A 447679-nucleotide genomic window follows, 5' to 3' on the forward strand; every position below is an offset into this window, starting at 1 on the left:
GGGCATCCCGATGGGTGTCGGACTGATCGTCGCCGCGTTCATCCTGACCGGCCTGTACGTGCGTCGCGCCAACGGCGAATTCGACAGCCTGAACCAGGAAATCCTCAAGGAGGCGCAGCAATGATCGCCCGTCTCCTCGCCGCGCTCGGTCTCGCCGCCTTCGCTCCGCTCCTCTGGGCCGACGCGCTGACCGGCGACGTGCAGCGCCAGCCGCTGAACGTCTCGGCCATCGTCATGTTCGTCGCCTTCGTCGGCGCGACCCTTTGCATCACCTACTGGGCTTCCAAGCGCAATCGCTCGGCGGCCGACTACTACGCTGCCGGCGGCCGCATCACCGGCTTCCAGAACGGCCTGGCGATCGCCGGCGACTACATGTCCGCGGCTTCCTTCCTGGGCATTTCCGCGCTGGTCTTCACCTCCGGCTACGACGGTCTGATCTATTCGATCGGCTTCCTGGTCGGCTGGCCGATCATCCTCTTCCTGATCGCCGAACGCCTGCGCAACCTGGGCAAGTACACCTTCGCCGACGTCGCTTCCTACCGCCTCAAGCAGAAGCAGATCCGCACCCTCTCGGCCTGCGGCTCGCTGGTGGTGGTGGCCTTCTACCTGATCGCGCAGATGGTCGGCGCCGGCAAGCTGATCGAGCTGCTGTTCGGCCTCAACTACCATGTCGCGGTGGTTCTGGTGGGTATCCTGATGGTGCTCTACGTGCTGTTCGGCGGCATGCTGGCGACCACCTGGGTGCAGATCATCAAGGCCGTGCTGCTGCTCTCCGGCGCCTCGTTCATGGCGATCATGGTGCTCAAGCACGTCAACTTCGACATCAGCACGCTGTTCTCCGAAGCGATCAAGGTGCATCCGAAGGGCGAGGCGATCATGAGCCCGGGCGGCCTGGTCAAGGACCCGATCTCGGCGTTCTCCCTGGGCTTCGCGCTGATGTTCGGCACCGCCGGCCTGCCGCACATCCTGATGCGCTTCTTCACCGTCAGCGACGCCAAGGAAGCGCGCAAGAGCGTGTTCTACGCCACCGGCTTCATCGGCTACTTCTACATCCTGACCTTCATCATCGGCTTCGGCGCGATCCTGCTGGTCAGCACCAACCCGGACTTCAAGGACGCCACCGGCGCCCTGATCGGCGGCAACAACATGGCGGCGGTTCACCTGGCCGACGCGGTGGGCGGCAGCCTGTTCCTCGGCTTCATCTCGGCGGTGGCCTTCGCCACCATCCTCGCGGTGGTCGCCGGGCTGACCCTGGCCGGCGCCTCGGCCGTCTCCCACGACCTCTACGCCAGCGTGTTCAAGGCCGGCAAGGCCAACGAGAAGGACGAACTGCGGGTCTCGAAGATGACCACCGTGGCCCTGGGCGTGGTCGCCATCGTGCTCGGCATCCTGTTCGAGAAGCAGAACATCGCCTTCATGGTCGGCCTGGCCTTCTCCATTGCCGCCAGCTGCAATTTCCCGGTGCTGCTGCTCTCCATGTACTGGAAGAAGCTGACCACCCGCGGCGCCATGATCGGCGGCTGGATGGGGCTGGTCACCGCGGTTGGTCTGATGATCCTCGGCCCGACCATCTGGGTGCAGATCCTCGGCCACGAGAAAGCCATCTACCCGTACGAGTACCCGGCGCTGTTCTCGATGATCGTCGCCTTCGTCGGTATCTGGTTCTTCTCCATCACCGACAAGTCGGCGGCGGCCGACGAGGAGCGCGCGCGCTTCTTCCCGCAGTTCATCCGTTCCCAGACCGGCCTGGGCGCCTCTGGCGCGGTGGCCCACTAAGCGCTACGTGAAGGCGTAGCCCGAGGCGGCGGCCGGATTTCCGGTCCGCCGCCTTTCGTTTAAGCGTCCCGGCCATAGCGAGATGAGCCATGCCTGACAGTTTCAACTTCGCCTCGCCCCCCTTCGACCAGTTGCGCGCCCATGAGCGCGAAGCCCTCAAGCAGGCCCTCAGCGTGGGCTACTACGCGCCGGGAGAGGTCCTGCTCGAAGCGGGCTCGTCGGTCCCCGGGCTGTTCGTGCTGCTCAAGGGCGTGGTCGAGGAGCGCGGTGACGACGGACGGGTATTCGCCCAGTACGCCGCGGAAGACCTGTTCGACGTCCGTGGGCTGTTCTCCGGCAGCAGCAAGCATCGCTACCTGGCGATCGAGGAAAGCATCGTCTACGAGTTGCCGGCCAGCTGTTTCCACCAGTTGTGCGGGGAGAACCCGGCTTTCGCCCGCTTCTTCCAGGCCGACCTGGCGGCCAAGCGCCAGCTGGCCCGGCGCGACGGACAGAACCTCGCCGAGTTCATCCTCACCCGGATCGCCCGCGAGCACCTGCTGCCGGCCCTGGAGGTGGAGGCCTCGCTGTCCCTTGGCGATGCCGCGCGCCTGCAGTTGAGCCATGGCGCCGATGCCCTGCTGGTGCGGCTGGAGAGGGACGGAACCGAGCTCGGCATCGTCACCCGCACCGACCTGATGAGCGCGCATTTCCGCGATGGTCGCAGCGAGCAGGAATCCATCGGGCCGCTGGCCCATGGCCCGCTGGCCAGCGTTGAGCTGGGTGACTTCCTGTTCGACGCGATGATCCTGATGACCCGCCAGCGCATCGAACGGGTCGCGGTCACCGAGGACGGCCAGGTGATCGGGCTGCTGCACCTGACCCAGGTGCTCAGCCTGTTCTCCACCCATTCCCACGTGCTCGCGCTGCGCATTGCCCGCGCCGACGACCTCGACGACCTGCGCCGCTGTGCGGAAACCCTGGATACCCTGATCGCCACCCTGGCCGGCAACGGCATTCGCCTGCGCTTCATCATGCAACTGGTCAGCGCGCTCAACGAGCAGTTGCTCGAGCGGCTTTTCGAGCTGCTTCTGCCACCGACCCTGCGCGGCCGCTGCTGCCTGCTGGTGATGGGCAGCGAAGGGCGCGGCGAGCAGTTGCTGAAGACCGACCAGGACAATGCCCTGATCCTGGCCGACGACCTGCCGCAGGAACAGGCCCTGGCGATGATGCAGCGCTTCAGCGCGGCCTTGCTGGAGTTCGGTTATCCGCCCTGTCCCGGCGGAGTGATGGCCAGCCGGCCGGACTGGTGCAAGTCGCTCTCCGCCTGGCGTTCGGAACTGCGCACGACGTTGCTGGAGGGCAAGCCGGAGCAACTGTTGCGTCTGTCGATCCTGGCCGACGCCTGGCCGGTGGCCGGCAACCCGCAGCTTTTCGAACCCCTGCGCCGCGAACTGCGCGCTTTCGTCGACGGCGGCGAGCGCTGGTTGGCGGACGTCGCCGCGGCGGCCCTGCAATTCGACACGCCGCTGACATTCCTCGGCCAGTTGAAGGTCCAGGATGCCCGCCTCGATCTCAAGCGTGGCGGGATCTTTCCCATCGTCCATGGCATCCGGACCCTGGCCCTGCGTGAAGGCCTGGAGGTGCGCGGCAGCCTGGCGCGGATCGCCGCGCTGAAGGCGCGCAAGGTGCTTGAGTCGCGCCTGGCGGATGACCTGGCCGAGTCCTTCGAACTGTTCCTGCAACTGCGCCTGACCCGCCAGTTGGCCGGCCAGCGCGACGGCCGCCAGCAGGGCCTGGATGTCAGCGGCATGAGCCGCCACGAGCGCGACATGCTGCGCTACGGCCTGCACGTGGTGAAGAAGTTCAAGCAGAGCCTGGCCCGCCAATTTCACCTGGAGACCCGATGAACAGCATGGTCAAGTTGCCCGACAGCCGCTGGCCGGGGTGGCGCCGCCGCCTGTACTGGTGGATGCACGAAGCGATCGAGGCGGAGGAAGTGATTTCCCTCGACCTCGAGACCACCAGCCTCGACCCGCGCCGCGCCGACATCCTCAGCATCGGCGCGGTGCTGGTGCGACGCGGCAAGCTGGTTCTGGGCGAGCGCCTGGAACTCTACGTCGAACCGCCGCCGAGCCTGGACGCCGAGTCGATCCGCATCCACAAGCTGCGCCGCGCCGACCTGGAGGGCCAGTTGCAATTGGACGAGGCCCTGCGCCGGCTGCTGGCATTCATCGGCGACCGGCCGTTGCTCGGCTACTACCTGTCGTTCGATATCGCGGTGCTCAACCGGCATTTGCGCCAGCGCTTCGACCTGCAGTTGCGCAACCCGACCATCGAGGTTTCCTCGCTTTACCACCGCAAGGTCAGCCGGCACTTCCCGGACGCCCACCTCGACCTGCGCTTCGATACCCTGGCGCGGGCCCTGGACGTCCCGGTCAGTGGCCGCCACACCGCCCTCGGCGACGCACAGGCGGTGGCGCTGATGTTCATGCGCCTGCTCAAGGGACCGGCGCCGAAGGTCATCCACTGAGAGGCCGGGGGGCTCGGATTTATTGAATCTTCGCGGTTCGGCCGGGGTCGAGAACTACAAGGGGACGGAATCTTCCGCCCCTTGCCCCATGAGCCGAACAGGAGCGACGCCCATGAGTCTCGGTACGATTCTTCTGATCATCCTGATCCTGCTGCTGATCGGCGGCCTGCCGGTCTTCCCCCACTCGCGCAACTGGGGCTACGGTCCCTCGGGGATCATCGGTGCATTGTTGGTGGTGCTGTTGGTCCTGTTGTTGCTGGGCATGATCTAGGACCCGAAGAGGGCCAGATCGGGAATGCCGTCGCGGTTATCCGCCCTGCGTGGAAAGTTCCAGCCTTCGCCTGGTGAAGGGCGGTTTCATCGCGGGGTCCGCCGGGCATTTTTTTCCGTCGACCGGCTTCACTTGCCTGGCGTCTCGCGCCAGACTGGCGCGCATGCCGATCCAGACGCTTGCCGCCCTTGCCGATATCGACGCCGCCGAGTGGGACGCCTTGCTGCCTCCCGCCCAGCCGTTCCTGCGCCATGCTTTCCTCTCCGCGCTGGAAGACAGCCGCAGCGTCACGCCTGCCACCGGCTGGCGCCCGGCCCATCGCGTGCTGCGCGATACGCAGGGTCGCCTGCGGGCGGCGTTGCCGGCCTACGTGAAGGCGCATTCCTATGGTGAGTACGTGTTCGACTGGAGCTGGGCGGACGCCTGCCAGCGCGCCGGCATCCGCTATTACCCGAAGCTGCTGGTCGGCGTGCCGTTCACCCCGGTTGCCGGCGCGCGTCTGCTGGGCGGTGAAGAAGGCTTGCAGGCGTTGCTCGCGAGCCTCGGCGAGGAAGCCGAGGCCAGCGGATTGTCGGGCATCCATGTGAATTTCACCGATGCCCGCGCCGACGCGCTGCTGGCCGGGCGCGATGGCTGGCTGGAGCGCCTGGGCTGCCAGTACCACTGGCATAACCGTGGCTATCGGGACTTCCAGGACTTCCTCGACGCCCTCAGCTCGCGCAAGCGCAAGCAACTGCGCAAGGAGCGCGAGCAGGTCGGCGGCCAGGGCATCGAGTTCGAGTGGCGGGAGGGCGGCCAGTTGTCCGAGCTGGAATGGGACTTCGTCTATCTCTGTTACGCCAATACCTACCTGGTGCGCGACCGCGACCCCTACCTGAGCCGCGAATTCTTCGGCCTGCTCGCCGAGCGCATGCCGGAGGCGATCCGCGTGGTCTTCGCCCACCAGCATGGCAAGCCGGTGGCGATGGCCTTCAGCCTGGTCGCCGGGGACACCCTGTACGGGCGCTACTGGGGCTGTCTGGCCGAGTTCGACCGGCTGCACTTCGAGACCTGTTTCTACCAGGGCCTGGAGTTCGCCATCGGCGCCGGCCTGGCGCGCTTCGACGCCGGCGCCCAAGGCGAACACAAGCTGATCCGCGGTTTCGAGCCGGTACTGACGCGTTCCTGGCATTACCTGGCGCATCCCGGCCTGCGCGATGCCGTGGCGCAATTCCTCGCCCAGGAGCGGGCGGGGGTGCGTGCCTATGCCGAAGAGGCCCACGGCCTGTTGCCCTATCGCCAGGCCTGAGGGAACGGCCGGGACGATAGGGCGTCGCGACGCTCAGCCGTTGCTGGTGCTACCGCCCCATTCGAGGAAGCGGATCTTGTGCAGCTCGCCGCTGTGGTCCTCGTAGACCACGGTCACCGGCACCACGCCGGTCCTGCTCGAATTGTCGGTACGGTGCAGGACGTTCTTCACGTCCAGCTGCATGCCGTAGTGGTACTCCTCGACCGGCAGGCCGCGGCCCGGGTCCTTGTCCACGTCCTGGGCGAAGGCCATGGGGGCGAGGCTGGTGATGACGGCGGACACGACAGAGGCAAGTTTCATTCTGTGATTCTCCGTAGCGATGGGGCGAAACCCCCGGTACCGAGCACTGGCATCCTTGGTCGTCCGTGGCCGACGCCAGGTGGACGGGGACGATGCTGCAGGCGTCGGGATCGAGCCGGGGCACGGGTTCGATAAGAACACCGTTTCGCTGGCGGAAAAAATCGAAGCGCGTGCTAGTCGAGATCGATGGCGGTGATGATTGTCGCGCGAACGCCCGTCGCAGAGCCTCTGGCGAGATCGGGCAGGCCGGGCGGCGCTGGGGCCGCCGCCCGGTTTCCAGGCTTCAGTCGACGCCGACGAAACCACCGGTCTGGTGCTGCCACAGGCGTGCATAGAGACCACCGTGGGCGAGCAGTTCGGCGTGCGTGCCGCTTTCGGCGATATGCCCCTTGTCCAGCACCACCAGGCGGTCCATGCGGGCGATGGTCGACAGGCGGTGGGCGATGGCGATCACCGTCTTGCCTTCCATCAGGGTCTCCAGGCTTTCCTGGATCGCCGATTCCACTTCCGAGTCCAGCGCCGAGGTCGCCTCGTCGAGGATCAGGATCGGCGCGTCCTTGAGCAGTACCCGGGCGATGGCGATGCGCTGGCGCTGGCCGCCGGAGAGCTTCACGCCGCGTTCGCCGACGTGGGCGTCGAAGCCGCGGCGGCCCTCGGCGTCGCTGAGCAGCGGGATGAACTCGTCGGCGCGGGCCTTGCGCACCGCTTCCATGAGTTCCGCGTCGCTGGCGCCGGGGCGGCCGTAGAGCAGGTTGTCGCGGATCGAGCGGTGCAGCAGCGAGGTGTCCTGGGTGACCATGCCGATTTGCGCGCGCAGGCTTTCCTGGGTCACCCCGGCGATGTCCTGGCCATCGACCAGGATGCGCCCGCTCTCCAGGTCGTACAGGCGCAGCAGCAGGTTGACCAGGGTCGACTTGCCGGCGCCGGAGGGGCCGACCAGGCCGATCTTCTCGCCGGGGCGGACCTGAAGGTCGAGACCCTGGATCACGCCGCTGCCCTTGCCGTAGTGGAAGGCGATGTGCTCGAACGCCACTTCGCCGCGCTCGACCCGCAGCGGTCGGGCGTCCTCGCGGTCGACCACCTTGCGCGGCAGGGCGATGGTCTGCATGCCGTCCTGGACCTGGCCGATGTTCTCGAAGATGCCGCCGACCACCCACATGATCCAGCCGGACATATTGTTGATGCGGATCACCAGCCCGGTGGCCAGGGCGATGGCGCCCACCGAGATCAGCCCCTGGCTCCACAGCCACAGGGCCAGGCCGGTGGTGCCGGTGATCAGCACGCCGTTCATCAGCGTGATGGTGACGTCCATGGAGGTCACCACGCGCCCGGCGCGCTGCGACTTGAGGGTCTGGTCGTCGATCGCCTCGCGGGCGTAGTTCTCTTCCTGGCGGGTGTGGGCGAACAGCTTCAGGGTGGTGATGTTGGTATAGCCGTCGACGATCCGCCCCATCAGCTTCGAGCGCGAGTCCGAGGCCTCCACCGAGCGGCGCTTGACCTGCGGCACGAAGTAGGCGAGGGCGCCGACGTAGGCGATCACCCACAGTACCAGCGGGATCATCAGCCGCCAGTCGGCCTCGGCGAACAGCACCAGGGCGCTGACAGTATAGATCAGCACGTGCCAGAGCGCATCCACCACCTGCACCGCCGAGTCGCGCAGCGAGTTGCCGGTCTGCATGATGCGCTGGGCGATGCGTCCGGCGAAATCGTTCTGGAAGAAGCCGAGGCTCTGCTTGAGCACGTAGCGGTGGTTCTGCCAGCGGATCAGGTTGGTCATGCTCGGGTTGATGCTCTGGTGCACCAGCATGTCGTGCAGGGCGTTGAACAGCGGACGCAGGACCAGCGCCACCACCGCCATCCAGATCAGCTCGTTGGCGTGTACGCGGAAGAACTCCGCGCTGGGCGTGCTCTGGGCGAGATCGACGATGCGGCCGAGGTAGCTGAACAGCGCCACCTCGATCAGCGCGACGATCAGGCCGACCACCAGCAGGGCCAGGAACACCGGCCAGACCTGGCGCAGGAAGTGGACATAGAAACGCAGCACCTCGCTGGGCGGCATACGCTCGGAAGCGCTGCGGAACGGGTCGATCAGACGTTCGAAACGACGATAAAGCATGATGGCTCTCTTCTGGAGCGGGCCCGTCCTGGGCCCGCCGGATCAAGCCCCTGCGGCGTAACTCAGAGGCGTTTGGCGGACAGGATCACCACGTCGTCGCTCGGCACGTCGGCGAAACCGTTGCGGCGGGTGGTGGGCACCTTGGCGATCTGGTCGACCACGCCCATGCCGCGCACCACCTTGCCGAACACGGCATAGCCGAAGTCGCGTGCGCCATGGTTGAGGAAGTCGTTGTCGGTCAGGTTGATGAAGAACTGGCTGGTGGCCGAGTCGACCACGCCGGTGCGGGCCATGGCCAGGGTGCCGCGTTCGTTGAGCAGGCCGTTGTCGGCCTCGTTCTTGATCGGTGCGCGGGTCTTCTTCTCCTGCATGCCGGCGCTGAAGCCGCCGGTCTGCACCATGAAGCCGGGGATGACGCGGTGGAACAGGGTGCCGTCGTAGTAGCCGCTGTCGACGTACTCGAGGAAGTTCTTCACGCTGATCGGCGCCTTGGCCGGATCGAGTTCCACCTCGATCTCGCCGAGGCTGGTGGCGATCAGGACGTGCGGCTTGGCGGCAGGCGTGGCGGCCAGCAGGGAACCGGCGAAGAACAGGGTGCAGGCGGCGATCAGGAGACGTTTGAGCATGGTTGTTCCTTGGTTTTGTCGATATCGGCGAGGAAGCCGAGCAGGGTGGTGTTGAAAATCTCGGGTTGGTCCATCGGCGTGGCGTGGCGGGAGTCTTCCACGACCACCAGGCGGGCGTCGGCGATCCGCTCGCAATAGGCCCGCTTCAGCGATACCGGCGTGTAGTCGCGATCCGCACTGATCACCAGGGTCGGACAGGCGATCTCGGCCAATCGTTCCTGCACGCCCCAGCCGATGATGGCGTCGAGGCTGGCCAGGTAGGCGCGTTTGTCGTTCTCCGCCCAGCGCTCCTCGACCTTCTCTCGCAACGCGGCCTGATCCGCCTTGGGAAACAGCAGCCGGCCCAGGGCGCGGCCGATTGTCCGCAGGCTGAGCAGGCGCGAGAGGAGCCGCCGCTTTGCCACTTCCAGATGTTCGCGGGGTGTGCGCGGAATGACTTCCGGGGTGCTGTTGACGATGGTCAGGCTGCGCAGCAGGTCGGGGCGCTCGCAGGCCAGCTGGAAGCCGATCATCCCGCCCATGCTGATGCCGACCAGGTGCACCGGGCCGCAGCCGAGCCGGTCGAGCAGCGCCGCGCAGTCCTCGGCGAAGCCGGCCATGCTGTAGCCGTCGCGCGGCTTGCCGGAGCGGCCGTGGCCGCGCAAGTCCGGGACCAGCAGGCGGTAGCGGCCCAGCAGGGCCGGCAACTGGTATTCCCAGTCGCGGGCGCTCGAACCGAGACCGTGCAGCAGCAGGACCGGCGCGCGCTCGGCGGGGCCGGGGTGGTCATCGTAGACGAGGGTGCAGCCGCGCTGCCGGAAGTCAGGCATGCGCACTCACTCGGCAGCGGGCTCGGGCGCCGCGAAGGGCGCGTTGAGCGGTACGTTGGCGAACGACTTGAGCATTTCCATGAGGATCTGGCTGGCCGGACCGAGCGGCTTTTCCTTGTTGGTGTAGAGGTAGAAGCGGCTCTGCCGCACGCCGCCCTGGCTCAGCGGCAGCGGCTTGAGCTGGCCGCTCTGCAGTTCGCGCTCGATGATGTGCCGCGGCAGCCAGGCGAAGCCCAGGCCGTTGCCGACGAAGGTCGCCGCGGTGGCCAGGCTGCCCACCGTCCAGCGCTGCTCGGCGCCGAGCCAGCCATGGTCGCGCGGCTGCAGCCGGCCGCTGTCGCGGATCACCACCTGCATCTGGGTTTCCAGGTCCTGGTGGGTCAGTTCGCGTTGCAGACGGTGCAGCGGGTGGTCGGGATGGGCCACCGCGACGAACTCGACCACGCTGAGGTCGGCGCCGAGGTGGCCGGGGATGATCAGACCGCTGATCGCCAGGTCGGCGGCGCCCTGGATCAGCGCCTCCTCGACGCCGGAGAGCACTTCCTCGCGCAGCAGCACGCGGCAGCCGCGGCTCTGCGGCATGAAGGCGGATAGCGAGCGGACGATCCGCGCAGCGGGGTAGGCGGCGTCCACTACCAGGCGCACCTCCGGTTCCCAGCCTTGCTCCATGTGGTGGGCCAGCTCCTCCAGTTGTCCGGCCTGCTTGACCAGCTGCCGCGAACGGCGCAGCAGCACTTCGCCGGCTTCGGTAAGGACCGCCTTGCGTCCGTCGATGCGCAGCAGCGGCACACCGAGCTGTTCCTGCATGCGGGCCACGGTATAGCTGATCGACGACTGCGAGCGGTGCAGGGCCTCCGCGGCCTGGGCGAAGCCGCCATGATCGACCACTGCCTGCAGGGTCCGCCATTGGTCCAGGGTGACGCGTGGCGCTTTCATTTCCGCCTCCTCGAATGCAGGGATGCCTGGCCGGCCTTTTCGCGTCCGGCAGGCGATGACGAGTGCGCCGGAGGGGCGACTTCGCTTATCGTGTCGTCGGCATCCTGTACGGGATAGCTGTCCAGTCTCTTGACGTACGGAATGCCGTGGTTTTCAGGGTATTGCCAATTTTCCATCTGTCGCTACCGGAGTCCGGCCATGAAAAGGCTTTGCTGTTTCGCGCTCTCGCTGTTGCCCCTGTCCGCTTTCGCCTATCCGATCGAGGTCGAGCAGCAGCTCAACGGCAGCGAGGTTTCCTACAGTACCCAGGACATCGGCCGCGACATGGGCGCCATCCTCCTGACCAATCTGGGTAGCCAGGCGGCGGAGTGCACCGCGGTGTTCCGCAACGGCCCGGAGACCCCGAAGGTACGCAAGGGCGTGATCCAGCCGGGGCAGAACAGCAATTTCACCGCGCAGTTCGGCCGCGACATCATCAAGTTGCGGATCAAGCTGACCTGCAAGATCGCGAAATAGCCCGTTCCCTTGCCAGAAAGACTAGGTGTTGCCGGTTTATAAATCAACCTGATCGATATTTAATAGCGGTTTTTTCAACTTTTTAATCGATTAATCCTTCTCTACTCTCACCTCCATCGTTGCATCGCAGTGGTGGAGGTCGAGTCATGTCCCGTGTCCTGGTTATCGAGAGCAGTGCCCGCCAACGGGGCTCGGTATCCCGTCTGCTGACGGCGGAATTCGTCTCCCACTGGAAAGCCGCGCATCCCGCCGATCGTTTCCAGCTCCGCGACCTGGCGCGCGAGCCGCTGCCGCATCTCGACGAACTGTTGCTGGGGGCCTGGACCACTCCCTGCGACGGCCATAGCGCCGCGGAAAGGCGCGCCCTCGAGCGTTCCAACCGTCTGACCGAGGAGTTGCGGATGGCTGACGTGCTGGTGCTGGCGGCGCCGATGTACAACTTCGCCATTCCCAGCAGCCTGAAGAGCTGGTTCGACCATGTGCTGCGCGCCGGCCTGACCTTCCGCTACGCCGAGCAGGGGCCGGAGGGCATGCTGCAGGGCAAGCGCGCCTTCGTCCTGACCGCGCGCGGCGGGATCTATGCCGGCGGCGGTCTCGATCACCAGGAACCCTACCTGCGCCAGGTGCTGGGCTTCATCGGCATCCACGACGTCACCTTCATCCACGCGGAGGGCATGAACATGGGCCCTGAATTCCGTGACAAAGGCCTGGCGCGGGCGCGTGAACGGATGCTGCAGGCGCTGGAAACCGACACTTCCCTTTGCGTCCCTCTGCCAACGCTCCGGTGATTGGACGCAGCACCCGGTCGAACCCCTTCCCCCCGCGTGTTCGACCGGGTTTTTTTATTCCGACCTGGCTTGCGCGCGCAGGCGGACCGGGCTGGATCAGGCGTGCCCGGGACCGGACCGGCGCGGGCTGGCGGGAGCCTTCCCGCCCGGGGCGCCGAAGCGCGCCGAGAGCACGATGGCGAGGATGATCAGCGCGCCACCGAGGAACATCCGCGGCCCCGGCGTCTCATGGAACAGCAGCCAGGCGAAGGCGATCCCGTAGACCGGCTCCAGGGCGAACACCAGGGCGGCGCTGCGCGCCTTGACCACCGCCAGGCTGGCGACGAACAGGCTATGCGCCAGGCCGGTGCAGAACACCCCCAGCAAGGCGAGCCAGAGCCAGTCCAGGGCCGGCAACGCCGGCAGTTCGAAGGCTGCGAACGGCAGCAGGCACAGGGCGACCACCAGGTTCTGCCAGAGCGCCGCCTGCACCGGCCCGATCTGTCCGCTATTGCTGCGGTTGGCCAGTGACAGCAGGGCGAACAGCAGGCCGGACAGGATCGCCCAGAGCAGCCCGAGGGTGGCGCCGCTGGCGAGGTCGAAACGCGGCGTCACCAGCACCAGGCCGAGGCTGACCAGGGCCACCAGCAGGACTTCGGCGAAGTGGATGCGTTCGCGGAACACAAGGCCTTCGAGGATCACGGTGAAGGCCGGGAAACTGGCGAAGCCGAGCGTGGCGATGGCCACGCCGCCGGTCTTCACGGCGATGAAGAAGCTTACCCAGTGTCCTGCCAGGAGCAGGCCGCAGCCGGCCAGGCGCAGCCATTGCGCCGGCCCCAGGGCTCGCCACAACTGGTGGCTGAGGCGGGCGAAGAGACCCAGGGCGACCACGGCGAACAGCGCGCGTCCGAACACGATCACCCCGGGGGAGGCGCTGGCCAGCTTGCCGAACACCCCGGTCAGGCCGAAGAGGAGGGCGCCACCGTGCAGGGCGGCGAGGGCGGAACGTCGATTCATGAAGATCCTTCAGGCCAGGCGCGCGCCATTGGGCAGGGGTTTGTCGAAGCCGGCCAGGACCACCTTGTCCTCGCTATCGTAGACCCCGGTGACCAGGATCTCCGAGCGTACCCCGGCGATCTGCTTCGGAGCGAAATTGCAGACGCAGAGGACCTGGCGGCCGACCAGTTCCTCCGCCTGGTAGTGCGCGGTCAGCTGCGCGCTGGAGGTGCGCAGGCCGTGCGGGCCGAGGTCGACCTCGAGGATATAGGCGGGCTTGCGTGCCCGGGGATTGGGAGTGGCGCTGAGGATAGTGCCGACGCGCAGTTCGACGCGCTCGAAATCCTGCCATTCGATGGTGTCCATGCTGACTCCTGGTCTGTCGATGGGCAGAGAGTAGGGAGTCGCGACGGGTTTGTCTGTCGTGCGGCTAGCCGGTTTTGTCGCGCGACTCGCGGCGCAGCTGGCGCGGAGTGACGCCGAACTCGCGGACCAGCGCCGCGGTGAAGGCGCTCTGCGAGGCGTAGCCGACCCGCGCGGCGATCTCGCCCACCGCCAGGCCGCTTTGCAGCAGCAGTTCATGGGCCTGGTGCAGGCGCCGGCTGCGCGCGTAGTCCATGGGCGTCTGCCCGGTTTCGGCGAGAAACAGGCTGTGGAAGCGCGCTACCGAGAGGCCGGCCAGCCGCGCCAGGTCGGCGACCTGCAGCGGGTAGGCGGCGTGGCGGTCGAGATAGGCGTCCAGGCTGGCCAGCGGCAGGCGTGGCCGCTGGCGCGGTGGTTGGCGCTCGCTGGCCAGGCTGGCGAGGAGCAGGCCGGCGCCCTGGTGGGCGATCACCGGATCGTTGATCGGCCCGCTGGCCAGCCAGCTCACCAGTTGGCCCTGGGCCGGCGTCAGCGGCAGCGCCTGCGGTCGTTCGAACAACCGCTGGCCGGCCTCTGCGTGCTCGCCGAGGCCGTGCAACAGGCTGCCGTCGCAGGGCAGGTCGAGGACCAGGCAATGGCTGCCGTCGGGGCTGGAACAGGCGTGCCGGGCCGCCGCCGGGACCACCGCGAAGGTCTGCCGCAGAACGCGGCTGCCGCGGCCGTCGACCTCGAACTCGAGGCAGCCGCTGAGACCCATGACCAACTGGGCATGGTCATGGCTATGGACGATCTGGTCGTGGTTGTAGTGGCGCAGGGAAAGGATCGAACCCATGGCGAAGCTCCCGGAGGCAGGCGATCAGTCTAACCGCTGGCGCCGCGCACAGACAGCCGTGGCCTGTCACGCAACGGTCGCGGGGTTGTCACAGTCGCTTCACCGGCTGCGGCCAAGATCGGAAAAACACCGTCGGAGATCCGCCGATGAGCACCGCGCAACGTTTCACCTCGAACCGCAAGCAGCGGGTCCGGACCTTGTGGATATCCGACGTGCACCTGGGAACGCGGGACTGCCAGGCCGAGCACCTGGCGGGGTTCCTCAAGCGCTACCACGCCGACCGCATCTACCTGGTGGGCGACATCATCGACGGCTGGAAGCTGCGTGGCGGCATCTACTGGCCGCAGGCCCATACCAACGTGATCCGCCGCCTGCTCACCCTGAGCAAGCGCGGCACCGAGGTGATCTACGTCACCGGCAACCACGACGAATTCCTGCGCCGCTACTCGAGCCTGGTGCTCGGCAACATCCGCCTGGTCGACGAGGCCGTGCACAGCACCGCCGACGGCCGCAAGCTGCTGGTGATCCATGGCGACCAGTTCGACGTGATCACCCGCTATCACCGCTGGCTGGCGTTCCTCGGCGACTCCGCCTACGAGTTCACCCTGTTGCTCAACCGCTGGCTGAACCACTGGCGGCGGCGCTGGGGCTACGGCTACTGGTCGCTGTCGGCCTACCTCAAGCACAAGGTCAAGACCGCGGTGAACTTCATCGGCGACTTCGAGGAGGCCATCGCCCACGAATGCCAGAAACGCGGGCTCGACGGAGTGGTCTGCGGGCATATCCACCATGCCGAGATCCGCCGCATCGATGGTATCGACTACCTCAACTGCGGCGATTGGGTGGAGTCCTGCACGGCACTGATCGAGCACTGGGACGGCAGCATCCAGCTCTACCGCCTGGCCGAGGAGCAGGCGCGGTTGGCGGAGCGCGCCGCGGCCGTCGAGCCGGCGGCATGAGGTTGCTGATCGTCAGCGACGCCTGGTTGCCGCAAGTCAACGGAGTCGTCACCAGCCTGCTGGCGCTGCAACGTGAGCTGGAGGGGCTGGGCCACCAGGTGCGCGTGCTCTCGCCCGACGACTTCCGTTGCCTGCCCTGTCCCGGCTATCCGGAAATCCCCCTGGCCTGGAACCTCTGGCGGCTCGCTGCCCTGATCGAGGCCTTCGCCCCGGACGCCGTGCACCTGGCCACCGAGGGCCCGCTCGGCTGGGCTGCCCGGCGCTGGCTGGGCAGGCGCGGCATGGGCTTCACCACGGCGATCCACACGCGCTTTCCCGAATACGTGCGCGACCGCATTCCCTGGCTGCCACTGTCCTGGGGCTACGCTTTCCTGCGCACCTTCCACCGGCCCAGCGAGGCGGTACTGGTGAGCACCCCGCGCCTGCGCGAGGAATTCGCCAGTTGGCGCTTCCAGCGCCTGCGGCTGTGGCGCAAGGGGGTCGACACCGGGCTGTTCCGGCCCGCCGAGTCGCCGGCTGAGGATCGGCGGGAGCCGGTGTTCCTGTATGCCGGGCGGCTGGCGCCGGAAAAGAACCTGGAGGCGTTCCTCGACCTCGAACTGCCGGGCGAGCAGTGGCTGGTGGGTGACGGCCCGCAACGGGCGGCGCTGGAGCGGCGCTATCCGCGGGCGCGCTTCCTCGGCTATCGGCATGGCGAGGCGCTGGCCGATGCCTACCGGACGGCCTCGGTGTTGGTGTTCCCGTCGCGCACCGATACCTACGGCCTGGTGATGCTCGAAGCCCTGGCCTGTGGCGTGCCGGTGGCGGCCTTCGCCGTACCGGGCCCGCTCGACGTGCTGCGCCAGGGCGTGACCGGCGTCATGCACGAGGACCTCGGCGAAGCCTGCCGCCAGGCCCTGGCGCTGGACCGCGAGGCTTGCGCGCGCTGGGCGCGGGAGCAATCCTGGCGGGCCTCGGCGGAGGAGTTCCTGGCATTGCAGGCGTGCTGCCCGCGGGCGGCCTCGGAGTGGACGCAGGAGTTGCCGGCGGCGCTCGACCGGCTCAGAGGATGACCTTGTCGCGCAGGCGCTCGGCGGCCTGCTGCAGGGCCTGGATGACCCGTTCCTTGTCGTAGTTCTGGATGTTGTTGGTATCCAGGTACATGGAGAAGCCTGGCAGTTCGTGCTCGACGTAGCTGGGCGCGGCGCCGAGGTCGCGGCGCGAGTCCACCACCTGGTAGATCTGCACCGGCCGGCTGAAGCCCTTGACCGTGATCTGGCCCTTGTCGCGGCACATGATCACGTCCTTGACCAGCGAGTAGGTCTCGTGGGAAATGAGGATCTCGCCGGCTTCCGAGGCGCTTTCCAGGCGGCTGGCGAGGTTCACCTCGCGACCGATGATGGTGTAGTCCATGCGCGTGTCGGCGCCGAAGTTGCCCACCGTGCAATAGCCGGTGTTGATGCCCATGCGGATTTCCAGCGGCTTGGTGATGCCCTGGGCCCGCCACTGCTGGCGCAGCACCTTCATGTGCTTGCGCATGGCGATGCCCATCGATACCGCCGCCACGGCGTCCTTCTTCGCGCCCTGGGTACTGGGGTCGCCGAAGAACACCATGACGCAGTCGCCGACGAACTTATCAATGGTGCCGCCGTACTTGAGGGCGATCTTCGACATCTCGTTGAGGTAGTTGTTGAGCAGGTCGGTCAGCGCCTCGGCCTCCAGCTCCTCGGAGAGTTCGGTGAAGCCGCGGATATCGGAGAAGAACACGGTGAGCTTCTTGCGCTGGGTTTCCAGGCGCACGCTCTTCTTGCCGCTGAAGATCATCTCCCAGACCTGCGGCGACAGGTACTTGGCCAGGTTGCGCGCGAGCCGCGCGGCCTTTTCCTGCTCGCGGGCGATCTCCTGGCGCACCTGGGCCAGGCGCAGGCCCTGCTGGTGGCCGAAGAAGGCGGTGATGCAGATGTACAGGCCGCAGAACAGGATGCTCACCGCCGCCACTTCCACCGGCGTGGTGCCGAGCAGCGGCGGCGCGGCGAGGACGGTGACCAGCAGGGCGCTGCTGGCCGATACCAGCAGGGCCATGCCGAGCAGGCGCAGGCCGCCGATGACCAGCGCGGTGAAGCTGAGCACCAGCAGGAACATCAGGCTGGGGACCACCGAGAAGCCGAGCAGGGCCATGCCCAGGCCGCAGTGCGCGGCGTCGACCGCGAGCAGGACGCGGGTCACCTTGCGCGGATCGTGCTGGCGGAAGCGCTGGCCGAGATGGTAGGCCAGGTGCGGGTAGAGCAGGGCGTACGGCACCATCCAGAGGATGCCGTAGCTGAAATACTGGGTATAGGTTCCCGCCGCGATGCTGGCGCCACACGCGATATAAGCCAGCACGCGCGAATAGTATTCGCGCATGGATGCGACGGACCGGCTCGTCGGCGAGCGGTCGGGGAGGGTGGGCTTCATGCGCTGGAGAGGATCCCTGTGTATTTTCGTCCCGGCTCTGCCTCGTGAGCGCTCCGCCGGGGAATGGCGGCTGGCCAGGTTGCTGGCGGAATCTTAACCAAGCGTTTGCGTGGCGGCCAGTGACAGCTGATCGATTGTTCAGGGAATGCACGTGCGCCCGGGACCGACGGTCGTGCCGGGAGGGCGACCGGCCAGGGGGGCCGGCCGCGCGGGGCGTCAGAAACGGATGCGACCGGTGAAGGCGTCCTTGAGCATCACCCAGTCGCCCATGAACGACCACAACGGATACTTGAAGGTGGCCGGGCGGTTCTTCTCGAAGACGAAGTGGCCGACCCAGGCGAAGCCGTAGCCGACCAGCGGCAGCGCCAGCAGCCACAGCCACTGCTGGCTGGCCAGCGCGTGGAAGAGCACCGCCAGCACCAGCAGGCTGCCGACGTAGTGCAGGCGACGGCAGACGGCATTGCTGTGCTCCTGCAGGTAATAGGGGTAGAACTCGGCGAAACTCTGGAAACGCTGGACGTCGGGGCTGCTCATGGGATGCCTCCTCTCGTTGTGTCGGTCCAGTGTAGGCGGGCAGGCCGATACCACGGATGACATACAGGGCCAGTTTAGTATCCTTGGGCCGCCAGGCCAGCCGATGGCCAGCATTGTGCCCCCCAGAACAAGAAGAGACCGATGCCGGAACGTACTACCTTGTCCAGTTGGGTCCAGGGCATCGTCCTCGCCCTGGAGCTGGAAGGCCTCGACGGGCGCCAGCTGTTCGCCGAGCTGGGCCTCGACTACCAGGCCCTGCAGGATCCCGACGCGCGCTTTCCCCAGGACGCGATGAGCCGCCTGTGGCAGCGGGCAGTGGCGCTCAGCGGCAATCCGGCGATCGGCCTGAACATCGCCCGGGTCCGCCGGCCGGCCTTCCACGTGGTGGGCTATGCGCTGATGTCGAGTCGCAACCTGGCCGAAGGCTTCGCTCGCCTGGAACGTTACCAGCGGATCATCGCGGAAGCGTCCGACCTGACTTTCCGCCGCACGCCACAGGGCTATCGGCTGGGCGTCACGGTGCATGGCGATCGACTGCCGGCGCCGCCGCAGAGCGCCGAATGCTCGCTGGCCTACCTGGTGGACATGGTCCGCTGGATCACCGGTCGCGCGCTGGACCCGCTGCTGGTGGAGCTGCCCGGCGCGCCGCGCGAGCCGCTGGCGCCCTACAGCGAGCTGTTCCGCGCGCCGCTGCGTTTCCATGCCGAGGAGTACGCGCTGGTGTTCTCCCGCGCCGACCTGGAGGCCCCGCTCCCCTCTGCCAACGAGGCGCTGGCCCAATTGCACGACCGTTTCGCCGGCGACTACCTGGCGCGCTTCGGCAGCAGTCGCATCACCCACCTGGCCCGGCAGACCCTGTGCCGGCTGCTGCCGCAGGGCGAGCCCAGGCGCGAGCGGGTGGCGCAGGCGTTGCACCTGTCGCAGCGCACCTTGCAACGACGCCTCCAGGAAGAAGGCACCAGCTACCAGCAACTGCTCGACGACACGCGCCGGGAGATGGCCGGACAGTATCTCCAGCAGCCTGGCCTGACCTTGCTGGAAGTCGCCTACCTGCTGGGTTTCGCCGATCCGAGCAATTTCTTCCGGGCGTTCCGCCGCTGGTTCGGTTGCACGCCCAGCGAATACCGCGCGCGCTGGCAGGACGGGCCGGGGTAGCCGGCCAGTCCACGCGGTTCAGGGCTGCGCGGAGGGTTGTGCAGCGGCCTGGCGCAGGGTCCAGTCGAGGACCTGGGCCGATAGCGTATCGGCGGCCTTGCCGAAGGCGCTGACCACTTCCGGAACCTTCCTGCCATCCACCGGCTGGCGTACCTCGAAGCGCCGGCTGGCGATCACCCGCTTGTCGTCGCTGCGCACCAGTCGCGCGTCGTAGCGGATCAGCGCGGTGGCCTGGCCGTTCGGGTATTCGGTCTGGAATGCGCGCAGGTCGCCGCCCAGTTCGAAATCGGCCTGCAGGTTGCTGTCGTCGCTGCTCAGGCCACGGACCCGGCCGTCGGCCTGGAACGCCTGCATCAGGCGATCGCGCAGCAGCGCCGGCGCCGGGTCGCTCCAGCGCGCGCCCTGGTACACGCTGATCTCGTCGCCCTGTGGGCGCACCGCGATGCGCGGGCTCTCCAGCACCAGGCTGGTGCGCGGCCGGGCGATCCGCAGCGACCAGTCGACCGGCCGCGCGACGGCACTGGCCGGCGGGTTGTGCACCGGCAACAGGTAAACCTGCAGGACCTGCGCCTCCGGCAGGATCGAACAGGCGCCGAGAGTGGCGAACACGACCAGGCCGGCGGCCAGGGACAGGCGACGCAGCGGGCGAAGGGCGACCATCATGGGGTGAACTCCTTGGTTTTTTCCCGGCCCAGCAGGTAGTTCGCCGGGTTTTCTTCCAGGCGCCGGCTGATCCCGCGCAGCGCCGCCAGGGTGTCGCGCAGTTCGCTGACCGCCGGACCGAGCTCGGCGATGCCCTGGATACCGCCGTCCAGCGAATGGCGGTTTTCGCTGATCAACTGGTCGAGGGTAGCACTGGTGCGTTCCAGCGAGGCCATGGTCTTGCTGGCATTCTCCAGCATCCCTTTGCCCTGCTCGTTGAGCAGACCATTGGCGTTGCGCATCAGTTCGCTGGCCTGGGCCAGGGCGGCGTTGGCCTGCTTGCTGGCCTGGGCCAGTTGCTGCATCACCGCGCTGACGTTCTCGCGCTCGGCGGAAAGCGCGCCGGTGGCCTGGTCGAGATGATCCAGGGTGCGGCTGATGCGGGCGCTGTTCTCTTCGGAAAGCAGGTTGCTGAAACGCGCGATGAGCTGGTTGATATTGCCCATCAGGTCCTCGCCGTTGCTCAGCAACTGGGTCAGTGGCGAGGGCGTGGCGACGATAACCGGGATCTTCCCGTCCTTGCCTTCCAGCATCGGGCTGGAGGGCGTGCCGCTGCTGAGCTGGATGATCGAGGTGCCGGTGATCCCGGTGAGCGCCAGCTTGGCCGTGGTGTCCTGCTTGATCGGCGCGCTGGCCACCACCCGGATGCGCGCCCAGACCTTGCGCGGGTCCTGCGGGTCGAGGCGGAGGAAGGCGACGTCGCCGACCTTGATCCCGCTGTACTGCACCGAACTGCCCTGGGACAGGCCGCTGACCGCCTCGTTGAAGACGATGTCGTAGTAGTTGAACTTGCCCTCGGAGCCTGACTTGGCCAGCCACAGGCCGAAGAGCAGGGCGGCGCCGATCACGATCACGCTGAACAGGCCGATCAACACATGGTGGGCTCGGGTTTCCATCTCAGTGGTTCTCCAGCACGGCGGCGACTTGGTGGGCGGCGCGCCCGCGCGGCCCGTGGAAATACTCGCGGACCCAGGCGTCGTCGGTGGCGGCGACCCGCTCCAGGGTATCGACCACCAGGACCTTCTTCTGCGACAGCACGGCGACCCGGTCGCAGATGGTGTACAGGGTGTCGAGGTCGTGGGTGACCAGGAACACGGTCAGTCCCAGGGCGTCGCGCAGGGTGCGGATCAGGTTGTCGAAGGCGGCCGCGCCGATCGGATCGAGGCCGGCGGTGGGCTCGTCGAGGAACAGTATGTCCGGGTCCAGCGCCAGGGCACGGGCCAGGGCGGCGCGCTTGATCATGCCGCCGGAAAGCGAGGCCGGATACTTGTCGCCGGCATTGGCCGGCAGCCCGGCGAGGGCCAGCTTGACCTGGGCCAGGTGCTCGGCGTCGGCGCGCGGCAGGCCGGCGTTCTCGATCAGCGGCAGGGCGACGTTCTCGACCACGGTCAGCGAGGAGAACAGCGCGCCCTGCTGGAACAGCACGCCGAAGCGCCGCTCGACCAGCGAACGGCGCTCTTCCGGCAGTTGCAGCAGGTCCTCGCCGAACACCCGCACGCTGCCCGAGGTCGGCCGGCGCAGGCCGACGATGCTGCGCAGCAGCACCGACTTGCCGGTGCCGGAGCCGCCGACCACGCCGAGGATCTCGCCGCGGCGGACGTCGAGGTCGAGGTGCTCGTGCACGGTCTGGGCGCCGAAACGGTTGCACAGGTCGCGCACCTGGATGATCGCCTGCGGGTTGTCCTGGCTCACCAGCCCATCTCCATGAAGAACAGCGCGGCGAGGGCGTCGAGCAGGATCACCACGAAGATCGAGTGGACCACGCTGGTGGTCGTGTGCTCGCCCACCGACTGCGCGCTGCCGCTGACCTTGAAGCCTTCCAGGCAGCCGATCACGGCGATCAGGAAGGCGAACAGCGGGGCCTTGCTGATGCCGACCAGGAAATGCTGGACGCCGATGCCGTCCTCCATGATCGACAGGAACATCGCCGGCGGGATGTCCAGGGACCAGGCGCAGACCGTCATGCCGCCGACGATGCCGCAGAGCATGCCGACGAAGGTCAGCATCGGCAGCGACACCAGCAGCGCCAGCACCCGCGGCAGCACCAGCAGTTCGATGGGGTTGAGGCCGAGGGCGCGGATCGCGTCGATCTCCTCGTTGGCCTTCATCGAACCGATCTGCGCGGTGAAGGCGCTGGCGGTGCGGCCGGCCATGAGGATCGCGGTGAGCAGCACGGCGAATTCGCGGAGGAAGGAGAACACCACCAGGTTGACCGTGTAGATGGTCGCACCGAAGTTGGCCAGCACCGTGGCGCCGAGGAAGGCGATCACCGCGCCGACCAGGAAGGTCAGCAGGGCGATGATCGGCACCGCGTCCAGGCCGCTCTTCTCGATGTTCGCCACCAGCGGCGTGACCCGCCAGCTGGCCGGGCGGACCAGGCTGCGGAGCAGGGTTTCCAGGGTCAGGCCGATGAAGCCGAGGAGCGCCTTGAGGTGCAGCCAGAAGGTCTCCATGGCACAGCCGATGCGCGCCAGCAGTTCGATGGCGGTGGTCGGCGGCTTGGGTTTTTCCGGTTCGCAGAAATCGTGCAGGGCGTGGCCGACGGTCTTCAGCAGGGCCTGGCGCTCGCGCGGCAGGCCAGGCTCCAGCTCGGCGAGGTCGGCCAGGCGTTCGGCGCCGAGCAGCTCGGCGAGCAGCGCGGCGCCGGCGGTATCCAGGGCGCCGAGCTGGCTGAGGTCGAAGCTGGCGTCGCCCGCCACCTGGCTGCGCAGGCGCGTCACCTCGCGCTCCAGGGCCGTGTAGTGGGCGAGCGTCCAATCACCTATGGCTCTGACGCGGGCGGGCTGGGTGGAACTATCCAGGCTCACGTGGCCGGGTTGCGGCTGAGTCGTCATGGTGCAGAAGCTTACACCGGCTTTTCAGTCCCTGAGTAGAGACATTGCGGCCAGGGTCCGCCGCTCAGTGGCGCCAGAACGCAGGGGTCAGCAGAACCAGCACGGTGATGATTTCCAGGCGGCCGAGCAGCATGCCGGCGGCCAGCAGCCACTTGGCGGCGTCCGGCAGGCTGGCGAAGTTGCCCGAGGGGCCGATGATCGGCCCCATCCCCGGCCCTACGCCGGCCACGGTGCTGGCGGCGCCGGTGAGCGCGGTCATCCAGTCCAGGCCGATCAGCGACAGGCCGAGGGCGAGCAGGCAGACGACGATGGCGAAGAAGAACGAGAAGGTCAGGATCGAGCGGACGATCTCCTCGTCCAGGCGGTGGCCGTTGTAGTTCTGCTTGAGCACCGCGCGCGGGTGGATCAGCTGGTAGAGGTTGGCCTTGAGCAGGGTGTAGGCGACCTGGAAGCGGAAGATCTTGATGCCGCCGGCGGTGGAGCCGGAACAGCCGCCGATGAAGCCGAGGTAGAAGAACAGCATGATCGAGAAGTGGCCCCACATGCTGTAGTCGCCGAGGGCGAAGCCGGTGGTGGTGACCACCGAGGTGACGTTCACCGCGACGATGCGGAAGGCGTCCATCCAGGGCAGCCTGGAGGTCAGCGCGTACCAGGTGCCCATCAGCAGCCACGTCACCAGCAGCAGGCCGAGCAGGCCGCGCACCTGCTGATCCTTGATCAGCGCCCGGCGGTGGCCGCGCAGGGTGGCGACGTAGAGCGCGAACGGCAGGCTGCCGAGGATCATCACCGCTACCGCGGTCCAGTGCACCGCCGGCTGCTTCCACTTGGCCAGGGACTGGTCGGAGGTGGAGAAACCGCCGGTGGAAATCGCCGACATGGCGTGGTTGACCGCGTCGAACGGGCTCATGCCGGCGCCCCAGAAGGCCAGGCTGCCGAGGAGGGTGATGCCGACATAGGTGGCGACGATGTACTTGGCGACCATGTGCGAGCGCGGCATGACCTTTTCCGAGCGGTCCGAGGACTCGGTCTGGAACAGGCGCATGCCGCCGATCCGCAGCATCGGCAGGATCGCCACCGCCATGGCGATGAAGCCGATGCCGCCGAGCCAGTGCAGCAGCGAGCGCCAGATGAGGATGCCCGGCGACATGTCGTCCAGCCCGCTGAGTACGGTGGAGCCGGTGGCGGTGATGCCCGACATGCTCTCGAAGAACGCGTCGGTGTAGCTGATGTGCTGCTGCAGGACGAACGGCAGGGCGGCGAAGATGCACACCAGCACCCAGCTCGACACCGTCAGCATGTACATGTCCCGTGGACGCAGGTGGACGTGCTCGGGGCGACCGGGAAGGACCAGGCCGAGGCCGCTGACGAAGGTGGCGACGCTGGACCAGATGAAGGCCTGGATGCCTTCGGTACGGTCGAAGGCGAGCATGGTGAGGATCGGGACCAGCATGCTGGCGGCCAGAGTGATCAGGAAGATGCCGATGATGAAACCGAGGGTGCGTAGGGTCGGCAAGGCCATGGATCGTGGGGCTCTGGGCGGTGGCGGACCGGTCATTCTACCAGCCGTCCGCGCAGAGTAAATCCGCCGCTGCGCCCCTCTTCACAGCCGCCGCGAAATCGCTAGAATCTCGCTTCGCCCGCCGGCGCTCGCCGGTTTCTCTGGTGTTCTGCCAACCATGTCCACTGACAATCCGTGTCTTACCTGCGGCGCCTGCTGTGCGCATTTCCGTGTGTCCTTCTACTGGGGGGAATGCCGTTCCGCGGGCGGCGTCGTGCCCGATGAGCTGACCGTCCAGGTCAACCCGCAGATGGTCGCCATGAGCGGCACCGAGAGCAGGCCGGTGCGCTGCGTCGGACTGCTCGGCGAGGTCGGTTGTGGCGTGCGCTGCACCGTCTACGAGCAGCGCTCCAGCACCTGCCGCGAGTTCGAGGCGGCCTGGGCCAACGGCCAGCCGAACCCCGCTTGCGACGCCGCGCGCGCCGCCTACGGCCTGCCGCCGCTGACGCCACCGCTGCAACCGCACCTGGCGCCGGGGCGGGTCGCCTGATACTGGGCGGGGGCCCGGCGATTGCGTCTACAATGGCGATTTCGTCTTCGACAGGAGTTCGTCCATGGAGGCCCTCGACGCCTTGCTCAACCGCGTTTCCCACGCCCGCCTGAGCGACCCCGCGCCCTCGCCGGAGCAGCTCGACCGGCTGCTGCGGGTTGCCCTGCGCGCGCCTGACCATGGCCAGTTGCGGCCCTGGCGCTTCATCGTGGTGCAGGGCGAAGGCCGCAAGGCTCTCGGCGACCTGTATGCCCGCGCCCTGGCGACCCGCCAGCCGGACGCCACCGAAGAGGCGCTGGCCAAGGCCCGCAACATGCCGCTGCGGGCACCGCTGCTGGTGGTGGCGGTCGCCTGCCTGCAGGACCATCCGAAGGTGCCGCACGGCGAGCAACTGCTGGCCGCCGGCTGCGCCGCCCATGGCCTGGTGCTGGGTGCCTATGCCCAGGGACTAGGGGCGATGTGGCGGACCGGCGAGATGGCCACCGATCCGGTGGTGCATGCCGGCCTGGGACTCAACGAACAGGAACGGATCATCGGTTTCGTCTACCTGGGCACGCCGTTGGGCGAGTTGCGCACCCCGCCGCAGCTCGATCCGGCAGCCTTCGTCAGCAACTGGCCGGGCTGAGTGGCAACAGCAGGCGCACGCACCAGCGCGCGCCCCGGACGTGCCAGAGCAGGCGGCCGCCCTGCCAGCCGGCCAGGCGTCGGGCCGCCTCGATGGCCGCGGGCAGCCAGCGCTGGCCTTCTTCCGCCTGGCCGAGGATGTCCAGGCGCAGGCGGCCACGGCGGGCGTCCAGTAGCGGGCTCAGCGTGATGCGCTGCCACGGGCGCGCCTGCGCGGCGCCGCCGAGCAGGCTGTAGAGCGCTTCGTGCAAGGCCGGGCGCCAGCTTTCCAGTGGCCAGGTGCCGCGCTCCGGCAGGCTCAGTTCCAGACGCGTCCAGCGTTGCCGCAGTTGCTGGGCGACCTGCCCCAGCTCGACCGCCAGAACCAGCGATTGCGGCTCGTCGCCGGGAGGTTCCGGCGGCGGCGCGATGGCCTGGGCGAGAGGGAGTTCATCGAGGAACAACGAAGCGGGAAGAGTCATGCCGGATGCTCCTGGGGAATTGCCGCGCGTCCGGGCGCGGCGTCATTCGGTCGCCTTGCGCCGTAGCGGCAGGCTGAGGGTGGCGATGAAGCCGCCGTCGGGATGGTTGCCCAGGCGCAGGTGCCCGCCGTGGCGCTCGATGGCGCGGCGGGCGATGGCCAGGCCGAGGCCGTGACCCGGGCTGCTCTGGTTGGGGGCGCGGAAGAAGGGTTCGCCCAATTGGTCCTGCAGCTCGGCGGCAATCCCCGGTCCATGGTCGCGGACGCTCAGGCGCAGGTAGTCGCCGGCGCTGCTGGCACGCACTTCCAGCGGTTGGCCGACGGGGTTGAAGCGCACGGCGTTGCGCAGCAGGTTGTCCACCGCGCGTTCGAACATGTCAGGCCAGCCGTCGATGTTCAGGTCGTCGGCCACTTCCAGGCGGATGTCCTGTTCCGGGGCCAGCAGCAGGGCGTCCTCGCGCAGGCGCTGAAGCAAGGGCAGCAGGTCGATCCGCTGGCTGGCGCCGGGCTCGGCGTCGAGCCGGGCGAGGGCGAGGATCTCGCCGATCAGCGCTTCCAGGCGGTCGCATTCCTGTTCCAGGCGCGGCCACATCTGCGCCCGCGCTTCCGGTTCGGCGCGTTCGGCCAGGGCCAGGGCGATGCGCAGGCGCGCCAGCGGCGAGCGCAGTTCGTGGGACACGTCGCGGAGCAACTGACGCTGGCTGCCGATCAGGCTTTGCAGGCGTTCGCCCATGCGGTTGAAATCGCGCGCCAGGGTGCCCAGTTCATCGCCGCGCCGCGCCAGGCGGGCCAGGCTGTCCTTCTGGTAGGCGGTCTGGCCGAGGTCGTGCACGGCACGCCGCAGGCGGTTCAGCGGACGGGTGATGGACAGCGTCAGCAGCAGGCTGAACAGGGTCAGCACCACCAGCGCGATGCCCAGCGCGCTGAGCGGCCAGAGCAGGCTGCCGCGGTGCCAGGCCTCCAGCTCCGGATGCGGGATGCGATAGATGAACAGGTAGGTATGGTTGCTCTGCGGGCTGACGTATTCCTGGCTCAACTGGCGCCAGGGGAAGCGTGGCAGGTTGCGGTCGCTGGTGCGCGGCGGGCGATGGTGCGGGCGCGGCAGGTAGGTGCCGTCGACCAGGCGCTGGCCGCTTTCATCGAGCACCTGGATGGAAATCCCGTAGTCACGGCGGCGTTGCTCCAGCAAGCCCTGGGCCGCGTAGCTGCCCTGTTCTTCGTAGAGGGCGGTCCACTGCTCGGCGAGATCCTTCAGGCCAGGATGGCGGGCGATGATCCAGGTGTCCTGGTTCAGCGCACGACCCAGCAGGATGGACAGCCCGGCGACCAGCAGCAGGGCCAGCCAGAAGGCGGCGAGGATTCGCCAGAAGAGTGAACGCATGGTTTTCCTGTTGAATCGCATGTCGGGCCGGCCGCGTGGGTAAACCCCTAGGATATGCGATTCCGGCTGGACGGAAGACCGCTACCGGAGGACCCGGTAGCGGTGGCTCGGACGTCAGTTGGACTTCTTGTCGGCCTTCCATTGCTGGAATTCGGCCCACTCTGCCTTGCGCTGCTCGCGCTTCTTCTGCAGTTCGTCGAACTTCTTCTGCTGCTCGGGGGTGAGCAGGGCGCGGATGTCCTTCTGGGTCTTCTCGTGGCTGGCCTTGAGTTCGTCCTTGAGGGCCTTCTGCTCGGCCGCCGGCAGCTTGGCCAGGTAGCGCTGGGTGATCTCGTGGCGGGCCTTCATCTGCTCGCCCATCAGCTTGCCCATCTGCTGGCGCTGCTCGCGGGTCAGGTTCAGTTCCTTCATCGGTCCGCCATGCCGGGGACCGTGCTGGCCCATCATGTGGCCGCCTTCCATCGGCGGGGGCGGCAGGTCGTTGGCGGCGGGCGCGGCCATGGCGAACGTCGGCAGGGCGGCGGCGATGAACAGGGCGGTTAGCGTCTTGCGCATGGTGTTTCTCCTTTCTGGGTCCGGCCATTTACCGGATGAGCCCAGTCTAGGGAGGTCAAGGTCAAGCGCGGTCAACCCTGGGTAAAGCTTGGGTAAAGAGCGGCTGCCGTCAGGCTGACGAAACCCGCTCAGTGGCTGTAGTAGTAGCCGCGGCCGCGCAGGGCGAGGATGCGCGGGCTGCCGTCGGGGTGGCTGCCGAGCTTCTTGCGCAGGTTGCTGACGTGCATGTCCAGGCTGCGGTCGTAGAGGGTCAGCTTGCGGCCCAGCGCCAGTTGCGCCAGGGCCTGCTTGTCCAGCGGCTCGCCGGGCTGGCGCAGGAGCGCTTCGAGGATGCGGCTCTCGGAGAGCGTCAGGCTGATTTCCTGGCCGTCGATCTGCGCCACGCCGCGGGTCAGGTTCAGCGACAGGTCGCCCAGCTGCATCTGCGCGCTCGGCTGCACCGGATGGCTGCGCCGCAGCACGGCACGCAGGCGCGCGGTCAGCTCGCGCGGGTCGCAGGGCTTGGCCAGGTAGTCGTCGGCGCCCAGCTCCAGGCCGAGAATGCGGTCCAGCGGTTCGCCGCGGGCGGACAGCATCAGCACCGGCAGGTCGGGATGATCGCCGCGCAGTTGCTTGAGCAGTTCCAGGCCGCTACCGTCGGGCAGCATGACGTCGAGCACCACGGCGTCCGGGGTCTGTTCGGCGAGGGCGCGGCGGGCCTGCGCGCCGTCGTGGCTGGCGCGCACGCAGAACCCTTCCTGGACCAGCCAGGTACCGAGCAGCTCGCAGAGCTCCCGGTCATCGTCGATCAACAGCAGTTCGCTCATCGGGTGTCGCTCAATTGATCCATTCGCGTCGCTGTCGCCGGCGGCCTCGGCTCAGGGCGCCGAGAACGAACGCGAGCAGGGCGGTGGCGGCGCCGGCGACATACCAGGTCTGTTCTTCGCTGAGCAGCGGCGGTTGTTGCTGCGCCCGGGCCATCCGCAGCTGCTCGCGCAGCTGGCGGTTCTCCTGGCGCATACGACTGACCAGTTCGTCGCGCTGGCGTTCCGTTTCCGCCAGGCGTCGTTCCAGTTCGACCGGGCTTGTGGCGACGGACGGCGTGGCCTGCGGCGCGACCGGCGCGGTGGGCGGAGCGACGGGGTCTTCGGCCTGGGCCAGGGAGGCCGCCAGGCCCAGGCTCAGCAGCAGGCATTGGGCAGTCGAGGGACGCATCGTGACTCCTTGTACCGATGAAGCGACGGATCGCACTGTCTGCCCGGGTCACCACAAACCGTCAGGCCGGTCGGCCGCGTTGCGGCTGGCGCCGGGCCTCGCGGCGGCGGCGCTCGGCCGGTTGCCTCAGGGCAGGACTTTCTTGAACGGCTTGACCACCACCTCGGCGTACACCCCGGCGGCCCGGTAGGGGTCGGCCTCGGCCCAACTCTGCGCGGCGGCCAGCGAGTCGAACTCGGCGACGATCAGGCTGCCGGTGAAGCCGGCGGCGCCCGGGTCGTTGCTGTCGATCGCCGGATGCGGGCCGGCGAGCACCAGGCGGCCTTCTTCCTTCAGCTGTTCGAGGCGCGCCAGGTGGGCCGGACGGCTGGCCAGGCGGCGTTCCTGGGAGGCGGGGATATCACGGGCGATGATCGCGTAGAGCATGTCAGTCCTTGGGCTTTTCGCCGGTATCGGCGTCGTGCAGGTGGCGAGCCAGGAAGATGCCCTGGCCGATCAGGAACAGCAAGGTCATGCCGAGGCTGCCGAATACCTTGAAGTCCACCCAGAAGTTCGGATAGGTGAAGACCACGTATAGGTTGGCGAAGCCGCACACCAGGAAGAACACCACCCAGGCGATGTTCAGGCGTACCCAGAGGCCCTGCGGCAACTGGATGGCGTGGCCCATGATGCGCTGGATCATCGGCTTGTCGCCGATGAAGTGACTGCCGGCGAAGGCCAGGGCGAACAGCCAGTTGACCAGGGGCGCCTTCCACTTGAGGAAGGTGTCCTCATGGAAGGCCAGGGTCAGGCCGCCGAGCACCAGGCAGGCGCCGAGGGTGAACCACTGGCTCTTTTCCAGGTGGCGATGCTTGAGCCAGAGAGCGCCGTAGACGATCACCGAGGCGAGGATCAGGGTCGCGGTCGCGCCGTAGATGCCACTCAGATTGAACCCGGCGAACTCGACGTTCTGAGGGTCTATCTTGTAGACGATGAAGAACAGGACCAGGGGGATGAAATCGATGAATTGCTTCATGGTGGCAGTCAGGACACGGTTGAAGCGGCATAATAGCAACCTCTGGATGTTCTGAAACAGTCATCCTGTCTTTCCGAATGCGTCAGGCCCGCCGCGCCCGCGCGTTCGCCAGGTGGAGCGGGCTCCACGAACCCATGAACGGTACGTCTCGATACCGCGAGGCAGCGAACCGGCGCTGCTTCATCGTTATTCATTGGAATCAGGATTCAGCCATGCGTGTCGATCTGCATTGCCACAGTACCGCCTCCGACGGCGTTCTCGCGCCCGCCGCCCTGGTGCAGCGAGCCCATGAGAAGGGCGTCGGGCTGCTGGCGCTGACCGACCACGACACCCTGGAGGGCCTGCCGGAAGCCCATGCGGCGGCGACCCGGCTCGGTATCGAGCTGGTCAACGGCGTCGAACTGTCCTGTACCTGGGGCGGTGCCACCATCCACGTGCTCGGTTATGGCTTCGCTCTGGAGGCCGAGCCCCTGCGCCGGGCCACCGAGGCCCTGCACCAGGGGCGCTGGGCGCGCGCCGAGGAAATCGACCGGCGCCTGGCGGCCAAGGGCATGCCCGGCGCCCTGCACGGCGCGCGGGCGATCCAGCGGGCCCTGGGCGACAGCGGCAACGCGCCGGCGCGACCGCATTTCGCCGAGTTCCTGGTCCAGGGCGGCTGGGTCAAGGATCGGGCCGAGGCGTTCCGCAAGTGGCTGGGTGCCGGCAAGCTGGGCGACGTCAAGCAGCACTGGCCGACCCTGGAGGAGGTGGTCGGTTGCCTGCGCGAGGCGCGCGCCTGGATCAGCCTGGCGCATCCGTACCATTATGATTTCACCCGCACCAAGCGTCGCCGCCTGGTCGCCGACTTCCTCCAGGCCGGCGGGCACGCCATCGAGGTGGTCAACGGCGTGCAGCCGGCCGAGCAGGTCGGTACCCTGTCGATCCTGGCACGCGAGTTCGGCCTGATGGTCACCGCCGGTAGCGACTTCCACGCGCCGGGCGATTGGTCCGAGCTGGGCATGTACCGTGCGGTCCCCGAGGACCTGCCGGTCATGTGGCCGCGTTTCGCCAGGCATTTTCGCGATACCGAACGTCATTCCGAAGCCAAGGGGGCCGAATGAGCCAGTTCTTCCAGATCCATCCGGAAAATCCTCAGCCACGGCTGGTCAAGCAGGCCGTGGAGATCGTCCGCCAGGGCGGGGTCATCGTTTACCCCACCGATTCGTCCTACGCCCTGGGCTGCCGCATCGGCGAGAAGACCGCGGTGGATCGCATCCGCCGCATTCGTCAACTGGACGACAAGCACAACTTCACCCTGGTCTGCCGCGACCTTTCCGAGCTGGGCGTCTATGCCAAGGTCGACACCGGCCTGTTCCGCCTGCTCAAGGCGCACACCCCCGGTCCCTACACCTTCATCCTCAGCGCCACCCGCGAAGTGCCGCGCATGCTCCTGCACCCCAAGCGCCGCACCATCGGCCTGCGCGTGCCGAACTGCCCGATCGCCCGGGCGCTGCTGGAGGAGCTGGGCGAGCCGCTGATGAGCGTGAGCCTGATCATGCCCGGCAGCAGCGAGCCGCTGAACGATCCCTATGAAATGCGCCAGGTCCTGGAACACCAGGTCGACCTGATCGTGGACGGTGGCTACGGCGGCGGCGAGGCCTCCACCGTGATCAGCCTGACCGACACGGATCCGGAAGTGATCCGCGTGGGTTGTGGCGATCCGGCGCCGTTCATGCAGCCGGCCTGAGCGCCGTCCGAATTCCGTACACCATGAGCCGACCCATGCAGGACGATCTCCCGGCCAACGCCGACTCCCCCGTAACCGGGCCTGCCGCCGAGCGGGTGCCGGTGCAACTGGCGCTGGTCTACGGCGAGGCGGTCACCGAACTGCCGCAGGACCTCTATATCCCGCCGGACGCGCTGGAGGTCTTCCTCGAGGCCTTCGAAGGCCCGCTCGACCTGCTGCTGTACCTGATCCGCAAGCAGAACATCGACATCCTCGACATACCGGTGGCGGAAATCACCCGCCAGTACATGGGCTACGTCGAGCTGATGAAGGCGGTGCGCCTGGAACTGGCCGCCGAGTACCTGGTGATGGCGGCGATGCTCGCGGAGATCAAGTCGCGCATGCTGCTGCCACGCTCGGCGGAGGCCGAGGAGGAAGAGGAGGACCCGCGCGCCGAGCTGATCCGCCGCCTGCAGGAGTACGAGCGGTTCAAGAAGGCCGCGGAAGACCTCGACGAGCTGCCCCGGGTCGGCCGCGACGTGCTGGTGCCGCTGGTGGCGGCGCCCGAGGCGCGGGCGCGCAAGCTGCTGCCGGAGCTGGCGCTGCAGGAGCTGATGCTGGTGATGGGCGAGATGCTGCGTCGCGCCGACCTGTTCGAGAGCCACCAGGTGACCCGCGAGGTGCTGTCCACCCGCGAGCGCATGAGCGAAGTGCTGGAGCGCCTGAAAGGCGGCGCCTTCGTGCCGTTCATCCAGCTGTTCACCCTGGAGGAGGGCAAGCTCGGCGTGGTGGTGACCTTCATGGCGATCCTCGAACTGGTCAAGGAACAACTGGTGGAACTGGTACAGAACGAGGCCTTCGGAGCCATCCACGTGCGCCTGCGGGTGGCCGCCGGGGCGGAAGAGGGCGAGGCGCTGGAGGAGGCCCTGGAGGACGATTTCGAGTGACCGCGTTCGCTGCCGTCGCCGGGCGCCCGACGGGCTTTTCCGTCGCGCCGGCTTCGTCCCGGCGCGCGTCCTGTTAAGCTGTGCGCGCCTGGCTCCACTATCTTTCTTTCCACTTCTCCTGGCTCCGGTATCCGTTGCGACGATGAACCTGTCCGATCCCCACGAACTCGCCACCCTGCTCGAAGGCATCCTCCTCGCCGCCGGCAAGCCGCTGTCGCTGGAGCGCCTGGCCGAGCTGTTCGACGAGGCCGAGCGGCCGGAGCCGGGGCAGTTCCGCGACGCCCTGGCGATCCTCGCGTTGTCCTGCACGGGACGGGCGTTCGAGCTGAAGGAAGTGGCGTCCGGCTACCGCCTGCAGATCCGCGAGCGCTTCTCGCCCTGGGTCGGCCGGCTCTGGGAGGAGCGTCCGCAACGCTATTCGCGGGCCTTGCTGGAAACCCTGGTGCTGATCGCCTACCGCCAGCCGATCACCCGCGGCGAGATCGAGGAGATCCGTGGCGTCGCGGTGAACACCCAGATCGTCAAGACCCTGATGGAACGCGAGTGGATCCGCATCGTCGGCTATCGCGAGGTGCCGGGGCGTCCGGCGATGCTGGCGACCACCAAGGCGTTCCTCGACTATTTCAACCTGAAGAGCCTCGACGAACTGCCGCCGCTGTCGGCGTTGCGCGAGATGGAGCCCGAACCGGAACCGCCGGTCGAAGTGGCGCCCGCGGCGCAGCCGCCGCGCGACGATCTCGACGAGGATGCGATTCCTGCCTCGATCCAGGCCCTGGCCGATCGCGCCATCGCCGAGGCCGGGGAAAGCCTCGAGGAGATCGAGGGGGAGGCCGGCGAGCCGGAGAAGCCGCGCGAGGAAACCAGCTTCCGCAGCCTGCTGCTGGAACTGGACGAGATGGAGCAGGGCCTGAAGACCGACTTCGACGACCTGCTCGACCCTCCGGAGCCCTCGGAGCAGGGCGACGAGTCCGCCGAGCCAGCGGCTGGGCCGATTCCCGTGGTCGCGGAGCAAGCCGTCGAGCCTGCCGTCGCGGAGGCTGTCGCGGGCGCCGATCCCGATGACGAAGAGCGCGCCCTGGCGGAGGCCATGCGCGAGGAGCGCGAGGCACTGGACGCCGACGATGACTGGCCGCGCCGCTGACCGTCGTTCCACCCTGTAGAATTCATCCGGCCGTGCCGTCGAGGCCGGTCCGCTCCGTTTCATCGACCCTGGAACCCGCCCATGAAAGACACCCTGAACGAACTGATCACCCTCATCAGCACCGGCTGCATGGGCGCCGAGGAAATCCAGCGGATCGCCGACGAGGCGGCCCAGGCCTACGCCGATCCGGCAGGGTTCCTCGCCGCCAACCCGGACATCAACTACGACGACAGCTTCCCGATCCCGCTCGGCGAATGGGTGGTGGTCGGCAGCCTGCCGGACATCGTGTTGTTCCAGGCCGACACCTATGCCGAGCTGTTCGCCCGGATCGTCGCCTCCTTCGGCAAGGACGTGGCGTTCAACATCAAGCCGAAGCAGTTGCTCAAGACCGAGCCGCTGGTCGCCCTCAACCGTATCCAGGTGCAACTGAGCAGCATGTACCCGGAAAAGGGCGGCTACGTGCTGGTGGATTTCAGCGAGCCGCTGGACGACGAGCTGCAGGCGGTGCTGGTCTATACCCAGGACCTGCCGCGGGTCATGGCGCTCTGCGTCGAGGCCGGCATCTATGCCGCGCCGGCCTACGAAAGCCTGCGCGACGCCGGGGCCGAGTGAGGATTCGGGCCGCTCGATCGGCCCGATAGGCATTTCCGCCTGGACGCCGGCCCGCCGCCTGGCGTGAAGTGGTGGGCGAGGAGCGCATCCGGTCCGCGCCGAAAAAGGGGGAACGCTTGAAGAGTCCTTGCATCAATATCTGTGAGTTCGACGCCGACGTGTGCCGTGGCTGCGGTCGCACGCGCCAGGAAATCCGCGTCTGGAAGCGCGCGGACAAGGTCGAGCAGCGGCTGATCCTCGCCGAAGCCGACCTGCGCCTGCTGGCGTTGCAGGCGCGCGGTCGGCGCAAGTTCCGCTGAGGCGCGTCAGTCGCGGGCGGCGGCCAGCGCCAGGGCGCTGTCCAGCATGCGGTTGGAGAAGCCCCACTCGTTGTCGTACCAGGCCATCGCCTTGACCAGCCGACCGCTGACCTTGGTGTGGTTGGCGTCGAAGATCGACGAGCGCGGGTCGTGGTTGAAATCCACCGACACCAGCGGCAGGGTGTTGTAGCCGAGCACCGGAGAGCCCTCGCTGGCCTCGCGCAACAGGCGGTTGACCTCGTCTACGCTGGTATCCCGGGCCACCTGTACGGTGAGATCGACCAGCGACACGTTGATCACCGGCACCCGCACCGCCAGCCCGGTGAGCTTGCCGGCGAGTTCCGGCAGGACCAGGCCGACCGCCTCGGCGGCGCCGGTCTTGGTGGGGATCATCGACTGGGTCGCCGAACGGGCGCGATACAGGTCCGGGTGGTACACGTCGGAGAGGTTCTGGTCGTTGGTATAGGCGTGGATGGTGGTCATCAGGCCGTGCTCGATGCCCAGCTCGCGATGCAGTACCTGGGCCACCGGTGCCAGGCAGTTGGTGGTGCAGGAGGCGTTGGAGACGATCCGATGGGAGGCGCGCAGCACTTGGTGGTTGACGCCGTAGACCACGGTGGCGTCGACGCCCTTGCCCGGCGCCGAGATCAGCACCTTGCCGGCGCCGGCTTGCAGGTGGGCGGCGGCTTTGTCGCGGCTGGTGAAGAGCCCCGTGCACTCGAGCACGATGTCCACGCCGAGGCTCTTCCAGGGCAGTTCCGCCGGGTTGCGGATGGCGCTGACGGCGATGCGGTCGCCCATCACCCGCAGGCTTTCGGCATCGTGCTCGACCTCGCCGGGAAAGCGTCCATGGACGCTGTCGTGCTGGAACAGGTGGGCGTTGACCGCGGCGTCGCCGAGGTCATTGATCGCCACCACCTGCAACTGCTCGCGGTAGTGGCCGGTATACAGGGCGCGAAGAACGTTTCGGCCGATGCGGCCGAAGCCGTTGATGGCCAGGCGGATAGTCATAATGAGGTCGTCTCTTTTCTATTGTTGTGGTAAAAACCATTACATTTCGTCCATAAAGAAAAGTAAACATCCTTCAACCGATGATTATGTTGTAAAAACAACAATTGATAGTCTGTAGGAGAATCTGCCATGCACCCTCGTGTGCTCGAAGTCACCCGCCGCATCCAGGCCCGTAGCGCGGTCACTCGCCAGCGCTATCTCGAGATGGTCCGGGCGGCGGCCAGCAAGGGGCCGCACCGCGGCACCCTGCCGTGCGGCAACCTCGCCCACGGGGTCGCGGCCTGCGGCGAAAGCGACAAGCAGACCCTGCGGCTGATGAACCAGGCCAACGTGGCCATCGTTTCCGCCTACAACGACATGCTCTCGGCGCACCAGCCGTTCGAGCGCTTTCCGGGGCTGATCAAGGAGGCGCTGCACGAGATCGGCTCGGTCGGCCAGTTCGCCGGTGGCGTGCCGGCCATGTGCGACGGGGTGACCCAGGGCGAGCCGGGCATGGAACTGTCGCTGGCCAGCCGCGACGTGATCGCCATGTCCACCGCCATCGCGCTGTCGCACAACATGTTCGATGCGGCGCTGTGCTTGGGCGTCTGTGACAAGATCGTGCCGGGCCTGCTGATCGGCTCGCTGCGCTTCGGCCACCTGCCCACCGTGTTCGTCCCGGCCGGGCCGATGCCGACCGGCATCTCCAACAAGGAAAAGGCCGCGGTGCGCCAGCTGTTCGCCGAGGGCAAGGCCACTCGCGAAGAGCTGCTGGCCTCGGAAATGGCCTCCTACCATGCTCCCGGCACCTGCACCTTCTATGGCACCGCCAATACCAACCAGTTGCTGGTGGAAGTGATGGGCCTGCACCTGCCCGGTGCCTCCTTCGTCAACCCGAACACCCCGCTGCGCGACGAACTCACCCGCGAAGCGGCGCGCCAGGCCAGCCGGCTGACCCCGGAGAACGGTAACTACGTGCCGATGGCGGAAATCGTCGACGAGAAGGCCATCGTCAACTCGGTGGTGGCGCTGCTCGCCACCGGCGGCTCGACCAACCACACCCTGCACCTGCTGGCGATCGCCCAGGCGGCCGGCATCCAGCTGACCTGGCAGGACATGTCCGAGCTGTCCCATGTGGTGCCGACCCTGGCGCGCATCTATCCGAACGGCCAGGCCGACATCAACCACTTCCAGGCGGCCGGCGGCATGTCCTTCCTGATCCGCCAGCTGCTCGACGGCGGTCTGCTCCACGAAGACGTGCAGACGGTCGCCGGCCCCGGCCTGCGCCGCTATACCCGCGAGCCGTTCCTCGAGGACGGCCGGCTGGTCTGGCGCGAAGGCCCGGAGCAGAGCCTCGACGAGGCGATCCTGCGTCCACTGGACAAACCGTTCTCGGCCGAGGGCGGCCTGCGCCTGATGGAAGGCAATCTCGGTCGCGGCGTGATGAAGGTCTCGGCGGTGGCGCCGGAACACCAGGTGGTCGAGGCGCCGGTGCGGATCTTCCACGACCAGGCCAGCCTGGCCGCGGCCTTCAAGGCCGGCGAGCTGGAGCGCGACCTGGTCGCCGTGGTGCGTTTCCAGGGCCCGCGGGCGAACGGTATGCCGGAGCTGCACAAGCTCACGCCGTTCCTCGGAGTCCTGCAGGATCGTGGCTTCAAGGTGGCGCTGGTCACCGACGGACGCATGTCCGGGGCTTCGGGCAAGGTGCCGGCGGCCATCCATGTGAGTCCGGAAGCCATCGCCGGCGGTCCCCTGGCGCGCCTGCGCGACGGCGACCGGGTGCGGGTCGACGGAGTGAGCGGCGAATTGCGGGTGCTGATCGATGAGGCCGAGTGGCAGGCGCGTAGCCTGGAGCCGGCGCCGCAGGACGGCAATCTCGGCTGCGGCCGCGAGCTGTTCGCCTTCATGCGCAACGCCATGAGCAGCGCGGAAGAGGGTGCCTGTAGCTTCACCGAGAGCCTCAACGGCTGGCGCTAGTTCTGATAGGTCGACCTTCGCCGGCGCTTGGCTGGCGCAGGTCTCTCCGGCAAGATCTGCCGACCGTCCCGCCTGGCGCGGGGCATTGCGGTTCGAACGACGATGAATAACGACAAGAACGGAAGTTCCGGCGGCCTCGCCCTGATTGGCGATATCGGCGGCACCAATGCGCGCTTCGCGCTCTGGCGCGGGCAGCGCCTGGAATCCATCGCGGTGCTCGCCTGCGCCGATTACCCGCGGCCGGAACTGGCCGTGCGCGACTACCTGGCGCGGGTCGGCGAGTCGCTGGCGAACATCGACTCGGTCTGCCTGGCCTGCGCCGGTCCGGTCGGCGCGGGCGATTTCCGCTTCACCAACAACCACTGGTCGATCAACCGCGCCGCGTTTCGCGAGGAACTGGGGCTGGATCACCTGCTGCTGGTCAACGACTTCAGCACCATGGCCTGGGCCGCCTCGCGGCTGGGCGCGGACGAACTGGTGCAGGTCCGCCCCGGCAGCGCCCAGGCGGACCGCGCGCGGCTGATCATCGGCCCCGGTACCGGTCTGGGCGTCGGCAGCCTGCTGCCGCTGGGGGAGGGGCGCTGGGAGGTGCTGCCCTGCGAGGGCGGGCATGTCGACCTGCCGGTCACCTCGGCGCGCGATTTCGCCGTCTGGGAAAGTCTGCGCGAGCGCTACGGACATGTCTCCGCCGAGCGCGTGCTGTCCGGCAACGGCCTGCTCGCTCTCTATGAGATCAGCTGCGCCCTCGACGGGATTCCTGTTCGCGCGACCAGTGCGGCGGAGGTCGGCGCACTGGCGCTGGCCGGCGACGCCCAGGCCGACGCGGTGCTGGAACACTTCTTCCTGTGGCTGGCGCGAGTCGCCGGCAATGCCGCGCTCACCGTCGGCGCCCTCGGCGGCGTCTACATCACCGGCGGTATCGTGCCGCGCTTCCGCGAACGCTTCCTCGCCAGTGGGTTCGCCGGGGCCTTCGCCAGCCGCGGCAAGACCAGCGGCGCCTACCTGCAGGACGTGCCGGTGTGGATCATGACCGCCGAGCATCCGGGCCTGCTCGGCGCCGGCGTTGCCTTGCAGCAGGCCCTGGACGCCGAGAGCCGAACCGGTGTGAGAGCAACCGCATAAGGAGGAGCCTCGTGAGCGCGAACGGACGATCGATCCTGCTGGTGGACGATGACCAGGAGATCCGCGAACTGCTGGAAACCTACCTCAGCCGCGCCGGCTTCCAGGTCCGCAGCGTTTCGCGCGGTGCCGACTTCCGCCAGGCGCTGTGCGAGGAGGAGGCGATCCTGGCGATCCTCGACGTGATGTTGCCGGACGAGGACGGTTTCAGCCTGTGCCGCTGGATCCGCTCGCACCAGCGCCTGGCCTGCATGCCGATCATCATGCTCACCGCCAGTTCCGACGAGGCCGACCGGGTGATCGGCCTGGAACTGGGCGCCGACGATTACCTCGGCAAGCCCTTCAGTCCGCGCGAGTTGCTCGCGCGGATCAAGGCCCTGCTGCGTCGCGCGCAGTTCACCCAGGTGCGCGGCGGCGACGTGCTGGCCTTCGAGGACTGGCGACTGGATACCGTCAGCCATCGACTGTTCCATGAAGACGGCGAGGAGTTCTTCCTCAGCGGCGCCGACTTCGCGCTGCTCAAGCTGTTCCTCGATCATCCGCAGCAGATTCTCGACCGCGATACCATCGCCAGTGCCACCCGTGGCCGCGAGGTGCTGCCGCTGGAGCGTATCGTCGACATGGCGGTCAGCCGCCTGCGCCAGCGCCTGCGCGACACCGGCAAGGCGCCGCGGCTGATCCAGACCGTGCGCGGCAGCGGCTACCTGCTGGCGGCACAGGTGCGGCCGCACCTGCAGCCATGAGCGAACGGCGGCGCTGGTCGCCGGTGCCGAGCTCGCTGCTCGGCCGCATGCTGCTCCTGACCCTGCTCGCGTTGCTGGTCGCGCAAGGGCTTTCCAGCCTGTTCTGGCTGTCGCACCTGCGTTCCAGCCAGCGCGAGGGCCTGCTTACCAGTTCGCGCAGCCTGGCCTATTCGATGGCGGCCAGCGTCAGCTACTTCCGCTCCCTGCCGCTCGGCTACCGGCCGCTGGTCCTCGACCAGTTGCGCAGCATGGGCGGCACGCGCTTCTTCGTCTCGTTGAACGAGCGGCCGTTGGAGATGCGCGCCTTGCCGGACACGCCGAACAAGCAGGCGGTGCTGGAGATCGTCCAGGACGTGCTGCACCAGCGCCTGGGCAAGGAGGTCGAGCTGCAGGTCGAATTCATCAGTCCCGACGAACTGCGCCTGTTCAACGGTGCGCTGAAGCTCGACGAACTGCCGCGCTCCTGGGCGCACTACGCTTTGACCCTGGAGCCGGTGAACCCGCCGGTGCTGGTCACCCAGATCCGCATCGGCGACAGCGAGTGGCTGTACATCGCCAGCCTGATGCCGGCGCCGTACGTCAGCCTGGAACCCGAGGGACTGCAACCGCAGCAAGTGCTCTCGATCGTCTTCACCAGCCTGTTGCTGCTGCTTTTCACCGGTTTGCTGATGCATTGGCAGAGCCGTCCGCTCAAGCGCCTGGCGCGTGCCGCCCGCGATCTGGCCCTGGGCGGTCCGTCGGTGCCGCTGGAGGAGCGCGGCGCCAGCGAACTGGTGGAGGTGGCACGCGCCTTCAACACCATGCACGAGCGCATCGACCGCTACCTGAACGAGCGCGGGCAGTTGTTCAGCGCCATTTCCCACGACCTGCGCACGCCGATCACCCGCCTGCGCCTGCGGGTGGAACTCCTGGAAGACGAGCGCTTGCAGGAGAAGTTCGGTCGCGACCTTGACGAACTGGAACTGCTGGTGAAGGGTGCGCTGCAGTGCGTGAAGGACACCGATATCCACGAGAACGTCGAGCCGGTCGACCTCAACCTGTTGCTCCAGCACATTGCCGAGCCCTACCTGGCCGACGGCCGGGTGGAGGTGGTCGGCCGCGCCGCGGAGCCATATCCGGGCAAGCCCCTGGCGCTCAAGCGGTGTATCGGCAACCTGCTGGACAATGCGCTGAAATACGGCGAACGCGCCCGCCTGTGCCTGGAGGATGGGCCGGAAGCGGTGGTGCTGCACGTCGACGACGACGGCCCCGGCGTGCCCGAGCAGCGCCTGGAGCAGATCTTCGAGCCGCGCTTCCGCCTGTCCCCGCGCGGCCAGGGCTACGGGCTGGGGCTGGGCATCGCGCGCAACATCGCGCACACCCATGGCGGCGAAGTCAGTTTGCAGAACCGTCGCGAGGGCGGCCTGCGGGTAAGCCTGCGCTTGCCGCGCCTGGGGCTGGAGTGATGGGCAGGCCTGCCGGGCGCTTGAACGAGGCAGGTAGGCATGAGGTTTTCCCGGGGCGGGTTTTGCCGCGTTCCGCAGCAGCGGCAGACAGAGGCGGAGCGGGCGTTATGGCTGTGTTTGCGCGGGCAACGATTGCTCGGGCTGAAGTTGCGTCGACAGAAGATTCTCGGGCCGTACATCGTCGATTTCCGCTGTCATGAGCGGATGCTGGTGATCGCGCTGGATGGCGGGCAGCATGAGGATTCGCCGGCCGATAGGTTGCGGGATGCCTGGCTGGAGAGGCGGGCGGCACGAAGGAACCGACTGCTGTAGGAGGTTTCTATCGCGAAGCGGCCTTGCCGCGTTCAAGCCTGGATCTTCCTGCTCTGCCTCAATCCCAATGTAACCATCCCGTGACAAACCCGGATCGCTTCGTTACCCGCGACGCGGAACGCTTGAATAGACTCGGAACATTGCAAGCGCAGACTTGCTCCGAATAACAAGAAGAAGGTTTTCCCCATGAATGCGATCCGTCGCCTCTCTGCCGTCATCTGTCTTTCCTCGCTCTGTCTCTCCCCGCTGCTGGCCCAGGCCGGCGAAGTCGAAGTGCTGCACTGGTGGACCTCCGCCGGTGAGAAGCGCGCCGCCGAAACCCTGAAGAAGCTGGTCGAGGCCAAAGGCCATACCTGGAAGGATTTCGCCGTGGCCGGCGGTGGCGGCGAGGCGGCGATGACCGTGCTGAAGACCCGCGCGGTGTCCGGCAATCCGCCGGCCGCGGCGCAGATCAAGGGGCCGGATATCCAGGAGTGGGGCGAACTGGGCCTGCTCGCCGACCTCAACGCGGTGGCCGCCGAAGGCAAGTGGGACAGCCTGCTGCCGAAGCAGGTGGCGCAGATCATGAAGTACGACGGCGACTATGTGGCAGTGCCGATCAACGTACATCGGGTGAACTGGCTCTACATCAACCCGGAAGTGTTCAAGAAGGCCGGCGCCACCCCGCCGACCACCCTCGACGAACTGTTCGCCGCCGCCGACAAGCTCAAGGCCGCCGGCTTCACGCCGCTGGCCCATGGCAGCCAGCCGTGGCAGGACGGCACCGTGTTCGAGAACCTGGTGCTGAGCAAGATGGGCCCGGAGGGCTACCGCAAGGCCTTCGTCGAACAGGACAAGGCGACCCTCACCGGGGCGCAGATGGTCGAGGTGTTCGCCGCGCTGAAGAAGCTCCGCGGCTACGTCGACGCCGACGCCGCCGGCCGCGAATGGAGCGCGGCCACGGCGATGGTGATCAACGGCAAGGCCGGGATGCAGATCATGGGCGACTGGGCGAAGAGCGAGTTCACTGCCGCCGGCAAGGTGCCGGGCAAGGACTACCAGTGCCTGCCGTTCCCCGGCACGCAGAAGGCCTTCGACTACAACATCGACTCGCTGGTGATGTTCAAGCTGAACAACGCGGAAAACCGCAAGGCCCAGGAAGACCTGGCGCGCAGCGTGCTCGACCCGTCCTTCCAGAAGGACTTCAACCTCAACAAGGGGTCCATCCCGGTCCGCCTGGACGCCGACATGACGCCGTTCGACAGTTGCTCCCAGCAGTCGATGAAGGACTTCAAGCAGGCCTCCGAGGACGGCAACCTGGTGCCGAGCATGGCCCACAGCATGGCCGCCTCCAGCTATGTGCAAGGGGCGATCTTCGACGTGGTGACCAACTTCTTCAACGACCCCGCCGCGGATCCGCAGAAGGCCGCCCAGCAGCTGGCGGCCGCCATCGAGGCGGCGGCGCAGTAGGTCCCTGGCGCGGAGCCCGGCCAGGGCTCCGCTCGATCCTCCCGACTGGCTCCGTGCCGCCGTGCGGCACGGGTGGGTTCCTTCGCGCGCGAGAAAACGCATGGCGACCAATTCCCCTGTCCATCCCACGGCTCCGGTAGCGCCTCGTCGCGTCTCGCCGCTCGATCGCCTGCAAGGCTGGCTGCCGAAGCTGGTGCTGGCGCCAAGCGTGGTCGTGGTGCTGTTCTGCATGTATGGCTACATCGGCTGGACGCTGCTGCTGTCCTTCACCAACTCGCGCTTCATGCCCAGCTACAAGTGGGCCGGGCTGAGCCAGTACCAGCGCCTGTGGGACAACGACCGTTGGTGGGTGGCGAGCAAGAACCTGCTGCTCTTCGGCGGCTCGTTCATCGCCATCTGCCTGGTGCTCGGAGTGTTCCTGGCGGTGCTGCTGGACCAGCGCATCCGCCGCGAAGGCTTCATCCGCACCCTCTACTTGTATCCCATGGCGCTGTCGATGATCGTCACCGGCACCGCCTGGAAATGGCTGCTCAACCCCGGCCTGGGCCTGGACAAGCTGCTCCGCGACTGGGGCTGGGAAGGTTTCCGCTTCGACTGGCTGGTGGACCCGGAGCGGGTCGTCTACTGCCTGGTGATCGCCGCCGTGTGGCAGGCGTCCGGCTTCGTCATGGCGCTGTTCCTCGCCGGCCTGCGCGGGGTCGACCCGGCCATCGTGCGCGCCGCCCAGGTCGACGGCGCGAGCCTGCCGACCATCTACCTGCGCATCGTCCTGCCGAGCCTGCGCCCGGTGTTCTTCAGCGCACTGATGATCCTCGCCCATATAGCGATCAAGAGCTTCGACCTGGTGGCGGCGATGACCGCTGGCGGGCCGGGCTATTCCTCCGACCTGCCGGCGATGTTCATGTATGCGCATACCTTTACCCGTGGCCAGATGGGGCTCGGCGCGGCGAGCGCGATGCTGATGCTCGGCGCGGTGCTGGCGATCGTGGTGCCGTACCTGTATTCCGAACTGCGAGGCAAGCGCCATGCGTGACGCGTCCCCGAACCCGACCTTCAGCGTCAGCCGCCTGGCCGTGCACCTGACCCTCTGGGGCGCCTGCGCGCTTTACCTGGTGCCGCTGCTGGTGATGCTGCTGACCAGCTTCAAGACGCCCGACGACATCCGCACCGGCAACCTGCTGTCGCTGCCCGACACCTTCACCGTCATCGGCTGGCTCAAGGCCTGGGACAGCGTCGGCGCGTTCTTCTGGAACTCGGTGCTGATCACCGTACCCGGCGTGCTGATCTCCACCTTCATCGGCGCGTTGAACGGCTACGTGCTGTCGATGTGGCGCTTCCGCGGCTCCCAGCTGTTCTTCGGCGCGCTGCTGTTCGGCTGCTTCCTGCCGTTCCAGGTGATCCTCCTGCCGATGTCCTTCACCCTCGGCAAGCTCGGCCTGGCCAATACCACCAGTGGCCTGGTGCTGGTCCATGTGATCTACGGACTGGCCTTCACCACGCTGTTCTTCCGCAACTATTTCGTGGCGATCCCGGATGCCCTGGTCAAGGCCGCGCGCCTGGATGGCGCCGGTTTCTTCACCATCTTCCTGCGCATCCTGCTGCCGATGTCCACGCCCATCGTGATGGTCTGCCTGATCTGGCAGTTCACCCAGATCTGGAACGACTTCCTGTTCGGCGTGGTGTTCGCCAGCGGCGACTCGCAACCGATCACCGTGGCCCTGAACAACCTGGTGAACATCACCACCGGGGTCAAGGAATACAACGTCGACATGGCCGCGGCGATGATCGCCGCGCTGCCCACGCTGGTGGTCTACGTACTGGCCGGCAAGTACTTCGTGCGCGGCCTCACCGCCGGCGCGGTGAAAGGCTGAGACGGGTCGCTGACCCCGGAGACGAACGAAACATGGCAACCCTCGAACTGCGCAACCTGCACAAGAGCTACGGCAGCGGCCTGGCCGACACCCTCAGGGACATCCGACTGAAGATCGACTCCGGCGAATTCCTGATCCTCGTCGGGCCCTCGGGCTGCGGCAAGTCGACCCTGATGAACTGCATCGCCGGGCTGGAGAGCATCACCGGCGGTGCGATCCTGGTGGACGGCCAGGACATCAGCGGCATGAGCCCCAAGGACCGCGACATCGCCATGGTCTTCCAGTCCTATGCCCTGTACCCGACCATGAGCGTGCGCGAGAACATCGCCTTCGGCCTGAAGATCCGCAAGATGCCCCAGGCCGCCATCGACGAGGAGGTGGCGCGGGTGGCCAGGTTGTTGCAGATCGAGCACCTGCTCGAACGCAAGCCCTCGCAGCTCTCCGGTGGCCAGCAGCAGCGGGTGGCCATGGGCCGGGCGCTGGCACGGCGGCCCAAGGTCTACCTGTTCGACGAGCCGCTGTCGAACCTCGATGCCAAGCTGCGGGTGGAAATGCGCACCGAGCTGAAGCTGATGCACCAGCGGCTGAAGACCACGACCGTGTATGTCACCCACGACCAGATCGAGGCCATGACCCTCGGCGACAAGGTGGCGGTGATGAAGGACGGCGTCATCCAGCAGTTCGGCACGCCGCAGCAGATCTACAACGACCCGGCCAACCTGTTCGTCGCCAGCTTCATCGGTTCGCCGCCGATGAATTTCATTCCGTTGCGCGTGCAGCGCCGGGACGGACGCTGGATCGGCCTGCTCGACAGTGGCCAGGATCGGATCGAACTGCCGCTGGAGCTGGCGGTCGACCTGGAGGAAGGGCGCGAGCTGATCCTCGGCGTACGCCCGGAGCAGGTCGCCCTGGGCGATGGCAGCGCCGCCCATGACCTGCGTACCGAAGTCGAGGTACTCGAACCGACCGGGCCGGACACCCTGGTCTTCGTCACCGTCAACCAGGTCAAGGTCTGTTGCCGCCTGGCTCCGGACGTCGCGCCGCAGCCGGGCAGCGGCATGAGCCTGCGTTTCGATCCGGCGCGGGTCCTGCTGTTCGATGCGCGGAGCGGCGAGCGCGTAGCCCTGCGCATGGCGGGCGCGGCGGCGGAGAAGGTCACCGCGCTGAACGGCAATCGCCAGAAGAACTCCTGAATCCTTTCGTACTGCCTAGACCACAACCACGAGGACGCTGGAAATGTACAAGAACAAGAAAACCAGGCCGGCCGCCAGGACAGTGGGCTGCCTGTTCGCTCTGGGAGCCCTGGGCTTGGGAAACGCGGCGCACGCCGCCGAGGCCTTCGACCCGAATTCGAAATGGATGCTCGGCGACTGGGGCGGCAAGCGCACCGAGCTGCTGGAGAAGGGCTACGACTTCAAGCTGGAGTACGTCGGCGAGGCGGCGGCCAACCTCGATGGCGGCTATGACGACGACAAGACCGGGCGCTACACCGACCAGTTCGCCCTGGGCGTGCACATGGACCTGGAGAAGATCTTCGGCTGGAAGGCCACCGAGTTCCAGTTCATGGTCACCGAGCGCAACGGCAAGAACCTCTCCAACGACCGCATCGGCGACCCGCGCGCCGGACACATCAGCTCGGTGCAGGAGGTCTGGGGCCGCGGGCAGACCTGGCGGCTGACCCAGCTGTGGCTCAAGCAGCAGTACTTCGACGGAGCGCTGGATGTGAAATTCGGCCGTTTCGGCGAGGGCGAGGACTTCAACAGCTTCCCCTGCGACTTCCAGAACCTGGCCTTCTGCGGCTCGCAGGTGGGCAACTGGGCGGGGAGCATCTGGTACAACTGGCCGGTCAGCCAGTGGGCGCTGCGGGTGAAGTACAACTTCGCGCCGGACTGGTACGTGCAGGTCGGCGCCTACGAGCAGAACCCGTCGAACCTGGAGACCGGCAATGGCTTCAAGATGAGCGGCAGCGGGACCAAGGGCGCGCTGCTGCCGGTGGAGCTGATCTGGCAGCCGAAGGTCGGCGCCGAGCAACTGCCGGGCGAGTACCGGCTGGGCTACTACTACAGCACGGCGAAGGCCGACGACGTGTACGACGACGTCGACGGCCAGCCGCAGGGGCTGACCGGCAACGACTTCAAGTCGCGCGGCAGCAAGCATGGCTGGTGGGTGGTGGCGCAGCAGCAGGTCACGTCGCACAACGGCGATACGTCGCGTGGGTTGAACCTGTTCGCCAACCTGACCGTCCACGACAAGGCGACCAACGTGGTGGACAACTACCAGCAGCTCGGGGTGGTCTACAAGGGCCCGTTCGATGCGCGGCCGAAGGACGACATCGGCCTGGGCATCGCGCGCATCCACGTTAACGACGATGTGAAGAAGCGCCAGCGCCTGGTGAATCAGGTGAACGGCATCGACGACTATGACAACCCGCTGTACCAGCCGCTGCAGGACACCGAGTACAACGCCGAGCTGTACTACGGGGTGCACGTGACCGACTGGCTGACGGTGCGGCCGAACCTGCAGTACATCAAGCGCCCGGGCGGGGTCGACGAGGTCGACAACGCGCTGGTGGCGGGGATCAAGATCCAGACGGTGTTCTGAGGGTCCCGCTGCGCGCTTCGATAGCGTGCCTGGGCCCGCCCGCTCGCCGGGGCGGGCCGTTTTCCCGGCGACGGCCACCGCTCCGCGTCTGTTACAAACCGACTACGCTTTTCCTGCGCCGATCATTTGGGGCTTGCGGGCGAAATGTAGTAAAACTACACGGATGCACGCCCGGGCTTTCCGGGAAGGGGAGAGGGTAGGACAATCGGACATGCTTGAGCATCCGCTGCAGCGTTTCTTTCATTCCATGCGGGCCAAGCGACCGTTCGACTGGGTACGCTTCCAACGTCGCGATCTGCTGTTGATCGACCATCCGCTGTGCCAGGCCGTATTCAGTCGGCAAGGGGCGCAGCTCCTGCATTTCCAGCCGCAGGGCGAACGCCCGTTGCTGTGGTGCGCCGGCGAATGGCCGGCGCTCAGCAGCGCGCCGGTACGCGGTGGCATCCCGGTCTGCTGGCCGTGGTTCGGCAGTCATCCCAACGGCAGCGAATGGCCACAGCAGGGCTGGGCGCGGCAACGCGAATGGCGCCTGCTCGACGCCTACGCCGACGAAAGCAAGGTGGTGGTGAGCTGGCAACTGGACCTGGAGGACTGGCACGTGCGCCTCGATGCGCGCCTTGGCCAGCGCCTGGAGCTGGAGCTGTGCAGCTACCATGAGGAAGACGACGATTGCCTGTTCAGCTTCGCCCTGCAGCCCTACTGGCGGGTCGGCGCGCTGAGCCGGGTGGTGGTGCACGGCATGGAGCTGGAGTCGGCTCGCGGCCAGCGCGGCGCTTCGCGGATTCCGGGAACCTGGATACCGCGCGGCGCGGTCAAGCAGGTGCTCTATCATCCCGGATCGCTGGTGCTGGAGGACGGTGGCTGGAACCGCCGCCTGCGGATCGACAAGAACGTCAGCGCCGGCAGCGTGATCTGGCACCCCGGCAGCCGCCCGGTGGAGCAGGTCGAGCCGGGCGAAGCGGAACGCTTCCTCTGTATCGGCGCCGCCGGCTACCGTCCCGGCGGGCTGATCCTGGCGCCCGGCGAACGCATGCGCCTGAGTCTCGCCGCCGGCCTGCAATAGGCTGGCGGTCAGTTGTCCTCGTCGAGGGGATAGCGGGTCGGTACCAGGCTTTCCTTGATCCGCCGCAGGTGCGGCTGGAAGTCCACGCCGCGGCGCAGGGTCACGCCGGTGGCCAGTACGTCGAGCACGGTGAGCTGGATGATCCGCGAGGTCATCGGCATGTAGATGTCGGTGTCTTCCGGCAACGGGATGTCCAGGCACAGCGTGCTGGCCCTGGCCAGCGGCGAGCCGGCGGCGGTCAGGCCGAGCACCGAGGCGCCGTTCTCCCGCGCCAGGTGCGCCACTTCCACCAGTTCGCGGGTACGCCCGGTATAGGAAATCACCACGAACAGGTCGCCGGTATGCGCCACCGAGGCGATCATCCGTTGCATCAGTACATCGGCCTGGGCGCTCACCGCCAGGTTGAAGCGGAAGAACTTGTGCTGCGCGTCGAGCGCTACCGAGGCCGAGGCGCCGAGGCCGAAGAAGTGGATCTGCCGGGCCTGGATCAACAGGTCCACGGCGCGGTCGATGGCGCGTGGGTCGAGCAGCTTGTGGGCACTGTCGAGGGAGGCGATGGTGTTGCTGAAGATCTTCCGCGTATAGGCTTCCGGCCCGTCGTCCTCGGCCACCGCCTGGGTCACGAAGGCGGCGCCGCTGGCCAGGCTCTGGGCCAGCTGGATCTTCAGTTCCGGATAGCCGCTCATGCCGAAGGAGCGGCAGAAGCGGTTCACCGTCGGTTCGCTGACCGCCGCCGCCTGGGCCAGGGCGGCGATGCTGAAGCGGGTGGCCTGCTGCGGATTCTGCAGGATGACCTCGGCGACTTTGCGCTCCGCCTTGTTCAGTTCGTCCAGGCGGCTCTGGATCTGCTCCAGCAGGTTTTTCATCCGGGTTCCTCGTGTTCTGTCGGCCCGGCGGGGAAGGGCCGGCGGCGGCGCCTATCCTAACGTCAGGCCGGCATGCGACCAACAGCGTGGCGGGCTGGGAAAAATATGTTGTTTAATTACTACATATTTGTCTTAATTGCGCAGTGGATGGCTCAATATCACTCAATATTTGGTTGGTAACAACAAATGCCTGATGTCCGCGTTCTGCCTTGCACGTTAGCGCTGTTCGGTGCGCTGGGCGATCTCGCCCTGCGCAAGCTGTTCCCGGCGCTCTACCAACTCGATCGCGAGAACCTGCTGCACCGCGATACCCGCGTCCTGGCCCTGGCCCGCGACGAAGGCTCTGCCGCCGAACACCTGGCGACGCTGGAGCAGCGCCTGCGTCTGGCGGTGCCGGCGAAGGAGTGGGACGACGCGGTCTGGCAGCGGTTCCGCGAGCGGCTCGACTACCTGAGCATGGATTTCCTCGACCCGCAGGCCTATCTCGGCCTGCGCGAGGCGGTGGACGACGAACTGCCGCTGGTCGCCTACTTCGCCACGCCGGCCTCGGTGTTCGGCGGCATCTGCGAGAACCTCGCCGCCGCCGGTCTCGCCGAACGTACCCGGGTGGTGCTGGAGAAGCCCATCGGGCATGACCTGGAGTCGTCCCGCGAGGTCAACGAGGCGGTCGCCCGATTCTTCCCGGAAAGCCGCATTTACCGGATCGACCATTACCTGGGCAAGGAGACGGTGCAGAACCTGATCGCCCTGCGCTTCGCCAACAGCCTGTTCGAGACCCAGTGGAACCAGAACCACATCTCCCACGTGGAGATCACCGTGGCCGAGAAGGTCGGCATCGAAGGCCGCTGGGGCTACTTCGACCAGGCCGGGCAACTGCGCGACATGGTGCAGAACCACCTGTTGCAACTGCTCTGCCTGATCGCCATGGATCCGCCCAGCGACCTTTCGGCGGACAGCATCCGCGACGAGAAGGTCAAGGTGCTCCGCGCCCTCGAGCCGATCCCCGCCGAACAACTGGCTTCGCGCGTGGTGCGTGGGCAGTACACCGCCGGTTTCAGCGACGGCAAGGCAGTGCCGGGCTACCTGGAGGAGGAACATGCGAATCGCGACAGCGACGCGGAAACCTTCGTCGCCCTGCGCGTGGACATCCGCAACTGGCGCTGGTCCGGCGTGCCGTTCTACCTGCGTACCGGCAAGCGCATGCCGCAGAAGCTGTCGCAGATCGTCATCCATTTCAAGGAGCCGCCGCACTACATCTTCGCCCCCGAGCAGCGCTCGCTGATCAGCAACCGGCTGATCATCCGCCTGCAGCCGGACGAAGGTATCTCCCTGCAAGTGATGACCAAGGACCAGGGCCTGGGCAAGGGCATGCAATTGCGCACCGGCCCGCTGCAACTGAGTTTTTCCGAGACCTACCATGCGGCGCGGGTTCCGGATGCCTACGAGCGTCTGCTGCTGGAGGTCACCCAGGGCAACCAGTACCTGTTCGTGCGCAAGGACGAGGTGGAGTTCGCCTGGAAGTGGTGCGACCAGTTGATCGCCGGCTGGGAACGCCTGAGCGAAGCGCCCAAGCCGTATCCGGCGGGGAGTTGGGGGCCGGTGGCCTCGGTGGCCCTGGTGGCCCGCGATGGGAGGAGTTGGTATGGCGATTTCTGAGTTGAAGTTGCCGGCGGGCGTCGGCCTGCAGGCCTGGAGCAGCGCCAGCGAACAGGCCCGTGGCCTGGCCGCGAGCGTCGCCGATCACCTGCGTTCGGCGCTGGCCGAGCAGGGCCAGGCGCTGCTGGTGGTGTCCGGCGGGCGCAGCCCGGTGGCGTTCCTCGAAGCCTTGAGCGAGGAGCCGCTGGACTGGTCGCGGATCACCGTCAGCCTGGCCGACGAGCGCTGGGTGCCGGAGTCGCACGCCGACAGCAACGCCGGCCTGGTTCGCCGCCACCTGCTCCGTGGCGAGGCGGCGAAGGCGCGCTTCATCGGCCTCTACCAGCCGGCGGCGAGCCTGGAGGAAGCGGCCGAGCTGGCCGACCACCACCTGCACGAGCTGCCATTGCCGATCGACGTGCTGGTCCTCGGCATGGGCGACGACGGCCATACCGCCTCGCTGTTCCCGAACAGCCCTGGCCTGGACCTGGCGATGGATCCCCGGGGTACGCGCCGTTGCCTGCCGATGTGGGCGCCGAGCGTACCGCACCAGCGCCTGACCCTGCCACGCGCCGTGCTGGCGGCGGCGAAGGTGCAGCTGCTGGCGATCCAGGGCCAGTCCAAGCTGGCCACCCTGAACGCCGCGCTGGCGGTCGAGGACGAACGGCGGATGCCGGTTCGCGCCTTCCTCCGCGCGGCCCTGACGATCCATTGGTATCCCTGAGTGGCGGAGCTGTAGCCATGCACGACCTTGAACAGAAGACCGCCCGCATCGACACGCTGTGCCGGGAGGCGCGCATCCTCCCGGTGATCACCATCGACCGCGAGGCGGACATCCTGCCGATGGCCGACGCCCTCGCCGCCGGTGGCCTGACCGCCCTGGAGATCACCCTGCGCACGGCGCATGGGTTGACCGCCATCCGTCGCCTCAGCGAGGAGCGCCCGCACCTGCGCATCGGCGCCGGCACCGTGCTCGACCCGCAGACCTTCGCCGCCGCGGAAAAGGCCGGGGCGAGCTTCGTGGTCACCCCGGGCTGCACCGACGAGTTGCTGCGCTTCGCCCTGGACAGCGAAGTCCCGCTGTTGCCCGGCGTGGCCAGCGCTTCCGAGATCATGCTCGCCTATCGCCACGGCTATCGTCGCTTCAAGCTGTTCCCCGCCGAGGTCAGCGGCGGCCCGGCGGCGCTGAAGGCGTTCTCGGGACCATTCCCCGATATCCGCTTCTGCCCCACCGGGGGAGTCAGCCTGGACAATCTCGCCGATTACCTGGCGGTACCCAACGTGATGTGCGTCGGCGGTACCTGGATGCTGCCCAGGGCCGTGGTCGACCGCGGCGACTGGACCCAGGTCGAGCGCCTCAGTCGCGAAGCCCTGGCGCGCTTCGCCGAGCACCGCAGACACTGAGACTGCCCGCCTGGGCATGCCCGGCTTCGGCCGGGTTTTTTTATACCGTCCGGGATCGCCCCGGGCATAGGGTGGGTAACGCCGCGGGCGTTATTCGCCGATGCGCCGGCGTTCCCGCAGATAGTCGCCGAGCCGGCTCTGCAGGTAGGGCACGGCCATGGCATGCGCGAGGTAGGCGTCCACCTCCATCAATCGCCAGTATTGTCCTTCGTCGCCGAAACGGATGGCCTCGAACTCGCGGTCCTCCAGGCGCGCCACCAGGAAATAGGCGAAGGGCGCGCTGCCGCTGGTGCTCGGATACTGTCGCAACCATTCGATGCGTGGTTCTTCCAGGCGGATCGAGAACTCTTCCTCCAGTTCGCGCAGGGCGCATTCGGCGGGAGTTTCCAGGCCTTCGCGGCCGCCGCCGGGAAAGTCCCAGTAGCCGGGGAAGGGGATGCCGGGTTTTTCGTCGCGTTTGTAGACGACCAGGCGGTCGCCGTAGAACAGCGCCAGCTTGGCGCCGCTGAAGGGGGGGACATCGTGCACCGGGGCCTCCGGGTGGCGGGGTGGGTGAACCCGGCCTAGTCTAGCGGGATTGCCCGGGTTTCCGCCCGGGGACGGTGCTTTGTCCTGACGAAGCGCGTATGATGCGCGCCCTTCGATTCGTTGCCAGCCACACCGGGAGGTGCCCAGATGAACGATACCCCAGAGAATCCCCACGTACCGGTCGGGGAAAAATTGCAGAAAGTCCTCGCTCGTCTCGGCGTCGGTTCCCGGCGCGACGTAGAGGTGTGGATCGCCGAAGGCCGGGTGAATGTCAATGGCAGCGTGGCCAGCCTCGGCCAGCGGGTCGACAGCCACGATGCGATCACCGTCGATGGCCACCTGATCCGCCGCGAAGAGGCCGCCGAGAACGTCCGTCGCGTGCTGATCTACAACAAGCCGGAAGGCGAGGTCTGCACCCGCGACGACCCGGAAGGCCGCCCGACCATCTTCGACCGCCTGCCGCGCCTGCGCACCGGGCGCTGGATCAACGTCGGCCGCCTGGACATCAACACCACCGGCCTGCTGCTGTTCACCACCGATGGCGAACTGGCCAACCGCCTGATGCATCCTTCCTACGAGATGGACCGCGAGTACGCGGTACGGGTGCGCGGCGAGGTCAGCGAAGAGATGATCGAGCGCCTGCTCGATGGCGTGATGCTCGAGGACGGCCCGGCCAAGTTCAGCGATATCCAGCAGGCGCCGGGCGGCGAAGGCTTCAACCACTGGTACCACTGCGTGGTGATGGAAGGCCGCAACCGCGAGGTGCGCCGCCTGTGGGAATCCCAGGGGCTGGTGGTCAGCCGCCTGAAGCGGGTGCGTTTCGGTCCGGTGTTCCTGACCTCCGAGCTGACCATGGGCCGCTATCGCGAAATGGACCAGCGCGAGATCGATATCCTCAGCGAGGAAGTCGGCCTCAAGCCGGTGGCGCTGCCGGGCATGACCACCAAGGCGCGCGAGAAGGCCGAGCGCCAGCAGCGCAAGCAGGCGCGCCCGCTGGCTCGCAGCGAACGTCCGGAAGCCGGGCGCAAGCGCGCGCCGCGGCGCGAGGATGGCGACAACGCCGGCCGCCGCACGCCGGCCTCGCGTTCCTCGCGCGGTCCGCAGCCGGGCGCCGAGCGCAAGGGGCGCGAGCAGGGAACGCCAGTCGCCGAGCGGCCCCGCGAGAGCAACCGCAAGCCGCGCCCGAGCAAGCCGCGCGACGAACGTCCGGCCGGCGCGCCGGGCGACAAGCCGGCGGCGCGCAAGCCGCAGGTCAAGCGGCGGCCGAAGCCGGCCGGCGATGGCATGCGTCCGGGCTTCCGCCGCTGAGCGGAAGGCTCCGTGGAAAGGCCCCTTCGGGGGCCTTTTTCATGCCTGGGAATCGGTGTCTAATGGTCGCCCGCAGAACAGGGAGGTGGTGACATGCACAGGATCGCGGTGATCGTGCTTGGCACGCTGTGGAGCGTCGTCGGGCTGGCCGGGGAGGGGGCGACGCCGGTGCCAGGCCTATGGCGCTCCTGACGAGCCGGCGCAGCCATAGGAAGTCCGGCCTCCGAACGCGTCGCGCTTCCGCCGGCCGGCGGGCGTCAGGCGCAGCGCAGGCGATTGCGGCCGTCGCGCTTGGCCTCGTAGAGCGCCTCGTCAACCCGCCGCAGCAGGTCGTCGCTGCCTTCGCCGGGCCGCAGGTCGGCACAACCGAGGCTGATCGATAGCTTCAGCGTTTCGCCGGCATGCCGGTAGTCCAGTTCCTCCACCGCCTGGCGCAGACGTTCGCCGACCATGCAGGCAGCCTGCAGCGGCGTGCTGGACAGCAGGACGAGGAATTCCTCGCCGCCGAAGCGGAACACCATGTCGACATTGCGCAGGTGATCCTTGATGGTTTCCGCCACCGCCTTGAGGGCCTCGTCGCCGACGGCGTGGCCGTAGTGGTCGTTGACCCGCTTGAAGTGGTCGATATCCAGCATCAGCACCGAGAGCGGTTGCAGGTTGCGCCGGGCCAGTTCCAGTTCGCGGCCGAGCGCCTGGTCCATGGCGATGCGGTTGCCGGTGCCGGTCAGGGCGTCGCGCAGGGCGGTCTGGATCGCCGCGCGGTAGAGCAGGGCGTTGCGCAGCGGGAACAGCAGGGTGCCGAGCAGGCTTTCCAGTTGCCGCTGTTCCTCTTCGCCGAGGCGCTGGCGGCGGCGGAAGATCAGTTCGCCGAGGTAGTCGCTGTCATGGCTCAGGCGGTAGCTCACCGAGTGCTTGGCGCTGCTGCCGAATTCCAGGCGCAGGTCGGAGCCCGGATGGCGGTAGCCGAGGGCGTCCAGCGGAATCAACTGGCGGACCTCCTCGAAGAACAGGCCGAGGATGCGTTCTGCCTCGAGGCTGCTCTGCAACTGCTGGGTCAGTTGCTGGCGCAACTCCATCAGGTTGCCGGCGCGGGGAACTCCGCCGGCGCCAGGCTGCGCGCCGCGCTTCTGCTTGGCGGCATCGAAATCGATGGTATTGGATTGTTTGGGAGGAGCCATGCGCGGGACCTCTGGCGCGAAAGACGGCGACAGTAGGGCTGAGGCGAGTTTCGTGCCAGCCAACCGAAGAACGGGTAATTCAGTGGCACTGACCGGATTCCTTAGGAATGGTTTCCCTATTCTGTAGGAAAAAATGAAGTATTTCGACGAAATAATGGCGCTTTGATGTCTCTGTGTCTTGGTGCTCGTCGGAAAGCTGGCGCTCCGCTGGCGGAGCGCCGCTATCGGCTCAGCTGAAGGCGTTGATGAACCAGGTGATCGCCGGAATCGCGACCAGGTCGATCAGTACCGCTCCGCACAGCGGCACGATGATGAAGGCCTTGCGCGAGAACACCCGGTAGTGTTCGCAGACCGCACCCATGTTGGCCACCGCGTTCGGCGTCGCGCCCAGGCCATGGCCGAGGAAGCCGGCGCAGAGCACTGCTGCGTCGTAGTTGCGGCCGAGCAGGCGGAACAGCACGAAGATGGTCAGGAGCAGCAGCGCCACGACCTGGATGAACAGCACGCCGAGCAGTGGCAGGCCGAGGTTCTCCAGTTCCCAGAACTTCAGGCTCATCATCGCCATGGTCAGGAAGATGCCCAGGCAGACGTCGCCCAGGGTGCCGATGGCGTGGTCGGGTATGCGCAGCCAGCCGAGCCGGTCGTCGAGGTTGCGCAGGACGATGGCGATGAACATCGCTCCGACGTAGCTGGGCAGCACCAGGCCCAGGCGTTCCTGTAGCGCGTCGCCCAGCCAGAAACCGAGCACCATCACCAGCAGCACGCAGGTCAGCAGGCGCAGCAGCAGGTTGCCGTCCAGCGCGGTCACCGCGTGCTGGCGCTGTTCCTGCTGGCCGAGGGCTTCCAGCTCGCTGTCGCTTTCCGCCCGCACCAGCAGGCGATTGCGCTCGATCAGCCAGCGTGCCACCGGACTGCCGAGCAGGCCGCCGGCGACCATGCCGAAGGTGGCCGAGGCCAGCGCCACGGTGGTCGCGCCCTGGGCGCCGAGGCCTTCCGCCACCGGTCCGAAGGCCGCCGCCGCGCCGAAGCCGCCCTCCAGCGACACCGCGCCGGCCATGATTCCCAGCAGCGGATCCAGGCCGAAAAGTCCGGCGCTGCCGACGCCGATCAGGTTCTGCAGGATCGCCAGCGCCCAGCATGCCGCCAGGTAGACCAGCAGGGTCTTGCCGCCCTTGCGCAGCAGACCGAGGCTGCCACCGAGACCGACGGTGGTGAAGAAGGCCACCATCAGGGGTGTCTGCAGGCTGGTGTCGAGGCCGATGTCGAGCCAGCCGCGGTCCCTGAGCAGCCAGACCAGGAAGGCGAAGCCGAAGCCGGCGATCACCGGCGAGGGCACGCAGAGACGGGTCAGCCAGCGGCTGCGTTTCTTCAGCTGGCTGCCGATGGCGAGCAAGAGCAGGGCGAGGGCGGTGGTGGACAGGGCGTCCAGGTGCATTGTCGGCATGGCGTGGCTCTATTGTTGTTGTGTGGGCGAAGGGGCGTTTCAGTTGACCAGGGCGTCGACCAGGCGCGCGGCGATCCGGGCGGTGCGCTGGTCGTTGTCGAATTGCGGATTTAGTTCGGCGATGTCGGCCAGGCGCAGCTTGCCGCTGGCCTTGGCGCGGCGTACCAGGTGCTCGACCAGCGACATCTCCACGCCGTGCGCCGAGGGTGCGCTGACGCCGGGCGCCTGGGCGGCCGGCAGGACGTCGAGGCAGACGGTCAGGTAGAGGTGCTCGATGGACTGCAGGAAGCTGTCGAGGAAGGCCTCGCTGCGCTCCAGGTTCCACGGCTGCACCTGGCGGTCGAGCAGGTAGCGCACGCCCAGGCGCTGGGCCTGGTCGAACAGCGCGGCGGTGTTGCTCAGGCGGCTGACGCCCAGGCAGCAATAGGCGAATGGCCAGCCGCTGGCCTCGCAGTGCTCGGCGATCTGGCGGAACGGCGTGCCGGAGCTGGCCTGTTCGGCATGGCGCAGGTCGAAGTGCGCGTCGAAATTGAGGATGCCGATGCGTGGCGTCCCCCCGTCCCGCCCCAGGTGGTGGGCCAGGCCGGAGAAACTGGCGTAGGCGATCTCGTGGCCGCCGCCCAGGCCGACCACCTGGTGACCGCGCCCGAGCAACTCGGCGACGCGCCGGGCATAACGCTCCTGGGCGCCTTCCAGGTCTTCGGCAGCCTCGATGTCGCCGGCGTCGTAGAGCGCCTGTTCACCGTGCCAGGCCAGGTTGGCCAGGGCCCGGCGCAGAGCCGGTGGGCCCTGGCGCGCGCCCTGGCGTCCCTGGTTGCGGCGCACGCCCTCGTCGCTGGCGAAACCCAGCAGTACGCTGGCTGCCCCGGCGCTCTCGTGATAGGGGCGTATCCACTGGTGCCAGCGCAGGGCGCCGGCGCCTTCCTGGCTGTCGATCCGGCCTTGCCAGAGGCTCATGTCAGGGGCGGGGTGCATCGGTACTCCTGTCTATCGGTCAGTCCAGCCGCGCGGAAAGTCGCGCGGCGGCGTCGAGGGTCCATTGGCGCAGGCGCTCGCTGCGCGCCTGGGCGCGCAGGGCCGGGGCCATCAGGCTGAGGGCGCCATGCAGGCGCCGGCGGCTGTCCAGAAGTGGCACGCTGATACCCCAGACGCCTTCGTCGATCTCGCCCTGGCTAACGGCATAGCCCTGGTCGCGGATCCGTCGGAGCTCCGCTTCCAATGCGGCGATACGCTCCCCGGACATTTCCTGGGCGAGATACAGCTCTTCGCGCCGGGCATCTTCCAGGTGCGCCAGCAGGGCCTTGGCCGAGGCGCCGTGGAGCAACGGCTGGGCGAGCCCCTTCTGGTAGCAGCAGCGCAGTGGCTGCGGGCTGTCGAACAGTTCCAGGCAGATCGCCTGCTGGTTGCTGGCGACCATCAGCGCGACGCTCTCCTGGCTCAGGTCGGCCAGGCGCTTGAGCTCCGGACGGGCGAGACCGATCAGCGAGGCGTCGCGATCGAACTTCTTCGCCAGTTGCAGGCAGGCCGGGCCGGGCAGGTAGCGGCCCTGGCCGGCCTGTTCCTCGGCCAGGCCCCAGCGCAGCAGGGTCTTCAGGTGCCGGTAGGTGCTGCTCAGCGGCTGCTCCAGGGTCAGCGACAGCTCCTTGGCCGACAGGGCGTCGGGCGCCTGGCCGAGGGCGATGAGGATCTGCAGCAGGCGATCGGTGGGGGAATGCTTGGTCATGGGAACTCCTTGACCCACAGGGTGAAGGGGCTTTCCCGGAAAATGAAACCACTTTCCCACTCAGTGGGAAAAATATGCCAAAAGAATCCCGACTCCCGGATGGGCGGCGTGGCTGTTCAGGCGCAAGGGGAGAGGCGGTCCCACCGGGCGGCGGGACCGGAAGGGCGTCACTGGGCGTCGAAGGCCTGGCCGTTGACGCCGGTGCTGTCGGGGCCCATCAGGTACAGATAGACCGGCATGATCTCCTCGCCGGTGGGGTTGTTCAGCGGGTTTTCCCCGGGGTAGGCGAGGGCGCGCATGCTGGTCCGGGTGGCGCCCGGATTGACGCTGTTGGCGCGGATCGCGCTGGTGCCGTCGAGTTCGTCGGCGAGGGTCTGCATCAGCCCTTCGGTGGCGAACTTGGAGACCGAGTAGGCGCCCCAGTAGGCGCGGCCCTTACGGCCCACGCTGCTGGAGGTGAAGATGATCGAGGCGTCGCTGGAGAGCTTCATCAGCGGCAGCATGGCGGTGGTCAGCATGAACATCGCATTGACGTTCACTTGCATCACGCGCATGAAGTTTTCCCCGGAAATCTGCTGCATCGGCGAGCGTGGGCCGAGAATCGAGGCGTTGTGCAGCAGGCCGTCGATGCGGCCGAATTCTTTCTCCAGGGTCGCCGCCAGCTCCTCGAACTGGTGCGGCTGGGCGGTTTCCAGGTTGAACGGGATCACCGCGGGCTGCGGATGGCCGGCGGCCTCGATGGCGTCGTAGACCTCGTTCAGGTACTCCTCGGTCTTGCCCAGCAGCAGCACGGTGGCGCCATGGGCGGCGAAGGTCTTGGCGGCGGCGGCGCCGATGCCGCGGCCGGCGCCGGTGACCAGGATCACGCGGTCTTTCAGCAGGTCGGGGCGGGCGGAGTACTGGAACATGTCGAATCCTTTGGTTGCATGATCCGCCCGGCGGCGGACCGTTGTATTTCAGTGGTACTGCGGCTCAGCAATCGCAGAGCGCGCGGTCGAGAACCTCGATCAGCTCGCGCGGGTGGTCGACTATCACGTCGGCGCCCCAGTGCGCGGGGTTGTCTTCGGGGTGGATGTAGCCGTAGCGCACCGCCGCGGTCTTGGTCCCGGCATCGCGGCCGGACTCGATGTCGCGCAGGTCGTCGCCGATGAACAGCACGCCCGACGGGTCGATGCCGAGCTGGCTGCAGGCCAGCAGCAGCGGCTCGGGGTCGGGCTTGCTGCGGCTCACGTGGTCCGGGCAGACCAGCACCTTCGAGCGCTCGGCATAGCCCAGGCGCCGCATGATCGGCTCGGCGAAGCGCACCGGCTTGTTGGTCACCACGCCCCAGATCAGTCCAGCCTTCTCGATCGCCGCGAGCAACTCGGGAATGCCGTCGTAGGGCCGGCTGAGAACCGCGCAATGCTCCTGGTAGCGCTCGAGGAACTCCTGGCGCAGCGGTTCCAGCTCCGGGCTGTCCAGCGACAGGCCGAAGGCCGCGGCAACCATCGCGCGCGCGCCGCCGGAGACCACGTCGCGCACCCGTTGCTCGTCCACCGGCGGCAGGCCGTGGGCGGCACGCATGGCCTGGGTGATGGCGATGAAGTCCGGCGCCGTGTCGAGCAGGGTGCCATCCATGTCGAACAGTACCGCTTTGAGCCGCATGCGCTTCACGCCTCCCGCTGGGTCTGGACCATGTAGTTGACGTCGACGTCGTTGGCCAGCTTGTAGTGCTTGGTCAGCGGGTTGTAGGTCAGGCCGATGATGTCCTTGACCTCCAGGCCGGCATCGCGCGACCAGGCGCCCAGTTCCGACGGGCGGATGAACTTGCGGAAGTCGTGGGTGCCGCGCGGCAGCAACTGGAGGATGTATTCCGCGCCGATCACCGCGAACAGGTAGGCCTTGGGATTGCGGTTGATGGTCGAGAGGAATACCTGTCCGCCCGGCTTGACCAGGCGGTGGCAGGCGCGGATCACCGAGGCCGGGTCCGGCACGTGTTCGAGCATCTCCAGGCAGGTGACCACGTCGAACTGCCCGGGCATTTCCTCGGCCATCTGCTCGGCGGTGATCTGCCGGTAGTCGACGGCGACGCCGGACTCCAGCTGGTGCAGGCGTGCCACCGCGAGCGGCGCTTCGCCCATGTCGATGCCGGTGACGCTGGCGCCGCGCTGGGCCATGGCTTCGCTGAGGATGCCGCCGCCGCAGCCGACATCGAGCACCGTCTTGCCGGCCAGCCCGGCGCGTTCGTCGATCCAGTTGACGCGCAGCGGGTTGATGTCGTGGAGGGGCTTGAACTCGCTCTCGCGGTCCCACCAGCGGTGGGCCAGTGCCTCGAATTTGGCGATCTCGGCGTGGTCGACGTTGCTCATAATCGTTCCCGTTGAAAGATGAAACCTGGGAGGGGCCGCCATGGCGGAATCCCTCATGTTGCCAGCTTTGGCGGAGGGATGGGGCCGGGAGCGGGCCACCTCTGTATGTCAGTTTGTCGCAGCGGGGCTTCCCGCCACCGCTCAGGACCTGTCGCTGGCGGCGATCCTCGCCCCCCATTCGCGGGCCCGGGCGACCAGGCGCTGCTCGTCGTGGCGGGTCAGGCGGCCATCGTCGAGCAGTTGCCGGCCGCCGACCCAGACGTGGCGGACGCAGTCGCGGCCGCTGGCGTAGATGAGTTGCGAAACCGGGTCGTAGACCGGCTGCTGGGCCAGGCCGGAGAGGTCGAAGGCGACCAGGTCGGCGGCCTTGCCGGTTTCCAGGGAGCCGACCAGGCGCTCCAGGCCCAGGGCGCGAGCGCCGTTCAGGGTCGCCATGCGCAGCGCGCGGTGGGCGTCGAGGGCGGTGGCCTGGCCGTACACCGCCTTGGCCAGCAGCGCCGCGGTGCGCGTCTCGCCGAGCAGGTCGAGGTCGTTGTTGCTGGCCGCGCCGTCGGTACCGATGGCCACGTTGACGCCGGCCTGCCAAAGCTTCTCCACCGGGCAGAAGCCGCTGGCCAGCTTGAGGTTGGATTCCGGACAGTGGATCACCGAGCTGTTGGTTTCCACCAGCATCGCCAGGTCGTCGTCGTTCACCTGGGTCATGTGCACCGCCTGGAAGCGCGGGCCGAGCAGGCCGAGGCGCTGCAGGCGGGCCAGCGGGCGCTCGCCGTTGCGTTCCAGGGCCTGCTCGACCTCGAAGGCGGTCTCGTGGACGTGCATCTGGATGCTGGCGTCGAGTTCCTCGGTGAGCACCAGGATCTGCTCCAGCTTGTCGTCGCTCACCGTATAGGGCGCGTGCGGGCCGAAGGCGATGCGGATGCGCGGATGATGCTTGAGGTCGTCGAACAGCGCCATGCCCTGGCGGATCGCCTCGGCGCTGTCGCGGGCGCCGGGAATCGGGAAGTCCAGCACCGGTATCGCCACCTGGGCGCGTACCCCGCTGTCGTGTACCACGCCGCAGATGGCCTGTGGATAAAAGTACATGTCGGAAAAGCAGGTGATGCCGCTTTTCACCTGTTCGGCGATGGCCAGTTCGGTGCCGTCGCGGATGAAGTCCTCGCTGACCCATTGGCCTTCGGCCGGCCAGATGTGCTCCTGCAGCCAGGTCATCAGTGGCAGGTCGTCGGCGAGTCCGCGAAACAGGCTCATCGCCGCGTGGCCGTGGGCGTTGACCAGCCCGGGGGCGAGCAGCATGCCGGGCAACTCGCGGATTTCCGTGGCGCCCTGGCGCATGGCCTGCTCGCGTGGCGCGACCAGGGCGATCCGGCCGTCGCGGATGCCCAGAGCGTGGTCGCGCAGCACCACTCCGGCGGGCTCCACGGGGACGATCCAGGTCGGCAGCAGGAGAAGGTCGAAGGGGTTACGGACGTTGGACATGGCGGCGCATCCTGGGCGCAGAGCGGGAAGCCGGAAGTATACCCGAGCGCCCGCGGCTGGGGCTCGTTATAATCCGCAGCTTTTCCCTGATTCAGCGAGAGGTGTGTGCATGCGAGAGCGACTGCTGGCGGCCGAGCGGGTCAAGGCGATCGAGTGGCGGGACGGTACGCTGCGGTTGCTGGATCAGCGCCTGCTGCCCCAGGAGGAGGTCTGGCTCGACCACGGGTCGGCGGCCGAGGTGGCCAAGGCCATTCGCGACATGGTCGTGCGCGGTGCGCCGGCCATCGGCATCAGCGCGGCCTACGGCATCGTCCTCGGCGCCCGCGCGCGCCTGGCCCGGGGCGGCGATTGGCGCACGGCGCTGGAGGAAGACTTCCGCCTGCTGGCCGACTCGCGGCCCACCGCGGTCAACCTGTTCTGGGCGCTGAACCGCATGCGCGAGCGCCTGGAGCGTATGAAGGAGGGGGATCGGCCGCTGGCGGTGCTGGAGGCCGAGGCGATCTCCATCCATGACAGCGACCGCGAGGCCAACCTGACCATGGCCCAGCTGGGCATGGAGCTGATCCGCAAGCAGCAGAGCAGCCCGCAGAACATCCTCACCCACTGCAATACCGGCGCCCTGGCCACCGGCGGCTTCGGCACCGCGCTGGGGGTGATCCGCGCCGCCCACCTGGAAGGCCTGGTCAACCGCATCCATGCCGACGAAACCCGGCCCTGGCTGCAGGGCTCGCGGCTGACCGCCTGGGAGCTGGCCAACGAAGGCATTCCGGTAAGCCTGAACGTGGACTCGGCCGCCGCGCACCTGATGAAGACCGAGAACATCACCTGGGTCATCGTCGGCGCCGATCGCATCACCGCCAATGGCGACGTGGCCAACAAGATCGGCACCTACCAGCTGGCGGTCAACGCGATGCACCACGGCGTGCGTTTCATGGTGGTGGCGCCGAGCTCGACCATCGACATGAACCTGGAAAGCGGCGAGGACATTCCGATCGAGGAGCGCGACGGTCGCGAACTGCTGGAGATCGGCGGGCGGCGGGTGGCGGCCGAGGTCGATGCCTACAATCCGGTATTCGATGTGACTCCCGCCGATCTTATCGATGCCATCGTGACCGAGCGCGGGGTGGTCGAGCGTCCCGACGCCGAGCGCATGGCCGCCCTGATGAGCCGCAAGCGCCTGCATTGAGCCAGGCGACTGGAGGTCGTTCCCAGCAGGGCCTTCGCCTTGGGCTGGGGCGTGGGCTGTGGTAAGCTCCGACGGTTATTCGAGCGCCCCGCGGAGGGGTCTCGAGAGTGCGCGAATCCTTGACTCAAGTCGTTGATTTGTAGTGAGTTGGCGCTGCTCGGGCATGCGCCGACCTACTTCGTTTGCCTCAGGAACGAGGCGGCGAAGTTCCACCAGAAAAAGGAACCAGGCTTCTCATGGGCGAACTGGCCAAAGAAATTCTCCCGGTCAATATCGAAGACGAGCTGAAACAGTCCTATCTCGACTACGCGATGAGCGTGATCGTCGGGCGGGCCCTGCCGGATGCACGTGACGGCCTGAAGCCGGTGCACCGCCGTGTGCTTTATGCCATGAGCGAGCTGGGCAACGACTGGAACAAGCCCTACAAGAAATCCGCCCGTGTGGTCGGCGACGTGATCGGTAAGTACCACCCGCACGGCGACATCGCGGTCTACGACACCATCGTGCGCATGGCGCAGCCGTTCTCGCTGCGCTACATGCTGGTCGACGGCCAGGGCAACTTCGGTTCGGTGGACGGCGACAACGCCGCGGCCATGCGATACACCGAAGTGCGCATGGCCAAGCTGGCCCACGAACTGCTGGCCGACCTGGAAAAGGAAACCGTCGATTGGGTGCCCAACTACGACGGCACCGAGCAGATCCCGGCGGTCATGCCGACCAAGATCCCCAACCTGCTGGTCAACGGTTCCAGCGGTATCGCCGTGGGCATGGCGACCAACATCCCGCCGCACAACCTCGGCGAAGTGATCGACGGCTGCCTGGCGCTGATGGACAACCCCGACCTGACCGTCGACGAGCTGATGCAGTACATCCCCGGTCCGGACTTCCCTACCGCCGGCATCATCAACGGCCGCGCCGGGATCATCGAGGCCTACCGCACCGGTCGCGGGCGCATCTACATCCGTGCCCGCGCCGTCGTCGAGGAGATGGAGAAGGGCGGCGGTCGCGAGCAGATCATCATCACCGAGCTGCCGTACCAGTTGAACAAGGCGCGGTTGATCGAAAAGATCGCCGAGCTGGTGAAAGAGAAGAAGATCGAGGGTATTTCCGAGCTGCGCGACGAGTCCGACAAGGACGGCATGCGCGTGGTCATCGAGCTGCGTCGCGGCGAGGTGGGCGAGGTGGTCCTCAACAACCTTTACGCCCAGACCCAGTTGCAGAGCGTGTTCGGCATCAACGTGGTGGCCCTGGTCGATGGCCAGCCGCGCACGCTGAACCTCAAGGACATGCTCGAAGTGTTCGTCCGCCACCGCCGCGAAGTGGTGACCCGGCGGACCGTCTACGAGCTGCGCAAGGCCCGCGAGCGCGGGCACATCCTGGAAGGCCAGGCGGTCGCCCTGTCGAACATCGACCCGGTGATCGAACTGATCAAGAGCTCGCCGACCCCGGCCGAGGCCAAGGAGCGGCTGATCGCCACTGCCTGGGAGTCCAGCGCGGTGGAAGCGATGGTCGAGCGTGCCGGCGCCGACGCCTGCCGTCCGGAGGACCTGGATCCGCAGTACGGCCTGCGCGACGGCAAGTACTACCTGTCGCCCGAGCAGGCCCAGGCGATCCTCGAGCTGCGCCTGCACCGCCTGACCGGCCTGGAGCACGAGAAGCTGCTCTCCGAATACCAGGAAATCCTCAACCTGATCGGCGAGCTGATCCGCATCCTTACCAACCCGGCGCGCCTGATGGAAGTGATCCGCGAGGAGCTGGAAGCGGTCAAGGCCGAGTTCGGCGACGCCCGTCGCACCGAGATCGTCGCGTCGCAGGTGGACCTGACCATCGCCGACCTGATCACCGAGGAAGACCGCGTGGTGACCATCTCCCACGGCGGCTACGCCAAGTCCCAGCCGTTGGCCGCCTACCAGGCGCAGCGCCGCGGCGGCAAGGGCAAGTCCGCCACCGGGATGAAGGACGAGGACTATATCGAACACCTGCTGGTGGCCAACAGCCATGCGACCCTCCTGCTGTTCTCCAGCAAGGGCAAGGTCTACTGGCTGCGTACCTTCGAGATTCCGGAAGCCTCGCGTACCGCGCGTGGCCGGCCGCTGGTGAACCTGCTGCCGCTGGACGAGGGCGAGCGGATCACCGCGATGTTGCAGATCGACCTGGAGGCGCTGCAGCAGAACGGCGGCGCCGATGACGACCTCGACGAAGCCGAAGGCGCGGTGCTCGAGGGCGAGGTGGTCGAGGCCGCCGAGATCGAGGAAGTCGAAGGCGAGACCGCCGAACTGGTGGCCGAGCCGACCGGCGCCTATATCTTCATGGCCACCGCCTTCGGTACCGTGAAGAAGACCCCGCTGGTGCAGTTCAGCCGGCCGCGCAGCAGCGGCCTGATCGCGCTGAAGCTGGAGGAGGGCGACACCCTGATCGCCGCCGCGATCACCGATGGCGCCAAGGAAGTCATGCTGTTCTCCAGCGCCGGCAAGGTGATCCGCTTCGCCGAGAGCGTGGTCCGCATCATGGGCCGCAATGCCCGCGGCGTGCGTGGCATGCGCCTGGGCAAGGGGCAGCAGCTGATCTCCATGCTGATTCCGGAGTCCGGGGCGCAGATCCTCACCGCCTCCGAGCGCGGCTTCGGCAAACGCACCCCGCTGAGCAAGTTCCCGCGCCGCGGCCGTGGCGGCCAGGGGGTGATCGCCATGGTCACCAACGAGCGCAACGGCGCGCTGATCGCCGCGGTGCAGGTCCAGGAAGGCGAGGAGATCATGCTGATTTCCGACCAGGGCACCCTGGTGCGGACGCGGGTCGACGAAGTCTCCCTGTCCAGCCGCAACACCCAGGGCGTGACCCTGATCAAGCTCGCCAGCGACGAGGTACTGGTCGGTCTGGAGCGAGTCCAGGAGCCGTCGGGTGGCGATGACGAGGAGTTGCCGGAGGGCGAGGAAGGCGCCGAAGCGCTGGGCGAGTCGGCTGAGTCCGAACCCGCCGCGGAAGCGGAAGGCAACGAAGAGTAAGGTTCGGGGCGGGCGCTGGCGCCCGCCCGGCCGATGACGTCGGCGGATAACTCACGGCTATCCGCCCTACCTATAGCGAGAGTGGATGTGAGCAAGCGAGCCTTCAATTTCTGCGCCGGTCCCGCGGCGCTTCCCGACGCAGTTCTGCAACGTGCCCAGGCCGAGCTTCTCGACTGGCGGGGCAAGGGCCTTTCGGTCATGGAGATGAGCCATCGCAGCGACGACTACGTGGCCATCGCCAGCAAGGCCGAGCATGACCTGCGCGACCTGCTCGACATTCCCTCCGACTACAAGGTGCTGTTCCTGCAGGGCGGCGCCAGCCAGCAGTTCGCCGAGATTCCGCTGAACCTGCTGCCGGAAGATGGTGTCGCCGACTACATCGATACCGGCATCTGGTCGAAGAAGGCCATCGAGGAAGCCCGTCGCTATGGCCGGGTGAACGTCGCCGCCAGCGCCAAGGAGTACGACTACTTCGCCATTCCGGGTCAGAACGAGTGGAATCTGACCAAGGATGCGGCCTATGTGCACTACGCTTCCAACGAGACCATCGGCGGTCTCGAATTCGACTGGATTCCCGAGACTGGCGGTGTGCCTCTGGTCACCGACATGTCCTCGGACATCCTTTCGCGTCCGCTCGACGTGTCTCGCTTCGGCCTGATCTACGCCGGCGCGCAGAAGAACATCGGCCCGTCCGGGCTGGTGGTGGTGATCGTCCGCGAGGACCTGCTCGGCCGCGCCCGCAGCGCCTGCCCGACCATGCTCAACTACAAGATCGCCGCGGACAACGGTTCCATGTACAACACCCCGGCGACCTATTCCTGGTACCTGTCCGGCCTAGTCTTCGAATGGCTGAAGGAGCAGGGCGGCGTCACCGCCATGGAGCGGCGCAACCGGGCGAAGAAGGACCTGCTGTACAAGACCATCGACGCCAGCGACTTCTACACCAACCCGATCCAGCCGAGCGCCCGGTCGTGGATGAACGTGCCGTTCCGCCTGGCCGACGAGCGCCTCGACAAGCCATTCCTGGAGGGCGCAGAGGCGCGCGGCCTGCTCAACCTCAAGGGGCATCGCTCGGTCGGCGGCATGCGCGCTTCCATCTACAACGCCCTTGGCCTGGACGCCGTCGAGGCGCTGGTGGCGTACATGGCCGAGTTCGAGAAGGAGCGCGGCTGATGGCGGACCAGGACCAGCTCAAGGCCTTGCGCCTGCGCATCGACAGCCTCGACGAGAAGCTCCTCGAGCTGATCAGCGAGCGCGCCCGCTGCGCCCAGGACGTGGCGCGGGTGAAGACCCAGACCCTGGGCGAAGGCGAGGCGCCGGTGTTCTACCGGCCCGAGCGCGAGGCCTGGGTGCTCAAGCACATCATGCAGTTGAACAAGGGGCCGCTGGACAACGAGGAGGTCGCGCGGCTGTTCCGCGAGATCATGTCGTCCTGCCTGGCCCTGGAGCAGCCCCTGAAGGTGGCGTTCCTCGGTCCGGAAGGCACCTTCACCCAGGCCGCGGCGCTGAAGCATTTCGGCAATGCGGTGATCAGCACGCCGATGGCGGCGATCGACGAGGTGTTCCGCGAGGTCGCCGCCGGCGCGGTGAACTTCGGCGTGGTTCCGGTGGAGAACTCCACCGAGGGCGCGGTCAACCACACCCTCGACAGCTTCCTCGAGCACGACATGGTGATCTGCGGCGAGGTCGAGCTGCGCATCCACCATCACCTGCTGGTCGGCGAAACCACCAAGACCGACAACATCACCCGCATCTATTCCCATGCCCAGTCCCTCGCGCAATGCCGCAAATGGCTGGACTCGCACTATCCGAACGTCGAGCGGGTGGCTGTGCCGAGCAATGCCGACGCGGCCAAGCGGGTGAAAAGCGAGTGGAATTCGGCGGCCATCGCCGGCGACATGGCGGCCAGCCTGTACGACCTGAGCAAGCTGCACGAGAAGATCGAGGATCGTCCGGACAACTCCACGCGTTTCCTGATCATCGGCAACCAGGAAGTGCCGCCGACCGGCGACGACAAGACCTCGATCATCGTCTCCATGCGCAACAAGCCGGGCGCGTTGCACGAACTGCTGGTGCCGTTCCACAACAATGGCATCGACCTGACGCGCATCGAGACCCGTCCGTCGCGCAGCGGCAAATGGACCTACGTGTTCTTCATCGATTTCGTCGGTCACCATAAAGAACCGCTGATCAAGGACGTTCTGGAGAAGATCGGCCAGGAAGCCGTCGCCCTGAAAGTCCTGGGCTCCTACCCGAAAGCGGTGCTCTGAGCGCCGCCATCCCGAAGCGACGGGCCGTCGATGGACGGTCCGTCCCGCGCCGAGGCTGAATACCCATGTCCGATTTCCTTGCCCTGGCCCAGCCGGGGGTGCAAAAACTGTCGCCCTACGTCCCTGGCAAGCCGGTCGACGAACTGGCCCGCGAGCTCGGCATCGACCCGGCGGCGATCGTGAAACTGGCGAGCAACGAGAACCCGCTCGGCGCCAGTCCGAAAGCGCTGGAGGCGATCCGCGCCGAACTGGCGGAGCTGACGCGCTATCCGGATGGCAACGGCTTCGAGCTCAAGCGCAAGCTGGCCGCGCGCTGCGGCATGCAGCCCGGGCAGGTGACCCTGGGCAACGGTTCCAACGACATTCTCGATCTGGTCGCCCGCGCCTACCTGGCTCCTGGTCTGAATGCAGTGTTCAGCGAGCACGCCTTCGCCGTCTACCCGATCGCCACCCAGGCCGTGGGCGCCGAGGGGCGGGCAGTCAAGGCGCGCGACTGGGGGCATGACCTGGAGGCGATGCTCGCCGCCATCGATGGGCAGACCCGCGTGGTGTTCGTGGCCAACCCGAACAACCCGACCGGGACCTGGTTCGGCGCGGACGCCCTGGAGCGTTTCCTTGCCCGGGTGCCGGCGGACGTGCTGGTGGTGCTGGACGAGGCCTATATCGAATACGCCGGGGGCGACGAACTGCCCGATGGTCTGGATTACCTGGCAGGCCATCCCAACCTGCTGGTCTCGAGGACCTTCTCCAAGGCCTTTGGCCTGGCTTCGCTGCGAGTCGGCTACGCGCTTTCCAGCGAGGCGGTGGCCGAGGTGCTCAACCGTGTACGCCAGCCGTTCAACGTCAACAGCCTGGCCCTGGCGGCTGCCTGCGCGGCGCTGGACGACCATGACTACCTGGCGCGGAGTCGCCATCTCAATGACGCCGGCATGGCACAGCTGGAAGATGGTTTCCATGCGCTGGGCCTGTCCTGGATTCCCTCGAAGGGCAACTTCATCGCCGTGGATCTGGCTCGCGATGCCGGCCCGGTCTACCAGGCGCTGCTGCGCGAGGGCGTGATCGTGCGTCCGGTGGCTGGTTACGGGATGCCGACCTTCCTGCGCGTGTCCATCGGGTTGCCGGAAGAGAACGATCGTTTCCTCCAGGCGCTGGGCAAGGTGCTGGCGCATGACTGAGGTCACGCCGCTGCAACAGTCGAGCCCTAAGCTGGGCCGCCTGGTGGTGGTGGGGCTGGGCCTGATCGGCGGCTCCTTCGCCAAGGGGTTGCGGGCCAAGGGGCTGTTCCATGAAGTGGTCGGTGTCGACCGCGATGCCGAGTCCTGCCGCCTGGCGGTGGAACTCGGTGTGGTCGATCGCTGCGAGGAGGATCTCGCCAGGGCCTGTGTCGGTGCCGATGTGATCCAGTTGGCGGTGCCGATCCTTGCGATGGAACGACTGCTGGGCGAGCTGGCCGGGCTCGACCTGGGCAAGGCGATACTGACCGATGTCGGCAGCGCCAAGGGCAATATCGTGCGCGCCGCGCGTGCCGCCTTCGGCGGGATGCCGCCGTACCTGGTACCGGGGCATCCGATCGCCGGTTCCGAGCAGAGCGGAGTGACCGCGGCGAAGGCGACGCTGTTCCGCCGGCACAAGGTGATCCTCACGCCCACCGCGGAAACCGACCCGGCCGCGCTGGTCCTGGTCGACAGCCTGTGGCGCGCGCTGGGCGCGGACGTCGAGCACATGGAGGTCGAGCATCACGACGAGGTGCTGGCAGCCACCAGCCACCTGCCTCACCTGCTGGCCTTCACGCTGGTCGATTCGCTGGCCAAGCGCAGCGAGAATCTGGAGATATTCCGCTATGCCGCCGGCGGTTTCCGCGATTTCACGAGGATCGCCGGCAGCGACCCGGTGATGTGGCACGACATCTTTCTCGCCAATCGCGAGGCCGTGCTGCGTACACTGGATGTTTTTCGTGACGACCTCGACGCGTTGCGCGAGGCCGTCGACACTGGGGACGGGCACCAGTTGTTGGGCGTTTTCACGCGCGCCCGGGTAGCCCGTGAGCATTTCAGCAAAATCCTGGCCCGTCGGGCCTATGTGGACGCCATGCACAACAACGACCTGATTTATCTGGCCCAGCCGGGCGGCAGCCTGTCCGGAACCATCCGGGTACCGGGCGACAAGTCGATTTCCCATCGCTCGATCATGCTCGGCTCCCTGGCCGAAGGCACCACCGAAGTGGAGGGCTTCCTCGAGGGCGAGGACGCACTGGCAACCATCCAGGCGTTCCGCGACATGGGAGTGGTGATCGAGGGGCCGCAGAACGGCCGCGTCACCGTCCATGGCGTTGGCCTGCACGGCCTCAAGGCGCCGCCAGGGCCGATCTACCTGGGTAACTCCGGTACTTCCATGCGTCTACTCAGCGGTCTGCTGGCGGCCCAGCCATTCGACAGCACCCTGACCGGCGACGCTTCCCTTTCCAAGCGGCCGATGAATCGCGTAGCCAAGCCGCTGCGCGAGATGGGCGCGGTAATCGAGACGGGGCCGGAAGGCCGTCCGCCGATGACCATTCGCGGCGGCCAGCGCCTGACCGGCATGCACTACGACATGCCGATGGCCAGCGCCCAGGTGAAGTCCTGCCTGTTGCTCGCCGGGCTCTACGCCGCGGGTGAGACCTCGGTCACCGAGCCGGCGCCGACCCGCGACCACACCGAGCGCATGCTGCGTGGCTTCGGCTATCCGGTGGAGGTCGAGGGCAGCACCGCCAGAGTCGAGTCCGGGCACAAGCTGAGCGCCACCCATATCGAAGTGCCGGCCGACATCTCCTCGGCAGCCTTCTTCCTGGTCGCCGCCAGCATCGCCGAGGGTTCGGAACTGGTGCTGCAGCACGTTGGCATCAACCCGACCCGCGTCGGCGTGATCGAGATCCTGCGCCTGATGGGCGGCGACCTGAGCCTGGAAAACCAGCGCGAGGTGGGTGGCGAACCGGTCGCCGACATCCGTGTACGCTCCGCGCGGCTGAAGGGTATCGATATTCCCGAGGACCTGGTGCCGCTGGCCATCGATGAGTTCCCGGTGCTGTTCGTTGCCGCCGCCTGCGCCGAAGGGCGTACCGTGCTGCGTGGCGCGGAGGAGCTGCGGGTCAAGGAGTCTGATCGCATCCAGGTGATGGCCGACGGTCTGAAGACCCTGGGCGTGAAGGCCGAACCGACCCCGGATGGTATCGTCATCGAGGGCGGCCCGATCGGTGGCGGCGAAGTCTGGGCGCACGGCGACCATCGTATCGCCATGTCCTTCAGCGTCGCCTCGCTGCGTGCGAGCGCGCCGATCCGCATCCACGATTGCGCCAACGTCGCCACCTCGTTCCCCAACTTCCTTGCCCTGTGTGCCCAGACCGGTATCCAGGTGGCCGTGGAGAACAACTGATGAACGCCGCTGTACCGATGCTCGCCATCGATGGCCCCAGTGGCGCCGGCAAGGGCACGGTCGCCGGGCTGCTTGCCCGGCGCCTGGGCTGGAACCTGCTGGACTCCGGGGCGCTGTACCGGCTGCTGGCCTTCGCCGCGGTCAACCATGGCGTCGACCTGACCAACGAGGAAGCGCTCAAGCTCCTTGCCGCGCACCTCGACGTGCAGTTCGTCGCCGCCGACGATAGCCATGGACAGCGCATCATCCTCGAAGGCGAGGAAGTGACCGACGTGATCCGCACAGAGCAGGTCGGCGCCGGCGCTTCCCAGGTCGCGGCGCTGCCGGCCGTGCGCGATGCGCTGCTGCAGCGCCAGCGGGCGTTTCGCGAGGCGCCGGGACTGGTGGCCGACGGACGCGACATGGGCACCGTGGTGTTTCCCGACGCGCCGCTGAAGATCTTCCTCACCGCCTCGGCCGAGGAACGCGCCCGGAGGCGCTACCTGCAACTGAAGGCGAAGGGCGCGGATGTCGACCAGTCTGCCTTGCTGGAGGAAATCCGCGAGCGCGACGAGCGCGACAGCCAGCGCGCGGTCGCGCCGCTGAAACCGGCCGACGACGCGATCCTGCTCGACTCCACCGAGATGAGCATCGAAGCGGTGGTCGAGACGATCATCCATCATTGCGAGCAGCAAGGTTGGGACGTCTGAGGAAAGGCCGCGCTGGCCCTGTCGGGGCGGGAATTGACGGTGCAGGGCCTGGTTGCTAATATTCCAGACCTTATGTTGTGGCGTTTTGCATGCGCGGAGAGAATCACCTTTCGACATGCCCGGCGCCATCGCAGAATAACCCAACTGGGCATTCCCACCCGGGAGTGCAATCAGAAGCTAGCAGGAAACCAGCAAATTGTCCTGCGGGCTTCATTTAATGACTTGACCGCATTGGCTGGTGATGCGGAATCGGGCCCTTCCGGGCCTTTGACTACAGGTATGAACATGAGCGAAAGCTTCGCAGAACTCTTTGAAGAAAGTCTGAAATCCCTCGACATGCAGCCGGGCGCGATCATCACCGGCATCGTGGTCGACATCGATGGTGACTGGGTCACCGTCCATGCCGGTCTGAAATCCGAGGGCGTCATCCCGGTCGAGCAGTTCTACAACGAACAGGGCGAGCTGACCATCAAGGTGGGTGACGAAGTCCACGTCGCACTGGACGCGGTAGAAGACGGCTTTGGCGAAACCAAGCTGTCCCGCGAGAAAGCCAAGCGCGCCGAGAGCTGGATTGTTCTGGAAGCGGCTTTCGCTGCCGACGAAGTGGTCAAGGGCGTCATCAACGGCAAGGTCAAGGGCGGTTTCACCGTCGACGTCAACGGCATCCGCGCGTTCCTGCCGGGTTCGCTGGTCGACGTTCGTCCGGTTCGCGATACCACCCACCTGGAAGGCAAAGAGCTCGAGTTCAAGGTCATCAAGCTCGACCAGAAGCGCAACAACGTTGTCGTTTCCCGCCGCAGCGTCCTGGAAGCCGAGAACAGCGCCGAGCGTGAAGCTCTGCTGGAATCGCTGCAGGAAGGCCAGCAGGTCAAGGGTATCGTCAAGAACCTCACCGACTACGGCGCATTCGTGGATCTGGGCGGCGTAGACGGCCTGCTGCACATCACCGACATGGCCTGGAAGCGCATCAAGCATCCGTCCGAGATCGTCAACGTTGGCGACGAGATCGACGTCAAGGTCCTGAAGTTCGACCGCGAGCGCAACCGTGTATCCCTGGGCCTGAAGCAACTGGGCGAAGACCCGTGGGTTGCCATCAAGGCGCGTTATCCGGAAGGCACCCGTGTCATGGCCCGCGTCACCAACCTCACCGACTACGGCTGCTTCGCCGAGCTGGAAGAGGGCGTGGAAGGCCTGGTACACGTCTCCGAAATGGACTGGACCAACAAGAACATCCATCCGTCGAAAGTCGTTCAGGTTGGCGACGAAGTGGAAGTTCAGGTTCTGGACATCGACGAGGAGCGTCGTCGTATCTCCCTGGGTATCAAGCAGTGCAAATCCAACCCGTGGGAAGACTTCTCCAGCCAGTTCAACAAGGGTGACCGCATCTCCGGTACCATCAAGTCGATCACCGACTTCGGTATCTTCATCGGTCTGGACGGCGGCATCGACGGCCTGGTCCACCTGTCCGACATTTCCTGGAACGAAGTCGGCGAAGAAGCCGTACGTCGCTTCAAGAAGGGCGACGAGCTGGAAACCGTCATCCTGTCGGTCGATCCGGAGCGCGAGCGCATCTCCCTGGGCATCAAGCAGCTGGAAGACGATCCGTTCTCCAACTACGCGTCCCTGCACGAGAAAGGCAGCATCGTCCGCGGTACCGTGAAGGAAGTCGACGCCAAGGGCGCTGTCATCAGCCTGGGCGACGACATCGAAGGTATCCTGAAGGCTTCCGAAATCAGCCGTGACCGCGTCGAAGACGCGCGCAACGTCCTGAAGGAAGGCGAGGAAGTCGAAGCCAAGATCATCAGCATCGACCGCAAGAGCCGCGTCATCAGCCTCTCCGTCAAGTCCAAGGACGTCGACGACGAGAAGGACGCAATGAAAGAACTGCGCAAGCAGGAAGTGGAAAGCGCTGGTCCGACCACCATCGGTGATCTGATCCGTGCTCAGATGGAGAATCAGGGCTAAGTCTCTGATCCATCATGAAAAAGGGCGGCCTAGGCCGCCCTTTTTCGTTTTCGCCTTCTTGGACCTGTTCAAAGACTGATCAGCATGCTAAAAGAGACCTGAGCTGATCTAGCCGCTTGAAAAAGAAGGGAAAACCATGACCAAGTCGGAGTTGATCGAACGGATCGTTACCCATCAGGGGCAGCTGTCCGCGAAGGATGTCGAGTTGGCAATCAAGACCATGCTGGAGCAGATGTCCCAGGCCCTGGCGACCGGGGACCGGATCGAGATCCGCGGCTTCGGCAGCTTTTCCTTGCACTACCGCGCACCGCGCGTCGGTCGCAATCCCAAGACCGGGGAGTCGGTACGCCTCGACGGCAAGTTCGTGCCGCACTTCAAGCCGGGCAAGGAGTTGCGGGATCGGGTCAACGAGCCGGAGTGATCTTCAACCATATCACATTGGAGTCTTAATGCTTTGGATCAAGCGTGTATTACTAGGGTGCGGGCTTTTATTCGTCGCTCTTTTTGTTATTTTGCTGACGGTCGAGAATCAGCAGACTACACATTTCAAACTGCTTGGTTTTTACAGTCCTGAATTCTCGATTGTACTTTATATGACCTTGGCCTTTGTTTTAGGTGGGTTTTTTGGTCTCTTGATCGGCATGCCTCTTGTTGCGCGGATGAGAGTTCGCCTTTGGGCAATAAGAAAAGAGCTAGCCAAGGTTCAAAGGGAGAGTGACCTTCTCCAGGCTAAGCTCATAGCTTATAGTGGAGGTACGGTCAACCCGCCTTTATCGGGCGAAAGTGTATAAACAGCTTCATATTCTCCGCCGGAACTAAACTTTACAATGGAGGTCTAAGGCCAAGCGATTTTTTTTGAAAACCGTTTGGACACCACATGGTACAGTTTGTGAATGTAAATAGAGGTTTAACTTTACCTGGCGAGGCTTGGTTCATTAATCTGGATGACATATAAGAATTTTTTCGGTTTCTTTCTAAGAGTTACCCAGAATATTGATATGGAATAAAAAATGTCCGATAAGCAGAGTAGTGAAGCGGTTAATTATGAAGTGGATTTTATGGAGTTGATACGTGAGCTCTGGAAAAGCCGGTGGCTTGTTGTTCTAAGTGGGTTCTTTTTAGGGCTTTTAGCGGCGCTCTATGCCTATTTAAGTAAGCCTGTCTATGAGGCTCGAGTTATTGTACTGCCTCCTTCGTTAAGCAGCGTTGCAGGCTTCAACCAGGGGCGAACTAGTGATTCTGGATTGCAGCCTTTCAAGGTTCAAGACGTTTATTCGGTTTTTATTCGGAATCTTCAGTCTGATGAATCGCTTCGCCGATTTTTTGAGAATATTTATTTGCCGTCTCTAACTGATGCAGAACGGTCAGAGTCGCGCGAGAAACTTTTTCGCTCCTTCAGTAAGCAGATAAGCATTAGTCTGCCGGATAGAGCGCAGCCTGATCGATATTTAATAGTAGCTAGGCAAGGTAATCCAGAGTTAGCTGCTGAGTGGGTAAAAAAATATCTTGCCGACGCAGCTGATCGGTCTCTGCAGGAGATGATGGCTAATGCATACCGTGAGATTGAGGTTAAAGCTAGGGATGTTGAACGACGTATTTATGTTTTGCGTGAAACTGCAAAACTGCGTCGAGAGGACCGCATTACTCAACTTCGTGAAGCTTTAAAGGTGGCCGACTCGTTGGGTTTGGAAAGACCTCCAATAATTAATGACCAGATGTCTGAGCAGCTCTCGGCAATAATGAGCGGTAATCTTATGTATATGCGAGGAAGTAAAGCATTGAAAGAGGAAATCCTGGTTCTGGAAGCGCGAACTTCGGATGATCCTTTTATTCCAGCTTTAAGGACTTTGCAGGAGTTGGAGTCGCTATACAGGGGGCTGAGTATCAAGTCTGAGCAGGTCGCAGTTTTTCGTCAGGATGGTGTAGTGGAAGTACCTGATTTCCCCGTGAAGCCAAAAAAGCTATTGATCTTATTTGGCGGGGTGATGCTGGGAGGGATGCTTGGTATGCTTTTTGTTGTAATTCGATTGTTTTATAGGCGAAATGCTAAGCTTTCCTAATATCGTTGTCGGTAAGCTAACTGAGTTTTTGTTTTTTTGTTCGGGGGGAGGAGCTTGAAATGTATGGCGATAATGTCTCGAGGGTAATATGGTTGTTGAGCACCAATGAAAGGTGTGTGCGGTTACGAATGTTGTGAAGTTGAAGGTTAAGATGCGAAGGGGGCATGTCTTAGCATCGGAAGGCCATTTGAGATTTTCTTGTGCTATCATAGTAAGGTAATAATTTCGGTTCATTCGCTTGTGCAGAAGCGTTCGTTATCGATTGTTTAGGAAGGAAATATGAAAAAAGTTTTGGTTACTGGGGCGGATGGGTTTATTGGTTCACATCTCACGGAGCTGTTGGTTGGTGAAGGCTATGAAGTAAAAGCTTTGTCTCAATATAATTCTTTTAACTATTGGGGTTGGCTTGAAGATGTTGCTTGTCTTAAGGAAATTGAAGTTTTAAATGGAGATGTGCGCGATCCTCATTATTGCAAAAAAATTACAAAAGATGTTGATGTGGTTTTTCATCTTGCTGCTCTTATTGCTATTCCATATTCTTATGTGGCTCCGGATAGTTATTTGGAGACCAACGTTAAAGGGGTTATAAATATTTGCCAGGCTGCCTTGGAGAATGGTGTTCAGCGGGTTGTTCACACTTCAACTAGCGAAGTTTATGGTACTGCTCAATATGTGCCAATTGATGAGAAGCACCCGCTTCAGCCGCAATCTCCCTACAGTGCGTCAAAGATTGCGGCAGATGCTATGGCAATGAGTTTTTTTAATGCCTTTGATCTTCCAGTCACTATTGCTCGTCCATTTAATACTTATGGACCTAGGCAGTCAGCTAGAGCTGTTATTCCCACTATAATTGCTCAGATCGCAAAAGGTATGAAGCAGATAAAGCTAGGAGATGTGTTTCCAACCCGTGATTTTAACTATGTGATCGATACTTGCAGAGGGTTTCTCGAATTGGCGCGTTGCGAGAAAGCCATCGGTGAGACTGTAAATATTGGGTCTAATTACGAAATTTCTGTTGGCGATACATTGAAACTCATTCGGGAGTTGATGGGGAGCGATGTGGAGTTTGTTACTGACGACCAGCGCTTGAGGCCAGAGAAATCAGAAGTCTTTCGTCTTTGGTGCGATAACTCCAAAATTCATGAGTTGACAGGTTTCGAGCCTACCTACTCGATTCGAGAGGGTCTGCAAGAAACAATTAACTGGTTTGTTCGCCCAGAAAATTTGGCGAAGTATAAGGCCGACCTCTACAACGTCTGAGGCTCTCATGTTTGATGCGTTAATTGATTTTGTTCGTGAGCAATACCGCACTCATGATTTCATTCCTTTGCATGCTCCGGTTTTTTCTGGAAATGAAAAGAAATACGTTGTCGAAACTGTAGATTCGACTTTTGTGTCGAGCGTAGGCGCTTTCGTTGAAAAGTTCGAAAATAATATAGCAACCTATACTGGGTCGCCGAGAGCAGTAGCTACGGTTAACGGTACGGCAGCTTTACATGTTTCTTTATTGCTTGCGGGGGTTAAAGCCGGTGATTTGGTTATCACTCAGCCCCTTACATTTGTCGCTACATGCAATGCGATTGCATATTGCGGCGCAGAGCCTGTGTTCATTGATGTAGACCGACATACCCTGGGTCTTTCTCCGCTAGCGCTCGCAGCTTGGCTGGACGAGCATGCCCGTTTGGATAATGATGGAGTATGTAGGACCAAGGTTGGAGATCGTATATTACGTGCTTGTTTGCCAATGCATACTTTCGGCCACCCGGTTGAGTTGGACGCCTTGCTTGAGGTTTGTGGGCGTTGGGGGTTGATTGTGATTGAAGATGCTGCCGAATCACTCGGAAGTCTCTACAAAGGTCGTCATACTGGTACTTTCGGTTCACTCGGCACATTAAGCTTTAATGGCAATAAAATCATCACCACTGGTGGTGGGGGCATGGTCCTGGCGGGGGAAGAGTTAGGAGCTAGAGCCAAACATATCACTACAACTGCCAAAAAACCTCATGCATTTGAATATGTACATGATGAAATTGGCTACAATTATCGCCTTCCTAACCTGAATGCTGCTCTAGGATGTGCGCAGTTAGAAAATTTAGAGTCGTTTGTAGCATCCAAACGTTTGCTGGCATCCCGTTATAAAGAATTCTTCGCTATGCACTCCGTTGAATTTGTCATAGAACCTTTGGGATGTCGCTCCAATTACTGGTTAAATGCGATTCTTTGCGAGAATCAGAGGCAGAGGGATTCTCTCTTGGAGATAACTAATAAGGTTGGAGTTATGACTCGACCTATTTGGAAACTCATGACGCATCTTCCCGTATATGAGAAGTACCGACGGGGTGAGTTGACGAATGCTTTATGGCTAGAAGAGCGGGTGGTAAACCTTCCGAGTAGCGTATTGCCGGAGCCGTTTCCTTGATTCGTAAAGTGGCGGTTTTTACAGGAAGCCGGGCTGAGTATGGTCTGCTGTATTGGTTGATGAAGGACATCGCATCCCACAATGAGTTGCAGTTACAGACTGTCGTTAGTGGAATGCATCTCTCTCCCGAGTTTGGTGAGACTTGGAGAGCAGTTGAAAGTGATGGTTTTTCTATTGATGCTAAAGTAGAAATGTTACTTTCTTCTGATACTGACGTTGGCGTGGCTAAGTCTATGGGTGTGGGAATCCTAGGTTTTGCTGATGCGCTTGATCGCCTCCGTCCGGATATTCTCATTATTTTAGGCGATCGTTTCGAAGCGCTTGCCATTGCCCAGGTGGCCCTAGTAATGAAGATTCCCATCGCTCATTTGCATGGTGGGGAAATCACAGAGGGTGCTTATGATGATGCTATCCGTCATGCCATCACGAAGTTTTCTTATCTACATTTTACGTCTACTGAGCAATATCGCAAGCGAGTGATCCAGTTAGGAGAATCGCCTGAGAGAGTTTTCAATGTCGGAGCAATAGGGCTGGATCATCTTCTCCGAACATCAAAAATAAGCCGCGAAGCCTTATCCGAAAGTCTCGATTTTGATTTGTCCTCTCCGTATCTACTGGTCACTTATCATCCAGTAACGCTTGCTGAGGAAGAGCCGCAAAGCACCTTTCGAGCTTTAATGCAAGCCTTGGATTGTTTTCCAAGTTATAATGTTATTATCACTTATCCAAATGCTGATAATGGCGGGAGGACGATTATTCCATTAGTGGAAACCTATGCGCGCCAATCGGCGGGACGCGTCAAAGCCATTCCATCGTTAGGTTTCAAGCGATACCTGAGTGCTGTAGCCATGGCTAGTGCGGTGGTTGGCAACTCTTCTAGCGGTATTATTGAGGTGCCGACGTTTGGTATACCGACTGTTGATATCGGAGCACGTCAGAAAGGCCGATTGGCAGCTGAATCGGTGATTCACTGTGCAGCTGATGCGTTATCGATAGAGGATGCTCTGCGGCGTGCTTTGACGCCTGAGTTTGCAGAGAGCTGTAAAAAAGTTATCAATCCTTATGGAGCAGGTAATACTTCTCAGCGAATTGTCCATATCCTCGCCTGCTCTGAGGTGAACTATAATAAGCCCTTCTATAACTTGAGCTAAATTATGAAAGCGCCAGATGAAAGAGCGGTTTTCGTTATTGCGGAAGCTGGGGTCAATCACAATGGTGATCGGGATCTTGCTTTCAAACTAATTGATGTAGCGGCGCAAGCAGGGGTCGATGCAGTAAAATTCCAGACTTTTAATGCCAAGCGGCTGGCATCTCGCTCTGCACCAAAGGCAAATTACCAAAAGCATACTACTGATGTAACTGAAAGTCAGTTAGCAATGTTGAAGAAGCTTGAGCTACCAAAAGAGTGGCATTTCGAGCTGCAGGCGCATGCCCACCATAACGGTATTGAATTTATTTCTACCGCGTTTGACTCGGACAGTCTAGCCTTTTTAGCCGAAATGCAGTTGCCTTTTTTCAAGGTGCCGTCGGGAGAACTTACTAATGGACCACTCCTATGGGCATTCGCGAAAACAGGTAAACCTCTGATTCTATCTACTGGTATGGCCACATTGAGTGAAGTTGAGCAGGGCCTAGCCATCGTGGCCCATGCTTTGTCATGCGATAATGAGCCTAAAGATATGGACGAGGTGTGGAGACTTTGGAGTAATCCTTCTGTTCGAATGCAATTACAAGGACATGTGTCTTTACTGCATTGCACCTCCCAATATCCAACCCCTCCTGACGAGGTGAACCTTTTGGCAATGGACACGCTGAGAAGCTTTGGTCTTGCCGTCGGATATTCAGACCACACTGAGGGGGGGCTGGTGCCGATTGCAGCGGTTGCCAGGGGGGCGTGCATCATCGAAAAGCACTTTACTCTAGATCGTTCAATGCCGGGGCCTGACCATAAAGCTTCGCTGGAACCCGGCGAGTTGGCCCAAATGGTTGCTCAGATTCGCATGCTTGAGGTTGCGTTGGGAAGTCCCTACAAAGCACCGCAACCTAGCGAGTGGGATACACGTCAAGCTGCACGGCAGCAGGTGGTTGCGGCGCGTGACATCGAAGCGGGTATGATTATTACTCGGGATGACCTGACAACCGCGCGTAGCGGGCATGGTTTGCCACCGACCTCTCTTTGGGAACTGGTTGGCAGCACCAGCAAGCGTGCCTTTCTGGCAGGGGAAACACTGGAAAAATGAGGCCTTCAATGCCCGTAAGTATGCCGCTTGTCCTGATGGGGGCAGGAGGGCATGCGAAGGTATTGTATTCGTTGATTAATGCGTGTGGACTATCCTTACTGGGCGTTTGCGATCCAGGCCTCGCTGGAGCGGGGACAAGCCATTGGCGAGGTGTGCCAGTACTTGGAGGTAACGAGGTGCTCGAAACGCTCGATCCTGACTCCGTAAGACTAGCTAATGGGATCGGACAGGTGGTTGGCAAAAACGTACGCCAGCGTATTTATGAGCAAGCCCGCGAGAAGGGGTTCATATTTCCACCTCTGGTGCATCCTTCCGTTTGGCTTGATGAATCAGTGACGCTGTTCGATGGTTCACAACTGATGGCGGGAGCCATAGTTCAACCAGATGTCAAAATTGGCTGTAATTCTCTGATTAACACTAACGCGAGCTTGGATCATGACTGTCAGATTGGTGATCACGTCCATGTCGCACCTGGATCAGTGCTATGTGGAGGGGTAGTTGTCGCTACTGGGGCTTTCATCGGGAGTGGAGCTACGGTGATTCAGGGAATTACTATCGGTGAGCGTTCAATTGTTGGGGCCGGTACGGTAGTTGTCAGAGATGTGCCGGAAAGGAGCATCTTGACCGGACCTTCAGTGCGGCCGAGGCCGTTGGCAGGCGATTGATTTTTAGAGAAGGAATGCAATGAAGCAGTGGGAAAAAGCGCTCATTACTCTGGATAGCACGATAGAGGACGCGATCACTACTTTGGATCGAGTTGCGATGCGAATTGTCATGATCGTGAACGACCAGCGACAGTTGCTTGGAACCCTTACGGATGGAGATGTAAGAAGAGCTCTGCTTAAGCAACTACCGCTGAATACGCCAGTAGGGAATGTAATGTGCAAAACCCCTAGAACGGCCGAGCGGGATTGGGGGCGAGAGCGTATCCTGTCCGTGATGGAGAAGTACTCTCTTCTCCAGTTACCGATTATCGACGAGAAGCGTAAGGTAATTGGTTTACAAACTTTGCATGACTTGCTGAACAAGCCTCGTTTGGATAACCCGGTTTTTCTAATGGCGGGAGGCTTTGGTACACGTCTCCGTCCACTAACTCATAATTGCCCGAAGCCTCTTTTGAAGGTGGGTGAAAAACCAATTCTCGAAATAATATTAGAGCGTTTCATTGGAGCTGGCTTCCATCGTTTCTTCATTTCTACCCATTATATGCCAGAAATGATTCGTGAGCATTTCGGCGATGGAAGTCGGTGGGGTGTCAGTATCCGCTATGTACATGAAGAAACTCCACTTGGGACAGGTGGGGCATTGGGTTTACTACCCCATCATGAGATAGACTCTCCGTTATTTCTCATGAATGGTGACTTGTTAACAACCTTGAATTTCTTGAATCTTCTCGAGTTCCATACTGCGCACGGTGGTGTGGCAACTATGTGTGTGCGTGAGTACGAGTATCATGTGCCTTATGGCGTAGTGCAAAGTGATGGGCACCGCATAAGCTCAATGGTTGAGAAACCTGTGCAAAAGTTTTTTATCAATGCTGGAATTTATCTACTTTCACCAGGTCTCGTAAAAAGTGTTAAGGCTGGCACCCGGATTGATATGCCTACTTTATTAGAACAGGAAATTGAGCGACAGCAGGCAGTAAACATGTTTCCGGTCCATGAGTATTGGTTAGATATCGGGCGCATGGAAGACTTTGTGCGGGCACAACAAGAGTTCGCATCTTTATGACAAGCAACGAGTGTTTTCTGATAGTTGGCAGCGGAAGCATAGCACGCCGACATATGAGAAATATACAGTCTACTTATCCGCAGGCCAAGATAGTATGTGTCTCTGCCTCAGGTAGAGAGTTGAACTCAAATGAATTGCCTTCAGGTGTATCAGCTCTCGGTTCTTTGCATGACGCTTTGCAGGTAATCCCCACTTTTGCCATTATTGCTTCTCCAGCTCCTTTACATGTAGAGCAGGCGAGTCTTTTGGCTTCGAGTGGTGTCTCGATTTTAGTTGAAAAACCATTAAGTGATTCATTGGTACGCTTTGCCTCTCAGGGTGGAGCTTCGCTGAACGGAAAACGTATTCTTGTTGCATATAATCTTCGTTTTATGCCTTCAATAAGAGTATTCAAGCAGTATATTGATAGTGGGAAGCTAGGGCGAATTCATTCTGTAAGTTGTGAAGTTGGTCAATATCTTCCCGACTGGAGACCAGATAGTGACTATCGAAAAAATGTTTCTGCACAACGCACCTTAGGCGGTGGTGCTCTACTTGAGTTAAGTCACGAACTAGACTACCTTCAGTGGCTCTTTGGACCCGTTGCCAATGTCTATTGCATAGCACGAATATCTGGTGCATTAGAGTTGGACGCGGAAGATACTGTTGATGCCTTGCTCGTATCCCAAAAGGGCTATGTCATCAATCTACATATGGATTTTCTGCAGCGAACTGCGACACGTAAATGCAAAGTGGTTGGTGAGCATGCTTCTCTGGAATGGAATATTTTAGATAACAGTGTTGTTTTGTACAGTTCATTGGGTAAAAAACAAGTACTTTACAGTGACCAGGAATATGATCGGAATAGAATGTATATAGATGAACTACTTCATTTTGTCGACGTTGCGAAAGGAAAATCTTCGGCACTGGTAACGATAGAACAAGGACTTGAGACATTAAAGTTGGTTGAGGCGCTGAAGCGGTCTTCAGCAAGCGGAAAGGTCATTTCTCTTAGGGATTTCTCATGACGACAGCTTATTCTTTCATCTTTGCGCGTGGGAATTCCAAAGGACTTCCAGGAAAAAATATAAAGATTCTGGGAACAAAACCTCTGCTCGCACACTCTATCGATGTCGCTAGGTCTGTTCGAGAAATAAGTAAAATATTTGTCTCAACTGATTGTAAGGCTATTGCCGACGTAGCTCAGCAATATGGGGCGGAAGTCATCTGGCGTCCTGAAGAGTTAGCAACTGATAACTCTCCGGAATGGCTTGCATGGCAACACGCTATAAAAACCTTGCGCGACAGGGGAGATCAATTTGATTTATTTGTTAGCCTGCCCGCGACCAGCCCATTACGTAGTACTGAAGATGTCCAAAACTGTATTTACGGCATAGACGAAAATGTTGACATAGTCGTCACTGCTACACCAGCGGCTCGAAGTCCTTATTTCAATATGCTTGTGCGCGATGAGCGAGGCATAAGTACGACTGTTTGTTCTGGGGATACCATTTATCGTCGGCAGGATGCTCCAATGGTATATGACATGACTACAGTAGCATACGTTACTCGGCCGGAATACATATTAGGAAATGAGAGGCTTTTCGCGGGAGTTGTTAGGTCAATTGTTGTTCCTCGAGAGCGTGCCATAGATATTGATGACATTTATGATTTTAAAATGGCCGAGATGTTGATTATGGAAAAAGAGTCTAATATATGTTGAACGGTAAGAGAGTGTTGATTTCTGGCGCCGGAGGGCTGCTCGGTACTCGTTTGGTAGAACGATTACTATCGGAGAACTCCATAGTTATTGCTGCTGATTTAGATGTTGAATTACTTCGTGAGCGTCTGAAGGCCATCGGTATTTCAGAACATTCCAGTTTATCTCTGGAAAAGTTGGATTTAAATGATTCTGAAGAGGTTATGTTTTTTTTTAACGCTCTACCTTGTTTGGATGGAGCAGTAAATTGTGCTTATCCCAGGAACAAACAATATGGGCGAAAGTTTTTTGACGTTGAGCTAAAGGATTTTAATGAAAATCTTTCCCTCCACCTGGGGGCTTCATTCTTATTTATACAACAATGCGCTAAATTTTTTGAGAAACACAAGACGCCATTCTCTCTTGTAAATATATCCTCAGTTTATGGAGTAGCGGCTCCGAAATTCGAGATATATGAAGATACTTCAATGACCATGCCGGTAGAATACGCAGCTATAAAATCGGCGCTTATTCATCTTAGCAGATATGCAGTATCTTTTGTCGGTGATAGTAACTTTCGGTCTAATTGCGTTAGCCCTGGCGGGATATTAGACAGCCAGCCTAGCTCCTTCTTATTAAGTTATCGTGATGAGTGCTTGGGTAAGGGGATGTTGAATGTAGAAGATGTGCTTGGAAGTATAGTCTTTTTGCTTTCTGACCAGTCAAAATATATGAACGGACAGAATTTGATTATAGACGATGGGTTCACTTTATGAAGTGTAGCTTTATCATTAAGCTAATAGCTAGGGGTCGACGTCCTATTGTGCAAGACATGGCGTACAATAAATGACTCTATTCTTTTCCTCTGCTTTTATGGTTTTTTCTTTTCTGCTCTTCAGAAATAAGAAAATTATATGCCCGTCTAATGTGGTTTTTGGGAATTACTTCCTATATTTGGTTTTTCCAGCTACGCTTTTTTATATACTCGAGTGGCTGTCTTGGGATTATGTCTTGCCATGGGGGAAGCTCAATGATTGGGCATCTGTCTCGCAGGAAGCCATCCTAGCTTATCTATACGTATTTACACTCTTTTTCCTATTTACACGATTTTTTGAAACGCTTTTTGATCGAGTTGAAAGATCGGAAATTATATATGAGTATCGCGCCAGACCTTTAGCGATATTCCTTTGTGCATTATCTCTTCTTATTGGGTGTATTTATTTTCTTCAGGTGACGGGAGGGTTGGATTCATGGGTAGAAAATTATAGTGAAACCTATCTTTCTAAGAAGAAAGGATACGGTTTGCTTAATTTCTTTTTAATAATGTGGTCAAATTTTCTAGCGTTTTGGTTGGGTTTCTATTTTAAAACTTCTCATCGAAAGAGTTGGTTCTTGGTTGTTTTCGTACTTTTAGTTTTGGGTTTTTGTGCTTATGTCCAAGGTATAAAAAGTCGAATATTTCTATTTGGTATATTTTTTAGTTTACCTTGGCTAGCAAGCGCTCGTTTGAGTCTGAAACAAGGTATAGTATTGTTTCTAGGGTTTATGTTTCTTTTTTCTGGTGCGATGTATGTTCGCTCCAATGGCTTCTATAACTCACCAGAGATGCTGTTAGAGTATTTTTTAACTTATTTTAATACCATATTTTTACATGACATGATTCTGCATGACATGCAACCAGACTATTTAGCGACTATGTCCTTTCCGCTTAACAAATGGTTAACTTTTATTGGGATACCTTCTCCTGACTATTTGCATGATATAAGCCGTTGGCTTACTTCTATTTATTTTCCTTCTCAATGGTTTAAGGAATCTGCTACTCAACAGTGGCCAATAGAGACTGAACTCTATTTAAACTATGGGGCATATATATTCTGGAGTATACCTATTTTTATATACTCGCTCTATATGTGTGCTCTTTATTCTCTAAGATTCAGAGGGGGCCCTGTTCTGCTCTTTATCTTTATGGCCGAGCTTTTTTTATTCTTGAGCATGTTTAGAGGAAGCATGTTGCAATGGATCTATATTTTCCACGTGCTTTTCTATCTTATGCTTTTGGTAGGGCAGCGATTGTTATTCATTCGTATTAAAAGCCGAGGCATGCTTGAATGAGCGGCTGTAGGAAAAATAATTGGTTAAATAGACCAGGGGCTCGTTTTTTGGGGAAGTTGCTGTGAGCCGAATTTTGAATATCGGTTTGCGTGGTCTAACTCTATTAAATAAATTTCTTTTAGTCTTTTTCCTGGCGCATTTCATGAATGCCGAGGATGTTGGCATTTATGGTCTTGTGGCTGCGACTATTGGTTATGGAGTGTATGTAGTCGGATTTGAATTCTATAATTACTCTAATCGTGAGTTAGTCATCGCTCCACAGAGTGAATGGTTACCCTTGATACGAGATCAATTTCTCCTATATCTCCTAATATATGTAGTGACTTTGCCTTTTATTGTTACAGTCTTTTGGGGTGGATGGCTTCCTTGGCCGTATTTTTCAATTTTTGTGACTCTTTTGTTACTTGAACATATTGCCCAAGAGTTCAATAGAATATTGGTTGCTGCTTCGAAGCAATTATTGGCAAGCGTGGTTCTTTTTGTTCGTAGCGGAATCTGGTGCTTAGTAGTTATTCTATGTATGTGGTTCGATCCAGTTTTTCGAACGCTACAGTTCACTTTCTATAGCTGGATTATATCTTGCTTGTTCGCATGTATTATAGCGATTTATCAAATTCTTCGCTTAGGTAAATTGCGTGGCAGCCGCCCAGTAAATTGGACTTGGATACGAAACGGGATTAAAGTGGCTTTACCATTTTTGCTCGCTAGCTTAGCCATACGGGGGATCTATACATTCGATAAATATTTTGTGGATAGTGTTTCAAATCTACAAGTGTTAGGTGCATATACGATCTTTGTAGGTATGGCTACCGCTGTCCTATCCTTTTTGGATGCAGGAGTTTTTGTTTTCTATATTCCTCGGCTAATAAGGTCCGCTAAGAATGAATCGACTCATGACTTTCAGAAAGTGATGCGTGAGTTAACTATTAATACTGTGATTGTAATATTTTTCCTTTCTGTTCTCTGTTGTTTCGCTGGAATCCTTATTAGTAATTGGCTTTCTTCACCTGTTTATAAAGAAAACTTAGATATGTTGTACTGGCTACTTTTCGCCAGTGCTCTTTATGGGCTCAGCACGATACCTCATCTAGGTTTGTATGCTTATGGTCGAGATAGACCAATATTACATTCCCAATTATGTGGATTTTGTGTCTTCATACTCTCTGCCTACTTATTTTCTTCCTCTTGGGGAGTAAGCTCTATTGCAGTCTCAATGGCTATTTCATTCTTTTTTATCTTTGCTTGGAAAATATCTGCATATTTTTCTTTTGTTAAGGATGCAAATAATTAATTTAATTTTGAGGTTATTGTGAATAATAATCTGCGAAGAATTTTGATTGAATACATCTTGGCGACGAGAAATGAAATTAATATAGATGTACATCTTTATAAGTTAAGTGGTTTACAACCGCGCGAACTTGGCTATCTTCCCCGCCCAAGCAAAGGTCTAGGATTTGGTAAAGTAGGAGTATTCTTTTTCTACTTGTTGCGTTACTTTTGGCGCTATGGAGCGGCTTATTTTTTCTTTTATCTTGAATGGCTGCGCCTGCGTGGTAAAGTTAGAAAAAATGGAGCCTTCCCATCTTTGAATTTTGATGTTTTCGGATTAGCGTTTTCTTATAGGGTAGCAGATCTAGCATCTTCAAGCATAAAGGGGAAGAGTTTCTGTTGGCTGACCGTTCCTTGGATTAGTTTTGAGTTGGGAGAGGATAGAGCGATAAGCCTTTTTGAGTTTCTTGATAAGGATGACTTGCGTCGAGCTTTCATATTGTCTTGTATGGCGGTGCGTAAGTTAACTATTTTACGAAAGACAAGAAATTGGGAGCTTCAGGGATATACTGCATTCCGTTGGTTTTGTGTACGTTTTGCTTTAGATAAATTGCCGGCAAGCTATTTTCTAATTGGAGAGCACTTCGATCGCTGGGCTGTTCTTGTTGATGCTGTGGTTTCAGCGAAGAGGCGAAATAAATCGGTAACTAATTCGGATAATGGCATTATTATGCTACAACATGGTTCATTGGCTTCTCTGGGCGAATGTAACTCTGTTGAGGAAACGGACTTTCCAATAAGTTTGCCTGTTCGCCTACGGAATGTTGTAAAGCTATACGTATTTGATGATGCTTCAAGATTTATCTTTCGTAGATATATCTTTTCAAAGCTTTGTGCGCTCAGGGATGAAAGCGTAGTTATATATAAACCTCGGCTAAACTTGACGCACTTCAAGCATACCAGACCTGTGAATATTTTATTTGTAGGGCATCCTTTGTGTGAAAGTGCACATGTTGATATTTTTCGGGGGCTCACAGATGAGTTTGTTGTCGGCTTCTATTACAAGCCTCATCCGGTTAATCCATGTTCTTCGAAGGTTTTCAAGGAAGAATGGGTTGTCATCCGCGATAAGGCGCTTTTCCCGAAGGTAGATATGTTGATTTCCTATCCGTCCACTCTGGTGGAGGAGTACGAGTCGATGGGGATTCCTGGTATCATTCATCCTCTAAACATTCAACCCTCTTCGGTGGGGGAAGTATGTGATTCGGCCTCGCGGCTATTGGAGGCGCTAGGCTGCGAAAGGAAGGTTGACCGACAGGGCCAGGAGTTTTTGAGGAAAAAATGAGCAACCACAGCTACAAGATTTGCACGCGCTGCATCATGGATACGTCCGACCCCCATATTCATTTTGATCAGCAAGGTGTCTGTGAGTACTGTCAAAATTTTGACGAGGCAATCAAGCCAAATTGGCACACTGATAAGCATGGCGAAGCTGAGCTCAAGCGTTTGGCCGAGGTGATCAAACGAGATGGGAAAGGGCGTGACTTTGACTGCATTATTGGTTTGAGTGGCGGTCTTGATAGCTCCTACGTCAGTTATGTGGCGAAGGAAAAAATGGGGTTACGCCCTTTATTGTTTCATGTCGATGCTGGATGGAATACGGATCAAGCTGTCGGCAATATTGAGAAACTTGTAGATGGGCTGGGGCTAGATTTATATACAGAGGTGATTAATTGGGAGGAAATGAAGGACCTCCAAGTCGCTTTCTTGAAATCTCAGATTTCAGATCAAGACCTGCCTCAAGATGCTGCGTTCTTTTCAGCACTCTATAAGTTTGCTCGTGCTCATAAAATCAAATATGTTTTGACTGGCGGAAATTTTTCTACTGAATGCTGTCGTGAGCCGGAGGAGTGGGGGGGGTATCCAGGGATCGATAAGCGTTTATTTAAGGACATACATAAACGGTTTGGGACTCGTACGCTGAAGACCTTCCCTATAGTAGATATACTTGCGTACAAAATCTATTATCGATATGTTCTGGGGATGCAGGTGATAAGGCCTTTAAACCTGCTCCCTTACGTTAAGAAAGATGCAGAGGAAACCCTTCAGCGCTTATACGGTTGGCAGTCATTTCAACATAAGCATCATGAGTCACGTTTTACTCGTTTCTATGAAGACTACTGGTTGCCCCGAAAGTTTGGTTATGAAAAAAGAAGGGCGCACTTCTCTAGTTTGATCATGACTGGCCAAATGACGCGCGAAGAGGCACTTGAACGTATTTCGAAACCAGAAATGGATGAGAACTTTCTACACTCTGAGTTTGAATACGTGGCAAATAAGCTAGATCTTTCCATCGAGGATCTTCAGTTTATTTTTGATGGAGAGAACAAGACATTTCATGATTATAAGAATAAGCATTTCATGATAGGGCTGGGTGCTCGAATTATGAATACTCTGGGTTTGGAACGTAGGTTATTCAGATGATCACTATTATTGACTATGGGATCGGTAATATACAGGCATTTGTCAATGTCTACAAACGTCTGCATATACCTGTGCAGGTGGCTCGTGTAAATTCTGATCTGAAGAACGTAGAAAAACTAGTCCTTCCCGGGGTGGGTTCATTCGATCATGCCATGCTGCGATTTACTGAGTCTGGAATGCGTGAAGCTGTTGAGTTTTTGGTGAAAGATAAAGGTATACCCGTTCTTGGTATTTGTGTGGGTATGCAGATGCTGGCTGACAGAAGTGATGAGGGTAAGTTACCAGGCTTGGGTTGGATTCCTGGCCACGTTCGTTCTTTTCGCTCCGTAACTGGGCTGCAAAATATTGCAATGCCACATATGGGGTGGAATGACGTAGTATCGGTTGGTAACAATCCTCTGTTTAATGGCTTGGAACAGGGGGCGCGCTTCTATTTTTTGCATTCTTTTTACTTTGAAAGCTTGTATCTCGAACATGCCGCTGCGGGAACTTTCTACGGGCATGACTTCAATAGTGCAGTCTCAAGGGACAATATTTTCGGTGTCCAGTTTCATCCCGAGAAAAGCCACCACTTTGGGGTCAAGCTCCTAAAGAATTTCGCGGAACTCTGAAATGCTAAAGCCTAGAATAATTCCTTGCCTGCTCATGCAAGATGGCGGACTTGTCAAAACCGTACGTTTTAAGGATCCACGGTATATCGGTGATCCGATTAATGCGGTCAAGATTTTCAATGAGAAAGAAGCGGATGAGCTGATTATCCTTGACATCGATGCTACCTCGCAGGGTAGAGAACCTGATTATAAGAAGATTGCTAACCTTGCTGCCGAGTGCCGTATGCCGTTGTGCTATGGTGGAGGTATTCGTAAACCAGAGCAAGCGCGTTTAATTATTTCCCTAGGTGTCGAAAAAGTAGCAATCAGTGCTGCTGCAATTGAGGACGTAAACTTAATATCTGAAGTTGCTGAAGAAATAGGTCGGCAAAGTGTAGTCGTTGTTCTAGACCATAAGCAGCGACTATTGAGCAAACAGCATGATGTTTGGACACACAACGGGACACATAATACCAAACGCAATGTCATTGACGTGGCGAAGCAGATGGAGGATGCAGGTGCCGGTGAGATCGTGCTCAACTCAATTGACAACGATGGACGGATGTGTGGTTACGAGATAGCGCTTGCCGTCCGTTTACGGGAAGCAGTGAATGTACCTGTTACAATACTTGGTGGCGCCGGTTCGCTGAAGGATATGGGGAGCTTGATTGCAGCCTGTGGAGTGGTTGGTGCTGCGGCTGGCAGTCTTTTTGTGTTTAAAGGCAGCTATCGAGCCGTCCTGATTAACTATCCCAGTTTCCAGCAAAAAAACGATGTAATATTTTCGGTACTGAATTCCCGATAAAAAGGGCGGCCTGCATTCAACTCAGGGCTCATTATGTTTAGCGGAAAAAGACTTCTTATTTCAGGTGGTACGGGTTCTTTCGGTAATGCTGTGCTTAAACGTTTTCTCGACACAGATATTGCGGAGATCCGTATATTTAGCCGTGACGAAAAAAAACAGGATGATATGCGGAAGCATTATGCCAATAGTAAATTGAAGTTCTATGTTGGCGATGTGCGGGACTATCAAAGCGTGCTCACCGCTACGCGCGGGGTTGATTATATATTCCACGCTGCCGCGCTAAAACAAGTTCCTTCGTGTGAGTTTCACCCGATGGAGGCTGTCAAGACTAATGTTATCGGGACAGAAAATTTACTTGAAGCAGCGATCCAGAATGACGTGCGCCGTATTGTTTGTTTAAGCACGGATAAGGCTGTTTATCCCATCAATGCCATGGGAATCTCCAAAGCTATGATGGAAAAGGTGATGGTTGCTAAATCACGTAACCTCGAAACCACCTCAACTGTCATTTGCGGCACTCGTTACGGCAACGTGATGGCTTCGAGAGGATCGGTGATTCCCCTGTTCATTGAGCAGATGCGCTCTGGCAAGCCGCTGACCATCACGGATCCCAGCATGACCCGCTTCATGATGACGCTTTCTGATGCGGTGGATCTGGTGTTATATGCGTTTGAGCATGGCAATAATGGGGATCTGTTCGTACAGAAAGCTCCAGCTGCTACGATCGAGGTATTGGCTAAGGCGCTGACCAGCTTGCTCGGTAAACAAGACTATCCGATCAACGTAATTGGCACCCGGCATGGCGAGAAGCTCTATGAGGCTCTCTTGAGCCGTGAGGAACTGGCTTGCGCCGAAGACATGGGTGACTATTATCGCGTGCCGCCGGATCTGCGCGATTTGAATTACAGCAAGTTTGTAGAGCAAGGTGAAGAAAAGATTTCCCATACGGAAGACTATAATTCACATAATACCGAACGTCTGGATGTCAAGGGTATGCAGGAACTGTTATTGAAGCTTGACTTTGTTCGTGCGATACAACGGGGTGAGCAGGCAAACCCCGAGGAGTAGATCATGAGGGTCTTGATAACCGGCGCAAATGGTTTCGTAGGAAAGAATCTCACCGCGCATCTGGCCGAGCGGGGGGATGTCGAGGTTGTAACCTTTACGCGTGAAAGTAATCTCCAAAGCTTGCCAGAAATGCTTGGCTCGATTGACTTTGTTTTTCATTTGGCTGGTGCCAATCGACCCGAGAATCCAGAGGACTTCAAATCTATAAATTCTGATCTGACCAAGACGCTGTGTGATGCCATTCGGGCAACTGGTCGTTCCATTCCTCTAATTTATACCTCTTCAACACAAGCGGAGTTGCAGAATAGCTATGGCTTGAGTAAGCGCGATGCAGAGGAATACATTCGAAGACTGAACTCCGAAACGGGCTCGCCTGTATATATATTCCGTTTACCTAACGTGTTTGGGAAGTGGTCGCGCCCTAATTACAACTCTGCGGTGGCGACTTTTTGCTATAATATTTCCAGGGATCTTCCTATTCAGGTAAATGATTCTTCGGCTCAAGTAACACTTGTATATATTGATGATGTAATCCAGAAATTTCTGGCTGTCTTGGACGCTCCAACCGCTACTCATGATGTCAGTGTCGAGCCACAATACAAGATTACCGTGGGTGATCTTGCCAAGCAGATACATGCCTTCCGTGATAGCCGAAAATCGCTCGTTACGGAACAGGTGGGAGTAGGTCTGGTACGGGCCTTGTATTCCACCTATTTGAGTTTCCTCCCTGTAAATCGCTTCAGTTACGACCTGCCAATGTATGGCGATGCAAGAGGAACCTTTGTTGAAATGTTGAAAACGCCCGATGCTGGGCAGTTCTCATTCTTTACTGCGCATCCTGGCGTCACTCGTGGTGGACACTATCATCATTCCAAAACGGAGAAGTTCCTGGTGATCAAGGGGACTGCCCGCTTCAAGTTCAGGAATATTTCTACTGGAGCATTTCACGAATTATGCACCCGTGGTGAGAAGGCTGAAGTCGTCGAGACAGTTCCAGGCTGGACGCATGATATAACGAATATTGGTTCCGAAGAGATGATCGTCATGCTCTGGGCGAACGAAATATTTGATCGTGAGCGTCCGGATACCTATGCTTGCCCGGTTGGCGAAGTAAGTGATTTGTAACGAGGCTCTGATGAAGAAGTTAAAGGTTGTCACGGTAGTAGGTACGCGCCCCGAGATCATTCGCCTCTCTCGTGTAATGGCGAAGCTCGACGAGTATTGTGACCATGTTCTCGTCCATACTGGGCAGAATTATGACTATGAGCTCAACGAGATATTCTTTCAAGACCTAGGAATCCGAAGGCCGGATCACTTCCTGAACGCTGCTGGTGTATCCGGAGCGGAAACCATTGGAAATGTAATTATTGCCGTCGATCGAGTACTTTCGGTAGAGCAGCCAGACGCCTTGCTGGTATTGGGAGATACGAATAGCTGTATGGCGGTGCTATCCGCCAAGCGTCGAAAGATCCCAACTTTCCATATGGAAGCGGGCAATCGGTGCTTTGATATGCGCGTTCCCGAAGAGATAAATCGACGAATTGTCGATCACACCGCAGATATCAATCTCACTTATAGCACCATCGCTCGGGACTACTTGTTGCGGGAAGGTTTGCCCCCCGATATGGTTATCAAAACCGGTAGTCCGATGTTTGAGGTTTTGAACTACTATAGGGATGGTATTGAGAGCTCTGATGTGCTGGCGCGGCTGGGCCTGGAGGAAAATAAATTCTTTGTGGTGAGTGCGCATCGAGAAGAAAATATCGACTCTGAAAGCAACTTCCTTTCGTTGGTCGAGACCCTGAATGAAATTTCGGAAAAGTATGACTTTCCCGTAATTGTTTCCACGCATCCGAGAACGATGAAGCGTGTAGAGGCAATGGGCGTCAGGTTTCATGCCAATGTGCGCTTGCTCAAGCCGTTGGGTTTCAAGGACTACAATAAGTTGCAATTGTCGGCCAAGGCGGTTCTTTCCGACAGCGGTACGATCAACGAAGAATCCTCGATCCTGAATTTCCCCGCCTTGAATATACGTCAGGCTCATGAGCGGCCGGAGGGCATGGAGGAAGCAGCGGTGATGATGGTCGGACTCGGTCGCGAGCGCGTACTGCAGGGGCTGGAGATTCTCGAGAGCCAGTCTCGTGGAGCTAGCCGGCTGCTTCATCTTGTGCATGATTATAGTTGTGATAACGTTTCTGAGAAGGTAGTGCGGATTCTCGTAAGCTATCGGGACTACGTTATGCGCACCGTTTGGAAGAAGTACTAGATTCTCGTTATGGATAAGACGAAGCTCAAGGTTTTAGTTGTTACGCAGTATTTTTGGCCAGAAAATATGCGTATTAACGACTTGGTCGCTGACTTTGTTGGGAGAGGGCACGAAGTTACGATTTTGACGGGGTGCCCAAACTATCCCGAGGGCCGGGTCTTTTCCGATTTCAAAGAGAATCCGGCTAGCTATTCCCGCTATCTTGGTGCTTCGGTGATCAGGGTTCCCATGCTTCCACGCGGGCTGCGTAGCATACAGCTTGCCTTGAACTACTTGTCTTTCTTCATGAGTGCCTCTTTTTTTGGGGCGTTCAGACTAAGAAGAAAGAAATTTGATGTGGTCTTTGTTTACGCTGTTTCACCAATAATGGCAGCCATACCTGCGATTGTCATTGGGCGTCTAAAAAGAGCACCCGTATTTGTCTGGGTACTGGACCTTTGGCCAGAGACATTAAGGGCAGTGGGGGTCCTCAAGAGCGATCGAGCTCTTTCTATAGTAGGCAGGGTGGTATCTTGGATCTACAATAGAACGGACTATATATTGGTGCAGTCAAAAGCCTTCATGGATAATGTGGCGAAGTATTGTACCAAGACCATACCCGAAGACAGGGTTATCTATTTCCCGAGTTGGGCCGAGGATGATTTCTCCAATAATGAATCGGCGAGTTCCACCCTCTTGGAAAGAGATGATTCCGTTTTTACCCTTCTGTTTGCGGGAAATGTTGGAGAGGCGCAGGATTTTCCCTCCATTCTGGATGCCGCGGAGCGTCTCCGCCAGGATGTTCCCATGCGTTGGGTGATCGTTGGTGATGGCCGCGCAAGTGCATGGCTTAAGGCCGAGGTTGCAGCCAGGGGGTTGGATAATGTGCTGCTGCTGGGCCGGCATCCTCTTGAGGAGATGCCGCCGCTCTTTGCCTTGGCGGACGCTCTATTTGTGTCGCTGAAGACTAATGAAGTATTCGAAAAGACCATTCCAGGGAAGGTTCAAGCCTACTTGGCTTCCGGCAAACCGGTGATCGCAATGATAGATGGAGAGGCATCCAGGGTGATCTCCGAGGCTGGTGCTGGCTACGCATGCGCTTCCGGCGACGTGGAGGCTCTGGTGGACATCATTCGTCGAGCCGCGGCTCTGACGGGGGAGCAGCGAGAAGGACTCGGTAGAGCCGGGCGAGAATACTATGAATGCAATTTTTCGAAGCGAACACTTTTGAGTCGCCTGGAGGGACTCTTCATTGACGCACGCTTGAGAAGGGATGAAAAATGAACAAGGTTTTATTGACCGGTGCTTCAGGATTCGTGGGTAAAGCATTGGCAGGTGAACTTCTTCGGCAGGGATATGCATTGAACATGGCTTTCCGACGGATTCCTTCAAAGGTGCTAGAAGGCGCTGTCGCTATTCCGGTAGGGAATATCGAGGGTGACACCCTTTGGAGTGATGCTCTTGCAGGCGTCGATACCGTCATTCATAGCGCTGCTCGTGTTCATGTGATGAATGACCATGCTCTCGATCCTTTAGCTGAGTTCAGAAAGGTGAATGTCGAGGGAACACTGAATCTCGCGCGGCAGGCAGCGGCCGCGGGAGTCAAACGTTTCGTCTTTGTCAGCTCCATCAAGGTGAATGGCGAGTCTACGACGGCGGACAGTCCATTCAAGCCCGACGATGTTCCAGCTCCTTCCGATCCCTATGGAATCTCCAAGCTCGAAGCTGAAATCGGTCTGCGGCAGGTGTGTGAAGAGGCAGGGATGGAATATGCCATTGTTCGTCCTGTTCTGGTCTACGGCCCTGGAGTGAAAGCCAATTTCCTCAATATGATGAAGTGGTTGGACAAAGGTATTCCTTTGCCCCTTGGAGCCATAAAAAATCGGCGCAGTCTGGTGTCGCTGACAAACTTGATGGATATGCTGATTACCGTAGCGAGTCATCCTGCTGCTGCTAATCAGGTATTTCTTGTAAGTGATGGGGAGGACCTGTCTACCACTGGTCTTTTGCGAAGAATGGCGGCAGCAATGGGAAAAAGAGCGAATCTGCTGCCAGTCCCTGAATCGTTGCTGAAGACTGCAGCCCTCTTGTTAGGGAAGAAGTCTGTAGGTCAGAGGCTCTGCGGGTCTTTGCAGGTCGACATCTCTAAGAATAAGCAGTTGTTGGATTGGAATCCGCCGCTTTCTGTGGACCAAGGTCTGCAACGGGTCGCTGAATATTACTTGGAATATCGCTGAAATGTCGATCTGGTGGATTTTATTTCCTGTGGTTTTGGTATCGGCAGGACTTACAGGAGTATTGAGGTTTTACGCCATCTCAAAAAAAGTCATGGATATTCCTAACGCCCGCAGTTCTCACACCGTGCCTACTCCGAGAGGCGGTGGGGTGGCTATCGTTCTGACTTTTCTCCTAGTGGTTTTTTTTCTTCCCCTATTTTCCATTCTGGAGTGGCGCCAGGCGTTACTTTTTCTGCTGGGAGGAGGCGGCGTCGCTCTGCTTGGTTTCCTTGACGACCATGGTCACGTGGCTGCACGTTGGCGCCTGCTTGGGCACTTCATGGCTGCACTGGTTTCACTCTTCCTTCTGACTGGTGTGCCGCCGTTCAAGCTACTGGGTTATCAATGGGATTTGGGCTGGGTTGGGGTCGTGCTTTTTGCTTTCTATCTCGTCTGGTTGCTCAATCTTTATAATTTCATGGATGGTATAGACGGCCTCGCAAGTCTGGAAGCTATCTTTGTCTGCGTGGGAGGAGCGCTGGTGTATTGGATGAATGACAAGGCAGCGTTTTCTTTACCCCCCCTGTTGCTGGCTTTTGCTGTTCTCGGTTTCTTGTTTTGGAACTTTCCTCCCGCGAAGATCTTCATGGGTGATGCTGGTAGTGGGTTCCTGGGATTGACTCTGGGAGTGCTATCGATTCAGGCCATGTGGGTTGAGCCAGAGTTCTTCTGGGCATGGCTGATTCTGCTGGGGGTCTTCATCGTGGATGCGACCTATACGCTGGCACGACGCTTGTTGCGCGGCGACAAGGTGTATGAGGCCCATCGGAGCCATGCCTATCAGTATGCCTCCAGGCATTTCGGCAAGCATGCTCCTGTTACACTCGGCGTAACCGTACTGAATTTGGTTTGGCTTCTACCCCTGGCGCTATGGGTGGCAAGTGGCCATCTCGAGCCTGTTCTGGGCATCGCCATAGCTTATACACCCCTCGTTTTCCTGGCTGTGAAGTTCAAGGCTGGTAAGCTAGAGTCGGTTGGATAGAACTCTTCAGCTATAGCTATTGAGGGAGTATGGAATGCTAGATCGCTTTAGAGTAAAACTGTTGTCGATGCCTCGTCGGTGGAAGCGTTTGCTTCAAGTGGCAACAGATATCCTGTTGGTGTGGTTATCGCTGTGGTTGGCATTTGTCGTGCGTCTTGGCACGGACGACATGATTGATATTTTCGGCGAGCATGCCTGGCTCTTCATTGCCGCTCCGCTCATCGCCATCCCACTGTTCATTCGCTTCGGCATGTATCGCGCGGTAATGCGCTATCTCGGTAACGATGCATTGATCGCCATCGCCAAGGCGGTGACCATCTCGGCTCTGGTGCTGTCGCTGGTAGTGTACTGGTATCGTGGCGCGCCGGCGCCGGTGCCACGTTCCCTGGTGTTCAACTACTGGTGGTTGAGCATGCTGCTGATCGGCGGCTTGCGTCTGGCCATGCGCCAGTATTTCATGGGCGACTGGTACTCTGCTGTGCAGTCGGTACCATTTCTCAATCGCCAGGACGGTCTGCCCAGGGTGGCCATCTATGGTGCGGGGGCGGCCGGCAACCAGTTGGTTGCGGCACTGCGTCTCGGTCGGGCGATGCGTCCGGTGGCGTTCATCGATGACGACAAGCAGATCGCCAACCGGGTCATTGCCGGCCTGCGGGTCTATACCGCCAAGCATATCCGCCAGATGATCGACGAGACGGGCGCGCAGGAGGTTCTCCTGGCCATTCCGTCCGCCACCCGGGCCCGGCGCCGAGAGATTCTCGAGTCCCTGGAGCCGTTCCCGCTCCACGTGCGCAGCATGCCCGGCTTCATGGACCTGGCCAGCGGCCGGGTCAAGGTGGACGACCTGCAGGAGGTGGACATCGCCGATCTGCTCGGGCGCGACAGCGTGGCGCCGCGCAAGGAGCTGCTCGAGCGTTGCATCCGTGGCCAGGTGGTGATGGTGACCGGGGCGGGCGGTTCGATCGGTTCCGAACTCTGCCGGCAGATCCTGAGTTGCTCGCCCAGCGTGCTGATCCTGTTCGAGCACAGCGAATACAATCTTTACAGCATCCATCAGGAACTGGAGCGTCGGGTCAAGCGCGAGTCGCTTTCGGTGAACCTGTTGCCGATCCTCGGCTCGGTGCGCAATCCAGAGCGCCTGGTCGACGTGATGCGCACCTGGAAGGTCAACACCGTCTATCACGCCGCAGCCTACAAGCATGTACCCATCGTCGAGCACAACATTGCCGAGGGGGTCCTCAACAATGTGATGGGCACCCTGCATGCGGTGCAGGCGGCGGTGCAGGTCGGCGTGCAGCACTTCGTGCTGATCTCCACCGACAAGGCGGTGCGACCGACCAATGTGATGGGTAGCACCAAACGCCTGGCGGAGATGGTGCTGCAGGCGCTCAGCAACGAGTCGGCACCGGTCCTTTTCGGCGACCAGAAGGGTGTGCACCAGGTCAACAAGACCCGTTTCACCATGGTCCGCTTCGGCAACGTCCTCGGCTCGTCGGGCTCGGTCATCCCGCTGTTCCGCGAGCAGATCAAGCGTGGCGGACCGGTGACGGTCACCCACCCGAGCATCACCCGTTACTTCATGACCATTCCCGAGGCGGCCCAGCTGGTCATCCAGGCCGGCTCGATGGGGCAGGGCGGGGATGTGTTCGTGCTGGACATGGGGCCACCGGTGAAGATTCTGGAGCTTGCCGAGAAAATGGTTCACCTGTCCGGGCTGAGCGTGCGTTCCGAGCGCTCGCCGCATGGCGACATCGCCATCGAGTTCAGTGGCTTGCGTCCGGGCGAGAAGCTCTACGAAGAACTGTTGATCGGCGATAACGTCAACCCTACCGACCACCCGATGATCATGCGCGCCAACGAGGAGCATCTGTCCTGGGAAGCGTTCAAGGGGGTGCTGGAGCAATTGCTGACGGCCGTTGGGACGGACGATTATTCGAGAGTCCGCCAACTGCTGCGGGAAACCGTCAGCGGTTATACGCCCGACGGCGAAATCGTCGACTGGATCTATCGCCAGAGACGGCGCGAACCCTGATCGACGAGTCGTGGAAAAGGCCGCCTAGCGGCCTTTTTTTGTTTTCGCCGTGCGACGTTTCCGGAGCACTCCACGGAATCGGCTGCTTTGCTGGGGAGGCCGCTGCAAGGTCCTTTCTGAGAGATATGGTGGCGTCGTGGACGGGCTAGAAGCTCTCCGCATGGTCATTCATCTCTGAAGGAGTGCAAGCATGCACCTAATCAAATCCGCCTTGTTCCTCATCCTGTTCGCCTGCCTGCCGTTTTCGGCTTCCGCCGCGCCGGCCGCCGCCAAGCCTCCGGTGGTCGCGACAATGCCGACGGAGGCGTCGACAGCGGAGGTGGTCAATATCAATACGGCCGACGAGGCGACGCTGGTGCGTGGGTTGAAGGGCGTCGGCGAGGTCAAGGCCAAGGCGATCGTCGAATACCGAACGGCTCATGGTCCGTTCGTTTCGCTGGATCAGTTGCTGGAAGTGAAGGGCGTGGGACCGGCGTTGCTGGAGAAGAACCGGGAGCGGATCGCCATAGAGTGAAGCGTCCGAGGAGGAAAGAAATACGTTCCCTGTAACGAAAAAGCCCTCGGCATGTGCCGAGGGCTTCTGAATTTGGCTCCGCGACCTGGACTCGAACCAGGGACCCAATGATTAACAGTCATTTGCTCTACCGACTGAGCTATCGCGGAACAGCGAGGCGTATGTTACTGATTAAAAAGGGGAAGTCAAGCCTCTGCCGATGACTTCCCCATTTTTCCTACAGGACCTGGACGATGGCCTTGGTGATGGTCTCGAGGTTCGATTTGTTCAGCGCGGCGACGCAGATGCGGCCGGTGCTGACGGCGTAGATGCCGAACTCGGTCTTCAAGCGCTCGACCTGTTCGGCGGTCAGGCCGGAATAGGAGAACATGCCGCGCTGCCGACCGACGAAGCCGAAGTCGCGCTTGGCGCCCTGGGCTGCCAGTTGCTCGACCATCGCCAGGCGCATGTCGCGGATGCGGTCGCGCATCTCGCCCAGTTCCTCTTCCCACAGGGCGCGCAGTTCCGGACTGTTGAGCACGGCGGAGACCACGCTGGCGCCGTGGGTCGGCGGGTTCGAATAGTTGGTACGGATCACCCGCTTCACCTGGGACAGCACGCGGGCCGCTTCGTCGCGGCTTTCGGTGACGATCGACAGGGCGCCGACACGTTCGCCGTACAGCGAGAAGGACTTGGAGAACGAACTGGAAACGAAGAAGCTCAGGCCGGACTGGGCGAACAGGCGCACAGCGGCGGCGTCTTCCTCGATGCCGTTGCCGAAGCCCTGATAGGCGATGTCGAGGAACGGCACATGGCCCTTGGCCTTGAGCACGTCCAGCACCTGCTTCCAGTCGTCCAGTTCGAGATCTACGCCGGTCGGGTTGTGGCAGCAGGCGTGCAGGACCACGATCGAGCGGGCCGGCAGGGCGTTCAGGTCTTCCAGCAGGCCGGCGCGATTCACGCCGTTGCTGGCGGCGTCGTAGTAACGGTAGTTCTCCACGGGGAAGCCGGCGGCCTCGAACAGCGCACGGTGGTTTTCCCAGCTCGGGTCGCTGATGGCCACGGTGGCTTCGGGCAGCAGGCGCTTGAGGAAATCGGCGCCGAGCTTGAGAGCGCCGGTACCGCCGACGGCCTGGGTGGTGACCACGCGACCTTCGGCGAGCAGCTCGGAGTCGTTGCCGAACAGCAGTTTCTGCACGCCCTGGTCATAGGCGGCGATGCCCTCGATCGGCAGGTAGCCGCGCGGCGCGTGGGCCTCGATACGCGCCTTCTCTGCAGCCTGCACGGCGCGCAACAGCGGAATGCGCCCCTCCTCGTTGTAGTACACGCCCACGCCCAGGTTGATCTTGCCCGGGCGGGTATCGGCGTTGAACGCTTCGTTCAGGCCAAGGATGGGGTCACGGGGTGCCATTTCGACGGCAGAAAACAGACTCATTTTGCGGCTGCTCGGAGTGTGAAGAGAGGAGGGCAACGCAACCCGTTGTGCGGGGGCGCAAAGGGTTGCGCAAACGGGGGGTTATTATAGACACCCCTTGATGCATGCTGCGACATTTAGGTGCATGCTTTCAGCTATTTCTGACGCCCGATTTTCTGCGGCGTCACAGGTCCTGCGAGGTTTCCAATGGATACGTTCCAACTCGACTCGCGCTTCAAGCCCGCCGGCGACCAGCCGGAGGCCATCCGGCAGATGGTCGAGGGGTTGGAGGCGGGGCTTTCGCACCAGACCCTGCTCGGAGTGACGGGGTCGGGCAAGACCTTCAGCATCGCCAACGTGATCGCCCAGGTGCAGCGCCCGACCCTGGTCCTGGCGCCGAACAAGACTCTGGCGGCCCAGCTCTACGGGGAGTTCAAGACGTTCTTTCCGCATAATTCGGTGGAGTACTTCGTTTCCTACTACGACTACTACCAGCCGGAGGCCTACGTACCATCCTCCGATACCTATATCGAGAAGGACTCGTCGATCAACGACCACATCGAGCAGATGCGCCTGTCGGCGACCAAGGCGCTGCTCGAGCGGCCGGATGCGATCATCGTCGCCACCGTGTCGTCCATCTACGGCCTCGGCGACCCCGCCTCGTACCTGAAGATGGTCCTGCACCTGGACCGCGGCGACCGCATCGACCAGCGTGAGCTGCTACGGCGCCTGACCAGCCTGCAGTACACCCGCAACGACATGGACTTCGCCCGCGCGACCTTCCGTGTGCGTGGCGACGTGATCGACATCTTCCCGGCCGAATCCGATCTCGAGGCGATCCGTGTCGAGCTGTTCGACGACGAGGTGGAAAGTCTCTCGGCCTTCGACCCGCTCACCGGCGAGGTGATCCGCAAGCTGCCGCGCTTCACCTTCTACCCCAAGAGCCACTACGTGACTCCGCGCGAGACGCTGCTGGAGGCGGTCGACCAGATCAAGGCCGAACTCAAGGAACGCCTGGACTACCTGCGCAACAACAACAAGCTGGTGGAAGCGCAGCGCCTGGAGCAGCGCACGCGTTTCGACCTGGAGATGATCCTCGAACTGGGCTACTGCAACGGCATCGAGAACTACTCGCGCTACCTTTCCGGGCGCGCCCCCGGCGAGCCGCCGCCAACGCTCTATGACTACCTGCCGGCCAACTCGCTGCTGGTCATCGACGAATCGCACGTCAGCGTTCCGCAGGTCGGCGCGATGTTCAAGGGCGACCGCTCGCGCAAGGAAACCCTGGTGGAATACGGTTTCCGTCTGCCTTCGGCTTTGGACAACCGGCCGCTGCGCTTCGAAGAGTGGGAGGCGGTGAGTCCGCAGACCATCTTCGTTTCCGCGACCCCCGGGCCCTACGAGGCGGAGCACGCCGGGCGGGTCATCGAACAGGTGGTACGACCCACCGGCCTGGTCGATCCGGAGATCGAGGTGCGCCCGGCGATGACCCAGGTCGACGACCTGCTGTCGCAGATCCGCCAGCGCGTGGCCAAGGACGAGCGGGTGCTGGTGACCACCCTGACCAAGCGCATGGCCGAAGACCTCACCGATTATCTCGGCGATCACGACGTGCGGGTCCGCTACCTGCACTCGGACATCGATACCGTCGAGCGGGTGGAGATCATCCGCGACCTGCGCTCCGGCGCTTTCGACGTGCTGGTGGGAATCAACCTCCTGCGCGAGGGCCTGGACATGCCGGAGGTATCGCTGGTGGCGATCCTCGACGCGGACAAGGAAGGTTTCCTGCGCTCGGAGCGCTCGCTGATCCAGACCATCGGTCGTGCCGCGCGCAACCTGCACGGCAAGGCGATTCTTTACGCCGACAACGTCACCGGCTCGATGCAGCGCGCGATCGACGAGACCGAGCGGCGGCGGGCCAAGCAGATCGCCTTCAACGAAGCCCACGGCATCGTGCCCAAGGGCGTGCGCAAGGACATCAAGGACATCCTCGAGGGCGCGGTGGTGCCCGGCGCGCGCGGCAAGCGCAAGGGCGTGGCCAAGGTCGCGGAGGAGAGCGGGCGCTACGACAACGAACTGCGTTCGCCGAGCGAGATCAGCAAGCGCATCCGCCAGCTGGAGGAAAAGATGTACCAGTTGGCTCGCGACCTGGAGTTCGAAGCCGCGGCGCAACTGCGCGACGAGATCCAGACGCTGCGCGAGCGCCTGGTCAACGTCTGATCCTCAGTGCGCCCCGGCGTCGGCGCGGGCGCCGCTGCCGGACGGCAGCGAGCGGGTGAGCAGCACCGCGAGCATGCTCACGGCGAGAACGATGCCGATGACATGGAAAGCATCGTTGTAGGCCATGATCATCGCCTGCTGGTGGGTGATCTCGCTGAGTTTGCCCAGCGCCGCCTGCTGGCTGCCCAGTTGCGCGGCCAGTTGCGCGAGGCGTTCGTCGACCTGCGGGTTGGTCGGCACCAGGGCTTCGCGCAGATAGTCGAAGTACACCTTGGCGCGACTGTCGAGCAGGGTCGCGAGCAGGGCGATGCCGATGGCTCCGCCGAGGTTGCGCAGGATGTTGAACAGGCTCGAGGCCGAGCCGGCGTCCTGTGGCTGCAGGAAGGCGGTGGCGATCAGCGAAATGGTCACCATGATCATCGGCTGGCCGAGGGCGCGCAGTAGCTGGATCTGGTTGAACTGCGGTCCGGCGAAGTCCGGGTTGAGCACCCCGGAGAAGAAGCTGGCAAGGCCGAACAGGCCGAAGCCGGCGGCGCAGAGCAGGCGTGGCGAGACCAGCTTCATCAGCTTCGGAACCAGCGGGATCAGGAACAGCTGGGGAATGCCCATCCACATGATCACCTCGCCGATCTGCATGGCGTTGTAGCCCTGGATTTGCGCCAGGTACAGCGGCAGTACGTAGATCGAGCCGTACAGGCCCATGCCCAGGCCGATGCTGGAAATACTCGCGAGGCCGAAGTTGCGGTTGCGCAGGATGCCCAGGTCGATCAGCGGGTTCGGCCGCGACAGCTGCAGGATGACGAACAGGACCAGGCTGAACAGGGCGACGCTGCCGAGGCTGACGATCAGTTGCGACTCCAGCCAATCCTTGCGGTGACCTTCCTCGAGGAATACCTGCAGGCAGCCCAGGCCGATGCCGAGGGTGACGATGCCGGCGTAGTCGGTACTCTTCAGCAGCTCCCAGTGCGGCGCCTTTTTCTCCAGGCCGTAGAGCAGCCCGGCGATCATCAGCAGGCCCGGCGGCACATTGATATAGAAGATGTATTCCCAGCCGAAGTTTTCCGTCAGCCACCCTCCCAGGGTCGGTCCGATGGAGGGCGCGAAGGTGGCGGTGATGGCGAACAGCGCCATGCCCTTGGGGCGGTGGTGTTCCGGCAACTTGACCAGGGCCAGGGTGAACGCCAGCGGAATCAGCGCGCCGCCGGTGAAACCCTGCATGGCGCGGAACACGATCATGCTTTCCAGGTTCCAGGCGAACGAGCAGAGCAGCGAGGACACCAGGAAGCCCACCGAGATCATTACCGCCAGGCGCCGTGCCGAGAGCAGTTGCACCAGCCAGGCGGTCATCGGGATCATGATGATCTCCGCCACCAGGTAGGAGGTTGAAATCCACGAGCCTTCCTCGAGGGTCGCCGCCAGCGCGCCCTGGATGTCCTTCAGCGAGGAGTTGGTGATCTGGATGTCGAGCACCGCCATGAATGCGCCGAGCATGGCGCTGAGCACCGCGATCCAGTCGCGCCGGGTCGGTTCGCCAAGCGGCCGGGCCAGCGCCTCAGCGGTCACGGAGCTCGACCTCGGCTTCGACGGACATACCGGGGCGGATGCGGCCATGCAGCGGGTTGTCGGCGTCGAACACGATCTTCACCGGGATGCGCTGCACCACCTTGGTGAAGTTTCCGGTGGCGTTGTCCGGTGGCAGCAGGCTGAACTGCGCGCCGGAAGCGGCGAACAGGCTGTCGATGCGGCCGTCGATAGGCGTGTCGGGGAAGGCGTCGAAGGTCAGGCGCGCCTTCTGTCCGTCGCGCATGCGGCCGACCTGGGTTTCCTTGAAGTTGGCCTGGACCCAGATGTCCTCGTCCGGCACCAGCGACAGCAAATGGGTACCCACCTGCACGTACTGGCCGTTGCGCGCGCTGCGCTGGCCGACCAGGCCGCTGATCGGCGAATGGATCAGGGTGCGTGACAGGTTGATCTCGGCTTGCGCCAGTTCGGTGCGGGCGCTGGCGATCTGCGCTTCCAGGCGCTTGATCTCGGCGCCCAGGGTGTCGCGCTGGACGCGTTGGGCCTCGAGGTCGGCGCGGGCCTTGGCCAGTTGCGAGCGGGCAACATGGTTGTCGGCGGTGAGGGTAGTGACCCGTTCCTCGGAAACGTAGCCGGGCTTGCGCAGGGCTTCGGCACGGTTCAGGTCGATCTGTGCGCGACCGAGGGTTGCCTGGCTGGCGTTGACGTCGGCGGCGCTGGCGGCGATCAGGCTGCTCTGCTGCACCAGCTTGCTGCGCGCCTGGGCCAGTTCCGCCTCGCGGGTCGCCAGCGCGGCCTGGGCGCGCTCGACGGCGAGCTTGAAGTCGGCGTCTTCCAGGCGTACCAGTAGCTGGCCCTTGTCCACGTGCTGGTTGTCGCGCACCAGGACTTCCTCGACCCGCGCGCCCAACTGGCTGGCCACCCGCGTGATCTCGCCCTGGACGTAGGCGTTGTCGGTGCTTTCCACGTGGCGGCCGACGAACCACCAGTGCAGGAAGAAGGCCAGGGCGATCAGGCCGACGGCCACCAGGAAGACGGTCAGGCGACGTTTGAGTTGGGCGGGCATGGGTGGAGTGTTCCGTCGGCAAAATTCGGCCAATCTAGCAGTGTTCCGCCGGACGTTATAGGCGCTACACTTCGGACTCTTTGTTGCTTATAGGGAACAATAATGGGGCTTGATGATGCGCTGATCTTCACCCGCGTGGTGGAGTACCACAGCTTCACCCAGGCCGCGCAGAGCCTGGGCATGCAGAAGTCCACGGTGAGCCGGCGCATCGCCCTGCTGGAGGAGCGCCTGGGCGTGCGGCTGCTCAATCGCACCACCCGCAAGTTGCGCCTGACCGAAGTAGGGCAGGCCTACTACGAGCGCTGCCGGCAGATCATGCACGATTTCGCCGAGGCCGAGCAGGCAGTGATGCAATTGCAGCAGGCGCCCTCCGGATTGCTGCGGATCACTTCGCCGATCGAATTCGGGCAGATGTTCCTCGCCGGGCTGCTGGGAGATTTCATGCGCCAGTACCCGCTGATCACCGCCGAAGTCGAGCTGGCCTCGCGCAGCGTCGATCCGCTGCAGGAAGGCGTCGACATCGTGATCATGGTCGGCCAGCCCGAGGACTCGACTCTGGTCGCCCGTCGCCTGCTGGCTACCGGGCGCTGGCTCTGCGCCAGCCCCGGCTACCTGGCCGAGCACGGTACGCCCGGCTCGGTGGCCGAACTCGCCGGACATCGCGCGGTGCTGTTGTCCACCGACTCGCAGCGCTACTGGCCGCTGTCCGGCGACAGCCTGCCCTGCCAGCGGGTACTGTCCTGCAACAACATCACCTTCGCCCGCGAGGCGGTGGTCGCCGGCGCGGGCATTGCCGCGCTGCCGGCACTCATCTGCGAGGAGAGCGTGCGCAACGGGCGCCTGGTGCGCCTGCTGCCGGACGTGCCACTGCCGGTGGGTGAGCTGTACGCGGTCTATCCGTCGCGGCGCTTCCAGGCAATGAAGGTCAAGGCCTTCCTCGATTTCCTGATCAGCTGCCTGCCGGCCGACAGCGGCCGTTTACTGGAGCCCGAGGCGGCCCGCCTGATAACATCGCGCCCCTGAGTTTTCGTTTTCACTTCCGCTTGGCAAGAGAATCTCCATGACCACTGTTCGTACTCGCATCGCCCCGTCGCCGACGGGCGACCCGCACGTCGGTACCGCATACATCGCGCTGTTCAACCTGTGCTTCGCCCGTCAGCACGGCGGCCAGTTCATCCTGCGCATCGAGGATACCGACCAGCTGCGTTCGACGCGGGAATCCGAGCAGCAGATCTTCGACGCCCTGCGCTGGCTCGGCATCGAGTGGGACGAGGGCCCGGACGTCGGCGGGCCGCACGGCCCTTACCGGCAGAGCGAGCGCGGGCACATCTACAAGAAGTACTCGGACGAGCTGGTCGAGCAGGGCCACGCCTTCACCTGCTTCTGCACCCCCGAGCGCCTCGATGCGGTTCGCGCCGAGCAGATGGCGCGCAAGGAGACCCCGCGCTACGACGGCCACTGCATGCACCTGCCGAAGGACGAGGTGCAGCGCCGCGTCGCCGCCGGCGAGTCCCATGTCACTCGCATGAAAGTGCCGACCGAGGGTGTCTGCGTGGTGCCGGACATGCTTCGCGGCAACGTCGAGATCCCCTGGGACCGCATGGACATGCAGGTGCTGATGAAGGCCGACGGCCTGCCGACCTACTTCCTCGCCAACGTGGTCGACGACCACCTGATGGGCATCACCCATGTCCTGCGCGGCGAAGAGTGGCTGCCGTCGGCGCCCAAGCTGATCAAGCTCTATGAGTATTTCGGCTGGGAACAGCCGCAGCTGTGCTACATGCCGCTGCTGCGCAACCCGGACAAGAGCAAGCTGTCCAAGCGCAAGAACCCGACCTCTATCACCTTCTACGAGCGCATGGGCTACCTGCCGCAGGCGCTGCTCAACTACCTCGGGCGGATGGGCTGGTCGATGCCGGACGAGCGCGAGAAATTCACCCTCGCCGAGATGATCGAGCATTTCGACCTGTCGCGCGTCTCCCTGGGCGGACCGATCTTCGACCTGGAGAAGCTCTCCTGGCTGAACGGGCAGTGGATCCGCGAGCAGTCCGTGGAAGAGTTCGCCCGTGAGGTGCAGAAGTGGGCGTTGAATCCCGAGTACCTGATGAAGATCGCTCCGCACGTGCAGGGACGGGTGGAGAACTTCAGCCAGATCGCGCCGCTGGCCGGCTTCTTCTTCAGCGGCGGGGTGCCGCTGGACGCTTCGCTGTTCGAGCACAAGAAGCTCGATCCGACCCAGGTCCGCCAGGTCCTGCAACTGGTGCTGTGGAAGCTCGAGTCCCTGCGCCAGTGGGAGAAGGAGCGCATCACCGGCTGCATCCAGGCGGTCGCCGAGCACTTGCAGCTCAAGCTGCGCGACGTGATGCCGCTGATGTTCCCGGCCATCACCGGCCACGCCAGCTCGGTCTCGGTGCTGGACGCCATGGAGATCCTCGGCGCCGACCTGTCGCGCTATCGCCTGCGCCAGGCCCTGGAGCTTCTGGGCGGGGCGTCGAAGAAGGAAACCAAGGAGTGGGAGAAGATCCGCGACGCCATTCCCGGCTGACCGGCTTGCCGATTCCTATCACGAGGCCCGCCCGGTTGCGGGCCTCGTTTTTTCGGGAGGGGAGGTAAGTGATTGTTCTTCCGATAAAAATTTTTAGGTTTCGATGAAAAATAATGTTGACAGCCTCGAGCCTCACCCTTAGTATGCGCCCCGTCTTCACGACGAACTCAACGAAGTGAAGCGATCCAGCGGTACTTTGGGGCTATAGCTCAGCTGGGAGAGCGCTTGCATGGCATGCAAGAGGTCGACGGTTCGATCCCGTCTAGCTCCACCAAATTGCCGGGAATACGCGGTCGGTTTTGCGGATTCCTACGAAGGTTACGTCCCCTTCGTCTAGTGGCCTAGGACACCGCCCTTTCACGGCGGTAACAGGGGTTCGAGTCCCCTAGGGGACGCCACTTCATGTTCATCCGTCCCAGCAATGGATGAGCGTGTCGACGATCGGAAGGTCGTCGAAGCGATCCGAGGATCGCCCGCCTGATGGCGAATTCGGGGCTATAGCTCAGCTGGGAGAGCGCTTGCATGGCATGCAAGAGGTCGACGGTTCGATCCCGTCTAGCTCCACCACATTCCAAGGCCAGCATCGCTGGCCTTACTTTTCGAAGGTTTCATTGTCCCCTTCGTCTAGTGGCCTAGGACACCGCCCTTTCACGGCGGTAACAGGGGTTCGAGTCCCCTAGGGGACGCCACTTTTTCCCGCTCTGCGGGGCTCTATAGGGCCATTCCGAATTGGAATGGCCCTTTTGTTTTTTCCCTTTCCGAATTTCTGACAGGCGGTGCGGCCATGCGTTTGCCGATTTTTATTATGAGTATAATATTTCATTCATAATATGTTCGGAGGCCGTCATGAGCGACAAGAAAACCCAGACCCGTGCCCGCATCCTCGGTGCCGCCACCCAGGCCTTGCTCGAGCGGGGCGCCGTCGAGCCTAGCGTCGGGGAAGTGATGGGCGCGGCGGGGCTCACCGTCGGCGGCTTCTATGCCCACTTCCAGAGCAAGGATGCGCTGATGCTCGAGGCGTTCGAGCAATTGCTCGGCAAGCGTCGCGAACTGCTCGGCGAGCTCGACCCCGGATTGTCGGGGAAGGAGCGCCGGGCCTTGGCGGCCGCCTTCTACCTGTCGCGCAAGCATCGGGACGCACAGGTCGACGCCGGTTGTCCGCTGCCGGCGACCCTGGCCGAGGTGGCGCGCCTGCCGGAAGGGTTTCGCGAGGTCTTGAGCAGGCATGTCGAGATCATGGTTGCCAGCCTGGCGGAAAGTCCCGAGGAAGCCGACGTCGCCCTGGCCGACCTGGTGTTGATGATCGGCGGTTTGGCACTGGCCCGGGCGTTGGGGCCGGGCGAGCTGTCCGACCGGGTTCTGCGTGCCGCCAAGCAGGCGGTGAACTGAGGAGGTGCGAGATGAGCAGCCTGGCCTGGATTCGCGGCTTCAACGGGACGATCGGACGCATCGCGCCGCGTTGGACGGCCGAGCGTATGCGGCGGGCATTCATGATGCCCGGCGAGTGGCCGCCGAAGGATTGGGAGCTACCGCTGCTGGCCAGTTCGGAGCGCGTCACCCTGCGCTTCGGGCTGTCGGCGTTGCGCTGGGGGGAGGGGCCGGCGGTGTTGCTGCTGCATGGCTGGGGCGGCCGGCCGACGCAGTTCGCCCATCTGATCGAGCAACTGGTTGGCGCGGGTTATTGCGTGTTCGCCCTCGATGCGCCGGCCCATGGTCGTTCGCCGGGCCGCGAGGCGCATGTGGTGCTGTTCGCCCATGCCTTGCTGGAGGCCGCTGGCGAGTTGCCGCCGCTGCGTGCGGTGGTCGGTCACTCCCTGGGTGGCGCGGCGGCGTTGCTGGCGGCCCAGATGGGGCTGCGCAGTGAGGTGCTGGTGACGGTCTCGGCGCCGTCGCGGATTCTCGAACAGTTGCGCCTGTTCGCTCGTTTCGTCGGTTTGCCGGCCCTGGCCCGCTCGCATTTCATCCGCCTGGTCGAGCGCCAGGCAGGCATTCCCGCGGCGAGCCTGGACGTGGCGCGCTACCGTCTGGAAATGCCCGGACTGGTGGTGCATGCCGACGACGACACGCGCGTCGCGGTGGAAAATGCCGAGCGCATCCATGCCGCCTGGCCGGGCAGTCGCTTGCTGCGCTTGCCGGGCGGCGGGCACCATCGGCTGCTCGGCGAGCGCAGGTTGAGCGAGTCGCTGCTGGCGCTGCTCGAGGAGCGCCCGGCGATGCGCGCTTGCCTGCGTGTGGAAAAGGCGGCGAGCGCTTCCTGAGGCGCGTGGCAGAGGGCTTGTCGTTGTCCTGACCTCGGTTCTTCGGTAAAAAGCGCTGTGGCCCGCGCGGAGCGTTCCGGCGCGGCGAACCGTTTCGAATCGAGGAATGCCCATGACATTGCCGCTGGATCGGGTCCTGCTACAGGCCAGCCCGGTATTGCCGGTGCTGGTGATCGAGGACGTGGCGCTGGCGCCCGACCTGGCGCGCGCGTTGTATGCGGGTGGCGTCACGGTGCTGGAAGTGACGCTGCGCACGCCGCAGGCGCTGGACGCGATCGCCGCCATCCATCGCGAGGTGCCCGAAGTCCTGCTGGGGGCGGGTACCCTGATCCACACCGAGCAGTTCCTCGAGGCGCGCGACGCGGGCGCACAGTTCGCCGTCAGTCCCGGATGCACGCCGCGCCTTGCCGCCGCCGCCGAGGATGCCGGCCTGCCATACCTGCCCGGGGTGATGACACCTTCGGAAGTGTTGCTGGCGCTGGAGTACGGTTATCGCTCGCTGAAGCTGTTTCCGGCCGATGGCACTGCCAGTGTGAAAATGCTGAAAAGCCTGAAGGGGCCGTTCACCGGTATTCGCTTCTGCCCGACCGGCGGGGTGAACCTGGACAACCTGCTGAATTTCCTGCGCCTGCCCAACGTCGCCTGCGTCGGCGGCACCTGGCTGGCGCCCCCCAGTCTGATCCGGGCGCGCGCCTGGGACCAGATCACCCAACTGGCCAGGGAAGCGCGCGACCTGGCCGGCAGCCTGGAGCCGCATTGATGAACTGGGATTATGCCGAGCCGTTCGTGATCGACCTCCGCGTCCTCGCCGAGGACATCGACGGACTCGGCCATGCGAACAACGCCGTCTACGTCAGTTGGCTGGAGCGCTGCGCCTGGCGCCATTCCCAGCGCCTGGGCCTGGATCTGGCCGAATACCGCCGGCTGAACCGGGCGATGGCGGTGGTCCGGCACGAGATCGATTACCTGGCGGCGGCCTACGAGGGCGACGAGTTGCAACTGGCGACCTGGATCGTCGAGTCCGACCAGCGCCTGCGGATGAACCGGCGCTTCCAGTTGGTACGCCCGGCGGATGGCGCCACGCTGCTGCGGGCGCAGACCACCTTCGTCTGCATCGAACTGTCCAGCGGCAAGCCGAAGCGGATGCCGGCGGAATTCATCGACGGCTACGGCCAGGCTCTGCTCGCCGGCGCCTGACCCGCTGCACGTCGGTCGGCAGGCATTCGCACTTTGTTCCGGGCGGCGGATTCTCTAGAATCCGCCGCCTGTCATTTTCGAGGTAGTGGTTCGTGCAAATCGCCCTGGCGCCGATGGAAGGTCTGGTGGATGAAATCCTCCGCGACGTGCTGACCCGCGTCGGCGGCATCGATTGGTGCGTCACCGAATTCATCCGCATCACCGATCGCCTGCTGCCGGCCACGGCTTTCCACAAGCTGGCGCCGGAGTTGCGCGACGGCAGCCGGACTCGCGCCGGGACGCCGATGCGTGTCCAGTTGCTCGGCTCAGATCCGGCGTGCCTGGCGGATAACGCCGCGTTCGCCTGTGAGCTGGGCGCCCCGGTGATCGACCTGAACTTCGGTTGTCCGGCCAAGACCGTGAACCGCTCGCGCGGTGGCGCGGTATTGCTCAAGGAGCCGGAGCTGATGCACGACATCGTCGCCGCCGTGCGTCGCGCGGTGCCGGGCGAGACTCCGGTGACCTCGAAGATGCGCCTGGGCTACGACAGTCCCGACGGCGCCCTGGATTGCGCGCGGGCCTTGGCCGACGGCGGCTCGGTCCATGTCGTGGTGCATGCCAGGACCAAGGTCGACGGCTACAAGCCGCCGGCGCACTGGGAATGGGTGGCGCGGGTGGCCGAGGCGGTGCGCGTGCCGGTCTTCGCCAATGGCGAAGTCTGGACCCTCGACGACTACTTGCGTTGTCGCGAGATCAGCGGGGTCGAGGACATCATGCTCGGTCGCGGACTGGTCTCGCGTCCTGGCCTGGCTCGGCAGATCGCCGCCTGGCGCGACGGCGGCGAGATCCGCGAGATGCCCTGGAGCGAGTTGCTGCCGCTGCTCCGCGATTTCTGGTTGCAGGCCCGGCGCAAGCTGGCGCCGCGCTATGCGCCGGGGCGCCTCAAGCAGTGGCTGGGCATGCTCACCCGTACCTATCCCGAGGCCGTCGAGCTGTTCGCGCAGATCCGCCGGGAAAGCGATTGCGAGACCATCGATCGGCTGCTGCAGGTGTCGTTCAGCCAGGCGGCCTAGGGTTCGTTCGGGACCTAGCGCCCGCCGCTGACGTCGATGAAGGTCCCGGTGCTGTAGCTGGCTTCGTCCGAGGCCAGCCAGAGGATCGCCCGCGCGACTTCCTCGGATTCGCCGCCGCGCCCCAGCGGAATGCCGCTCTTCAGGCGTTCCACTCGTCCCGGCTCGCCGCCGCTGGCGTGGATCTCGGTATCGATCAGTCCGGGCCGCACCGCGTTGACCCGGATACCCTCCGCCGCGACCTCCCTGGCCAGACCGATGGTCATGCTGTCGATGGCGCCCTTGGCGGCGGCATAGTCGATGTATTCGTTGGGCGATCCCAGTCGCGAGGCCATGGAGGATACGTTGACGATGCTGCCGCCGCGCCCGCCATGGCGGGTCGACAGGCGCTTCACCGCCTCGCGGGCGCAGAGGAAGCTGCCGGTCACGTTGGTCGCGAAGACCCGTCGCAGGCGTGCCGCGTCCATGTGCTCCAGGCGCATCTGCGGCTCCAGCATGCCGGCGTTGTTCACCAATACGTCGAGGCGGCCGAAACGCTGGTCGATAGCCTCGAACAGTCGCAGCACCTGGTGCTCCTCGGCGACGTCGGCCGCCACCGCCAGGGCTTCGCCGCCCTGGTGCTCGATGCGCTGGCGCAGCGCTTCGGCGGCCTCGCGGTTGCGCAGGTAGTTGAGAACGACCGCATAGCCGCGTTCGGCGGCGAGCAGGGCGGTAGCGGCACCGATACCGCGGCTGGCACCGGTGATCAGCATGACGTTGCGCATGGCGACGCTCTCCAGGTCAGTAGCGCGTGAAGGTCAGGTAGTCGGCGTCCCAGCCCAGGCCCTGCCAGAACAGATTGGACAGCGGCGCGTCGAGGGCCGATTGCGCGCGGATCAGGCCGGCGCCGCGCGAGCGCAGGGCCTGCTCGGCGCTGGCCACCAGTCCGCGGGCCAGGCCCTGCCGGCGCGCGTGCGGCAACACGTAGAGTTCGGCGATCTCGCCGACCCGGGCCTGGCCGTCCTCGATCTGCCAGAGGTGGGCGAGGACGAAACCGCGGGGATGCTGCTGGGCTTCCGCCAGCCAGAGCAAGCGGTTGCGCGAGGCGGCCAGGAGCAGCGCGTGGATCGCCTGCTGGTCACCGGCATCCAGGGTTTCCCCGGCTTCGCGGACATTGGCTTGCCAGAGCGCGGCCACCGCCGGGACGTCCTCTGCGCTGGCCAGGCGAACCTGGTGTTGCTCTGGCGTCGCATCGAGTTCCTGGCCGATCCGCAGCAGGTTGCCGTCGGGATCGACCAGGGCGAATTCGCGCATGCCCCAGGGTTGGTCTTCCAGGGCCGTGAGGCGTGGAATTCCCTGGCTGCCCAGGCCGAGGGCCTCGGCCTGGCGATGCAGTGCCTGGGCATCCTCCAGGCGCAGGTAGGCAGCGCTGCAATTGGTCGTGGGTTCGAGCGCTTCGACCAGCGACAGGTGCAGCTCCAGTGCGCCGCGTTGGAGGATGGCGTAGGCCGGATAGCGAGCGCCAAGGTGGAAGCCGAGGGACTGGTAGAAGGCGCTGGCGCTGTCGAGGTCGCGGCAGGGGAAAGTCGGGATCGCGCGTTCCATGGCGTCTGTTCTCGAAAGGATGAGGGTCGATCTGAGCACGACGAACGGTCGTTCTCAAGACTCTTGAAATATTTCCCGCTACCCCTATCTAGTTCGTGCGGGATGCCGAAGACGGGTTCCGCACCAGAGTACTTGCTGATAATTCAGGAGATTCGCAATGAGCAACGCTTTTTCCCTCGCCCCGCTGTTCCGCCATTCCGTAGGCTTCGATCGCTTCAACGATCTGTTCGAGTCGGCCCTGCGCAATGAGGCCGGCAGTTCCTACCCGCCCTATAACGTCGAGAAGCACGGTGACGACCAGTACCGTATCGTCATCGCCGCCGCCGGCTTCCAGGAAGAAGACCTGGACCTGCAGGTCGAGCGCGGCGTGCTGACCGTCAGTGGCGGCAAGCGCGAGAAGTCCACGGACAACGTGACCTACCTGCACCAGGGCATCGCCCAGCGCGCCTTCAAGCTGTCGTTCCGCCTCGCCGACCATATCGAGGTCAAGGCGGCTTCGCTGGCCAACGGCCTGCTGAACATCGACCTGGTGCGGCTGGTTCCGGAAGAAGCCAAGCCGAAGCGTATCGCCATCAATGGCCAGCGCCCGGCACTGGACAACCAGTAACCGTCAGCGGTGATCGAAAAAAAGGCGCCTTCGGGCGCCTTTTTCATGCCGCCCCTTCCTGTGCGCTCGGAGTTTCCCTCAGCGTTCGGACATGACCACCATGACCTCGGCCTCTGCGTCTTCGCCTTCGGCCAGGTAGATATGGCCGATGCTGCTATCGAAATAGGCGGTTTCCCGTGGCCCGACGCTGACCGACTCGCCATTCTCGAACTGGATGCGTACCCGGCCTGACAGCACCAGGGCGAATTCCTGGCCAGGGTGACGGATGTAGTCGTCGAACTCGCGCCGTTCGCGGGCGATGATCCGCGCATAGAGCGGGGTCATGCTGCGTCGCGGGAAATCGCCGGCCAGCGGATGGTATTCGTAGCTGCCGGTGTTGTAGCCGGTCGCGTCGTCGACACCGCCGTGCACCACGGTCACCTGCCCGGGGGCGTCCGCCGGCGGCGGCGCGGCGCGGAAGATCTGGGCGATGTCGACTTCCAGCGCGCGGGCCGCGGCTGCCAGTTTCTCGTAGCTCACCGAGACCTGGGCCAGTTCCATCTTCGACAGGGTAGAGAGGGCCACGCCGGAACGCTCTGACAGTTGCTTGAGGGTCAGCTCGTGGCGCTTGCGGATCGCCCGCAGGCGGGCGCCGATCTCCTTGCGTTGCAACTGTTGTTGCTGGCCGGTACTGGATGGGTTCCCTGCGTCGCTCATGGAATGCCTCGTGGTCGGGGCGACCAGTTTACGCGACGGCTGGTTGACGGAGAAATTCTCATATCTTAGATTTCTCTTATGTGAGAATTTTCGAGGGATGCCCGTGAACGAAGTGCAGCGTTACGACTATGTGATCGTCGGGGCGGGGATCGCCGGCGCTTCGCTCGGCTATTACCTGGCGGACGCGGGCCGGGTGCTGCTGCTGGAGCGCGAAAGCCAGCCCGGCTACCACTCGACCGGGCGTTCCGCGGCGATGTTCATGGAGGCCTACGGCACTCCCCAGATCCAGGCTTTGACCCGTGCCAGCCGGGCTTTCTATGAACGGCCGCCGGCCGGGTTCAGCGAGCATCCGCTGCTGGCCGAGCGTGGTTGCCTCTATGTGGCGACTCACGAACAGGCGGCGGAACTGGAGGCGCGCGCCGGAATCCCCGGCGTGCAGCGGATCGACGCCGCGGAGACCCTGCGCCGCGCGCCGTGTCTCGATCCGCGGCGGATCGCCGGCGCCCTCTATGAGCCTGACGCCCGCGACGTCGATGTGCACGCGTTGCACCAGGGCTACCTGCGCGGCATGCGCCAGCGCGGCGGGGAGCTGCTGTGTTCGGCCGAGCTGCTGGCAGCCGAGGCTTGCGCCGAGGGCTGGCGCCTGCGCCTGGGCGACGGCCGGGAGCTGCAGGGTGCCTGCCTGGTGAACGCCGCCGGGGCCTGGGCCGACCAGGTTGCCGAGCTCTGCGACATACCGCCGGTGGGACTGCAGCCGCGCCGGCGGACCGCCTTCACCTTCGAGCCTCCGGAAGGTGCCGACATCGCCGCCTGGCCAGCCGTGATCGGCATCGACGAAAGCTTCTATTTCAAGCCGGACGCCGGGCAGTTGCTGGGTTCGCCGGCCAACGCCGATCCGGTGCCGGCGCAGGATGTCCAGCCGGAGGAGCTGGATATCGCCCTGGGCGTGCATCACATCGAGCAAGTCAGCCGCCTGCGCATCCGCCGCCCCGGGCACGCCTGGGCCGGATTGCGCTCTTTCGTCGCCGATGGCGACCTGGTGATCGGTCGCGACCCGTCGCAGCCCGCCTTTTTCTGGCTGGCCGCCCAGGGCGGCTATGGCATTCAGTCGGCCGACGGTGTGGCGCGCCTGGCCCGGGCGTTGCTGCTCGAGGAGACGCTGCCGGCCGGGTTGCGCGCCGAAGGCGTGGAGCCCGAGCGGCTCGGTCCGGCGCGTCTACGCTGAGGCTTTTGCGAGTCCATCCACAGGAGATATCCCATGAACAACGAGATCCAGCGTTACCCCAGCAGCTTGCCGTTCCCGTTTTCCCGCGCGGTGCGCGCCGGCGGTTTCCTCTTCCTCTCCGGGCAGGTACCGATGAGCGCGGGTGGCGAGGTGGTGCGCGGCGATATCCAGGCGCAGACCGAAGCGGTGATGGCGCGCATCGGCGAGACCCTGGAAAGCTGCGGGGCGCGCTTCGACCAGGTGGTGAAGGTCACCGTGTGGCTGTCGGACATGGCTCACTTCGCCGGCTTCAACGAGGTCTACCAGCGCTACGTGCAGGGGGCGCTGCCGGTGCGTTCGACGGTGACCGCCGGGCTCGCCCTGGGCGTGGACGTGGAGGTGGAGGTACAGGCCTGGGTTGGCGAGGGCTGAGTGCGCGCGATGCCATGAGGCACTGAAGATCTGCGCCGGACAATAACAACGAGAGGGCGACGGGATGAAAGATGTACTGAGGATCGCAGGGGCGTTCGTCGGCGTGATCGTGGGCGCCGGATTCGCGTCCGGCCAGGAACTGTTGATGTTCTTCGTCAACTTCGGTACCTGGGGCCTGGCCGGCGCGATGCTGGCGGCGGCGCTGTTCACCGTGCTGGGAATGCTCCTGGCCAACATGGGCGCGCGCCTGCGGGCGAGTTCGCACAAGGATGTGGTGGAAGCCATCTGCGGGCGCCGGCTGGGGAGGGCGGTGGACCTGATGGTGACGTTCTTCATGTTTGCCGTGACCGTGGTGATGCTGGCCGGCGGCGCCGCCCTGCTGGAGCAGCAGTTCGGCATCCCGGCGCTGTACGGCGGGATGCTGGTGAGCGGGCTGGTGGCGCTGGTGGTGTGCCTGGACGTGCAACGGGTGATTACCCTGATCGGCGCGGTGACGCCGTTGCTGCTGCTGATGGCCGTGCTGGTCTCGCTGTATGGCCTGTCTTCCCGCGAGCTGAGCTTCGCCGAACTCGACCGCGTTGCCGCGCAGCAGCGCGCTGGCGCCAGCCAGTGGTGGCTGGGGGCTATCCTTTACGTTTCCTACAATATCGTCGCAGGGGTACCGATTCTCGCCATCATGGGCGGCGCCGCCCGTGGCGAGCGGGTCGCGACCTGGGGCGGGGTTCTTGGCGGTGCCATGCTCGGCCTGTTGATGCTGGTGATGGGTCTTGGCCTGCTGGCGCGCCTGGACAGCCTGGCGACGGAGCCGATGCCGATGCTTGCGCTGGCCGGCGAGGCTTCGCCACTACTGGGCCTGCTGATGGCGTTGATCATCCTCGGGATGTTGCTGAACACCGCCGTCGGCACCCTCTATTCGTTCACCGCGCGGCTGTTGCCGGCGGGCACCCGGCGTTTCCGCTATGGCTCCGTCGCCGCCGCGCTGCTGGCCTTCGTCTGCAGCCTGCTGGGTTTCGTCAGCCTGGTGGGCAAGGTCTATCCGTTCTTCGGCTATCTCGGCTTCCTGCTGATCGCCGCGGTGCTGCTCGGCGGACTGCGCCTGGGCCGGCTGGCCGCGCCGCCGCGGCCGGCCTGAAGAGGGCGGGCTCAGGGGCGTAGCGGCGGGGCGGCCAGCGCCTGTTCGTCGAGCAGGCGCATGAAGGCCCGCGCGGCATTCGACAGGGTCCGCTCGGTGTGCAGGATGTAGCCGAGCTGGCGGCTGAGCTGGATATCCTGCAACGGCAGGCGCACCACCTGGTCGTCGAGCATGGTCCGCGGCAGCACGCTCCAGGCCAGGCCGATGGAGACCATCATCTTGATGGTCTCCAGGTAGTTGGTGCTCATGGCGATGTTCGGCGTCAGCCCCTCGGCCTCGAACATGCGCCGCACGATATGGTGGGTGAAGGTGTTGCCGCCGGGGAACACCGCCGGGTGCTTGGCGACGTCGGCGAGGAACACCGTGCCCTGGCGGGCCAGCGGATGCTCCGGGGCGGCGACGAAGTCCAGCGGGTCGTCCCACACCGGTACCGCGTGCACCGGTTGGGCGGTTTCCGGTGCCAGGGTGATCACCGCCAGTTCCGCACGGCCGTGCAGGATTTCCTCGTAGGCCACTTCCGAATCGAGAAACTGGATGTCCAGCGCCACCTGCGGATGCGCCCGGGTGAAGGCGCGCAGCAGCGGCGGCAGGCGGTGCAGGCCGATGTGATGGCTGGTGGCCAGGACCAGGCGGCCGCTGACCTCGCCGGTGAGGTTGTTCAACGCGCGGCGGGTGTCGTCGAGCACGTTGAGCAACTGGTAGGCGCGCGGCAGCAGGGCGCGGCCAGCCTCGGTGAGATTGACCTCGCGGCCGACCCGGTCGAACAGGCGGGCGTTGAGCTGCTGTTCCAGGGCGGCGATGCGCTTGCTCACCGCCGGTTGGGTCAGGTGCAGGCGCTCGCCGGCTTCGGAGAAGCTGCCGGTTTCGGCAATGGCTATGAAGGTGTCGAGGCTGTTCAGGTCCATCGCGGGGCTCCGCTGGTTTCGGCTGTCCGCAGCTTAGCCGCAAAGCATTCCTCTTAGGAATGCTTTGGATGAAAAATATGAATTTGAGTTATTCCTTGCCAGGCCATAGGATCATCCTCACAAGCCCTGTGGGCATAGAATTGAGCTGATGAGGACATCCCGATGGCCGGCAAGACCCTCTACGACAAACTCTGGGACATGCACCTGGTCAAGCAGCGCGACGACGGCTCGGCGCTGATCTACATCGACCGCCATATCCTGCACGAAGTGACCTCGCCGCAGGCCTTCGAGGGTCTCCGCCTGGCCGGGCGCAAGCCGTGGCGGATCGACGCCAACATCGCCACCCCGGACCACAACGTGCCGACCACCCGCACCGAGCGCAAGGGCGGCCTCGCCGCCATCGCCGACGAAGTCTCGCGCCTGCAGGTACAGACCCTCGACGAGAACTGCGACGACTTCGGCATCACCGAATTCAAGATGAACGACGTGCGCCAGGGCATCGTCCACGTGGTCGGCCCGGAGCAGGGCGCGACCCTGCCGGGGATGACCGTGGTCTGCGGCGACTCGCACACCTCCACCCATGGCGCCTTCGGCGCGCTGGCCCATGGCATCGGCACCTCCGAGGTCGAGCACGTGCTGGCGACCCAGTGCCTGGTGGCGAAGAAGATGAAGAACATGCTGGTCAAGGTCGAAGGCAAGCTGCCGGCCGGGGTCACGGCGAAGGATATCGTCCTCGCGGTGATCGGCAGGATCGGCACTGCCGGCGGCAACGGCCACGCCATCGAGTTCGCCGGCAGCGCCATCCGCGACCTGTCCATCGAAGGGCGGATGACCATCTGCAACATGTCGATCGAGGCGGGCGCCCGCGTCGGCCTGGTCGCTGTCGACCAGAAGACCATCGACTACGTGAAGGGCCGCCCGTTCGCGCCGAGCGCCGAGCAGTGGGAACAGGCCGTGGCCTGCTGGCAGGGTCTGGTGTCGGACGCCGACGCCCGTTTCGATACCGTGGTCGAGCTGGACGCCGCGCAGATCAAGCCGCAGGTCAGCTGGGGCACCTCGCCGGAGATGGTCCTGGCGGTCGACCAGAACGTGCCCGACCCGGCCCGCGAGAGCGACCCGATCAAGCGTGGCTCGATCGAGCGCGCCCTGAAGTACATGGGGTTGCAGCCGAACCAGGCGATCACCGACATCCAGCTCGACCGGGTGTTCATCGGTTCCTGCACCAACTCGCGGATCGAGGACCTGCGCGCCGCCGCCGAAGTGGCCAGGGGCCGCAAGGTCGCCGCGACCATCAAGCAGGCGCTGGTGGTGCCGGGCTCCGGCCTGGTCAAGGAGCAGGCCGAGAAAGAAGGCCTGGACCGGATCTTCATCGAGGCCGGCTTCGAATGGCGCGAGCCGGGCTGCTCCATGTGCCTGGCGATGAACCCGGACCGGCTGGAGAGCGGCGAACACTGCGCGTCGACCTCCAACCGCAACTTCGAGGGCCGCCAGGGCGCCGGTGGCCGCACTCACCTGGTCAGCCCGGCGATGGCCGCCGCCGCGGCCGTCAACGGCCGCTTCATCGATGTCCGCGAATTGCTCGCCTGAGGAGAACCGAGATGAAACCCTATACCCAGACGACCGGTCTCGTCGCTCCGCTGGATCGCGCCAACGTCGATACCGACCAGATCATTCCCAAGCAATTCCTCAAGTCGATCAAGCGCACCGGCTTCGGCCCCAATCTGTTCGACGAATGGCGCTACCTGGATGTCGGCCAGCCCGGCCAGGACAACTCGAAACGCCCGCTGAACCCGGACTTCGTCCTCAACCAGCCGCGCTACCAGGGCGCCAGCGTGCTGCTGGCGCGGGAGAACTTCGGTTGCGGCTCGTCCCGCGAGCACGCGCCCTGGGCGCTGGACGAGTATGGTTTCCGCACGGTGATCGCACCGAGCTATGCCGACATCTTCTTCAACAACAGTTTCAAGAACGGCCTGCTGCCGATCATCCTGGCCGAGGCCGAAGTGGACGAACTGTTCCGCCAGGTCGAGGCGAACGAAGGCTACCAGTTGTCCATCGACCTGGCGGCGCAGACCGTTACCCGTCCTGACGGCAAGGTGCTGGGTTTCGAGGTCGATCCGTTCCGCAAGCATTGCCTGCTCAACGGTCTCGACGACATCGGCCTGACCTTGCAGGACGCGGACGCGATCCGCGCCTTCGAGGGCGGCTACCGCCAGCAGCAGCCCTGGCTGTTCCGCTGAGCGACGCGCGAGTCCCCTTGCCGGGCGCTGCCCCTCGCGGGTAGCGCCCGGTTTTTCTCCCGGAGCAGAACCATGAGCGACCATGATGATGTTGTGCAGCGCCAATTCGGTGCCCAGGCCTCGGCCTACCTGAGCAGCGCCGTGCATGCCGGGGGCGAGGAATTCGCCGTGCTGCGCGACGCCCTGGCCGGGCGGCCGGAGGCGCGGGTCCTGGACCTGGGTTGCGGCGCCGGCCACGTGAGCTTCCAGGTCGCCGCCCTGGCCGGGGAGGTGGTGGCCTACGACCTCTCCGCCGAGATGCTCGCCGTGGTCGCGCAGAGCGCCGCGCAAAGGGGCATGGCGAATATCCGTACCGAGCGGGGCAGGGCGGAAAGCCTGCCGTTCGCCGACGGCGACTTCGATTTCGTCTTCAGCCGCTATTCCACTCATCACTGGCGCGACGTCGGCCTGGCCCTGCGCGAGGTGCGGCGGGTGCTCAAGCCCGGCGGGGTGGCGATCTTCGTCGACGTGGCGGCGCCCGGCCAGGCCTTGCCGGATACTTTCCTGCAGACAGTCGAGATGCTCCGCGACACCAGTCACGTGCGCAACTATTCGCCGGCCGAGTGGGCGCGACTGAGCGGCGAGGCGGGCCTGGTGGTCACTGGCAGCCGGCGCCAGCGCCTGCGCCTGGAGTTCCGCTCGTGGGTCGAGCGGATGCGCACGCCGGAGGTATTCCGCGAGGCCATCCGCAGCCTGCAACTGGCGGTCGGCGAGGAAGTCAGGGAGTATTTCGAGATTGCCGACGACGGCTCGTTCAGCACCGACGTGCTGGTGCTGTGGCTGCGTCGGGAGTGACGGTTCGATCACGGCGGCGCATGTCCGCCCTTCAATGCATGAAGGACAAGAGGGTGTTATGAGCAAGCAGATCCTGGTTCTCCCCGGCGACGGTATCGGCCCGGAAATCATGGCGGAAGCGATCAAGGTGCTGGAGGTGGCCAACGACAGGTTCCAGCTCGGCTTCGAACTGACCGAGGACGTGATCGGCGGCGCGGCCATCGACAAGCACGGCGTACCGCTGGCCGACGCGACCCTGGAGCGCGCGCGCCAGGCCGACGCGGTGCTGCTGGGGGCCGTGGGCGGGCCGAAGTGGGACCGGATCGAGCGCGACATCCGTCCCGAGCGCGGCCTGCTGAAGATCCGCTCGCAACTGGGCCTGTTCGCCAACCTGCGTCCGGCCATCCTCTATCCACAACTGGCCGACGCCTCCAGCCTGAAGCCGGACGTGGTCGCCGGGCTGGACATCCTCATCGTTCGCGAGCTGACCGGCGGCATCTACTTCGGTCAGCCCCGCGAGCAGCGCGTGCTGGACAACGGTGAACGGCAGGCCTACGACACCCTGCCCTACAGCGAGAGCGAGATCCGCCGCATCGCCCGGGTCGGTTTCGACATGGCCCGCGTGCGCGGCAGGAAGCTCTGCTCGGTGGACAAGGCCAACGTGCTCGCCTCCAGCCAGCTGTGGCGGGAAGTGGTGGAGGAGGTGGCGAAGGATTATCCGGACGTCGAGCTTTCCCACATGTACGTGGACAATGCCGCCATGCAACTGGTACGCGCGCCCAAGCAGTTCGACGTGATGGTCACCGACAACATGTTCGGCGACATCCTGTCGGATGAGGCTTCCATGCTGACCGGCTCCATCGGCATGCTGCCGTCTGCCTCGCTCGACGCGAACAACAAGGGCATGTACGAGCCCTGCCATGGTTCGGCCCCGGACATCGCCGGCCAGGGCATCGCCAACCCGTTGGCGACCATCCTCTCGGTCTCGATGATGCTGCGCTACAGCTTCGGCCAGGCTGCCGCCGCCGACGCCATCGAGCAGGCGGTGAGCAAGGTCCTCGACCAGGGGTTGCGCACCGGCGACATCTGGTCCGAAGGCTGCCGCAAGGTCGGCACCCGGGAAATGGGCGATGCCGTAGTCGCGGCACTCAAGAATCTGTAATCTGACGGGCTTGGTCGGCGCCACGATGGCTGCCGGCCAGCTCACTTCTCTCATATAGGTGTAGTTGCGATGAAGCGTGTAGGTCTGATCGGTTGGCGCGGGATGGTGGGTTCCGTGCTCATGCAGCGGATGCTGGAAGAGCGGGACTTCGACCTGATCGAGCCGGTGTTCTTCACCACGTCGAACGTCGGCGGCCAGGGCCCGGAAGTGGGCAAGGACATCGCTCCGCTGAAGGACGCCTACAGCATCGACGAACTGAAGACCCTCGACGTGATCCTGACCTGCCAGGGCGGCGACTACACCAGCGAAGTCTTCCCCAGGCTGCGCGAGGCCGGTTGGCAGGGCTACTGGATCGATGCCGCTTCCAGCCTGCGCATGGAGGACGACGCGGTGATCGTCCTCGACCCGGTCAACCGCAAGGTCATCGACCAGGCCCTGGACGCCGGCACCCGCAACTACATCGGCGGCAACTGCACGGTCAGCCTGATGCTCATGGCCCTGGGCGGCCTGTTCGAGGCGGGCCTGGTCGAGTGGATGAGCGCGATGACCTACCAGGCCGCGTCCGGCGCCGGCGCACAGAACATGCGCGAGTTGCTCAAGCAGATGGGCGCCGCCCACGCCTCGGTGGCCGATGAGCTGGCCAACCCGGCCAGCGCGATCCTCGACATCGACCGCAAGGTGGCGGAGACCCTGCGCAGCGAAGCCTTCCCCACCGAGCATTTCGGCGCGCCGCTGGGCGGCAGCCTGATCCCCTGGATCGACAAGGAACTGCCCAACGGGCAGAGCCGCGAGGAGTGGAAGGCCCAGGCGGAGACCAACAAGATCCTCGCCCGCTTCAAGAACCCGATCCCGGTCGACGGCATCTGCGTGCGCGTCGGCGCCATGCGCTGCCACAGCCAGGCGCTGACCATCAAGCTGAACAAGGACGTGCCGCTGACCGATATCGAAGGCCTGATCAGCCAGCACAACCCCTGGGTCAAGCTGGTGCCGAACCACCGCGAGGTGAGCATGCGCGAACTGACCCCGGCGGCCGTCACCGGGACCCTCGGCGTTCCGGTCGGGCGCCTGCGCAAGCTCAACATGGGCTCCCAGTACCTGGGCGCCTTCACCGTCGGCGACCAACTGCTGTGGGGCGCCGCCGAGCCGCTGCGGCGCATGCTGCGCATCCTGCTGGAGCGCTGACCGATCCGGCGTCGCCCGCAACGGGCGGCGCCTCGATTGCCTGGGCGAGGGTGGGCAAGTAAAGTGCCACGCCTATTTCGCAGACCGCCGAGGCTTTTCCCATGTCCCAGCCCCTCAATGTCGCAGTCGTAGGCGCCACCGGTTCGGTCGGCGAGGCTCTGGTCGGGCTCCTCGACGAGCGTGATTTCCCCCTGCATCGTCTCCATCTGCTGGCCAGCGCCGAGTCGGCCGGGCAGCGCATGAGCTTCGCCGAAAGCAGCCTGCGGGTCGGCGACATCGCCGCCTTCGACTTCTCCAGCGTCGGCCTGGCCTTCTTCGCCGCGGGCGCCGAGGTGTCCCGCGCGCACGCCGAGCGCGCCCACGCGGCGGGCTGTTCGGTGATCGACCTGAGCGGCGCCCTGGAGTCCGCGTGCGCGCCGCTGGTCATGGCTTCGGTCAACGAGCAGCGGCTGGCCGGGCTGCAGGCCCCGTTCATGCTGTCGAGTCCCTGCGCGCCGGCCGCCGAGTTGTGCGAAGTGCTCAACCCGCTGCTTGGCGCCCTGGACTGCCGGCAGTTGAACCTGACGGCCTGCCTCTCGGTGTCCAGCCGGGGGCGCGAAGGGGTCCGGGAACTGGCCCGGCAGACCGCCGAGCTGCTCAATGCGCGGCCACTGGAGCCGCGCCTGTTCGACCGCCAGGTGGCGTTCAACCTGCTGGCCCAGGTCGGCGCGGTGGATGCCCAGGGGCATAGCGAGATCGAGCGGCGCATCTTCGCCGAGGTGCGGGCCCTGCTCGGCGAGCGCGTCGGGCCGCTGAACGTCACATGCATCCAGGCGCCGGTGTTCTTCGGCGACAGCCTCAGCGTCACCCTGCAATGCGCGGAGCCGGTGGACCTGGCGACGCTGACCGCGATCCTCGAGGCGACGAAAGGCATCGAGTGGGTGGGCGACGGCGATTATCCGACGGTGGTCGGCGACGCCCTCGGCCAGGACGAGATCTATGTCGGCCGGGTGAGGGCGGGGCAGGGTGATCCCTGTCAGGTCAATTTGTGGATTGTGTCTGATAATGTGCGAAAAGGTGCGGCGCTGAGCGCCGTGCTCCTGGGTGAGTTGTTGATAAAACACTATCTGTAAAAGATACTTACCCACAGATTTGTAGAATCATTCGAGCTTGTTAATACTGGTTCGATCCGCTGCTGCCGGGGAGCGTCCGTCCGCACATGGCTGGACGAGCGGACAGCAAGCACCGACGCACTCCCTCTCGTGAATCGAGAAAAGATATTAAAACCAAGGGATTACACTATGGTTCGGCTTCGTACACTGGTTCGGGCAATCGCGGCGGCCTCGGTCCTGACTTCCGGCATGGCGCACGGGTTGGGACTCGGCGAAATAACCCTGAAGTCGGCGTTGAACCAGCCGCTGGATGCCGAGATCGAGCTGCTCGAAGTCCGCGACCTGAGTTCGGGCGAGGTGATACCGAGCCTGGCGTCGCCGGAGGAATTCAGCAAGGCGGGCGTCGATCGCCTGTACTACCTTACCGACCTGAAGTTCACCCCGGTGGTGAAGCCCAACGGCAAGAGCGTCATCCGCGTGACCTCGTCGAAGCCGGTGCAGGAACCCTACCTGAACTTCCTCGTCCAGGTGCTCTGGCCGAACGGCCGCCTGCTGCGCGAATACACCGTCCTGCTGGATCCGCCGCTGTACTCGCCGCAGGCCGCGGCGAGCGCCCCGCAGGCACCGGTCAGCGCGCCGCGGGCGAGCAACGCTCCACGTGCCCCGCAGGCACAGGCGCCGGCCCCGGTGCGGACCACCGCGCCGGCCGGCAGCGAGACCTATCGCACCGTGTCCAACGACACGCTGTGGGAGATCGCCCAGCGCAACCGTACCGACCGGGTTTCCGTGCCGCAGGCGATGCTCGCCTTCCAGGAACTGAATCCGGGCGCCTTCGTCGATGGCAACATCAACCGGCTGAAGAGCGGCCAGGTCCTGCGCATCCCCACCGAACAACAGATGCTGGAGCGCTCCCCGCGCGAGGCGCTGTCCCAGGTGCAGGCGCAGAACCAGAGCTGGCGCGGCAGCCGCAATCCGGCAGCGGCCAGCGCCGGCGCCCGGCAATTGGACGCGACCCAGCGTAGCGCCGCCGGTTCGGCGCCGGCCAAGGTCGACGCCCCGGACAACCTGCGCCTGGTTTCCGGCGAAGGCAAGGCCAGCAAGGGGGCCGACAAGGGCGGCAAGGGTGACAGCAAGGCGATCGCCGACACCCTGGCGGTGACCAAGGAAAGCCTGGACAGCACCCGTCGCGAGAACGAAGAACTGCAGAGCCGCATGCAGGACCTGCAGAGCCAGCTGGACAAGCTGCAGAAGCTGATCCAGCTGAAAGACGCGCAGTTGGCCAAGCTGCAGGGGCAATTGGCTGCCGAAGGCCAGGGCGTAGCCCAGCCGGGCGCGGCCCAGGTGGATGCCGGCGCCGCTGCGCAAGCTCCCGCCGCCGCAGCGCCGTCCCCGGCTCCCGCCGGCGAGGCGCCAGCCGCTCCGGCGCAGCCTCCGGTAGCGCCGCCGCCCGCGCCAGCGGCCGAGACCCCGCCGGCGCCAGCCGCACCGGCCCCGGTACAGACGGAAGAACCGGCGGAAGCGAGTTTCCTCGACGAGTTGCTGGCCAATCCGCTGTGGCTGGCGGTGATCGGCGGTAGCGCGCTGCTGGCCTTGCTGGTCCTGCTGATGATTCTGTCCCGGCGCAATGCGCAGAAGGAGAAGGACGAGGCTGCGGCCCTGGCGGCGGAAGCCGGCGAGGAACAGGAGGATGCGCTGGACCTGGGAAAGGACGGCTTCGACGACCTGACCCTCGACGAGCCTGAGCCGCAGGTCGCGGCCGTTGCGGCGTCGGCCGAGAAGACCACCGCGCAGACTTCCGATGCGCTGGGCGAGGCCGATATCTACATCGCCTACGGACGCTTCAACCAGGCCGCCGAACTGCTGCAGAACGCCATTTATGACGAGCCGCAGCGCAGCGACCTGCGCCTCAAGCTGATGGAAGTCTATGCCGAGATGGGCGATCGCGAAGGCTTCGCCCGCCAGGAAAACGAACTGCGCGAGATCGGTGGCGCCCAGCCGCAGGTCGAGCAGCTCAAGTCGCGCTACCCGGCGATGGTGGCGGTGGCCGCGGTTGCCGGCCTGGCCGGCGCCAAGCTGGCGCAGGACGAACTGGACAGCTTCAGCCTCGACGACCTGTCGCTGGACCACACCGGTCATGCGGCCGGGCCGGACGCGGCCGGGCAGGACCTCGACGACGCCTTCGACCTGAGCCTGGATGACCTCGATGGCGATCTCGGCGGTGACGAGGTGCAGGCCGACCTCAAGTCCGATAGCGGTGCGCTGGACGACCTGACCCTGGACAGCGATCTCGACCTGGCCGCCTCGGCGCCGGCGGAGAAGCCGGCCGATGACCTCGATTTCGGCCTGGACTTCGCCGACCTGGCGGAGACCCCGGTCGACGCCAAGGGCGACGGCCTGGGTGATTTCTCCCTGGACCTCGATGCGCCGGAAGACAAGCTGTCGGATGACGATTTCCTGCTCTCGCTGAATGACGACGCGGCCGCCGCGGCGCCCGCCGACAACGGGTTCGGCCTCGACACCGAGGCTGCCGACGAGCCGTCGTTGTCCCTGCCGGACGACTTCGACCTGTCGCTGGCCGACGAACCGGCGGAGCCGGCCGTCCCGGCGAAGAGCGAAGACAGTTTTGCCGCCCAGTTGGACGAGGTGAGTGCGCAGTTGGACGAATTGGCCAGCAATCTTGACGAGCCGAAGAATGCGGCGCCGAGCTTCTCGGCCGAGGATGCGGCGATCGCCTCGACCCTGGATGGGGAATCCGACGACGACTTCGATTTCCTTTCCGGCGCCGATGAAGCGGCGACCAAGCTGGATCTGGCGCGTGCCTATATCGACATGGGCGACAGCGAGGGCGCGCGCGATATCCTCGACGAAGTCCTGGCCGAAGGCAACGACAGCCAGCAGGCGGAAGCCCGCGAGTTGCTGGAGCGCCTGGCCTGATCCGGAAATGAAGCGACCCTCATGAACGATGTTGTTTCGCCAGCGGCAGCCGAATCGGCTGCCGCTGGCGTTTCCAGAATCGCCCTCGGCGTCGAGTACAAGGGCTCCCGCTATCGTGGCTGGCAGCGCCAGGAGGCCGGCGTGCCTTCCGTGCAGGAAGCGCTGGAGCGCGCCTTGTCGAAGGTCGCCGCCGAGTCGGTCGGGGTGATCTGCGCCGGCCGTACCGACGCCGCGGTGCATGCCAGCGGCCAGGTGGTGCACTTCGACACCGCGGTGGAGCGGCCGTTGAAAGCCTGGGTCATGGGCACCAATGCCAACCTGCCCGGCGACATCAGCGTAACCTGGGCGCGGGTGATGCCGGCGCATTTCCACGCGCGCTTCTCGGCCATGGCCCGGCGCTACCGCTACGCCATCTACAACGACCCGATCCGCCCGGCGCACATGGCCGAGGAGGTCACCTGGAACCATCGGCCGCTGGATATCGAGCGGATGCGCGAGGCGGCCCAGGTGCTGGTCGGCACCCACGACTTCACCTCGTTCCGCGCGGTGCAGTGCCAGGCCAGGTCGCCGGTCAAGACCATGCATCACGTGCGCCTGCTGGAGCATGGTCGGTTGATCGTGCTGGACATCCGCGGTAACGCTTTCCTTCACCATATGGTGCGCAACATCGCTGGCGTGCTGATGACCATCGGTGCCGGCGAGCGGCCGATCGAATGGGCGAAGGAAGTGCTCGAGGCGCGCGACCGGCGCGCCGGCGGGGTCACTGCCCACCCTTACGGACTCTATCTGGTGCGGGTGGAGTACCCCGGGGAATTCGACTTGCCCGAGCGATACCTGGGGCCGCATTTCCTTTCCGGATTGCCCGATATCGTCGGCTGACGTCGAAACGGGCTTTTGCTACCATCGAGAATTCCCGGCGGGCCGGCCGTCCGCCGGTTCGTCGCTCACTCTCCGAGGGTTCTCCGTCGTTGCCAGCCGTTCGCATCAAGATCTGCGGTATCACCCGAGTCGAGGACGCCCTGGCCGCCGCTGCGGCGGGAGCCGATGCCATCGGCCTGGTGTTCTACGCGAAGAGTCCGCGCGCGGTGAATATCCACAGGGCGCGGGAGATCGTTCGTGCTCTGCCGCCGTTCGTGACCAGCGTCGGCCTGTTCGTCAACGCCAGCCGCTGCGAACTGGGCGAGATTCTCGATGCTGTGCCGCTGGACCTGCTGCAATTCCATGGCGACGAGCGCGCCGAGGACTGCGAGGGACATCGGCGTCCCTACCTGAAAGCCCTGCGGATGAAGCCCGGCGACGACATCCTCGCGCGCGTGGCGGATTATCCGGGAGCCGCCGGGATTCTTCTGGACACCTATGTGGAGGGCGTTCCCGGTGGCACGGGGGCGGCGTTCGACTGGTCGCTGGTGCCGGCTGGCCTGGGGAAACCCCTGGTGCTGGCAGGTGGTCTGACGGCGAACAACGTCGCCGACGCCGTCGCGCGGGTGCAGCCGTATGCGGTGGACGTCAGCGGCGGCGTCGAGGCGAGCAAGGGAATCAAGGATGCGGCGAAGGTCCGCGCCTTCGTCGACGCGGTGCGTTCGCGCGGTCGCGACGAGGCCTGATGTGACGACGGACGGTTCGCCGCCGTCCACTAGCGTGTCGCCGTTTCCGCGACAGCGCCGGGTCGCCGAGAGGGCGACCAGATATTTCGCGGTGCCCGCCTGCCGGGTATCGCCCAGGTGAGCGCCTTGGCGGGGGAAGGGGCTGGCGGCGAGACGCATCGCAGCCGTGCAGCCTGCCATCGCTGGCGGTCACGAAGATGAATTTGCTCAGGGACGTCGCCACCGGATCGGTGCGGCCATCCCGACCTTGCACTGGAGAACAAAGAGCATGAGCAACTGGCTGGTAGACAAGCTGATCCCTTCCATCATGCGTTCCGAGTCCCAGAAGAGCTCGGTGCCGGAAGGCCTGTGGCACAAATGCCCGTCCTGCGAAGCCGTGCTGTACCGTCCGGAGCTGGAAAAGACCCTGGATGTCTGTCCGAAGTGCGACCACCACATGCGCATCAACGCGCGTACCCGCCTGGACATCTTCCTCGACGAGGAAGGCCGCGAGGAACTGGGCGCCGACCTGGAGCCGGTGGACCGCCTGAAGTTCCGCGACAGCAAGAAGTACAAGGATCGCCTCTCCGCGGCGCAGAAGGATACCGGCGAGAAGGACGCGCTGATCGCCATGAGCGGCAAGCTGGAGGGCATGCCGGTGGTCGCCTGCGCCTTCGAGTTCTCCTTCATGGGTGGTTCCATGGGTGCCATCGTCGGCGAGCGCTTCGTCCGCGCGGCCAACGTCGCCCTGGAACAGCGCTGCCCGCTGATCTGCTTCTCCGCTTCCGGTGGCGCGCGCATGCAGGAAGCGCTGATCTCGCTGATGCAGATGGCCAAGACCTCGGCGGTCCTGGCGCGCCTGCGCGAGGAAGGCATCCCGTTCGTCTCGGTGCTGACCGACCCGGTCTACGGCGGTGTTTCCGCCAGCCTGGCGATGCTCGGCGACGTGATCGTCGGCGAGCCCAAGGCGCTGATCGGCTTCGCCGGCCCCCGCGTGATCGAGCAGACCGTCCGCGAGAAACTGCCGGAAGGCTTCCAGCGCAGCGAGTTCCTCCTCGAGCACGGTGCCATCGACATGATCGTGCACCGTGGCGAGCTGCGTCCGCGCCTGGCCAGGCTGCTGTCGGCCTTCACTCATTCGCCGAGCCCCGTATCCGCATGACCCGGCGTTCCCTGGCCGATTGGCTGAGCTATCTCGAACAACTCCATCCGACGGCCATCGACATGGGCCTGGAGCGTTCCCGCGAGGTAGCGCGCCGGCTCGGCCTGGGAAGGCCGGCGAAACGCGTGGTCACCGTCACCGGGACCAACGGCAAGGGCTCCACCTGCGCCTTGCTCGCCGAGTTGCTGCGCGAGCAGGGATTGTCGGTCGGGGTCTACAACTCGCCGCATCTGTTGCGCTACAACGAGCGGGTGCGGATCGATGGCGTCGAGGCGAGCGATGCGCAGCTGTGCGAAGCCTTCGCCGCGGTGGAAGCCGCACGTGGCGAGATTTCCCTGACCTATTTCGAAATGGGCACCCTGGCCGCCTTCTGGCTGTTCGAACGTGCCGGGCTGGAGTTCGCGGTGCTGGAGGTCGGTCTCGGCGGTCGCCTGGACGCGGTCAACCTGATCGATGCCGACCTGGCGCTGATCACCAGCATCGGCCTGGATCATGCCGACTGGCTGGGCGATACCCGCGACAGCGTGGCTTTCGAGAAAGCCGGCATCCTGCGCGCCGGCAAGCCAGCCCTGTGCGGCGACCTCGATCCGCCGCAGCCGTTGCTCGAGCAGGTGGTGACGCTCGGCGCGCCGTTCTACCTGCGCGGTCGTGACTACGACCTGGCGCTCGCCGATCATGGCTGGCACTGGCGCGGACTGGCCGCGGACGGCCAGGCGCTGGCGCTGCACGACCTGCCGTTGCTCGACCTGCCCATGGAAAACGCCGCGCTGGCCCTGCAGGCCTACGCGCTGCTCGACCTGCCCTGGCAGGCGCACGGCCTCGCCGAGGCCTTGCGACGGACCCGGGTCAGCGGTCGTCTCGATCGCCGCGGCCTGTCCTGGAACGGCCAGCCGCGCCAGCTGCTGCTGGATGTCGGGCACAATCCCCAGGCCGCCCAGTACCTGGCGCAGCGGTTGCGCGCGGCACCGCCGCGAGGCCGTTACCTGGCGGTATTCGGCCTGCTGGCGGACAAGGACCTCGATGGCGTGCTGGAACCCTTGACCGGCTTGGTGCAGGATTGGGCCGTTGCACCGTTGCCGACCCCGCGTTCGCGGCCGGCGGCGGAGCTGGAAGCGGCGCTGATCCTGCGCCAGGTTCCGGCGAGCAGCCATGCGGATATCGCCGCCGCCCTGGAGGCGCAGTGCGCCAAGGCGTCCGCGGACGATGTCATTCTGCTGTTCGGATCGTTCTACAGCGTGGCCGAAGGCTTGCAATGGCTGGCCCATAGAACGGATAAGGGGGAGTAAACCATGGCCTTGCTGGAAAGAGGGCTGAAGCAGCGTATCGTCGGGGCGCTGGTGCTGATCGCCCTGGCGGTGATCTTCCTGCCGATGCTGTTCACCCGCGAAGACGAGTCGCGCCAGGTCGTGGTGGAAGCGCCGCCGCGCCCGCAATCGCCGGCGATGCCCAGCGTCGAGGTGCAGCCGACCGAAGTGCCGGAGCTGCAACCCGGCGAAGAAGACATTGCGCCGGAAATCGTCCAGGAGGGCACTCCGGCCACCGTCGGCCAGCCCAGCCAGCCGATCGGCGGCCTGCCGGCGTCTCCTCCGGCCGCCCAGCCGCCAGCACAGGTTCAGGCCCCGGCTGCCAGCACGCCGCCGAGCCAGCCGCAACCGGCCGCTGCGCCGCCGAGCCAGCCAGCCGCGGAGAAACGCCTGGACGCCAACAACCTGCCGCAGAGCTGGTCGGTGCAGCTGGCCAGCCTGTCCAACCGGGCGCGCGCCGAGGAATTGCAGAAGACCCTGCGTTCCCAGGGCTACAACGCCTATATCCGCAGTTTCGACGGGATGAACCGGGTCTTCGTCGGGCCGGTGATCCAGCGCGCCGAGGCCGATCGCCTGCGCGACCAGCTGAGCAAGCAGCAGAAGCTCAACGGCTTCGTCGTGCGTTTCCAGCCGGAACGCGGTTGACCGCCACCCGCGGCTTACCGTCGCGGGCGCGCTCTGCTAAAATGCAGCGCCTTTTCTGCTTGTGGGCTGCATAGTGGCATTTACCTGGGTCGATTGGACGATGGTCGCCATCATCGTCGTTTCCAGCCTGATCAGTCTGAGTCGCGGCTTCGTCAAGGAAGCCTTGTCCCTGCTTACCTGGATAGTCGCCGGCGCGGTGGCCTGGATGTTCGGCGGGGCGCTGGCGCAGCACCTGGGCGAATACATCCAGACCCCCTCGGCCCGCATCATCGCAGCCTGCGCGCTGCTGTTCATCGCGACCCTGCTGCTCGGGGCGCTGGTCAACTACCTCATCGGCGAACTGATCCGGGTCACCGGCCTGTCCGGTACCGACCGCTTCCTCGGCATGGTCTTCGGCGGTGCGCGTGGCGTGCTGCTGGTCGTGCTGCTGGTCGGCCTGCTCAGCCTGGCCCCGGTGCAACAGGACCCCTGGTGGCAGCAGTCGGTGCTGATGCCGCATTTCCTGATGGTCGCCGACTGGTCGAAGAACTTCATTCTCGGTTTCGCCGGCCAGTGGTTGCCGGCAGCGCCGATCACGCCACCGAGCGGCGTCGGCGGGCTGCTTCCCAGCCAGTGATTTTGGCGGGACACTGGCCGAGGCCGGGTTCCGTGTTTTTCCAGGGCGGCGCGTCGATGGCGCGGCGTCGGCGGCACAGGAGGTGCCGCGAGCCAGTCGGCGGCGAGGGTCGCCGATTCGCGGGAGCCAGCGGCCGACGAGGCGCTGGTCAGCTCGATGGTCCGGGACGGGCCGATCGCGCTTCCCATCTTTCCAGCTTGAGCCAAGTAGGGGTTGCGTCACATGTGTGGCATCGTCGGTATCGTGGGCAAGTCGAACGTCAATCAGGCGCTGTATGACGCGCTCACCGTCCTCCAACATCGCGGCCAGGACGCTGCCGGTATCGTCACCTGCCATGACGATAAGCTGTACCTGCGCAAGGACAACGGCCTGGTCCGCGACGTCTTCCAGCAGCGCCACATGCAGCGCCTGATCGGCAGCGTCGGCATCGGCCATGTGCGCTACCCGACCGCCGGCAGCTCCAGTTCGGCGGAAGCGCAGCCGTTCTACGTCAACTCGCCCTATGGCATCACCCTGGCGCACAACGGCAACCTGACCAACGTCGAGCAACTGGCCAAGGAAATCTACGAGTCCGACCTGCGCCACGTGAACACCAACTCCGACTCGGAAGTGCTGCTCAACGTGTTCGCCCACGAACTGGCGGTGCGCAACAAGCTGCAGCCCACCGAGGAGGACATCTTCGCCGCGGTCTCCGGCGTGCACGACCGCTGCGTCGGCGGTTACGCGGTGGTGGCGATGATCACCGGCCACGGCATCGTCGGTTTCCGCGACCCCAACGCGATCCGGCCGATCGTCTTCGGCCAGCGCCACACCGAGAATGGCGTCGAATACATGATCGCTTCCGAGAGCGTGGCCCTGGACGTGCTCGGCTTCACCCTGATCCGCGACCTGGCGCCGGGCGAGGCGGTGTACATCACCGAGGAAGGCAAGCTCTACACCCGCCAGTGCGCCAGGGCGCCGAAATACGCGCCGTGCATCTTCGAGCACGTCTACCTGGCGCGTCCGGACTCGATCATGGACGGCATCTCGGTGTACAAGGCGCGCCTGCGGATGGGCGAGAAGCTCGCCGACAAGATCCTCCGCGAGCGTCCCGAACACGATATCGACGTGGTCATCCCGATCCCGGACACCAGCCGCACCGCGGCGCTGGAGCTGGCCAACCGGCTCGGCGTGAAGTTCCGCGAGGGCTTCGTCAAGAACCGCTACATCGGCCGCACCTTCATCATGCCCGGCCAGGCGGCGCGGAAGAAATCCGTGCGGCAGAAGCTCAACGCCATCGAGCTGGAATTCCGTGGCAAGAACGTCATGCTGGTGGACGACTCGATCGTCCGCGGTACCACCTGCAAGCAGATCATCCAGATGGCCCGCGAGGCCGGCGCGAAGAACGTCTACTTCTGCTCCGCCGCGCCAGCGGTGCGCTATCCCAACGTCTACGGCATCGACATGCCGAGCGCGCACGAGCTGATCGCGCACAATCGCAGCACCGAGGACGTCAGCAAGCTGATCGGTGCCGACTGGCTGGTCTACCAGGACCTGCCGGACCTGATCGACGCGGTCGGCGGCGGCAAGATCAAGATCGACCGCTTCGACTGCGCCGTGTTCGACGGCGAATACGTGACCGGCGACGTCAACGAGGCCTATCTGAACCGGATCGAACAGGCGCGCAACGATGCGACCAAGGCGAAGAGCCAGGCGGTCAGCGCGATCATCGACCTGTACAACGACTGAAAGGGGGAGAGCGGCATGACACAGGATTGGGATGCCGGGCGCCTCGACAGCGACCTGGAAGGCGCGGCCTTCGACACCCTGGCGGTGCGCGCCGGGCAGCGGCGGACGCCCGAGGGCGAGCACGGCGAGGCGCTGTTCACCACCTCCAGCTATGTGTTCCGCACCGCCGCCGACGCTGCCGCGCGCTTCGCCGGCGAAGTGCCGGGCAACGTCTATTCGCGCTACACCAACCCCACTGTGCGCACCTTCGAGGAGCGCATCGCCGCCCTCGAGGGAGCCGAACAGGCGGTGGCCACGGCGTCGGGCATGTCGGCGATCCTCGCCCTGGTGATGAGCCTGTGCAGCGCCGGCGACCATGTGCTGGTCTCGCGCAGCGTGTTCGGTTCGACCATCAGCCTGTTCGACAAGTACTTCAAGCGCTTCGGCATCCAGGTCGACTATCCGCCGTTGAGCGATCTCACGGCCTGGGAAGCGGCGTGCAAGCCGAATACCAAGCTGTTCTTCGTCGAGTCGCCGTCCAACCCGCTGGCCGAACTGGTGGATATCGCCGCGCTCGCCGAGATCGCCCATGCCAGGGGCGCGCTGCTGGCGGTGGACAACTGCTTCTGCACGCCGGCCCTGCAGCAGCCGCTGAAGCTCGGGGCGGACGTGGTGATCCACTCCGCGACCAAATACATCGATGGCCAGGGCCGGGGCATGGGTGGGGTGGTCGCCGGGCGCGGCGAGCAGATGAAGGAGGTGGTCGGCTTCCTCCGTACCGCCGGTCCGACCCTCAGCCCGTTCAATGCCTGGCTGTTCCTCAAGGGGCTGGAAACCCTGCGCATCCGCATGCAGGCGCATTGCGCCAGCGCCCAGGCCCTGGCGGAGTGGCTGGAACGCCAGCCGGGCATCGAGCGGGTCTACTACGCCGGCCTGCGGAGCCACCCGCAGCATGAGTTGGCCTGTCGTCAGCAGAGCGGTTTCGGCGCGGTGGTCAGTTTCGACGTGAAGGGCGGGCGCGATGCCGCCTGGCGCTTCATCGACGCCACGCGGATGGTCTCGATCACCACCAACCTGGGCGATACCAAGACCACCATCGCCCATCCGGCGACCACCTCCCACGGCCGCCTGTCCGCCGAGGACCGGGCGCGCGCCGGGATCGGCGACAGCCTGATCCGGGTCGCCGTCGGCCTGGAAGATCTCGACGACCTCAAGGCCGACATGGCCCGGGGGCTGGCCGCGCTGTGAACGAAGGCAACCTGCGAGGCAACGGCAAGGTCGCGCTGGTCACCGGGGCGGCCCGTGGCATCGGCCTGGGCATCAGCGCCTGGCTGATCGCCGAGGGCTGGCAGGTGGTGCTCGCCGACAATGACCGCGAACGTGGCGCCAGGGTCGCCGAGGCGCTCGGTGAGCAGGCCTGGTTCGTCGCCATGGACGTGGCCCAGGAGAGCCAGGTGGCGATGAGCGTGGCCGAGGTGCTCGGCCAGTTCGGTCGCCTGGACGCGCTGGTGTGCAACGCCGCCATCGCCAATCCGCGCAATACCCCGCTGGAGGCGCTGACCCTCGGCGAATGGACCCGTACCCTGGCGGTCAATCTGAACGGCCCGATGCTGCTGGCCAAATACTGCACGCCCTACCTGCGCGCGCACAGCGGCGCCATCGTCAACATCGCCTCCACCCGCGCCCACCAGTCAGAGCCCGATTCCGAAGCCTACGCGGCGAGCAAGGGCGGGTTGCTGGCGCTGACCCACGCGCTGGCCGCCAGCCTCGGCCCTGAAATCCGCGTCAACGCGGTCAGCCCCGGCTGGATCGATACCCGCGACGTGGCCGAACGCGAGGCCGCGCCGCTGACCGAGCTGGACCACGACCAGCACCCGGTCGGCCGGGTCGGCAGCGTCGAGGACGTGGCCTCGCTGGTGGCCTGGCTGCTGTCCGAGGACGCCGGCTTCGTCACCGGCCAGGAGTTCCTGGTCGACGGCGGCATGACGCGGAAGATGATCTACCTCGACTGAGTCGCGCCATGGCGGTATGAAAAAAAGGCGCTGTCCGTAACGGGCAGCGCCTTTTTCGTTTTCGCTCCGGCGTTCCGGAGTGGGCATCACTCCGATTTCAGGTCGCGAAGATCCACGGTCTGCCCATCGAACAATTGCCCGGCGCTGCTCGGCAGGATGCTCGGGCGGCCTTCGGGACCCCGGCGTCCGTCGAGCACGCGGATGTCGCTGTACTTTTTCCCGGAAATCGCCGCCAGGCCCGCTCCGTCGAGGACCACGGTGGGGCGCAGGAAGACCATCAGGTTGCGCTTGGTGTGAGTGTCCTTGGTCGAGCGGAACAACCTGCCCAGCCAGGGGATGTCGCCAAGCAGCGGGACCTTGGATTCGGCCTGCACCACGTCGTCCTGGATCAGGCCGCCGAGCACGATGACCTGGCCGTTCTCGGCGAGGATGGTGCTCTTGATCGAGCGCTTGTTGGTGATGATATCGGTGTCGCTGACCTGTTGCACATTCGGCGCGATGGAGGAAATTTCCTGCTCGATTTCCAGACGCAGCGCGGCGCCATCGTTGATATGCGGGGTGACCTTGAGGTTGACGCCGATGTCCTTGCGCTCGACGGTGGTGAACGGGTTGCTGGAGCCTTCGCTGTTGGTGGTGTAGGAGCCGGTATTGAAAGGGACGTTCTGGCCGACCAGGATTTCCGCCTTCTGGTTGTCCAGGGTCAGCAGGCTCGGGGTCGACAACAGGTTGCTCTTGCTGTTGGCCGACAGCGCGGTGACCAGCGCGCCGAAGCTGCTGCTGCCGATGCCGACGACGGCGCCGTCGGGGAGCGGGTTGGGAATCTTGTCATCCTTGAGCGCCTGCAGCAGGGTGCCGATGGACAGTCCGGTATTGCCGAAGCTGGTCCTGGTTCCACCCATGCCACCCTTGTTGATCGCCCACTGCACGCCGACGGCGTCCTGGATGTCGCCGGAAATCTCGACGATGGCCGCTTCCACCAGCACCTGGGCGCGCGGCACGTCGAGCTGGCGGACGATGTCCTCGAGGGCGTTGACGGTGTCCGGGTCGGCCAGCAGGACCAGGGCGTTGGTGCTTTCGTCGGCGCGGATCAGGATATTGCTCGGACGGCCGCCACCGCTCTGCTCGCCGCCCTGGCCGCCGTTGTTCTTCATGCCTTCGGAAATCTGCCCGAGCGTTTCCGCCAGGGTCTTGGCATCGTTGTGGCGCAGGCGGATCACCCGGGTATTGGCCGAGCGCGCGGTCGGCGTATCCAGCGACTGCGCCAGTTGCACCAGCTTGGCGCGCGCCTGCGGCGGGCCGAGGATGATCAGGCGGTTGGTGCGCGCGTCGGCGATCACCTGAGCGCCGGCCGCGCCCTTGGCCTGGCCGCGGCTCATGGCGCTGTTGAGTACCTCGGCGGCGTCCATCACCCAGCCGTGGCGCAGGTTGATCACGCTGTAGTCGTGGCTGCCCTTCTGGTCGAGCTGGCGGATCACGTCCTCGATCCGCGCGATGTTGGCGCTGCGGTCGCTGATGATCAGCGCGTTGGCCGAGGGCACCGCGGCGAGGTGCCCATACTGCGGGACCAGCGGGCGGATCAGCGGGATCAGTTCCGACACCGGGCTCTGCTGGACCTGGATCACCCGGGTCTCCAGGCGGTCCGGTGCGCTCTGGCCGCCGCCGGCCTCGGTCTTGGCTTCGGCGTTGGGCACGATGCGCGCCTGGTCACCCTGGGCCACCACGGTGAAGCCGTGGGTGCTCATCACCGAGAGGAACAGCTGGTAGACCTCGCTCAGCGATAGCTGGGCCTTGGACACCACGCTGACCTGGCCCTTGACCCGCGGGTCGACGACGAAGGTCTCGCCGGTGATCTCGGAAATCTGGTCGATGAATTCGCGGATGTCGGCATCCTTGAGGTTGATCGTCCAGTGCGCCTCCTGCTGGTTGCCGGCGGGGGCGACGGCGTTCCTGCCGCTGTCTTCGGCGTGCGCGGCCTGGATGCCGAGGGCCAGGCTGAGAAGGATGGCAGGGACGTACGAACGACTGGAGGGGGCAAGCAGGGCGCGGAACAAAGGCTGGGACATCGGATCAGTCGCTTTCCGTAGGCGTGGTCGTGGGCTCGCTCGAGTCTTCTTCGGCGGGTTCTGCGATGGGTGTCGCTTCCATCTGCTGGCGCAAGGCGTCCAGGCGCTCGCGCAATGCTGCGGCGTTCTCATCCTGCAGGCTTTGCAGTTGTTCGATCGAGTCGTTCTCGCTTGTAATGGTGTCCGCGTTGGCCAGCAGCCCTCCGGAGCGGTGCGGGAAGGGCAGGCTTTCCAGGCGCCCGCCGCGCTGCAGTTCGACGCGGTCGCGGTAGACCGCGTGCAGCTTCACGCCGTCGCTGATCTCGCCGCCGATCGCATAGCGGTGTGGCTTGTCGCCCTGGCGCTGGATGATCGCGCTGGACTGCTTGGGGTCGCTCTGGACGAAGCTGCCCTTGAGCACCAGGTCGAGGTTGGTGGCCGGTGGCGGGGCGTTGGGGTCCTGGGCGCTGGTACCGAAGAGCCGGGCCAGGCGGGCCGGATCGCTGCGGATCGCTTCGTGGCTGACCGGCGAGGCGGCGACGGCCACCGGGCTGCGCTGCAGGCGCAGCCAGCCGGCGGCCTGCCAGGCGAGACTGATGCTCATGGCGATGATCAGGGCAACAGCCAGAAGGGCCGGGGCGTACCGCTGCAGCCAGCGGGAAGAGGCGCCGGAGAAAGGCAATACATCACTCCTGGTCTTTATCGTTATGTCTGAAGATCGCCGAGGGATCATAGCAGTTCGTTGCCAGTAGGCTACCTACTTCTATCAATAGGTGTGACTGGCCGGGCCAGGCACGCTTGTGCTTAAGATAACGGCTCGCCAGGATACTTCTGCAAGAGGGACTCGGGACCGGCCGCACAAAATGACTATCAACTAACAATACTGACGGTAACCATTCAGTGGTCATATACGACCAAGATACTTCTGTTAGGTTACCGCTATAAGGCATCCATGATGACAGCCCCGTTACCCGATATCGCCGCGCCGGCCGCACCGCCACGGCGCCTGCCGTTCAGCTTCGCCAAGCGCCAGGGCCTGCTGTTCCTGTGCCTGGAGGAACAGTACTGGCTGGCCTGCCGGCCGCAGGTGGAGCCGGCGGCGATCGCCGAGGCGCAGCGCTTCGCCGGTCGCCGCCTGCCGCTCAAGGCGCTCGGCGAGGAGGCTTTCAACCAGGCCCTGGCCGCGTCCTACCAGCACGATTCCTCCGCGGCCATGCAGCTCGCCGAAGACCTCGGCGGGAGTCTCGATCTCGCCGCCCTGGCCGACCAGGTCCCGGAAACCGAGGACCTGATGGAGCAGGAGGACGATGCGCCGATCATCCGCCTGATCAACGCGATCCTCGGCGAGGCGATCCGCGAGAACGCCTCCGACATCCACCTGGAGACCTTCGAGAAGCGCCTGGTGGTGCGCTTTCGCGTCGACGGGGTACTGCGCGAGGTGCTCGAACCCAAGCGCGAGCTGGCGGCGTTGCTGGTATCGCGGATCAAGGTCATGGCCCGCCTGGACATCGCCGAGAAGCGCATCCCCCAGGACGGCCGTATTTCCCTGCGGGTCGGCGGGCGCGAGGTGGACATCCGTGTCTCGACCCTGCCCTCGGCCAACGGCGAGCGTGTGGTGCTGCGCCTGCTCGACAAGCAGGCCGGGCGCCTGAACCTGCAGCACCTGGGCATGAGCGAGCGCGACCGCAAGCTGATGGACGAGACTGTGCGCAAGCCGCACGGCATCCTGCTGGTCACCGGCCCCACCGGTTCGGGCAAGACCACCACGCTCTATGCCAGCCTGACCACCCTCAACGACCGCACCCGCAACATCCTCACCGTCGAGGATCCGATCGAATACCACCTGGAGGGCATCGGCCAGACCCAGGTCAACGCCAAGGTCGACATGACTTTCGCCCGCGGTCTGCGCGCGATCCTCCGGCAGGACCCGGATGTGGTGATGGTCGGCGAGATCCGCGACCGCGAGACCGCCGAGATCGCCGTGCAGGCCTCGCTGACCGGGCACCTGGTGCTCTCGACCCTGCACACCAACAGCGCCATCGGCGCGATCACCCGCCTGGTGGACATGGGCATCGAACCGTTCCTGCTGTCCTCCTCGATGCTCGGCGTGCTGGCCCAGCGCCTGGTACGGGTGCTCTGCCCGGCGTGCAAGGAGCCCTACCTGGCGGACGAGGCCGAGTGCGCGCTGCTCGGCGTCGATCCCGCCGCGCCGCCGACCCTGCATCGCGCCCGCGGCTGCGGCGAATGCCACCAGCATGGCTACCGCGGGCGTACCGGGATCTATGAGCTGGTGGTGTTCGACGACCACATGCGCTCGCTGATCCACAACGAATCCTCCGAGCAGGAAATGACCCGGCATGCCCGCACCAGCGGACCGAGCATCCGCGACGACGGCCGGCGCAAGGTGCTGGAAGGCGTCACCACGGTCGAGGAAGTCCTGCGCGTGACCCGGGAAGAATAATGGCCGCTTTCGAATACCTCGCCCTCGACCCCGGCGGTCGCCAGCAGAAGGGCGTGCTGGAGGCGGACAGCGCGCGCCAGGTCCGCCAGCTGCTGCGCGAACGCCAACTGGCGCCGCTCGAGGTGAAACCCACGCGTACCCGCGAGCAGGGCGGGCAGGGCGGACGCCTGAGCTTCGCCCGCGGGCTGTCGGCGCGCGACCTGGCGCTGGTGACCCGGCAACTGGCGACCCTGGTCCAGGCCGCGCTGCCGATCGAGGAAGCGTTGCGCGCCGCCGCCGCGCAATCCACCTCGCAGCGCATCCAGTCGATGCTCCTCGCGGTGCGCGCCAAGGTCCTCGAGGGGCATAGCCTGGCCGGCAGCCTGCGCGAGTTCCCCTCGGCCTTCCCCGAACTGTATCGCGCCACGGTGGCTGCCGGCGAGCACGCCGGGCACCTCGGCCCGGTGCTGGAGCAGCTCGCCGACTACACCGAGCAACGCCAGCAGTCGCGGCAGAAGATCCAGCTGGCGCTGCTCTATCCGGTGATCCTGATGGTCGCCTCACTGGCCATCGTCGGTTTCCTGCTGGGCTACGTGGTGCCCGACGTGGTCCGCGTGTTCATCGATAGCGGGCAGACCCTGCCGCTGCTGACCCGCGTGCTGATCGGCGTCAGCGACTGGGTCAAGGCCTGGGGCGCGCTGGCCTTCGTCGCGGCGATCGGCGGGGTGATCGGCTTCCGCTATGCGCTGCGCAAGGACGCCTTTCGCGAGCGCTGGCATGGCTTCCTGTTGCGCGTGCCGCTGGTCGGACGGCTGGTGCGCTCCACCGACACCGCGCGCTTCGCCTCGACCCTGGCGATCCTCACCCGCAGCGGCGTGCCGCTGGTGGAGGCGCTGGCGATCGCCGCCGAGGTGATCGCCAACCGGATCATCCGCAACGAGGTGGTCAAGGCGGCGCAGAAAGTCCGCGAGGGCGCCAGCCTGACCCGCTCGCTGGAGGCCACCGGGCAGTTCCCGCCGATGATGCTGCACATGATCGCCAGCGGCGAGCGTTCCGGCGAGCTGGACCAGATGCTGGCGCGCACCGCGCGCAACCAGGAGAACGACCTGGCCGCGCAGATCGGCCTGATGGTCGGCCTGTTCGAGCCGTTCATGCTGATATTCATGGGCGCGGTGGTGCTGGTCATCGTCCTTGCCATTCTTCTTCCGATCCTTTCTCTCAACCAACTCGTGGGGTAATCGCGTGAATCAGAGCCGCCCATTGCAGCGTCGCCAACAGTCGGGCTTCACCCTGATCGAAATCATGGTCGTGGTGGTGATCCTCGGCATCCTCGCCGCCCTGGTGGTGCCACAGGTGATGAGCCGTCCGGACCAGGCCAAGGTCACCGTGGCCAAGGGCGACATCAAGGCGATCGCCGCCGCGCTGGACATGTACAAGCTGGACAACTTCGCCTACCCGAGCACCCAGCAGGGCCTCGAGGCGCTGGTGAAGAAGCCCACCGGCAACCCGCAGCCGAAGAACTGGAACAAGGACGGCTACCTGAAGAAGCTGCCGGTCGATCCGTGGGGCAATCCCTACCAGTACCTGGCGCCGGGCACCAAGGGCCCGTTCGACCTGTATTCGCTGGGTGCCGACGGCAAGGAAGGCGGCAGCGACAACGACGCCGACATCGGCAACTGGGACAACTGAGCGGACATGCGCGAATCGCGCGGCTTCACCCTCATCGAGCTGATGGTGGTGATGGTCATCATCAGCGTGCTGATCGGCCTGGCGGTGCTCAGCACCGGCTTCGCCAGCACCTCGCGGGAGCTGGACAGCGAGGCCGAGCGGCTCGCCGGGCTGATCGGCGTGCTGACCGACGAGGCCGTGCTGGACAACCGCGAATACGGCCTGCGCCTGGAGCGCGACGCCTACCAGGTGCTGCGCTATGACGAAGCGAAGGCGCGCTGGCTGCCGGTGGCGCGCGACAGCCATCGCCTGCCGGAATGGGCCGAGCTGACCTTCGAGCTGGACGGCCAGCCGCTGGTGCTGGCCGGCGGCAAGGGCGAGAAGGAACAGAAGAAAGGCACCGACCAGCCGCAATTGCTGATCCTCTCCAGCGGCGAACTCAGCCCGTTCCGCCTGCGTCTGGCCGAGCGCGGACCCGAAGGCCGCGCGCTGTCGCTGAGCAGCGACGGTTTCCGCTTGCCGCGGGTCGAGGTGGCGCGGCGATGAGGCGCGTGCGTGGATTCACCCTGCTGGAAGTCCTGGTGGCCCTGGCGATCTTCGCCATGGTCGCGGCCAGCGTGCTCAGCGCCAGCGCGCGCAGCCTGCAGAACGCTTCGCGACTGGAGGACAAGACCCTGGCGATGTGGATCGCCGACAACCGCCTCAACGAGTTGCAGCTGGAACAGACGCCACCGTCCAGCGGACGCAACCAGGGCGAACTGGAGTTCGCCGGACGCCGCTGGGAGTGGCGTACCCAGATCGACAGTACGTCCGAGCAGGAGATGCGGCGGGTGATCGTCTGGGTCGCGGCGAAGCCGCTCGGCCGCGAGCGCGGCAACCTCGAGGAGCGCGCCGCGGCGCGCCTGGTGGGCTTCCTCGGGAGCCAGCCATGAGTTCACAGCGGGGTTTCACCCTGCTCGAGCTGCTGATCGCCATCGCCATCTTCGCCCTGCTGGCCCTGGCCACCTACCGCATGTTCGACAGCGTGATGCAGACCGACCAGGCGACCCGTGTGCAGGAACAGCGCATGCGCGAGCTGGTGCGGGCGATGGGCGTGCTGGAGCGCGACCTGACCCAGGCGCTCGAACGTCCGGTACGTGACGAGCTGGGCGACAACCGCGGCGCCTTCCTCAGCGAGGGTGAGGACGACCAGGTCATCGAGTTCACCCGTGGCGGCTGGCGCAATCCGCTCGGGCAGGCGCGCTCGCGCCTGCAACGGGTGCGCTGGTCGCTGTCCGGGGAGGTCCTCGAACGCCGCTACTGGCTGGTGCTGGACCGCGCCCAGGACAGCAGGCCGCGGGTACAGCAGGTGCTCGACGGGGTCACCGCGCTGAGCTGGCGCTTCCTCGACAAGGAGCACAACTGGCAGAGCCACTGGCCGACCGACGAGGGTAGCGAGGAGGAGCGCCTGGAGAGCCTGCCGCTGGCGGTGGAGATGACCCTGGAGCACCGCCACTACGGCAAGCTGGTGCGCCTCTGGCGCCTGCTCGACCCGCCGCTCAAGCAGGACCAGCCGCAGGGCCAGCCGGACGGAGAGAATGGCGAGAACGGCGAGGGCGGGGTGCCGCGGCCGCCGGAAGGCATGCCGGGGGCGCCGGAATGAGGCGCAGGCAGAAGGGGGTCGCGCTGATCACGGTGCTGCTGGTGGTGGCGGTGGTGACCATCGTCTGCGCCGGGCTGATCATCCGCCAGCAACTGGCGATCCGCAGCAGCGCCAACCAGTTGCACGTGCGCCAGGCCTGGCACTACGCGCTGGGTGGCGAACGCCTGGCGGAAGCGGTGCTGCGCCGCGACCTGCGCCAGGGCGGCGAGAACACCCGCGAATCGGTGGATCACCTGGGCGAGGCCTGGGCGCGGCCGATGGTGCCGTTCAAGCTGGACGATGGCGGCGAGCTGCGGGTGCGGATCGAGGATCCCAGCGGGCGCTTCAACCTCAACGGGTTGGTGCGCAAGCGCAAGGTCAAGCCGGATTCGGTGAAGCAGTTCCGTCGCCTGCTGGAAACCCTGGGCATGAAGGAAGACGTCGTCAAGGGCCTGCCGGACCGGCTGGCCGACTGGCTGGACGCCGACCAGAACCCGCAGGGCGAGCAGGGCGCCGAGGACAACCAGTACCTGCTGGAGGCGCCGGCCTACCGCGCCGCCAACCGCAGCCTCAAGGACGTGTCCGAGCTGCGCCTGCTGAAACTGTCGGAGGCCGACTACCGCCGCCTGCTGCCGTTCGTCAGCGCGCTGCCCGAAGACGCGCCGCTGAACGTGAACACCGCCAGCGTGCCGGTCATCGCCGCCATGTTCGAAATCGATCCGGGGCAGGCGGAAAACATCGTGGACGCCCGGGGTCGGGAAGGTTTCCAGAGCAAGGACGATTTCACCAAGCATCTGACCCAGTTGGGTTCGAAGACCGGGAACGTTAGTTATGCCGTCGGCACCCGCTACTTCCAGGTGATCAGCGAGGTCGCCCTGGGCGACCGCCGGCAGGTGCTGGTGAGTACCCTGCAGCGTGGCAAGGACGGCAAGATACGAGTGATGGCCCGCGACATGGGACAGGGCGGAACGCCCATTCCGTCGACGGGCGGCGACGATTGGAAGAAGGACGAGCGATGAGTGGAGTGAGTGCGCTGTTCCTGCCACCCGCCAGTACGGCGGGGGCCGATGGGGAACTGCCGGTATGGTGGGTGCAGGACGGCGAGTGCCGGCGCGCGCCGTTCGCCCAGGCGCTGGCGGAGATCCGCGTGCCCTGGCGGCTGTACCTGCCGGTGGAGGCGGTGACCGCCTGCGCGGTGAACCTGCCGACGCAGAAGGCGCGCTGGCTGCGCCAGTCGCTGCCGTTCGCGGTGGAGGAGCAACTGGCCGACGATGTCGAGCAGATGCACCTGGCCCTCGGCCCGGCGCTGGCCGACGGTCGCCACCGGGTGTTCGCCGTGCAGCGCGCCTGGCTCGCCGCCTGGCTGGCGCTGGCCGAGGGCGAGGGCAAGGCGCCGGCTGCGCTGCATGTGGATGCCGACTGCCTGCCGGGCGAGGGTACCTGCCTGTTCTGGCTGGAGGAGCGCTGGCTGCTCGGTGGCAGCGGAGCCGTGCGGCTGTCCTGCGGCAACGAGGATTGGGCGGTGTTGCGCGACAGTTGTCCGCCGCCGCAGCGGGCCTTCGCCGCGGAGGCCGTGGCGCCGCCGGAGGGGCTGGAAGTCCAGGCGCTGGCGGGCAATCCGCATGTCTGGCTGAGCGAGCAGCCTCCGGGCACCGACCTGGCCCAGGCCGAGTTCACCGCGCGCCAGCAGAGCAGCCAGTGGCGCCGCTGGCGTCCGGCGCTGGGACTGGTCGGGCTGTGGCTGGTGCTGCAGTGGGGCTTCACCCTGGTCCAGGCCTGGCAATTGCAGCGCGAGGGCGACCGCTACGCGGCGCAGAGCGCGGAACTCTACCGCCAGCTGTTCCCGGAGGACCGCAAACTGATCAACCTGCGCGCGCAGTTCGACCAGCACCTGGCCGACAGTGCCAGCAGCGGCGGCGAGGGCCAGTTGCTCGGCCTTCTCGGCCAGGCCGCGACAGTGATCGGCGATGAATCGACGGTCAGCGTCGAGCAACTGGACTTCAGCGCCGCGCGCGGCGACGTGGCGCTGCAGGTGCGCGCGCCCGGCTTCGACGTGCTGGAACGGCTGCGCTCGCGGCTCAGCGAGTCGGGGCTGGCGGTGCAACTGGGTTCGGCCAGCCGCGATGGCTCGACGGTCAGCGCGCGCCTGGTGATAGGAGGTTGAGATGAAGGTCATGACGCAATTCCACGAACGCCTCAAGGTCCAGGCCGAAACCTCGCAACTGGCGATCCGCTGGCGCGCGCTGCCGGCGCGCGACCGCCTGGCGCTGGCCTGGCTCGGCGCATTCTTCCTGCTGGTGATTCTCTACCTGGCGCTCTGGCGTCCGGCGGAGCGCCACCTGCAGTCGGCGCGCCAGTACTTCACCGAGCAGCGCGCGCTGCACGCCTACATCCAGCAGCAGGCGCCCAACGTGCGCCAGGCCGATGCCGCCGCGCCGCAGGCGCAGGTCGACCCGGCGGCGCTGCAGGGCATGGTCACCGCCTCGGCGGCGCAGGCCGGGCTGAGCGTCGAGCGGCTCGATAACGAAGGCGAGGGTGCCGTTCAGGTGGCCCTGCAGCCGGCGCCCTTCGCCAAGCTGTTGCCCTGGCTGGAGCAGTTGAACGGACAGGGCGTGCAGGTGGCGGAAGCCGGGCTGGACCGCCAGGTCGATGGGCGGGTCTCGGCGCGCCTGAGCCTGCGGGTCGAATGAGTGACCCATCGCCGGGCCGGCAAGGCCCGGCGGCGGGCGTGGCATGGGCGTTCGCTGAAATTTCAAAAAAAATTCAATCAGGGCATTGACTTAGGTTTTCCCGTCGGTAGAATGCGCCCCACTTCGAGAGTGAAGGGTGATTAGCTCAGCTGGGAGAGCATCTGCCTTACAAGCAGAGGGTCGGCGGTTCGATCCCGTCATCACCCACCAATCTCGCAGGTTACGCGCAGCGGTAGTTCAGTCGGTTAGAATACCGGCCTGTCACGCCGGGGGTCGCGGGTTCGAGTCCCGTCCGCTGCGCCATTCACTTCCCCTCCCGAGTTCATCGCCCCGAACTCGCCGTCTTCCGGTAGAAGGCGGGCAGCCTGGCTGCAACGAGAGGAAGACGCTTTACCGGGCATCTTGCCCAGCCGACGCGCAGCGGTAGTTCAGTCGGTTAGAATACCGGCCTGTCACGCCGGGGGTCGCGGGTTCGAGTCCCGTCCGCTGCGCCATACATCTTCACCACGCCAAGGCGGGGTGAGCCACGAAAGAAGCGGCCAATGGCCGCTTCTTTCGTTTCTGTCGTTCCGAATGCCTGCCATCCTCGCCTGCCGGGTCGCTTTGCGCCGCCGATCCGCGCGGGGTAATCCCGCTGTCATCTTTCTCGTCTACAGCTGAAAGGCACAGACCAACGAGGTGATCCGCGATGGACGACTACCAGGAAGAGCTGCTGGAACGGCATGCCGCCGAATACGACCTGCCGGAGCCGGCGGACGACGCCACCGAGATGTGATCAGGCGTTCTGCCGCTGGGCGCGGCGGAACTCGCCGGGAGTCTGCCCGCTCCAGCGCTTGAAGGCGCGCTGGAAGGCTTCCGCCGAGGCGAAGCCGAGCAGGTAGGCGATCTCGCCGAAGGCCAGGTCGGTCTCGCGGATGTAGACCATCGCCAGGTCGCGGCGGGTCTCGTTGAGGATGCTGCGGTACTGCGTGCCTTCCTCGGCCAGCTTGCGCCGCAGGGTCCAGGTCGGCAGCTTGAGGCGCGTGGCGACTTCCTCCAGGTCCGGCTCGCGGCCGTTGAGCAGTGGCCCCAGCAGGCGACTGACGCGCTCGCGCCAACTGCGGGTGCGGGTCAGTTGTTCCAGTTCGCGATTGCAGATCTCCAGCATCTGGTTCCAGGTGCTCGGGCAGTGCTCTGCATTGCCCAGGGCCAGGCTGGCCTGGCTCAGGTGCAACTGGTTGGTCGGCGCGCCGAACGCCACCGGGCAGCCGAAGAACGCCTCGTAGCGGTCGGCCCAGGCCGGCGCCGGATACTCGATTTCCACCCGTTCGGGTTTCAGCGGCTGCCCGGCCAGGGCGCCGAGATGGCTGATCCAGCCGGCCAGTACCGAATCGACGACGAAGCGGTTGTAGGCGTTGTAGGGGCTGATCGAATAGAAGCGCAACCAGGCGCCGCCGGCGTCTTCCACCAGGCTCGACTGACCGCGGTAGTTCTGCGCGTAGAGCGGTTCCAGGTGGATCATCGCCCGCGCCGCGGCGCGCAGGTTCGGCGCCTGGGCCACGCTGACCCCGGCCAGGCCCATCTGTCCGAGACGGCTCAGGCGGCCCATCTGCAGCCCCAGGGCGGGGTCGCCGCTGAGCTGGATGGCGGCGTGGCCCAGGCGCATGTAGCGGGGAATCGACAGGCGCGCGCCGGGTTCGGCCAGGCGCCGCTGGTCGAGGCCGTACTGCTCGAGCAGCGCTGCGGGATCGACGCCGGCGGCGAGCAGGGCATCGGCCAGGGCCTGGACGAAGCCGACCGAGAGGTCGCCGAGGCGCACCCGCGGCGTGCTCATAGCCAGAGATTGACCAGTTGCGCGCCTCCTCCGGGGTTGGCCTGGCGCATGCCCTGGGGCGAGCCGAGCAGGCTCTGGCCGTCCTCGACGGCGTTCCACAGGCGACTGTGGGCGAAGGCCACGGCGGCGCCACGGGCGCCGCTGGCGAGCAGGCGTTCGCCGACCGCCAGGCGCTGCCAGGCTTCGGCGTTGCTCAGGCTGTTCGGCGCCAGGCGCACGTCGCCGGGCACCAGTTCGGCGTCGAAGCCGGGCCAGGGTTGCTGCCAGCGGCCGCTCTGGTTCAGGGCGGCGGGAATCGCCAGCAGTTCGACCTGGCGTTCGACCAGGGTGGCGTAGGTATCCGGGTACCAGCTGTCGGTGCCGATCAGGACGCCCAGGCGACCGGCCGGGGTATCCAGCACCTGCAGGCGTTCGCCGCGGCCATTGTTGAGGAAGCTCAGCTCGTGGCGGGTCGGGAACACCTTGCGTTGCGGCTGGCCGAGGGGGAGGCCGTCGGGGCCGAAGGTCAGGCTGACGTTGTACAGCTGGCCGGTGCCGGTGCGCAGCTCGCCATCCTCGACCTCGGGGTCGGGCAGCACGATGGAACCGGCCACCACGGTCACCTTGAACTCGTGGGCGAGTCCGCCGAACAGGGTCTGGTAGTCATGGGCCATGTCCACCGCCTTCATCCGGAACAGGGTGTCGGTGAGACGTTCGTCGCCGCGCGCGGTGATCCAGCCGCGCGCCACCTTCAACGGGTTGCTGGCGGCCATCCAGTCCATCGCCGTGCGCCAGTCGGCGGCGGCATAGACCTCGGGTTTCTCGCCGCTGGCCACCAGCCAGGTGCCGACGTGCTCGGGAAACACCACCACCGTGCGCGCGTTGAGCAGGCCCTGGCGGCGGGCGTTTTCCAGGTAGGCGTGGAACTTCAGCTGCAATCGCTCGGCGCTCTGATAGTCCGGGGTGAGCAGCTCCGGTTGCACCGCCAGCAGGTTGCCGCGCTCGCCGGGCTGGCCCTGGACCACGCTGACCTGGCTGCGCAGGTCGGACAGGTAGTGGCCCACCGGGCGGTGTTCGGCCCAGCCGGCGTAGGCGGCGAAGAGGGTGATCAGGATCAGGAAGATCAGCTTGCGCATGCGGGTCTCCAAGGCAGCCCACAGGGTAGGGGAGTGGCGTCGGCTTGCCAAGCGTCCCTGTGCATTCCGATCAGTAACTTGTCACTTAGGATCATTGAGCGCGTCCCTGGCGCTCCTTAGAGTCGTCGCCATACCGACCGCCGCCCGTATCGCGCATCGCACCCGAGGCCGCGGCATATCCGTGAACGCGTTTCGCCCGATGTGGAGACCCCCGATGACCGCCGCCGTTCCCTATCCGCACTTGCTCGCCCCCCTGGACCTCGGCTTCACCACCCTGCGCAACCGCACCCTGATGGGTTCCATGCACACCGGCCTGGAAGAGAAACCGCAGGGCTTCGAGCGCATGGCGGCGTACTTCGCCGAACGTGCCCGCGGCGGCGTCGGCCTGATGGTCACCGGCGGCATCGGCCCGAACGAGGAGGGCGGCGTGTATTCCGGCGCGGCCAAGCTGAGCACGCCGGAAGAGGCGGAGAAGCACCGGATCGTGACCCAGGCGGTACACGAGGCGGGCGGCAAGATCTGCATGCAGATCCTGCATGCCGGCCGCTATGCCTACAGCCCGAAGCAGGTGGCGCCGAGCGCGATCCAGGCGCCGATCAACCCGTTCAAGCCGAAGGAACTGGACGAGGAGGGCATCGAGAAACAGATCGCCGATTTCGTCAACTGCGCCAGCCTGGCCCAGGTCGCCGGCTACGACGGCGTCGAGATCATGGGGTCGGAAGGCTATTTCATCAACCAGTTCCTCGTGCAGCACACCAACCAGCGCACCGACCGCTGGGGCGGCAGCTACGAGAACCGCATGCGCCTGCCGGTGGAGATCGTCCGCCGGGTGCGCGAGGCGGTGGGGCCGAACTTCATCATCATCTATCGCCTGTCGATGCTCGACCTGGTCGAGGGCGGCAGCAGCTGGGACGAGATCGTGCTGCTGGCCAAGGCCATCGAGAAGGCCGGCGCGACCCTGATCAACACCGGCATCGGCTGGCACGAGGCGCGCATCCCGACCATCGCCACCAAGGTGCCGCGCGCGGCTTTCACCAAGGTCACCGCCAAGCTGCGCGGCGAGATCGGCATCCCGCTGATCACCACCAACCGCATCAATACCCCCGAGGTGGCGGAGCGGGTGCTGGCCGAGGGCGACGCCGACATGGTCTCCATGGCCCGGCCGTTCCTCGCCGATCCGGATTTCGTCAACAAGGCCGCGGCAGGCCAGGCCGAGCTGATCAACACCTGCATCGGCTGCAACCAGGCCTGTCTCGACCACACCTTCGGCGGCAAGCTGACCAGTTGCCTGGTCAACCCGCGCGCCTGCCACGAGACCGAGCTGAACTACATCCCCACCGCCCGGGCGAAGAAGATCGCCGTGGTCGGTGCCGGTCCGGCCGGCCTGGCCGCCGCCAGCGTGGCCGCCGAGCGCGGGCACCGGGTCAGCCTGTTCGACGCCGCCGGCGAGATCGGCGGGCAGTTCAACGTGGCCAAGCGGGTGCCCGGCAAGGAAGAGTTCCACGAGACCCTGCGCTATTTCCGCAACAAGCTGCAGAGCACCGGGGTCGAGCTGCGCCTGAATACCCGGGTCGGGGTCGACGAACTGGTGGCCGGTGGTTACGACGAGATCATCCTCGCCACCGGCATCGTCCCGCGCACCCCGGCGATCCCCGGCATCGAGCATCCGAAGGTGATCGGCTACCTGGACGCGATCCTCGAACGCAAGCCGGTGGGCAACCGGGTAGCGGTGATCGGCGCCGGCGGCATCGGCTTCGATGTCTCCGAGTTCGTCACCCACGCCGGCCCTTCCACCAGCCTGGACCGCGAGGCGTTCTGGAAGGAGTGGGGCATCGATGCCCGCCTGGAGGCCCGTGGCGGCATCGCCGGGGTCAAGGCCGAGGTGCATCCGGCGGCGCGCCAGGTATTCCTCCTGCAGCGCAAGAAGAGCAAGGTCGGCGACGGCCTCGGCAAGACCACCGGCTGGATCCATCGCGCCGGCCTGAAGAACAGGCAGGTGCAGATGCTCAACGCGGTGGAGTACCTGGGGATCGATGACGCCGGCCTGCACATCCGCATCGCCGACGGCGAGCCGCAGGTGCTGCCGGTGGATACCGTGATCGTCTGCGCCGGCCAGGATCCGCTGCGCGAGCTGCAGGAGGGCCTGCTGGCGGCCGGACAGAGCGTGCACCTGATCGGTGGCGCCGACGTCGCCGCCGAACTGGATGCCAAGCGCGCCATCAACCAGGGGTCGCGCCTGGCCGCCGAACTCTGAGCATCCGTTCAGCCGTCTGTCGCGCGTCGGAAAAACCGTGTCGAAAACGGCTCCGGAATGCTCGTTTGCCGCCTGTGAGCTGCGCTTCCCTGCCGTTTTCGCCCGGTTTTCCTGGCGTTCGCTGGATGTGAAGAGGTTCCGAGCCTCGCCCTGCCCGCGCTCGACGACGCGGGCAGGGGCTTCGTGCCCATTCGGTGAACGGTGGCGCTCTGCCACGGTGATCTCCGTCCGCCCAAAAACCAAACGCATCACAAATTCCCCTACCGCTCGGCGGGCTGTCCGGTAGCGCCCGGGTGTCTGCCAACCCAGTCACATTGCCCGCGACATTTTTTCCCCTAGACTTGCCCGAACAACGAGATAGCACCTGTTTTTCAGGTGACATGCCAGATGGTACTGCCGGATGCGGGCCGCCTCGCCAGGCGTCCGAGGGTGAGCGATGAGCATGCAGAAAAAGCCACAGATGGCGGAAGCCGTGCTGTTCTTCAACGACAGCGGCGTCTGCAAGGAGATGCTGTACCCCGAGTTCGAGGCGTTGCTCGATGGCCTGGTGCGCATGCCGGAGTATGCCGACCAGCAGATGCACCTGGCCTACGTATTGATCAACCCGCGCCTGCAGGCGCGGGCGGCGGTGTTCTTCTATCTCGACTTCGACGAGCAGGGCGCCGCCGACACCGGCTGGAACCTGCCCCTGCGCAACCTCGCCGAACGCGCCGGACGCGGTCCCGACATGGGCGGCGGGCCGATCCGCCTGGCCTGCCGCAGCCAGTGTCCGGTGTCCTGGCACCAGATGCACCTGTGGGATCCGGAGAGCAGCGCCGGACGCAACCATTTCGTCCTCATCCGCGACGCGCTCAGGCGCAACCAGCTCGGCCTGCTGGTGGACGACGAGCCGGCCGCGGTGGAGCCGCAGCGGTTGCAGATGGCTGCCGAAGAGCAGTGGTATGCCGCCGACGCCGTCGCGTCGAAAGCCCCGCCGGCGGAGACGCGCAAGCCGGACGACGAACAACTGGCCCGCCTGGCGCAACTGGTCAGGCAGCAGCGCCAGCAGCTTGCCGCCCTGGCCCAGCAGCAGGAGCAGCGCCTTGCCGGGCTGGCTCGCCAGCACGAGCAGGAACTGTCCAGGCGCGAGCAGGAGGCCCGCGGGCAACTGGACATCCTGCGCAGCGAGGTGCTCAGCCTGCAGCAGGCCCTGGAGCGCCAGGCGCGGGAAAACACCGCGCTGCAGCAGCGTCTGGTGGAGCAGGGCGAACAGTTCCAGCGCAACCGCGAGGAACTGACCCGGCAACTGCGTTTCATCGAGACCCAGGGGCGCAGCGAGACCGATCTGCTGCGCTCGGAATTCGCCGACGAGCTGGAAACGCGGGTGGCGGCGGCGGTTGCAGGCTACAAGGAGCAGATCTCGATCCGCGACGTGGAACTGGCCTACCGCAACGAACTGGACCAGCAACTGGAGCAGGAGCTGGCCGAACTGCGCGCCGAACGCGACCGTCTCGCCGCCCAGGGGCCGGAGCAACTGCTGGAGCGCCTGTCCAGCCAGGGCGTGGTGTTCGTCGCCTACCACCCCGGCGCCGGGCACCTGACCATTCCCTTGCAGGATATCCCGCGTTACCAGGACAATCCGCTGGCCTACGCGGCGGCCAAGTGCTTCGTCTCCGAAAGCCAGTACCGCCAGTGGCTGGATCATTTCCAGCAGCCACGCTGCGAGGCCCTGCTGCCCGGCGGCGAGCGCTGCAACCTGCCGCTCGACCGGGTCGACAACCCGGCGCGCTTCGTCGCCGGCGACACCAACTGCTGCGCCCGGCACAAGACCACGGGGCGCCTGCGCACCGTGAGCTGAGCCCTTGCCGTTTCCCGACTGGTCCCCGCACGCCACCCTGCAACGCATCGAAACCGACTGGCTGGCCCGCGCCGGGGTCGAACTGGCGCTGCTGCGCCTGGACCAGGTCGATCCGCTGATTTCCGGCAACAAGGGTTTCAAGCTCGCCCCGTACCTGGCGCAGGCCCGCGAGCGCGGGTTGGACGGCCTGATCAGCCTCGGCGGCGCCCATTCCAACCACCTGCATGCGCTGGCCGGCGCCGCTGCGCGTTTCGGCTTCCGCTGCGTCGGCCTGGTACGCGGAAACGAAGTCGATACGCCGACGGTACGCGACCTGCGCAGTCTCGGCATGGAACTGCACTGGCTCGGCTACGGCGGCTATCGCCAGCGGCACGCCGGCGGTTTCTGGGCGCCCTGGCGGGAGCGTTATCCCGGGTTGCTGCCGGTCGCCGAGGGCGGTGGCGGGCTGCTGGGCGCGCGTGGTTGCAGCGGGCTGGTGGAGCGCATAGCGACCCAGTTGCCGACGCTCGGCTGGGACGATTACGACGCCGTCTGGGTGGCCGCCGGCACCGGTACGACACTGGCCGGCCTGGTGCTTGGCGAGGCCGGGCGGCATCCGGTGGTGGGCGCCCTGGCGGTGCCGGAGGACCACGGCGTCGCCGCGCAGGTGGCGACGACTCTCGCCGCAGCGGGCGTCGCCGATGCCGGCTATCGCCTGCTGGACGCCAGCCGCGGCGGCTTCGCCCGCCTCGATGGCGCGCTGGCGCGGTTCATCGTCGGCTTCGAGACGGCCAGTGGCGTCGCCCTGGAACCGCTGTACACCGGCAAGCTGCTGCTCGCCCTGCGCGGGGCAGTGGAGCGCGGCGAGGTGGCTCGTGGCAGCCGCCTGGTGGCGCTACACACCGGAGGCCTGCAGGGGCGCCGGGCGCTGCAGGAGCGTCTGCTGGCACTGCTCTGATCAGGCGTCCGCGGCCTGCCGCGCGGCGCCCCACAGGCTGAGGCCCGGCGGCCAGTCGTCGCTGGCCAGGAACAGCCGTTCGGCTTCCACCCAGTGACCGTCACGCGGTACCACCCGCACCAGCATCTGCGGGCGCGGCTCGTCGGCGAACGCTGTGTCCCAGTCGCTGCCGGCGCGTGGCGGATCGAGCGGATCCTGCGGCCGCAGGGCCGGCGCCAGCCAGTGTGCGCGTGGCAGGTGCAGCCAGCGTTGCGCGGCGGCTGGCTCGCCCAGGCTGGCCAGGTACGCCCGCCAGTCGCGCTGGCGTAGCCAGCGGCCCCGCAGATGCCCTGGCTCGATCTCGGCGGGCAGGCTGCCCGGGCCGGGCCAGGGGTGGAACAGGTAGCCGCTCAGCCACAATGCGGAAGCGGCCGATTCGGCGCCATGGGCGGCCATAACCTGGCGGCCCTCGCGCGTCGCCGCCAGTGGCAACTGGTGTCGGCAGAGGTGTTCCAGCTTGCGTGACAGGCGATCCTGGCCGCCGGGCCCGAGCCAGTCGCCGGGGCCGGCCTGGGGGCCGAGATAGAGCTTGATCGCCAGTTCCAGATGATGGATGCCGTCGTCGTCCCGCAGCAGCAGGTCGAGCTCGCCAAGGGTATGCCCGCCGTCGCGCACCGGCAGGTTGGCGGCGATCAGGCGCACGTCCGGGGCCTGTTCCAGGGCGAACTGCCAGAGATGCTCGTAATACAGGCCCAGGCGTTGTCGTGGCCACTGTGCGAGCCAGGCAGCGAGGTGCTGCGGCTGTCGCTCCTGTTCGCGCAGCCAGGCGGCCAGGCGCTCCGGCTCCTGGTGCCAGCGACTGGCGCTCAGCGGGTGTCGCTGCGGCGCCGGGGTCTCGCGCAGCAGCGGTGGGGCGAGCACGGTCCAGGCCAGGTCGCGGACGGCCGGTTGGCGCAATTCGTCGAGCAGTTCGGTCAGCAGCGTCATACCCTGAGGGTAGCCGGGTTGCGTCGCCCGTGGCGACATCCCGGCGCGGGCGCGGTTTGCCGCTGTCCGCGGCTTTCGCCCATAATCCGCGCTATCCCGCCCGCAGCTTTTCGCAGGAACCCCATGGAACCCTTTCGCAATATCGGCATCATCGGCCGCCTCGGCAGCACCCAGGTGCTGGATACCATCCGCCGGCTGAAGAAATTCCTGATCGACCGCCACCTGCACGTGATCCTCGAGGACACCATCGCCGAGGTTCTGCCCGGGCACGGCCTGCAGACCTGCTCGCGGAAGATCATGGGCGAGATCTGCGACCTGGTGGTGGTGGTCGGCGGCGACGGCAGCATGCTCGGCGCGGCCCGCGCGCTGGCCCGGCACAAGGTCCCGGTGCTGGGGATCAACCGCGGCAGCCTGGGCTTCCTCACCGACATCCGCCCCGACGAGCTGGAGGCCAAGGTCGGCGAGGTGCTCGACGGCCAGTACATCGTCGAGAGCCGCTTCCTCCTCGATGCCCAGGTGCGTCGCGGCATCGACTCGATGGGGCAGGGCGACGCGCTCAACGACGTGGTCCTGCACCCGGGCAAGTCGACCCGGATGATCGAGTTCGAGCTGTACATCGACGGCCAGTTCGTCTGCAGCCAGAAGGCCGACGGCCTGATCGTCGCCACCCCCACCGGCTCCACCGCCTACGCGCTGTCCGCCGGCGGGCCGATCATGCATCCGAAGCTGGACGCCATCGTCATCGTGCCGATGTACCCGCACATGCTTTCCAGCCGGCCGATCGTGGTGGACGGCAACAGCGAGCTGAAGATCGTCGTGTCGCCGAACATGCAGATCTACCCGCAGGTCTCCTGCGACGGGCAGAACCATTTCACCTGCGCTCCCGGCGACACCGTGACGATCAGCAAGAAGCCGCAGAAGCTGCGCCTGATCCACCCCATCGACCACAACTACTACGAGATCTGCCGGACCAAGCTCGGCTGGGGCAGCCGCCTGGGCGGAGGCGACTGATGCAACTCGACCCCGGACGTGGCTATGACCTGATCGGCGATGTCCACGGCTGCGCGCATACCCTGGACCGCCTTCTCGACCTGCTCGGCTACCGCCTGCAGGGCGGCGTCTGGCGCCATCCTCGGCGGCAGGCGCTGTTCCTCGGCGATATCGTCGACCGCGGCCCGCGCATCCGCGAAGCCCTGCACCGGGTGCACGCGATGGTCGATGCCGGCGAGGCGCTGTGCATCATGGGCAACCACGAATTCAACGCGCTCGGCTGGAGCACCCCGGCGGCGCCCGGTAGCGGTCGCCAGTACGTCCGCGAGCACACGCCGCGGCACGCCCGGCTGATCAAGGAAACCCTCGAGCAGTTCGAAGGCCACGACGCCGACTGGCGCGACTTCCTCGGCTGGTTCCAGCAACTGCCGCTGTTCCTCGATGCCGGGCGCTTCCGCATGGTCCATGCCTGCTGGGACGGCGGGCTGGTAGAGACCCTGCGCCGGCAGTTCCCCGACGGCCGCATCAGCGAAGCCTTCCTGCAGGAATCGGCGGAGCCCGGCAGCTTCGCCGACCTGGCCTGCAACCGCCTGCTGCGCGGCACCGACATGCGCCTGCCGCACGGCGCCACCCTGACCAGTAGCGACGGCTACACCCGTTCTTTCTTCCGCACCAAGTTCTGGGTCGAGGACGAGGCGCCGCGCACCTATGGCGATATCGTCTTCCAGCCCGACGCGTTGCCCGAAGCGATCGCCCGCGAGCCGCTGAGCGAGGAGCAGAAGTCCAGCCTGCTGACCTATGGCGCCGCCGAGCCGCTGCTGTTCGTCGGCCACTACTGGCGGCGCGGCACGCCGGCGCCGATCCGGCCGAACCTGGCCTGCCTGGACTACAGCGCGGTGATGTACGGCAAGCTCGCGGCCTACCGCCTGGATGAGGAAACCCGCCTGGACCGCAACAAGTTCGTCTGGGTCGAAGTGAAGCGGCCGGAGGCTGACGAATGAGCGCGGTGCAGGTTCTGAAGTTCCCCCTTTCGGTCGACCTGGCCGGCTTCGTCGGCCTGCTGCGGCGCCTGAACGTGCCGCATCGGGTCAGCGAGGAATCCGGCCAGCAGGTCCTCTGGGTGCCCGACGAGCGGCTCGCCGAGCAGGTCCGCGAGTTGTACCGGCGTTATCCCGAAGGCGATCCGCAGGCAACCCTGGAGGCCGCGCCGCGACCGGCGGGGCAGGGGTTCGTCCGGCAACTGCGAATGAGCCCGATGACCGCCGCGGTGCTGCTGCTGACCTTCGTCGTCGCCGCCGTCACCTACCTCGGCGACAACTTCGCGACGATGCGCTGGCTGACCTTCCAGGACTTCCGTATCCAGGGCCAGTACGCGCTGTTCACGCCGCTGGCCGAAAGCCTGGCGGCGGGTCAGTGGTGGCGGCTGTTCACGCCGATGCTGATCCACTTCGGCTGGCTGCACCTGGCGATGAACGCCATGTGGTTCTGGGAACTGGGCCGGCGCATCGAATTCCGCCAGGGGCGCCTGATGCTGCTCGGGCTGACCCTGCTGTTCGGCCTGGTGTCCAACGTGGTGCAGTACGCGGTGAGTGGCGCCAGCCTGTTCGGCGGCTTGTCCGGAGTGCTCTACGGCCTGCTCGGGCATTGCTGGATCTTCCAGTACCTGGCGCCGGGCCAGGCCTATCGCCTGCCCCGGGGCGTCGTGGCGATGATGCTGATCTGGCTGCTGGTGTGCCTGTCCGGGGTGATCGACCTGCTCGGCTTCGGCTCCATCGCCAACGGCGCGCATGTCGGCGGGTTGCTGGCCGGCTGTGTCACCGGGCTGCTCGGCGGTCTGCTGGCGCGCCGGAGGCGGTGAGCGAGGGGCCGTGCCCGCGTGGATGTGCGCCGGCGGCCACGGCCCGGTAGAATGCTCGGCATGCCTTTTCAGCGGAGCCGGCCATGTCGTCCTTCAACCAAGCGATCGAGAACATCACCCCCGAGATCTACCAGAACCTCAAGCTGGCCATCGAGATCGGCAAGTGGCCGGACGGCCGCAAGCTGACCCAGGAGCAGAAGGAGCTGTGCCTGCAGGCGGTGATCGCCTGGGAGCTGCAGAACCTCCCCGAGGAGGAGCGCACCGGCTACATGGGCCCGCAGCACTGCTCCTCGCATTCCGACGAGCCGATCCCGAACATCCTGTTCAAGTCGGACTCCGTGCACTGATGGAAGAAATCGCCCGCGGCGCGCTGAGCAAGATGACGGCGCGCCTGGAAAGCAATGCTCCCGTGCAATACGCCTTCCGCCTCGACGACCGCGAAGTCGCGGTGAACCCGCTGATCGGCCGGCCGCTGCGCCTGGAGTACCTCGGCAGCATCTTCTGCACCCATTGCGGGCGCAAGACGAAGAAGAGTTTCAGCCAGGGCTATTGCTATCCCTGCTTCACCCGGCTGGCGCAGTGCGACAGTTGCATCGTCAGCCCGGAGAAGTGCCACTACGAGCAGGGCACCTGCCGCGAACCGGAGTGGGGCGAGCGGTTCTGCATGACCGACCACGTGGTGTACCTGGCCAACTCCTCCGGGGTGAAGGTCGGCATCACCCGCGCCAGCCAGATTCCCACCCGCTGGATCGACCAGGGCGCGCGCCAGGCGCTGCCGATCCTGCGCGTGGCCACCCGCCAGCAGTCCGGCCTGGTGGAAGACCTGCTGCGCAGCCAGGTCGCCGACCGCACCAACTGGCGGGCCATGCTCAAGGGCGAGGCCGAGCCGGTCGACCTGGCGGCAGTCCGCGAGCAACTGTTCGACCAGTGCGCCGACGGCCTGCGCGAATTGCAGCAACGTTTCGGCCTGCAGGCGATCCAACCGGTCATCGACCTCGATCCGCTCGAGATCGCCTACCCGGTCGAGGCCTACCCGAGCAAGATCGCCAGCCTCGACCTGGAAAAAACGCCTATCGTCGAAGGCACGCTTCGCGGTATCAAGGGCCAGTACCTGATCCTCGACACCGGGGTGATCAACATTCGCAAATACACGGCCTACCAGATCGCCGTGCATCACTGAGCAGAAGGGCCACAAGCCATGCGCACCGAGCAACCGAAAGTCATCCACCTCAAGGACTATCAGGCGCCGGACTACCTGATCGACGAGACCCACCTGAAATTCGAACTGTTCGAGGACCACAGCCTGGTGCACGCCGAGCTGAAGCTGCGGCGCAACCCCGAGCGCGGCGCCGGCCTGCCGCCGCTGTTGCTGCATGGCCAGCAACTGGAACTGCTGGCGCTCGAACTGGATGGCCAGGCGCTCGGCGCCGGCGACTACCAGCTGGACGACGAGCAGCTCGGGGTGCAACCGCTACAGGCCGAGTTCGTCCTCAGGAGCACGGTGCGTATCCATCCGGAAAGCAACACCGCGCTGGAAGGCCTGTACAAGTCCGGCAAGATGTTCTGCACCCAGTGCGAGGCCGAGGGTTTCCGCAAGATCACCTATTACCTCGACCGCCCCGACGTGATGAGTCGCTTCACCACCACCGTCAGCGCCGAACAGCAGCGCTACCCGGTGCTGCTCTCCAACGGCAACCCGGTGGCCAGCGGTTCCGAGGGCAACGGCCGGCACTGGGCGACCTGGGAAGACCCGTTCAGGAAGCCGGCCTACCTGTTCGCCCTGGTCGCCGGCGACCTCTGGTGCGTCGAGGACAGCTTCCGCACCATGAGCCAGCGCGACGTGGCGCTGCGCATCTACGTCGAGCCGGAGAACATCGACAAGGTCCAGCACGCCATGGACAGCCTGAAGAAGTCGATGCGCTGGGACGAGGAGGTCTACGGTCGCGAGTACGACCTGGACATCTTCATGATCGTCGCGGTCAATGACTTCAACATGGGCGCGATGGAGAACAAGGGCCTCAACATCTTCAACTCCAGCTGCGTCCTGGCCCGCGCCGAGACCGCCACCGACGCCGCCCACCAGCGGGTCGAGGGAGTGGTGGCGCACGAGTACTTCCACAACTGGTCGGGCAACCGGGTGACCTGCCGCGACTGGTTCCAGCTGTCGCTCAAGGAAGGCTTCACCGTGTTCCGCGACTCGGAATTCTCCGCCGACATGAACTCGCGCACGGTCAAGCGCGTCGAGGACGTGGCCTTCCTGCGCACCAACCAGTTCGCCGAGGACGCCGGGCCGATGGCGCATCCGGTGCGCCCCGACTCGTTCATCGAGATTTCCAACTTCTACACCCTGACCGTCTACGAGAAGGGCTCGGAAGTGGTGCGGATGATCCACACCCTGCTCGGCGCTGAGGGCTTCCGCAAGGGCTCGGACCTGTACTTCCAGCGCCACGACGGCCAGGCGGTGACCTGCGACGACTTCGTCAAGGCCATGGAAGACGCCAATGGCGTCGACCTGACCCAGTTCAAGCGCTGGTACAGCCAGTCCGGCACTCCGCGCCTGGCGGTGGAAGGCGAGTACGACGCCGCCGCCCGCCGCTACACCCTGACGGTGCGTCAGAGCTGCCCGCCGACTCCCGGCCAGCCGAGCAAGGAACCCTTCGTCATCCCGCTGCAGATGGGCCTGCTCGACGGCCAGGGCAACGAACTCCCGCTGCGCCTGGAAGGCGAGGCCGCGGCCCAGGGCGGCAACCGCGTGCTGGCGGTGACCGAGGCCGAGCAGCGCTTCGTCTTCGTCGAGGTGCCGGAGCAACCGCTGCCATCGCTGCTGCGCGGTTTCTCCGCGCCGGTGAAACTGAGCTTCCCCTACAGCCGCGACCAGTTGCTGTTCCTCATGCAGCACGACAGCGACGGCTTCAACCGCTGGGAAGCCGGCCAGCAGCTTTCGGTGCAGGTCCTGCAGGAGCTGATCGGCCAGCACCAGCGCGGCGAGCGACTGGTACTCGACCCACGCCTGATCGAGGCCTACCGCACCCTCCTGGCGGACGAGGCGCTGGACCAGGCAATGGTCGCCGAGATGCTCTCGCTGCCCAGCGAGGCCTATCTCACCGAGATCAGCGAAGTCGCCGATGTCGACGCGATCCATGCCGCCCGCGAATTCGCCCGCCAGCGTATCGGCGAAGCGCTGTTCGAACCGCTGTGGCAGCGCTACCAGGCCAACCGCGCGATTTCCCGCGACACCGCCTACCTCGCCGAGGCCTCGCACATCGCCCGGCGCAGCCTGCAGAACATCGCGCTGTCCTACCTGTCGCTGTCGGGCCGGGAGGAAATCCTCGCCGCCTGCCTGGAGCAGTACGAAGGCTGCGACAACATGACCGAACGCCTGACCGCCCTGGCGGTGCTGGTCAACTCCGGCTTCGAGGCGGAGAAGGGCAAGGCCCTGGCCATGTTCGCCGACTACTTCAAGGACGACCCGCTGGTGATGGACCAGTGGTTCAGCGTGCAGGCCGGCTCGCCGCTGCCGGGTGGGCTGGAGCGGGTCCAGGCGCTGATGCAGCACCCGGCGTTCACCCTGAAGAACCCGAACAAGGTGCGCGCGCTGATCGGCGCGTTCGCCAACCAGAACCTGGTCAACTTCCATCGTCCGGACGGCGCCGGCTATCGCTTCCTCGCCGACCAGGTGATCGTGCTCAACGCACTCAACCCGCAGATCGCCTCGCGCCTGCTGGTGCCGCTGACCCGCTGGCGCAAGTACGACCAGGCGCGGCAGGCGCTGATGCGCGGCGAGCTGGAACGCATCCTGGCCTCCGGCGAATTGTCCAGCGACGTCTACGAAGTGGTGAGCAAGAGCCTGGCCTGATCCGCCAGCCTCGCCTGGAAGAGGGTGTTACTGGCCACTGGCTGGTAACGCCCTTTGTTACTTCTGGGAATCGCTTCACTGTTTTGCATTGATGGAGTCCGCCTAATCGCCTTTCGCGAATCCCCGGGCGCAGGCTCTGCAAAGGGACTTTTCGCGCCATCGGCGAATTTCGCCTGGCGCGTTTTGTCGGACACCTCCGGTTTTCTGGTCAGTGAATGAACAGTCATCCGGCAGGAAGTCCTGTTTTTTCGCAATCCATTGAATTGCCTGGAGGATTCCGTTGTATTGGCATCCCGGTTGCACTGCCTCGTCGCGCGCTTCCCTTCCGTCGACGCGAGGCCGGTGATGCCGCGATCACCCATAACAAGGCCGCAGAGAAACGGCCGAACGGCGAACCGCCCGCAGTGGCGGCGCCCAACGCATGACCACATGGAGTGAGTTCCCGATGTACATCCCCAACCACCAGCCCCGGCTGCGCTGCGCGCCGGCCCGGGCCGGCTTCGCCTTCGCCGGGCTGCTGCCGCTGCTGGGCGGCCAGGCCCAGGCCGTCGAGTTCAGCTTCCTCGACAACGAAGTGTCCGGTTCGCTCGATACCACCCTGTCCTACGGCACCCTGTGGCGGGTGCAGGGCCAGGACAAGAGCAACAACGACATCAACACCAACGACGGCAACCGCAACTTCGATACCGGCCTGGTTTCCGAGGTCTACAAGATCACCTCGGACCTGGAGGCGACCTGGCGCAACTATGGCGTGTTCATCCGTGGCACGGCGTTCTATGACACCCAGATCATGGACAAGCGCAACGACTACTACAGCCACAACACCCCGTCGCAGCCCAGCCAGAGCCATCCCCACGACGACCGCTTCACCAGCCAGACCCGCGACATCGCCGGGCACAAGGCGGAAATCCTCGACGCCTACGTCTACGGCAGCTGGGACATCGGCAACATGCCGCTGAGCGCGCGCTTCGGCCGCCAGGTGTTCAACTGGGGCGAGGGCATCTTCTACCGCGGCGGGGTCAACACCACCAACCCGGTGGACGCCGCCAAGTACCGCCTGCCCGGCTCCGAGCTCAAGGAAGTGCTGATGCCGGTGGAGGCGCTGAGCTTCAACATCGGCCTGACCGACAACCTGTCGATGGAAACCTTCTACCAGTGGAACTGGAAGGAGACCCGCCTCGACCCGGTCGGCACCTTCTTCTCCGAGACCGACCTGTTCGCCGACGGCGGCAACACCGGCTACAGCGACTTCACCGGCACCGCGCTGGACACCCCGGTGCCCGGCTTCGGCAACGTCATCGGCCTGTACCAGGCGCTGGGCAACAACCCGCTGCTCAGCGGCGCGCTGAAGAACACCGGCCTCTATGCCAATGGCGTGACCCCGGCCTACGGCAACGTGATGAAGGTGTCGTCCATCGGCAAGGACATCAACGCGCGCAACGACGGCCAGTTCGGCGTGGCCTTCCGCTACATCGCCGAGGAGCTGAACAGCACCGAGTTCGGCTTCTACTTCGTCAACTACCACTCCAAGGAACCGACCCTGTACGCCGACATCGGCGACTACGCCGGCGCCGACCTGGCGGCGTTGGCCAACACCCTGCGGCCGATCGCCGGCAACCTCGCCGAGGCCCTGGCCAGCGGCCTGGTGACCGCCGACGTGATGGGCAACATCAACGCGCGCCGCGAGTTCGCCGAAGACATCCGCATGTACGGCTTCAGCTTCAACACCACGGTGGGCGACGCCTCGGTGTTCGGCGAGCTGGCCTACCGGCCGAACCTGCCGATCGGCATCGCCGCCACCAACGACCTGATCGGCGACCTCGCCCACGGCGCGGCGCAGGCCGCCAATGGCGGGCAGATCAACGTCGGCGGGCAGATGGTCGGCCTCGGCGGGCAGATCCACAACTACGAGCGGGTCGAGGCGTTCAATACCTCCCTGGGGACCATCTACAACTTCGGCCCGTCGCTGAGCTTCGACTCGCTGACCGGCGTCGCCGAGCTGGCCTCGGAACACCTGCGCGGCAGCAGCCTGAAGTACACCGCCTACGACGGCAGCACCCGCTACTACGCCGGGCGCGGCAACAGCTCCTATGTCTCCGGCGGCGACCGTGGCGACCAGGTGAACCGCAACGCCTACGGCTACACCCTGCTGCTCAGCGGCACCTGGAACGATGTGTTCGCCGGGGTCAACGTGTCGCCCTACGTGGTCTACAAGGACGATTTCGAAGGTAACTCCTACCAGACCGGCAACTTCATCGAAGGCCGCAAGGCCTACACCCTGGGGGTCAAGGCCACCTACCTGAACAGTCTGGAAGGCGAGCTGCAGTACACCGAGTTCTATGGCGGCGGACAGAACAACAATATCCGCGACCGCGACAACATCGGCCTGACCGTCAAGTATTCCTTCTGACCGAACCGATAGCGACACGGGCGCCGCGAGCGCCCGGCACCTCACACGGAGAACCCTCATGTTGAACAAGCACCTGCTGATCGGCGCCTCCCTGGCGCTGGCCCTGGGCAGCGGTGGCGCGCTGGCCGGCGTTTCCGCCGGCGAGGCGGCGCAGTTGAAGTCGAGCCTCACCCCGCTGGGCGCGGAGAAGGCCGGCAACGCCGCCGGCAGCATTCCCGCCTGGACCGGCGGTATCACCCAGGCGCCGGCCGGCTACAAGCCGGGCCAGCACCATCCGGATCCGTTCGCCGCGGACAAGCCGCTGTTCACCATCGACAAGACCAACCTGGAACAACACAAGGCGCACCTGACCCCGGGCCAGCTGGCGCTGTTCAAGACCTATCCGGACAGCTTCCGGATGCCGGTCTACCCCAGCCGCCGTTCCGGCTCGGCGCCGCAGTGGCTGTACGACAACACCTTCGCCAATGCCACCAGCGCCAAGCTGCTGGACGGCGGCAACGGGTTCGCCGACGCCTATGGCGGGGTGCCGTTCCCGATCCCGAAGAGCGGCGTGGAGGCGCTGTGGAACCACGTTGCCCGCTACCGCGGCACTTATGTCGTGCGCCGCGCCTCGGAAGTCGCGGTGCAGCGCAACGGCAGCTATTCGCTGGTGACCTCGCAGCAGGAAGCGCTGTTCAAGTACTACCTCAAGGGCGGCAGCTTCGCCGACCTGAACAACGTGATGTTCTACTACCTGTCGTTCACCAAGAGTCCGGCGCGCCTGGCCGGTGGCGCGGTGCTGGTGCACGAGACCCTCGACCAGGTCAAGGAGCCGCGCCAGGCCTGGGGCTACAACGCCGGCCAGCGTCGTGTGCGGCGCGCGCCGAACCTCGCCTACGACACGCCGATCGCCGCCGCCGACGGCCTGCGCACGGCCGACGACACCGACATGTTCAACGGCGCGCCGGACCGCTACGACTGGAAGCTGCTGGGCAAGAAGGAAATCTACATCCCCTACAACAACTACAAGGTCAGCAGTCCCGAGGTGAAGTACGACGAGCTGCTCAAGCCCGGGCACCTCGATCCGCAGTACACCCGCTACGAACTGCACCGCGTGTGGGTGGTGGAAGGCACCCTGAAGCCGGGCGCGCGGCACATCTACTCCAAGCGCACCCTGTATCTCGACGAGGACAGCTGGAGCGCGGCGGTGGTCGACCAGTACGACGGTCGCGGCGAACTCTGGCGGGTGTCCATGGCCTACCTGAAGAACTTCTACGACCTGCCCTACACCTGGAGCGCGCTGGACGTGTTCCATGACCTGCAGGCGCGTCGCTACCACGTGCAGAACCTGGACAACGAGGAGCCGGGCACCATCGACTTCACCCAGGCGGTTCCGGACGATTCCTACTTCAAGCCCTCGGCGCTGCGCCGCCGCGGCACCCGCTGATCGCTCCGCTCGCCGGCGCCGACCGCTTCCCTCCGGGGAGGAGGGCGGCGCCGATCCCCCGTTACAGACGGCTTACACGCTTAACAAAAGATAACGTGGCTTCAATTGTCTCCGTCGCCAAAGGCTGGCTATATAACGCTCACCACGAACCACTAATAACAACAACGGGGACGGTATCCATGCGTGAGCCCATGACGTGGCGCACTTCGCTCGGCCAATCCGCAAACGCTTCGCGGCATCCGGCCATTCCTTCCAGATCGCCCCTGGCCAGCAGGGCCCTGTCGTTTCTCGGGGCGCTTTCTCTCCTGACCTTCGCCGCCACCCCGGTCCTGGCCGAGTCGGCGCCAACCGCCGCGCCGCCGCAGTTCGCCGTGGAATCGCCGAAGGCCGCCAGCAGCCTGCTGCTCAGCGTCGCCCATGCCGGCAAGCGGCTGGTCGCGGTCGGCGACCGCGGGCATATCCTGCTCTCCGACGACGATGGCAAGACCTGGAGCCAGGCCAAGGTGCCGACCCGCCAGTTGCTCACCTCGGTGTTCTTCGTCAACGAGCGCAAGGGCTGGGCGGTCGGGCACGATGCGCAGATCCTCGTCAGCGACGATGCCGGCAGCACCTGGACCAGGCAGTTCGAGGATCTCGGCCGCGAATCGCCGCTGCTGGACATCTGGTTCGCCGACGAACGGCACGGCCTGGCCGTCGGCGCCTATGGCGCGCTGCTGGAAACCCGCGACGGCGGCCAGCGCTGGGAAGACGTCAGCGAACGCCTGGACAACGAGGACCAGTTCCACCTCAATGCCATCGCCGCGGTCAAGGACAGCGGCCTGCTGGTGGTCGGCGAGGCCGGCATTCTGTTCCGCTCGAAGGACTGGGGCGCCACCTGGGAAAAGCTCGAAGGCCCCTACGAGGGTTCGCTGTTCGGCGCCATCGGTACCGCCGACGTCGGCGGCGTGCTGGTCTACGGCCTGCGCGGGCACCTGTTCCGTTCCGCCGATTTCGGTGACAGCTGGGAGGCGATCCCGCTGAAGGCCGCTTCCGGCGACCTGGAATTCGGTCTCTCCGACGGCGCGCTGCTGGCGGACGGCCGGATCGTCGTGGTCGGCCACGGCGGCAGCGTCCTCGAAAGCACCGACGGCGGGCGCAGCTTCAGCGTCTTCAACCGTCCCGACCGGCTGTCCCTGGCCGGCGTCAGCGCCACCGGCGACGGCCACCTGGTCCTGGTCGGCCAGGGCGGCGTGCACCTCGCTGCGGCGAACGGTGCCGCGCTCGAACAACAACAATAAGGCGGGGGTCGCATGAGTTCCATGAACCAGCATCAGCAAAACAAGGCGAGCCTGCTCGAACGCCTGATCTTCAACAACCGGCCGGTGGTGATCTTCCTTTGCCTGCTGGTCAGCGTCTTTTTGTTCTACCAGGCCACCCAGGTGCGACCGTCGACCAGCTTCGAGAAGATGATCCCGCTGGAGCATCCGTTCATCCAGAAGATGCTCGAGCACCGCAACGACCTGGCCAACCTCGGTAACACCGTGCGCATCTCGGTGGAGGCGGTCAACGGCGACATCTTCACCAAGGAGTACATGGAGACGCTGCGGCAGATCCATGACGAGGTGTTCTACATCCCCGGGGTCGACCGTTCCGGCCTGAAGTCGCTGTGGAGCCCTAGCGTGCGCTGGACCGAAGTGACCGAGGAAGGCTTCGCCGGCGGCGAGGTGATCCCGCAGACCTACGACGGTTCGCCGCGGGCGCTGGAGGAGCTGCGCAACAACGTGCTCAAGTCCGGGCAGATCGGCCGCCTGGTGGCGAACAACTTCAAGTCGAGCATCGTCGACGTGCCGCTGCTGGAGATGTATCCGAACCCGAAGAACCAGAGCGAGCTGATCAAGCTCGACTACCGGCAGTTCTCCCATGAGCTGGAAGAGAAGATCCGCGACAAGTACCAGTTGCAGAACCCCAACGTGAAGGTGCACATCGTCGGCTTCGCGAAGAAGGTCGGCGACCTGATCGACGGGCTGGTGATGGTGGTCGGCTTCTTCGGTATCTGCCTGCTGATCACCCTGGTCCTGCTGTACTGGTTCACCAGGTGCATCCGCAGCACCATCGCCGTGCTGATCACCACCCTGGTGGCGGTGCTCTGGCAGCTCGGCCTGCTCAACCTGGTCGGTTTCGGCCTGGATCCCTATTCGATGCTGGTGCCGTTCCTGATTTTCGCCATCGGCATCTCCCACGGCGTGCAGAAGATCAACGGCATCGCCTTGCAGTCCAGCGGCGCCGACAATGCGCTGATGGCGGCGCGGCTGACCTTCCGCCAGCTGTTCCTGCCCGGGATGATCGCGATCCTCGCCGACGCCGTGGGCTTCATCACCCTGCTGGTGATCGATATCGGGGTGATCCGCGAGTTGGCCATCGGCGCCTCGATCGGCGTGGCGGTGATCGTCTTCACCAACCTGATCCTGCTGCCCGTGGCGATCTCCTACATCGGCATCAGCAAGAAGGCCGTGCAGCGCAGCAAGGAAGACGCGGTGCGCGAGCACCCGTTCTGGCGCCTGCTGTCGAATTTCGCCAGCCCGAAGGTGGCGCCGGTGTCCATCGTCATCGCCCTGCTGATGCTCGGCGGCGGACTCTGGTACGGCAAGCACCTGAAGATCGGCGACCTCGACCAGGGGGCGCCGGAGCTGCGTCCCGACTCGCGCTACAACCTCGACAACGACTTCATCATCCGCAACTACTCGACCAGTTCGGACGTGCTGGTGGTGATGGTCAAGACCACCCCGGAAGGCTGTTCCAGCCACCAGGCGCTGGCGGCCATGGACGAACTGGCCTGGAAGCTGGAGAACACCGAGGGCGTGCAGTCGGCGATCTCGATGGTCACCGTGTCCAAGCAGGTGATCAAGGGGATGAACGAGGGCAACCTGAAGTGGGAGACCCTGTCGCGCAATCAGGACGTGCTGAACAACTCCATCGCCCGTGCCGACGGCCTCTACAACACCGACTGCTCGCTGGCGCCGCTGCTGGTGTTCCTCAACGACCACAAGGCCGAGACCCTCGACCGGGCGGTGGCGGCGGTACAGGCCTTCGCCGCGGAGAACGACAGGGAGGACCTGCAATTCCAGCTGGCCGCCGGCAACGCCGGGATCGAGGCCGCGACCAACGAGGTGATCAAGCAGTCCGAGCTGATCATCCTGGTGCTGGTGTACATCTGCGTGGCGGCCATGTGCATGATCACCTTCCGCTCCTTCGCCGCGACCCTCTGCATCGTCCTGCCGCTGATCCTCACCTCGGTTCTCGGCAACGCGCTGATGGCGGCGCTGGGCATCGGCGTGAAGGTCGCGACCCTGCCGGTGATCGCCCTCGGCGTCGGCATCGGGGTGGACTATGGGATCTACATCTACACCCGCCTGGAGTCCTTCCTGCGCATGGGCCTGCCGTTGCAGGAGGCCTACTACGAGACCCTGCGCTCCACCGGCAAGGCGGTGCTGTTCACCGGCCTGTGCCTGGCGATCGGCGTGGCCACCTGGATCTTCTCGGCGATCAAGTTCCAGGCCGACATGGGCCTGATGCTGACCTTCATGCTGCTCTGGAACATGTTCGGCGCCCTCTGGCTGCTGCCGGCCCTGGCGCGCTTCCTGATCAACCCGGCCAAGTTGCAGGCCAGGAAGGCCTCGGTGTTCGCCCACTGAGTCGCGTCGAGCCTCGCCAAGACCGCGGCCCAGGCCGCGGTTTTTTTGCGCGGAGGAAGGCCGCCGCGCTTCAGTCCGGCGTGGCGGGAAACAGCAACTCGCAGCGGAAGCGTCGCTCGTCGCTGGTGTAGTGCAGGCGCCAGCCGCTCTTCTGGCACAGGCGCTGGACCAGGTCGAGGCCCAGGCCGTAGCCGAAGGCCATCGAGTCCGCCGTGCTCTGCGCCGCGCCGATGGGATTGCTGATCCGCAGGCTGCGGTCGCGCACGACGATTTCCACGACGCCCTCGTCGCTGTACTGCAGGGCGTTGCGCAGGAGATTGCCGATGATGATCCGCGCGCGGGTCTGCGGCAGGCTGTGCGGCTCCACGTCGAGCTGGAAGCTCAGGCCGCGGCGCTGGCTGAGCGTCTGCTGTTCCTCCAGCAGGTCCTCGAGCAGGCGGCCGACCTCGATGTGGCCGTCGTCGCGCAGCTCGCCACCCTCGCGGCTGAGCCAGAGCAGGGTCTCGGTCATCTGCCGCATGTCCAGGGCCGAGCGGCGGATGCGTTGCAGGGCGTGGGGGGAGGGCGGGTGGCCGGGCTGGTCGAGCAGTTCCAGGTTCATGCCGATCACCGCCAGCGGGGTCCGCAGCTCATGGCTGGCGTAGCGCAGGAAGCGCTCCTCGCGCTGGCTGAAGTCCTTGATCCGGGTCACGCTGTTCCACAGGGTTTCCGCCAGGACGTTGAGCTCGCGGTAGTGGAAGCGCGGCCGCTGGCTGTCCGGGGCGAGGTCGTCGAGGCCCATCGACCAGCGTGTCAGCTTGCGCAGCGGGGCAACGATGAACCAGACCAGCAGGCCGACGGCCGCCAGCGAGGGCAGCACCACCAGCAGGGTGACGATCCAGGTCTGCCTGATGCGGGCATCGATGATGGCGTCGGACAGCGGCGTGTCGATGCTGCCGGCGTCGTCGTTGTCGTAGAGGTAGAGCGTCTTGCCATCGGCCAGCGGCTGGCGGACCACCACATAGGCGTCATCGCTGGGCGCGTCTTCGTCTTCTTCCTCGTCATCGTCGTCCCAGTTGCCGAGCAGTTGCATGGCGCCGATGTTCCTGTAGGGGGGGCTATCGAGCATGTCCCGGAGCTTCGGCGGCAGGCCCGCGGTGCCGACGCTGCCCTTGAAGTAATAGCTGTCCGGCGCCGGCGTCGCCGGGTCCTCCTGGTAGCGCTGGGCGAAGTACAGCCCTTCCTCTTCCATCATCATGCTGAGCAGGTAGAGCGCGCCAGTCTCGCCGTAGTCGCCGAGCATGCGGGTATAGACCAGCAGCACCCCGGCGAGGATCAGGGTGACGCTGCCGCCGACGATGGGGATCAGGCTCAGGCCGCGTTTCATTTGCGCTCCAGCTGGAAGCCGACACTGTGCAGGGTGTGGATCAGGGGAGTGGCGAAGCCCTTGTCGACGGTGCTGCGCAGGTGGTGCATGTGCACGTTCAGGGTGTTGCTTTCCGGCGGCTCGTCGCCCCACACGCTGCGCCCCAGCTGTTCGCGGGTGACCAGCGCCGGGCTGGCGCGCATCAGGCACTCGAGGATCTTCCAGGCGGTGGGGGACAACGCCAGTGGCGTGCCGCCACGACTGACCTGGCGGCTGTCCAGGTCCATCACCAGATCGTCGACCTGCAGGCGCTGGGCCTGGCCGCTGCGACGCCGGCTGAGGGCCTGCAGGCGGACCAGCAGTTCCGGCAGTTCGAAGGGCTTGAGCAGGTAGTCGTCGGCGCCGGCGTCGAAGCCGTCGAGCTTGTCCTGCAGGGTGTCCAGGGCTGTGAGCATCAGCACCGGGGTCTGCAGGCCCGCCTCGCGCAACTGGCGGCAGACCTGCCGGCCGTTGATCCGCGGCAGCATGATGTCCAGCAGGATCACGTCGTAGCGGTTGTCGCGGGCGAGGTTGAGGCCGGCCTGGCCGTCGCGGGCGTGGTCGCAGACCACTCCGGCGGCCTCGAGGTAGTCGATGATGGTGCCGGCGAGATCGAAGTTGTCTTCGACGACGAGTACGTGGATGTGCATGGCCTGGGTCGCGTCGCGGATGGGGCGGGAGAATGCGCTGGGGAAGCGTCGGGGTGCCATGTCGGCCGGGTGCCCGGCGCTTCCGTCGCTCGAACGGCGATGTTCGTCGATCGACGATAGCGCTGTCCAGCCGATCGAACGGTTCACGCTGTCGCTGTGAAACGGTGCCGGTTCTTGCCGCCGCGAAGCCCTCGCGGCCATCTGCCGGACGCGGCCTTAAGCCTTTGTTAACCGCCTCGCGACTAGCGTGCAGCCCTGCTCGGGACGTTCCGCACGTGGACCGCAAAGGCGTGGCGCTCCCGAGCGGTCGCCGCAATGGGTGCGGTGGCCATTCGTTGAGCGGGGGTAGCTTTGCCATGTCGCGGACGACGCATTGGAAGGATTTTCGCAAGCGCGGGTTACGCACACTGGTGCCGCTGGGCGTTTCGCTGTCGCTGTCGCCTTGTGCGCTGGCCGAAATGCGGCCCAGCGGTTGGGAGCAGGACTTCATCGGCGTAGCGGAAGCACGCGGGCTGGGATTGACCGGCAAGGGCGTGGATGTCGGGGTGATCGACGGCGGGTTCCTTCCCGGTCACCCGGCTTTCGCCGGCCAGGCGATCTCTGCGCTGGCCAGCCGAGTGGTCATCGACGGCGAGGAAGTGCTCGCCGATCCCATGCAGCCGCTCTTCGAACGCGATGAGCAGAGCGGCGAAATACGGGTCGCCAGTCATGGCGCGAATGTCAGCGGAATCATCGCGGCCAGGGCGGAGACCATCGGCGATTTCAACTACCGCGGCGGCGTGGCGCCGCAGGTCAGGCTTTTCCAGGCGCAGTCGGATCCCAGCGAGGACATCGATGACGAGGGCGCCGACACAGGGGAAGAACCAGGCGCAGAGGCGAGCCCGTCCAGCCTGCTGCAACCGGGCAGCGAGGACCTCTTCCATGGCGCCCTGACCACCCTCTACCGGAGCGCGCCGAGGTTGCGGGTCATCAACAACAGCTACAACGACGATCCAATCGGCAATGACGCCGAGGCGGTGGATGCCGCCTATGCGGCGATCGATCCCGCGGCCCCGCATCCGTACCTGGGGGCCTTGGCCGACGGTGTGCACGAAGGGCGTCTGCTGGTGTTCGCGGCCGGCAACGAAAGCATCGCGCAGCCCGGCCTGCTCGCCACCTTGCCGCGCTTCATGCCCGAGCTGGAAAAGGGTTTCCTCAGCGTGGTCGCGCTGGGGCCGGACCGCGACCTCACCGACTATTCCAACCAGTGCGGGGTGACGCAGGAGTGGTGCCTGGCGGCGCCCGGCGACATGTACGTGGCCACGGCGAGCGGCTCCTCGGCCGAGGGCCTGACCTACCTCTATGACGACGAGAGCGGTACTTCCTACGCTGCGCCCCTGGTCAGCGCCAGCGCGGCGTTGCTGGCCGAGCGCTTTCCCTACATGGACATGGCGCAGGTACGCATGACTCTGCTGAGCACCGCTACCGATCTCGGCGAGCCCGGGGTCGACGCGCGTTTCGGCTGGGGCCTGCTGGACCTGGCCCGGGCGGTGCGGGGGCCGGGCCAACTGTTCGGCGACCAGCGGGTGACGCTGGACGCCGCCCGGGGCGGCTGGAACGCCAGGGATGTCTGGAGCAACGCTATCAGCGCCGGCGGCGTGCTCGCCAAGTCCGGCAGCGGCGCGCTGTTGCTGGCGGGCGACAATCGTTTCGCCGGGGTCGCGGTCGAGGAGGGCGAACTGGCCCTCGGCGGACGCAATCGCTTCTCCGCTGCCAGCGAGGTACGTGGCGGGCGCCTGGTGGTGGACGGCATCCTCGAAGGACCGCGGCTGAGCGTGGGTCGGGCCGGCGAATTGAGCGGTGGCGGCACCGTCGCCGCGCCAACCCGGATCGACGGTGTGCTCGTCGCCGACCGCGCGCCGGGCTTCACTCGCTCCCTGGAGCTGTCGCCATCCAGCACCACCCGGGTGGCCCTGGAAGGACAGCCGCCGATCCGTCTCGACGGCGCAGGCGCTTTCGCACGGTTGGGCGGGCGGCTGCAACTGACGACGGCCGATACCGCGGTGGGGGCGGAACAGAAGCTCCTGGCGGTCGCCCCGGGCGCCACCTACGTGGGCGGTTTCGCGGCCCTGCAGCAGGCGCCGGGCCTCGCCGAAAAAGGTTTGCGCCACGACCTGCGCTTCACCGCGGACGGCATCTCCCTCGCCCTGGCTCCGCTCGTCCTGCCCGGGCAGGCTGGGCTGCCGGGCAACGCCGGACGTACCGCGGCGGCGCTGAACGCTCTGCGCGACCAGCCCATCGCCCTGCGTGCCGGCGCCTACAACTCCTGGCTGCAAGCCAGCCTGTCTCGCGGCGACCTGGGTGGCTTGCAGCGTGGCGCCGGCGGCCAGGTGTACGCCGACAGCCTGGCGTACCTGAGCCGCCAGCCTGCACGGGTGGACCGCGCGATGTTCGGCGAACTGTCCCGGGCGCAGTCCGGCCAGGCACCGCGCTTGTGGTTCCAGGGACTCGCCGCCGGCCAGCGCAACCAGGGACGCGCGGGCGTCGCCGGTAGCCGCGAGCGCAGCGACGGGCTCGCCCTGGGCATGGTCCAGGCGTTCGGCGAACGTACCCGGGGCGGCGCGACGCTGGCGCAGACCAAGGGCCGGGTCGGCAGCGCCGGCGGCAAGGTCGAGCTGGACATCACCCAGCTCGCCGTGGGCTTGCTACACGCCTTCGACAGCCTGGAACAGGGCGGTTACGTCAGTGCCATGCTCGGCGCCGGCTACCTCGACGCCGCCAGCAAGCGGCGCCTGCCGGGCTTTGCCACGGCCAAGGGCGACAGCGAGGGCTGGCTCTACCACGCCAGCGTCAAGAGCGGCTACCGCTGGCGCAAGGACGATTGGTGGGTCGAGCCGCGGGTCGGCCTGCTGGCGACCCGCACGGAATGGAAAGGTTTCCGCGAAAAGCACAGCGAACTCGCGCTCGACGTCGATCGCGCAGCCCGAGGGGCGAGCTTCGGTACATTGGAAATGAGCGTCGCGCGCAGTCTGCGCCTGGGCGACTGGTCGGTGGAACCGGAGCTGGACCTGGGCTACGAACGCGCCCTGCGAGCGCCGGCAAGCCATGGCGATGCGAGACTGCAAGGCATCGCCCTGAAGCAGGTCTCGGCCAGCCGGGCGCGCGACCTGTTCCGCGCGGGCCTGGCGCTGCATGCCCGTCGCGGTCCTTTGCTGGGCAGTCTGGAATTGCAGGGAGCGAAGGGCGAGCGGGTCGCCAGCAGCGCCGTCAACCTGCGATTGAGCTACGACTTCTAGGCACTTACTTGAGCACCTTGAGCGGTTTCACCGGCGTGCCGTCGCTCCACTGGCCCATGCCGGTCTGTTCCGGCGTATCGCCGAGGGCGTACTGGCGGTTGCGCTTGTAGAAGGCGGCGTCGGTGAGGCCGTCGAACAGCTTCCAGGTGCCGTACCAGTCGAGGGCGTCGATCACCAGCGGGTCGTGGCCGGTATAGCGGCCTTCGGCCCGCTGGTCCTCGAGGCGTTTCTCGACGCGGTCGAGCAGCCAGTCGCTGTCTTCTTCCTTCGGATACTGCGGGCCGAACACCGGCGCGGTGGGCGCGGCGTGGTTGGCCAGCAGCGGCGGGCTGCCGTGACGGTCGCTGCGTAGCAGCAGGAGGTTCTTGTCGCTGGCCGGGATGTTCCGGCTCTGGCGGTAGATGCGCCTGGCGTCGGTGCAGGCCACATGGCTGTCCTCGTCGCCGCAGACGGCCAGCAGCAGGGTGCCCTTGGCCAGCCCCGAGAGGCGTTCCTGGGTGACGCCGTCCCAGCGCTTGCCCTGGCTCCTGCCCGGCTCGACCACCATCAGCGCCTTCGCCGCCGGCAGCTTCAGGCGTTCGCTGGCGGCCGCCAGGTTGGCGGCGAGCAGGCCGCCGGCGGAGTGGCCGAGATAGGCCACCTGGTTCAGCCGCGGGCGCACGCCCAGCTCGCCAGCCTGCAGGCGTCTGAGGGCGTCGCCGAGGGCGGCCGTGGCGTTGCCGAGGAACTCCGCGTTGGGCGTCTTCAGGCTGGGCTGGTAGCGCGGATAGACCAGCACCGCGCCACGCCGGACGATATGGTCGATCCAGGCGCGGTAGAGGTCCGGCTGCATCACGCTCCAGCCGTGCAGGAAGACCACCAGCGGGGCGTTGCCGGGCACTGGCTGCTCGGGGGTGAAGACCCAGTATTCGTTGGCGCCTTCGCCGAAATGCCACTGGTGCACGCTGGCATGGCGATAGGCCGCGCCGCCGGGACCCTCGGCCGGCTGTTGCGGCGGCGTGGGCGGCTCGGTGGCCGCCGCGAGATGACAGGAGAGCAGGCCGCACAGGGCGAGGAACAGTGAGCGGAAGCGCATGCGGGTCCTCCTGCGCAATCGAAACGTCGTGGCAGACCTAACCATAGCGCTGTTCAGCGTGGGTAGAGCGGTGGCAGGCCGCCGTTATCGACCGTCCCCGCCGGTGCTTGTTCCGCCGCCGGCAGGGCACGGATCGCCCGCCACAGGTCCTCGCCCTGCCAGGAATGGCCGCTTTCGCTGTACAACGCGCCATTGAGCCCGTCCAGGGCATCGGACAGCGGCACGAAACGCGCCGCCATGTCGGCCAGGGTGTCGGGCTGCTGGCGGGCCCAGGCGTCGAGGGCCTGACGGGTCGCCTGCGGATCGTTGGCCAGGCAGGCGCGGCGCAGCTCGTCGAGCAGGCTGCGGCTGCTCGGGCCGTTGGCCGCGGCACGGATCACCGCCGGCAGCTGGCGGGCGCGCCACCACAGGGCGAAGCCGAGCAGGCTGGTCAGGGCCAGCGCGGCGGTAGCCAACTGCCAGGGCCAGAGGGTCGGTTCGAGGCGTTCGCCGAGCGCCACTGGCGGCGCCTGGGTTTCCGCCTCGGCCTGCGGCGCGGCGGCGACCTCCAGGGTACGTGCTGGCAGGCTGGTTCGTTCCAGGCGATCCTCGCGGGTGTTCCACCAGACCACCTCGAGTGCCGGCAGTTCGATCCGTCCGGCCTGTTCCGGCACCAGCGCCTCGCGTTCCTCGCGGCTACCGATCAGGCCCTGGTCGGTGCTCTGGTCGGCCAGTTGCGGCTGGTCCGGATAGCGTCGCAGGCCCTGCACGTCGGGCAGCGGCAGCGGCGGGAGCTGGGTGCCGGAAAGCCCTTCGACCTTCAGCAGTACGTTGCGCGTCAGCGATTCGCCGACCTGCGCCTGTTCCGGCTGCGGACTCCAGCTTTCGCTGATGCTCAGCGCGCGGGCCGGCATCCACGGGACGTCGGCCGGATAGTCGGCCGGCTTCGGCCGGACCAGCAGCGGGATGCTCGGCGAAGTCACCCGCATCTGCCGCCCCGGGCGCGGGCCGAAGGGGTTGTAGTCGTCGTCGCCGCGGTCGACCAGGGTGGCGCTGAAGGCCTGCGCGGGAATGACCAGGGCGCCGCTCTTCTGCGGGAAGATCGCGTAGCGCACCTCTATCACGCCATGTCGGATACCGTTGAGCTCCTTCTCGTAGGTACGCGCCTCGCCGAGCTGCTCGACCTTGGCATCGTTCATCGCCAGCGGGGTCAGGCTGCTGTCGTCGTACAGCGAGACCGAGTGGTAGATGCGCAGGGTGAGGATCACCTGGGCCTGCACGTAGACCTTTTCCTGGTCGACGCTGGCGTCGATGAACACCGGCGCCAGCTTGCTGCCCTTGGCGCTGTCGCGGGCTGCCAGCACGTGCAGGCGGATCGGCTGGGTGCTGCTGGCGCCGAGGCTGATCGGCGGGATCGCCAGGTAGCCGCTCTGTTTCGGCAGCAGGGTGACGATCCAGCGGGTGGTGGCCTGGGCCCGGCCGTTCTGCGTGGCGAGGCGGTTGACCTGGCGCGTGCCGAGGACTTCGAAAAGGGTATCCAGCGGGCTCAGGTCGGGCTTGCCGAAGAGGGTCGGATCGTCCGACTCCAGGGTCAGTTCGACGCTTTCCCCCTCGGTCAGCCGCGCACGGTCGACGCTGGCGTTGAAGCTGGCCTGCGCCGGCACGGCGAGGAGGACGAGAAGCAGGCTGCAGAACAGGCGGATCATGGCGTGGCTTCCTGGCGTTGCTGCTGTTGGTACCAGAACTTGCGCCGCAGCAGCTCGGCGGGGTCGTCGGGAATCTGTCGCAGCCATTGCTCGAGGGCCTGGCGGCGTTCGTCGTCGAGGCCGTCGGCGGCTTCGTCGTCGCCCTGGCGGCCAGTGTCGTCGGCTTGCGCTTGCGCCTCGCCGGTAGCGCCGGCGGTCTTCCCGTCCTCGTCTTCCGGCAGGCGGGTCGAAGGTGCGGCGGCCTGGGCCTTCTGCGCATCGACGGTGGCCGCGTCGCGCGGAGGCCGCTGGCTGCTTCCGGATGGCGGGTTCTGCTGACTCGCCTCCTGGCGCTGTTCGTTGTTCTCGCCGGTCTGCTGCTGCGCTGCCTGCTCCTGGCGTTGGCGCAACAGCTCCTCGACCAGGGCCTTGTTGCGCTGCGCCGCGGCCAGTCGCGGCTGGCGTTCCAGCGCCTGTTCGTAGGCGTCGAGGGCGGCTTCCAGTTCGCCCTGGCGGGCGAGGGCGTTACCGCGGTTGTAATGGTCGGCGGCCTGGTCGCCCCGGGCGAAGGCTTGCGCGGCCGCGGCGTAGTCGCGGGCCTGGTAGAGCGCCTGGCCCTTCCAGCGGAAATCCTCGAAGCGCTTCGCCGCCTCGGCCGCCTGGCCCTGTTGCAGCAGGCGCTGGCCCTGCTGGTCGGGGCGCCGCCAGAGGTCCTCGAAGTCAAAGGCCTGCGCCGGCTGCGGCAGGCTCAGCGCCAGCAGCGGCAGGCAGAACAGCCAGCCGCGGCGGCCGGCGCAGGCGGCCAGCAGGAGCAGCGGCAGGAGCAGCCAATAACCCTGGTCGGCCCAGCGTTGCAGGCGCAACAGGGCGTTCTCGCGATCTTCCTCCAGTGTCCCGCCGCGGGACAGCAGGCCGAGGCTGTCGAGGTCGCGGTCGTTCGGCCGCAGGCGCTGGTAGCCGGCGCCGATCTCCGCGGCGAAGCGGCGCAGCCCGCTTTCGTCGAGCCTGGGCAGGAGGATGCCGCCCTGGTCGTCCTTGAGGAAGCTGCCGTCTTCCTGCTGTACCGGCGCGCCTTTCGGCGTGCCGACGCCGAGCACGGCGAGGCGCGCCGCGCGGTGGCCGAGGGCGCTGCGGATACCGTGCCGCTCCTGTTCGCTCAGGTCGCTGGCGAGCAGCAGCAGGCGACCGCTGCCCTGGGCGCCCTGTTCCAGCAGGTCGAGGGCCTGGCGCACGGCGAGGTCGGCGCGCTGGCCGGGCTCGGGCATGATCGACGGCTTCACCGCGTCCAGCAGGTTGCGCGCGGTGAGCAGGTCGTCCGACAACGGCACCAGGGTGTGCGCGCTGCCGGCATAGACGACGATCGCGGTCTGGGCGTCGTGGCGCCCCCGCAGCAGGTCGAGGAGCTTGCGCCGGGCCTGTTCCAGGCGGCTCGGCGAGAGGTCGCCAGCGAGCATCCCGGGGGTCAGCTGGAGGATCGCCACCAGCGGATCGCTGCGCTTCATCGAGGGCTGTTCCAGTTGCTGCCAACTGGGCCCGAGCAAGGCCAGCAGGGCCAGCAGCCAGGCGATGCCGAGGCAGATCCAGGGCGTGCGGTTCTGCCGCCCGGCACCGCCGACCAGCAGCCAGGGCTGGAAGGACGTCGGCAGCAGCAGTTGCCAGCGTCCGGCGCGACGCTGGCGGTGCAGCAACCTCCACAGCAACCAGGCGAGCGGCGGCGCCAGCAGCAGCCAGTAGGGGCGCAGCCAGTGCGGCCAGGCTTCGAGCAGCAGGTTCATGGCTGTCTCCGGCGAGGCCAGCGCCAGTTTTCCCGCGGCCAGAGCTCCAGCGCCACCAGCAGCACGCTCAGGGCCAGGGCGGCGGCCAGCGGCCAGCTGTAGAGTGCCACTGCCGGGCGCGCCCGGGTGGTCTGCTGGGCGACCGGCTCGAGGCGGTCGAGGGTCGCGGAGATGCTTTCCAGCTCGGCGCTGGAGCGCGCGCGAAAGTATTCGCCGCCGGTAGTCTCGGCGATCCCGCGCAGGACCGGTTCGTCGAGGTCGAGCCCGGGGTTGAGGCCGAACAGGCCGATGACGCCGCCCTGTTGCGGGTCGGCGCCGATGCCGATGGTGTAGATCTTCACCCGCTCCTCGGCGGCCAGGCGCGCGGCGGTCTGTGGCGAGATCTGCCCGCCGGTGTTGGCGCCGTCGGTGATCAGCACCAGCACCCGGCTTTCCGCCGGGCGCTGGCGCAGGCGCTTGAGCGCCAGGCCGATGGCGTCGCCGATCGCGGTATTCTTCCCGGCGATGCCGATCTGCGCCTCGTCCAGCCAGACCCGCACGGTGTGTCGGTCGAAGGTCAGCGGCGCCTGCAGGTAGGCCTGGCTGCCGAACAGGATCAGGCCGACGCGGTCGCCGCGACGGCCTTCGATGAAGTCGCCGAAGAGTTTCTTGACCAGTTCCAGGCGGCTGATCTCGTCGTCCTGCCAGCGCATGTCGCGGTAGTCCATGGAACCGGAGACATCCACCGCGAGCAGCAGGTCGCGGCCGCTGGCGGGTAGTGGCAGGGGTTCGCCGACCCACTGCGGGCGGGCTGCGGCGAGCAGCAGGAGTAACCAGAGCAGGGCGAAGCGCGCCTGCTGCCGCCAGGCCGGCAGGCGTGCGCGGGCGCGGCGCCCGGCGAGGTCTTCGAGTTCGTCGAGGAAGCTCACCTTGAGCGCCGCCTCGCCGCTGTCGGCGGCCGGCAGCAGCAGGCGCAGCAGCCAGGGCAACGGGGCGAGGGCGAAGACCCAGGGCCAGGCGAATTCAAACATGCTTGCGGATCCAGGTGGCGACGGCGGCGTCGAGGCCGTCCACGGCCTTGTCGTCGAGGGTGCAGTCGGCGCGGTAGCCGCCCTCCACCAGGATCATCCAGCGGGTCAGGCCGGCGGCCGGGCAACGGTTGTCGAGGAACGCCAGCCAGGCGCGGCCACTGAGCGCGTGGCTGCCGCTGTCCGGCCAGCGCGCCCGGCAGACGCGCTTGAGCAGGCCATTGATGGCTTGCAGCCAGGGCCCGGCGGAAGCCCTGCCGTAGGGTTTGGCGAGCGCGGCCAGCTCGGCCAGGGCCGCTTCGCGCAGCGGATCCAGCGGCGCTTCGCCGCGGGTGGCGATGGTGCGCCGCGGCAGGTGCCGGCGCAGTCGCCAGAGCCCCCAGCCGAGCAACGGCAGCAGGGCGGCCAGCAGCCACCAGCCAGGCGCCGGGGGCCACCAGCCGACGGGCGGGGGAGCGATCAGCGGCTCCAGCCGGTCGAGCGGATTCATGCGCGATACCCCGGCTGGTGTTGTTCCAGCAGGTCCCGCAACTGCTCTACCAGGTCTTCCCGGGTGGACAGCGGCAGCAGCGGCACGCCCAGTCGCTGGGCCAGGCGTTGCCAGCGCGCGCGGCGCACCTCGGCCAGGTCGCGATAGGCCTGGCGCAGATCGTCGGCGTGGGTGTCCAGCTCGAGGTCGGCGGCGCCTTCGCGGAAACGCAGCAGTCCGGCGGCGGGCAGGGCATGGTCGAGCGGGTCGGACAGCGGCAGCAGCACCAGGTCGGTATGGCGTGCGATCAGGCTGAGCTGCTGCTCGGCGACGTCATTGAGGGTACGCTCGTCGCACAGCACCAGGATCAGGCTGCCCGGGCGCAGCACTTCGCGGGCGCGGCGCAGGGCCAGGCCGAACAGTTCGCCGGGCTGCTCCGCCGGCGCCTCGCGCAGTTCGCGGTTGGCCCGCAGCAGCTGGTTGAACAGTTGCAGCAGGCTGTGCTTGCTGCGTCGCGGCTTGATCTCGTGGCAGTCGCGGTCGTTGAATACCAGGCCGCCGATGCGATCGTTGTGGGCCAGCGCCGACCAGCCGATGAAGGCCGCCGCGCGCGCGGCCAGCACTGCCTTGAAGCACAGGCCGGAGCCGAAGAACAGGCGCTGGCTCTGCTCGACGAGGACGAACACCGGACGCTCGCGTTCCTCGTGGAACAGCTTGGTGTGCGGCTCGCGGGTGCGCGCGGTGACGCGCCAGTCGATGGTGCGCACGTCGTCGCCGGGCTGGTAGATGCGCACCTGGTCGAAGTCCACGCCGCGGCCGCGCAGGCGCGAGTGATGCAGCCCGACCAGCGGGCTGCGGCGGTTCTGCGAGGCGAACAGGCGCGCCTCGTGCAGGCGGTGGCGCATCTCCAGCAGTTCGTCGAGGCCCAACTCGACACCGGGGGCGGTGTTCAGCATGGCGGCGGCCTCAGGCCACGGCGACCACGTCGAGGATGCGCTGCACCACCCGGTCCTGGTCGATGCCGGCGGCTTCCGCCTCGAAGGTCAGAATCAGTCGATGGCGCAGCACGTCGAACAGCACCGCCTGGATGTCCTCGGGGCTGACGAAGTCGCGTCCGGCCAGCCAGGCGTGGGCTCGCGCGCAGCGGTCGAGGGCGATGGAGCCGCGCGGGCTGGCGCCGTAGGAGATCCATTCGGCCAGTTCCGCGTCGTGCTTGGCCGGGGTGCGGGTGGCCATGATCAGTTGCACCAGGTATTCCTCCACCGCGTCGGCCATGTACAGGCCGAGGATTTCCTGGCGCGCGGCGAAGATGGTTTCCTGGGTCACCCGGCGCTCCGGCCGCGCCTCGCCGTGCAGCGCCTCGCCACGGGCCTGCTGGAGGATGCGGCGTTCCACCGAGGCTTCCGGGTAGCCGATCTTGACGTGCATGAGGAAGCGGTCGAGCTGGGCCTCCGGCAGCGGGTAGGTGCCTTCCTGCTCGATCGGGTTCTGCGTCGCCATCACCAGAAACAGCTGTGGCAGGTCGTAGGTGCTGCGACCAACCGAGACCTGGCGCTCGGCCATGGCTTCGAGCAGCGCCGACTGGACCTTGGCCGGGGCACGGTTGATCTCGTCGGCCAGCACCAGGTGGTGGAAGATCGGTCCCTGCTGGAACACGAAGGTGCCGGTTTCCGGACGGTAGATCTCGGTGCCGGTGATGTCGGCGGGGAGCAGGTCGGGGGTGAACTGGATACGGTGGAACTCGGCCTCCAGGCCCTCGGCGAGGTCCTTGATGGCCTTGGTCTTGGCCAGCCCCGGGGCGCCTTCCACCAGCAGGTGGCCGTCGGCGAGCAGGGCGATCAGCAGGCGGTCGACGAGTTTTTCCTGGCCGAGGATCTGGCTCGACAGGTAGCCTTTCAGTCCCTGCAGGGCGCTCTTGTGCTGCGTGCTTTCTGGCTCGTTGCTCATTGTCTGGACTACCGGTTCCAAGGCCTGGTGGGGGTGTCGCTCGGTGGCGCACGGCGAGGCCGGCGCGCGAGGGCGGGAAAGGCTCCGCTCTGCGGCGGATGACGCTCCCCGATCCGGCACATGTTAGCGCACGGCGACTGCCTAGCGTACTCTCCGACGCGCGTGCCGCGCCTATTCGTGAACCCGCGCGGATATGCCGGTGAAAAGCTCCCGGTTCTCGCCGTGACCTGCCACGCGAAGCGCGGCGGATCGACGCGCCCGGGGAACTTCGCCGGCGCTGGCGGGTCGGTTTCCGCGAAGCGAACAGCGAATGGACAGAGCGTTTGTCAGGAGCGACATTGCCGGGGATTGCCCGGCGCAAGGGGGAGGGCCGCGCCCGGCATGGGTGGCGGCGCTGGATCGGCGGGCTGTTGTTGTTGCTCGGCGCGCTCGTCAGCGGATGTTCGAACGCGCCGCGCAACGCCGCCGGCGAGGACACCAGCCAGGGCTCGATGCGTGCCGGCGAATTTCTCCAGACCGATGCCGATCGCATGGCCACCCTGGCCATGCGCGACAACCTGCAAAGCCTCTACCAGTTGCTCTGGAAGCTGTACAAGCGCAATCCCGCCGAATGGAAGAAGACCGGCCTGCCGAGCCAGGCCGACGCCGAGCTGGCGATCCGCCGCGCCATCGAGCAGAACCGCGAGCTCAGCGACCTCGGCGGGCGCCGCGACATCGCCGCGCTGTCCTATTCCCTCGATCCGGCGTTCAAGGGAGACCGCGTCGGCGCCTTCATCTATTCCCTGGCCAGCATGCTGATCACCGCCCATGGCGGGCGCACCGAGTTCTACGTCTACCAGGGGATCGACGCGCAATATGTCTACAACGCCGCGCGCAACGTCGAGGTCGCCACCTGGATGCTGGCTACCCGCAAGGACGACAAGGGTGCGCCGCTGCTGCTTTCCAATGCGCTCACCGACGACACCAGCAACCTCAGCTACGCGCGCGAGTTCGCCAAGATCGTCGCGCGCCTGGACCTGCTCGCCGAGGTCCTCGGCGAACGCTACCGGCGGATCAGCGTGAACTACGCCCAGGGCCTGCTGTTCATGCATTTCCTGCCGGTGCAGTGAGACGATGCTCCCGGGGTGAACGAATATGTCGCAGCTTGGTAAGTGTTTTGCCTTGCCGCCTCGTTAAGCTCTGTCGGATATGACTGGCGGGTCGCCCGGCGAAAGGGCGGTTCCCGGTCAGCCTTTGCTGTGCGCCTGCCTGGATTAATGCTCAGCTTCTGCTGAACTTCATGGACGCAGCGAGGGTCGGTCCGAAGGTGCGTTGCTCGCGTCCTTTCCGCGAACCGCTCGCCTCCATGAAATGACAAGCCAAGCGGAGTACAACCATGGCGTTCTTCACCGCGGCCAGCAAAGCCGATTTCCAGCATCAACTGCAATCGGCCCTGGCGCAGCACCTCGGCGACAAGGCGTTACCACAAGTCACGCTGTTCGCCGAACAGTTCTTCAGCCTGATCTCCCTCGACGAACTGACCCAGCGGCGGCTCTCCGACCTGGTCGGTTGCACCCTGTCCGCCTGGCGCCTGCTGGAGCGCTTCGACCGCGACCAGCCCGAAGTCCGCGTCTACAACCCCGATTATGAAAAGCACGGCTGGCAATCCACCCACACTGCGGTGGAGGTGCTGCACCCGGACCTGCCGTTCCTGGTCGACTCGGTACGCATGGAGCTGAACCGCCGCGGCTACAGCATCCACACCCTGCAGACCAACGTCCTCAGCGTGCGCCGCTCGGCCAAGGGCGAGCTGAAGGAGGTCCTGCCCAAGGGTACCCAGGGCAAGGACGTCAGCCAGGAATCGCTGATGTACCTGGAGATCGACCGTTGCGCCAACGCCGGCGAACTGCGCGTGCTGGAGAAGGCCATCCTGGAGGTGCTCGGCGAGGTGCGGGTCACCGTCGCCGACTTCGAGCCGATGAAGGCCAAGGCCCGCGAATTGCTGGCCTGGCTGGGCAAGGCGAAGCTGAAGGTGCCGGCGGAGGAACTGAAGGAAGTACGCAGCTACCTGGAATGGCTGCTGGACAACCACTTCACCTTCCTCGGCTACGAGGAATTCACCGTCGCCGACGAGGGCGGCGGCGGTCGCATGGTCTACGACGAGAAGTCCTTCCTCGGCCTGACCCGCCTGCTGCGCGCCGGGCTGAGCAAGGACGACCTGCACATCGAGGACTACGCCGTCGCCTACCTGCGCGAACCGCTGCTGCTGTCCTTCGCCAAGGCCGCCCATCCGAGCCGCGTGCACCGTCCGGCCTACCCGGACTACGTGTCGATCCGCGAACTGGACGGCAAGGGTCGGGTGATCCGCGAATGCCGCTTCATGGGCCTGTTCACTTCCTCGGTGTACAACGAGAGCGTCAACGACATTCCCTTCATCCGCGGCAAGGTCGCCGAAGTGGTGCGCCGTTCCGGCTTCGACACCAAGGCCCACCTCGGCAAGGAACTGGCCCAGGTGCTGGAGGTACTGCCGCGCGACGACCTGTTCCAGACCCCGGTGGACGAGCTGTTCAGCACTGCCATGGCGATCGTGCGGATCCAGGAACGCAACAAGATCCGCGTGTTCCTGCGCAAGGATCCCTACGGACGCTTCTGCTACTGCCTGGCCTATGTGCCGCGTGACGTCTACTCCACCGAGACGCGGCTGAAGATCCAGCAGGTCCTGATGGAGCGCCTGCAGGCCAGCGACTGCGAGTTCTGGACCTTCTTCTCCGAGTCGGTGCTGGCGCGCGTGCAGTTCATCCTCCGCGTCGATCCGAAGGTGCGTATCGACATCGACCCGGCGCGCCTGGAGGAAGAAGTGATCCAGGCCTGCCGTTCCTGGCAGGACGACTATGCCGGCCTGGTGGTGGAGAACCTCGGCGAGGCCAAGGGCACCAGCGTGCTGGCCGACTTCCCGAAAGGCTTCCCGGCCGGCTACCGCGAGCGCTTCGCCCCGCACTTCGCGGTGGTCGACCTGCAGCACCTGCTCAGCCTGTCCGAACAGCGTCCGCTGGTGATGAGCTTCTACCAGCCGCTGGCGCAGGGCGAGCAGCAGCTGCACTGCAAGCTGTACCACGCCGACACCCCGCTGGCCCTGTCCGACGTCCTGCCGATCCTGGAGAACCTCGGACTGCGCGTGCTCGGCGAATTCCCCTATCGCCTGCGCCACCAGAACGGCCGCGAGTACTGGATCCACGACTTCGCCTTCACCTATGCCGAAGGCCTGGACGTGGACATCCAGCAGCTCAACGAGATCCTCCAGGACGCCTTCGTCCACATCGTCAGCGGCGACGCCGAGAACGATGCCTTCAACCGCCTGGTGCTGACCGCCAACCTGCCGTGGCGCGACGTCGCCCTGCTGCGCGCCTATGCGCGCTACCTGAAGCAGATCCGCCTGGGCTTCGACCTCGGCTACATCGCCAGCGCGCTGAACGCCCACACCGACATCGCCCGCGAGCTGGTGCGGCTGTTCAAGACTCGCTTCTACCTGGCGCGCAAGCTCACCGCGGAAGACCTGGAAGACAAGCAGCAGAAGCTCGAGCAGGCGATCCTCGGTGCCCTCGACGAAGTCCAGGTGCTCAACGAAGACCGCATCCTGCGGCGCTATCTCGACCTGATCAAGGCGACCCTGCGCACCAACTTCTACCAGCCCGACGGCAACGGCCAGAACAAGAGCTATTTCAGCTTCAAGTTCAACCCGAAGGCCATCCCGGAACTGCCCAGGCCGGTGCCCAAGTACGAGATCTTCGTCTACTCGCCGCGCGTCGAGGGCGTGCACCTGCGCGGCGGCAAGGTGGCTCGCGGCGGTTTGCGCTGGTCGGACCGCGAGGAAGACTTCCGCACCGAGGTGCTCGGCCTGGTCAAGGCCCAGCAGGTGAAGAACGCCGTGATCGTGCCGGTCGGCGCCAAGGGCGGCTTCGTCCCGCGCCGCCTGCCGCTGGGCGGTAGCCGCGACGAGATCCAGGCCGAGGCGATCGCCTGCTACCGGATCTTCATCTCCGGCCTGCTCGATATCACCGACAACCTCAAGGAAGGCGAAGTGGTGCCGCCGGCCAACGTGGTCCGCCACGACGAGGACGATCCCTACCTGGTGGTCGCCGCGGACAAGGGCACCGCGACTTTCTCCGACATCGCCAACGGCATCGCCGCCGAGTACGGCTTCTGGCTCGGCGACGCCTTCGCCTCCGGTGGTTCCGCCGGCTACGACCACAAGGGCATGGGGATTACCGCCAAGGGCGCCTGGGTCAGCGTGCAGCGGCACTTCCGCGAGCGCGGCATCGACGTGCAGAAGGACAACATCAGCGTCATCGGCATCGGCGACATGGCCGGCGACGTGTTCGGCAATGGCCTGCTGATGTCGGACAAGCTGCAACTGGTGGCTGCCTTCAACCACATGCATATCTTCATCGACCCGAACCCGGACGCCGCCAGCAGCTTCGTCGAGCGCCAGCGCCTGTTCAACCTGCCGCGTTCGAGCTGGGCCGACTACGACGCCAAGCTGATCTCCGCCGGCGGCGGGATCTTCCTGCGCAGCGCCAAGAGCATCGCCATCACCCCGGAGATGAAGGCGCGCTTCGACATCCAGGCCGACAGGCTGGCGCCCACCGAGCTGATCCACGCGCTGCTCAAGGCACCGGTCGACCTGCTCTGGAACGGCGGCATCGGCACCTACGTGAAGTCGAGCAAGGAAACCCACGCCGATGTCGGCGACAAGGCCAACGACGGCCTGCGCGTCGACGGCCGCGAGCTGCGCGCGAAGGTGGTGGGCGAGGGCGGCAACCTGGGCATGACCCAGCTGGCGCGAGTCGAGTTCGGCCTGCACGGCGGCGCCAACAACACCGACTTCATCGACAACGCCGGTGGCGTGGACTGCTCCGACCACGAGGTCAACATCAAGATCCTGCTCAACGAAGTGGTGCAGGCCGGCGACATGACCGAAAAGCAGCGCAACGCGCTGCTGGTGAAGATGACCGATGCGGTCGGCGCCCTGGTGCTGGGCAACAACTACAAGCAGACCCAGGCGCTGTCCCTGGCGCAACGCCGCGCCCGCGAGCGGATTGCCGAGTACAGGCGGCTGATGGGTGACCTCGAGGCGCGCGGCAAGCTCGATCGCGCCCTGGAGTTCCTGCCTTCCGACGAGGAACTGGCGGAGCGCATCAGCGCCGGCCAGGGGCTGACCCGCGCCGAGCTGTCGGTGCTGATCTCCTACAGCAAGATCGACCTCAAGGAGTCGCTGCTGAAGTCGCTGGTGCCGGACGACGACTACCTGACCCGCGACATGGAGACCGCCTTCCCGGCATTGCTGGCGGAGAAGTTCGGTGACGCCATGCGCCGCCATCGCCTGAAGCGCGAGATCGTCAGCACGCAGATCGCCAACGACCTGGTCAACCATATGGGCATCACCTTCGTGCAGCGCCTGAAGGAGTCCACCGGCATGAGCGCGGCCAACGTCGCCGGAGCCTACGTGATCGTCCGCGACGTGTTCCACCTGCCGCACTGGTTCCGCCAGATCGAGAACCTCGACTACCAGGTGCCGGCGGACATCCAGCTGACCCTGATGGACGAACTCATGCGTCTCGGTCGCCGCGCCACCCGCTGGTTCCTCCGCAGCCGCCGCAACGAGCTGGACGCGGCGCGCGACGTGGCCCACTTCGGGCCGCGCATCGCCGCCCTCGGCCTGAAGCTCAACGAGCTGCTCGAAGGTCCGACCCGCGAACTGTGGCAGGCGCGCTACCAGAACTACGTCGATGCCGGCGTGCCGGAGCTGCTGGCGCGCATGGTCGCCGGTACCAGCCACCTGTACACCCTGCTGCCGATCATCGAGGCGTCCGACGTCACCGGCCAGGACACCGCGGAAGTGGCCAAGGCCTACTTCGCCGTGGGCAGCGCGCTGGACCTGACCTGGTACCTGCAGCAGATCACCAACCTGCCGGTGGAGAACAATTGGCAGGCGCTGGCCCGCGAGGCATTCCGCGACGATCTCGACTGGCAGCAGCGGGCGATCACCGTCTCGGTGCTGCAGATGCAGGACGGTCCGAAGGAGGTCGAGGCGCGCGTCGGCCTGTGGCTGGAGCAGCACCTGCCGCTGGTCGAGCGCTGGCGGGCGATGCTGGTCGAGCTGCGCGCCGCGGCGGGCACCGACTATGCCATGTATGCGGTGGCCAACCGTGAATTGATGGACCTGGCGCAGAGCAACCAGCACGGCGTCTGCATCCCCTGACGTCGATCCCGGTAGCACCCGAGCCCCGCTTCGTGCGGGGCTCTTTTATTTCGGCATGGCTGATCGCGCGCATGCCATCCGAGCGGGTAGGCGACAAATGCCCGGCGCTTGGTCTCGATACGAAAAATCAACTTGATTCACATAGCTGAAAATAATTCGGTTATATAAAAATATATAATTATGTTATTTATTTATAAGAAATAATGTCTGGTCTATTCTCCAAGACTGTGGCGTTCGTCGCTGAGGCGCATGGAAGCCGGGTTGGCAGGCCTGTTTCGTCATTTGGCGAAACGTCTGTGGGAGGGGGCGGACGTTCGGCAGGGCTTCGGGAATTTCATTCGGCATGTAGCGTCCAAAAATTGACAGTATCCGGTTGAAAATTTACCAATTAGCATATGTAGTCATTAGATTGACGTTGGTCGCCTGGAATCCCTTCGGCTATACCCAGAGAGTCAGGGACTCGACGTTCGAACCGGAAACCGCATCCCTGCTTCCGATCTGCCAACCGGGCCGGGATAGCCCGCCAGGCGGGAGAGGGGCGTGCGGGCCAGCAAGAAAGGAATCACCGTGTCTTCCTCGCGCAAGATCGTCCGTCCCTTTGTCAGCTTCCTTGCCCGCTTCGCCGGTTTCGTCCTGGCGCTGTCCGCCGGGGCGGCCGCCGGCGCGCCATCCAGCGTGGCGTTCTGGTACGCCGAGCGGCCGCCACTGGCCGAGCTGTCCCAGTTCGACTGGGTGGTGCTCGAGGCGGCGCACCTGCAGCCGGCCGATGTCCGTTACCTGAGGGAACAAGGCAGTACGCCTTTCGCCTATCTCTCGGTCGGCGAGTTCGATGGCGACGCCGCCGCCATCGCCGACAGCGGTCTGGTCCAGGGCAAGAGCGCGGTACGCAACGAGGCCTGGAACAGCCAGGTGATGGACCTCGCGGCGCCGAGCTGGCGGGCACACCTGCTCAGGCGTGCCGCGGAGTTGCGCAAGCAGGGCTACGCCGGCCTGTTCCTCGACACCCTGGACAGTTTCCAGCTACAGGCCGAGGAGCGCCGCGAGGGCCAGCGCCAGGCCCTGGCCAGCTTCCTCGCCCAACTGCACCGCCAGGAGCCTGGACTCAAGCTGTTCTTCAACCGTGGTTTCGAAGTGCTGCCGGAACTGCCCGGCGTAGCTTCGGCGGTGGCCGTGGAATCGATCCATGCCGGCTGGGACGCCGCCGCCGGGCAGTACCGCGAGGTGCCCCAAGAGGATCGCGACTGGCTGCGGGGCCACCTGGACAAGCTGCGCGCCCGGGGCACGCCGATCATAGCCATCGACTACCTGCCGCCGGAGCGGCGTGACGAGGCGCGCAAGCTCGCCGCGCGTCTGCGTGGCGAGGGCTACGTGCCGTTCGTCAGCACTCCGGCGCTGGACTACCTGGGGGTGAGCAACATCGAGGTGCAGCCGCGACGCATCGCGCTGCTCTACGATCCGCGCGAGGGCGACCTGACCCTGAGCCCCGGTCACGTCTACCTCGGCGGCCTGCTCGAATACCTTGGCTACCGGGTCGACTACCTGCCCACCGACCAGCCGCTGCCCGAACGTCCGCTGGCCGGTCTCTACGCCGGGGTGGTGACCTGGATGACCAGCGGCCCGCCGGTCGCCAGCGACGCCTTCGACAACTGGATCGGTGCGCGTCTCGACGAGAAGGTGCCGGTGGCCTTCCTCGCCGGCCTGCCCACCGAGAACGACGGCCTGCTGCAGCGCCTGGGTATCCGCCGGCTGTCGCAGAAACTCAGGGTCAAGCCGAGCACCGAGACCCACGACCAGGCGCTGCTGGGCTCCTTCGAGGCGCCGCTGGTGATCCGCATCCGCGACCTGCCGGCGCTCACCGTGCTCGATCCGGCGCGGGTGGTTCCGGCGCTCCGTCTCAAGGGCGACGGCAAGGAATACGTGCCGGTGGCGACCGCCGACTGGGGTGGCTTCGCCCTGGCGCCCTATGTGCTGGAGGAGGGCAGCGAGCACCGGCGCTGGATACTCGATCCCTTCGCCTTCCTGCACAAGGCGTTGCGCCTGGCGCCGTTGCCGAGCCCCGACGCCACCACCGAGAACGGCCGACGCATCGCCACCGTGCACATCGACGGCGATGGCTTCGTCTCCCGCGCCGAGGTGCCCGGCAGTCCCTACGCCGGGCAGCAGGTGCTGGAGGACTTCATCAGGCCCTATCCGTTCCTCACGTCGGTCTCGGTGATCGAGGGCGAGGTCGGGCCGAAGGGCATGTACCCGCACCTGGCCAGGGAACTGGAGCCGATCGCCCGGCGCATCTTTGCCGACGACAAGGTCGAGGTCGCCAGCCACACCTTCAGCCACCCGTTCTTCTGGCAACCGCAACTGGCCGAGCGGGGCGAGAACTTCGAGGCGCAGTACGGCTACAAGATGGCCATCCCGGGCTACGACAAGGTCGACTTCGTGCGCGAGGTGATCGGTGCCCGCGACTACATCGACCAACGCCTGACCACCCCGCGCAAGCCGGTGAAGATGATCTTCTGGTCCGGCGACGCGTTGCCCGACGCCGCCACCATCAAGCTCGCCTACGACGCCGGGCTGATGAACGTCAACGGCGGCAATACCGCGCTGACCCGGGCCTTTCCCTCGCTGACCGGACTTTATCCGCTGATCCGCCCTACCAGCGGTGGCGTGCAGTATTACGCGCCGATCATCAACGAGAACGTCTACACCAACCTCTGGCAGGGGCCGTACTACGGTTTCCGCGGCGTCATCGACACCTTCGCCCTCACCGACAGCCCGCGCCGCCTGCGCGGCCTGCACCTGTACTACCACTTCTATTCGGGGACCAAGCAGGCCTCGATCCGCACCATGCACCAGATCTACACGGCGATGCAGGCGGAGCACCCGCTGTCGCTGTGGATGAGCGACTACATCCCGCGCCTGGAGGGTTTGCATCGCGCCAGCCTGGCCCGGCGCGCCGACGGCAGTTGGCAGCTGCGTGGCTTCGCCGCCCTACGTACCCTGCGCCTGGATCCGGCGCTGGGTTGGCCGGACCTCGGGCGCTCCGAGGGGGTGGCCGGTGTACGCGACCTGCCGCAGGGGCGTTATGTGCACCTGAGCGCGGCGAATGCGCGCCTGGTCCTGCGCGACAGCCGCGATCCGAGACCGGCGCTGGAGGAGGCCAACCTGCCCCTGGAGCGCTGGCGCTACCGCGACGATGGCCGCGTCGAGTTCGCCTTCGCCGGGCACCTGCCGCTGCGCCTGGTGGTGCGCGCCGCGGGCGAATGCCGGCTGAGCGTGGCCGGCACGGCCTACCCGGGCAAGGCCGGCAGGGGCCTGTGGACGTTCGAGTTGCCGATGGAGCAGGTGCGCGATGGCCAACTCGTCTGCCGCTAGGAAGCAGCCGCGGGCGCGCCTGCTGAATCCCTGGGCGCTGCTGTTCATCGCCCTGGCGGTGGTCCTGGTGCTGTGGCTGACCTTCAACAGCGAAGAGGTGTTCATGCCCAGCGGAGACGGCGAACCGGACGCGGTCTCGGTGAACTACGCCGAGCTGCTGCTCAAGGCACATCCGGAGAACGATGCGCTGCGCCTGACCCTGATCGACCTGCTGATCAAGCTCGGCGATTTCGAGCGGGCACGTCACCACCTGGCCGGCTTGCGTGGCAAGGATCGCCTGGCGGCGCCGTTCTACGAGACCGAGCTGGACATCCTCACCGCCCTGGCCAAGCCCGAGGGCCTGGACGAGGCGCAGACGCTGGCGCTGGTGGAGCGACTGCGCAAGATCGATCACGCATCGCTGAACAACGCCATGCTCGAACGATTCGCCCGTCACGCCCTGACCCTGGATGCCCCGGCGCTGGCGGCAGCGGCGTTCGCCGAACTGGCCGGTCGCGACCCGCGGCACCGGCAACGCTGGCTGGACGAGGCGGCGCGCTGGTTCCTGGCTTCTGCCCAGCCGGGGCGGGCGGCGGATATCTACCGACAACTGGCCGAGACGGAGGCTGACCCGGCGAGGCGCCTGGACTATCTGCGGCAGGCCTTCGCCAGCCTGCTCGCCGGCGAGCGGGGCGAGCAGGCGGCGCTGCTGCTGGCCGAACACCTCGGCGAACTGCCGGACGATACGCGCAGCCTGGCCTGGCTCGCCGAGGGGGTGCGCGCCGCGGAAGGCAACCAGCGCTATGACCTGGCCGAACGCTTCGTCGAACGCTGGCGTACCTTGCGTCCCGGCGACAGTGACGCGGTGGCGGCCGACCTGCGCCTGAACATGGCTTCCGGGCGCATCGAGCGGGCCTGGGCGATCGGCCAGGAACTGCTGGCCCTGCGCCCGGACGAGCGGACGCTGCTGGCCGATCTCGCCCGGCTCGGCGAGTGGACCGGCAATACCCGGGAGGCGCTGGGATTCTGGATGCAACTGCTGGCCGGCAACGACGATCCGGCCTTGCGCGAGCATGCCTGGCGCCTGTCGTTGCAGATGTTCGACTTCGACAACGCCATCGAACTGCTCACGCCGATCGGCGCGCAGCGCCAGATGAGCGACGAGGAACTCGACACGCTGGTCTACAGCCATGAAACCCGCGGCACCCCGGAGGAGGGCGAGGCATGGCTGCGCACCTACCTCGAGCGCTATCCGAAGCAGCGCCTGGCCTGGCAGCGCCTGCAGCAGATCCTCGAGCACACCCAGCAATTGCAGGAGGAGACCGAGGTCTGGGCGCGGATGGCCAGGCATTTCCCGCTGTCCATCAAGGAGCGCATGCAATGGGCGGAAACCCATTGGAACCTGTTCGATCCACGGCAGGCCTGGAAGGTCCTCGACGCTGCGGATGAGCATGCCATCCGCGAGGCGGAGTTCTGGCGCCTGCGCGCGGCGCTGGCCTGGGCCCTGGAGCGGGACGAGGATGCTCGCGCCGCCTACGAACGCATGCTGGCGCTGGGGATCCGCCTGAACAGCAGCGACGAAGACCAGCTGATCACCCTGTACCGCGACAGCGACCCGAAGAAGGCCCTGCGAATCCTCATCGGCAGTTGGCAGCGCAGCCGCGATCCGCGGCGCCTGGCCAGCGCCCTGCAACTGGCGGAGAACCTGCACGACTGGCCAACCCTCAGGAGCCTCCTGGCCGAGGCCGAGGGCGTGCCCCAGGCGCAGGGCAGTCCCTACTACTGGGTGGCCAGGGCGCGCCTGGCGGAACAGGAAGGACGCGGCGAAGACGCCGAGCGCCTGTACAGGCAAGCCCTGGCGCGCTTCCCCGGCGAGAATCTGGTGCGCGAACGCCTGCTCTGGTTCTACGTCGAGCGTGGCCGCCGCGACGCCCTGGCGCCGCTGCTGACGCAGTGGCGAGGGCTGGCGCGGCGGGACAGCACGCTGTGGCTGCCGTTCGCCAGCGCCAACCTGCTGCTCGAACGCAACGACCAGGCGCTGGCCTGGTTCCGCCTGTATCTCAAGTCCAATCCCAACGACTGGCTGGCGCAGGCGGCCTACGCCGACGCGCTGGACGCCAGTGGTTACCGGGACAGGGCCCTGCGCCTGCGCCGATACCTGCTCGGGCGGATCGAGCGCGGGACGGTCAGGGCCACGCCCGACAGCTTCGCCGCCTACCTGCGCCTGCTCGCCGTGGCCCAGGGCCCGCTGCTGGCCCAGGAAGAAGCGCGGCGGGCCTGGAATGGCGAGCCGGCGATGCTGCAGCTCTGGTTCGAACAGTTTCTCGACCAGCTCGCCGCGACCAACCAGGACGCGCTCAAGGATGGCTGGCTGGCCTGGGCGCGCGAGCGCGGCCTGAAGATCGGCCGCCACGAAGAGATCCAGGCCGCGCTGCGCAGCCAGAGCCGCGCGGCCTTGCAGCGCCTGCTGGCGCGCGGCGAGCTGGATCCGGCGCAGCGGGTCGAAGCCCTGATGCGTCTCGGCCATGGTGGCGAAGCGCTGGGCGAGGCCCTGGGCGCGCTGGGCGATGGCCAGTCGCGGGACAACCGCGAGCAGCTGCGGCGGCAGGCGGCGGAAATCCTCGAACGCACCCCCCAGGGCCTGCAACTGGGTTGGAACAGCCGCGACTTCGGCGGTCTCGATTTCAAGGGGCCGACGCTGCGCGCGGCGCGCCATCTCGGCGATGACTGGCATGCCGGTCTCGAACTGGCTAGCGGCCGCTATCACGGCGACGCGCTGGACAGCTCGGTCCTCGGTAGCGAACGCAACGCCAGGCTGACACTGCAGCGCGAACTGGCCGACGGCTTCGCCGCGGCGGTGTTCGACGGCAGCTGGCGCGACGACGAGGATCGCCACGGCCTGGGGCTGCTGCGCAACTGGCGGCTGAGCTCGCGCGACGAACTCGAAGCGGGCCTCGACTGGCACCGCGAGACCGACGAGACCGGCCTGATGCGTGCCCTCGGCATGCGCGACAGCCTGCGGCTCGGCGGCCGCCACAACCTCAGCGGGCGCGACCAGTTGAGCTGGTCGCTGGCGCACAACCGCTTCTCCACCCGCCAGGGCGACGACCTCGGCAATGGCGAGGCCTTGTCGCTGGAGTGGGCCCACACGCTGTTCTTCGACGGCCCGGCCTGGCAACTGCGCAGCGGCATCGACTACCAGCGCAATCGCCTGGAGAACCGCCTGCCGGACGACCTGCTGGCTTCCCATGGCGGGGCCCTGGTGCTCGACGGCGCACGCAGCCAGGACCTGCTGCAGGACCGCTACGGCCAGCTCTACTTCGGCAGCACCTGGCGCCGTGGCTTTCCTGGCGCGCTGAACCGCAGCCGACCGCAATACACCTGGATCGTCGACACCCTGGCTGGCTGGCAGTGGACCGAGAAGGAGTTCAATTACGGCCTCAACCTCGGTGTCGGCGTGGAACTGCTGGGCGATGACGAACTGGCGTTCACCTTCGGCTACCAGTCGGCTCCGCAGGGCGGCGACGGCGAAGCCGGCGGCACGCTCGGGGTGACCTACAGCACGCGTTTCGGCCGCTGAATGCGGCCAGGCATGGAATTCAACAGGAGGAACACAACATGCAATCCATCCGCTGCCTGACCTTCGTGGTCGTCGCCCTGTTCATGGCGGGCTGCTCCAGCTTCACCAGCGAAAGCGCCACGCCGCTGGCGCGCGGCGCGCAGTGGGGCCTGGCGCCGCTGCTCAACTATTCCCAGGCGCCGCAGGCCGGCGAACGCGCCGAGCAGATCCTGCTCAGCGTGCTGGCCGAGGAGGGCGTGCGGCCGCGCCTGTACCCGGCGCAGCCGCAAGACGATCTGCAACTGGTCGATGACCGCGAGCGTCAGCAGCGCGCGCTGGACTGGGCGCGCCAACAGAAGCTGGCCTATGTGGTCACCGGCAGCGTCGAGGAGTGGCAGTACAAGAACGGCCTGGACGGCGAGCCGGCGGTGGGTGTCAGCCTGCAGGTGCTGGAACCGGCTTCCGGACGGGTGCTCTGGAGCACCAGCGGGGCGCGTGCCGGCTGGTCCCGCGAAAGCCTGTCGGGGGCGGCGCAGAAAGTCCTGCGCGAGCTGGTCGGCGACCTGCGGCTCGAGTGACGTCCATGTCCGCGCACAAGGATTTCACCCTCGCACCACGCGCCAGCGGCAGCGTCTCCTGGATCGAGACCGTGCTCATCACGGCGCTCGCCCTGGGTCTGGGCTGGTGGTTCGAGCCGAGCGATCCGTTGCTGGTGCAGGCCAGCTTCCCCTGGGTGATTCTCGCGCCGTTGCTGCTGGGCATGCGCTACGGGTTCGTCCGTGGGCTGGCCAGCGCGGCGTTGCTGGTCGCCGCGCTGTTCGCCTTCCGCGCCCAGGGGCTGGAGGCCTATGCCCAGGTACCGGCGGCATTCATCGTCGGCGTGCTGCTCTGCGCCATGCTGGTCGGCGAGTTCCGCGATATCTGGGAGCGTCGCCTGGAGCGCCTGGAACTGGCCAACGAGTATCGTCAGCTGCGCCTCGACGAGTTCACCCGCGCCCACCATATCCTGCGGATCTCCCACGACCGCCTGGAGCAGCGGGTCGCCGGCAATGACCAGAGCCTGCGCAGTTCGCTGCTCGGCCTGCGCCAGTCGCTGCGCGAACTGCCGGACGACGAGGAACCGCTGGCGGCCCTGGCGGAAACGGTTCTCGCGCTGCTCGCCCAGTACGGCTCGCTGCGCATCGCCGGTCTGTACCGGGTGCGCCAGGACCGCGCTGCCGACCCTCGGCCGCTGGCGACCCTGGGCGAGATGCCGGCGCTGGATGGCGACGACCTGCTGGTGCGCACCTGCCTGGAGCGTGGCGAGCTGGTCAGCGTGCGCCAGGACCTGCTGGAGCGTGGCGAGCAGCGCGCGCATAGCGCGCTGCAGGCGTGCGTGCCGCTGATCGACACCGAAGGTCGCGTTCTCGCCCTGCTGGCGGTGGCGCAGATGCCGTTCTTCGTCTTCAACGATCGCACCTTCAGCCTGCTGGCGATCCTCGCCGGCCATGTGGCCGACCTGCTGCAGAGTGATCCTCGCGCGCTGCGACTGGCTGATGTCGACGCCCAGCGTTTTTCCCAGTATCTCAAGCGCTCCCTGCTGGATGCCCGCGACCATTCGCTGCCGGCCTGCCTGTACGCCTTCGAATTGACCGACGAGCGCTGCGGAGAGGAGGTGCAGCGCCTGCTGGAGAGCAGCCAGCGTGGCCTCGACGTGCAACTGCGGCTGCGCAACGCCGAGGGACGGCGCGTGTTGCTGGTGTTGCTGCCGCTGACTTCCACCGAAGGGTCCCAGGGCTACCTGCAGCGCCTGCGGATTCTCTTCGCCGAGCGTTTCGGCCAGGCCAGCGAACTGGAGTCGCTCGGCGTGCGCATCCATGGCTACGAGCTGGATGCCGGTAACGAGCACCAGGCGCTGGGGCATTTCCTCTACAACGAGTGCGGCCTGAATGATCAGCAAGTGGCTATTTAGCGGCGCCTTCCTGTTCGAGCTGGGCAGTTGGGCCAGCGTCTTCGCCGGCCTGCCGGTCGCCCAGGCGCTGCCGCTCTACCTGGGCGCCCACGGCCTCGGCAGCCTGCTGCTGTGCGGCGGGGTCTGGCTGCTGCTGCCGCGGCGCTACAAGTTCCCGCTACCGTGGAGTCCGCTGTTCATCTTCAGCCTGGCGTTCTTCGTGCCGCTGATCGGCGCCATCGGCGTGGCCGCGGCGGTATTTCCGGCGCTGTACCTGCCGCGCAAGCGCGACGAGCAGGCCTGGCAGGCGATGGGCGTGCCCGAGCTGCCGTTCCGGCCCAAGGAGAAGCGCCTGGACATGATGTTCAGCGACGGCGGCCTGCAGGATGTGCTGCGCCACGCACCGGACCCGAACCAGCGCCTCACGGCGATCTTCGCCACCCGGCGGATGCCCGGCAGGGAGGCGATCCCGATCCTCAAGCTGGCCCTGCGCGACCCGGCGGACGACGTCCGTCTGCTGGCCTACTCGATGCTCGACCAGAAGGAAAGCCGGATCAACCAGCGTATCGAGAGCGCCCTGGGCAACCTGGCCGGCGCCAGTCCGGCGCGGCGCGGTGCGCTGCATGGCACCCTGGCGCGCTGGTACTGGGAACTGGCCTACCTGGGCCTGGCCCAGGGCAGCGTGCTCGAGCACGTCCTCGAACAGGCCCGGGAGCATGCCGACCAGGCGCTGCGTGGCAGCCCTTCGGCCGACCTGCACCTGCTGGCCGGGCGCATCGCCCTCGAGCAGGGCCGCCTGGACGCCGCTGCGGAGGCCCTCCAGGCTGCCGAGCAGGCCGGCATCGAAGCCGCCCAGCTGGCCTCGTTCCGTGCCGAGATCGCGTTCTTCCAGCGGCGCTACGGGGACATTCCCCGGCTCCTCGCCGAGATGCCCGAAGACATGTTGCAGCGGCCGCCGTTCGCGGCCCTCGCGAGATACTGGACATGACCGAACACACCACTCCGATGGCTCCCGTCGCCGATATCTGCCTGTTACTGGAGGGCACCTGGCCCTATGTGCGCGGTGGCGTCTCCAGCTGGGTCAACCAGTTGATCCTCGGCCTCCCCGAGCTGACCTTCTCGGTGTTCTTCATCGGCGGTCAGAAGGAAGCCTACGGCAAGCGCCACTACGCTATTCCGAGCAACGTGGTGCATATCGAGGAGCACTTCCTGGAGACCGCCTGGACCTCGTCGGACCCGCGAGCGCGCCGCGCCGACGCCGACATCGCGCAGGCCCTGCGCGACCTGCACCGGTTCTTCCACTATCCCGAGACACCCACCGGTGAGGAGGGCGGCGCGCTGCTCGACCTGCTTGCCGAAGGCCGCATCGAGCGCGAGGATTTCCTCCACGGCAAGGCCAGCTGGGAGGTGATCACGGAAGGCTACGAGCGCTATTGCACCGACCCGTCCTTCGTCAACTATTTCTGGACCCTGCGCTCGATGCAGTCGCCGGTGTTCATGCTCGCCGAGGCGGCGCGGCGGATGCCGCGGGCGCGCATGCTGCATTCGATCTCCACCGGCTACGCCGGCCTGCTGGGCAGTATCCTGCAGCGCCTCTGGGGGTGCCGCTACCTGCTCAGCGAACATGGCATCTATACCAAGGAGCGCAAGATCGACCTGGCCCAGGCCAGCTGGATCGCGGAGAACCCCGACGAGCAACTGAGCACCGGTCTGGACGCCGAAGTCAGCTACATCCGGCGCCTGTGGATTCGTTTCTTCGAGCGGGTCGGCCTGCTCACCTATCGTTCGGCGGACCCGATCATCGCCCTCTACGAAGGCAACCGCCAGCGCCAGGTACTCGATGGCGCCGACCCATTGCGCACCCGCGTGATCCCCAATGGCATCGCCCTCGACGCCTGGGCCGGCGCCCTGGAGCGGCGACCGCCGGGGATCCCGCCAGTGGTCGGGCTGGTTGGCCGGGTGGTACCGATCAAGGATGTGAAAACCTTCATCCGCGCCATGCGCGGCGTGGTCAGCGCGATGCCGGAGGCGGAGGGCTGGATCGTCGGCCCGGAAGAGGAGGATCCCGACTACGCCAGCGAATGCCACAGCCTTGTGGCCAGCCTCGGCCTGCAGGACAAGGTGAAGTTCCTCGGTTTCCGGCGCATCGACGAGATTCTGCCGCAGCTCGGCCTGATGGTCCTGACTTCGATCAGCGAGGCCCAGCCGCTGGTGATTCTCGAGGCCTGGGCGGCCGGAGTGCCGGTGGTGAGCAGCGACGTCGGTTCCTGCCGGGAGCTGATCGAGGGCGCCGGTGTCGAGGACCGCTCCCTGGGACCGGCGGGGGAAGTGGTGGCGATCGCCGACCCGCAGGCCACCTCGCGGGCGATCCTCGCCCTGCTGCGCAATCCGCAGCGCTGGCGGGCCGCCCAGGCGGTCGGCCTGCAGCGGGTCGAGCGCTACTACACCGAGGCGCTGATGCTCGGACGTTATCGCGGGCTGTACCGCGAAGCCACGGAGACTGCATGACATGGCCGGTATCGGCTTCGAACTGAGGAAGATCCTTTCCCGCGACTCCTACACGGCGACCCTGCGCGCCTATCTCTACGCCGGGCTGATCAGCTCCGGCCCCTGGGTACTGTCGATCATCAGCGTGATGCTGATCGGCGTGCTCAGCCTCGGCGTGGTGGTGCCGGACGTATTGATCCGGCAGTTCCTGATCACGGTGACCTACCTGATGGCGCTGTCGCTGATCTTTACCGGCGGCCTGCAACTGTTCTTCACCCGGTTCATTTCCGACCGGCTGTTCGAACGCAAGCACGAGGCGATCCTGCCCAACCTGGTGGGCGTGCTATTGCTGGTGACGGTGGCGGCGGGGCTGCTTTCGGCGGTACTGCTGGGCACCCTGTTCGACCAGCCGTTCGCCTACCGCTTGTTGGTGATGGCCAACTTCGTGGTGCTTTGCGACTTGTGGCTGGTGATCATCTTCCTGTCGGGGATGAAGGCCTACAAGCGTATCCTGGTGGTGATGTTCATCGGCTACGCGCTGATGGTCGCCTGCTCCTATCTGCTGCGCTTCATGCAGATGGACGGTTTGCTGCTGGCCCTGCTGATCGGCCATGCCAGCCTGCTGTTCATCTTCCTCTACGACATCCTCCGCGAATACCCGGCCAGGCGCATGGTGGCCTTCGACTTCCTCGACCGCCGGCAGGTCTTCGTCAGCCTGCTGGTGACCGGCTTCTGCTACAACCTGGGAATCTGGATCGACAAGTTCATCTTCTGGTTCAACCCCGCCACTTCCGACGTGGTGATCGGTCCGCTGCGCGCCTCGATCCTCTATGACCTGCCGATCTTTCTCGCCTACCTGTCGATCATCCCCGGCATGGCGGTGTTCCTGGTGCGCATCGAAACCGACTTCGCCGAATGGTACGAGCGGGTCTACGAGGCCATCCGCGGTGGCGAGACGCTGCAGCACATCGGCCTGCTAAAGGAGCAGATGATCCTCTCCATCCGCCAGGGCCTGCTGGAGATCTGCAAGGTGCAGGGCCTGGCGGTGGTGCTGCTGTTCCTCCTGGCCCCGCAGCTGCTGGCCTGGCTGGGCATCTCCCGCTACTACCTGCCGCTGTTCTACATAGACCTGATCGGAGTGAGCATCCAGGTGGTGTTCATGGCGCTGCTCAACGTCTTTTTCTATCTCGACAAGCGGCGCATCGTCCTGGAGCTTTGCGTGCTGTTCGTGATCGTCAACGGCGCCCTGACCTTCGTCAGCCTGCTGCTCGGACCGAGCTTCTTCGGCTATGGCTTCACCCTGTCGCTGCTGGTTTGCGTGCTGGTCGGGCTGTATCGCCTGACCACCGCGCTGGACGACCTGGAGTACGAGACCTTCATGCTCAATCGCTGATGGGGCTGGCGGTGGTAGCGTCTTTCAGAAAGGGCCGATTCACCTGGTTGAATCGGCCCCTTTTTTGGCGTCCTGGATGCGTTTCTGCAGTTTCTGCATGTCCACCAGGCGTTGCGTGCCGAAGGTCCGCATCGGCAGGTCGCCGCTCTCTATCCAGGCGTAGAGCAGATCCGGCCGGTCGCTGAGGCCGGTGAGGAAGGCGAAGCGCATCAGGGTTATATAGCGGGGGCACTCGTCGAAACCCTCTTGGGGGAGTTCTTCCACTTTCATCAGGCGTCCTGCACCATGGTCCGATGTTGAGGGGAACCCTCGTTCTAGAGGGCGTGGCCTCATATTGATCTACTAACAGTTAGTGAATCAATGTCCGTTAGGAACCATCAGACGTGGACTACAAATGGTAAAGAATCGACGTTTGTTCACTGCTGGGGAGCGTCTGCGCGGCCTGCGCGAACTGATGGGCTTGAGCCGCCCCAGGTTCGCCGCGCTGGTGGGAATGAAGGCCAAGCGCCTGGAGAACATCGAGAACGGCCTGCAGCGCATGCACGACGAGGATTTCGAGAAGGTCTGCGGGACCTTCGAGGAATTCAGCCGCTGGATCGCCTATGAGGGCCCGATCGAGCCGCAGTCGATCGCCTGGAAGATCGCCGACTCGGCGCAGGAAGCCGCGGTCTACCTGGTGGAGCGCAACCCGGCGCTGCTGGAGCGGCACGGCATCGACATGGACGCCTGGCGCGAGCGCCACCAGCAGGTGCGCGACGCCTTGCGCGCGGCGGAACAGGCCGCGCAGGCGGCGCCGGAGGAGCCGTCGACGAAGCCCGCGCGACGACGGAGGAAAAAGAACGGGACGCCCGCCAGCGGCAAGGGCGACTGAGCACCATTGGGGAACAACGAAGGGGAAGCATCTGCATGGACTATGTAGTGAGGAAGCGTTGCCTGTTCCGCGCCGGCGAGCGCATGTTCGGCCTGCGCACGCTGATGGGCCTGAACCGGCCGCAGTTCGCCGAGATCGTCGGCATGGATCCCAAGCGCCTGGAGAATATCGAGAGCGGCCAGCAGCGCATGCACGACCAGGACTTCGAGAAGGTTTGCGGGACCTTCCCGGAGTTCAGCGACTGGATCGCCTACGAGGGCGAGATCGAAACCCACTCGGCCGCCTGGAGGGTCGCCGAGGCCGCGCAGGAGGCGGCGGTCTATCTGGTGGAGCGCAATCCCGAACTGCTCGAGTTGCAGGGGCTGGACATGCCGACCTGGCGCGAGCAGCACCAGGAAATCCTGGAAAAGGTACGCAAGCGGGAGTTGGCGCCGCCGGAGGACGAGCCGGTGAAGCCCAGGCGCAAGCGGCAACGCAAGGCGAGGAAAACACCCGCCTCGAATGAAAAAGCATCCGCGTCGAACGAGGAAGCCTGAAACAGCTCCGCCTGCGCTGACCCACCCTCGCTCCAAGCCTCTCCCGTGCGGAAGAGGGTTGGGCCAGCGTGTCGCGGGTGTGTCCGGGTACGTCGGTTCGAGCCCGTGCGGCGGACTGCGCCGAGACGGGACGTTGCCGGCAGGGCGAACAACCCGAAGAGTTATCCGTCGTGAAAGCCTGCCCGACGCCATCGGGCGGACACCCCATGGCCAGGGCAGTGGGGGCCGGCAAGCCGGCCAGGGCCCGTTCGGCACGGGGCGCCGAGGCGGGTTGGAGAAGCGCCGCCGGAGGCTGTCCGCCACCCGGTCGGAACTGGTCTAGAACACCAGCCCCACCGGATAGACGAAGGCGTTGACGTCATGGAACGGCGTGCGCTGGTAGAACCACTGCAGGCGCGCCTGCGGGTCGGCGGCGAAGGCCTTGTCCTCGCGCAGGCGCTTGTCGAAGGCGGCCTTCAACGCCGGGTCTTCGGCCAGCATCTTGCGCGCCATCGGCTCCATCACGTATTCCTCCGGTTCCTCGGCGGCCACCAGGGTCGCGTTGAAGAAGCCCCAGGACCAGAACGAATCCGGACTCTGCGGTTGCAGCAGGTCGATCGCCAGAACCCCGAGCGGCTGGTCGGTATCTATCGCCAGCGAGCCGGCGGGGAAGGTCTGCAGGCGCTGGAACGGCTTCGGCGTAGCGCTGACCAGCAGGTGGCCTTCGTAGCCGGGGATCCGCTTGCCCTGGGCGCGATCCGGCTCGAAGCCGTCGGCCAGCTTGATGTCGTCCATGCGATAGAGGGTCACCGCGACCTCGGTCGGTTGCTCCAGGGTGGTGTAGCGGATGCCATGGGCCTTGATCCGGGCGATCACCTCGTGCCATTGCGCGGGCACGATGAAGCGCTTGGGCCTGGGCACCACCAGGTCGGGCACGCCGTTGTCGGTCACCGGTACCCTCAGCGTCTTCGGCCGGTTGCTCCAGACGATGGTCCGGGCCCCGGTGATCGGCGATTGCTCGTAGCGGTAGGCGCCGACCACGAACGGCGTCTCGGCGGCCTTGCCGGGCTTCCAGGTAAGGATCACGTCTTTCTGCCGCAGCAGGCGCTCGCGGTCCTTGGCGATGGCCTGGCGCAGACTGGCGGCCTGCTCGCCGATCACCTCGAACATGGCCTTGAGCATCACGTAGTTGCCCAGCACCTGGGTCTTGTACGGATGCAACGCGTGCTGCTCGATGAGGATCGACGGCACGTTGCGGATGTCGCCGTACTGGTTGGAGAAGCGCGCGAGGTCGGTGCGGTACGGATAGTAGCCCTTGGTCGGATCCTGGTTGTCGTTCAGGCTGATGCATTCGTGGACCACGTGCCCCTGGCTTTCCAGTTCCCGGTACACCGGCGTGCGCATGACCTTGTCCATCCAGGCGCTGCTCGCCGGCGACCAGCCGTTGCCGTTGTGGCAGTAGGAACTGTCGTAGGGATACATGGCGCCGTCGGTGGAGTGGGTGTCGGCGAAGAAGCTCAGCTCGTACTGGTTGAACACCCAGGCGACGTTGCGGATCTCCGCGCTGTCGAGCTTGGTGAAGTCGCGATTGAGGTTGAGGTTGCGGCCATTGACCCGCCAGCCGGTCTGCTGCGGGCCGTTCTGGTTGATCCGTCCGTAGGCGCTGCGGCGCAGGTCGCCATCGACGTTGACCACCGGGATGAACAGCAGGTTGATCCTTTCCAGCAGGCCGGCGAGCGGACGGTCGGCGGCGCTCATGTCGCGCAGCAGCATGAACATCGCATCCTTGCCATTGGCTTCGCCGGGGTGGATCCCGGCCTGCACCAGCAGGGTCGGCTTGGCGGAGCGTCGCAGGCCGGCAGGGGACTTGTCGGACTCGCTGGAGGCGGTCACCAGCAGCATGGGGTGGCCTTCGGCGCTGGGTTCGGGCAGCTCGCGCAGGGCGAGGCGGCCGGAGGAGGCGGCCACCAGTTTCTCCAGGTAGGCGCGCGTCTCGCGATAGTCGCTGGTGCGCTGGAAGTCGCTGCTCTCGGCCTGGGTGATCAGCGGATCGTCCGGCTCGGCAAGGTAGCGCAGGCTGCCCAGTTCCTGCTCGAACATCGCTGGCAGGATGCGCTGGCGGGCGGCGGCCGGGTAGTCGCTGTCATCGATATAGCCGGGCGCGCGGGGCAGTTCGGCGTGGACGGGCAGGGCGCCGGCCAGCAGCAGGCTGGCGAACAGCGAACGGGAATGGCGACGGAACACGATGAACCTCCATGTGGATGAGGGCGCCGGCGGTCTGGCCCGCGCGGCGCCTCCAGTGAAGCGCCGCGGGCGGGCGCCGGTATTGACGCCGGACAAGGATAGGCGAGGGGGCCGGAAACCAGCGAGGTGGCGCCGCCGGGAGAGCCTCAGGGCTGGTCTTCCAGGCCTTTCAGCAGCGCCTGGTGGAAGCGTTGCGGCGCCTGGATCTGCGGGGTATGGCCGAGGTCGGGGAACTCCACCAGGGTCGCCCGGGGAATCCGTCGCGCGGCTTCCTTGCCGAGCTGCGCGTAGTTGCCCAGCCTGGCCTTCAGCTCCGCCGGCGCGGCGTCCTTGCCGATGGCGGTGTTGTCCTTTTCGCCGATCAGCAGCAGGGTCGGCACCTGCAACCGATCCAGCTCGTAGACCACCGGCTGGGTGAAGATCATGTCGTAGGTCAGCGCCGAGTTCCAGGCCACCGCCTCGCGCCCCTTGCCGCGGTACATGCCGGCCTGCATCTGCACCCAGCGCTCGAACTCGGGGCGCCACTCCCCGGCGTAATAGGTGGCCTGCTGGTATTGGCGAATGCCTTCGGCGCTGGCCTGCAGGTCGCGCCTGTACCAGTCGTCGACGCTGCGCCAGGGCACGCCCAGAGCTTTCCAGTCCTCCAGGCCGATGGGGTTGACCAGTACCAGCCGCTCGACCTGTCGCGGATAGAGCAGGGCGTAGCGGGTAGCGAGCATGCCGCCCATGGAGTGGCCGATCACGCTGGCCCGGGTGATGCCGAGATGTTCCAGCAGGCCCCGGGTGTTGGCCGCCAGTTGCTGGAAGCTGTACTGGTAATGGGCCGGCTTGCTCGACTTGCAGAAACCGACCTGATCGGCGGCGATCACCCGGTAGCCGGCATCGGCGAGTACGTCGATGGTGCGTTCCCAGGTGCCGGCGCAGAAGTTCTTGCCGTGCATGAGCACGATGGTGCGGCCGTTCGGCCGCTTCGGCGCGACGTCGAGATAGGCCATGCTCAGCGGTTGGCCCTGGGAGGTGAAGTCGAGGTAGTGCACCGGGTAGGCGTAGTCGAAGCCTTCCAGGCGTTCGCCGTAGACCGGCGCCTGGCTGGCCAGCGCGGGGCCGCAAGCGAGGGCGAGGCAGAGGCTGAGGCGGGGTAGGGACATGCGGACGCTCCTGTGTGGGTCCGCACGAGGATGCACGGCGGGGCGCCTGCTGGCCAGCCCTGGCCGGTTGCCTACAGTTGTTTCAGATACTTCACCACGTCTGCCGCGCCGGCTGCCCTCAGCCCCTCGCCGAAGGCGTTCGCGCGTTCGTCGCCGCGCGGCAGCAGCAGGCATTCCGGGGTTTCCGGGGTGAACAGGGCGAGCCGCGCATAGGGCAGGCCGGTGTCCAGCAGCAGGCTCATGAAGGTCGGCTCGGACCAGGCCTGGGCCGGGATCCGCAGCATGTGGTAGCGCTGCTCCAGTTCGTCCAGCGCGCCGGGCTCCAGGTCGTAGCGCTCCAGTTGTGCCGGCAGCTTCAGCTCCAGCTCGCGACGCCGGGCATAGACGATCGCCGCGGCGAAGGCGCAGGCCTGCCGCTCGCCAGCCCAGAACAGACGTTCGCCGTGCCAGGCGGCCTGGCGCAGGCGGATGCGTTCGCCGCTGGTGAAGCGCGGCAGGGCCAGGCTCATGGCCTTGACGAAATCCTTGTAGCTGATGATCCGCACGCCGCGGCAGACGTCGGCGGTGGCCAGGTCTTCCAGGCGCGGGCAGGGCGTCTCGACGAGGATCTCGCGGCTGCACACGCCCTCGATGGTCTTCAGGTCGAGCGCTTCCAGGATGCTCTGGCGGACCCGCACGAGGCGCCGGAGGATCGCGTGGGCCTCCGCCTTGTCTTCCTGGACCGGGCCGGACAGCGCGCCGCGCGGCAGCTCGGCCAGGGTGTGCAGGGGCGGCCCCGCCTGCCACCAGATGCTTGGTTCCGGACGCCGCAAGGCCTGGAAGGGCAGGTCGAGGGCGGCGGCCCGTTCGCGTAGCTCGCGGGTGTCGCTGCGCGCGGCGCCCAGGCGCAGGCGACTGGCGAGCGCGGACAGGCGGCCGGTGAAGGTGCTGTGGCTACGCGAGTTGGAACTCATGATCGGCGGTGGGCTCCTCGGGCTCGGCTACCGACGCGGAAAGACGCGGAAGGGGGATGGCGACGGTCCGTCCATTGAAGCACAGGTTCGGGCGTGGAATTCAACCGCGTGGTTTGTGGCAAGCTAGCGAGGTTCATTCAAGCGAGGGCCTCCATGCCCAGTCTCATCATGGATATCGCCCTGTCCGGCGAACGCCTGCGGGCCATCTACGGTGGAAGGGCCAATCGGGTCCTGCTGCGCAGTCGCGACGGACGCCGGGTCAACCTGCCGGCCCATCACCTGCGGCCGTTCATCGGCCACGATGGCGTGCACGGTACGTTCCGCCTGGATTTCAGCGAGGATGGCCGCTTGCTGGCGCTGCAACGCCTCGCCTGAGCGGGCGCTCGACGGCTATAATCGGCACCCTTCATTCTGCCGACCGATGCCCGACCATGTACACCCTGGCCCGCCAGCTGCTGTTCAAACTGTCCCCGGAAACCTCCCACGAGCTGTCCATCGACCTGATCGGGGCCGGCGGTCGCCTGGGCCTGAACCGCCTGCTGGCGCCCAGGCCGGCGAGCCTGCCGGTATCTGTGCTGGGCCTGGAGTTTCCCAACCCGGTGGGGCTGGCCGCGGGCCTGGACAAGAACGGCGACGCCATCGACGGCTTCGGCCAGCTCGGTTTTGGTTTCATCGAGATCGGCACCGTCACTCCGCGTCCGCAGCCGGGCAATCCCAAGCCACGCCTGTTCCGCCTGCCGCAGGCCAGCGCGATCATCAACCGCATGGGTTTCAACAACCACGGCGTCGACCATCTGCTGGCGCGGGTGCGCGCGGCGAAGTATCGCGGCGTGCTGGGAATCAACATCGGCAAGAACTTCGATACCCCGGTGGAGCGTGCGGTGGACGACTACCTGACCTGCCTGGACAAGGTCTACGCCGACGCCAGCTACGTCACCGTCAACGTCAGCTCGCCGAACACCCCCGGGCTGCGCAGCCTGCAATTCGGCGACTCGCTCAAGCAGTTGCTGGAGGCCCTGCGCCAGCGCCAGGAAGACCTGGCGCTGCGGCATGGCCGGCGGGTACCGCTGGCGATCAAGATCGCCCCGGACATGAGCGACGAGGAAACCGCGCTGGTCGCCGCGGCGCTGGTCGAGGCGGGGATGGACGCGGTGATCGCGACCAACACCACCCTCGGCCGCGAGGGCGTGGAAGGCCTGCCGCATGGTGATGAGGCAGGAGGCCTGTCCGGCGCGCCGGTGCGGGAAAAGAGCACGCATACGGTGAAGGTACTGGCCGGCGAACTGGGCGGACGCCTGCCGATCATCGCCGCCGGCGGCATCACCGAGGGTGCGCACGCGGCGGAGAAGATCGCCGCCGGGGCGAGCCTGGTGCAGATCTATTCGGGTTTCATCTACAAGGGGCCGGCGCTGATCCGCGAGGCGGTCGACGCCATCGCCGCATTGCCGCGGCGGAATTGAAAAGGGCTCCTTGCGGAGCCCTTGGGCTTGCGCCCGCCGCCCGGATGGGGCGTGCCTTGGGGAAATCGGTGCTATCCGTGTTGTCGCTTACACGTGCTGGAGTTGATTGAGACGCTGTAAGCCGGCCGTGCCAGTGAGACCGTCCCAGTTGTCGCCGCGGCCCTCGCGCCAGCCGTTGAGCCAGGACTGCCGCGTCGTAGGATGGGTGAACGGACAAAGATCACGAGATTTACCGGTTATGCCGTTCTGATAACCACGCAAGAAGGCTCTTTCCAACGGATCACGCTTAAGTCTTCTCATAGGGTGTTGCCCTCACTTGTTGACTGTTATGTCCCGTTGGCCCCCAGGGGAGGCCTGGCGAAGCTTTCGCCGAAAGGGGTCGTTGCCGGCGTGACGACCCTCGCCCGACACCGTTGCGGTGACGGATTAACTGGAGTTCTAACCAAAGCGTTCAGGCGTGTGAATGACCGATTTGTCATAAAGACTTAACGCTTTCGTCGATAGGGCCATATGTTGCAGGGTCATGACGCCTGGATTCCGGCGCTAACGCCGCAGGGGCGCGGGGTTGCTCCTTATAACAAGTTGCTTCCCTACCAATTGAGATTTCCTCGCATTCCGACGAAGGGTCGCCCAGACTGCGACTCGGGGTCGCAGCGAGCAACGCCGGGGTCGCCCGGCAATCGAAGCATGGCACCCAGGTGCCGAAGAAGTGCCCATGAGGGTGCTTCCACTGACAAGGGCTGCGGCCCGGGAAGGCGATATGGCTGATGTTTACGAATTGTTTCTGACTTGCCCCAAGGGTCTCGAGAGCCTGCTCCTGGAAGAGGCGCAGGGACTCGGCCTGAGCGAGGCGCGCGCGCAGGTGTCGGCGGTGCGCGGGCAGGGCAGCCTGGAAGTGGCCTATCGCCTGTGCCTGTGGTCGCGCCTGGCCAACCGGGTGTTGCTGGTGCTGGCGCGGTTCCCGGTGGAGAACGCCGAGTCCATGTACCTGGCGGTCCACGCGGTGAACTGGGAAGACCACCTGGACGCCGGCGGCACGCTGGCGGTGGAGTTCAGCGGCAAGGGCTCGGGAATCGACAACACTCACTTCGGTGCGTTGAAGGTCAAGGACGCGATTGTCGACAACCTGCGCGAGCGTTCCGGCCGGCGGCCTTCGGTAGACAAGGTCAACCCCGACGTGCGCGTGCACCTGCACCTGGATCGTGGCCAGGCGACCCTTTCCCTCGATCTCTCCGGGCACAGCCTGCACCAGCGCGGCTACCGGTTGCAGCAGGGTGCCGCGCCGCTGAAGGAGAACCTGGCGGCGGCCGTCCTGATCCGTGCCGGCTGGCCGAAGATCGCCGCCGAAGGTGGCGCCCTGGCCGACCCGATGTGCGGCGTCGGCACCTTCCTGGTCGAGGCGGCGCTGATGGCCGCCGACATCGCGCCGAACCTCAGGCGCGAGCGCTGGGGCTTCAGCAACTGGCTGGGGCATGTGCCGGCGCTGTGGCGCAAGCTCCACGAGGAAGCGCAGCAGCGCGCGGCGGCCGGCCTGGCCAGGGCGCCGTTGTGGATTCGCGGCTACGAGGCCGACCCGCGCCTGATCCAGCCGGCGCGCAACAATATCGAGCGTGCCGGGGTGGCCGACTGGGTGAAGATCTACCAGGGCGAACTGGCGACTTTCGAGCCGCGCCCGGACAAGGGCCAGGCCGGCCTGGTGATCTGCAACCCGCCCTATGGCGAGCGCCTCGGCGACGAAGCCAGCCTGCTCTATCTCTACCAGAACCTCGGCGAGCGCCTGCGCCAGAGTTGCATCGGCTGGAGTGCAGGGGTATTCACCGGGGCGCCGGAGCTGGGCAAGCGCATGGGTATCCGTAGCCACAAACAGTACGCGTTCTGGAACGGCGCGCTGGCCTGCAAGCTGCTGATGATCCAGGTCGAGCCGCGCCAGTTCGTCACCGGCGAGCGCGGCGAGCGCAATGACGATGGCCAGGCGCGGGCGCCGAGCGAGCCGGCGCGGCTGAGCGAGGGCGGGCAGATGTTCGCCAACCGCCTGCAGAAGAATCTCCGGCAACTGGGCAAGTGGGCGCGCCGCGACAAGGTCGAGTGCTATCGCCTGTACGATGCCGACATGCCGGAGTACGCGCTGGCGGTGGATATCTACGGCGACTGGGTGCATGTGCAGGAGTATGCCGCGCCCAAGTCGGTCGATCCGGCCAAGGCCCAGGCGCGCCTGTTCGATGCCCTGGCGGCGATCCCGCAGGCGCTGGGCGTGGCCCAGGAGCGGGTGGTGGTCAAGCGCCGCGAGCGCCAGGCCGGCAAGAAGCAGTACGAACGGCAGAGCAGCGAGGGCAAGTTCCTCGAGGTCGGCGAGGGCGGCGTGCGCCTGCTGGTGAATCTGACCGACTATCTGGACACCGGCCTGTTCCTCGACCACCGGCCGATGCGCCTGCGTATCCAGAAGGAAGCGGCCGGCAAGCGCTTCCTCAACCTGTTCTGCTACACCGCCACGGCCACCGTGCATGCGGCCCGGGGTGGCGCGCGCAGCACCACCAGCGTCGATCTGTCGAAGACCTACCTGGACTGGGCGCGGCGCAACCTGTCGCTCAACGGGTTCTCCGACAGGCAGCGCCTGGTGCACAGCGACGTGATGGAATGGCTGCGGGAGGACGATGGCCAGTACGAACTGATCTTCATCGACCCGCCGACCTTCTCCAACTCCAAGCGCATGGAAGGCGTGTTCGACGTGCAGCGCGACCAGGTCGAGCTGCTCGACCTGGCCATGGCGCGGCTGGCGCCGGGTGGGGTGCTGTATTTCTCCAACAACTTCCGCAAGTTCGAACTGGACGAGAGCGTGCAGGCCCGCTATGCGGTCGAGGAGATCACGGGCGAAACCCTCGATCCGGATTTCGCGCGGAATCCGAAGATCCATCGGGCCTGGAGAATCACCGTTCGCTGAGGCGAGCGGTATTCATGAAAAAGGCCGCCAGCGGGAAACCGCTGGCGGCCTTTTTTCGTACTGTGCCTTATTTCCGCGCGTGCAGGCTCAGCAGCACCTGGTCGAGGATCGCCGAGGCGCCCCACGGGCGCGGGCTGTTGAGGATCGCCACTACCACCCAGTTGTGCCCGCTGGCGTCGCGGCTGAAGCCGGCGAGGGCGCGTACCGTATTGAGGGTGCCGGTCTTCACGTGCGCCTCGCCGACCAGCGCGGTGCGCCGCAGGCGCTTGCGCATGGTGCCGTCGAGGCCGGCCAGCGGCAGCGAGGAAATGAATTCCGCCGCGTAGGGGCTGTGCCAGGCGGCCTGCAGCATGGCCGCCATTTCGCGCGCGCTGACCCGTTCCTGGCGCGACAGCCCGGAGCCGTTCTCCATCACCAGGCGCGGCGCGGTGATGCCCTTGCGTGCCAGCCACTGCCGCACCACCCGCTGCGCGGCCTGGGCGTCGTCGCCATCGGCGCTGTTGCGGAACTGCGCGCCGATGGAAAGGAACAGCTGCCGGGCCATGGTGTTGTTGCTGTACTTGTTGATGTCGCGAATGATTTCCACCAGGTCCGGCGAGAAGGCCTTGGCGATCAGCGTGGCGTTGCGCGGCACGCTGCCCTGGCGATCCTTGCCGAGGATGCTGCCGCCCAGTTCCTGCCAGATGCCGCGCACCGCGCCGGCGGTGTAGCCGGGATGGTCGAGCAACGACATGTAGGTCTGCGCGCTGCAGCCCTGGGGAATCTGCCCGGTGGCCAGCAGGGTGGTGCCGTCGAACTGGGTCACCGGGCTGAAACGCAGCTTCGGCCAGGCCGGGCAGGTGGCGGCGCCGGTCATCTTCACCTGGTTGTCGATGCGTACGTTGGCCAGAGGCGGGTCCATCTGCACGCTGACCTTGTTGCCGTCGGTACGCACCACCATGCGCACGCTCTTAAGGTTGACCAGCAGCGAATCCGGGCCGACCAGGAACGGCTTGGTGTCGTCGCCGCCGTCGTCGTTGAATACCGGCAGCTGGGGGATGTTGAAGTAGCCGCGGTCGAGCACCAGGTCGCCGGTGACCTTGGTCACGCCATTGGCGCGCAGGTCGCGCATCAGCAGCCAGAGCTTCTCCATGTTCAGTTTCGGGTCGCCGCCGCCCTTGAGGTAGAGGTTGCCGTTGAGCACTCCGTTCTTGAGCTGGCCGTCGGTGTAGAACTCGGTCTTCCACTGGTAGGTCGGGCCGAGCATTTCCAGGGCGGCATAGGTGGTGAACAGCTTCATGGTCGAGGCCGGGTTCACCGAGACGTCGGCATTGTAGTAGGTGGGGTTGCCCGGGCCGTCGAGCGGAATCAGCACCAGTGACAGGTCGTTGCCGGTCAGCTTGTTGGTCTGCAGGGCTTTCTGCACGTTGGCCGGCAGGCTGGCGTTGACCTGGGCGAGGGTGGGAAGGGCGAAAGGCAGGAGCGTGGCGAAGGCAAGAGTACGCAGCGACTTGAACATTAATGAAGAACCCTTGAAGACGGAGGGTAGAAAATGAAATGAAGATGAAAAACGAAGCGAACCTGAAAAAAGAGACGGGCATCACGCGAAGAGGCCGTCTTGCTCATTATGCCGCAAGGCGGATAACGATGCGCTGGAGTTTCGCGGCATTCGCCGTCATATCGCCGAATGGTCGGAACTGGTAGAGTGCGCCGGCAATCCGGCCGCGCCGCGCGGAGCTTGCCGGGGTTCGCCCGCGGTTCCAGCGGCGTCGGCTACTGTCTGTAATGCGAGGCTCCGCCAATGGAGCGTCAATCCAGGAGATGCCGCCATGGCTACTAATCGTTCCCGCCGCCTGCGCAAGAAATTGTGCGTCGATGAATTCCAGGAGCTGGGTTTCGAATTGAACTTCCACTACAAGGAAGGCGTGGATGCCGATGCGGTGAACGCTTTCATGTTGCGCTTCATCGATCAGGCGATCGAAGCCAACGAACTGACCTATGGCGGCTGTGACGAATTCGGTTTCGTCTGCCTGGCGCGCCGTGGCTCGGTCAATGAAGAGCAGCGGGCCCTGATCGAGGCCTGGTTGAAGCAGCAACCGGAACTGGCCAGCGTCGAGGTCGGCGCGCTGGTGGATGCCTGGTATCCCGAGCAGCCGGTGCTGCCGAAGCCCTAAGCGACCACGCCGCCATCCCGTCGCGGGTGGCGGCAACGTCTTCCTCCCCGTACCCGCGCGTTCAGTGGCCGGACTTCCGACCGCCGCCCTCCTGCCTTTTCCCGTTCCCGCCTATCCGACACCGCGCGGGCAGACGGATAGCATTAATCCGACGCTCTGACGAACTATTCAACAGGCCCTGGCAGATAACGATCCGGGAGAGCATGTATATAAGCGCTCATGTTCTTGTTGGATAACTAGGCTAACTGCTTGGCAATATATGTTGTTTTGAATTGGCCGTAAGAAATAAATTAAGTTCCCGTGAGAATATTCCTTAAAGTATATAAGTCGCCATCGGATATCTCGACAATATGGCTCCTGTCTATATCTTGCTCAGGAGGATTTTTTCTGAATTTTTAATTGGCAAGGAAATCAGACAATGAGCCGTATTCTGATAGTCGACGATCATCCCGTGATTCGCATGGCCATGAAGATGTTGCTGGAAGCCGAGGGACACCAGATCGTCGGCGATACCGACAATGGCGTTGACGCCATCAGCCTGGGGCGGGAGTTGAAACCGGACCTGGTCATCCTCGACATCGGTATCCCCCGGCTGGACGGCCTGGAGGTCATCAGCCGCCTGACGGTCCTGGGCCTGCCGGTGAAGATCCTCGTCCTCACCGGCCAGAGCGCCTCGCTGTTCGCCTTGCGCAGCATGCAGGCGGGGGCCGCGGGCTTCGTCTGCAAGCAGGGCGGGCTGGCCGAGCTGGTAACGGCGGTCAACGCGGTGGCCTCGGGCTACAGCTACTTCCCCAGTTCGGCCATGCGCCCGGTGCAGCAGGGCGCCTATTCGGACGACGTGGAGTTGCTCGGACGTCTGTCCGATCGGGAAGTATCGGTATTGCAGTATCTGAGCCAGGGCTATTCGAACAAGCAGATATCCGAGCAGATGTTCATCAGCAACAAGACGGTCAGTACTTACAAGGCGCGCCTGTTGTTGAAGTTGAACGCCGGTTCTCTGGTGGATCTTATCGAGTTCGCCAAACGCAATGCGCTCATATAAGGGCCGGGGCGAATGAAGTTCCACAAGCGCGCCGCGTGCCTGAGCCTGTTTCTCGTGTTCGTCTTCATGGCGGGACATGTCCTACCGTCGAAGGCGGAAAGTCCCGGATACCCACCGGCGGTTCCCGCTACCGTTCCTCCCGTCCCCGAACCGGGGCGCGCGCTCGGCGCCGCTTCGGTTTCGCGGGCATGGCAGTTGTCCGCCGAAACCCCGGCACGCCTCCCCGTCGACGGCTTGCGTTCGCCCACCCCGTCCAGCCTGATGCTCGGCCTGCTGGTGGCCTGCCTGGCCAGCGTCGCCTGCCTGGCCTGGAATACCGTGTTGCAGCTCAGGCTCAGGCGCTGGCAGCGCACCGAGGCCGATCTTAGCGATCGCCTGGCATTGAAGCAGGCGCTGGTCGACGGGATTCCCTATCCGGTGAGCATCCGCACGCTCGACGGACGCCTGCTGGCCTGCAACCGGAATTACCTGGACAGCCTGCGCATGACCCGCGAGCAGGCGCGCGGCACCCTGCTGACCGATTCCGACTGGGTCGAGGGCGGCAAGGCCCGGCTCATGCACCGGCAATGCCTGGCGGTGGCGCGGGGCGGGACGGCGAGTTTCACCGACATGACCGTGCGCATCGGTGGCCAGCTGCTGGAAATCCACCACTGGGTCACGCCCTACCGGGACCGCCAGGGACGGGTGCTCGGCCTGATGAACGGCTGGATCGACATCACCGAGCGCGAACGCCTGGCTCGCCAGTTGCGCGAAGCGATGCGCCAGGCGGACGAGGCGAACCGGGCCAAGAGCGTGTTCCTGGCGACCATGAGCCACGAGATCCGTACGCCGATGAACGCGGTCATCGGCATCCTCGAGCTGGTATTGCAGCGCCTGACGCCCGGGCAACCCGAGCGCGCCTCGCTGGAAGTCGCCTACGAGGCGGCCGGTTCCCTGCAGTTGCTGATCGGCGATATTCTCGACGTCGCCAAGATCGAGTCGGGCCACCTGATCCTCACGCCCGAACGGGTTCGCCTGCGCGAAGTGGTGGAGTCGGTGCGCCGCATGTTCGAAGGCCTGGCCAGGCAGAAGGGGCTGCGGCTTGGCGTGGAACTGGGCGACACCCCCGGGTGTGACGTGCTGATCGACCCCTTGCGCTTCAAGCAGGTGCTGTCGAACCTGGTGAGCAACGCGATCAAGTTCACCGAGCAGGGACAGGTGACGATCCGACTCCAGGAGAAGAACCTGGACGAGGGGCGGGCGGTCGTCCGGCTGGCGGTCGAGGACACCGGCATCGGCATCGCGCCGGCCGACCAGGCGCGCCTGTTCCAGCCTTTCATCCAGGTGGCCAAGGGGCGCACGGTACAGGGCGGGACCGGCCTCGGCCTGGCGATCTGCCGCAAGCTGGTGGACCTGATGGGGGGCGACATCGAGATGCACAGCGAGCCGGGAAAGGGGACGCTGGTCTCGCTGGACCTGCTGTTGCGCCGGTGCGGAGCGAAAACGCCGGAACCCGGCCACGAGTCGCTGGTTCTTTCCAGCGAGCCGCCGCGCCGCTTGCATGTCCTCATCGCCGACGACTATCCGCCCAACCGGGTACTGCTGCGCCAGCAGCTGGAGTTCCTCGGCCACCGGGTGGAAGAGGCGGAGGATGGGCAGGTGGCGCTGGAATTGTGGAGCGACGATCATTTCGACGTGCTGATCACCGACTGCAACATGCCGCGCCTGAACGGCTACCAGTTGGCGCGCGACGTCCGCGAGCAGGAGCGGCGCGAACGTCGGGCGCCGATCCTGATCCTCGGCTACACCGCCGACGCCGAGCCGGACGAAGTGCAGCGCTGTCGCGAAGCGGGCATGGACGATTGCCTGTTCAAGCCGCTTGGCCTGGAAACGCTGCGCAACTATCTCGCGGCTTCCTTCGCCCAGGTCGCCGCGCCAGCCCAGGGGCTCTACGACGCCAGCACCCTCCATGCGCTCGGTGGCGGGCGTGCGGAGCGGGTCCGGGAACTGCTGGAAACCCTGCTCGACAGCAACCGGCACGATCTGCAACTGCTCGCGGCATTGCTCGACGGGGCCGACAGGGCCGGGCTCGCCGATCACGCGCACCGGATCAAGGGCGCCGCGCGGATGATCGAGGCGCGCGTGCTGCTGGAGGCCTGTGTGGCGCTGGAGCAGGCCTGCCGCCAGGGCGAAGGCGATGAGCGCCTGCGGGGACTCGCCGAGAAGCTCCGGCTGGCCCTCGAGGCGTTGCAGGAGGAGCTCCAGGAGCAACTGGCGGCGTCGGTGGTGTGAGGCTCAGACCGGGCTCGAGCGCCCGGTCATCTCCCGGGCCATTTCCGTGGCGTAGCTGTCGGTCATCCCGGCGATGAAGTCGATCACCTGGAGGAAGGCGCGGTACAACGGCCACTGCGGATCGGGCGCGTTGCGACCGAGCAGGTCGAGGATGCGGCGGCTCTTGAACGACGGCGTATGCCCGCCGTATTGCTCCAGCGCCGCGCCGCAGAAGGCGTTGAGGAGGATTTCCAGGGTGGTGTAGGCGCCGATCTCGTGAAGGGTCTTGCGCTTGTCCTGGAAGATCTTTTCCCGGGCGATGGCCTTGGCCCGCTGCACGCAGAGCTTGGCCGGCCCGTGCATGTGCTCCACCAGGTCGCCGCCGAGGCGCCCGGCGAGCAGGGCCTGCTGCTGGTCGACGAAGGCGCGGGCGGCGGCGTTGGTCAGGTGCTCGATGGCCTTGCCACGAAGGATCGCCAGCTTGCGCCGCCGAGAATCCCGGGGGCCGAGCTGGCGATAGGTGTCGGGCAGGTCGTCGCCGACCAGCCCGAGCAGCAGCGCCTCGACCTCGCTGTATTCCAGCAGTTCCATCTCCAGGCCGTCCTCGAGGTCGATCAGGCCGTAGCAGATGTCGTCCGCCGCTTCCATCAGGTAGACCAGAGGATGGCGTGCCCATTGTTCATCGTCGAGTTGCGGCATGCCGAGCTTCTGGGTGATCTGTTCGAGCAGCGGCAACTCGCTCTGGTAGCAGCCGAACTTGTGCTTCTTGTAGCCCAGCGATTCGGCGTGGCGCGAGGTCCAGGGGTACTTCAGGTAGGTGCCGAGGGTGGCGTAGGTCAAGCGGGTGCCGCCGTCGAACTGGTGGTATTCGAGCTGGGTGAGGACCCGGAAACCCTGGGCGTTGCCCTCGAAATGGAGGAAGTCGGAACGTTCGGCATCGCTCATCTCGTCCAGCCAGCCGCGTCCGGCGGCCTGCTGGAACCAGTTGCGGATGGCGTCCTCGCCGGAATGGCCGAACGGCGGGTTGCCGATGTCGTGGGCCAGGCAGGCCGACTGCACGATCACCCCGAGATCACTGGGGTCGCACCACTCGGGCAGTTCGTCGCGGAGGATCTCGCCGACCCGCATGCCCAGCGAACGGCCGACGCAGGCGACTTCCAGCGAGTGGGTCAGGCGGGTATGGATATGGTCGTTGCTGGAGACCGGGTGGACCTGGGTCTTGCGTCCCAGGCGACGGAACGCGCCGGAGAAGATGATCCGGTCGTGATCCTTGTGGAAGGCGCTGCGGCCCAGTTCATCGTTGCTGTGTACCGGCTTTCCGAGCCGTTCGCGGGTGAGCAGGGTCTGCCAGTCCATCGGGAATTCCAGGAATGCGCTGAGGCGATGCGGACACGCTAACGGTTTGCCCCGGCAAGCTCAATCGTCGCGTGGGGCGGCAGTGGGAAGGCGCCGACCGCTACCGGTCGGCGCGACCCTCAACGGCCTTTCTGCTTGCGCAGGCCAAGCAATAGCGGGGCCAGGGTGACGCCCAGGCGCAGCAGGCGCTGCCAGCGTCCGCCCTTGCCAAGCAGTACGCCCAGCAGTGCGGCTCCGCCGGCACCCCACAGCGCCGCATTGCCACCGCCGAACAGTTGCTGGCTGAGGTTGTGGCCCAGCCCCTGGGCCTGGCGGAAGGGCTGCACCAGCAGTTGGCCTTCGCGGCGCAATTGCTGGCGCTGCATTTCCAGGCGCAGACGGATCACCGCCTTGCGCAATTCACGACGCGACAGGCCGGTCGCGTTCACCGGTAGTTGGCTCATGCGCGTTTCCTTGTCATGGCAGCAGTCGCTCGCGGTCGTTGGCCAGTTCTTCCAGGGTGGCGCTGAACGGCGAGCTTTCGTCGTTGATCGACTGGTACAGGCGCCAGCCGCAGTACAGCGAGCCGATCACGTAGAACAGGCACAACCCGAGCGCCGCGGCGAGCCGGTTGGTGTCCCAGAACACGATCAGCACCAGCAGTGACAGGCCGACCAGCAGGAGCAGGGCGAATACCAGGGCCAGCCCGGCGAACAGCAGCAGGCGCAGGGTGTTGGCCTTCTGTTCCTGCAGCTCGATGCCGAACAGCTCGACATGGCCGTGCAACAGGCCGAGGAAGGCGGCGCCGAAGCGCCGCAGGGAGGGGCGGCCGTCGGCCGGATCCTTTCCTTCGCTCATGGCTCAGCGCCGGCTGACCAGCAGGCCGAGCAGGAAGCCGACGCCGGCGGCGATGCCGATGCTCTGCCACGGATGTTCGCCGACGTAGACCTCGGTGGCATCGACGGCGGCCTGACTGCGCTCGCGGACGTTGTCCTTCAGCGAGTCCTTGGTGTCGCGCAGGGTATCGCGGGCGCGCTTGAGGCTGTCGTGGATCTTGCCGCGAATCTCTTCCGCCTGATCGCCCGCCACGTCGGCGGTGCTTTGCAGGAGTTTCTCGGTGTCGGCGACCAATGCCTGGAATTCGGCCAACAGTTCATCCTTTGCAGCGTTTGCAGTGGTCTTGCGGGGCATGACGAGCTCCTCAGGTCATGGGGTGTGTTTTTTCGAGCCAGGCGCGGGGCGGAAGGTTCAACCGCTCGTTGATTTCCGGGTGGGCGCCGGCGTCGCGCATCGTTGCCTTCATTAAAGACTGCCATGGCGGGGTTGTCGGCGCGGCTGCGGCGAGATGACGCCCGTGGCAATGCCTCGCGACGGGGCGCGAGCTGGTACAGCGCTTGCAATCCCCTGGTGCGGTCCCCGGCTGGGGCGCCCCGTCCGGGGGCGCCAGGCGAAGCCGGAGGGTACCCCGGCAGGACGCCCAACCCAATGAAAACCAAGGAAAGTACCGAATTTTTCCATGCCTCCGCGGAAACCTGAACAGCGGCCTCGGGCCACCCTCGACGGATCCGACGAGGGTTTCTGCTTCGTCATGGTGCGTGACGAGACGGCAATGGGCATTTGTGGTGCTTCCGTTCCACCTGAAGGCTGCCTCCCTCCATGGATAACCTGAATAGCGCGGTGCAAGTCCTGATCCACGGCTCCAATACCCTGTTCATCCTGCTCGGGGCGGTGATGGTGCTGGCGATGCACGCCGGCTTCGCCTTCCTCGAGGTCGGCACCGTGCGCCTGAAGAACCAGGTCAACGCCCTGTCGAAGATCCTCTCCGACTTCGCCATTTCGGTGCTGGCCTATTTCTTCGTCGGTTACTGGATCGCCTACGGCGTGACGTTCTTCCATCCGGCGGCGGCGCTGACGCTGGACAACGGTTACGCGCTGGTGAAGTTCTTCTTCCTGCTGACCTTCGCCGCGGCGATCCCGGCCATCATTTCCGGCGGCATCGCCGAGCGCGCCCGTTTCGGTCCGCAGCTGTGCGCCACGGCGCTGATCGTGGCCTTCGTCTATCCGTTCTTCGAAGGCCTGATCTGGAACGGCAATTTCGGCCTGCAGGAATGGCTGAAGCTCGAGTTCGGCGCGGCTTTCCACGATTTCGCCGGCTCCGTGGTAGTCCATGCCGTAGGCGGCTGGCTGGCGCTGGCGGCGGTCCTGCTGCTGGGCAGCCGCAACGGCCGCTATCGCGATGGCAAGCTGGTGGCGATGGCGCCGTCGAATATCCCGTTCCTGGCGCTGGGTTCGTGGATCCTGATCATCGGCTGGTTCGGCTTCAACGTGATGAGCGCCCAGACCCTCGCCGGTGTCAGCGGGCTGGTGGCGGTCAACTCGCTGCTGGCGATGGTCGGCGGCACCATGGCTTCGCTGCTGATCGGCCGCAACGACCCGGGTTTCCTGCACAACGGTCCGCTGGCCGGGCTGGTGGCGGTGTGCGCCGGCTCCGACCTGATGCATCCGATCGGCGCCCTGGCCACCGGCCTGGTAGCTGGCGGACTGTTCGTCTGGGCGTTCACCGCGACCCAGGTGCGCTGGAAGATCGACGACGTCCTCGGCGTCTGGCCACTGCATGGCCTCTGCGGAGTCTGGGGCGGGATCGCCTGCGGGATCTTCGGCCAGCAGGCGCTGGGCGGGCTCGGCGGGGTGAGCCTGGCCAGCCAGGCGATCGGCAGCCTGCTGGGGGTAGCGGTGGCGTTCGTCGGCGGCCTGCTGGTCTATGGGGCGATGAAGGCGCTGCTGGGTATCCGCCTGAGCCAGGAGGAGGAGTACTACGGCGCGGACCTGTCGATCCACAGGATCGGTGCGGTCAGTCACGAATGAGAGGAGCGGCTCCGCCGGACCTGAGGCATTAACCGCCCTGCGCGGCGCGGGACGAGGCGTTCCGGTAGCCATGAAAAAAGGCCACCCGGGGGTGCCCTCTTCGTTATGGTGCAGGGCGGATGACCGCGGCGCGGTCAACCGCCGGGCCCGCCGTTACCAGAGCGGCAGCGTGTAGCTGACGATCAGGCGGTTCTCGTCGTAGTCGTTGGTGTAGTTGGTGCGCATCGTCGCGTTACGCCACTTCACCCCGAGGTTCTTCAACGGGCCGCTCTGGAACACGTAGGCGATGTCCATGTCGCGCTCCCATTCCTTGCCTTCGCCCGAGGTGGTCAGCAGGTCGATGTTGTCGCCCTTGACGTAGCGGGTCATGAAGGTCAGGCCGGGAATCCCGATGCCGGCGAAGTTGTAGTCGTAGCGTGCCTGCCAGGATTTCTCGTCCTTGTTGGCGAAGTCGCCGATCTGGATGAAGTTCACCAGGTAGGGGTCGGCGCCGTTGATGTAGGCGAAGCCGGTGTCGCCGCTCATCTTCTGGTAGCCGACGCCGAAGGCGTGGTAGCCCAGGCTGTAGGTGAACATGGCGTTGAGCGCCTTGTTGTCGACGTTGCTGGAGCCGTCGTCGGTGGAGCGCGCCCAGCGGATATCGGACTTCAGCGACTGCTTGTCGGCGATTGGCAGGGTGTGCACCAGGCCCAGGTAGTGCTGCTTGTAGAAGTTGTCGAGCTTGCCGAAGTGGTAGCTGGTGCTGAGGTTGTCGGTCCACTTGTAGCTGCCGCCGGCGAAGTCGAACTTGTCCGAGGTCAGCCCGGAACGGACCACGATGTTGCGCTTGCCGCCGCCGGTGATGGTCATGTCCTCGTTGTCCGAGGAGTCGCGCTGGTTGACCTTCTTCAGGCGCCCGGCATCGAGGGTCAGGCCGTCGATCTCCATGGAGTTCAGCGCGCCGCCCTGGAAGGTCTGCGGCAACAGGCGGCTGTCGTTGGGCATGATCACCGGCAGCTTGGGGGTCAGGGTGCCGATCTTCAGGGTGCTCTTCGACGCCCGCAGCTTGGCGGTGATCCCGGCTTCGCCGTAGTCGTCCTGGGCGCGGCCGCTCTCGCGGTCGCGCTTGAGCAGGCCGGTGCCGCTGCGGTCAGGGCTGGAGTCGAGTTTCACTCCCAGCAGGCCGATGGCGTCGACGCCGAAACCGATGGTGCCCTCGGTGTAGCCGGACTCGTAACGCAGGAGGAAGCCCTGGGCCCACTCCTCGGCCTTGGACTGGCTGGCGCCTTCCTGGCGGAAGTCCCGGTTGAAGTAGAAGTTGCGGAGTTCGATGCTGGCCTTGCTGTCCTTGATGAACTCGGCATGGGCCAGGGATGGGACGGTAATGCTGGAACCCAGCGCGGCAAAAGCCACGGCACGGGCGATCGGGGTCATGCTCATTGTTATTGTCTCCTCGAGCGCTTGGGGCAGGCCGATGACGGCGGCGTGACACCGTGTCGGCCTGTGACAGCCCGGTTACTTAAGCACTACGGGAAGACCGCCACTGTTAGACATTAGTCGAGGGTAGCCGAGAATTGGCACGAACCCTGTCTAGGACGGGCTTTGCGGCTACTCCAGCCAGGTCGGGAAATAGCCCAGGGCGGCCTGGATCCGCGCGTCGTGCGCCGGAATCACGCTCAGCCGCGGGTCGCTGCGCAGCAGCAGGCGGATCTTCGCCAACTGCGCGAGAGTGCGCTCGGGGTCGCGATCGACCAGGGCGCGCCCGGCGAAGAATTTCTGCCGCGGGCCTTCGACGCCTTCGAGTCGCCAACTGGTGTCGCCGCTGAAGAACAGCCGGCGCCCGCTGTCGAGGGTGACGAACAGACCGACCGAGCCGGGCGTATGGCCGGGCAGGGGGACCAGCACCAGGCGGCCGTCGCCAAACAGGTCGAGGCTTTTGTCGAAGCCCATGAACGGCGTCGGATCGAAGCTGTAAGGCCGCCAGCGCACGCCATGGCGGAACTGGCTGGGGAAGGCGGCCGGCGGGGTGGCGATGCGGCTGAAGGCGATCTCCTCGTAGGGTGCCCAGACCGGTACCTCGGGGAAGTCGACCAGGCCCGAGGCATGGTCCCAGTGCGCGTGGGACAGCAGGATGCGATCGACGCGGATACCGGCGGCGTCCAACTGGTCGCGCGCCGGGACGACTTTCTGGTAAGCGAACAGTGGCGCCGCCCACCAGGGCATGTCGGTGCGGAACTGGGCGTCGATGTCGCGCCCCAGGCCGGTATCGAAGAGCAGGGTGGCGGCGTGGTGCTCGATCAGAACCGCCGTATGGCTGAGCGGTACCCGGCGCACCCAGGAGCCGCCGTCGACGGTGAGCGCATCGAGGGTCTCCACTCCCGAGGTGCGCAGCAGGGCGACGCGCATTTCCGCCGCCTGCACCGGCAGGACGAGAAGAGCGATCAACAACGAGGCAAGGCGATACAGGAAAGGCATCAATATTCACCGGAAGGAAGAAAAGGGGATGGCTGGGGCGCGCCGAACGCCAGCGGCAGGCGACCGCGCCGCCAGCGCCAGGCCACGGGGCGCAGCGCCAGCAGGCGCTCGGCGCCAGCGGGCCAGGGGATTGATGGTTGCGAACCCGGCCAGAACAGCTCGGCCTCGGCGTGCAGGTGCAGCAGGTCGCCGTTGTCGAAGTCGATGAACAGCAGGCCGCAGCGAGGCTCCTGGAGCAGGTTGCCGAGGGTATTGAACAGGCGGTTGCCGGCGTAGTCGGGCAACCACAGGCGGCCATCCGCGCCGAGCCGGAGAAAGCCCGGCGGTCCGCCGCGATGGGAGACGTCGACGCCGCCTCGCAGCGGGTCGGCGTGCTGGCTGGCGATGAACAGCGTGTCGCTGCGCGCGACCAGGGCCAGCCAGCCTGGGTCGGGACCTTTACCTTCCAGCATGGGGCCCGGGGCTCTCGGGCCGGGCTGGTAGCTACGAGCCTGGATGTACTTCGGGCAGTTGCCGAAGGACTGTTCGACGCCAACCGTGAAGCCCTCTGCGTCACGCGCCAGGACCCGGCCGTTCATGCGGTTGCGGCGACGGGTCGGCAGCTCCAGGCCGAGGATGCCGAGCCGAGCGCCGGCTTCGAGATGGGGCGCCAACGGGTCGTCCGCTTCCGGCAGGCCGTCGATGCGCAGGCGCGTCGGTTGCGGCGAATGGACGAAGCCGGGATCGCCCCAGAGCAGCGAGGCGCTGGGCTGGCCCGTGGAGTCGAGACTGCCGACCAGCAATATCGGCAGTTGGGCGAAGAATTCCCGGTGCTGCTCCGGCATGAAGGCGCGAATCGCCCGGCTGCCGAAGCCGGCGACCTGCTCGCGGACCCCGGCGCGTTGCTGGATCGCCAGTTCGCCGGGATGAAAGGGGCCTCGCTCCTCGTTCATGCGGCCTCCTGTCGTCTACAGGCCGGGCATCGGAATGTAGCCGGGCAGGGCGCGAATGCGCGCGAGCCAGGCGTTCAGCGCCGGGTAGTCGTCCAGCGCCAGGCCGCCTTCGGGGGCCAGCGCCAGGTAGGGATAGAGCGCTACGTCGGCGATGCTCGGCAGCTCGCCCTGGGCCAGCCAGCGATGCCCGGAGAGGTGGCGATCCACCAGTTGCAGCACCTCCAGCCCCCGGCGCCGGGCCAGCTCCCCATCCAGGGGCAGGTTGAAGCGGGCGATCAGGCGCGCGCTGGCCGGACCGTTCTGCACCTCGTTGGCCGCATAGCTGAGCCAGTGGGCGATGCGGCCCTGGCTGGCGGGGTCGAGCGGATACCACTCGGGGCTGGCGTAGCGGCGTGCCAGATAGACCAGGATGGCCTGGGAGTCGCCCAGTTGCAGGTCGCCATCCTCCAGCACCGGGATCTGGCCACGGGGATTCATGCGCAGGAAGGCCGTGGTCTTATGTTCGCGGTTGGCGATGTCGACCGTGAGCAGGCTCACCTCGCGACCGATCAGGGCGAGAAAAAGGCGGACCTTGTAGGCGTTGCCGGAGAGATCCAGGTCATAAAGTTTCATCGGAGGGTTCCAGTGTGTGGGTGGTGTCTGCTGGATATTAGACAGACAGGTCTGTATATTTCAAGCCACCTTTTCGCCTTTTCCTGCCGGTATTCGAGGCGAGAGCGATGCAGAGCGGTTCAAGGGGGCGGCAGGCTCGCGCATAATGGACCGCTCAGGAGGCTTTCCATGACATCCCGCAAACGCGAGCAACTGCTCAGCACCGCCGTCGACCTGTTCTATCGCGAGGGCTACCACGCCACCGGTATCGACCGCATCCTGGCCGAGTCCGGGGTGGCGAAGATGACCCTGTACAAGCACTTCCGGTCGAAGGACGAACTGATCATGGCCGCTCTGGAAGTCCGCCGGCAGCGCACGGCCGAACGTATGCTCGAGGCCGAGGGGCTGCTCGAGCCGCGCGCGGCGATCCTGGCGGTCTTCGACGGCCTGCAGGCGTTCCTCCAGGACGAAGCCTTTCGGGGCTGCGCCTTCATCCATGCCGCTGCCGAATTCCACGAACGCTCGCACCCGATTCACCGCCAGGCGGCCGAACAGAAGGCCTTCACCGAGGCCTATTTCCTGCGCCAGCTGGAGCGCCTGGGCGTGGCACAGCCGGCGCCGCTGGCGCGGCAACTGCAATATCTGATGGAAGGCGCGCTGGTGATGGCGCATATCCACGGCCCCGGCGAACAGGCGCAGGAAGCGCGACAGGCGGCCGAAAGCCTGCTGCAGGTCGCCGGCGCCTGAGCGCCGGTGCTACCATTCGCGGCGAATACCTGCAGGTTCGTTCAATGCTCCCTGAATGCCAGCTCTTCGGAACCCTCGGTTGCCATCTCTGTGAAGTCGCGGAGGGGGTGCTGATGCCCTTCGTCGAGCACGGCCTGCTGGTCGAGCTGGTGGACATCGCCGACAGCGAGACCTGGGTCGCGCAGTACGGCTTGCGGATCCCCGTGCTGCGCCGGTGCGACAACGGCGCCGAGCTGAATTGGCCATTCGAGGCCGAGCAGGTGGCCGCCTTCCTCGCTCATTGAGGCCGGACTCATTCGCGCTAATCGAAGCGCTGCTGGTAACCCCGCGTTCTATGCGCAAACCGACCGGTATCCCCTTCTTTCCCCGTAGCCGGCGGCGCGCCTGGCGTCGTCCATGCTGGCGAAGCGATGCATAGGCATTTGCCAATGGTTTTCATAGACTGAGCCTATTTGCTGGCGCGGCTGCGCTCGGCTAGGCCTGAAGGCGATGGATAAACCCTGAGTTCCCTTCAGGACTGACTGGAAACAGCCGGGAACCCGCGTGGCGCAGGATGCGCCGCAGGTCGATCGGCTCGCCGCGGCGGGCTGCCGGGGTGTGGGGTCGGGAAGACGAGGCTCGGCGTTTCCTCATGAGAGAGAGGACGCCTGATGAATATGCCTGCCTGGAAGCGCCATGCCCTGTGGGCCATGCCGCTCGTCCTGGGGTTGCCAGTCTCCGCCGCCGCGGAGGAGCAGCCAAGCAAGACCTCCAGCTACATGCCGGTGGTGATAAACGAGGATTTCGCCGCCATCATGAAGCGCATGACGGCGAACAAGCCGTCGATCGAGCAGACCCACAAGACCCTGCTCGAACAGCGCTACGACCTCAGCGACCGGCCGGCCAAGGAGGCCAGCATGACCCGTGGCAAGCCGCTGCAGGAGGGCGTGCGGGTGAAACTGCCGGCCGGCACCGACTGGGACGAGCTGGCCCGCCTGAGCCCGGAGGAAATCCGCAAGCAGGGCCTGTTCCCCGGCGGCTTCCTGCCGCTGCCGCATCCCAACCACGCCGAAGGCGGGATGGTCTTTCCGAAATTCCTCATCGACGAGGTCAAGCGCCAGGAAAACCGCGACCTGACCCGCTTCGACCTGGACTTCGACCTGCCGGACCATTTCCTGCCCGAATTCCCGGCACCGATGTTCCTCACCACGCGGCCGGACCTGGGCGATGTATCCAGGGGCAGGCTGGTGACCATCGACAACTACTTCGAACTGTTCAACGGGATTCTCAATCCCAAGCAGCTGGAAGGCCTGCGCCTGCTGCTCACGGCCTTCCCGCAGCAGCAGTTCAACCTCACCGACGATCGCCGCAGCGAACACCCGAGCCGCGGCGTGGCCTGCTTCGACTGCCACGCCAACGGCCACACCAACGCCGCCACCCACCTGGCCGGCGACGCGCGTCCGCAGCCGTTCCGCCATCGCATCGATACGCCGACATTGCGCGGGGTCAACATCCAGCGCCTGTTCGGCTCGCAGCGGGCGCTGAAGACCGTCGAGGACTTCACCGAGTTCGAACAGCGGGCGGCCTATTTCGACGGCGATCCGGTGATCGCCACCAAGAAGGGCGTGAATGTCCTGGAGCGCGGCAGCCAGGTCCATTTCATGGGCGAATTCCAGGCGCTGCTGGACTTCCCGCCGGCGCCGAAGCTGGACGTGGAGGGCCGCCTCGACCCACGCAAGGCCAGCGAGCAGGAGCTGCGTGGCGAGAAGCTGTTCTACGGCAAGGCGGCCTGCGCCGGTTGCCATGCGCCGCCATATTTCACCGACAATCTGATGCACAACCTGAAGCTGGAGCGCTTCTACGATCCGAAGCTGGTCAACGGGGTGATGGCTGCCGCCGATGGACCGATCAAGACCTTCCCCTTGCGCGGGATCAAGGACTCGCCACCCTACCTGCACGACGACCGCCTGCTGACCCTGGAGGACACGGTGGAATTCTTCAACCTGGTGCTGGCACGCAAGCTGAACGCCCAGGAGAAGTCTGACCTGGTGGCTTACCTGCGTGCCCTGTAGGGGCCCGCCGCCGCGGTGGGCGGCGGCGGGTCCGGTTCAGGCGGCCGGGAACAGCGCCTTGACGTTCTGCATGGCGCCGTCGGCGAAGCCCTGCAGGAATGCCTGGAACCCTTCCAGGTCGTCGCCCTGGAAGGGTTCGCCGATGATCGTCCAGGTGGCCGTGGAGCGTTTCGGAGCGGTGCTTTCCACCGTCATCGAAGCCCACAGGTTGCCGATGTTCAGGCTGGTATAGAGCAGCGACCAGGTCATGTACATGGCCTGGTCGTCGCGCGAGTTGAGCTGTTCGATGACCACGTTGCCGTCCTTGAACAGCTTCTTGCGCACGGAGCGCACGCCGTTGCCGATCATCTCGATGTGCGACAGCGCAGGGATGAAGACCGGGAAGCCGGCGAAGTTGCCGACGATGTTCCAGACTTCCGCGGCGGCCGCGGGGATGTCGACCGCAGCGACGACCGGATGGCCTACCGGATTGCGGATCAGGGTATCGGGTTCGAAGGTTTTCATGCTGTCTTCCTTGTGGTTGGTTCAGGGGTTGGGTTCAGATGAAGTCGATCTCGCGCAGGTATTCGCAGCCCTTGCGCAACAGCGAACTGCTTTTCGCCGGGTAGCGCTCGCCCATGTTGAGGATTCCCGACAGGGCATTGCGGTATTCGATGAGGGAGATATCGCCGATGTCCTCCTCGAAACCGTCCAGGTAGAAACCGAGCACTTCGAACAGCGCGTTGTCCCGGTCGATCTGTCCGAGGAGTTGCTGCCACTGGGGCACCGGGACCATGTCGAAGCGATGGCCGATCTCGCGGAAGGCCTCCAGGTAGCCTTCCCAGCTCAGTGGCTCCGGGTTGTGCAGGTTGAATACCGCCCGCGCCGGATGGCAGCGACTGGCGTGGAAGGCGATGAAGCGGGCGAGGAAATCCACCGGCATCAGGTCGAAGTTGAGTGAAAGCTCGGGAACCTTGCGCAGTTGCAGAGAACCCTTGAGCATCAGCATCAGGCGGTTGCGATGCGGCTGGCAGACGCCGGTGCGGGTATTGAAAGTGATGTTGCCGGGACGGTAGAGGTTGACCTGCACCCCCTGCTCGCTGGCGCTCCAGAGAATCCGCTCGGCCACCCACTTGGTCAGGTTGTAGCCGTTGCGGATATAGATCGGCGGGGTGTGCGCCGGTGGACGCTCGAGCACGCGGCCGTTCTCGTCGACGCTGCTCGAGGCCGAAAGGGTGGATACGAAATTGAGGATCTTCTTGCTGCGCCCTTCGCAGAAACGCAGGCACTCGAAGATCGGCTCGACGTTGTCCCTTGCCAGCGCGGCGTAGTCGAGGACATGGTTGACGTTGGCGGCATTGTGGATCATGGCGCCATAGCGCAGGTCGAGATCCGTGTATACCGCTTCCGACAGGCCCAGGCGCGGCTGGGTGATGTCGGCGGCGTAGACCCTGACCCGCTCCAGGTCGAGACCTTCCAGGCGGTTGTCCGCCAGCGCGGCGATGAAGCGCTGCCGGGCCGCCTCGTCATCCTTCGCGCGGACCAGGCAGGCGATCTCGCTGGCGCCCCAGTCGAGCAGCGCTTCCACCAGGTGCACGCCGAGGAAGCTGTTGGCGCCGGTCAGTACCACCTTGTGCACATCGCCCATGCGGTTCAGCGGCAGCACGTCCAGTTGCAACGGGCGCTCGGCGTCGCGCAGCGCCTGCGGGTCGACGCCGCTGGCGCCGTCGCCGTCGGCCAGCAGGTGGGCGAGGGTCTGGATGGTGGGCGACTCGACGAAGCGATTGATCGGCACGCTCCTGCCGAAGCGCTGGCGCAGGCCGAGCAGCATGCGTGACAGCAGAATCGAATGGCCACCGAGGTTGAAGAAACTCTCGTCGATGGATATCTCGCTTTCGCCCAGTTCCAGCAGCTCGCCCCAGAGCGCCAGCAGACGCCGCTCTTCTTCCGTGCGCGGAGCCAGCCGCCTGGCCTGTTCGACTTGCGGTGGCGGCAGGTTGCGCAGGGCGTTGCGATCGATCTTGCCGTTGGCGGTTGCCGGCAACCGCGGGAGCACGACGCAGGCGCCGGGCTGCATGTAGTCGGGCAGCCGTTGGCGGGCGTGCTCGCGCAGGCGCTCGCGGGCGCTGTCGGCATCGGCCTCCAGCGGTTGGGCGAGATAGGCGAGGATGCGCTTGCGTTCGTCGATGACCACCGCGACCTGGCGGAACAGCTGGGCCTGGCGCAGGGTACTCTCGATCTCCTCGGGCTCGACGCGGAAGCCACGGATCTTGATCTGGTTGTCGCGCCGGCCGACGATCCGGATGCCATCGTCCTGCCAGCGGCACAGGTCGCCACTGCGGTAGGCCAGGCAGCGCTCGCCACCGGGCAGCTCCAGCGTGCGATAGCGTTCGGCGGTCAACTCCGGCGCGTTGAGGTAGCCGAGGCCGACGCCGGGGCCGACGATGTACAGTTCGCCGGTCTCGCCGTCGAGTACCGGGTCGTCGTGTTCGTCCAGGATCAGGATCCGCGTGTTGGCGATCGGCGCGCCGAGGTTGCGGTTGTCGTCGCCCGCGCGGAAGCGCCGGGTGGTCGCCAGTACCGTGGTTTCGGTCGGTCCGTAGATGTTGTGCAGCGCGCAGTATCCGGCAAGCTCGTCGATCACGTGCGGTTCGCAGACGTCGCCGCCGGTGACCAGGTGGCGCATGCCCTTGAGCGTGTCCAGCGGCATGATGCTCAGCAATGCCGGCGGGAGGAACGCATGGCTGACGTGCTGTTCGCCGATCAGGTTGGCGAGCCTTTGCGGATCGCGGCGGTCGTCTTCGTCGGGAACCACCAGCTCGGCGCCCTGGATCAGGGTCGGGAACAGGTCGAGCATCGAGGCATCGAAGCTGATCGTGGAGAACTGCAGGACCCGCGCGTCCTCGTCGACCTCGACGTGCGCGGCGTACCAGGCGCAGAAATGGCTGAGGTTGCCGATGCCCAGGAGCACGCCCTTGGGTTGCCCGGTGGTGCCGGAGGTATAGATCGCGACGCAGGGCGCTTCCGCCGGCCGCGACCGGCGCAGCAACTGCTGGCAGGGCGCCAGCGCCGTGCCGGTGCGACCATCGACACCGTGATGGAGATACTCCAGGCGGCTGATGTCGAGTCCCGGCAGCTCGTCGATGCAGGTGTTCGGCGAACCGTCGTGCAGCAGCAGGCGGGCGCCCGCGCTTTTCAGGATGGCGCTGCGGCGTTCGCGCGGGTGGCTCGGGTCGAGCGGCAGATAGACCGCGCCGCAGCCGAGCACGGCGAGTATGCCGGCGTACAGCGCAAGCCCCTTTTCCAGCGAGATTCCGATGATCGGCGGGCTGTCCGTGTCCGCGCCTTCCAGCAGGCTGTCCAGGCGCTCCTGGATGGCCAGGCTGTAGGCGTGCAGGGCGGCGTAGCTGACGCTCGCGCCGCGATGGCGCAGGGCGCTGCGCTCGGCGTGGCGCAACAGGCTTTGCGAGAGACGTTCGACGAACGAGCCGCCGGCCTGCTCCAGCAGGGCCTGGCAGCGGGTTTCGTTGAGGCGGTGGCCGAAAGCGTGGCGCTCCAGTTCGGACAGGTCGCGCAGATCCTCCGGCGTGGACGCGGAAGGAGCCTCGCGGAGCAGGCTCTCGCTGTCGCGGGAGTACTGGCCGATGACCGGGAGCACCAGGTCGAGCAGGGTGTCCACGGCTTCCCGCGTTTCCTCGGCGCCGTTGCCGGTCGCCGAGGCGGTCGTGCCGCCGCGGGCCACGCAGCGGCTGGCGGCGCCGGGTGCGCTGGCCAGGCAGAGCAGTTGCAGGCCTTGCGTCGTCGCACGCCAGCGCAGCGACAGGCGCGCGGCGGGGCAGTCGCTGGCGGGTGGCTGGCTGCCGTCGTCGATCAGCAGGTCCGGCGTTGCCGCCGCAACCTCGGAGAGGGTCACCGAGTGCCCGTGCTCCTCCAGCTCGGCCGCTAGCCGCAGCAGGGCACGACTGTGCCCCAGTAGTTGGATTTCCAGACGTTTCATTGCACTCACTCGCTAGGGCAGATAGTCGGAAAGGGCGTCCTGCAGGCAGGGGCTATCGAGCATTCCGCTGTGGCGGAAAAAGCGCAGGATGTTGCCGAGCAGGGGATGCTGGCGGTTGATCGGATAGACCAGGCCGAGAACTTCCTCCTTCAGCGCGGAGCGCACGGAGGGCGAGACGTCCAGGTGGTCGATCAGGCTGAAGTCGAAATCCTTCTGGATCTCGTTGGTCAGGTACTCGCGGAGGAAAGTCGGCATCGCCGCGGCGATCGCCTGGCGCTCCTTGTCGCCGGCCGCGCTCCAGTAGATGCGCGCCAGCCGCGCCCAGAAGCCCGAGTGGCGTCCTTCGTCGGCCAGGTGGTCGGCCATCAGCCCCTTGACCGAGGGCTTGATGCTGTCGTCCTTGGCGAAGGCCGCGACGTCGTTGGTCAGGGTGTTCTCGGCGATGGATACGCAGATCAGCTCCACGGCACCGTGCAGGGACGCCGGCACCGCCGCGAGCGTCGCCGGGATGGCCCGGCTCAACTCGATTTCGCGGGGCAGGGCGATCGGCTCGATGCCGGTCAGGGCGACTGTCTGCTGCATGTAGTCCATGGCCACCAGGGCGTGGTAGTCCTCGTCGACCACCACGGTCATGGCGTCGTAGCGGCAGGCGAAGGGGAAGCGGATCGGGAAGCGGTCCTTGGCGATGCTGCGGGCGGTCCTGTCGACGATCTCGGTCTCGAAGATCACCACGTCATTGATGAACTTGTAGAGGCTCTGGGTCAGCGCGAAGTCCTGCAGGTGCGGGCATTCGCGCTGGAAGGTGCCACTCAGCACCAGCGGCTGGCGGCTGAGCGGGTAGATGAGTTTGCCGTCGTTCTCGACGATCCGCCGCGGGCGGGTGCGGATCGTGGCCCGTCCCTCCCAGGATTCGGCGAAGGATTGATAGTCTTCTGCGTTCATATCGTCATCCGTTTCGATAGATCGATCAGTAGTAGTGAACTTCGAACAGCAGACAGCCTTTTTCCGAGCTGAACGGCCCGTGCAGGGTCTTCGCCGCCCGGTAGAAATGGCAGCCCTCGCCGTAGGTGGCTTCGGGACGGTGCGCCTGGCCGTGCTCGGTCTGCTCGCCTTCGATCAGGTACACCTCCTCGTGGTAGTCGTGGGTGTACACGTCGAGCGTCCGGGCGCCCGGATGGAAGCGCACCAGGCGGGTACGGATGCCGGTACGCTTCTGGTGGTCGAGGGTGTCCTGGTAGATCGCCTGGCTGATGGCGTGCTCGCTGCTCACCACTTCCCAGGGCAGGTTTTCCAGGTCGGTGATGCGGAAGTTCATGCCAGCGCCTCCGTCAGTTCGGCGTGCATGGCTTCGCGCAATTCGTCCCAGAGGGCGATCCGGCTTTCCACCGCGTCGATGGCGGACTGGTAGACCTGCTGCTGGTGCAGCTGGTTGCCGTTGACCAGGCGTTCGAGCAGTTGTTCGGCGGCCGGGCCGTGATCTTCGGAATCGACTTCGATATGCCGCTGCAAGTAATAACGGAAGGTCGGCGCCTGTTCGCTGGAGATATTCCAGTCATCGAGAATCTTCTGGAACATGTGCGGTATTACACTTTCACGCCCATGCATGAAAGAAGCGGCGACACAATGCGTCCGAGCATTCAGCGCGGTATGGATGGTCTGTTTGACGAAACGACTGGCCGCACGTCCGGCCTTGCACAGGTTCAAGGCTTCTTCGACGCTGTTTCCCTGTTCCAGATAGTTTATGAACGCTTCGATCTTTTCCGTGCTTGCACCCACTTCGCGCATGGCCTGCAGATAGAGTTCGAAGTGGCTGAAGTGGCCATCCTGAAGATTCTCGTCGGACTCTTCGCCGAGCACGATCTCGTTGATCAGGCGCGCCGCCTGCGGGTCTCTGGGTGGCAGCCAGGGCAGGCTGGTGCAGGTCAGGTCCTGCTGCAGGCGCTTGGTCAGGGACATGAAGTCCCAGACCGCGAAGACATGCGTTCCCATGAAAATTCGCAGGGTTTCCAGGGAGTCGATTTCTGAGAAGATCGGGTGAAGACCAAGTTCGGTTTTCTTTTGCTGCAACAGGTTCTTCAAACTTTCCATGATGATTTCCCTTCTTGTTGGCTGAGAGGTCCTTTCGCTATTCCCCGTCGAATGGTCGAGCGAACTCCTCCGGCTGCACGGATATATGTCGATTGGATGGGCGCTCCACTTTTCGAACGCAGCGGAGCGAGAGGGAAGTTAGTTGAGTGTTTGTTGAATGGGCAAGAAGTTTTTCAAAAAATTTCAAGACCATGAATATGCGGACGAACAATGCCGGGCAAAACATTAAATATATGTTTCGCCAGGCAATGGGAGTCCGTACACCATTTTTAATAATGATGTCGTATAGGGATGGAAGTCCCCCCGGACTCTATGGAATAAGCCGTTCTTATTTGTTTTTCTTCCTTGTCTGAAGATCACTCCTTCTGTTTGTCTTTCCTTGAAAACAGGTTGGCGGATACGCCTTCTATCCGGCGCTTTTCCCACTGCGCAGGGCGAGTGCCGCCGCCGCGCAGACCAGCAGTGCGATGAACGACAGGTAGAACGCGTCGCCGTAGGCCATCAGGAACGACTCGTGGCGAATGTGCGTCCCCAGCCGGGTGAGGGTCTCGGCCTGGGCCGGCAGCCATTCGTTGATGGCGAAGTCGCTGCCCTGGCCGAGATCGGCCTGGAGGCGCTCCTGCAGGCCCGGGGAGAAGGCGTTCACCTGTTCCCCGATGCGGACCGAGTGGAAGCGTTCGCGCTGCGAGACGACCTGGGTCAGCACCGCGGTGCCGACCGCGCCGCCCAGGTTGCGCAGCATCGAGAACAGTGCCGAGGCGGAGCCCGCCTCGCTCTTCGACAGGCCGGAGACCGCCAGCACGGATAGCGCGACCATGATGAAGGGCTGGCCGATGCCGCGGACCACGGTGGACGGGATGATCACGTTGGCGGCGCTGTCGGCGTCCAGGTAGGCGCCGATGTAGCAGCCGGCGGCCATGATGGCGAAGCCCGTGGCGACCATCAGCTTGGCTGGCAGCCAGCGCATCAGGCGCGGCATCACCGGCGCCAGCAGCAGTTGCACGAGGCCGTAGGCGATCAGGCTGACGCCGATCTCGCGGGCGTTGTAGCCGTGCAGTTGCGACAGGTAGTTCGGCACCAGGAATACCAGGCCGAAGGTCGCGCCGCCGAAGATGAACATCGCCGCGCTGGCGACGCCGAAGTTGTAGCCGGCCAGCAGGCGCAGGTTGATGAAGGAGCGTCGGCCGAACAGTTGGGTGTAGATGAACAGGAGCAAGGCGGCTACGCCCAGGACCAAGGTCCAGACGATGAAGTCGGAGCCGAACCAGTCCTTGCGACCGCCTTCCTCGAGAACGATCTGGATCGCTCCCAGGCCGACGATCATGCTCGCGATGCCGAGCCAGTCGCCCTGGCGCAGGCGTTGCAGCTGCATGGCTTGCGGCGAGATGGCCCAGGCGATCGCGGCGAGCAGGAGCACGCCGGGGATCAGCTGCAGGTAGAAGATCCAGCGCCAGCTGTAGACGTCGGTGAGCCAGCCGCCGATGGAGGGGCCGGCGGCCTGGGCGACGCTGTTGGACAGGCTGAACAGGGCCATCCCCATGGCCACCCGCGAGGCCGGTAGCTCGGTGATGATCAACTGGAACGAGAGCGGAATCAGCACGGCGCCGGCGGCGCCCTGGACGACCCGGATCATGATCATGCTGGTGAGGTTCGGCGAAAAGGAGCAGGCCACCGAGGCGACCAGGAATACGCTGGAACCCACCAGCATCACCCGGCGCAGCGAGAAGACCTCCACCAGCCACGCGGTGAGCGGGATCATGACGATCTCCGCGACCAGGTAGGCGGTGGAGATCCAGGAGCCCTCCTCGAAGGTGGCGCCCAGGGAACCCTCGATTTCCGGCAGCGCGGCGCTGGTGACATGGACGTTCATGCCGGCCATGAAGCAGCCGAACAGGCCGCCGATGACCGCCACCCAGGCCTTCAGCGAAGTCTTCTCCTGCTCATTGGCCATGCCGCGCGGCCTCGCTCTCCTGGCGGGTGTCGACCTCGGTGATCACCGACATGCCGGGCAGGATCGCCACCTGCTGGCGGGCGTCGGGGTCGAGCACGACCTTGATCGGGAAGCGCTGCACGATCTTGGTGAAATTGCCGGTGGCGTTGTCCGGCGGCAGCAGGGCGAAGACCGCGCCCGACCCGGGCGAGAAGCTGTCGACCCGGCCATGCAGGACGGCATCGGGGAAGCTGTCGACGCGGATCTCCACCGGCTGGCCGGGATGCATGCGGCGCAGCTGGGTCTCCTTGTAGTTCGCCACCACGTAGGACTGTTCCACCGGCACCACGGCCAGCAGCGGCAGGCCGGGCGTGACGTACTGGCGCTGGCGCACCCGGCGCTGGCCGACCACGCCGGCGATCGGCGCGCGGATCAGGGTATCTTCCAGTTCGTTGCTGGCCAGCGCCAGGCTCGCATCGGCCTCGGCGGAGCGCGCCTTCTGCCGTTCGAGCAGCGCCGCGGCCTGCTCGCGACTGGCCTTGAGCACCGCCATGCGCGTGCGCTGGCGGCTCGCGGCGGCTTCGGCGCGGCTCAGCGCGGAGCGTGCCCGCGCGTAGTCGGCGGTGACGCTTTCCAGGCGCTGGCTGCTGGCCGCCTGCTGCGCCACCAGGTCCCGGTAGCGCTGGAAATCCAGTTGCGCGCGGTGACGTTCGGCCTTGGCGCTCTCGATGTCGGCGCTGGCCTGGTCGATCAGCGCCTGCTGTTCCTTCAGCCGGGCGTCCAGCGTCACCAGGGCGGCCTGCTGTGCCGCGACGGCGGCGCGGCTTTCGCCTTGCCGGGCCCTGGCCTGGAGCAGGCGCGCCTGGTAGTCGCGATCATGGATGCGCACCAGCGGATCGCCGGCGGCGACCGCCTGGTTGTCCTGCACCAGGACCTCGGCGACGTAGCCGGAAACCTTCGCGCTGATGGTGATCCAGTCGGCGCGCACGTAGGCGTCGTCGGTTTCTTCCAGGTAGCGGCCGACGCTCAGCCAGTACAGGCCATAGCCGACCGCGGCGACGGCCAGGAGTGCTCCGCCGAGCCACATCAGGCGGCGCTGGCGCTTTTTCCTTTCCGCGGGTTCCACGGGGGAGACCGGGTGTGCCCGCTCTTCGGCGGGGGCGTTGCGTTTTTCGTCGACGGCTATGTTCATCGGGGTGTTCCACTGACGGTTGCGGAGCGGGTGGCGTAGCGGGCCGGCATCGCCGCCGGTTCCTGCCAACCCCCTCCCAGGGCATGAAAGAGATCGATCTGGCGCTCGACCAGTTGCCGGTCGGCTTCGGCCTTTTCCGCCTCGAGGCGGACCATCGCGCGTTCGCTGTCGAGCACGTCGAGGAAGTCGAGGGCGCCGGCCTGGTAGTTGAGATGCGCCAGCCGGTACGCCTTGCGGCTGCTGTCCAAGGCGCCGAGCAACGCTTGGCGGCGGCTGCTCTCGCCGCTGTAGCGAGCCAGGCTCTGGCGGACTTCCTTGAGCGCGGTCAGCGCCTGCTGGCGGAAACGAGCCAGTTGCCGCCGTTCGTGCGCCCGGGCGCCCTCCAGGCGCGCCCTGGTGCTCAGCATGTTGGGGAAGCGCCAGCTGATCAGCGGGCCGATGGCATAGGTGATCGCCTCGTGGTCGCCGAGGTCGTGCAGGCGATCGCTGGAGGCGGCGATCGAGGCGCCGAACGAGACACTCGGGTAGAAGTCGGCCTGGCGCACGCCGACCTCGTGGCTGGCGGCTTCGAGCTCGCGCTCGGCCTGGCGGATGTCCGGACGCCGCTGCAGCAACGCCCAGCCGTCGCCGACCGGCAGTTCCCGGGCGAGTCGCGGCACGCGCCGGCATTCGCCGACGGCGGCCGGCAACTGCTGCGGGTCGCTGCCGATCAGCACGCCCAGCTCTTCCAGCGCCGCCTGGCGTTCGGCCAGCAGGCGCGGCAGCAGCGCGCGGGTTTCCTCCAGCAGGCTGCGCACCCGCTCCACCTCCAGGTCGGTGACCAGGCCGGAGCGGCGTTGGCGCTGGGTCAGGTCCAGGCTGCGCTCCACGGTTTCCACCGAGCGTTGCTGGATCGCCGCGCGTGCCGCATAGGCGCAGGCGCTGGCATAGGCGCGGGCGGTGCCGGCGGCGACGTTCACCCGCAACTGGTCGTGGGCGGCCTGGGCGGCCTCGGCGCCGGCCTGGGCGGCGAGGATCGAATGGCGTACCTGGCCCCACAGGTCGATCTGGTAGTCGAGGGCGAACGCCGGTACGTGGTTCCACTGCGACGGGGCCCGCTCACCGGTGGATTTGGCCTCGGTCTGGTCATCGCTGGTGCGCCCGTAGAAGGTCTGCCAGGAGGTGCTGGTGCCGGGCCAGCGCTGGGCCCTGGCCTGGCCGAGCAGGGCGAGCAGCTCATCGACGTGGGCCAGTGCGCCCTCGAGATCGTGGTTATGCCGCAGGGCGCGGCCCACCAGCTGGTCGAGCTGCGGATCCTGATACAGGCGCCACCACTGGTCGGGCGGTTGCTGCGCGCTGGTGTCGGCGGCGAGCGCCTGCCAGGCGCCTGCGCGGGGCAGCTGGACGGACGGGACCGGGTGTTCGGTCACCGCCGAGCAGCCCGCCAGCAGCAGGGCGGCACAGGCCAGCGCGAACAGGGGGCGTGGCGGGTAGGAAGTGGGTACGGGCATCGCGGGTCGTCATTCTGATGGAGACTCGAGCAGGGTAGGGATTCGCGTTACCCGCATCTCTCGCGATCCTGACAACGACACTCTCGAAAGCGACAACCTCCCTGGCGCGTGCCGGCCGCGGACGGCCGGCGCGGTTCAGGCGCTCAGGGCCTGGTAGTGGCTGGGCGAGTGGCCGAGGGTGCGCTTGAAGGTCTGGGAAAAGGCGCTCGGACTCTGGTAGCCGTGTTCCAGGGCTACTTCGAGGACCGACGCGCCGGCGCTCAGGCGCTGCAGGCTCAGGACCATGCGTGCGCGGGTGCGCCAGTCGCCGAAGCTCATCCCCAGCTCCCGCTGGAACAGCCGGGCGAGGGTCCGGCTGCTCATGTTCAACTGTCGCGCCCAGTCTTCCATGCGGGTTTCTTCCGCCGGCGTGCCGATGACCTGGCTGCACAACCGCAGCAGGCGCGGGTCGCGCGGCATGACCAGGTGGATGCCGATGGTCTGCGCGGCGTCCAGTTCCACCAGCAGCAGCTCGTGGATACAGCGCCGGCGCTGCGCGCTGGAGTCGCCCAGGTGCATCTCGCTGGCCGCCACCAGCAGTTCCCGCAGCAACGGCGAGACCGCGATCACCTGGCACTGTTCACCGTCCCGCGGCCAGGTGGCGGCGGGCATGAACAGCGTGCGCATGCGCACGCTGCCGGACATGCGGATCTGGTGTTCGGTGTTCGGCGGCACCCACAGGGCGTGGCCGGCCGGCACCACCCAGTTCCTGCGGGCGGCGCCGACCAGCATCACCCCCGAGATGGCGTGGATCAGCTGCGCCTGCGCATGGCAGTGCGGCAGGATCTCCTCGCCATCGTGGTGGTCGCAGGCCAGCGCCTCGAGGGACATTGCACAGCTCATGGTCAGCCGTTGGAGGCGCGTTGCTGCTGGGGTGCCAGCAGGCCCAGGCGGGTTGCCCGGTTGACCGCGCTGGTCAGTGCCTTCAGCGACGCGGTGAGGATGCTGCCGTCGCGCCCGGCGCCGAACAGCAGGCGGTTGCCGACGCGGATCTCGACGTAGGCGAAGGCTTCCGCCTCGGCGCCGCCGCGCATGGCGTGCTCATGGTAGTCGGCGATGTCGAAGTTCAGGCCGCGCGCGGCGAAGGCCTCGACCAGGGCGGCCAACGGACCGTTGCCGGTTCCGCCGAGCGGCTGCTCGCCGTAGGGGCCGGCGAGCACCGCGTCGATCCTGGTCTGCTCGCCCTGGCTGTTCAGGCGAGGCGCGCGCAGGGCATAGGGGGTCAGCTCGTCGAGATATTCCTCTTCGAAGCAGGAGAGGATCATCTCGCTGCTGATTTCCTTGCCGGTGGCGTCGGCCACCTGCTGCACCACCTGGCTGAATTCCATCTGCAGGCGGCGCGGCAGGACGATGCCGTTCTGTTCCAGCAGGTAGGAGACGCCGCCCTTGCCGGACTGGCTGTTGACCCGGATCACCGCTTCGTAGCTGCGTCCCAGGTCCGCCGGGTCGATCGGCAGGTAGGGCACTTCCCAGAAGCCGTCCGGTCGTTCCTGGCGCGCGGCGAAGCCTTTCTTGATGGCGTCCTGGTGCGAGCCGGAGAAAGCGGTGAACACCAGTTCGCCGGCATAGGGATGACGCGGGTGGATCGGCAACTGGTTGCAGTATTCGACCTCGCGCATGACCCGGGTGATGTCGGAGAAGTCCAGTTCCGGGTCGACGCCGGTGGTGTAGAGGTTCATCGCCAGGTTGAGGATGTCGACGTTGCCGGTCCGCTCGCCGTTGCCGAACAGGGTGCCCTCGATCCGCTCGGCGCCGGCCAGGCAGGCCTGCTCGGCGGTGGAGACGCCGGTGCCGCGGTCGTTGTGCGGGTGCACGCTGATGATCACGCTGTCGCGCTTGCTGATATGCCGGCAGAACCACTCGATCTGGTCGGCGAAGACGTTGGCGGTGGAGACCTCCACGGTCGTCGGCAGATTGAGGATCATCTTGTTCGCGGGGGTCGGCTGGAAGGTTTCGACCACCGCCTCGCAGATTTCCAGGCCGAACTCCAGTTCGGTGAAGCAGAAGGTTTCCGGGGAGTACTGGAAGGTCCAGTCGGTCTCCGGATTGCGCTCCATCAATGCCTTGATCTCGCGGGTGGCATCGGTGGCGATCTTGATGCAGCCGGGCTTGTCGACGCCGAACACCACTTCGCGGAATACCGGTGCGGTGGCGTTATAGACGTGGACGATGGCCCGCGGCGCGCCCTTGAGCGCCTCGAAGGTGCGCTCGATCAGGTGGGTACGAGCCTGGGTCATCACCTGGATGGTGACGTCGTCGGGAATCTTGCGGCTCTCGATCAGCTCGCGAACATAGTCGAAATCGGTCTGCGAGGCGGCGGGGAAGCCCACCTCGATTTCCTTGAAGCCAGCCTGCACCAGCAGGTCGAAGAAGCGCCGCTTGCGCTCGGCATTCATGGGTTCGATCAGGGCCTGGTTGCCGTCGCGCATGTCGACGCTGCACCAGGTCGGCGCCTTGCGCTGCACGCGGGAAGGCCACTGGCGGTCCGGCAGGTCGACGGTGTTGAACGGGCGGTACTTGCGCGAGGGGTCTTTGAGCATCATGCGAATTCTCCTTGGCTTGCCAGCCGCAGTCGGTAGCGTGCCCTGTCGATCAGGGATGCGAGCAGTCTAGGTAAATCGGCCTGCCAAATTGTTGCTATTTATTGCTGTCGAATACTTTTTTTCACAATAAAAACGCTTTTTCATAGGTTGGGTTGGTGCTTTCTTGCTTTTCTAGAAACCGGCTGAGAGTTTCACCAGGAAGCCCGAGCCGGCCGCGACCAGGGCGGTGCCCAGGATCCCGTTGGCCAGGCGCAGGCGGCGCCTGCACCAGTCCCGGGCGAGCAGGAATACGGCGCAGGTCAGCGTCAGCACGCAGCCCTTGTACAGGCTGTAGCCCAGCGCATAGGCCAGCGGGGCGGCGCGCTCTTCCGCGCCGGCGAGCAGTGGCTGGAGCAGGGCGAAGAAGACCAGGGTCTTGGGGTTGAGCAGGCCGGCCAGGAAGGACTCCAGCCACAGACCGCCAGCGCTTCGCGACACGCGGAACGTATCCGTGGGCGGCCGGCGCATGCGCTGCAGGCAGAGCAGGCCGGCCAGCAGGACATAGCCGGCTCCGGCGAGCTGGATGCCGACCAGCAGCGGCTTCGAACCGTTGATCAGGGAACCCAGGCCGTAGAGCAGGAAGCTGGCGCTCAGCACGGTCCCGGCGAGGTCGGCGAGCAGGCGCCTGCTGGCGAAGGAGAGCCCGTGGCGCAGGCTGTTGCGCACGACGAGAATGCTCGACGGGCCGGGGGAGAGGATCGGTAGCAGGGCGAGGCCGAGGAAGGTCGTCACATCCATGATTCGGGCATCCATGCAGAGTCATTGTGCTGGCGAACTGTCGAAGATCATGTCGCGCATCAGTTCGCTGGCGCCGGCGGCGATGGTGCCGGCCAGGGCGTCGCGGTGCAGGCGCGCCACCTCGCAGTCGATCCGATAGCCCTGGGCGCCGTGCAGTTGCGCGCAGGCCTGGGCGGCGGCCACGGCCAGTTCGCTGGCGCGCAGCTTGAGGATGCATGCCGAGCGGGTATCGAGCCGGTCCTGGCTGTGGCGCCAGGCCAACTGATAGGCGTAGTGGCGCAGCATCTCGTGTTCGCCGAGCAGGTCGGCCAGGCGATGGCGGACGCTCTGCTTGTCGCATAGCGGAGCGCCCTGGACCTGGTGCCGACGGACGAAGCCGTCGAGCAGGCGGATGCTGTGGCCGGCGCCGCCGAGGGCGAGCAGGCCGGCGACCAGGCGCTCGAAGTCCAGGCCGCGCATCAGGTAGAACAACGCCTTGCCGGGCTTGCCGAGCAGGTTGCCGGCGGATACCGCGACGTCGTTGAAATCCAGGTCGCAGACGTCCGCGCTGCGCCAGCCGAGCATCGGCCGCGGCGTACGGCTGAGGCCGGGGCTGTCGCCGTCGATCAGCAGCAGGCTGCTGCTGCCCAGCGCATGCCCGCCTTCGCCGCTGCGCACCAGGGTGACGATCAGCGAGGCGCGCGAACCATTGGCGATGTAGCGCTTGCCGCCATGGACGACGAAACCGTCGACGCCGGGGACGGCCCTGCATTGCATTCGCGACAGATCGCTGCCGGCCTGTTCCTCGCTGATGGCCAGGGCGGCGATGGTTCGCCCGGCACGGATGGCGGGGAGATAGCGCTGGCGCTGCTCGTCGTTGCCGAACAGTTCCAGGTAGGCGCTGGCCATGTAGGCATGCACGCCGATCGCCGCGCGGACGCCGGCATAGCCGAGCGCACCGAGTTCCTCGAGGAATACCGCGCTTTCCAGGAAGCCCTCGCCGCGCTGCGGCAGGCTCAGCAGGCCGTGGTCGGCCAGCGCCTGCCAGGCTTCCTCGCAGAGGCGGCCGCGCTCCTCGGCGGCTTCCGCCAGGGGCAGCAGCCGCTCGCGCAGGGTCCGCCGCACTTCTTCGGCGAAGGCCTGGTGGCTGTCGCTCAGGTAGGGACTGGACATGCCCGGCGGCCCTCACTTCACCGAGATCACCTGGTGCGCCGGAAGGATCTCGGTCAGGCAGCCGGGGATCCTGAACACCGCGTTCGGCGTGCCGGCAGCGGCCCAGATCTCGTCGTAGGTCAGCAGATCCTCGTCGACGAACAGCTTCACCTCCTGCTTGTGACCGAGCGGCGGGACGCCGCCGATGGCGAAGCCGGTGACTTCCTTGACGAAATCCGCATCGGCCTTGGAAATCTTGTCGCCGAGCAGTCGCGAGATGGCTTTTTCGTTCACCCGGTTCGGGCCGCTGGCGAGAACCAGCACCGGGGTGTTGGCGCGGGTGCGGAACACCAGCGACTTGACGATCTGGGCCTTTTCGCAGCCCAGCGCCTGGGCCGCGTCGTCGGCGGTGCGGGTCGAGTCGGGCAACTCCTGGACGGTCAGGTCGAGGCCGCGCTGGCGGAGGATGTCCTGGAACTGCTGGGCACGTTTACTGATGCTCATGAGCGGGTTCTCCCGATGGCTGGAGGGTGGCGAGCAGCCGCCGACGGTCGATCTTGCCGGTGGCGGAAAGCGGCAGGCTGGCGCAGAGCTGGATGCGCCCGGGGACCATGTAGCCCGGCAACCGCGCCGCAAGGTCGTCGCGCAGGCGTTGCGGGCAGCAGGACGGCGCGGCGGCGACCACGAAGGCGACCAGCGCCTTCTCGCCGTGCGCCGCCTCGGTGACGGTGACGAAGCTCTGGCGCACCTGCGGATGGCGATTGAGGTGGTAGGCGACCTCGCCCAGTTCGATGCGGAAGCCGTTGATCTTCACCTGGTCGTCCATGCGTCCCTGGAACACCAGCGCGCCATCGGTGCGGAAGTAGCAGCGGTCGCCGGTGCGATAGAGGCGCTCCCGGCGTTCGCCGATGCGGCATTCGAAGAAGCGTTCGCGGGTGCTCTCCGGCAGCCCCAGGTAGCCCGGCGACAGGCCCGGTCCGGCGAGGCAGACCTCGCCGCTCTGTCCCGGTCCGCAGAGACGGCCCCCGTCGACCAGGTAGACCCGTGTGTTCTGGATCGGCAGGCCGATGGGCAGGGCGGTGTCCTCCTCGCGCAATTCGCGCACCGGGTGGAAGGTGGCGAAGGTGGTGCTCTCCGTCGGGCCGTACACGCTGACGATCCGTTCCGTGCCATAGAGCGCCAGGGCCTTGGCCATGTGACGCAGGGAATGGGCTTCGCCGCCGGTGAGAACGGTGTCGACGCCGGCCAGCGCCTGCGGTGCTTCGTCGACCAGGGTGTTGAACAGGGCGGTGGTGAGGAACAGCACGCTGATCCGTTGTTCCTGGAGGACCCGCTGCAGGCGCGAGGCGCGGACGAAGGCGTCCGGGTAGAGCACGCAGGTGCCGCCGAGCAGCAGGGCGCCCCAGATCTCGAAGGTAGCGGCGTCGAAGGTTACCGGCGCCATCTGCAGCAGCCGGCTGTTCTCGTCCAGCCTGGCATAGCGGGCATTGCAGACCAGGCGGGTGATGCCGCGATGGGGGATGGGCACGCCCTTGGGCGTGCCGGTGGAGCCGGAGGTGAAATTGATGTAGGCGATGGCATCGGCGGCCACCTCGAGCGGAGGGTTTCCCGGATCCTCGCCGGCCTCGTCCAGGCTTGCTTGCCGGTAGCGCGACAGGCGCGGATCGCGGCGCGCGCTTTCGTCGCCCACCAGGCAGTCGCAGGCGGTTTGCCGGAACAGTTCGTGGATGCGCTGTTCCGGCCAGGCTGGATCGATCGGCAGATAGCTGGCGCCGGCCTTGAGGATCGCCAGCAAGGCTACGATCAGTTCCGGGCTGCGCGGCAGGACCACGGCGATGACGTCGCCGGTCTGCACGCCCCTGGCCAGCAATTGCCAGGCCAGGCGGTTGGCCTGGGCGTTCAACTGCGCATAGCTCAGCTCGCGCTCCCGGTAGCGCAACGCGATCGCTTGCGGGCGCTCTGCCGCGATGCGGGCGAATAGCTCGCCGACCGCGAGATGCTCCGGGTAGGATTCCCGGGTACGGTTGATTCGTTCGTGCAGGGCCAGGGCCGCCTCGTCCAGTTCAAGCGTGCGCATGTTCGTGCCTCATCCGTGTGCTCATGCTGTCCAGCAATTGCCGGCGATGGCTGTCGAGGAAGAAGTGTCCGCCATCGATCCCCACCAGCTCGAAGTCGTCCGTGGTGTGCTTCGACCAGCCGGCCATGCTGTCTTGCCGGTCGATCGGGTCGTCGTGGCCGAAGTAGGCGTGGATGGGTATATCCAGCGGCAGGGGGTGCCAGTCCTGCCAGATCTCCGACAGCCGCATGTCGCTGCGCAGGGCCGGCAGCATCAGGCGCATCAGCATCTCGCTTTCCAGGACCGCGGGGGGCGTGCCGCCCATGCTGCGCAGGGCCTGCTGGAAGTCCTCGGCGCAGAGCGTGTGCAGGTGGGGTTGCGCCTGCGGGCTGGCTGGGCTGCGACAGCCGCTGACGAACAGCCGGCGGGTCGCCCCGGGATGGCTGTGCCGGGTGTGCTGCGCCAGCTCGTAGGCCAGGCGGCCGCCGAAGCTGTGTCCGTAGAACGCGTGGGGCGAGTCGAGGTAGGGGGCCAGCGCTTCGAGGCAGCCCTCGATCAGCGCCGGCCAGTCTTCGTATGGCGCTTCCTTGATCCGGCAGCCTCGGCCGGGCAGGCGTACCGCGAGCAGTTCCACGTCCTGGTCCAGATCGTCCACCCAACCGCGGAACAGGTCGGGGTTGCCTCCGGCGTAGGGAAAACAGATCAGGCGCAGGCGCGGCCGTGGCCGCGGCCTGGGCAGCAGCAGCCAGCGCTCGTCGTACGCATGCCCGGACACGACTTCAGTTCTCCGTCAGGGCGTTGAAGTGGGAGCTGTTGCGCTGGATGCAACTGGCGATGTCGTGGATCCTGCTTTGCGCGAAGAGGTCCTCGGGCGGCAGGGCATCCTCGCCGAAATGCTCCTCGGCCTTGGCGATCAGGCGGATGGCGCTGAGCGAGGTGCCGCCCGCGGCGAAGAAGTCGCTGTCGGGGGCGTCCACGCGCAGGCCCAGTTCGCGGCAGGTGTTGATCAGCCAGAACTCGATCTTGCCGATGTCTGCGATGCTATTCATCGTCGGTCCTCCTTGGTCGGTGGGGCTCAGCGCAGCGGGAAGCGGTAGCCGTTGCAGGTGCTTTCGACGAAACGGTTGTGCCTGAAACGGTCCTCGCCGGACACCAGCACGCAACCGAACTTGTCCAGGCTGGCTTCGCCGCCGAACTCCTGCAGCGTGTTCGAGTAGGGGTAGACCCGAACCGAGGTGGGCAGGTAGCGGGCGGCGAAGCCCAGGCGCATCTGCTCGGTCAGGCCGCTGTGCGGGTGCGAGGCATGCATCAGGGTCGACCAGAAAATGATGAACTGACCCTGGCGCATGACCATGGACCGGGCGTTGGATTCGTCGGGCTTCCAGTTCGGGTCCTTCTGCAACTGGCGATAGTCGTAACCGAAGAAGCCGCGGCGCACGCCGTCCTTTTCCAGCTTGTTGATGCTATCGGCCTGGTAGTCCATGGTCTTGGACTCGTCGTAGTTCATGGTCCGGTGGGTGCCGGGGATGAACTGCAGGCAACCGTTCTCGACGCTGGCTTCGGTGAACGCGGCCCATACGGTGATGGTGCCGCCGAACTCGGCGTCTTCCGGCCAGACGATCTGCGGATGCTTGGAACCGGCCACGTTGGAGAAGTTGTCGGCCTGGTGCCAGTCGGTGCCTTCGTCACCGGGGTACTTGGGAAAGAATTCGGTGCGCCAGCAGAGGGTGTCGCGGCCGAGGATGCTCGCTACCCGGTCGACGATTTCCGGACGAGTGATGTGCTCGGCGAGAAAGTCGACGTCCAGGTGGCGGTCATAGTTGGCCAGGTTGGTGATGCCCGATACCGCCTTGTCCTGGCTGTAGATCGCCTTGCGGGTGTTGATCAGCCTGGGTCGCAAGGCCTGCAGCTTGGCGGCCATCTCGTCCTGCTGGTACAGATCGAAAGGCCCGATGTAGCCGTCCCGGTGGAACTGCTCCAGTTCCTCGGGGCTCAGGCTGAAGTCGAGGTCGCGAACGCGTGCTTGTCCTTCCATGTAACACCTCATCGGCTGGGTTGTGGTGGTGCGGGTTAACTCGTAAGGCGTCTTTCCAGGTAGCTGCGGATGGTGTCCGAAGCCATTTGCAGGTGCTTGCGCAAGACCTCGGCGGCGCCCTCGGTGTTTCCGGCAGCGGCGAGCGCCACCAGGGCCTTGTGGTCGTCCTGGGCCATTTCGCCGAGGCCCATGGCCGACAGGTGGAAGCGCAGGAAGCGCTCCTCCTCCTGCAACTCGTTGTCGATCAGGCGCAACAGCTTGGCGTTCGGCGTGCGCCGGTACAGCGCCAGATGGAACAGGCGGTTCAGCCGTCCCAGGCTGGCGAGGTCGGTTTCGTTCTCCATCGCGGCGATATGCGCATGCGCTTCCTCCAGGTCCTGTGCCTGCAGGTTCGGAATCGACTGGCGCAATGCCTCGGGCTCGAGCAGGAGGCGTACGGCGTAGGTCTCGACCGCGTCGTCGCTGATCAGCTGGGTCACCACGGCGCCCTTGTGCGGCACGATCTGCACCAGGGCCTGCGCCTCCAGCTGGCGCAGCGCCTCGCGCACCGGCATGCGGCTGACGCCGAACAGTTCGGCCAGCTCTTCCTGGCGCAGCGGCGTGCCGCTCACCAATCGTCCATCCAGAATCGCGTCTCTCAAGGTGGTCTCGATCAGGTTGCGGGCCAGGTGCGAGGGCGCCTGGACCCGGGGTAACAGCGTGCTTACGGAATATTTTCGGGACTTCACAAACGACAACTCAAAATTGGATCCAGGATCCAAAATAGAAGAATGGATTTCGCACTGTCAACAGCGCAAGGGATAGGAAACGCGCGTCGAGGAGAGGAGAGTGGCAGTGAGATGGCGATGGACGACGTCGCCAGCGGGTTGCGCTGGCGATGCTGGCAGAGGCTTTTTCGGTATCGGGCGGATTTGCCGGGAAGGGAGGCGACAGGCACAAAAAAACCGGCCTGGGCCGGTTCTTCTGTTGCTTCCAGATCATCTTGCGAGGTCTGGAGGGCGGGATATGGTCGGAGCGACTGGATTCGAACCAGCGACCTTCTCGTCCCGAACGAGACGCGCTACCAAGCTGCGCTACGCTCCGTTTTGTTGGGGCGCATTCTACAGAAAAAGTTTTGGTACACAAGGGGTTAGATGAATTTTTTTTCGAGCCCGGTTTTCCCGGATGGGAAAAGCAAAGACCCCGTCGCTCCTTCGAGTCGACGGGGTCTTCAGGAAAACCTGTTACGCGACGGTATCAGAGTTCCTTGACGGTGCGGACCTGATCCTTGTTCACGCGGGCGCGCTTGCCGTCGAGCTGTTCGAACTCGTAGAAACCGGAATCCTCGTCATAGGAAGGAGTGTCTACGGCCTGGATCTCGCGTCCGTCGTTGAGGGTGATCACGGTAGGGCTGGAACAACCCGCGAGGGCGCCGAGGCCTACGGCGAGGAGGAGGGCGGGTAGCATCCGCTTGATCATTGCGCAGTTCTCCTGTGCGGTCAGACTTGAAGTTACGAGTTTCTGACAGACGAGTTCTAGGAAGAGTTCCCCCTTGAAAACGAGCGTTCCCCCCGCCTTCGAGAAAATTCGACTCGACGTCCGTTCCGTTTTACTTCAGTTCGTGGTGTTTAGCCAACAGCTCGGGGGTGTTCAGGTTGGCCAGCCGCGGATCGCCCGCGGCCAGTTCGATGGCCTGCGCGCCAAGCGGCAACAGGACGTGACGCGGGCTGCGGTCGCCCTGGCGCCAGGCGTGTTCTATCTCTTCGGCCAGATGCGTCGGGATCAGGCTGAACAGCGGTTCCCACTGGCCACCGCAGCGCAGCATCCAGGGGCGTGCCGGGGCGCGGCCGGCGGCCTGCAACAGGGTTTCCAGCAGGGCATGGTCGATCCGTGGCGCGTCGCAGGGCAGCACCAGCAGCCAGGGATGCCGGGCCACCGCCAGGCCGGCGCGGATGCCGGCGAGCGGGCCGGGGAAGTCGAGGCTGTCGTCGCTCACCAGGCGGTCGGCGTATGCCGCGTAGCGTTCCTGGTTGCGGTTGCAGGAGACGATCAGGTCGTCGGTGAGCGGGCGTACCAGGCGTTGCAGGTGGGCGATCAGGGGCAGGCCCTGCCATTCGATCAGGCCTTTGTCGCGCCCGCCCATGCGTTGGCCGCGACCACCCGCCAGGATCAGTATGGAGCAGGGGGGCAGGGCGCTATCGGGCATCTCGGGTCTCCGTGTCGGGCCTGTGATATAACACCGCGATCACGTCCACAAGCAAGGGCCAACCCCATGAGCCACAAGGCCGAAACGGCATTCGTGCCGTTGAACATCGCCGTCCTGACCGTCAGCGATACCCGTACCCTGGAAACCGATACCTCAGGCCAGTTGTTCGTCGACCGCCTGACCGAGGCCGGGCACAACCTGGCCGCTCGCGTGCTGCTGAAGGATGACCTGTACCGGATCCGCGCACAGGTCGCGACCTGGATCGCCGAGGACAGCGTGCAGGTCGTGCTGATCACCGGCGGTACCGGTTTCACCGGCCGCGACAGCACCCCGGAAGCGGTGGCCTGCCTGCTGGACAAGCAGGTGGACGGCTTCGGCGAGCTGTTCCGGCAGATCTCCGTCGCCGACATCGGCACTTCCACCATCCAGTCGCGGGCCCTGGCCGGCCTTTCCAACGGCACCCTGGTCTGTTGCCTGCCGGGCTCCACCAACGCCTGTCGCACTGCCTGGGAAGGCATTCTCGTCGAGCAACTGGACGCCCGTCATCGCCCGTGCAACTTCGTCCCGCACCTGAAACAGGCGGCGCCCTGCGAGAGCCGCGGGTGAACGGCTGCTGCGACCATCCTGGGCTGATGCCGGTCGAGACGGCGCTGGAACGGCTCCTCGAACTGGCCGCGCAAACGCCTATCGATGCGTGTGAGCGGGTGCCCCTGGAGCAGGCTGGCGGCCGCGTGCTGGCGGTCGACCTGCTGGCCGGCCTGGACCTGCCGCCATGGCCGAACAGTGCCATGGACGGCTACGCCTTGCGCCTCGCCGACTGGACCGGCGAGCCGCTGCCGGTCAGCCAGAAGATCTTTGCCGGACAGGCGCCGCAGCCGCTGCGAGCGGGTACCTGTGCGCGGATCTTCACCGGCGCGCCGCTGCCGGAAGGCGCCGATCTGGTGGAGATGCAGGAAAACGCCGAAGCGCTCGACGATGGCCGCGTGCGTTTCACCCAGCCGTTGCGCGCGGGCCAGCATGTACGCCCACGCGGCCAGGAGGCCCGCCAGGGCGACCTGGTCCTGCCGGCCGGCACGCGCCTGCGCCCGATCGAACTGGGGCTGGCGGCTTCGCTTGGCTGCGCGGCCCTGGAGGTGCGACGCAAGCCGCGGGTGGCGCTGCTGTCCACCGGCGACGAGCTGGTCGAGGCGGGCCAGCCGCTGCAGGCCGGGCAGATCTACAACAGCAATCGTCCGTTGCTCAAGGATTGGCTGCAACGGCTGGGCTGCGACGTGCTCGACGCCGGCATCCTCCCCGACGACCTGGCGCGGACCCGCGAGCGCCTGGCCGGCCTGGCCGGGGTCGACCTGATCCTGTCCACCGGCGGCGTATCGGTGGGCGAGGCCGACTTCCTTGGCATGGCGCTGCGCGAAGCCGGCGAGCTGACTCTCTGGAAGCTGGCGATAAAACCCGGCAAGCCGCTGACCGTCGGGCAGTTCCAGGGCATCCCGGTGATCGGTCTGCCGGGCAACCCGGCCTCGACCCTGGTCACCTTCGCCCTGCTGGCGCGTCCCTACCTGCTGCGCCGGCTTGGCGTGGCGCAGGTCGCGCCGCTGCGAGTGGAGGTACCGGCCGGCTTCGCCTGGCCGAAGGCGGGGCCGCGTCGCGAATACCTGCGCGGGCGCCTGGAGCAGGGGCGCGCGGTGCTCTATCCGAACCAGAGTTCCGGGGTGCTGCGCAGCGCTTCCTGGGCCGAGGGGCTGGTGGAGGTGCGCGAGGGCCGGACGCTGGCCGAAGGCGAGGGCGTGGCGTTCATTCCGCTGAGCGAACTGCTCGACTGACGCGACGGCGGCCTCCCGGCCGCCGTTTTTCATTGCGCCGTCGGATCCTTGCGATGCTGCCGGTACTCGCCGGGCGTCTGTCCGGTCCAGCCCTTGAAACTGCGATGGAACGAGCGCGACTCGGTGAAGCCCAGGTACTGGGCGATGTCCTGGATCGGCAGCTCGCTATGCAGCAGGTAGTGCTCGGCCAGTTCGCGGCGCAGTTCGTCGAGGGTCTGCTGGTAGCTGCTGCCGGCTTGCTGCAGGTGGCGTTGCAGGGTGCGTACGGTCATGCCGAACTTCTCCGCCACCCGCTCCTTGCGCGGCAGGCCGTCCTTGAGCAACTGGCGCAGGGCGTTCTTCACCCGCAGCGGCAGCGGCTCGTCGTCGTCCAACTCGGCCATCAGCGCCAGGGCATGTTCCTCCAGGGTGCGCAGCAGCGTCGCGTCGGCCTGGCGCAGCGGCAGCGCCAGGTAGTCCAGCGGCACCAGCAGCGCCGAGCAGGCTTGGGCGAAGCGCACCGGACAGCCGAAGAAGGTCTCGTAGTCTTCCACGCGGGTTCCGTCCGGCAGTTCGTGCTCCAGCCAGACCTCGTCCGGCGAACCCTCCATGTCGGCGATCCAGCGCGCATAGAGGACCCAGGAAGCCAGGACGTGCTCGACCATGTGGCGGCGTACCAGGGGTGTCTGGTGGCGGCAGTTCCAGATCAGCCGGACCTGTCCGTCGGCCGCCTCGATGCGGCTGGTGCCCATGTCGCCGACCAGTTTCTCGTAGGGCGCGATACGGCTCATGGCCTCGCCCAGGGTGGCGCAGTTCATCGCGATGTAACCGAGCACGCTCCACGAGCCGGGCTGGACGAAGCGCGCCGAGCGCAGGCCGAACAGGGGATCGCCGGAGTGCTCGCAGAAATAGCCGAGCAGGCGCTCGTGGGCTTCGCCCGGCAGGCGCTGGCGATTGTCGTCGAGCTGGCCGGCCTCGAGGCCGGCGGCGGCCAGCGCGGGGGCGATGTCCAGGCCGAGCCGTTCGGCGTGGCGCAGGTATTTCAGCAGGGCCGGAACCGAGGTGGAGCCAAGGGTCTGCATGGTCGTTGTTCTTGTCGTGGCGGATGGAACAGGCCGTCCGGCGTGCGTGCCGGCTGTCTTGATCGGTCACAGGGAGTGTCTCGATCCGACAGTGACAGGCGAAGGCGGCTGGCTAGTATAGGCAGCCAGAAAGGTTCCGATAAACAGGTTGCCGCGACAAGCGAGGAGAGAGGTTCATGCGCCGTTGGAATGGCTGGGGCGAAGAAAGCACCGTGGTCGAATTGCCGGACAGCGCCCGCGGGTTCCTGGCGGAGCTGGTCGGGGAGGGCGTGCGTCTGCCGGACGCGAGCCTGGAGGCGGCGTTGGCGAAGGTCCCTGCGTCGCGCCTGGAGGCCGACCCGCAGTACAGCATCGAGCCCCGCGACCGCCTGCTGCATGCCCGCGGGCAGAGCCTGCCGGACTGGCTGGCGATGCGCGAGGGCGACTTCGGCGTCTATCCGGACGCGGTGGCCTATCCGGAAACCGCCGAACAGATCCGCGCGCTGCTGGCCCTGGCCGAGTCCCGCGACCTGCAACTGATCCCCTATGGCGGCGGCACCTCGGTGGCCGGTCACATCAACCCGCCGCTCACGCAACGGCCGGTGCTGACGGTGTCGCTTGCGCGCATGAACCGCCTGCTCGATCTGGACCGCGAGAGCCTGGTCGCCACCTTCGGCCCCGGCGCCGCCGGCCCGCAGGTGGAAAGCCAGCTGCGCGCGCTGGGCTACACCCTCGGGCATTTCCCGCAGTCCTGGGAGCTGTCGACCCTCGGCGGCTGGGTCGCCAGCCGCTCCAGCGGCCAGCAGTCGCTGCGCTACGGGCGGATCGAACAGCTTTTCGCCGGCGGGACCCTGGAGACCTTCGCCGGGCCGCTTGAAATCGCTACTTTCCCGGCATCCGCGGCGGGACCGGACCTGCGCGAGCTGGTGCTGGGTTCGGAGGGGCGCTTCGGGATCATTTCCGCGGTGAAGGTGCGGGTCACGCCGTTGGCGGAGAACGAACGCTTCTACAGCGTCTTCCTGCCGAACTGGGACCAGGCCCTGCGAGCCACCCGCGAGCTGGCCCAGGCGCGCGTGCCGTTGTCGATGCTGCGCCTGTCCAACGCCGTGGAGACTATGACCCAGCTGGCCCTGGCCGGCCATCCCGGACAGATCGCCTGGCTGGAGAAGTACCTGGCGCTGCGCGGCGCGGGCGAGGGCAAGTGCATGCTGACCTTCGGCGTGACCGGCGACCGCCGGCAGAACGCGTTGTCGCTGAGCCAGGCGAAGGTCCTGCTGAAACGCTTCGGCGGGGTCTTCACCGGCACCCTGCTGGGGCGCAAGTGGGCGCAGAACCGCTTCCGCTTCCCCTACCTGCGCGAAGCCCTGTGGCAGGCCGGCTACGCCGTGGACACCCTGGAGACCGCCACCGACTGGAGCAATGTCGACAGCCTGCTGCGGAAGGTCGAGGCCAGCCTGCGCGACGGCCTGGCCGCCGAGGGCGAGAAGGTCCATGTGTTCACTCACCTCTCGCATGTCTATGGCGAGGGGTCGAGCATCTATACCACCTACGTGTTCCGTCCGGCCGCGAGCTATGCGGCGACGCTGGAGCGCTGGAAGCGCCTGAAGCACGCGGCCAGCCAGACCATCGTCGACAACCGCGGCACCATCAGCCACCAGCACGGCGTCGGCCGGGACCACGCGGCCTACCTGCCGCGCGAGAAGGGCGCGCTGGGCATCGCCGCGTTGCGCGCCATGGCCGGCCACTTCGACCCGGCCGGGCGGCTCAACCCTGGCGCCCTGCTGCAGGACTGATCGGGATGACCTCGCCCTGGAACGCGGAGTGGCGCCGCCGTAGCCTGCCGGCGCTGGCGGAGCGGGAGTGGGACCTGATCGTGGTCGGCGGCGGCATCAGCGGCGCCGGCATCCTCCGTGAAGCCGCACGGCGCGGCTGGCGTTGCCTGCTGCTGGAGCAGCGGGACTTCGCCTGGGGCACCTCCAGTCGTTCGTCGAAGATGGTCCATGGCGGCCTGCGCTACATCGCCAAGGGCCAGTGGCGACTGACCCGCGACTCGGTGCGCGAGCGCCAGCGCCTGCTCGGCGAGGCGCCGGGGCTGGTGGAGCCGCTGAGTTTCGTGATGGCCCACTATCGCGGTGGCTTCCCTGGCCCGCGCGTGTTCGGCGGCCTGCTGAGCGTCTACGACGCCCTTGCCGGGCGGCGCAACCATCGCTTCTACGACGCCGCCGAACTGCGCTACCTGGCGCCGGGCCTGAAGGAACAGCGGCTGCTCGGTGGCACGCGCTTCTTCGACGCGCTGACCGACGACGCGCGCCTGGTGCTGCGGGTGCTGGCCGAGGCGCGCCACGACGGCGGCGAGGCATTGAACGGCATGCGCGTGCGCGAGCTGCTGCGCGAGGGCGGCCGGGTCGTCGGCCTGCGCGCCGAGGACCGCGAAAGCGGCGAGCTTCTCGACTTTCGCTGCCGCGCCCTGGCGGTGGCCACCGGCGCCTGGGCCGATGAGTTGCGCCAGCCCGGCGGCAGCGAGCACATCCGCCCGCTGCGCGGCAGCCATCTGTTGCTGCCGGCCTGGCGCCTGCCGGTGGCCCATGCGTTCAGCTTCATGCATGACGAGGACCGGCGACCGGTGTTCGTGTTCCCCTGGGAAGGCGCGACCGTGGTCGGTACCACCGATCTCGACCATCGCGATGGCCTGGAGCGGGATGCGCGGATCAGCCAGGATGAACTCGACTACCTGCTGGCGGCTTGCGCGCAGCAGTTTCCGGCCGCCGCCATCGAGGCGCGCGACGTGCTCTCGACCTGGGCCGGCGTGCGACCGGTGGTCAGCAGCGGCGACGACAGCGGCAAGCCGTCCGACGAGAAACGCGAGCACGTGCTCTGGCGCGAACCGGGCTGCGTGACCCTGGCCGGCGGCAAGCTGACCACCTTCCGTCCGCTGGCGATCGAAGTGCTGCAGGCCTGCGCGCCGCTGCTCGGGCGTACGGTCACGGACGACGGCGCGGCGGTGTTCGGCGCCTGTGATCGTCCGCTCGTCGACGGGCTCGGCATCAGCCAGCAGCGCCGCCTGGCCGGCCGCTACGGACGCGACCTGGTTCGCCTGAAGCGGCTGGTGGAAACGCTCGGGACGGACTGCGTGGGGTCCAGCGAAACGCTGTGGGCCGAGCTGGCGTTCGCCGCCGAGGCGGAACTGGTGCTGCACCTCGACGACCTGCTGTTGCGCCGCACCCGTATCGGCCTGCTGCTGCCCGAAGGCGGCGCGGCCTGCCTGCCGCGCGTCCGCGCGCTCTGCCAGGCGCGCCTGGGCTGGGACGATCCGCGCTGGGAACGTGAGCAACAGGCCTACCTGGACCTCTGGCGCCGGCACTACAGCCTGCCCGGTTGACCGTCCGAGACGAGAACGAGATGAACGACGACAAGAACTACCTGCTGGCGATCGACAATGGCACCCAGAGCGTGCGCGCCCTGTTGTTCGACCTGAGGGGCAACCTGCTGGGCAAGGGCAAGGTGGAGCTGGAGGCCTACTACTCGAAGCATCCGGGCTGGGCCGAGCAGGACCCCGAGTACTACTGGGCGATGCTCGGCGAGGCCTGTCGGCGGCTCTGGGCCCAGGTGGACATCGACCGCCGGCTGATCCGCGGGGTTTCGCTGACCACCCAGCGCGGCACGGTGATCCACGTCGACGTCGAGGGACGACCGCTGCGACCGGCGATCCTCTGGCTCGACCAGCGCCGCGCCGAGGTCCGCGCGCGCATCGGGGGCCCCTGGGGCTGGCTGTTCAAGCTGGTCGGCGCGGAGGGCGCGGTGGAGCATTTCCGCGCCCAGGCCGAAGTCAACTGGGTGGCCCAGGAGCAGCCGGAGATCGCCGCGAAGACCGACAAGGTGCTGCTGCTTTCCGGCTTTCTCAGCCACCGCCTGACCGGCCGCTTCGTCGATTCGGTGGGCTGCTGCGTGGCCTACCTGCCGTTCGACTACAAGCGCCTGCGCTGGGCCGCGCCGCGCGACTGGAAATGGCAGGCGCTGGCGGTGCGCCGCGAGCAGTTGCCGGAGTTGTTCAAGCCGGGCGAGCGGCTCGGCGAGATCAGCGCCGAGGCCAGCCGGCATACCGGTATCCCGGCCGGCCTGCCGCTGATCGCCGCCGGCGCCGACAAGGCCTGCGAGGTGCTCGGCGCCGGCGCGCTGGAACCTTCGGTGGCCTGCCTGTCCTACGGCACCACGGCGACCATCAATACCACCCGTGCCCGTTACCTGGAGACCGTGCCGCTGATCCCTCCCTATCCGGCGGCGATCCCCGATCACTTCAATACCGAGGTGATGATCTACCGCGGCTACTGGATGGTCAGCTGGTTCAAGCGCGAATTCGGCCTGCGCGAGATGCAGCAGGCGCGCGAGCAGGGGGTCGAGCCGGAGCAACTGTTCGACGAACTGGTCAATGGCGTGCCGCCCGGCTCCATGGGCCTGACCCTGCAACCCTACTGGTCGCCGGGAATCCGCGAGCCGGGCCTGGAGGCCAAGGGAGCGATGATCGGTTTCGGCGACGTGCATACCCGGGCGCACATCTACCGGGCCATCCTCGAGGGCCTGGCCTATGCCCTGCGCCAGGGCAAGGAACGCATCGAAAAGCGCTCGGGCACGCCGATCACCCGCTTGCGGGTGGCCGGCGGCGGTTCGCAGAGCGACGCGGCGATGCAACTCACCGCCGACATCTTCGGCCTGCCCGCGGAGCGCCCGCACGTCTACGAGGCATCCGGCCTGGGCGCGGCGATCGACTGCGCGGTGGGGCTCGGCCTCTATCCGGACGTCGCCAGCGCGGTGGCCGGGATGACCCGCGTCGGCCAGGTGTTCCTGCCCCGGGTGGAAGCGCAGCGGATCTACCAGCGGCTCTACCGCGAGGTCTACCTGCGCATGTACCGGCAACTGCGCCCGCTCTACCGGAGCATTCGCGAGATTACCGGCTACCCTGCCTGAACCGGGTGCCGCACTTCCGCCCCGGAAACGCGGTCAATAGGCAGAGACAAGGCCACGACGAGGAGTTCGGCGCGATGGACAAAGGCAAGGCTTTGCTGGTGCTGCACGGCAAGCAGGCGGGAAACGAGGAGGTGCGCGCCGCGGTCGCGGCGCAGCGCGAGGCCGGGCGGGAACTGGCGGTGCGGGTGACCTGGGAGGACGGCGATGCCCGGCGCATCGTCGAGGCGGCGCTGGCTGACGGCTATTCCACCCTGGTCGCCGGTGGTGGCGACGGTACCTTGCGCGAGGTCGCCGAGGCCTTGGCGCTGGGGCGGGGCGAAGCGAGCCTGGCGATCCTGCCACTGGGCACCGCCAATGATTTCGCCCGTGCCGCCGGGATACCCCTGGAACCAGCCGCTGCCCTGGCCCTGCTCGACCAGACGGCGCGCCCGATCGATCTGGGCGAGGTGAACGGCAAGCTGTTCCTCAACATGGCGACCGGCGGCTTCGGCTCCAAGGTCACGGCGAACACTTCGGAAGACCTGAAGAAGGTCCTCGGCGGCGTGGCCTACCTGCTCACCGGTCTGACCCGCTTTTCCGAAGTGCATGCCGCCCAGGGCCGTTTCAGCGCTCCGGACTTCGAGTGGGAAGGCGAGTTCCTCGCCCTGGGCATCGGCAACGGTCGCCAGGCCGGCGGCGGGCATGTGTTGTGTCCGCAGGCGCGGGTCGACGATGGCCTGCTGGATGTGAGCATCCTGCCGACACCCCAGGACATGGTCGGTACGCTGGGCAGCCTGCTCGGCGGTGGCAACGGCGTCGAGGGCCTGTTCGTCCGTGCCCGGGTGCCGTGGCTCGAGGTGGAAGCGGCGGAGGGGCTCGACATCAATCTCGATGGCGAGCCGCTGGAAGGACGCACGCTGCGTTTCTCGGTTTCCCCGGGCGCGCTGCGGGTGCACCTGCCGGCCGACTCGCCGTTGCTCCGCGAGCCGCCGCGCGAAGATTGAGGGTGGGCCGGCCGATGCGCTGCCTGGAGTGGCGTCTGTGTCTTGCCGGCCTTTCCCGCCGCACCGTATAACAGCATCTTTCCTCCAAGGATGCTGGTTCCATGTTCCGTCTCTCCGCGCTGTACCGCTATCCGATCAAGTCTTCCGCCGCCGAGTCCCTGGAGCGCGTCGCGCTCGATGCGCTGGGGGTGGTCGGCGACCGACGCTGGATGGCGGTGGATACCGAAACCGGACGTTTCTTCACCCAGCGCCTGTTGCCGCAGCTGGGGCGTATCCAGGCGCGCTGGGCGGCAGCGGAAGTGCTGGTGCTGAATGCGCCGGAAATGCCCGAGCTGAGCCTCGAAGTACCGGCGCCCGACGCCAACCTGCGTGGTGTCACGGTCTGGCGCGACACTTTGCAGGCGCCGGATGCCGGCGACGCCGCGGCGGACTGGCTGACGCGCTTCCTCGGCCGCCCAACGCGCCTGGTGCACATCCCCGAGGCGCGCGCGCGGCAGATCGATACCGGCTACGCCGAGCCGGGACAGAAGGTGCATTTCGCCGACGGCTTCCCGCTGCTGCTGATCGGCCAGGCTTCGCTCGACGACCTCAGCCAGCGGGTCGGCCGGTCGCTGGAGATGCTGCGCTTCCGTCCCAACCTAGTGGTGGAGGGCAGCGCCGCGTTCGCCGAGGACGGCTGGAAACGCATCCGCATCGGCTCGGCCGAGTTCGTCGTGGCCAAGCCCTGTTCCCGCTGCATCCTCACCACCCTCGATCCGGCGACCGGCGAGCGCAACGAGGACCGCGAGCCGCTGACGACCCTGAAGACCTACCGGGAGAAGGATGGCGCGGTGTTGTTCGGGCAGAACCTGATCCCGCTGGGGCAGGGCAGCCTGGAGGTGGGGATGGCGGTGGAAATCCTCGACTGAGGAGCGACCGCCCGCCGTTGCGGCGGGCGGCTATCGTGGGCGATCAGAGCTTGGCGTCGACGCAGCCGGTGCTCAGGCACTCGCGTTCGCGCTCGCGGAGGAAGTCGAGGCGCTGGCGGGTCTTCTGGGTGGCGCAGTCGAGGTTGACGAAGTAACCGTTGTCCTTGCTTTCGCTGCAGGCCGCGTCGCGCTCCTTGATCCAGGCGATCTGGCTCTTCTTCAGCAGGGCTTTCTGGCCGTCGTTCAGGTGCTTGCGCAGGCTGCCGAACTGCTGGTTCAGCTCGCGGTCGGCCTGGGAAAACTCGCCGCTGCGGCAGTACACGCTGTCGAAGGCGTTGCGCGGCGTACCGCAGGCGTCGGCGGCCAGGGCGCCGTCGGCGAGCAGCAGGCTGGCGGCGGCGAGCAGGGCGGTGGCGAGGGGCTTGTTCATCTCGAGGTCCTTTTCAAGGTGCTGTTGAGGCCCGGGTGTCCGGGCCGGGTTGGGGTTCAGAAATCGTCGAAGTAGCGCTCGTGCCAGTCGACGATGGGCTGCGGCGCATTGAGCTTCTGTCCGTAGATCACCGCATAGGACAGCACGTTCTGCACGTACTGGCGAGTCTCGTCGAACGGGATGGTCTCGATCCATACGTCGAAGGCCAGGTGGCGGGTGTCCTTCAGCCACTGGCGGACGCGGCCCGGACCGGCGTTGTAGGCGGCCGAGGCGAGTACCCGGTTGCCGTTGAACTGGCCATGCACCTGGCTCAGGTAGGCGGCGCCGAGGCGGATGTTGACGTCGGGCACGATCAGTTGCTGGGTCGAGGCCAGCGGGATGCCGAACTTGCGCGAGGTCTCCTTGGCGGTGCCGGGCATCAGCTGCATCAGGCCGGTGGCGCCGACCCCCGAGCGGGCATCGGACATGAACGCGCTTTCCTGGCGGGTGATGGCGAAGATCCAACTGGAGTGCAGGCCGCGGTTCTTCGCTTCGCGCACCAGGGTGGCGCGGTGCGCCATCGGGAAGCGGATGTCGAGGTCGTCCCAGTACTGCGCCTGGCTGATCGAGCGGATCGCCGGGAAATACCACTGCATGTCGTAGGCCAGCCTGGCCTGGGCGATCAGCTCGTCGCGATCGAACAGGCGCGCGGCGTGGTACCACTCGCGGCGGGCGTTGATCACTTCGCCACGGTTGAAGAACTCCATGGCCCGGCGCGTGCTGGCGGCGTTGCGAACGCGTTGCAGGACGCGCGGGTCGATGTGCGCAGGGCGGTTGCCGAGCTTGTACGGCACGCTCAGGCGGTCGGCGGCGAGGAAGCCGTAGAAATCGCGCTCGCCGGCGAGCTTCTGGTACAGCGCGATCGGCTCCTTGCTGTTCGGCTGCGCCAGCTGCAGGCTGCGCGCCTGCCAGTAGCGCCAGCGGCTGGTGGCGGCGAGGTCCTGGGGCAGCTTGCGGGTCAGCGCGTAGGCTTCGTCCCAGCGGCCCAGGCGCAGCAGCAGGCGGGTGCGCCATTCGGTGACGGTGTTGTCGCGCAGGCCGGGGTCGTACCGGGTCATCAGCGGCAGCGCGCGCGGATCGAAGCGCTTGGCCAGGCTGAGACCGATCTCGCGGGCGATGGCGACCTTCTCGTCGCTGGAGAAGGGTAGCGCCGAGCTGTAGTAGTCGAGCAGGCTCAGGGCCTTTTCCGGGTCCTGCCGCGCCAGGCGGCGCAGGCCGAGGCCGACCACGTCGGCGGTGGCGTGGTCGCGCTGGCTGAAGCGGCCGGTCTGGCTCAACTGGGCGGGGTTCTGCGCCACGCTGACCATCAGCGTGCCCTGGTTGCCGAGGGTCGGCAGGCGCTGCGCGAGGTGCGAGGCAAGGCTGTAGTTGCGCGCCTCGGCGGCCAGCTTGAGACGCTTCCAGACCTTCTCCTCGGTGAGCTGGCCTTCGCCCTGCCAGAGGCTGAACAGGGTATCGCAGGCGGCCGGCTGCGACTTGCCGACCAGCCACAGGCGCTCGCTGGTGGCGTAGCCCTCGGCCTTCTGCCCGTGGCCCAGCTGGTACTGGCCGTAGAGGCAGTCGAGTTCGGTGAAGTTCAGTTTCGGGTCGTAGTGGTTGACGAAGGTCTTCCAGTCGCCGCGATCGGCCAGCAGGCGCAGCCAGCGCAGTTTCAGCCAGCCGATCTGCGGCAGGTCGCCGTGCTCGGTGAGGAAGCGCTCGACTTCCTCGTTGCTGGCGGTCTTCAGCCGATGGGTCAGTTCGTCGTAGGCCAGGTAGGGTTCCAGCGGGTAATCGCGCAGGGCGCTGCGCGAGGCCATGTAGGGTGCGCTGTTGCCCTTGGCCAGGGCGGCCTTGGCCTGGTCGTAGAGACGGCGTTGTTCGGTCAGGGAAGCGGCGTGGACCGCGTCGACGGAGGAAATACTGAGCAACAGGCAGGAAACGAGAGTGAACAGGCGACCGCGCATGACTTATCCGGGCAGGTGATGTCGGGTAACGTCGGCAGGTCCGCAACGGCTGCCTACGGGCGTTTCGACCGCTCGCGGGACCGGCGCGCGACCGCTGTCGCGGGGCGCGCCCGAGGCCGGGCGGATGGCTCGCCTAAGCTTAGCCGTTGCCGCATGGCGGTGAAAGCGCCGTGCCATCCGATGCCTATCCGGCGTAAAATGCGCGCCCTGTTTCCGGAGGCGCCCATGACCCTGCTCAAGTTCACCGATGTATCCCTTGCCTTTGGCACCACTCCCTTGCTGGACAAGGTGTCGTGGCAGATCGGCCGTGGCGAGCGGGTCTGCGTGATCGGGCGCAACGGTACCGGCAAGTCCAGCCTGTTCAAGGTGGTCAAGGGCGAACAGCAGGCCGACGACGGCGAAGTCTGGCGCGCACCGGCGCTGAAGATCGGCGAATTGCCCCAGGAACTGCCGCGTGCCGACGAACGGACAGTGTTCGACGTGGTGGCCGAAGGCCTGGCGGAAGTCGGCAAGCTGCTCGCCGAATACCACCACCTGAGCCTGAACATCCATACCGACGACGACCTGGCGCGCCTGTCGCGGGTCCAGCAGGAACTCGAGGCGCGCGATGGCTGGCGCCTGCAGCAACTGGTGGACAGCACCCTGAGCCGCCTGCAGCTGCCGGCCGACAAGACCCTCGCCGAGCTCTCCGGCGGCTGGCGTCGGCGCGTGCTGCTGGCCCAGGCGCTGGTCGCCGAGCCGGACCTGCTGCTGCTGGACGAACCGACCAACCACCTGGACATCGGCGCCATCGCCTGGCTCGAGGAAGCGCTGCTGGGCTTCAACGGCGCGGTGCTGTTCATCACCCACGACCGTGCCTTCCTGCAGTCCCTGGCGACCCGCATCCTCGAGCTGGATCGTGGCCGCCTGATCGACTGGAACGGCGACTACGCCAGTTTCCTGGTGCACAAGGAACAGCAACTGGCCGCCGAAGAAGCAGCCAACGCCTTGTTCGACAAGCGCCTGGCCCAGGAGGAGGTGTGGATCCGCCAGGGCATCAAGGCCCGCCGCACGCGCAACGAAGGGCGGGTGCGGGCGCTCAAGGAGATGCGTCGCGAACGCGCCGAGCGCCGCGAGCGCCAGGGCAAGGCCAGCTTCCAGCTGGAAAGCGCGGACAAGTCCGGCAAGCAGGTGATCGTGGTGGAGCACGTCAGCTTCGCCCATCCCGGCGGCCAGCCGCTGGTACGCGACTTCTCCATGGTCCTGCAGCGCGGCGACCGTATCGGCCTGCTCGGCGCCAACGGTACCGGCAAGACCACCCTGCTCAAGCTGCTGCTTGGCGACCTGCAGCCGACCTCGGGCAGGATCGAAGTCGGCACCAAGCTGGAAGTGGCCTATTTCGACCAGTTGCGCCATCAGCTCGAACCCGAGCAGACGGTGATCGATAATATCTCCGAAGGTCGCGAGTTCATCACCATCGACGGCCAGAACCGGCATGTGCTCAGCTATCTCGGCGACTTCCTGTTCAGCCCGCAGCGCGCCCGCACCCCGGTGAAGGCGCTGTCCGGCGGCGAGCGCGCGCGCCTGCTGCTGGCCAAGCTGTTCAGCAAGCCGGCCAACCTGCTGGTGCTCGACGAACCGACCAACGACCTCGACGTGGAAACCCTGGAGCTGCTGGAGGAAGTCCTGCTGGGCTTCCAGGGCACCGTGCTGATGGTCAGCCACGACCGTGCCTTCCTCGACAACGTGGTGACCAGCACCCTGGTCTTCGAAGGCGAGGGCAAGGTCCGCGAGTTCGTTGGTGGCTACCAGGACTGGCTGCGCCAAGGGGGCACGCCGCGCCTGCTCGGCGTGAGCGAGTCGAAGAGCGGCAAGGCCGAGCTGAACACCGCGCTGGCGCCCGCCGCCGAACCCGTGCCGGCTGCCGCGGCACCGAGCGAGGCGCCGGCGAAGAAAAAGCTCAGCTACAAGTTGCAGCGTGAGCTGGAGGCCTTGCCCGGGCAGATCGACGCGGTCGAGGCGGAGTTGGCGGGTGTCCAGGAAACCATCGCACAGCAGGATTTCTATATGCGCCCGCAGGACGAGCAGCGCGAAACCCTGGCGCGGCTGGACGCGTTGCAGCAGGAACTCGATGCCTTGCTCGAGCGCTGGGCCGAACTGGAAGACTGATCCATTTCGAAAAAGTGAGCTGCATCAATGTGATAGCGGCTCATCTCGATGATCCTTGCGGGCGTTGCCGGCGGCGGCATGACCTGTCGCCGGCCCCCTGGCTGGCGTCATTGACGGGCCGGCCGTTTCCCGAGAAAGGATCAGCCCATGGCAATCGAGTACCGCATCACGCTGGATGACCAGCACCAGCTCAACTATCGCATCGAGCTGGAGCGGCACTACGATCCGCAGGCGGCGGCCGCGGCGCCACGCTGGACGCGCCTGGAGCACAATCGCTGCAGCAATTGCCCGCTCGACCGCGAACGCTACAGTCATTGTCCGGCGGCGGTCGACCTGCATGGGGTGATCGAGGATTTCCGCAACCTGCCGGCATTCCGCAAGGCCGGCATCTGCGTGCGCACGCCGGAGCGCGAGTACATCAAGCAGGCGGGCCTGGAGGAAGGATTGCGAGCGCTGATCGGCTTGATCATGGCCAGCAGCGCCTGTCCGCTGCTGGCGCCGCTGAGACCGATGGCCATGCAGCACCTGCCGTTCGCCAGCAACCAGGAGTTCGTGCTGCGGGTGGTGCCGCTGTACCTGATGCGCCAGTACTTCAATTTCCGCGAGGGGCGGCATGCCGATTGGGAGCTGAAAGGGTTGGTGCGGCTGTTCCAGCAGTTGCAACTGGTCAACCAGGCGTTCTGGCAGCGGATCCACGACACCTGTGTCAGCGATTCCAACCTGAAGGCATTCCTGGCCTTCTTCTCGCTGTCGTCGAGCATCAGCTATACGCTGGAAACCCAGTTGCAGAAGATCCGCCCGCTGGTGATGAGTGCCGAGGAAACGCTCGGCTGAGGCGCTGGCCCCGGCCGAGCATGGATGGTCAGGCCTTCTTCAGGTGCACCGCGAGGACGTCGCAAGGAGCGCCGTGCAGCACGTCGTTGGCGGTGGAACCGAGTAGCAGCGCCAGGCCGTGGCGACCGTGGCTGCCGACCACGATCAGGTCGCAGGCCTGCTCCGCGGCGAGGCGGTGGATTTCCTGGCGTGGCTGGCCGTAGACCAGATGGCGCTGTTCGCTGCCGAGATCCGGATAACGCACGGCGAAGGCATCCAGGCGTTCACGGGCCTGGTCGAATTGCTGTTGCTGCAGCATCGACAGGTCCATCGGTACGTCCCCGCCGAAGGCCATGGCCATGGGCTCGACCACATGCACCACCGAAAGCCGGGCCTGGGTGCTGGTGGCCAGGGCCGCCGCGCGCTTCATCACCGGATCGCATTCGTCGGTCAGGTCGACGGCGACCAGAATGTGTTGATAGGGCATGAACGTCTCCTCCGCAAGGGGGTAGTATTTTCATTATGGACCTTCGCGCAGCGCGCGGGACCGGTTCCGTTGCGCCGGGCAAAAAGCTTCTCCGCCGTGGCCGCATTCACCTGTAGACTGCGCCTCCCTTGGCGATTGCGACCGATCCTGCCTGTCCGCGCGGATCGAGGCAAATGCCTTAACCATTTTTCGAGCGTGCGTTCCCTATGACCACTTGGCTGGTGATCCTGCTGCTGGCTGTCATGCTCAGCCCCCTGGCCTGGCTGATGCCGTCCAACAGGCAGCGTGGCAAGATGGCCCTGCGCCTGGAAGCGCGCCGCCTCGGCCTTGCCATGCAGTTGGCGCGCCAGGAGTGGCCGCACTGGCTGGAAAGCGTGCCACCGGCCTCCTGCGCGCAGTTCCACTGCCCGCGTCGGCGTAGCCGCGACGCCTGGTGCTATTGGCAGAACGCTCCGGGCCAGTGGCTGAACCAGTGGCGTGAGCCGTGTGCGGAGGGCGAGTTTCTGGACGCCCTGCGCAGCCTCCCCGAGGATGCCTACAAAGTGGAGGCCACCGCCCAGTTCCTTGCCCTGTATTGGGGCGAACGCGGCGATAGCGCCGACCTCGGGCGCATCGCCGAATTTCTCCGCCAGCGCGCCTGAAGCGGCGCGCCGAGGTTCATTGGCTGCGTGCGGCATACAGCGCGGCGACCTTCTCCAGGCCATCGATGATCCGATCTGCATTCTTGTTGACCAGGAAGGGCACGCTGTTCTGGTTGTAGTTGCGCAGGGATTTCTCGATGTAATGCCACTTGATCGCCACGCCGCGCAGCGCCCTGGATATCTCCTCGTCGTTCTGCGGCGCCTGCTGCAGCTTCAGCAGGTTGACCGAAAAGCGGCTGGCCAGGTCGTCCAGCGGGCGTTGCTCGCCGCCGCCAAAGAAGCTGGCGCCCACCGAGGCGTTGCGCGAGGCGTAGTCCAGGGCGATGTCCTGCATCAGCAGGCTCTGCTCGCGGCTCTGCTCGGTGAGCGTCGGCACCGTGGCGGCGTTTTCCCGTTGCAGGCTGCGATACAACTGGCCGCCTAGGTCCATCAGTTGCTGGTTGCGCCGTGCCAGGTCGGCGACCGGCTGCAGGTCGCTGTAGCCCTTGTTGCGCACCGCGCCGGTCAGTTTTTCGAGGTCTTGCGCATAGTCCCGCCATTGCTCGCGAAGCTGGCCCAGCAGGCGCCGGGATTCGCTGCCGTTGACGCCGTCGAGTCGCTGCAGGCGGGCTTCCGCCGTATGCGCCGAGTTTTCGATCAGGCTGGCGTAGCGCTGGTCGCCTTCCTGGCCGACGTACATGAAGAAGGCGTTGAGGGATTTCTGCGTGGCGAGCCGCATCTGGTGCACGGCGAGCAGGTCGTCGGCGGTCCCGGCCGCGAAGACGGGGAGGGCGAGCAGGCCGAGCAGGGCCAGACAAAAAGTGAACGGACGGCAGGTCATGGGTTCCATCTCCATGTGGCCCTTGGAGGCCTTCTTGTTGTTCTTTTGTAACGGCTCGTGGCCGATCATGCATGGCGATCTGCGGCGACTCTAGCCTGCCTTTCCGCACCGGGACAAGCGTCCGCGGCGCTGATCATCGAACATCTGAATGGTCCCACAGAGGCCGGCTGAATGGCCCTGCGCAGAGGGCCTGGAGGAGGGCAGGTGTTTTCCGGATGGCTGATTGACAATTCCCGGCTTTTGCCGGAATGTGTGCGCACCCAAGTCAAACGGGCGTATGAATCGAGCGTTTGCCTCGCGCAGGCCTCGACAATAGAGACCCGGTTATCGCGTCGGCGGGTGTGCCGAAGGGTTTGGGACTATGCTCGGCGGTTGCCGAAAGGGTCCCGACACGGCGTCCGATGTGTAAGTTCAAGCTTCCATAATAGCGTGGAGATCAGTTGATGATTTACCAAGGTAAAGCCATCACGGTTAAGCCTCTTGAGGGCGGCATCGTCGAGTTGAATTTCGATCTCAAGGGCGAGTCCGTCAACAAGTTCAACCGTCTCACCCTCAGTGAGTTGCGTGCGGCAGTCGATGCGATCAAGGCCGATGCAGCGGTCAAGGGCGTGATCGTGACCAGCGGCAAGGACGTGTTCATCGTTGGTGCCGACATCACCGAGTTCGTTGACAACTTCCAGCTGCCCGACGAGGAACTGATGGCGGGCAACCTCGAAGCCAACAAGATCTTCAGCGACTTCGAAGACCTGGACGTACCCACCGTTGCCGCGATCAACGGCATCGCCCTCGGCGGCGGCCTGGAGATGTGCCTGGCCGCGGACTTCCGCGTGATGAGCGCGACCGCCAAGGTCGGCCTGCCGGAAGTCAAGCTGGGCATCTACCCGGGCTTCGGCGGCACCGTCCGCCTGCCGCGCCTGATCGGCTGCGACAACGCCGTCGAGTGGATCGCCTCGGGCAAGGAAAACAAGGCCGAGGACGCCCTGAAGGTCGGCGCCGTCGACGCCGTGGTCGCTCCCGAGCAACTGCAGGCCGCTGCCCTCGACCTGGCCAAGCGCGCCGTCGCCGGCGAGCTGGACCACAAGGCCCGGCGCCAGCCGAAGCTGGAAAAGCTGAAGCTGAACGCAATCGAACAGATGATGGCCTTCGAAACCGCCAAGGGCTTCGTTGCCGGCCAGGCCGGTCCGAACTACCCGGCGCCGGTGGAAGCCATCAAGAGCATCCAGAAGGCCGCCAACTTCGGCCGCGACAAGGCCCTGGAAGTCGAGGCCGCCGGCTTCGTCAAGCTGGCCAAGACCTCGGTCGCGCAGAGCCTGATCGGCCTGTTCCTGAATGACCAGGAACTGAAGAAGAAGGCCAAGAAGTACGACGAAGTCGCCAAGGACGTGAAACTGGCCGCCGTGCTCGGCGCTGGCATCATGGGCGGCGGCATCGCCTACCAGTCGGCGCTCAAGGGCACCCCGATCCTGATGAAGGATATCCGCGAAGAGGGTATCCAGATGGGCCTGAACGAGGCCGCCAAGCTGCTCGGCAAGCGCGTCGAGAAGGGTCGCCTGACCCCGGCGAAGATGGCCGAGGCGCTCAACGGCATCCGTCCGACCATGTCCTATGGCGACTTCGGCAACGTCGACATCGTCGTCGAAGCCGTGGTCGAGAACCCCAAGGTCAAGCAAGCCGTGCTCGCCGAAGTGGAAGGCGCGGTGAAGGAGGACGCGATCATCGCCTCCAACACCTCGACCATCTCCATCAGCCTGCTGGCCCAGGCGCTGAAGCGTCCGGAAAACTTCTGCGGCATGCACTTCTTCAACCCGGTGCACATGATGCCGCTGGTGGAAGTGATCCGTGGCGAGAAGACCGGCGAAACCGCCATCGCCACCACCGTCGCCTACGCCAAGAAGATGGGCAAGAGCCCGATCGTGGTCAACGACTGCCCCGGCTTCCTGGTCAACCGCGTGCTGTTCCCGTACTTCGGCGGCTTCGCCAAGCTGCTGGGCTTCGGCGTCGACTTCGTGCGCATCGACAAGGTGATGGAGAAGTTCGGCTGGCCCATGGGCCCGGCCTACCTGTCCGACGTGGTCGGCATCGATACCGGCCACCATGGCCGCGACGTGATGGCCGAGGGCTTCCCGGACCGCATGGCGGTCGAGGGCAAGACCGCCGTCGACGTGATGTACGAGGCCAACCGCCTGGGCCAGAAGAACGGCAAGGGTTTCTACGCCTACGAGACCGACAAGCGCGGCAAGCCGAAGAAGGTCACCGATCCGCAGGCCTACGAAGTGCTCAAGCCGATCGTGGTCGAGCAGCGCGAAGTGACCGACGAGGACATCGTCAACTTCATGATGATCCCGCTGTGCCTGGAAACCGTGCGTTGCCTGGAGGACGGCATCGTCGAGACCGCTGCCGAGGCCGACATGGGCCTGATCTACGGCATCGGCTTCCCGCCCTTCCGTGGTGGTGCTCTGCGCTACATCGATTCGATCGGTGTCGCCGAGTTCGTGGCCCTGGCCGACAAGTACGCCGAGCTGGGCGCGCTGTACCACCCGACCGCGAAGCTGCGTGAAATGGCCAAGAACGGTCAGAAATTCTTCGGTTAATCGCGGAACGACTAGAGCGAGAGTGAATTTATGAGCCTGAATCCGAGAGACGTCGTCATTGTCGACTTCGGCCGCACCCCGATGGGTCGTTCCAAGGGTGGCATGCACCGCAACACCCGCGCCGAGACCATGTCGGCGCACCTGATCAGCAAGCTGCTGGAGCGCAACCCGAAGGTCGATCCGGCCGAAGTGGAAGACGTGATCTGGGGCTGCGTCAACCAGACCCTGGAGCAGGGCTGGAACATCGCGCGCATGGCGTCGCTGATGACCCAGATCCCGCACACCAGCGCCGCGCAGACCGTCAGCCGCCTGTGCGGTTCGTCGATGAGCGCGCTGCACACCGCCGCCCAGGCGATCCAGACCGGCAACGGCGATGTGTTCGTCATCGGCGGCGTGGAGCATATGGGCCACGTCGGCATGATGCATGGCGTCGACCCGAACCCGCACCTGTCCCTGTACGCCGCCAAGGCCTCGGGCATGATGGGCCTGACCGCGGAAATGCTCGGCAAGATGCACGGCATCAGCCGCGAGGCGCAGGACAAGTTCGGCGCGCGTTCGCACCAGCTGGCCTGGAAAGCCACCCAGGAAGGCAAGTTCAAAGACGAGATCATCCCGATGGAAGGGTATGACGAGAACGGCTTCCTGAAAGTCTTCGACTTCGACGAGACCATTCGTCCGGAAACCACCGTCGAGACCCTGGCCCAGCTGAAGCCGGCGTTCAACCCGAAGGGCGGCACCGTCACCGCGGGGACTTCCTCGCAGATCACCGACGGCGCCTCCTGCATGATCGTGATGTCGGCCCAGCGCGCCCAGGACCTGGGCATCCAGCCGATGGCAGTGATCCGCTCCATGGCCGTCGCGGGCGTCGACCCGGCGATCATGGGTTACGGTCCGGTGCCGTCGACCAACAAGGCGCTCAAGCGTGCCGGCCTGACCATCGCCGACATCGACTTCGTCGAACTCAACGAAGCCTTCGCCGCCCAGGCGCTGCCTGTGCTGAAGGACCTCAAGCTGCTCGACAAGATGGACGAGAAGGTCAACCTGCATGGCGGTGCGATCGCCCTGGGCCACCCCTTCGGTTGCTCCGGTGCGCGTATTTCCGGCACCCTGTTGAACGTGATGAAGCAGAACGGCGGTACCTTGGGTGTGTCCACCATGTGCGTGGGCCTGGGCCAGGGGATCACCACCGTCTTCGAGCGCGTCTAAGCGTTCGACGAAGGGAAAGCCGGGGCCTCGTGCCCCGGCTTTCGTTTTTCAGCGTCGGTCGATTCCGGCTGCATCGAGTAAATGACGCTCCGGGGCAGCGAGTTTGCCTATTGTGCAATCCGTGCCTATACCGGGCTGTTGTATGTCGGCATTGTGCCGATGTTTTTCGATTTTCGAGACAAGGTAAGGAACATGGACCTGCAGGCTGGGCTCTATCGTCACTACAAGGGGCAGAACTACCGGGTCCTGGGGGTTGCCCGCCATTCCGAGACGGAAGAGGCGCTGGTCATCTACCAGGCGTTGTACGGCGAATTCGGCCTCTGGGTACGTCCGCTGGAAATGTTCACCGAGGCGGTGGAGGTCGATGGCGAGTGGGTGCCGCGCTTCGTCCTGGTGAGTCCCGAGGCCGATCCCCTGGGCTTGCAGAAAGCCCCCGGCGGGGAAGACCGCGCTTGACCTTGGCTCGTTCGCCACTATATATAGCGGTGCCGCGCTAGTCGCTCCCTCCTTTATATTCATCTTTTCGACGCAGGAACCTTCCGATCCATGGGTAAATCGCTGGTCATCGTGGAATCCCCGGCCAAGGCCAAGACCATCAACAAGTACCTGGGCAGCCAGTACGTGGTGAAGTCGAGCATCGGCCACATCCGTGACCTGCCCACCAGTGGTTCGTCGAGTTCCAAGGAGCCGGCGGCCAAGGGCCGCAAGAGCGCTGCCGAGGCACCGGCGCTGTCACCGAAGGAAAAGGCCCGGCGCCAACTGGTCTCGCGCATGGGGGTCGACCCCGAGCATGGCTGGAAGGCCAAGTACGAGATCCTGCCCGGCAAGGAAAAGGTCATCGAGGAACTGCGCCGCCTGGCCAAGGACGCCGACACCGTCTATCTCGCGACCGACTTGGACCGCGAGGGGGAGGCCATCGCCTGGCACCTGCGGGAGGCCATCGGCGGCGACGAAAGCCGCTACAAGCGCGTGGTATTCAACGAAATCACCAAGAAGGCCATCCAGGAAGCCTTCTCCCAGCCCGGCGAACTCGATATCAACCGGGTGAACGCCCAGCAGGCGCGGCGTTTCCTCGATCGCGTGGTCGGCTACATGGTCTCGCCGCTGCTCTGGCAGAAGATCGCCCGCGGGCTGTCCGCCGGGCGCGTGCAGTCGGTGGCGGTAAAGCTGGTGGTCGAGCGCGAACGCGAGATCCGCGCCTTCGTCCCGGAAGAGTACTGGGAAGTGCATGCCGACCTCGGTACCGCCAAGGGCGCCAACGTGCGCTTCGAAGTCACCCGCGAGAAGGGCGAGGCCTTCAAGCCGCTCAATGAAGCCCAGGCCATGGCGGCCCTGGAAAAGCTGAAGGCGTCGGCCTATAGCGTCGCCAAGCGCGAGGACCGGCCGACCTCCAGCCGTCCCTCGGCACCGTTCATCACATCCACCTTGCAGCAGGCGGCGAGCAACCGCCTGGGCTTCGGGGTGAAGAAGACCATGATGATGGCCCAGCGTCTCTACGAGGCCGGCTACATCACCTACATGCGTACCGACTCGACCAACCTGTCGGCCGATGCCATTGGCATGGTCCGCGGTTTCATCGAGGACGAGTTCGGCCAGAAGTACCTGCCGGGCAAGGCCAACGTCTACTCGAGCAAGGAGGGCGCCCAGGAAGCGCACGAGGCGATCCGTCCTTCCGACGTCAACCTCAAGCCGACCCAGCTGTCCGGCATGGAGCGCGACGCCGAGCGCCTGTACGACCTGATCTGGCGCCAGTTCGTGGCGTGCCAGATGACCCCGGCCGAATACCTCTCGACCAGCGTGAGCGTCACCGCCGGCGATTTCGAGTTGCGCGCCAAGGGCCGCATCCTCAAGTTCGACGGCTACACCCGGGTACTGCCGCAGCAGAGCAAGCCGGGCGAGGACGACGTCCTGCCGGAAATGAAGGAAGGCGAGAACCTCAAGCTGATCAAGCTCGATCCGAGCCAGCACTTCACCAAGCCGCCGGCGCGCTACTCCGAAGCGAGCCTGGTCAAGGAACTGGAGAAGCGCGGTATCGGCCGCCCCTCGACCTACGCGGCGATCATCTCGACCATCCAGGAACGCGGCTACGTCACCACCCACAACCGCCGCTTCTATGCGGAGAAGATGGGCGACATCGTCACCGATCGGCTCAACGAGAGCTTCGCCAACCTGATGGACTACGGCTTCACCGCCGGAATGGAAGAACACCTCGACGACGTGGCCCAGGGCGAGCGTGACTGGAAGCACCTGCTCGACGAGTTCTACGGCGATTTCAAGAAGAAGCTCGAGGTTGCCGAAGTCAGCGAAAAGGGAATGCGCGCCAACCAGCCGACCCTGACCAGCATTCCCTGCCGCGAGTGCGGCCGGCCGATGATGATTCGTACCGCCTCCACCGGCGTGTTCCTCGGCTGCTCGGGCTACAGCCTGCCGCCGAAGGAACGTTGCAAGGCGACCGTCAACCTGATTCCCGGCGACGAGATCGCCGCGGACGATGAGGGCGAATCGGAGTCGCGTGTGCTGCGCGGCAAGCACCGCTGCCCGATCTGCAGCACCGCGATGGATGCCTACCTGCTGGATGAGAAGCACAAGCTGCATATCTGTGGCAACAACCCGGATTGCCCGGGTTACGAGATCGAAGAAGGCCAGTACCGGATCAAGGGCTACGAAGGTCCGAGCCTGGAGTGCGACAAGTGCGGAAGCGAGATGCAGTTGAAGACCGGCCGTTTCGGCAAGTTCTTCGGTTGCACCAACCCGACCTGCAAGAACACCCGCAAGCTGTTGAAGAACGGCGAGGCGGCACCGCCGAAGATGGACGCCATCCGCATGCCCGAGCTGAAGTGCGAGAAGGTGGATGACATCTACGTGCTGCGCGACGGTGCCTCGGGGATGTTCCTGGCCGCCAGCCAGTTCCCGAAGAATCGCGAGACCCGTGCTCCGCTGGTGAGCGAGATCATTCCGCACAAGGCCGAGCTGGATCCGAAGTACCACTACCTTTGCGATGCCCCGCAGAAAGACCCGGATGGCCGTCCCGCGGTGATCCGTTTCAGCCGCAAGACCAAGGAGCAGTACGTGCAGTCCGAGGTCGACGGCAAGCCCACCGGCTGGCGCGCGTTCTACGACGGCGGCAAGTGGAAGGTCGAAGACAAGCGCTGATGGATGGCGCGCCCCGTTGCCTGGGGCGCGCTTATACTGCGCGAGGGCCGGGTGCCTGACCTGGTCTGTGAGACGCTTTCCTTCTGTTGCCTCCGGGAGTATCGGCATGGCTCAAGAGCTCTATACCCGCACCAACCAGAAGCTGTACTTCGCCGGGTTGGCTCTGGACGCCTGGAAGCGGGCCGATGCCGAGCGGGCGATGAATGCCCAGGCGATCATCCAGGCGGAGCGCGAGTCGGCACTGTTCCACCTCTATGGCGCAGTGCTCGGTGTATGCCACGAGATCGCCGGTTACTACCGTCTGCCGCAGGCTGCCGCTCCTCGCGTGGATGCATTGCTGAATGCCGAAGTGCTGGCGGCCGCGCCCAGCCCCGAGCTGGCTGAGCTGGTGGAGTTGGCGTCGCAGCCGGAAACCTGGCTGGCGCAGTTGCTGGACGCCTACTCCGAGTTGTTCCTGCCGCCGCAGCCGAGCAAGGCGGTGAAGATCGACCCGACGACGCCGCTGATCGTCGCGGTCAACATCGATGAGGAGGCGCCGGCACTTTCCCGCGAGACCCTGGAGGAGTGGCGCCAATCGCTGAAGCAATTGCTCCTGCGTTTCCGCGAAAGCCTGACCGAACTGTAACGGCACCGTCATTCGCCGATCAGCGGTAGGGTCTTTTCCTCCTGTTCCAGTCGGTTGATTTGCCAGTAAAAAAATTTACCTGATGCCGTCGCGGAGCTCTGGAACCGTATTCACGGGCCGGTGATGGGGCGCGGGAAGCGGATGCGGACTAGGGATGCCGGGGATGGGCTGTTACAATGTCACGTCTTTGTAGAGAGCGTCTGTCATGCCAACATCCTTCCTTGAAATCGTAGAAATGCCCGACGGGCGCATAGTGCTGCGTCGCGCCGATGACGAGGAGGCGCTGGTGACCCTGGAATTCTCCGGGGATGCGAAGAATTTCCTGCAAGGCCAGCATGTCGAAGTGGCCAAGGCCATGTTCAACGTCGGCGTGCAAATGGCTGGCCGCCTTGCCGAAGGCGAGATCGAACACGACGAAGGTCCGCGAGTTCTGCACTGAACTGCCCCCTTTGCCCTTCCCCTTCAACCCAGGCGAATATTCAGGCTCTGGGCCTGACCCTGTTGGGCGGCGCGGGACAGTTGCCGGCGTGCTGCTCGGCCCAAGGGTTCCAGCCAACTGACCACCGTATGGCTGCGGCCCAGGCGCAAGGCCTCGCAACTGAGTGCCAGGGCGCTGGCATTGTCCTTGGCTTGTAGCAGCAGGATACGTTCGCGATTCAGCCCGGCGCGGCGCAGCCATTCGTGGGTAAGGCTTGCTGGCGGGGCGATCAGGGTCAGCCAGCGAGCATCGCGGGACTGCTCCTGCTCCTGCTCCTCGCTGAGTTCGCGCAGGATCGGCGCCAGCAGGGTCAGGCAATGGCCAGGCAGGCCGCTTAGCGACAGCTCACTGAAGGCGGCAGGCTCTTCGGCATTTGACGGACTATCGATTACGTCGTCGAGCAGGGGGGCGCCGTTGCTGGCCCAGAAGGCTTCCTGGAACAGTGGCAGCTGGGCGCTGGGCAGCGAGTGGGAGGTCTGCATGGTATCTCCTGTCAGCGCCGGATCACGCCGACGCTCAAGCCTTCGATGATCAGTTCCTGCTCCTTCAGATCGACTTCGATCGGAGCGAACTCGGGGTTTTCCGCCAGCAGCCAGACCTTGCTGCCTTCGCGCTTGAAGCGTTTCACCGTGACCTCCTCGCCGAGCCGCGCGACCACCACCTGGCCATTGCGCGCTTCGCGGGTGACGTGGACGGCCAGCAGGTCGCCGTCGAGGATGCCGATGTCCTTCATGCTCATGCCGCGCACGCGCAACAGGTAGTCGGCGCGAGGATTGAAGAAGGCGGGATTGATCCGGCAGGATTCCTCGATGTTCTGTTCGGCGAGAATCGGTGCGCCGGCGGCGACCCGGCCGATCACCGGCAGGCCTTCGTCGTCGTTCGCCGCGTGCGGTTCGAAGCCGGGGATGCGAATGCCACGGGAAGCGCCCGGGGTCATCTCGATGGCGCCCTTGCGCGCCAGCGCCTTGAGGTGCTCCTCGGCGGCGTTCGGCGACTTGAAGCCGAGTTCCTGGGCGATTTCCGCGCGGGTCGGCGGAAAGCCGTGGTCTTCCAGGCAGCGCTTGATGAAGGAGAGGATCTCGGATTGGCGGGGCGTCAGCTTCTGCATGTCGTCGCTCTGTGTTTTTATCCAGTGCCTGGGATTATATACAGTGAGCCTGCGCTGGCAATGTTTTTCCGCATGGCATTTCTTCGAGCGCGCGGAACAGGGTTGGCCGGCGTCTTGCTTCCGTTTTTCCGGACTTCTCTGTACTTTTCTGACCGGTGCGTCATCTGCCGCTTGACAAGGGATGTGGCTGAAACGTATGTTTCAAACAAGTGTTTGTCAGGCGGAGAAACCATGGCCCAGTCGGAAACCGTCGAACGCATTCTCGATGCGGCGGAACAGCTGTTCGCGGAAAAAGGCTTCGCCGAAACCTCGTTGCGCCTGATCACCAGCAAGGCCGGGGTCAACCTGGCGGCGGTGAACTATCACTTCGGCTCGAAGAAGGCGCTGATCCAGGCGGTATTCTCGCGCTTCCTCGGGCCGTTCTGTGCCAGCCTGGAAAAGGAACTGGATCGCCGCCAGGCCAAGCCCGAAGCCCTGCACGCCAGCCTGGAGGACCTCCTGCACCTGCTGGTGTCCCAGGCGATGGCGGTGAAGCCGCGCAGCGGCAATGACCTGTCGATCTTCATGCGCTTGCTCGGCCTGGCCTTCAGCCAGAGCCAGGGGCACCTGCGCAAGTACCTGGAAGAGGTGTACGGCAAGGTCTTCCGCCGCTACATGCTGCTGGTCAACGAAGCGGCGCCGAAACTGCCGCCCATCGAACTGTTCTGGCGCGTGCATTTCATGCTCGGCGCGGCCGCCTTCAGCATGTCGGGTATCAAGGCCCTGCGGGCGATGGCGGAGAACGACTTCGGCGTGAATACCTCCACCGAGCAGGTGATGCACCTGATGGTGCCGTTCTTCGCGGCCGGCATGCGCGCCGAAAGCGGGATCGACGATCCGCTGCTGGCCGGCGCGCAGCTGCGCTCGCGCAGCAAGGCTCCCGCCAAGGTCTGAACCCGAACGGCGTCCCGACGGGCGCCGCTTCTTTCCTTCCCTTCGGGTGCGCGGAACTCCGGGCTCCCGCTCGGCTCCATTGTCCGGCGCCGCTGCCGGCACTTAAGTCTTTCACCCGGGTGCAGTACAGTGTGCGCTGTCTGAAGCCCGTCATGGCGGGCTTCGCTGTTTTCCCGGCCATAGGACTCCTCATGCAAGGCTCTCTGATGCTCGACGTCGGCGGCACCTGGCTGACCGCCGAGGACCGCCAAATCCTGCGCCACCCCGAGGTGGGCGGTTTGATCATCTTCGCTCGCAACATCGAGCATCCCGCCCAGGTTCGCGAGTTATGCGCGGCGATTCGCGCCATCCGCCCCGACCTGCTGCTGGCCGTCGACCAGGAAGGAGGGCGCGTGCAGCGCCTGCGCCAGGGCTTCGTGCGCCTTCCGGCGATGCGCGCGATCGCCGACAACCCGAACGCCGAAGAGCTGGCCGAGCATTGTGGCTGGCTGATGGCGACCGAAGTACAGGCGGTCGGCCTCGACCTGAGCTTCGCCCCGGTGCTCGACCTCGATCACCAGCGCAGCGCCGTGGTCGGCAGTCGCGCCTTCGAGGGCGACCCCGAGCGCGCCGCGCAGCTCGCCGGGGCGTTCATCCGCGGCATGCACGCCGCCGGCATGGCTGCCACCGGCAAGCATTTTCCCGGTCACGGCTGGGCGGAGGCCGATTCCCATGTGGCGATCCCGGAAGACGAGCGCAGTCTCGACGAGATCCGCCGCAGCGACCTGGTCCCGTTCGCCCGCCTGGCCGGCCGGCTCGACGCGCTGATGCCGGCCCATGTGATCTATCCGCGGGTCGATCCGCAGCCCGCCGGCTTTTCCCGGCGCTGGTTGCAGGAGATCCTGCGCGGCGAGCTGAAGTTCGACGGGGTGATCTTCAGTGATGACCTGTCGATGGCTGGTGCGCATGTGGTCGGCGACGCCGCCAGTCGCATCGAGGCCGCCCTGGCCGCGGGCTGCGACATGGGCCTGGTGTGCAACGATCGCGGTTCCGCCGAGCTGGCCCTGGGTGCCCTGCAGCGCCTGAAGGTCACGCCGTCGCCGCGCCTGTGGCGCATGCGCGGCAAGGGCCATGCGAATACCGATTACCGCCAGCAGCCGCGCTGGCTGGCCGCACTGACCGCGCTGCGCGCGGCGCAACTGATTGACTGAGGGGGTGTCGATGAGTGTCTACGCGATTATCGGAGGGACCGGCCTGACCCAGCTGGAAGGGCTGACCCTGAGCGAGTCCCTGCCGATCGAGACGCCCTACGGCGCGCCATCCGCACCGCTACAGCGCGGCCGCTACGCCGGGCGCGAGGTGCTGTTCCTGGCCCGGCACGGCCATCCGCATCGCTTCCCGCCGCACCAGGTGAACTACCGGGCCAACCTCTGGGCCCTGAAGCAGGCCGGTGCCGAGGCGGTGATCGCGGTGAACGCGGTCGGTGGGATCCATGCCGCCATGGGTACCGGTCACCTGTGCGTGCCGCACCAGTTGATCGATTATACCTCCGGGCGCGAGCACACCTACTTCGCCGGCGACATCGAGCAGGTCACCCATATCGATTTCAGCCATCCCTATGACGAGCCGTTGCGCCAGCGCCTGATCGAGGCGCTGCGTGCGTTGGGGCTGGAGCACAGCAGTCATGGGGTCTACGCCTGCACCCAGGGGCCGCGCCTGGAGACGGTGGCGGAAATCGCCCGGCTCGAGCGCGACGGCAACGACATCGTCGGCATGACCGGCATGCCCGAGGCGGCATTGGCGCGCGAGCTGGACCTGCCCTACGCCTGCCTGGCGCTGGTGGTCAATCCCGCGGCGGGCAAGTCGGTAGGTAACATCACCATGGCCGAAATCGAACAGGCATTGCACGATGGTATCGGCAAGGTGCGCGAGGTGCTGGCGCGGGTGCTGGCCGGCTAGGCCGGCGTCGGGACGGAAAAAGGCCGCTGTTGCGGCCTTTTTCGTTATTGCGCAGGAGGCGCGGCGTCGAAACCGCCTTCGGCGGGCGACGCTTCCGCCGGTGCCTGCTGTTCTTCCATTTCCATGGGATTGGGCGCGGCGGGGCGGGCGCCGACCGGCACCACCTTGATCAGGATGCCCAGGCTCGGGTGGTCGAGGTAGGTCAGTTCGGCATTCTTCAGGCGCGTGCCCTGCCTGATGTGCTGGCTGCCGGCGAGGAAGCCGTCGTCGCCGAAGCGGTTGACCCAGAAGTCCGCCTCCATGTCGACGAAACGGACCTGGCTGAGGGTCAGGGTGCCTTCCACGGGGAAATGATGATCCTGCTCCTGGCCCTCGCTGAGGGCGATCTTCACCGGCGTCTCGCCGATGTCCTGGCGCCAGGCCTTGTGCAGCAGCACGGTGTAGCCGTTGTCCTGGCTGAGCTTGGCCAGTTGGCTGTCCAGTGCGGTCGCCCGCAGGGCGTCGCTGGCCAGCGGCTGCGCGCCGGTGGCCCAGTCGTCCGGCGCCGGCTGGCTGGAGGGGACGGCATCGCCGGCCTGGCGGAACACCACCAGTTCCACCTGGTAGGGTCCGCCGGCGAACGCCGCCGGGGCGGCCAGGGAAAGCAGCAGGGCAAGGCAACGGAACAAGCGCATGGGCTAATCCTTAGGTGGTTTGCGGTGCGAGGCGCTCGAACAGCGCCTCCAGGGTATTGAAGCGTTCTTCCGGTCGTTCCATGGGTACCTGGAAGCGGAACAGGGTGGCGCCTTCGAACTTGTAGCGGTTCGGCTGGCCCTGGATCAGCTTGATCAGGACCAGCGGATCGACCTGGGTATCGGCGGCGAATTCTATACGACCACCCTGTGGTCCGGCATCGACCTTGAGGATTCCAAGCTTTTCCGCCTGCAATTTCAGAAGCGTCAGACGCATCAGGTTCTTCGCCGGATCGGGCAGCAGGCCGAATCGATCGATCATTTCCACCTGCAGTTCGCGCAGGCCGTCCTCGTCGGCGGCGTTTGCGATGCGCTTGTAGAGGATCAGCCGGGCGTGCACGTCGGGCAGGTAGTCCTCGGGGATCAGCGCCGGTACCCGCAGGTTGACCTCCGGGCCGCCGCCCAGCGGCTGCTCGAGGTTCGGCTGCTCGCCCTTGCGGATGGCCTTCACCGCGCGCTCGAGCATTTCCATGTAGAGGGTGAAACCGACCGCCTGGATCTGCCCGCTCTGCCCGTCGCCGAGCAGTTCGCCGGCGCCGCGGATCTCCAGGTCATGGGTGGCGAGGACGAAGCCGGCGCCCAGGTCCTGGGCGTTGGCGATGGCTTCCAGGCGTTTCTCGGCATCCGGGGTCATCTGCCGGCGCGGCGGCGTCAGCAGGTAGGCGTACGCCTGGTGGTGGCTGCGACCGACGCGGCCGCGCAACTGGTGCAACTGGGCCAGGCCGAACTTGTCGGCGCGCTCGATGAGGATGGTGTTGGCGCTGGGCACGTCGATGCCGGTCTCGATGATGGTCGAGGCCACCAGCACGTTGAAGCGCTTGTGGTAGAAGTCGCTCATCACCTGTTCCAGCTCGCGCTCGTGCATCTGTCCGTGGCCGATGCCGATGCGCGCTTCCGGGACCAGCTCGGCGAGGTCGCGGGCGCACTTCTCGATGGTCTTCACTTCGTTGTGCAGGTAGTACACCTGGCCGCCGCGCAGCAGCTCGCGGAGCAGGGCTTCCTTGATCACCGCGTTCTGCTGCTCCATGACGAAGGTACGCACCGACAGGCGGCGCGCCGGCGGGGTGGCGATGATCGACAGGTCGCGCATGCCGGAGACGGCCATGTTGAGGGTACGCGGGATCGGCGTGGCGGTGAGGGTGAGGATGTCCACCTCGCTGCGCAGCGCCTTGAGCTGTTCCTTCTGGCGCACTCCGAAACGGTGTTCCTCGTCGATGATGACCAGGCCCAGGTTGGCGAACCTGACGTCTTCCTGGAGCAGCTTGTGGGTACCGATGAGGATGTCGATCTTGCCTTCGGCCAACTGTCGCGCGGCGCTCTCGACTTCCTTGGCGCTCTTGAAGCGGCTCATCACCTCGACGTTGACCGGCCAGTCGGCGAAGCGGTCGCGGAAGCTGTTGTAGTGCTGCTGGGCGAGCAGGGTGGTCGGCACCAGCACCGCCACCTGCTTGCCGCTGTGCACGGCGACGAACGCCGCGCGCATGGCCACCTCGGTCTTGCCGAAGCCGACGTCGCCGCAGACCAGGCGGTCCATCGGCCTGGGCGCCAGCATGTCGGCCACCACCGCCTCGATGGCGCTCTGCTGGTCCGGGGTTTCCTCGAAGGGGAAGCCGGCGGAGAAGGTCGCGTAGTCGGCCTGCGGGTCCTTGAAGGCGAAGCCTTCGCGGGCCGCGCGGCGGGCGTAGATGTCGAGCAGCTCGGCAGCGACGTCGCGGACCTGCTCGGCGGCCTTGCGCTTGGCCTTCTGCCAGGTTTCCGAGCCGAGCCGGTGCAGCGGCGCGAGGGCGTCGTCGGCGCCGGTGTAGCGGGCGATCAGGTGCAGGTTGGCGACCGGCACGTAGAGCTTGGCGTCCTCGGCGTATTGCAGCATGAGGAATTCCGCCTGCTGGTTGTCCACCTCGAGGGTGATCAGGCCCAGGTAGCGGCCGACGCCATGGTCGATGTGCACCACTGGTGCGCCTTCGCGCAGCTCGGTGAGGTTCTTGATCACCGCGTCGCCGCCGTCGCGGGTCTTTTCCCGGCGCCGGCGCTGCATGACGCGCTGGCCGAACAGCGGGCTTTCGGCGACCAGGGCGAGTGCCGGGTGGTCCAGCAGCAGACCCTCGTCCAGCGGCGCGATGCTGATCGCCAGGCGTGCCTGGCTGGCGAGGAAGGCCGGCCAACCGTCGACTTCCTCGGGACGCAGCTTCAGCCGGGCCAGCAGCTCCAGCAGCACCTCCCGGCGTCCGGCCGTTTCGGCGCAGAACAGTACGCGGCCGGGGAATTCCTCGATGAACCGGCGCAGCGCGGCCAGCGGTTCGGCGGCCTTGGCTTCGATCGCCAGGTTCGGCAGCGGCAGGGCCGGGAAGCGCTCGCGGCCGACGCCCGGCTCGACGTCCTCCTGGCTGGCGACCACCCGTGGCCAGTTCTTCAGTCGGGCGAAGCAGTCTTCCACCGGCAGGAATACTTCTGCCGGCGGCAGCAGCGGGCGTTCCGGATCGACCCGGCGGTCCTCGTAGCGGCTGCGCACGTCGCCCCAGAACTGCTCGGCGGCCTGCTCGATACCGGGCAGGGAGAACACCTGGGTGTCCTGCGGCAGGTAGTCGAAGAGGGTGGCGGTTTCCTCGAAGAACAGCGGCAGGTAGTACTCGATTCCCGAGGGTGTCAAACCGCTGGCGAGATCCTGGTAGATCGGGCAGCGCCGGTAGTCGACGTCGAAGCGCTCGCGGAAGCGGCCGCGGAAGCCGGTGACCGCTTCCTTGTTGAGAGGGAACTCGCGCGCCGGCAGCAGGCGGATCGACTCGACCTTGTCGATGGAGCGCTGGGTCTCCGGGTCGAAGGTGCGCAGGGTCTCGATCTCGTCATCGAACAGATCGATACGGAAGGGCAGCTCGCTGCCCATCGGGAACAGGTCGATCAGCGCGCCGCGAACGGCGAACTCGCCGTGTTCGTAGACGGTATCGACACAGCGGTAGCCGGCGCCTTCCAGGCGCAGGCGCATCCGCTCGACGTCGAGTTTCTGGCCGATATCCAGGACCAGGCTGCTGCCGAGCAGGAAGCGCGTGGGCGCCAGGCGGTGCAGGGCCGTGGAGATCGGCACCACCAGCACGCCGTGCCTGAGCTGTGGCAACTGGTAGAGAGCGGCGATACGCTGGGAAATGATGTCCTGGTGCGGCGAAAAGACGTCGTAGGGCAGGGTTTCCCAATCGGGGAAATGCAGTACCGGCAGGTCGGGGGCGAAGAACCGTAGTTCCTGTTCCAGGCGTTCGGCATTCTGGCTGTCGGCGGTCAGCAGCAGGGTGAAGCGCTTGGCGGAACTGGCGGCCTCGGCGACAGCCAGGCTCAGCGCGGCACCGGGGAGGTTGCCCCAGTGTTGCTTGCCGGCGCTGGCCGGCAGGCTTGGAAGACGCAGTACGGACACGGGCAAGCTGGGCTCCGGTCGGGAATTTGACCCGCCGGATTGTAACTTTCCCGACTGCTGGATGTCAGTCTTCCGACTGCTGCAGATTGCCGAGCCTGGCCCGCGCGGTCATAATGTAGCCCCTTTTTTCATCCCCTACATGTGGAAGGTATTGCCCGTGACTCAGAAGCCCGACCAGTGTCTCGGTGAATGGATCGATCGTGAAGCCATCGCGGAAGCCATGATCCCGCTGATTGGCCAGCTCTACCGCAACAACAATGTGGTGACTTCGATCCATGGCCGTGGTCTGATCAACCGCTCGGTGATCGCGATCATGAAGGCGCATCGTTTCGCCCGTCATCGCATGGCCGACGACGCCGAGCTGTCGGTTCACGAGACGTTCCCGATCCTCAAGGCGATGAGCGAGCTCAAGCTGGGCGCCGCTTCCGTCGACCTGGGCAAGATGGTCGCCAAGTTCAAGGCAGAAGGTAACGGCCGCAGCATCGAGGACTTCGTCAAGGCCGAACTGGCCGAGGTGGTCGGCAAGCAGAACGGCGACGCCCGCGAAGGCACCGACGTCGTGCTCTACGGCTTCGGCCGGATCGGCCGCCTGCTGGCGCGCATCCTGATCGAGAAGACCGGCGGTGGCGACGGCCTGCGCCTGCGCGCGATCGTCGTCCGCAAGGGCGCCGAGAACGACCTGGTCAAGCGTGCCAGCCTGCTGCGTCGCGACTCCGTGCACGGGCCGTTCGATGGCACCATCACCATCGACGAAGAAAACAACACGCTGACCGCCAACGGCAACCTGATCCAGGTAATCTATTCCAACGACCCGGCGTCGATCGACTATACCCAGTACGGCATCAAGAACGCCCTGCTGGTCGACAACACCGGCAAGTGGCGCGACGCCGAAGGCCTCGGCCAGCACCTGAAGTGCCCGGGTATCGATCGCGTGGTCCTCACCGCCCCGGGCAAGGGCGCGCTGAAGAACATCGTGCATGGCATCAACCACGCCGACATCGGCGCCGACGACAAGATCATCTCGGCCGCGTCCTGCACCACCAACGCCATCGTGCCGGTGCTGAAGGCCGTCAACGACCAGTACGGCATCGTCAACGGCCACGTCGAGACCGTTCACTCGTACACCAACGACCAGAACCTGATCGACAACTTCCACAAGGGCAGTCGTCGTGGCCGCAGCGCGCCGCTGAACATGGTGATCACCGAGACCGGCGCCGCCACCGCCGCGGCCAAGGCCCTGCCGGTGCTGAAAGGCAAGCTGACCGGCAACGCGATCCGCGTGCCGACGCCGAACGTGTCCATGGCGATCCTCAACCTGAACCTGGAAAAGGCCACCAGCCGCGAGGAGATCAACGAGTACCTGCGCCAGATGGCCATGCACTCGGACCTGCAGAAGCAGATCGACTTCGTCAGTTCCCAGGAAGTGGTTTCCACCGACTTCGTCGGCTCGCGCCATGCCGGCGTGGTGGACGCCGAGGCGACCATCTGCAACGACAATCGTGTCGTCCTGTACGTCTGGTACGACAACGAGTTCGGCTACAGCTGCCAGGTGGTCCGCGTGATGGAAGACATGGCCGGGGTCAATCCGCCCGCCTTCCCGCGTTGATCCGCGAGGCATAGAGGAAAACGGGAGCTCTCGGGCTCCCGTTTTTCATTCCTGTCGATAACCAGAACAAGAAACTACTCACTTCGATTTAGGGCTTTTCAATGGATGGTCAACATCTGCACCAGGGCGAGCTGAAGCGTGGCCTGAAGAACCGCCACATCCAGCTGATCGCGCTGGGCGGGGCGATCGGTACCGGCCTGTTCCTCGGCTCGGCGGGGGTCATCAAGACGGCCGGTCCGTCGATGATCCTCGGCTACGCCATCGGCGGCTTCATCGCCTTCCTGATCATGCGCCAGCTCGGCGAGATGATCGTCGAGGAGCCGGTGGCCGGTTCCTTCAGCCACTTCGCGCACAAGTACTGGGGCGGCTTCGCCGGCTTCCTTTCCGGCTGGAACTACTGGGTGCTGTACATCCTGGTCGGCATGTCGGAGCTCACCGCGGTAGGCAAGTACATCCAGTACTGGTGGCCTGACGTGCCGACCTGGGCCACCGCGGCGGCGTTCTTCGTGCTGATCAATGCGATCAACCTGGCCAATGTAAAGGCTTTCGGCGAGACCGAGTTCTGGTTCGCGATCATCAAGGTGGTGGCGATCATCGGCATGATCCTGCTCGGCATCTACCTGCTGGTCGGTGGCGGCGGCGGTCCGCAGGCCTCGGTGAGCAACCTGTGGGATCGTGGCGGTTTCTTCCCCAACGGCCCCGGCGGCCTGGTGATGACCCTGGCGATCATCATGTTCTCCTTCGGTGGCCTGGAGCTGGTGGGCATCACCGCGGCCGAGGCCGCCGAGCCGAGGAAGGTGATCCCGAAGGCGATCAACCAGGTGATCTACCGGATCCTGATCTTCTATATCGGCGCCCTGGCGGTGCTGCTCTCCCTGTATCCCTGGGACCAGTTGGTGGAGACCATCAACGCCTCCGGCGACGACTACAGCGGCAGCCCGTTCGTGCAGATCTTCTCGCTGATCGGCAGCGGCACCGCGGCCAACATCCTCAATTTCGTGGTTCTCACCGCGGCGCTCTCGGTGTACAACAGCGGCGTCTACTGCAACAGCCGGATGCTCTACGGCCTGGCCGCCCAGGGCGATGCGCCGAAGGTGCTGATGTCGGTGGATCGTCGTGGCGTGCCGGTGCTGTCGATCCTGGTCTCGGCGCTGATCACCTTCCTCTGCGTGATCGTCAACTACGTCCTGCCGCACAAGGCGCTGGAGCTGCTGATGTCGCTGGTGGTGGCGGCGCTGGTGATCAACTGGGCGATGATCAGCCTGTCGCACCTGAAGTTCCGCGCGGCGATGAAGCGCCAGGGCGTGGACACCTTCTTCAAGGCACTGTGGTCGCCGTTCAGCAACTACCTGTGCCTGGTCTTCGTGCTGTTCATCCTCGGCATCATGCTGATGATCCCCGGCATCAATGTCTCGGTCTACGCCATCCCGGTCTGGTTGCTGCTGATGTGGGGCTGCTACCGGCTCAAGCTGTCCGTGGCGCAGAAGCGCGCGCCTGGCCAGCGCGCCTGATTTCTGTCGCTTTCTGTTACGCGTTTCAAGGTGCGATGAACGGCTTGGGTGGCCCGGCGCCGGGTGGCTCTTTATAATCCGGGGTTTCCTTGCGAGACCATTCATCAATCGTGCCAATTCAGTACGTTGTGTGCGATGGTGGTCACTTTATGACTTGGGTCTCGCCTCTTTTGCCCACGACACTAGGCATTACGCATGATCAAGATAAAACGTGGCCTGGACCTGCCCATCAGCGGCGCCCCCGAACAACGTATCGAGGCTGCCCGGCCGGTGCGCAGCGTGGCGTTGATCGGTTTCGACTACCACGGCATGAAGCCGACCATGGCGGTGCAGGTAGGTGACCGGGTCAAGCTGGGGCAGGTGCTGTTCACCGACAAGAAGAACCCCTCCGTCAGCTACACCGCGCCCGGCGCCGGGCTCGTCAGCGCCATCCATCGTGGCGAGAAACGCGTCCTGCAGTCGGTGGTCATCGACCTCGAGGGCGACGAGCAACTGGCGTTCGCCCGCTACCCTGCCGAGCAGCTCGCCACGCTGAATGCCGAGCAGGTCCGCGACAACCTCCTGCAATCGGGTCTGTGGACCGCCTTGCGGAGCCGTCCCTTCAGCAAGGTTCCCGACCCCGCGACGACGCCCAGTTCGATCTTCGTCACCGCCATCGATACCCAGCCGCTGGCCGCCGATCCGCAGGTGATCATCGCCGAGCAGGGCGAGGCCTTCCAGGCCGGCCTGACGGTGCTCGGACGCCTGGCCCGGGTGTTCCTGTGCAAGGCCGATGGCGTTGCGCTGCCCGGCGAGGGGCTGGCCGGAGTGACCGCGCAAGCCTTCGCCGGTCCGCATCCGGCGGGCCTGGCGGGTACCCATATCCATTTCCTCGATCCGGTCGGTGCCGGCAAGAGCGTGTGGCACCTGAACTACCAGGACGTGATCGCCATCGGCAAGCTGTTCACCACCGGACAGCTGTGGACCGAGCGGGTGATCGCCCTGGCCGGCCCGGTGGTGGAGAAGCCGCGCCTGGTGCGTACCCGCCTTGGCGCCAACCTCGACGAACTGGCGGCAGGCCAGTTGCAGCCGGGCAACAACCGGCTGGTTTCCGGTTCCGTACTGGGTGGACGCACCGCCCATGGCGCCTACGCCTACCTGGGGCGCTATCACCTGCAACTGTCCTGTCTGAAGGAAGGTGACCAGCGCGAGTTTCTCCACTACCTGCGCGCCGGGGTGGAAAAGCACTCGCTGCTCAACGTGTTCGTCTCCAGGCTGCTCGGCGGCAAGCGCTTCGCCTTCACCACCAGCACCAACGGCAGCCCACGGGCGATGGTGCCGGTAGGCAACTACGAGGCGGTGATGCCGCTGGATATCCTGCCGACCCAGCTGCTGCGCTACCTGATCGTCGGCGACACGGAAATGGCCCAGAAGCTCGGCGCCCTGGAACTCGACGAGGAGGACCTGGCGCTGTGCAGCTACGTCTGTGCCGGCAAGTACGAATACGGCCCGATTCTGCGGGACAACCTGGCACGCATCGAGCAGGAGGGCTGAGCCATGGGTTTGCGTAACCTGCTCGACAAGGTCGAGCATCATTTCGAGAAGGGCGGGCGCTACGAGAAGTGGTACCCGCTGTACGAGGCCGTGGACACCTTCCTCTATCGTCCCGGCAGCGTCACCCGCACCACCGCCCATGTGCGCGACGGCATCGACCTGAAGCGCATGATGATCATCGTCTGGCTGTGCACCTTCCCGGCGATGTTCTTCGGCATGTACAACGTCGGCCACCAGGCCAACCTGATCTTCGCCCAGAGTCCCGACCTGCTGGGCGCCCAGGATGGCTGGCGCTTCGCCCTGATCGGCGCGCTGGCCGGGTTCGACCCGAACAGCCTGTGGGATTGCCTGGTCCAGGGGGCCGCGTACTTCCTGCCGGTGTACCTGACCACCTTCATCGTCGGCGGCTTCTGGGAGGTGCTGTTCGCCACCATCCGTCGCCACGAGGTCAACGAAGGCTTCTTCGTCACCTCGGTGCTGTTCGCCCTGACCCTGCCGCCGTCCGTCCCGCTCTGGCAGGTGGCGCTGGGGATCAGCTTCGGCGTGGTGCTGGGCAAGGAAGTATTCGGCGGCACCGGGAAGAACTTCCTCAACCCGGCCCTGGTCGGCCGTGCCTTCCTGTTCTTCGCCTATCCGGCGCAGATGTCCGGCGACGCCGTATGGACCTCGGTGGACGGCTTCGCCGGCGCCACCTCGCTGAGCCTGGCAGCCGCCGGCGGGGTGGACAACATCCTCGGCCACGGCCTGACCTGGATGGACGCCTTCCTCGGCCACATGCAGGGTTCGATGGGCGAGACCAGCACCCTGGCGATCTTCATCGGCGGCGCCGTGCTGCTGCTGACCCGCATCGCCTCCTGGCGGATCGTCGCCGGGGTGATGCTGGGGATGATCGCCATGAGCTACCTGTTCAACGCCATCGGCTCGACCAGCAACCCGATGTTCGCCATGCCCTGGTACTGGCACCTGGTCACCGGCGGCTTCGCCTTCGGCATGATCTTCATGGCCACCGACCCGGTCTCGGCGTCCATGACCGACACCGGCAAGTGGCTGTTCGGCGCCCTGATCGGGGTGATGGTCATGCTGATCCGGGTGGTCAACCCGGCGTTCCCGGAAGGCATGATGCTGGCGATCCTGTTCGCCAACCTGTTCGCACCGCTGATCGACCACTTCGTCGTACAGGCCAACATCAAGCGGAGGCTGGCGCGCAATGGCTAATCAAGAATCCACCACCCGCACGCTGCTGGTGGCCCTGGTGGTGTGCCTGGTCAGCTCGGTGTTCGTCGCCGGCGCGGCGGTGGCGCTGAAGCCGACCCAGGCGGAGAACCGCCTGCTCGACAAGCAGCGCAGCATCCTCGCCATCGCCGGCCTGGGCCAGCCGGGCATGTCCGGCAAAGAGGTCAAGGCGCTGTTCGACAGCCGCATCAGCGCCAGGGTGGTCGACCTGCAGAGCGGCACCTTCAGCGATGCCCAGGACCCGATCAGCTACGATCCGCTCAAGGCGGCCAAGGATCCGGCGCTGTCCGAAGCGCTGCCCGCCGCCCAGGACATCGCCTCGATCAAGCGCCGCGAGCGCTACACCACGGTGTACCTGGTGGAGACCGACGGCAAGCTCGACACCCTGATCCTGCCGGTGCGCGGCTACGGCCTGTGGTCGACCCTGTACGGCTTCCTCGCGCTCAAGGGAGACCTCAACACCGTCGCCGGCTTCGGCTTCTACCAGCACGGCGAGACCCCCGGCCTCGGCGGCGAGGTGGACAATCCGAAATGGAAGGCGCTGTGGGTCGGCAAGACCCTGTACGACGCGCAGGGCGATCTCGCCGTGCAGATCATCAAGGGTTCGGTGGACCCGCAGTCGGCCAAGGCGACCCACCAGGTCGACGGCCTGGCCGGCGCCACCCTGACCAGCAAGGGTGTCGACAACCTGCTGCATTTCTGGCTCGGCAAGGACGGCTTCGACGCCTTCCTCGCCAATCTGCGCAAAGGGGAGGCGTGATGGCTGCTCAACCCACGATCCGCGAAGTCCTGTTCAATCCGGTCTTCCAGAACAACCCGATCGGCCTGCAGATCCTCGGCATCTGCTCGGCGCTGGCGGTGACCTCGAACCTGAAGACCGCCACCGTCATGGCCATCGCCCTGACCCTGGTGACCGGCTTCTCCAACCTGTTCATCTCGATGATCCGCCGGCAGATTCCCAGCTCGATCCGGATGATCGTGCAGATGGTGATCATCGCCTCGCTGGTGATCGTCGTCGACCAGGTGCTCAAGGCCTATGCCTACAGCCTGAGCAAGCAGCTCTCGGTGTTCGTCGGCCTGATCATCACCAACTGCATCGTGATGGGCCGCGCCGAAGCCTTCGCCATGGCCAACCCGCCGCTCGTGTCGTTCTTCGACGGCATCGGCAACGGTCTCGGCTACAGCGCCATGCTGCTGGTACTGGGCTTCATCCGCGAGCTGTTCGGCGCCGGCAAGCTGTACGGCATCAGCGTGTTGCCGACGGTCAACGATGGCGGCTGGTACCAGCCGAACGGCCTGCTCCTGCTGCCGCCCTCGGCGTTCTTCCTGATCGGGCTGATCATCTGGGCCCTGCGCACCTGGAAGAAAGACCAGGTCGAGGCACCGGCCTACAGGATGGCCCCGCAGGTATCCAGCAAGGAGGCGTACTGATGGAGCACTACATCAGCCTGTTCGTGAAGGCCGTGTTCGTCGAGAACATGGCGCTGGCGTTCTTCCTCGGCATGTGTACCTTCATCGCCATCTCGAAGAAGGTGGAGACCGCCATCGGCCTGGGTATCGCGGTGATCGTGGTGCAGACCATCACCGTACCGGCCAACAACCTGATCTACACCTACCTGCTCAAGGACGGCGCGCTGGCCTGGGCCGGGCTGCCCGAGGTGGACCTGAGCTTCCTCGGCCTGCTCAGCTACATCGGAGTGATCGCCGCCATCGTGCAGATCCTCGAGATGCTCCTCGACAAGTACGTCCCCAGCCTCTACAACGCGCTGGGCGTGTTCCTGCCGCTGATCACGGTGAACTGCGCGATCATGGCCGGCTCGCTGTTCATGGTCGAGCGTGACTACAACCTCGCCGAGAGCACGGTGTACGGCGTCGGCTCGGGCTTTTCCTGGGCGCTGGCGATCGCCGCGCTGGCGGGTATCCGCGAGAAGCTCAAGTACAGCGACGTCCCCGAGGGGCTGCAGGGCCTGGGGATCACCTTCATCACCATCGGCCTGATGTCGTTGGGTTTCATGTCGTTCTCCGGCGTGCAGTTGTAAGGAGAGGCCCGTGATCGGATTCGAGATTTTCCTGGCCATCGGCATGTTCACCGCCATCGTCCTCGGCCTGGTGGCGATCATCCTGGTCGCCCGCGCCAAGCTGGTGTCGAGCGGCGACGTGACCATCCAGATCAACGGCGAGCACAGCCTCACCGTGCCGGCCGGCGGCAAGCTGCTGCAGACCCTGGCGGCGAACAACGTGTTCCTGTCCTCCGCCTGCGGCGGCGGCGGCACCTGCGCGCAGTGCAAATGCGTGGTGGTCGACGGCGGTGGCGAGATGCTGCCCACCGAGGAGTCGCATTTCACCCGGCGCCAGGCGAAGGAAGGCTGGCGCCTGTCGTGCCAGACCCCGGTCAAGCAGGACATGCAGATCCGCGTGCCTGAAGAAGTCTTCGGGGTGAAGAAGTGGGAGTGCACGGTGGAGTCCAACCCCAACGTCGCCACCTTCATCAAGGAGCTCACCCTGCGCCTGCCGGACGGTGAAAGCGTGGATTTCCGCGCCGGCGGCTACGTGCAGCTGGAATGCCCGCCGCACGTGGTCGAGTACAAGGACTTCGATATCCAGCCGGAATATCGCGGCGACTGGGACAAGTTCAACATGTGGCGCTACGTCTCGAAGGTCGACGAGACGGTGATCCGCGCCTACTCGATGGCCAACTACCCGGAAGAGAAGGGCGTGGTGAAGTTCAACATCCGCATCGCCTCGCCGCCGCCGGGCAGCGACCTGCCGCCGGGACAGATGTCGTCCTGGGTGTTCAACCTCAAGCCGGGCGACAAGGTCACCGTGTACGGGCCATTCGGTGAGTTCTTCGCCAAGGACACCGAGGCCGAGATGGTCTTCATCGGCGGTGGCGCCGGCATGGCGCCGATGCGCTCGCACATCTTCGACCAGCTGCGCAGGCTCAGGTCGACCCGCAAGATCAGCTTCTGGTACGGCGCGCGCTCGCTGCGCGAGGCGTTCTATACCGAGGAGTACGACCAGCTGCAGGCGGAGAATCCCAACTTCCAGTGGCATCTGGCGCTGTCCGACCCGCAGCCGGAGGACAACTGGACCGGCCTGACCGGCTTCATCCACAACGTGCTGTTCGAGAACTACCTGAAGGACCACCCGGCGCCCGAGGACTGCGAGTTCTACATGTGCGGCCCGCCGATGATGAATGCCGCGGTGATCAAGATGCTCACCGACCTGGGCGTGGAGCGCGAGAATATCCTGCTGGACGATTTCGGTGGCTGAGCGTTTCCGTCCGCTTGCCATGGCGGGACTGGCAGCGCTGGCGCTGGTCCTGGCCGGGTGCGGCGACACCCTGGAAAGCTTCGGCGGCCCGACCATGGGCAGCACCTATTCGATCAAGTACGTGCGCGGCGCCTCGGCGCCCGACGTCGATACGGCGAAAGCGGCGGTGGAGAAGATCCTCGCCGAGGTCGACCGGCAGATGTCTACCTACCGCGACGACTCTCTGGTCTCGCGCTTCAATGCGCTGCCGGCACGGTCCTGCATGGAGCTGCCGGCGCCGATGCTGGAGCTGCTGCGCTACGGCGGCGAGCTGTCGGAACAGAGCCAGGGCGCCTTCGACATGACCGTCGAGCCGCTGATGAACCTCTGGGGCTTCGGTCCGCAGGCGCGGGTGGAGAAGGTACCCGGCGCCGGGGAGATCGCCGCGGCACGCCGTGACGTCGGCCATCGCCACCTGCGCATCGACGGCCAGCGCCTGTGCAAGGATGCCGCCGTACAGCTGGACTTCGACAGCATCGCCGCTGGCTACACGGTGGACGCGGTGGGCGAACGCCTGAAGGAGCTCGGCGTGCGCAGCTACCTGGCGGAAATCACCGGCGAGTTGAAAGCCGAAGGGCGCAAGCCTGACGGTACGCCCTGGCGCATCGCCATCGAGGCGCCGCGCGAGGGCCAGCGGGTGGCCCAGCAGGTGCTGGCGCTGGACGGCTACGGCGTCTCGACCTCCGGCGATTACCGCAACTATTTCGAAGAGAACGGCCAGCGCTATTCGCACACCTTCGACCCGCGCACCGGCGCGCCGATCAGTCACCACCTGGCTTCGGTCACGGTGATCGACCCATCGACGCGCAACGCCGACGGCCTGTCGACCCTGCTGATGGTGCTCGGTCCGGAAGAGGGCTACCGTTTCGCCGAGAAGCACCAGCTGGCGGCACTGTTCGTCAGTCGCCAGGGCGAGGGTTTCAGCAGCCGTACCACGCCGCGCTACGAACAACTGTTCGGCAACCAAGGAGAACGTCCATGACCTGGCTACTGGTCTTCGTCATCATGCTGCTGGTGGTCCTCGGCATGTCCATCGGCGTCATCATGGGCCGCAAGCCGATCGCCGGCTCCTGCGGCGGCATCGCCAACCTGGGGATCGAGAAGGAATGCTCGATCTGCGGTGGCGACCGGCAGAAATGCGAGGAAGCCAATCGCGACGAATCTGTAGTGCCCGGAAAACTCGCCTACGACGCTACCAAACGCTAATGTGCGACATTTCGCACAGGGCGTAACATATGCCCGCCTCGAGGTCGGACCGAGCCTTGCCCGGCGAATGCCGCCGTTCGCACCGACCCGATGATCGAATCGATCCGCCGCGCACATGTTGTGCCGTGGCTTTGCCGGAGGCGCCAGTGGGCGCCTCGGCCTGTTCTGAGGAGTACGCATGGCTGTCTACAACTACGACGTGGTGATTTTGGGCACGGGTCCGGCGGGCGAGGGGGCGGCGATGAACGCCTCCAAGTACGGGCGCAAGCTGGCGGTAGTCGACAGCCGTCGCGTGGTCGGAGGCAACTGCACGCACCTCGGCACCATTCCTTCCAAGGCCCTGCGCCACTCGGTGAAGCAGATCATCGAGTTCAACACCAATCCGATGTTCCGCCAGATCGGCGAGCCGCGCTGGTTCTCCTTCCCCGACGTGCTGAAGAGCGCCGACCGGGTGATCTCCAAGCAGGTCGCCTCGCGTACCGGCTACTACGCGCGCAATCGCATCGACATGTTCACCGGCACCGCCAGCTTCGTCGACGAGCGCACCGTCGAGGTGGTGACGCCGAGCGGCGCGGTGGAGCGCCTGGTCGCCGACCAGTTCGTGATCGCCACCGGTTCGCGTCCGTATCGTCCTTCGGACATCAATTTCAACCACCCGCGGGTCTACGACAGCGACACCATTCTCTCGCTGAGCCACACCCCGCGCCGGCTGATCATCTACGGAGCCGGGGTGATCGGCTGCGAATACGCATCGATCTTCAGCGGCCTGGGTGTGCTGGTCGACCTGATCGACACCCGCGACCAGTTGCTCAGCTTCCTCGACGACGAGATTTCCGATGCGCTGAGCTACCACCTGCGCAACAACAACGTGCTGATCCGTCACAACGAGGAGTACGAGCGCGTCGAGGGGCTGGACAACGGCGTCATCCTGCACCTGAAGTCGGGCAAGAAGATCAAGGCCGACGCGCTGCTCTGGTGCAACGGCCGGACCGGCAACACCGACAAGCTCGGCCTGGAGAACGTCGGCATCAAGGTCAACAGCCGTGGCCAGGTCGAGGTGGACGAGAACTACCGCACCTCGGTGAGCAACATCTTCGCCGCCGGCGACGTGATCGGCTGGCCGAGCCTGGCCAGCGCCGCCTACGACCAGGGCCGCTCGGCCGCCGGCAACATCGTCGAGAGCGATAGCTGGCGCTTCGTCAACGACGTGCCGACCGGCATCTACACCATTCCGGAGATCAGCTCGATCGGCAAGAACGAGAGCGAGCTGACCGCGGCGAAGATTCCCTACGAAGTGGGCAAGGCGTTCTTCAAGGGCATGGCCCGGGCGCAGATCTCCAACGAGCCGGTGGGCATGCTGAAGATCCTGTTCCATCGCGAGACCCTGGAAATCCTCGGCGTGCATTGCTTCGGCGACCAGGCCTCGGAAATCGTCCATATCGGCCAGGCGATCATGAACCAGCCGGGCGAACTGAATACCCTGAAGTACTTCGTCAACACCACCTTCAACTACCCGACCATGGCGGAAGCCTACCGGGTGGCGGCGTTCGACGGCCTCAACCGGCTTTTTTGAAGGACTCCGGCCGGCGGCCTGAGCCGGCCGGAGGGGATGTGCTCAGCGATTCCCGAGGGTGGCGCTGGCCAAACCGGGAAAGTCTGTGATCAGGCTGTCCACGCCGAAGTCGGCGAGCCGGCGCATCAGCGCCGGTTCGTTGACCGTCCACACCGAGACGTGAAGCCCCAGGCGCTGGGCCTTGAGCAGGCGTTCCGGGGTGCACAGCGTCCAGTTCAGGGCGAGCAGGGCACAGCCATAGTGCTGGGCGACCTTCAGCGGGTCGAGCCAGGCGTATTCGGCGACCAGCCCGCGCGACAGCTCCGGAGTCAGTTCGTCGAGGGCCTTGAGCACGGTCCGCGAACCGCTGGTGACGGTGACCCTGTCGCGGTTGCCGAAGCGCTCGGTCAGTTCCCTGATCCGCGTCACCGTTCGCGCCGCGCGCTCGCGCGAGGCGCTCTTCACTTCCAGTTGCCAGTGCTCGAACGGGCACTGCTCGAACAACTCCTCCAGCCGCGGGATCGGCGTCGGCCGTACCCAGCCGGGGCCGCCATGGCGCGCGTCATAGGTGACCAGGGTGGCCGCGTCGTGTTCGGCGACCTTGCCGCGGCGGCCGGTGGTGCGCTTCAGGGTCGGGTCGTGGATCACCATCAGTTCGCCGTCGCGGGACAGGTGCAGGTCCAGTTCGCAACGGTTGACGCCGTGCTCCAGGCAGCGCTGGAAGCTGGCCAGGGTGTTTTCCGGCGCTTCGCCCTTGGCGCCGCGATGTCCATAGATGAGAGTCACTGTGGCTCCTTGTTCGAGGGTGGCGCGGGATTCCGTGGCCGATGATGGCGAACGCTGTCGAGCACCCGGCCGCTTTCGAAATATACCGAGAAGTCGCGGTAATCCCAGCGCACGATGGGCGGCTGGCCGACCGCGGGATGTTCCTCGTCGGCCAGGCCGAAGCGTTGCAGCACGGTTTCGCGGCTTTCGCCGCGGGCGGGCAGGGCGACCCGGGCATCGCCCTGGGCACCCAGCGGGATGCCCAGGGTATCGGCGAACAGCGGTGGGGCGAGGAGGAGGGAGCACAGCAGTAGCGAACGGAGCATCGGCATATCTCAGGTCGAAGAAGGTTGGCCCGGCTCGCCGAGCGGGCCCTGTCCGGCCCGCGCCAGGCGGCGCTGCTGGGCCTGCTTCTGGAGGATATGCCGGGCCAGCAACTGGCGCTGTGCGTCGCTCAACGCTTCGAACTCGGTGCCGATCTCGAATTCGTCGTCGCGTGGCTGGGCGTGGATCACCCGGGCCCGCAGTTCGAGGCCGAAACCCTGCGGCAACAGGACCATGCGCAGGACGAGCAACTGGCCGACCGGCAGTGCGCGGTCGTGGCGGAAGCTAACGCCGCCCTCGGACAGGCTGACCTTGCGCGGTTCGCCGATCTCCTTGAGCAGGCTCTGCACCATCACCTGGCCGAGCAGGTCGATGCGCTTGTTCATCACCTTCAGGTAATTGGCCAGCGTGCGGTCGCGTTCGCTGATGTGGCGCAGCAGGTGCTGCGACTCGTAATCCATCAGGTGGAGGTCGCTGAGCAGGCTGAACAGGGTCGCTCCCGGCTCGCTCTCCTGGCTGTCCTGGACGGCTCCGGCAGGGCGAAATTCCAGTGCGAGGGTATCTTCGATACGGTAGTATTCGCGGCGGTCATCCGCGTCACGAGTGGACATGGCGAACCCACGGCGGCAGTGATGGTCAGAGTGTAAGGCCGCCGGCGATGCCTCGCCACTTCGCCATCCCGACGCATCCATTTTCTGCCAGCTAAGGGCGACATGTTCAGACCCCTGTCCGTTTTCATCGGCACGCGCTATACGCGGGCCAAACGTCGCAGTCATTTCGTCTCCTTCATTTCGCTGACCTCGATGATCGGCCTGGCACTGGGCGTGCTGGTGATGATCGTGGTGCTCTCGGTGATGAACGGCTTCGATCGCGAAATGCGTACCCGCATCCTCGGCATGGTGCCGCAGGCCACCGTCGAGTCGTACCAGCCGATCGACGACTGGCGCGCCCTGGCCGAGAAGGTCAAGGCCCACGAACACGTCACCGCGGTAGCGCCGTTCACCCAGATGCAGGGCATGCTCAGCGCCAATGGCGCGGTGCAGACGGTGATGGTCGATGCGGTCGATCCGCGGGAAGAGGCCAAGGTCTCGATCATTCCCGACTTCTTCAAGCAGGGCTCGCTGGCGGAACTCAAGGCCGGCGGCTTCGGCATCGTCATCGGCCAGCTGGCGGCGCAGAAGCTTGGCGTCGGCATTGGCGACAAGGTCACCCTGATCCTGCCCGAAGTGGCAGTGACCCCGGCCGGGGTATTCCCGCGGATGAAGCGCTTCACCGTGGTCGGCACCTTCCGCGTCGGCGCCGGCGAGCTGGACGGCGGTCTGTCGCTGATCCACCTGGAAGACGCCGCCCGCCTGCAGCGCTGGAAGACCAACCAGGTGCAGGGGCTGCGCCTGAAGCTCGACGATCTGTTCCAGGCCCCGCGAGTGGCCTGGGAGATCGCCCGGACCCTGACCGACAACGACTTCTACGCCCGCGACTGGACGCGCAGCCACGGCAACCTGTACCAGGCCATCCGCATGGAAAAGACCATGATCGGCCTGTTGCTGCTGCTGATCGTCGCGGTCGCCGCGTTCAACATCATTTCCACCCTGGTGATGGTGGTCACCGACAAGAAGTCGGACATCGCCATTCTTCGTACCCTCGGCGCCACGCCGGGGCAGATCATGGCCACCTTCATGGTCCAGGGTACGGTGATCGGGGTGATCGGCACGCTGGTCGGCGGGGTGCTGGGAGTGGTCGCGGCGCTCAACGTCAGCGCCTGGATCTCCGCCCTGGAGAAGCTGCTGGGCCACCAGTTCCTCGCCTCCGACGTGTACTTCATCGATTACCTGCCGTCGCAGCTGATGCTCGACGATGTCGTGCTGGTCTGCGGCGCGGCGCTGGTCCTCAGCTTCTTCGCCACTTTGTATCCAGCCTGGCGTGCGGCGCGCACCCAGCCTGCGGAGGCTTTGCGTTATGAATGACAAGTCGGTGCTGAGTTGCCGCAACCTGAGCAAGAGCTACGACGAGGGGCCGCAATCGGTGCAGGTGCTGTCCGGCGTCGAGCTGAACCTGTTGCCCGGCGAGCGGGTGGCCATCGTCGGCAGCTCCGGCTCGGGCAAGAGCACCCTGCTGAACATGCTCGGTGGCCTGGACACGCCTTCCGCCGGCAGCGTCTGGCTGGCCGGCGAGGAACTCTCGGCGCTGAACGAGACGGCGCGCGGGCTGCTGCGCAACCGCGCGCTGGGCTTCGTCTACCAGTTCCACCACCTGCTGCCCGAGTTCACCGCCCTGGAGAATGTCTGCATGCCGCTGCTGATCGGCCGCACGCCGATCGCCGAAGCGCGCCAGCGCGCGGCCGAGCTGCTGGAGCGGGTAGGCCTGGGGCATCGCCTGTCGCACAAGCCGGCGGAGCTGTCCGGCGGCGAGCGCCAGCGGGTGGCGATCGCCCGCGCGCTGGTCAACCGGCCGCAACTGGTGTTGCTCGACGAGCCCACCGGCAACCTCGACCAGCACACCGCGCAGGGTATCCAGGAGCTGATGCTGGAACTGAGCCGTTCGTTGCAGACCTCGTTCCTGGTGGTAACCCACGATCTCCAGCTGGCCGGGCACATGGATCGCATCCTGCGCCTGGAAGAAGGCCGACTGATCGCCGCGTAGCGGAGCGACGGCGTACCCGCCGTCCGCTGCCGTCCGGCGACTCCCCCATCGACTCGGTGCATCCGCGACATGTTCAGACCGTTACCGTTCTTCATAGGCCTGCGCTACACCCGCGCCAAACGCCGCAACCACTACATCTCGTTCATCTCGCTGACCTCGATGATCGGCCTGGCGCTGGGCGTGCTGGCGATGATCATCGTGCTCTCGGTGATGAACGGCTTCCAGAAGGAAATGCGCACGCGCATCCTCGGCATGGTGCCGCACGCCACGATCAGCGCGGCGCAGCCGCTGGACGACTGGCAGACCGTCGCCGCCGCGGCGCTGAAGCACCGCGAGGTGGTCGGCGCGGCGCCGTTCGCCGAACTGCAGGGCATGCTGTCTTACAAGGGCAACATGCTGCCGGTGCTGGTCAACGGCATAGACCCGCAGGAAGAGCGCAAGGTCTCCATCGTCGGCGAGCACATCGTCCAGGGCAGCCTGGATGACCTCAAGCCTGGCGAGTTCGGCATCGTCCTCGGCGAGATCACCGCGCGGCGCTTCCATGTCAATGTCGGTGACAAGCTGACCCTGATCGTCCCGGAAGCCACCTCGGCGCCCGGCGGGATCACCCCGCGCATGCAGCGCTTCACCATAGTCGCCCTGTTCAAGGTCGGCGCCGAACTGGACAACTCGCTGGCGCTGGTCGACATCGCCGACGCCGGCCAGTTGCTGCGCCTGCAGCCGGGCCAGGTGCCCAGCGTGCGCCTGGAGCTGAAGGATCTCTACCAGTCGCCGCAGGTCGCCGCCAAGGTGGTCAAGGAGTTGGGGCAGGGCTTCAGGTCCAGCGACTGGACCAGGACCCAGGGCAGCCTGTTCAACGCGATGAAGATGGAAAAGACCATGATCGGCCTGCTCCTGCTGCTGATCATCGCGGTCGCCGCCTTCAATATCATCGCCACCCTGATCATGGTGGTCGCCGACAAGCGCACCGATATCGCCATCCTCCGCACCCTGGGGGCGACGCCGCGGCAGATCATGGCGATCTTCATGGTCCAGGGCACGGTCATCGGCGTGATCGGCACGGTCATCGGCGGGGTGCTCGGGGTGCTCGCGGCGCTGAACATCACCGGGGTGATCGATCGCATCGAGCGGCTGGTCGGGCACAAGGTGTTCAGCTCGGACGTGTACTTCATCAACTACCTGCCTTCCGACCTGCAGGTGCTGGACGTGGTGCTGATCTGCAGCGCTGCCTTGCTGATGAGCTTCCTCGCCACCCTGTACCCGTCCTGGCGGGCGGCGCGGACCCAGCCGGCGGAGTCGTTGCGCTACGAGTGAGTGGCAGGGCGGCGGCGAGCCGCCCCGGCTCAGCGGCGCTGAGCGCGCGCGTGAACAATGAAAAGCCGCCTTCGAGGCGGCTTTTTCATGTCCGGCGGATCACTTCGCGGCGACTCGCTCGCGCCGTTGCCGACAGCGCCGGCTCCAGCTGCGCTGCACCCACCAGCGCCAGTAGAGCATCGTCAGCGCGTAGCCGAGGATGGCGGCGACGATGCCGCAGACCACCGAACCGAGCAGGAAGGGCTGCCAGAGGCTGGACAGTTCCTGGCTGATCCATTCCCAGGTGAGATGGTCCGGCAGGCTGCGCGGCGGCACCTGCATCAACCAGGCACCCAGCTTGTAGGTGCAATAGAAGACCGGGGGCATCGTGATCGGATTAGTTAGCCAGACCAATCCGACGGAAATCGGCAGATTGCTCCGGATCCACACCGCCAGGCCCGCTGCCAGCAGCATCTGCATCGGCATCGGGATGAAGGCGGCGAACAGGCCGGCGGCCATGGCGCGCGACACCGAGTGGCGATTGAGATGCCAAAGGTTGGGATCGTGCGTCAACTTGCCGAGAAAGCGCAGCGATTTCTGCGAGCGGATGCTTTCCGGATCGGGCATGTAGCGCTTGAACAGGCGACGCGGCATGTGGGCTCTCGGTGGATATAGGCTTGCGTATTATGCCAAGCAAGATGACAGGATTTCGTTGCCCATTGTATGACCCCATGTGACATGTCGGGGAGCGGAGGGCACGCCACGGGGATGGGAGGAACCGTTCATGCGCCTGGGATTGCCAGCCCTCGCCGCGGGGCTGCTGGCCCTGCGCCTGCTGCCGGAGTTGCCGTCGGCTGGCTGGCTGCTGGCGGCCGCCGCTGCCGGTCTGCTGCTGCTCTTCGGCCGTCTCTACTGGCTGGGACTGTTCCTGCTCGGCTTCGCCTGGGCCTGCGTGTCGGCACAGGCCGCGCTGGACGGGCGCCTCGCCGCCGAGCTGGATGGCCGTACGCTATGGCTGGAAGGGCGTATCAGCGGCCTGCCGGCAAGCGGGAATGGCGTCACGCGCTTCCAGTTGGAGGGCGTGAGCAGCCCGCGCGAAGCGCTGCCTGGCCGCCTGCGCCTGAGCTGGCGCGGCGCGCCGCCACTCATGGGAGGTGAGCGCTGGCGCCTGGCGGTGAACCTGAAGCGGCCGCGCGGCCTGGTGAATACGGCAGGCTTCGATTACGAAGCCTGGCTGCTGGCGCAGCGGATCGGCGCCATCGGCACGGTGAAGGCGGGCGAGCGGTTGCGTCCGGCCAGCGGCCTGGATGCCTGGCGCGACGCCTGGCGCCAGCGTCTGCTCGCGGCGGATACCCAGGGTCGCGGCGGCGCGCTGGCGGCGCTGGTGCTGGGAGACGGCTCGGGCTTGCGCGCGGATGAATGGCGCATGCTCCAGGACACCGGCACCGTGCACCTGATGGTGATTTCCGGATCGCATATCTCGCTGTTGGCGGGAATGCTCTATGGCCTGGTGGCGGGCCTGTTCCGCCTGGGTTGCTGGCCTCGCCGCCTGCCCTGGCTGCCCTGCGCCTGCGGCCTGGCGCTGGCTGGTGCCTGGGGCTACGGGCTGATGGCGGGATTCGAGGTGCCGGTGCGGCGCGCCTGCCTGATGGTCAGCCTGGCGCTGCTCTGGCGCCTGCGCTTCCGTCACCTGGGCGTGTCGAGGCCGCTGCTCGGGACGCTGGTGCTGGTGCTCCTGGCGGAGCCGCTGGCCTGCCTGCAGGCGGGATTCTGGCTGTCGTTCCTGGCGGTGGCGTTGCTGCTCTGGCTGTTCGCCGGGCGCCTCGGGCGCTGGCGCTGGTGGACGGCCTGGGGGCGGGCGCAATGGGGCATGGCGCTCGGGCTGGCGATGCCGTCGCTGGCGCTGGGCCTGCCGTTGAGCCTGAGCGGGGCGCTGGCGAACCTGCTGGCGGTGCCCTGGGTAGAAATGCTGGTAGTGCCGCCGGCCCTGGCCGGGAGCCTGTTGCTCGGTGTGCCTGGCGTCGGCGAGAGCCTGTTGTGGATCGCTGGCGCCTCGCTGGACCAACTGTTCCACCTGCTCGTCCTGCTGGCGGGGCTGGCCGGGGCCTGGCAGCCGCCTGCCGCCACGGCCTGGGGCGTCGCCCTGGGAATGCTCGGCGCGCTCTGCTGGCTGGCGCCAGCCGGGTTGCCGGTGCGAGGCCTGGGGGCGTTGCTGATGCTACCGGCGCTGGCGCCGTTGCTGCGACCGATCGAGGCGGGGTATGCCGAGGTGCGGATGCTGGATGTCGGCCAGGGGCTGGCGGTGCTGCTGCGTACCCGCGGGCACGCGCTGCTGTATGACGCCGGTGCGCGACAGGGCGACTTCGACATGGGCGAGCGGGTGGTCCTGCCGGTGCTGCGCAGCCTCGACCTGCGGCGCCTGGACGGCCTGTTGCTGAGCCACGCCGACAACGACCATGCCGGTGGCGCGCCTGCGGTGGTTTCCCGTTTCGCCCCGGGCTGGGTGGTCAGTGGCGAGCCGGCGCGCCTGCCGTCGTCGCTGGCGGCGCGGGGATGCGAGGAGCGGCGCTGGGAGTGGGACGGCGTGACCTTCGCCCAGTGGTCATGGGCCCGGGCCGACAGCGCTAACGACCGTTCCTGCGTGTTGCGGGTGGAAGCGCGCGGCGAGGTGCTGCTGCTGACCGGCGACATCGCGCGCGCTGCCGAGTACGCCTGGCTGGCGCGCCAGGGCGAGCCGCGGGTCGACTGGTTGCAGGCGCCACATCATGGCAGTCGCAGTTCCTCCGGAGAGGCCTTCGTGCGACGGACCCGGCCGCACCATGTGCTGGTCTCGCGGGGTTGGCGCAATGCCTTCGGCCATCCTCATGCGGAAGTGGTGCAGCGCTACGCCGGCATCGCCGCGCAGATCCACGACACCGCTCGCGACGGAGCCCTGACCTTTACCCTGGGGCGCGGCGGGGAGGCACGCGGGGAGCGTGAAGCGGCGCACTTCTGGCGGGAAAAATGAGAACCGTGGCGGTCGGCGGAAAAGGGGCGCTGTGCTAGAGTGGCGCCACTTTTTTTTCGGGGATATGCCACTGTGTGGGAACTGGTTCAAGCCGGCGGCTGGATGATGCTGCCGATCATTCTGAGTTCGATCGCCGCCACCGCCATCGTCGCGGAGCGCCTGTGGACGCTGCGCAAGAGCCGCGTCGCGCCGCCCGAGCTGCTCGGCCAGGTGTGGAAGCAGATCAAGGGCAAGCAACTGAGCGCCCAGAAGCTCAAGGACCTGCGCGCCAACTCGCCACTGGGCGAGATCCTCGCTGCCGGCCTGGCCAACTCCAAGCACGGACGCGAGATCATGAAGGAGTGCATCGAGGAAGCCGCTTCCGGCGTCATCCACGAACTTGAGCGCTATCTCAACGCCCTCGGCACCATCGCCGCGATGGCTCCGCTGCTCGGCCTGCTGGGCACCGTGTTCGGCATGATCCAGATCTTCGGCGCCTTCATGGACAACGGCATGGCCAACTCGCCGATGCTCGCCGCGGGCATCTCCAAGGCGCTGATCACCACGGCCGCCGGCCTGCTGGTGGCGATCCCGGCGGTGTTCTTCCATCGCTACCTGCTGCGTCGCGTCGACGAGCTGGTGATCGCCATGGAACAGGAAGCCATCAAGCTGGTGGAAGTGGTGCAGGGCGACCGTGAAGTCGACTACGTCGAGGAAGGCAAAGCGTGAAATTCCGCCGCAGACGGGCGGGTGCCGCCCGTGAAGACGTCTTCATCAACCTGGCGTCGCTGATCGACGTGATCTTCGTCCTGCTGCTGTTCTTCGTGGTCAGTACCACTTTCACCCGCCCGGAGCAGCTCAACATCGAGCTGCCTTCGGCGGAGAGCGGCGAGACCGCCAGCACCGCACAGAAGCAACTGGAGCTCTCGGTGGACGCCGAGGGCCACTATGCGCTGAACGGACAGGCGCTGGCCAAGAGCGACCTGGCCACCCTGATGGCGGCGATGCAGCGCGAGTCCGCCGGCGACAACAACCTGCCGGTGGTGATCAGCGCCGATGCCAAGTCCACCCATCAGTCGGTGGTCACAGCGATGGATGCCGCCGGCAAGCTGGGCTTCGTCCACCTGCGCATCACCACGGTCGAGAACACGGCGGCCAAGCCCTGATGTCGTTCTCCGAGCGCCTGCTCGCCGCCTGGTACCGGGGCCATCCGGCCCTGGCCCTGTTGCGCCCGCTGGAGGCGCTCTACCGGCGAGTGGTGAATGCCCGCCGGGCGGATTTCCTGTCCGGCCGCAAGCCTGCCTACCGGGCACCGGTTCCGGTCGTGGTGGTGGGCAACATCACTGTCGGTGGCACCGGCAAGACGCCGATGATTCTCTGGATGGTCGAGCATTGCCGTGCCCGTGGCCTGCGGGTGGGGGTGATCAGCCGCGGCTACGGCGCGAGACCACCGCATGCGCCCTGGCGGGTCCGCCCGGAGCAGGATGCCGCGCAGGCCGGCGACGAGCCGCTGATGATCGTCCGGCGCAGCGGCGTGCCACTGATGATCGATCCGGACCGTCCGCGCGCGTTGCGGGCGTTGCTGGCCGAGGAACCGCTGGACCTGGTGCTCTGTGACGATGGCCTGCAGCACTATCGGCTGGCGCGTGACCTCGAGCTGGTGCTGATCGATGCCGCGCGCGGTCTCGGTAACGGCCGCTGCCTGCCGGCCGGGCCGCTGCGCGAGCCGCGCGAACGGCTGGAGAGTGTCGACGCGCTGCTCTACAACGGCGCCGATGAAGATCCCGAGGATGGTTTCGCCTTCCGCCTGCGGCCGGCGGCGCTGGTCAACCTGCAGAGCGGCGAGCGGCGAGCGCTCGGGTATTTTCCCGCCGGCCAGATGCTGCACGCGGTGGCCGGGATCGGCAATCCGCAGCGTTTCTTCGGGACGCTCGAGGCGCTACACTGGCGACCGATTCCGCATGCCTTCCCGGATCACGCGACCTACAGCGCGACCGAGCTGACGTTCGATCCGCCGCTGCCGCTGCTGATGACCGAGAAGGATGCCGTGAAATGCCGGGCTTTCGCAGCGGCCGACTGGTGGTACCTGGCGGTCGATGCGGTGCCTTCCCCAGCATTCGTCGCCTGGTTCGACGCCCGACTCGAGCATCTCCTGGCGCGCTGACCGGCGGCCGTGCCGCCATTGTTTGAAGGACTCCGCCATGGACCCGAAACTCCTCGATATCCTCGCCTGCCCGCTGACCAAGGGGCCGCTGGTGCTCAGCGAAGACAAGAGCGAACTGATCAGCAAGCAGGCCGGCCTGGCCTATCCGATCCGCGACGGCATCCCGGTGATGCTGGAGAGCGAGGCGCGCGCCCTCAACGTGGACGAGCGGCTGGACAAGTAATGACCCAGGCGTTCACTGTCGTCATTCCCGCCCGTTACGCCTCCACCCGCCTGCCTGGCAAGCCGCTGCAGGACATCGCCGGCCAGCCGATGATCCAGCGCGTCTGGAACCAGGCGCGCAAGAGCGCCGCCAGCCGCGTGGTCATCGCCACCGACGACGAGCGCATCCTGGCCGCCTGCCAGGGCTTCGGCGCCGAGGTCCTGCTGACCCGCGCGGATCACAACTCCGGTACCGATCGCCTGGAGGAAGTCGCTTCCCGGCTCGGCCTGGCGGCCGATGCCATCGTGGTCAACGTGCAGGGCGACGAGCCGCTGATCCCGCCGGCGCTCATCGACCAGGTGGCGGCCAACCTGGCGGCGCATCCGGAGTCGGCCATCGCCACCCTGGCCGAGCCGATCCATGACGTCGCCGCGCTGTTCAACCCGAACGTGGTCAAGGTCGCCACCGACGTCAACGGCCTGGCCCTGACCTTCAGCCGCGCGCCCTTGCCCTGGGCGCGCGACGCCTTCGCCGGGGATCGCGACAGCCTGCCGGACGGTGTGCCCTACCGCCGCCACATCGGGATCTACGCCTACCGCGTCGGCTTCCTCGCCGACTTCGTCGCCTGGGGGCCGTGCTGGCTGGAGAATACCGAGAGCCTCGAGCAACTGCGCGCGCTCTGGCACGGGGTGCGCATCCATGTGGCCGATGCCCGCGAAACCATGCTGCCGGGCGTGGATACGCCGGAAGACCTCGAACGCGTCCGCCGCGTACTGGGGGGTTGATGCGCGTCCTGTTCGTCTGCCTGGGCAATATCTGTCGCTCGCCCACCGCCGAAGGCGTGTTCCGGCGCAAGATCGAGGAAGCCGGGTTGGGCTCGCGCATCCATGTCGACTCCGCCGGCACCGCCGGCTGGCATGTCGGCAAGGCGCCGGACCAGCGCACCCGCCTGGCCGCGCAGCGGCGCGGCTATGACCTGTCGGCGCTGCGTGGACGCCAGGTCGCTGCCGAGGATTTTTCCCGCTATGACCTGATCCTGGCCATGGATCACTCCAACCTGGCCGATCTCGAGGCGTTGCGCGCCGGGCGCGGCGCTGCCGAGCTGGATCTGTTCCTGCGCCGCTACGAATCCGAGCTGGACGAGGTGCCCGACCCCTACTACGGCGGCGAAGAAGGCTTCGAGCAGGTCCTCGACCTGATCGAGCGAGCCTGCGATCGCCTGCTGGTCGAAGCCAGGGGGCGCCTGTGAGCCTGGAATTGCAGGAGCAATGCTCGCTGAAGCCCTACAACAGCTTCGGCATCGACGTTCGCGCCCGCCTGCTGGCGCACGCCCACGGCGAGGCTGATGTGCGCGAAGCTCTGGCGCTGGCTCGGCAACGTTCATTGCCGCTGCTGGTGATCGGTGGCGGCAGCAACCTGCTGCTGACTCGCGATGTCGAGGCGCTGGTGCTGCGCATGGCCAGCCAGGGACGACGGATACTTTCCGAGGCGGACGACATGGTGCTGGTCGAGGCGGAGGCGGGCGAGACCTGGGATCCCTTCGTCCAGTGGAGCCTGGAGCAGGGCCTGGCCGGCCTGGAGAACCTCAGCCTGATTCCCGGCACCGTGGGAGCGGCGCCGATGCAGAACATCGGTGCCTACGGGGTCGAGCTGAAGGACGTCTTCGACAGCCTCACGGCGCTCGATCGGCAGGATGGCAGCCTGCGCGAGTTCGATCGCGAAGCCTGCCGTTTCGGCTATCGCGACAGCCTGTTCAAGCAGGAGCCGGATCGTTGGCTGATCCTGCGTGTACGCCTGCGCCTGTCCCGGCGTTCGGGCTTGCACCTGGATTACGGACCGGTGCGCCAGCGGCTGCAGGAGGAGGGCATCGCCAACCCGACGGCGCAGGACGTCAGCCGGGTGATCTGCGCCATCCGCCGGGAAAAGCTGCCCGACCCCGCCGTGCTGGGCAATGCCGGTAGCTTCTTCAAGAATCCGCTGGTCAGCGCGACGCAAGCCGCGATGTTGCGCCGGACCTACCCGGACCTGGTGGCCTACCCGCAAGCGGACGGCCAGGTCAAACTGGCCGCCGGCTGGCTGATCGACAAGGGTGGCTGGAAGGGCTTCCGCGACGGCCCGGTGGGGGTGCATGCACAGCAGGCGCTGGTCCTGGTCAACCACGGCGGCGCCAGCGGCGCCCAGGTCCAGGCGCTGGCCGAGCGCATCCAGGCGGACGTGCGTCAGCGTTTCGGCGTCGAGCTGGAGCGCGAGCCGAACCTTTACTGAGCCTGTCCCGGTGAAATGAAAAGGGATGCCGTCGGCATCCCTTTTTTATTGTTGCCGAGAGGGCGGCAATCGTCGGACGGGGCGCGAAGGCTGCCCATGAAAAAGGGGATGCCGATGGCATCCCCTTTTGCCGTCAGCCTGACATTCAGGCGTGCGGCCGAGAGGTTTCGCTTTCCTCGGGCTTTTTCGCGTGCTCTTCTTCGGCGGTCTCGGTCTCGGTCTCGGTCTCGGTCTCGGTCTCGTTAGAGGCTTCAGGGCTGGCCTGCACGGCCTCCTGGGCCTGCTCCTGAGCCGGAGCTTCGGCCTGGACGGCTTCCTCTTTCACCTGGGCGACCGTGGGCTCTTCCTGGACAGTCGGCGCCTCGCTGGCTGCGACAGGGCTTTCCTCGATGGCGGCAGGGATGGCCTGGGTTGCTGCCTCGGCCGCGGCGGCGGCTTCGCGTGCCAGGCGTTCGGCTTCGCGCTGCAGGCGACGCTTCTCGCGCGGATCGTTGAGGGCGCGGCCGGTGGCATTGGCCGGAGTCGCCGCTGGGGCCGGGGTTGGCTCCTCGGTGACCGCCGGTTCGCTCGGTGCCGCTTCGACGGTCGCCGGAGCTGCCGGGGCAGCGGTTTCTTCGGTAGTGTCCGCTGCCGGAACGCTCTCGATGACGCTGCGAGCCTCGACGCTTTCGCTGATGGAGAGGGCTTCCTCGGCGCTTTGCGCCACCAGCAGGGTGCTCTGGTCGGCTTCGTTCTCGATCAGGCTGACGACGACCGGGGTATCGGTCGCGGCGGCTTCACTGGCGCTTGCCTCGGCGCTTTCGCTGCTCTCGCTGGCTTCGCCGGTCGGCGCAGTCTCGGAGGCGGATTCGGGCGCGATTTCGCTGGCGAGCGGAGCCTGCTCCGCGCTGGATTCCTGTGCTTCGCTGGCGACAGCGATGCCGGCGGCCGCGGCGGCTGCCACGGTGTTCAGCGGAGCGGCGCCATTCTCAGCGGCTTCGCTGCCTTCCTGCTCGCCACTGACTTCGCGCTGGCGTTCGCGGCGATTGCTGCGACGGCGCTGGCCGCGGGAGCGGCGGCGCGGACGTTCGCCATCGGTATCGTCCTGGTCATCCTGCTCCAGGGCTTCCTCGTTGGGCAGCGCTTCGGCTTCCAGCGCCGCGGCGTCACGGGCCTGGCGTTCCTCGCGCGGCTGGCGCTCCTCGCGGACCGGGCGTTCGGCGCGCTCCTCACGACCTTCGCGTGGCTGGCGCTCCTCGCGAGCCGGTCGCTCGGCACGTTCCTCGCGGCGACGCTCGCTACGCTCTTCGCGACCTTCGCGCGGCTGACGCTCTTCGCGGGCCGGACGCTCGGTGCGTTCCTCACGCGCTTCGCGCGGCTGGCGCTCCTCGCGGTTCGGACGCTCGGCGCGCTCCTCGCGGCGACGCTCGTTGCGCTCTTCGCGGTTCGGGCGGTCGGCGCGTTCTTCACGCGGCTGGCGCTCGGCGCGCTCTTCGCGCGGCTTGCGCTCTTCGTCGCGACGATTGCCATCGCGGCCGTCGCGGCGACGGTTCTGCTGGCGGCCGTTGCGGCGCTCGTCCTGGCGCGACTGGCGCTCGGCGGCCGGCTTGGCGCTCTCGGCAGGCTTGGCGGCCGGTTGCTCCTTGCCTGCGAACAGGCCGACCAGCGACTTCACCAGGCCTTGGAACAGGCTCGGCTCGGGCATGGGCTTGGGCGCCTCGACCGGCTCCTGGGCCTGCGGGGCGGGTTGCTGCGGCGCGACGGTCTTGACCGCGGCCTCCTGGCGGACCAGGGTGCGGGTCGAGCTGACCGGCTGGGCATCTTCGTGCTCGACGGTGGCCATCTCGTAGCTGGTCTGGCCGGCGACCAGTTCCGGGCTATCGTCGCGCAGGCGCTGAACTTCGAAGTGCGGGGTTTCCAGGTGGTCGTCCGGCAGAATGAAGATGCGCGCGCGGGTGCGCAGTTCGATCTTGGTGATGGCGTTGCGCTTCTCGTTGAGCAGGAAAGCGGCCACCTGGAACGGAACGCGGGCGCGGACTTCCGCGGTGCGGTCCTTCAGGGCTTCTTCCTCGATCAGGCGCAGGATGGCCAGCGACAGCGACTCGACGTCGCGGATGATGCCCTGCCCGTTGCAGCGCGGGCAGACGATGCCGCTGGTCTCGCCGAGGGATGGACGCAGGCGCTGGCGGGACATTTCCAGCAGGCCGAAGCGCGAGATGCGACCGACCTGGACGCGCGCGCGGTCGGCCTCGAGGGCTTCGCGGACGCGTTCTTCCACGGCGCGCTGGTTCTTCGCCGGGGTCATGTCGATGAAGTCGATCACGATCAGTCCGCCGATGTCGCGCAGGCGCAGCTGGCGGGCGATTTCCTCGGCCGCTTCCAGGTTGGTCTGCAGCGCGGTTTCCTCGATGTCGCCGCCCTTGGTCGCGCGTGCCGAGTTGATGTCGATGGATACCAGGGCTTCGGTCGGGTCGATGACGATGGAGCCGCCGGACGGCAGCTTCACTTCGCGCTGGAAGGCGGTCTCGATCTGGCTCTCGATCTGGAAGCGGTTGAACAGCGGGACGCTGTCCTGGTACAGCTTGACCTTGCTGGCGTACTGCGGCATCACCTGGCGGATGAAGTTCAGGGCTTCTTCCTGGGCGTCGATGCTGTCGATCAGCACTTCGCCGATATCCTGGCGTAGGTAGTCGCGGATCGCGCGGATGATGACGTTGCTTTCCTGGTAGATCAGGAAGGGCGCGCCACGCTCGCCGGAGGCTTCCTTGATGGCGCTCCAGAGTTGCAGCAGGTAGTCGAGGTCCCACTGCAGTTCCTCGGTGCTGCGCCCCAGGCCGGCGGTGCGCACGATCAGGCCCATGTCGGCCGGGGCGTTGAGGCCGTTCAGCGCTTCGCGCAGTTCGTTGCGCTCTTCGCCTTCGATGCGGCGGGAGATGCCGCCGGCGCGCGGGTTGTTCGGCATCAGCACCAGGTAGCGGCCGGCCAGGCTGATGAAGGTGGTCAGGGCGGCGCCCTTGTTGCCGCGCTCTTCCTTCTCGACCTGAACGATGACTTCCTGGCCTTCGCTCAGGACTTCCTTGATGTTGATCCGGCCTTCGGGGGATTTCTTGAAGTATTCGCGGGAGATTTCTTTGAGGGGGAGGAAGCCGTGGCGTTCGGCGCCGAAGTCGACGAAGGCGGCTTCGAGGCTGGGTTCGACGCGAGTGATACGGCCCTTGTAGATGTTGGCCTTCTTCTGCTCGCGGGCGCCCGACTCGATGTCGAGGTCGAACAGGCGTTGGCCGTCGACCAGTGCAACACGCAACTCTTCGGGTTGAGTCGCGTTGATCAGCATTCTTTTCATGTAGTACCAATGGTTTCCGGGGCTACCGGAAACGGCGATCGGCACACACGACTCTCACGGTCGGTGTTCGGGCGCGTATTCAGGAATGGCGGGCCATTCCCGTGTCCAGCGGCGCTCGGCATCGGATGCCGGTCCGCGACTACGTCTCCTGCTTCCTGTGTTTCAGAAGCACTTGAGTCAGGAGGAGGAATCGACTGTCGGAGGCGGACGAAAAATGCGTCTGGATCAAGCTAGAAGCTACGCAGTCCAACAGCCGTACATCTCCACCCTACACATGTTCCTTAAGAATCGGGCGCCGCTCGCAGAATCCGGAGCGGGTTGGCATCTCGCGCTCACCGAAGTGGTCGCGGCTCATGTTTCAAGGCTTTGGTTCCGAGTCGTTCGCGGGTTAGGAATTTTCGTATTCCGCTGAAACGCCTCTGCAGGACGGCCTGACGTCCGTTCAAAGTGTTTGCAGGCGAGGGGGAAATGCAGGTTGGCAATCATCCGCAGGCCTGGCCGCTTATGGCGGCTTCCCGACTATAGCAGCAATGATTAAGTGCTTCAATTGAATGAAAAATTGTTATGATGTACGGATGACTACTCCCGCCTCTCCGACCACCGGTGTCCAGCTGCTCGATGTGCCGCCGGAACTGGCTGGTCAACGTATCGACAATTTCCTCATCGCCCGTCTCAAGGGGGCGCCCAAGACCCTGATCTATCGCATCCTGCGCAAGGGTGAGGTGCGTGTGAACAAGGGCCGGATCAAGCCCGACTACCGGCTCCAGGCCGGCGACCAGGTGCGTGTTCCACCGCTGCGCCTGGCCGAACGCGACGAACCGGCGCCGCTGGCGCAGGGACTGCTGGAGCGCATGGAGGCGGCCATCGTCTACGAGGACAAGGCGCTGATCGTGGTCAACAAGCCCGCCGGGATCGCCGTGCACGGCGGCAGCGGCGTGAGCGCCGGGGTCATCGAGGTGTTTCGCCAGTTGCGTCCCGAAGCCAGGGATATCGAGCTGGTGCATCGTCTCGACCGGGACACCTCCGGGCTGCTGATGATCGCCAAGAAGCGCAGCATGCTGCGCCATCTCCACGAAGCGTTGCGTGGCGAGAAGATCGTCGACAAGCGCTACCACGCGCTGGTGCGCGGCCACTGGCCGGCCGGCAAGAAGAACATCCGTGCGCCGTTGCTGAAGAACAACCTGCGCTCTGGCGAGCGGATGGTCGAGGTCAACGTCGAAGGCAAGGACGCGCTGACCGAGTTCCGCGTGCTGCGTCGTTTCGGCGATTTCGCCACCCTGGTGGAGGCGCGCCCGATCACCGGGCGAACCCACCAGATCCGTGTGCACGCCAAGCATGCCGGTCATGCCATCGCCGGCGATCCGAAGTACGGCGACGAGGACTTTTCCCGCGAGATCCGCGAGCTGGGCGGCAAGCGCCTGTTCCTGCATGCCGCGCAGCTGCGCGTGCCGCTGCCCGATGGGCAGGTGCTGGAGCTGGAGGCGCCGGTGGATGAGGTGTGGCGGCGTTCGCTGGAGCGACTGGATGACTGAGTATTCATTGCTGGTGTTCGACTGGGACGGCACGCTGGTCGATTCGATCGCGCGCATCGTCGATTCGATGAGGGCGGCTGCGATCGAAACCGGCTTGCCGGGGCGCGACGATGATCGGATCAAGGGCATCATCGGGCTCGGCCTGCCGGAGGCGATCGCCTCGCTCTATCCGGAGATCGGCGATCCGGTCCTGGTCGAGCGTTTCCGTTGCGCCTACAGCGAGCATTATCTGATGCTCGAAACCCAGCCGTCGCGGCTGTTCCCGGGTGTGGCCGAGGCCATGGCGCATTTCCGCGAGGCCGGGTTCCGTCTGGCGGTGGCCACCGGCAAGAGCCGGCGTGGCCTGGATCGGGTGCTGGCGGGGCAGGGCTGGAGCGATTTCTTCGATATCACCCGTTGTGCCGACGAGACGGCGAGCAAGCCGGACCCGCTGATGCTTCATGAGATCCTGGCGCATTGCCGGGTCGAGCCGGGGCGGGCGCTGATGATCGGCGATTCACCGTTCGACCTGGAGATGGCGCGGCGGGCGGGGATGGATTCGGTTGCGGTAGCCTATGGCGCCCAATCGCTGGAGCAGTTGCGGCCCTACGCGCCGCGGCTGGAGGTCGAACATTTCGGTGAGTTGCGCGCCTGGTTGAGCGGTGCGCGTCGCGAAACGGTTGCAGGAGTGGTGGAGCATGTCTGACGAGTGGAAGTCGGAAACGCCGGAGGCGAACGGCGACAAGAGCTGGAAGCTGCTGGAAAAGGCGGTCCTCGCTGGGGTCCAGGAGCAGAGGCGGGCGCGGCGCTGGGGAATTTTCTTCAAGTCGCTGACCTTCCTTTACCTGTTCGTCGTACTTCTGGCGTTCAGTCCGTTCGCCAGCCTGGAAAAGTCCGCTTCGCGCGGTGGCAGTCATACCGCGCTGATCGAAGTGAAGGGCATGATCGCCGACGACGAGCCGGCCAGCGCCGACAATATCGTCACGGCCCTGCGCGCGGCTTTCGAGGACGAAGGTACCAAGGGGATCGTGCTGCGGATCAACAGTCCTGGCGGGAGCCCGGTGCAGTCGGGCTATATCTATGACGAGATTCGCCGCCTGCGCGGCGAGCACCCGAACGTCAAGGTCTATGCGGTAATCAGCGACCTGGGTGCCTCCGGCGCCTACTACATCGCCAGCGCAGCCGACCAGATCTACGCCGACAAGGCCAGCCTGGTCGGCTCCATCGGCGTGACGGCGGCCAGCTTCGGTTTCGTCGGCACCCTGGAGAAGCTCGGTGTCGAACGACGCGTCTATACCTCCGGCGAGCACAAGTCGTTCCTCGATCCGTTCCAGCCGCAAAAGCCCGAGGAAACCCAGTTCTGGCAGCAGGTACTGGATACCACCCACAAGCAGTTCATCGACAGCGTGAAGAAAGGGCGTGGCGACCGGCTCAAGGTCGATGGGCATCCCGAGCTGTTTTCCGGCCTGGTCTGGTCCGGCGAGCAGGCGCTGCAGCTTGGCCTGATCGACGGTCTGGGCAACGCCAGCTATGTGGCGCGCGAAGTGGTCAAGGAGAAGAAGATCGAGGACTACACCGTGCAGGAGTCGCCGTTCGATCGCTTCGCCAAGAAGTTCGGCGCCAGCGTGGCGGAACGTCTCGCGCTGTGGATGGGTTGGCAGGGGCCGGTGCTGCGCTGAGGGCGTTTCCCTTCCTTATATAGGAAGAAGCCCGGCCGAAGCCGGGCTTCTTTTTTATATGGGCGTGTCGGCTCAGGGTATTTCGACGCCTTCGGCGAGGAGCATGTCGACCAGGCGGATAAGGGGCAGTCCCACCAGGCTGCTGGAGTCCTCCCCTTCGGTGGCGCGGAACAGGCTGACGCCCAGGCCCTCGGCCTTGAAGCTGCCGGCGCAGTCCAGCGGGCGCTCGGCTTCGACGTAGCGGCGGATACGCGCCTCGTCGAGTTGGCGGAAGTGTACGGTGAACGGGATGCAGTCGACCTGCATGTGCCGATTGCGACTGTCGAGCAGCGCCAGTCCGGTGAGAAAGGTCACGCTCCTGCCGCTGGCGTCCAGCAGTTGCTGGACGGCGCGCTCGACAGTGTGCGGCTTGCCGAGGATATTGTCGTCGAGCACCGCGACCTGGTCGGAGCCGATGATCAGGTGTTGCGGATAGTGTCCGGCCAGCGCTTCCGCCTTGCTGGCGGAAAGGCGGCGCACCAGTTGTTCGGCGCTTTCCCCGGGGCGATGGCTTTCGTCGATGTCGGGGCTGGCGCATTCGAACGGAAGACGCAGGCGGGTCAGGAGTTCGCGCCGGTAGGGGGAGCTGGAGGCGAGGATCAGGCTGGGCATGAGGTTCTCCGTGGCGGGGCGGTCGATTTTAACGAAAAGACTCGTCCTTACAGCGGTTTATGGCTAATTTCCTTTGACAGGCGCGGGGGCGTCCCTATAATGGCGCGCTTATGTTGAATGGGCCGATTCCACCTCATATCGATCCGCGCAAGTTGGTCGACCGCGGCGCCACCCTCGAAGGTGTGTGCGCGCTCGCCGATATGCCGCGTGTATGCGAGCAGCTGACCAGCGATGCCGGTGACGTGCGCGTGAAGGTTTCCTTCGAACGCGACCATCAGAAGCTGGCGGTCATGCATATGCAGCTCGATACCGGGGTGAGCATGGTATGCCAACGCTGCCTGGATGCGGCGGCCATTCCCGTGCATGGCGAATATACCTACGCCATTCTCCGGGAAGGCCAGTCCGCAGACGGTCTGCCGAAGGGGTACGATGCGCTGGAAGTGGGGGAGGAACCCCTGGACCTGCTGGCGCTGGTCGAGGACGAGCTGTTGCTCGCCTTACCCATCGTTCCGGCCCATGACCCCGAAGTATGTCAGCACCCGGCTGGATTCGTCGCCGAAGACGAGCCGGAGTCGAGCGAAGTCGAGGACAAGCGTCCTAATCCGTTCAGCGTACTGGCACAGTTGAAGCGTGACCCAAACGTTTAGGAGTTAATCAATCATGGCTGTTCAGCAGAACAAAAAGTCTCGTTCCGCTCGTGACATGCGTCGTTCCCACGATGCGCTCGAGTCCAATGCTCTGTCCGTGGAAAAGAGCACCGGTGAAGTTCACCTGCGCCACCACGTATCCCCGGACGGCTTCTATCGCGGCCGTAAGGTAGTCGACAAGGGCTCCGACGAGTAATCCTTGTTCGCACCAATCATCGCGATTGATGCAATGGGTGGGGACTTCGGTCCCCACTGCGTTGTTCCGGCCTCTATTGCCTTCCTGGCCGAGAATCCCTCCTCGCAACTGATCCTCGTCGGTCAGCCTGCTCTCCTCGAAGAACTCCTTTCCCGTCATCCGTCGCTCGACCGGCAACGCCTGCGCGTGCATGCGGCCAGCGAAGTGATAGGTTCCGACGAACGTCCCTCCCAGGCCTTGCGCGGCAAGCCGGACGCTTCCATGCGCGTGGCGCTGGAACTGGTCCGCGATGGTTGTGCGCAAGCCTGCGTCAGCGCCGGCAATACCGGGGCGTTGATGGCGTTGTCGCGCCACCTGCTGAAGACCCTGCCCGGCATCGACCGGCCGGCGATGGTGACGGCGGTGCCGACCGAGAAGGGGCATTGCCACCTGCTCGACTTGGGTGCCAACGTCGATTGCAGCGCCGAGCACCTGTACCAGTTCGCCGTGATGGGCGCGGTGGCGGCCGAGGCGCTGGGCTGTGCGTCGCCGCGGGTGGCCCTGCTGAACGTGGGAGTCGAGGAGATCAAGGGCAACCAGCAGGTCAAGCTGGCGGCGAGCCTGTTGCAGAAGGCGGAGGGGTTGAACTTCGCTGGCTATATAGAAGGTGATGGCCTCTATCGCGGCGAGGCCGACGTGGTGGTCTGCGACGGCTTCGTCGGCAATATCCTCCTGAAGGCCAGCGAAGGCCTGGCGGCGATGGTGTCGGCGCGGATCGAGCAGCGCTTCCGCGACGGCCTGGCGGCGAAGCTGGTCGGCGCGCTGGCCCTGCCGTTGCTGCGGCGGCTGCGTGGCGACATTGCCCCGGCGCGTTACAACGGTGCGAGCTTCCTCGGCTTGCAGGGGATAGTGGTGAAAAGCCATGGTTCCGCCGCCGAGGAGGGTTTCCAGAGCGCCTTGCGACGTGCGGCGCTGGAGGTCAGGGAAAACCTGCCGCAACGATTGCATGGCCGTCTCGAGCATCTGCTGCTCTAATGTGTGACCGGGCGGTCCAGGCTGCCATCCAACACTCAGTTTCCTGCGCCGGTCACGGCTGGCGCGTTATCTCCGACGAGCAAAAGACCACAAGGGACCTATTCAATGTCTGCATCCCTCGCATTCGTCTTCCCCGGCCAGGGTTCGCAATCCCTCGGCATGCTGGCCGAGCTGGGTGCCCAGCAGTCGCTGGTGCGCGATACCTTCGCCGAGGCCTCCGAGGCGCTCGGCTACGACCTGTGGGCGCTGGTCCAGAACGGCCCCGAGGAGCGCCTGAACCAGACCGACAAGACCCAGCCGGCGATCCTGAGCGTCTCTATCGCGCTCTGGCGCCTTTGGCTGGCCGAGGGGGGCGCGCGTCCGGCGTTCGTCGCCGGGCACAGCCTGGGCGAGTACTCCGCGCTGGTGGCTGCCGAGTGCATTGCCTTCGCCGACGCGGTCAGGCTGGTCGAGCGCCGCGGTCAACTGATGCAGCAGGCGGTTCCGGCGGGGCAGGGCGGCATGGCCGCGATCCTCGGCCTGGAGGACGCCGACGTGCTGGCGGCCTGCGCCGAGGCGGCGCAGGGCGAAGTGGTCAGTGCGGTCAATTTCAATGCACCGGGGCAGGTAGTGATCGCCGGCGCCGCGGCTGCCGTGGAGCGCGCCATCGAGGCGTGCAAGGCGCGTGGCGCCAAGCGTGCGGTGGCGCTGCCGGTCAGCGTGCCGTCGCATTGCGAACTGATGCGTCCGGCGGCGGAGCAGTTCGCCGCCTCGGTCGAGGTCCTGCAATGGCAGGCGCCGAAGATCGCCCTGGTGCAGAACGTCAGCGCCGCGGTGCCGGCCGACCTGCAGGCCCTGCGTCGTGACCTGCTGGCGCAGCTGTACAGCCCGGTCCGCTGGGTCGAGAGCGTCCAGTTGCTGGCGGAAAAAGGCGTCACCGACCTGGTCGAGTGCGGCCCTGGCAAGGTCCTGGCGGGCCTCAACAAGCGCTGCGCCAAGGGCGTGAATACCCATGGCCTGGACGGTGTCGAGGCGTTCGCCGCCACCCGCGCCGCACTGGCCTGAGAAGAGAAAAGGAGAAAATCCCATGAGTCTGCAAGGTAAGGTCGCATTGGTAACCGGCGCCAGCCGTGGCATTGGCCAGGCGATTGCGCTGGAGCTGGGCCGCCTGGGCGCCGTGGTCATCGGTACCGCGACCAGTGCGTCCGGCGCCGAGAAAATCGCCGAAACCCTCAAGGCCAACGGCGTCGAGGGTGCCGGCCTGGTTCTGGATGTTTCCAGCGACGAGTCCGTCGCCGCGACCCTGGAGCACATCCAGCAGCATCTCGGCCAACCGCTGATCGTGGTCAATAACGCAGGCATCACCCGCGATAACCTGCTGGTGCGCATGAAAGACGATGAGTGGTTCGATGTGGTCAACACCAATCTGAACAGTCTCTACCGTCTGTCGAAAGCCGTTCTGCGCGGCATGACCAAGGCCCGCTGGGGGCGCATCATCAACATCGGTTCCGTGGTAGGTGCCATGGGGAACGCCGGGCAGACCAACTACGCCGCGGCGAAGGCCGGTCTCGAGGGTTTCACCCGTGCCCTGGCCCGGGAAGTCGGCTCGCGTGCGATCACCGTCAACGCGGTGGCGCCGGGCTTCATCGATACCGACATGACCCGCGAGCTGCCGGAAGCCCAGCGCGAGGCGCTGCTGGCACAGATTCCGCTGGGTCGCCTGGGGCAGGCGGAAGAGATCGCCAAGGTGGTCGGCTTCCTCGCTTCGGACGGCGCAGCTTATGTGACCGGGGCCACTGTGCCGGTCAACGGTGGGATGTACATGAGCTGAATGTGACGTTACCTTTCTCCGGTCTGTCATAAGCGCTGTCTAAGATTCGTTGCGGAATTGCAGCCGGGTTATTAGATAGAATTATCGAAGTGGCCGTGGGAAGGTGAGGCGTTCAGCTTGAAAAGCAGAAAACCCTTTCTATACACTTACCCGCAGCCCAGCTGCTCGGATTTTCCATAGGAGTGAAAACAAGGTATGAGCACCATCGAAGAACGCGTTAAGAAGATCGTCGCTGAACAACTCGGCGTGAAGGAAGAAGAAGTCACCAACAGCGCTTCCTTCGTCGAAGACCTGGGCGCCGACTCCCTTGACACCGTCGAGCTGGTGATGGCTCTGGAAGAGGAATTCGAGACCGAAATCCCTGACGAGAAAGCTGAAAAGATCACCACCGTTCAGGAAGCCATCGACTACATCGTTGCTCACCAGCAGTAAGTAGTCGTCGGATATTCCGACGTGGAGAAGCCGCACAGCCTGTAAAGGCGTGCGGCTTTTCTTTAGCGCCTTACCTACTCTGGTAACCTGTCGGCGCAACCCCGTGAAATGAGAAAGAGGAAGTCGTAGTGTCGCGTAGACGCGTCGTCATTACTGGCATGGGCATGCTGTCGCCGCTGGGCGTGGATGTCCCGAGCAGTTGGGAAGGTATCCTGGCCGGCCGCAGCGGGATCGCCCCGATCGAGCATATGGACCTGTCCGCCTACTCCACCCGTTTCGGTGGTTCGGTGAAAGGCTTCAATGTCGAGGAGTACCTGTCCGCCAAGGAAGCCCGCAAGCTCGACCTGTTCATCCAGTACGGTCTCGCCGCCAGCTTCCAGGCCGTTCGCGATTCCGGCCTCGAGGTCACCGACGCCAATCGCGAGCGTATCGGCGTATCCATGGGCTCCGGCATCGGCGGCCTGACCAATATCGAGAACAACTGCAAATCCCTGTTCGAGCAGGGGCCGCGGCGCATCTCGCCGTTCTTCGTGCCCGGCTCGATCATCAACATGGTTTCCGGCTTCCTGTCGATCCACCTGGGTCTGCAGGGCCCCAACTACGCCCTGACCACTGCCTGCACCACCGGCACCCACAGCATCGGCATGGCGGCGCGCAACATCGCCTATGGCGAGGCCGACGTGATGGTCGCCGGCGGCTCCGAAATGGCCGCCTGCGGCCTGGGCCTGGGCGGTTTCGGCGCGGCCCGCGCGTTGTCCACCCGCAATGACGAACCGACCCGGGCCAGCCGTCCGTGGGACAGGGACCGCGACGGCTTCGTCCTGTCCGACGGCTCCGGCGCCCTGGTGCTCGAAGAGCTGGAACACGCCCGTGCCCGCGGCGCGCGGATCTACGCCGAGCTGGTCGGTTTCGGCATGAGCGGCGACGCCTTCCACATGACCGCGCCGCCGGAAGACGGTGCCGGTGCCGCGCGCTGCATGAAGAACGCGTTGCGTGACGCCGGGCTGGGCCCGCAGCAGGTCGACTACATCAACGCCCACGGTACCTCGACCCCGGCCGGCGACATCGCCGAGATCGCCGCGGTGAAGAGCGTGTTCGGCGAGCATGCCCATGCGCTGTCGATGAGCTCGACCAAGTCGATGACCGGCCATCTGCTGGGTGCCGCCGGCGCGGTGGAGGCGATCTTCAGCGTGCTGGCCCTGCGCGACCAGGTCGCCCCGCCGACCATCAACCTGGACAACCCGGACGAGGGTTGCGACCTCGACCTGGTGGCCCACCAAGCCAAGCCGCGCAAGATCGACGTGGCCCTGTCGAACTCGTTCGGCTTCGGCGGCACCAACGGCACCCTGGTGTTCCGCAGGTTCGCCGACTGATGCTGGACTGGGTCGACGGCCGGCCCGCCGCCGAACTGTCCGTGCGCGATCGCGGACTGGCCTATGGCGACGGGCTGTTCGAGACCCTGGCGGTGCGCGCCGGCACGCCGCGTCTTCTGGAACGCCACCTGGCGCGCCTGGAAGAGGGGTGTCGACGGCTGGCGATCCCTCTCGACGCCGCGATGTTGCGCCAGGAGTTGCTGGCGTTCTGCGCGGCGCTGGGTGACGGTGTGGCCAAGCTGATCGTTACCCGCGGCGAGGGTCTGCGTGGCTACGCGCCGCCAGCCGAGGCTTCGCCGCGGCGGATCCTCGCCGCATCGCCGCGTCCGGCCTATCCCGAGCGCCATTGGCAGCGAGGCGTGCGCCTGTTCGCCTGCCGTACGCGCCTGGCCGAGCAGCCCCTGCTGGCCGGCCTCAAGCACCTCAATCGCCTGGAACAGGTCCTCGCCCGTGCCGAGTGGAGCGACGCCGAGCATGCCGAAGGGCTCATGCTGGACGTGCACGAACGAGTGGTGGAGGGGGTGTTCAGCAACCTGCTGCTGGTTCTCGACGGCACCCTCGTGACGCCTGACCTGCGGCGCTGCGGCGTCGCGGGAGTGCTGCGCGCGGAATTGCTCGAGCGCGCCGGAAGAATCGGCGTCCCGCTGGCGATACGGGATGTTTCCCTGGCTGAACTGGCGGCGGCCGACGAGGTCTTCCTGTGCAACAGCCAGTTCGGCATCTGGCCGGTCCGCGCATTGGACGAGCACGTCTGGCCGGTCGGCGAGCTGACCCGTAAACTGCAAGACCAACTTCGCGACGACCTGGATTTCTGACTTTGATGCGTAAACTGCTGGTGCTGCTGGAGAGTGGCCTGTTGTTCGTTGGCCTCTGCGTCGGCCTTGCTGCATGGCAGCAGCAGCGAGCGCTGGAGCAGCCCCTGCAATTGACCGAGGAGCGCCTGCTGGACGTTTCCGCGGGCTCCACGCCGGGCGGCCTGCTGGCGCGCCTGGAGCAGGAAGAGGTGCTGCATGGGGCGTTCTGGTTGCGCCTCTACTGGCGTTTCAACCTGCCGGACCAGGCCCTGCACAGCGGCGAATATCGCCTCCTGCCGGGGATGAGGGGCGCCGACCTGCTGGAACTCTGGCGCGAAGGCGAGGTGGTGCAGTACAGCCTGACCCTGGTCGAGGGCTGGAGCTTCCGCCAGGTGCGCGAGGCGCTGGCCAGGCAGGGCAAGCTGGAGCAGACCCTGGCCGGCCTGAGCGACGGCGAGATCATGCAGCGCCTCGGCAAGCCCGACGAAGTGGCCGAAGGGCGCTTCTTCCCCGATACCTACCGCTATACCCGTGGCATGCGCGACATCGACATACTGCGCAAGGCCTACCAGCGCATGCAGACCATCCTCGCCAAGGAATGGGATGGCCGCAGCCAGGACCTGCCTTATCGCGACGCCTACCAGGCGCTGATCATGGCCTCGCTGGTGGAAAAGGAAACCGGCGTGCCGGAAGAGCGTTCGCAGATCGCCGGCGTCTTCGTCCGCCGCCTGCAGCGCGGCATGCTGTTGCAGACCGATCCGACGGTGATCTATGGCATGGGCGAGCGCTACAACGGCAAGATCACCCGTGCCGACCTGCGTGAACCGACCCCTTACAATACCTATGTGGTGCCGGGCATGCCGCCGACCCCGATCGCCCTGGCCGGGCGCGAGGCGATTCGCGCCGCGCTGCATCCGGCCGAGGGCGAGACCCTGTATTTCGTGGCGCGCGGCGATGGCAGCCATGTGTTCTCCAGCAGCCTGGACGAGCACAACAAGGCGGTCCGCGAGTACCAGTTGAAGCGTCGTTCCGACTATCGCTCCAGCCCCGCGCCCATCACCCCGCCGCCACAGTGAGCGGCGCAGCCAAGATAAGGAGTGCCGTGTGACCGGCCTGTTCGTCACCCTGGAGGGCCCGGAAGGGGCCGGCAAGAGCACCAACCGCGACTACCTGGCCGAGCGCCTGCGCGAGCGCGGCGTCGAGGTGCAGTTGACCCGCGAGCCTGGCGGCACGCCTCTCGCCGAACGCATCCGTGAACTACTGCTGGCGCCCAGCGACGAGCCGATGGCTGCCGATACCGAGCTGTTGCTGATGTTCGCCGCGCGGGCCCAGCATATCGCCGGGGTCATCCGCCCGGCGCTGGCGCGCGGGGCCGTGGTGCTCTGCGATCGCTTCACCGATGCCACCTATGCCTACCAGGGCGGCGGGCGCGGCTTGCCGGAGGCGCGCATCGCCGCGCTGGAAAGCTTCGTCCAGGGCGACCTGCGGCCCGACCTCACGCTGGTCTTCGACCTGCCGGTGGAAATCGGCCTGGCGCGGGCGGCGGCGCGGGGCCGGCTCGACCGTTTCGAGCAGGAGGACCGACGTTTCTTCGAAGCCGTGCGGCAGACCTACCTGCAGCGCGCCGCGCAGGCCCCGCAGCGTTACCAGGTGCTCGACGCCGGGTTGCCGCTGGCCGAGGTGCAGGCTGGCCTGGATCGGCTGCTGCCGAATCTGCTGGAGCGTCTGCATGGCTGATATCTATCCCTGGCAGCAGGCGCTCTGGAGCCAACTGGGCGGCCGTGCCCGGCACGCCCACGCCTATCTGCTCTACGGTCCCGCCGGGATCGGCAAGCGCGCCCTGGCCGAGCACTGGGCCGCCCAGTTGCTCTGCCAGCGGCCCGCCGCCGCTGGCGCATGCGGCGAGTGCAAGGCGTGCCAGTTGCTGGCCGCCGGTACCCATCCGGACTACTTCGTGCTGGAGCCGGAGGAGGCGGAGAAGCCGATCAGGGTCGACCAGGTCCGCGACCTGGTTGGCTTCGTGGTGCAGACCGCGCAACTGGGCGGACGCAAGGTGGTATTGCTCGAGCCCGCCGAGGCGATGAACGTGAATGCCGCCAACGCCCTGCTGAAAAGTCTCGAAGAGCCGTCGGGCGATACCGTGCTGTTGCTGATCAGCCACCAGCCCAGCCGCCTGTTGCCGACCATCAAGAGCCGCTGCGTGCAGCAGGCCTGCCCTTTGCCGGGCGCGGCGGCGAGTCTGGAATGGCTGGCGCGGGCGCTGCCCGACGAGCCGGCCGAGGCCCTGGAGGAACTGCTGGCGCTTTCCGGCGGCTCGCCGCTCACCGCCCAACGCCTGTACGGCCAGGGTGTGCGCGAGCAGCGCGCGCAGGTGGTCGACGGGGTGAAGAAGCTGCTCAAGCAGCAGATCGCCGCCAGTCAGCTAGCCGAAAGCTGGAACGGCGTGCCGTTGCCGTTGTTGTTCGACTGGTTCTGCGACTGGACGCTGGGCATCCTGCGCTACCAGCTGACCCGTGACGAGGAAGGACTGGGCCTGGCCGACATGCGCAAGGTGGTCCAGTACCTGGGCGACAAGTCCGGGCAGGCCAAGGTGCTGGCCATGCAGGACTGGCTGCTGCAGCAGCGGCAGAAAGTGCTGAACAAGGCCAACCTCAACCGTGTGCTGCTTCTCGAAGCCCTACTGGTGCAGTGGGCAAGCCTGCCCGGGCCGGGCTAGAATCCCGCTGATATTCGACTGGCAGGAACCTGCATGAGTTTGCCACCCAATCTCGGGCCGCGTAACGGCATCCTGTCCTTGACCATCAAGGACAAGTCCGTGCTGTACGCCGCCTACATGCCGTTCATCAGGAACGGCGGGCTGTTCATTCCCACCAACAAGAACTACAAGCTCGGCGACGAGGTCTTCATGCTGCTCAACCTGATGGAAGAGCCGGAGAAGATCCCGGTGGCCGGCAAGGTCGTCTGGATCACCCCGAAGGGCGCCCAGGGCAACCGCGCGGCGGGCATCGGCGTGCAGTTCAACGACGGGGACAACACCGCCCGCAACAAGATCGAAACCTACCTGGCCGGGGCGCTGAAGTCGGACCGGCCGACCCACACGATGTAACGCTAGACAGGATCATGCTGGTCGATTCCCACTGCCACCTCGATCGCCTCGACCTGGCCGCCCATGGCGGCTCGCTCGATGCGGCGCTGGATGCCGCGCGGGCGCGCGGCGTCGGTCAATTCCTCTGCATCGGCGTCAGCGCCGACAATGCCCAGGCGGTGAAGGCCCTGGCCGAGCGCCATGCCGACGTGCACTGCTCGGTCGGCGTGCATCCGCTGGACCTGGAGCCGGGGCGCGCGCCGGCGCTCGACTGGCTGCTGGGCGAACTGGCGCATCCGCGGGTGGTGGCGATCGGCGAGACCGGCCTCGACTACCACTACGAACCGGAAGCCGCCGAGTTGCAGCAGGAGGCGTTTCGCCTGCACCTGGAGGCCGCGCGGATCACCGGCAAGCCGGTGGTGGTGCATACCCGCGAGGCGCGCGCCGACACCCTGGCGCTGTTACGCGAGGCGGCGCTGCCGCAGGCCGGCGTGCTGCACTGCTTCACCGAAGACTGGGAAATGGCGCGGGCGGCTCTGGACCTGGGTTTCTACATTTCCCTGTCCGGCATCGTCACCTTCCGCAATGCCGATGCCCTGCGCGAGGTGGCTCGCCAGGTACCGGCCGACCGGCTGCTGGTGGAGACCGACTCGCCATACCTGGCACCGATTCCCCATCGCGGCAAGCCGAACCTGCCGGAATACGTGCGCGATGTCGCCGAGTTCCTCGCGCCGCTGCGGGGTGTCAGCCTGGAGATCCTGGCGGAGCAGACCACCGCCAACTTCCACCGGCTGTTCCCGCTGGCCAGGCCGGCATAAGCTGGCGAGTGGATAAAAAAAACCCGGGTTCTGGGGGATGAATCCGGGTCAAGACCATTAGGAGTGGAACAAAGGTACGCGTTCCTCGGTACCTTCACTGGCTGGGTACTTGGGGGGAGATACCGCGCGCCAGTACCTTTCAGTATTGGTCATGTTCGTGGGGCGTCCAGACGGGGCTGGTGGTTTTTTAAACAGATTTGGAATACCGCTGCCATCCTTGAGCACCTAGGCGCCTGCGGCCTGGCGTACTATCGCAAGCGTGTCGTCGATCACCGTCGAACTCGTGTAGAAATGCGGGGAAAAACGGATACCTCCGCCACGCTGGGCGCAGATGATCCGCTCCTGGCGGAGTGTTTCGAAGAGTATCCGGTTGTCCCGGCCGTCCAGGCTGAAGGTCAGGATGCCCGCGCGCCGACTTGGATTCCGTGGGCTGTGCAGGCGGATCCCGGCGATGGCCGAGAGACCATCCTGCAGCCACTGTACGCGCTCGGCGAGCTGTCGGCCGACCTGCTCCATGCCGACCTCTTCCAGCAAACCCAGGCTGGCCTCCAGGGCCATCGCGCCGAGCATGTTCGGGCTGCCGCATTCGAAGCGCCGGGCGCTGCGCGCCGGCCGCCAGTCGCGGCGCTCGTAATCGAGGGCATGCTCCAGCATGTGCCAGCCATATTCGTGCAGCGCCAGGCGCTCACGCTGCCCGGGATGGCAATAGAAGACGCCCAGCCCTTCGGGGCCGAGCATCCACTTGTGCCCATCGGCCATGGCGAAGGCACAATCGTAGGCCTGTACGTCGAAGGGCAGGGCGCCGAGCTGCTGGATCGCGTCGATGCAGAACAGCACACCGCGGCGGCGACATCCCGCGCCGATGCGCTCCAGGTCAAGGCGCAGGCCGCTGGCGTACTGCACCGCGCTGATCGACAGCAGTCGGGCACGCGGGCCGCAGGCGGCGAGCAGGGCACCCTCGGGATCGTCGCCGGCGAGGTCGACCTCGATCACCTCGACGCCGCGCGGACGCAAGGCTTCCCAGACCACCCTGTTGGAGGGGAACTCCTCATTGCCGATGACGACCTGGTCGCCCTCTCGCCAATCCAGGCCGAAGGCCACGAAGGAAAGCGCCTCGGAGGTGTTCTTGACCAGAGCGAGGTCGCTGCCGGCGCGCGCATTGAGCAGTCGGACAAGGCGCTCGCGCAGGCGATGTTCTATCTTCAGCCATTCCGGATAGTCGCTGGCGCCTAGGGCGACGTTCTCCCGGGCGAAGGCGCTCACCGCGTCGGCGGCGCGTCTCGGCCAGGGTGCGACCGCCGCGTGGTTGAGGTAGCGCAGACCGTTGGTCTGGTCGAATTCGTCCTGGTAACAATTCATCGTCGGATGTTCCGTGCATTTTCGTGCTGAATAGGCATAATACGCGGCTTCGATTTTTGACTCATTTTGACCTGACAGTCTTTTTATGCAGAAAGAGCCTCGCAAAGTTCGTGAATTTCGTCGCCGTGAACAGGAGATTCTCGATACCGCCCTCAAGCTGTTCCTCGAACAGGGGGAAGACAGCGTAACGGTCGAGATGATCGCGGATGCCGTCGGCATCGGCAAAGGCACGATCTACAAGCACTTCAAGTCCAAGGCGGAGATCTATCTGCGCCTGATGCTGGACTACGAGCGCGATCTCGCCGCCCTGTTCCATTCCGAAGACGTGGCCCGCGACAAGGAAGCCCTGTCGCGTGCCTATTTCGAGTTCCGCATGCGCGATCCGCAGCGCTACCGCCTGTTCGACCGCCTGGAAGAGAAGGTGGTGAAGACCAGCCAGGTACCGGAGATGGTCGAGGAGCTGCACAAGATCCGCGCCTCCAACTTCGAACGCCTGACCCAACTGATCAAGGAGCGGATCGCCGACGGCAAGCTGGAGAACGTTCCGCCGTACTTCCATTATTGCGCCGCCTGGGCGCTGGTGCACGGCGCCGTGGCGCTGTATCACTCGCCGTTCTGGCGCGAGGTGCTGGAAGACCAGGAAGGCTTCTTCCACTTCCTGATGGATATCGGCGTGCGCATGGGCAACAAGCGCAAGCGCGACGGCGAAAACCCGGCCGCCTGAGGCCGGTCTCCGCGCGGGACGCAGGCGCTGCGTCCCGCGTGTCGTTCGTCGGCGGGATATGCTGTCGCTCATCGATCCGTCGTAGCCGACCTGGCCCTCGGCCTGAAAACCGCTGCGTCTACGTGCCGGCGCGGATGGCGACGGCACGTGGTCTTCCAGGAGAGCCCCGATGATTGCCCATGAATTCCCCATCCATTACATCGAGCCGGTATTCCGGCCACCGAGCGAAGCGCACTCGCTGATCCTCCCGGTAACCAACGGCTGTTCCTGGAACCGGTGCGGCTTCTGCGAGATGTACACGCAGCCGCAGAAGAAATTCCGTGCCCGCGACGAAGCCGAGGTGCTGGAGGAGATTCGGCGCTGCGGCGAGCGCCTGATCGTCAAGCGCGTATTCCTCGCCGATGGCGATGCGCTGGTATTGCCGACCCGACGCCTGCTCGTGGTGCTGGAGGCGATCAGGCGGCACCTGCCGGAGGTGGAGCGAGTCTCCAGCTATTGCCTGCCGCGCAACCTGCGCAGGAAGTCGGTCGACGAGTTGCGCGAACTGGCCGACGCCGGGCTGCGAATGGCCTATGTCGGCGCCGAGTCCGGCGACGACGAAGTATTGGCGCGGGTCAACAAGGGCGAGACCTATGCCTCTACCCTGGATGCGCTGGAAAAGCTTGGCGAGGCGGGGATCAGTCGTTCGGTGATGATCCTCAACGGTCTTGGCGGAATGACCCTGAGCGCGCAGCACGCGGACAACTCCGCGCGCCTGATGAACGCTGCCCAGCCGGAGTACCTGTCGACCCTGGTGGTGAGTTTCCCTACCGGCGAGCAGCGTTTCCGTGCTGGCTTCGCCGACTTCGAGGCGCTGGATCGGCGCGCCTTGTTCGTCGAGGTCGAGCGCCTGTTGCAGGGGTTGGAGCTCGAGGACACGGTATTTCGCAGCGACCACGCTTCCAACTATCTGGTGCTCAAGGGCGAACTGGGCGCCGACAAGGCGCGCCTGCTGGCCGAGGTCCGCCAGGCCATCGAGCAGCCGCAGCACGCGGCCTTGCGCCAGGAGTGGCAGCGTGGCCTGTGATGGCGCGGAAGCTGCATCGGCTCGTCATTCGCCGGTTTTCCGACGCCGGCAGGGGAGATGACCGATGTTGCACCTGTTCCGTATCGCCCTGGCGATGCTCCTGCTGGGTAGCCTGTCCGCCTGCATGAAGCCCGGCGACCTGGCCGACGGCGCCGACTACTACCTGCGCGATGCCGGGGTGCTCGACCACAGCGCCAGCCAGCGCAGCAACAACCGGCGGATCCAGGCCGACTCCTTCATCTACATCGGCCAGGGGCCGTTCGTGCCGCCCGGCTATCGCTACGCGCGGCCGAACGTGGTGGCCGAGCAGGCCTTCGAGGGATTCGTCGAGTATTTCCCGCTGGTGCGCCGGGCCAAGGCGCCGCTCGGCCTGGACGACGCGATGCGCGAGGCGCGCGCGGCCGGCGCCCACTACCTGCTGTACTGCCGTTTCGCCCGTGGCGACAACAGGATCGGCAACTGGGAGGAGTGGGAAGACGAAGAGGAACTCGGCCGGGTCGGGCGCGATCGCAGTGTCATCCAGGTCATGCTGATCGAGACCAGCACCCGTTTCCTGGTAGATAGCGCGACCATCCGCAGCCGCGGCGGTTTCCTGACGTTCTACGACGCCACCCCGGAAGACCTGCTGCGTCCGCCGCTGGAGCAATACGCCCAGGAACTGCTGGGCCTGAACAGTCGAGGAACAGGCTATGAGTGATACCGGCAAGGCCAACGACCTGCTGGCGCAGATCCCCAGGGGCGAGAAGAAGGGCCTGCCGCCCGTGCACCTGTGGAACCCGCCGTTCTGCGGCGACATCGACATGCGCATCGCCCGCGACGGCACCTGGTTCTACCTGGGTACGCCGATCGGTCGCAAGCCGATGGTGAAGCTGTTCTCCAGCATCATCCGCCGCGACGGCGACGACTATTTCCTGGTGACGCCGGTGGAAAAGGTCGGCATCCGCGTCGATGATGCCCCGTTCGTGGCGGTGGCCCTGGAGGTGGAGGGCGAGGGCGAGGCGCAGGCGCTGCGCTTCGTCACCAATGTCGAGGACGAGGTCGAGGCGGATGCCGGGCATCCCCTGCGGGTCGAGATCGATGCCGCTACCCAGGAGCCAGCCCCGTACCTGCGGGTGCGCGACAACCTCGAGGCGCTGGTGCATCGCAACGTGTTCTACCAGTTGGTCGAGCTGGCGGTACCGCGCCGGATCGATGGCGTCGAATGGCTCGGCGTCTGGAGCCATGGCGAGTTCTTTCCCATCGGTCCGCAGCCGGACTGACAGGTGCAGCATGAAAAAGGCTCCCGAGGGAGCCTTTTTCGTTTGTCTTACATGTTGGGGTAGTTCGGCCCGCCGGTGCCTTCCGGCGCCACCCAGGTGATGTTCTGCGCCGGGTCCTTGATGTCGCAGGTCTTGCAGTGCACGCAGTTCTGCGCGTTGATCTGGAAGCGCTTGCTGCCGTCGTCGTTGGCCACCACTTCGTACACGCCTGCGGGGCAGTAGCGCTGGGCCGGCTCGTCGTAGAGCGGCAGGTTCTTCTCGATCGGGATGCTCGCATCGGCCAGCTTGAGGTGGATCGGCTGGTCTTCCTCGTGGTTGGTGTTGGAGAGGAATACCGAGGACAGCTTGTCGAAGCTGAGCTTGCCGTCCGGCTTCGGGTAGTCGATCTTCGGCGCTTCGCTGGCTTTCTTCAGGCAGGCGTAGTCCGGCTTGTCGTCATGCAGGGTGACGGGGATCTTGCCGCCGAAGATGTTCTGGTCGATGAAGTTGAACGCGCCGCCGCCGATGGCGCCGAACTTGTGGATGGCCGCGCCGAAGTTGCGGCTGCGGAACAGTTCATCGTACAGCCAGCTGGCCTTGAACGCATCGACGTAGCTGGCCAGCTCGTCGCCGCCTTCGCGGCCGGCGGCCAGGGCCTCGGCGATCGCTTCGGCAGCGAGCATGCCGGACTTCATCGCGGTGTGGCTGCCCTTGATCTTGGCGAAGTTCAGGGTGCCGAGGTCGCAACCGATCAGCGCGCCGCCGGGGAAGACCATCTTCGGCAGCGAGTTCAGGCCGCCCTTGCAGATGGCCCGGGCGCCGTAGGCCACGCGCTTGCCGCCTTCCAGGTACTGCTTGACCACCGGGTGGTGCTTGTAGCGCTGGAACTCGTCGAACGGCGACAGGTGCGGGTTGCTGTAGGACAGGTCGATGATCAGGCCGACGAACACCTGGTTGTTCTCCAGGTGGTAGAGGAACGAACCGCCGGTGTTCTCGTCGTTCAGCGGCCAGCCGGCGGTGTGCACCACCAGGCCGGGCTTGTGCTTGGATGGGTCGATGTCCCAGATTTCCTTGATGCCGATACCGTAGTGCTGGGCGTCGGCCTCGCTGTCCAGGTTGTATTTCTTGATCAGTTGCTTGCCGATGTGCCCGCGGCAGCCTTCGGCGAACAGGGTGTACTTGGCCCGCAGCTCCATGCCGGGGGTGTAGTAGCCTTCTTTCGGATTGCCTTCGCGGTCGACGCCGAGATCGCCGGTGACGATCCCGCGGACCACGCCGTTCTCGTCGATCAGCGCTTCCTGGGCGGCGAAGCCCGGGTAGATCTCCACGCCCAGGCCTTCGGCCTGCTGGGCCAGCCAGCGGCAGAGATTGCCCAGGGAGATGATATAGTTGCCCTCGTTGTGCATGGTCTTGGGCACGAAGAAGTTGGGCACCTTGGTGGCGCTCTCGGCGCTCTTCAGGACGTAGATGTCGTCGCCGCTCACCGGAGTGTTGAGCGGTGCGCCGAGTTCCTTCCAGTCGGGGAACAGTTCGTTCAGCGCGCGCGGCTCGAACACCGCGCCGGAGAGGATGTGGGCGCCCACTTCGGAACCCTTCTCGACCACGCAGACGCTGATCTCTTGACCGGCTTCGGCGGCCTTCTGCTTCAGTCGGCATGCGGCGGACAGACCGGCGGGGCCGGCGCCGACGATGACGACGTCGAATTCCATGTATTCGCGTTCCACAATCGATCTCCTACTCAAGGCTCACGGTATCTGTTTATTGGTGGCTGAGATCTTTCCCTGATCAGAGCGGGCGCATTATATATAGCTGCATGGGCAGGTCCAATACAAACGTTTGTTTGAATTCTTTGGAAGCCTGATAGAATCGGCATTCGAGGGGGGAGAACCACCCTTTTGCCGTATTGACCGAAAAGGGTGATCCGGTCAAGATACGGGCGGTTTTGCGGTCGCTGTCTAGCAGAGTGTCGGTTTCCGGCCGGCGAGCATCACCGGCCAGGCCTGTCTGGCGACATCCTTATTCACCGGAGAATAACGAGGAATCCATGAAGGTTCTTGTAGCAGTCAAACGAGTGGTCGACTACAACGTCAAGGTCCGCGTCAAGGCGGACAACTCCGGCGTCGACCTCGCCAACGTCAAGATGTCCATGAACCCCTTCTGCGAAATCGCCGTGGAAGAAGCCGTGCGCCTGAAAGAGAAGGGCGTGGCTAGCGAGATCGTCGCTGTCTCCGTCGGCCCGACCGCCGCCCAGGAGCAACTGCGCACCGCGCTGGCGCTGGGCGCCGACCGTGCGATCCTGGTGGAGAGCAACGACGAGCTGAACTCCCTGGCCGTGGCCAAGCTGCTCAAGGCCGTGGTCGACAAGGAACAGCCGCAGCTGGTGATCCTCGGCAAGCAGGCCATCGACAGCGACAACAACCAGACCGGCCAGATGCTCGCCGCGCTGACCGGCTACGCCCAGGGCACTTTCGCCTCCAAGGTCGAGGTCGCTGGCGACAAGGTCAATGTGACCCGCGAGATCGATGGCGGCCTGCAGACCGTCGCGCTGAACCTGCCGGCCATCGTCACCACCGACCTGCGTCTGAACGAGCCGCGCTACGCGTCGCTGCCGAACATCATGAAAGCCAAGAAGAAGCCGCTGGACGTGGTGACCCCGGACGCCCTGGGCGTTTCCACCGCTTCCACCGTGAAGACCCTGAAGGTCGAGGCGCCGGCTGCGCGCTCCGCTGGCATCAAGGTCAAGTCCGTGGCTGAACTGGTAGAGAAACTGAAGAACGAGGCGAAGGTAATCTAATGGCTATCCTGGTTATCGCTGAGCACAACAACGCCGCCCTGGCGGGCGCTACCCTGAACACCGTTGCCGCTGCCAAGGCCATTGGCGGCGACATCCACGTGCTGGTCGCCGGGCAGAACGTTGCCGCCGTGGCCGAAGCCGCCGCCAAGGTCGAGGGTGTCTCCAAGGTGCTGGTCGCCGACAACGCCGCCTACGCCCACCAGTTGCCGGAAAACGTCGCGCCGCTGATCGCCGAGCTGGGCAAGGGCTACAGCCATGTGCTGGCCCCGGCCACCACCAATGGCAAGAACTTCCTGCCGCGCGTCGCCGCGCTGCTGGACGTCGACCAGCTCTCCGAGATCGTCGAAGTGGTCAGCCCCGACACTTTCAAGCGTCCGATCTACGCCGGCAACGCCATCGCTACCGTGCAGTCCTCGGCTGCGGTCAAGGTGATCACCGTGCGTACCACCGGCTTCGACGCCGTCGCCGCCGAAGGCGGTTCGGCTGCCGTCGAGCAGGTTTCCGGTCCGGCCGATGCCGGCAAGTCCGCCTTCGTCGGCGAAGAGCTGGCCAAGTCCGACCGTCCGGAACTGACCGCTGCCAAGATCGTGGTCTCCGGTGGCCGCGGCATGCAGAACGGCGACAACTTCAAGATCCTCTACGCCCTGGCCGACAAGCTGGGCGCCGCCGTCGGCGCCTCCCGCGCCGCGGTCGACGCCGGTTTCGTGCCGAACGACATGCAGGTCGGCCAGACCGGCAAGATCGTCGCCCCGCAGCTGTACATCGCGGTGGGTATCTCCGGTGCCATCCAGCACCTGGCGGGCATGAAGGACTCGAAGGTGATCGTCGCGATCAACAAGGACGAAGAGGCGCCGATCTTCCAGGTCGCCGACTACGGCCTGGTCGCCGACCTGTTCGACGCCGTGCCGGAGCTGGAAAAGGCCGTCTGAGCCTGATTCCAAGCCGAGAAGACCCGCTCTCCGGAGCGGGTTTTTTTATGCCTGGGCTGCGCCGCGTGACCCTTTGGTCACGATTCCTGTCTTCGGCCCGCCCAAGCGGAGGTGTCTCATTTACAATGCGCGACGTCTCTAGCTCCTGAATGTGCTTTTCCGGCATCTAGCAACCGAGGTTTTCATGATCATCAAACCGCGCGTGCGTGGCTTCATCTGCGTCACTACCCATCCGGCAGGCTGCGAGGCCAACGTCAAGCAACAGATCGACTACGTCGAGGCCAAGGGCCCCGTCGTCAACGGACCGAAGAAGGTCCTGGTCATCGGTTCCTCCACCGGCTATGGCCTGGCTGCCCGCATCACCGCCGCGTTCGGTTCCGGCGCCGATACCCTCGGGGTGTTCTTCGAGCGTCCGGGCAGCGAGAGCAAGCCTGGCACCGCCGGCTGGTACAACTCGGCGGCCTTCGAGAAGTTCGCCCACGAGAAAGGTCTGTACGCGCGCAGCATCAACGGCGACGCGTTCTCCGACGAAGTGAAGCGGCTGACCATCGAGACCATCAAGCGCGATCTCGGCAAGGTCGACCTGGTGGTCTACAGCCTGGCTGCGCCGCGCCGTACCCATCCGAAGACCGGCGAAGTGTTCTCCTCGACCCTCAAGCCGATCGGCAAGTCGGTCAGCTTCCGTGGCCTGGACACCGACAAGGAAGTGATCAAGGACGTGGTCCTGGAGGCGGCCAGCGACCAGGAAGTCGCCGATACCGTTGCGGTGATGGGCGGCGAAGACTGGCAGATGTGGATCGACGCGCTGCTCGAGGCCGACGTGCTGGCCGACGGCGCGAAGACCACCGCGTTCACCTACCTGGGCGAGAAGATCACCCACGACATCTACTGGAACGGCTCGATCGGCGCGGCCAAGAAGGATCTCGACCAGAAGGTCCTCGGTATTCGCGACAGGCTCGCCCCGCTGGGCGGCGACGCGCGGGTCTCGGTGCTCAAGGCGGTGGTGACCCAGGCCAGTTCGGCGATCCCGATGATGCCGTTGTACCTGTCGCTGCTGTTCAAGGTAATGAAGGAGCAGGGCACCCACGAAGGCTGCATCGAGCAGGTCGATGGCCTGTACCGCGAGAGCCTGTACGGCGCCGAGCCGCGCCTCGACGAGGAAGGCCGCCTGCGTGCCGACTACAAGGAACTGCAGCCGGAAGTGCAGTCCCGCGTCGAGGAACTGTGGGACAAGGTGACCAACGAGAACCTCTACGAGCTGACCGACTTCGCCGGCTACAAGAGCGAATTCCTCAACCTGTTCGGTTTCGAGGTCGCTGGCGTCGACTATGAGCAGGACGTCGACCCGGACGTGCAGATCGCCAACCTGATCCAGGCCTGAAGCCTGTATCCGAGCCGTCCCCGCGACGGCTCCCGCTCCCCCGGACCGGCGCCCCAGGCGCCGGTTCGCGTTTTCAGCGACCGGCCACCTGGGCGTTCCGTACGCCGTCGAGGAAGGCCTGGTAGTGCTGCGCGGTTTCCTCCGGGCGCTCGACCATCGGCACGTGTCCGCAGTTTTCCATGATCACCACGCTGGGCCGCTTCAGCAGCGGACGCATCACCTCGATGCTGGAGACATCCAGCACGCGGTCGCGGTCGCCCCACAGCAGCAGGGTCGGCGCCTCGATCTTCGGCAGTTCCGGCTCCAGCGGGATGTAGCGCTGGCGCAGTTGTTCGAATATCTGCGCGTTGAACGCCGAGGCAGCTACCGCGCGCTCGCCGAGGTAGCGCTTGAGCGGTGCCGGCAGCGGCGGTTGCTGGACGAACACGAAGTCGAGCAGCTTCTGGAAGTCTTCCGGCTGGCGTACCACCAGGGGATTCTCGCCGCGCTCCAGGTCCTCGAACAGTTCGCTCTTGCGTGCCGGCATCACCCCGGCGTTGTCGATCAGCGCCAGCGATAGCACCTGTTCCGGATGGCGCGCCGCGTAGAGCGCGGCGATGTGCCCGCCCATGGAGTTGCCGGCCAGGTGCAGGCGGCGCACGCCGATGGCGGCGGCGAAGTTGGCGACTCGCTCGGCCTGGGTGCCGACGTCGTAGCTGGCCTGTTGCGGCTTGCTGCTGTCGCCGAAGCCGGGCAGGTCGAGGGCGACCACATGGTAGCGCTCGGTCAGCGGCCGGGCGAAGCGCAGCCAGTTGTCCTTGTCGGCGCCGAAGCCGTGGATCAGCAACAGGGTCGGGTTCTTTTCCGAGCCACCTTCCAGGTAGGCGATCTCCAGGTTGTCGACCTGCACGCTGTGCTCGCTGAGACCGGCGAGACCGCGCTCGACGGTGCGTACGCTGGCGAGGAGGGTAGCGGGGACGAAGTAGAGGACGCCGGCGGCGACCGCCAGCAGCAGGAGCAGACCGAGGAGGAATCGTTTCATGGGTGTCCGAGGGCTTCAGGAAAAAAGGGGCCAGCGCTGAACGCTAGCCGGGCCGGCCCGCTGTCGCAAGCCTTGCGGCGAGTCCAGGCGCGCTGCCGGCGGTCGGCGCCGAACCCGAGGCCGGCGGTTCATTCGCCGGCTCGATAGAGGTGTCTATGCCCGGCGCGGTACAGCGAGGAGTCGGCGAAGCCTTCGGCGGCCAGCACCTCGCCGACCAGGATCAGCGCGGTGCGGCGGAAATGCCTGGCGGCGACCTTGGGCAGGATGTCGGCGAGGGTGCCGCGAACCTGTTCCTGGTCCGGCCAACTGGCCCGGTGGATCACCGCGATCGGGCAGTCGGCGCCGTAGTGCGGCAGCAGTTCCTCGACGATCTTCGCCAGGTGGGCGACGCCCAGGTGGATCGCCAGGGTCGCCCGGTGCCGCGCCAGGTCGCCCAGGCTCTCGCCTTCCGGCATCTTCGTGCGCGCGGCGTAGCGGGTCAGGATCAGCGTCTGGGACACCTCGGGCAGGGTCAGCTCGCAGCCGAGCAGGGCGGCGCAGGCGGCGGTGGCGGTGACCCCGGGGACGATCTCATAGGGGACGCCGAGTTCGCGCAGGTGGCGGATCTGCTCGCCGATGGCGCCGTACAGGGACGGATCGCCGGAATGCACGCGGGCGACGTCGAGGCCGCGGCGATGGGCTTGCGCGAGTAGCTCGACGATCTGTTCGAGGTTCAGCTCGGCGGTGTTCACCACCTGGCCGGCCTGGTGTCCCTCGAGCAGCGCTTGCGGAACCAGCGAGCCGGCGTAGAGGATCACCGGGCACTGGCGGATCAGGCGCTGCCCCTTGACGGTGATCAGGTCGGGGTCGCCGGGACCGGCGCCGATGAAATAGACGGTCATGGGAGTTCTCGTTCGGTGAAAGGGCGTGCCAGGGCGATGCTCGCCCGGTCGTCGCTGCGTTTCGCCCCGAGCAGATCGGCGCGACCGCCGCCCAGGCGTTCGGCCAGGGCCAGGGCGGCGGCCTCGGCGACGCTGGAGCAGCCGGTTTCGCGCAGCGCGACGGCGGAGGGACTGAGCAGGCGCGGCTCGTAGTCGAGCAGGGCGGCGGGCGCCAGGAAATGCACGGGGCGTCCGAGCAACGTAGCCAGTTGCCGCAGGCCGGGTTCGTCGCGCTTGCCGTCGATGCTGGCGAGGGCGTCCAGCTCGGCCAGGGTGTGCCCGTGTTCGGCCAGGGTTCGCTCCAGCAGCGCGCGCAGATGCCTGGCGCTACAGCCTCGGCGGCAGCCGATGCCGGCGATCAGCAGGCTGGGGGTGGGCAGGGGCATGCGCGGACCGGAGGAAGTGGAAGGGGAGACACTATGGACCCGCGACCGGCAAGGGGCGCGGGTGGACGGAGGTCAGGCGTCGACACCGGCGCGGTTGCGCCGGAACAGCCAGGCAGCGGTCAGGCCGAGGGCGGCCCAGAACAGCGCATTGCTGACCAGCGAGGCGATCACGAAACGTTGGGCCAGGGCTGCCGGCGCCAGGCTGGCGTGGACCTCGGGCTGCGGCGCGCCGAACAGGTGCGGCAGCGCCAGCAGCGCGGCGCCGACCAGCTTCAGCGGCCAGTTGCCGCCGAACGCCAGCAGGGCCAGGCCCACCGCGGTGGCGGCTGCGGTGGCGATCCACCAGTACTGGCGTTGCACCAGGTCGGCCGCGGCGGTTCCCGGCAGCTCCGGCGGCAGGCCCAGCGACGGCGCAAGGCAGAACACCGCGTAGCCGGCCAGGCCCCAGAGCAGGCCCTGCCAGGTCCGGCCCGGCGCGCGCAGGGTGAACAGGCCGGCGAGCATCAGGGCGAAGCCGACCGCCACCACCAGGTTGCCGCCGGTGGTGGAGAGGGTACGCTGCCAGCCGTTCTCCGGCTCCCAGGCCTCCTCGTCGTGAACATGGGCGGCGACGCCGGGAGCATGTTCGTGGGGCTGGGCCGCGACCGGCTCGCTGTTCTCGTAGGTCTCCGCCTCGAGGATCAGCGGGGTGACCCAGAGAATCTGCAACAGTGACAGCAGCAGGGCGGCGAGCAGGCCGGCGAAGCCGGCGGTCTGGGCGATGCGTTTGATCATCGGAAGTTCTCGCGCGCTCAGTGGCAGGGGAAGCCGGAGCTGTGCCGGGTGTCGTGGGCGGCGTTGTGCACCGCGTCGATGTGCGAGAAGCCGGCGAAGTACACCAGCAACGCGCCGAGCAGGCCGGCGCCGATGGCCAGGCTCAGTCGCTTCGATAGGGAGATGGTGGCGCTGGCGTGCGCCAGGGTGCTGCTCGACATGGTGCGTTCCCTCTGGATTGGCTGGACTTGCAGAGGCGTACGCACGAGGAACGGGACCGGATGGCCCGCTTCACGCTTGCGCCCGCCCACCGCGGGTGAATCAAACGAAAGGTTCCAGGCCGGTCTCCGGGCTCGCGCGATGCGCTTACCGTTGCGGGGGCAGCGCCGGACTGGCTCGAAGAGCGTCACCGGCTTCCCGTTTCACCTCGTGCGCGCCGGCACGAGACACCTGGGACAACCCGCCTAGGACAGCATGAAGGCAGACCGGGCGTCAACCGGCCCGATTGACCCTGGCCGGCGCACTGCGTAGCCTTGCCGGTTCGAGGTTCCTCGCCGGCGACGGCGGGGCTAAGAGGGAACGCGGTCGATGCCGCGGCTGCCCCCGCAACTGTGAACGGCGATCGTTCCCCAATGCCACTGCGTGACGCGGGAAGGCGGGGAACCGGCGGCGACGCCAGACCGTGAGCCAGGAGACCTGCCTCGTCGATCCCGCGGTGCGATGCGCGGGGAACAAGACTTCCATACAACCGGGCGGGGTGATCCGGTGGCGAATCCGTTGCGCGGCCAGCGTCCGCGCCACTCGTCCGCATGCCCGCCGAGCTGAACAAGGGCTGCCCATGAAAACCCTGGCGAAACTCCCCGTCACCATCGTCACCGGCTTCCTCGGTGCCGGCAAGACCACCTTGCTCCGGCACATGCTGGACCACGCCGAAGGCCGGCGCATCGCGGTGATCGTCAACGAGTTCGGCGAACTCGGCATCGACGGCGAGATCTTCAAGCAATGCTCCATCGGTTGTAGCGAGGAGGAGGCGCAGGGCCGGGTCTTCGAACTGGCCAACGGCTGCCTGTGCTGCACCGTGCAGGAAGAGTTCTTCCCGGTGATGCGCGAGCTGGTGGCGCGCCGTGGTGACCTTGACCAGATCCTCATCGAGACCAGCGGCCTGGCCCTGCCCAAGCCGCTGGTGCAGGCCTTCCAGTGGCCGGAAATCCGCAACGCCTGCACGGTCGACGCGGTGATCACCGTGGTCGACAGCCCGGCGGTGGCGGCCGGCACCTTCGCCGCCCATCCCGAGCAGGTCGACCAGCAACGCCGCCAGGACCCCAACCTCGACCATGAATCGCCGCTGCACGAACTGTTCGAGGACCAGTTGGCCAGCGCCGACCTGGTGATCCTGAACAAGGCCGACCAGCTCGACGCCGAGGCCCTGGCGCGGGTCCGCGCGGAGATCGCCGGGGAGCTGCCGGCGGCGGTGAAGATCGTCGAGGCGAGCCGGGGCGAGCTGCCGCTCTCGGTCCTGCTGGGACTCAACGCCGAGGCCGAGCTGCACATCGACCGCCGGCCCACCCATCACGACCACGAAGGCCACGAGGACCACGACCACGACGAGTTCGACTCCTTCCACGTCGATCTCCCCGAGGTGGAGGAAGCCGCGCTGCTCGAGGCCCTCGGCGAGCTGGTGGAGCGTCACGACATACTTCGCATCAAGGGGTTCGCCGCCATTCCGGGCAAGCCCATGCGCCTGCTGGTGCAGGGTGTCGGCAAGCGTTTCGACAGGCACTTCGATCGCCAGTGGCTGGCCGGCGAGAACCGCCGTAGCCGCCTGGTGGTGATCGGCCAGGAACTGGACCAGGCGGCCATCGCCAACGAGCTGCGCACCGCGCTGGCCTGACCCGTGATCCCGGGCCGGGGCCGGCCAGCTAGCGCCTGCCTCCAGGCCTCCCGCCTCCCATCGGTGGAACGCCCATGCACCTGTTGCGCACCCAACCCGGCGGCTTCGTCCCCGACGACGGCATCGCCCACCTGGCCCAGACTCCCGCCGAGCTGGTGATCCTCTGCAGCGGCGATTCGCACCTCGCATTGCTGGCCGAGGCTGCCCGGGAGTTGCCGGACGACTACCCGAGCCTGCGCCTGGCCAATCCGATGCAATTGCAGAACCACGCCTCGGTCGACCTCTATGTCGACGAGGTGCTGCGGCATGCGCGGGTGATCCTGCTTTCGCTGCACGGCGGCATCGGCTACTGGCGCTATGGCGTCGAACAACTGGTGGCGTTGGCCGGGCGCGGCTGCGTGCTGATCCCGGTGCCCGGCGACGACCGCCCAGACCCAGAGCTGAGCGCCCTCGGCAACCTGCCGGCGGAGCAGGCCGAGCGCTTCTGGCAATACCTGCGCCAGGGCGGCCTGGAGAACGCCGGGCAGTTCTACCGTTGCCTGGCCAATCAGTGCCTGGGTCGCGACTACGCCTGGCACGAGCCGCAGGCACTGCCACGGGTGGCGCTGTTCCATCCACGGCATGCCGAGGCGACCCTGGAACACTGGCGTGCCGACTGGCAGGCCGGGCGTCCGGTGGCCGCGTTGCTGTTCTATCGCACCCACCTGCAGGCGGCGAACACCGCCTTCATCGCACGCTTCTGCGAACGCCTCGCGGCGCAGGGGCTGAACCCGCTGCCGATCGCGGTGGCCAGCCTGAAGGAAGGTGCCTGCCTGGCCCAGGTGGAAGACTGGCTGGCGCGCAGCGATGCCGCGCTGATCGTCAATACCACCGGCTTCGCCCAGTCCAATCCGGAAGCGCCCGAACTGCGTCCGTTCCGCCGCGACGTGCCGGTGTTGCAGGCGATCTGCTCGCTGGACAACCGTCCGCTCTGGCAGGACAACCCACAGGGCCTGGGCCCGCGCGACCTGGCCATGCACGTGGCGCTGCCGGAGCTGGACGGGCGCATCGTCACCCGGCCGATCAGCTTCAAGGGCCTGGCCTGGCGCAGCGAGCGCAGCGAGAGCGACGTGGTCTGCTACCTCGCCGACGACGAGCGCATGGACTTCGTCGCCGAGCTGGCGCGGCGCTGGACCGAACTGGCGCGCAAGCCCTGCGCGGAAAAGCGGGTGGCGCTGGTGTTGGCCAACTACCCGACCCGCGACGGGCGGATCGGCAACGGCGTCGGCCTGGACACCCCGGCGGCGGCGCTGAACATCCTCCGTGCCTTGCGCCAGCAGGGCTATCCGGTCGACGGCCTGCCCGCCAGCGGCACCGAGCTGATCCGCCAGTTGCTCGGTGGCGTCAGTAACGACCTCGACGACAACGACCTGCGACCCTGCGCCCAGAGCCTGGCGCTGGACGACTACCTGGCCTGCTTCGCGCGCCTGCCGGAGCGCAATCGCCAGGCGGTGCTGGCACGCTGGGGCGAGCCGCGGCAGGACCCGATGTTCCGCGGCGGGCGGATGATGATCGCCGGCCTGCGCTATGGCCTGACCTTCGTCGGCATCCAGCCGGCACGGGGTTACCAGCTCGATCCGGCGGCGGTCTACCACGATCCCGACTTGGTGCCGCCGCACGGCTACCTGGCGTTCTATTTCTGGCTGCGCCATGCCTACCGCGCCGACGCCCTGCTGCACGTCGGCAAGCATGGCAACCTGGAATGGCTGCCGGGCAAGGGCGTCGGCCTGTCCGCCGAATGCTGGCCGGACGCGCTGCTCGGCCCGCTGCCGAACATCTATCCGTTCATCGTCAACGATCCGGGGGAGGGCGCCCAGGCCAAGCGTCGTACCCAGGCGGTGATCATCGATCACCTGATGCCGCCGCTGACCCGCGCCGAGAGCTACGGTCCGCTGCGCGACCTGGAGCGCCTGGCCGACGAATTCTACGATGCCTCGCTGCTCGATCCCCGGCGCGCCGGGCAGTTGCGCGAGGAGATCCTCGATCTGCTGCGCGGCAACCGCCTCGACCGCGAGATCGGCCTGCAGCTCAGCGACGATCCGGACAGTTGGCTGCCGCAGCTGGACGCCTATCTCTGCGACCTGAAGGAATCGCAGATCCGCGACGGCCTGCATGTGTTCGGCGAATCGCCGAGCGGGCGCTTGCGCCTGGACACCCTGCTGGCGCTGCTGCGGGTCCCGCGCGGCGACGGCAAGGGCGCCAACGCCGGCCTGCTGAAGAGCCTGGCCGACGACCTCGGGCTGGGCTTCGACCCGCTGGCCTGCGCCATGGGCGAGCCCTGGCAGGGCCCGCGCCCGGAATGCCTGGCGCGCGTGAGCGAGGAGCCCTGGCGCAGCCTCGGCGATACCCGCGAGCGCCTGGAGCTGCTGGCGCTGCACTGGATCGAACGCTGCCTGGAGGGCCAGCCGCCGCCCGCCGCGTGGCGCGCCAGCGGCGAGGTGTTGCGCGGCTTGTGCGAACGGGTGGCGCCGACCCTGGACGCCTGTGGCGCGGCCGAGATCGACGGGCTGCTGGCAGCCCTCGAAGGGCGCTTCGTTCCGGCCGGTCCGAGCGGCGCGCCGAGCCGCGGGCGGCTCGACGTGCTGCCCACCGGTCGCAACTTCTTCTCGGTGGACGTGCGCAACCTGCCGACCCCGACCGCCTGGCGCATCGGTTTCCAGTCGGCCAACCTGCTGCTCGAACGGCACCTGCAGGAGCATGGCGATCACCTGCGCCAGCTCGGCCTCTCGGTATGGGGCACGGCGACCATGCGCACCGGTGGCGACGACATCGCCCAGGCCTTGGCGCTGCTTGGCGTGCGCCCGGTATGGCAGGCCGGCAGCCAGCGCGTCGCCGATTTCGAGATCCTGCCGGTCTCGCTGCTGGATCGGCCGCGGGTCGACGTGACATTGCGGGTCTCCGGGTTCTTCCGCGACGCCTTCGCCAACCTGATCCGCCTGTTCGACGCGGCGGTGCAGGCGGTGGCCGGGCTGGACGAGCCCGAAGAGCTGAACCCGCTGGCCGCCCGTGTGCGGCTGGAGCGGCGGCGCCTCGAAGAGCAGGGGGTTGCGCCGGCGGAAGCGCGCCGGCAGGCCGGCTGGCGGATCTTCGGCGCCAAGCCGGGCGCCTATGGAGCAGGCGTGCAGGGGGCTATCGAGGAGCGGTTGTGGCAGACCCGCGCCGACCTCGCCGAGGTCTACCTGAACTGGGGCGGCTATGCCTACGGTGCCGGCGACGACGGCACGCCGGCGCGGGAACGCTTCGCCCAGCGCCTGGAGCGCCTGCAGGCGGTGCTGCACAACCAGGACAACCGCGAGCACGACCTGCTCGATTCCAACGACTACTACCAGTTCCAGGGCGGCATGCTGGCGGCGGTGGAAACCCTGCGCGGCGCGCCGGTGGCCAGTTACCACGGTGACCACAGCCAACCGGACAACCCGCGCATCCGCACGCTCAAGGAAGAGCTCAACCGGGTGGTGCGGGCGCGCGCGGCGAATCCGAAGTGGATCGCCGGGATGAAGCGCCACGGCTACAAGGGCGCCTTCGAACTGGCGGCGACGGTGGACTACCTGTGCGCCTTCGATGCCACCAGCGAGCTGATCGACGACCACCAGTACGCGCTGCTGGCCGACGCCTACCTGCTCGACGCCGAGACCCGCGAGTTCGTCCGCCAGCACAACCCGCGGGCCTTGCGCGACATGGCCGAGCGCCTGGTGGAGGCGCAGCGGCGCGGGCTCTGGCAGGAGCCGGGGGCCTATCGCGAGGCTCTGGAGAACCTGCTGCTGGACGTCGAAGAGGAATAGCGGAGCGGCGTGGCCGCCCCGCCAGGTTCAGGTGCCTGCCGCGAGGCGCCGGGCGGCGTCGCGGAGGATCCGCTCGGTGCCCTCCCAGCCGAGGCAGCCGTCGGTGATCGAGACGCCGTAGCGCAATTCGCCGCCGAGTGCCTGGCAGCCGTCGAACAGGTGGCTTTCCAGCATCACCCCGACCAGGTCGCTGGCGCCCGCCAGGCGCTGGTCCAGCACGCTGGCGAGGACGCCGGGCTGGTTCAGCGGGTTCTTGCCGCTGTTGGCGTGGCTGCAATCGACCATCATCCGCGTGGCGATGCCCTGGCTTTCCAGGGCCTGGCGTACGGCCTGCACCTGCTCGGGGCCATAGTTCGAACCGTGGCGGCCGCCGCGCAGCACCACATGGGTGTCCGGGTTGCCACGGGTTTCGATCAGCGCCGGGTGGCCGTGCGGGTCGAGGCCGAAATGGCGATGGCCGTGGGCCGCCGAGCGGATCGCGTCGCAGGCGATGCCGACGCCACCGTCGGTGCCGTTCTTGAAGCCCACCGGCAGACCGAGGCCGCTGACCAGTTCGCGGTGGATCTGCGATTCGCTGGTGCGCGCGCCGATCGCCGCCCAGCTCAGCAGGTCGTCGAAGTAGCCGGCGGCCAGCGGTTGCAGCAATTCGGTGGCCAGCGGCAGGCCGAGGCGCAGCATGTCCAGCATCAGTTGCCGGGACAGCCCCAGGCCGGCGGCCATGTCGTCGCTGCCATCCAGGTGCGGGTCGTAGGCGAGGCCTTTCCAGCCCACCGTGGTGCGTGGCTTTTCCACATAGGCGCGCATCACCAGCAGCAACTGGCCGTCGAGTTCGTCGCTCAGCGCGGCGAGGCGTTCGGCGTACTCGAGGGCGGAGCGGGGATCGTGGATCGAACAGGGACCGACTACCACCAGCAGGCGCGGGTCGTCGCCGTCGAGGATGGCGCGGATGGCGTCGCGGCTGGCGGCGACCTGGCTGGCCAGCTCCAGCGGCAACGGCTGGCGGGCCTTGAGTTCGAGCGCGCTGGGCAGGCGCTCCAGCGCGGTGCGGGCGGCGGCGCTGGGCAGGGCGACGGCCTGGACGTTGGGCGAAAGGGCGGTCAGTGCGGATACGGATGAATTCATGGTCTGGCTTCCTGGGCTGGCGGCGGGCGTCCCGCGCGCGTCGTGCCCTATCGAGGTGTTCGGCGATGTCGTGTCCTGGCGAGCGGCTGGCAGCCGTCGCTAAATCGCCAGGTGTTGAGCGGGTAGCCAGTGCGGTAGCGGTATGCGGTCATGATCGATGTCCTGTGCGTTCGTCTGTGGTTGTGGCCTTGTGGGCCGGGAAAACGGGCCGGAAAAACAAAACCCCCGGTCGGGGAGCCGACCGGGGGTTTGCGTGTGCAGGGTAGGCGTCCCGTATACCGTGGGCGCCGTTGGGGTATCAGGCGCCGGAGTGGCTAAACCAATACCCGAAGAAATACGCGGCACGGGGTGCCTGCGGCGCACGCGCGCGCAACGGCAGACCAGGGCGCGAGGCGCTGGAATGCAGGTGCGGATGGTGGGTGTGCGGCATGGGTTTCTCCCGTGGACGAGTCCCGAGCTTACTGCAAGCGAGGCGGCCGGTTCAACGACTGTTTCACGGTTCGATACCGGCGCCGGCGGCCTGATAGACTTGGCGGTCTGTATTTCCGTCCGTTGCAGGAATCCCCATGAGCGCTACCGTGCATTATCCCTTGTCCGCCGTGGTCGCCGCCGACGAGCTGAAGCTGGCGCTATGCCTGGCCGCGGTCGATCCGGCGATCGGCGGGGTACTGATCGAGGGGCCGCGCGGAATGGCCAAGTCGACCTTGGCGCGGGGCGTCGCCGAGCTGCTGCCGGAGGGGGAGTTCGTTACCCTGCCGCTGGGCGCCAGCGAGGAGCGCATCGTCGGCAGTCTCGATCTGGACGCCGCTCTCGGCGAGGGCCGCGCGCGGTTTTCCCCGGGCGTGCTGGCCAGGGCCGACGGCGGCGTGCTCTACGTCGACGAAGTGAACCTGCTGCCGGACCACCTGGTGGACCTGTTGCTCGACGTCGCCGCCAGCGGCGTCAACCTGGTCGAGCGCGACGGCATCTCCCACCGGCATCCGGCGCGCTTCGTGCTGATCGGCACGATGAACCCGGAGGAGGGTGAGTTGCGTCCGCAACTGCTGGACCGTTTCGGCCTCGATGTACGCCTCGACAGCCAGCCGCGGCCGGCCGAGCGCGCCGAGATCATCCGTCGCCGGCTGGCCTTCGACGCCGATCCGCAGGCCTTCGTCGCGCGCTGGGCCAGCGAACAGGAGGCACTGCGCCGCCGTTGCGCCGAGGCGCGCCGGCGGCTGGCGCGGATTCCCTTGGACGACGCGGCGCTGGACAGCATCGCCCGGCGCTGCTTCGAGGCGGCGGTCGACGGCCTGCGCGCCGACCTGGTCTGGCTGCGCGCGGCGCGCGCCCATGCGGCCTGGCGCGGCGGCGAGAGGATCGAGGCGGAGGACATCGACGCGGTGGAACATTTCGCCCTGTCGCATCGTCGCCGCCAGCAGTCACCGCCGACCTCGGCGGCGAATCCACCGCCCGCGGCGCCCCCCGCCAGCGGAGCGGCGGGTACCGCCGGTGGCGAAGGCCAGTGGGGCGAGCTGCCGGCGCAGCCGGTGGCCATGGGCGTTGCCCGCGAGCTGCCGCGCTGGGCAAAAAAGCCCTGAGCATCCGCCCGCGCTCGGTCATGGGTGCGGATGCCAGGACCAGACCCGGGGCGCTGCGCGGCGGTCGCAACGGCGCTCTCAGCCAGGGCGCGGAGGGCGCCATCCAGTGGCTGCCGACCCTGCTGCGCGGGCGCCCACGGCAACGCCGCGATCTGTTGCGGCAACCGCGGAGCCGAAGGCCCGGCGAACTCTGGCTGGTGATCGTCGACGCTTCCGCCAGCACCCGTCGGCACGGCGCCCTGGCCCAGGCCAAGGGGCTGCTGGCGAGCCTGTTCGAAGAGGCCTACCGGCAGCGCGCGCGCCTTGCCGTGCTGCATGCCACTGGCGCTCGGGCGCAATGGCTGTGGCAGGGGCAGAAGGTCTCGCGGGAGCTCCAGGACTGGCTGCAGCAGCTCGGCGCCGGCGGCGGTACGCCGCTGCTCGACGCCCTGGGCCAGGCCGCCGACTGGCTGGCGCGCCGGCAACGACAGAAGCCTGCCGAGCGGCAATGCCTGCTGCTGCTTACCGACGGCCGCCTGCGCGACTGGCCGGCCGTACCGGCGGCCGCCTGCCCGAGCCTGCTGGTCGACCTGGAAAGCGGCCCGCTGCGCCTCGGCAAGGGCGAGCGCCTGGCCCGGGAACTGGGCGCGCAGTACTTGCACATCAGCGCGCTGCAGCCCGCCTGAGAGTGCCGGCCGCCCAATGAAAAGGCCCGGCGCATGCCGGGCCTCGAGGGAGTTCTGCGCCGGCGGCCTGGCGCAGGACGGTCGCGGTTACTTGATGAAGTCGTGGCCCCAGCGCTCGATCTGGCTGGCGCTCTTCTGCATCTGCAGCGAGGACCTGGCTTTCTGTCCGGCAGCGGCGATCTCGTCGTCGACCACCTTGGTCGACAGCGACAGCCAACTGGTCACGAAGGCCATGGCATCGCTGTGGATCTCCAGGGCGTCCTGGTTGATGTTGGCGATGCCGTCGCACTTGCTGTGGTAGCACTCGTCGTAGGCCTTGCCGGCGGTGCCGCCGTACTTCTGCGCCTGTTCTTCGGTCTTCAGACCCTCGGCGCCGGTGAACAGGCCGCCGAAGGCGATGCCGCTGTTGAAGAATTCGGCGTAGTCGGAGCGGAAGTCGATCTCGGTGCCTTCCGACTGCTGGCCGCGCAGGCGGAAGTAGGCCTCGAACAGGCGCTCGATGGCGGCCGAGCCGGGCGGGCCCTGCAGGCCGAAGTCGGAGCCGTCGCCGTCATAGATGAAGTTGCCGAAGTTCGGCGAACCGATCATGTCGAAGTTCAGGTAGGCCTTGATCTTCTTCTTCTCTTCCGGTGCGAGGTTCTGCACGTAGTAGGTCGAGCCGACCAGCCCGGCTTCCTCGGCGCCCCACCAGGCGAAGCGCACCTTGTTCACCGGCAGCGCCTTGGCCAGCAGCACGGCCATTTCCAACTGAGCGGCGCTGCCCGAGCCGTTGTCGTTGATGCCGGGACCTTCGAACACCGAGTCGAGGTGCGCGCCGACCATCACCACGTTGTTCGGGTTGCCGCGCCGGGTCTCGGCGACCACGTTGTAGGTCTCGGTCTTCTTGCGTACCACGTCGACCACCAGGTGCAGCTGCAGGTCCGGGGTCTGCGACCAGGCCACGCCGTTGTCGTAGGTGGCGAAGATCACCGGGATGCCGCCCTCGTAGGATTCGCCCACGGTGACGTTCTCCAGGCCCTTGCGGTCGTCGGTATTGCCCTGGTTGAAGATGATCACCCCGGCGGCGCCGGCGGCCGCGGCGTTCTCGGCCTTCTGTTCGAAGTTGCAGGTGCCGCGCTGGATCAGCGCGATCGAGCCGGCCGGGAAGTTGGCGAAGTCTTCCGCCTCGCAGCCGCTGGTGGAGGTGTTGCCGGCGCCGAGGGACAGGTCCACCGGGACCACCTTGGCGGTGACGTCGCCGGCCTCGGTCTGCGACAGGTAGGTGAAGTCCTTCTCCCATTCGTAGGTGACCGGCTGCGGCACGGTGGCGCTCAGGCTGCCCGGGCCTTTCGGATAGTAGGCGGTGAACGGGAAGGGCTGCACCGAAACCTTGTAGCCGGCCTTCTCAAGCGTCTGCTTCACGTAGTCGACGGAGGCCTGGTAGCCCGGCGTGGCGGCGGCGCGGTTGCCGTCGTTGAGGGTGGCGATGTCCTCGAGCTTCTGCAGGCGCTTCGTCACGTTGCTCGCCTGCAAGCAGCGTGGCAGTCCGAGCGGGGTGCTGACCAGCAGCGGTGACTTGCAGATCGACGGGTTGGGTTTGCCCGGGGTCCAGAACTCGGTGAACTGTTGCGCTTCCGAGGGGGCTGCCAGGCTCGCGGCGGAGACCGACAGGGCCAGGGCGCCGAGGGCGAATCTGAGATTGTTCTTGTTGCTCATGAGACTCCGTTCCTTGTGAGGCGATTATCGATAAGCCGTTGATGGCATGGCGCTATTGCCCGTGATACGGCCTCGGGCACGGCCTGACTGGCAGACTAGGAGCGGTTTCCGGGCTGTCCCGGCGTATTTTCGAAAACGTGAAGTCGATCAACTTTTTGCAGAGGGATCGCTGATAGCTCGCTGGCGCGACAGGGTTCGGCTTTCTATCGTTATTGCCCCCCGTCGAGGGCGGGTGGCCGTTGGTCGGACGTGGGGAGGCCGGGTGGAGCGGGGTGGGCGGTCTGGCACGCGGCCCAGCGCGCGAAGCACGGACGCTGGCGACAGCGCTGTCACAAATTTGTCGAGCTTTTTGTATACATTTGTCTGGATATTTGAGGATCGAATTGTCTACAGTGTGCGCAGAACAATAAAAGCGAGAAAAGCGCACCATGAAAACCACGTCCCCCGGAACTCCTCCCGTTCCACGTCCTGAAGACGAGAACCTCGGTGTCGGCGCGAACATGGCCTACGGCCTGCAGCATGTGCTGACCATGTACGGCGGTATCGTCGCGGTCCCGCTGATCCTCGGTCAGGCGGCCGGGCTGGCGCCCGGCGACATCGGCCTGCTGATCGCCGCCTCGCTGTTCGCCGGTGGCCTGGCGACCCTCCTGCAGACCCTCGGGGTGCCGTTCTTCGGCTGCCAGCTGCCGCTGGTCCAGGGGGTCTCGTTCGCCGGCGTGGCGACCATGGTGGCGATCATCGGCAGCGGCGGCAGCGGCGGCATCCCCGCGGTGCTCGGCGCGGTGATGGCGGCCTCGCTGATAGGACTGCTGATCACGCCGGTCTTCTCGCGCATCACCAAGTTCTTCCCGCCGCTGGTGACCGGTATCGTCATCACCACCATCGGCCTGACCCTGATGCCGGTCGCCGCGCGCTGGGCGATGGGCGGCAACAGCCAGGCGCCGGACTTCGGCAGCATGGCCAACATCGGCCTGGCGGCGATCACCCTGGTCATCGTGCTGCTGCTGAGCAAACTCGGCAGCGCCTCGATCTCGCGCCTGTCGATCCTCCTGGCGATGGTCATCGGCACCGTCATCGCGGTGTTCCTCGGCATGGCCGACTTCTCCAGGGTCACCGAAGGGCCGCTGGTGGCGTTCCCCACGCCGTTCCATTTCGGCATGCCGACCTTCCACGTCGCCGCGATCATCTCGATGTGCATCGTGATCATGGTGACCCTGGTGGAAACCTCGGCGGACATCCTCGCGGTGGGCGAGATCATCGACACCAAGGTCGACTCCCAGCGCCTGGGCAACGGCCTGCGCGCGGACATGTTCTCCAGCATGCTGGCGCCGATCTTCGGTTCCTTCACCCAGAGCGCGTTCGCCCAGAACGTCGGCCTGGTCGCGGTGACCGGAATCAAGAGTCGCTACGTGGTCGCCACCGGCGGGCTGTTCCTGGTCATCCTCGGGCTGCTGCCGGTGATGGGCCGGGTGATCGCCGCGGTGCCCACCGCGGTGCTCGGCGGCGCCGGCATAGTGCTGTTCGGCACGGTCGCCGCCAGCGGCATCCGCACCCTGTCGAAGGTGGACTATCGCAACAACATGAACCTGATCATCGTCGCCACCTCGATCGGCTTCGGCATGATCCCGATCGCCGCGCCGAGCTTCTACGACCACTTCCCCAGCTGGTTCGCCACCATCTTCCATTCCGGCATCAGCTCCTCGGCGATCATGGCGATCCTGCTCAACCTGGCGTTCAACCACTTCACCGCCGGCAATTCCGACCAGCAGTCGGTGTTCGTCGCCGCCAGCGAGCGGACCCTGCGCTACCAGGACATCGCTGCGCTGCACGAGGGCGACTATTTCCTCGACGGCAAGCTGTACGACGCCCAGGGCAACGAGGTACCGCTGGCTGGCGAGGACTGCCATGGCGCGCCGCCGCGACGGCGCAGCGAAACCGTGGAAGCCGGTAGCGCCTGAGCGCCCGGCGGATGAGAAACGGCCCTCGTCGAGAGGGCCGTTCGCATTGGCGGCTCAGAACAGCGTCCGGCCCTGGTCCAGGCGTTGGTCCACCAGCCATTTGCCGTGGGCGATGGAGGCGCGCTGGGCGTTCTCCAGGTCGGCGAGAAAGGCGAAGCGCACCGGCAGCGCGATACGCTTGCTGGTGTGGCCGTCCGGGTCGGTGATGTGGCAGCCGCCAGCCCAGGGCGTGGGAATCCCAGGGTGTTCGACGACGTCGGCGGTGATGGTGTGGTCGCGGTGCTGGCAATGCAAGCTGGTCATGGCCTGTCCTCTCTGTCGGAGGCCGACCCGGCTACCTGCGCGACGCTTGCTGTTGCCACGGAGGAGCCTCGGGGCGGCGAGGTTTTACCTGCGTGTCCCTACCTCTATAGCAGATGCCCGCCGGCAGGCCGTGGCAGCCGACGAAGGGGCGGCGCTCAGGAACGCCCGCGGCGGCCAAGCATGCGTTCCAGCGTGCCGTCGCGGCGTACCCACTGGTGGTAGCCGGCGGCGATCGCGTGGAGCAGCACCACCGAGGTGCTCAGCCACAGGCCGAGCACGCGGTGAACGGCGTCGAAGGGCTTCTCGAACGCCTCCCAGCTCAGGTTCCAGGTCTGCGAAATCCAGGCGAACAGCGCGGTGTCCTTGAAGCTGGGTATCACGAACAGGCCGAAGTCGGTGGGCAGGCGGGTGCCGACGTAGCCGGTGAACGGCATCACCAGCATCAGGGCGTACAGCGACAGGTGCGCATAGTGCGCCAGGCGGTGCTCCAGTGGCGTCCCGGGGACTGCTGGCAGGCGTGGCCCGCCCAGCCGCGAGACGATCCGCGGGATCAGCAGCAGGCCGACCAGCAGGCCCAGTACCCAGTGCAGGTTGAGCACCGGCAGGCGTTGCGGGTGATCGTGGCCGAGCACCCAGATGACGAAATAGGCCAGCGCGATCGCGCCGATGAAGCAGAACGCCATGCTCCAGTGCAGCAGGCGGGTGGTCAGGCTGTAGACGGTCGCTGGATGCGTCACGGGAATGCCTCGCGGATAATGAAGGTGTGCAATCTATGAAACGTCCGGGAGCACGATCAAACGTATTTATGGATGATCGATAACGGAAAATTTAATCGAAACTTTCAAGTGTGAAGTCATTGCACCGAAACAGTGCTGGAATACACTTTTCCAGTAAGGGCGGGATAATTCCGGGCGGGATCATTGCAAGTTGATTTTTCCTTCGCCGAGGCTGTCGCACCACGCCGGGAGAGCCTGGAGGCGGCGCGCGAAGCCCCCGTGAGCATCATCGGGAAATATATTGCGTTTCTTTCCACTGACGTTTTGCCGACAGCAAGCTGACACAGATGTAATTGAACTTGATTGCTTCATCTCTATAGTCTTTGAACACTTCGCCGTGCACTTGAAAGGACGGCAGCTACATATCCTGCGTCTTTTCCCCCATGACGGTTTCCCGAGGTGAGCATGAGTAGTGAGCACGATGGCAAGGACCAGAGTGACCTGTTTTCGCCGTTGCCTTACCTGCTGGGTTCCGGCGCTGTCGTGCTCATGACCCTGCTGCTGCGCTGCCTGTTCTGCCCGGGCGAGCAGTTCTGAGCGCCGATTCTGGAATCGCCCATGCCGCCACGAGCGCGCCACCGGCGAGGGTCATGCTCGGTATCTTCAGACCGATCTTCGCCAGTTTGGCGTCCTGGCCGGTATTGCTGACGGCGGTCGAGCGGTCGCTGCGCGCCTGGCCCTGAGCGCTGCGGTCAGGCCGCCGCGCTGCGCCGCAGCCAGTCCAGCAGCAGCGTGGCCGGTTCACCGTCTCGCAGCGGCCGCGGGCTCAGCAGGTGATAGCTGCTGCCGTCGGCGAGGAACCCCAGCGGCGCCGCCAGCAGGCCGGCGGCGAGGTCGTCGCGCACCAGCTGCCAGGGGCCGATGGCCACGCCGAGCCCGGCGGCGGCGGCCTGCAGGCTCAGGTAGAAGTGCTCGAAGCGCTGGCCCGCGGCGCTGGCGGGAGCCTGTCCGGCGAGCCCGGTCCAGGTGTCCCAGGCCTGGGCGCGGCTCGCCGTGTGCAGGCGCGGAGCCTCGGGCTTCAGCTGTGGCGCGCCGGCCTTGCCGGCCTGGATGTGCCGGGTGGCGTCGCCGGCCCGGCAGACCGGCCCGACCTGCTCGTCGAACAGCCAGTGGGCGTGGCTGCCGGGCGGCCAGGGGAAGTCGTTGCGGCGGATCGCCAGGTCGATGCCGCGGCCGAAGGCGAACGGCCCGCCGCCGGCGACCAGCTGGATCGACAGCGGCGGCTGTTCCGCCATGAACCCGGCGATCCGCGGGATCAGCCAGCGCATAAGCAGGGTCGGCTCGCAGGACAGCACCAGGGCCGTGGGTCCGGCCTCGGCGCGCAGGGCGTCGCTGGTGCGCTCGATCAGGTCGAGGGCCTGGCCGGTGCCGTCGAGCAGGCGGCGCCCGGCCGCGCTGAGGAACACCCGCTGGCCGCGCCGCTCGAACAGCGCGCAGCCGAACTCCTCTTCGAGACTCCGTACCGCGCGGCTGATCGCACCATGGGTCAGGCACAGGGCCTCGGCGGCCCGGGAAAAATTCTCCAGGCGGGCGGCGGCCTCGAAGCAACGCAGGGCGTTCAGCGAGGGTAGGCGACGGCGTCTGAATTGTGAGTTCTCCTCACCATGATTGTCAGTATTCATCGTTCTCGCTCGGCGCTGGATACAGGTAAATTGCGCCATCCATTCTACCTTGGAGCCTTCCTGGCATGACAGAGCTGATAGCTTTCCTGACCATTACCGTACTCGCGGTGATCAGCCCCGGCGCCGATTTCGCCATGGTCTCGCGCAACAGCCTGCTGTATTCCCGCCGCGCCGGCCTGCTTACCGCGCTGGGCATCGGCGCGGGAGTGACGGTACATGTCGGCTACAGCATCCTCGGCGTCGGTATGCTAGTGCGCGAGTCGCTGGCGCTGTTCACCGCGTTGAAGCTGGCGGGCGCGGCCTACCTGGTGTTCCTCGGCCTGCGCATGCTGCTGGCGCGGGAGGTCGCGGTGGCGGACGAGGTGGCGGGCGGCGCCGGGGTTTCGTCCTGGGCGATGCTGCGCGGCGGCTTCCTGACCAATGCGCTCAATCCGAAGACCTGCCTGTTCGTGGTCAGCCTGTTCATGCAGGTGATCGATCCGCATAGCGTCCTGCCTGCGCAACTGGGCTACGGCGCCTTCATCGTCGCTGCCCACCTGGCCTGGTTCGGCCTGGTCGCCTGCTTCCTTTCCAGCCCGCCGGTCCGCGCCCGGCTGGTACGTTTCCGCCGGCGCATCGACCAGTTCTTCGGCGCCCTGCTGGTGGGCTTCGGCGTGTTGCTGGGGACGAAGAGTTCGTGAGCGCGCGCCACTGATGGCCGCCTGCCGCCTTTGAGCCGGGCCCGGCGGCTCCCTACAATGCGTCATTCATGCCGTCGCCGCTGCGCGACGGTCCCAGGAGTCCGGGACGCACGGGAGTTGCATGGACAAGGGAGCGAAGTTGTTCGCCGTCTTCTGGGTGGTGCTCGGCCTGGGCCTGGTGGTCGGCCTGCCGGTAGGCATCCATTTCATTCTCGGCCAGTACGACGATGCCCGTTTCAGCGGGCCGCAACTGGCGTTCGAAGAGCAGGGGCGCGCCTACCTGGCATTCACTCTCGACGAGTACCGGGCCGACGAAGTGGACAATGGCGTGGTCCACGGCAGCAGCCGGGTCTACGCCCAGGTGGTCGACCTCGCGGACGGCCGCCTGCGCTGGAGCACGCGACTGGACGCCGACAACGCGCGCGGCGACGACTGGGGCGCGGGTGAACTGCTCGGGCAATCGTCGCGCTACCTGTTCTACCTGCGCAACGCGCTCTACGTGCTCGACCGGCGCAGCGGCGAGCCGGTGCTGGCGTTCGACGAGCTGGAGCGGCGCACTGGAGGCCTGCCGTTGAAGTCGGCGCCCTGGGGGAAGGACGCCTATCGTTACGACCAAGGCCGGGGCGGATTGCTGATGCTCGCCCTGGACGGCCGCGTCTGGTTCCTCGACGGTGACAGCCTGGCCCTGCGCGAAGCCCCGGAGGTGGATGCGGCGCGGTACTTCCATGGCGACCCGCCGGCGCCAGCGGGCTCCGGGATCGCCTGGCAGGCGCCGGGCCTGGCGCGACTGCCCGACGGGCGCCTGCTGGTCTTCGCCAGCGACCACGAGGCCCGCGCCCTGGAACGCGGCGAGGCGCTGCCGGCGGCGAACGAACGGCTGCGGCGCCAGCGCCTGCAGCTCGGCACGCTGGATTGGCGCTCGCCTGCCGGCAACCGGCTGACACCCTTGCTCGACACGGCTTTCCTGCGGGCCGGGCTGTTGCCGGATCCGGACTCCGCCGAAGCGGTGGCGAAGCTGTTCGACGAACCCGCCGAGCGCGAGCGCCAGCGCCCGCACCTGCCGCCCGAGCCGCAGCCGCCGGCGGAGTTCGACGAACGGCTGGAGCGCTTCCCCGGCCCCCGCGCGTTCCTCGCCGCACGCGACGCCTATCGCCAGGAACGGCGACGCTGGATCGCCGCGCACGAGGCCTGGCGCGACCGCGTCGCCGCCCTCGAGGCGGCGGCGGACGCCGAGTATCGGCGCCGCCGCGACGAGCAGGCGCGCGAGCAGGCGCTGTATCGCCGCTATGCCCAGGCGCTGCCCGGCGGCGCTTCCGGACTGGCGCGGCGGCCCTGGCAGGTGGATGGCAACTGGCTGGTGGTGCACCGGCGCAGCCTGGCCGAACGCAGCGAGCTGCTGCTCAGTTCGGTCTCCGCCGGGGGCCACCTGAACTGGACCCTGGAACTGCCCGTCGAGTACCCCGAACGGTTGTTCCGGCTGGACGGGGAGAACCTGCTTCTCAGCGGGCGCGCAGAAGATGGTGGACGCGTGCTGCGGGTCGACTTGCGCCGCGGCGCTGGCGTCGCCCATCGCCTCGCGCGCGGCGCCGGCGCGCCGTTGCGGCGGATCGAATGGCCAGAGGCAAGGCCATGAACGCGGGCCAGCGGCGCACACGAGGCATCTTCGTCGAACAGGCGTAGCAGCGCGGCGACCGCCGGCGAGGGCGCGCCGCGCGCCTGCTCAGGTGCTTCGAGCCGCTGCAGGCGCGGCGGCGGGGCGAGCAGTACCTGCTCGGCGATTTCGGCGTGGCCGATGCCTATCCGTTCAGTGTGCTGCGCGGACGCCATGCTTCGCCATCGAGCCACGCCGCTGGCCGGCGCTGGCGCAGGGCGGTTGGTCAGGCGTCCTTGAGGAGGAACACCCGGCCGTCCACCAGGCGGGTCAGGCGGATGCGCAGCAGCAGGGTCTGGTGGGCGGCGAAGAACTCCCCGAGGCGCTCACGCGGAACGCCCAGGCCCTCGCTGTCGCCGGGACCCACCGCGCTGTAGCCGACCGGTTGGCGCGGCGGGTCGAACAGCGGCTGGGCGGAGACGCTGAGCGACAGGCTGTCCACGGCGAAACCGGCGAGCAGTTCGTCGAGGGCCTGCACCGACAGATGGATCGAACGGTACGCAGGGTTGTCCTCGTAGGGGTGGACATCGGCGATCACCCGTTCGTAGAAGCGCTGTTCGAAACGCCGGTCGCTGTTCAGCTTGCGGAAGAACTGGATGAAATAGTCGTGCACTTCCTGGCCGAGGTCGTCGCAGACGTGACTGACCAGGTTCAGGTAGCGCGGCGAGCGCTCGGCGATGCCCGGATCGAACTGGTCGATGCGGCGCTGCCAGGGGAAGCTTCCGGCGGACGTCTTGTAGTCGGCGTCCTCGACTTCCAGGGCGGCGCGGATCAGTTCCAGGCTGAGCGGATTCTTCGGTCCGCGGTCCTTGAGCGCCAGGGTGGAATGATTCTCGCCGTCGAGGATCGCGAAGGCGATCTCGCCACGCGAGCGTTCCAGGCTCCAACCGGGCCTGGCGCGCTGGCGCACGTCCAGCTCCAGGGTCAGGCGGCGGGCGTTGAGGTTGGCGGTGGAGATGCGCACCGTGCCGTCGCCACCGGCTTCGTTGGCGATGGCCTCCACGCCGTTGTAGCCGACGTTGCCCACCAGCACCGTGGCGAGCAGGCGGCCGGCGCCGTACCAGCTCTCGGCGGCGAACAGGTCGCGCTCGGCGAGAGTCCAGGAGTACGGCGAGCCGAGTTCCAGGCCCTTGAGCACCTGGGTGCCGGTCTGGCCGACGAAGCGGTTCCAGCCTTTCAGCACGCGGCCGATGAAGGAGCGCCCCTTGTGCGCCAGCGGCGAGCCGAAGTTGGCCGGGGCGAGCATCAGCAAGCGCTTGACCGGCGCGCTGGCCGGGGTGAAGCGGCGGGTCAGCCAGTCGCGCAGGACCAGCGCGCCGGCGCTGTGCACCACCACGTCCACGCTGCGCGGCGCCCGCGACAGGCCACTGGCGGTCCAGGCGCGGTCGAGGGCGGTGGCGAGATCGGCGTAGGTGACGTCATCCTGCAGGGAAACCCAGTCGGCCAGGCGGATCTGCGTCGGCGCGCTGCCGAACCAGGCCTCGAGTTGCTCGGCGAGGCGGCGGAACGACTTCGAATCGTCGCTCCAGCCGTGGACGATGACGATCGAACGGGGCATGTCGAGAGTTCTCCGGCGCGGCTCCTGCGGACTATAGTTCAGCGCTCGCAGCCGCGTGGCGCGACCTGTGAAAACATCCAGGATGCGCCTGCCGGTCCTGGAGGACGCATGCCGCCGTCGACGCTTCGCATCCGCCCGGGTCGCCGGGCCGACCTCGCCGGCCTGCTGGCCATCGACCCGCTCGCCCGCGAGCAGGCCGGGCGCCGCGCATTCCTCGGCGGACGCCTTGGCCAGGGCGAATGCCCGCTGGCCGAAGCGCCGTGGCGGGCTATCGTCAGGAGAGGCCGGCTCAAGTTTGTCCGGCCGGCAACGATAGCCTGGGAAGCCCTGTCGAGGATGACGACATGCCGCAATGGTTCGCCGATCTCTCGTTTCGCAGAAAGATCGCCCTGCCGATCCTTCTGCTTGCCGTTCTGCTGTTGCTGGTGGGTGCGCTCGCCGTACACGGCCTCGCTCAATTGAATGAGTCCAACCAGCGCCTGGGCAAGCGTTTCCTTCCCGGCATCGCCCTGCTGCTGAATGCCGACCGCGACCTGTACCAGGCCTTCGTCGCCGAGCGCAGCCTGCTCGCCGGCCACCTGGCCCCCGAGCAGGTGGCAGGGTTGCGCGGCGACCATGCGGAGAACCTGCAGCAGGCGCTGGACCGGGTCCGCCAGTACGCGGCCATGCAGCCGGGCGAGGCGGCCCAGGCCAAGGTGGCCGAGTTCGAGCGGGGCTATGCCCTCTGGAGCGCGACCTCGGCGCGGGTGCTGGCGCTGGCGGCCAGTGACCCGGCCGCTGCCGCGCAGCTCAGCTACGGCGACAGCGACCGGCAGTTCGGCGCCATGCGCGAAGCGATCGATCAGCTCGACGGGATGGAGGAGACGGCCGCGACCGGCGAAGGCGCCGCGGCCGCCGCGCTGGGCGAGCGCCACCGCTGGCAGCAGATGGCGCTGGTGGCGTTCGGCCTGCTGGTGTGCCTGTCGCTGGTGCTGGTGTTCCCCGGCCTGGTGACCCGCCCGCTGCAGCGGCTGTTGCAGCGCCTGGAGGAAATCGCCAACGGTGATGGCGACCTGCGGGTGCGCCTGGAGGTCGTCTCGCGCGACGAGCCCGGGCGTCTCGGCAGCGCCTTCAACGCCTTTCTCGACAAGTTGCAGCCGCTGATCCGCGAGGTCGGTCGGGTCACCGGCGAGGTGGCCGGCTCGGCCGGTTCGCTGGCCGGCATGACCGCCGCCAACGATCGCCTGATCAGCAGCGAACACAGCGCGGTGGACCAGGTCAGTACCGCCGCCACGCAGATGAGCGCGGCGGTCCACGAAGTGGCGCGCAACGCCCAGAGCGCCGCCCAGGTGGCCCATGAGGCGCTCGAACAGGCGCGGCAGGGGGCCGGTGTGGTGGAGGCGACCATCGAGGCGATTCGTCAATTGGCGCGCGAGGTGGAGAGCAGTTCCGAGAGCATCGAGCAACTGGCCCAGGAAACCGCCAGCATCGACGCGGTGCTGACGGTGATCAAGGGCATCGCCGAGCAGACCAACCTGCTCGCTCTCAACGCGGCGATCGAGGCCGCGCGGGCCGGCGAGCAGGGGCGCGGTTTCGCCGTGGTCGCCGATGAGGTGCGGGCGCTGGCGGCGCGCACCCAGGACTCGACCAAGGATATCCAGGCGCGCATCGAGCGCCTCCAGTCCGGAGTGCGCAACGCGGTACGCGCCATGCAGTCGGGCAGCCTGAAGGCGCGCGACAGCGTCGAACGCGCCGCCGGCGTCGACGGCGTGCTGGCCGCCACCGGCGAGGCGGTGGGGCGGATCAACGACCTCGCCGCGCAGATCGCCTCGGCCTGCGAGGAGCAAAGCCGGGTGATCGACGACATCGCGCGCAACATCAGCGACGTCCGCGAACTCTCCGCCCAGGCAGCGGAACACTCCGAGCAGGGCACCGGCGCCAGCCGCCGGCTGTCCGAACTGTCCTCGGAGCTGGCGCGGCTGGTCGGGCGTTTCCGCGTCTGAGCCGCCGCTGCCGCTTCAGCGCGGCAGCAGCCAGAGCAGCATGCCGGCCAGCGCAGCCGGCAGCGCGAAGACCAGCAGCAGGATCGGCAATTCTTCCTGCAGGCCGTAGCCTGCGTGGCGCACACCGATCCACAGGTTGACCAGGGCCACGCCCAGCCAGACAGGGACGAACAGCGTCGCGGCCAGGCCCAGGCTGGCCGGATCGCCACCCCAGAGCTTGCCGAACAGCAGGAACAGGCCGAGCAGGACGATGCCGCCGGCGATCACCAGGGTCACGTGCATGGGGGTTCCCGTTGGCAGGCGGCGGCCGCCGCGTTGGCGGCCGCTGCGCGGCTCACTTGGTGGTGTAGCCGCCGTTGATGAGGATGGTCTGGCCGGTGATCCACCAGCCGTCGCTGACCAGGTGGCGGATGAACGGCACCACGTCCTCGATATCGGTCAGGCCGGTCCTGGAGAACGGCGACAGCGCCGCGGCGGTCTTGTGGTAGGCCACCGCGTCGGCGCCTTCGGCGGGGTAGAAGAACGGCGTGTCCATCGGTCCCGGGCCGACCGCGGTGACCGAGATGCCGCGCGCGCCGAACTCCTTGGAGGCGGCACGGGTGAAGTGCTCGACCGGCGCCTTGGTGCCAGCGTAGGCGGCGTAGTAAGGGGTATAGGCGCCGAGCAGGGAGGTCACCAGGGTGCAGATCTTGCCGTTGTCGTTGACATGCTTGCCGGCCTCGCGCAGGAAGAAGAACGCCGACTTGGCGTTGACCGCGGACATCTCGTCGTACTCGGCTTCGCTGATTTCGGTGAAGGGCTTCTTCAGCACCTTGCCCACGGTATTGATCGCGATGTCCGGCTTGCCGACCGCGGCCATGGTGTCGGCGAACAGCCTTTCCATGGCCGCCGCGCTGGTGAGGTCGCCCTGCAGGGCCACGGCCTTGGCGCCGGCGGCCTGCAGCGCGGCGACGGTGGCGTCGGCATCGGCCTTGCTCGCCGCGCTGTTGTAATGGATGGCGATAGCCTTCGCGCCGTGGCTAGCGAGATCGCGGGCGATCAGCCCACCCAGGTTCTTGGCGCCGCCGGTGATGAGGACGGTCTTGCCCTTGATGGAGTGGTCGGCCATGAGGTGTTTCTCCTACGGTGAGTGGAGAAAACAGTGTAGGTAGCGCTGCCTGCGGGATTAATCAGGGCGGCCTGGATAGATTGTCCAGAAACGCCGATCAATTGCCGTCCGCGCTGGACAGTGCCGGCTGCACGAATCTTCTAGAACGCCAGTCCAGGCACGTTATAGTCGCGACGATGAACTGTTCCACGGGAAAATGCCGACGCACGATGGGAAGCCGAGACTGGATCGACCTGGCCCGCGACGCCGAGACCGGGATCGAGACCCTGCGCGCCCATTTCGAGGGCCATGCCTACGATCCGCACTGGCACGACAGCTACCTGATCGGCTACACCGAGATCGGCGTGCAGCAATTCAACTGTCGCCGTCGGCGCCACGACAGCACCGCCGGCCAGGTATTCCTGGTCGAGCCGGGGGAGATCCACGACGGTCGTGCGCCGAGCGCCGGCGGCTTCACCTATTCGATGCTGTACCTGCAGCCGGACTGGCTGCGGCGCGAACTGCAGGCGACCTTCGCCGATGCGCCCGGCGACCGCGATCCCGGCTTCCACGCCAATCTCACCGAAGATCCGCGCCTGACCCTGGCCATCGCCCAGGCTTTCCGCGTCCTGCATGGCCGCGAATTGCGGCTGCTGCGGCAGACCGCCCTGGAACTGGTGCTGGAACGGCTGCGCGTCCACCTCGGCTGGCGCGAGGCGAAGCCGTTCGATCCGCGCCTGCCGCTGGTGGCGCAGAAAGCCCGCGACTACCTGCACGCGCACTTCTACCAGGACATCGGCCTGGACGAGCTGGCCAGCGCCTGCGGTACCGACCGCTTCCGCCTGAACCGTGCATTCAAGGCCGCCTACGGCTTGCCGCCCTACGCCTACCTGGTCCAGCTGCGCCTGGCCAGGGCGCGGCAGATGCTCGCTGTCGGCGGGCAACCGGCGGACCTCGCCAGTGCCCTCGGCTTCGCCGACCAGAGCCATCTCGGGCGCTGGTTCCGCCGTGCCTACGGGATGACCCCGGCGGCCTACCGCCGGCAATGCACCCAGCTTCCAGACTGAGAGCCGGCGGGCCGCCAGGATGAGGGCTCCCCCTCAATGGAGCCCGCCCATGCAATCCCTCGTTCCCTTCCTGCTGTTCGCCGTCGTCGCCTCGATCACCCCGGGGCCGACCAATATCCTGGTCCTGAGCAACAGCCAGCGCTACGGCCTGGCCGCTACCTGGCCGATCGTGATCGGTGCCTGCGCGGCGGTGGCGGCGCTGATCCTGCTGCTCGGGCTGGGCCCGGGCGAGTTGCTGCGGCGCCACCCATTGGCCCGGCAGGGGCTCGCCTGGCTGGGCGTGGCCTGGCTCAGCTACCTGGCCTGGAGTCTGTTCCGCGCCGCCGGCGGCATCGACGACGCGAAAGCGCCACGGCGCCTCGGCGTGCTCGGCGGCGCGGCGCTGCAACTGGTCAACCCCAAGGCCTGGATGATGGCCCTGGCCGCGCTGGCGCTGTTCGCCGGCGAGGGCGCCGGACAGGCCGGGCGGATCGGCCTGCTGGCGCTGCTGTTCTTCCTGGTCTCGCTGCCGTGCCTGGCCAGCTGGGCCTTGCTCGGCGTCGGCAGCGCGCGGCTGCTGCGCTCGCCGTCGCTGATGAAACGCTTCAACCAGGGCATGGCGCTGGTGCTGCTGGCCTCGGCCTGGGCCGCGCTGCTGCTGTGAACCGATCCGGTAGCTTCCTGACAAACCTCTGGGTTGGTACGCGGGGCCCGGGTTGGCTATGGTGGGACGATCCGTAGCCATGGCGCGGCCGCCGTCAGGACGCCGCGCAAGGAACTCCCATGTTGAAACCCGACATCACCGCCTTCTTCGACCCGGCCACCTCCACCTACAGCTACGTGGTGCGCGACCCGTCCAGCCGCGCCTGCGCCATCCTCGACCCGGTGCTGGACTACGACCCGGCTGCCGGGCGCACCAGCCATGCCAGCGCCGAACGCCTGATCGCCTACGTTCGCCAGCACGACCTGCAGGTGCAATGGCTGCTGGAGACCCACGTGCACGCCGACCACCTGTCGGCGGCCATCTTCCTGCAGCGCGAGCTGGGAGGGCGCCTGGCCATCGGCGCGCGAATCACCCAGGTGCAGGCGAAATTCTCCGGCCTGTTCAACCTCGGCGAGGCTTTCCCGGTGGACGGCCGCCAGTTCGAGCACCTGTTCGAGGACGGCGAGTCGTTCCGCATCGGCGCCCTGGAATGCCGCGCGCTGCATACCCCGGGGCATACCCCGGCGTGCATGACCTACCTGGTCGGCGACAGCGCCTTCGTCGGCGATACCCTGTTCATGCCCGACTACGGCACCGCCCGCTGCGACTTCCCCGGCGGCGACGCGCGCCAGTTGTATCGCTCGATCCAGCGCCTGTTCGCGCTGCCCGACGCGACCCGCCTGTTCATGTGCCACGACTACACGGCGCCCGGCCGCGACGAGCACCGCTGCGAAACCAGCGTCGGCGAGCAGCGCCGGCACAACGTGCACGTCCGCGAAGGCGTCGACGAGGAGGCGTTCGTCGCCATGCGCCAGCAGCGCGATGCCAGCCTCGGCATGCCGACCCTGATGCTGCCGGCGATCCAGGTCAACATGCGCGGCGGCAACCTGCCGCCGGTGGAAGGCAACGGGGTGCGTTACCTGAAGATCCCGCTGGATCTGTTCTGATCAGCTGCGGCGCCGCAGCAGGAGAATGAAGAACAGCCCGCCGATGGCCGCGGTGGCGATGCCGATGGGCAGGTCCTGGGGGGCGATCAGGGTGCGCGCGGCGACATCCATCCAGACCAGGAACAGCGCGCCGAGCAGGGCGCACACCGGCAGCAGCCGGCGGTGCTCGGCACCCACCAGCAGGCGCGCGGCGTGCGGCAGCATGAGACCGACGAAGCCGATCGCGCCACTCACCGAGACCAGCACGCCGGTCAGCAGCGAGCAGCAGACGAAGACCCACAGGCGTACGCGGCGGGCGTCCAGGCCGAGGGTCACGGCGGTCTGTTCGCCGGCCATCAGCGCGTTCAGCGCGCGGCCCAGGCCGAGTAGCAGCAGAAGGCCGCCGGCCACGCACAGCGCCGGCAGCCAGATCAGCGACCAGCGCGCCAGGCCGAGGCCGCCGAGCATCCAGAACAGTACCGAGGAGGCGGCGCGGTGGTCGCCGAGGAACAGCAGCAGATTGGCCAGCGCCAGCAGCACGAAGGACACCGCGACCCCCGCCAGCAACAGCCGCTCGCGGCCCAGGCGGCCGCCGCGGCTGGCCACGCCGAGCACCAGCAGCATGCTGCCGAGGGCGCCGAGGAAGGCCGCCAGCGGCAGGGTCAGCAGGCCGATCACCTCGCCGATGTAGAGCACGACCAGCACCGCACCGAGGGTCGCGCCGGAGGTGGCGCCGAGCAGGTGCGGATCGGCCAGGGGATTGCGCGTGACCGCCTGCAGCGCCGCGCCGACCAACGCCAGGCCGGCGCCGACGCAGGCGCCGAGCAATACCCGCGGGGCGCGGATCAGCCAGACGATATGCTCCTGGCCGGCACTCCAGGCGCCGGGCTCCGCGGCCACGCCGAACAGGCGCTGGAGGACGATGCGGCCGACCAGGCCGCTGTCCAGTCGCGCCGGGCCGAAGCCGAGGGCGACCACGCAGGACAGGCCGAGCAGCAGGGCCAGGCCGGCCAGCAAGAGGAAATAGGCGCGCGGGCTGCGGAACAGGGTCATGGACGTGGCGCCCGAGGGTGGAAGCCGGCGACCAGGGTCTCGATCGCCGCGGCGTTGCCGATGCCCGGCGTGGCCTGGTTATAGGGCAGGACGATGAAGCGTCGCTCGCGGATCGCGGTCAGGCTGCGCAGCGCCGGGTTGTCTTCGAGGAAGCGCTGCTTCTGCGCGGCGCTGGTCTCGCCGTAGTCGACGATGACGATCACCTGCGGATCGCGGGCGACCACGCTTTCCCAGTTGACCTGGGTCCAACTGGCCGCCACGTCGTCGGTCACGCTGCGACCGCCGGCGGCCTCGATCAGCGCCTGCGGCATGCCCAGGCGGCCAGAGGTGAAGGGGCGGTCCTCGCCGCTGTCGTAGAGGAATACCCGCGGCGCCTCGGCGTTCGCCGGGATGCCGGCGCGGGCGCGCTCGATGCGTGCCTGGAGGCTGGCGATCAGGCGCTCGGCGCGCGGTTCGACGTCGAAGATCCGCCCCAGGTTGCGCAGGTCGCGGAACAGCTCGTCGAGGCTGGCGCGGCGCGGCTCGCCGATCTGCGCGCAGGATTCGCTCAGCTCGTAGACCTTCACCCCCAGCGGCTCCAGGCTGGCCGGGGTGAGGTCGCCGCCGACGCGCATGCCGTAGCCCCAGCCGGCGAAGAAGAAGTCGGCGTCGACATCGAGCAGGGTTTCCGCCGTGGGGTAGCGCGCCACCAGCTCGGGCAGCGGCTTGAGCGCGGCGATCAGTCCGGGATCGGCATTCTTCCACCAGCCGCTGATGCCGGTATAGCCGACCATGCGCGTCTGCAGGCCGAGGGCGACCATCATCTCGGTGAGGTTGATGTCGTGGCTGACCGCGCGCGACGGCGCCCGCTCGAAAGTCACCTCGCGCTCGCAACTGCGCACGCTGAGCGGATAGTGGTCGGCCAGGGCGGCATCGGCGCAGGCGAGCAGGACGCCCGGCAGCAGGTGGCGCAGGAGTGCGTGCTTCATGCTTGGGTAATCCAGGTCAGGCGCGGGTGGTCGGCAAGGGGGTGGCGGTCGACCAGGGCGCGGACGCCGAACACCCGCCACAGCAGGTCGGCGTCGAGTACCTCGGCCGGCGTACCCTGGGCGACGATGCAGCCGCCGTCGAGCACGTAGAGGCGATCGCAGAAGGCCGCCGCCAGGTTGAGATCGTGGAAGCTCGCCAGGGTACTCAGGCCGAGGCCGCGCAGCAGGCGCAGGAGTTCCAGCTGGTAGCGCGGGTCGAGGTGGTTGGTCGGTTCGTCGAGGATCAGCAGGCGCGGCTCCTGGACCAGCGCGCGGGCCAGCAGGGTGCGCTGCTTCTCGCCACCGGAGAGGCTGGCGAAGGGGCTCGCGGCGCGCCCTTCGAGACCGACCGCGAGCAGTGCCCGCTCGACTCGCCGACGGTCGTCCGCGCCGTGGCCGTCGAACAGGCCCTGGTGCGGCGTGCGGCCCATGGCGACCACGTCGTCGACGGCGAGGCCGAAGTCCTCGGGGAATTCCTGCAACACCACCGCGATGCGCCGGGCGGCCCAGCGCGGTGGCTGGCGCCAGAGGTCGTCGCCGTCGAGCACCACCCGGCCGCGCTGCGGTCGCGCATAGCGGAAGGCGCAGCGCAGCACACTGGTCTTGCCGCTGCCGTTGGGGCCGATCAGGCCGACGAAACTGCCGGCCGGGACTTCCAGGTGCACGCCGCGCAGCAACTCGGTGGAGGCGTCGGGTGACCAGTGCAGGGCATCGAGGTGAAGGGACGACATGGCTACTCGCAGGTCCGGTGGTTCAGCAGAGACGATTGCCGCGGCGCCGGCTTCAGAAACTGAAGTCGGCGGTGACGTTGAACGAGCGCGGCTGGCCCATGATCCATTGCTGGCCGTTGTTGTTGTCAGCCAGGGCGTACTGGCGGTCGAACAGGTTGTACAGCTCGAGGCCGAGGGTCAGGTCCGGCCGTACCCGCCAGCCCAGGTTGGCGTCGACCACCGTGTAGCCGGGCAGGCTGGCCTGGTTGGCGGCGTCGGCGTAGCGCCGGTCGACGTAGCGCAGCCCGGCGCCGACGCGCAGGGTATCGGCGAAGGACTTGTCCAGCCAGAGGTTGGCGGTGCGGCGTGGCACGTTCCTGGGGCGGTTGCCGTTGCGCGAGTAGGTCTGCCCATTGATCGATTCGTCGAAGTCGTCGTATTCGGCACGCACCAGCGCGGCGTTCGCCGACAGCCGCCAGTCCTGGGCCAGGTTCAGCTCCAGGCTGGCCTCCAGGCCGTCCGAGCTCTGCTGGCCGACCTGCTGCGCGTCGTGCGGCGGCAGCGGGCTGGCGCTGAGCAGCTTCTTCTTGACGATATGGTAGGCGGCCAGGGTCCATTCGCCGCGACCTTCCGGGAACAGCTGCTTGAGGCCGACCTCGGTCTGCTTCGAGTGGGTCAGGTCCATCTGCTGCTGGGTCGGGCTGAGGGTGATCAGGTTGCTCACGCCGTCCTCGCTGGTGGAGTACTGGCCGTACAGCGACAGTTCCGGGGTCAGCGCGAAGACCAGCCCGGCGCGCCAGTTGCCGCCCTGCAGGCTGCGGTCGCTGCGGCTGCCGTCGCGCAGGTCGGCGCGCTCGATATGGTTCTGGTCGCGGCGCACCCCGGTCACCAGCGACAGGCGCTCGTTGAGCTGCAGGCGGTTCTCGGCGAACAGGGCGAAGGTGCGGGTCTGGCTGCGCGAGTGCGGCCGGTAGGGCGAGCGGCTTTCGAAGTAGCCGGGCGCGGGATGCCAGGGGTCGATGCTTTCGCCGCCGTCGACAACGTCCTCATATGGCGCGTTGTTGGTCAGGCGGAAGCGGATGCGGTTGTACTCGGCGCCGATCAGGGTGCGGCTGTCGAGGCCGAACAGGGCGTGCTGGAAGGCGAAGGTCTGGCGGTCGCCGATCTGCTCCTGCTCGTGGCTGATGCGCAGGTAGTCCTTGCGCAACAGCTCTTCGCGCGGCACGTCCCATTCGTAGGTTTCGGCGTTGCGCCAGTGGCGGCGGGCCTTGATGTAGTACAGCTGGTTGCTCGCGCTGACGCTGTCGGAAAGGCTCCAGTCGGTGGTCAGGCGGGTCCACTGGTCGTTGTAGCGCTGCACGTCGTTGCGCACGTTGTAGTTCTTCTCGCGCAGGCGCTTGTGGTACTTGCCGCCGACCAGCGGGGTGCCGAAGTCGTTCATCGGCTCCTGGTCGCCATAGTCGTGGGCGAGGGTGAAGGCCAGATCGTCGCTGGCCTGCCAGCGCAGCGCCGCGCTGATGCCCAGGTTGCGCGAGTCGCCACGGTCGATCCAGCCGTGGCTCTGCTGCTGGTTCAGGTTGAGCCGGTAGCTGAGGCTGTCGGTCAGCGAGCCGCCGCTGTCCAGGGCCAACTGGCGGTTGTCGTAGGAACCGTAGCCAAGGCGCAGGTGGTTGCGGATCTCGCCGGCGAAAGGCTTCTTCGGCACCACGTTGATCACCGCGCCAGTGGCGCCTTCGCCATACAGCACCGAGGCCGGGCCGCGGATCACGTCGATGCGCTCGACCATCCACGGATCGCTGGGGAAGTTCACCGTGCCCATGCCGGTGTACAGGCGCGTGCCGTCGAACAGTTGCATCACCGACGCATGGCCGCTGAAGCCGCGCGCCGAGAGGCCGGTGCCGCCGTCGCCGGGGGTGCCGATGAAGCTGATACCGGGGCTGCGGGTGACGGCGGCCTGGACGCTGGGGTTGTTGCGCCCGCGGACTTCCGCGCCGCTGATGCTGCTGGTGCTGGCCGGGGTGTCCAGGGCGCTGAGGCCCAGGCGCGAACCGGCGTCGACCGGGGTGGCGAGGTCGATGTGGTCGGCTTCGGCGGGATCCTGGCGGGCGCTGACCCACTGGCTGGGCAGGGCGAGGGCGGCTTCTTCGGTTTCGGCGAGGGCGGGCGGCACCAGCAGCAGGCTGGTGGACAGGCCGAGGGCGAAAGGCTCGGTGCGCAAACGGCTGAAGCGGGGCATGGGCGTTCCATCTCATGACCGGGCAGGACGGAACGCGCGGGAAATCGCAGGCGCGACAGCGCCTCGAACAACCGGCTCGCTCCCGCCCACCGCGGGTGTGCCAACAGGGCGTTGCAGGCCGGTCTCCGGGCTTGCGAGGGTCGTGAGATCCTCGCCTTCCCATGCCGGAGCACAGTGGCCTGATGAGGATCTCGCTCGCTTACCGTTGCGGGGGCAGCGCCGGACTGGTCACCGAAGTGACGCACCGGCTTCCCGTTTCACTCCCTGCGCGGCGGCAGGGAGCACCTGGAACGGGGCGGATGGGAACATCCGCACCCTTTCCAGTCAAGCCTTGAACGATCTGGATTGGAAAAAATGTTATACTATAACAATTCGCCTGTGCAGACTTTTCTTCGCCACCGCCTGCGTGGCGGCGCAGTCCATCCTCCATCGCATAATTTTCATGCCTGCCAGGTTGCCGACCTTCCCTGGGGAGTAGCCCGCCATCAGCCCGCCGCCGGCGCGCTGGTCAACATTCTTGGCAACCGCCATGGCCAGCGCCTCCATCCGGACTGGTGAGACCAACGACATTCCTGCGCCGAAGCCGGGCCGCGGGGCCCTGATGCTCGGCCAGGCACTCGGCGCGGTGACCGACACGCGTGCGGAGATCGTCGGCGGGGTAGGGCTGATCCTGGTTGGCGCGACCCTCCTCTACGAACATCTCAGCGCGGCGTGGGCGGCGCCGGAGACGGGGCGGGGCAGCTCGGGGCGGATGAGCGTTCGTTTCAGGCGCTTTCCCAATCGCGGATCGCCGCCAGCAGCGCCTCGCCGTCGGCGAACTCGCGGTCCGCCGGCGGCAGCGCCGGACGCGCCAGGACCAGCACCGGCAGGCGCATTTCCCGCGCCACCTGGAGCTTCGGCTCGGTGGCCTGGCTGCCGCTGTTCTTGCTCACCAGCACGTCGCAGCCCAGGCGTTCGAACAGCGCCCGCTCGCCGTCCAGGCTGAACGGGCCGCGTGCGCCGATCACCTCGGCGCGCGGACCGGCCGGCTGGCCGTGCAGGCAGCGTACGGTCCAGTGCTGGTGGGACGGGATCCGCCCGAGGTGCTGCAGCGGTTCGCGACCGAGGGTGAACAGCGGCCGGGAGAAGGGGGCGAGGGCCTCGACCAGTCCGTCCCAGTCGGCCACCTCGCGCCAGTCGTCGCCGGGACCGGCCTGCCAGCCGGGCCGGCGCAGCGCCCAGCACGACACTCCGGCCAGTCGCGCGGCGCGCACGGCGTTCCGGCTGATCCGCGCCGCGTAGGGGTGGGTGGCGTCCACCAGCAGGTCGAAACCCTCTTCGTCGATGAACGCCGCCAATCCTTCGGCACCACCGTAGCCGCCGACCCGCACCGGGCAGGCCAGGTCGTCGGGTACCTTGCCCAATCCGGCGAGGCTGTAGAGGTGCCTGGGGCCGAGCCGACGGGCGAGGGCCAGGGCCTCGCCGATCCCGCCGAGCAGCAGCAGGCGCTTCACGACCGCTCCTCGCCGGCCTGGCCGACCAGGTTGCCCTGGCGATCGATGGCGAAGACTTCCAGCCTCACCTCGGCCGGCACGATGCTGCGGGCGAAGCGCAGGGCGTGGGCGCAGACCGCGTCGCCCAGGGCCACGCCCTCGGCGTGCGCCTGGGCCAGCGCCTGCTGGCTGGTGTTGGCGGCGCGCATGCTCTGCTGCAGGGCGGCGCTGGCGCCGAGCGCGGCGGCCCAGCCGGCCAGTTGCGGCAGGTCGATGCTGGAATGGCGGCTATGCAGGTCGAGGTGGCCGCCGGCGAGCTTGCTGATCTTGCCGAAGCCGCCGCACAGGCTGAGCTTTTCCACCGGCGCCTTGCGCAGGTGCTTGAGCACCGCGCCGGCGAAGTCGCCCATCTCGATCAGGGCGATCTCCGGCAGCGCGTAGCGGCGACGCATGGCGTCCTCGCTGGCGTTGCCGGTGCAGGCGGCGATGTGGCGCACGCCATTGGCGCGGGCGACGTCGATGCCCTGGTGGATCGAGGCGATGTAGGCCGAGCAGGAGAAAGGCCGGACGATGCCGCTGGTACCGAGGATCGACAACCCGCCGAGGATGCCCAGGCGCGGGTTCATGGTCTTCAGCGCCAGCGCCTCGCCGCCCTCGATGCCGATCGTCACCTCGAAGCCGCCGGTGTAGCCGTGTTCGGCGGCCAACTGGGTGAGGTGACGCTCCATCATCTGACGCGGCACCGGGTTGATCGCCGGCTCGCCCACCGCCAGGGTCAGCCCCGGGCGGGTCACCGTACCGACCCCGGGACCGGCGTGGAAGCGCACGCCGGGCGCGGCGCTCAGGCGCACCCGGGCGAACACCAGGGCACCGTGGGTGACGTCGGGGTCGTCGCCGGCATCCTTGAGGGTGCCGGCTTCCGCGCCGTTCTCCCAGGCGCGGCAGAACTCCAGGCGCATCGGCACCTGCTGGCCCTTGGGCAGGACGATCCGCACTGCGTCGCTGGTCGTGCCGCCCAGCAGCAGGCGCGCCGCCGCCAGGCTGGTGGCGGTGGCGCAGCTGCCGGTGGTGTAGCCGCTGCGCAGCGGCGCGGGCTGCTCCGGGGTTTCCTCACGCATCGCGGCGGGCGTCCCGGGTCAGCGGCTTGCGCAGTTCCAGCAGGGTGATCGGCAGCGCCTGGCGCCAGGTGTCGAAACCGCCCAGGGGACGCGCGTGGGCGACGCCGATGCGGGTCAGTTCGCCGCCCAGGCGCTGCTGCCAGTCGAGCAGCACCCGTTCGCTCTGCAGGGTGACCGCGTTGGCCAGCAGCCGGCCGCCGGGGCGCAGGCGCTCCCAGCAGGTTTCCAGGACGCCCTCGGCGGTGACGCCGCCGCCGATGAAGATGGCGTCGGGGGCCGGCAGCTCCAGCAGCGCTTCCGGGGCGCTGCCGGCGACCAGGTGCAGGGTCGGCACGCCGAGGGCGTCGCGGTTGTGGCGGATGTGATCCTGGCGTTCTTCGTTGGCCTCGACGGCGATCGCCCGGCAGCCGGGATGCGCGCGCATCCACTCGATGCCGATGGAGCCGCAGCCGGCGCCGACGTCCCAGAGCAGTTCGCCGGGACAGGGCGCCAGGCGCGCCAGGGTCACGGCGCGGACGTCGCGCTTGGTCAGCTGGCCGTCGTGGCGATAGGCCTCGTCGGCCAGGCCCGGGGTCAGCGGCAGGCGCACGGCGCCAGCGCCGGCGCGGCATTCCACCGCCACCAGGTTGAGGTCGGCGGCGCGCGGCAGCGACCAGTCGCCGGCGAGGCCGTCGAGACGGCGTTCGAGCGGCCCGCCGAGGTGTTCCAGCACGCTCAGGCGACTGGCACCGAAGCCGCGGGCGTTCAACAGCCGGGCGATGGCGGCGGGGCTGTCGCCGTCGTTGCTGAGGACCAGCAGGCGCCGGCCATCGTGGACCTGCGCCTGCAGCGCGGCCAGCGGCCGCGCCACCAGCGACACGCAGGCGACTTCCTGGAGGGCCCAGCCGAGGCGCGCGGCGGCCAGCGACAGCGAGGAGGGCGCCGGCAGCACCCGCAGCTCCTTGGCCGGTACCTGCCGGGCCAGGCTGGCGCCGACGCCGAACAGCATCGGGTCGCCGCTGGCCAGCACGCAGGTCGGCTGGCCGCGCCGGGCCAGCAGCGGTTCCAGGCTGAACGGGCTCGGCCAGGTCTCGCGCGCACCGCCGATGCACGGCGGCAGCAGGTCCAGCTGGCGCGCCGCGCCGACGATCCGGCTGGCCTGCAGCAGGGCGCGCCGGGCCTGCTTGCCGAGGCCGGGATAACCGTCCTCGCCGATGCCCACCAGGGTCAGCCAGGGCGGCGTCGAGTCTGCCGATGACACGGTGCGGGTTCTCCTGAAATGCGTCTGTGAAGGGCCCGCGACGGTTTCCGGACGGAATGGGTTTTCCCTGTCCCGGGCTGGGCGGCATAATAGCGCGTTCGTCGGTGCCCGGCCCTTTCGCGATAACGCGCGGGGGCCATCGAGGGCCGAAGAGGGAATACGGAGTTCCGGGGCTTGCCGAAAGCCTGGAGCCAGCCGTGGCTGCCCCCGCAACTGTATGCAGCGTGTCTTCGCGCCATTCGCCACTGGGTTTCCGGGAAGGCGGCGCGAAGCGGAGGTTCCGCCCGTGGGCGGAATGCCGAGCTGCGAGCCAGGAGACCTGCCGCCGAAACCAGTCGCGAGTGCCAACATCGGGCGGGGTGTACCGATGCCGTGGTCTGTCCCTGGGGACAGCGGTCCGGTCGCCGCGACGTCGACTCGAGTAGCGTTTTGAACGACGACCAGACCCCGGTGCCCCTGCCCGTACCCCGTCCGTCGCCCTGTCCGGGCCTGCTGCGCATCGTCCAGGCGCTGGACGGCGGCATCTGTCGCATCAAGCTCGACGCCGGCCGCCTGGAAGCCGTCCAGGCGCGCGCCGTGGCGGCCGCGGCGCGGGATTGCGCCAGCGGCGTGATCGAGGCGACCAATCGGTCCAACCTGCAACTGCGCGGCGTGCGGCGCGGCGAGGAAGAGCGGCTTGTCCGCCGCCTGCTGGACGCCGGCCTCGGTCCCCGGCATGGCGCCCTGGCCGGCGCCGACGACGTGCGCAACCTGATGCTCAGCCCGGCCGCCGGGCTCGATCCGCACCTGTCGCTGGATGTACGCCCGCTGGCCGCGCGGCTTTTGCTGCGGCTCCAGGCGGACAGCCGCTACCACGCGCTGTCGGCCAAGTTCGCCATCCAGCTGGACGGCGGCGAAGACCTGGCGATGCTCGAACATCCCCATGACATCTGGCTCTCGCCGATGCCCGGCGCGTCGACCGCGACGCTGGTCTTCGGCCTCGCCGGCTGTCCGGCCCACGACCGGCCCCTGGCGGCGTTGCCGGCTGAACGCGGCGAGGCCCTGGTGCTGGCGCTGCTCGACCTGTTCCTCGAGCGCGCCCAGCCGCACCAGACGCGGATGCGCCATCTGGTGCAGGACCTGGCCGGGGAGCCCTTGCTGGAGGCCTTGCAGGCGCGCCTGGAGTTCCCCCTGTGCCGCGACGAGCGGGTGGCGGCCTGGCGGCGTTCGCCGGGGCGTCCGTGGAGTCATCTCGGCGTCCAGCCGCAACGCCAGCCTGGCCTGGCGATGGTCGGCGCGGTGGCTCCGCTCGGCCGGCTCGACGCTGCCGGCCTGGAAGGCCTCGCCGAACTGGTCGAACGCCACGGCGACGGCAGCCTGCACCTGACGCCCTGGCAGGGTGTGCTGCTGCCGAACCTGCCCCGCGCCGAGGCCGACCAGGCGCTGCATGGCCTGCGCCGGCTCGGCCTGGTGAGCGAGCCCGACGCGCCGTTGGCGCGGCTGATCGCCTGCAGCGGTTCCAGCGCCTGCGCCAGGGGCCTGGCCGACACCAAGGGCGACGCCCTGCGAATGGCCGAACGCCTCGGTCCGCGCAGCGACCTGGCGCAACTGCACCTGTGCGGCTGCGAACGGTCCTGCGCCGCCGCCCACCGTGCGCCGCTGACCCTGCTGGCGCGCGACGGCGGTTTCTACGACCTGTACCGGCGCGATCCGCGCCACCCCGGATTCGGCCAGTTGCTGGCCAGCCGCCTGACTTTCGCCACGGCCGCCGACTACCTGGCGGCCCTGCCTTCCCAGCCCACCTCCGGAAATTCCGCATGATTGACTACATCCGCGATGGCCAGGCGATCTATCGCCAGTCGTTCGCCACCATCCGCGCCGAAGCGAACCTCGCCGGCATCCCGGCCGATCTGGAAAAGCTCGCGGTGCGGGTGATCCACGCCTGCGGCATGGTCGACGTGGTCGACGACCTGCGCTTTTCGCCGGGCGCCGGCGCCGCCGGACGCGCCGCGCTGGCCGCCGGCGCGGCGATCCTCTGCGACGCGCGGATGGTCGCCGAGGGCGTGACCCGCTCGCGGCTGCCCGCCGACAACCGGGTGATCTGCACCCTCAACGAGCCGGACGTCGCGGCGCTTGCCGTGGAACGCGGCAACACCCGCTCGGCGGTGGCCCTGGAACATTGGCGCGAGCACCTGGAGGGCAGCGTGGTGGTGATCGGCAACGCGCCCACCGCGCTGTTCTACCTGCTGGAAATGCTCGACGCCGGCGCGCCCAAGCCGGCATTGATCCTGGGCTTCCCGGTCGGCTTCGTCGGCGCCGCGGAGTCCAAGGAGATGCTCGCCGCCGACAGCCGTGGCGTGCCCTACGTGATCGTCCGTGGCCGGCGTGGCGGCAGCGCCATGGCCGCGGCGGCGGTGAACGCCCTGGCCACGGAGCGCGAATGATGAGTCATGGCAAAGGCCGCCTGCTGGGCCTGGGCGTCGGCCCCGGCGATCCCGAACTGATCACTCTCAAGGCCCTGCGCCTGCTGCGCGCGGCGCCCGTGGTCGGCTACTTCGTGGCCAGGGGCAAGAAAGGCAACGCCTTCGGCATCATCGAGGCGCATCTGGACGAGGCCCAGCTGCGGCTGCCGCTGGTCTATCCGGTGACCACCGAGAAGCTGGAACCGCCGTTGTGCTACGAGACCATCATCAGCGACTTCTACGACACCGCCGCCGAGCAACTGGCCGTGCACCTGGACGCCGGCCGCGACGTCGCGGTGATCTGCGAGGGCGACCCGTTCTTCTACGGCTCCTACATGTATCTCCATGACCGCCTGGCGGCGCGCTACGACAGCGAGGTGGTGCCGGGCGTCTGCTCGATGCTCGGCGGCGCGGCGGTGCTCGGCGCGCCGCTGGTGTACCGCAACCAGAGTCTCTCGGTGCTCTCCGGGGTGTTGCCGGAGGAGGAGTTGCGCCGGCGCCTGGCGGACGCCGACGCGGCGGTGGTGATGAAGCTCGGACGCAATTTCGACAAGGTCCGCCGCGTGCTGGTCGAGCTTGGCCTCGAGCGCCGCGCGCTGTACGTCGAGCGGGCGACCATGGCCAACCAGCGGATCGTGCCGCTGGAACAGGTGGAGCCGATGGCCTCGCCGTATTTCTCGCTGATCGTCGTGCCCGGCGACAAGTGGCAGGGAGGAGCGGGCGGTGAGTGAGATTCTCCAGGCGCCAGCCATCGTCATCCTCGGCCAGGGCGCGCTGGCCACCGCGCGGCGGGTCCAGGCGCGCTACCCCGGGGCGCTGGTCCACGGGCTCGCCGGGCGGGTCGAGGCCGACCGTTCCTATACGGACTTCGGCGACACCCTGCGCGAACTGTATTGCGCCGACCGGCCGATCGTCGCCCTGTGCGCCGCCGGCATCGTCATCCGCAGCCTGGCGCCGTTGTTGCAACGCAAGGGCGCGGAGCCGCCGGTGCTGGCCGTTGCCGAGGACGGCAGCGCGGTGGTGCCGCTGCTCGGCGGGCTGGCCGGGGTCAACCGGCTGGCGCGGGAGATCGGCGAGGCGCTGGACGTGGCGCCGGCGATCACCACCAGCGGCGAACTGCGCTTCGGCACCTGCGTGCTCAACCCGCCCGCCGGCTATGTCCTGGCCGACCTGGAGCAGGGCAAGCGCTTCGTTGCCGACTTGCTCGGCGGCCAGCCGGTGCGCGTCGAGGGCGTCGCCGGCTGGCTCGACGCGGCCCGTTTGCCGCGCGACCCGGCGGCGACGCTGGCGATTCACGTGACTCCATCCGCCCGGGCGCCGCGCACCGAGGAACTGCTGATCCATCCGCGCTGCGTGCTGGCGGCGCTCGAACCCGCCGACGCGGCGGCGGACGCGGTGCGCCAGGCGCTGGCCGCCGCCGGGCTGGCCGAGGCGGCGCTGGGTGGGCTGCTGGCCGACAGCGCGCGGATGGCCGATCCGCGTCTGCGGGCCGCCGCCGAAGCGCTCGGCGTGCCGCTGCGCTTCCTCGCCGAAGCCGACCCCGCCGCGCGCCTGCGTCGCGCCTTGCCCGCCGCCGAACAGGTCGGCGGCCGACTGGCGCTGGCCGCCGCGCCCTTGGCGATGGACGGCATCGGCCAGCGCCGCGGCCGGCTCACGGTGATCGGCCTCGGTCCCGGCTGCGCCGAGCTGATGGTGCCGGCGGCGCGCCAGACGCTGGACGAGGCCGAGGACATCCTCGGCTACCAGACCTATGTCGACATGGCCGGGCCGTTCCGCGCCGGCCAGGTGCTGCACGGCAGCGACAACCGCGAAGAACTGCAGCGCGCCCGGCACGCCTTCGAACTGGCGGCGACGGGCAGGGCGGTGGTGGTGGTGTCGTCCGGCGATCCCGGCGTGTTCGCCATGGCCGCCGCGGTGCTGGAAGCCCTGCATGGCGCCGGCGAGCCGGCCTGGGACGCGGTCGAGCTGCGCATCTTCCCTGGCGTCTCGGCGGCCCTGGCCACCGCGGCCAGGGCCGGGGCGCCGCTGGGCCACGATTTCTGCCTGCTGTCGCTGTCGGACAACCTCAAGCCCTGGGAGGTGATCGAACGGCGCCTCGACCTGGCCGCCGCCGCCGACCTGGCGATGGCTTTCTACAACCCGATCTCGCGTGCGCGGCCCTGGCAACTGGGACGGGCGCTGGAGATCGTCGCCCGCCATCGTGCGCCGCAGACCCTGGTGGTGCTCGGCCGCGACATCGGCCGGCCCGGCGAGCGCCTGCTGCGCACCACCCTGGGCGAACTGCGCGTAGAGCAGGTGGACATGCGCACCCTGGTGATCGTCGGCTCGTCCACCACCTGCAGCTTCCCCCGCGCCGACGGCGAGGCCTGGGTCTACACGCCGCGCTGGTACCCATCGCAATAGCGGGGCGGGAGCGCGCGCGGAAATGTGGCAGACTGCTGCGCGCATCCCTGTACCGCGGAGCCTGAATCCATGTCCTTTCGCTGTTCCCCGCGCCGCCTGGCCGGCATCCTGCTGGCGGCGCTGTTCGTTCCGGGGCTGGCCGCGGCGGCCGGCTCCTGCGAGCGCCTGGTGGCCACCGGCAACCCGGAATACCCACCCTACCTGTGGCGCGACCCGCAGGACCCGCAGCGCCTGATCGGCGCCAACGCCGACCTGTTGCAGCGCCTGGGCAAGGAACTCGGGGTGCGCATCGACGTGCTCTACGGCGGCTCCTGGGAGAAGGCCCAGGAAGAGGTGACCAGCGGTCGCGCCGACCTGCTCGCCGGGGCCTACCTGACCCTGGCCCGGCTCGGCAGCATGGACTACGTGCATCCGCCGTTCCTGATGACCAGCGGGGTGGCCTGGGTGAACAGGGACGCCGCGTTTCCATTCATCGGCCGCGACGATCTGATCGGGCACAAGGGCAGCGTGCTGGCCGGCGGCAGCCTGGGCGAGGAGTTCGACCGCTTCGCCAGGGCCAGCCTCGACCTGAAACCGGTGCCGAGCCTGACCCAGGGCCTGCAGGACCTGATGCTCAAGCGCAGCGAGTTCCTCCTCTACCAGGCGCTGCCCGGGCAGGCCCAGGTCGAGGCGCTGGGCATGGCCGACGACCTGCAGGCGCTGGAGCCGGTGCTGAGCAGCGAGGGGCTGTACCTGGCGCTGTCGCACAACTCCGCCTGCAACGATCCGTGGCTGCGCGGACAACTGGCGAAAAAGATGACAGAATTGTCGGCTGCCGGCGTTCCCGTAACGCTCTTGCAGGACAATCTCGAACGCTGGAAAGCCCAGCAATTGCCGGCTTCCGGCGCCCGTCCGACAACGCAGGAAAGTGACTTGTGAGCATTCGATGGATGATGGCCGCAGGCCTCGCCGCGCTGACCCTGAGCGGTTGTGCGAGCAACGACCCGGCTCCGCTGGAGCAGATGCGCCTGACCGAGCAGGCCCTCAAGCAGGCCGAGGCGGTCGGCGCCACCGATGACGTGGCCGAGCTGAAGCTGGCCCAGGACAAGTACGCCGCGGCGCAGATCGCGCTGACCGCGGAATCCTACAAGAAGGCCCGGCTGCTGGCCGAGCAGGCCGAGCTGGACGCGCGTCTCGCCGAGTCCAAGGTGCTGACGCAGAAGAGCAAGGACCAGCTCGGCGAGCTGGACAAGAGCCTGAAGCGCCTGCGCAGGCAACTGGGGGAGGTCCACTGATGTCGGGGAAAACCACGCTCCTCGCCACCCTGCTGGCCTGCGCCGCGCTGGCCGGCTGCGCCGACCACAAGCTCAGCGAACAGTCGCTGGCCAAGGCGCAGAGCGAGTTCGACCAGGTCAAGGAAGATTCCGATGTGCTGCGCGCGGCGCCCAAGGACGTGATCCGCGCCGGCGAGTCGCTGGCCCGTGCCGAGCGCCTGTCCAGCTATTGGGGCAGCAGTAGCGACGTGATCCAGTACGCCTACCTGAGCCAGCGCTACAGCGAGATCGCCCGCCAGCATGCGCAGCTCAATCTCAACCAGGAGCGCCTGGTCCGCCTGCAACTGGAGCGCGAGCGCCTGCAACTGGCCCTGCGCGAAGCCAAGCTGCTCAGCGTGCAGGAACAGGGCCAGCGCCTGAGCGAGGAAATCGCCAGCCTCAGCACCGAGGAAACCGAGCGCGGCCTGGTACTGACCCTTGGCGACGTACTGTTCGACTTCAACCGCGCCGAGCTCAAGCCGGCGGCCAACCGCACCGCGCTGAAGCTGGTGCAGTTCCTCCAGCTCAACCCGCGGCGGGTGATCCGCATCGAAGGCTACACCGACAGCGTCGGCGACCGGCAGGCCAACCTCGACCTGTCCCGCGCGCGCGCCCAGGCGGTGGCCGACGTGCTCGCCGATCTCGGCGTGGATCCCGCGCGCATGCAGGTGGCCGGCTATGGCGAGGCCTTCCCGGTCACCGACAACGCGTCCAATCGCGGACGGGCGCAGAACCGCCGGGTGGAGATCGTCTTCTCCAACGACAAGGGCCAGCTCAGCGCGCCGCGCTGAGCCATGCCCGGCTCGGGAAAGCCCCGGTACCGCGAGGACCGGGGCTTTTTCGTCTGCCGCGGCGTCGCGGCTGGTTGTTCCTCCCTGCGGCGCGGGAAAGCGGCGTTATCATCGGGATCGAAATAGTTCGAGCACCAATCAGGGCAGCATAAGCACCTTGTATTTCGTTATAACGAGTAGAGAGGCGCAATGAGTTCGAACGAAACCCGGCCCGGCGTGGTGATCGCCGACTCCCTCCCGGTCATGCAGTGGGCCCTGCAGCGTTACCTGGACGAAGCGTGCGGACGCCAGGTGCTGGCGGTGGTCGGCGACAGCGACAGCCTGCTGGCGCGGTTGGCCGAGCTGCCGCCGGACTGCATCCTGATCACCGAGCTGGGCCTGCCCGGGCAGCGCAGCCGCGATGGCATCCACCTGGTGGAATGGCTGACCCGGCGTTGCCCGCAACTGAAGGTGATGGTCTATTCGATATTCAGCGCGCCGCTGCTGGCCAAGGCGGTGCTGCGCAGCGGCGCCTCGGCCTACATCAGCAAGCGCAGCCCCCTGGACACCCTGCAGAGCGCGCTGGAATGCATGGCGCTCGGACAGACCTTCCTCGACCCCGGCCTACAGCCGCAACGACACGCCGGCAAGCCGCTGAGCCCCACCGAGATCGATATCCTCCGTCGCCTGGCGCGGGGCGACACGGTCAGCGAGATCGCGCAGCGGACCATGCGCAGCGTGTCCACCATCAGCACCCACAAGAAGAACGCGATGGTCAAGATCGGCCTCAACAGCGATGCCGAGCTGATCGCCCTGGGCGTGCTGAACTGGCTTCACGAACTCTGCTGACCGGGTTCGAAACATCTCGACCGGCAGTTGCGGAACAATCCTTTACAGCCCGCGGGAGTTCCCCGCTGCCGTCCAGGAGTCCGCATGAGCCGCCCGTTCCGCCTTACCCGTTTCATCCTGCCGTTGCTGCTGAGCCTGTGCCAGCCGTCGTTCGCCGCCGAACTCCGCGCGGTTCCCGAAGCCCGCCGCCAGGAACTGCTGCTGGCCGCCTCTACGGCGTCCTGCGGCGAGGCGGATTGCCCGACGCCGGAACGCGTCAGCCTGCTGGCGCTGCAGGTGGAGACCCGGATCTTCGTCACCCGCCTGGCTCTCGAGGATTTTTCCCCGGTCTCGCGCCAGCCCGCCGAGCTTCCGGACTTCCGCCTGTTCGGTGACCTCGGCCTCGCGGCAAGTCCCTTCGCCTGGCAAGCGTCGACCGGCGAGCGCGCGGCGCCGGACGCCTTGCGCTTCTGAGGTTTCCCCAAGCCGTTCCCCAAGGCGGCTCTTGGCGGGGTCGCTTCCCGCCCGCGCCCGGCCGGTGGCGACCGCCCGGGTTTTCTTTTCAGCGGCAACCCATCGTTCCCGCGACCGACCCGTACAGTTTTGCGACTGTATGCGGGGTTTCCGGTCCAACTGTTCTGGAGCAGTTACATGAATTGAGCTACTGTTTCGGTTCAATCGCCGAGGAATTCCCGCCATGACCAATCTGCTGCTCTACCAACGCATCGCCCAGCAGTTGGCCGAGGACATCCGCCGTGGCGTCTACCAGCCGGGCGAGCGGGTGCCGTCGGTGCGCAAGCTCAGCACCCAGCTGAACGTCAGCCACGCCACCGTGCTGCAGGCCTACGCCACCCTCGAGGACCAGGGCCTGATCCGCGCCCGTCCGCAGTCCGGCTTCTATGTCCACCGCACCCCGGCGCTGACCGCGCCGACCCCGGACATCGCGCGGGTCGAGCGTCCCGGCCTGGTCACCCGTAGCAGCATCATCAACCAGGTGCTCGCCGAGTCTCGCCGCGAGGGGGTGTTCCCGCTCGGCGCGGCGGTGCCGCACGTGGACTACCTGCCGGTGCGCGCCTTGCACCAGCAACTGGCCAAGGTCACCCGCTTCCAGAGCCCGCGGGCGTTCAGCTACATGTTCAGCCCCGGTTTCGAGCCGCTGCGGCGGCAGGTGGCGATCCGCATGCGCGACGCCGGCGTGGTGGTCGATCCGTCGCAGGTGACCATCACCCACGGCTGCGTGGACGCCATCCACATGGCCCTGCGGGTACTGACCCGTCCTGGCGACCTGATCGCCACCGAGTCACCGAGCTACTACGGCCTGCTGCAACTGGCCGACGTGCTGGGCCTGAAGGTCATCGAGATCCCCAGCGACCCGCGTACCGGGATCAGCCTGGAGGCGCTGCAACTGGCGGCCAACCAGTGGTCGATCAAGGCGCTGGTGCTGACCGCGCGACTGAGCAATCCCTTCGGCGGGACGATTCCCGAGGATCGCCAGAAGCAACTGCTCAAGCTGACCGCCGAGCACAACATCGGCGTGGTCGAGGACGACATCTACGGCGAGCTGATGTTCGACCAGGGCCAGGCGCGCTCGCTCAAGTCCCACGACCGCGACGGCCGGGTGATCTACTGCTCGAGCTTCTCCAAGACCATCTCGCCTGGCGTGCGCATCGGCTGGATCATCGCCGAACGCTACCAGGAGGAGATCCGCCGCCTGCAGACCTTCACCACCCACTCGGCCTGTACCGTGACCCAGATGGGCGTCGCCGCCTACCTGGAGAACGGCGGCTACGACCGCCACCTGCGCTACATCCGCCAGGAGTACCGGAAGAACATGACCGCCTACCAGCTGGCGGTGCAGCAGTACTTCCCGGAAGGGACGCAGATGACCCGGCCCAAGGGCGGCTTCATCCTCTGGGTCAGCCTGCCGGCCAAGGTCAACACCAAGGAACTACACGTGCGGGCGCTGGAGCAGGGCATCAGCATCGCCCCGGGGCTGATCTTCAGCAACACCGAGCAGTTCAACAACTGCCTGCGGCTGACCTGCGGGATCCCCTGGAACCGCGAGGCGGAGCGGGCGATCATGACCCTCGGCATGCTCGCCGGACAGCTTTGCCAGGAAGGCCTGATCGCCGCCTGAGCGCCAGGCGCTCCCTCGGTTGAGGGGCGCCCCGCGGCAGCCCGCGAAGAATTTTCCCGAGGGTTGACCCGAATCCCTCGACAGCTTCGTCTCAGCGGATATTCTCCGCCGCACGACGAGGTCGTCTCGATGTTTTTCCCGGCTTCCATCCGGACCGGCGCTTACGCCGAACTGTCCGGTGCTGGAAAATGTCTACCGATAGCCGCTCCGGCCGCGCTTCTGGCGACGGTCCGGGCGTTTCGCGGCGCCGCCGATGCGCGCCGCGAAGGATGTGGCCGATGAGCCTGCTCTCGGTCGCCTTTGATACAGGACAGGAGTCGACCAGCGGCATGCATGCCTCCACCAGCGCCACGGCCGCCGCCGGCAGCGACGAAACGCTGCTGGCGCGTTACCGCAAGGGCGACAGCGCGGCCTTCGAGGTGCTCTACCAGCGCCACCGGCAGGGTCTCTACCGATTTCTCTGCGGTCTCGCCGGACAGGCCGAGCTGGCCGACGAGATCTACCAGGAAACCTGGCTCAGCCTGATCCGCAGCCAGAGCCAGCCGCAGGGCCGGGCGAGCTTCCGCACCTGGCTCTACCAGATCGCCCGCAACCGCCTGATCGATCACTGGCGCAAGCATGGCCAGCGCCAGCCGTTGCAGGACAGCTACGACGAACAGTTGCACGCGCAACCCGACCAGGGCGCCGGCCCCGAGCAGCAGCTCAGCCTGAGCCGCGACGGCGAGCGCTTGCAGAGCGCGCTGCAGACCCTGCCCGAGGAGCAGCGCGAAGTATTCCTGATGCGCGCCCACGGCGAACTGGAACTGGCCGAGATCGCCACGCTCACCCAGTCGCCGCTGGAGACGGTGAAGAGCCGGTTCCGCTACGCGGTGCAGAAGCTGCGCCGGCTGCTGGCCGAGGAGGTGGCGGTATGAACCCACAGAAGCATTCCGCGAGCGTCGCCGAAGAGCAGATGCTGGCGCATTTCCGCGCCCACGCGCCGCAGCAGCCGGCGCCGGCGCTGGACCAGGCGATCCTCGCCGCCGCGCGACGCCAGGCGGCGCATGCCGAACCCGCCCGGTCCTGGTGGCGGCGCTGGCTGGAGGCCACCCGCAGGCCGCGCTGGCAGGCGGCTTTCGCCAGCCTGCTGGGCGTGGCGCTGGTGCTGGGGCTGGTCAGCCGCAACGTGCTTGACGACGCCGAGCGCCAGGCTCGTCCCGAAGTGGCGTTCAGCGATGTGCCCCTGCGCGACGGAGTCGCCGGGGCCGGCGCCGCGAAGCGGGTCATGCGCGCACCGGCGGCGCCGGCTCCGCTGCCCGGCGAGATGGCGGAACCCCCGGCCTTGCTGGCCAGCTACGCTTCGTCAGGGGAAGCGCCGCAACTGATGGCCGAGGCCGCGCCGCCGGCTCCGGCTGCCCTGGCCGACCGGCCGCCGGCCCAGGCCGCGCAGCAGGCGAAGGTGCAGGCGGAGCTGGCCGGCGATTTCGTTGCCCAGGCCAGGGGCAAGGCGGTTGCGGTGAAGCCGGAAGTGCTCGACGAGGCGCTCAGGGCCGTCCTTGCCCTGCGTGAGCAGGGCAAGGCGGAGCAGGCCGCGACCCAGCTGGCCGAGCTGCAGAAGCGTTTCCCGGGGGAGAACCTGGTGGAGCGCCTGGAACGGCTCGCGACGATGGCCGCGAGCGCCCGCAAACAGCCAGGACGGCCATGACCCGCGCCGCCGCGAGGTATCGCGGGCTGACATCAAGCGGTTATCCGCCCATGGCAGGTTAGGCATGGTGCGAACAATGGAGGGAGTGCCAGGATGACGATAGCGAACCCTTGCCTTGGTTGCAGTCTGCCGTCAGCATTGCCGCAGTTGGCCATACCTGCGTGACTATGAAACGTCTTTTGTGCCGAATTTGCGTCGTTGTTCTTTCCGGTTGCTTCCTGGCGGCCTGCGATGACGGCTCCAAGGCGCCGGAAAAGAAAGCCCCGGAAGCACCGTTGCAGGAGCAGCGCGCTCCGGTGCAGCCAGTGCAGCCTCCACCACCGGAGCCGCCACCTGCCGCGCCTGTCGAGCCGGAAACAGCTCCGAAGAAGGCCGCGCCGAGCGCTGGGCAGGTCGCCGAGCCCAAGCCGCCGGCCAAGCCGAAGCCGGCGGCTGCGCCACAGAAGCCGGCCAGCAAGGCGGTCGCCAAGGACAAGCCGGCGCCGGCGAAGCGCGCTTCCAACACCCGTCTCGATCCCGAGGTGCGCAAGCCGCTGCCGAGCGCCAGCCTGGACCTGCGCCTGCCGAAGGAACTGGTGCAGAAGATGGCGCCGCCGGGGGCGGACGAGACGCACAAGCCCAAGCCGCTGCTGCCGCCGATGTTCGAGGAAAAGGACGACAGCGATTTCCGCCTCAACGGCCAGTTGCTCTATCGCGACCGCGAACTGGGCGTATCACGGCCCCTGGAAGGGGCCGAGTTGCAGTTCGAGTTCCGCCAGTAGGGGCGCTCAGAAGCGATAGCGCTGCGCCTGCAACGCCTGGTACAGCTCCGCCTCCAGCGGCTGGTAGGTGGCGCTGCCGGGCAGGCGGACGAACAGCGGCTCCTGCACCCGGGAGGGGTCGTAGGCGTCGCGCTTGAGGTCGGTCTTCTTGTACTTGAAGGTACCGGTGGTCTCGACCTCGCGCAGCAGGCGCAGGAACACCGGCACGGCATAGGCCGGCAGCTCGCGGTCGAGGTGCGCGGCGAGGGCGTCGCGGTCCAGCTCGGTGCCATCGCCCAGGCGTAGCGCGGCCATCCCGCAGCGACCGTTGGTGCCGGGAATCTCCACGCCGTAGACCACCGCGTCCTCGACTCCGTCGAAGGCGCCGAGGGCGTTCTCCACCTCGGTGGTGGATACGTTCTCGCCCTTCCAGCGGAAAGTGTCGCCGAGGCGGTCGACGAACTGGGTGTGCTTGAAGCCGATGTCGCGCATCAGGTCGCCGGTGTTGAACCAGGCGTCGCCCTTCTTGAACACGTCGCGGAGGATCACCGCCTCGCTCTTGGCCGGGTCGGTGTAGCCGTCGAACGGCCACTTCGCGCTGATCTCGCTGATCAGCAGGCCGACCTCGCCCTTGCCGACCTTTTCCATGAAGCCCCTGGCGTCGCGTACCGGGCGGTCGTTCTCCAGGTCGTAGCGGACAATGGCGTAGGTGGCCGGGGAGAAACCCACGGTATTGTCGAAATTGAACACATTGGTGAAGCCGATGTTGCCTTCGCTGGAAGCGTAGAACTCGGTGATCCGCTGGATCTCGAAGCGTTGCTTGAACTCGGCCCAGATCGACGGGCGCAGGCCGTTGCCGATCATGCAGGTCAGGCTGTTGTCGCGTTCCTCGGCGCACGGCGGCTGGTTCAGCAGGTAGCGGCAGAGCTCGCCGATGTAGCCGAAGCAGGTCGCCCGGTAGTGCTGTACGTCTTTCCAGAAAGCGCTGGCGGAGAACTTGCGGCGCAGGGCCATGGCCGCGCCGCCGGCCAGCGCCGCGCTCCAGCAGACGGTCACGGCGTTGTTGTGGTAGCAGGGCAGGGTCAGGTAGAGCACGTCGTCGCGGCCAAGACCCAGGCCGGAATGGCCGAAGCCGCCATAGGCCTTGATCCACTTGCCGTGGCTCATGATCGAAGCCTTCGGCAGGCCGGTGGTGCCGGAGGTGTAGATGTAGAAGCAGGAATCCTTGAGCCGCACCCTGCCGGTATCCTCGAGGTTTTCCGAGGTCTGTCCCTGGGCCAGGCGCATCAGGTTGCGCCAGCCCATCGGCGGCGAGCCGGGATCGCCGAGGGTGTCGCCGTCGTCGACCCAGTAACAGTGGCCGGCGTTGCCGAGCACGTCCTGGCGGACTTCCTCGAACACTTCGCGCAGTTCCTCGCCGACCACGAAGTGACCGGGCTTCACCAGGTTCAGGCTGTGCACCAGGACCTTGCCGCGCTGGGTGGTGTTGACCAGCGCGCCGACGGCGCCGAGCTTGGCCAGCGCGGCGAGGATCGCCAGCAGCTCGACGCGGTTCTCCAGCATCACCGCGACCACGCTGCCGTGGCCTACGCCCTCGGCCTTGAAGGCGCGCGCCAGGCGGTTGGCCCAGCCGTTGAACAGGGCATAGCTGATTCGCCGCTGGCCGTCGAGCACCGCCGGGTTGTCCGGGTACAGGCGTGCCGCGCGCTCCAGCGCCCAGCCCAGGGACAGGCTCTTCTCGCGGTTGCGGATCGCGGTGTAGTACAGGCCGCGCAGCATGCGCGGGACGCGGCCGAAGATGGCGGGCAGGCGGGCAACGAAACGGTTGAAGGTGATCAGGTCGGCGTGGGTCATGGCTCTCGCGCTTTGTCGTTGTTGTGCGGGGCGTAGGGACGCTCCCGCGACTCTAGACCGCAGTCGCCGCCCCGGCTATGACCGTTGCGCGGTCGCTCCGGGGCACTTCGGCAAATATTCCCGAAGCCCGCCGCAGAGCGCCGCGCGCCTTTCGTCGAAGACCTCAGTCGAGGAACAGGTCGGGCACCAGCGCGCCACCCTCGGGGTCGTAGCGATACTGCTCGAAATCGGTCTGGCCGCGTTCGCGCAGCAATTCCTCGTCGACCAGCAGGCGCCCGCTGAGGCTGCGCCCCTCGCTGGTAAGAATGGCATGCGCGGCGTCGGCCATGATCGCCGGGGTGCGTGCGCGGCGGAAGGCGTCACGGCTGCCCAGCTCGAACTCGATGGCGGCGGTGGCGATCATGGTCTTCGGCCATAGCGCGTTGACGCTGATGGCGTACTTCCCGAACTCCTCGTGCATACCCAGGGTGAGCATGCTCATGCCGTACTTGGTGACCGTATAGGGACCGTATTGGGCGAACCACTTGCCGGCCAGGTTGATCGGCGGCGAGAGGCTGAGGATATGGCCGTTGGCGCTTTCGCGCAGGTAGGGCAGGGCAGCCTGGCTGCAGACCAGCACCGCGCGGGTGTTGATCTGGTACATCAGGTCGAAGCGCCTGGGTTCGAGCTTCTCCACCCCGACCAGGCGGATCGCCCCGGCGTTGTTGACCAGCGCATCGATCCCGCCGAAACGTTCGGCGGCGCGGGCCATGGCCGCCGCCACGGCCTGTTCGTCGCGCACGTCGAGTTGCAGCGGCAGGGCCTGGCCACCGGCGGCCTCGACCTCGGCGGCGACGCTGAAGATGGTGCCTTCCAGCTTCGGATGCGGTTCGGCGCTCTTCGCCGCGATCACCAGGTTGGCGCCGTCGCGCGCGGCGCGCAGGGCTATCTCTCGGCCGATGCCGCGGCTGGCGCCGGTGATGAACAGGGTCTTGCCGTGCAGTGACATGGGCGTCTCCGTTTTCTTGTCGTCGTCGTTGCGGATGAGCGGCGGGTTGTCTCAGGCGTCGGCTTCCACCTCGACCAGCACCTGCCGGTTGCGCACCTGCTCGCCACGGCCGACCTGGACGCGGCGGACCACGCCGTCGACCCCGGCCTTCAGCGGGTGTTCCATCTTCATTGCCTCCAGTACCAGCAGCAGTTGGCCCTTGCCGACCCGTTCGCCTTCGCCGACCAGTACCTCGACGATGGCGCCGTCCATCGGCGCCTTGACCGTGCCGGAGCTGGCGCCGGCCTGGGCGTTGGCGCCGGCGTGGGTGACATCGAGCAGTTCGAGGTTGCCGCCGTTCCCGTACAGCCAGAGGCGCCCGCCGTCCAGGTGGTAGGCGTGGCGGCGGCGAATGCCGTCGAGTTCAGCGCTGGCCCAGCGCCCGTCGCAGTCGAGCAGGCGCACGGCGATCTCGCGTCGTTCCAGGCGTGCCAGCAGTCGCGGCCGGCGACCGCTTTCGAGGACTTCCAGGTCGATCTCCAGGCGTTGCTCGGCATGCTTCAGGGCGATCTTCCACGGCGCCCCGGCGGCGCTGCGCCAGCCGGCCAGGCCGGGCTGGTGCGCACTGGCCTCGGCGCCGGCCTGGTAGAGCAGGGCGGCGGCCAGGGCCAGTTCCTCGGCGCCCGGCTGGTGCGGTTGCAGGCTGGGGTCTTCGGCGAAGCGTTCGCCGATGAAGGCGGTGGTCGCCTCGCCGGCGGCGAAGTCCGGATGCGCCAGGAGGTTGGCGAGGAACCGCTGGTTGCCGTCGACCCCCAGCAGCACGCAGCGCTCCAGCGCGCGGATCAGCTTGCGCCGGGCTTCGTCGCGGGTCGCCCCGTAGGCGATCAGCTTGGCCAGCATCGGGTCGTAGAAGGGCGTCACCGCCTGCCCCTCGACCAAGCCATGGTCGATGCGTACGCCGGGCAGCAGTTCCGGGTCCCAGCGCAGCACCGTGCCGGTCTGCGGCAGGAAGCCGCGACCGGCGTCCTCGGCGTAGAGGCGGACCTCGATGGCATGCCCGCGCAGTTCCACCTGCTCCTGCCGCAGCGGCAGCGGATGGCCCTCGGCGACGCGGATCTGCCAGGCCACCAGGTCCTGGCCGGTGACCAGTTCGGTGACCGGGTGTTCGACCTGCAGGCGGGTATTCATCTCCAGGAAGTAGAAGCGGCCATCCTCGGCGAGAAGAAACTCGACGGTGCCGGCGCCCACGTAGTTGACCGAGGCCGCGGCCTTCACCGCCGCCTCGCCCATGGCGCGACGCAGGTCGGCATCGAGCACCGGGCAGGGGGCTTCCTCGATGACCTTCTGGTGGCGGCGCTGCACCGAGCAGTCGCGTTCGCCGAGGTAGAGCAGGTTGCCGTGGCGGTCGCCGAACACCTGGATCTCCACGTGGCGCGGGCGCAGCACGGCTTTCTCCAGGATCAGTTCGGCGCTGCCGAAGGCGCCCAGCGCTTCCGAGCGCGCGGTGCGCAACTGGTCCAGCAGTTGGTCGGGTTCCTCCACCAGGCGCATGCCGCGGCCGCCGCCGCCGGCGCTGGCCTTGATCATCAGCGGGTAGCCGATGCGTTCGGCCTCACGCCGCAGGGTCGCGTCGTCCTGTTCGGCGCCTTCGTAGCCGGGGATGCACGGCACCCCGGCGGCGAGCATGGCGATCTTCGACAGGCGCTTGCTGCCCATCAGGTGGATGGCTTCCGCATCCGGGCCGATGAAGACGATCCCGGCGGCTTCGCAGGCACGGGCGAACTCGGCGTTCTCGGAGAGGAAGCCGTAGCCGGGGTGGATCGCCTCGGCGCCGCTGCGACGGGCGGCGTCGAGGATCGCCTCGAGGTCCAGGTAGGATTGCGCCACCGGTGCCGGGCCGATGCACACGGCCTCGTCGGCCAGTTGCACATGGCGGGCGTCGGCGTCCGCCTCGCTGTACACGGCGACGCTGCGGTAGCCCAGTTCATGGGCGGTGCGCAGCACCCGGCAGGCGATTTCACCGCGGTTGGCGACGAGGATCTTGTTGAAGCTAGGCATGACGTTCGGCTCCTGGAGGCTGTTGCCCTGTTTCGCGGTCGTGGCTCACTGGGCCCAGACCGGCTTGCGTTTCTGTACGAAGGCCAGGGTGCCTTCGCTGCCTTCGGCGCCGCCCACCGCTTCGGCGAACTGGCGCGCCGCATCGTCCAGCAGGGCGCCGAGTTCGCCGCTTTCGCTGGCCAGCAGCAGGGCCTTGGTGGCGGCGTTGGCGTTCGGCGCGCAGCGGCGCAGTTGCTCGAGGGTTTCCTCCAGGCGCTGTTCGAGGGCATCGGCGTCGGCCTCGCAGAAATGCACCAGGCCCAGGCGCAGCGCCTCGCGGCCGTCGAAGCGGGCGGCGGTGAGGGCCAGGCGGCGTGCCTGGGTCAGGCCGATGCGGCGGACCACGAAAGGCGCGATCTGCGCCGGGAGAATGCCGAGGCTGGTTTCCGGCAGGCCGAACTGCGCATCGGCGGCGGCGATCGCCACGTCCGACACGCAGGCCAGGCCGAAACCGCCGCCGAGCACCGCGCCTTCCACCAGCGCCACCAGCAGTTGCGGCGCGGCCTGGGCTTCCTCCAGCAGGCTGCCGAAGGCGCGGTTCAGCGTGCGATAGGCTTCCGCCCCGGCGGCGCGGGCGCCGGCCATGTCCTTGATGTCGCCGCCGGCGCAGAAGTGCCCGCCGGCGCCGCGCAGCACCAGCGCTCGCACACTACGGTCGTCGCGCACGGCGGCGAGCACCGCGCGCAGTTCGCCGACCATCGCCAGGCTCATGGCGTTGCGGCTTTGCGGGCGGTTCAGGGTGATCCGCAGGACGCCCTCGACGGGTTCCAGCAGCAGGGTCTCGCAATGCGGCAGGCTCATGCCGGTTTCCTCCTGGAACGTCAGCCTTTCTTCTTGCCCGGCAGAATGCCCATCAGCTTGCAGATGATGCCGAGCATGATCTCGTCGGCACCGCCGCCGATGGACACCAGGCGGGTGTCGCGATAGGCGCGGGAGACCGGGTTGTCCCACATGAAGCCCATGCCGCCCCAGTACTGCAGGCAGGCGTCGCTGACCTCGCGGCCGAGGCGGCCGGCCTTGAGCTTGGCCATCGAAGCCAGGCGGGTCACGTCCCTGCCTTTCACGTACAGCTCGGTGGCCTGGTAGACCAGGGCGCGCAGCGCCTCGACCTCGGTCATCATCTCGGCCATGCGGAAGTGGATGACCTGGTTGTCGATCAGCGGCTGGCCGAAGGTCCTGCGCTCCTTGCAGTATTCGATGGTGACGTCGATGCAGTGCTCCAGGCCCTTGATCATGTTGGCCGCGCCGAACAGCCGTTCTTCCTGGAACTGCAGCATCTGCATCATGAAGCCGGCGCCTTCCGCGCCGATGCGGTTGCGCTGCGGCACGCGGACGTTATCGAAGAACACCTGGGCGGTCTCCGAACTGCGCATGCCGAGCTTGTCCAGGTGCGGGCTGAGGGTGATGCCCGGGGTGTTCATCGGCACGATGATCAACGACTTGTTGACGTGCGGCTTGTCGTCGGAGGTATTGGCCAGCAGGCACATGAAGTCGGCCGACGGCGAGTTGGTGATCCACATCTTGCTGCCGTTGATCACATAGTCGTCGCCATCCTTGCGCGCGGTGGTCTTCAGGCCGGCGACGTCGGAGCCGGCGCCGACCTCGGAGACGCCGATGCAGCCGACCATCTCGCCGGCGATGGCCGGGCGGAGGAATTCCTCGCGCAACTCGTCGGAACCGAAGCGGGCCAGGGCCGGGGTGCACATGTCGGTCTGCACGCCGATGGCCATCGGGATGCCGCCGCAGGTGATGCCGCCGAACTCCTCGGCGGCGACGATCGAGTAGCTGTAGTCCAGGCCCATGCCGCCGAACTTCTCCGGCTTGGAGATGCCCAGCAGGCCGAGTTCGCCGGCCTTGCGGAAGATGTCGTGGATCGGGAAGCGGCCATCCTTTTCCCACTGGTCGACGTGGGGGTTGATTTCCCGCTCGACGAAGCTGCGGACGGTGCGGCGGAGTTCTTCGTGTTCCTGGGTGAAGATCATGGGTTGTCTTTCCTCCTGGGCCTTGTCTTGATTCGACCTCCGGCCCTCTCCCCAACCCTCTCCGTGGAGTGAGAGGGGGTGTTCCGGAGTGGCTGGGCGGTTCGTTTCATACCGGGTCTGTTTGGCTCCCTCTCTTCAGGGGGGAGGGGCAGAGGGGCTGTCGCCCCGGCTCCGTTGTTTCAGTCAGAACCTCGCGACGCCGAAGCTGTTGCCCTTCAGCGGCCGCGCCTCGGCTTCCGCGCAGATATCCAGCAGGTAGCCGAGCAGCCTGCGGCTGTCGCGCGGGTCGACCAGGCCGTCGTCCCACAGGCTGGCGGTGCCGTACAGCGCGGTGGACTGGCTGTCGAGCTTCTGCGCGGTGACGGTTTCCAGCATGTCGAGCATCTTCGGATCGGCTTCCTTGCCTTCCTTGGCGTGCTTCTCCTCGGTGACGATGCGCAGCACCTTGCCGGCCTGGGCGCCGCCCATCACCGCGGTGCGGCTGTTCGGCCAGGCGAAGATGAAGCGCGGGTCGAGGCCGCGGCCGCACATCGCGTAATTGCCGGCGCCGTAGGAGCCGCCGACCACCAGGGTCAGCTTGGGCACGCGGGCGTTGGCCACCGCCTGGATCATCTTCGAGCCGTGCTTGATCACACCCTGGCGCTCCGACTCGGTGCCGACCATGAAGCCGGTGGTGTTGTGCAGGAACAGCAGCGGCGTGTTGCTCTGTTCGCAGAGCTGGATGAACTGCGCCGCCTTGGCCGCGCCCTGCGGGGTGATCGGTCCGTTGTTGCCGATCAGGCCGCAGGCGTGGCCCTCGATGCGCAGATGGCCGCAGACGGTCTGGCCGTCGAACTCGTGCTTGAAGTCGAGGAACTCGGAGCCGTCGGCGATGCGCGCGACGATCTCGCGGACGTCGTAGGGCTTCTTCGGGTCGGCCGGGACCACCCCGAGCAGCTCCTCCACCGGGTACAGCGGTTCGCGCCAGGCGGGCGCCGGGCGCGCAGGCAGTTGCGCGTTCCATGGCAGCATGCCGATGATCTCGCGGGCCAGGCGCACGCCGTCGGCGTCGTTTTCCGCCAGGTACTCGGCGGTGCCGGCGACCTGGGCATGCAGTTCGGCGCCGCCGAGTTCCTCGTCGCTGGCGATCTCGCCGGTGGCGGCCTTGAGCAGCGGTGGCCCGGCGAGGAACATCTTGGCCTTGCCGCGCACCACCACCACGTAGTCGGAAAGCCCCGGCTGGTAGGCGCCGCCGGCGGTGCTGGAACCGTGCACCACGGTGACCTGGGGAATGCCCATGGCCGAGAGCCGCGCCTGGTTGGCGAAGCCACGCGCGCCTTCGACGAAGATCTCCGCCGCGTAGTTGAGGTTGGCGCCGCCGCTTTCGGTGAGGGCCACCACCGGCAGCTTGTTCTCCATGGCGATCTGCTGCAGGCGCAGGGTCTTCTTCAGCCCGGTCGGGGAGATGGTGCCGCCCTTGATCGCGCTGTTGCTGGCACTGACCAGGCAGCGCACCCCGGCGATGTAGCCGATCCCGGCGATGATCCCGCCACCGGCCTGGGTGCCATCCTTGTCGTCGTGCAGCCTGTAGCCGGCCAGCGAGGACAGTTCGAGGAACGGCGCGCCAGGGTCGAGCAGCAGCGCCAGGCGTTCGCGCGGCAGCAGCTGGCCGCGTTTCTCGAACTTCGGCCGGGCCTCGGCGGCCTTGTCCAGGACCTTCCGCTCCAGCTCGCGGAAGCCGGCCACGGCGGCGAGCATGGCCTGGCGATTGCGGGCGAAGTCCTCGCCGTTGACGTCGAGTTGCGACTGGATCGCGGGCATGTCAGTCCTCCTGGTCCTTCAGCACGTCGGGCAGGTAGGCGCGGTGGAAGCCGTTGTAGGCGCGGCTCTGTCCCGGCTTGCCCTTGACCAGCGGGAAGGCGCGGCTGCCCTGGCTGGCGGCGCCGTCGATGCGGATCGTATTGCCGCTGATGAAGGCCGCGCCGGGGGAGAGCAGGAAGACGATGGCGGCGGCGACTTCCGACTCGCTGCCGATGCGCTTGAGCGGTACGTGCTCGCGCAGGGTCGGGATCACCGCCTTGAACGCGCCTTCGTAGGTATCCATGCCGCTGGAGGCGATCCAGCCCGGCGCCACCGCGTTGACCCGCACGCCGGCATGGCCCCACTCGACGGCGGCGGTCCTGGTGAAGTTCTCCATGCCGGAGCGCGCGGCGCCGGAGTGGCCCATGCCGGGCATGCCGCCCCACATGTCGGCGAGCATGTTGACGATGCTGCCGCCGGTCTTGCTCATCGACTGGTTGAACACTTCGCGGGCGACCAGGAAGCCGCCGACCAGGTTGGTGCGGACCACGGTCTCGAAGCCCTTCTGGCTGATCGAGGCGAGGGGCGAGGGATACTGGCCGCCGGCGTTGTTGACCAGGTGGTGGATGCTCCCGCGTTCGGCCAGGATGTTCGCCACCAGGCCTTTCACCGCGTCCTCCTCGCGGATGTCGCAGGCGTGCCAGCTGACGCTGCCGCCGTCCTCGACGATCTCGCCGGCGGTCTTCTCCAGCTTTTCCGCCTTGCGTCCGACCAGCACCACGTGGGCGCCGAGGGCCGCCAGCTCATGGGCGGTGCAGCGGCCGATGCCGCTGCCGCCGCCGGTGACGATGATGGTCTGGCCGTCGAACAGGCCAGGTCGGAAGATCGAGTCGTAGCTCATTGTTCTGGTGACTCCGATGAATCCTGTGGGTGGATGCGGCGGCACGCCGCATTCGCCGTTCATGATTGTCGTTACCTGCCCTGCGTCTCCAGCGCGTCGGCGAGCGCCTGCGGCACCGCCACCGGGAACTCCAGCAACTGCTGGGCGAAGGCCTTGCCCTGCGGGTCGATGCGCAGGCTGGCGACGCCGCCGCCGCCGAGGGCATTCTCCAGCAGGAAGTTCAGGCTGTGGCTGCCCGGCAGGTACCAGCGGCCGACCCGGCCGGTCTGCGGGTCGAGCACGTGCTGCATCCAGTCCACCACCGCGCCTTCCTCCAGCGCCTCGGCGATCCACGGCAGGTACTCCGGGCGCCGCGCCATGACCCCGATGTTGCTGTGGTTGCCCTTGTCGCCGGAGCGGGCCACCGCCAGCTTCACCAGCGCCACGCTGGCGCTGGCGGGCTGCTCCGGGCGCGGTGGCTGGCGCGCCTCGGCCAATCGCGCCGGGTCGAAGGCTTCGAGGCGCGGCAGTTCCAGCGGATGGCGCCGGCCGTCGATCTCCACGCTCAACGCACATTGCGCCTTGTCGATCAGGAAGGAGAACAGGCGGATCACCGGATACACCGTCGGCCGGCCGCCGACGATTCCGGTCAGGCCCGGCGCCATCCCGGTGGCGGCCTGGGCGATCTCGCGGGAAAACAGCACCAGGGCCTCCTTGCGCGGATGCCGCGCGGCCAGCTTGACCACCACTTCGCGGCTGTCCTGGCGCCGCCCGTGGGGGCCGTAGGTGGCTTCGCTGCCGAGCAGCTCGATGCTGACCTCGCGGTAGGGTTCCCAGCCGCGTGCGGCGAAGAGTTCCTCGGTCCTGGCGATGATCGCCCGGCTGACCCGCTCGGCCTTCTTCACCGCGTCGATGCCGGCGATCAGGCAACTGGCGGTGCAGCGGAAACCGTCCGGATAGGTGGCGCTGACCTTGTACCGGTCAGTGGGCGGCAGGCCGCGCGCACCCTCCACCGCGACCCGGTCGGGACCGGCCTGGCGCAGGCGCACCTCGGTGAAGTCGCAGACCACGTCGGGCAGCAGGTAGGCGCGTGGATCGCCGATCTCGTAGAGCATCTGTTCGCCGACGCTCAGTTCGCTGACCAGGCCGCCGGTGCCCGGCGCCTTGGTCACCACGAAACGCCCGTCGGCCTCGACCTCGACGATGGGGAAGCCGATGTGCTCGTAGTCCGGCACCTGCTCCCAGTCGGTGAAGTTGCCGCCGGTGCATTGTGCGCCGCATTCGACGATGTGCCCGGCGAGGGCGGCCTGGGCCAGGCGGTCATAGTCGTCCCAGGCCCAGCCGAACTCATGGACCAGGGCGGCGCTGACCACCGCGCTGTCGACCACCCGGCCGGTGATCACGATATCCGCGCCCAGGCGCAGGGCCTCGACGATGCCCGGCGCGCCGAGGTAGGCGTTGATCGAGACGCACATCGGCGGCAACGGCGCGTCGCTGAACATCTCGCGGATGCCAGCCTTGGCCAGCTCGGCCTGGCGTGGTTGCAGGTTGTCGCCGTGCAGCACGGCGATCTTCAGCCGCACCCCGGTCTTTTCGCAGGCCGCGGCGAGGGCGGCTGCGCAGGCCTGTGGATTGACTCCGCCGGCGTTGCTGATCACCCGGATGTTCTTCCCGGCGATCTCTGCGAGCAGCGGCGCGAGGACCTCGACGAAGTCGGTGGCGTAGCCGGCGTCCGGCTGTTTCAGGCGGGCCCCTGCCATGATCGACAGGGTGATCTCGGCCAGGTAGTCGAACACCAGGTAGTCCAGCGGCGCGCCGCGCACCAGTTGGGCGGCGGCGGTACAGGTGTCGCCCCAGAAGGCCGAGGCGCAGCCGATGCGTACGGTCTTTTGCATTGTTCTTGACCCGTGACGGCGAAAGTGTGGAGCGACATTACCAAGCAAGCGCTTGGTTGAGAAGAGGCTGGAAACAAATCCAGTCACAGGTGTTACCCAAGCGCTTGCTCGGTCGTCTTCCCAGGCATACATTTCATGAATGCTGACAAGCACTTGCGGGAACGTCGTAAGGCCGGTCGGCGCATACGGAGCGGTCGGGCGCGCGGACGAGCGGCACCGAGCCGCCGACGATCCGGAAAAAGGGGAATTCGCGTTGGATGATCAGAAAGCCCGGGAAGTGATGCTCGAACTGGTGGCCAGCGGACAGCTCACCGACCCGGAAAGCGCCCGCGGCAAGCTGTTGCAGACCGCCGCCCACCTGTTCCGCAGCAAGGGCTACGAGCGCACCACGGTGCGCGACCTGGCCAGCGCGGTGGGTATCCAGTCGGGCAGCATCTTCCATCACTTCAAGAGCAAGGACGAGATCCTCCGCTCGGTGATGGAGGAAACCATCCTCTACAACACCGCGCTGATGCGCGCCGCCCTGGCTGACGCGCAGGACCTGCGCGAGCGCGTGCTGGGACTGATCCGCTGCGAGCTGCAATCGATCATGGGCGGCACCGGCGAGGCGATGGCGGTGCTGGTCTACGAGTGGCGCTCGCTGTCCGCCGAGGGCCAGGAGTACATCCTCGGCCTGCGCGACATCTACGAGCAGATGTGGCTGGAGGTGCTGGGGGAGGCGCGCCTGGCCGGCTACTGCCAGGGCGATCCGTTCATCCTGCGGCGTTTCCTCACCGGGGCGCTGTCCTGGACCACCACCTGGTTCCGACCGGAAGGCCCGATGACGCTCGACCAGCTTGCCGAGGAGGCCCTGGCGCTGGTGCTCAAGGACGCCTGATCACTCGGAGATCAGGCGGAACGGGTAGCTCAGCAGGAGGAAGTGCAGGGTGTTGATCGAGGCGTGCAGCAGCACCGCCAGGGACAGCCGCCCGCTGAAGTGCAGGACCATGCCGTAGCCCAGCCCGGCGATCCCGGCCAGCAGCGCGTACACCGGGTTGACCAGCAGGTGCAGCGCCGCGTAGGCGAGGGTCGCGACGATGATCCCCGGCCAGGCGCCGAACCAGCGGATCAGCTGGCTTTGCAGCAGGCCGCGGAAGAAGGCCTCCTCGGCCAGCGAGACCACTCCGACGTTCAGCACCAGCCACCACCAGAAGGCCTCCGGCCACTTCGGCTGCCAGCTCGCGGCGTTGGTCATGATCGACAGCAGCGGCACCACGAAGAAGGTCAGGCAGAACGCCAGCGCAGTGATGTCCAGCGACACCAGCGGTTGCTTCGGCCGGCGCAGCCACCAGGCGAGCAGGGTCAGCGCGACCAGGGCCTTGTCCCAGGGCAGCCAGATCATCTGGATCGGCGGGCTGGCGCTGGCCAGGTCCCAGGGGAACAGGCGCAGGGGAATGAAGCCGGGCAGGTAGTGGATCGCGATGAGGGCGCTGGCGGCAAGGCTGACCGGCCACCACAGCAGTGTCGGCAACCAGCGCTCGGCATAGGTCACCCAGCGGATGTAGAGCAGGACGATGATCGCCGTCAGCAGCGCGATATGCCCGGTGAAGAATCCACCGAGCAGAAAGAGAATGGGTAGAAGCGGTATCAGACGCCCAAGCATGCAACCTCCCGTTTAAAGGAGGGATTCTAAAGGCATTTCGACCCGCGGTTGGGAAAAGCGCAAGGAACGGACCTTCTGCCAGAAAAAACGGGGAACGGCCCCGGACCTGGAGCTAATGACCCGTCCGGAGCCGACGGGTTCAGCGATCCTTCGCTTCCTGCGCGTCCAGCTCGGCGTTGCGTTCGTGGATGCGCTTGAGCTGTTCCTCGCTCAGCGGCAACTTCTTCGCCGAGTCGCGCAGCAGCAGGAGCCCGCCGACGATGGAGCCCAGGGCGAGCACGATGATCAACCAGGCATACCAGGGCATAGCGTCTTCCTCATCGATTTGACTGTCCACCATACGCCGGGTTTGCCGTTCTGTCAGGCAACTCCCGGTCGCACGCCTTGTGCTTGAGACTGTCGTTGCCCGCTCGAAGTTGCGGATGGCGGCCAGGCGCCGTGATGCCTGTCACATATTGGCAATCTGACATTGCTTAACTGGCTGCCATCCCTTCATTGCCCCGTCCGGGCTTGCCGTCGAGAGGTTGCCGATGTCTCCGAGCGCGTTGTCCCGTCTGTTGCGCCCGGTGGAACCGCTGACCCCGGCGATGAGCATCAGCGATGTCGCCGATCGCCTGCTGATGCCGGAGCACCGCGCCTTCCTGTCGCTGCCGGTGGTCGACGACGAACGCCGGGTGCTCGGCCTGGTCAGCCGCTACACCCTCCAGGACATCTTCATGCAGCGCTTCGGCCGCGACCTCTGGGGCCGCCATCCGGTGCGCGAGGTGATGAACCGGGCGCCCCTCAGCGTATTCCTCGGCGCCAGCCTGGAAGAGGCTGCGCAGCAGGTCACCGGGCGCCTGCAATACCCGATCACCGAGGACTTCGCCCTGATCGACGAGGAGAGCCGCTACCGTGGCCTGGGCACCGTGCTCGACCTGCTGAAGGCCATGGAGGCGCGCATCGCCCAGCGCAACCGGGTGCTGCGCAAGGCGCTGGTGGACCTCAAGGAGTCCCAGGCGCAACTGGTGCAGTCGGAAAAGATGGCATCGCTCGGGCAGATGGTGGCCGGGGTCGCCCATGAGTTGAACACGCCTCTCGGCTATGTCGGCAACAACCTGGCGCTGCTGGAGGAACTCAGCGACCCGCTGCTGCGCCTGGCCGATGCCCAGGCGGCGCTGGTCGACTGCCTGGGCGACCCGCAGTGCGACGAAACGCGCCTGGCGCAGGCCCTGCAGGCGGCCGACGTGGCTCGTCGCGAGGCAGCCGTGGAGCAGGTTCGCGAGGACCTGCAGCAACTGTTCGCCGATACCCGCTACGGTCTCGGCCAGATCGGCGAGCTGGTCTCCGGGCTCAAGGACTTCGCCCGCCTGGACCGTGCCTTCAGCGAGGAGGTCGACCTCAACGATTGCGTGCGCAACGCCCTGCTGATCGCCCGCGCCAGCATCAGGGAGCGGGCCGAGGTCAGCAGCCAGCTGGGCGAGTTGCCGCGGATCGCCTGCGCGCCGTCGCAGATCAACCAGGTCCTGCTGAACCTGCTGACCAATGCCGCCCAGGCCATGGAGCGTTTCGGCCGGATCCTGCTGAAGAGCTGGGCCGACGAGCGCCAGGTGTTCCTCTCCGTGCAGGACAACGGCAAGGGCATGCCGGCCGAAGTCCTGGCCCGGATCTTCGACCCGTTCTTCACCACCAAGCCGGTGGGGCAGGGTACCGGGCTCGGCCTGTCGATCAGCTACAAGATCATCCAGCAGCACGGCGGGAGCATCCGCGTGGCTTCCGAACCGGGCCGCGGCACCCGCTTCCTCATCAGCCTGCCGCGAGAGCAGGCCCGCGAACTGCAACGGAGCGCCTGACATGAGCCCATCCCCCGTCCGCATCCTCTTCGTCGATGATGAGGAGCGCATCCTGCGTAGCCTGGCCATGCAGTTCCGCCGCCACTACCAGGTGCTGACCGAGAGCGACCCCTGGCGCGCGCTGGAACGCCTGAAGAGCGAGCGGGTACAGGTGCTGGTCAGCGACCAGCGCATGCCGCGGATGAGTGGCGCCGAGTTGCTGGCGCAGGCCCGGGAACGTTGTCCGGATACCCTGCGGATCCTTCTCACCGGCTATTCCGACCTCGACGCTGCCGTCGACGCGCTCAACGACGGCGGCATCTTCCGCTACCTGACCAAGCCCTGGAATCCCCAGGAAATGGCCTTCACCCTGCGCCAGGCGGCGGAGATCGCCAGCCGCCAGGCGCTCCCGCCGGCGGCGCCGGTGGCCTCGCTGGCGGCGCCGCTGAGCGTGCTGCTGCTCGACGAGGATCCGGAGACCCTGGCCTGCGTCGGCGCCTTCTGCCATGCCGGCGGGCATCGCCTGCTGCGCGCGCGCAACCTGGCCGAGGCGCTGGTGTGGCTGAACACCGAGCCGGTGGAGGTGCTGGTCAGCGACCTGAAGCTGGCCGGCGAGGACACCGCACCGCTGCTCAAGTCGCTGGCCCAGGCCCATCCGCGACTGCTCAGCCTGGTGGTCACGCCGTTCCGCGATACCCAGGCCCTACTGAACCTGATCAACCAGGCGCAGATCTTCCGCTACCTGCCCAAGCCGATCCGCCGCGGGCTGTTCGAGAAAGGCCTGAAGGCCGCCGCCGAGCAGGCCCTGCTGTGGCGCGGGCAGGGCCTGCCGGAAGTCGACCGGCAGGCCGAGGTACCGCGCGACGAGCGCGAGAAGGAGCGGGTCGGTAGCCTGCTCGGCATGCTCGGCCGGCTGCGCGAGCGCCTGAGCGCCTGAGGCCGCGTCAGCCGGCGTCGCAGCCGGCGGCCCCGGCCTGGCGATTTTCCACCAGGCGCGCGCGGAGCACGTCGTAGCTCCAGTTGAAGACCATGGTGTAGGGCAGGAAGAACAGGATCAGGCCCATGTCGAGGAGGAACGCCTCGACCAGTCCGATGGACAGCCACCAGGCGGCCAGCGGCACCAGCACCACGATCAGGCCCAGTTCGAAGAGCGCCGCGTGCAGCGCCCGCACCTGCAGGGTGCGCTGGAAGCCCATGCGCCGCTGGGCGCGGTCGAACAGGCTGTTGAAAAGCATGTTCCAGAGCATCGCCACGGTGGAGAACATCAGCGTCAGCGCGCCCATGTGCGCCAGCGGCTTGTCCATCACCAGCGACAGCACCGGCGCGGTGAGCAGGACGGCCAGGCCCTCGAAGGCCAGGGCATGGAAGATCCGCTCCTTGAGGGTCTTGTTCAGGGCGGTGGGGGTGTGGCTCATGGCGAACGCTCCGGGTTCGTCGTTACGGTTCGGGCTGTATTGTCATCGGAGTCTGGGATAGGGTTAAGTTGGATATCATCGGAAAAACCGATATGCACCTTTCTCCCGAATCACTCGAGGCGTTCGTCCAGGCCGTCTCCCTCGGCTCCTTCAGCGCGGCGGCGCGCAAGCTTGGCAAGAGCCAGTCGACGGTCAGCGAGGCGATCGCCCGGCTGGAGATCGATCTCGGCCTGGAACTGTTCGAGCGCAGCGGTCGCCAGCCGCGTCTGACCGAGGCCGGGCGCACGCTGCTGGGACGGGTCGAGGAGGTCCTCGGCGCCTCCGACCGCCTGCGCCGGGTTGCCGCGCTGCTCGCCGGCGGCTCGGAGCCACGGGTGACCCTGGCGCTGTCCGATACCTACCATTCGGCGCGCTACGAGGCGCGCCTGGCCGAGTTGGACGCGCGCTACCCGGAACTGGAGTTCGAATGCCTGATCGCCGAGGACCAGGACGTGATCGCCCAGGTCAGCCGTGGCCGCGCCACCCTTGGCCTGCTCGCGGCGCAGCCGCACTACCCGCCGGAACTGGGCGTGGCGGCGGTGGCCGAGCGCGCCGAGTTCGGCCTGTTCGCCGCCGTCGACCATCCCCTGGCGACGCTCTCCCGGGTGACCGAGCGCGATCTTTCCGAATGGCGCCTGCTGCGCCTGAACACCTATAGCGAGACCGGCGCGGCGATCAACGACGGCCTGCCGTCCAGCGGCGGGCGCTGCTGGTCGGCGCCCAACTATCTGCTGCTGCTGGAGATGGCCACCCACGGCTTCGGCTGGGCGGAGCTGTCGCGCTGGCTGGTCAGCGGCTATGCCAACGGACGGCTGCAGGAGTTGCCGGTGGCCGGCTGGCCGCGCAGCCAGGCGGTGGACGTGGTCTGGTCGCGGCAGCGACCGTTGGGTCCGGCGGCCAACTGGCTGCTGGAACGCCTGCTGGATCGCGGCCTGCCGGCGGACGGGGGCGGCCGCTGATCCCGCCGGCTCAACCGGCGAAGCCGCCAGCGGCGAGGAAGGCCAGTTCCGCGGCGCTGGACGGGCGGCCGAGGAGCGGGTTGCGGTGCGGGAAGCGGCCGAAGCGGCGGATGATCTCGCGGTGCCCACGGGCGTGGTCCAGGTACGGCTGGCCGAGGCCGCGATTCAGCGCCACCGAGCGATCCTGGTCGACGAGGTTCTCGGCGTGGGCGAACGGCAGGTAGAAGAACAGCCGCAACGCTTCCTCGACCTGCCGGTCCAGGCCGGCTGCCAGCGCCCGGTTCGCCCAGCGCCGGGCCAGGGCGTCGCTGGCGTACATGCGCGGGGTGCCGCGGAAGGCGTTGCGCGGATACTGGTCGAGCAGGACCAGCAGGCCAAGATGTGCCTGGGCGTCTGCGGGGCCCGGCCGCAGGCGCTCGGCGTGGGCCAGTTCATGGGCCTGGGCGAAGCGCAGGCGGAAGCGCCGGTCGAAGCGAGGGTCCTTGGCGAACCAGAAGCTGGGGCCGGCCTCGCGCCAGAAAACGGCGACTTCCGATAACGGGCTGGTGTCCGACGTAGCGGAGGCGAGCGGGGCGTGGGGCATGGGTGGCTCCGGGACAAGGCGGGCTACCAGGCTATTGGTCAGGATTCCTTGGATAAACCGGATCCGACTGAATAGACTGTCCAGCCATCCCGTATAGAGAGAAGGGCCCGCCCATGGATCGTCTGGACAGCATGCGGGTGTTCCTGCGCGTCGCCGAAACCGGCAGTTTCACCAAGGCCGCCGACCTGCTGGACATGCCGCGTGCGACGGTCTCGGCGGCGGTCCAGCAGCTCGAGGCACAGCTCGGCAGCCGCCTGCTGCACCGCACCACGCGCCAGGTGCAGCTGACCCAGGACGGCAGCGCGGTGCTGGAGCGCTGCCGCCATCTGCTGGAAGACATGGAGGAGCTGGAAGGCCTGTTTCGCGACGGCAGCCGCGCCAGCGGCCGGCTCAAGGTCGACGTGCCGAGCCGGGTGGCGCGCCTGCTGATCGCACCGGCGTTGCCGGCGTTCTTCCGCGAGCATCCGGACATCGAGCTGGAGCTGGGCTCCAGCGACCGCTCGGTGGACCTGGTGCAGGAGGGCGTCGACTGCGCCCTGCGGGTCGGCCAACTGGGCAACAGCAGCCTGGTGGCGCGGCGCCTGGGCGAGATGGCGCTGATCAACTGCGCCAGTCCCGCCTACCTGGCGCAACATGGCGTGCCGCAGGCGCCGGAGCAGCTCGACGGGCACTGGGCGGTGAACTACGCCTCGCCCACCAGTGGCCGGGTGCTGCCCTGGGAGTACCGCGAGGGCGGCCGCAGCGTGACCCGCGTGCTGCGCAGCCGGGTCACGGTGAACAATGCGGAGAGCTACATCGCCTGTTGCCTGTCCGGCCTCGGGCTGATCCAGATTCCCGCCTACGACGTTCGCGAGCACATCGAGCGCGGCGAACTGCGCGAAGTGCTGCCGCAATGGCGGGCCGAGGCGATGCCGGTCTATGCCCTGTATCCGCACCGCCGGCACCTGTCGCGGCGGGTCAAGGCCTTCGTCGACTGGCTGGAGCGGCTGCTCCGCGCGCGGCTCTAGGCGTCCCGGCGACGTTCGTCCCCGCGGCGCGATCCGGGCTACGGCAAACGCCCGGATTCTGCGACAATGCGCGCCGTTTTCGATTCGCCGCGAGAGAGCCCATGTCCGCCTGCCAGTCCCCCATCATCGTCGCCCTGGATTTCCCCACCCGTGAGGCCGCCCTGGCGCTGGCCGATCAGCTGGATCCGAAACTGTGCCGGGTGAAGGTCGGCAAGGAACTCTTCACCAGCTGCGCCGCGGGCATCGTCGAGATCCTGCGCGACAAGGGCTTCGAGGTATTCCTCGACCTGAAATTCCATGACATCCCGAACACCACCGCGATGGCGGTGAAGGCCGCCGCCGAGATGGGCGTGTGGATGGTCAACGTGCACTGTTCCGGCGGCCTGCGCATGATGGCCGCCTGCCGCGAGACGCTGGAGGCGTTCAACGGGCCGAAGCCGCTGCTGATCGGGGTCACCGTGCTGACCAGCATGGAGCGCGAGGACCTGGCCGGCATCGGCCTCGACATCGAGCCGCAGGAGCAGGTGCTGCGGCTCGCCGCGCTGGCGGAGAAAGCCGGCATGGACGGCCTGGTCTGCTCGGCCCAGGAAGCGCCGGCGCTGAAGGGCGCCCATCCGCGCCTGCAACTGGTGACCCCGGGCATCCGCCCGGCCGGCAGCGCCCAGGACGACCAGCGGCGCATCCTCACCCCGCGCCAGGCCCTGGACGCCGGTTCCGACTACCTGGTGATCGGTCGTCCGATCAGCCAGGCCGCCGACCCGGCCAAGGCGCTGGCGGCGATCGTCGCCGAGCTGGGCTGAGGCGCTCCCCGCATCTCCCGTCGGCCCCGGCGTGGCGGATAGCGCCGGTGGCCGCCTGTCCTCGCCAGCGTCTAGGCTGGTAATGGGCGCTCCGGCCACTTCCGGTGGCACGGATTCACAGTTTCGTGAGGAAAAATTGCAAGCGCCTTGCCCGCTGGCGCCAGGCCAGTAGGATCGCTGTTTTCCCCGGGAACGCGAGGTCGGGATGCTGAACACCCTGGAAGCCTGTCTGAAGGCGGTCGACGAGATTCTGCTGGGCAAGGACCACCAGGTACGCCTGGCCCTGGCCTGCCTGCTGGCCCGCGGTCACCTGCTGATCGAGGATCTGCCGGGGATGGGCAAGACCACCCTCAGCCATGCCCTGGCGCGGGTACTCGGGCTCAGCTTCCAGCGCATCCAGTTCACCTCCGACCTGCTGCCGGGCGACATCCTCGGCACTTCGGTGTTCGACAAGGACAGCGGGCAGTTCGTCTTCCATCCCGGGCCGATCTTCGCCGAGCTGGTGCTCGCCGACGAGATCAACCGCGCCACGCCGAAGAGCCAGAGCGCCCTGCTCGAGGCCATGGAAGAGGGCCAGGTGACCATCGAGGGTGCGACCCGGCCCCTGCCGGAGCCGTTCTTCGTCATCGCCACGCAGAACCCGGCCAGCCAGGGCGGTACCTTCTCTCTCCCGGAGTCGCAGCTGGACCGCTTCCTGATGCGCCTGTCGCTGGGCTATCCCGGGCGCGCCGCGGAGCGTTCGCTGCTGCTCGGCGAAGCCCGGCGCGATCTGCTGCCGCGCCTGGAGCCCCTGCTCGACCACGCGGCGCTGGCCGCTTTCCAGGCCGAAGTGCCGAAGGTCCGTGCCAGCGACGCGCTGGTGGACTACGTGCTGCGCCTGGTCGAGGCGACCCGCACGCAGCCGGCCTTCGCCCTCGGCCTGTCGCCGCGCGGCAGCCTGGCGCTGCTCGCCGCGGCGCGTGCCTGGGCGTTGCTGGCGGGACGCGACTACGTGATTCCGGAAGACGTCCAGGCGGTGCTGCCGGCGGTGGCCGGGCACCGCCTGCGCGACCAGGCCGACCCCACCGGCCACGGCGGCGGCGCGCTGGTGCAGTGGCTGTTGCGCGAAGTCCCGGCGCTCTGATGCGCCTGCGCAACCGGGCACGCTGGCAGCGCTGGCTGGACCGGCGGATCCCGCCGGCGAGCAGCGTCGAGCTGAACCAGCGGCGCATCTTCATCCTGCCGACCCGTCAGGGCGGCGCCTTCGGCCTGGCGCTGCTGGTGATGCTGCTGGCGGCGATCAACTACCAGAACAGCCTGGCCTATGGACTGACGTTCCTGCTCCTGTCGCTTGGCGTGGTGACCATCCTCCATACCTATCGCAATCTCGCCGGCCTGCGCCTCACCGCACTGGGCGCGGAGGCGGTGTTCGTCGGCGAGCGTGCCGGTTTCCGGGTGCGCCTGGAAAGCCCGCGGCGGGCGCGCCAGGCCATCGCCGTCGGCTGGCCGGAGCGGCCCCTGGAGTACAGCGACCTGGGGCGCGACGCGGCCGGCGAAGTCCTGCTGTTCCATCCCGCCGAGCGCCGCGGCTGGCTGCGGCCGGCGCGCTTGCGGGTGGAAAGCCGCTTTCCCCTCGGCCTGCTGGTGGCCTGGAGCTGGGTCGACCTGCGGCAACAGGCCCTGGTCTATCCGCGGCCGCTGCCCGGCGAGCGCTTCCAGGCGCCCGGCGAGCGCGATGCCGAGCAGCAGGGGCGCGCCCTGGCGAACGCCGGTGTCGATGATTACCAGGGCCTGCGCGCCTACCAGCCGGGGGATTCGCGGCGACGCCTGCACTGGAAGGCGTTTTCCCGTGGCCAGGGGCTGCTGGTGAAAGACTTCGCCGCGCTCGGTGGCGACGACCTGTGGCTGGAGTTCGAGCGCCTCGGCGGCGACGACGAGAGCCGCCTGGGACGCCTGTGCCAGGCGGTCCTGGAGTTGTCCGCGCGGCAGCAACCCTACGGCCTGTCGTTGCCCGGGACGCGCCTGCCGCCGGCCACCGGCGAGGCGCAGCGCGAGGCCTGCCTGCGCGCCCTGGCGCTGTTCGGGACGCCGCGGTGAACGCCATCCCGCGGGTCGCGCTGGTCTGGCTGCTGGTGGCGCAGGTGCTGGTGATCCTGCCGCACCTGGCCTACCTGCCGGCGTGGATCGTCGCCATGTGGCTGGGCTGCGCGACCTGGCGCGTGCAGATCTTCCGCATGCGCGCCGGCTACCCGGGGACCTGGGTCAAGCTGGCCCTGGCGCTGCTCGCCGGGGCCGGGGTCTGGCTGGCGCGCGGCAGCCTGGTCGGGCTGGATGCCGGGGCGGTGCTGCTGATCGCCGCGTTCATCCTCAAGCTGGTGGAAATGAAGACCCGCCGCGACGCCCTGGTGCTGGTGTTCCTCGGCTTCTTCGCGGTGCTGGTCGGCTACCTGTTCGACGACGGCTTCCTCGCCGCGCTGTACAGCCTGTTGCCGCTGACCGCGCTGCTGGCGGCGCTGATCGGCCTGCAGCAGAGCGGATTCGCCGCGCGGCCCTGGCCGACCCTGCGCCTGGCCGCCGTCCTGCTGCTGCAGGCGCTGCCGCTGATGCTCCTGCTGTTTCTGTTCTTCCCGCGGCTGGGGCCGTTGTGGTCGCTGCCGATGCCGAGCGACAAGGGCGTCACCGGTCTCTCGGAAAGCATGGCGCCGGGGGATATCGCCGAGCTCGGGCGTTCCGCCGAACTGGCCTTCCGGGTCCGCTTCGACGGCGCGCCGCCGCCGCGCGAGCAGCTCTACTGGCGCGCCCTGACCCTGGAGCGCTTCGACGGCCGGCGCTGGTCGCAGGGGCCGCAGTGGGACGGCGACAGCGCCGGCCTGTGGCAGAAGCGTGGCCCGGAGTTGCGCTACGAGGTGATCATGCAGCCCAGCTCGCAATCCTGGCTGTTCGCCCTCGATGTGGCCCAGACCGACCAGGCCGACACCCGGCTGATGAGCGATTTCCACCTGCAGCGCCGGCGCCCGGTGGAGCAGCGCCTGTTCTACCGCGTCAGTTCCTGGCCGCAGGCGCTGCGGGAAGCCGGCATCGACCCGCGGACGCGCTGGCGCAACCTGCAGTTGCCAGCCCAGGGCAACCCGCGCGCGCGAGCCCTGGCCGAGTCGCTGCGCCAGGCCCACGGGCAACCGCAGGCGCTGGTCGAGGCACTGCTGCGACGGTTCAACCGGGAGCCCTTCGCCTACACGCTGAAACCGCCGGCAACCGGGGCCGACGGCGTGGATGCGTTCCTCTTCGAGACGCGCAGCGGCTTCTGCGCCCACTACGCCGGGGCGATGACCTTCGTCCTGCGCGCCGCGGGGATACCGGCGCGAGTGGTGGCCGGCTACCAGGGCGGCGAGTTGAACCCGGCCGGCAACTACCTGCTGGTCCACCAGTTCGATGCCCACGCCTGGGTCGAGTACTGGCAGCCGGGGCAGGGTTGGCGCAGCGTCGACCCGACCTACCAGGTGGCGCCGGAGCGCATCGAGCAGGGGCTCGAGGAGGCGCTGGCGGGGCAGGACGACTTCCTCGCCGACTCGCCGCTGTCGGCGCTGCGCTACCGCGGCCTGCCCTGGTTCAACGAGATGCGCCTGGCCTGGGACAACCTCAATTACGGCTGGCAGCGCTGGGTCCTGTCCTACCAGGGCGAACAGCAGGGGGCCTTCCTGCAGCGCTGGTTCGGTGGATTGGACCCGACCCGCCTGGGCCTGCTCCTGGGGGGCGCCGGTGCGCTGCTGGTGGGCCTGCTGGCGCTGTTCCTGCTCAAGCCCTGGCAGGCTCGCGGCGATGCCCAGGATCGCCAGCTGCGACGTTTCGAGCGCCTGCTGGAAGGCCAGGGCCTGCGCCGCTCGCCGGGGGAGGGGCTGCGCGCCTTCGGTGAGCGCGCCGCCCGCGTCCTGCCGGCGCAGGCGGCGGCGATCGGCGGCTTCGTCGACGCCTTCGAGGCGCAGCGCTATGGACACGGCGGGGCGGATGATCCAGGGTTGCGGCTGCGCGCGTTGCGCCGGGCGTTGCCCTGGCGCCTGGGGCGTGCGCCGAGGCGGGATGGCTGAGGAGGAGAGGGCATGACGCGGTTCGTCGATGGGCTGCTGGCCGAAGTGATCGGCCAGCAGGTGGCGTTGATGGCGGCGGTCGCACGCCTGGAGGCACGCACCGACGGCGAGGCGCTGCATGACCTGCGCATCGCCCTGCGGCGCCTGCGCAGCCTGCTGCGGCCGATCCGCGGCGTGCCCGGGGTCGAGGAGCTGGAGCGGGCCGCCGCCGAACTGGGCCGCCTCAGCGGGCCGATCCGCGACCTGGAGGTGCTGCTGCCGGCGCTCGCCGCCGAAGGCCTGCGGGACGCGCAGGCGGTTCGCCGGCCAGTGCTCGAGTCGGGCTACGTGGCGGTGCTCGCCAGCCAGCCGCTGCATCGCCTGCAACTGTGCCTGGACGTCTGGCCGACGCTGTTGCGCACGGCGCAGCGCCATGCGGTGCTGGAGGGGCTGCACGGACGGGTGCGCAAGCGCCTGCGCCGGCAATGGCAGGCGCTGCGCGCGGAACTGGCGGACACCACCTATGCCCACTGGCATCCGCTGCGGCTGCGGATCAAACGGGTGCGCTACGGCCTGGAGGCCTATCCGCGGGACTGCAGCATCCCCACTTCGCTGCTAACGCCGCTGAAGGCAGCGCAATCGGCGCTGGGCGACTGGCACGATCTCGAGCAGTGGCTGCTGCGCTGCCAGCGCGAACCCGACCTGGCACCGTTGCGCGACCTCTGGACGGTTCGCTTCGAACGAGCCCGCGAACAGGCCGCCAGGGCCTTGCAGACGCTGCAGGAGGCGCTCGGCGAACACTGAGCGCCGGCATTCCGATCGGCTTTTTTCAGCGGGCCTGCCTCGCCTAAGATGGGCGCTCGAAACCCCTCGCGAGGCACACATGAATTTTTCCGAATTGATCCAGGCGGTCCGCCGCGACCCTTCTTCCGTGGTGGTACCGGCCAGTTGGGGCCAGGGGCGCGCCACCTTCGGCGGTCTGGTGGTGGCGCTGGCCTACGAGGCCATGCGCACGGTGGTCGAGGCGGAGCGCCCGTTGCGCTCCGTCAGCGTGAGTTTCGTCGGGCCGCTGGCGCCCGGGCAGCCGGCTCGCTTCAGCGCCCGGCTGCTGCGCGAGGGCAAGGCGGTGAGCCAGGTGCAGGTCGAGGTCAGCCAGGGCGAGCAGGTGGTCACGCTGGTCCAGGCCAGCTTTGGCGTCGCCCGCGCTTCGGCGGTGGCGGTGGAAGCGTTGCCGGCGGCCGGAATGAAGGGCCCCGAAGAGAGCCAGGAACTGCCTTATATCCGTAACGTGACTCCGGAGTTCACTCGCTACATCGCCATGCGCTGGGCAGTGGGCGGCCTGCCGTTCTCTTCGAACAAGTCGCGCCAGATGGGCGGCTGGATGCGTTTCCGCGACGAACCCGAGGGAGAGCCCATGGAGGTTTCCCACCTGCTTGCGCTGCTCGACTCCTGGCCGCCGGCGCTGCTGCCGCACCTGGGCACGCCGGCGATGGCCAGCTCGCTGACCTGGACCGCCGAGTTCGTCCAGCCGCTGCCGGAGCAGCGCTGCGGCGACTGGTGCCGCTACCTGGCGGAGATCGAAGAGGCCCGCGACGGCTACGGCCACGTGGCGGCGCGGATGTGGAGCGCCGACGGCCGCCTGCTGGCGATCAGCCGGCAGATGGTGACGGTGTTCGGCTGAGGGCGCCTCAGGCGGGCGTGTACTCGGTGCGGTTGCGCCCGCCGCTCTTGGCCTGGTAGAGCGCGCTGTCGGCACGCACCAGCAGGCTTTCCAGGTCGTCCCCGACGTCCTTGCGCAGGGCCACGCCGATGCTCACGGTCATCCGCAGTGGCTCGCCGTCGGGATTGCTCACCCGTAGCGCCTCGACGCCGGCGCGCAGGCGCTCGGCGACGTCCAGCGCCTGGTCCAGGGAGATTTCCGGAAGCATCGCGGCGAACTCCTCGCCGCCCAGGCGGCCGAGCAGGTCCACTTCGCGCAGGCCCTGGCGCAGGGTCTCGGCCACCCGCTGCAAGGCACGGTCGCCGGTCAGGTGGCCGTGGCCATCGTTGATGCTCTTGAAATGGTCGATGTCCAGCATCAGCGCCACGCATGGGTGATGGAAGCGCTCCGCGGCCTTGAGCATGAGCTCCGCCTGGTGCAGGAACGAGTGGCGGTTGTGCAGGCCGGTCAGGGTGTCGGTGCTGGCCAGCAGGCGCAGCTCTTGCTCCATGGCCTTGCGCCGGCTGATGTCGTAGCACCAGATCAGGGTCGCCGGTTCGCCATCGACTTCCAGGTGGCGCGCGCAGATCACCGCCCAGCAGGGCGTTTCACCGCACAGTTGGGCTTCCCAGCCATCGACCTGGCCGCGCTCCTCCAGGGCATTCTGCAGGCGGCTGTATTCGCTGGCGCTGGCGAACAGCCGCGGCAGGCGGAAATCATCCTGCTCCCGGCAACCGATGCGCCTGAGCAGGCGCGGGTTGACGTAGTGGATGCGCGCGCCGCAGGCGCTGAGCAGCACCACGTCGCTGGGACTGGCTTCGAGGATGAAATGCAGCAGCGCCTTGCCTTCGCTGAGCTGGCGGGTGCGTTCGTCGACGCGCCTCTCCAGGGTGGCGTTGAGCTCGACCAGATGCCCGGCCAGTTGCTGCGCGCGCCTGAAATCGGCGACCAGGCGCAGCACCAGCAGGGCGCCGCCGGCGCCGATCCCGAGCAGCGCCCAGAACAGCGCGTAGAACGCCCGGTGCAGGTGCTTGCGGTCGATGTCCAACTGGTTGGTCAGGGCGATGTTGCTGGCGACCACGATCTGGTGCGCCGGCTCCAGCAGCGCCGGAAGCCGTTCGCTGATCTCGCCGGCCAGGCGCCGCGCGCCGGCGGGGTCGCCCCAGGGGGCCTGGTCCGACCAGCGGTCGCTGAGTTCGATCAGGCGTTGCAGGGTGGCCTGCACTTCCGGGCGTGGCTCGGCGAGGTGCCTGAACAGGTGCTGGCGGCGCAGGGGGGCGATCAGGCTGGCGAGCACCTCGAGGCGGATCGCCAGGTCGTCGGGTTGGCCCTCGCCACGTTCGATCCGCTGGGCGGTCTCCAGCGTGCGATTCAGCTCCGCGCGCAGGGAGTAGGTCTGCCACAGCTCGTTGTGCAGGTTCGGTTGCGCCAGTTGCTGGCCCTGGCGCACCGCCAGCCACAGCGCGGCCCCGGCGATCAGCGCCATGACCAGCACCAGGCCGAGCAACAGACCCATGATCTGGCGTTGCCGGCGCAGCTTTGTCGGATCGAGCAGCGGCACAGTCATGAGCGTTGCTTACTCAAGGGTGATGGAACTGACCTGCCAGACGGTTCGGTTGTAGTAGACCTGGTTTCTCAACTCAGGATAGCGGGCCATGGGGTAGATGATGAATAGCGGCCCACGCTCGCGAATCGTCATGTAGGCACCGTTGCGGCGATAGGCGAGGATCGGCTGGTAGGTCTCGAGGTCGCTGTACGGAATGATCGACGAATAGTCGTTCAGCGCCAGCACCCGTAGGCGCTTCGGCGGGGCCAGGCGCAGGTGTTCCAGCAGCAGGCTGAGGCGCACCCCCTGCCACTTGGCATTGGCTTCGCCGGGCAACTGGGCTTCCAGGGTCTCGCCGGGCAGGGCTTCGAGGTCGGCGAGGGTCAGTCGCAGGGGCGGCTTGCCGGGTTGCAGCAGGGTGACGATCGGCCGTCCGCCCAGCGGCACGGGCTGCGTCGCCTGGGCGAGGGCGGCGCCAAGGCAGCAGAGGAAGACGATTAATTGACGCAATGACGGCATGGTGTCGGTCCACGACAGGATTCCGTCGATTATATCGGCAGTGCGTCGGCAAAACTGAAGGGCCGAGCGCAATCCCGGACGAACCGTCACTTGCGCCGTGCGCGCCAGGCCTTCCACCAGGCGCCACTGAGGAGGAAGCGGGGGAAGGTGACGAACTGTTCGACGAGCAATCGACTGACAGCGTCCTGCCGATCGCTGAAGGGCTCCGGCGCCTGTTCTTCCAGCGCATGGCCCTTGGCCTGGAGCGCCAGGCCGGCCACGATGCCGATGACGCCGAGCGCCACGCGCAGCAGGTCCAGGCCGAACAGGCCGCCGAGCAGGAGGATCGCGCCGAGGATGAACAGCGGGACGGCGATCAGGTGCAGGACCAGGTTGGTCGGGTTGCGGTGGTTGCCGGCGTAGCCTCGCCATTGCCAGGCGAGCAGGTTGGGGTGACGTTTGCCCATGGTTCTCGATACTCCGTGGCGGCGACCCGCGAGGCGGGTCGTTTCATGGCATCGAGTCTAGGCGCGGCGCCGCGCCGCGGCGAATGATTCCTGCCTATCCCGGCGATAGGGCGACCCTGCTCAGAGACGCAACTGGCCGATGGCGCGAGTCAGGTCGCCGGCCAGGTCGACCAGTTGCTGGCTGGTGGCCGCCGACTCGACGGTCTGCTGCACGGTGAGCTCGGTGACATCGCGGATGCCCACCACCGAGCGGGTCATTTCTTCCGCCACCTGGCTCTGCTGTTCCGCGGCGACGGCGATCTGCGTATTGCTTTCGCGCATCTGCGCCACGGCGTTGGCGATCGCCGCGAGGGCCTCGCCGGCGTCGCCGGCCTGGCTGACGCAACCGTCGGCCTTGAGCGAGCTTTCCTGCATGAACTCCACGGCGTCGCGGGTGCCCGATTGCAGGGCGAGGATCATCTGGGTGATCTCGTCGGTGGAGTCCTGCACGCGACGGGCGAGGTTGCGCACCTCGTCGGCGACCACCGCGAAGCCGCGGCCCATTTCGCCGGCCCGCGCGGCCTCGATGGCGGCGTTGAGGGCGAGCAGGTTGGTCTGCTCGGCGATGCCGTGGATCACGTTGACCACGCCGCTGATCTTCTGGCTGTCCTCGGCCAGCTTCTGGATCATCTCGGCGGTTTCCTGGACCCCCTGGGACAGTCCGGCGATCGATGCGCTGACCCGGTTCACCGCCTGCTGGCCGGCGCCGGCCAGGCGATCGGCTTCCTGCGACTGGTCGCGGGTGTCGGCGGCGTGCTGGGCGATATGGAAGACGGTGGTCGACATTTCGTTGATCGCGGTGGCGGTCTGGTCGGTCTCGCTCTGCTGGCCGAGCATGCCCTGGCGCACCTGGCCCATGCTCCTGGCGAGCGCCTGGGCGCCCTCGTCGAGCTTGCCGGCCGCGGCGGCGACAGTACCGACGATGCGCTGGTAGCCAGCCTGCATGGCGTTGAAGGCGCCGGCCATCTGGCCGACCTCGTCGCGTCCCTGCAGCGGTACGCGGGCGGACAGGTCGCCGCTCTTCTCGACATGCAGCATCACATCCTTGAGGGTGTGCAGGTGGGTCAGGATGAAGCGGATCAGCAGTTGCGAAGCCGCCAGCAACGCCAGCATCAGCACCAGGACGGCGACCGCGTAGGCGCCGGCGCGATCGGCGAAGACCTGCCAGAGGTCGCTGGCCGGGGCGAGCACGGCGAAACGCTGGCCGGAAGCGGTCTGGCCGACCCAGGCGCCGAGCAGCGCGGTCTCGCCCTGGCGCGCACCGTGCAGCTCGACCCAGCCCCGGGCTTCGTCCAGCGCCTGGGCCGCCGTGCCGCCGAGGCTCGCGGCCTGTTCCAGCGGCAGCAGGTTGCTCCGTGCGGGCAAGGTACCGCCGGTTGGCCAGGCCTGTACCAGCTCGCCTTCGGCGGCGGCGGCGCTCTGGGCGGACGCATTGCGTCCGGCGGCCTCCTGCTGCATGGCGAACAGAACCAGCAGCAGGGTGGTGAAGAAGGCCACCGCGTTGACGGCCCAGAACTTGTATTTCAGTGGGATGTTGCTGATCCAGGTGCCCATAGGGGGATTTCTTCTTATCGGCAAGATAATGGCAAGGCGCCATTATCTTGAAAGCTGAGTAAGGGGCAATCGTTGATACGGGTCAACGAGACCGTTGGTCAGCTTAGCGGCTGAACCCGCGGGAGCTTTAGGACGAACTCAGGCGATCGTCGGCAGGCCGAAGAACGCCCGTGCGGTGGCAGTGGAATGCTCTGCCAGGCGCTCGGCGCTTTCACCCCGGTGACGGGCGACGCAGGCGAGCACTTCGCCCAGGTAGGCCGGCTCGTTGCGCCCGTTCTTCGGCTTCGGCCGCAGGCTGCGCGGCAGCAGGTAAGGCGCGTCGCTTTCCAGCATGAGACGGCCGACCGGGATCTCGCCTACCAGATCATGCAGGTGGGTGCCACGGCGTTCGTCGTTGATCCAGCCGGTGATGCCGATGTGCAGGTCGAGGTCGAGGTAGCCATAGAGCGCCCGGCGCTCGCCGGTGAAGCAGTGCACCACGGCAGCCGGCAGGCGATCGCGGAAGTCGCGCAGGATCGCCAGCAGGCGCTCGCTGGCGTCGCGTTCGTGGAGGAACACCGGGCGTTGCAGCTCGACGGCCAGAGCCAGCTGCTCCTCGAAGGCCTTTTCCTGGGCCGGACGGGGGGAGAAGTCACGATTGAAGTCCAGGCCGCATTCGCCCACCGCGCGTACCCGTTCGTTGCCGAGAAGGGCGCGCAGGCCACGGACGGTGTCGCTGTTCCAGTGGCTGGCATCGTGGGGGTGGACACCGGCGGTGGAGAACAGCCGGCCGCCCTCGTCGAGTTCGGCGCAGAGTCGCAGGGCCTGCTCGCTGTCGGCCAGGCTGGTGCCGGTGAGCACCATCTGCACCACGCCGGCGGCGCGCGCCCGGGCGAGCAGCGCTTCACGTTCCGGGGCGAAGCTGGCGTGGGTCAGATTGACGCCGATATCGATGAGTTGCATGGTGCCTTCCTGGTATCCGCAGCGGGGCGGTGCCCCTCGATCATCCCGGTCCCGCCGGGGGATGGGTGGCAAACCGCTTGTAGACCAATCCGTTATAATCGCAGATCGGGTTCTTCAGCGCCCGGATTATCTACCCCAATGCCTCCGTTTGCAGCCGCTGTCGGAGAGGAACTTGCCAAGACTGCCAGGCTCTGATTGATCCGGTCCCCCGGAGAGGGACATCGAGCCCGGCCTCTGGAGACCTGGATGACGCGTCTGTTGCTGCTTTCGCTTTGCCTGCTGGTGCTCGCGCCGTTGCCGGCGGCCGCGCGCATCACCGGCCAGCCGGACACCTGGCAGCGGGAACAGCCGGAGACCCGCGACCTGGCGAGCATCCGTCGCAGCGGCGTGCTCAAGGTGCTGGTGAACCAGAGCCGCAACAGCTCGGGCGAGGTGAAGGGCGAGCCGATCGGCGTCGAATACCGCCGCCTGCGCGCCTTCGAGCAGTACCTCAACAGCCGCTCGCCCTCCGCGCGGGCGCTGACCTTCAAGCTCATCCCCAAGCCCAAGGACCAACTGCTCGCCGCCTTGCAGCGCGGCGAAGGCGACCTGGTGGCGCCCGGCGAACTGCTGCCGGCCCATGACGGCCTGCGCGTCAGCCCGAGCGCGCCGGTGCGCGCCGACGTGCCGCTGGTGCTGGTGGCGCGCAAGGGCAACCGGCGCTACACGCGCCTGGAGCAACTCTCCGGGCGGACCATCCCGCTGCCGGCCGGCAGCGCCGCCGAAGAGGCCATCGAACAGGTCAACCAGCGCCTGGCGCAACGGCGCATGGCGCCGATCCGCATCGAACGGCTGGACCCCTCGCTGGCGGTCGAGGACGTGATGGAAATGGTCCAGGCCGGCATCCTCGGTTTCAGCGTGGTCGAGCAACCGATCGCCGAGCGCTGGGCCAAGGTCCTGCCGAAGCTGCGGGTGGATCGCCACCTGGTGCTGGACAATCGCGCCGACATGGCCTGGTACGTGCGCCGCGATGCCAGCACCCTGCGCGCCACCATCGACCGCTTCCTCGCCGATTACCGGGCGCCGGCGGATCAGGACGTGGCCTTCCAGCGGGTCTACCGGCGTGCCTACAAGGTGCGCAATCCCCTTGGCGCGGCCGATCGCAAGCGCCTGGAAGCGGTGCGTCCCTTGCTGCAGCGCTACGCGCAGCGCAGCAACCTCGACTGGTTGGCGCTGGCGGCCGTGGCCTACAAGGAATCGCATCTCAACCCGGCGGCGCGCGGTGCCGGCGGCGCCAGCGGGCTGATGCAGATCACCCCGGCGGCGGCGCGCAGCGTCGGGGTCGGCAATGTGCACGACAAGGACAGCAACGTGCTGGCCGCCAGTCGCTACCTGACCAAGATCCGCAAGCAGTTCTTCTCCAGCAAGCACCTCGACGAACGCGAACGCCTGGCCTTCACCCTGGCGGCCTACAACATGGGTCCGGAGCGGGTGCAGAACCTGCGCACCCAGGCCCGTCGCCGGGGGCTCGATCCGAACCGCTGGTTCTTCCAGGTCGAGCGGGTGGCCGCGGAAGAGATAGGGATGGGCGTGGTGAGCTATGTCAGTAGCGTGAACAAGTACTACCTTGCATATGAGCGCGAGCGGGAACGTCTCGAGGCTGACAGGCGCGGAACGACGACGGCACAGAAATAATCTATAAATACGATAGGTATTACGGGTTTTTTGCGGTTTCAATATCGAATTGTCCTGCCTATAGTGTGCACAACCTATCCCACACCCTGAGGACGCAACATGAATCCACTGATCAAGACCCTCCTGTCGACCAACGCCGGGGCCGGCTTCGCCCTCCTGCGCATCGTCACCGGTCTTACCCTGATGGCGCACGGTTCGCAGAAGCTTTTCGGCCTGTTCGGCGGCGCCGGCCTGAGCGGCATGGCGCAGTGGTTCGAATCCATCGGCCTGACCCCCGGCTACCTGCTGGCGACCCTGGCCGGTAGCGCCGAGTTCTTCGGCGGCCTGGCCCTGGTGATCGGCCTGCTGGTGCGGCCGGCCTCGGTGGTGATCGGCTTCACCATGATCGTGGCGATCTTCAGCGTGCATATCGGCAACGGCTTCTTCATCACCGACAACGGTTACGAATATGCCCTGACCCTGCTGATGATCAGCGTGGCGCTGCTGGTCGATGGCGCCGGCAGGTTCTCGCTGGACGGCAAGCTGTCCCGCTGAACCGGGCTGGCGACGAAAAAGGGCGGACACCTTCGGGTGGCCGCCCTTTTTCGTTCTGCCGTGGCGTTGTCTGCCGATAGCGCGGCAGCTCCGGATGGCGGATAAGCACAAATGGGTCATTCGCCCTGCACGCCGAATGCTTCACCAAGGGCCACGCCGGCCTGGATTACGGGCCCGTTTCTCAGCGCTGTTGCGCCTGGCGCATCTGTTCCAGCGCGCCCAGGCGCAAGCGTTCCTGTTCGCTGAAACGCTCCTCGGCCAGGCGTTCGACCGCCGCGCGGCGGTCGGCTTCGCTCAGGCCGGCATTGCCTTCGATCCGGCTTTTCTCGGCGAAGTAGTCGTCCAGCCGGCCTTTCCAGGCCGAGCGCTGCTGGTCGAGTTTTTCCAGGCGGGTGGTGGCTTCGGCACCGACCAGTTGCTGACGCATCTGGCGGATGGCTTCCGGGCCGGCGCCAGCGGCCTGGAGGGCGGCGGTCTGCTGCTGCAGTTCGCTTTGCAGTTGCGGCAGCACGCTTTCCTGCTGGTCTTCCGGTAGGCTGGCGCGCAGACGGTCGATGGCGGCGGCCTTTTCCTCGGCGCTGAGCTTGCCGTCCTGGCGGATCGCCAGGCGCTCCAGGGTGAACTGGTTGTAGGTTTCCTCGTCGGCGAAGAACGCCACGTGCGCCTCGTTGCTGAAGATCCGCGCGCGCAGGGCTTTCACCGCGGCTTCCCGCTGGCGCAGGGCGTCGAGGTCGGCCAGGCGCGGCAGGTCGCGTTCGAGCAGCACCAGTTCCTTCTTGTAGTCGATGTATTGCTGCATCAGCGCCAACGCCTGGCCGCGCGCCGGCTCCTGGAGTTCGGCGGCGATGTAGGCGCGCAGGCGGTCGAGGCTCTGCTGCAGGGGTTCTTCGCCGATGGCGCTGAGGAAGTAGTCGAACAGGTTGCGGATGTCGCGGGTGATCAGCAGGTTGCCGCTGGCGTCGACGCTGAAACTGCCATCGACGCTGGTGCCCCTGAAGGAGGTTGGCAGCGGTGCGACCTTGGCCGGCATGACCTGGGGGGCCGGCACCGCTTCTCCCACGGAGGCTGCTGGCGGGGCGCGGTCTGCGCCCGCCTGCGCGCTGGCCGGAGGCGCCGTCTCGGGGGCGGGGGAAGGTTCCAGCCAGGCGAACCAGGCCAGGCTGGCGGCGAACGCCAGTGGAATCAGCAGGAGGATTTTCTTCACGCGAGGGGGCTTCCGGGAAAGGGCCGGGGCCGAGGCCCCGGCCGGGGTCCTACAGGCTGGCGTTCTTCAGGCGGTTGGCGTGCTGGCGGTAGACGCTGACCGGGCTGGTCTCGAACAGGCTGGTGAGGCCGAAGACCTGGTTCACCTCGTCGAGGTGGTTCATCCGGTAGTTGTCGCGGATGACCATGCCCAGGTGCGAACTGCAGGTGCCGACCAGGCCGTCGTTGGCCGCGCCGTTCTTGAAGGTCAGCGACGAGGCGCCGAGGAAGGCGTCACTGGGGTCGAGGAAGTTGGTCAGGGGCGCGGAGCCGCTCCAGGAGTAGTAGCTCACGCCGTCGACCTTGTAGGCGCCCTCGCCGCAGGCCGAGGTGGGGATGCCCTGCGGGTACTTGGCGTTGAAGCGCGCGGCACCCTCGCTGTTCAGCGACTCCAGCGAGCCCAGCGAGTTCTGCGTGCCGGTGCTGCCGCTGGAAAGGAAGCTGATCAGCGCGCCAAGGCTGTTGACCAGCCCGGAGAGGACTGCCTCGCCGGCCGAGCCCGGTGGGATCTGGCGCAGGAAGTCGGCGGTGTCCGACCCCTTGTGCGGCGCGCCGACGCTGGTGGCGGAGGCGATCAGGTCCGGGCGCACGGCGGCGACGTAGCGGATGGTCGGGCCGCCGTGGCTGTGGCCGATCAGGTTGACCTTGGGCTGGCCGCTGAGGGCGACGATTTCCTCGACCTGCTGCAGCAACTGCTCGCCGCGGACTTCCGAGGTGTCCAACTGGCTGACCTCGGTGACGTAGACCTGGGCGCCGTCGCGGCGCAAGGCGTTGGGAATGCCGAACCAGTAGTCGACCCCGAGGATGTTGTCGAAGCCGAGCATGCCGTGGGCCAGCACGATGGGGTATTTGGTCTGGGTGTAGGTGCTGGCCTGGATCAGAGGGCTGGCAGCGAGAGAGGCGAGGCCGATGGCCAGGCCGAGGGGGAGCAGAGACTTCTTCTTCATGTTGTTCTCATCTCAGGTTGATGGGGCCGAGGGGCGCGTCCTGCCAGCCATCGCCCGAATCCTTCCGGGAGAACCGCTTCGCTGTCCCTTGCGCAGGAACCGTGCCAGCTTCGGCTTTTTTCCTCCAGGCCAGGAAATCCGCGGCTTCCTGGCGGCCGGTCATAACCTGCGTGGCAGAGCGGAAGAGGCGGGTTGTTACGGCGCGAAACGCTCGTTTGAATCTTCCTCGCACAACGCCCAGCAACCGAGTGTGCGGTAGCGCACACCCGCGGCGTCGTTTTGCGAGCAAAACAGGCTGAAATGGTCGACCTGCCATACGAAGGTTGGGGTGGCGGGGTGTCCTCCAGCGGCGCGGCATCGCGAGCCAGGGTCAGATGGGCGCTGAATGGGCGGGTTTCCACGGGCAGCTGCAGTTCGGCAAGGCCGGAGCACAGGGCGCGGCGCAGTTGCAGGAGGGCGCCGGGCGGCTGGCTGGGGGCCAGCAGCAGGATGCCGTTGCTCCAGCGCAGCAGATGGTCGAGGCGCAGTTCGAAGGGCGCGGCCTCGATGGCCGTGGCCATGTCCAGCAAGGCCTCGAGCCGAGCGGACGGGACCTGGCCGAGGAAGGCCAGGGTCAGGTGCAGGTTCGCCGTTGCCACCTGGCGGCTGGGCAGTGGCCAGCCATCGCGCCACCGGCCGATCCGCTCGGCGAGGGGAGGTGGACAGGACAGGGCGAAGAACAGGCGAAGAGAGTGATCGGGCATGGGCGCCTCCGTGTGATTCTTGACAGTCTCCGTGCGGCTTTTCTAGGATGCGCGTGCGCCGATTTAAACAGCAACTTGCGGGGCGCCCGGCACCAGCCGAAATACCGCTAAAGCGCTGGCTCGGTGTTGCCTCTCACCGCTGTCCAGCGGGACCGAAGAGGCGGAGACACGACGTCATGACCTGTCCCAGCACGCAACTGCGCCTGGCACCCATCACCACCGGCCTGGTCCGGCGCAACCCGAGGATTCTCCTCAGCGGCCCGCACCAGCCGACCCTCGTCCGTTACCTCGAAGGCTGGCCGAAGCGCTGGAACGGTTCGCGCACCTTCCTCATCCAGTTCGCCCGGGACGGCAGGGAACTGGCCCGCTTCCCCAGCGACGCGTTCGACTTCGCCGTGGTCCAGGCCCCCGAGGCGGAGGACCTGGGCCTGGTGGTCCGGCAACTGATCCGGGTCGCCCGCCAGGGCCTGATCACCCGCCGTCTGCTGCGCTGAGCGCGCGGCGCCTCAGGGCGCCGCTGGATAGTCGATCTCGACCACGAACCAGAGCTTCTCGCCGGCAGGGGTGCGCACCAGCACCTCGGCGTCCAGTTCCTTGCCGACCAGCGCGCGGGCGAGCGGCGAGTCGATGCTGATCTGGTTGTTGCGCAGGTCCAGTTCGTCCGGGCCGACGATACGGTAGCGAGCCTGTTCGCCGTCTTCGTCTTCCAGGGTCACCCAGGCGCCGAAGTAGACCCGGTTCGCATCGGCCGGTCGCTCGCCGACCACCTTGAGGTTTTCCAGGCGCTTGCGCAGGAAGCGCACGCGACTGTCGATCTCGCGCAGCATCTTCTTGCCGTAGATGTATTCGGCGTTTTCCGAGCGATCGCCGAGGGCGGCGGCTTCGCTGACCGCCTGGGTCACCTGGGGCCGCCGCACGTGCCAGAGTTCGTGCAGCTCTGCGCGCAACCGCGCGGCGCCCTCCGGGGTGATCAGCGGGGTGCCGGCGGTGCGCGGTGGACGATAGCGACTCATGGTTCGGGTGGTTCCACAAATGAACGGATGAAAGTTTCCCAGTGTATCCGATCAGCCCTCGCGCAGGACCCGCAGCGGGCTGCTGTTGAGGGCGCGTCGGGTGCCCAGCAGGCCGGCGCCGCCGACCAGCACGGCGCCTGCCAGAGGCAGCGCCAGCAACCAGGGATGTGGTTGCCACGGCAGGTCGAAGACCAATCGATAGAGCAGCAGGCTGACCACCTCGCAGCCGAGCGCCGCGAGCAGGCCGCTGACTGCGCCGAGCAGGGCGAATTCGACCCGCCGGGTGCGTTGCAGCAACTCGCGCTCGGCCCCCAGCGCGCGCAGCAGGGCGCCCTGGCGCACGCGTTCGTCGAGGGTCGCCTGGAGGCCGGCGAAGAGCACCACGAAGCCGGCGGCGAGGACGAACACCAGCACATATTCCACGGCCAGGGTGACCTGATCGAGGATGCTCCGCAGCTGGCTCAGCAGCGCATCCACCGGCAGCAGGGTGACGGTGGGGAAAGCGCGCGCCAGATCGACCAGTTCGCGCTCCTGGCTGGCCGGCAGGTAGAAGCTGGTCAGGTAGGTCACCGGCAGATCGGCCAGGGTGCCGGGCTGGAAGACCATGAAGAAGTTCGGCTGGAAGTTGTCCCACTTCACCTGGCGCAGGCTCTGCACCCGGACCTCGCGGTTCTGCCCGGCGACGCTGAAGGTCAGGCGGTCGCCGACCTGGATGCGCAGGTTGGCGGCCAGCTTCTCTTCCACCGAGACGCCCGGCAACGCCCCCGGCTGCGCCGCGCTCCACCAACTGCCGGCGGTGAGTGTGTTGCCCACGGGCAGATGCGCCGACCAGGTCAGGCCGAGGTCGCGTTGCAGGGCGCGCTCGCTGCGCACATCCTCGTCGAGGGCCTGGACCGGCTTGCCGTTCACCGCCACCAGGCGTCCGGGGACCATCGGAAACAGCGGCTCGGCGCCGGGCGAGAGCTTCTGCACGCGGCTTTCGAAGGCGTCCTTTTCCGCAGGCAGGATATTCAGCGCGAAATGGTTGGGTGCGTCGGCCGGCAACTGTGCCTGCCAGGTGTCCAGCAATTCGCCGCGGAGCAGGGCGATCAACGCCATGGCCAGCAGGATCAGGCCGAAGGCCAGGCTCTGTCCGGCGGCGGCCAGCGGGTGCCGCAGCAATTGGCCTAGCCCCAGGCGCCACGGCAGGCTGGCCCGCGCCAGCGCCCGGCGCAGGCCGTTCAGGCCGAGGAGCAGGAGGGCGCCGAGCGCCAGCGTGGCGACCAGGCCGCCGCCGAGCAGGGCGAGAGTCAGCTTCAGGTCGAGGCTCAGCCGCCACATGATCAGCCCTAGGGCGAGCAGGGCGCAGGCGTAGGCCGCCCAGGTGCGCATCGGCACCGGCAGGAGGTCGCTGCGCAGCACCCGCAGCGGCGGCACCCGGCCAAGAGCGGCCAGCGGCGGCAGGGCGAAGCCGGCCAGGGCCACCAGACCGGTGGCGATCCCGGCGAAGGCGGGGAACAGGCCGCCGGCCGGAACGTCCGGCGGCAGCAGCGTGGCGAGCAGGCGGAACAGGCCGAGTTGCGCCAGCCAGCCGAGCAGGGCGCCGGTGACGCTGGCCAGCAGCCCCAGCAGCAACAATTGCAGCGTGTAGAGCGCCAGGGTTTCGCCGCGCGACAGGCCCAGGCAGCGCAGCAGCGCGCTGGCATCGTAGCGACGGGCGGCGAAACGGGCGGCGGACAGCGCCACGGCGACCCCGGCGAGCAGCACCGCGGCCAGGCTGGCCAGGTTCAAATAGCGCTCGGCGCGGCCGAGGGCGTCGCCGACCTGGCGGTTGCCGTCGCGGGCATCCTGCAGGCGCTGGTTGGCGGCGAGGCTGTCCCCGACCTGCTGGCGGTAGGCCTGGAGCGCTTCTGGCGGTCCTTCCCACAGGTCCCGGTAGCGCACCCGACTGCCCGGCTGGACCACCCCGGTGGCCTTGAGGTCGGCCAGGCTCATCATGGCGCGTGGCGTCAGGCTATAGAAGTCGCCGGCGCGGTCCGGCTCGTAGGTGAGGATGCGCGCGATGCGCAGCGGCTTGCGGCCGATCTCGATGCTGTCGCCGACTTTCAGGTCGAGGCTCACCAGCAGGCGCGATTCGACCCAGACTTCGCCGGCTTGCGGGCGTCCTCCGGCCTCTTCGGTGGCGAACGGCGCGGCGGTGCTCTTGAGTTCGCCACGCAGCGGATAGTTGTCACCGACCGCCTTGATGCTGCCGAGCTGGATGCCCTGATCGGTGGCTATCACGCTGGAGAATTCGACGCTGTCGGCGTGGCGCAGGCCGAGGCGGGTGCCGCGCTGGATCTGCTCGGCAGAGGCTGGCTGGGTGCCGTTGAGTACCAGGTCGGCGCCAAGGAACTCGGCCGCGCGGGACAGCATGGCGCCATTCAGACGGGCGCTGAAATAGCCGATGGCGGTGCTCGAGGCGACGGCGATCAGCAGGGCGAAGAACAGCACGCGCAACTCGCCGCTGCGCGATTCGCGGAACAACTGGCGACTGGCGAGGCTGAGCAGGCGGGAGAAGGGCACCGGCTTCATCAGGGCTCGACCTGCTCGATCAGGCGCCCGCTTTCCAGGCGGATCAGGCGTCGGCAGCGGTGCGCCAGGCGTTCGTCGTGGGTGACCAGGACCAGGGTGGTGCCGCGTTCGCGGTTGAGTTCGAAGAGCAGGTCGCTGATGCGCTCCCCGGTGGCGCTGTCGAGATTGCCGGTGGGTTCGTCGGCGAACAGCACGTCGGGCTCCGCTGCGAAGGCGCGGGCGATGGCGACCCGCTGCTGCTCGCCGCCGGAGAGCTGGCGCGGGTAGTGGCCGAGGCGCTGGCCGAGGCCGACCCGCTCGAGCAGTTCGCCGGCGCGCTGGCGGGCGTCCGCGCGGCCTTCCAGCTCCAGCGGCAGCATGACGTTCTCCAGGGCGTCGAGGCTGTCGAGCAACTGGAACGACTGGAATACGAAGCCGACGTGGGCAGCGCGGACGCGTGCGCGCTGGTCCTCGTCGAGCGCGCCGAGGGCGTGCCCGGCCAGCTGGACTTCGCCGCCACTGGGCTGGTCGAGGCCGGCGAGCAGGCCGAGCAGGGTCGACTTGCCGGAGCCGGAGCTGCCGACGATCGCCAGGCTGTCGCCGCGGGCGAGGTCGAGGGAGAGGTCGTGGAGGATGGTCAACTTGCCTTCCGCGCTACCGACAACCTTGCTAAGGTTCTGCGCGTTGAGAATGCTGGCGCTCATGGAGGTTCCGATGCGTGCATTGCTGTTGAGCGGCTGCCTGGCCCTGGTCCTGCTGACCCAGCAGGCCGCGGCGCAGACGCTGTTGGTCGTGGGCGATAGTATCAGCGCCGCTTTGGGACTGGATACCAGCCAGGGCTGGGTCGCCCTGCTGCAGAAGCGTCTGGCCGAGGAGGGTTACGACTACCGCGTGGTCAACGCCTCGATCAGTGGTGATACCTCCGCGGGCGGCCTGGCGCGCCTGCCGGCGCTGCTTGCCGAGGAAAAACCGGCGCTCGTGGTGATCGAACTGGGTGGCAACGACGGCCTGCGCGGGATGGCCCCGGCGCAATTGCAACAGAATCTTGCCGCCATGGCGCAGAAGGCCCGCGCGGAAGGGGCGAAGGTGCTGTTGCTGGGTATCCAGCTACCGCCGAACTACGGTCCCCGCTACATCGAGGCGTTTTCCAGGGTCTACGGCAGGGTCGCGGCGCAAGAGAAGACCGCCCTGGTGCCGTTCTTTCTCGAAGGGGTCGGCGGGGTCGAGGGGATGATGCAGGCCGACGGCATCCATCCGGCGCTCGCCGCCCAGCCCAGGCTTCTGGAAAATGTCTGGCCGACACTGAAACCGCTGCTTTGAGACTTCCCCGGGAAACCGCTTTCGGCTAAGGTTGCGCACCCCTCAGGAGCCCCCCATGCCGCGTCCCGCCTGGACCCTCTATGCCTATCGACTGATCGAGCCCGATGATCAGCTGGACCTGTTCGCCTGTCGCGAGGTCCGGGTGCATGTGGTGGCGCGTCAGCTGGAGCTGGACACCCCGGCGGACCGCACGCTCTGCGGCAAGCTGCTGCCGGCCCAGCCGCGCTGGCAGCCGCTGGAGCGCGGACGCCTGCGCGACCGCCTGCTGTGCCCCGACTGCCGGAAACAACTGGAAGCGGAAAAGCGCGGGGAGCGCCTGTCCTGGTTGGTCTGAGCCCTCCCGGTGAAACCTGGCGGGGTGTTACACTGTCTCTTCTACTCCTTCATCGCACTCGCCAAGGATTCTCCGGAATGTTGTCGCGCGTACCCGTCGTCTCACTGTCTCTCGCCGCGCTGCTTTCGGCCGGCTCCGCATCGGCCCTGGAACTGCCGCTTCCGCCTCCGGGCGAGGATGTCGTCGGCCAGGTCCAGGTGATCAAGGCCAAGTACGAGGACACCTTCGCCGACCTCGGCGAGCAGTATGACCTGGGCTACAGCGAGATGGTCGCCGCCAACCCCGGTGTCGATCCCTGGCTGCCGGGCGTCGGCACCGAAGTGATCATCCCGACCCGTTTCGTGCTGCCGCCGGGGCCGCGCGAGGGTGTGGTCATAAACCTGGCCGAATACCGTCTCTATTACTACCCGAAAGGGCAGGACGTGGTGCACACCTACCCGCTGGGTATCGGCCGCGAGGGCTGGGGTTCGCCGATCGCCAACACCCGTATCACCGCCAAGACCAAGGATCCGGCCTGGTACCCGCCGGCGTCGATCCGCGCCGAGCACGCCGCCGACGGCGATCCGTTGCCGACCGTGGTGCCGCCGGGCCCCGACAATCCGCTGGGACCGTACAAGCTGACCCTGGGCGTGCCGGGCTACCTGATCCACGGCTCGAACAAGAAGTTCGGCATCGGCACCCGCACCAGCCACGGCTGCTTCCGCATGTACAACGCCGATGTGACCCACCTGTTCTCGATGATCAGCGTCGGCACCAGCGTGCGTATCATCAACGAGCCCTACAAGTTCGGCGTGAGCAACGGCAAGGTCTACCTGGAGGCGCACACGCCGCTGAACGACCATGGCGATCCGTCGGTGGTCGACAAGCACACCGCGGTGATCAACACCCTGCTCAAGCGCGACGACCTGGCCAAGCGTATCCAGCTCAACTGGGACGTGGTGCGCGAGGTGGTGGCGTCCGAGGATGGCGTGCCGGTGGAGATCGCCCAGGAGTCCGCGCCGGCGATGACCGCGACGATGGATAGCGATCCGACGCAACTGGCCCCCTGAGCGCAGCTGCGGAAGAACAAACCCGCGTACCGCAAGGGCGCGGGTTTTTTCATGTCCGGGCGAATCGCGGGCATAAAAAAACCGGCCCCGAGGGACCGGTTTTCAACAGGTCGCGAGACCTATTACTTGCGGCTGGCTTTTTCCAGCATGCGCAGGGCACGCTCGTTAGCCTCGTCAGCGGTCTGCTGAGCTTTCTGAGCGGCGCCCAGAGCTTCGTCAGCCTTGCGATAGGCTTCGTCAGCGCGAGCCTGAGCGCGAGCAGCCGCGTCTTCGGTAGCGGTCAGACGAGCTTCGGTTTCTTTGGAGTGGCTGCTGCAACCGGTGGCCAGAACAGCAGCCAGAGCCAGAGCAGAGAATTTCAGAACGTTGTTCATCGTGTTCCCCTTAAGGTGGACATTTCCATAACAGCAATCTCCCCAGCCGGGGAAATTAGCCGGCTACATACTACCCATTACTTGTAGTAAGTAAACTGACCAAGCGCAAGCCGAGCAACTTTTTTTTTAGCCTCCTCGACTTTAGCAGTAGTTGGAGAGTGTTTTGTTCAAAAAACATCCAGCGGGCAGGGCAAGTAAGGAATTTCCCGGACCTTCGGTGGAGTTGCTGCAAGGGGCGAGGGGCGAGGGCTGCCGGGTTGTCGAGAGTGTCTCGCGGAATGCCGGCTTATCGTTTTGGCGGGGAGTGGCAAGTAACAACTAAGTTGCCAGCATGTTGCCTGAAATGCCGTAAGTATTGGTGCGGAAATGAAAAAGGCCCGGCTAACTTGTTAGCCGGGCCTTCTTGCGATGTGGCGGTGAGGGAGGGATTCGAACCCTCGATACGGTTTCCCGTATACACACTTTCCAGGCGTGCTCCTTCAACCACTCGGACACCTCACCAGATTGCTCGACAGCGCTGTGTCTGTCGAGGCGCGCAATTTACTCGAACCTTTCCCGCTTGGCAAATATTTTTTTAACTTTTTCATCGGCTTAGGTCGTTGCCGGGCTGTCCGCGGGGCGCCTTGGTAGAATGCCGGTCACGAAAGGAGGGGCGGATGGCGAGCTGGGACATTTTCTGTAGCGTGGTCGACAACTATGGCGACATCGGCGTCACCTGGCGCCTGGCTCGCCAGTTGGCCGGGGAGCATGGCCAGGCGGTGCGCCTGTGGGTCGACGAACCGCGCGCCTTCGTTCGTATCTGCCCGCAGGCGGACCCGGCGATACAGGTCCAGCGCCATGCCGGCGTGGAAGTGCGCGCCTGGGACAAGGCATGGTCCCCGGTGGAGGCCGCCGACGTGGTGATCGAGGCCTTCGCCTGCGAATTGCCGGAAGCGCACCGGCAGGCGATGCGCGAGCGCGGGCGTCCTTCTCTCTGGCTGAACCTGGAGTACCTCAGCGCGGAAGAGTGGATCGGCGGTTGCCACGCGCTGCCTTCGCTGCAGCCATGCGGGCTGTCCAAGTACTTTTTCTTTCCGGGGTTTCGCGAGCCCAGCGGCGGGCTGTTGCGCGAGGCCGGCCTGCTGGAGCGCCGGCGCAGCTTCCAGGCCTCGGCGCGCGCGCAGGAGGCGTTCCTCGCCGCTCTCGGGGTGCGGCGCAAGGTCGGTGAGCGGCTGCTCTCGCTGTTCGCCTACGAGAACCCGGCGCTACGGTCCTGGCTCGACTCGTTGCGCCGCGCTCGCCAACCCAGCCTGCTGCTGGTGCCGGAGGGACGGGTGCTGGCCGATGTCGCCGGCTGGCTGCAACTGCCCGGGCTGGCCGTCGGCGAGGTCCACGTGCGCGACGCCCTGCGCGTCCAGGTATTGCCATTCATGGCCCAGGACGACTACGACCGCCTGCTCTGGTGTTGCGACCTGAACGCGGTGCGGGGCGAGGATTCCTTCGTCCGCGCGCAATGGGCGGGCCGCCCGATGGTCTGGCACATCTATCAGCAGGAAGAGGAGGCGCACCTGGCGAAGCTCGAGGCGTTTCTCGATCTCTATTGCGCCGCCCAGCCACCGGCGCTGGCGCAAAGCCTGCGCGCCTTCTGGCTGGCCTGGAACGTCGGTGGCGAACTTGGCGGACTCTGGGAAAGCCTGGAAGAGCGTCTGCCCGACTGGCGGCGGGAAGCGCAGCGCTGGGCGGACGAACAGGACGCGCGTCCGGATCTTGCGGCAAGGCTGGTGCATTTTTACGCAGATTGGCTATGATACGCGGCCTGATTTTTTGTCTTTCATCCATCGGATATTCGTATGAAAACCGCTCAAGAGTTCCGCGCCGGCCAGGTTGCCAACATCAATGGCGCTCCCTGGGTCATCCAGAAGGCCGAGTTCAACAAGTCCGGCCGTAACGCCGCCGTCGTCAAGATGAAGCTGAAGAACCTGCTCACCGGCGCCGGTACCGAGACCGTGTTCAAGGCCGACGACAAGCTGGAGCCGATCATCCTCGATCGCAAGGAAGTGACTTACTCCTACTTCGCCGACCCGCTGTACGTCTTCATGGACAGCGAGTTCAACCAGTACGAAATCGAGAAAGACGATCTGGAAGGCGTTCTGACCTTCATCGAAGATGGCATGACCGACATCTGCGAAGCCGTGTTCTACAACGACAAGGTGATCTCGGTAGAACTGCCGACCACCATCGTTCGCCAGATCGCCTACACCGAGCCGGCCGTCCGCGGCGACACCTCGGGCAAGGTGATGAAGACCGCGCGCCTGAACAATGGCGCGGAGCTGCAGGTTTCCGCGTTCTGCGAAATCGGCGACTCGATCGAGATCGATACCCGCACCGGTGAGTACAAGTCCCGCGTCAAGGCCTGATCCTTCCGCGCGACGAGAAAAAGCCCGGCATTCGCCGGGCTTTTTCGTTTCCGCCGTCCGCTGCGGCGCGGACTGGCAGGGACTTCAGACCGACACGTTCAGGCGTACGTCGATATTGCCGCGGGTGGCGTTGGAGTAGGGGCAGACCTGGTGGGCGGCGGCTACCAGCGCTTCGGCGGCTTCGCGCTCCAGGCCCGGCAGGCTGATGTCCAGTTCGACCTCCAGGCCGAAGCCGCCCGGAATCTGGCCGATGCCGACCTTGCCGGTTATCGAGGCGTCGGCGGGAAGGGCCTGCTTGCGCTGGCTGGCGACGAACTTCAGGGCCCCGATGAAGCAGGCGGAGTAGCCGGCGGCGAACAGTTGTTCCGGGTTGGTGGCCGCGCCGCCCTGGCCGCCCAGTTCGCGCGGAGTGCTGAGTTTCACGTCGAGTATGCCGTCCGAGGATACCGCTCGGCCGTCACGGCCTTCGGTGGCGGTTGCGGTTGCGGTGTAGAGAGCCTTGATGGTTTGCATGAGGGGTCACCTGCCTATGTTGTGCGTTAATTTCTTGCGTGCTAAGTAAGTGCGTGAGCATGAATTTAGCGCTGAGTTATTTTGCGCGCAAGATAATATTTGGAAGATTTGGCGATAAGAGCCAGGCAGACAGGTATAAGCCCCTCAGTCCGGGGCTTGCAGGTTGCCGCGCAGGGCCAGCAGTTCGTCCTTGAGGGCGACCAACTGTGGCAAGTCGAGGCCGGTGCGCTCCAGGATGCAGGCGGGAATGCTCCCGGCCTGTCGCTGCAGGGCGCGGCCCTTGGCGGTCAGGTGCAGCAGGACTATGCGTTCGTCTTCGCTGCTGCGAGTGCGGGTAATCAGGCCCTCGCCCTCCAGGCGCTTGAGCAGGGGCGTGAGCGAGCCCGGGTCGGTAAGCATGCGTGCGCTGATTTCGCCCACGGTCAGGCCGTCGCGTTCCCACAGCACCAGCATGGCGATGTACTGCGGATAGGTGAGGCCGAGCGCTTGCAGCAGGGGCTTGTAGACCTTGGTCATCTGCAGCGAGGTGGAGTACAGGGCGAAGCACAGCTGGTTGTCCAGCTTGAGCTGCTCGCAAGGGGTGGTGGGCAGTCGGGACATGGCTGTCTTCCAGGTAAGGCGCTGTGCATGAATTTAGCGTAGTGGCTTTTGGCTTTCCAGGTTTCCCGCCGGCCGGTGTCTTCAGCGCTCGCCCAGGCACTGCTGCAGGGCCTGGTCCCAGGGCGGCGGAAAACCGAAGCGCTCACGGAGGAAGGCCAGAAGCAGGCGGGTTCGCGAACTGGCTTCGCGCTCCAGGCGCAGGGCATAGATGCAGGTTGGCTCGGCGGCGGGCAAGCCGTCGTCGCAGAACAGCGCTTGCAGTTCGCCGCGCAGCAGGTACTCGCTGCACAACCAGGTCGGCAGGTGGGCGATGCCGAGGCCGGCCAGCGCCGCGTCGACCATCGCTTCGGCGTTATTGGTGGCCAGCCGCGCCCGTTTCGGCCGCAGGTGCTGGAGCTTGCCGTCGTGCTGGAAGCGCCAGGCATAGGGTGGCGACAGGTTGTCCCAATCGATGCCGGCATGCTCCGGCAGTTCGCCTGGGGAGGCGGGAACGCCGTGTTCGCGCAGGTATTCCGGGCTGGCGCAGACCACCCGCACCATGGGCGCTAGCGAGGTGGCCACCAGGCGGCTGTCGGGCAGCGGGCCGGCGCGCAGGACCAGATCGACTTCGCCGAGGTGTTCGCCCTGCAGGTCGATGAAACTGCCTATCAGGCGCAATTGCACGTCGAGGCCGGGGTTGGCCTTGAGGAAGTCGGCGATGGCCGGAGCCAGGTGGCGGCGGCCGAAGGGCACTGGTGCATCGATGCGGATCAGGCCCTGCGGCGCGGTGCTCAGCGATACCGCTTCGGCGCGGGCCAGGCGCAGTTCGGTGACGATCCGCCGCGCCCGATCGGCGAAGGCCAGGCCCGCCGGCGTGGCGCGCACGGCATGGGTGGTACGGACCAGCAGGGTACTGCCCAGCGCGCGCTCCAGGGCATCCATGCGGCGCGCCACGGCTGATGGGGTGAGCGGATGCTTGCGCGCAGCGGCGGAGAAGCTGCCGCTGTCGAGCACGTCGAGGTAGAGGACGAACTGTTCGCTGAGGGTATCGGGCAACATGAAGAATGCCTTTGCGTATTGGGCATAGCCATTGTGCTTTCTTGCGCGTTTCCCATCCAGCCACGCCTGCCTAGCATGGAGGCTGGCGAAAGGAGGCTGGCATGCTGGATGTGGTTTTCGATTTTCTTCTGGGCATGATGCTCGGTTGTCTGGGTGGACTCTTCGGCATCGGCGGCGGCTTGCTGGCGATCCCGGCGCTGGGCGTGATCTTCGGTCTCGACCAGCAACTGGCGCAGGGCACCGCGCTGGTGATGGTGGTGCCGAACGTGCTGCTGGCGCTGTGGCGCTACCACCAACGCAACCGCATCGATCCGCGCCAGGCCGGGATCCTCGCCCTGACCGGGCTGCTTTGCGCGTTCCTGGCGTCCAGCGTGGCCGCGCGGATCGACGCGGCGCGGATGCGCGAAGCGTTCGTGGTCTTTCTCCTGGCGCTGGCCGGCTACATGTTCTGGCGCCTGTTCCGGCGTCCGCCGCAGGGCGCCGCGACGCCGCGCTACGGTCTGCCCTGGATGGGCGTGCTGGGCCTCGGCGCGGGCTCGCTCGGCGGTCTGTTCGGGGTCGGTGGCGGGGTGTTGGCGACGCCGGTGCTGACTTCGGTGTTCGGTCTCGCCCAGGTCGTCGCCCAGGGGCTGGCCCTGGCTCTGGCCGCGCCGAGCACGGCGGTGGCGCTGGGGACCTACGCCATGCACGGCCATGTCGACTGGCGGATGGGGATCCCCCTGGCGCTGGGCGGCCTGCTGAGCATTTCCTGGGGCGTGAGGCTGGCTCACGCCTTGCCCGAGCGCGGCCTGCGCATGGCCTTCTGCGCCTTCCTCGCGTTGTGCGCGGTGCTCCTGCTGGTGCGCGGTTGAGTCAGAGGCGGAAGCCCTCGCCGATGTATTCGGCCAGCTTTTCGGTGACCGGCGACTGGCTGTGCGGGTTGCGCATCAGCATGATGCTGGCCGAGGGCAGGGCGGGCAGGCCCTCGCTTTCGTCGAGGATGCGCAGGTTGCCGGTCAGCAGACTGCGTAGCTGCACGGTCACCGCCAGGCCGGCGCTGACCACCGCGAACAGCGCCGACAGGCTCGGGCTGCTGTAGGCGATGCGGTAGTCCAGCTCGGCCGCTTCCAGGGCGTTGCAGGCCCAGGCGCGGCAGAAACAGGTGGTGTTGAACATGGCCAGGGGGATCGGCCGCTGGTGGTGGGGGCAGAAGCCCTCGGCGGCCATCCAGACGAAGGGTTCCTGGCGCAGCAGCTGGCCGATCTCGGTGCCGGGCTCGCGGGTGACGATGGACAGGTCGAGATCGTTGCGCGCCAGCAGGTTGAGCGAGGTGTCGCAGTGCACCTCGACCTGCACCAGCGGATAGGCTTCGGCGAAGCGCGAGAGGATCGCCGGGAGGAAGCGCATCACATAGTCGTCCGGGGTGCCGATCCGCACCGAGCCGACCATGTGTGGCTGGCGCAGGGTGTTGAACACCTCGCCGTGCAGTTTCAGGATCCGCCGGGCATAGCCGAGCAGTACCTGGCCTTCGGCGGTGAGGCGGGTCTGCCTTCCGTCGCGCTCGAACAGCGAGCGCTGCAGGACGTCCTCCTCGAGCCGTTTCATCTGCATGCTGACCGCCGACTGGGTGCGGTTCACCGCCTCCGCGGCGCGGGTGAAGCCGCCGTGCTCGGCGATGGCGACGAAGGTGCGGAGCAGTTCCGTATCGATGCCGGGCTGGTAGCTCATTCATCAATCTCCGAGATGCATTGCATAAGAATGATTCGTTGGATTGATCCTATGCCCGGCGGGAGACTGTGCCTATCCCGAACGGAGGGCAAGACGATGAAAGGTCAACAGGATTGTTTCGGCAATCACTTCCACGCTGTAACCCATCCCGCCTCGCCGGCTGCGCCGTCGTTGTGGCGCCGTTGGCGGCGCTGGCTGCAACTGGCCCGCGAGCGTCGGGAATTGCTGAGGCTGAGCGACGAGGCGCTGAAGGACCTGGGTCTGAGCCGGGCGGACATCTTCCGGGAAGGCGAGCGTCATTTCTGGGACGATCCGTTGCGTCGGCATTGAGCGAACCGCAGCGGCGCGCCGGGCTGGCGCGGTGGCGGAGGCGCGCTAGACTCGCGGTTTCCTTCTTCGACAGGGGCGCTCCATGAGTCTTTCGCTTTCCCTCGCCGAAGCCCGCCGCCTGGCCCTGGCGGCGCAGGGCTTCGACGGTCGGCGGACGCGCCGCAGCGTGCAGCGGCGCCACCTGCGCGAGATGCTCGCGCGCCTCGGTCTGCTGCAGATCGACTCGGTGAATGCGCTGGTGCGTTCGCACTACCTGCCGCTGTTCTCCCGTCTCGGTCCCTATTCGATGACGCTGCTCGACGAGGCGGCCTGGAGTGTTGGCCGTCACCGCCAGTTGTTCGAATACTGGGGCCATGAAGCCTCGCTGCTGCCGCTGGCACACTATCCATTGCTGCGCTGGCGGATGCGCCAGGCCGCCGACGGCCAGGGCATCTACCAGCAACTGGCGCGTTTCGGCCGGGAGCAGCAGCCACTGATCCGCCAGGTATTGCAGGCGGTGCGCGAACAGGGCGCGCTGGGTGCCGGCAGCCTGAGCACGCGGCAGGAGCGGGCCGGTCCGTGGTGGGACTGGAGCGCGGAAAAACATGCGCTGGAATGGCTGTTCGCCGCGGGTGAGGTGACGGTGGCCGGACGGCGCGGTTTCGAGCGGCTCTACGATCTGCCGGAACGGGTGTTCCCTGCGGAACTGCTGGCCCGCCCCGAACCGTCGGAAGACCACGCTCAGCGCGAACTGCTGCGCATGGCCGCCACGGCTCTCGGCGTGGCCACCGAAAAAGACCTGCGCGACTACTACCGGTTGAGCCCGGCGCAGAGTCGTGCGCGCCTCGCCGAACTGGTGGAGGCCGGCGAGCTTCTGCCGGTGAGGGTGGAAGGTTGGAGCCAGGCGGCCTATTCCCTCGGTGAGCCACGGGTACCGCGGCGGGTGCCTGCCAGCGCCCTGCTTTCGCCTTTCGATTCGCTGGTCTGGGAGCGCGCGCGGGCCGAGCGCCTGTTCGATTTCCGCTATCGCCTGGAGATCTACACGCCGAAGGAAAGGCGCGTGTACGGCTACTACGTCCTGCCGTTCCTGCACAACGGCCGCCTGGTCGGCCGTGTCGACCTGCGCGCCGAGCGGGCGCGCGAGCGCCTGGCGGTGCATGCGCTGCACGCCGAGGCCGGCGGGATGGACGATGCCGCGCTCCACGAACTGGCCGCGCAACTGCGCGACATGGCGGCCTGGCTGGGCCTGGCGACGGTGATGATCGAGGGGGGCGGAGAGCTGGCGTTGCGCTTGCGCGGGGTATTGCTCTAGAGAGAACTCCCGCCGGGCGGCGGGAGCGTGCGAGGTGCTGTCAGTGGCGCACCTGCTTGAGCGTCTCGGCGATGAGGAAGGCCAGCTCCAGCGACTGGTCGGCGTTCAGCCGCGGGTCGCAGTGGGTATGGTAGCGGTCGCTGAGGCCGTCCTCGGTGATCGGCCGCGAGCCGCCGATGCACTCGGTGACGTTCTGCCCGGTCATCTCGATATGGATGCCGCCGGCGTAGCTGCCCTCGGCCTGGTGCACCTCGAAGAACTGGCGGACTTCGGCGAGCACGCGGGCGAAGTCGCGGGTCTTGTAGCCGCTGGAGGCCTTGATGGTGTTGCCGTGCATCGGGTCGGAGCTCCACAGCACCTGGCGCCCCTCGCGCTGGATGGCCCGGATCAGGCGCGGCAGGTGGTCGCCGACCTTGTCGGCGCCCATCCGCACGATCAGGTTGAGGCGGCCGGGGTCGTTCTCCGGGTTGAGGATGTCGATCAGGCGGATCAGTTCCTCGTCGTCCATGCTCGGCCCTACCTTGACCCCGATCGGGTTGCCGACGCCGCGCAGCATCTCCACGTGGGCGCCGTCGAGCTGGCGGGTGCGGTCGCCGATCCAGAGCATGTGCGCGGAGCAGTCGTACCACTCGCCGGTCAGGCTGTCGCGGCGGGTCAGGGCTTCCTCGTAGCTCAGCAGGAGCGCTTCGTGGGCGGTGAAGAAGCTGGTTTCGCGTAGCTGCGGCGCGCTGTCCAGGCCGCAGGCGCGCATGAAGGCGAGGGTCTCGTCGATGCGGTCGGCCAGTTGCTGGTAGCGCTCGGCGAGCGCCGAGTTGGCGATGAAGTCGAGGTTCCAGCGGTGCACCTGGTGCAGGTCGGCGAAGCCGCCCTGGGCGAAGGCGCGCAACAGGTTGAGGCTGGCGGTGGACTGGTGGTAGGCCTGCAACAGGCGCTCCGGATCCGGCACGCGGCTCTTCTCGTCGAAGCCGATGCCGTTGACGATATCGCCGCGATAGGCCGGCAGGGTCACGCCGTTCTGCGTCTCGTCGCCGGCGGAGCGCGGCTTGGCGAACTGGCCGGCCATGCGTCCGACCTTCACCACCGGGCAGCCGGCGGCGAAAGTCATCACCACGGCCATCTGCAGCAGGACCTTGAAGGTGTCGCGGATCTTCGCCGCGGAGAACTCGGCGAAGCTTTCCGCACAGTCGCCGCCCTGGAGCAGGAAGGCGCGCCCGGCGGTGACTTCGGCGAACTGTCGGCGCAGCTCGCGGGCCTCGCCGGCGAAGACCAGCGGAGGATAGCCGGCGAGGGTCTGTTCGACCCTGGCCAGGTGGGCGGCGTCGGGGTACTCGGGTTGTTGCTGGATTGGCTTGGCCCTCCAGCTGTCGGGGCTCCAGGACTGGCTCATCTGCGACTCTTGGCGATGCTCGGAAAAGCGGATTGCGGCATGGTAGAGCAGCCAGGCGCGGCGCCGCCAGCGATCATTGCGATAGCGGAAATCCATCGTCGGGCCGGCTTTGCTATGCTGCGGTGTTTTTGCCGGAGTACCTGGCGATAGCCGGCGAAGCGGCGGGGGGTAGGTGGTGAGCGAAGAACGGCTGCTGGTCGAGGAGCAGGATGCATACGGGGTGATCCGGGTGATCGAGTCCGGCGACTACCGCTTCCTCGAGTTCGGTGATGGCGTCGAGCAGAGCTGCGTGTTCATGCCCGACCCGACCTGGCTGGAGTACGACTATACCCGCGCCATGCTGCTCGGCGCGCTCTGCCACCCACGACCACGGCGGGCGCTGTTCCTCGGTTTCGGCGCCGGCAGCCTGACCCAGGCCTGCCTGCGCCACCTGCCGCTGGAGGAGGCCGAAGCCATCGAGTTGCGTCCGGCCATCCCGCGCCTGGCCCGCGAGCATCTGGGGCTGGGCGCCGATCCGCGCCTGCGGCTGCGCATCGGCGATGCGCTGGAGGCGCTGGACGATTGCGCGGAGGCCGACCTGATCTTCCTCGACCTCTATACCGACACCGGGCCGTCGGCCGCGCACCTGGCCTGGAACTTCCTCGGCGCCTGCCAGGAGCGGCTCGCCGCGGATGGCTGGCTGGTGATCAACCAGTGGAGCGGCAACGACGGCAAGCCGCTCGGCGCGCCGCTGCTGCGCGGACGCTATCACCATCATTACTGGGAGTGTCCGGTGGCCGAGGGCAACGTGGTGATGCTGGTGCCGGCCAGCCTGGCCCTCGAACTCGACCAGGAGGCCCTGCAGGCGCGTGCCGCGGCGCTGGAGCCGCAACTCGGCTACTCGTTGCAGGGCTATCTCGACAGCCTCCGCCCGGCCCAGTAGCCAGGGCGCGTAGGCAAGGGCCTGGCCTAGCGTCCTTCGAAGCGTCCCGGGCGGCGTTCCTGGAGCGCGCGCAGGCCTTCCTTGGCGTCCTCGCTGTCGAGCAGGCGCCTGGCGGCTTCCGGCAACGCAGCGGCGGCGACCGCTTCGCCTTCCAACAGGGCCTGGCGCGCCGAGCCGAGGGTGGCGCGCACGCCCAGCGGCGCCTGGGCCGCGACCCGTTCGGCGAGGGCGACGGCGTGGTCGAGGAGGTCTTCCGGGGCGGTGACTTCCTGCACCAGGCCGAGACGATAGGCTTCGTGGGCGTCGAATTCGTCGCCGGTGAGCAGCCAGCGCATGGCGTTGCCCCAGCCGGCGACCTGGTGCATGCGCAGCGTCGCGCCGCCGAACGGGAGGATCCCGCGCTGTACTTCCAGCTGGGCGAAACGCGCGGTGCTGGCGCAGAGATTGATGTCGGCGGCGAGCATTAGCTCGATGCCGATGGTGTAGCAATAGCCCTGCACCGCCAGCACCAGCGGTTTGGACAGGCGTCGGCCGCCGAAGGTACCCCAGGGGTCGACGGCGCCCTCGGGAAGCTTCCAGCCCTGGCGAAAGGTCTCGCCGACATTGGCCAGGTCGAGCCCGGCGGTGAAATGCTCGCCATGGGCGAAGAGCAGGGCGCAGCGCAACTGGTCGTCGGCCTCGTATTCGCCGAGGGCGGCGACCAGGTCGTCGAGCATCGGCAGGTCGAAGGCGTTGCGCTTGGCGACGCGGTCGAGGCCGAGCAGCAGCAGGTGGCCACGCCGTTCGCGGCTGATGCGTCCGGGGGAGGTGTCGTTCATGCGGCGATTTCCTGGCGGGGGCGGGCAACGTCGGTATAGACGTATGCAAACGGGATGTCCATTGTCAGCTCCTCTGACGACGCATGTCGGAAAAAACGCACACAAACGACAAAATTCCGGTATGATGCGCGCCGGTCAAAAACGACCCCGTTCAGGACCTGCATTTTTCGGAGCGCTGTGCTCTGGCTGTGTATCCGCTCTGCGGATCTCCTTTACGTAATCTTCTAATTCAAAAGCAATCTCGCAAATCCCGCCCCAGCTGCCTGGGTGGCCGTTCTGGCCGTACAGGGCATGAGCAGCCATGGGTCATGGGTCTTTGCGGATGTATACGAGGCAAACCCATGACTCAGGAAACCGTCGGCTTCGCCGCGCTCGGTATTCACCCCAATGTGCTCGCGGCAATCACCGCCGTAGGCTATGAAGAGCCTTCGCCTATCCAGGCTCAATCGATTCCGCTGATCCTCGAAGGTCACGACATGATTGGCCAGGCGCAGACCGGCACCGGCAAGACCGCCGCCTTCGCCCTGCCGCTGCTGTCGCGCATCGACCCGAGCCGCCGCGAGCCGCAGATGCTGGTGCTGGTGCCGACCCGCGAGCTGGCCCTGCAGGTCGCCACCGCCTGCGAAACCTATTCCAAGCAGTTGCCGGGCGTCGGCGTGGTCGCCGTCTACGGTGGCGCACCCATGGGCCCGCAACTGAAGGCCCTGCGCCAGGGCGCGCAGATCCTCGTCGCTACCCCCGGCCGCCTGTGCGATCACCTGCGCCGCGACGAGAAGCTGCTGGCCACCGTCCAGCGCCTGGTGCTCGACGAGGCCGACGAGATGCTCAAGCTCGGCTTCATGGACGATCTCGAAGTGATCTTCGAGGCGCTGCCCGAGTCGCGCCAGACCGTGCTCTTCTCGGCGACCCTGCCGGCCTCCATCCGTGGCATCGCCGAGCGTCACCTGAAGCAGCCGAAGCACGTCAAGATCGCCGCCAAGACCCAGACCGTGGCGCGCATCGAGCAGGTCCACCTGATGGTCCATGCCGACCAGAAGGCCGGTTCGATCCAGCGCCTGCTGGAAGTCGAGCAGTTCGACGCGCTGATCGCCTTCGTCCGCACCAAGCAGGCCACCCTCGACTACGCCGAGCTGCTGGAGCGCCAGGGCTATCGTGCCGCCGCGCTGAACGGCGACATGCCGCAGGCCCAGCGCGAGCGGGTGATCGAGTCGCTGAAGGACGGCTCGCTGGACATCGTCATCGCCACCGACGTCGCCGCCCGTGGCCTGGACGTGCCGCGCATCACCCATGTACTGAACATCGACATGCCGTACGATCCGGAGTCCTACGTGCACCGCATCGGCCGTACCGGTCGTGCCGGCCGCGAGGGCCGCGCCCTGTTGCTGGTGACCCCGCGCGAGCGGCGCATGCTGCAGGTGATCGAGCGGGTCACCGGGCAGAAGGTCGGCGAGGTTCGCCTGCCGGACCCCGAGACCGTGCTGGAAGCCCGTCTGGCACGCCTGGCCGCGAGCCTCTCGCCGCTGCTGGAGAGCGCCGTCGCGCAGCGCGGCGCGGTGCGCGACGAACTCTGCCGCCGCCTGGACTGCGATGCCGAGACCCTGGCCGCCGCGCTGCTGGCGCGCCTGACCGCCGGCAAGGCGCTGGACCTGGAGTCGGTGCGCCGCGAACAGCCGCTGACCCCTTCGGCGCCGCGTGAGCGTGCCGAGCGCGGTGAGCGTCCCGAGCGCAGCGGCGAACGCCGGCCGATGGCACCGCCGAGCGAAGGCCGGGCCCGCTGCCGCACCGCCCTGGGCGCGCGCGACGGCGTCGCGGCGAAGAACCTGCTGGGCGCGATCCTCAACGAGGGCGGCCTGTCCCGCGAGGACATCGGTCGTATCCAGATCCGCGACACCTTCAGCCTGATCGAGCTGCCCGAGGCCAACCTCGAGCGTTTGCTGACCAAGCTCAAGGACACCCGCGTCGCCGGCAAGGCCCTGCGCCTGCGCCGCTATCGCGAGGACTGAGGTCCAGCGCGATGAAAAAGCCCCGCTTCGGCGGGGCTTTTTCATGGGGCGGGCAGCATGGACTTGATGGTTGCTGGCCAGGCTGCTTTCCGTGCCTGCCCCGGCTTCTCGTTTCGTCCTCCCGGCGAGCCCCTTTGGCAAGCGTCCCAAAGGAAACAAAAGGCTCGCCCAGCCGCCAGGGCAGGCACCACGTCGTGCATGCCAGACCTGCACATACCGAAGCTCTGATCCGCCGCCTATCCATTACATCGCGGATGACGCCTATGGCGTTATTCGCGCTACAGGACTATATCGCTCGCGATTTCCTGGCTGCCAGCCGAGTCCACCCAGCTTGCGGCGGGAAGCCGATGTTCTCCGCCAGTCCCACGAGAAACCCTGTCAATCGAAGCGATAGATATCCATCCCCAGCGAGCCCAGGGTAAAGCCGCTGTGCTCGACGCGCATATCGCCGCCGCCTGCGCCGCGGGCGAAGAACAGCGGCAGCAGATGCTCGTCGCTGGGGTGGTTGCGCGCCGCCCAGGGCGCCTGCCGGCGGTAATCGTGGAGCGCGGCTTCGTCGTCGGCCTGGAGCTTTTCCACCATCCAATCACGGAACTCCCGCGCCCAGGGCGCGATGGCTTCCGGCCCGGCGTGCCAGTCCAGTTCGCCGAGGTTGTGGGTGATGCTGCCGGAGCCGATCAGCAGCACGCCTTCCCCGCGCAGCTGGCGCAGGGCCTGGCCGACGCGGGTCTGCAGGGCCGCGCCGAGGCGGCTGGGCAGGGACAGTTGCAGCACCGGGATGTCCGCCTGCGGATACATCAGGCTCAGTGGCACCCAGGTGCCGTGGTCGAGCGGACGCCGGGGGTCGGCCTGCGCCGGCAGGCCGCCGGCCTCGAGCAGGTCGATGACCCGCTGCGCCAGCGCCGGCGCGCCCTGGGCCGGGTAGCGTACGGCGTACAGGGCCGGCGGGAAGCCATAGAAGTCGTGCCAGATGCCCGGCGTGGCGGCGCTGGTCACCCGCAGATCGTCGCTTTCCCAGTGCGCGGAAACCACCAGGATCGCCCTGGGGCGTGGCAGTTCCGTGGCCAGGCAGCGCAGCTGCACGCCGCTGGGGCCCGGGTCGAGGGCAAGCATCGGCGAGCCGTGGGAGATGTAGAGAGTCGGTAGCATGATTCACCTCGTGACTCGGATGAGCCATGTTCCTCCGCGCATAGATCGAAAACCAGTATATGTTTTCGAGAATTCCCATCGATCAGCTCGCTAGGTCCAGCCCGGCGCCCAGTGACGGCGGTCGTCGAGGATCGCCCGGTCTCGTTCGAGCGCCAGGGGCAGGCGTTCCCTGAGGAAGTCGATCCAGGTGCGGATCTTCGCGTCGAGGTAGCGCCGCGACGGATACAGGGCGAAGACCTCGCGCGGCAGCAGCCGGTAGTCGGGCAGCACGCGCAGCAGGCGACCGTCCTGCAACGCCCGGGCGGCGACGAAGCCGGGCAGCAGGCAGACGCCGAGTCCGGCGCTGGCGGCGAGGCAGGCGGCTTCGGGGAGATTGACCTTGAGCACGTCGCGGACCTCGACGCGCGCCTCGGCCCCGTCGTGGACGAAGGACCAGGCCTGCGCACCGGACGCCCCGGCGATCTGCAGGCAGCGATGGTGCCGCAGCTCCCATGGGGACCGCGGGGCGCCGTGCCGTTCCAGGTAGGCCGGGGCGGCACAGGCCACGCTGAACACGTGGCCGAGCTCGCGGGCGACCAGCGACGAGTCGGGCAGCGCGCGGCCGAGGACGACCAGCATGTCCAGCCCTTCGTCGAGCAGTGCCGGGCTGTCCTGGGTCAGCGACAGGTCGACGCAGACCTCCGGGTACCGGTCCAGGTAGTCGGCCAGCAGCGGCATCAGGTGTCCGAGGCCGAGTTCGGTAGCCGCGTGGACGCGCAGGCGACCGCTGGGGTGCGACTGGCTGTCTTCGACGTCCGCCGCCGCGGCGGCGACCGTGCGCAGGATCTGCTTGCAGTGTTCGTAGTAGCGCAGCCCGGTTTCGGTCACCACCACGCTGCGCGTGTTGCGCTGCAGCAGGCGTGCCGAGAGTGCCTGTTCGAGCCCGGCGACCTGCCGCGAAACGGTTGCCGGCGAGGTGCCCAGCAGGCGGGCGGCCTGGGTGAAGCTGCCGTGCTCCACCACGCGGACGAAGGTTCGTATGCCCTGCAGCAGGTCCATGTCCTAATCCTTCATCGTCACGCGCAGCGACGTTCAGCCCGAGGCTGCGTCTTCCGCCTGGCTCCAGCCGCCCCCCAGGGCCTTGTACAGGTTGACCAGGGTCAGCGAGACCGCTTCGACGCTGCCGACCTGCTGCTCCTGGTTGTCCAGCAGTTGCCGCTGGCTGTCGAGCACGCTGAGGAAATCCACCGCGCCGGCGCGGTACTGTTCGCGGGCGCTTTCCAGGGCGCGGCGGTTCTGCATCACGGCTTCGCCGAGGCGTTCCTGGCGGCGCTGGTTGGCGGCGTAGTCGTGCATCGCGTCGTCGACTTCCTGCCAGGCACGGAGCACGGTGCGCTGGTAGTCGATGGCGGCTTCCTGTTGCTGTGCCTCGCGTAGCTCCAGGCGTCCGCGCAGGCGTCCGCCTTCGAAGATCGGCAGGCTGAACGCGGGGCCGATGGCGAACTGGCGATGGTCCCAGTCGCCCAGGCTGGACAGTTGCAGGGATTCGAAACCGAAGTTGCCGTTGAGCGTGATGCGCGGATAGAAGTCCGCCTTGGCCACGCCGATGCTGGCGGTAGCGGCGTGCAGGCGTGCTTCGGCAATGCGGATGTCGGGGCGGCGCTGGGCCAGTTCGGACGGCAGGCCGACCGGCACGCTGCCCGGCGGACGCGGAATCTCCCGCGCCGGGCCGAGTTCGGCGAGCAGGCTGCCGGGGCTGGCGCCGACCAGGTAGCCGAGGGCGTTGAGCAGATGCGCCTGGCGCTTCTCCAGTTCCGGCAGGCGCGCCTCCATGCTGGCCACCTGGGCCAGCGCCTGGGCCACCTCGAGATCGGTGGCGACGCCGTTGGCCAGGCGCGTGCGGGTCAGCTCCAGGCTGCGACGGGCGGTTTCGAGGTTGTCTCGGACGATCCGCTCGCGGTTCTGTTCGCCGCGCAACTGGATATAGTCGCGCGCGGCTTCCGCCAGCACCGAGACCTGTACGTCGCGCAGTTCGTTCTCGCTGGCTTCCACCGTCGCGTCGGCGGCTTCCAGCTCGCGGCGCACGCGGCCCCAGAAGTCCAGCTCCCAGGAGGCGTCGAAGCCGGCCAGGGCGTGGTTGTAGTTGCCTTTGCCGGCCTTGCCGGAGGGATCGAACAGGCCGGCGCTGGTGGTCCGTTGACGCTGGTAGGTGCCGCTGGCGTCCACCGAGGGCAGGGCGTCGCCGCCCAGGCTGTGGCGGATCGCGCGGCTCTGCTGCAGGCGCGCCGCGGCGCTGCGCAGGTCGAGGTTGGTGCGCTGCACGCGTTCGAGCAGGGCACTCAGCCGCGCGTCGCCGAACAGCGTCCACCACTGTGCCGCGAGCGGCGCGGCGGCGAGCCGGCTGGGCGTGTCGTGGGCGGTCGGCTGCGGCCAGGCGGCCGGCGCATCCTGGGCGGGCCGGGTGAAGTCGGGGCCGAGGCTGCAGGCGCCGAGCGCAAGGCTGGCAATAAGCAGGAGCGGAGTGCCTTTCATTGCTGGGCGACCTCGGCGGTGGCGGTACCGGTATCGATCCGCGCATCCACCGACATTCCTACCCGCAGCCTTCCAACCAGCGCCTGGCGCGGTTCGAGGAGGATCTTCACGGGGATCCGCTGGACCACCTTGGTGAAGTTGCCGGTGGCGTTGTCCGGGGCGATCGGCGCGAAGCTCAGGCCGGTGGCCGGGGCGATGCTGTCGACGTGACCGCGCAGGACCTCGCCGGGGAAGGTGTCGACGCGGATTTCCACGGCCTGGCCGGGGCGCACGTGGGTCAGCTGGGTTTCCTGGAAGTTGCCGACCACATAGGCCTGCTGCAGCGGCACAACCGCCAGCAGTGCGCTGCCCGGGGTGACATAGGCGCCGACGCGCAACTGGCGGCGGCCGACCATGCCGTCGAAGGGGGCGCGGATCTCGCAGTAGGACAGGTCCAGGCGCGCCTGGTCGCGCCGCGCCTGCATGCGCTGCAGGTCACCGCGGGCCTGGCCGACACGGGCTTCGAGGACGCTCACCTGCTTGCGCGTGGCGTCCACCGCAGCCTGGTCCTCGGCCAGCCGGGCGCTGGCGGTATCGATCCGCGACTGCGCCTGCTGGGCGTTCTGCAGGCTGCCGGCGCCCTTGCTGGCGAGGGTCTGGTAGCGGCTTTGCTCGTGTCGGGCGAAGACCAGCTCGGCCTGGCCGGCGCGGACCTTGGCCCGCGCCTGTTCGATCAGCGCCTGCTGGCGTTGCAGGTTGGCCTCGGCATTGGCCAGGTTGGCCTCGGCGCCGAGCACATCGGCCTCGGCGGCGGCCAGGGCGGTGCGGAAGTCGCGGTCGTCTAGGCGGGCGAGCAACTGGCCGGCCTTGACCGGCTGATTGTCCTCGACCAGCACGTCCTGGACGAAGCCGGCGACTTTCGGTGCGACCAGGGTGAAATCGGCGTGCACATAGGCGTCGTCGGTGCTCTGCACGACCCGTGGGGAGAGCAGGTGGAACAGCAGGTAGACCAGCAGGATCAGGACCAGCAGGGCGGCGAGCAGCAGGCTGCCCTTGCGCGAAGTGATGAACGACATACAGCGACCTTTCAGTGTGTGGGAGCGACCGGGCGGGGCGGATAGGCCCGTTGCGGCAGGATCGGAATCAGGATCAGCAGGGCGCAGGCCAGGCCGGCCATCGCCATCAGCACGTCGGCGTTGGCCAGCACCTGGGCCTGTTGGCGGGCCTGTTCGGCCAGGTGCTGCCAGTGCGCGGCGGAGTCGGCGCCCGGTTGCAGGCCGGCGATCTGTTGCAGGCGCAGTTCGACAGCCTGGGACGCATTGCCCAGGTGATCGACCAGGCGGTTGGAGTGATAGTGCTCGCGGGCGGTGCCGAGGGCGCCGATTACCGCGGTGGCGGCTACCCCCGAGAAGCCGCGGACGGTGTTGAACCAGGCCGAGGCGAACGGCCCCTCGATGGGCGCGATGACGCTGGTGGAAAGCATCAGCAGCGGAATCACCGCCATCGGCTGGCCGACCACCAGCAACAGCATCGGCAGGTAGAAATCCTCACGCACCCAGTCCGCCGTCAGCTGGCTGAAGCTCAGGCAGGCACCGCCGCACAGGCACAGGCCACAGGCCAGCACCCAGCGACAGT

The 447679-nt window shown here is 66.2% G+C and carries 414 protein-coding genes, 10 tRNA genes, 1 pseudogene and 4 riboswitches (2 of these 429 cut by a window edge); of the genes and pseudogenes, 261 read left to right on the plus strand and 164 right to left on the minus strand.

The annotated features are described in order from the left end of the window. The 6 genes from PSPA7_RS09045 to PSPA7_RS09070 all read left to right on the plus strand — a co-directional run. Nucleotides 1-124, plus strand: partial view of a DUF485 domain-containing protein gene (locus tag PSPA7_RS09045; protein WP_012074976.1) — the end only. The gene continues 188 nt to the left of window position 1, outside the view; 124 of the gene's 312 nt are visible here — the last part of the coding sequence; its start codon lies off the left edge, out of view; the stop codon is at nt 122-124. Further along, a complete protein-coding gene (locus PSPA7_RS09050) occupies nt 121-1776 on the plus strand; it encodes a cation acetate symporter (RefSeq protein WP_012074977.1) in 1656 nt (551 codons plus the stop codon). The genes PSPA7_RS09045 and PSPA7_RS09050 overlap by 4 nt, the downstream gene beginning before the upstream one ends. 89 nt (nt 1777-1865) lie before the next feature. After that, nucleotides 1866-3665, plus strand: coding sequence for a DUF294 nucleotidyltransferase-like domain-containing protein (locus PSPA7_RS09055; protein ID WP_012074978.1), 1800 nt, complete (start codon nt 1866-1868; stop codon nt 3663-3665). Then, nucleotides 3662-4288: a 3'-5' exonuclease gene (locus PSPA7_RS09060; protein ID WP_012074979.1), complete on the plus strand. Its 627-nt coding sequence runs from the start codon at nt 3662-3664 to the stop codon at nt 4286-4288. The genes PSPA7_RS09055 and PSPA7_RS09060 overlap by 4 nt, the downstream gene beginning before the upstream one ends. 112 nt (nt 4289-4400) lie before the next feature. Further along, the gene (locus PSPA7_RS09065; protein ID WP_003109182.1) at nt 4401-4559 is read left to right on the plus strand and encodes a DUF3309 family protein; all 159 of its coding nucleotides are present in this window, start codon (nt 4401-4403) and stop codon (nt 4557-4559) included. 163 nt (nt 4560-4722) lie between these two features. After that, complete coding sequence (locus PSPA7_RS09070; RefSeq protein WP_003156558.1) at nt 4723-5847, plus strand: GNAT family N-acetyltransferase; 1125 nt, start codon at nt 4723-4725, stop codon at nt 5845-5847. 33 nt (nt 5848-5880) lie between these two features. Here the strand turns inward: PSPA7_RS09070 and PSPA7_RS09075 are convergent, their stop codons facing one another. The 5 genes from PSPA7_RS09075 to PSPA7_RS09095 form a co-directional block, all read right to left on the minus strand. After that, nucleotides 5881-6147 (minus strand): DUF2790 domain-containing protein, encoded by a 267-nt coding sequence (locus PSPA7_RS09075; protein WP_003156559.1) that lies wholly within the window; start codon nt 6145-6147, stop codon nt 5881-5883. Nucleotides 6148-6430: 283 nt separating this feature from the next. Further along, nucleotides 6431-8263 (minus strand): ABC transporter ATP-binding protein, encoded by a 1833-nt coding sequence (locus tag PSPA7_RS09080; protein WP_012074981.1) that lies wholly within the window; start codon nt 8261-8263, stop codon nt 6431-6433. Nucleotides 8264-8325: 62 nt separating this feature from the next. Next, the gene (gene ppiA, locus PSPA7_RS09085; protein WP_003156561.1) at nt 8326-8889 is read right to left on the minus strand and encodes a peptidylprolyl isomerase PpiA; all 564 of its coding nucleotides are present in this window, start codon (nt 8887-8889) and stop codon (nt 8326-8328) included. Next, the gene (locus PSPA7_RS09090) at nt 8871-9698 is read right to left on the minus strand and encodes an alpha/beta fold hydrolase (protein ID WP_003156563.1); all 828 of its coding nucleotides are present in this window, start codon (nt 9696-9698) and stop codon (nt 8871-8873) included. Before PSPA7_RS09090 ends, ppiA begins: the two co-directional genes overlap by 19 nt. Nucleotides 9699-9704: 6 nt before the next feature. Continuing rightward, nucleotides 9705-10634 (minus strand): PA3225 family LysR-type transcriptional regulator, encoded by a 930-nt coding sequence (locus PSPA7_RS09095; protein ID WP_003156565.1) that lies wholly within the window; start codon nt 10632-10634, stop codon nt 9705-9707. A 198-nt stretch (nt 10635-10832) separates the two neighbouring features. Between PSPA7_RS09095 and PSPA7_RS09100 the strand changes: the two genes are divergently transcribed. After that, on the plus strand, nt 10833-11150 hold the full coding sequence (locus tag PSPA7_RS09100; RefSeq protein WP_003156568.1) for a hypothetical protein: 318 nt from the start codon (nt 10833-10835) through the stop codon (nt 11148-11150). A gap of 146 nt (nt 11151-11296) precedes the next feature. Beyond that, complete coding sequence (azoR3, locus tag PSPA7_RS09105; protein WP_003156570.1) at nt 11297-11938, plus strand: FMN-dependent NADH-azoreductase AzoR3; 642 nt, start codon at nt 11297-11299, stop codon at nt 11936-11938. Between the two features lie 96 nt (nt 11939-12034). Here azoR3 and PSPA7_RS09110 read toward each other — a convergent pair whose 3' ends face one another. The 3 genes from PSPA7_RS09110 to PSPA7_RS09120 all read right to left on the minus strand — a co-directional run bounded on the left by PSPA7_RS09110 (nt 12035) and on the right by PSPA7_RS09120 (nt 14108). Then, on the minus strand, nt 12035-12934 hold the full coding sequence (locus PSPA7_RS09110; RefSeq protein ID WP_012074982.1) for a DMT family transporter: 900 nt from the start codon (nt 12932-12934) through the stop codon (nt 12035-12037). 9 nt (nt 12935-12943) lie between these two features. Then, the gene (locus PSPA7_RS09115; protein ID WP_003156572.1) at nt 12944-13279 is read right to left on the minus strand and encodes a tRNA-binding protein; all 336 of its coding nucleotides are present in this window, start codon (nt 13277-13279) and stop codon (nt 12944-12946) included. A gap of 64 nt (nt 13280-13343) precedes the next feature. Next, nucleotides 13344-14108 carry an AraC family transcriptional regulator gene (locus PSPA7_RS09120; RefSeq protein WP_012074983.1) on the minus strand — a complete coding sequence of 255 codons (765 nt, stop codon included), beginning with the start codon at nt 14106-14108 and terminating at the stop codon, nt 13344-13346. Between the two features lie 146 nt (nt 14109-14254). Between PSPA7_RS09120 and PSPA7_RS09125 the strand changes: the two genes are divergently transcribed. Both PSPA7_RS09125 and PSPA7_RS09130 read left to right on the plus strand, forming a co-directional pair. Next, complete coding sequence (locus PSPA7_RS09125) at nt 14255-15067, plus strand: UDP-2,3-diacylglucosamine diphosphatase (RefSeq protein WP_003156574.1); 813 nt, start codon at nt 14255-14257, stop codon at nt 15065-15067. Beyond that, a complete protein-coding gene (locus PSPA7_RS09130; protein WP_012074984.1) occupies nt 15064-16119 on the plus strand; it encodes a glycosyltransferase family 4 protein in 1056 nt (351 codons plus the stop codon). The genes PSPA7_RS09125 and PSPA7_RS09130 overlap by 4 nt, the downstream gene beginning before the upstream one ends. Here the strand turns inward: PSPA7_RS09130 and PSPA7_RS09135 are convergent. Both PSPA7_RS09135 and PSPA7_RS09140 read right to left on the minus strand, forming a co-directional pair. Beyond that, entirely contained in the window at nt 16109-17500 is a 1392-nt protein-coding gene (locus tag PSPA7_RS09135; RefSeq protein WP_023443417.1) for an adenylate/guanylate cyclase domain-containing protein, read from the minus strand. The two genes, PSPA7_RS09130 and PSPA7_RS09135, sit on opposite strands and share 11 nt — an antisense overlap. A 216-nt stretch (nt 17501-17716) precedes the next feature. After that, nucleotides 17717-18034: an Mpo1-like protein gene (locus PSPA7_RS09140; protein ID WP_003157543.1), complete on the minus strand. Its 318-nt coding sequence runs from the start codon at nt 18032-18034 to the stop codon at nt 17717-17719. A 141-nt stretch (nt 18035-18175) separates the two neighbouring features. Between PSPA7_RS09140 and PSPA7_RS09145 the strand changes: the two genes are divergently transcribed. Continuing rightward, nucleotides 18176-19189 carry an AraC family transcriptional regulator gene (locus PSPA7_RS09145; RefSeq protein WP_012074985.1) on the plus strand — a complete coding sequence of 338 codons (1014 nt, stop codon included), beginning with the start codon at nt 18176-18178 and terminating at the stop codon, nt 19187-19189. A gap of 18 nt (nt 19190-19207) precedes the next feature. On the opposite strand, the gene PSPA7_RS09150 is transcribed toward PSPA7_RS09145, so the two are convergent. The 5 genes from PSPA7_RS09150 to PSPA7_RS09170 form a co-directional block, all read right to left on the minus strand. Beyond that, complete coding sequence (locus PSPA7_RS09150) at nt 19208-19852, minus strand: ABC-type transport auxiliary lipoprotein family protein (RefSeq protein ID WP_012074986.1); 645 nt, start codon at nt 19850-19852, stop codon at nt 19208-19210. Next, nucleotides 19849-20787 (minus strand): MlaD family protein, encoded by a 939-nt coding sequence (locus tag PSPA7_RS09155; protein ID WP_003157542.1) that lies wholly within the window; start codon nt 20785-20787, stop codon nt 19849-19851. The genes PSPA7_RS09150 and PSPA7_RS09155 overlap by 4 nt, the downstream gene beginning before the upstream one ends. A gap of 1 nt (nt 20788) precedes the next feature. After that, the gene (locus tag PSPA7_RS09160) at nt 20789-21583 is read right to left on the minus strand and encodes an ABC transporter ATP-binding protein (protein ID WP_012074987.1); all 795 of its coding nucleotides are present in this window, start codon (nt 21581-21583) and stop codon (nt 20789-20791) included. After that, the gene (locus tag PSPA7_RS09165) at nt 21580-22725 is read right to left on the minus strand and encodes an MlaE family ABC transporter permease (RefSeq protein WP_012074988.1); all 1146 of its coding nucleotides are present in this window, start codon (nt 22723-22725) and stop codon (nt 21580-21582) included. The genes PSPA7_RS09160 and PSPA7_RS09165 overlap by 4 nt, the downstream gene beginning before the upstream one ends. A gap of 64 nt (nt 22726-22789) precedes the next feature. Continuing rightward, on the minus strand, nt 22790-24244 hold the full coding sequence (locus tag PSPA7_RS09170; protein WP_012074989.1) for a TrkH family potassium uptake protein: 1455 nt from the start codon (nt 24242-24244) through the stop codon (nt 22790-22792). Between the two features lie 157 nt (nt 24245-24401). Between PSPA7_RS09170 and PSPA7_RS09175 the strand changes: the two genes are divergently transcribed. Continuing rightward, a complete protein-coding gene (locus PSPA7_RS09175; protein ID WP_033996518.1) occupies nt 24402-24773 on the plus strand; it encodes a YkgJ family cysteine cluster protein in 372 nt (123 codons plus the stop codon). Nucleotides 24774-24837: 64 nt separating this feature from the next. Further along, complete coding sequence (locus PSPA7_RS09180) at nt 24838-25398, plus strand: NAD(P)H nitroreductase (protein ID WP_012074991.1); 561 nt, start codon at nt 24838-24840, stop codon at nt 25396-25398. Here the strand turns inward: PSPA7_RS09180 and PSPA7_RS09185 are convergent. From PSPA7_RS09185 to PSPA7_RS09215, 7 genes are all read right to left on the minus strand, one after another. Further along, nucleotides 25379-25858, minus strand: coding sequence for a hypothetical protein (locus PSPA7_RS09185; protein WP_012074992.1), 480 nt, complete (start codon nt 25856-25858; stop codon nt 25379-25381). The two genes, PSPA7_RS09180 and PSPA7_RS09185, sit on opposite strands and share 20 nt — an antisense overlap. Before the next feature lie 42 nt (nt 25859-25900). After that, nucleotides 25901-27238: a sensor histidine kinase gene (locus PSPA7_RS09190; RefSeq protein ID WP_003158035.1), complete on the minus strand. Its 1338-nt coding sequence runs from the start codon at nt 27236-27238 to the stop codon at nt 25901-25903. Between the two features lie 114 nt (nt 27239-27352). Next, nucleotides 27353-27793 (minus strand): Spy/CpxP family protein refolding chaperone, encoded by a 441-nt coding sequence (locus tag PSPA7_RS09195; protein WP_003091492.1) that lies wholly within the window; start codon nt 27791-27793, stop codon nt 27353-27355. 128 nt (nt 27794-27921) lie between these two features. Beyond that, nucleotides 27922-28599, minus strand: a complete 678-nt coding sequence (locus tag PSPA7_RS09200) for a response regulator transcription factor (protein ID WP_012074993.1) — start codon at nt 28597-28599, stop codon at nt 27922-27924. A gap of 10 nt (nt 28600-28609) precedes the next feature. Beyond that, entirely contained in the window at nt 28610-28987 is a 378-nt protein-coding gene (locus PSPA7_RS09205) for a hypothetical protein (RefSeq protein WP_012074994.1), read from the minus strand. A gap of 126 nt (nt 28988-29113) precedes the next feature. Beyond that, a complete protein-coding gene (locus PSPA7_RS09210) occupies nt 29114-29413 on the minus strand; it encodes a YciI family protein (RefSeq protein WP_003091489.1) in 300 nt (99 codons plus the stop codon). A 1-nt stretch (nt 29414) separates the two neighbouring features. Then, complete coding sequence (locus PSPA7_RS09215; RefSeq protein ID WP_012074995.1) at nt 29415-30002, minus strand: septation protein A; 588 nt, start codon at nt 30000-30002, stop codon at nt 29415-29417. A gap of 212 nt (nt 30003-30214) precedes the next feature. On the opposite strand from PSPA7_RS09215, the gene PSPA7_RS09220 reads away from it, so the two are divergent. The 6 genes from PSPA7_RS09220 (at nt 30215) to PSPA7_RS09245 (ending at nt 34706) form a co-directional block, all read left to right on the plus strand. After that, entirely contained in the window at nt 30215-31102 is an 888-nt protein-coding gene (locus tag PSPA7_RS09220; protein ID WP_012074996.1) for a PHP domain-containing protein, read from the plus strand. Then, nucleotides 31099-31728 (plus strand): L-threonylcarbamoyladenylate synthase, encoded by a 630-nt coding sequence (locus tag PSPA7_RS09225; RefSeq protein WP_012074997.1) that lies wholly within the window; start codon nt 31099-31101, stop codon nt 31726-31728. Before PSPA7_RS09220 ends, PSPA7_RS09225 begins: the two co-directional genes overlap by 4 nt. Before the next feature lie 35 nt (nt 31729-31763). After that, nucleotides 31764-32654: a segregation and condensation protein A gene (locus PSPA7_RS09230; RefSeq protein ID WP_012074998.1), complete on the plus strand. Its 891-nt coding sequence runs from the start codon at nt 31764-31766 to the stop codon at nt 32652-32654. A gap of 142 nt (nt 32655-32796) precedes the next feature. Beyond that, a complete protein-coding gene (gene scpB / locus PSPA7_RS09235) occupies nt 32797-33795 on the plus strand; it encodes an SMC-Scp complex subunit ScpB (protein WP_012074999.1) in 999 nt (332 codons plus the stop codon). A gap of 81 nt (nt 33796-33876) precedes the next feature. Beyond that, entirely contained in the window at nt 33877-34407 is a 531-nt protein-coding gene (locus tag PSPA7_RS09240) for a hypothetical protein (RefSeq protein ID WP_003155491.1), read from the plus strand. Between the two features lie 116 nt (nt 34408-34523). Next, on the plus strand, nt 34524-34706 hold the full coding sequence (locus tag PSPA7_RS09245; protein ID WP_033996509.1) for a DUF1289 domain-containing protein: 183 nt from the start codon (nt 34524-34526) through the stop codon (nt 34704-34706). Between the two features lie 6 nt (nt 34707-34712). Here the strand turns inward: PSPA7_RS09245 and gap are convergent, their stop codons facing one another. Then, nucleotides 34713-35717: a type I glyceraldehyde-3-phosphate dehydrogenase gene (gap, locus tag PSPA7_RS09250; RefSeq protein ID WP_003155487.1), complete on the minus strand. Its 1005-nt coding sequence runs from the start codon at nt 35715-35717 to the stop codon at nt 34713-34715. Nucleotides 35718-35846: 129 nt separating this feature from the next. On the opposite strand from gap, the gene edd reads away from it, so the two are divergent. The 11 genes from edd (at nt 35847) to PSPA7_RS09305 (ending at nt 48276) form a co-directional block, all read left to right on the plus strand. Next, entirely contained in the window at nt 35847-37673 is a 1827-nt protein-coding gene (gene edd, locus PSPA7_RS09255; protein ID WP_003155485.1) for a phosphogluconate dehydratase, read from the plus strand. Nucleotides 37674-37775: 102 nt separating this feature from the next. After that, the gene (locus tag PSPA7_RS09260) at nt 37776-38795 is read left to right on the plus strand and encodes a glucokinase (RefSeq protein WP_012075001.1); all 1020 of its coding nucleotides are present in this window, start codon (nt 37776-37778) and stop codon (nt 38793-38795) included. A gap of 11 nt (nt 38796-38806) precedes the next feature. Further along, nucleotides 38807-39535, plus strand: a complete 729-nt coding sequence (gene gltR, locus PSPA7_RS09265) for a two-component system response regulator GltR (protein WP_012075002.1) — start codon at nt 38807-38809, stop codon at nt 39533-39535. A 23-nt stretch (nt 39536-39558) separates the two neighbouring features. Further along, a complete protein-coding gene (gtrS, locus tag PSPA7_RS09270) occupies nt 39559-40980 on the plus strand; it encodes a two-component system sensor histidine kinase GtrS (protein ID WP_079262230.1) in 1422 nt (473 codons plus the stop codon). 39 nt (nt 40981-41019) lie between these two features. Next, on the plus strand, nt 41020-41292 hold the full coding sequence (locus tag PSPA7_RS09275) for a DUF559 domain-containing protein (RefSeq protein ID WP_012075004.1): 273 nt from the start codon (nt 41020-41022) through the stop codon (nt 41290-41292). Nucleotides 41293-41478: 186 nt separating this feature from the next. Further along, nucleotides 41479-42741, plus strand: a complete 1263-nt coding sequence (locus tag PSPA7_RS09280; protein ID WP_012075005.1) for an ABC transporter substrate-binding protein — start codon at nt 41479-41481, stop codon at nt 42739-42741. A gap of 100 nt (nt 42742-42841) precedes the next feature. Further along, entirely contained in the window at nt 42842-43774 is a 933-nt protein-coding gene (locus PSPA7_RS09285; RefSeq protein ID WP_012075006.1) for a carbohydrate ABC transporter permease, read from the plus strand. Then, on the plus strand, nt 43767-44612 hold the full coding sequence (locus PSPA7_RS09290) for a carbohydrate ABC transporter permease (protein WP_012075007.1): 846 nt from the start codon (nt 43767-43769) through the stop codon (nt 44610-44612). Before PSPA7_RS09285 ends, PSPA7_RS09290 begins: the two co-directional genes overlap by 8 nt. Nucleotides 44613-44644: 32 nt before the next feature. Continuing rightward, nucleotides 44645-45805, plus strand: coding sequence for an ABC transporter ATP-binding protein (locus PSPA7_RS09295; protein WP_003148555.1), 1161 nt, complete (start codon nt 44645-44647; stop codon nt 45803-45805). Between the two features lie 43 nt (nt 45806-45848). Then, a complete protein-coding gene (oprB, locus tag PSPA7_RS09300; RefSeq protein ID WP_012075008.1) occupies nt 45849-47213 on the plus strand; it encodes a carbohydrate porin OprB in 1365 nt (454 codons plus the stop codon). A 211-nt stretch (nt 47214-47424) separates the two neighbouring features. Continuing rightward, on the plus strand, nt 47425-48276 hold the full coding sequence (locus PSPA7_RS09305) for a D-hexose-6-phosphate mutarotase (protein ID WP_003157409.1): 852 nt from the start codon (nt 47425-47427) through the stop codon (nt 48274-48276). Nucleotides 48277-48284: 8 nt separating this feature from the next. Here the strand turns inward: PSPA7_RS09305 and PSPA7_RS09310 are convergent, their stop codons facing one another. Then, nucleotides 48285-49142, minus strand: coding sequence for a MurR/RpiR family transcriptional regulator (locus PSPA7_RS09310; RefSeq protein WP_012075010.1), 858 nt, complete (start codon nt 49140-49142; stop codon nt 48285-48287). A gap of 186 nt (nt 49143-49328) precedes the next feature. Between PSPA7_RS09310 and zwf the strand changes: the two genes are divergently transcribed. Genes zwf through PSPA7_RS09325 form a run of 3 tightly spaced genes read left to right on the plus strand, consistent with a single transcriptional unit; the run spans nt 49329 to nt 52181 of the window. After that, nucleotides 49329-50798, plus strand: coding sequence for a glucose-6-phosphate dehydrogenase (zwf, locus tag PSPA7_RS09315; RefSeq protein ID WP_003157411.1), 1470 nt, complete (start codon nt 49329-49331; stop codon nt 50796-50798). Further along, nucleotides 50785-51501, plus strand: coding sequence for a 6-phosphogluconolactonase (pgl, locus tag PSPA7_RS09320; protein ID WP_012075011.1), 717 nt, complete (start codon nt 50785-50787; stop codon nt 51499-51501). Before zwf ends, pgl begins: the two co-directional genes overlap by 14 nt. A 17-nt stretch (nt 51502-51518) precedes the next feature. Then, complete coding sequence (locus PSPA7_RS09325; RefSeq protein ID WP_003157413.1) at nt 51519-52181, plus strand: bifunctional 4-hydroxy-2-oxoglutarate aldolase/2-dehydro-3-deoxy-phosphogluconate aldolase; 663 nt, start codon at nt 51519-51521, stop codon at nt 52179-52181. A gap of 90 nt (nt 52182-52271) precedes the next feature. On the opposite strand, the gene PSPA7_RS09330 is transcribed toward PSPA7_RS09325, so the two are convergent. After that, entirely contained in the window at nt 52272-52709 is a 438-nt protein-coding gene (locus PSPA7_RS09330) for an NUDIX hydrolase (protein ID WP_003157415.1), read from the minus strand. A gap of 147 nt (nt 52710-52856) precedes the next feature. On the opposite strand from PSPA7_RS09330, the gene rluB reads away from it, so the two are divergent. After that, the gene (gene rluB / locus PSPA7_RS09335) at nt 52857-54017 is read left to right on the plus strand and encodes a 23S rRNA pseudouridine(2605) synthase RluB (RefSeq protein ID WP_012075012.1); all 1161 of its coding nucleotides are present in this window, start codon (nt 52857-52859) and stop codon (nt 54015-54017) included. A gap of 257 nt (nt 54018-54274) precedes the next feature. Here the strand turns inward: rluB and PSPA7_RS09340 are convergent, their stop codons facing one another. The 8 genes from PSPA7_RS09340 to PSPA7_RS09375 all read right to left on the minus strand — a co-directional run bounded on the left by PSPA7_RS09340 (nt 54275) and on the right by PSPA7_RS09375 (nt 62186). Continuing rightward, complete coding sequence (locus PSPA7_RS09340) at nt 54275-55195, minus strand: GGDEF domain-containing protein (RefSeq protein WP_012075013.1); 921 nt, start codon at nt 55193-55195, stop codon at nt 54275-54277. A gap of 229 nt (nt 55196-55424) precedes the next feature. Continuing rightward, nucleotides 55425-56639 (minus strand): sodium/glutamate symporter, encoded by a 1215-nt coding sequence (gene gltS, locus PSPA7_RS09345; protein ID WP_012075014.1) that lies wholly within the window; start codon nt 56637-56639, stop codon nt 55425-55427. 39 nt (nt 56640-56678) lie between these two features. Beyond that, nucleotides 56679-57614 (minus strand): formimidoylglutamase, encoded by a 936-nt coding sequence (hutG, locus tag PSPA7_RS09350; protein ID WP_012075015.1) that lies wholly within the window; start codon nt 57612-57614, stop codon nt 56679-56681. A 19-nt stretch (nt 57615-57633) separates the two neighbouring features. Next, nucleotides 57634-58362: an IclR family transcriptional regulator gene (locus PSPA7_RS09355; protein WP_012075016.1), complete on the minus strand. Its 729-nt coding sequence runs from the start codon at nt 58360-58362 to the stop codon at nt 57634-57636. Between the two features lie 167 nt (nt 58363-58529). Next, nucleotides 58530-59270, minus strand: coding sequence for a YciK family oxidoreductase (locus PSPA7_RS09360; RefSeq protein WP_003151411.1), 741 nt, complete (start codon nt 59268-59270; stop codon nt 58530-58532). 64 nt (nt 59271-59334) lie between these two features. Continuing rightward, the gene (mupP, locus tag PSPA7_RS09365) at nt 59335-60015 is read right to left on the minus strand and encodes an N-acetylmuramic acid 6-phosphate phosphatase MupP (protein WP_023442910.1); all 681 of its coding nucleotides are present in this window, start codon (nt 60013-60015) and stop codon (nt 59335-59337) included. Beyond that, a complete protein-coding gene (gene ubiG / locus PSPA7_RS09370; protein ID WP_003151408.1) occupies nt 60012-60710 on the minus strand; it encodes a bifunctional 2-polyprenyl-6-hydroxyphenol methylase/3-demethylubiquinol 3-O-methyltransferase UbiG in 699 nt (232 codons plus the stop codon). Before ubiG ends, mupP begins: the two co-directional genes overlap by 4 nt. 141 nt (nt 60711-60851) lie before the next feature. Next, the gene (locus PSPA7_RS09375; RefSeq protein WP_012075017.1) at nt 60852-62186 is read right to left on the minus strand and encodes a TRZ/ATZ family hydrolase; all 1335 of its coding nucleotides are present in this window, start codon (nt 62184-62186) and stop codon (nt 60852-60854) included. A 109-nt stretch (nt 62187-62295) separates the two neighbouring features. Here PSPA7_RS09375 and mtnA point away from each other — a divergent pair, with 109 nt between their 5' ends. The 34 genes from mtnA to PSPA7_RS09500 all read left to right on the plus strand — a co-directional run bounded on the left by mtnA (nt 62296) and on the right by PSPA7_RS09500 (nt 101211). After that, the gene (gene mtnA, locus PSPA7_RS09380; RefSeq protein WP_012075018.1) at nt 62296-63372 is read left to right on the plus strand and encodes an S-methyl-5-thioribose-1-phosphate isomerase; all 1077 of its coding nucleotides are present in this window, start codon (nt 62296-62298) and stop codon (nt 63370-63372) included. A gap of 236 nt (nt 63373-63608) precedes the next feature. Beyond that, on the plus strand, nt 63609-66374 hold the full coding sequence (gene gyrA / locus PSPA7_RS09385; RefSeq protein WP_012075019.1) for a DNA gyrase subunit A: 2766 nt from the start codon (nt 63609-63611) through the stop codon (nt 66372-66374). A gap of 87 nt (nt 66375-66461) precedes the next feature. Further along, nucleotides 66462-67547: a 3-phosphoserine/phosphohydroxythreonine transaminase gene (gene serC / locus PSPA7_RS09390; protein WP_012075020.1), complete on the plus strand. Its 1086-nt coding sequence runs from the start codon at nt 66462-66464 to the stop codon at nt 67545-67547. Next, nucleotides 67547-68644 (plus strand): prephenate dehydratase, encoded by a 1098-nt coding sequence (gene pheA, locus PSPA7_RS09395; protein WP_003151401.1) that lies wholly within the window; start codon nt 67547-67549, stop codon nt 68642-68644. Before serC ends, pheA begins: the two co-directional genes overlap by 1 nt. Before the next feature lie 65 nt (nt 68645-68709). Further along, nucleotides 68710-69819 carry a histidinol-phosphate transaminase gene (gene hisC, locus PSPA7_RS09400; protein ID WP_012075021.1) on the plus strand — a complete coding sequence of 370 codons (1110 nt, stop codon included), beginning with the start codon at nt 68710-68712 and terminating at the stop codon, nt 69817-69819. Beyond that, nucleotides 69812-72052 (plus strand): bifunctional prephenate dehydrogenase/3-phosphoshikimate 1-carboxyvinyltransferase, encoded by a 2241-nt coding sequence (locus PSPA7_RS09405; RefSeq protein ID WP_012075022.1) that lies wholly within the window; start codon nt 69812-69814, stop codon nt 72050-72052. The genes hisC and PSPA7_RS09405 overlap by 8 nt, the downstream gene beginning before the upstream one ends. Next, nucleotides 72052-72741: a (d)CMP kinase gene (cmk, locus tag PSPA7_RS09410; protein ID WP_012075023.1), complete on the plus strand. Its 690-nt coding sequence runs from the start codon at nt 72052-72054 to the stop codon at nt 72739-72741. The genes PSPA7_RS09405 and cmk overlap by 1 nt, the downstream gene beginning before the upstream one ends. A gap of 285 nt (nt 72742-73026) precedes the next feature. Further along, on the plus strand, nt 73027-74706 hold the full coding sequence (gene rpsA, locus PSPA7_RS09415) for a 30S ribosomal protein S1 (protein WP_003091442.1): 1680 nt from the start codon (nt 73027-73029) through the stop codon (nt 74704-74706). 136 nt (nt 74707-74842) lie between these two features. Continuing rightward, nucleotides 74843-75127 (plus strand): integration host factor subunit beta, encoded by a 285-nt coding sequence (gene ihfB, locus PSPA7_RS09420; protein ID WP_003091441.1) that lies wholly within the window; start codon nt 74843-74845, stop codon nt 75125-75127. A gap of 28 nt (nt 75128-75155) precedes the next feature. Further along, on the plus strand, nt 75156-75497 hold the full coding sequence (locus PSPA7_RS30870; RefSeq protein ID WP_050396326.1) for a lipopolysaccharide assembly protein LapA domain-containing protein: 342 nt from the start codon (nt 75156-75158) through the stop codon (nt 75495-75497). 219 nt (nt 75498-75716) lie between these two features. Beyond that, the gene (locus tag PSPA7_RS09425; RefSeq protein ID WP_012075024.1) at nt 75717-76766 is read left to right on the plus strand and encodes an LPS O-antigen chain length determinant protein WzzB; all 1050 of its coding nucleotides are present in this window, start codon (nt 75717-75719) and stop codon (nt 76764-76766) included. Between the two features lie 279 nt (nt 76767-77045). Next, on the plus strand, nt 77046-78026 hold the full coding sequence (locus tag PSPA7_RS30415) for an NAD-dependent 4,6-dehydratase LegB (RefSeq protein ID WP_012075025.1): 981 nt from the start codon (nt 77046-77048) through the stop codon (nt 78024-78026). 7 nt (nt 78027-78033) lie between these two features. Further along, complete coding sequence (locus tag PSPA7_RS09430) at nt 78034-79185, plus strand: LegC family aminotransferase (protein ID WP_033895361.1); 1152 nt, start codon at nt 78034-78036, stop codon at nt 79183-79185. Next, complete coding sequence (gene neuC, locus PSPA7_RS09435; protein WP_012075026.1) at nt 79182-80336, plus strand: UDP-N-acetylglucosamine 2-epimerase; 1155 nt, start codon at nt 79182-79184, stop codon at nt 80334-80336. The genes PSPA7_RS09430 and neuC overlap by 4 nt, the downstream gene beginning before the upstream one ends. A gap of 3 nt (nt 80337-80339) precedes the next feature. Next, nucleotides 80340-81425 (plus strand): N-acetylneuraminate synthase, encoded by a 1086-nt coding sequence (gene neuB / locus PSPA7_RS09440; protein ID WP_003150869.1) that lies wholly within the window; start codon nt 80340-80342, stop codon nt 81423-81425. A gap of 35 nt (nt 81426-81460) precedes the next feature. Continuing rightward, entirely contained in the window at nt 81461-82090 is a 630-nt protein-coding gene (locus PSPA7_RS32970; protein WP_227495454.1) for an acetyltransferase, read from the plus strand. 19 nt (nt 82091-82109) lie between these two features. Further along, nucleotides 82110-83156, plus strand: a complete 1047-nt coding sequence (locus PSPA7_RS09445) for a nucleotidyltransferase family protein (protein WP_003150871.1) — start codon at nt 82110-82112, stop codon at nt 83154-83156. Continuing rightward, the gene (locus tag PSPA7_RS30875; RefSeq protein WP_003150874.1) at nt 83153-84163 is read left to right on the plus strand and encodes a Gfo/Idh/MocA family protein; all 1011 of its coding nucleotides are present in this window, start codon (nt 83153-83155) and stop codon (nt 84161-84163) included. Before PSPA7_RS09445 ends, PSPA7_RS30875 begins: the two co-directional genes overlap by 4 nt. After that, nucleotides 84160-84858 carry an acylneuraminate cytidylyltransferase family protein gene (locus PSPA7_RS30425; RefSeq protein WP_003150876.1) on the plus strand — a complete coding sequence of 233 codons (699 nt, stop codon included), beginning with the start codon at nt 84160-84162 and terminating at the stop codon, nt 84856-84858. The genes PSPA7_RS30875 and PSPA7_RS30425 overlap by 4 nt, the downstream gene beginning before the upstream one ends. Beyond that, entirely contained in the window at nt 84852-85610 is a 759-nt protein-coding gene (locus PSPA7_RS30430) for an oxidoreductase (RefSeq protein WP_003150878.1), read from the plus strand. The genes PSPA7_RS30425 and PSPA7_RS30430 overlap by 7 nt, the downstream gene beginning before the upstream one ends. A gap of 70 nt (nt 85611-85680) precedes the next feature. Further along, nucleotides 85681-86946 carry a hypothetical protein gene (locus PSPA7_RS31970; protein ID WP_012075029.1) on the plus strand — a complete coding sequence of 422 codons (1266 nt, stop codon included), beginning with the start codon at nt 85681-85683 and terminating at the stop codon, nt 86944-86946. A 61-nt stretch (nt 86947-87007) separates the two neighbouring features. Then, entirely contained in the window at nt 87008-88237 is a 1230-nt protein-coding gene (locus PSPA7_RS30880; RefSeq protein WP_012075030.1) for an MATE family efflux transporter, read from the plus strand. A gap of 18 nt (nt 88238-88255) precedes the next feature. Next, nucleotides 88256-89560, plus strand: coding sequence for a hypothetical protein (locus tag PSPA7_RS31975; RefSeq protein WP_012075031.1), 1305 nt, complete (start codon nt 88256-88258; stop codon nt 89558-89560). Beyond that, nucleotides 89557-90699 (plus strand): N-acetyl sugar amidotransferase, encoded by a 1143-nt coding sequence (locus tag PSPA7_RS09460; RefSeq protein WP_012075032.1) that lies wholly within the window; start codon nt 89557-89559, stop codon nt 90697-90699. The genes PSPA7_RS31975 and PSPA7_RS09460 overlap by 4 nt, the downstream gene beginning before the upstream one ends. After that, nucleotides 90696-91310, plus strand: a complete 615-nt coding sequence (hisH, locus tag PSPA7_RS30885; protein WP_003150886.1) for an imidazole glycerol phosphate synthase subunit HisH — start codon at nt 90696-90698, stop codon at nt 91308-91310. The genes PSPA7_RS09460 and hisH overlap by 4 nt, the downstream gene beginning before the upstream one ends. 1 nt (nt 91311) lies before the next feature. After that, the gene (locus PSPA7_RS09465; protein WP_012075033.1) at nt 91312-92094 is read left to right on the plus strand and encodes an AglZ/HisF2 family acetamidino modification protein; all 783 of its coding nucleotides are present in this window, start codon (nt 91312-91314) and stop codon (nt 92092-92094) included. A 33-nt stretch (nt 92095-92127) separates the two neighbouring features. Next, nucleotides 92128-93162 carry a polysaccharide biosynthesis protein gene (locus PSPA7_RS09470; protein WP_003150889.1) on the plus strand — a complete coding sequence of 345 codons (1035 nt, stop codon included), beginning with the start codon at nt 92128-92130 and terminating at the stop codon, nt 93160-93162. Between the two features lie 3 nt (nt 93163-93165). Beyond that, nucleotides 93166-94287: a UDP-2-acetamido-2,6-beta-L-arabino-hexul-4-ose reductase gene (gene wbjC, locus PSPA7_RS30890; RefSeq protein WP_012075034.1), complete on the plus strand. Its 1122-nt coding sequence runs from the start codon at nt 93166-93168 to the stop codon at nt 94285-94287. A 10-nt stretch (nt 94288-94297) separates the two neighbouring features. Next, nucleotides 94298-95428 (plus strand): non-hydrolyzing UDP-N-acetylglucosamine 2-epimerase, encoded by a 1131-nt coding sequence (wecB, locus tag PSPA7_RS09475; RefSeq protein ID WP_025297833.1) that lies wholly within the window; start codon nt 94298-94300, stop codon nt 95426-95428. A 9-nt stretch (nt 95429-95437) separates the two neighbouring features. After that, a complete protein-coding gene (locus PSPA7_RS09480; protein ID WP_012075036.1) occupies nt 95438-96691 on the plus strand; it encodes a glycosyltransferase family 4 protein in 1254 nt (417 codons plus the stop codon). Then, nucleotides 96688-97644, plus strand: coding sequence for a UDP-glucose 4-epimerase family protein (locus PSPA7_RS09485; protein WP_012075037.1), 957 nt, complete (start codon nt 96688-96690; stop codon nt 97642-97644). Before PSPA7_RS09480 ends, PSPA7_RS09485 begins: the two co-directional genes overlap by 4 nt. 1 nt (nt 97645) lies before the next feature. Next, the gene (locus PSPA7_RS09490; protein WP_003150897.1) at nt 97646-98665 is read left to right on the plus strand and encodes an MraY family glycosyltransferase; all 1020 of its coding nucleotides are present in this window, start codon (nt 97646-97648) and stop codon (nt 98663-98665) included. A 34-nt stretch (nt 98666-98699) separates the two neighbouring features. Next, nucleotides 98700-100697, plus strand: coding sequence for a polysaccharide biosynthesis protein (locus tag PSPA7_RS09495; protein WP_025297832.1), 1998 nt, complete (start codon nt 98700-98702; stop codon nt 100695-100697). 190 nt (nt 100698-100887) lie between these two features. Further along, nucleotides 100888-101211: a ComEA family DNA-binding protein gene (locus tag PSPA7_RS09500; protein WP_012075039.1), complete on the plus strand. Its 324-nt coding sequence runs from the start codon at nt 100888-100890 to the stop codon at nt 101209-101211. Nucleotides 101212-101284: 73 nt separating this feature from the next. Here PSPA7_RS09500 and PSPA7_RS09505 read toward each other — a convergent pair. Both PSPA7_RS09505 and PSPA7_RS09510 read right to left on the minus strand, forming a co-directional pair. Continuing rightward, nucleotides 101285-101360 (minus strand) — tRNA-Asn (locus PSPA7_RS09505). Between the two features lie 68 nt (nt 101361-101428). Then, nucleotides 101429-102625 (minus strand): amino acid aminotransferase, encoded by a 1197-nt coding sequence (locus PSPA7_RS09510; RefSeq protein ID WP_012075040.1) that lies wholly within the window; start codon nt 102623-102625, stop codon nt 101429-101431. Nucleotides 102626-102811: 186 nt separating this feature from the next. On the opposite strand from PSPA7_RS09510, the gene uvrB reads away from it, so the two are divergent. Then, on the plus strand, nt 102812-104824 hold the full coding sequence (uvrB, locus tag PSPA7_RS09515; protein ID WP_003150902.1) for an excinuclease ABC subunit UvrB: 2013 nt from the start codon (nt 102812-102814) through the stop codon (nt 104822-104824). Between the two features lie 3 nt (nt 104825-104827). On the opposite strand, the gene PSPA7_RS09520 is transcribed toward uvrB, so the two are convergent. Together PSPA7_RS09520 and PSPA7_RS09525 are read right to left on the minus strand one after the other, a co-directional pair. Continuing rightward, nucleotides 104828-106387 carry an MDR family MFS transporter gene (locus PSPA7_RS09520; RefSeq protein ID WP_012075041.1) on the minus strand — a complete coding sequence of 520 codons (1560 nt, stop codon included), beginning with the start codon at nt 106385-106387 and terminating at the stop codon, nt 104828-104830. Continuing rightward, nucleotides 106377-107411, minus strand: coding sequence for an HlyD family secretion protein (locus PSPA7_RS09525; protein ID WP_012075042.1), 1035 nt, complete (start codon nt 107409-107411; stop codon nt 106377-106379). Before PSPA7_RS09525 ends, PSPA7_RS09520 begins: the two co-directional genes overlap by 11 nt. 102 nt (nt 107412-107513) lie before the next feature. Between PSPA7_RS09525 and PSPA7_RS09530 the strand changes: the two genes are divergently transcribed. The 11 genes from PSPA7_RS09530 to PSPA7_RS09580 all read left to right on the plus strand — a co-directional run bounded on the left by PSPA7_RS09530 (nt 107514) and on the right by PSPA7_RS09580 (nt 114463). Next, nucleotides 107514-108434 carry a LysR family transcriptional regulator gene (locus PSPA7_RS09530; RefSeq protein WP_012075043.1) on the plus strand — a complete coding sequence of 307 codons (921 nt, stop codon included), beginning with the start codon at nt 107514-107516 and terminating at the stop codon, nt 108432-108434. Between the two features lie 37 nt (nt 108435-108471). Beyond that, complete coding sequence (gene gltX / locus PSPA7_RS09535) at nt 108472-109956, plus strand: glutamate--tRNA ligase (protein WP_012075044.1); 1485 nt, start codon at nt 108472-108474, stop codon at nt 109954-109956. A gap of 198 nt (nt 109957-110154) precedes the next feature. Continuing rightward, nucleotides 110155-110230 (plus strand) — tRNA-Ala (locus PSPA7_RS09540). A 48-nt stretch (nt 110231-110278) separates the two neighbouring features. Continuing rightward, nucleotides 110279-110354 (plus strand) — tRNA-Glu (locus PSPA7_RS09545). 93 nt (nt 110355-110447) lie between these two features. Then, a tRNA-Ala gene (locus PSPA7_RS09550) sits at nt 110448-110523 on the plus strand. 46 nt (nt 110524-110569) lie between these two features. Next, nucleotides 110570-110645: transfer RNA gene (locus PSPA7_RS09555), tRNA-Glu, on the plus strand. Between the two features lie 157 nt (nt 110646-110802). Then, entirely contained in the window at nt 110803-111345 is a 543-nt protein-coding gene (locus PSPA7_RS09560) for a TetR/AcrR family transcriptional regulator (RefSeq protein WP_003157993.1), read from the plus strand. A gap of 11 nt (nt 111346-111356) precedes the next feature. Beyond that, a complete protein-coding gene (locus PSPA7_RS09565) occupies nt 111357-112214 on the plus strand; it encodes an alpha/beta fold hydrolase (protein ID WP_012075045.1) in 858 nt (285 codons plus the stop codon). A gap of 112 nt (nt 112215-112326) precedes the next feature. Then, entirely contained in the window at nt 112327-112974 is a 648-nt protein-coding gene (locus tag PSPA7_RS09570; RefSeq protein WP_012075046.1) for a bifunctional 4-hydroxy-2-oxoglutarate aldolase/2-dehydro-3-deoxy-phosphogluconate aldolase, read from the plus strand. Further along, entirely contained in the window at nt 112974-113411 is a 438-nt protein-coding gene (locus PSPA7_RS09575) for an acyl-CoA thioesterase (RefSeq protein ID WP_012075047.1), read from the plus strand. The genes PSPA7_RS09570 and PSPA7_RS09575 overlap by 1 nt, the downstream gene beginning before the upstream one ends. Before the next feature lie 92 nt (nt 113412-113503). Next, nucleotides 113504-114463, plus strand: a complete 960-nt coding sequence (locus tag PSPA7_RS09580) for a tRNA dihydrouridine synthase (RefSeq protein WP_003157990.1) — start codon at nt 113504-113506, stop codon at nt 114461-114463. Nucleotides 114464-114477: 14 nt separating this feature from the next. On the opposite strand, the gene PSPA7_RS09585 is transcribed toward PSPA7_RS09580, so the two are convergent. After that, on the minus strand, nt 114478-115224 hold the full coding sequence (locus PSPA7_RS09585) for an SDR family oxidoreductase (protein WP_012075048.1): 747 nt from the start codon (nt 115222-115224) through the stop codon (nt 114478-114480). A 16-nt stretch (nt 115225-115240) separates the two neighbouring features. After that, the gene (locus PSPA7_RS09590) at nt 115241-116044 is read right to left on the minus strand and encodes a GNAT family N-acetyltransferase (RefSeq protein ID WP_012075049.1); all 804 of its coding nucleotides are present in this window, start codon (nt 116042-116044) and stop codon (nt 115241-115243) included. 157 nt (nt 116045-116201) lie between these two features. Between PSPA7_RS09590 and PSPA7_RS09595 the strand changes: the two genes are divergently transcribed. Further along, nucleotides 116202-116651, plus strand: a complete 450-nt coding sequence (locus PSPA7_RS09595; protein ID WP_003156247.1) for an Hsp20 family protein — start codon at nt 116202-116204, stop codon at nt 116649-116651. Between the two features lie 78 nt (nt 116652-116729). Here PSPA7_RS09595 and PSPA7_RS09600 read toward each other — a convergent pair whose 3' ends face one another. Then, nucleotides 116730-117347, minus strand: coding sequence for a helix-turn-helix domain-containing protein (locus tag PSPA7_RS09600; protein WP_012075050.1), 618 nt, complete (start codon nt 117345-117347; stop codon nt 116730-116732). Between the two features lie 97 nt (nt 117348-117444). On the opposite strand from PSPA7_RS09600, the gene PSPA7_RS09605 reads away from it, so the two are divergent. The 3 genes from PSPA7_RS09605 to PSPA7_RS09615 all read left to right on the plus strand — a co-directional run bounded on the left by PSPA7_RS09605 (nt 117445) and on the right by PSPA7_RS09615 (nt 120115). Beyond that, nucleotides 117445-118572, plus strand: coding sequence for an NAD(P)/FAD-dependent oxidoreductase (locus tag PSPA7_RS09605; protein ID WP_079262165.1), 1128 nt, complete (start codon nt 117445-117447; stop codon nt 118570-118572). Between the two features lie 33 nt (nt 118573-118605). Beyond that, nucleotides 118606-118983, plus strand: a complete 378-nt coding sequence (locus PSPA7_RS09610) for a RidA family protein (protein ID WP_003156253.1) — start codon at nt 118606-118608, stop codon at nt 118981-118983. 64 nt (nt 118984-119047) lie between these two features. After that, nucleotides 119048-120115, plus strand: a complete 1068-nt coding sequence (locus PSPA7_RS09615) for a YkvI family membrane protein (RefSeq protein ID WP_012075052.1) — start codon at nt 119048-119050, stop codon at nt 120113-120115. Nucleotides 120116-120126: 11 nt separating this feature from the next. Here PSPA7_RS09615 and PSPA7_RS09620 read toward each other — a convergent pair whose 3' ends face one another. Continuing rightward, the gene (locus PSPA7_RS09620) at nt 120127-121020 is read right to left on the minus strand and encodes a LysR family transcriptional regulator (RefSeq protein ID WP_012075053.1); all 894 of its coding nucleotides are present in this window, start codon (nt 121018-121020) and stop codon (nt 120127-120129) included. Between the two features lie 162 nt (nt 121021-121182). Between PSPA7_RS09620 and leuC the strand changes: the two genes are divergently transcribed. The 16 genes from leuC (at nt 121183) to PSPA7_RS09700 (ending at nt 139468) form a co-directional block, all read left to right on the plus strand. Then, entirely contained in the window at nt 121183-122607 is a 1425-nt protein-coding gene (leuC, locus tag PSPA7_RS09625) for a 3-isopropylmalate dehydratase large subunit (RefSeq protein ID WP_003155361.1), read from the plus strand. 11 nt (nt 122608-122618) lie between these two features. Continuing rightward, the gene (gene leuD / locus PSPA7_RS09630; RefSeq protein ID WP_003155359.1) at nt 122619-123257 is read left to right on the plus strand and encodes a 3-isopropylmalate dehydratase small subunit; all 639 of its coding nucleotides are present in this window, start codon (nt 122619-122621) and stop codon (nt 123255-123257) included. A gap of 72 nt (nt 123258-123329) precedes the next feature. After that, a complete protein-coding gene (locus PSPA7_RS09635; RefSeq protein WP_003155356.1) occupies nt 123330-124091 on the plus strand; it encodes a class I SAM-dependent methyltransferase in 762 nt (253 codons plus the stop codon). 58 nt (nt 124092-124149) lie between these two features. Next, a complete protein-coding gene (gene leuB / locus PSPA7_RS09640; RefSeq protein ID WP_012075054.1) occupies nt 124150-125232 on the plus strand; it encodes a 3-isopropylmalate dehydrogenase in 1083 nt (360 codons plus the stop codon). 69 nt (nt 125233-125301) lie between these two features. Further along, nucleotides 125302-126414 (plus strand): aspartate-semialdehyde dehydrogenase, encoded by a 1113-nt coding sequence (gene asd / locus PSPA7_RS09645; RefSeq protein ID WP_012075055.1) that lies wholly within the window; start codon nt 125302-125304, stop codon nt 126412-126414. Between the two features lie 101 nt (nt 126415-126515). Next, nucleotides 126516-127526 (plus strand): aspartate-semialdehyde dehydrogenase, encoded by a 1011-nt coding sequence (locus PSPA7_RS09650; RefSeq protein WP_012075056.1) that lies wholly within the window; start codon nt 126516-126518, stop codon nt 127524-127526. Between the two features lie 168 nt (nt 127527-127694). Continuing rightward, complete coding sequence (fimV, locus tag PSPA7_RS09655) at nt 127695-130439, plus strand: motility hub landmark protein FimV (protein ID WP_034028141.1); 2745 nt, start codon at nt 127695-127697, stop codon at nt 130437-130439. A gap of 21 nt (nt 130440-130460) precedes the next feature. Then, nucleotides 130461-131318, plus strand: a complete 858-nt coding sequence (gene truA, locus PSPA7_RS09660; protein ID WP_003157954.1) for a tRNA pseudouridine(38-40) synthase TruA — start codon at nt 130461-130463, stop codon at nt 131316-131318. Between the two features lie 89 nt (nt 131319-131407). Further along, the gene (locus PSPA7_RS09665; protein ID WP_012075058.1) at nt 131408-132043 is read left to right on the plus strand and encodes a phosphoribosylanthranilate isomerase; all 636 of its coding nucleotides are present in this window, start codon (nt 131408-131410) and stop codon (nt 132041-132043) included. Between the two features lie 268 nt (nt 132044-132311). Beyond that, nucleotides 132312-133184: an acetyl-CoA carboxylase, carboxyltransferase subunit beta gene (accD, locus tag PSPA7_RS09670; protein ID WP_012075059.1), complete on the plus strand. Its 873-nt coding sequence runs from the start codon at nt 132312-132314 to the stop codon at nt 133182-133184. Next, on the plus strand, nt 133181-134470 hold the full coding sequence (gene folC, locus PSPA7_RS09675; RefSeq protein WP_012075060.1) for a bifunctional tetrahydrofolate synthase/dihydrofolate synthase: 1290 nt from the start codon (nt 133181-133183) through the stop codon (nt 134468-134470). Before accD ends, folC begins: the two co-directional genes overlap by 4 nt. A gap of 3 nt (nt 134471-134473) precedes the next feature. Then, nucleotides 134474-135133, plus strand: a complete 660-nt coding sequence (locus tag PSPA7_RS09680; protein WP_012075061.1) for an SPOR domain-containing protein — start codon at nt 134474-134476, stop codon at nt 135131-135133. 73 nt (nt 135134-135206) lie between these two features. Next, the gene (locus tag PSPA7_RS09685; RefSeq protein WP_074197483.1) at nt 135207-135749 is read left to right on the plus strand and encodes a CvpA family protein; all 543 of its coding nucleotides are present in this window, start codon (nt 135207-135209) and stop codon (nt 135747-135749) included. Between the two features lie 222 nt (nt 135750-135971). Next, entirely contained in the window at nt 135972-137477 is a 1506-nt protein-coding gene (gene purF / locus PSPA7_RS09690; RefSeq protein WP_012075063.1) for an amidophosphoribosyltransferase, read from the plus strand. Between the two features lie 15 nt (nt 137478-137492). After that, nucleotides 137493-138704 (plus strand): O-succinylhomoserine sulfhydrylase, encoded by a 1212-nt coding sequence (locus PSPA7_RS09695; RefSeq protein ID WP_012075064.1) that lies wholly within the window; start codon nt 137493-137495, stop codon nt 138702-138704. Beyond that, entirely contained in the window at nt 138701-139468 is a 768-nt protein-coding gene (locus tag PSPA7_RS09700; protein ID WP_012075065.1) for an SDR family oxidoreductase, read from the plus strand. Before PSPA7_RS09695 ends, PSPA7_RS09700 begins: the two co-directional genes overlap by 4 nt. An 86-nt stretch (nt 139469-139554) precedes the next feature. Here PSPA7_RS09700 and xcpQ read toward each other — a convergent pair whose 3' ends face one another. Together xcpQ and xcpP are read right to left on the minus strand one after the other, a co-directional pair. After that, nucleotides 139555-141531: a GspD family T2SS secretin variant XcpQ gene (gene xcpQ / locus PSPA7_RS09705; protein WP_012075066.1), complete on the minus strand. Its 1977-nt coding sequence runs from the start codon at nt 141529-141531 to the stop codon at nt 139555-139557. A 4-nt stretch (nt 141532-141535) separates the two neighbouring features. Beyond that, nucleotides 141536-142243, minus strand: a complete 708-nt coding sequence (gene xcpP / locus PSPA7_RS09710) for a type II secretion system protein N (RefSeq protein ID WP_049792030.1) — start codon at nt 142241-142243, stop codon at nt 141536-141538. 219 nt (nt 142244-142462) lie between these two features. Between xcpP and xcpR the strand changes: the two genes are divergently transcribed. From xcpR to PSPA7_RS09770, 12 genes are all read left to right on the plus strand, one after another. Then, the gene (gene xcpR / locus PSPA7_RS09715; RefSeq protein WP_012075068.1) at nt 142463-143971 is read left to right on the plus strand and encodes a GspE family T2SS ATPase variant XcpR; all 1509 of its coding nucleotides are present in this window, start codon (nt 142463-142465) and stop codon (nt 143969-143971) included. Then, nucleotides 143971-145188 carry a GspF family T2SS innner membrane protein variant XcpS gene (gene xcpS / locus PSPA7_RS09720; RefSeq protein ID WP_012075069.1) on the plus strand — a complete coding sequence of 406 codons (1218 nt, stop codon included), beginning with the start codon at nt 143971-143973 and terminating at the stop codon, nt 145186-145188. Before xcpR ends, xcpS begins: the two co-directional genes overlap by 1 nt. A 4-nt stretch (nt 145189-145192) precedes the next feature. Further along, a complete protein-coding gene (xcpT, locus tag PSPA7_RS09725; RefSeq protein WP_003119751.1) occupies nt 145193-145639 on the plus strand; it encodes a GspG family T2SS major pseudopilin variant XcpT in 447 nt (148 codons plus the stop codon). A gap of 6 nt (nt 145640-145645) precedes the next feature. Further along, the gene (gene xcpU, locus PSPA7_RS09730; RefSeq protein WP_012075070.1) at nt 145646-146164 is read left to right on the plus strand and encodes a GspH family T2SS minor pseudopilin variant XcpU; all 519 of its coding nucleotides are present in this window, start codon (nt 145646-145648) and stop codon (nt 146162-146164) included. Further along, entirely contained in the window at nt 146161-146550 is a 390-nt protein-coding gene (gene xcpV / locus PSPA7_RS09735; RefSeq protein ID WP_003154139.1) for a GspI family T2SS minor pseudopilin variant XcpV, read from the plus strand. Before xcpU ends, xcpV begins: the two co-directional genes overlap by 4 nt. Further along, nucleotides 146547-147260, plus strand: coding sequence for a GspJ family T2SS minor pseudopilin variant XcpW (gene xcpW, locus PSPA7_RS09740; protein ID WP_012075071.1), 714 nt, complete (start codon nt 146547-146549; stop codon nt 147258-147260). The genes xcpV and xcpW overlap by 4 nt, the downstream gene beginning before the upstream one ends. Next, nucleotides 147257-148258, plus strand: a complete 1002-nt coding sequence (gene xcpX, locus PSPA7_RS09745; protein WP_012075072.1) for a GspK family T2SS minor pseudopilin variant XcpX — start codon at nt 147257-147259, stop codon at nt 148256-148258. The genes xcpW and xcpX overlap by 4 nt, the downstream gene beginning before the upstream one ends. Continuing rightward, entirely contained in the window at nt 148255-149403 is a 1149-nt protein-coding gene (xcpY, locus tag PSPA7_RS09750) for a GspL family type II secretion system protein XcpY (RefSeq protein WP_012075073.1), read from the plus strand. Before xcpX ends, xcpY begins: the two co-directional genes overlap by 4 nt. Nucleotide 149404: 1 nt before the next feature. Further along, a complete protein-coding gene (gene xcpZ / locus PSPA7_RS09755; protein ID WP_012075074.1) occupies nt 149405-149929 on the plus strand; it encodes a GspM family type II secretion system protein XcpZ in 525 nt (174 codons plus the stop codon). 134 nt (nt 149930-150063) lie between these two features. Beyond that, a tRNA-Val gene (locus tag PSPA7_RS09760) sits at nt 150064-150139 on the plus strand. Nucleotides 150140-150155: 16 nt separating this feature from the next. Continuing rightward, nucleotides 150156-150232 (plus strand) — tRNA-Asp (locus PSPA7_RS09765). A 114-nt stretch (nt 150233-150346) separates the two neighbouring features. Next, nucleotides 150347-150423: transfer RNA gene (locus PSPA7_RS09770), tRNA-Asp, on the plus strand. Between the two features lie 281 nt (nt 150424-150704). On the opposite strand, the gene PSPA7_RS09775 is transcribed toward PSPA7_RS09770, so the two are convergent. Further along, nucleotides 150705-151742, minus strand: coding sequence for an AraC family transcriptional regulator (locus tag PSPA7_RS09775; RefSeq protein WP_034028133.1), 1038 nt, complete (start codon nt 151740-151742; stop codon nt 150705-150707). Continuing rightward, a complete protein-coding gene (locus PSPA7_RS09780; protein WP_012075076.1) occupies nt 151739-152857 on the minus strand; it encodes a carbon-nitrogen hydrolase family protein in 1119 nt (372 codons plus the stop codon). Before PSPA7_RS09780 ends, PSPA7_RS09775 begins: the two co-directional genes overlap by 4 nt. Nucleotides 152858-153071: 214 nt before the next feature. On the opposite strand from PSPA7_RS09780, the gene PSPA7_RS09785 reads away from it, so the two are divergent. The 3 genes from PSPA7_RS09785 to PSPA7_RS09795 all read left to right on the plus strand — a co-directional run bounded on the left by PSPA7_RS09785 (nt 153072) and on the right by PSPA7_RS09795 (nt 157885). Next, on the plus strand, nt 153072-155111 hold the full coding sequence (locus tag PSPA7_RS09785; protein WP_012075078.1) for an NADPH-dependent 2,4-dienoyl-CoA reductase: 2040 nt from the start codon (nt 153072-153074) through the stop codon (nt 155109-155111). A 436-nt stretch (nt 155112-155547) separates the two neighbouring features. Then, on the plus strand, nt 155548-156948 hold the full coding sequence (locus tag PSPA7_RS09790; RefSeq protein ID WP_012075080.1) for a coiled-coil domain-containing protein: 1401 nt from the start codon (nt 155548-155550) through the stop codon (nt 156946-156948). A gap of 37 nt (nt 156949-156985) precedes the next feature. Further along, nucleotides 156986-157885 (plus strand): 1-aminocyclopropane-1-carboxylate deaminase/D-cysteine desulfhydrase, encoded by a 900-nt coding sequence (locus PSPA7_RS09795; RefSeq protein WP_079262232.1) that lies wholly within the window; start codon nt 156986-156988, stop codon nt 157883-157885. Here PSPA7_RS09795 and PSPA7_RS09800 read toward each other — a convergent pair whose 3' ends face one another. Continuing rightward, complete coding sequence (locus PSPA7_RS09800) at nt 157886-158851, minus strand: DUF1853 family protein (RefSeq protein ID WP_012075082.1); 966 nt, start codon at nt 158849-158851, stop codon at nt 157886-157888. Nucleotides 158852-158974: 123 nt separating this feature from the next. On the opposite strand from PSPA7_RS09800, the gene PSPA7_RS09805 reads away from it, so the two are divergent. The 10 genes from PSPA7_RS09805 to PSPA7_RS09850 all read left to right on the plus strand — a co-directional run bounded on the left by PSPA7_RS09805 (nt 158975) and on the right by PSPA7_RS09850 (nt 173062). Next, nucleotides 158975-159862: an NAD(+) kinase gene (locus tag PSPA7_RS09805; RefSeq protein WP_003091343.1), complete on the plus strand. Its 888-nt coding sequence runs from the start codon at nt 158975-158977 to the stop codon at nt 159860-159862. Continuing rightward, on the plus strand, nt 159862-160842 hold the full coding sequence (locus tag PSPA7_RS09810; RefSeq protein ID WP_003156845.1) for a metallophosphoesterase: 981 nt from the start codon (nt 159862-159864) through the stop codon (nt 160840-160842). The genes PSPA7_RS09805 and PSPA7_RS09810 overlap by 1 nt, the downstream gene beginning before the upstream one ends. Continuing rightward, nucleotides 160839-161699 (plus strand): rhomboid family intramembrane serine protease, encoded by an 861-nt coding sequence (locus PSPA7_RS09815; protein ID WP_003156846.1) that lies wholly within the window; start codon nt 160839-160841, stop codon nt 161697-161699. The genes PSPA7_RS09810 and PSPA7_RS09815 overlap by 4 nt, the downstream gene beginning before the upstream one ends. Before the next feature lie 83 nt (nt 161700-161782). Further along, nucleotides 161783-162046, plus strand: coding sequence for a YeaC family protein (locus PSPA7_RS09820; protein ID WP_003104989.1), 264 nt, complete (start codon nt 161783-161785; stop codon nt 162044-162046). Then, complete coding sequence (locus PSPA7_RS09825; protein WP_012075083.1) at nt 162046-162879, plus strand: DUF2797 domain-containing protein; 834 nt, start codon at nt 162046-162048, stop codon at nt 162877-162879. Before PSPA7_RS09820 ends, PSPA7_RS09825 begins: the two co-directional genes overlap by 1 nt. An 18-nt stretch (nt 162880-162897) precedes the next feature. Next, on the plus strand, nt 162898-165555 hold the full coding sequence (gene pepN, locus PSPA7_RS09830; protein WP_012075084.1) for an aminopeptidase N: 2658 nt from the start codon (nt 162898-162900) through the stop codon (nt 165553-165555). Between the two features lie 445 nt (nt 165556-166000). Beyond that, the gene (locus tag PSPA7_RS09835; protein ID WP_012075086.1) at nt 166001-167965 is read left to right on the plus strand and encodes a DUF1302 domain-containing protein; all 1965 of its coding nucleotides are present in this window, start codon (nt 166001-166003) and stop codon (nt 167963-167965) included. Between the two features lie 58 nt (nt 167966-168023). After that, nucleotides 168024-169391: a DUF1329 domain-containing protein gene (locus PSPA7_RS09840; protein ID WP_012075087.1), complete on the plus strand. Its 1368-nt coding sequence runs from the start codon at nt 168024-168026 to the stop codon at nt 169389-169391. Between the two features lie 179 nt (nt 169392-169570). After that, nucleotides 169571-170668 (plus strand): WD40/YVTN/BNR-like repeat-containing protein, encoded by a 1098-nt coding sequence (locus tag PSPA7_RS09845; protein WP_041025309.1) that lies wholly within the window; start codon nt 169571-169573, stop codon nt 170666-170668. Between the two features lie 12 nt (nt 170669-170680). Beyond that, nucleotides 170681-173062 carry an efflux RND transporter permease subunit gene (locus PSPA7_RS09850; RefSeq protein WP_023443275.1) on the plus strand — a complete coding sequence of 794 codons (2382 nt, stop codon included), beginning with the start codon at nt 170681-170683 and terminating at the stop codon, nt 173060-173062. A gap of 70 nt (nt 173063-173132) precedes the next feature. Here the strand turns inward: PSPA7_RS09850 and cprS are convergent, their stop codons facing one another. Together cprS and cprR are read right to left on the minus strand one after the other, a co-directional pair. Then, nucleotides 173133-174428, minus strand: coding sequence for a cationic peptide sensor histidine kinase CprS (gene cprS, locus PSPA7_RS09855; RefSeq protein WP_003156852.1), 1296 nt, complete (start codon nt 174426-174428; stop codon nt 173133-173135). Next, nucleotides 174425-175096, minus strand: a complete 672-nt coding sequence (gene cprR / locus PSPA7_RS09860; protein ID WP_033977647.1) for a cationic peptide response regulator transcription factor CprR — start codon at nt 175094-175096, stop codon at nt 174425-174427. The genes cprS and cprR overlap by 4 nt, the downstream gene beginning before the upstream one ends. Nucleotides 175097-175452: 356 nt before the next feature. On the opposite strand from cprR, the gene PSPA7_RS09865 reads away from it, so the two are divergent. After that, nucleotides 175453-178371: a S8 family serine peptidase gene (locus PSPA7_RS09865; RefSeq protein WP_049792031.1), complete on the plus strand. Its 2919-nt coding sequence runs from the start codon at nt 175453-175455 to the stop codon at nt 178369-178371. A gap of 4 nt (nt 178372-178375) precedes the next feature. On the opposite strand, the gene PSPA7_RS09870 is transcribed toward PSPA7_RS09865, so the two are convergent. From PSPA7_RS09870 to PSPA7_RS09900, 7 genes are read right to left on the minus strand one after another with little or no spacing between them, the layout of a single operon-like run. Continuing rightward, entirely contained in the window at nt 178376-179446 is a 1071-nt protein-coding gene (locus PSPA7_RS09870; RefSeq protein WP_012075091.1) for an alpha/beta hydrolase fold domain-containing protein, read from the minus strand. A gap of 53 nt (nt 179447-179499) precedes the next feature. Continuing rightward, nucleotides 179500-181131 carry a BatD family protein gene (locus PSPA7_RS09875; protein ID WP_012075092.1) on the minus strand — a complete coding sequence of 544 codons (1632 nt, stop codon included), beginning with the start codon at nt 181129-181131 and terminating at the stop codon, nt 179500-179502. After that, on the minus strand, nt 181128-182885 hold the full coding sequence (locus PSPA7_RS09880; RefSeq protein ID WP_012075093.1) for a VWA domain-containing protein: 1758 nt from the start codon (nt 182883-182885) through the stop codon (nt 181128-181130). The genes PSPA7_RS09875 and PSPA7_RS09880 overlap by 4 nt, the downstream gene beginning before the upstream one ends. Further along, nucleotides 182882-183895: a vWA domain-containing protein gene (locus tag PSPA7_RS09885; protein ID WP_012075094.1), complete on the minus strand. Its 1014-nt coding sequence runs from the start codon at nt 183893-183895 to the stop codon at nt 182882-182884. Before PSPA7_RS09885 ends, PSPA7_RS09880 begins: the two co-directional genes overlap by 4 nt. Next, the gene (locus tag PSPA7_RS09890) at nt 183888-184382 is read right to left on the minus strand and encodes a DUF4381 domain-containing protein (RefSeq protein WP_003107434.1); all 495 of its coding nucleotides are present in this window, start codon (nt 184380-184382) and stop codon (nt 183888-183890) included. The genes PSPA7_RS09885 and PSPA7_RS09890 overlap by 8 nt, the downstream gene beginning before the upstream one ends. Further along, the gene (locus tag PSPA7_RS09895) at nt 184379-185317 is read right to left on the minus strand and encodes a DUF58 domain-containing protein (protein ID WP_012075095.1); all 939 of its coding nucleotides are present in this window, start codon (nt 185315-185317) and stop codon (nt 184379-184381) included. The genes PSPA7_RS09890 and PSPA7_RS09895 overlap by 4 nt, the downstream gene beginning before the upstream one ends. A 10-nt stretch (nt 185318-185327) precedes the next feature. Next, nucleotides 185328-186308 (minus strand): AAA family ATPase, encoded by a 981-nt coding sequence (locus PSPA7_RS09900; RefSeq protein WP_012075096.1) that lies wholly within the window; start codon nt 186306-186308, stop codon nt 185328-185330. 338 nt (nt 186309-186646) lie between these two features. Here PSPA7_RS09900 and PSPA7_RS09905 point away from each other — a divergent pair, with 338 nt between their 5' ends. The 9 genes from PSPA7_RS09905 to pelG all read left to right on the plus strand — a co-directional run bounded on the left by PSPA7_RS09905 (nt 186647) and on the right by pelG (nt 205263). Beyond that, nucleotides 186647-187417: a hypothetical protein gene (locus tag PSPA7_RS09905; protein WP_012075097.1), complete on the plus strand. Its 771-nt coding sequence runs from the start codon at nt 186647-186649 to the stop codon at nt 187415-187417. A gap of 266 nt (nt 187418-187683) precedes the next feature. After that, nucleotides 187684-192546 (plus strand): NAD-glutamate dehydrogenase GdhB, encoded by a 4863-nt coding sequence (gene gdhB, locus PSPA7_RS09910; protein WP_012075098.1) that lies wholly within the window; start codon nt 187684-187686, stop codon nt 192544-192546. Between the two features lie 540 nt (nt 192547-193086). Continuing rightward, complete coding sequence (locus PSPA7_RS09915; protein ID WP_003152030.1) at nt 193087-195915, plus strand: bifunctional glycoside hydrolase/polysaccharide deacetylase family protein; 2829 nt, start codon at nt 193087-193089, stop codon at nt 195913-195915. Beyond that, complete coding sequence (locus PSPA7_RS09920) at nt 195893-199474, plus strand: tetratricopeptide repeat protein (RefSeq protein ID WP_012075100.1); 3582 nt, start codon at nt 195893-195895, stop codon at nt 199472-199474. Before PSPA7_RS09915 ends, PSPA7_RS09920 begins: the two co-directional genes overlap by 23 nt. Before the next feature lie 38 nt (nt 199475-199512). Then, nucleotides 199513-200031: a hypothetical protein gene (locus PSPA7_RS09925; RefSeq protein WP_012075101.1), complete on the plus strand. Its 519-nt coding sequence runs from the start codon at nt 199513-199515 to the stop codon at nt 200029-200031. A gap of 5 nt (nt 200032-200036) precedes the next feature. Then, nucleotides 200037-201404: a PelD GGDEF domain-containing protein gene (locus PSPA7_RS09930; protein WP_012075102.1), complete on the plus strand. Its 1368-nt coding sequence runs from the start codon at nt 200037-200039 to the stop codon at nt 201402-201404. Then, nucleotides 201382-202371, plus strand: a complete 990-nt coding sequence (locus PSPA7_RS09935) for a HEAT repeat domain-containing protein (protein WP_003152036.1) — start codon at nt 201382-201384, stop codon at nt 202369-202371. The genes PSPA7_RS09930 and PSPA7_RS09935 overlap by 23 nt, the downstream gene beginning before the upstream one ends. Beyond that, on the plus strand, nt 202368-203891 hold the full coding sequence (gene pelF / locus PSPA7_RS09940; RefSeq protein WP_041025310.1) for a GT4 family glycosyltransferase PelF: 1524 nt from the start codon (nt 202368-202370) through the stop codon (nt 203889-203891). Before PSPA7_RS09935 ends, pelF begins: the two co-directional genes overlap by 4 nt. A 1-nt stretch (nt 203892) precedes the next feature. After that, nucleotides 203893-205263 (plus strand): exopolysaccharide Pel transporter PelG, encoded by a 1371-nt coding sequence (gene pelG / locus PSPA7_RS09945; protein ID WP_003152039.1) that lies wholly within the window; start codon nt 203893-203895, stop codon nt 205261-205263. Between the two features lie 39 nt (nt 205264-205302). Here pelG and PSPA7_RS09950 read toward each other — a convergent pair whose 3' ends face one another. After that, nucleotides 205303-205533, minus strand: coding sequence for a hypothetical protein (locus tag PSPA7_RS09950; RefSeq protein ID WP_003152041.1), 231 nt, complete (start codon nt 205531-205533; stop codon nt 205303-205305). Between the two features lie 124 nt (nt 205534-205657). Here PSPA7_RS09950 and PSPA7_RS09955 point away from each other — a divergent pair, with 124 nt between their 5' ends. Both PSPA7_RS09955 and PSPA7_RS09960 read left to right on the plus strand, forming a co-directional pair. Next, nucleotides 205658-206134 carry a helix-turn-helix domain-containing protein gene (locus PSPA7_RS09955; RefSeq protein WP_012075104.1) on the plus strand — a complete coding sequence of 159 codons (477 nt, stop codon included), beginning with the start codon at nt 205658-205660 and terminating at the stop codon, nt 206132-206134. Between the two features lie 35 nt (nt 206135-206169). Further along, the gene (locus tag PSPA7_RS09960) at nt 206170-206670 is read left to right on the plus strand and encodes a helix-turn-helix domain-containing protein (RefSeq protein WP_003152044.1); all 501 of its coding nucleotides are present in this window, start codon (nt 206170-206172) and stop codon (nt 206668-206670) included. Between the two features lie 318 nt (nt 206671-206988). Here the strand turns inward: PSPA7_RS09960 and PSPA7_RS09965 are convergent, their stop codons facing one another. The 3 genes from PSPA7_RS09965 to PSPA7_RS09975 form a co-directional block, all read right to left on the minus strand. Continuing rightward, nucleotides 206989-208893 (minus strand): M14 family metallopeptidase, encoded by a 1905-nt coding sequence (locus tag PSPA7_RS09965; RefSeq protein ID WP_012075106.1) that lies wholly within the window; start codon nt 208891-208893, stop codon nt 206989-206991. Between the two features lie 146 nt (nt 208894-209039). Beyond that, a complete protein-coding gene (locus tag PSPA7_RS09970) occupies nt 209040-210041 on the minus strand; it encodes an alpha/beta fold hydrolase (RefSeq protein WP_012075107.1) in 1002 nt (333 codons plus the stop codon). 71 nt (nt 210042-210112) lie between these two features. Further along, entirely contained in the window at nt 210113-210994 is an 882-nt protein-coding gene (locus PSPA7_RS09975; RefSeq protein WP_012075108.1) for a DUF6685 family protein, read from the minus strand. A gap of 153 nt (nt 210995-211147) precedes the next feature. On the opposite strand from PSPA7_RS09975, the gene PSPA7_RS09980 reads away from it, so the two are divergent. Further along, on the plus strand, nt 211148-211369 hold the full coding sequence (locus PSPA7_RS09980) for a DUF2835 domain-containing protein (protein WP_003152049.1): 222 nt from the start codon (nt 211148-211150) through the stop codon (nt 211367-211369). 56 nt (nt 211370-211425) lie between these two features. Next, nucleotides 211426-212454, plus strand: coding sequence for a quinone-dependent dihydroorotate dehydrogenase (locus PSPA7_RS09985; protein WP_003152051.1), 1029 nt, complete (start codon nt 211426-211428; stop codon nt 212452-212454). 87 nt (nt 212455-212541) lie between these two features. Here the strand turns inward: PSPA7_RS09985 and rmf are convergent, their stop codons facing one another. Next, complete coding sequence (gene rmf / locus PSPA7_RS09990; protein ID WP_003103238.1) at nt 212542-212754, minus strand: biofilm architecture regulator BatR; 213 nt, start codon at nt 212752-212754, stop codon at nt 212542-212544. Between the two features lie 460 nt (nt 212755-213214). Here rmf and rlmKL point away from each other — a divergent pair, with 460 nt between their 5' ends. Further along, nucleotides 213215-215392 carry a bifunctional 23S rRNA (guanine(2069)-N(7))-methyltransferase RlmK/23S rRNA (guanine(2445)-N(2))-methyltransferase RlmL gene (gene rlmKL / locus PSPA7_RS09995; protein WP_012075110.1) on the plus strand — a complete coding sequence of 726 codons (2178 nt, stop codon included), beginning with the start codon at nt 213215-213217 and terminating at the stop codon, nt 215390-215392. A gap of 67 nt (nt 215393-215459) precedes the next feature. Here rlmKL and dacB read toward each other — a convergent pair whose 3' ends face one another. Next, the gene (gene dacB, locus PSPA7_RS10000; RefSeq protein ID WP_003152053.1) at nt 215460-216890 is read right to left on the minus strand and encodes a D-alanyl-D-alanine carboxypeptidase/D-alanyl-D-alanine endopeptidase; all 1431 of its coding nucleotides are present in this window, start codon (nt 216888-216890) and stop codon (nt 215460-215462) included. A gap of 310 nt (nt 216891-217200) precedes the next feature. Between dacB and PSPA7_RS10005 the strand changes: the two genes are divergently transcribed. From PSPA7_RS10005 to PSPA7_RS10015, 3 genes are all read left to right on the plus strand, one after another. Further along, nucleotides 217201-217545, plus strand: coding sequence for a YggL 50S ribosome-binding family protein (locus PSPA7_RS10005; protein WP_003152055.1), 345 nt, complete (start codon nt 217201-217203; stop codon nt 217543-217545). Between the two features lie 418 nt (nt 217546-217963). Further along, the gene (locus PSPA7_RS10010; protein WP_003152058.1) at nt 217964-218587 is read left to right on the plus strand and encodes a response regulator transcription factor; all 624 of its coding nucleotides are present in this window, start codon (nt 217964-217966) and stop codon (nt 218585-218587) included. A 12-nt stretch (nt 218588-218599) separates the two neighbouring features. Continuing rightward, complete coding sequence (locus PSPA7_RS10015) at nt 218600-220858, plus strand: ATP-binding protein (RefSeq protein ID WP_041025311.1); 2259 nt, start codon at nt 218600-218602, stop codon at nt 220856-220858. 3 nt (nt 220859-220861) lie between these two features. Here PSPA7_RS10015 and PSPA7_RS10020 read toward each other — a convergent pair whose 3' ends face one another. The 4 genes from PSPA7_RS10020 to PSPA7_RS10035 form a co-directional block, all read right to left on the minus strand. After that, nucleotides 220862-222193: a deoxyguanosinetriphosphate triphosphohydrolase gene (locus PSPA7_RS10020; protein ID WP_003152062.1), complete on the minus strand. Its 1332-nt coding sequence runs from the start codon at nt 222191-222193 to the stop codon at nt 220862-220864. Nucleotides 222194-222312: 119 nt separating this feature from the next. Continuing rightward, a complete protein-coding gene (locus PSPA7_RS10025; protein ID WP_012075112.1) occupies nt 222313-222636 on the minus strand; it encodes a hypothetical protein in 324 nt (107 codons plus the stop codon). Between the two features lie 13 nt (nt 222637-222649). Continuing rightward, nucleotides 222650-223030: a phage holin family protein gene (locus PSPA7_RS10030; protein WP_012075113.1), complete on the minus strand. Its 381-nt coding sequence runs from the start codon at nt 223028-223030 to the stop codon at nt 222650-222652. A 3-nt stretch (nt 223031-223033) separates the two neighbouring features. Beyond that, nucleotides 223034-223363 (minus strand): ElaB/YgaM/YqjD family protein, encoded by a 330-nt coding sequence (locus PSPA7_RS10035; RefSeq protein ID WP_003091262.1) that lies wholly within the window; start codon nt 223361-223363, stop codon nt 223034-223036. 465 nt (nt 223364-223828) lie between these two features. Here PSPA7_RS10035 and PSPA7_RS10040 point away from each other — a divergent pair, with 465 nt between their 5' ends. Then, nucleotides 223829-225037: an ammonium transporter gene (locus tag PSPA7_RS10040; protein ID WP_012075115.1), complete on the plus strand. Its 1209-nt coding sequence runs from the start codon at nt 223829-223831 to the stop codon at nt 225035-225037. 153 nt (nt 225038-225190) lie between these two features. Here the strand turns inward: PSPA7_RS10040 and opdQ are convergent, their stop codons facing one another. The 4 genes from opdQ to PSPA7_RS10060 form a co-directional block, all read right to left on the minus strand. Then, nucleotides 225191-226456 (minus strand): porin OpdQ, encoded by a 1266-nt coding sequence (gene opdQ / locus PSPA7_RS10045; protein ID WP_012075116.1) that lies wholly within the window; start codon nt 226454-226456, stop codon nt 225191-225193. Nucleotides 226457-226624: 168 nt separating this feature from the next. After that, entirely contained in the window at nt 226625-227491 is an 867-nt protein-coding gene (locus PSPA7_RS10050) for an MBL fold metallo-hydrolase (protein WP_012075117.1), read from the minus strand. Continuing rightward, the gene (locus PSPA7_RS10055) at nt 227491-228423 is read right to left on the minus strand and encodes a pyridoxamine 5'-phosphate oxidase family protein (RefSeq protein WP_012075118.1); all 933 of its coding nucleotides are present in this window, start codon (nt 228421-228423) and stop codon (nt 227491-227493) included. The genes PSPA7_RS10050 and PSPA7_RS10055 overlap by 1 nt, the downstream gene beginning before the upstream one ends. Before the next feature lie 15 nt (nt 228424-228438). Continuing rightward, nucleotides 228439-229035 carry a glutathione S-transferase family protein gene (locus tag PSPA7_RS10060; RefSeq protein WP_012075119.1) on the minus strand — a complete coding sequence of 199 codons (597 nt, stop codon included), beginning with the start codon at nt 229033-229035 and terminating at the stop codon, nt 228439-228441. 168 nt (nt 229036-229203) lie between these two features. Here PSPA7_RS10060 and PSPA7_RS10065 point away from each other — a divergent pair, with 168 nt between their 5' ends. The 3 genes from PSPA7_RS10065 (at nt 229204) to PSPA7_RS10075 (ending at nt 231812) form a co-directional block, all read left to right on the plus strand. Then, nucleotides 229204-229761 (plus strand): TetR/AcrR family transcriptional regulator, encoded by a 558-nt coding sequence (locus PSPA7_RS10065; protein ID WP_012075120.1) that lies wholly within the window; start codon nt 229204-229206, stop codon nt 229759-229761. Nucleotides 229762-229805: 44 nt separating this feature from the next. Then, complete coding sequence (locus PSPA7_RS10070; protein WP_003154221.1) at nt 229806-230045, plus strand: glutaredoxin family protein; 240 nt, start codon at nt 229806-229808, stop codon at nt 230043-230045. Between the two features lie 366 nt (nt 230046-230411). Beyond that, the gene (locus tag PSPA7_RS10075) at nt 230412-231812 is read left to right on the plus strand and encodes a cytochrome b6 (protein ID WP_049792032.1); all 1401 of its coding nucleotides are present in this window, start codon (nt 230412-230414) and stop codon (nt 231810-231812) included. A 36-nt stretch (nt 231813-231848) separates the two neighbouring features. On the opposite strand, the gene PSPA7_RS10080 is transcribed toward PSPA7_RS10075, so the two are convergent. The 21 genes from PSPA7_RS10080 to mobA all read right to left on the minus strand — a co-directional run bounded on the left by PSPA7_RS10080 (nt 231849) and on the right by mobA (nt 253254). Beyond that, nucleotides 231849-232316 (minus strand): SRPBCC family protein, encoded by a 468-nt coding sequence (locus tag PSPA7_RS10080; RefSeq protein WP_012075123.1) that lies wholly within the window; start codon nt 232314-232316, stop codon nt 231849-231851. 34 nt (nt 232317-232350) lie between these two features. Next, nucleotides 232351-235788, minus strand: a complete 3438-nt coding sequence (locus PSPA7_RS10085; RefSeq protein WP_012075124.1) for an amino acid adenylation domain-containing protein — start codon at nt 235786-235788, stop codon at nt 232351-232353. A gap of 12 nt (nt 235789-235800) precedes the next feature. Next, the gene (locus tag PSPA7_RS10090; protein WP_012075125.1) at nt 235801-236730 is read right to left on the minus strand and encodes a diiron oxygenase; all 930 of its coding nucleotides are present in this window, start codon (nt 236728-236730) and stop codon (nt 235801-235803) included. Nucleotides 236731-236755: 25 nt separating this feature from the next. Then, nucleotides 236756-237103: a cupin domain-containing protein gene (locus PSPA7_RS10095; protein WP_003155311.1), complete on the minus strand. Its 348-nt coding sequence runs from the start codon at nt 237101-237103 to the stop codon at nt 236756-236758. After that, complete coding sequence (locus PSPA7_RS10100; RefSeq protein WP_012075126.1) at nt 237100-237876, minus strand: DUF3050 domain-containing protein; 777 nt, start codon at nt 237874-237876, stop codon at nt 237100-237102. Before PSPA7_RS10100 ends, PSPA7_RS10095 begins: the two co-directional genes overlap by 4 nt. A 406-nt stretch (nt 237877-238282) precedes the next feature. Further along, nucleotides 238283-239827, minus strand: a complete 1545-nt coding sequence (locus PSPA7_RS10105) for an MDR family MFS transporter (RefSeq protein ID WP_003155310.1) — start codon at nt 239825-239827, stop codon at nt 238283-238285. Next, on the minus strand, nt 239817-240998 hold the full coding sequence (locus tag PSPA7_RS10110; protein WP_012075127.1) for an HlyD family secretion protein: 1182 nt from the start codon (nt 240996-240998) through the stop codon (nt 239817-239819). The genes PSPA7_RS10105 and PSPA7_RS10110 overlap by 11 nt, the downstream gene beginning before the upstream one ends. Next, on the minus strand, nt 240995-242488 hold the full coding sequence (locus tag PSPA7_RS10115) for an efflux transporter outer membrane subunit (RefSeq protein ID WP_012075128.1): 1494 nt from the start codon (nt 242486-242488) through the stop codon (nt 240995-240997). The genes PSPA7_RS10110 and PSPA7_RS10115 overlap by 4 nt, the downstream gene beginning before the upstream one ends. Before the next feature lie 135 nt (nt 242489-242623). Continuing rightward, on the minus strand, nt 242624-243358 hold the full coding sequence (locus PSPA7_RS10120) for an AraC family transcriptional regulator (protein ID WP_003157119.1): 735 nt from the start codon (nt 243356-243358) through the stop codon (nt 242624-242626). Nucleotides 243359-243372: 14 nt separating this feature from the next. Continuing rightward, nucleotides 243373-245070 (minus strand): 2-isopropylmalate synthase, encoded by a 1698-nt coding sequence (leuA, locus tag PSPA7_RS10125; RefSeq protein WP_012075129.1) that lies wholly within the window; start codon nt 245068-245070, stop codon nt 243373-243375. Between the two features lie 171 nt (nt 245071-245241). Then, nucleotides 245242-245847 (minus strand): LysE family translocator, encoded by a 606-nt coding sequence (locus PSPA7_RS10130; protein ID WP_012075130.1) that lies wholly within the window; start codon nt 245845-245847, stop codon nt 245242-245244. A gap of 21 nt (nt 245848-245868) precedes the next feature. Next, nucleotides 245869-246999, minus strand: coding sequence for an acyl-CoA dehydrogenase family protein (locus PSPA7_RS10135; protein WP_012075131.1), 1131 nt, complete (start codon nt 246997-246999; stop codon nt 245869-245871). 12 nt (nt 247000-247011) lie between these two features. Then, nucleotides 247012-247482 carry a YbaK/EbsC family protein gene (locus PSPA7_RS10140; protein WP_012075132.1) on the minus strand — a complete coding sequence of 157 codons (471 nt, stop codon included), beginning with the start codon at nt 247480-247482 and terminating at the stop codon, nt 247012-247014. After that, nucleotides 247469-249055 (minus strand): amino acid adenylation domain-containing protein, encoded by a 1587-nt coding sequence (locus tag PSPA7_RS10145; protein WP_012075133.1) that lies wholly within the window; start codon nt 249053-249055, stop codon nt 247469-247471. The genes PSPA7_RS10140 and PSPA7_RS10145 overlap by 14 nt, the downstream gene beginning before the upstream one ends. Beyond that, nucleotides 249042-249809: a thioesterase II family protein gene (locus PSPA7_RS10150; protein ID WP_003157115.1), complete on the minus strand. Its 768-nt coding sequence runs from the start codon at nt 249807-249809 to the stop codon at nt 249042-249044. Before PSPA7_RS10150 ends, PSPA7_RS10145 begins: the two co-directional genes overlap by 14 nt. A gap of 4 nt (nt 249810-249813) precedes the next feature. Further along, complete coding sequence (locus PSPA7_RS10155; RefSeq protein WP_003157114.1) at nt 249814-250083, minus strand: acyl carrier protein; 270 nt, start codon at nt 250081-250083, stop codon at nt 249814-249816. Nucleotides 250084-250109: 26 nt separating this feature from the next. Next, a complete protein-coding gene (locus PSPA7_RS10160) occupies nt 250110-251069 on the minus strand; it encodes a chlorinating enzyme (protein WP_012075134.1) in 960 nt (319 codons plus the stop codon). A gap of 35 nt (nt 251070-251104) precedes the next feature. After that, nucleotides 251105-251797 (minus strand): GntR family transcriptional regulator, encoded by a 693-nt coding sequence (locus PSPA7_RS10165; RefSeq protein ID WP_012075135.1) that lies wholly within the window; start codon nt 251795-251797, stop codon nt 251105-251107. 278 nt (nt 251798-252075) lie between these two features. Then, a tRNA-Pro gene (locus PSPA7_RS10170) sits at nt 252076-252152 on the minus strand. 153 nt (nt 252153-252305) lie between these two features. Beyond that, entirely contained in the window at nt 252306-252527 is a 222-nt protein-coding gene (locus tag PSPA7_RS10175; RefSeq protein ID WP_003091247.1) for a YgdI/YgdR family lipoprotein, read from the minus strand. 130 nt (nt 252528-252657) lie between these two features. Beyond that, complete coding sequence (gene mobA, locus PSPA7_RS10180) at nt 252658-253254, minus strand: molybdenum cofactor guanylyltransferase MobA (protein ID WP_003157111.1); 597 nt, start codon at nt 253252-253254, stop codon at nt 252658-252660. 66 nt (nt 253255-253320) lie between these two features. Here mobA and moaB point away from each other — a divergent pair, with 66 nt between their 5' ends. Together moaB and PSPA7_RS10190 are read left to right on the plus strand one after the other, a co-directional pair. Further along, complete coding sequence (gene moaB, locus PSPA7_RS10185) at nt 253321-253860, plus strand: molybdenum cofactor biosynthesis protein B (protein WP_012075136.1); 540 nt, start codon at nt 253321-253323, stop codon at nt 253858-253860. Further along, the gene (locus tag PSPA7_RS10190) at nt 253857-255074 is read left to right on the plus strand and encodes a molybdopterin molybdotransferase MoeA (protein WP_012075137.1); all 1218 of its coding nucleotides are present in this window, start codon (nt 253857-253859) and stop codon (nt 255072-255074) included. Before moaB ends, PSPA7_RS10190 begins: the two co-directional genes overlap by 4 nt. 29 nt (nt 255075-255103) lie before the next feature. Here the strand turns inward: PSPA7_RS10190 and gliR are convergent, their stop codons facing one another. Continuing rightward, complete coding sequence (gene gliR, locus PSPA7_RS10195) at nt 255104-256135, minus strand: AraC family transcriptional regulator GliR (protein WP_003156427.1); 1032 nt, start codon at nt 256133-256135, stop codon at nt 255104-255106. Between the two features lie 176 nt (nt 256136-256311). Between gliR and PSPA7_RS10200 the strand changes: the two genes are divergently transcribed. The 5 genes from PSPA7_RS10200 (at nt 256312) to PSPA7_RS10220 (ending at nt 262967) form a co-directional block, all read left to right on the plus strand. Continuing rightward, a complete protein-coding gene (locus tag PSPA7_RS10200; protein WP_003156428.1) occupies nt 256312-257907 on the plus strand; it encodes an FAD-binding oxidoreductase in 1596 nt (531 codons plus the stop codon). 5 nt (nt 257908-257912) lie between these two features. Further along, the gene (locus PSPA7_RS10205) at nt 257913-259493 is read left to right on the plus strand and encodes a glycerol-3-phosphate dehydrogenase/oxidase (RefSeq protein ID WP_012075138.1); all 1581 of its coding nucleotides are present in this window, start codon (nt 257913-257915) and stop codon (nt 259491-259493) included. A 20-nt stretch (nt 259494-259513) separates the two neighbouring features. After that, complete coding sequence (locus PSPA7_RS10210; protein WP_003153160.1) at nt 259514-261076, plus strand: FGGY-family carbohydrate kinase; 1563 nt, start codon at nt 259514-259516, stop codon at nt 261074-261076. Between the two features lie 74 nt (nt 261077-261150). After that, nucleotides 261151-262059, plus strand: a complete 909-nt coding sequence (yegS, locus tag PSPA7_RS10215) for a lipid kinase YegS (RefSeq protein ID WP_003153159.1) — start codon at nt 261151-261153, stop codon at nt 262057-262059. 101 nt (nt 262060-262160) lie between these two features. Then, the gene (locus PSPA7_RS10220) at nt 262161-262967 is read left to right on the plus strand and encodes an MOSC domain-containing protein (RefSeq protein WP_003153157.1); all 807 of its coding nucleotides are present in this window, start codon (nt 262161-262163) and stop codon (nt 262965-262967) included. Nucleotides 262968-263010: 43 nt separating this feature from the next. Here the strand turns inward: PSPA7_RS10220 and PSPA7_RS10225 are convergent, their stop codons facing one another. Together PSPA7_RS10225 and slt are read right to left on the minus strand one after the other, a co-directional pair. After that, the gene (locus tag PSPA7_RS10225) at nt 263011-263397 is read right to left on the minus strand and encodes a lysozyme inhibitor LprI family protein (protein ID WP_012075139.1); all 387 of its coding nucleotides are present in this window, start codon (nt 263395-263397) and stop codon (nt 263011-263013) included. 56 nt (nt 263398-263453) lie between these two features. Continuing rightward, the gene (gene slt, locus PSPA7_RS10230; RefSeq protein ID WP_012075140.1) at nt 263454-265382 is read right to left on the minus strand and encodes a lytic transglycosylase Slt; all 1929 of its coding nucleotides are present in this window, start codon (nt 265380-265382) and stop codon (nt 263454-263456) included. A 225-nt stretch (nt 265383-265607) separates the two neighbouring features. On the opposite strand from slt, the gene PSPA7_RS10235 reads away from it, so the two are divergent. Continuing rightward, the gene (locus PSPA7_RS10235) at nt 265608-267530 is read left to right on the plus strand and encodes an ATP-binding cassette domain-containing protein (RefSeq protein WP_012075141.1); all 1923 of its coding nucleotides are present in this window, start codon (nt 265608-265610) and stop codon (nt 267528-267530) included. Nucleotides 267531-267677: 147 nt separating this feature from the next. Beyond that, nucleotides 267678-268364, plus strand: coding sequence for a DUF6901 family protein (locus PSPA7_RS10240; protein ID WP_012075142.1), 687 nt, complete (start codon nt 267678-267680; stop codon nt 268362-268364). A gap of 28 nt (nt 268365-268392) precedes the next feature. Here PSPA7_RS10240 and PSPA7_RS10245 read toward each other — a convergent pair whose 3' ends face one another. After that, complete coding sequence (locus PSPA7_RS10245; RefSeq protein ID WP_003153151.1) at nt 268393-268830, minus strand: universal stress protein; 438 nt, start codon at nt 268828-268830, stop codon at nt 268393-268395. A gap of 206 nt (nt 268831-269036) precedes the next feature. On the opposite strand from PSPA7_RS10245, the gene PSPA7_RS10250 reads away from it, so the two are divergent. Next, the gene (locus tag PSPA7_RS10250; protein ID WP_012075143.1) at nt 269037-269471 is read left to right on the plus strand and encodes a hypothetical protein; all 435 of its coding nucleotides are present in this window, start codon (nt 269037-269039) and stop codon (nt 269469-269471) included. Between the two features lie 16 nt (nt 269472-269487). Here the strand turns inward: PSPA7_RS10250 and PSPA7_RS10255 are convergent, their stop codons facing one another. Continuing rightward, the gene (locus PSPA7_RS10255; protein WP_033977653.1) at nt 269488-270306 is read right to left on the minus strand and encodes a F0F1-type ATP synthase subunit beta; all 819 of its coding nucleotides are present in this window, start codon (nt 270304-270306) and stop codon (nt 269488-269490) included. Nucleotides 270307-270734: 428 nt separating this feature from the next. Between PSPA7_RS10255 and fadB the strand changes: the two genes are divergently transcribed. The 6 genes from fadB (at nt 270735) to PSPA7_RS10285 (ending at nt 278305) form a co-directional block, all read left to right on the plus strand. Further along, on the plus strand, nt 270735-272882 hold the full coding sequence (fadB, locus tag PSPA7_RS10260) for a fatty acid oxidation complex subunit alpha FadB (RefSeq protein ID WP_012075144.1): 2148 nt from the start codon (nt 270735-270737) through the stop codon (nt 272880-272882). Nucleotides 272883-272912: 30 nt separating this feature from the next. Beyond that, the gene (fadA, locus tag PSPA7_RS10265; protein ID WP_003138585.1) at nt 272913-274088 is read left to right on the plus strand and encodes an acetyl-CoA C-acyltransferase FadA; all 1176 of its coding nucleotides are present in this window, start codon (nt 272913-272915) and stop codon (nt 274086-274088) included. Nucleotides 274089-274280: 192 nt separating this feature from the next. Continuing rightward, on the plus strand, nt 274281-274544 hold the full coding sequence (locus PSPA7_RS10270) for a DUF1653 domain-containing protein (protein WP_003109484.1): 264 nt from the start codon (nt 274281-274283) through the stop codon (nt 274542-274544). A gap of 90 nt (nt 274545-274634) precedes the next feature. Next, nucleotides 274635-277241 (plus strand): type I DNA topoisomerase, encoded by a 2607-nt coding sequence (topA, locus tag PSPA7_RS10275; RefSeq protein WP_012075146.1) that lies wholly within the window; start codon nt 274635-274637, stop codon nt 277239-277241. 106 nt (nt 277242-277347) lie between these two features. Beyond that, nucleotides 277348-277866 (plus strand): DUF6586 family protein, encoded by a 519-nt coding sequence (locus tag PSPA7_RS10280; protein ID WP_003153143.1) that lies wholly within the window; start codon nt 277348-277350, stop codon nt 277864-277866. Nucleotides 277867-278071: 205 nt separating this feature from the next. Continuing rightward, nucleotides 278072-278305 (plus strand): hypothetical protein, encoded by a 234-nt coding sequence (locus PSPA7_RS10285; protein WP_003153141.1) that lies wholly within the window; start codon nt 278072-278074, stop codon nt 278303-278305. 23 nt (nt 278306-278328) lie between these two features. On the opposite strand, the gene sulA is transcribed toward PSPA7_RS10285, so the two are convergent. Together sulA and lexA are read right to left on the minus strand one after the other, a co-directional pair. Beyond that, a complete protein-coding gene (gene sulA / locus PSPA7_RS10290) occupies nt 278329-278826 on the minus strand; it encodes an SOS-induced cell division inhibitor SulA (RefSeq protein ID WP_012075148.1) in 498 nt (165 codons plus the stop codon). An 11-nt stretch (nt 278827-278837) separates the two neighbouring features. Further along, the gene (gene lexA / locus PSPA7_RS10295) at nt 278838-279452 is read right to left on the minus strand and encodes a transcriptional repressor LexA (protein WP_003153140.1); all 615 of its coding nucleotides are present in this window, start codon (nt 279450-279452) and stop codon (nt 278838-278840) included. Between the two features lie 231 nt (nt 279453-279683). On the opposite strand from lexA, the gene psrA reads away from it, so the two are divergent. The 3 genes from psrA to PSPA7_RS10310 all read left to right on the plus strand — a co-directional run bounded on the left by psrA (nt 279684) and on the right by PSPA7_RS10310 (nt 282323). Beyond that, on the plus strand, nt 279684-280385 hold the full coding sequence (gene psrA, locus PSPA7_RS10300) for a transcriptional regulator PsrA (RefSeq protein ID WP_012075149.1): 702 nt from the start codon (nt 279684-279686) through the stop codon (nt 280383-280385). Between the two features lie 191 nt (nt 280386-280576). Further along, a complete protein-coding gene (nagZ, locus tag PSPA7_RS10305) occupies nt 280577-281575 on the plus strand; it encodes a beta-N-acetylhexosaminidase (protein ID WP_033977642.1) in 999 nt (332 codons plus the stop codon). Between the two features lie 10 nt (nt 281576-281585). Further along, nucleotides 281586-282323 (plus strand): S-methyl-5'-thioinosine phosphorylase, encoded by a 738-nt coding sequence (locus PSPA7_RS10310; RefSeq protein WP_012075151.1) that lies wholly within the window; start codon nt 281586-281588, stop codon nt 282321-282323. Nucleotides 282324-282367: 44 nt separating this feature from the next. Here PSPA7_RS10310 and PSPA7_RS10315 read toward each other — a convergent pair whose 3' ends face one another. Both PSPA7_RS10315 and mfd read right to left on the minus strand, forming a co-directional pair. Continuing rightward, the gene (locus PSPA7_RS10315; RefSeq protein ID WP_012075152.1) at nt 282368-282997 is read right to left on the minus strand and encodes a CsiV family protein; all 630 of its coding nucleotides are present in this window, start codon (nt 282995-282997) and stop codon (nt 282368-282370) included. 10 nt (nt 282998-283007) lie between these two features. Further along, nucleotides 283008-286454, minus strand: a complete 3447-nt coding sequence (gene mfd / locus PSPA7_RS10320; protein WP_003153136.1) for a transcription-repair coupling factor — start codon at nt 286452-286454, stop codon at nt 283008-283010. Between the two features lie 139 nt (nt 286455-286593). Between mfd and PSPA7_RS10325 the strand changes: the two genes are divergently transcribed. The 11 genes from PSPA7_RS10325 (at nt 286594) to sthA (ending at nt 298428) form a co-directional block, all read left to right on the plus strand. Further along, entirely contained in the window at nt 286594-288060 is a 1467-nt protein-coding gene (locus PSPA7_RS10325; protein WP_041025312.1) for a glyceraldehyde-3-phosphate dehydrogenase, read from the plus strand. A gap of 101 nt (nt 288061-288161) precedes the next feature. After that, on the plus strand, nt 288162-289571 hold the full coding sequence (locus tag PSPA7_RS10330; protein ID WP_012075154.1) for an amino acid permease: 1410 nt from the start codon (nt 288162-288164) through the stop codon (nt 289569-289571). 195 nt (nt 289572-289766) lie between these two features. Then, nucleotides 289767-291104, plus strand: a complete 1338-nt coding sequence (locus tag PSPA7_RS10335) for a Na(+)-translocating NADH-quinone reductase subunit A (RefSeq protein ID WP_012075155.1) — start codon at nt 289767-289769, stop codon at nt 291102-291104. A 3-nt stretch (nt 291105-291107) separates the two neighbouring features. Next, entirely contained in the window at nt 291108-292319 is a 1212-nt protein-coding gene (locus PSPA7_RS10340; RefSeq protein ID WP_012075156.1) for an NADH:ubiquinone reductase (Na(+)-transporting) subunit B, read from the plus strand. Continuing rightward, nucleotides 292312-293097, plus strand: coding sequence for a Na(+)-translocating NADH-quinone reductase subunit C (locus PSPA7_RS10345; RefSeq protein WP_003156859.1), 786 nt, complete (start codon nt 292312-292314; stop codon nt 293095-293097). The genes PSPA7_RS10340 and PSPA7_RS10345 overlap by 8 nt, the downstream gene beginning before the upstream one ends. Then, the gene (nqrD, locus tag PSPA7_RS10350) at nt 293094-293768 is read left to right on the plus strand and encodes an NADH:ubiquinone reductase (Na(+)-transporting) subunit D (protein ID WP_023443277.1); all 675 of its coding nucleotides are present in this window, start codon (nt 293094-293096) and stop codon (nt 293766-293768) included. The genes PSPA7_RS10345 and nqrD overlap by 4 nt, the downstream gene beginning before the upstream one ends. Then, a complete protein-coding gene (gene nqrE / locus PSPA7_RS10355; protein ID WP_003091182.1) occupies nt 293768-294376 on the plus strand; it encodes an NADH:ubiquinone reductase (Na(+)-transporting) subunit E in 609 nt (202 codons plus the stop codon). Before nqrD ends, nqrE begins: the two co-directional genes overlap by 1 nt. Before the next feature lie 10 nt (nt 294377-294386). Further along, the gene (gene nqrF, locus PSPA7_RS10360) at nt 294387-295610 is read left to right on the plus strand and encodes an NADH:ubiquinone reductase (Na(+)-transporting) subunit F (protein WP_003156861.1); all 1224 of its coding nucleotides are present in this window, start codon (nt 294387-294389) and stop codon (nt 295608-295610) included. Beyond that, a complete protein-coding gene (locus PSPA7_RS10365; RefSeq protein WP_012075157.1) occupies nt 295603-296631 on the plus strand; it encodes an FAD:protein FMN transferase in 1029 nt (342 codons plus the stop codon). The genes nqrF and PSPA7_RS10365 overlap by 8 nt, the downstream gene beginning before the upstream one ends. After that, nucleotides 296628-296855 (plus strand): (Na+)-NQR maturation NqrM, encoded by a 228-nt coding sequence (gene nqrM, locus PSPA7_RS10370; RefSeq protein ID WP_003156863.1) that lies wholly within the window; start codon nt 296628-296630, stop codon nt 296853-296855. The genes PSPA7_RS10365 and nqrM overlap by 4 nt, the downstream gene beginning before the upstream one ends. A gap of 178 nt (nt 296856-297033) precedes the next feature. Further along, nucleotides 297034-298428, plus strand: a complete 1395-nt coding sequence (sthA, locus tag PSPA7_RS10375) for a Si-specific NAD(P)(+) transhydrogenase (protein ID WP_003156864.1) — start codon at nt 297034-297036, stop codon at nt 298426-298428. Between the two features lie 42 nt (nt 298429-298470). On the opposite strand, the gene PSPA7_RS10380 is transcribed toward sthA, so the two are convergent. Genes PSPA7_RS10380 through PSPA7_RS10390 form a run of 3 tightly spaced genes read right to left on the minus strand, consistent with a single transcriptional unit; the run spans nt 298471 to nt 300107 of the window. Next, the gene (locus PSPA7_RS10380) at nt 298471-299193 is read right to left on the minus strand and encodes a glycerophosphodiester phosphodiesterase (RefSeq protein WP_012075159.1); all 723 of its coding nucleotides are present in this window, start codon (nt 299191-299193) and stop codon (nt 298471-298473) included. After that, a complete protein-coding gene (locus tag PSPA7_RS10385) occupies nt 299190-299498 on the minus strand; it encodes a hypothetical protein (protein WP_003156866.1) in 309 nt (102 codons plus the stop codon). Before PSPA7_RS10385 ends, PSPA7_RS10380 begins: the two co-directional genes overlap by 4 nt. A gap of 9 nt (nt 299499-299507) precedes the next feature. Next, complete coding sequence (locus tag PSPA7_RS10390; RefSeq protein WP_003156867.1) at nt 299508-300107, minus strand: PilZ domain-containing protein; 600 nt, start codon at nt 300105-300107, stop codon at nt 299508-299510. A gap of 102 nt (nt 300108-300209) precedes the next feature. On the opposite strand from PSPA7_RS10390, the gene PSPA7_RS10395 reads away from it, so the two are divergent. The 3 genes from PSPA7_RS10395 (at nt 300210) to PSPA7_RS10405 (ending at nt 303450) form a co-directional block, all read left to right on the plus strand. Next, entirely contained in the window at nt 300210-301460 is a 1251-nt protein-coding gene (locus PSPA7_RS10395; RefSeq protein ID WP_003156868.1) for a lipoprotein-releasing ABC transporter permease subunit, read from the plus strand. Further along, on the plus strand, nt 301453-302136 hold the full coding sequence (gene lolD / locus PSPA7_RS10400; protein WP_003091168.1) for a lipoprotein-releasing ABC transporter ATP-binding protein LolD: 684 nt from the start codon (nt 301453-301455) through the stop codon (nt 302134-302136). The genes PSPA7_RS10395 and lolD overlap by 8 nt, the downstream gene beginning before the upstream one ends. A 69-nt stretch (nt 302137-302205) precedes the next feature. Further along, a complete protein-coding gene (locus PSPA7_RS10405) occupies nt 302206-303450 on the plus strand; it encodes a lipoprotein-releasing ABC transporter permease subunit (protein WP_003156869.1) in 1245 nt (414 codons plus the stop codon). A gap of 99 nt (nt 303451-303549) precedes the next feature. On the opposite strand, the gene PSPA7_RS10410 is transcribed toward PSPA7_RS10405, so the two are convergent. Further along, nucleotides 303550-304083: a DUF2062 domain-containing protein gene (locus PSPA7_RS10410; RefSeq protein ID WP_012075161.1), complete on the minus strand. Its 534-nt coding sequence runs from the start codon at nt 304081-304083 to the stop codon at nt 303550-303552. Nucleotides 304084-304213: 130 nt separating this feature from the next. Between PSPA7_RS10410 and PSPA7_RS10415 the strand changes: the two genes are divergently transcribed. The 8 genes from PSPA7_RS10415 to murB all read left to right on the plus strand — a co-directional run bounded on the left by PSPA7_RS10415 (nt 304214) and on the right by murB (nt 311046). Further along, nucleotides 304214-306436, plus strand: a complete 2223-nt coding sequence (locus PSPA7_RS10415) for a DNA internalization-related competence protein ComEC/Rec2 (RefSeq protein ID WP_012075162.1) — start codon at nt 304214-304216, stop codon at nt 306434-306436. A 72-nt stretch (nt 306437-306508) separates the two neighbouring features. Next, complete coding sequence (pocA, locus tag PSPA7_RS10420; RefSeq protein ID WP_003091163.1) at nt 306509-307144, plus strand: flagellar polar localization protein PocA; 636 nt, start codon at nt 306509-306511, stop codon at nt 307142-307144. Next, nucleotides 307141-307581, plus strand: coding sequence for a flagellar polar localization protein PocB (gene pocB, locus PSPA7_RS10425; protein ID WP_012075163.1), 441 nt, complete (start codon nt 307141-307143; stop codon nt 307579-307581). The genes pocA and pocB overlap by 4 nt, the downstream gene beginning before the upstream one ends. Then, nucleotides 307581-308579, plus strand: coding sequence for a tetraacyldisaccharide 4'-kinase (gene lpxK / locus PSPA7_RS10430; protein WP_003157521.1), 999 nt, complete (start codon nt 307581-307583; stop codon nt 308577-308579). Before pocB ends, lpxK begins: the two co-directional genes overlap by 1 nt. Nucleotides 308580-308616: 37 nt before the next feature. Beyond that, on the plus strand, nt 308617-308802 hold the full coding sequence (locus tag PSPA7_RS10435; protein ID WP_003157522.1) for a Trm112 family protein: 186 nt from the start codon (nt 308617-308619) through the stop codon (nt 308800-308802). Then, nucleotides 308802-309566: a 3-deoxy-manno-octulosonate cytidylyltransferase gene (kdsB, locus tag PSPA7_RS10440; protein WP_012075164.1), complete on the plus strand. Its 765-nt coding sequence runs from the start codon at nt 308802-308804 to the stop codon at nt 309564-309566. Before PSPA7_RS10435 ends, kdsB begins: the two co-directional genes overlap by 1 nt. Further along, the gene (locus tag PSPA7_RS10445; protein WP_012075165.1) at nt 309566-310030 is read left to right on the plus strand and encodes a low molecular weight protein-tyrosine-phosphatase; all 465 of its coding nucleotides are present in this window, start codon (nt 309566-309568) and stop codon (nt 310028-310030) included. Before kdsB ends, PSPA7_RS10445 begins: the two co-directional genes overlap by 1 nt. Next, a complete protein-coding gene (gene murB, locus PSPA7_RS10450; RefSeq protein WP_012075166.1) occupies nt 310027-311046 on the plus strand; it encodes a UDP-N-acetylmuramate dehydrogenase in 1020 nt (339 codons plus the stop codon). Before PSPA7_RS10445 ends, murB begins: the two co-directional genes overlap by 4 nt. Nucleotides 311047-311191: 145 nt before the next feature. Here the strand turns inward: murB and rne are convergent, their stop codons facing one another. Further along, the gene (rne, locus tag PSPA7_RS10455; RefSeq protein ID WP_041025313.1) at nt 311192-314368 is read right to left on the minus strand and encodes a ribonuclease E; all 3177 of its coding nucleotides are present in this window, start codon (nt 314366-314368) and stop codon (nt 311192-311194) included. 575 nt (nt 314369-314943) lie between these two features. On the opposite strand from rne, the gene rluC reads away from it, so the two are divergent. Genes rluC through sppA form a run of 3 tightly spaced genes read left to right on the plus strand, consistent with a single transcriptional unit; the run spans nt 314944 to nt 317558 of the window. Continuing rightward, nucleotides 314944-315900, plus strand: coding sequence for a 23S rRNA pseudouridine(955/2504/2580) synthase RluC (rluC, locus tag PSPA7_RS10460; protein ID WP_012075168.1), 957 nt, complete (start codon nt 314944-314946; stop codon nt 315898-315900). Then, nucleotides 315893-316585 carry an HAD-IA family hydrolase gene (locus PSPA7_RS10465; RefSeq protein WP_012075169.1) on the plus strand — a complete coding sequence of 231 codons (693 nt, stop codon included), beginning with the start codon at nt 315893-315895 and terminating at the stop codon, nt 316583-316585. The genes rluC and PSPA7_RS10465 overlap by 8 nt, the downstream gene beginning before the upstream one ends. Further along, on the plus strand, nt 316578-317558 hold the full coding sequence (gene sppA, locus PSPA7_RS10470) for a signal peptide peptidase SppA (RefSeq protein WP_012075170.1): 981 nt from the start codon (nt 316578-316580) through the stop codon (nt 317556-317558). The genes PSPA7_RS10465 and sppA overlap by 8 nt, the downstream gene beginning before the upstream one ends. Before the next feature lie 72 nt (nt 317559-317630). Here sppA and PSPA7_RS10475 read toward each other — a convergent pair whose 3' ends face one another. Then, nucleotides 317631-318209 (minus strand): Maf family protein, encoded by a 579-nt coding sequence (locus PSPA7_RS10475; protein ID WP_012075171.1) that lies wholly within the window; start codon nt 318207-318209, stop codon nt 317631-317633. A gap of 110 nt (nt 318210-318319) precedes the next feature. On the opposite strand from PSPA7_RS10475, the gene PSPA7_RS10480 reads away from it, so the two are divergent. From PSPA7_RS10480 to PSPA7_RS10540, 13 genes are all read left to right on the plus strand, one after another. Continuing rightward, nucleotides 318320-318856 carry a YceD family protein gene (locus PSPA7_RS10480; RefSeq protein WP_012075172.1) on the plus strand — a complete coding sequence of 179 codons (537 nt, stop codon included), beginning with the start codon at nt 318320-318322 and terminating at the stop codon, nt 318854-318856. Nucleotides 318857-318869: 13 nt separating this feature from the next. Then, entirely contained in the window at nt 318870-319052 is a 183-nt protein-coding gene (gene rpmF / locus PSPA7_RS10485) for a 50S ribosomal protein L32 (RefSeq protein WP_003091143.1), read from the plus strand. A gap of 3 nt (nt 319053-319055) precedes the next feature. Continuing rightward, nucleotides 319056-320066, plus strand: coding sequence for a phosphate acyltransferase PlsX (gene plsX / locus PSPA7_RS10490; protein ID WP_012075173.1), 1011 nt, complete (start codon nt 319056-319058; stop codon nt 320064-320066). A 105-nt stretch (nt 320067-320171) separates the two neighbouring features. Then, complete coding sequence (gene fabD, locus PSPA7_RS10495) at nt 320172-321110, plus strand: ACP S-malonyltransferase (protein ID WP_012075174.1); 939 nt, start codon at nt 320172-320174, stop codon at nt 321108-321110. A 22-nt stretch (nt 321111-321132) separates the two neighbouring features. After that, nucleotides 321133-321876: a 3-oxoacyl-ACP reductase FabG gene (gene fabG, locus PSPA7_RS10500; RefSeq protein WP_003155792.1), complete on the plus strand. Its 744-nt coding sequence runs from the start codon at nt 321133-321135 to the stop codon at nt 321874-321876. 195 nt (nt 321877-322071) lie between these two features. Continuing rightward, a complete protein-coding gene (gene acpP / locus PSPA7_RS10505; RefSeq protein WP_003091135.1) occupies nt 322072-322308 on the plus strand; it encodes an acyl carrier protein in 237 nt (78 codons plus the stop codon). Between the two features lie 128 nt (nt 322309-322436). Continuing rightward, nucleotides 322437-323681 carry a beta-ketoacyl-ACP synthase II gene (gene fabF, locus PSPA7_RS10510; protein WP_012075175.1) on the plus strand — a complete coding sequence of 415 codons (1245 nt, stop codon included), beginning with the start codon at nt 322437-322439 and terminating at the stop codon, nt 323679-323681. Beyond that, nucleotides 323681-324496: an aminodeoxychorismate lyase gene (gene pabC, locus PSPA7_RS10515; protein ID WP_012075176.1), complete on the plus strand. Its 816-nt coding sequence runs from the start codon at nt 323681-323683 to the stop codon at nt 324494-324496. Before fabF ends, pabC begins: the two co-directional genes overlap by 1 nt. Nucleotides 324497-324501: 5 nt before the next feature. Beyond that, nucleotides 324502-325551, plus strand: coding sequence for an endolytic transglycosylase MltG (mltG, locus tag PSPA7_RS10520; protein WP_003155795.1), 1050 nt, complete (start codon nt 324502-324504; stop codon nt 325549-325551). 28 nt (nt 325552-325579) lie between these two features. Further along, on the plus strand, nt 325580-326212 hold the full coding sequence (gene tmk, locus PSPA7_RS10525; protein ID WP_012075177.1) for a dTMP kinase: 633 nt from the start codon (nt 325580-325582) through the stop codon (nt 326210-326212). After that, a complete protein-coding gene (locus PSPA7_RS10530) occupies nt 326205-327191 on the plus strand; it encodes a DNA polymerase III subunit delta' (RefSeq protein ID WP_012075178.1) in 987 nt (328 codons plus the stop codon). Before tmk ends, PSPA7_RS10530 begins: the two co-directional genes overlap by 8 nt. Before the next feature lie 33 nt (nt 327192-327224). Continuing rightward, on the plus strand, nt 327225-327581 hold the full coding sequence (locus PSPA7_RS10535) for a PilZ domain-containing protein (RefSeq protein WP_003091119.1): 357 nt from the start codon (nt 327225-327227) through the stop codon (nt 327579-327581). 14 nt (nt 327582-327595) lie between these two features. Further along, nucleotides 327596-328378, plus strand: coding sequence for a TatD family hydrolase (locus PSPA7_RS10540; protein WP_012075179.1), 783 nt, complete (start codon nt 327596-327598; stop codon nt 328376-328378). 225 nt (nt 328379-328603) lie between these two features. Here PSPA7_RS10540 and PSPA7_RS10545 read toward each other — a convergent pair whose 3' ends face one another. Beyond that, the gene (locus PSPA7_RS10545; protein ID WP_012075180.1) at nt 328604-329737 is read right to left on the minus strand and encodes an aminotransferase class V-fold PLP-dependent enzyme; all 1134 of its coding nucleotides are present in this window, start codon (nt 329735-329737) and stop codon (nt 328604-328606) included. 85 nt (nt 329738-329822) lie between these two features. On the opposite strand from PSPA7_RS10545, the gene PSPA7_RS10550 reads away from it, so the two are divergent. From PSPA7_RS10550 to PSPA7_RS10565, 4 genes are all read left to right on the plus strand, one after another. Next, the gene (locus PSPA7_RS10550; RefSeq protein WP_003155803.1) at nt 329823-330461 is read left to right on the plus strand and encodes a TetR/AcrR family transcriptional regulator; all 639 of its coding nucleotides are present in this window, start codon (nt 329823-329825) and stop codon (nt 330459-330461) included. Between the two features lie 169 nt (nt 330462-330630). Continuing rightward, nucleotides 330631-331527 (plus strand): radical SAM protein, encoded by an 897-nt coding sequence (locus PSPA7_RS10555; RefSeq protein WP_003155806.1) that lies wholly within the window; start codon nt 330631-330633, stop codon nt 331525-331527. 64 nt (nt 331528-331591) lie between these two features. Beyond that, nucleotides 331592-332224 carry a DUF4823 domain-containing protein gene (locus PSPA7_RS10560; protein WP_012075181.1) on the plus strand — a complete coding sequence of 211 codons (633 nt, stop codon included), beginning with the start codon at nt 331592-331594 and terminating at the stop codon, nt 332222-332224. Next, nucleotides 332217-332786, plus strand: a complete 570-nt coding sequence (locus PSPA7_RS10565; RefSeq protein WP_012075182.1) for a DUF1285 domain-containing protein — start codon at nt 332217-332219, stop codon at nt 332784-332786. Before PSPA7_RS10560 ends, PSPA7_RS10565 begins: the two co-directional genes overlap by 8 nt. 47 nt (nt 332787-332833) lie before the next feature. On the opposite strand, the gene PSPA7_RS10570 is transcribed toward PSPA7_RS10565, so the two are convergent. Continuing rightward, nucleotides 332834-334489: an electron transfer flavoprotein-ubiquinone oxidoreductase gene (locus tag PSPA7_RS10570; protein ID WP_003155812.1), complete on the minus strand. Its 1656-nt coding sequence runs from the start codon at nt 334487-334489 to the stop codon at nt 332834-332836. A gap of 320 nt (nt 334490-334809) precedes the next feature. On the opposite strand from PSPA7_RS10570, the gene PSPA7_RS10575 reads away from it, so the two are divergent. The 3 genes from PSPA7_RS10575 to fabV all read left to right on the plus strand — a co-directional run bounded on the left by PSPA7_RS10575 (nt 334810) and on the right by fabV (nt 337869). Next, complete coding sequence (locus PSPA7_RS10575; protein WP_003155813.1) at nt 334810-335559, plus strand: electron transfer flavoprotein subunit beta/FixA family protein; 750 nt, start codon at nt 334810-334812, stop codon at nt 335557-335559. Then, complete coding sequence (locus PSPA7_RS10580) at nt 335559-336488, plus strand: electron transfer flavoprotein subunit alpha/FixB family protein (protein ID WP_003155815.1); 930 nt, start codon at nt 335559-335561, stop codon at nt 336486-336488. The genes PSPA7_RS10575 and PSPA7_RS10580 overlap by 1 nt, the downstream gene beginning before the upstream one ends. 184 nt (nt 336489-336672) lie before the next feature. Continuing rightward, nucleotides 336673-337869, plus strand: a complete 1197-nt coding sequence (fabV, locus tag PSPA7_RS10585) for an enoyl-ACP reductase FabV (protein ID WP_003155818.1) — start codon at nt 336673-336675, stop codon at nt 337867-337869. A gap of 73 nt (nt 337870-337942) precedes the next feature. On the opposite strand, the gene PSPA7_RS10590 is transcribed toward fabV, so the two are convergent. The 5 genes from PSPA7_RS10590 to PSPA7_RS10610 form a co-directional block, all read right to left on the minus strand. Then, complete coding sequence (locus PSPA7_RS10590) at nt 337943-338890, minus strand: alpha/beta fold hydrolase (RefSeq protein WP_012075183.1); 948 nt, start codon at nt 338888-338890, stop codon at nt 337943-337945. A gap of 128 nt (nt 338891-339018) precedes the next feature. After that, entirely contained in the window at nt 339019-339771 is a 753-nt protein-coding gene (gene cobM / locus PSPA7_RS10595; RefSeq protein ID WP_012075184.1) for a precorrin-4 C(11)-methyltransferase, read from the minus strand. Next, complete coding sequence (locus tag PSPA7_RS10600) at nt 339768-340196, minus strand: cobalamin biosynthesis protein (RefSeq protein ID WP_012075185.1); 429 nt, start codon at nt 340194-340196, stop codon at nt 339768-339770. The genes cobM and PSPA7_RS10600 overlap by 4 nt, the downstream gene beginning before the upstream one ends. Before the next feature lie 72 nt (nt 340197-340268). Next, entirely contained in the window at nt 340269-340970 is a 702-nt protein-coding gene (locus PSPA7_RS10605; RefSeq protein ID WP_012075186.1) for a CbtA family protein, read from the minus strand. A 17-nt stretch (nt 340971-340987) separates the two neighbouring features. After that, nucleotides 340988-341170 carry a CbtB domain-containing protein gene (locus tag PSPA7_RS10610; protein WP_012075187.1) on the minus strand — a complete coding sequence of 61 codons (183 nt, stop codon included), beginning with the start codon at nt 341168-341170 and terminating at the stop codon, nt 340988-340990. A gap of 100 nt (nt 341171-341270) precedes the next feature. Next, nucleotides 341271-341418, minus strand: a riboswitch (cobalamin riboswitch). A 58-nt stretch (nt 341419-341476) separates the two neighbouring features. Next, nucleotides 341477-341667: riboswitch (cobalamin riboswitch) on the plus strand. A gap of 120 nt (nt 341668-341787) precedes the next feature. Between PSPA7_RS10610 and cobW the strand changes: the two genes are divergently transcribed. Then, nucleotides 341788-342840 carry a cobalamin biosynthesis protein CobW gene (cobW, locus tag PSPA7_RS10615; RefSeq protein WP_012075189.1) on the plus strand — a complete coding sequence of 351 codons (1053 nt, stop codon included), beginning with the start codon at nt 341788-341790 and terminating at the stop codon, nt 342838-342840. 74 nt (nt 342841-342914) lie between these two features. Beyond that, entirely contained in the window at nt 342915-346661 is a 3747-nt protein-coding gene (gene cobN / locus PSPA7_RS10620; protein ID WP_012075190.1) for a cobaltochelatase subunit CobN, read from the plus strand. A gap of 27 nt (nt 346662-346688) precedes the next feature. Here cobN and PSPA7_RS10625 read toward each other — a convergent pair whose 3' ends face one another. Further along, nucleotides 346689-347783: a 3-deoxy-7-phosphoheptulonate synthase gene (locus PSPA7_RS10625; protein WP_012075191.1), complete on the minus strand. Its 1095-nt coding sequence runs from the start codon at nt 347781-347783 to the stop codon at nt 346689-346691. 566 nt (nt 347784-348349) lie between these two features. On the opposite strand from PSPA7_RS10625, the gene PSPA7_RS10630 reads away from it, so the two are divergent. Together PSPA7_RS10630 and PSPA7_RS10635 are read left to right on the plus strand one after the other, a co-directional pair. Continuing rightward, entirely contained in the window at nt 348350-349360 is a 1011-nt protein-coding gene (locus PSPA7_RS10630) for a magnesium chelatase ATPase subunit I (RefSeq protein WP_012075192.1), read from the plus strand. Between the two features lie 20 nt (nt 349361-349380). Next, entirely contained in the window at nt 349381-350025 is a 645-nt protein-coding gene (locus tag PSPA7_RS10635) for a vWA domain-containing protein (RefSeq protein WP_012075193.1), read from the plus strand. Between the two features lie 87 nt (nt 350026-350112). Here the strand turns inward: PSPA7_RS10635 and paaP are convergent, their stop codons facing one another. Then, nucleotides 350113-351720 (minus strand): aminopeptidase PaaP, encoded by a 1608-nt coding sequence (gene paaP / locus PSPA7_RS10640; RefSeq protein WP_012075194.1) that lies wholly within the window; start codon nt 351718-351720, stop codon nt 350113-350115. 428 nt (nt 351721-352148) lie between these two features. Between paaP and PSPA7_RS10645 the strand changes: the two genes are divergently transcribed. Next, on the plus strand, nt 352149-353678 hold the full coding sequence (locus tag PSPA7_RS10645) for a nucleobase:cation symporter-2 family protein (RefSeq protein ID WP_012075195.1): 1530 nt from the start codon (nt 352149-352151) through the stop codon (nt 353676-353678). A 54-nt stretch (nt 353679-353732) separates the two neighbouring features. Here PSPA7_RS10645 and PSPA7_RS10650 read toward each other — a convergent pair whose 3' ends face one another. Continuing rightward, on the minus strand, nt 353733-353981 hold the full coding sequence (locus PSPA7_RS10650) for a hypothetical protein (protein ID WP_003150765.1): 249 nt from the start codon (nt 353979-353981) through the stop codon (nt 353733-353735). A 155-nt stretch (nt 353982-354136) separates the two neighbouring features. Next, on the minus strand, nt 354137-354718 hold the full coding sequence (locus PSPA7_RS10655) for a cytochrome b (protein WP_003150766.1): 582 nt from the start codon (nt 354716-354718) through the stop codon (nt 354137-354139). 444 nt (nt 354719-355162) lie between these two features. Here PSPA7_RS10655 and PSPA7_RS32795 point away from each other — a divergent pair, with 444 nt between their 5' ends. Continuing rightward, nucleotides 355163-355294, plus strand: a complete 132-nt coding sequence (locus tag PSPA7_RS32795; RefSeq protein WP_003150767.1) for a hypothetical protein — start codon at nt 355163-355165, stop codon at nt 355292-355294. 155 nt (nt 355295-355449) lie between these two features. Here the strand turns inward: PSPA7_RS32795 and PSPA7_RS10665 are convergent, their stop codons facing one another. After that, nucleotides 355450-356379, minus strand: a complete 930-nt coding sequence (locus PSPA7_RS10665) for a LysR family transcriptional regulator (protein WP_012075197.1) — start codon at nt 356377-356379, stop codon at nt 355450-355452. A 65-nt stretch (nt 356380-356444) separates the two neighbouring features. On the opposite strand from PSPA7_RS10665, the gene PSPA7_RS10670 reads away from it, so the two are divergent. Together PSPA7_RS10670 and PSPA7_RS10675 are read left to right on the plus strand one after the other, a co-directional pair. After that, nucleotides 356445-357059, plus strand: coding sequence for a LysE family transporter (locus tag PSPA7_RS10670; RefSeq protein ID WP_012075198.1), 615 nt, complete (start codon nt 356445-356447; stop codon nt 357057-357059). A 121-nt stretch (nt 357060-357180) separates the two neighbouring features. Next, nucleotides 357181-358692: a PA2928 family protein gene (locus PSPA7_RS10675; protein WP_012075199.1), complete on the plus strand. Its 1512-nt coding sequence runs from the start codon at nt 357181-357183 to the stop codon at nt 358690-358692. A 244-nt stretch (nt 358693-358936) separates the two neighbouring features. On the opposite strand, the gene PSPA7_RS10680 is transcribed toward PSPA7_RS10675, so the two are convergent. Next, nucleotides 358937-360268: an esterase/lipase family protein gene (locus PSPA7_RS10680; protein WP_012075200.1), complete on the minus strand. Its 1332-nt coding sequence runs from the start codon at nt 360266-360268 to the stop codon at nt 358937-358939. Nucleotides 360269-360612: 344 nt separating this feature from the next. Between PSPA7_RS10680 and PSPA7_RS10685 the strand changes: the two genes are divergently transcribed. After that, nucleotides 360613-362250 (plus strand): methyl-accepting chemotaxis protein, encoded by a 1638-nt coding sequence (locus PSPA7_RS10685; protein WP_012075202.1) that lies wholly within the window; start codon nt 360613-360615, stop codon nt 362248-362250. Nucleotides 362251-362265: 15 nt separating this feature from the next. Here PSPA7_RS10685 and PSPA7_RS10690 read toward each other — a convergent pair whose 3' ends face one another. Together PSPA7_RS10690 and PSPA7_RS10695 are read right to left on the minus strand one after the other, a co-directional pair. Further along, a complete protein-coding gene (locus PSPA7_RS10690; RefSeq protein ID WP_003157742.1) occupies nt 362266-362532 on the minus strand; it encodes a hypothetical protein in 267 nt (88 codons plus the stop codon). Between the two features lie 52 nt (nt 362533-362584). Beyond that, nucleotides 362585-363358 carry an SDR family oxidoreductase gene (locus PSPA7_RS10695; protein WP_012075203.1) on the minus strand — a complete coding sequence of 258 codons (774 nt, stop codon included), beginning with the start codon at nt 363356-363358 and terminating at the stop codon, nt 362585-362587. A gap of 209 nt (nt 363359-363567) precedes the next feature. Here PSPA7_RS10695 and PSPA7_RS10700 point away from each other — a divergent pair, with 209 nt between their 5' ends. The 3 genes from PSPA7_RS10700 to PSPA7_RS10710 all read left to right on the plus strand — a co-directional run bounded on the left by PSPA7_RS10700 (nt 363568) and on the right by PSPA7_RS10710 (nt 366033). Beyond that, nucleotides 363568-364404, plus strand: a complete 837-nt coding sequence (locus PSPA7_RS10700) for an AraC family transcriptional regulator (protein ID WP_012075204.1) — start codon at nt 363568-363570, stop codon at nt 364402-364404. Nucleotides 364405-364453: 49 nt separating this feature from the next. After that, nucleotides 364454-365047 (plus strand): LysE family translocator, encoded by a 594-nt coding sequence (locus PSPA7_RS10705; protein ID WP_012075205.1) that lies wholly within the window; start codon nt 364454-364456, stop codon nt 365045-365047. Between the two features lie 119 nt (nt 365048-365166). Continuing rightward, nucleotides 365167-366033 carry an MBL fold metallo-hydrolase gene (locus tag PSPA7_RS10710; RefSeq protein ID WP_012075206.1) on the plus strand — a complete coding sequence of 289 codons (867 nt, stop codon included), beginning with the start codon at nt 365167-365169 and terminating at the stop codon, nt 366031-366033. Here PSPA7_RS10710 and PSPA7_RS10715 read toward each other — a convergent pair whose 3' ends face one another. The 5 genes from PSPA7_RS10715 to PSPA7_RS32385 all read right to left on the minus strand — a co-directional run bounded on the left by PSPA7_RS10715 (nt 366034) and on the right by PSPA7_RS32385 (nt 371549). Beyond that, entirely contained in the window at nt 366034-367065 is a 1032-nt protein-coding gene (locus PSPA7_RS10715) for a FecCD family ABC transporter permease (RefSeq protein WP_012075207.1), read from the minus strand. After that, nucleotides 367062-368033: an ABC transporter substrate-binding protein gene (locus PSPA7_RS10720; RefSeq protein ID WP_012075208.1), complete on the minus strand. Its 972-nt coding sequence runs from the start codon at nt 368031-368033 to the stop codon at nt 367062-367064. Before PSPA7_RS10720 ends, PSPA7_RS10715 begins: the two co-directional genes overlap by 4 nt. Continuing rightward, the gene (locus PSPA7_RS10725; protein WP_012075209.1) at nt 368030-368803 is read right to left on the minus strand and encodes an ABC transporter ATP-binding protein; all 774 of its coding nucleotides are present in this window, start codon (nt 368801-368803) and stop codon (nt 368030-368032) included. Before PSPA7_RS10725 ends, PSPA7_RS10720 begins: the two co-directional genes overlap by 4 nt. A gap of 52 nt (nt 368804-368855) precedes the next feature. Then, entirely contained in the window at nt 368856-371018 is a 2163-nt protein-coding gene (locus tag PSPA7_RS10730; RefSeq protein ID WP_012075210.1) for a TonB-dependent receptor, read from the minus strand. A gap of 99 nt (nt 371019-371117) precedes the next feature. Continuing rightward, nucleotides 371118-371322, minus strand: a riboswitch (cobalamin riboswitch). A 53-nt stretch (nt 371323-371375) separates the two neighbouring features. After that, a complete protein-coding gene (locus PSPA7_RS32385; protein ID WP_012075211.1) occupies nt 371376-371549 on the minus strand; it encodes a hypothetical protein in 174 nt (57 codons plus the stop codon). 70 nt (nt 371550-371619) lie between these two features. Here PSPA7_RS32385 and PSPA7_RS32625 point away from each other — a divergent pair. Beyond that, a pseudogene (locus PSPA7_RS32625) lies at nt 371620-371730 on the plus strand (hypothetical protein); the annotation flags it as partial. A gap of 52 nt (nt 371731-371782) precedes the next feature. On the opposite strand, the gene PSPA7_RS10740 reads toward PSPA7_RS32625, so the two are convergent. From PSPA7_RS10740 to PSPA7_RS10750, 3 genes are read right to left on the minus strand one after another with little or no spacing between them, the layout of a single operon-like run. Beyond that, a complete protein-coding gene (locus tag PSPA7_RS10740; protein WP_012075212.1) occupies nt 371783-372511 on the minus strand; it encodes a cobalt-precorrin-6A reductase in 729 nt (242 codons plus the stop codon). After that, nucleotides 372508-373608, minus strand: coding sequence for a cobalt-precorrin-5B (C(1))-methyltransferase (locus PSPA7_RS10745; RefSeq protein ID WP_012075213.1), 1101 nt, complete (start codon nt 373606-373608; stop codon nt 372508-372510). The genes PSPA7_RS10740 and PSPA7_RS10745 overlap by 4 nt, the downstream gene beginning before the upstream one ends. Next, nucleotides 373601-374848, minus strand: coding sequence for a bifunctional cobalt-precorrin-7 (C(5))-methyltransferase/cobalt-precorrin-6B (C(15))-methyltransferase (locus tag PSPA7_RS10750; RefSeq protein ID WP_012075214.1), 1248 nt, complete (start codon nt 374846-374848; stop codon nt 373601-373603). The genes PSPA7_RS10745 and PSPA7_RS10750 overlap by 8 nt, the downstream gene beginning before the upstream one ends. Before the next feature lie 85 nt (nt 374849-374933). Continuing rightward, a riboswitch (cobalamin riboswitch) is annotated at nt 374934-375189 on the plus strand. Between the two features lie 88 nt (nt 375190-375277). Here PSPA7_RS10750 and cobG point away from each other — a divergent pair. The 13 genes from cobG to PSPA7_RS10815 all read left to right on the plus strand — a co-directional run bounded on the left by cobG (nt 375278) and on the right by PSPA7_RS10815 (nt 387164). Then, entirely contained in the window at nt 375278-376648 is a 1371-nt protein-coding gene (gene cobG / locus PSPA7_RS10755) for a precorrin-3B synthase (protein WP_012075215.1), read from the plus strand. Continuing rightward, on the plus strand, nt 376645-377271 hold the full coding sequence (locus tag PSPA7_RS10760; RefSeq protein ID WP_012075216.1) for a precorrin-8X methylmutase: 627 nt from the start codon (nt 376645-376647) through the stop codon (nt 377269-377271). Before cobG ends, PSPA7_RS10760 begins: the two co-directional genes overlap by 4 nt. Continuing rightward, nucleotides 377268-378020 carry a precorrin-2 C(20)-methyltransferase gene (locus tag PSPA7_RS10765; RefSeq protein WP_012075217.1) on the plus strand — a complete coding sequence of 251 codons (753 nt, stop codon included), beginning with the start codon at nt 377268-377270 and terminating at the stop codon, nt 378018-378020. Before PSPA7_RS10760 ends, PSPA7_RS10765 begins: the two co-directional genes overlap by 4 nt. Next, entirely contained in the window at nt 378013-379692 is a 1680-nt protein-coding gene (gene cobJ / locus PSPA7_RS10770) for a precorrin-3B C(17)-methyltransferase (RefSeq protein WP_012075218.1), read from the plus strand. The genes PSPA7_RS10765 and cobJ overlap by 8 nt, the downstream gene beginning before the upstream one ends. A gap of 69 nt (nt 379693-379761) precedes the next feature. Continuing rightward, nucleotides 379762-380610: a substrate-binding periplasmic protein gene (locus PSPA7_RS10775; protein WP_012075219.1), complete on the plus strand. Its 849-nt coding sequence runs from the start codon at nt 379762-379764 to the stop codon at nt 380608-380610. Further along, nucleotides 380607-380966, plus strand: a complete 360-nt coding sequence (locus PSPA7_RS10780) for a DUF4398 domain-containing protein (protein ID WP_003157870.1) — start codon at nt 380607-380609, stop codon at nt 380964-380966. The genes PSPA7_RS10775 and PSPA7_RS10780 overlap by 4 nt, the downstream gene beginning before the upstream one ends. Beyond that, entirely contained in the window at nt 380966-381775 is an 810-nt protein-coding gene (locus PSPA7_RS10785) for an OmpA family protein (protein ID WP_012075220.1), read from the plus strand. The genes PSPA7_RS10780 and PSPA7_RS10785 overlap by 1 nt, the downstream gene beginning before the upstream one ends. A 189-nt stretch (nt 381776-381964) precedes the next feature. Further along, a complete protein-coding gene (locus tag PSPA7_RS10790) occupies nt 381965-382603 on the plus strand; it encodes a response regulator (protein WP_003157868.1) in 639 nt (212 codons plus the stop codon). An 84-nt stretch (nt 382604-382687) separates the two neighbouring features. Further along, nucleotides 382688-383056 (plus strand): hypothetical protein, encoded by a 369-nt coding sequence (locus tag PSPA7_RS10795; protein WP_003157867.1) that lies wholly within the window; start codon nt 382688-382690, stop codon nt 383054-383056. A 223-nt stretch (nt 383057-383279) separates the two neighbouring features. After that, nucleotides 383280-384719, plus strand: coding sequence for an aminotransferase-like domain-containing protein (locus PSPA7_RS10800; protein WP_003091003.1), 1440 nt, complete (start codon nt 383280-383282; stop codon nt 384717-384719). Nucleotides 384720-385048: 329 nt separating this feature from the next. Continuing rightward, entirely contained in the window at nt 385049-385633 is a 585-nt protein-coding gene (sbrI, locus tag PSPA7_RS10805; protein WP_034078707.1) for an ECF family RNA polymerase sigma factor SbrI, read from the plus strand. Then, nucleotides 385630-386403, plus strand: coding sequence for an anti-sigma factor SbrR (sbrR, locus tag PSPA7_RS10810; protein WP_012075222.1), 774 nt, complete (start codon nt 385630-385632; stop codon nt 386401-386403). Before sbrI ends, sbrR begins: the two co-directional genes overlap by 4 nt. A gap of 305 nt (nt 386404-386708) precedes the next feature. Beyond that, nucleotides 386709-387164 carry a hypothetical protein gene (locus tag PSPA7_RS10815; RefSeq protein WP_049792075.1) on the plus strand — a complete coding sequence of 152 codons (456 nt, stop codon included), beginning with the start codon at nt 386709-386711 and terminating at the stop codon, nt 387162-387164. Between the two features lie 6 nt (nt 387165-387170). On the opposite strand, the gene PSPA7_RS10820 is transcribed toward PSPA7_RS10815, so the two are convergent. The 8 genes from PSPA7_RS10820 to PSPA7_RS10855 form a co-directional block, all read right to left on the minus strand. Then, nucleotides 387171-388997, minus strand: coding sequence for a long-chain-acyl-CoA synthetase (locus PSPA7_RS10820; RefSeq protein ID WP_012075224.1), 1827 nt, complete (start codon nt 388995-388997; stop codon nt 387171-387173). 163 nt (nt 388998-389160) lie between these two features. Beyond that, nucleotides 389161-389985: an SDR family oxidoreductase gene (locus PSPA7_RS10825; protein WP_012075225.1), complete on the minus strand. Its 825-nt coding sequence runs from the start codon at nt 389983-389985 to the stop codon at nt 389161-389163. A gap of 51 nt (nt 389986-390036) precedes the next feature. Then, nucleotides 390037-392022 carry a geranyl-CoA carboxylase subunit apha gene (gene atuF / locus PSPA7_RS10830; protein WP_012075226.1) on the minus strand — a complete coding sequence of 662 codons (1986 nt, stop codon included), beginning with the start codon at nt 392020-392022 and terminating at the stop codon, nt 390037-390039. 45 nt (nt 392023-392067) lie between these two features. Further along, nucleotides 392068-392862: an isohexenylglutaconyl-CoA hydratase gene (gene atuE, locus PSPA7_RS10835; protein WP_003119850.1), complete on the minus strand. Its 795-nt coding sequence runs from the start codon at nt 392860-392862 to the stop codon at nt 392068-392070. 20 nt (nt 392863-392882) lie between these two features. Next, the gene (gene atuD / locus PSPA7_RS10840; RefSeq protein WP_012075227.1) at nt 392883-394043 is read right to left on the minus strand and encodes a citronellyl-CoA dehydrogenase; all 1161 of its coding nucleotides are present in this window, start codon (nt 394041-394043) and stop codon (nt 392883-392885) included. Between the two features lie 183 nt (nt 394044-394226). Beyond that, nucleotides 394227-395843, minus strand: coding sequence for a geranyl-CoA carboxylase subunit beta (gene atuC / locus PSPA7_RS10845; protein WP_012075228.1), 1617 nt, complete (start codon nt 395841-395843; stop codon nt 394227-394229). A 1-nt stretch (nt 395844) separates the two neighbouring features. After that, entirely contained in the window at nt 395845-396723 is an 879-nt protein-coding gene (locus tag PSPA7_RS10850; RefSeq protein WP_012075229.1) for an SDR family oxidoreductase, read from the minus strand. A gap of 71 nt (nt 396724-396794) precedes the next feature. Continuing rightward, complete coding sequence (locus tag PSPA7_RS10855; RefSeq protein ID WP_012075230.1) at nt 396795-398597, minus strand: acyclic terpene utilization AtuA family protein; 1803 nt, start codon at nt 398595-398597, stop codon at nt 396795-396797. A gap of 253 nt (nt 398598-398850) precedes the next feature. Between PSPA7_RS10855 and atuR the strand changes: the two genes are divergently transcribed. Further along, nucleotides 398851-399474 carry an atu genes transcriptional repressor AtuR gene (atuR, locus tag PSPA7_RS10860; RefSeq protein ID WP_003154334.1) on the plus strand — a complete coding sequence of 208 codons (624 nt, stop codon included), beginning with the start codon at nt 398851-398853 and terminating at the stop codon, nt 399472-399474. Here atuR and PSPA7_RS10865 read toward each other — a convergent pair whose 3' ends face one another. Both PSPA7_RS10865 and PSPA7_RS10870 read right to left on the minus strand, forming a co-directional pair. Further along, entirely contained in the window at nt 399475-400239 is a 765-nt protein-coding gene (locus tag PSPA7_RS10865; protein WP_012075231.1) for a CPBP family intramembrane glutamic endopeptidase, read from the minus strand. 139 nt (nt 400240-400378) lie between these two features. Next, nucleotides 400379-400546: a DUF2897 family protein gene (locus PSPA7_RS10870; RefSeq protein WP_003090984.1), complete on the minus strand. Its 168-nt coding sequence runs from the start codon at nt 400544-400546 to the stop codon at nt 400379-400381. Between the two features lie 223 nt (nt 400547-400769). On the opposite strand from PSPA7_RS10870, the gene PSPA7_RS10875 reads away from it, so the two are divergent. Together PSPA7_RS10875 and PSPA7_RS10880 are read left to right on the plus strand one after the other, a co-directional pair. After that, nucleotides 400770-402071 carry a sensor histidine kinase gene (locus tag PSPA7_RS10875; protein ID WP_012075232.1) on the plus strand — a complete coding sequence of 434 codons (1302 nt, stop codon included), beginning with the start codon at nt 400770-400772 and terminating at the stop codon, nt 402069-402071. Between the two features lies 1 nt (nt 402072). Next, nucleotides 402073-402987, plus strand: coding sequence for a response regulator (locus tag PSPA7_RS10880; RefSeq protein WP_012075233.1), 915 nt, complete (start codon nt 402073-402075; stop codon nt 402985-402987). Between the two features lie 7 nt (nt 402988-402994). Here the strand turns inward: PSPA7_RS10880 and PSPA7_RS10885 are convergent, their stop codons facing one another. Continuing rightward, complete coding sequence (locus PSPA7_RS10885; protein ID WP_012075234.1) at nt 402995-403465, minus strand: multidrug/biocide efflux PACE transporter; 471 nt, start codon at nt 403463-403465, stop codon at nt 402995-402997. A gap of 92 nt (nt 403466-403557) precedes the next feature. Here PSPA7_RS10885 and PSPA7_RS10890 point away from each other — a divergent pair, with 92 nt between their 5' ends. Further along, nucleotides 403558-404463, plus strand: a complete 906-nt coding sequence (locus PSPA7_RS10890) for a LysR family transcriptional regulator (protein WP_012075235.1) — start codon at nt 403558-403560, stop codon at nt 404461-404463. Between the two features lie 10 nt (nt 404464-404473). Here PSPA7_RS10890 and PSPA7_RS10895 read toward each other — a convergent pair whose 3' ends face one another. Continuing rightward, nucleotides 404474-405046, minus strand: a complete 573-nt coding sequence (locus PSPA7_RS10895; protein ID WP_012075236.1) for a DUF924 family protein — start codon at nt 405044-405046, stop codon at nt 404474-404476. A 113-nt stretch (nt 405047-405159) separates the two neighbouring features. Between PSPA7_RS10895 and PSPA7_RS10900 the strand changes: the two genes are divergently transcribed. The 7 genes from PSPA7_RS10900 (at nt 405160) to PSPA7_RS10930 (ending at nt 412574) form a co-directional block, all read left to right on the plus strand. Then, the gene (locus tag PSPA7_RS10900; protein ID WP_012075237.1) at nt 405160-406053 is read left to right on the plus strand and encodes a LysR family transcriptional regulator; all 894 of its coding nucleotides are present in this window, start codon (nt 405160-405162) and stop codon (nt 406051-406053) included. A gap of 101 nt (nt 406054-406154) precedes the next feature. Further along, nucleotides 406155-406853 carry an orotidine-5'-phosphate decarboxylase gene (gene pyrF / locus PSPA7_RS10905; protein WP_012075238.1) on the plus strand — a complete coding sequence of 233 codons (699 nt, stop codon included), beginning with the start codon at nt 406155-406157 and terminating at the stop codon, nt 406851-406853. Nucleotides 406854-407058: 205 nt separating this feature from the next. Beyond that, the gene (locus PSPA7_RS10910; protein WP_012075239.1) at nt 407059-407976 is read left to right on the plus strand and encodes an AAA family ATPase; all 918 of its coding nucleotides are present in this window, start codon (nt 407059-407061) and stop codon (nt 407974-407976) included. Further along, nucleotides 407976-408929 (plus strand): DUF58 domain-containing protein, encoded by a 954-nt coding sequence (locus PSPA7_RS10915; protein WP_012075240.1) that lies wholly within the window; start codon nt 407976-407978, stop codon nt 408927-408929. Before PSPA7_RS10910 ends, PSPA7_RS10915 begins: the two co-directional genes overlap by 1 nt. Next, entirely contained in the window at nt 408926-410914 is a 1989-nt protein-coding gene (locus PSPA7_RS10920; RefSeq protein WP_012075241.1) for a transglutaminase TgpA family protein, read from the plus strand. The genes PSPA7_RS10915 and PSPA7_RS10920 overlap by 4 nt, the downstream gene beginning before the upstream one ends. 12 nt (nt 410915-410926) lie before the next feature. Beyond that, nucleotides 410927-411697, plus strand: coding sequence for a CHAD domain-containing protein (locus PSPA7_RS10925; protein WP_012075242.1), 771 nt, complete (start codon nt 410927-410929; stop codon nt 411695-411697). Nucleotides 411698-411776: 79 nt separating this feature from the next. After that, nucleotides 411777-412574, plus strand: a complete 798-nt coding sequence (locus tag PSPA7_RS10930; RefSeq protein WP_012075243.1) for an acyl-CoA thioesterase — start codon at nt 411777-411779, stop codon at nt 412572-412574. A gap of 7 nt (nt 412575-412581) precedes the next feature. Here PSPA7_RS10930 and PSPA7_RS10935 read toward each other — a convergent pair whose 3' ends face one another. The 5 genes from PSPA7_RS10935 to PSPA7_RS10955 form a co-directional block, all read right to left on the minus strand. Beyond that, on the minus strand, nt 412582-414159 hold the full coding sequence (locus tag PSPA7_RS10935) for a GGDEF domain-containing protein (RefSeq protein ID WP_012075244.1): 1578 nt from the start codon (nt 414157-414159) through the stop codon (nt 412582-412584). Nucleotides 414160-414168: 9 nt separating this feature from the next. Further along, nucleotides 414169-414657, minus strand: a complete 489-nt coding sequence (locus PSPA7_RS10940; RefSeq protein ID WP_012075245.1) for a putative pterin-binding protein — start codon at nt 414655-414657, stop codon at nt 414169-414171. A gap of 86 nt (nt 414658-414743) precedes the next feature. Next, on the minus strand, nt 414744-415103 hold the full coding sequence (locus PSPA7_RS10945; protein WP_012075246.1) for an Mpo1-like protein: 360 nt from the start codon (nt 415101-415103) through the stop codon (nt 414744-414746). A 120-nt stretch (nt 415104-415223) separates the two neighbouring features. Then, on the minus strand, nt 415224-416696 hold the full coding sequence (locus tag PSPA7_RS10950; RefSeq protein ID WP_012075247.1) for a methyl-accepting chemotaxis protein: 1473 nt from the start codon (nt 416694-416696) through the stop codon (nt 415224-415226). Nucleotides 416697-416834: 138 nt separating this feature from the next. Next, the gene (locus tag PSPA7_RS10955; RefSeq protein ID WP_012075248.1) at nt 416835-417638 is read right to left on the minus strand and encodes a TatD family hydrolase; all 804 of its coding nucleotides are present in this window, start codon (nt 417636-417638) and stop codon (nt 416835-416837) included. Between the two features lie 246 nt (nt 417639-417884). Here PSPA7_RS10955 and PSPA7_RS10960 point away from each other — a divergent pair, with 246 nt between their 5' ends. Together PSPA7_RS10960 and PSPA7_RS10965 are read left to right on the plus strand one after the other, a co-directional pair. After that, nucleotides 417885-419312: an MltF family protein gene (locus PSPA7_RS10960; protein ID WP_012075249.1), complete on the plus strand. Its 1428-nt coding sequence runs from the start codon at nt 417885-417887 to the stop codon at nt 419310-419312. A gap of 99 nt (nt 419313-419411) precedes the next feature. Then, a complete protein-coding gene (locus PSPA7_RS10965; RefSeq protein ID WP_012075250.1) occupies nt 419412-419846 on the plus strand; it encodes a DoxX family protein in 435 nt (144 codons plus the stop codon). Nucleotides 419847-420027: 181 nt separating this feature from the next. Here PSPA7_RS10965 and PSPA7_RS10970 read toward each other — a convergent pair whose 3' ends face one another. The 3 genes from PSPA7_RS10970 to thpR are packed head-to-tail and all read right to left on the minus strand — an operon-like array spanning nt 420028 to nt 422778. Further along, complete coding sequence (locus tag PSPA7_RS10970; protein WP_012075251.1) at nt 420028-421050, minus strand: lipase secretion chaperone; 1023 nt, start codon at nt 421048-421050, stop codon at nt 420028-420030. Between the two features lie 49 nt (nt 421051-421099). Continuing rightward, nucleotides 421100-422035 carry a triacylglycerol lipase gene (lipA, locus tag PSPA7_RS10975; RefSeq protein WP_012075252.1) on the minus strand — a complete coding sequence of 312 codons (936 nt, stop codon included), beginning with the start codon at nt 422033-422035 and terminating at the stop codon, nt 421100-421102. Beyond that, entirely contained in the window at nt 422032-422778 is a 747-nt protein-coding gene (thpR, locus tag PSPA7_RS10980; RefSeq protein ID WP_228380089.1) for an RNA 2',3'-cyclic phosphodiesterase, read from the minus strand. Before thpR ends, lipA begins: the two co-directional genes overlap by 4 nt. A 176-nt stretch (nt 422779-422954) precedes the next feature. On the opposite strand from thpR, the gene PSPA7_RS10985 reads away from it, so the two are divergent. After that, complete coding sequence (locus PSPA7_RS10985) at nt 422955-423272, plus strand: hypothetical protein (RefSeq protein WP_012075253.1); 318 nt, start codon at nt 422955-422957, stop codon at nt 423270-423272. A gap of 12 nt (nt 423273-423284) precedes the next feature. On the opposite strand, the gene greB is transcribed toward PSPA7_RS10985, so the two are convergent. Genes greB through PSPA7_RS11000 form a run of 3 tightly spaced genes read right to left on the minus strand, consistent with a single transcriptional unit; the run spans nt 423285 to nt 427027 of the window. Then, nucleotides 423285-423791, minus strand: a complete 507-nt coding sequence (gene greB / locus PSPA7_RS10990) for a transcription elongation factor GreB (protein ID WP_012075254.1) — start codon at nt 423789-423791, stop codon at nt 423285-423287. 51 nt (nt 423792-423842) lie between these two features. After that, nucleotides 423843-426335: an ABC transporter permease gene (locus PSPA7_RS10995; protein WP_079262234.1), complete on the minus strand. Its 2493-nt coding sequence runs from the start codon at nt 426333-426335 to the stop codon at nt 423843-423845. Nucleotides 426336-426343: 8 nt separating this feature from the next. Next, entirely contained in the window at nt 426344-427027 is a 684-nt protein-coding gene (locus PSPA7_RS11000; RefSeq protein WP_012075256.1) for an ABC transporter ATP-binding protein, read from the minus strand. 10 nt (nt 427028-427037) lie between these two features. Between PSPA7_RS11000 and tesA the strand changes: the two genes are divergently transcribed. The 3 genes from tesA to PSPA7_RS11015 all read left to right on the plus strand — a co-directional run bounded on the left by tesA (nt 427038) and on the right by PSPA7_RS11015 (nt 429026). Beyond that, nucleotides 427038-427643 carry an esterase TesA gene (gene tesA / locus PSPA7_RS11005; protein ID WP_012075257.1) on the plus strand — a complete coding sequence of 202 codons (606 nt, stop codon included), beginning with the start codon at nt 427038-427040 and terminating at the stop codon, nt 427641-427643. A 55-nt stretch (nt 427644-427698) separates the two neighbouring features. Continuing rightward, a complete protein-coding gene (locus PSPA7_RS11010; protein ID WP_003157086.1) occupies nt 427699-427977 on the plus strand; it encodes a hypothetical protein in 279 nt (92 codons plus the stop codon). Between the two features lie 77 nt (nt 427978-428054). Continuing rightward, the gene (locus tag PSPA7_RS11015) at nt 428055-429026 is read left to right on the plus strand and encodes a L,D-transpeptidase family protein (RefSeq protein WP_012075258.1); all 972 of its coding nucleotides are present in this window, start codon (nt 428055-428057) and stop codon (nt 429024-429026) included. 122 nt (nt 429027-429148) lie between these two features. Here the strand turns inward: PSPA7_RS11015 and oprI are convergent, their stop codons facing one another. Together oprI and PSPA7_RS11025 are read right to left on the minus strand one after the other, a co-directional pair. Continuing rightward, entirely contained in the window at nt 429149-429400 is a 252-nt protein-coding gene (gene oprI / locus PSPA7_RS11020) for an outer membrane lipoprotein OprI (RefSeq protein ID WP_003090944.1), read from the minus strand. 411 nt (nt 429401-429811) lie between these two features. Beyond that, nucleotides 429812-429901, minus strand: a tRNA-Ser gene (locus PSPA7_RS11025). Between the two features lie 155 nt (nt 429902-430056). Here PSPA7_RS11025 and earP point away from each other — a divergent pair. Next, nucleotides 430057-431187, plus strand: a complete 1131-nt coding sequence (gene earP, locus PSPA7_RS11030; protein WP_003157087.1) for an elongation factor P maturation arginine rhamnosyltransferase EarP — start codon at nt 430057-430059, stop codon at nt 431185-431187. 42 nt (nt 431188-431229) lie between these two features. Continuing rightward, a complete protein-coding gene (gene efp, locus PSPA7_RS11035; protein ID WP_003090942.1) occupies nt 431230-431796 on the plus strand; it encodes an elongation factor P in 567 nt (188 codons plus the stop codon). Nucleotides 431797-431880: 84 nt separating this feature from the next. Here the strand turns inward: efp and ohrR (PSPA7_RS11040) are convergent, their stop codons facing one another. The 3 genes from ohrR (PSPA7_RS11040) to PSPA7_RS11050 form a co-directional block, all read right to left on the minus strand. Further along, on the minus strand, nt 431881-432309 hold the full coding sequence (gene ohrR, locus PSPA7_RS11040) for an organic hydroperoxide resistance protein OhrR (RefSeq protein WP_012075259.1): 429 nt from the start codon (nt 432307-432309) through the stop codon (nt 431881-431883). A 144-nt stretch (nt 432310-432453) separates the two neighbouring features. Next, nucleotides 432454-432909 carry a hydroperoxide stress response transcriptional regulator OhrR gene (gene ohrR / locus PSPA7_RS11045; RefSeq protein WP_012075260.1) on the minus strand — a complete coding sequence of 152 codons (456 nt, stop codon included), beginning with the start codon at nt 432907-432909 and terminating at the stop codon, nt 432454-432456. A gap of 81 nt (nt 432910-432990) precedes the next feature. Continuing rightward, a complete protein-coding gene (locus PSPA7_RS11050) occupies nt 432991-433947 on the minus strand; it encodes a LysR family transcriptional regulator (RefSeq protein WP_012075261.1) in 957 nt (318 codons plus the stop codon). 101 nt (nt 433948-434048) lie between these two features. Here PSPA7_RS11050 and PSPA7_RS11055 point away from each other — a divergent pair, with 101 nt between their 5' ends. Continuing rightward, entirely contained in the window at nt 434049-434798 is a 750-nt protein-coding gene (locus tag PSPA7_RS11055; protein ID WP_012075262.1) for a sulfite exporter TauE/SafE family protein, read from the plus strand. A 1-nt stretch (nt 434799) separates the two neighbouring features. Here PSPA7_RS11055 and PSPA7_RS11060 read toward each other — a convergent pair whose 3' ends face one another. After that, entirely contained in the window at nt 434800-435654 is an 855-nt protein-coding gene (locus tag PSPA7_RS11060; RefSeq protein WP_012075263.1) for a LysR substrate-binding domain-containing protein, read from the minus strand. Nucleotides 435655-435750: 96 nt separating this feature from the next. On the opposite strand from PSPA7_RS11060, the gene PSPA7_RS11065 reads away from it, so the two are divergent. Both PSPA7_RS11065 and PSPA7_RS11070 read left to right on the plus strand, forming a co-directional pair. Continuing rightward, entirely contained in the window at nt 435751-435984 is a 234-nt protein-coding gene (locus PSPA7_RS11065) for a DUF1127 domain-containing protein (RefSeq protein ID WP_012075264.1), read from the plus strand. An 82-nt stretch (nt 435985-436066) separates the two neighbouring features. Continuing rightward, nucleotides 436067-437275, plus strand: a complete 1209-nt coding sequence (locus tag PSPA7_RS11070; RefSeq protein WP_012075265.1) for a winged helix-turn-helix domain-containing protein — start codon at nt 436067-436069, stop codon at nt 437273-437275. 40 nt (nt 437276-437315) lie between these two features. Here the strand turns inward: PSPA7_RS11070 and PSPA7_RS11075 are convergent, their stop codons facing one another. Next, the gene (locus PSPA7_RS11075; RefSeq protein WP_033997824.1) at nt 437316-438662 is read right to left on the minus strand and encodes a class II 3-deoxy-7-phosphoheptulonate synthase; all 1347 of its coding nucleotides are present in this window, start codon (nt 438660-438662) and stop codon (nt 437316-437318) included. A gap of 172 nt (nt 438663-438834) precedes the next feature. Between PSPA7_RS11075 and PSPA7_RS11080 the strand changes: the two genes are divergently transcribed. Continuing rightward, nucleotides 438835-439584 (plus strand): spermidine synthase, encoded by a 750-nt coding sequence (locus PSPA7_RS11080; protein WP_012075267.1) that lies wholly within the window; start codon nt 438835-438837, stop codon nt 439582-439584. 26 nt (nt 439585-439610) lie between these two features. Here the strand turns inward: PSPA7_RS11080 and PSPA7_RS11085 are convergent, their stop codons facing one another. Continuing rightward, complete coding sequence (locus PSPA7_RS11085) at nt 439611-440402, minus strand: crotonase/enoyl-CoA hydratase family protein (protein WP_012075268.1); 792 nt, start codon at nt 440400-440402, stop codon at nt 439611-439613. A gap of 341 nt (nt 440403-440743) precedes the next feature. On the opposite strand from PSPA7_RS11085, the gene PSPA7_RS11090 reads away from it, so the two are divergent. Then, the gene (locus tag PSPA7_RS11090) at nt 440744-442405 is read left to right on the plus strand and encodes a DEAD/DEAH box helicase (protein ID WP_012075269.1); all 1662 of its coding nucleotides are present in this window, start codon (nt 440744-440746) and stop codon (nt 442403-442405) included. A gap of 378 nt (nt 442406-442783) precedes the next feature. Here the strand turns inward: PSPA7_RS11090 and PSPA7_RS11095 are convergent, their stop codons facing one another. The 5 genes from PSPA7_RS11095 to PSPA7_RS11115 form a co-directional block, all read right to left on the minus strand. Beyond that, nucleotides 442784-443554, minus strand: coding sequence for a DODA-type extradiol aromatic ring-opening family dioxygenase (locus PSPA7_RS11095; RefSeq protein ID WP_012075270.1), 771 nt, complete (start codon nt 443552-443554; stop codon nt 442784-442786). Nucleotides 443555-443644: 90 nt separating this feature from the next. Next, entirely contained in the window at nt 443645-444592 is a 948-nt protein-coding gene (locus PSPA7_RS11100; RefSeq protein WP_012075271.1) for a LysR family transcriptional regulator, read from the minus strand. Between the two features lie 33 nt (nt 444593-444625). Next, nucleotides 444626-446065 (minus strand): efflux transporter outer membrane subunit, encoded by a 1440-nt coding sequence (locus PSPA7_RS11105; RefSeq protein WP_012075272.1) that lies wholly within the window; start codon nt 446063-446065, stop codon nt 444626-444628. Next, a complete protein-coding gene (locus PSPA7_RS11110) occupies nt 446062-447120 on the minus strand; it encodes an HlyD family secretion protein (RefSeq protein WP_012075273.1) in 1059 nt (352 codons plus the stop codon). The genes PSPA7_RS11105 and PSPA7_RS11110 overlap by 4 nt, the downstream gene beginning before the upstream one ends. 11 nt (nt 447121-447131) lie before the next feature. Beyond that, nucleotides 447132-447679: the 3' end of an MFS transporter gene (locus tag PSPA7_RS11115; protein ID WP_012075274.1), read on the minus strand. The gene runs 1087 nt beyond the window's last position; the window shows 548 of its 1635 coding nt (coding positions 1088-1635); its start codon lies beyond the right edge, outside the window; it ends in the stop codon at nt 447132-447134.

The organism is Pseudomonas paraeruginosa PA7 (assembly GCF_000017205.1).
Taxonomy (GTDB): Bacteria; Pseudomonadota; Gammaproteobacteria; order Pseudomonadales; family Pseudomonadaceae; genus Pseudomonas; species Pseudomonas paraeruginosa.

Excerpts from the sequence above, each read along its gene's own strand:
- gliR (WP_003156427.1), bottom strand. The coding sequence starts at position 256,135 with ATGCAGACCCTTGGCTCCACCTCGGTTCCGGCCCTGCTGAAATACCTG.
- PSPA7_RS09405 (WP_012075022.1), top strand. The coding sequence starts at position 69,812 with ATGACTGAGGTCACGCCGCTGCAACAGTCGAGCCCTAAGCTGGGCCGC.
- atuC (WP_012075228.1), bottom strand. The coding sequence starts at position 395,843 with ATGCCCGCGATCCAGTCGCAACTCGACGTCAACGGCGAGGACTTCGCC.
- xcpY (WP_012075073.1), top strand. The coding sequence starts at position 148,255 with ATGAGTGGAGTGAGTGCGCTGTTCCTGCCACCCGCCAGTACGGCGGGG.
- PSPA7_RS31970 (WP_012075029.1), top strand. The coding sequence starts at position 85,681 with ATGACTCTATTCTTTTCCTCTGCTTTTATGGTTTTTTCTTTTCTGCTC.
- PSPA7_RS09155 (WP_003157542.1), bottom strand. The coding sequence starts at position 20,787 with ATGGAAACCCGAGCCCACCATGTGTTGATCGGCCTGTTCAGCGTGATC.
- PSPA7_RS09780 (WP_012075076.1), bottom strand. The coding sequence starts at position 152,857 with ATGCGCAAGCTGATCTTCCTGATCCTGATCACCCTCTTCGCCGCCTAC.
- lolD (WP_003091168.1), top strand. The coding sequence starts at position 301,453 with ATGAATGACAAGTCGGTGCTGAGTTGCCGCAACCTGAGCAAGAGCTAC.
- thpR (WP_228380089.1), bottom strand. The coding sequence starts at position 422,778 with ATGCCCGATCACTCTCTTCGCCTGTTCTTCGCCCTGTCCTGTCCACCT.
- PSPA7_RS09510 (WP_012075040.1), bottom strand. The coding sequence starts at position 102,625 with ATGAGTCTGTTTTCTGCCGTCGAAATGGCACCCCGTGACCCCATCCTT.
- lipA (WP_012075252.1), bottom strand. The coding sequence starts at position 422,035 with ATGAAGAAGAAGTCTCTGCTCCCCCTCGGCCTGGCCATCGGCCTCGCC.
- PSPA7_RS09275 (WP_012075004.1), top strand. The coding sequence starts at position 41,020 with ATGAGGTTTTCCCGGGGCGGGTTTTGCCGCGTTCCGCAGCAGCGGCAG.
- PSPA7_RS10890 (WP_012075235.1), top strand. The coding sequence starts at position 403,558 with ATGCACCTTTCTCCCGAATCACTCGAGGCGTTCGTCCAGGCCGTCTCC.
- PSPA7_RS10325 (WP_041025312.1), top strand. The coding sequence starts at position 286,594 with ATGTGGAAGGTATTGCCCGTGACTCAGAAGCCCGACCAGTGTCTCGGT.
- PSPA7_RS10285 (WP_003153141.1), top strand. The coding sequence starts at position 278,072 with ATGCCAACATCCTTCCTTGAAATCGTAGAAATGCCCGACGGGCGCATA.
- PSPA7_RS09885 (WP_012075094.1), bottom strand. The coding sequence starts at position 183,895 with ATGTTTGAATTCGCCTGGCCCTGGGTCTTCGCCCTCGCCCCGTTGCCC.
- PSPA7_RS10130 (WP_012075130.1), bottom strand. The coding sequence starts at position 245,847 with ATGGATGTGACGACCTTCCTCGGCCTCGCCCTGCTACCGATCCTCTCC.
- PSPA7_RS11090 (WP_012075269.1), top strand. The coding sequence starts at position 440,744 with ATGACTCAGGAAACCGTCGGCTTCGCCGCGCTCGGTATTCACCCCAAT.
- PSPA7_RS09145 (WP_012074985.1), top strand. The coding sequence starts at position 18,176 with ATGCCGGAACGTACTACCTTGTCCAGTTGGGTCCAGGGCATCGTCCTC.
- PSPA7_RS10540 (WP_012075179.1), top strand. The coding sequence starts at position 327,596 with ATGCTGGTCGATTCCCACTGCCACCTCGATCGCCTCGACCTGGCCGCC.
- kdsB (WP_012075164.1), top strand. The coding sequence starts at position 308,802 with ATGACCCAGGCGTTCACTGTCGTCATTCCCGCCCGTTACGCCTCCACC.
- PSPA7_RS10945 (WP_012075246.1), bottom strand. The coding sequence starts at position 415,103 with ATGGGCAAACGTCACCCCAACCTGCTCGCCTGGCAATGGCGAGGCTAC.
- PSPA7_RS10155 (WP_003157114.1), bottom strand. The coding sequence starts at position 250,083 with ATGAATAGCATCGCAGACATCGGCAAGATCGAGTTCTGGCTGATCAAC.
- PSPA7_RS11010 (WP_003157086.1), top strand. The coding sequence starts at position 427,699 with ATGCCGCGTCCCGCCTGGACCCTCTATGCCTATCGACTGATCGAGCCC.
- PSPA7_RS09560 (WP_003157993.1), top strand. The coding sequence starts at position 110,803 with ATGAGCGACAAGAAAACCCAGACCCGTGCCCGCATCCTCGGTGCCGCC.
- PSPA7_RS09785 (WP_012075078.1), top strand. The coding sequence starts at position 153,072 with ATGACCGCCGCCGTTCCCTATCCGCACTTGCTCGCCCCCCTGGACCTC.
- PSPA7_RS09815 (WP_003156846.1), top strand. The coding sequence starts at position 160,839 with ATGAGCGCGGTGCAGGTTCTGAAGTTCCCCCTTTCGGTCGACCTGGCC.
- moaB (WP_012075136.1), top strand. The coding sequence starts at position 253,321 with ATGAGCCACAAGGCCGAAACGGCATTCGTGCCGTTGAACATCGCCGTC.
- PSPA7_RS11050 (WP_012075261.1), bottom strand. The coding sequence starts at position 433,947 with ATGTTGCCCGATACCCTCAGCGAACAGTTCGTCCTCTACCTCGACGTG.
- PSPA7_RS10685 (WP_012075202.1), top strand. The coding sequence starts at position 360,613 with ATGCCGCAATGGTTCGCCGATCTCTCGTTTCGCAGAAAGATCGCCCTG.
- efp (WP_003090942.1), top strand. The coding sequence starts at position 431,230 with ATGAAAACCGCTCAAGAGTTCCGCGCCGGCCAGGTTGCCAACATCAAT.
- PSPA7_RS09480 (WP_012075036.1), top strand. The coding sequence starts at position 95,438 with ATGGATAAGACGAAGCTCAAGGTTTTAGTTGTTACGCAGTATTTTTGG.
- PSPA7_RS10825 (WP_012075225.1), bottom strand. The coding sequence starts at position 389,985 with ATGTCACTGCACGGCAAGACCCTGTTCATCACCGGCGCCAGCCGCGGC.
- PSPA7_RS09530 (WP_012075043.1), top strand. The coding sequence starts at position 107,514 with ATGGGGCTTGATGATGCGCTGATCTTCACCCGCGTGGTGGAGTACCAC.
- PSPA7_RS11085 (WP_012075268.1), bottom strand. The coding sequence starts at position 440,402 with ATGAACGACACCTCCCCCGGACGCATCAGCCGCGAACGGCGTGGCCAC.
- PSPA7_RS09880 (WP_012075093.1), bottom strand. The coding sequence starts at position 182,885 with ATGAACCTGCTGCTCGAAGCCTGGCCGCACTGGCTGCGCCCCTACTGG.
- PSPA7_RS09220 (WP_012074996.1), top strand. The coding sequence starts at position 30,215 with ATGCGTGTCGATCTGCATTGCCACAGTACCGCCTCCGACGGCGTTCTC.
- PSPA7_RS10100 (WP_012075126.1), bottom strand. The coding sequence starts at position 237,876 with ATGGAAAGTTTGAAGAACCTGTTGCAGCAAAAGAAAACCGAACTTGGT.
- PSPA7_RS09140 (WP_003157543.1), bottom strand. The coding sequence starts at position 18,034 with ATGAGCAGCCCCGACGTCCAGCGTTTCCAGAGTTTCGCCGAGTTCTAC.
- xcpU (WP_012075070.1), top strand. The coding sequence starts at position 145,646 with ATGCGCGAATCGCGCGGCTTCACCCTCATCGAGCTGATGGTGGTGATG.
- lpxK (WP_003157521.1), top strand. The coding sequence starts at position 307,581 with ATGTCGTTCTCCGAGCGCCTGCTCGCCGCCTGGTACCGGGGCCATCCG.
- PSPA7_RS10060 (WP_012075119.1), bottom strand. The coding sequence starts at position 229,035 with ATGAAACTTTATGACCTGGATCTCTCCGGCAACGCCTACAAGGTCCGC.
- earP (WP_003157087.1), top strand. The coding sequence starts at position 430,057 with ATGGCGAGCTGGGACATTTTCTGTAGCGTGGTCGACAACTATGGCGAC.
- PSPA7_RS10070 (WP_003154221.1), top strand. The coding sequence starts at position 229,806 with ATGCTCCCTGAATGCCAGCTCTTCGGAACCCTCGGTTGCCATCTCTGT.
- pabC (WP_012075176.1), top strand. The coding sequence starts at position 323,681 with ATGCTGGACTGGGTCGACGGCCGGCCCGCCGCCGAACTGTCCGTGCGC.
- PSPA7_RS09190 (WP_003158035.1), bottom strand. The coding sequence starts at position 27,238 with ATGCGTTCACTCTTCTGGCGAATCCTCGCCGCCTTCTGGCTGGCCCTG.
- xcpP (WP_049792030.1), bottom strand. The coding sequence starts at position 142,243 with ATGATCCCTCGGCGATCTTCAGACATAACGATAAAGACCAGGAGTGAT.
- PSPA7_RS09205 (WP_012074994.1), bottom strand. The coding sequence starts at position 28,987 with ATGCGTCCCTCGACTGCCCAATGCCTGCTGCTGAGCCTGGGCCTGGCG.
- PSPA7_RS09635 (WP_003155356.1), top strand. The coding sequence starts at position 123,330 with ATGAGCGACCATGATGATGTTGTGCAGCGCCAATTCGGTGCCCAGGCC.
- xcpX (WP_012075072.1), top strand. The coding sequence starts at position 147,257 with ATGAGGCGCAGGCAGAAGGGGGTCGCGCTGATCACGGTGCTGCTGGTG.
- PSPA7_RS10925 (WP_012075242.1), top strand. The coding sequence starts at position 410,927 with ATGACGCGGTTCGTCGATGGGCTGCTGGCCGAAGTGATCGGCCAGCAG.
- PSPA7_RS10115 (WP_012075128.1), bottom strand. The coding sequence starts at position 242,488 with ATGCCCGTACCCACTTCCTACCCGCCACGCCCCCTGTTCGCGCTGGCC.
- PSPA7_RS10700 (WP_012075204.1), top strand. The coding sequence starts at position 363,568 with ATGGGAAGCCGAGACTGGATCGACCTGGCCCGCGACGCCGAGACCGGG.
- PSPA7_RS09125 (WP_003156574.1), top strand. The coding sequence starts at position 14,255 with ATGAGCACCGCGCAACGTTTCACCTCGAACCGCAAGCAGCGGGTCCGG.
- PSPA7_RS10075 (WP_049792032.1), top strand. The coding sequence starts at position 230,412 with ATGAATATGCCTGCCTGGAAGCGCCATGCCCTGTGGGCCATGCCGCTC.
- PSPA7_RS30415 (WP_012075025.1), top strand. The coding sequence starts at position 77,046 with ATGAAAAAAGTTTTGGTTACTGGGGCGGATGGGTTTATTGGTTCACAT.
- PSPA7_RS09800 (WP_012075082.1), bottom strand. The coding sequence starts at position 158,851 with ATGACGCTGCTGACCGAACTGCTCGACGAATTGCGCCAACCGGCCGTC.
- PSPA7_RS10135 (WP_012075131.1), bottom strand. The coding sequence starts at position 246,999 with ATGTCCAGTCCCTACCTGAGCGACAGCCACCAGGCCTTCGCCGAAGAA.
- PSPA7_RS10985 (WP_012075253.1), top strand. The coding sequence starts at position 422,955 with ATGACCTGTCCCAGCACGCAACTGCGCCTGGCACCCATCACCACCGGC.
- PSPA7_RS09150 (WP_012074986.1), bottom strand. The coding sequence starts at position 19,852 with ATGATGGTCGCCCTTCGCCCGCTGCGTCGCCTGTCCCTGGCCGCCGGC.
- PSPA7_RS09090 (WP_003156563.1), bottom strand. The coding sequence starts at position 9,698 with ATGCCTGACTTCCGGCAGCGCGGCTGCACCCTCGTCTACGATGACCAC.
- PSPA7_RS30430 (WP_003150878.1), top strand. The coding sequence starts at position 84,852 with ATGTTGAACGGTAAGAGAGTGTTGATTTCTGGCGCCGGAGGGCTGCTC.
- PSPA7_RS09485 (WP_012075037.1), top strand. The coding sequence starts at position 96,688 with ATGAACAAGGTTTTATTGACCGGTGCTTCAGGATTCGTGGGTAAAGCA.
- PSPA7_RS09200 (WP_012074993.1), bottom strand. The coding sequence starts at position 28,599 with ATGAGCGAACTGCTGTTGATCGACGATGACCGGGAGCTCTGCGAGCTG.
- PSPA7_RS10050 (WP_012075117.1), bottom strand. The coding sequence starts at position 227,491 with ATGCCTTTCCTGTATCGCCTTGCCTCGTTGTTGATCGCTCTTCTCGTC.
- oprB (WP_012075008.1), top strand. The coding sequence starts at position 45,849 with ATGTACAAGAACAAGAAAACCAGGCCGGCCGCCAGGACAGTGGGCTGC.
- PSPA7_RS10730 (WP_012075210.1), bottom strand. The coding sequence starts at position 371,018 with ATGCCCCGCTTCAGCCGTTTGCGCACCGAGCCTTTCGCCCTCGGCCTG.
- PSPA7_RS10965 (WP_012075250.1), top strand. The coding sequence starts at position 419,412 with ATGAATCCACTGATCAAGACCCTCCTGTCGACCAACGCCGGGGCCGGC.
- PSPA7_RS09605 (WP_079262165.1), top strand. The coding sequence starts at position 117,445 with ATGCCCGTGAACGAAGTGCAGCGTTACGACTATGTGATCGTCGGGGCG.
- sthA (WP_003156864.1), top strand. The coding sequence starts at position 297,034 with ATGGCTGTCTACAACTACGACGTGGTGATTTTGGGCACGGGTCCGGCG.
- neuB (WP_003150869.1), top strand. The coding sequence starts at position 80,340 with ATGAAAGCGCCAGATGAAAGAGCGGTTTTCGTTATTGCGGAAGCTGGG.
- nqrM (WP_003156863.1), top strand. The coding sequence starts at position 296,628 with ATGACCTGGCTACTGGTCTTCGTCATCATGCTGCTGGTGGTCCTCGGC.
- PSPA7_RS10820 (WP_012075224.1), bottom strand. The coding sequence starts at position 388,997 with ATGACCCACGCCGACCTGATCACCTTCAACCGTTTCGTTGCCCGCCTG.
- PSPA7_RS10900 (WP_012075237.1), top strand. The coding sequence starts at position 405,160 with ATGGATCGTCTGGACAGCATGCGGGTGTTCCTGCGCGTCGCCGAAACC.
- PSPA7_RS10310 (WP_012075151.1), top strand. The coding sequence starts at position 281,586 with ATGAGTGTCTACGCGATTATCGGAGGGACCGGCCTGACCCAGCTGGAA.
- mltG (WP_003155795.1), top strand. The coding sequence starts at position 324,502 with ATGCGTAAACTGCTGGTGCTGCTGGAGAGTGGCCTGTTGTTCGTTGGC.
- PSPA7_RS10875 (WP_012075232.1), top strand. The coding sequence starts at position 400,770 with ATGTCTCCGAGCGCGTTGTCCCGTCTGTTGCGCCCGGTGGAACCGCTG.
- PSPA7_RS10690 (WP_003157742.1), bottom strand. The coding sequence starts at position 362,532 with ATGCACGTGACCCTGGTGATCGCCGGCGGCATCGTCCTGCTCGGCCTG.
- purF (WP_012075063.1), top strand. The coding sequence starts at position 135,972 with ATGTGTGGCATCGTCGGTATCGTGGGCAAGTCGAACGTCAATCAGGCG.
- PSPA7_RS11105 (WP_012075272.1), bottom strand. The coding sequence starts at position 446,065 with ATGAAAGGCACTCCGCTCCTGCTTATTGCCAGCCTTGCGCTCGGCGCC.
- PSPA7_RS09930 (WP_012075102.1), top strand. The coding sequence starts at position 200,037 with ATGTCCGCGCACAAGGATTTCACCCTCGCACCACGCGCCAGCGGCAGC.
- PSPA7_RS10960 (WP_012075249.1), top strand. The coding sequence starts at position 417,885 with ATGACGCGTCTGTTGCTGCTTTCGCTTTGCCTGCTGGTGCTCGCGCCG.
- PSPA7_RS09985 (WP_003152051.1), top strand. The coding sequence starts at position 211,426 with ATGTACACCCTGGCCCGCCAGCTGCTGTTCAAACTGTCCCCGGAAACC.
- PSPA7_RS10940 (WP_012075245.1), bottom strand. The coding sequence starts at position 414,657 with ATGCCGTCATTGCGTCAATTAATCGTCTTCCTCTGCTGCCTTGGCGCC.
- leuC (WP_003155361.1), top strand. The coding sequence starts at position 121,183 with ATGGCCGGCAAGACCCTCTACGACAAACTCTGGGACATGCACCTGGTC.
- PSPA7_RS10315 (WP_012075152.1), bottom strand. The coding sequence starts at position 282,997 with ATGCGCTTGTTCCGTTGCCTTGCCCTGCTGCTTTCCCTGGCCGCCCCG.
- PSPA7_RS09565 (WP_012075045.1), top strand. The coding sequence starts at position 111,357 with ATGAGCAGCCTGGCCTGGATTCGCGGCTTCAACGGGACGATCGGACGC.
- PSPA7_RS09295 (WP_003148555.1), top strand. The coding sequence starts at position 44,645 with ATGGCAACCCTCGAACTGCGCAACCTGCACAAGAGCTACGGCAGCGGC.
- PSPA7_RS09445 (WP_003150871.1), top strand. The coding sequence starts at position 82,110 with ATGAAGCAGTGGGAAAAAGCGCTCATTACTCTGGATAGCACGATAGAG.
- PSPA7_RS10345 (WP_003156859.1), top strand. The coding sequence starts at position 292,312 with ATGGCTAATCAAGAATCCACCACCCGCACGCTGCTGGTGGCCCTGGTG.
- PSPA7_RS09080 (WP_012074981.1), bottom strand. The coding sequence starts at position 8,263 with ATGCTTTATCGTCGTTTCGAACGTCTGATCGACCCGTTCCGCAGCGCT.
- PSPA7_RS11065 (WP_012075264.1), top strand. The coding sequence starts at position 435,751 with ATGAAAGGTCAACAGGATTGTTTCGGCAATCACTTCCACGCTGTAACC.
- PSPA7_RS09470 (WP_003150889.1), top strand. The coding sequence starts at position 92,128 with ATGTTTAGCGGAAAAAGACTTCTTATTTCAGGTGGTACGGGTTCTTTC.
- PSPA7_RS10390 (WP_003156867.1), bottom strand. The coding sequence starts at position 300,107 with ATGTCCACTCGTGACGCGGATGACCGCCGCGAATACTACCGTATCGAA.
- PSPA7_RS09325 (WP_003157413.1), top strand. The coding sequence starts at position 51,519 with ATGCACGACCTTGAACAGAAGACCGCCCGCATCGACACGCTGTGCCGG.
- mobA (WP_003157111.1), bottom strand. The coding sequence starts at position 253,254 with ATGCCCGATAGCGCCCTGCCCCCCTGCTCCATACTGATCCTGGCGGGT.
- leuD (WP_003155359.1), top strand. The coding sequence starts at position 122,619 with ATGAAACCCTATACCCAGACGACCGGTCTCGTCGCTCCGCTGGATCGC.
- PSPA7_RS09175 (WP_033996518.1), top strand. The coding sequence starts at position 24,402 with ATGTCCACTGACAATCCGTGTCTTACCTGCGGCGCCTGCTGTGCGCAT.
- PSPA7_RS10240 (WP_012075142.1), top strand. The coding sequence starts at position 267,678 with ATGGCAATCGAGTACCGCATCACGCTGGATGACCAGCACCAGCTCAAC.
- PSPA7_RS10870 (WP_003090984.1), bottom strand. The coding sequence starts at position 400,546 with ATGCCCTGGTATGCCTGGTTGATCATCGTGCTCGCCCTGGGCTCCATC.
- hisH (WP_003150886.1), top strand. The coding sequence starts at position 90,696 with ATGATCACTATTATTGACTATGGGATCGGTAATATACAGGCATTTGTC.
- PSPA7_RS10930 (WP_012075243.1), top strand. The coding sequence starts at position 411,777 with ATGAATTTTTCCGAATTGATCCAGGCGGTCCGCCGCGACCCTTCTTCC.
- PSPA7_RS30870 (WP_050396326.1), top strand. The coding sequence starts at position 75,156 with ATGCTTTGGATCAAGCGTGTATTACTAGGGTGCGGGCTTTTATTCGTC.
- pelG (WP_003152039.1), top strand. The coding sequence starts at position 203,893 with ATGGCCGGTATCGGCTTCGAACTGAGGAAGATCCTTTCCCGCGACTCC.
- cprS (WP_003156852.1), bottom strand. The coding sequence starts at position 174,428 with ATGAAACGCGGCCTGAGCCTGATCCCCATCGTCGGCGGCAGCGTCACC.
- PSPA7_RS09055 (WP_012074978.1), top strand. The coding sequence starts at position 1,866 with ATGCCTGACAGTTTCAACTTCGCCTCGCCCCCCTTCGACCAGTTGCGC.
- PSPA7_RS09110 (WP_012074982.1), bottom strand. The coding sequence starts at position 12,934 with ATGAATCGACGTTCCGCCCTCGCCGCCCTGCACGGTGGCGCCCTCCTC.
- PSPA7_RS09875 (WP_012075092.1), bottom strand. The coding sequence starts at position 181,131 with ATGATCCGCCTGTTCTGCAGCCTGCTTCTCGTCCTCCTCGCCGTGCCG.
- PSPA7_RS09980 (WP_003152049.1), top strand. The coding sequence starts at position 211,148 with ATGCCCAGTCTCATCATGGATATCGCCCTGTCCGGCGAACGCCTGCGG.
- PSPA7_RS09065 (WP_003109182.1), top strand. The coding sequence starts at position 4,401 with ATGAGTCTCGGTACGATTCTTCTGATCATCCTGATCCTGCTGCTGATC.
- PSPA7_RS10175 (WP_003091247.1), bottom strand. The coding sequence starts at position 252,527 with ATGATCAAGCGGATGCTACCCGCCCTCCTCCTCGCCGTAGGCCTCGGC.
- PSPA7_RS10465 (WP_012075169.1), top strand. The coding sequence starts at position 315,893 with ATGACTGAGTATTCATTGCTGGTGTTCGACTGGGACGGCACGCTGGTC.
- PSPA7_RS10885 (WP_012075234.1), bottom strand. The coding sequence starts at position 403,465 with ATGAGCCACACCCCCACCGCCCTGAACAAGACCCTCAAGGAGCGGATC.
- topA (WP_012075146.1), top strand. The coding sequence starts at position 274,635 with ATGGGTAAATCGCTGGTCATCGTGGAATCCCCGGCCAAGGCCAAGACC.
- PSPA7_RS10850 (WP_012075229.1), bottom strand. The coding sequence starts at position 396,723 with ATGAGCTACGACTCGATCTTCCGACCTGGCCTGTTCGACGGCCAGACC.
- PSPA7_RS10775 (WP_012075219.1), top strand. The coding sequence starts at position 379,762 with ATGTCCTTTCGCTGTTCCCCGCGCCGCCTGGCCGGCATCCTGCTGGCG.
- PSPA7_RS09790 (WP_012075080.1), top strand. The coding sequence starts at position 155,548 with ATGAGCATGCAGAAAAAGCCACAGATGGCGGAAGCCGTGCTGTTCTTC.
- sbrR (WP_012075222.1), top strand. The coding sequence starts at position 385,630 with ATGAACCCACAGAAGCATTCCGCGAGCGTCGCCGAAGAGCAGATGCTG.
- ihfB (WP_003091441.1), top strand. The coding sequence starts at position 74,843 with ATGACCAAGTCGGAGTTGATCGAACGGATCGTTACCCATCAGGGGCAG.
- PSPA7_RS10650 (WP_003150765.1), bottom strand. The coding sequence starts at position 353,981 with ATGACCAGCTTGCATTGCCAGCACCGCGACCACACCATCACCGCCGAC.
- PSPA7_RS09570 (WP_012075046.1), top strand. The coding sequence starts at position 112,327 with ATGACATTGCCGCTGGATCGGGTCCTGCTACAGGCCAGCCCGGTATTG.
- PSPA7_RS32385 (WP_012075211.1), bottom strand. The coding sequence starts at position 371,549 with ATGGCGGTTGCCAAGAATGTTGACCAGCGCGCCGGCGGCGGGCTGATG.
- paaP (WP_012075194.1), bottom strand. The coding sequence starts at position 351,720 with ATGAGCAACAAGAACAATCTCAGATTCGCCCTCGGCGCCCTGGCCCTG.
- psrA (WP_012075149.1), top strand. The coding sequence starts at position 279,684 with ATGGCCCAGTCGGAAACCGTCGAACGCATTCTCGATGCGGCGGAACAG.
- acpP (WP_003091135.1), top strand. The coding sequence starts at position 322,072 with ATGAGCACCATCGAAGAACGCGTTAAGAAGATCGTCGCTGAACAACTC.
- PSPA7_RS09955 (WP_012075104.1), top strand. The coding sequence starts at position 205,658 with ATGGTAAAGAATCGACGTTTGTTCACTGCTGGGGAGCGTCTGCGCGGC.
- PSPA7_RS11100 (WP_012075271.1), bottom strand. The coding sequence starts at position 444,592 with ATGGACCTGCTGCAGGGCATACGAACCTTCGTCCGCGTGGTGGAGCAC.
- sulA (WP_012075148.1), bottom strand. The coding sequence starts at position 278,826 with ATGCAGACCTCCCACTCGCTGCCCAGCGCCCAGCTGCCACTGTTCCAG.
- fadA (WP_003138585.1), top strand. The coding sequence starts at position 272,913 with ATGAGCCTGAATCCGAGAGACGTCGTCATTGTCGACTTCGGCCGCACC.
- PSPA7_RS09355 (WP_012075016.1), bottom strand. The coding sequence starts at position 58,362 with ATGACCAAGCATTCCCCCACCGATCGCCTGCTGCAGATCCTCATCGCC.
- PSPA7_RS10935 (WP_012075244.1), bottom strand. The coding sequence starts at position 414,159 with ATGACTGTGCCGCTGCTCGATCCGACAAAGCTGCGCCGGCAACGCCAG.
- PSPA7_RS09820 (WP_003104989.1), top strand. The coding sequence starts at position 161,783 with ATGTCGTCCTTCAACCAAGCGATCGAGAACATCACCCCCGAGATCTAC.
- pepN (WP_012075084.1), top strand. The coding sequence starts at position 162,898 with ATGCGCACCGAGCAACCGAAAGTCATCCACCTCAAGGACTATCAGGCG.
- PSPA7_RS10445 (WP_012075165.1), top strand. The coding sequence starts at position 309,566 with ATGCGCGTCCTGTTCGTCTGCCTGGGCAATATCTGTCGCTCGCCCACC.
- folC (WP_012075060.1), top strand. The coding sequence starts at position 133,181 with ATGACCCGGCGTTCCCTGGCCGATTGGCTGAGCTATCTCGAACAACTC.
- PSPA7_RS10610 (WP_012075187.1), bottom strand. The coding sequence starts at position 341,170 with ATGTCGAGCAGCACCCTGGCGCACGCCAGCGCCACCATCTCCCTATCG.
- PSPA7_RS09210 (WP_003091489.1), bottom strand. The coding sequence starts at position 29,413 with ATGCTCTACGCGATCATCGCCCGTGATATCCCCGCCTCCCAGGAACGC.
- fadB (WP_012075144.1), top strand. The coding sequence starts at position 270,735 with ATGATTTACCAAGGTAAAGCCATCACGGTTAAGCCTCTTGAGGGCGGC.
- PSPA7_RS09280 (WP_012075005.1), top strand. The coding sequence starts at position 41,479 with ATGAATGCGATCCGTCGCCTCTCTGCCGTCATCTGTCTTTCCTCGCTC.
- PSPA7_RS10105 (WP_003155310.1), bottom strand. The coding sequence starts at position 239,827 with ATGGCCAATGAGCAGGAGAAGACTTCGCTGAAGGCCTGGGTGGCGGTC.
- edd (WP_003155485.1), top strand. The coding sequence starts at position 35,847 with ATGCACCCTCGTGTGCTCGAAGTCACCCGCCGCATCCAGGCCCGTAGC.
- PSPA7_RS10665 (WP_012075197.1), bottom strand. The coding sequence starts at position 356,379 with ATGAATACTGACAATCATGGTGAGGAGAACTCACAATTCAGACGCCGT.
- PSPA7_RS11055 (WP_012075262.1), top strand. The coding sequence starts at position 434,049 with ATGCTGGATGTGGTTTTCGATTTTCTTCTGGGCATGATGCTCGGTTGT.
- cobM (WP_012075184.1), bottom strand. The coding sequence starts at position 339,771 with ATGACCGTCTATTTCATCGGCGCCGGTCCCGGCGACCCCGACCTGATC.
- PSPA7_RS10065 (WP_012075120.1), top strand. The coding sequence starts at position 229,204 with ATGACATCCCGCAAACGCGAGCAACTGCTCAGCACCGCCGTCGACCTG.
- PSPA7_RS10865 (WP_012075231.1), bottom strand. The coding sequence starts at position 400,239 with ATGCTTGGGCGTCTGATACCGCTTCTACCCATTCTCTTTCTGCTCGGT.
- PSPA7_RS09920 (WP_012075100.1), top strand. The coding sequence starts at position 195,893 with ATGGCCAACTCGTCTGCCGCTAGGAAGCAGCCGCGGGCGCGCCTGCTG.
- PSPA7_RS10090 (WP_012075125.1), bottom strand. The coding sequence starts at position 236,730 with ATGAACGCAGAAGACTATCAATCCTTCGCCGAATCCTGGGAGGGACGG.
- PSPA7_RS10220 (WP_003153157.1), top strand. The coding sequence starts at position 262,161 with ATGTTCCGTCTCTCCGCGCTGTACCGCTATCCGATCAAGTCTTCCGCC.
- PSPA7_RS09285 (WP_012075006.1), top strand. The coding sequence starts at position 42,842 with ATGGCGACCAATTCCCCTGTCCATCCCACGGCTCCGGTAGCGCCTCGT.
- PSPA7_RS10245 (WP_003153151.1), bottom strand. The coding sequence starts at position 268,830 with ATGCCCTATCAACACATTCTGGTCGCCGTCGACCTGACCGACGAATGC.
- PSPA7_RS09975 (WP_012075108.1), bottom strand. The coding sequence starts at position 210,994 with ATGAGTTCCAACTCGCGTAGCCACAGCACCTTCACCGGCCGCCTGTCC.
- PSPA7_RS10410 (WP_012075161.1), bottom strand. The coding sequence starts at position 304,083 with ATGCCGCGTCGCCTGTTCAAGCGCTACATGCCCGATCCGGAAAGCATC.
- PSPA7_RS09775 (WP_034028133.1), bottom strand. The coding sequence starts at position 151,742 with ATGAGCACGCCGCGGGTGCGCCTCGGCGACCTCTCGGTCGGCTTCGTC.
- cprR (WP_033977647.1), bottom strand. The coding sequence starts at position 175,096 with ATGCACATCCACGTACTCGTCGTCGAAGACAACTTCGATCTCGCCGGC.
- PSPA7_RS10785 (WP_012075220.1), top strand. The coding sequence starts at position 380,966 with ATGTCGGGGAAAACCACGCTCCTCGCCACCCTGCTGGCCTGCGCCGCG.
- atuE (WP_003119850.1), bottom strand. The coding sequence starts at position 392,862 with ATGAGCCTGCCGCATTGCGAGACCCTGCTGCTGGAACCCGTCGAGGGC.
- atuD (WP_012075227.1), bottom strand. The coding sequence starts at position 394,043 with ATGATCTTCACCCAGGAACACGAAGAACTCCGCCGCACCGTCCGCAGC.
- PSPA7_RS10340 (WP_012075156.1), top strand. The coding sequence starts at position 291,108 with ATGGGTTTGCGTAACCTGCTCGACAAGGTCGAGCATCATTTCGAGAAG.
- oprI (WP_003090944.1), bottom strand. The coding sequence starts at position 429,400 with ATGAACAACGTTCTGAAATTCTCTGCTCTGGCTCTGGCTGCTGTTCTG.
- PSPA7_RS09050 (WP_012074977.1), top strand. The coding sequence starts at position 121 with ATGATCGCCCGTCTCCTCGCCGCGCTCGGTCTCGCCGCCTTCGCTCCG.
- PSPA7_RS09895 (WP_012075095.1), bottom strand. The coding sequence starts at position 185,317 with ATGCTGAACACCGCCCCCGGTGTCGAGTTGGGCCTCGACGAACTGCTG.
- cobN (WP_012075190.1), top strand. The coding sequence starts at position 342,915 with ATGCACCTGTTGCGCACCCAACCCGGCGGCTTCGTCCCCGACGACGGC.
- PSPA7_RS11000 (WP_012075256.1), bottom strand. The coding sequence starts at position 427,027 with ATGAGCGCCAGCATTCTCAACGCGCAGAACCTTAGCAAGGTTGTCGGT.
- PSPA7_RS09925 (WP_012075101.1), top strand. The coding sequence starts at position 199,513 with ATGCAATCCATCCGCTGCCTGACCTTCGTGGTCGTCGCCCTGTTCATG.
- PSPA7_RS09460 (WP_012075032.1), top strand. The coding sequence starts at position 89,557 with ATGAGCAACCACAGCTACAAGATTTGCACGCGCTGCATCATGGATACG.
- PSPA7_RS09490 (WP_003150897.1), top strand. The coding sequence starts at position 97,646 with ATGTCGATCTGGTGGATTTTATTTCCTGTGGTTTTGGTATCGGCAGGA.
- PSPA7_RS10555 (WP_003155806.1), top strand. The coding sequence starts at position 330,631 with ATGATTGCCCATGAATTCCCCATCCATTACATCGAGCCGGTATTCCGG.
- PSPA7_RS09425 (WP_012075024.1), top strand. The coding sequence starts at position 75,717 with ATGTCCGATAAGCAGAGTAGTGAAGCGGTTAATTATGAAGTGGATTTT.
- PSPA7_RS09680 (WP_012075061.1), top strand. The coding sequence starts at position 134,474 with ATGGCCTTGCTGGAAAGAGGGCTGAAGCAGCGTATCGTCGGGGCGCTG.
- PSPA7_RS09215 (WP_012074995.1), bottom strand. The coding sequence starts at position 30,002 with ATGAAGCAATTCATCGATTTCATCCCCCTGGTCCTGTTCTTCATCGTC.
- gyrA (WP_012075019.1), top strand. The coding sequence starts at position 63,609 with ATGGGCGAACTGGCCAAAGAAATTCTCCCGGTCAATATCGAAGACGAG.
- fabD (WP_012075174.1), top strand. The coding sequence starts at position 320,172 with ATGTCTGCATCCCTCGCATTCGTCTTCCCCGGCCAGGGTTCGCAATCC.
- atuF (WP_012075226.1), bottom strand. The coding sequence starts at position 392,022 with ATGCCTAGCTTCAACAAGATCCTCGTCGCCAACCGCGGTGAAATCGCC.
- PSPA7_RS10565 (WP_012075182.1), top strand. The coding sequence starts at position 332,217 with ATGAGTGATACCGGCAAGGCCAACGACCTGCTGGCGCAGATCCCCAGG.
- PSPA7_RS10745 (WP_012075213.1), bottom strand. The coding sequence starts at position 373,608 with ATGCGTGAGGAAACCCCGGAGCAGCCCGCGCCGCTGCGCAGCGGCTAC.
- PSPA7_RS09900 (WP_012075096.1), bottom strand. The coding sequence starts at position 186,308 with ATGAGCAACGAGCCAGAAAGCACGCAGCACAAGAGCGCCCTGCAGGGA.
- PSPA7_RS10600 (WP_012075185.1), bottom strand. The coding sequence starts at position 340,196 with ATGCCCCTGCCCACCCCCAGCCTGCTGATCGCCGGCATCGGCTGCCGC.
- PSPA7_RS10095 (WP_003155311.1), bottom strand. The coding sequence starts at position 237,103 with ATGAACTTCCGCATCACCGACCTGGAAAACCTGCCCTGGGAAGTGGTG.
- wecB (WP_025297833.1), top strand. The coding sequence starts at position 94,298 with ATGAAGAAGTTAAAGGTTGTCACGGTAGTAGGTACGCGCCCCGAGATC.
- PSPA7_RS10795 (WP_003157867.1), top strand. The coding sequence starts at position 382,688 with ATGAGCCGCCCGTTCCGCCTTACCCGTTTCATCCTGCCGTTGCTGCTG.
- leuB (WP_012075054.1), top strand. The coding sequence starts at position 124,150 with ATGAGCAAGCAGATCCTGGTTCTCCCCGGCGACGGTATCGGCCCGGAA.
- sppA (WP_012075170.1), top strand. The coding sequence starts at position 316,578 with ATGTCTGACGAGTGGAAGTCGGAAACGCCGGAGGCGAACGGCGACAAG.
- PSPA7_RS32970 (WP_227495454.1), top strand. The coding sequence starts at position 81,461 with ATGGGGGCAGGAGGGCATGCGAAGGTATTGTATTCGTTGATTAATGCG.
- PSPA7_RS10225 (WP_012075139.1), bottom strand. The coding sequence starts at position 263,397 with ATGAACAAGCCCCTCGCCACCGCCCTGCTCGCCGCCGCCAGCCTGCTG.
- PSPA7_RS09070 (WP_003156558.1), top strand. The coding sequence starts at position 4,723 with ATGCCGATCCAGACGCTTGCCGCCCTTGCCGATATCGACGCCGCCGAG.
- PSPA7_RS09135 (WP_023443417.1), bottom strand. The coding sequence starts at position 17,500 with ATGAAGCCCACCCTCCCCGACCGCTCGCCGACGAGCCGGTCCGTCGCA.
- PSPA7_RS10005 (WP_003152055.1), top strand. The coding sequence starts at position 217,201 with ATGGCTACTAATCGTTCCCGCCGCCTGCGCAAGAAATTGTGCGTCGAT.
- hisC (WP_012075021.1), top strand. The coding sequence starts at position 68,710 with ATGTCCGATTTCCTTGCCCTGGCCCAGCCGGGGGTGCAAAAACTGTCG.
- PSPA7_RS09835 (WP_012075086.1), top strand. The coding sequence starts at position 166,001 with ATGTACATCCCCAACCACCAGCCCCGGCTGCGCTGCGCGCCGGCCCGG.
- PSPA7_RS10545 (WP_012075180.1), bottom strand. The coding sequence starts at position 329,737 with ATGAATTGTTACCAGGACGAATTCGACCAGACCAACGGTCTGCGCTAC.
- pheA (WP_003151401.1), top strand. The coding sequence starts at position 67,547 with ATGGCGGACCAGGACCAGCTCAAGGCCTTGCGCCTGCGCATCGACAGC.
- gltS (WP_012075014.1), bottom strand. The coding sequence starts at position 56,639 with ATGCCGACAATGCACCTGGACGCCCTGTCCACCACCGCCCTCGCCCTG.
- PSPA7_RS09360 (WP_003151411.1), bottom strand. The coding sequence starts at position 59,270 with ATGTTCCAGTACTCCGCCCGCCCCGACCTGCTGAAAGACCGCGTGATC.
- PSPA7_RS09260 (WP_012075001.1), top strand. The coding sequence starts at position 37,776 with ATGAATAACGACAAGAACGGAAGTTCCGGCGGCCTCGCCCTGATTGGC.
- PSPA7_RS09170 (WP_012074989.1), bottom strand. The coding sequence starts at position 24,244 with ATGGCCTTGCCGACCCTACGCACCCTCGGTTTCATCATCGGCATCTTC.
- PSPA7_RS09600 (WP_012075050.1), bottom strand. The coding sequence starts at position 117,347 with ATGAGCGACGCAGGGAACCCATCCAGTACCGGCCAGCAACAACAGTTG.
- PSPA7_RS09075 (WP_003156559.1), bottom strand. The coding sequence starts at position 6,147 with ATGAAACTTGCCTCTGTCGTGTCCGCCGTCATCACCAGCCTCGCCCCC.
- PSPA7_RS10705 (WP_012075205.1), top strand. The coding sequence starts at position 364,454 with ATGCAATCCCTCGTTCCCTTCCTGCTGTTCGCCGTCGTCGCCTCGATC.
- PSPA7_RS10015 (WP_041025311.1), top strand. The coding sequence starts at position 218,600 with ATGAAGTTCCACAAGCGCGCCGCGTGCCTGAGCCTGTTTCTCGTGTTC.
- PSPA7_RS10710 (WP_012075206.1), top strand. The coding sequence starts at position 365,167 with ATGTTGAAACCCGACATCACCGCCTTCTTCGACCCGGCCACCTCCACC.
- xcpV (WP_003154139.1), top strand. The coding sequence starts at position 146,161 with ATGAGGCGCGTGCGTGGATTCACCCTGCTGGAAGTCCTGGTGGCCCTG.
- PSPA7_RS10385 (WP_003156866.1), bottom strand. The coding sequence starts at position 299,498 with ATGCTCCGTTCGCTACTGCTGTGCTCCCTCCTCCTCGCCCCACCGCTG.
- PSPA7_RS09950 (WP_003152041.1), bottom strand. The coding sequence starts at position 205,533 with ATGAAAGTGGAAGAACTCCCCCAAGAGGGTTTCGACGAGTGCCCCCGC.
- PSPA7_RS10010 (WP_003152058.1), top strand. The coding sequence starts at position 217,964 with ATGAGCCGTATTCTGATAGTCGACGATCATCCCGTGATTCGCATGGCC.
- PSPA7_RS09375 (WP_012075017.1), bottom strand. The coding sequence starts at position 62,186 with ATGTCCAACGTCCGTAACCCCTTCGACCTTCTCCTGCTGCCGACCTGG.
- ubiG (WP_003151408.1), bottom strand. The coding sequence starts at position 60,710 with ATGAGCAACGTCGACCACGCCGAGATCGCCAAATTCGAGGCACTGGCC.
- PSPA7_RS09585 (WP_012075048.1), bottom strand. The coding sequence starts at position 115,224 with ATGCGCAACGTCATGCTGATCACCGGTGCCAGCCGCGGTATCGGTGCC.
- PSPA7_RS10280 (WP_003153143.1), top strand. The coding sequence starts at position 277,348 with ATGGCTCAAGAGCTCTATACCCGCACCAACCAGAAGCTGTACTTCGCC.
- PSPA7_RS09195 (WP_003091492.1), bottom strand. The coding sequence starts at position 27,793 with ATGCGCAAGACGCTAACCGCCCTGTTCATCGCCGCCGCCCTGCCGACG.
- slt (WP_012075140.1), bottom strand. The coding sequence starts at position 265,382 with ATGCGCGGTCGCCTGTTCACTCTCGTTTCCTGCCTGTTGCTCAGTATT.
- accD (WP_012075059.1), top strand. The coding sequence starts at position 132,312 with ATGAGCAACTGGCTGGTAGACAAGCTGATCCCTTCCATCATGCGTTCC.
- PSPA7_RS10160 (WP_012075134.1), bottom strand. The coding sequence starts at position 251,069 with ATGGAAGGACAAGCACGCGTTCGCGACCTCGACTTCAGCCTGAGCCCC.
- ppiA (WP_003156561.1), bottom strand. The coding sequence starts at position 8,889 with ATGCTCAAACGTCTCCTGATCGCCGCCTGCACCCTGTTCTTCGCCGGT.
- PSPA7_RS30425 (WP_003150876.1), top strand. The coding sequence starts at position 84,160 with ATGACGACAGCTTATTCTTTCATCTTTGCGCGTGGGAATTCCAAAGGA.
- PSPA7_RS10625 (WP_012075191.1), bottom strand. The coding sequence starts at position 347,783 with ATGAATTCATCCGTATCCGCACTGACCGCCCTTTCGCCCAACGTCCAG.
- zwf (WP_003157411.1), top strand. The coding sequence starts at position 49,329 with ATGCCTGATGTCCGCGTTCTGCCTTGCACGTTAGCGCTGTTCGGTGCG.
- PSPA7_RS09290 (WP_012075007.1), top strand. The coding sequence starts at position 43,767 with ATGCGTGACGCGTCCCCGAACCCGACCTTCAGCGTCAGCCGCCTGGCC.
- gdhB (WP_012075098.1), top strand. The coding sequence starts at position 187,684 with ATGGCGTTCTTCACCGCGGCCAGCAAAGCCGATTTCCAGCATCAACTG.
- PSPA7_RS10415 (WP_012075162.1), top strand. The coding sequence starts at position 304,214 with ATGCGCCTGGGATTGCCAGCCCTCGCCGCGGGGCTGCTGGCCCTGCGC.
- PSPA7_RS10725 (WP_012075209.1), bottom strand. The coding sequence starts at position 368,803 with ATGTCGTCCCTTCACCTCGATGCCCTGCACTGGTCACCCGACGCCTCC.
- ohrR (WP_012075259.1), bottom strand. The coding sequence starts at position 432,309 with ATGCAAACCATCAAGGCTCTCTACACCGCAACCGCAACCGCCACCGAA.
- PSPA7_RS09595 (WP_003156247.1), top strand. The coding sequence starts at position 116,202 with ATGAGCAACGCTTTTTCCCTCGCCCCGCTGTTCCGCCATTCCGTAGGC.
- cobW (WP_012075189.1), top strand. The coding sequence starts at position 341,788 with ATGAAAACCCTGGCGAAACTCCCCGTCACCATCGTCACCGGCTTCCTC.
- PSPA7_RS09185 (WP_012074992.1), bottom strand. The coding sequence starts at position 25,858 with ATGACTCTTCCCGCTTCGTTGTTCCTCGATGAACTCCCTCTCGCCCAG.
- PSPA7_RS09935 (WP_003152036.1), top strand. The coding sequence starts at position 201,382 with ATGATCAGCAAGTGGCTATTTAGCGGCGCCTTCCTGTTCGAGCTGGGC.
- PSPA7_RS10110 (WP_012075127.1), bottom strand. The coding sequence starts at position 240,998 with ATGAACATAGCCGTCGACGAAAAACGCAACGCCCCCGCCGAAGAGCGG.
- PSPA7_RS10025 (WP_012075112.1), bottom strand. The coding sequence starts at position 222,636 with ATGAGCCAACTACCGGTGAACGCGACCGGCCTGTCGCGTCGTGAATTG.
- greB (WP_012075254.1), bottom strand. The coding sequence starts at position 423,791 with ATGAGTCGCTATCGTCCACCGCGCACCGCCGGCACCCCGCTGATCACC.
- PSPA7_RS09525 (WP_012075042.1), bottom strand. The coding sequence starts at position 107,411 with ATGCCCGCCCAACTCAAACGTCGCCTGACCGTCTTCCTGGTGGCCGTC.
- uvrB (WP_003150902.1), top strand. The coding sequence starts at position 102,812 with ATGGATACGTTCCAACTCGACTCGCGCTTCAAGCCCGCCGGCGACCAG.
- xcpW (WP_012075071.1), top strand. The coding sequence starts at position 146,547 with ATGAGTTCACAGCGGGGTTTCACCCTGCTCGAGCTGCTGATCGCCATC.
- rluC (WP_012075168.1), top strand. The coding sequence starts at position 314,944 with ATGACTACTCCCGCCTCTCCGACCACCGGTGTCCAGCTGCTCGATGTG.
- asd (WP_012075055.1), top strand. The coding sequence starts at position 125,302 with ATGAAGCGTGTAGGTCTGATCGGTTGGCGCGGGATGGTGGGTTCCGTG.
- PSPA7_RS09100 (WP_003156568.1), top strand. The coding sequence starts at position 10,833 with ATGAAAAGGCTTTGCTGTTTCGCGCTCTCGCTGTTGCCCCTGTCCGCT.
- opdQ (WP_012075116.1), bottom strand. The coding sequence starts at position 226,456 with ATGAGCATGACCCCGATCGCCCGTGCCGTGGCTTTTGCCGCGCTGGGT.
- PSPA7_RS11095 (WP_012075270.1), bottom strand. The coding sequence starts at position 443,554 with ATGCTACCGACTCTCTACATCTCCCACGGCTCGCCGATGCTTGCCCTC.
- PSPA7_RS10605 (WP_012075186.1), bottom strand. The coding sequence starts at position 340,970 with ATGATCAAACGCATCGCCCAGACCGCCGGCTTCGCCGGCCTGCTCGCC.
- PSPA7_RS09805 (WP_003091343.1), top strand. The coding sequence starts at position 158,975 with ATGGAACCCTTTCGCAATATCGGCATCATCGGCCGCCTCGGCAGCACC.
- PSPA7_RS10250 (WP_012075143.1), top strand. The coding sequence starts at position 269,037 with ATGACCACTTGGCTGGTGATCCTGCTGCTGGCTGTCATGCTCAGCCCC.
- PSPA7_RS09870 (WP_012075091.1), bottom strand. The coding sequence starts at position 179,446 with ATGCGCTTCCGCTCACTGTTCCTCGCCCTGTGCGGCCTGCTCTCCTGT.
- PSPA7_RS10395 (WP_003156868.1), top strand. The coding sequence starts at position 300,210 with ATGTTCAGACCCCTGTCCGTTTTCATCGGCACGCGCTATACGCGGGCC.
- PSPA7_RS11075 (WP_033997824.1), bottom strand. The coding sequence starts at position 438,662 with ATGAGCCAGTCCTGGAGCCCCGACAGCTGGAGGGCCAAGCCAATCCAG.
- sbrI (WP_034078707.1), top strand. The coding sequence starts at position 385,049 with ATGCATGCCTCCACCAGCGCCACGGCCGCCGCCGGCAGCGACGAAACG.
- PSPA7_RS10040 (WP_012075115.1), top strand. The coding sequence starts at position 223,829 with ATGGATAACCTGAATAGCGCGGTGCAAGTCCTGATCCACGGCTCCAAT.
- PSPA7_RS10035 (WP_003091262.1), bottom strand. The coding sequence starts at position 223,363 with ATGCCCCGCAAGACCACTGCAAACGCTGCAAAGGATGAACTGTTGGCC.
- mtnA (WP_012075018.1), top strand. The coding sequence starts at position 62,296 with ATGCGAGAGCGACTGCTGGCGGCCGAGCGGGTCAAGGCGATCGAGTGG.
- PSPA7_RS10720 (WP_012075208.1), bottom strand. The coding sequence starts at position 368,033 with ATGAAGCACGCACTCCTGCGCCACCTGCTGCCGGGCGTCCTGCTCGCC.
- PSPA7_RS11015 (WP_012075258.1), top strand. The coding sequence starts at position 428,055 with ATGTTGTCGCGCGTACCCGTCGTCTCACTGTCTCTCGCCGCGCTGCTT.
- wbjC (WP_012075034.1), top strand. The coding sequence starts at position 93,166 with ATGAGGGTCTTGATAACCGGCGCAAATGGTTTCGTAGGAAAGAATCTC.
- PSPA7_RS09240 (WP_003155491.1), top strand. The coding sequence starts at position 33,877 with ATGAAAGACACCCTGAACGAACTGATCACCCTCATCAGCACCGGCTGC.
- PSPA7_RS10560 (WP_012075181.1), top strand. The coding sequence starts at position 331,592 with ATGTTGCACCTGTTCCGTATCGCCCTGGCGATGCTCCTGCTGGGTAGC.
- PSPA7_RS11070 (WP_012075265.1), top strand. The coding sequence starts at position 436,067 with ATGAGTCTTTCGCTTTCCCTCGCCGAAGCCCGCCGCCTGGCCCTGGCG.
- PSPA7_RS09340 (WP_012075013.1), bottom strand. The coding sequence starts at position 55,195 with ATGGCTCCTCCCAAACAATCCAATACCATCGATTTCGATGCCGCCAAG.
- rpmF (WP_003091143.1), top strand. The coding sequence starts at position 318,870 with ATGGCTGTTCAGCAGAACAAAAAGTCTCGTTCCGCTCGTGACATGCGT.
- PSPA7_RS10695 (WP_012075203.1), bottom strand. The coding sequence starts at position 363,358 with ATGGCCGACCACTCCATCAAGGGCAAGACCGTCCTCATCACCGGCGGC.
- nqrE (WP_003091182.1), top strand. The coding sequence starts at position 293,768 with ATGGAGCACTACATCAGCCTGTTCGTGAAGGCCGTGTTCGTCGAGAAC.
- leuA (WP_012075129.1), bottom strand. The coding sequence starts at position 245,070 with ATGATGCTCAAAGACCCCTCGCGCAAGTACCGCCCGTTCAACACCGTC.
- hutG (WP_012075015.1), bottom strand. The coding sequence starts at position 57,614 with ATGCACCCCGCCCCTGACATGAGCCTCTGGCAAGGCCGGATCGACAGC.
- PSPA7_RS10715 (WP_012075207.1), bottom strand. The coding sequence starts at position 367,065 with ATGACCCTGTTCCGCAGCCCGCGCGCCTATTTCCTCTTGCTGGCCGGC.
- PSPA7_RS10915 (WP_012075240.1), top strand. The coding sequence starts at position 407,976 with ATGCGCCTGCGCAACCGGGCACGCTGGCAGCGCTGGCTGGACCGGCGG.
- pelF (WP_041025310.1), top strand. The coding sequence starts at position 202,368 with ATGACCGAACACACCACTCCGATGGCTCCCGTCGCCGATATCTGCCTG.
- PSPA7_RS09465 (WP_012075033.1), top strand. The coding sequence starts at position 91,312 with ATGCTAAAGCCTAGAATAATTCCTTGCCTGCTCATGCAAGATGGCGGA.
- PSPA7_RS10645 (WP_012075195.1), top strand. The coding sequence starts at position 352,149 with ATGAAAACCACGTCCCCCGGAACTCCTCCCGTTCCACGTCCTGAAGAC.
- PSPA7_RS09095 (WP_003156565.1), bottom strand. The coding sequence starts at position 10,634 with ATGAAAGCGCCACGCGTCACCCTGGACCAATGGCGGACCCTGCAGGCA.
- PSPA7_RS10335 (WP_012075155.1), top strand. The coding sequence starts at position 289,767 with ATGATCAAGATAAAACGTGGCCTGGACCTGCCCATCAGCGGCGCCCCC.
- PSPA7_RS10550 (WP_003155803.1), top strand. The coding sequence starts at position 329,823 with ATGCAGAAAGAGCCTCGCAAAGTTCGTGAATTTCGTCGCCGTGAACAG.
- tesA (WP_012075257.1), top strand. The coding sequence starts at position 427,038 with ATGCGTGCATTGCTGTTGAGCGGCTGCCTGGCCCTGGTCCTGCTGACC.
- PSPA7_RS09180 (WP_012074991.1), top strand. The coding sequence starts at position 24,838 with ATGGAGGCCCTCGACGCCTTGCTCAACCGCGTTTCCCACGCCCGCCTG.
- fabV (WP_003155818.1), top strand. The coding sequence starts at position 336,673 with ATGATCATCAAACCGCGCGTGCGTGGCTTCATCTGCGTCACTACCCAT.
- rmf (WP_003103238.1), bottom strand. The coding sequence starts at position 212,754 with ATGAGAAGACTTAAGCGTGATCCGTTGGAAAGAGCCTTCTTGCGTGGT.
- PSPA7_RS10255 (WP_033977653.1), bottom strand. The coding sequence starts at position 270,306 with ATGGAGATGGAACCCATGACCTGCCGTCCGTTCACTTTTTGTCTGGCC.
- rlmKL (WP_012075110.1), top strand. The coding sequence starts at position 213,215 with ATGGCTGATGTTTACGAATTGTTTCTGACTTGCCCCAAGGGTCTCGAG.
- nagZ (WP_033977642.1), top strand. The coding sequence starts at position 280,577 with ATGCAAGGCTCTCTGATGCTCGACGTCGGCGGCACCTGGCTGACCGCC.
- PSPA7_RS10120 (WP_003157119.1), bottom strand. The coding sequence starts at position 243,358 with ATGTCCCTCGAGGCGCTGGCCTGCGACCACCACGATGGCGAGGAGATC.
- PSPA7_RS10205 (WP_012075138.1), top strand. The coding sequence starts at position 257,913 with ATGACCTCGCCCTGGAACGCGGAGTGGCGCCGCCGTAGCCTGCCGGCG.
- PSPA7_RS10950 (WP_012075247.1), bottom strand. The coding sequence starts at position 416,696 with ATGGGCACCTGGATCAGCAACATCCCACTGAAATACAAGTTCTGGGCC.
- PSPA7_RS09890 (WP_003107434.1), bottom strand. The coding sequence starts at position 184,382 with ATGAATCCGCTCGACCGGCTGGAGCCGCTGATCGCTCCCCCGCCCGTC.
- PSPA7_RS09825 (WP_012075083.1), top strand. The coding sequence starts at position 162,046 with ATGGAAGAAATCGCCCGCGGCGCGCTGAGCAAGATGACGGCGCGCCTG.
- PSPA7_RS10530 (WP_012075178.1), top strand. The coding sequence starts at position 326,205 with ATGGCTGATATCTATCCCTGGCAGCAGGCGCTCTGGAGCCAACTGGGC.
- PSPA7_RS10200 (WP_003156428.1), top strand. The coding sequence starts at position 256,312 with ATGCGCCGTTGGAATGGCTGGGGCGAAGAAAGCACCGTGGTCGAATTG.
- PSPA7_RS10145 (WP_012075133.1), bottom strand. The coding sequence starts at position 249,055 with ATGCGCACGCTTGAACTGGACGAGGCGGCCCTGGCCCTGCACGAACGA.
- PSPA7_RS10475 (WP_012075171.1), bottom strand. The coding sequence starts at position 318,209 with ATGCCCAGCCTGATCCTCGCCTCCAGCTCCCCCTACCGGCGCGAACTC.
- PSPA7_RS10675 (WP_012075199.1), top strand. The coding sequence starts at position 357,181 with ATGGACAAGGGAGCGAAGTTGTTCGCCGTCTTCTGGGTGGTGCTCGGC.
- truA (WP_003157954.1), top strand. The coding sequence starts at position 130,461 with ATGAACGATGTTGTTTCGCCAGCGGCAGCCGAATCGGCTGCCGCTGGC.
- PSPA7_RS10575 (WP_003155813.1), top strand. The coding sequence starts at position 334,810 with ATGAAGGTTCTTGTAGCAGTCAAACGAGTGGTCGACTACAACGTCAAG.
- PSPA7_RS10760 (WP_012075216.1), top strand. The coding sequence starts at position 376,645 with ATGATTGACTACATCCGCGATGGCCAGGCGATCTATCGCCAGTCGTTC.
- PSPA7_RS10535 (WP_003091119.1), top strand. The coding sequence starts at position 327,225 with ATGAGTTTGCCACCCAATCTCGGGCCGCGTAACGGCATCCTGTCCTTG.
- PSPA7_RS11110 (WP_012075273.1), bottom strand. The coding sequence starts at position 447,120 with ATGTCGTTCATCACTTCGCGCAAGGGCAGCCTGCTGCTCGCCGCCCTG.
- PSPA7_RS09575 (WP_012075047.1), top strand. The coding sequence starts at position 112,974 with ATGAACTGGGATTATGCCGAGCCGTTCGTGATCGACCTCCGCGTCCTC.
- ohrR (WP_012075260.1), bottom strand. The coding sequence starts at position 432,909 with ATGTCCCGACTGCCCACCACCCCTTGCGAGCAGCTCAAGCTGGACAAC.
- azoR3 (WP_003156570.1), top strand. The coding sequence starts at position 11,297 with ATGTCCCGTGTCCTGGTTATCGAGAGCAGTGCCCGCCAACGGGGCTCG.
- PSPA7_RS10855 (WP_012075230.1), bottom strand. The coding sequence starts at position 398,597 with ATGCAAAAGACCGTACGCATCGGCTGCGCCTCGGCCTTCTGGGGCGAC.
- PSPA7_RS09840 (WP_012075087.1), top strand. The coding sequence starts at position 168,024 with ATGTTGAACAAGCACCTGCTGATCGGCGCCTCCCTGGCGCTGGCCCTG.
- PSPA7_RS09590 (WP_012075049.1), bottom strand. The coding sequence starts at position 116,044 with ATGGAACGCGCGATCCCGACTTTCCCCTGCCGCGACCTCGACAGCGCC.
- xcpQ (WP_012075066.1), bottom strand. The coding sequence starts at position 141,531 with ATGTCCCAGCCTTTGTTCCGCGCCCTGCTTGCCCCCTCCAGTCGTTCG.
- PSPA7_RS10235 (WP_012075141.1), top strand. The coding sequence starts at position 265,608 with ATGACCCTGCTCAAGTTCACCGATGTATCCCTTGCCTTTGGCACCACT.
- PSPA7_RS10765 (WP_012075217.1), top strand. The coding sequence starts at position 377,268 with ATGATGAGTCATGGCAAAGGCCGCCTGCTGGGCCTGGGCGTCGGCCCC.
- yegS (WP_003153159.1), top strand. The coding sequence starts at position 261,151 with ATGGACAAAGGCAAGGCTTTGCTGGTGCTGCACGGCAAGCAGGCGGGA.
- PSPA7_RS09225 (WP_012074997.1), top strand. The coding sequence starts at position 31,099 with ATGAGCCAGTTCTTCCAGATCCATCCGGAAAATCCTCAGCCACGGCTG.
- PSPA7_RS10405 (WP_003156869.1), top strand. The coding sequence starts at position 302,206 with ATGTTCAGACCGTTACCGTTCTTCATAGGCCTGCGCTACACCCGCGCC.
- PSPA7_RS10085 (WP_012075124.1), bottom strand. The coding sequence starts at position 235,788 with ATGAAACGTCTGGAAATCCAACTACTGGGGCACAGTCGTGCCCTGCTG.
- PSPA7_RS09850 (WP_023443275.1), top strand. The coding sequence starts at position 170,681 with ATGAGTTCCATGAACCAGCATCAGCAAAACAAGGCGAGCCTGCTCGAA.
- PSPA7_RS10800 (WP_003091003.1), top strand. The coding sequence starts at position 383,280 with ATGACCAATCTGCTGCTCTACCAACGCATCGCCCAGCAGTTGGCCGAG.
- PSPA7_RS09120 (WP_012074983.1), bottom strand. The coding sequence starts at position 14,108 with ATGGGTTCGATCCTTTCCCTGCGCCACTACAACCACGACCAGATCGTC.
- PSPA7_RS09430 (WP_033895361.1), top strand. The coding sequence starts at position 78,034 with ATGTTTGATGCGTTAATTGATTTTGTTCGTGAGCAATACCGCACTCAT.
- PSPA7_RS09230 (WP_012074998.1), top strand. The coding sequence starts at position 31,764 with ATGCAGGACGATCTCCCGGCCAACGCCGACTCCCCCGTAACCGGGCCT.
- PSPA7_RS10955 (WP_012075248.1), bottom strand. The coding sequence starts at position 417,638 with ATGCAACTCATCGATATCGGCGTCAATCTGACCCACGCCAGCTTCGCC.
- PSPA7_RS10080 (WP_012075123.1), bottom strand. The coding sequence starts at position 232,316 with ATGAAAACCTTCGAACCCGATACCCTGATCCGCAATCCGGTAGGCCAT.
- PSPA7_RS10670 (WP_012075198.1), top strand. The coding sequence starts at position 356,445 with ATGACAGAGCTGATAGCTTTCCTGACCATTACCGTACTCGCGGTGATC.
- PSPA7_RS10030 (WP_012075113.1), bottom strand. The coding sequence starts at position 223,030 with ATGAGCGAAGGAAAGGATCCGGCCGACGGCCGCCCCTCCCTGCGGCGC.
- lexA (WP_003153140.1), bottom strand. The coding sequence starts at position 279,452 with ATGCAGAAGCTGACGCCCCGCCAATCCGAGATCCTCTCCTTCATCAAG.
- PSPA7_RS10435 (WP_003157522.1), top strand. The coding sequence starts at position 308,617 with ATGGACCCGAAACTCCTCGATATCCTCGCCTGCCCGCTGACCAAGGGG.
- PSPA7_RS09865 (WP_049792031.1), top strand. The coding sequence starts at position 175,453 with ATGTCGCGGACGACGCATTGGAAGGATTTTCGCAAGCGCGGGTTACGC.
- dacB (WP_003152053.1), bottom strand. The coding sequence starts at position 216,890 with ATGTTCAAGTCGCTGCGTACTCTTGCCTTCGCCACGCTCCTGCCTTTC.
- PSPA7_RS10910 (WP_012075239.1), top strand. The coding sequence starts at position 407,059 with ATGCTGAACACCCTGGAAGCCTGTCTGAAGGCGGTCGACGAGATTCTG.
- PSPA7_RS10055 (WP_012075118.1), bottom strand. The coding sequence starts at position 228,423 with ATGAACGAGGAGCGAGGCCCCTTTCATCCCGGCGAACTGGCGATCCAG.
- xcpR (WP_012075068.1), top strand. The coding sequence starts at position 142,463 with ATGATGACAGCCCCGTTACCCGATATCGCCGCGCCGGCCGCACCGCCA.
- gltX (WP_012075044.1), top strand. The coding sequence starts at position 108,472 with ATGACCACTGTTCGTACTCGCATCGCCCCGTCGCCGACGGGCGACCCG.
- PSPA7_RS09115 (WP_003156572.1), bottom strand. The coding sequence starts at position 13,279 with ATGGACACCATCGAATGGCAGGATTTCGAGCGCGTCGAACTGCGCGTC.
- PSPA7_RS09695 (WP_012075064.1), top strand. The coding sequence starts at position 137,493 with ATGACACAGGATTGGGATGCCGGGCGCCTCGACAGCGACCTGGAAGGC.
- pgl (WP_012075011.1), top strand. The coding sequence starts at position 50,785 with ATGGCGATTTCTGAGTTGAAGTTGCCGGCGGGCGTCGGCCTGCAGGCC.
- PSPA7_RS09970 (WP_012075107.1), bottom strand. The coding sequence starts at position 210,041 with ATGTCCCTACCCCGCCTCAGCCTCTGCCTCGCCCTCGCTTGCGGCCCC.
- PSPA7_RS09310 (WP_012075010.1), bottom strand. The coding sequence starts at position 49,142 with ATGAAAAACCTGCTGGAGCAGATCCAGAGCCGCCTGGACGAACTGAAC.
- PSPA7_RS09165 (WP_012074988.1), bottom strand. The coding sequence starts at position 22,725 with ATGACGACTCAGCCGCAACCCGGCCACGTGAGCCTGGATAGTTCCACC.
- PSPA7_RS10270 (WP_003109484.1), top strand. The coding sequence starts at position 274,281 with ATGGACCTGCAGGCTGGGCTCTATCGTCACTACAAGGGGCAGAACTAC.
- PSPA7_RS10880 (WP_012075233.1), top strand. The coding sequence starts at position 402,073 with ATGAGCCCATCCCCCGTCCGCATCCTCTTCGTCGATGATGAGGAGCGC.
- PSPA7_RS09960 (WP_003152044.1), top strand. The coding sequence starts at position 206,170 with ATGGACTATGTAGTGAGGAAGCGTTGCCTGTTCCGCGCCGGCGAGCGC.
- PSPA7_RS09305 (WP_003157409.1), top strand. The coding sequence starts at position 47,425 with ATGCTTGAGCATCCGCTGCAGCGTTTCTTTCATTCCATGCGGGCCAAG.
- PSPA7_RS09500 (WP_012075039.1), top strand. The coding sequence starts at position 100,888 with ATGCACCTAATCAAATCCGCCTTGTTCCTCATCCTGTTCGCCTGCCTG.
- cmk (WP_012075023.1), top strand. The coding sequence starts at position 72,052 with ATGAACGCCGCTGTACCGATGCTCGCCATCGATGGCCCCAGTGGCGCC.
- gap (WP_003155487.1), bottom strand. The coding sequence starts at position 35,717 with ATGACTATCCGCCTGGCCATCAACGGCTTCGGCCGCATCGGCCGAAAC.
- PSPA7_RS10140 (WP_012075132.1), bottom strand. The coding sequence starts at position 247,482 with ATGAGCATCAGTAAACGTGCCCAGCAGTTCCAGGACATCCTCCGCCAG.
- PSPA7_RS10590 (WP_012075183.1), bottom strand. The coding sequence starts at position 338,890 with ATGAAACGATTCCTCCTCGGTCTGCTCCTGCTGCTGGCGGTCGCCGCC.
- PSPA7_RS09130 (WP_012074984.1), top strand. The coding sequence starts at position 15,064 with ATGAGGTTGCTGATCGTCAGCGACGCCTGGTTGCCGCAAGTCAACGGA.
- rne (WP_041025313.1), bottom strand. The coding sequence starts at position 314,368 with ATGAAAAGAATGCTGATCAACGCGACTCAACCCGAAGAGTTGCGTGTT.
- PSPA7_RS09060 (WP_012074979.1), top strand. The coding sequence starts at position 3,662 with ATGAACAGCATGGTCAAGTTGCCCGACAGCCGCTGGCCGGGGTGGCGC.
- rluB (WP_012075012.1), top strand. The coding sequence starts at position 52,857 with ATGAACGATACCCCAGAGAATCCCCACGTACCGGTCGGGGAAAAATTG.
- PSPA7_RS10480 (WP_012075172.1), top strand. The coding sequence starts at position 318,320 with ATGTTGAATGGGCCGATTCCACCTCATATCGATCCGCGCAAGTTGGTC.
- PSPA7_RS10630 (WP_012075192.1), top strand. The coding sequence starts at position 348,350 with ATGAGCGCTACCGTGCATTATCCCTTGTCCGCCGTGGTCGCCGCCGAC.
- xcpS (WP_012075069.1), top strand. The coding sequence starts at position 143,971 with ATGGCCGCTTTCGAATACCTCGCCCTCGACCCCGGCGGTCGCCAGCAG.
- PSPA7_RS09810 (WP_003156845.1), top strand. The coding sequence starts at position 159,862 with ATGCAACTCGACCCCGGACGTGGCTATGACCTGATCGGCGATGTCCAC.
- scpB (WP_012074999.1), top strand. The coding sequence starts at position 32,797 with ATGAACCTGTCCGATCCCCACGAACTCGCCACCCTGCTCGAAGGCATC.
- PSPA7_RS10790 (WP_003157868.1), top strand. The coding sequence starts at position 381,965 with ATGAGTTCGAACGAAACCCGGCCCGGCGTGGTGATCGCCGACTCCCTC.
- PSPA7_RS10635 (WP_012075193.1), top strand. The coding sequence starts at position 349,381 with ATGGGTGCGGATGCCAGGACCAGACCCGGGGCGCTGCGCGGCGGTCGC.
- PSPA7_RS30875 (WP_003150874.1), top strand. The coding sequence starts at position 83,153 with ATGACAAGCAACGAGTGTTTTCTGATAGTTGGCAGCGGAAGCATAGCA.
- fabG (WP_003155792.1), top strand. The coding sequence starts at position 321,133 with ATGAGTCTGCAAGGTAAGGTCGCATTGGTAACCGGCGCCAGCCGTGGC.
- PSPA7_RS09650 (WP_012075056.1), top strand. The coding sequence starts at position 126,516 with ATGTCCCAGCCCCTCAATGTCGCAGTCGTAGGCGCCACCGGTTCGGTC.
- rpsA (WP_003091442.1), top strand. The coding sequence starts at position 73,027 with ATGAGCGAAAGCTTCGCAGAACTCTTTGAAGAAAGTCTGAAATCCCTC.
- PSPA7_RS32795 (WP_003150767.1), top strand. The coding sequence starts at position 355,163 with ATGAGTAGTGAGCACGATGGCAAGGACCAGAGTGACCTGTTTTCGCCG.
- fimV (WP_034028141.1), top strand. The coding sequence starts at position 127,695 with ATGGTTCGGCTTCGTACACTGGTTCGGGCAATCGCGGCGGCCTCGGTC.
- PSPA7_RS10330 (WP_012075154.1), top strand. The coding sequence starts at position 288,162 with ATGGATGGTCAACATCTGCACCAGGGCGAGCTGAAGCGTGGCCTGAAG.
- PSPA7_RS09610 (WP_003156253.1), top strand. The coding sequence starts at position 118,606 with ATGAACAACGAGATCCAGCGTTACCCCAGCAGCTTGCCGTTCCCGTTT.
- PSPA7_RS09845 (WP_041025309.1), top strand. The coding sequence starts at position 169,571 with ATGCGTGAGCCCATGACGTGGCGCACTTCGCTCGGCCAATCCGCAAAC.
- xcpZ (WP_012075074.1), top strand. The coding sequence starts at position 149,405 with ATGAAGGTCATGACGCAATTCCACGAACGCCTCAAGGTCCAGGCCGAA.
- PSPA7_RS10210 (WP_003153160.1), top strand. The coding sequence starts at position 259,514 with ATGAACGACGACAAGAACTACCTGCTGGCGATCGACAATGGCACCCAG.
- PSPA7_RS10580 (WP_003155815.1), top strand. The coding sequence starts at position 335,559 with ATGGCTATCCTGGTTATCGCTGAGCACAACAACGCCGCCCTGGCGGGC.
- PSPA7_RS09615 (WP_012075052.1), top strand. The coding sequence starts at position 119,048 with ATGAAAGATGTACTGAGGATCGCAGGGGCGTTCGTCGGCGTGATCGTG.
- PSPA7_RS11060 (WP_012075263.1), bottom strand. The coding sequence starts at position 435,654 with ATGAGCTACCAGCCCGGCATCGATACGGAACTGCTCCGCACCTTCGTC.
- PSPA7_RS09495 (WP_025297832.1), top strand. The coding sequence starts at position 98,700 with ATGCTAGATCGCTTTAGAGTAAAACTGTTGTCGATGCCTCGTCGGTGG.
- PSPA7_RS10680 (WP_012075200.1), bottom strand. The coding sequence starts at position 360,268 with ATGCCCCGTTCGATCGTCATCGTCCACGGCTGGAGCGACGATTCGAAG.
- PSPA7_RS10895 (WP_012075236.1), bottom strand. The coding sequence starts at position 405,046 with ATGCCCCACGCCCCGCTCGCCTCCGCTACGTCGGACACCAGCCCGTTA.
- PSPA7_RS09620 (WP_012075053.1), bottom strand. The coding sequence starts at position 121,020 with ATGGACCTGAACAGCCTCGACACCTTCATAGCCATTGCCGAAACCGGC.
- PSPA7_RS10020 (WP_003152062.1), bottom strand. The coding sequence starts at position 222,193 with ATGGACTGGCAGACCCTGCTCACCCGCGAACGGCTCGGAAAGCCGGTA.
- pyrF (WP_012075238.1), top strand. The coding sequence starts at position 406,155 with ATGTCCGCCTGCCAGTCCCCCATCATCGTCGCCCTGGATTTCCCCACC.